Origin of the sequence: Peribacillus sp. TH27 (genome assembly GCF_016650915.1) — a bacterium.
In the GTDB taxonomy this organism is placed as follows: Bacteria; Bacillota; Bacilli; order Bacillales; family DSM-1321; genus Peribacillus; species Peribacillus butanolivorans.
In genome coordinates this window covers 519,045-980,417 of sequence record NZ_JAEKEV010000002.1, presented here as the reverse complement: position 1 = coordinate 980,417, position 461,373 = coordinate 519,045, and the positions used below count along the sequence as shown (strand labels likewise).

General features: G+C 35.5%; 386 protein-coding genes, 28 pseudogenes, 5 riboswitches and 2 other annotated features (2 of these 421 running past the window's edge). Of the genes and pseudogenes, 319 read left to right on the top strand and 95 right to left on the bottom strand.

Features of this window, described 5'->3' with window-relative positions:
• The 6 genes from JFU24_RS06030 to JFU24_RS06005 form a co-directional block, all read left to right on the top strand.
• Window positions 1–568 carry the final stretch of an MFS transporter gene (locus JFU24_RS06030; protein ID WP_056523475.1) on the top strand. Its footprint begins 704 nt before the window's first position, so only the last 568 of its 1,272 coding nucleotides appear in the window; its start codon lies beyond the left edge, outside the window; the stop codon is at window positions 566–568.
• 118 nt (window positions 569–686) lie between these two features.
• A complete protein-coding gene (locus JFU24_RS06025; protein WP_201224925.1) occupies window positions 687–1,856 on the top strand; it encodes a thiolase family protein in 1,170 nt (389 codons plus the stop codon).
• A 108-nt stretch (window positions 1,857–1,964) separates the two neighbouring features.
• Window positions 1,965–3,113 carry an acyl-CoA dehydrogenase family protein gene (locus JFU24_RS06020; protein ID WP_201249719.1) on the top strand — a complete coding sequence of 383 codons (1,149 nt, stop codon included), beginning with the start codon at window positions 1,965–1,967 and terminating at the stop codon, window positions 3,111–3,113.
• A 168-nt stretch (window positions 3,114–3,281) separates the two neighbouring features.
• On the top strand, window positions 3,282–4,466 hold the full coding sequence (locus tag JFU24_RS06015; RefSeq protein WP_201224923.1) for a thiolase family protein: 1,185 nt from the start codon (window positions 3,282–3,284) through the stop codon (window positions 4,464–4,466).
• Between the two features lie 104 nt (window positions 4,467–4,570).
• Complete coding sequence (locus JFU24_RS06010; RefSeq protein WP_098174792.1) at window positions 4,571–4,975, top strand: PaaI family thioesterase; 405 nt, start codon at window positions 4,571–4,573, stop codon at window positions 4,973–4,975.
• A 148-nt stretch (window positions 4,976–5,123) separates the two neighbouring features.
• On the top strand, window positions 5,124–6,746 hold the full coding sequence (locus JFU24_RS06005) for a long-chain-fatty-acid--CoA ligase (RefSeq protein WP_201181144.1): 1,623 nt from the start codon (window positions 5,124–5,126) through the stop codon (window positions 6,744–6,746).
• Window positions 6,747–6,890: 144 nt separating this feature from the next.
• Here JFU24_RS06005 and JFU24_RS06000 read toward each other — a convergent pair whose 3' ends face one another.
• Window positions 6,891–7,544, bottom strand: coding sequence for a hypothetical protein (locus JFU24_RS06000; RefSeq protein WP_201181142.1), 654 nt, complete (start codon window positions 7,542–7,544; stop codon window positions 6,891–6,893).
• A gap of 655 nt (window positions 7,545–8,199) precedes the next feature.
• Complete coding sequence (locus JFU24_RS05995; RefSeq protein ID WP_201181141.1) at window positions 8,200–8,784, bottom strand: DJ-1/PfpI family protein; 585 nt, start codon at window positions 8,782–8,784, stop codon at window positions 8,200–8,202.
• 139 nt (window positions 8,785–8,923) lie between these two features.
• Here JFU24_RS05995 and JFU24_RS05990 point away from each other — a divergent pair, with 139 nt between their 5' ends.
• From JFU24_RS05990 to JFU24_RS05950, 9 genes are all read left to right on the top strand, one after another.
• Window positions 8,924–9,364 carry an Lrp/AsnC family transcriptional regulator gene (locus tag JFU24_RS05990; protein WP_201249718.1) on the top strand — a complete coding sequence of 147 codons (441 nt, stop codon included), beginning with the start codon at window positions 8,924–8,926 and terminating at the stop codon, window positions 9,362–9,364.
• A gap of 726 nt (window positions 9,365–10,090) precedes the next feature.
• Window positions 10,091–10,282, top strand: coding sequence for a hypothetical protein (locus JFU24_RS05985; RefSeq protein ID WP_056523459.1), 192 nt, complete (start codon window positions 10,091–10,093; stop codon window positions 10,280–10,282).
• 464 nt (window positions 10,283–10,746) lie between these two features.
• Window positions 10,747–11,874, top strand: coding sequence for a PepSY-associated TM helix domain-containing protein (locus JFU24_RS05980; protein ID WP_201224921.1), 1,128 nt, complete (start codon window positions 10,747–10,749; stop codon window positions 11,872–11,874).
• A gap of 1,177 nt (window positions 11,875–13,051) precedes the next feature.
• Window positions 13,052–14,272 (top strand): M20 metallopeptidase family protein, encoded by a 1,221-nt coding sequence (locus JFU24_RS05975; RefSeq protein ID WP_201249717.1) that lies wholly within the window; start codon window positions 13,052–13,054, stop codon window positions 14,270–14,272.
• 80 nt (window positions 14,273–14,352) lie between these two features.
• Entirely contained in the window at window positions 14,353–15,177 is an 825-nt protein-coding gene (locus tag JFU24_RS05970; RefSeq protein WP_056523451.1) for a DUF3100 domain-containing protein, read from the top strand.
• A 21-nt stretch (window positions 15,178–15,198) separates the two neighbouring features.
• Window positions 15,199–15,642, top strand: coding sequence for a hypothetical protein (locus tag JFU24_RS05965; protein WP_201181137.1), 444 nt, complete (start codon window positions 15,199–15,201; stop codon window positions 15,640–15,642).
• Between the two features lie 446 nt (window positions 15,643–16,088).
• On the top strand, window positions 16,089–16,454 hold the full coding sequence (locus tag JFU24_RS05960; RefSeq protein ID WP_201249716.1) for a nuclear transport factor 2 family protein: 366 nt from the start codon (window positions 16,089–16,091) through the stop codon (window positions 16,452–16,454).
• A 143-nt stretch (window positions 16,455–16,597) separates the two neighbouring features.
• Window positions 16,598–16,903, top strand: a complete 306-nt coding sequence (locus JFU24_RS05955; RefSeq protein WP_242485288.1) for a DUF3784 domain-containing protein — start codon at window positions 16,598–16,600, stop codon at window positions 16,901–16,903.
• Between the two features lie 226 nt (window positions 16,904–17,129).
• Window positions 17,130–17,681, top strand: a complete 552-nt coding sequence (locus tag JFU24_RS05950) for a GNAT family N-acetyltransferase (protein WP_201181130.1) — start codon at window positions 17,130–17,132, stop codon at window positions 17,679–17,681.
• A 513-nt stretch (window positions 17,682–18,194) separates the two neighbouring features.
• On the opposite strand, the pseudogene JFU24_RS05945 reads toward JFU24_RS05950, so the two are convergent.
• A pseudogene (locus JFU24_RS05945) lies at window positions 18,195–18,485 on the bottom strand (hypothetical protein); the annotation flags it as partial.
• Between the two features lie 253 nt (window positions 18,486–18,738).
• Here JFU24_RS05945 and JFU24_RS05940 point away from each other — a divergent pair.
• The 5 genes and pseudogenes from JFU24_RS05940 (at window position 18,739) to JFU24_RS05920 (ending at window position 24,245) form a co-directional block, all read left to right on the top strand.
• Entirely contained in the window at window positions 18,739–19,473 is a 735-nt protein-coding gene (locus tag JFU24_RS05940; RefSeq protein WP_201181129.1) for an SDR family NAD(P)-dependent oxidoreductase, read from the top strand.
• 362 nt (window positions 19,474–19,835) lie between these two features.
• A pseudogene (locus JFU24_RS05935) lies at window positions 19,836–21,097 on the top strand (glycoside hydrolase family 5 protein).
• Between the two features lie 103 nt (window positions 21,098–21,200).
• Window positions 21,201–21,848, top strand: a complete 648-nt coding sequence (locus JFU24_RS05930; protein WP_201181125.1) for a response regulator transcription factor — start codon at window positions 21,201–21,203, stop codon at window positions 21,846–21,848.
• Entirely contained in the window at window positions 21,832–23,229 is a 1,398-nt protein-coding gene (locus tag JFU24_RS05925; RefSeq protein ID WP_201224915.1) for a sensor histidine kinase, read from the top strand. Before JFU24_RS05930 ends, JFU24_RS05925 begins: the two co-directional genes overlap by 17 nt.
• A 137-nt stretch (window positions 23,230–23,366) precedes the next feature.
• Window positions 23,367–24,245: a glucosaminidase domain-containing protein gene (locus JFU24_RS05920; protein WP_201249715.1), complete on the top strand. Its 879-nt coding sequence runs from the start codon at window positions 23,367–23,369 to the stop codon at window positions 24,243–24,245.
• A gap of 345 nt (window positions 24,246–24,590) precedes the next feature.
• Here JFU24_RS05920 and JFU24_RS31235 read toward each other — a convergent pair.
• Window positions 24,591–24,716, bottom strand: a pseudogene (locus JFU24_RS31235) (IS110 family transposase); the annotation flags it as partial.
• A gap of 296 nt (window positions 24,717–25,012) precedes the next feature.
• On the opposite strand from JFU24_RS31235, the gene JFU24_RS05915 reads away from it, so the two are divergent.
• From JFU24_RS05915 to JFU24_RS05880, 8 genes and pseudogenes are all read left to right on the top strand, one after another.
• Window positions 25,013–25,186, top strand: coding sequence for a hypothetical protein (locus tag JFU24_RS05915; protein WP_157443890.1), 174 nt, complete (start codon window positions 25,013–25,015; stop codon window positions 25,184–25,186).
• Window positions 25,187–25,299: 113 nt separating this feature from the next.
• Window positions 25,300–25,695: pseudogene (locus JFU24_RS05910) on the top strand (HutP family protein).
• Between the two features lie 116 nt (window positions 25,696–25,811).
• Window positions 25,812–27,329 (top strand): histidine ammonia-lyase, encoded by a 1,518-nt coding sequence (gene hutH / locus JFU24_RS05905; protein ID WP_053345559.1) that lies wholly within the window; start codon window positions 25,812–25,814, stop codon window positions 27,327–27,329.
• 371 nt (window positions 27,330–27,700) lie between these two features.
• The gene (locus JFU24_RS05900) at window positions 27,701–29,098 is read left to right on the top strand and encodes an amino acid permease (RefSeq protein WP_201183326.1); all 1,398 of its coding nucleotides are present in this window, start codon (window positions 27,701–27,703) and stop codon (window positions 29,096–29,098) included.
• 360 nt (window positions 29,099–29,458) lie between these two features.
• Window positions 29,459–29,602, top strand: coding sequence for a hypothetical protein (locus JFU24_RS05895; RefSeq protein WP_201249714.1), 144 nt, complete (start codon window positions 29,459–29,461; stop codon window positions 29,600–29,602).
• 356 nt (window positions 29,603–29,958) lie between these two features.
• Window positions 29,959–30,963 carry a phosphotransferase enzyme family protein gene (locus JFU24_RS05890; RefSeq protein ID WP_201249713.1) on the top strand — a complete coding sequence of 335 codons (1,005 nt, stop codon included), beginning with the start codon at window positions 29,959–29,961 and terminating at the stop codon, window positions 30,961–30,963.
• A 51-nt stretch (window positions 30,964–31,014) separates the two neighbouring features.
• Window positions 31,015–31,476 (top strand): GNAT family N-acetyltransferase, encoded by a 462-nt coding sequence (locus JFU24_RS05885; RefSeq protein WP_201249712.1) that lies wholly within the window; start codon window positions 31,015–31,017, stop codon window positions 31,474–31,476.
• Between the two features lie 153 nt (window positions 31,477–31,629).
• Window positions 31,630–32,307: an alpha/beta family hydrolase gene (locus JFU24_RS05880; RefSeq protein WP_201249711.1), complete on the top strand. Its 678-nt coding sequence runs from the start codon at window positions 31,630–31,632 to the stop codon at window positions 32,305–32,307.
• Window positions 32,308–32,457: 150 nt separating this feature from the next.
• Here the strand turns inward: JFU24_RS05880 and JFU24_RS05875 are convergent, their stop codons facing one another.
• Window positions 32,458–32,946, bottom strand: a complete 489-nt coding sequence (locus JFU24_RS05875; protein ID WP_201249710.1) for a GNAT family N-acetyltransferase — start codon at window positions 32,944–32,946, stop codon at window positions 32,458–32,460.
• A 240-nt stretch (window positions 32,947–33,186) separates the two neighbouring features.
• Here JFU24_RS05875 and JFU24_RS05870 point away from each other — a divergent pair, with 240 nt between their 5' ends.
• From JFU24_RS05870 to JFU24_RS05825, 10 genes are all read left to right on the top strand, one after another.
• On the top strand, window positions 33,187–33,414 hold the full coding sequence (locus JFU24_RS05870; RefSeq protein WP_446728287.1) for a hypothetical protein: 228 nt from the start codon (window positions 33,187–33,189) through the stop codon (window positions 33,412–33,414).
• Window positions 33,415–33,442: 28 nt separating this feature from the next.
• Window positions 33,443–33,715, top strand: coding sequence for a CPCC family cysteine-rich protein (locus JFU24_RS05865; RefSeq protein WP_201224908.1), 273 nt, complete (start codon window positions 33,443–33,445; stop codon window positions 33,713–33,715).
• Between the two features lie 107 nt (window positions 33,716–33,822).
• Complete coding sequence (locus JFU24_RS05860) at window positions 33,823–34,446, top strand: hypothetical protein (RefSeq protein WP_201224907.1); 624 nt, start codon at window positions 33,823–33,825, stop codon at window positions 34,444–34,446.
• A 121-nt stretch (window positions 34,447–34,567) separates the two neighbouring features.
• On the top strand, window positions 34,568–34,744 hold the full coding sequence (locus tag JFU24_RS05855) for a hypothetical protein (RefSeq protein WP_236694887.1): 177 nt from the start codon (window positions 34,568–34,570) through the stop codon (window positions 34,742–34,744).
• A gap of 130 nt (window positions 34,745–34,874) precedes the next feature.
• On the top strand, window positions 34,875–35,717 hold the full coding sequence (locus tag JFU24_RS05850; RefSeq protein WP_201224906.1) for an alpha/beta fold hydrolase: 843 nt from the start codon (window positions 34,875–34,877) through the stop codon (window positions 35,715–35,717).
• Between the two features lie 701 nt (window positions 35,718–36,418).
• Window positions 36,419–36,622 (top strand): alpha/beta-type small acid-soluble spore protein, encoded by a 204-nt coding sequence (locus tag JFU24_RS05845; RefSeq protein ID WP_034304517.1) that lies wholly within the window; start codon window positions 36,419–36,421, stop codon window positions 36,620–36,622.
• Window positions 36,623–36,906: 284 nt separating this feature from the next.
• Window positions 36,907–37,044 carry a DUF4272 domain-containing protein gene (locus JFU24_RS05840; RefSeq protein ID WP_201181098.1) on the top strand — a complete coding sequence of 46 codons (138 nt, stop codon included), beginning with the start codon at window positions 36,907–36,909 and terminating at the stop codon, window positions 37,042–37,044.
• Window positions 37,045–37,308: 264 nt separating this feature from the next.
• The gene (locus JFU24_RS05835; protein ID WP_201224904.1) at window positions 37,309–37,656 is read left to right on the top strand and encodes a VOC family protein; all 348 of its coding nucleotides are present in this window, start codon (window positions 37,309–37,311) and stop codon (window positions 37,654–37,656) included.
• 303 nt (window positions 37,657–37,959) lie between these two features.
• Window positions 37,960–38,568: a PadR family transcriptional regulator gene (locus tag JFU24_RS05830; RefSeq protein WP_201224903.1), complete on the top strand. Its 609-nt coding sequence runs from the start codon at window positions 37,960–37,962 to the stop codon at window positions 38,566–38,568.
• A 3-nt stretch (window positions 38,569–38,571) separates the two neighbouring features.
• Window positions 38,572–39,849 (top strand): MFS transporter, encoded by a 1,278-nt coding sequence (locus tag JFU24_RS05825; RefSeq protein ID WP_201224902.1) that lies wholly within the window; start codon window positions 38,572–38,574, stop codon window positions 39,847–39,849.
• Between the two features lie 550 nt (window positions 39,850–40,399).
• Here the strand turns inward: JFU24_RS05825 and JFU24_RS05820 are convergent.
• Both JFU24_RS05820 and pdxR read right to left on the bottom strand, forming a co-directional pair.
• The gene (locus JFU24_RS05820; RefSeq protein ID WP_201224901.1) at window positions 40,400–40,705 is read right to left on the bottom strand and encodes a hypothetical protein; all 306 of its coding nucleotides are present in this window, start codon (window positions 40,703–40,705) and stop codon (window positions 40,400–40,402) included.
• Window positions 40,706–40,972: 267 nt separating this feature from the next.
• A complete protein-coding gene (gene pdxR, locus JFU24_RS05815) occupies window positions 40,973–42,373 on the bottom strand; it encodes a MocR-like pyridoxine biosynthesis transcription factor PdxR (protein ID WP_201224900.1) in 1,401 nt (466 codons plus the stop codon).
• A gap of 110 nt (window positions 42,374–42,483) precedes the next feature.
• Here pdxR and JFU24_RS05810 point away from each other — a divergent pair, with 110 nt between their 5' ends.
• Window positions 42,484–42,948: a GNAT family N-acetyltransferase gene (locus JFU24_RS05810; protein ID WP_201249708.1), complete on the top strand. Its 465-nt coding sequence runs from the start codon at window positions 42,484–42,486 to the stop codon at window positions 42,946–42,948.
• Between the two features lie 60 nt (window positions 42,949–43,008).
• The gene (locus JFU24_RS05805) at window positions 43,009–43,455 is read left to right on the top strand and encodes a carboxymuconolactone decarboxylase family protein (protein ID WP_201224898.1); all 447 of its coding nucleotides are present in this window, start codon (window positions 43,009–43,011) and stop codon (window positions 43,453–43,455) included.
• 393 nt (window positions 43,456–43,848) lie between these two features.
• On the opposite strand, the gene JFU24_RS05800 is transcribed toward JFU24_RS05805, so the two are convergent.
• Entirely contained in the window at window positions 43,849–44,421 is a 573-nt protein-coding gene (locus JFU24_RS05800) for a TetR/AcrR family transcriptional regulator (protein WP_201224897.1), read from the bottom strand.
• A gap of 348 nt (window positions 44,422–44,769) precedes the next feature.
• Here JFU24_RS05800 and JFU24_RS05795 point away from each other — a divergent pair, with 348 nt between their 5' ends.
• The 4 genes from JFU24_RS05795 (at window position 44,770) to JFU24_RS05780 (ending at window position 49,937) form a co-directional block, all read left to right on the top strand.
• The gene (locus JFU24_RS05795; protein WP_201181082.1) at window positions 44,770–45,750 is read left to right on the top strand and encodes an NADPH:quinone reductase; all 981 of its coding nucleotides are present in this window, start codon (window positions 44,770–44,772) and stop codon (window positions 45,748–45,750) included.
• 450 nt (window positions 45,751–46,200) lie between these two features.
• Entirely contained in the window at window positions 46,201–47,775 is a 1,575-nt protein-coding gene (locus JFU24_RS05790) for a bifunctional metallophosphatase/5'-nucleotidase (RefSeq protein WP_201249707.1), read from the top strand.
• A 697-nt stretch (window positions 47,776–48,472) separates the two neighbouring features.
• Window positions 48,473–48,856: a glyoxalase/bleomycin resistance/extradiol dioxygenase family protein gene (locus JFU24_RS05785; protein ID WP_056528942.1), complete on the top strand. Its 384-nt coding sequence runs from the start codon at window positions 48,473–48,475 to the stop codon at window positions 48,854–48,856.
• 436 nt (window positions 48,857–49,292) lie between these two features.
• Window positions 49,293–49,937, top strand: coding sequence for an MBL fold metallo-hydrolase (locus JFU24_RS05780; protein ID WP_201224894.1), 645 nt, complete (start codon window positions 49,293–49,295; stop codon window positions 49,935–49,937).
• 589 nt (window positions 49,938–50,526) lie between these two features.
• Here JFU24_RS05780 and JFU24_RS05775 read toward each other — a convergent pair.
• Window positions 50,527–50,910 carry a TetR family transcriptional regulator gene (locus tag JFU24_RS05775; RefSeq protein ID WP_342214739.1) on the bottom strand — a complete coding sequence of 128 codons (384 nt, stop codon included), beginning with the start codon at window positions 50,908–50,910 and terminating at the stop codon, window positions 50,527–50,529.
• Window positions 50,911–50,953: 43 nt separating this feature from the next.
• On the opposite strand from JFU24_RS05775, the gene JFU24_RS05770 reads away from it, so the two are divergent.
• The gene (locus tag JFU24_RS05770; protein ID WP_201249706.1) at window positions 50,954–51,616 is read left to right on the top strand and encodes a class I SAM-dependent methyltransferase; all 663 of its coding nucleotides are present in this window, start codon (window positions 50,954–50,956) and stop codon (window positions 51,614–51,616) included.
• A gap of 519 nt (window positions 51,617–52,135) precedes the next feature.
• Here the strand turns inward: JFU24_RS05770 and JFU24_RS05765 are convergent.
• The gene (locus JFU24_RS05765; RefSeq protein WP_201249705.1) at window positions 52,136–53,410 is read right to left on the bottom strand and encodes an IS110 family transposase; all 1,275 of its coding nucleotides are present in this window, start codon (window positions 53,408–53,410) and stop codon (window positions 52,136–52,138) included.
• 570 nt (window positions 53,411–53,980) lie between these two features.
• On the opposite strand from JFU24_RS05765, the gene JFU24_RS05760 reads away from it, so the two are divergent.
• The 5 genes and pseudogenes from JFU24_RS05760 to JFU24_RS05740 all read left to right on the top strand — a co-directional run bounded on the left by JFU24_RS05760 (window position 53,981) and on the right by JFU24_RS05740 (window position 58,103).
• Complete coding sequence (locus JFU24_RS05760) at window positions 53,981–55,234, top strand: dicarboxylate/amino acid:cation symporter (protein ID WP_201181070.1); 1,254 nt, start codon at window positions 53,981–53,983, stop codon at window positions 55,232–55,234.
• Window positions 55,235–55,464: 230 nt separating this feature from the next.
• Window positions 55,465–56,004 (top strand): annotated as a pseudogene (locus JFU24_RS05755) (GNAT family N-acetyltransferase).
• Between the two features lie 314 nt (window positions 56,005–56,318).
• Window positions 56,319–56,894, top strand: coding sequence for a LysE family translocator (locus JFU24_RS05750; protein WP_201249704.1), 576 nt, complete (start codon window positions 56,319–56,321; stop codon window positions 56,892–56,894).
• Window positions 56,895–56,919: 25 nt separating this feature from the next.
• Window positions 56,920–57,695, top strand: a pseudogene (locus tag JFU24_RS05745) (AraC family transcriptional regulator).
• A 33-nt stretch (window positions 57,696–57,728) separates the two neighbouring features.
• On the top strand, window positions 57,729–58,103 hold the full coding sequence (locus tag JFU24_RS05740; RefSeq protein WP_201181067.1) for an enoyl-CoA hydratase: 375 nt from the start codon (window positions 57,729–57,731) through the stop codon (window positions 58,101–58,103).
• A gap of 79 nt (window positions 58,104–58,182) precedes the next feature.
• Here JFU24_RS05740 and JFU24_RS05735 read toward each other — a convergent pair.
• Window positions 58,183–59,531, bottom strand: a protein-coding gene (locus JFU24_RS05735) for an IS3 family transposase (RefSeq protein ID WP_201182105.1) whose coding sequence is annotated in 2 segments (ribosomal slippage) — window positions 58,183–59,087 and window positions 59,087–59,531 — 1,350 coding nt in all. Because the reading frame shifts where the segments join, the coding sequence is not laid out codon by codon here.
• A 288-nt stretch (window positions 59,532–59,819) separates the two neighbouring features.
• Here JFU24_RS05735 and JFU24_RS05730 point away from each other — a divergent pair.
• From JFU24_RS05730 to JFU24_RS05710, 5 genes and pseudogenes are all read left to right on the top strand, one after another.
• Window positions 59,820–60,002: a hypothetical protein gene (locus JFU24_RS05730; RefSeq protein WP_201225223.1), complete on the top strand. Its 183-nt coding sequence runs from the start codon at window positions 59,820–59,822 to the stop codon at window positions 60,000–60,002.
• 134 nt (window positions 60,003–60,136) lie between these two features.
• Window positions 60,137–60,277: a hypothetical protein gene (locus JFU24_RS05725; protein WP_201224890.1), complete on the top strand. Its 141-nt coding sequence runs from the start codon at window positions 60,137–60,139 to the stop codon at window positions 60,275–60,277.
• A gap of 756 nt (window positions 60,278–61,033) precedes the next feature.
• Window positions 61,034–62,236 (top strand): macrolide family glycosyltransferase, encoded by a 1,203-nt coding sequence (locus JFU24_RS05720; protein ID WP_201224889.1) that lies wholly within the window; start codon window positions 61,034–61,036, stop codon window positions 62,234–62,236.
• A gap of 459 nt (window positions 62,237–62,695) precedes the next feature.
• Window positions 62,696–63,382: pseudogene (locus JFU24_RS05715) on the top strand (MBL fold metallo-hydrolase).
• Between the two features lie 659 nt (window positions 63,383–64,041).
• Window positions 64,042–64,254 carry a hypothetical protein gene (locus tag JFU24_RS05710; protein ID WP_201249703.1) on the top strand — a complete coding sequence of 71 codons (213 nt, stop codon included), beginning with the start codon at window positions 64,042–64,044 and terminating at the stop codon, window positions 64,252–64,254.
• 544 nt (window positions 64,255–64,798) lie between these two features.
• Here JFU24_RS05710 and JFU24_RS05705 read toward each other — a convergent pair.
• Window positions 64,799–65,416, bottom strand: coding sequence for a hypothetical protein (locus tag JFU24_RS05705; RefSeq protein WP_201224887.1), 618 nt, complete (start codon window positions 65,414–65,416; stop codon window positions 64,799–64,801).
• A 228-nt stretch (window positions 65,417–65,644) separates the two neighbouring features.
• Here JFU24_RS05705 and JFU24_RS05700 point away from each other — a divergent pair, with 228 nt between their 5' ends.
• Both JFU24_RS05700 and JFU24_RS05695 read left to right on the top strand, forming a co-directional pair.
• Window positions 65,645–66,253 carry a TetR/AcrR family transcriptional regulator gene (locus tag JFU24_RS05700; RefSeq protein ID WP_201249702.1) on the top strand — a complete coding sequence of 203 codons (609 nt, stop codon included), beginning with the start codon at window positions 65,645–65,647 and terminating at the stop codon, window positions 66,251–66,253.
• 226 nt (window positions 66,254–66,479) lie between these two features.
• Entirely contained in the window at window positions 66,480–67,025 is a 546-nt protein-coding gene (locus JFU24_RS05695; RefSeq protein ID WP_201249701.1) for a GrpB family protein, read from the top strand.
• Between the two features lie 233 nt (window positions 67,026–67,258).
• Here JFU24_RS05695 and JFU24_RS05690 read toward each other — a convergent pair whose 3' ends face one another.
• From JFU24_RS05690 to JFU24_RS05670, 5 genes are all read right to left on the bottom strand, one after another.
• Entirely contained in the window at window positions 67,259–68,494 is a 1,236-nt protein-coding gene (locus tag JFU24_RS05690; protein ID WP_201249700.1) for an IS110 family transposase, read from the bottom strand.
• A gap of 402 nt (window positions 68,495–68,896) precedes the next feature.
• The gene (locus JFU24_RS05685; RefSeq protein ID WP_157444014.1) at window positions 68,897–69,055 is read right to left on the bottom strand and encodes a hypothetical protein; all 159 of its coding nucleotides are present in this window, start codon (window positions 69,053–69,055) and stop codon (window positions 68,897–68,899) included.
• Window positions 69,056–69,542: 487 nt separating this feature from the next.
• Complete coding sequence (locus JFU24_RS05680) at window positions 69,543–70,847, bottom strand: (Fe-S)-binding protein (protein WP_201249699.1); 1,305 nt, start codon at window positions 70,845–70,847, stop codon at window positions 69,543–69,545.
• 1 nt (window position 70,848) lies between these two features.
• Window positions 70,849–72,258: an FAD-binding oxidoreductase gene (locus JFU24_RS05675; RefSeq protein ID WP_201249698.1), complete on the bottom strand. Its 1,410-nt coding sequence runs from the start codon at window positions 72,256–72,258 to the stop codon at window positions 70,849–70,851.
• Window positions 72,259–72,282: 24 nt separating this feature from the next.
• Window positions 72,283–72,990 carry a FadR/GntR family transcriptional regulator gene (locus JFU24_RS05670; protein WP_201181052.1) on the bottom strand — a complete coding sequence of 236 codons (708 nt, stop codon included), beginning with the start codon at window positions 72,988–72,990 and terminating at the stop codon, window positions 72,283–72,285.
• A 453-nt stretch (window positions 72,991–73,443) separates the two neighbouring features.
• On the opposite strand from JFU24_RS05670, the gene JFU24_RS05665 reads away from it, so the two are divergent.
• A complete protein-coding gene (locus JFU24_RS05665; protein ID WP_201224883.1) occupies window positions 73,444–73,746 on the top strand; it encodes a hypothetical protein in 303 nt (100 codons plus the stop codon).
• A gap of 76 nt (window positions 73,747–73,822) precedes the next feature.
• Window positions 73,823–74,278 (top strand): N-acetyltransferase, encoded by a 456-nt coding sequence (locus JFU24_RS05660; RefSeq protein ID WP_201181050.1) that lies wholly within the window; start codon window positions 73,823–73,825, stop codon window positions 74,276–74,278.
• A gap of 698 nt (window positions 74,279–74,976) precedes the next feature.
• Here the strand turns inward: JFU24_RS05660 and JFU24_RS05655 are convergent.
• Window positions 74,977–75,138 carry a hypothetical protein gene (locus JFU24_RS05655; protein ID WP_201181048.1) on the bottom strand — a complete coding sequence of 54 codons (162 nt, stop codon included), beginning with the start codon at window positions 75,136–75,138 and terminating at the stop codon, window positions 74,977–74,979.
• Window positions 75,139–75,367: 229 nt separating this feature from the next.
• Here JFU24_RS05655 and JFU24_RS05650 point away from each other — a divergent pair, with 229 nt between their 5' ends.
• Complete coding sequence (locus JFU24_RS05650) at window positions 75,368–76,123, top strand: collagen-like protein (RefSeq protein WP_201224882.1); 756 nt, start codon at window positions 75,368–75,370, stop codon at window positions 76,121–76,123.
• Window positions 76,124–76,436: 313 nt separating this feature from the next.
• On the opposite strand, the pseudogene JFU24_RS30130 reads toward JFU24_RS05650, so the two are convergent.
• Together JFU24_RS30130 and JFU24_RS05645 are read right to left on the bottom strand one after the other, a co-directional pair.
• A pseudogene (locus JFU24_RS30130) lies at window positions 76,437–76,661 on the bottom strand (hypothetical protein); the annotation flags it as partial.
• A gap of 797 nt (window positions 76,662–77,458) precedes the next feature.
• On the bottom strand, window positions 77,459–77,644 hold the full coding sequence (locus JFU24_RS05645) for a recombinase family protein (RefSeq protein ID WP_342214738.1): 186 nt from the start codon (window positions 77,642–77,644) through the stop codon (window positions 77,459–77,461).
• Window positions 77,645–77,651: 7 nt separating this feature from the next.
• Here JFU24_RS05645 and JFU24_RS29785 point away from each other — a divergent pair, with 7 nt between their 5' ends.
• Window positions 77,652–77,855 carry a hypothetical protein gene (locus JFU24_RS29785; RefSeq protein ID WP_207196321.1) on the top strand — a complete coding sequence of 68 codons (204 nt, stop codon included), beginning with the start codon at window positions 77,652–77,654 and terminating at the stop codon, window positions 77,853–77,855.
• A gap of 1,313 nt (window positions 77,856–79,168) precedes the next feature.
• A complete protein-coding gene (locus JFU24_RS05640; RefSeq protein WP_201249697.1) occupies window positions 79,169–80,131 on the top strand; it encodes a tRNA dihydrouridine synthase in 963 nt (320 codons plus the stop codon).
• 605 nt (window positions 80,132–80,736) lie between these two features.
• Here the strand turns inward: JFU24_RS05640 and JFU24_RS05635 are convergent.
• The gene (locus JFU24_RS05635) at window positions 80,737–81,927 is read right to left on the bottom strand and encodes an MFS transporter (RefSeq protein WP_201224879.1); all 1,191 of its coding nucleotides are present in this window, start codon (window positions 81,925–81,927) and stop codon (window positions 80,737–80,739) included.
• A 302-nt stretch (window positions 81,928–82,229) separates the two neighbouring features.
• Here JFU24_RS05635 and JFU24_RS05630 point away from each other — a divergent pair, with 302 nt between their 5' ends.
• Together JFU24_RS05630 and JFU24_RS05620 are read left to right on the top strand one after the other, a co-directional pair.
• Complete coding sequence (locus tag JFU24_RS05630; RefSeq protein WP_201183528.1) at window positions 82,230–82,457, top strand: hypothetical protein; 228 nt, start codon at window positions 82,230–82,232, stop codon at window positions 82,455–82,457.
• An 840-nt stretch (window positions 82,458–83,297) separates the two neighbouring features.
• Window positions 83,298–84,197, top strand: coding sequence for a DMT family transporter (locus JFU24_RS05620; protein WP_201181043.1), 900 nt, complete (start codon window positions 83,298–83,300; stop codon window positions 84,195–84,197).
• Window positions 84,198–84,708: 511 nt separating this feature from the next.
• Here the strand turns inward: JFU24_RS05620 and JFU24_RS05615 are convergent.
• Window positions 84,709–85,353, bottom strand: coding sequence for a YczE/YyaS/YitT family protein (locus JFU24_RS05615; RefSeq protein ID WP_201249696.1), 645 nt, complete (start codon window positions 85,351–85,353; stop codon window positions 84,709–84,711).
• A gap of 940 nt (window positions 85,354–86,293) precedes the next feature.
• Here JFU24_RS05615 and JFU24_RS05610 point away from each other — a divergent pair.
• The 4 genes and pseudogenes from JFU24_RS05610 to JFU24_RS05595 form a co-directional block, all read left to right on the top strand.
• Window positions 86,294–88,438: a bifunctional metallophosphatase/5'-nucleotidase gene (locus tag JFU24_RS05610; protein WP_242485286.1), complete on the top strand. Its 2,145-nt coding sequence runs from the start codon at window positions 86,294–86,296 to the stop codon at window positions 88,436–88,438.
• Between the two features lie 681 nt (window positions 88,439–89,119).
• Window positions 89,120–91,060, top strand: coding sequence for a PhoX family protein (locus JFU24_RS05605; protein ID WP_201249695.1), 1,941 nt, complete (start codon window positions 89,120–89,122; stop codon window positions 91,058–91,060).
• Window positions 91,061–92,224: 1,164 nt separating this feature from the next.
• Window positions 92,225–93,236, top strand: a pseudogene (locus tag JFU24_RS05600) (alpha/beta fold hydrolase).
• Window positions 93,223–93,503: pseudogene (locus JFU24_RS05595) on the top strand (response regulator); the annotation flags it as partial. The pseudogenes JFU24_RS05600 and JFU24_RS05595, both read left to right, overlap by 14 nt.
• A gap of 423 nt (window positions 93,504–93,926) precedes the next feature.
• Here the strand turns inward: JFU24_RS05595 and JFU24_RS05590 are convergent.
• Both JFU24_RS05590 and JFU24_RS05585 read right to left on the bottom strand, forming a co-directional pair.
• Window positions 93,927–95,249 (bottom strand): SLC13 family permease, encoded by a 1,323-nt coding sequence (locus JFU24_RS05590; RefSeq protein ID WP_201249694.1) that lies wholly within the window; start codon window positions 95,247–95,249, stop codon window positions 93,927–93,929.
• Window positions 95,250–96,121: 872 nt separating this feature from the next.
• Window positions 96,122–96,796 carry a GntR family transcriptional regulator gene (locus tag JFU24_RS05585; RefSeq protein ID WP_201249693.1) on the bottom strand — a complete coding sequence of 225 codons (675 nt, stop codon included), beginning with the start codon at window positions 96,794–96,796 and terminating at the stop codon, window positions 96,122–96,124.
• 441 nt (window positions 96,797–97,237) lie between these two features.
• Here JFU24_RS05585 and JFU24_RS05580 point away from each other — a divergent pair, with 441 nt between their 5' ends.
• The 4 genes and pseudogenes from JFU24_RS05580 to JFU24_RS05565 all read left to right on the top strand — a co-directional run bounded on the left by JFU24_RS05580 (window position 97,238) and on the right by JFU24_RS05565 (window position 100,874).
• Window positions 97,238–98,035 (top strand): enoyl-CoA hydratase/isomerase family protein, encoded by a 798-nt coding sequence (locus JFU24_RS05580; RefSeq protein WP_201181037.1) that lies wholly within the window; start codon window positions 97,238–97,240, stop codon window positions 98,033–98,035.
• 3 nt (window positions 98,036–98,038) lie between these two features.
• Window positions 98,039–99,247 (top strand): CaiB/BaiF CoA transferase family protein, encoded by a 1,209-nt coding sequence (locus tag JFU24_RS05575; RefSeq protein ID WP_201224875.1) that lies wholly within the window; start codon window positions 98,039–98,041, stop codon window positions 99,245–99,247.
• A 40-nt stretch (window positions 99,248–99,287) separates the two neighbouring features.
• The gene (locus JFU24_RS05570) at window positions 99,288–99,881 is read left to right on the top strand and encodes a flavin reductase family protein (RefSeq protein ID WP_201181035.1); all 594 of its coding nucleotides are present in this window, start codon (window positions 99,288–99,290) and stop codon (window positions 99,879–99,881) included.
• 19 nt (window positions 99,882–99,900) lie between these two features.
• Window positions 99,901–100,874, top strand: a pseudogene (locus tag JFU24_RS05565) (quinone oxidoreductase family protein).
• A 68-nt stretch (window positions 100,875–100,942) separates the two neighbouring features.
• Here JFU24_RS05565 and JFU24_RS05560 read toward each other — a convergent pair.
• Window positions 100,943–101,755, bottom strand: coding sequence for a hypothetical protein (locus JFU24_RS05560; protein ID WP_201224874.1), 813 nt, complete (start codon window positions 101,753–101,755; stop codon window positions 100,943–100,945).
• A gap of 481 nt (window positions 101,756–102,236) precedes the next feature.
• On the opposite strand from JFU24_RS05560, the gene JFU24_RS05555 reads away from it, so the two are divergent.
• The 7 genes and pseudogenes from JFU24_RS05555 (at window position 102,237) to coaA (ending at window position 108,784) form a co-directional block, all read left to right on the top strand.
• Window positions 102,237–102,878, top strand: coding sequence for a GntR family transcriptional regulator (locus tag JFU24_RS05555; protein ID WP_201181032.1), 642 nt, complete (start codon window positions 102,237–102,239; stop codon window positions 102,876–102,878).
• 591 nt (window positions 102,879–103,469) lie between these two features.
• The gene (locus JFU24_RS05550) at window positions 103,470–104,291 is read left to right on the top strand and encodes an enoyl-CoA hydratase-related protein (RefSeq protein WP_201224872.1); all 822 of its coding nucleotides are present in this window, start codon (window positions 103,470–103,472) and stop codon (window positions 104,289–104,291) included.
• 247 nt (window positions 104,292–104,538) lie between these two features.
• A complete protein-coding gene (locus JFU24_RS05545) occupies window positions 104,539–105,369 on the top strand; it encodes an ABC transporter ATP-binding protein (protein ID WP_201224871.1) in 831 nt (276 codons plus the stop codon).
• Between the two features lie 413 nt (window positions 105,370–105,782).
• Window positions 105,783–106,010, top strand: coding sequence for a hypothetical protein (locus JFU24_RS05540; protein ID WP_201181028.1), 228 nt, complete (start codon window positions 105,783–105,785; stop codon window positions 106,008–106,010).
• 315 nt (window positions 106,011–106,325) lie between these two features.
• Window positions 106,326–106,754 (top strand): annotated as a pseudogene (locus tag JFU24_RS05535) (IS3 family transposase); the annotation flags it as partial.
• Window positions 106,755–107,378: 624 nt separating this feature from the next.
• A complete protein-coding gene (locus JFU24_RS05530; RefSeq protein ID WP_053345612.1) occupies window positions 107,379–107,672 on the top strand; it encodes an RNA polymerase alpha subunit C-terminal domain-containing protein in 294 nt (97 codons plus the stop codon).
• A 191-nt stretch (window positions 107,673–107,863) separates the two neighbouring features.
• The gene (gene coaA, locus JFU24_RS05525) at window positions 107,864–108,784 is read left to right on the top strand and encodes a type I pantothenate kinase (RefSeq protein WP_201224870.1); all 921 of its coding nucleotides are present in this window, start codon (window positions 107,864–107,866) and stop codon (window positions 108,782–108,784) included.
• Between the two features lie 165 nt (window positions 108,785–108,949).
• Here coaA and JFU24_RS05520 read toward each other — a convergent pair whose 3' ends face one another.
• From JFU24_RS05520 to JFU24_RS05510, 3 genes are all read right to left on the bottom strand, one after another.
• Window positions 108,950–109,792 (bottom strand): MurR/RpiR family transcriptional regulator, encoded by an 843-nt coding sequence (locus tag JFU24_RS05520; protein WP_053345613.1) that lies wholly within the window; start codon window positions 109,790–109,792, stop codon window positions 108,950–108,952.
• A gap of 201 nt (window positions 109,793–109,993) precedes the next feature.
• Entirely contained in the window at window positions 109,994–110,686 is a 693-nt protein-coding gene (locus JFU24_RS05515) for an N-acetylmannosamine-6-phosphate 2-epimerase (RefSeq protein ID WP_201225202.1), read from the bottom strand.
• Between the two features lie 31 nt (window positions 110,687–110,717).
• The gene (locus JFU24_RS05510; RefSeq protein ID WP_201181022.1) at window positions 110,718–112,253 is read right to left on the bottom strand and encodes a maltose/glucose-specific PTS transporter subunit IIC; all 1,536 of its coding nucleotides are present in this window, start codon (window positions 112,251–112,253) and stop codon (window positions 110,718–110,720) included.
• 636 nt (window positions 112,254–112,889) lie between these two features.
• Here JFU24_RS05510 and JFU24_RS05505 point away from each other — a divergent pair.
• From JFU24_RS05505 to JFU24_RS05465, 10 genes and pseudogenes are all read left to right on the top strand, one after another.
• Window positions 112,890–113,237 (top strand): hypothetical protein, encoded by a 348-nt coding sequence (locus JFU24_RS05505; RefSeq protein WP_201181021.1) that lies wholly within the window; start codon window positions 112,890–112,892, stop codon window positions 113,235–113,237.
• A 106-nt stretch (window positions 113,238–113,343) separates the two neighbouring features.
• A pseudogene (locus tag JFU24_RS30125) lies at window positions 113,344–113,554 on the top strand (IS6 family transposase); the annotation flags it as partial.
• Between the two features lie 764 nt (window positions 113,555–114,318).
• Window positions 114,319–115,137: a putative protein N(5)-glutamine methyltransferase gene (locus JFU24_RS05500; protein ID WP_397444181.1), complete on the top strand. Its 819-nt coding sequence runs from the start codon at window positions 114,319–114,321 to the stop codon at window positions 115,135–115,137.
• Between the two features lie 525 nt (window positions 115,138–115,662).
• Window positions 115,663–116,094: a hypothetical protein gene (locus JFU24_RS05495; protein WP_242485285.1), complete on the top strand. Its 432-nt coding sequence runs from the start codon at window positions 115,663–115,665 to the stop codon at window positions 116,092–116,094.
• 452 nt (window positions 116,095–116,546) lie between these two features.
• On the top strand, window positions 116,547–117,866 hold the full coding sequence (locus JFU24_RS05490) for a transcriptional regulator (RefSeq protein ID WP_201249691.1): 1,320 nt from the start codon (window positions 116,547–116,549) through the stop codon (window positions 117,864–117,866).
• 34 nt (window positions 117,867–117,900) lie between these two features.
• Window positions 117,901–119,379, top strand: a complete 1,479-nt coding sequence (locus JFU24_RS05485) for a M81 family metallopeptidase (RefSeq protein ID WP_201249690.1) — start codon at window positions 117,901–117,903, stop codon at window positions 119,377–119,379.
• A 25-nt stretch (window positions 119,380–119,404) separates the two neighbouring features.
• Window positions 119,405–121,018: an N-acyl-D-amino-acid deacylase family protein gene (locus JFU24_RS05480; RefSeq protein ID WP_201249689.1), complete on the top strand. Its 1,614-nt coding sequence runs from the start codon at window positions 119,405–119,407 to the stop codon at window positions 121,016–121,018.
• Window positions 121,019–121,089: 71 nt separating this feature from the next.
• Window positions 121,090–122,319, top strand: coding sequence for an MFS transporter (locus tag JFU24_RS05475; RefSeq protein WP_201249688.1), 1,230 nt, complete (start codon window positions 121,090–121,092; stop codon window positions 122,317–122,319).
• A gap of 1,231 nt (window positions 122,320–123,550) precedes the next feature.
• A pseudogene (locus JFU24_RS05470) lies at window positions 123,551–125,613 on the top strand (transglycosylase domain-containing protein); the annotation flags it as partial.
• 920 nt (window positions 125,614–126,533) lie between these two features.
• Window positions 126,534–127,946, top strand: a complete 1,413-nt coding sequence (locus tag JFU24_RS05465) for a LysM peptidoglycan-binding domain-containing protein (RefSeq protein WP_201250882.1) — start codon at window positions 126,534–126,536, stop codon at window positions 127,944–127,946.
• A gap of 642 nt (window positions 127,947–128,588) precedes the next feature.
• On the opposite strand, the gene JFU24_RS05460 is transcribed toward JFU24_RS05465, so the two are convergent.
• Window positions 128,589–129,005, bottom strand: coding sequence for a hypothetical protein (locus JFU24_RS05460; RefSeq protein WP_242485283.1), 417 nt, complete (start codon window positions 129,003–129,005; stop codon window positions 128,589–128,591).
• Window positions 129,006–130,074: 1,069 nt separating this feature from the next.
• Here JFU24_RS05460 and JFU24_RS05455 point away from each other — a divergent pair.
• From JFU24_RS05455 to JFU24_RS05430, 6 genes are all read left to right on the top strand, one after another.
• Window positions 130,075–131,211 carry an amidohydrolase family protein gene (locus tag JFU24_RS05455; protein WP_201249687.1) on the top strand — a complete coding sequence of 379 codons (1,137 nt, stop codon included), beginning with the start codon at window positions 130,075–130,077 and terminating at the stop codon, window positions 131,209–131,211.
• 26 nt (window positions 131,212–131,237) lie between these two features.
• Complete coding sequence (locus JFU24_RS05450; protein WP_201249686.1) at window positions 131,238–131,567, top strand: Rieske (2Fe-2S) protein; 330 nt, start codon at window positions 131,238–131,240, stop codon at window positions 131,565–131,567.
• 148 nt (window positions 131,568–131,715) lie between these two features.
• Window positions 131,716–132,669: an NAD(P)-dependent oxidoreductase gene (locus JFU24_RS05445; protein ID WP_201181006.1), complete on the top strand. Its 954-nt coding sequence runs from the start codon at window positions 131,716–131,718 to the stop codon at window positions 132,667–132,669.
• Window positions 132,670–132,692: 23 nt separating this feature from the next.
• Entirely contained in the window at window positions 132,693–133,859 is a 1,167-nt protein-coding gene (locus JFU24_RS05440) for a saccharopine dehydrogenase family protein (protein WP_201224859.1), read from the top strand.
• Between the two features lie 454 nt (window positions 133,860–134,313).
• Window positions 134,314–135,681: an MFS transporter gene (locus JFU24_RS05435; protein ID WP_201181004.1), complete on the top strand. Its 1,368-nt coding sequence runs from the start codon at window positions 134,314–134,316 to the stop codon at window positions 135,679–135,681.
• Between the two features lie 1,162 nt (window positions 135,682–136,843).
• Entirely contained in the window at window positions 136,844–137,560 is a 717-nt protein-coding gene (locus tag JFU24_RS05430) for a FadR/GntR family transcriptional regulator (RefSeq protein WP_201181003.1), read from the top strand.
• 1,015 nt (window positions 137,561–138,575) lie between these two features.
• On the opposite strand, the gene JFU24_RS05425 is transcribed toward JFU24_RS05430, so the two are convergent.
• Window positions 138,576–138,929 carry a GNAT family N-acetyltransferase gene (locus JFU24_RS05425; protein ID WP_201181002.1) on the bottom strand — a complete coding sequence of 118 codons (354 nt, stop codon included), beginning with the start codon at window positions 138,927–138,929 and terminating at the stop codon, window positions 138,576–138,578.
• A 288-nt stretch (window positions 138,930–139,217) separates the two neighbouring features.
• Window positions 139,218–140,183 (bottom strand): agmatinase, encoded by a 966-nt coding sequence (gene speB, locus JFU24_RS05420; RefSeq protein WP_056523038.1) that lies wholly within the window; start codon window positions 140,181–140,183, stop codon window positions 139,218–139,220.
• Window positions 140,184–140,572: 389 nt separating this feature from the next.
• Here speB and JFU24_RS05415 point away from each other — a divergent pair, with 389 nt between their 5' ends.
• The 6 genes from JFU24_RS05415 to JFU24_RS05390 all read left to right on the top strand — a co-directional run bounded on the left by JFU24_RS05415 (window position 140,573) and on the right by JFU24_RS05390 (window position 146,162).
• Window positions 140,573–141,919 carry an APC family permease gene (locus JFU24_RS05415; protein ID WP_397443424.1) on the top strand — a complete coding sequence of 449 codons (1,347 nt, stop codon included), beginning with the start codon at window positions 140,573–140,575 and terminating at the stop codon, window positions 141,917–141,919.
• A 237-nt stretch (window positions 141,920–142,156) separates the two neighbouring features.
• Complete coding sequence (locus JFU24_RS05410) at window positions 142,157–143,434, top strand: Glu/Leu/Phe/Val family dehydrogenase (RefSeq protein WP_201181001.1); 1,278 nt, start codon at window positions 142,157–142,159, stop codon at window positions 143,432–143,434.
• Between the two features lie 35 nt (window positions 143,435–143,469).
• Window positions 143,470–143,760: an SAV0927 family protein gene (locus JFU24_RS05405; RefSeq protein WP_053345620.1), complete on the top strand. Its 291-nt coding sequence runs from the start codon at window positions 143,470–143,472 to the stop codon at window positions 143,758–143,760.
• Between the two features lie 17 nt (window positions 143,761–143,777).
• Window positions 143,778–144,026, top strand: a complete 249-nt coding sequence (locus tag JFU24_RS05400) for a hypothetical protein (protein WP_201180999.1) — start codon at window positions 143,778–143,780, stop codon at window positions 144,024–144,026.
• A gap of 384 nt (window positions 144,027–144,410) precedes the next feature.
• Complete coding sequence (locus JFU24_RS05395) at window positions 144,411–145,241, top strand: 3D domain-containing protein (protein ID WP_201224856.1); 831 nt, start codon at window positions 144,411–144,413, stop codon at window positions 145,239–145,241.
• A gap of 141 nt (window positions 145,242–145,382) precedes the next feature.
• Window positions 145,383–146,162 carry a hypothetical protein gene (locus JFU24_RS05390; RefSeq protein WP_201180996.1) on the top strand — a complete coding sequence of 260 codons (780 nt, stop codon included), beginning with the start codon at window positions 145,383–145,385 and terminating at the stop codon, window positions 146,160–146,162.
• 1,220 nt (window positions 146,163–147,382) lie between these two features.
• Here the strand turns inward: JFU24_RS05390 and JFU24_RS05385 are convergent.
• The gene (locus JFU24_RS05385) at window positions 147,383–147,973 is read right to left on the bottom strand and encodes a hypothetical protein (RefSeq protein ID WP_201224854.1); all 591 of its coding nucleotides are present in this window, start codon (window positions 147,971–147,973) and stop codon (window positions 147,383–147,385) included.
• 355 nt (window positions 147,974–148,328) lie between these two features.
• Between JFU24_RS05385 and JFU24_RS05380 the strand changes: the two genes are divergently transcribed.
• The 15 genes from JFU24_RS05380 (at window position 148,329) to JFU24_RS05310 (ending at window position 163,991) form a co-directional block, all read left to right on the top strand.
• Complete coding sequence (locus tag JFU24_RS05380; protein WP_201249685.1) at window positions 148,329–148,814, top strand: peptidoglycan-binding domain-containing protein; 486 nt, start codon at window positions 148,329–148,331, stop codon at window positions 148,812–148,814.
• 1,002 nt (window positions 148,815–149,816) lie between these two features.
• Window positions 149,817–150,158, top strand: a complete 342-nt coding sequence (locus JFU24_RS05375) for a sulfurtransferase (protein ID WP_201225199.1) — start codon at window positions 149,817–149,819, stop codon at window positions 150,156–150,158.
• 15 nt (window positions 150,159–150,173) lie between these two features.
• Entirely contained in the window at window positions 150,174–150,434 is a 261-nt protein-coding gene (locus JFU24_RS05370; protein WP_053345627.1) for a metal-sensitive transcriptional regulator, read from the top strand.
• Between the two features lie 138 nt (window positions 150,435–150,572).
• Window positions 150,573–150,878 carry a monooxygenase gene (locus JFU24_RS05365; protein ID WP_056523023.1) on the top strand — a complete coding sequence of 102 codons (306 nt, stop codon included), beginning with the start codon at window positions 150,573–150,575 and terminating at the stop codon, window positions 150,876–150,878.
• A gap of 307 nt (window positions 150,879–151,185) precedes the next feature.
• Window positions 151,186–151,665, top strand: coding sequence for a DsrE/DsrF/DrsH-like family protein (locus JFU24_RS05360; RefSeq protein WP_201180988.1), 480 nt, complete (start codon window positions 151,186–151,188; stop codon window positions 151,663–151,665).
• 54 nt (window positions 151,666–151,719) lie between these two features.
• Window positions 151,720–152,088 (top strand): rhodanese-like domain-containing protein, encoded by a 369-nt coding sequence (locus JFU24_RS05355; protein ID WP_201180986.1) that lies wholly within the window; start codon window positions 151,720–151,722, stop codon window positions 152,086–152,088.
• A gap of 17 nt (window positions 152,089–152,105) precedes the next feature.
• The gene (locus tag JFU24_RS05350) at window positions 152,106–152,402 is read left to right on the top strand and encodes a rhodanese-like domain-containing protein (protein WP_201180984.1); all 297 of its coding nucleotides are present in this window, start codon (window positions 152,106–152,108) and stop codon (window positions 152,400–152,402) included.
• A 54-nt stretch (window positions 152,403–152,456) separates the two neighbouring features.
• Window positions 152,457–153,029 carry a sulfurtransferase TusA family protein gene (locus JFU24_RS05345; RefSeq protein WP_201180982.1) on the top strand — a complete coding sequence of 191 codons (573 nt, stop codon included), beginning with the start codon at window positions 152,457–152,459 and terminating at the stop codon, window positions 153,027–153,029.
• A 15-nt stretch (window positions 153,030–153,044) separates the two neighbouring features.
• Complete coding sequence (locus JFU24_RS05340) at window positions 153,045–153,455, top strand: DsrE/DsrF/DrsH-like family protein (RefSeq protein ID WP_207203199.1); 411 nt, start codon at window positions 153,045–153,047, stop codon at window positions 153,453–153,455.
• Between the two features lie 48 nt (window positions 153,456–153,503).
• Window positions 153,504–154,631, top strand: a complete 1,128-nt coding sequence (locus JFU24_RS05335) for an MBL fold metallo-hydrolase (RefSeq protein ID WP_201249684.1) — start codon at window positions 153,504–153,506, stop codon at window positions 154,629–154,631.
• Between the two features lie 46 nt (window positions 154,632–154,677).
• Entirely contained in the window at window positions 154,678–154,905 is a 228-nt protein-coding gene (locus JFU24_RS05330; RefSeq protein ID WP_053345635.1) for a sulfurtransferase TusA family protein, read from the top strand.
• 51 nt (window positions 154,906–154,956) lie between these two features.
• The gene (locus JFU24_RS05325) at window positions 154,957–155,736 is read left to right on the top strand and encodes a sulfite exporter TauE/SafE family protein (RefSeq protein WP_201180980.1); all 780 of its coding nucleotides are present in this window, start codon (window positions 154,957–154,959) and stop codon (window positions 155,734–155,736) included.
• A 2,330-nt stretch (window positions 155,737–158,066) separates the two neighbouring features.
• Complete coding sequence (locus tag JFU24_RS05320) at window positions 158,067–161,249, top strand: N-6 DNA methylase (RefSeq protein WP_201249683.1); 3,183 nt, start codon at window positions 158,067–158,069, stop codon at window positions 161,247–161,249.
• Between the two features lie 7 nt (window positions 161,250–161,256).
• Complete coding sequence (locus JFU24_RS05315; RefSeq protein WP_201249682.1) at window positions 161,257–162,870, top strand: AAA family ATPase; 1,614 nt, start codon at window positions 161,257–161,259, stop codon at window positions 162,868–162,870.
• A 14-nt stretch (window positions 162,871–162,884) separates the two neighbouring features.
• A complete protein-coding gene (locus JFU24_RS05310) occupies window positions 162,885–163,991 on the top strand; it encodes an HNH endonuclease (RefSeq protein WP_201249681.1) in 1,107 nt (368 codons plus the stop codon).
• Window positions 163,992–164,775: 784 nt separating this feature from the next.
• On the opposite strand, the gene JFU24_RS05305 is transcribed toward JFU24_RS05310, so the two are convergent.
• Window positions 164,776–165,435: a RipA family octameric membrane protein gene (locus JFU24_RS05305; RefSeq protein ID WP_201249680.1), complete on the bottom strand. Its 660-nt coding sequence runs from the start codon at window positions 165,433–165,435 to the stop codon at window positions 164,776–164,778.
• Window positions 165,436–166,465: 1,030 nt separating this feature from the next.
• Between JFU24_RS05305 and JFU24_RS05300 the strand changes: the two genes are divergently transcribed.
• From JFU24_RS05300 to JFU24_RS05285, 4 genes are all read left to right on the top strand, one after another.
• Entirely contained in the window at window positions 166,466–167,410 is a 945-nt protein-coding gene (locus tag JFU24_RS05300) for a hypothetical protein (RefSeq protein WP_201249679.1), read from the top strand.
• A 6-nt stretch (window positions 167,411–167,416) separates the two neighbouring features.
• A complete protein-coding gene (locus tag JFU24_RS05295) occupies window positions 167,417–167,884 on the top strand; it encodes a hypothetical protein (RefSeq protein ID WP_201249678.1) in 468 nt (155 codons plus the stop codon).
• The gene (locus JFU24_RS05290; protein ID WP_201249677.1) at window positions 167,881–169,893 is read left to right on the top strand and encodes a hypothetical protein; all 2,013 of its coding nucleotides are present in this window, start codon (window positions 167,881–167,883) and stop codon (window positions 169,891–169,893) included. Before JFU24_RS05295 ends, JFU24_RS05290 begins: the two co-directional genes overlap by 4 nt.
• Before the next feature lie 707 nt (window positions 169,894–170,600).
• Entirely contained in the window at window positions 170,601–170,885 is a 285-nt protein-coding gene (locus JFU24_RS05285) for a hypothetical protein (RefSeq protein WP_201249676.1), read from the top strand.
• Window positions 170,886–171,019: 134 nt separating this feature from the next.
• Here JFU24_RS05285 and JFU24_RS05280 read toward each other — a convergent pair whose 3' ends face one another.
• From JFU24_RS05280 to JFU24_RS30115, 3 genes are all read right to left on the bottom strand, one after another.
• A complete protein-coding gene (locus JFU24_RS05280; protein ID WP_201249675.1) occupies window positions 171,020–172,117 on the bottom strand; it encodes a tyrosine-type recombinase/integrase in 1,098 nt (365 codons plus the stop codon).
• A 77-nt stretch (window positions 172,118–172,194) separates the two neighbouring features.
• Window positions 172,195–172,380 (bottom strand): helix-turn-helix domain-containing protein, encoded by a 186-nt coding sequence (locus JFU24_RS05275; protein ID WP_342214668.1) that lies wholly within the window; start codon window positions 172,378–172,380, stop codon window positions 172,195–172,197.
• Window positions 172,377–172,565, bottom strand: a complete 189-nt coding sequence (locus JFU24_RS30115; RefSeq protein ID WP_201249674.1) for a helix-turn-helix domain-containing protein — start codon at window positions 172,563–172,565, stop codon at window positions 172,377–172,379. Before JFU24_RS30115 ends, JFU24_RS05275 begins: the two co-directional genes overlap by 4 nt.
• 671 nt (window positions 172,566–173,236) lie before the next feature.
• On the opposite strand from JFU24_RS30115, the gene JFU24_RS05265 reads away from it, so the two are divergent.
• From JFU24_RS05265 to JFU24_RS05225, 9 genes and pseudogenes are all read left to right on the top strand, one after another.
• Window positions 173,237–176,740: an Ig-like domain-containing protein gene (locus JFU24_RS05265; RefSeq protein WP_201249673.1), complete on the top strand. Its 3,504-nt coding sequence runs from the start codon at window positions 173,237–173,239 to the stop codon at window positions 176,738–176,740.
• Between the two features lie 245 nt (window positions 176,741–176,985).
• Window positions 176,986–178,959 carry an Ig-like domain-containing protein gene (locus tag JFU24_RS05260; RefSeq protein ID WP_201249672.1) on the top strand — a complete coding sequence of 658 codons (1,974 nt, stop codon included), beginning with the start codon at window positions 176,986–176,988 and terminating at the stop codon, window positions 178,957–178,959.
• Window positions 178,960–179,455: 496 nt separating this feature from the next.
• A complete protein-coding gene (locus tag JFU24_RS05255; protein ID WP_201249671.1) occupies window positions 179,456–180,346 on the top strand; it encodes a hypothetical protein in 891 nt (296 codons plus the stop codon).
• A gap of 299 nt (window positions 180,347–180,645) precedes the next feature.
• A complete protein-coding gene (locus JFU24_RS05250) occupies window positions 180,646–180,897 on the top strand; it encodes a hypothetical protein (protein WP_034670468.1) in 252 nt (83 codons plus the stop codon).
• Window positions 180,890–181,126, top strand: a complete 237-nt coding sequence (locus tag JFU24_RS05245; RefSeq protein ID WP_201249670.1) for a hypothetical protein — start codon at window positions 180,890–180,892, stop codon at window positions 181,124–181,126. Before JFU24_RS05250 ends, JFU24_RS05245 begins: the two co-directional genes overlap by 8 nt.
• A gap of 188 nt (window positions 181,127–181,314) precedes the next feature.
• Entirely contained in the window at window positions 181,315–181,602 is a 288-nt protein-coding gene (locus JFU24_RS31230) for a hypothetical protein (protein WP_201249669.1), read from the top strand.
• Window positions 181,603–181,848: 246 nt separating this feature from the next.
• Entirely contained in the window at window positions 181,849–182,334 is a 486-nt protein-coding gene (locus tag JFU24_RS05235; protein ID WP_201249668.1) for a DUF2975 domain-containing protein, read from the top strand.
• Between the two features lie 35 nt (window positions 182,335–182,369).
• Window positions 182,370–182,808 (top strand): annotated as a pseudogene (locus tag JFU24_RS05230) (DUF2975 domain-containing protein).
• 10 nt (window positions 182,809–182,818) lie between these two features.
• The gene (locus JFU24_RS05225; RefSeq protein ID WP_201249667.1) at window positions 182,819–183,037 is read left to right on the top strand and encodes a helix-turn-helix domain-containing protein; all 219 of its coding nucleotides are present in this window, start codon (window positions 182,819–182,821) and stop codon (window positions 183,035–183,037) included.
• 238 nt (window positions 183,038–183,275) lie between these two features.
• Here the strand turns inward: JFU24_RS05225 and JFU24_RS05220 are convergent, their stop codons facing one another.
• A complete protein-coding gene (locus tag JFU24_RS05220; protein WP_201249666.1) occupies window positions 183,276–183,479 on the bottom strand; it encodes a hypothetical protein in 204 nt (67 codons plus the stop codon).
• A gap of 1,156 nt (window positions 183,480–184,635) precedes the next feature.
• On the opposite strand from JFU24_RS05220, the gene JFU24_RS05215 reads away from it, so the two are divergent.
• The 12 genes and pseudogenes from JFU24_RS05215 to JFU24_RS05160 all read left to right on the top strand — a co-directional run bounded on the left by JFU24_RS05215 (window position 184,636) and on the right by JFU24_RS05160 (window position 193,584).
• Entirely contained in the window at window positions 184,636–184,773 is a 138-nt protein-coding gene (locus JFU24_RS05215; RefSeq protein ID WP_201249665.1) for a hypothetical protein, read from the top strand.
• Window positions 184,774–184,832: 59 nt separating this feature from the next.
• A complete protein-coding gene (locus JFU24_RS05210) occupies window positions 184,833–185,006 on the top strand; it encodes a hypothetical protein (RefSeq protein WP_201249664.1) in 174 nt (57 codons plus the stop codon).
• The gene (locus tag JFU24_RS05205; protein ID WP_201249663.1) at window positions 184,999–186,411 is read left to right on the top strand and encodes a recombinase family protein; all 1,413 of its coding nucleotides are present in this window, start codon (window positions 184,999–185,001) and stop codon (window positions 186,409–186,411) included. The genes JFU24_RS05210 and JFU24_RS05205 overlap by 8 nt, the downstream gene beginning before the upstream one ends.
• Window positions 186,404–187,804: a recombinase family protein gene (locus JFU24_RS05200; protein WP_201249662.1), complete on the top strand. Its 1,401-nt coding sequence runs from the start codon at window positions 186,404–186,406 to the stop codon at window positions 187,802–187,804. The genes JFU24_RS05205 and JFU24_RS05200 overlap by 8 nt, the downstream gene beginning before the upstream one ends.
• A 474-nt stretch (window positions 187,805–188,278) precedes the next feature.
• Entirely contained in the window at window positions 188,279–188,797 is a 519-nt protein-coding gene (locus JFU24_RS05195) for a recombinase family protein (protein WP_201249661.1), read from the top strand.
• A 25-nt stretch (window positions 188,798–188,822) separates the two neighbouring features.
• The gene (locus tag JFU24_RS31225) at window positions 188,823–189,035 is read left to right on the top strand and encodes a recombinase family protein (RefSeq protein WP_201249660.1); all 213 of its coding nucleotides are present in this window, start codon (window positions 188,823–188,825) and stop codon (window positions 189,033–189,035) included.
• A gap of 34 nt (window positions 189,036–189,069) precedes the next feature.
• The gene (locus JFU24_RS31220; RefSeq protein ID WP_201249659.1) at window positions 189,070–189,255 is read left to right on the top strand and encodes a recombinase zinc beta ribbon domain-containing protein; all 186 of its coding nucleotides are present in this window, start codon (window positions 189,070–189,072) and stop codon (window positions 189,253–189,255) included.
• Window positions 189,218–189,592, top strand: coding sequence for a hypothetical protein (locus JFU24_RS05180; protein WP_201249658.1), 375 nt, complete (start codon window positions 189,218–189,220; stop codon window positions 189,590–189,592). Before JFU24_RS31220 ends, JFU24_RS05180 begins: the two co-directional genes overlap by 38 nt.
• 783 nt (window positions 189,593–190,375) lie before the next feature.
• Window positions 190,376–191,230, top strand: coding sequence for a hypothetical protein (locus JFU24_RS05175; protein ID WP_201249657.1), 855 nt, complete (start codon window positions 190,376–190,378; stop codon window positions 191,228–191,230).
• Between the two features lie 187 nt (window positions 191,231–191,417).
• Entirely contained in the window at window positions 191,418–192,071 is a 654-nt protein-coding gene (locus JFU24_RS05170) for a hypothetical protein (protein ID WP_201249656.1), read from the top strand.
• A gap of 629 nt (window positions 192,072–192,700) precedes the next feature.
• A pseudogene (locus tag JFU24_RS05165) lies at window positions 192,701–192,958 on the top strand (IS1595 family transposase); the annotation flags it as partial.
• 38 nt (window positions 192,959–192,996) lie between these two features.
• Window positions 192,997–193,584 (top strand): hypothetical protein, encoded by a 588-nt coding sequence (locus JFU24_RS05160; protein WP_201249655.1) that lies wholly within the window; start codon window positions 192,997–192,999, stop codon window positions 193,582–193,584.
• Between the two features lie 699 nt (window positions 193,585–194,283).
• Here the strand turns inward: JFU24_RS05160 and JFU24_RS05155 are convergent.
• Complete coding sequence (locus JFU24_RS05155) at window positions 194,284–194,622, bottom strand: hypothetical protein (RefSeq protein WP_201249654.1); 339 nt, start codon at window positions 194,620–194,622, stop codon at window positions 194,284–194,286.
• 601 nt (window positions 194,623–195,223) lie between these two features.
• On the opposite strand from JFU24_RS05155, the gene JFU24_RS05150 reads away from it, so the two are divergent.
• On the top strand, window positions 195,224–196,933 hold the full coding sequence (locus tag JFU24_RS05150; protein ID WP_201249653.1) for a gas vesicle protein GvpD: 1,710 nt from the start codon (window positions 195,224–195,226) through the stop codon (window positions 196,931–196,933).
• 24 nt (window positions 196,934–196,957) lie between these two features.
• Window positions 196,958–197,818 carry a hypothetical protein gene (locus JFU24_RS05145; RefSeq protein ID WP_201249652.1) on the top strand — a complete coding sequence of 287 codons (861 nt, stop codon included), beginning with the start codon at window positions 196,958–196,960 and terminating at the stop codon, window positions 197,816–197,818.
• A 425-nt stretch (window positions 197,819–198,243) separates the two neighbouring features.
• Here the strand turns inward: JFU24_RS05145 and spoIIP are convergent, their stop codons facing one another.
• Both spoIIP and JFU24_RS05135 read right to left on the bottom strand, forming a co-directional pair.
• Window positions 198,244–199,176 carry a stage II sporulation protein P gene (spoIIP, locus tag JFU24_RS05140; RefSeq protein WP_201249651.1) on the bottom strand — a complete coding sequence of 311 codons (933 nt, stop codon included), beginning with the start codon at window positions 199,174–199,176 and terminating at the stop codon, window positions 198,244–198,246.
• Complete coding sequence (locus JFU24_RS05135; RefSeq protein ID WP_201249650.1) at window positions 199,166–199,705, bottom strand: RNA polymerase sigma factor; 540 nt, start codon at window positions 199,703–199,705, stop codon at window positions 199,166–199,168. The genes spoIIP and JFU24_RS05135 overlap by 11 nt, the downstream gene beginning before the upstream one ends.
• A 491-nt stretch (window positions 199,706–200,196) precedes the next feature.
• Here JFU24_RS05135 and JFU24_RS31215 point away from each other — a divergent pair, with 491 nt between their 5' ends.
• Window positions 200,197–200,322: a CPCC family cysteine-rich protein gene (locus tag JFU24_RS31215; protein WP_201249649.1), complete on the top strand. Its 126-nt coding sequence runs from the start codon at window positions 200,197–200,199 to the stop codon at window positions 200,320–200,322.
• A gap of 179 nt (window positions 200,323–200,501) precedes the next feature.
• Window positions 200,502–200,720 (top strand): hypothetical protein, encoded by a 219-nt coding sequence (locus JFU24_RS05125; RefSeq protein ID WP_201249648.1) that lies wholly within the window; start codon window positions 200,502–200,504, stop codon window positions 200,718–200,720.
• Window positions 200,721–201,231: 511 nt separating this feature from the next.
• Here the strand turns inward: JFU24_RS05125 and JFU24_RS05120 are convergent.
• Window positions 201,232–202,448 (bottom strand): annotated as a pseudogene (locus tag JFU24_RS05120) (IS110 family transposase).
• Window positions 202,449–202,777: 329 nt separating this feature from the next.
• On the opposite strand from JFU24_RS05120, the gene JFU24_RS30100 reads away from it, so the two are divergent.
• Window positions 202,778–202,963 (top strand): hypothetical protein, encoded by a 186-nt coding sequence (locus JFU24_RS30100; RefSeq protein ID WP_242485280.1) that lies wholly within the window; start codon window positions 202,778–202,780, stop codon window positions 202,961–202,963.
• A 550-nt stretch (window positions 202,964–203,513) separates the two neighbouring features.
• On the opposite strand, the gene JFU24_RS05110 is transcribed toward JFU24_RS30100, so the two are convergent.
• A complete protein-coding gene (locus tag JFU24_RS05110) occupies window positions 203,514–204,011 on the bottom strand; it encodes a hypothetical protein (protein WP_201249647.1) in 498 nt (165 codons plus the stop codon).
• 190 nt (window positions 204,012–204,201) lie between these two features.
• Here JFU24_RS05110 and JFU24_RS05105 point away from each other — a divergent pair, with 190 nt between their 5' ends.
• The 3 genes from JFU24_RS05105 (at window position 204,202) to JFU24_RS05095 (ending at window position 206,559) form a co-directional block, all read left to right on the top strand.
• Window positions 204,202–204,888: a DUF3888 domain-containing protein gene (locus JFU24_RS05105; RefSeq protein WP_207203198.1), complete on the top strand. Its 687-nt coding sequence runs from the start codon at window positions 204,202–204,204 to the stop codon at window positions 204,886–204,888.
• 561 nt (window positions 204,889–205,449) lie between these two features.
• Window positions 205,450–206,073 carry a helix-turn-helix domain-containing protein gene (locus JFU24_RS05100; protein ID WP_201249646.1) on the top strand — a complete coding sequence of 208 codons (624 nt, stop codon included), beginning with the start codon at window positions 205,450–205,452 and terminating at the stop codon, window positions 206,071–206,073.
• Between the two features lie 132 nt (window positions 206,074–206,205).
• Window positions 206,206–206,559, top strand: a complete 354-nt coding sequence (locus JFU24_RS05095) for a hypothetical protein (protein ID WP_201249645.1) — start codon at window positions 206,206–206,208, stop codon at window positions 206,557–206,559.
• 1,036 nt (window positions 206,560–207,595) lie between these two features.
• On the opposite strand, the gene JFU24_RS05090 is transcribed toward JFU24_RS05095, so the two are convergent.
• Window positions 207,596–208,432 (bottom strand): restriction endonuclease, encoded by an 837-nt coding sequence (locus JFU24_RS05090; protein ID WP_201249644.1) that lies wholly within the window; start codon window positions 208,430–208,432, stop codon window positions 207,596–207,598.
• A gap of 901 nt (window positions 208,433–209,333) precedes the next feature.
• Here JFU24_RS05090 and JFU24_RS05085 point away from each other — a divergent pair.
• On the top strand, window positions 209,334–209,879 hold the full coding sequence (locus tag JFU24_RS05085) for a DUF6843 domain-containing protein (RefSeq protein WP_201249643.1): 546 nt from the start codon (window positions 209,334–209,336) through the stop codon (window positions 209,877–209,879).
• A gap of 72 nt (window positions 209,880–209,951) precedes the next feature.
• On the opposite strand, the gene JFU24_RS05080 is transcribed toward JFU24_RS05085, so the two are convergent.
• Together JFU24_RS05080 and JFU24_RS05075 are read right to left on the bottom strand one after the other, a co-directional pair.
• Complete coding sequence (locus tag JFU24_RS05080; RefSeq protein ID WP_201249642.1) at window positions 209,952–211,088, bottom strand: site-2 protease family protein; 1,137 nt, start codon at window positions 211,086–211,088, stop codon at window positions 209,952–209,954.
• 1,030 nt (window positions 211,089–212,118) lie between these two features.
• Window positions 212,119–212,499 (bottom strand): restriction endonuclease, encoded by a 381-nt coding sequence (locus tag JFU24_RS05075; RefSeq protein WP_201224849.1) that lies wholly within the window; start codon window positions 212,497–212,499, stop codon window positions 212,119–212,121.
• A 246-nt stretch (window positions 212,500–212,745) separates the two neighbouring features.
• Between JFU24_RS05075 and JFU24_RS05070 the strand changes: the two genes are divergently transcribed.
• From JFU24_RS05070 to JFU24_RS05015, 13 genes and pseudogenes are all read left to right on the top strand, one after another.
• Window positions 212,746–213,276 (top strand): ECF transporter S component, encoded by a 531-nt coding sequence (locus JFU24_RS05070; protein ID WP_201249640.1) that lies wholly within the window; start codon window positions 212,746–212,748, stop codon window positions 213,274–213,276.
• A 376-nt stretch (window positions 213,277–213,652) separates the two neighbouring features.
• Window positions 213,653–213,972 (top strand): annotated as a pseudogene (locus JFU24_RS31210) (IS3 family transposase); the annotation flags it as partial.
• A gap of 924 nt (window positions 213,973–214,896) precedes the next feature.
• Window positions 214,897–215,634 (top strand): tRNA pseudouridine(38-40) synthase TruA, encoded by a 738-nt coding sequence (truA, locus tag JFU24_RS05065; RefSeq protein WP_201180972.1) that lies wholly within the window; start codon window positions 214,897–214,899, stop codon window positions 215,632–215,634.
• A 1,005-nt stretch (window positions 215,635–216,639) separates the two neighbouring features.
• A complete protein-coding gene (gene tnpB, locus JFU24_RS05060; protein WP_201249639.1) occupies window positions 216,640–217,845 on the top strand; it encodes an IS200/IS605 family element RNA-guided endonuclease TnpB in 1,206 nt (401 codons plus the stop codon).
• A 213-nt stretch (window positions 217,846–218,058) separates the two neighbouring features.
• Complete coding sequence (locus tag JFU24_RS05055; RefSeq protein WP_201249638.1) at window positions 218,059–219,723, top strand: amidohydrolase; 1,665 nt, start codon at window positions 218,059–218,061, stop codon at window positions 219,721–219,723.
• Window positions 219,724–219,929: 206 nt separating this feature from the next.
• Entirely contained in the window at window positions 219,930–220,136 is a 207-nt protein-coding gene (locus JFU24_RS05050; protein WP_201249637.1) for a hypothetical protein, read from the top strand.
• 1,068 nt (window positions 220,137–221,204) lie between these two features.
• On the top strand, window positions 221,205–222,989 hold the full coding sequence (locus JFU24_RS05045) for a sigma-54 interaction domain-containing protein (protein WP_201249636.1): 1,785 nt from the start codon (window positions 221,205–221,207) through the stop codon (window positions 222,987–222,989).
• 334 nt (window positions 222,990–223,323) lie between these two features.
• Window positions 223,324–224,445, top strand: coding sequence for a 2-keto-3-deoxygluconate permease (locus tag JFU24_RS05040; RefSeq protein ID WP_201180964.1), 1,122 nt, complete (start codon window positions 223,324–223,326; stop codon window positions 224,443–224,445).
• Window positions 224,446–224,461: 16 nt separating this feature from the next.
• Window positions 224,462–225,226 (top strand): enoyl-CoA hydratase/isomerase family protein, encoded by a 765-nt coding sequence (locus JFU24_RS05035; protein WP_201224844.1) that lies wholly within the window; start codon window positions 224,462–224,464, stop codon window positions 225,224–225,226.
• 38 nt (window positions 225,227–225,264) lie between these two features.
• Complete coding sequence (locus JFU24_RS05030; protein ID WP_201180960.1) at window positions 225,265–226,233, top strand: aminopeptidase; 969 nt, start codon at window positions 225,265–225,267, stop codon at window positions 226,231–226,233.
• A gap of 67 nt (window positions 226,234–226,300) precedes the next feature.
• Window positions 226,301–227,473 (top strand): CaiB/BaiF CoA transferase family protein, encoded by a 1,173-nt coding sequence (locus JFU24_RS05025; RefSeq protein WP_242485279.1) that lies wholly within the window; start codon window positions 226,301–226,303, stop codon window positions 227,471–227,473.
• 41 nt (window positions 227,474–227,514) lie between these two features.
• Entirely contained in the window at window positions 227,515–228,039 is a 525-nt protein-coding gene (locus JFU24_RS05020; RefSeq protein ID WP_201249634.1) for a gamma carbonic anhydrase family protein, read from the top strand.
• Window positions 228,040–228,438: 399 nt separating this feature from the next.
• Window positions 228,439–228,660, top strand: a pseudogene (locus JFU24_RS05015) (heterodisulfide reductase-related iron-sulfur binding cluster); the annotation flags it as partial.
• A 193-nt stretch (window positions 228,661–228,853) separates the two neighbouring features.
• Here the strand turns inward: JFU24_RS05015 and JFU24_RS05010 are convergent.
• Window positions 228,854–229,705 carry a LysR family transcriptional regulator gene (locus JFU24_RS05010; protein ID WP_201249632.1) on the bottom strand — a complete coding sequence of 284 codons (852 nt, stop codon included), beginning with the start codon at window positions 229,703–229,705 and terminating at the stop codon, window positions 228,854–228,856.
• Between the two features lie 227 nt (window positions 229,706–229,932).
• Between JFU24_RS05010 and JFU24_RS05005 the strand changes: the two genes are divergently transcribed.
• Window positions 229,933–231,171 carry an MFS transporter gene (locus tag JFU24_RS05005; RefSeq protein ID WP_201249631.1) on the top strand — a complete coding sequence of 413 codons (1,239 nt, stop codon included), beginning with the start codon at window positions 229,933–229,935 and terminating at the stop codon, window positions 231,169–231,171.
• A gap of 349 nt (window positions 231,172–231,520) precedes the next feature.
• Window positions 231,521–231,746, top strand: a binding site (T-box leader).
• An 81-nt stretch (window positions 231,747–231,827) separates the two neighbouring features.
• On the top strand, window positions 231,828–233,189 hold the full coding sequence (locus tag JFU24_RS05000) for a sodium-dependent transporter (RefSeq protein WP_098175146.1): 1,362 nt from the start codon (window positions 231,828–231,830) through the stop codon (window positions 233,187–233,189).
• 800 nt (window positions 233,190–233,989) lie between these two features.
• Here JFU24_RS05000 and JFU24_RS04995 read toward each other — a convergent pair.
• From JFU24_RS04995 to JFU24_RS04985, 3 genes and pseudogenes are all read right to left on the bottom strand, one after another.
• A pseudogene (locus JFU24_RS04995) lies at window positions 233,990–234,160 on the bottom strand (DUF1641 domain-containing protein); the annotation flags it as partial.
• Between the two features lie 357 nt (window positions 234,161–234,517).
• Complete coding sequence (locus tag JFU24_RS04990; protein WP_201249630.1) at window positions 234,518–234,664, bottom strand: hypothetical protein; 147 nt, start codon at window positions 234,662–234,664, stop codon at window positions 234,518–234,520.
• 89 nt (window positions 234,665–234,753) lie between these two features.
• The gene (locus JFU24_RS04985; RefSeq protein ID WP_056522994.1) at window positions 234,754–235,647 is read right to left on the bottom strand and encodes a LysR family transcriptional regulator; all 894 of its coding nucleotides are present in this window, start codon (window positions 235,645–235,647) and stop codon (window positions 234,754–234,756) included.
• A 607-nt stretch (window positions 235,648–236,254) separates the two neighbouring features.
• On the opposite strand from JFU24_RS04985, the gene JFU24_RS04980 reads away from it, so the two are divergent.
• From JFU24_RS04980 to JFU24_RS04960, 5 genes are all read left to right on the top strand, one after another.
• Complete coding sequence (locus JFU24_RS04980; RefSeq protein ID WP_201249629.1) at window positions 236,255–237,493, top strand: GntP family permease; 1,239 nt, start codon at window positions 236,255–236,257, stop codon at window positions 237,491–237,493.
• Between the two features lie 139 nt (window positions 237,494–237,632).
• Window positions 237,633–238,469: an NAD(P)-dependent oxidoreductase gene (locus JFU24_RS04975; protein WP_201249628.1), complete on the top strand. Its 837-nt coding sequence runs from the start codon at window positions 237,633–237,635 to the stop codon at window positions 238,467–238,469.
• 599 nt (window positions 238,470–239,068) lie between these two features.
• On the top strand, window positions 239,069–240,502 hold the full coding sequence (locus tag JFU24_RS04970) for an ABC transporter permease (protein WP_201249627.1): 1,434 nt from the start codon (window positions 239,069–239,071) through the stop codon (window positions 240,500–240,502).
• A gap of 11 nt (window positions 240,503–240,513) precedes the next feature.
• Window positions 240,514–241,200, top strand: coding sequence for an ABC transporter ATP-binding protein (locus JFU24_RS04965; protein ID WP_201249626.1), 687 nt, complete (start codon window positions 240,514–240,516; stop codon window positions 241,198–241,200).
• A 93-nt stretch (window positions 241,201–241,293) separates the two neighbouring features.
• On the top strand, window positions 241,294–241,563 hold the full coding sequence (locus JFU24_RS04960) for a hypothetical protein (protein ID WP_201249625.1): 270 nt from the start codon (window positions 241,294–241,296) through the stop codon (window positions 241,561–241,563).
• A 337-nt stretch (window positions 241,564–241,900) separates the two neighbouring features.
• Here JFU24_RS04960 and JFU24_RS04955 read toward each other — a convergent pair whose 3' ends face one another.
• Both JFU24_RS04955 and JFU24_RS04950 read right to left on the bottom strand, forming a co-directional pair.
• On the bottom strand, window positions 241,901–243,340 hold the full coding sequence (locus JFU24_RS04955; RefSeq protein WP_201250877.1) for a sensor histidine kinase: 1,440 nt from the start codon (window positions 243,338–243,340) through the stop codon (window positions 241,901–241,903).
• Window positions 243,341–243,353: 13 nt separating this feature from the next.
• Window positions 243,354–244,019 (bottom strand): response regulator transcription factor, encoded by a 666-nt coding sequence (locus JFU24_RS04950; protein WP_201180950.1) that lies wholly within the window; start codon window positions 244,017–244,019, stop codon window positions 243,354–243,356.
• A 526-nt stretch (window positions 244,020–244,545) separates the two neighbouring features.
• Window positions 244,546–244,798 (top strand) — a binding site (T-box leader).
• Between the two features lie 70 nt (window positions 244,799–244,868).
• Between JFU24_RS04950 and JFU24_RS04945 the strand changes: the two genes are divergently transcribed.
• The 12 genes from JFU24_RS04945 (at window position 244,869) to JFU24_RS04890 (ending at window position 257,446) form a co-directional block, all read left to right on the top strand.
• Window positions 244,869–245,693, top strand: a complete 825-nt coding sequence (locus JFU24_RS04945; protein ID WP_201249624.1) for a hypothetical protein — start codon at window positions 244,869–244,871, stop codon at window positions 245,691–245,693.
• 623 nt (window positions 245,694–246,316) lie between these two features.
• A complete protein-coding gene (locus JFU24_RS04940; RefSeq protein WP_201249623.1) occupies window positions 246,317–246,487 on the top strand; it encodes a Fur-regulated basic protein FbpA in 171 nt (56 codons plus the stop codon).
• 315 nt (window positions 246,488–246,802) lie between these two features.
• Window positions 246,803–247,006 (top strand): Fur-regulated basic protein FbpA, encoded by a 204-nt coding sequence (locus JFU24_RS04935; protein ID WP_053345662.1) that lies wholly within the window; start codon window positions 246,803–246,805, stop codon window positions 247,004–247,006.
• A gap of 552 nt (window positions 247,007–247,558) precedes the next feature.
• Entirely contained in the window at window positions 247,559–248,947 is a 1,389-nt protein-coding gene (locus JFU24_RS04930) for an LLM class flavin-dependent oxidoreductase (RefSeq protein WP_201180946.1), read from the top strand.
• Window positions 248,948–249,146: 199 nt separating this feature from the next.
• Entirely contained in the window at window positions 249,147–250,397 is a 1,251-nt protein-coding gene (locus JFU24_RS04925; protein ID WP_201224839.1) for an acyl-CoA dehydrogenase family protein, read from the top strand.
• Window positions 250,398–250,533: 136 nt separating this feature from the next.
• Window positions 250,534–251,727, top strand: coding sequence for an acyl-CoA dehydrogenase family protein (locus JFU24_RS04920; protein WP_201224838.1), 1,194 nt, complete (start codon window positions 250,534–250,536; stop codon window positions 251,725–251,727).
• Between the two features lie 299 nt (window positions 251,728–252,026).
• The gene (locus tag JFU24_RS04915; RefSeq protein ID WP_201180941.1) at window positions 252,027–252,893 is read left to right on the top strand and encodes an ABC transporter ATP-binding protein; all 867 of its coding nucleotides are present in this window, start codon (window positions 252,027–252,029) and stop codon (window positions 252,891–252,893) included.
• A gap of 32 nt (window positions 252,894–252,925) precedes the next feature.
• On the top strand, window positions 252,926–253,993 hold the full coding sequence (locus JFU24_RS04910; protein ID WP_201224837.1) for an ABC transporter substrate-binding protein: 1,068 nt from the start codon (window positions 252,926–252,928) through the stop codon (window positions 253,991–253,993).
• A 13-nt stretch (window positions 253,994–254,006) separates the two neighbouring features.
• Complete coding sequence (locus JFU24_RS04905) at window positions 254,007–254,777, top strand: ABC transporter permease (protein WP_053345668.1); 771 nt, start codon at window positions 254,007–254,009, stop codon at window positions 254,775–254,777.
• 136 nt (window positions 254,778–254,913) lie between these two features.
• On the top strand, window positions 254,914–255,294 hold the full coding sequence (locus JFU24_RS04900) for a hypothetical protein (protein WP_201224836.1): 381 nt from the start codon (window positions 254,914–254,916) through the stop codon (window positions 255,292–255,294).
• Window positions 255,295–255,383: 89 nt separating this feature from the next.
• Entirely contained in the window at window positions 255,384–255,857 is a 474-nt protein-coding gene (gene resA / locus JFU24_RS04895; protein WP_242485278.1) for a thiol-disulfide oxidoreductase ResA, read from the top strand.
• Window positions 255,858–256,066: 209 nt separating this feature from the next.
• On the top strand, window positions 256,067–257,446 hold the full coding sequence (locus tag JFU24_RS04890) for an LLM class flavin-dependent oxidoreductase (RefSeq protein ID WP_201224834.1): 1,380 nt from the start codon (window positions 256,067–256,069) through the stop codon (window positions 257,444–257,446).
• Window positions 257,447–257,753: 307 nt separating this feature from the next.
• Here the strand turns inward: JFU24_RS04890 and JFU24_RS04885 are convergent, their stop codons facing one another.
• The 3 genes from JFU24_RS04885 to JFU24_RS04875 form a co-directional block, all read right to left on the bottom strand.
• Window positions 257,754–258,515 carry an HAAS domain-containing protein gene (locus JFU24_RS04885; RefSeq protein ID WP_201249622.1) on the bottom strand — a complete coding sequence of 254 codons (762 nt, stop codon included), beginning with the start codon at window positions 258,513–258,515 and terminating at the stop codon, window positions 257,754–257,756.
• A gap of 29 nt (window positions 258,516–258,544) precedes the next feature.
• Window positions 258,545–258,898: a PadR family transcriptional regulator gene (locus JFU24_RS04880; RefSeq protein WP_053348043.1), complete on the bottom strand. Its 354-nt coding sequence runs from the start codon at window positions 258,896–258,898 to the stop codon at window positions 258,545–258,547.
• A gap of 382 nt (window positions 258,899–259,280) precedes the next feature.
• Window positions 259,281–260,027 (bottom strand): YqjF family protein, encoded by a 747-nt coding sequence (locus tag JFU24_RS04875; RefSeq protein ID WP_201224832.1) that lies wholly within the window; start codon window positions 260,025–260,027, stop codon window positions 259,281–259,283.
• Window positions 260,028–260,248: 221 nt separating this feature from the next.
• On the opposite strand from JFU24_RS04875, the gene JFU24_RS04870 reads away from it, so the two are divergent.
• Both JFU24_RS04870 and JFU24_RS04865 read left to right on the top strand, forming a co-directional pair.
• A complete protein-coding gene (locus JFU24_RS04870; protein ID WP_053345674.1) occupies window positions 260,249–261,658 on the top strand; it encodes an FMN-binding glutamate synthase family protein in 1,410 nt (469 codons plus the stop codon).
• 652 nt (window positions 261,659–262,310) lie between these two features.
• The gene (locus JFU24_RS04865) at window positions 262,311–263,276 is read left to right on the top strand and encodes a S8 family peptidase (RefSeq protein ID WP_242485277.1); all 966 of its coding nucleotides are present in this window, start codon (window positions 262,311–262,313) and stop codon (window positions 263,274–263,276) included.
• A gap of 238 nt (window positions 263,277–263,514) precedes the next feature.
• Here the strand turns inward: JFU24_RS04865 and JFU24_RS04860 are convergent, their stop codons facing one another.
• Complete coding sequence (locus tag JFU24_RS04860; protein WP_201224831.1) at window positions 263,515–264,303, bottom strand: carbon-nitrogen family hydrolase; 789 nt, start codon at window positions 264,301–264,303, stop codon at window positions 263,515–263,517.
• Between the two features lie 1,590 nt (window positions 264,304–265,893).
• Here JFU24_RS04860 and JFU24_RS04855 point away from each other — a divergent pair.
• Window positions 265,894–267,252 (top strand): IS1182 family transposase, encoded by a 1,359-nt coding sequence (locus JFU24_RS04855; RefSeq protein WP_201249621.1) that lies wholly within the window; start codon window positions 265,894–265,896, stop codon window positions 267,250–267,252.
• Between the two features lie 150 nt (window positions 267,253–267,402).
• Here JFU24_RS04855 and JFU24_RS04850 read toward each other — a convergent pair whose 3' ends face one another.
• Together JFU24_RS04850 and JFU24_RS04845 are read right to left on the bottom strand one after the other, a co-directional pair.
• Entirely contained in the window at window positions 267,403–268,239 is an 837-nt protein-coding gene (locus JFU24_RS04850; protein WP_056520886.1) for a TIGR03943 family putative permease subunit, read from the bottom strand.
• 14 nt (window positions 268,240–268,253) lie between these two features.
• Entirely contained in the window at window positions 268,254–269,135 is an 882-nt protein-coding gene (locus JFU24_RS04845) for a permease (protein ID WP_446728286.1), read from the bottom strand.
• A gap of 727 nt (window positions 269,136–269,862) precedes the next feature.
• Window positions 269,863–269,966: riboswitch (purine riboswitch) on the top strand.
• A 219-nt stretch (window positions 269,967–270,185) separates the two neighbouring features.
• Here JFU24_RS04845 and JFU24_RS04840 point away from each other — a divergent pair.
• From JFU24_RS04840 to JFU24_RS04795, 10 genes are all read left to right on the top strand, one after another.
• Complete coding sequence (locus tag JFU24_RS04840; RefSeq protein WP_053345682.1) at window positions 270,186–271,379, top strand: nucleoside transporter C-terminal domain-containing protein; 1,194 nt, start codon at window positions 270,186–270,188, stop codon at window positions 271,377–271,379.
• A gap of 429 nt (window positions 271,380–271,808) precedes the next feature.
• Window positions 271,809–272,165, top strand: coding sequence for a metal-sensitive transcriptional regulator (locus JFU24_RS04835; protein ID WP_201224829.1), 357 nt, complete (start codon window positions 271,809–271,811; stop codon window positions 272,163–272,165).
• Window positions 272,166–272,181: 16 nt separating this feature from the next.
• Window positions 272,182–272,388 carry a copper chaperone CopZ gene (copZ, locus tag JFU24_RS04830; protein ID WP_201249620.1) on the top strand — a complete coding sequence of 69 codons (207 nt, stop codon included), beginning with the start codon at window positions 272,182–272,184 and terminating at the stop codon, window positions 272,386–272,388.
• A 104-nt stretch (window positions 272,389–272,492) separates the two neighbouring features.
• On the top strand, window positions 272,493–274,886 hold the full coding sequence (locus JFU24_RS04825) for a heavy metal translocating P-type ATPase (RefSeq protein ID WP_201225196.1): 2,394 nt from the start codon (window positions 272,493–272,495) through the stop codon (window positions 274,884–274,886).
• A gap of 295 nt (window positions 274,887–275,181) precedes the next feature.
• On the top strand, window positions 275,182–276,369 hold the full coding sequence (locus tag JFU24_RS04820) for a CaiB/BaiF CoA transferase family protein (protein ID WP_201249619.1): 1,188 nt from the start codon (window positions 275,182–275,184) through the stop codon (window positions 276,367–276,369).
• 66 nt (window positions 276,370–276,435) lie between these two features.
• Window positions 276,436–277,176 (top strand): IclR family transcriptional regulator, encoded by a 741-nt coding sequence (locus JFU24_RS04815; RefSeq protein ID WP_057214882.1) that lies wholly within the window; start codon window positions 276,436–276,438, stop codon window positions 277,174–277,176.
• 20 nt (window positions 277,177–277,196) lie between these two features.
• Window positions 277,197–278,015 carry an enoyl-CoA hydratase/isomerase family protein gene (locus tag JFU24_RS04810; RefSeq protein WP_201249618.1) on the top strand — a complete coding sequence of 273 codons (819 nt, stop codon included), beginning with the start codon at window positions 277,197–277,199 and terminating at the stop codon, window positions 278,013–278,015.
• A gap of 180 nt (window positions 278,016–278,195) precedes the next feature.
• Window positions 278,196–279,350 carry an acyl-CoA dehydrogenase family protein gene (locus JFU24_RS04805; protein WP_201249617.1) on the top strand — a complete coding sequence of 385 codons (1,155 nt, stop codon included), beginning with the start codon at window positions 278,196–278,198 and terminating at the stop codon, window positions 279,348–279,350.
• Window positions 279,347–280,423: an acyl-CoA dehydrogenase family protein gene (locus JFU24_RS30995; RefSeq protein WP_201249616.1), complete on the top strand. Its 1,077-nt coding sequence runs from the start codon at window positions 279,347–279,349 to the stop codon at window positions 280,421–280,423. The genes JFU24_RS04805 and JFU24_RS30995 overlap by 4 nt, the downstream gene beginning before the upstream one ends.
• 82 nt (window positions 280,424–280,505) lie before the next feature.
• Window positions 280,506–281,594, top strand: coding sequence for an ABC transporter substrate-binding protein (locus tag JFU24_RS04795; RefSeq protein WP_057214893.1), 1,089 nt, complete (start codon window positions 280,506–280,508; stop codon window positions 281,592–281,594).
• Window positions 281,595–282,110: 516 nt separating this feature from the next.
• On the opposite strand, the gene JFU24_RS31205 is transcribed toward JFU24_RS04795, so the two are convergent.
• On the bottom strand, window positions 282,111–282,236 hold the full coding sequence (locus tag JFU24_RS31205) for a Spo0E family sporulation regulatory protein-aspartic acid phosphatase (protein ID WP_446728298.1): 126 nt from the start codon (window positions 282,234–282,236) through the stop codon (window positions 282,111–282,113).
• Window positions 282,237–282,864: 628 nt separating this feature from the next.
• Window positions 282,865–283,053, top strand: a riboswitch (cobalamin riboswitch).
• A gap of 155 nt (window positions 283,054–283,208) precedes the next feature.
• On the opposite strand from JFU24_RS31205, the gene nikA reads away from it, so the two are divergent.
• The 5 genes from nikA to nikE are packed head-to-tail and all read left to right on the top strand — an operon-like array spanning window position 283,209 to window position 288,449.
• A complete protein-coding gene (nikA, locus tag JFU24_RS04785; protein ID WP_201249614.1) occupies window positions 283,209–284,840 on the top strand; it encodes a nickel ABC transporter substrate-binding protein in 1,632 nt (543 codons plus the stop codon).
• A gap of 36 nt (window positions 284,841–284,876) precedes the next feature.
• Window positions 284,877–285,815 (top strand): nickel ABC transporter permease, encoded by a 939-nt coding sequence (gene nikB / locus JFU24_RS04780; RefSeq protein ID WP_201180925.1) that lies wholly within the window; start codon window positions 284,877–284,879, stop codon window positions 285,813–285,815.
• Between the two features lie 2 nt (window positions 285,816–285,817).
• Window positions 285,818–286,648 (top strand): nickel transporter permease, encoded by an 831-nt coding sequence (nikC, locus tag JFU24_RS04775; protein ID WP_201249613.1) that lies wholly within the window; start codon window positions 285,818–285,820, stop codon window positions 286,646–286,648.
• Between the two features lie 15 nt (window positions 286,649–286,663).
• Window positions 286,664–287,635: an ABC transporter ATP-binding protein gene (locus tag JFU24_RS04770; RefSeq protein WP_201249612.1), complete on the top strand. Its 972-nt coding sequence runs from the start codon at window positions 286,664–286,666 to the stop codon at window positions 287,633–287,635.
• Window positions 287,636–287,654: 19 nt separating this feature from the next.
• Window positions 287,655–288,449, top strand: coding sequence for a nickel import ATP-binding protein NikE (gene nikE / locus JFU24_RS04765; RefSeq protein ID WP_201249611.1), 795 nt, complete (start codon window positions 287,655–287,657; stop codon window positions 288,447–288,449).
• A 648-nt stretch (window positions 288,450–289,097) separates the two neighbouring features.
• Here nikE and JFU24_RS04760 read toward each other — a convergent pair.
• A complete protein-coding gene (locus JFU24_RS04760) occupies window positions 289,098–290,465 on the bottom strand; it encodes a beta-propeller fold lactonase family protein (protein WP_201249610.1) in 1,368 nt (455 codons plus the stop codon).
• An 823-nt stretch (window positions 290,466–291,288) separates the two neighbouring features.
• On the opposite strand from JFU24_RS04760, the gene JFU24_RS04755 reads away from it, so the two are divergent.
• The 3 genes from JFU24_RS04755 (at window position 291,289) to tatC (ending at window position 294,288) form a co-directional block, all read left to right on the top strand.
• Window positions 291,289–293,037 (top strand): alkaline phosphatase D family protein, encoded by a 1,749-nt coding sequence (locus JFU24_RS04755; protein ID WP_201249609.1) that lies wholly within the window; start codon window positions 291,289–291,291, stop codon window positions 293,035–293,037.
• Between the two features lie 84 nt (window positions 293,038–293,121).
• Window positions 293,122–293,334 carry a twin-arginine translocase TatA/TatE family subunit gene (locus JFU24_RS04750; protein WP_201249608.1) on the top strand — a complete coding sequence of 71 codons (213 nt, stop codon included), beginning with the start codon at window positions 293,122–293,124 and terminating at the stop codon, window positions 293,332–293,334.
• A gap of 219 nt (window positions 293,335–293,553) precedes the next feature.
• Complete coding sequence (gene tatC, locus JFU24_RS04745; protein ID WP_201249607.1) at window positions 293,554–294,288, top strand: twin-arginine translocase subunit TatC; 735 nt, start codon at window positions 293,554–293,556, stop codon at window positions 294,286–294,288.
• Window positions 294,289–294,556: 268 nt separating this feature from the next.
• Here tatC and JFU24_RS04740 read toward each other — a convergent pair whose 3' ends face one another.
• A complete protein-coding gene (locus JFU24_RS04740; protein ID WP_201249606.1) occupies window positions 294,557–295,711 on the bottom strand; it encodes a tyrosine-type recombinase/integrase in 1,155 nt (384 codons plus the stop codon).
• A gap of 16 nt (window positions 295,712–295,727) precedes the next feature.
• Window positions 295,728–296,678, bottom strand: a complete 951-nt coding sequence (locus tag JFU24_RS04735) for a helix-turn-helix domain-containing protein (protein WP_201249605.1) — start codon at window positions 296,676–296,678, stop codon at window positions 295,728–295,730.
• A 161-nt stretch (window positions 296,679–296,839) separates the two neighbouring features.
• On the opposite strand from JFU24_RS04735, the gene JFU24_RS04730 reads away from it, so the two are divergent.
• The 3 genes from JFU24_RS04730 (at window position 296,840) to JFU24_RS04720 (ending at window position 301,748) form a co-directional block, all read left to right on the top strand.
• Window positions 296,840–297,142, top strand: a complete 303-nt coding sequence (locus JFU24_RS04730; protein ID WP_201249604.1) for a helix-turn-helix domain-containing protein — start codon at window positions 296,840–296,842, stop codon at window positions 297,140–297,142.
• 154 nt (window positions 297,143–297,296) lie between these two features.
• Window positions 297,297–299,735 (top strand): DUF927 domain-containing protein, encoded by a 2,439-nt coding sequence (locus tag JFU24_RS04725; RefSeq protein WP_201249603.1) that lies wholly within the window; start codon window positions 297,297–297,299, stop codon window positions 299,733–299,735.
• A 594-nt stretch (window positions 299,736–300,329) separates the two neighbouring features.
• Window positions 300,330–301,748: a competence protein CoiA gene (locus JFU24_RS04720; RefSeq protein ID WP_201249602.1), complete on the top strand. Its 1,419-nt coding sequence runs from the start codon at window positions 300,330–300,332 to the stop codon at window positions 301,746–301,748.
• Between the two features lie 11 nt (window positions 301,749–301,759).
• Here JFU24_RS04720 and JFU24_RS31200 read toward each other — a convergent pair whose 3' ends face one another.
• On the bottom strand, window positions 301,760–301,870 hold the full coding sequence (locus tag JFU24_RS31200) for a helix-turn-helix domain-containing protein (protein WP_446728297.1): 111 nt from the start codon (window positions 301,868–301,870) through the stop codon (window positions 301,760–301,762).
• Window positions 301,871–301,953: 83 nt separating this feature from the next.
• Here JFU24_RS31200 and JFU24_RS04710 point away from each other — a divergent pair, with 83 nt between their 5' ends.
• Window positions 301,954–302,151, top strand: a complete 198-nt coding sequence (locus tag JFU24_RS04710; protein ID WP_201249600.1) for an IDEAL domain-containing protein — start codon at window positions 301,954–301,956, stop codon at window positions 302,149–302,151.
• A gap of 281 nt (window positions 302,152–302,432) precedes the next feature.
• On the opposite strand, the gene JFU24_RS04705 is transcribed toward JFU24_RS04710, so the two are convergent.
• The gene (locus JFU24_RS04705; protein ID WP_201249599.1) at window positions 302,433–303,185 is read right to left on the bottom strand and encodes a hypothetical protein; all 753 of its coding nucleotides are present in this window, start codon (window positions 303,183–303,185) and stop codon (window positions 302,433–302,435) included.
• Between the two features lie 909 nt (window positions 303,186–304,094).
• Between JFU24_RS04705 and JFU24_RS04700 the strand changes: the two are divergent.
• The 7 genes and pseudogenes from JFU24_RS04700 to JFU24_RS04670 all read left to right on the top strand — a co-directional run bounded on the left by JFU24_RS04700 (window position 304,095) and on the right by JFU24_RS04670 (window position 313,470).
• Window positions 304,095–304,653 (top strand): annotated as a pseudogene (locus tag JFU24_RS04700) (recombinase family protein).
• Between the two features lie 757 nt (window positions 304,654–305,410).
• The gene (locus JFU24_RS04695) at window positions 305,411–306,502 is read left to right on the top strand and encodes a zinc-binding dehydrogenase (protein WP_242485276.1); all 1,092 of its coding nucleotides are present in this window, start codon (window positions 305,411–305,413) and stop codon (window positions 306,500–306,502) included.
• 2 nt (window positions 306,503–306,504) lie between these two features.
• A complete protein-coding gene (locus JFU24_RS04690) occupies window positions 306,505–307,398 on the top strand; it encodes an HpcH/HpaI aldolase/citrate lyase family protein (protein WP_342214666.1) in 894 nt (297 codons plus the stop codon).
• Window positions 307,399–307,416: 18 nt separating this feature from the next.
• Entirely contained in the window at window positions 307,417–308,841 is a 1,425-nt protein-coding gene (locus JFU24_RS04685; RefSeq protein ID WP_201249597.1) for an aldehyde dehydrogenase family protein, read from the top strand.
• Between the two features lie 300 nt (window positions 308,842–309,141).
• Window positions 309,142–310,458, top strand: coding sequence for an MFS transporter (locus JFU24_RS04680; RefSeq protein WP_201249596.1), 1,317 nt, complete (start codon window positions 309,142–309,144; stop codon window positions 310,456–310,458).
• Between the two features lie 580 nt (window positions 310,459–311,038).
• On the top strand, window positions 311,039–311,710 hold the full coding sequence (locus JFU24_RS04675) for a GntR family transcriptional regulator (protein ID WP_201225366.1): 672 nt from the start codon (window positions 311,039–311,041) through the stop codon (window positions 311,708–311,710).
• A gap of 677 nt (window positions 311,711–312,387) precedes the next feature.
• Window positions 312,388–313,470 (top strand): CdaR family transcriptional regulator, encoded by a 1,083-nt coding sequence (locus JFU24_RS04670; protein ID WP_201249595.1) that lies wholly within the window; start codon window positions 312,388–312,390, stop codon window positions 313,468–313,470.
• A gap of 666 nt (window positions 313,471–314,136) precedes the next feature.
• Here the strand turns inward: JFU24_RS04670 and JFU24_RS04665 are convergent.
• Window positions 314,137–314,941: pseudogene (locus JFU24_RS04665) on the bottom strand (Tn3 family transposase); the annotation flags it as partial.
• A gap of 656 nt (window positions 314,942–315,597) precedes the next feature.
• On the opposite strand from JFU24_RS04665, the gene JFU24_RS04660 reads away from it, so the two are divergent.
• The 5 genes from JFU24_RS04660 to JFU24_RS04640 all read left to right on the top strand — a co-directional run bounded on the left by JFU24_RS04660 (window position 315,598) and on the right by JFU24_RS04640 (window position 321,640).
• Entirely contained in the window at window positions 315,598–316,989 is a 1,392-nt protein-coding gene (locus JFU24_RS04660) for an aldehyde dehydrogenase family protein (protein ID WP_201249594.1), read from the top strand.
• 20 nt (window positions 316,990–317,009) lie between these two features.
• Window positions 317,010–318,128: an iron-containing alcohol dehydrogenase gene (locus JFU24_RS04655; protein ID WP_201249593.1), complete on the top strand. Its 1,119-nt coding sequence runs from the start codon at window positions 317,010–317,012 to the stop codon at window positions 318,126–318,128.
• Window positions 318,129–318,296: 168 nt separating this feature from the next.
• A complete protein-coding gene (locus JFU24_RS04650) occupies window positions 318,297–319,634 on the top strand; it encodes an MFS transporter (protein ID WP_201249592.1) in 1,338 nt (445 codons plus the stop codon).
• A gap of 175 nt (window positions 319,635–319,809) precedes the next feature.
• Window positions 319,810–320,721: a hydroxymethylglutaryl-CoA lyase gene (locus JFU24_RS04645; RefSeq protein WP_201249591.1), complete on the top strand. Its 912-nt coding sequence runs from the start codon at window positions 319,810–319,812 to the stop codon at window positions 320,719–320,721.
• 244 nt (window positions 320,722–320,965) lie between these two features.
• Window positions 320,966–321,640: a GntR family transcriptional regulator gene (locus JFU24_RS04640; RefSeq protein WP_057216957.1), complete on the top strand. Its 675-nt coding sequence runs from the start codon at window positions 320,966–320,968 to the stop codon at window positions 321,638–321,640.
• 412 nt (window positions 321,641–322,052) lie between these two features.
• On the opposite strand, the gene JFU24_RS04635 is transcribed toward JFU24_RS04640, so the two are convergent.
• The 5 genes from JFU24_RS04635 to JFU24_RS04615 form a co-directional block, all read right to left on the bottom strand.
• Complete coding sequence (locus JFU24_RS04635; RefSeq protein ID WP_201249590.1) at window positions 322,053–322,220, bottom strand: hypothetical protein; 168 nt, start codon at window positions 322,218–322,220, stop codon at window positions 322,053–322,055.
• A gap of 329 nt (window positions 322,221–322,549) precedes the next feature.
• Window positions 322,550–324,064, bottom strand: a complete 1,515-nt coding sequence (locus JFU24_RS04630; RefSeq protein WP_201249589.1) for a tetratricopeptide repeat protein — start codon at window positions 324,062–324,064, stop codon at window positions 322,550–322,552.
• Complete coding sequence (locus JFU24_RS04625) at window positions 324,031–324,240, bottom strand: hypothetical protein (protein ID WP_201249588.1); 210 nt, start codon at window positions 324,238–324,240, stop codon at window positions 324,031–324,033. The genes JFU24_RS04630 and JFU24_RS04625 overlap by 34 nt, the downstream gene beginning before the upstream one ends.
• A 176-nt stretch (window positions 324,241–324,416) precedes the next feature.
• A complete protein-coding gene (locus JFU24_RS04620) occupies window positions 324,417–324,563 on the bottom strand; it encodes a hypothetical protein (protein WP_201249587.1) in 147 nt (48 codons plus the stop codon).
• 14 nt (window positions 324,564–324,577) lie between these two features.
• Window positions 324,578–325,138, bottom strand: coding sequence for a hypothetical protein (locus JFU24_RS04615; protein ID WP_201249586.1), 561 nt, complete (start codon window positions 325,136–325,138; stop codon window positions 324,578–324,580).
• 575 nt (window positions 325,139–325,713) lie between these two features.
• On the opposite strand from JFU24_RS04615, the gene JFU24_RS04610 reads away from it, so the two are divergent.
• The 19 genes and pseudogenes from JFU24_RS04610 (at window position 325,714) to JFU24_RS04520 (ending at window position 342,284) form a co-directional block, all read left to right on the top strand.
• On the top strand, window positions 325,714–326,058 hold the full coding sequence (locus JFU24_RS04610) for a YolD-like family protein (protein ID WP_201249585.1): 345 nt from the start codon (window positions 325,714–325,716) through the stop codon (window positions 326,056–326,058).
• An 82-nt stretch (window positions 326,059–326,140) separates the two neighbouring features.
• Complete coding sequence (locus JFU24_RS04605; protein WP_201249584.1) at window positions 326,141–326,407, top strand: hypothetical protein; 267 nt, start codon at window positions 326,141–326,143, stop codon at window positions 326,405–326,407.
• 129 nt (window positions 326,408–326,536) lie between these two features.
• Entirely contained in the window at window positions 326,537–326,683 is a 147-nt protein-coding gene (locus tag JFU24_RS04600) for a hypothetical protein (RefSeq protein ID WP_179891087.1), read from the top strand.
• A gap of 429 nt (window positions 326,684–327,112) precedes the next feature.
• Window positions 327,113–327,818: pseudogene (locus tag JFU24_RS04595) on the top strand (IS6 family transposase).
• A 283-nt stretch (window positions 327,819–328,101) separates the two neighbouring features.
• Window positions 328,102–329,115, top strand: coding sequence for a LacI family DNA-binding transcriptional regulator (locus JFU24_RS04590; RefSeq protein WP_207203197.1), 1,014 nt, complete (start codon window positions 328,102–328,104; stop codon window positions 329,113–329,115).
• A 934-nt stretch (window positions 329,116–330,049) separates the two neighbouring features.
• A complete protein-coding gene (locus JFU24_RS04585) occupies window positions 330,050–330,790 on the top strand; it encodes an MBL fold metallo-hydrolase (RefSeq protein ID WP_201224793.1) in 741 nt (246 codons plus the stop codon).
• A 435-nt stretch (window positions 330,791–331,225) separates the two neighbouring features.
• Window positions 331,226–332,065 (top strand): SDR family NAD(P)-dependent oxidoreductase, encoded by an 840-nt coding sequence (locus JFU24_RS04580; protein WP_201249582.1) that lies wholly within the window; start codon window positions 331,226–331,228, stop codon window positions 332,063–332,065.
• A gap of 155 nt (window positions 332,066–332,220) precedes the next feature.
• Window positions 332,221–333,048, top strand: a complete 828-nt coding sequence (locus tag JFU24_RS04575; protein ID WP_201224791.1) for a BtpA/SgcQ family protein — start codon at window positions 332,221–332,223, stop codon at window positions 333,046–333,048.
• Between the two features lie 91 nt (window positions 333,049–333,139).
• Window positions 333,140–333,964, top strand: a complete 825-nt coding sequence (locus JFU24_RS04570; protein ID WP_201224790.1) for a BtpA/SgcQ family protein — start codon at window positions 333,140–333,142, stop codon at window positions 333,962–333,964.
• 185 nt (window positions 333,965–334,149) lie between these two features.
• The gene (locus tag JFU24_RS04565; RefSeq protein ID WP_201249581.1) at window positions 334,150–335,106 is read left to right on the top strand and encodes a nucleoside hydrolase; all 957 of its coding nucleotides are present in this window, start codon (window positions 334,150–334,152) and stop codon (window positions 335,104–335,106) included.
• A gap of 122 nt (window positions 335,107–335,228) precedes the next feature.
• A complete protein-coding gene (locus tag JFU24_RS04560; protein WP_201249580.1) occupies window positions 335,229–335,426 on the top strand; it encodes a hypothetical protein in 198 nt (65 codons plus the stop codon).
• Entirely contained in the window at window positions 335,423–336,022 is a 600-nt protein-coding gene (locus JFU24_RS04555) for an ECF transporter S component (protein WP_201224787.1), read from the top strand. Before JFU24_RS04560 ends, JFU24_RS04555 begins: the two co-directional genes overlap by 4 nt.
• A 121-nt stretch (window positions 336,023–336,143) precedes the next feature.
• Entirely contained in the window at window positions 336,144–336,893 is a 750-nt protein-coding gene (locus JFU24_RS04550) for an energy-coupling factor transporter transmembrane component T (protein WP_201224786.1), read from the top strand.
• A complete protein-coding gene (locus JFU24_RS04545) occupies window positions 336,890–337,753 on the top strand; it encodes an energy-coupling factor ABC transporter ATP-binding protein (RefSeq protein ID WP_201249579.1) in 864 nt (287 codons plus the stop codon). Before JFU24_RS04550 ends, JFU24_RS04545 begins: the two co-directional genes overlap by 4 nt.
• A complete protein-coding gene (locus tag JFU24_RS04540; protein ID WP_201249578.1) occupies window positions 337,750–338,556 on the top strand; it encodes an energy-coupling factor ABC transporter ATP-binding protein in 807 nt (268 codons plus the stop codon). The genes JFU24_RS04545 and JFU24_RS04540 overlap by 4 nt, the downstream gene beginning before the upstream one ends.
• Before the next feature lie 88 nt (window positions 338,557–338,644).
• On the top strand, window positions 338,645–339,268 hold the full coding sequence (locus JFU24_RS04535) for an aspartate/glutamate racemase family protein (protein WP_201249577.1): 624 nt from the start codon (window positions 338,645–338,647) through the stop codon (window positions 339,266–339,268).
• Window positions 339,269–339,372: 104 nt separating this feature from the next.
• Window positions 339,373–340,296, top strand: coding sequence for an NAD(P)-dependent oxidoreductase (locus tag JFU24_RS04530; protein ID WP_201249576.1), 924 nt, complete (start codon window positions 339,373–339,375; stop codon window positions 340,294–340,296).
• A 149-nt stretch (window positions 340,297–340,445) separates the two neighbouring features.
• The gene (gene otnK / locus JFU24_RS30990; protein WP_201224782.1) at window positions 340,446–341,681 is read left to right on the top strand and encodes a 3-oxo-tetronate kinase; all 1,236 of its coding nucleotides are present in this window, start codon (window positions 340,446–340,448) and stop codon (window positions 341,679–341,681) included.
• Window positions 341,682–341,699: 18 nt separating this feature from the next.
• The gene (locus tag JFU24_RS04520) at window positions 341,700–342,284 is read left to right on the top strand and encodes a class II aldolase/adducin family protein (RefSeq protein WP_201249575.1); all 585 of its coding nucleotides are present in this window, start codon (window positions 341,700–341,702) and stop codon (window positions 342,282–342,284) included.
• 293 nt (window positions 342,285–342,577) lie between these two features.
• On the opposite strand, the pseudogene JFU24_RS30080 reads toward JFU24_RS04520, so the two are convergent.
• A pseudogene (locus JFU24_RS30080) lies at window positions 342,578–342,951 on the bottom strand (transposase); the annotation flags it as partial.
• A gap of 717 nt (window positions 342,952–343,668) precedes the next feature.
• On the opposite strand from JFU24_RS30080, the gene JFU24_RS04515 reads away from it, so the two are divergent.
• From JFU24_RS04515 to JFU24_RS04495, 6 genes and pseudogenes are all read left to right on the top strand, one after another.
• Complete coding sequence (locus JFU24_RS04515; protein ID WP_201249574.1) at window positions 343,669–345,156, top strand: zinc-ribbon domain-containing protein; 1,488 nt, start codon at window positions 343,669–343,671, stop codon at window positions 345,154–345,156.
• Window positions 345,157–345,788: 632 nt separating this feature from the next.
• Window positions 345,789–346,121 (top strand): hypothetical protein, encoded by a 333-nt coding sequence (locus JFU24_RS04510; RefSeq protein ID WP_201249573.1) that lies wholly within the window; start codon window positions 345,789–345,791, stop codon window positions 346,119–346,121.
• A complete protein-coding gene (locus tag JFU24_RS04505) occupies window positions 346,109–349,261 on the top strand; it encodes a DEAD/DEAH box helicase (protein ID WP_201249572.1) in 3,153 nt (1,050 codons plus the stop codon). Before JFU24_RS04510 ends, JFU24_RS04505 begins: the two co-directional genes overlap by 13 nt.
• Window positions 349,262–349,534: 273 nt before the next feature.
• Window positions 349,535–350,095 carry a hypothetical protein gene (locus tag JFU24_RS04500; RefSeq protein WP_201249571.1) on the top strand — a complete coding sequence of 187 codons (561 nt, stop codon included), beginning with the start codon at window positions 349,535–349,537 and terminating at the stop codon, window positions 350,093–350,095.
• Window positions 350,096–350,479: 384 nt separating this feature from the next.
• Window positions 350,480–350,691 (top strand): annotated as a pseudogene (locus JFU24_RS30075) (IS1595 family transposase); the annotation flags it as partial.
• Between the two features lie 386 nt (window positions 350,692–351,077).
• Window positions 351,078–351,656 carry a hypothetical protein gene (locus JFU24_RS04495; RefSeq protein ID WP_201249570.1) on the top strand — a complete coding sequence of 193 codons (579 nt, stop codon included), beginning with the start codon at window positions 351,078–351,080 and terminating at the stop codon, window positions 351,654–351,656.
• 1,042 nt (window positions 351,657–352,698) lie between these two features.
• Here JFU24_RS04495 and JFU24_RS04490 read toward each other — a convergent pair.
• From JFU24_RS04490 to JFU24_RS31195, 5 genes are all read right to left on the bottom strand, one after another.
• Complete coding sequence (locus JFU24_RS04490) at window positions 352,699–352,947, bottom strand: hypothetical protein (RefSeq protein ID WP_201249569.1); 249 nt, start codon at window positions 352,945–352,947, stop codon at window positions 352,699–352,701.
• 390 nt (window positions 352,948–353,337) lie between these two features.
• Complete coding sequence (locus tag JFU24_RS04485) at window positions 353,338–355,209, bottom strand: pLS20_p028 family conjugation system transmembrane protein (RefSeq protein ID WP_201249568.1); 1,872 nt, start codon at window positions 355,207–355,209, stop codon at window positions 353,338–353,340.
• 39 nt (window positions 355,210–355,248) lie between these two features.
• Window positions 355,249–355,644 carry a hypothetical protein gene (locus tag JFU24_RS04480; protein ID WP_201249567.1) on the bottom strand — a complete coding sequence of 132 codons (396 nt, stop codon included), beginning with the start codon at window positions 355,642–355,644 and terminating at the stop codon, window positions 355,249–355,251.
• A gap of 48 nt (window positions 355,645–355,692) precedes the next feature.
• Window positions 355,693–355,872, bottom strand: coding sequence for a hypothetical protein (locus JFU24_RS04475; protein ID WP_201249566.1), 180 nt, complete (start codon window positions 355,870–355,872; stop codon window positions 355,693–355,695).
• 378 nt (window positions 355,873–356,250) lie between these two features.
• Entirely contained in the window at window positions 356,251–356,427 is a 177-nt protein-coding gene (locus JFU24_RS31195) for a tyrosine-type recombinase/integrase (protein WP_201250873.1), read from the bottom strand.
• 761 nt (window positions 356,428–357,188) lie between these two features.
• On the opposite strand from JFU24_RS31195, the gene JFU24_RS04465 reads away from it, so the two are divergent.
• Window positions 357,189–357,371 (top strand): hypothetical protein, encoded by a 183-nt coding sequence (locus JFU24_RS04465; RefSeq protein ID WP_201249565.1) that lies wholly within the window; start codon window positions 357,189–357,191, stop codon window positions 357,369–357,371.
• A 338-nt stretch (window positions 357,372–357,709) separates the two neighbouring features.
• On the opposite strand, the gene JFU24_RS04460 is transcribed toward JFU24_RS04465, so the two are convergent.
• Entirely contained in the window at window positions 357,710–360,115 is a 2,406-nt protein-coding gene (locus tag JFU24_RS04460) for a M14 family metallopeptidase (RefSeq protein ID WP_201249564.1), read from the bottom strand.
• Window positions 360,116–360,788: 673 nt separating this feature from the next.
• On the opposite strand from JFU24_RS04460, the gene JFU24_RS30685 reads away from it, so the two are divergent.
• From JFU24_RS30685 to JFU24_RS04445, 3 genes are all read left to right on the top strand, one after another.
• Window positions 360,789–361,022, top strand: coding sequence for a recombinase family protein (locus tag JFU24_RS30685; RefSeq protein ID WP_342214665.1), 234 nt, complete (start codon window positions 360,789–360,791; stop codon window positions 361,020–361,022).
• A gap of 546 nt (window positions 361,023–361,568) precedes the next feature.
• Window positions 361,569–361,976: a YbaN family protein gene (locus JFU24_RS04450; protein WP_223305294.1), complete on the top strand. Its 408-nt coding sequence runs from the start codon at window positions 361,569–361,571 to the stop codon at window positions 361,974–361,976.
• Between the two features lie 364 nt (window positions 361,977–362,340).
• Window positions 362,341–363,048 (top strand): DUF421 domain-containing protein, encoded by a 708-nt coding sequence (locus tag JFU24_RS04445; protein ID WP_242485275.1) that lies wholly within the window; start codon window positions 362,341–362,343, stop codon window positions 363,046–363,048.
• Window positions 363,049–363,101: 53 nt separating this feature from the next.
• Here JFU24_RS04445 and JFU24_RS04440 read toward each other — a convergent pair whose 3' ends face one another.
• Both JFU24_RS04440 and JFU24_RS04435 read right to left on the bottom strand, forming a co-directional pair.
• Window positions 363,102–363,434 (bottom strand): YmaF family protein, encoded by a 333-nt coding sequence (locus JFU24_RS04440; RefSeq protein ID WP_201224763.1) that lies wholly within the window; start codon window positions 363,432–363,434, stop codon window positions 363,102–363,104.
• Window positions 363,435–363,461: 27 nt separating this feature from the next.
• The gene (locus JFU24_RS04435) at window positions 363,462–363,623 is read right to left on the bottom strand and encodes a hypothetical protein (protein ID WP_201224762.1); all 162 of its coding nucleotides are present in this window, start codon (window positions 363,621–363,623) and stop codon (window positions 363,462–363,464) included.
• Between the two features lie 698 nt (window positions 363,624–364,321).
• On the opposite strand from JFU24_RS04435, the gene JFU24_RS04430 reads away from it, so the two are divergent.
• From JFU24_RS04430 to JFU24_RS04370, 14 genes and pseudogenes are all read left to right on the top strand, one after another.
• On the top strand, window positions 364,322–364,681 hold the full coding sequence (locus JFU24_RS04430) for a sigma 54-interacting transcriptional regulator (protein ID WP_201249563.1): 360 nt from the start codon (window positions 364,322–364,324) through the stop codon (window positions 364,679–364,681).
• Between the two features lie 12 nt (window positions 364,682–364,693).
• On the top strand, window positions 364,694–364,876 hold the full coding sequence (locus tag JFU24_RS31190; RefSeq protein WP_201224760.1) for a hypothetical protein: 183 nt from the start codon (window positions 364,694–364,696) through the stop codon (window positions 364,874–364,876).
• 9 nt (window positions 364,877–364,885) lie between these two features.
• A complete protein-coding gene (locus JFU24_RS31185) occupies window positions 364,886–365,074 on the top strand; it encodes a hypothetical protein (protein WP_397443454.1) in 189 nt (62 codons plus the stop codon).
• A 518-nt stretch (window positions 365,075–365,592) separates the two neighbouring features.
• Window positions 365,593–365,865, top strand: coding sequence for a YitT family protein (locus JFU24_RS04420; RefSeq protein WP_201249561.1), 273 nt, complete (start codon window positions 365,593–365,595; stop codon window positions 365,863–365,865).
• Between the two features lie 50 nt (window positions 365,866–365,915).
• Complete coding sequence (locus tag JFU24_RS31180) at window positions 365,916–366,218, top strand: YitT family protein (protein WP_397443426.1); 303 nt, start codon at window positions 365,916–365,918, stop codon at window positions 366,216–366,218.
• Between the two features lie 512 nt (window positions 366,219–366,730).
• Window positions 366,731–368,152 carry an amino acid permease gene (locus tag JFU24_RS04410; protein ID WP_201249560.1) on the top strand — a complete coding sequence of 474 codons (1,422 nt, stop codon included), beginning with the start codon at window positions 366,731–366,733 and terminating at the stop codon, window positions 368,150–368,152.
• Window positions 368,153–368,517: 365 nt separating this feature from the next.
• Window positions 368,518–369,309, top strand: a pseudogene (phnX, locus tag JFU24_RS04405) (phosphonoacetaldehyde hydrolase); the annotation flags it as partial.
• A gap of 239 nt (window positions 369,310–369,548) precedes the next feature.
• The gene (xsc, locus tag JFU24_RS04400; protein WP_201180897.1) at window positions 369,549–371,312 is read left to right on the top strand and encodes a sulfoacetaldehyde acetyltransferase; all 1,764 of its coding nucleotides are present in this window, start codon (window positions 369,549–369,551) and stop codon (window positions 371,310–371,312) included.
• A gap of 175 nt (window positions 371,313–371,487) precedes the next feature.
• Window positions 371,488–372,846: an aminotransferase gene (locus tag JFU24_RS04395; RefSeq protein ID WP_176527411.1), complete on the top strand. Its 1,359-nt coding sequence runs from the start codon at window positions 371,488–371,490 to the stop codon at window positions 372,844–372,846.
• A 136-nt stretch (window positions 372,847–372,982) separates the two neighbouring features.
• On the top strand, window positions 372,983–373,726 hold the full coding sequence (locus JFU24_RS04390; RefSeq protein ID WP_201249559.1) for a PIG-L family deacetylase: 744 nt from the start codon (window positions 372,983–372,985) through the stop codon (window positions 373,724–373,726).
• A gap of 72 nt (window positions 373,727–373,798) precedes the next feature.
• Window positions 373,799–374,869, top strand: coding sequence for a YeiH family protein (locus tag JFU24_RS04385; protein WP_201224753.1), 1,071 nt, complete (start codon window positions 373,799–373,801; stop codon window positions 374,867–374,869).
• Window positions 374,870–375,318: 449 nt separating this feature from the next.
• A complete protein-coding gene (locus JFU24_RS04380) occupies window positions 375,319–376,029 on the top strand; it encodes a GntR family transcriptional regulator (protein WP_201180891.1) in 711 nt (236 codons plus the stop codon).
• A gap of 285 nt (window positions 376,030–376,314) precedes the next feature.
• Complete coding sequence (locus tag JFU24_RS04375) at window positions 376,315–377,316, top strand: LLM class flavin-dependent oxidoreductase (RefSeq protein ID WP_201224752.1); 1,002 nt, start codon at window positions 376,315–376,317, stop codon at window positions 377,314–377,316.
• Window positions 377,317–377,635: 319 nt separating this feature from the next.
• Window positions 377,636–377,786: pseudogene (locus tag JFU24_RS04370) on the top strand (DDE-type integrase/transposase/recombinase); the annotation flags it as partial.
• A 326-nt stretch (window positions 377,787–378,112) separates the two neighbouring features.
• On the opposite strand, the gene JFU24_RS04365 reads toward JFU24_RS04370, so the two are convergent.
• Both JFU24_RS04365 and JFU24_RS04360 read right to left on the bottom strand, forming a co-directional pair.
• Window positions 378,113–378,763: a YczE/YyaS/YitT family protein gene (locus JFU24_RS04365; protein WP_446728285.1), complete on the bottom strand. Its 651-nt coding sequence runs from the start codon at window positions 378,761–378,763 to the stop codon at window positions 378,113–378,115.
• A 2-nt stretch (window positions 378,764–378,765) separates the two neighbouring features.
• Window positions 378,766–379,206, bottom strand: coding sequence for a GNAT family N-acetyltransferase (locus JFU24_RS04360; RefSeq protein ID WP_057215098.1), 441 nt, complete (start codon window positions 379,204–379,206; stop codon window positions 378,766–378,768).
• Window positions 379,207–379,329: 123 nt separating this feature from the next.
• Between JFU24_RS04360 and JFU24_RS04355 the strand changes: the two genes are divergently transcribed.
• Window positions 379,330–379,782 carry a MarR family winged helix-turn-helix transcriptional regulator gene (locus JFU24_RS04355; protein WP_201249558.1) on the top strand — a complete coding sequence of 151 codons (453 nt, stop codon included), beginning with the start codon at window positions 379,330–379,332 and terminating at the stop codon, window positions 379,780–379,782.
• Between the two features lie 275 nt (window positions 379,783–380,057).
• Here the strand turns inward: JFU24_RS04355 and JFU24_RS04350 are convergent, their stop codons facing one another.
• From JFU24_RS04350 to JFU24_RS04340, 3 genes are read right to left on the bottom strand one after another with little or no spacing between them, the layout of a single operon-like run.
• Window positions 380,058–381,917, bottom strand: coding sequence for an ABC transporter ATP-binding protein (locus JFU24_RS04350; protein WP_201224750.1), 1,860 nt, complete (start codon window positions 381,915–381,917; stop codon window positions 380,058–380,060).
• Window positions 381,914–383,638 (bottom strand): ABC transporter ATP-binding protein, encoded by a 1,725-nt coding sequence (locus tag JFU24_RS04345; protein ID WP_201249557.1) that lies wholly within the window; start codon window positions 383,636–383,638, stop codon window positions 381,914–381,916. The genes JFU24_RS04350 and JFU24_RS04345 overlap by 4 nt, the downstream gene beginning before the upstream one ends.
• Window positions 383,635–384,117, bottom strand: a complete 483-nt coding sequence (locus JFU24_RS04340; protein ID WP_201180887.1) for a MarR family winged helix-turn-helix transcriptional regulator — start codon at window positions 384,115–384,117, stop codon at window positions 383,635–383,637. The genes JFU24_RS04345 and JFU24_RS04340 overlap by 4 nt, the downstream gene beginning before the upstream one ends.
• A gap of 846 nt (window positions 384,118–384,963) precedes the next feature.
• Between JFU24_RS04340 and JFU24_RS04335 the strand changes: the two genes are divergently transcribed.
• From JFU24_RS04335 to JFU24_RS04305, 7 genes are all read left to right on the top strand, one after another.
• Complete coding sequence (locus JFU24_RS04335) at window positions 384,964–385,959, top strand: thiamine pyrophosphate-dependent dehydrogenase E1 component subunit alpha (RefSeq protein ID WP_201224749.1); 996 nt, start codon at window positions 384,964–384,966, stop codon at window positions 385,957–385,959.
• Window positions 385,960–385,971: 12 nt separating this feature from the next.
• The gene (locus JFU24_RS04330; protein ID WP_201224748.1) at window positions 385,972–386,955 is read left to right on the top strand and encodes an alpha-ketoacid dehydrogenase subunit beta; all 984 of its coding nucleotides are present in this window, start codon (window positions 385,972–385,974) and stop codon (window positions 386,953–386,955) included.
• Window positions 386,956–386,980: 25 nt separating this feature from the next.
• The gene (locus JFU24_RS04325) at window positions 386,981–388,243 is read left to right on the top strand and encodes a dihydrolipoamide acetyltransferase family protein (RefSeq protein ID WP_201249556.1); all 1,263 of its coding nucleotides are present in this window, start codon (window positions 386,981–386,983) and stop codon (window positions 388,241–388,243) included.
• 50 nt (window positions 388,244–388,293) lie between these two features.
• Window positions 388,294–389,163, top strand: coding sequence for an aminoglycoside 6-adenylyltransferase (locus JFU24_RS04320; protein ID WP_201249555.1), 870 nt, complete (start codon window positions 388,294–388,296; stop codon window positions 389,161–389,163).
• A 406-nt stretch (window positions 389,164–389,569) separates the two neighbouring features.
• Entirely contained in the window at window positions 389,570–390,169 is a 600-nt protein-coding gene (locus tag JFU24_RS04315) for a nitroreductase family protein (protein WP_201249554.1), read from the top strand.
• A 464-nt stretch (window positions 390,170–390,633) separates the two neighbouring features.
• A complete protein-coding gene (locus JFU24_RS04310; RefSeq protein WP_201224746.1) occupies window positions 390,634–391,611 on the top strand; it encodes a ring-cleaving dioxygenase in 978 nt (325 codons plus the stop codon).
• Between the two features lie 125 nt (window positions 391,612–391,736).
• Window positions 391,737–392,336 carry a nitroreductase family protein gene (locus tag JFU24_RS04305; RefSeq protein ID WP_056520999.1) on the top strand — a complete coding sequence of 200 codons (600 nt, stop codon included), beginning with the start codon at window positions 391,737–391,739 and terminating at the stop codon, window positions 392,334–392,336.
• A 148-nt stretch (window positions 392,337–392,484) separates the two neighbouring features.
• On the opposite strand, the gene JFU24_RS04300 is transcribed toward JFU24_RS04305, so the two are convergent.
• Window positions 392,485–393,828: an aminotransferase-like domain-containing protein gene (locus JFU24_RS04300; RefSeq protein WP_201180877.1), complete on the bottom strand. Its 1,344-nt coding sequence runs from the start codon at window positions 393,826–393,828 to the stop codon at window positions 392,485–392,487.
• Window positions 393,829–393,944: 116 nt separating this feature from the next.
• Between JFU24_RS04300 and JFU24_RS04295 the strand changes: the two genes are divergently transcribed.
• Window positions 393,945–394,913 carry a DMT family transporter gene (locus JFU24_RS04295; RefSeq protein WP_201249553.1) on the top strand — a complete coding sequence of 323 codons (969 nt, stop codon included), beginning with the start codon at window positions 393,945–393,947 and terminating at the stop codon, window positions 394,911–394,913.
• Window positions 394,906–395,790 carry a DMT family transporter gene (locus tag JFU24_RS04290; protein ID WP_201249552.1) on the top strand — a complete coding sequence of 295 codons (885 nt, stop codon included), beginning with the start codon at window positions 394,906–394,908 and terminating at the stop codon, window positions 395,788–395,790. Before JFU24_RS04295 ends, JFU24_RS04290 begins: the two co-directional genes overlap by 8 nt.
• Window positions 395,791–396,051: 261 nt before the next feature.
• Here the strand turns inward: JFU24_RS04290 and JFU24_RS04285 are convergent, their stop codons facing one another.
• The 3 genes from JFU24_RS04285 to JFU24_RS04275 all read right to left on the bottom strand — a co-directional run bounded on the left by JFU24_RS04285 (window position 396,052) and on the right by JFU24_RS04275 (window position 398,804).
• Window positions 396,052–396,609, bottom strand: a complete 558-nt coding sequence (locus JFU24_RS04285) for an MFS transporter (protein ID WP_201180874.1) — start codon at window positions 396,607–396,609, stop codon at window positions 396,052–396,054.
• A complete protein-coding gene (locus JFU24_RS04280) occupies window positions 396,606–398,036 on the bottom strand; it encodes an FAD-binding oxidoreductase (RefSeq protein ID WP_201180873.1) in 1,431 nt (476 codons plus the stop codon). Before JFU24_RS04280 ends, JFU24_RS04285 begins: the two co-directional genes overlap by 4 nt.
• Before the next feature lie 270 nt (window positions 398,037–398,306).
• Complete coding sequence (locus tag JFU24_RS04275; protein ID WP_201249551.1) at window positions 398,307–398,804, bottom strand: TetR/AcrR family transcriptional regulator; 498 nt, start codon at window positions 398,802–398,804, stop codon at window positions 398,307–398,309.
• Window positions 398,805–399,293: 489 nt separating this feature from the next.
• Here JFU24_RS04275 and JFU24_RS30070 point away from each other — a divergent pair, with 489 nt between their 5' ends.
• From JFU24_RS30070 to JFU24_RS04135, 29 genes are all read left to right on the top strand, one after another.
• Window positions 399,294–400,016 carry an MFS transporter gene (locus tag JFU24_RS30070; protein WP_242485274.1) on the top strand — a complete coding sequence of 241 codons (723 nt, stop codon included), beginning with the start codon at window positions 399,294–399,296 and terminating at the stop codon, window positions 400,014–400,016.
• Window positions 400,010–400,612 carry an MFS transporter gene (locus JFU24_RS30065; protein ID WP_242485273.1) on the top strand — a complete coding sequence of 201 codons (603 nt, stop codon included), beginning with the start codon at window positions 400,010–400,012 and terminating at the stop codon, window positions 400,610–400,612. The genes JFU24_RS30070 and JFU24_RS30065 overlap by 7 nt, the downstream gene beginning before the upstream one ends.
• Before the next feature lie 505 nt (window positions 400,613–401,117).
• Window positions 401,118–402,587 carry a response regulator transcription factor gene (locus tag JFU24_RS04265; protein ID WP_201224742.1) on the top strand — a complete coding sequence of 490 codons (1,470 nt, stop codon included), beginning with the start codon at window positions 401,118–401,120 and terminating at the stop codon, window positions 402,585–402,587.
• A 193-nt stretch (window positions 402,588–402,780) separates the two neighbouring features.
• Window positions 402,781–404,460: a urocanate hydratase gene (gene hutU, locus JFU24_RS04260; protein ID WP_201180870.1), complete on the top strand. Its 1,680-nt coding sequence runs from the start codon at window positions 402,781–402,783 to the stop codon at window positions 404,458–404,460.
• Window positions 404,457–405,716: an imidazolonepropionase gene (gene hutI / locus JFU24_RS04255; protein WP_201249550.1), complete on the top strand. Its 1,260-nt coding sequence runs from the start codon at window positions 404,457–404,459 to the stop codon at window positions 405,714–405,716. Before hutU ends, hutI begins: the two co-directional genes overlap by 4 nt.
• Before the next feature lie 186 nt (window positions 405,717–405,902).
• The gene (locus tag JFU24_RS29780) at window positions 405,903–406,163 is read left to right on the top strand and encodes a hypothetical protein (protein ID WP_207203196.1); all 261 of its coding nucleotides are present in this window, start codon (window positions 405,903–405,905) and stop codon (window positions 406,161–406,163) included.
• A gap of 84 nt (window positions 406,164–406,247) precedes the next feature.
• Window positions 406,248–407,570, top strand: coding sequence for an MFS transporter (locus JFU24_RS04245; RefSeq protein ID WP_053345801.1), 1,323 nt, complete (start codon window positions 406,248–406,250; stop codon window positions 407,568–407,570).
• A gap of 409 nt (window positions 407,571–407,979) precedes the next feature.
• Window positions 407,980–409,272, top strand: a complete 1,293-nt coding sequence (locus JFU24_RS04240; RefSeq protein ID WP_201180865.1) for a Glu/Leu/Phe/Val family dehydrogenase — start codon at window positions 407,980–407,982, stop codon at window positions 409,270–409,272.
• A 72-nt stretch (window positions 409,273–409,344) separates the two neighbouring features.
• Window positions 409,345–409,491, top strand: coding sequence for a hypothetical protein (locus tag JFU24_RS04235; RefSeq protein ID WP_162878834.1), 147 nt, complete (start codon window positions 409,345–409,347; stop codon window positions 409,489–409,491).
• 517 nt (window positions 409,492–410,008) lie between these two features.
• The gene (locus JFU24_RS04230) at window positions 410,009–411,394 is read left to right on the top strand and encodes an MFS transporter (RefSeq protein WP_201249549.1); all 1,386 of its coding nucleotides are present in this window, start codon (window positions 410,009–410,011) and stop codon (window positions 411,392–411,394) included.
• Window positions 411,395–411,487: 93 nt separating this feature from the next.
• Window positions 411,488–413,047, top strand: coding sequence for a histidine ammonia-lyase (gene hutH, locus JFU24_RS04225; RefSeq protein WP_207203195.1), 1,560 nt, complete (start codon window positions 411,488–411,490; stop codon window positions 413,045–413,047).
• Window positions 413,048–413,220: 173 nt separating this feature from the next.
• Window positions 413,221–414,345 carry an N-methyl-L-tryptophan oxidase gene (gene solA / locus JFU24_RS04220; protein ID WP_201180863.1) on the top strand — a complete coding sequence of 375 codons (1,125 nt, stop codon included), beginning with the start codon at window positions 413,221–413,223 and terminating at the stop codon, window positions 414,343–414,345.
• 468 nt (window positions 414,346–414,813) lie between these two features.
• Entirely contained in the window at window positions 414,814–415,575 is a 762-nt protein-coding gene (gene pxpA, locus JFU24_RS04215; RefSeq protein ID WP_201180862.1) for a 5-oxoprolinase subunit PxpA, read from the top strand.
• A 118-nt stretch (window positions 415,576–415,693) separates the two neighbouring features.
• Entirely contained in the window at window positions 415,694–416,833 is a 1,140-nt protein-coding gene (locus JFU24_RS04210) for an NRAMP family divalent metal transporter (protein WP_201183296.1), read from the top strand.
• Between the two features lie 76 nt (window positions 416,834–416,909).
• Window positions 416,910–417,701, top strand: a complete 792-nt coding sequence (locus tag JFU24_RS04205; protein WP_201180861.1) for a putative hydro-lyase — start codon at window positions 416,910–416,912, stop codon at window positions 417,699–417,701.
• Between the two features lie 13 nt (window positions 417,702–417,714).
• Entirely contained in the window at window positions 417,715–418,482 is a 768-nt protein-coding gene (pxpB, locus tag JFU24_RS04200; protein ID WP_397443429.1) for a 5-oxoprolinase subunit PxpB, read from the top strand.
• Window positions 418,479–419,474, top strand: a complete 996-nt coding sequence (locus JFU24_RS04195) for a 5-oxoprolinase subunit C family protein (protein ID WP_201249547.1) — start codon at window positions 418,479–418,481, stop codon at window positions 419,472–419,474. The genes pxpB and JFU24_RS04195 overlap by 4 nt, the downstream gene beginning before the upstream one ends.
• 323 nt (window positions 419,475–419,797) lie before the next feature.
• Window positions 419,798–420,880 carry a hypothetical protein gene (locus JFU24_RS04190; RefSeq protein WP_201249546.1) on the top strand — a complete coding sequence of 361 codons (1,083 nt, stop codon included), beginning with the start codon at window positions 419,798–419,800 and terminating at the stop codon, window positions 420,878–420,880.
• Window positions 420,867–423,035 (top strand): molybdopterin oxidoreductase family protein, encoded by a 2,169-nt coding sequence (locus JFU24_RS04185; RefSeq protein WP_201180853.1) that lies wholly within the window; start codon window positions 420,867–420,869, stop codon window positions 423,033–423,035. Before JFU24_RS04190 ends, JFU24_RS04185 begins: the two co-directional genes overlap by 14 nt.
• Window positions 423,036–423,596 (top strand): 4Fe-4S dicluster domain-containing protein, encoded by a 561-nt coding sequence (locus JFU24_RS04180; protein ID WP_201249545.1) that lies wholly within the window; start codon window positions 423,036–423,038, stop codon window positions 423,594–423,596.
• Window positions 423,597–423,607: 11 nt separating this feature from the next.
• Window positions 423,608–424,135, top strand: a complete 528-nt coding sequence (locus JFU24_RS04175; RefSeq protein ID WP_056527086.1) for a Rieske (2Fe-2S) protein — start codon at window positions 423,608–423,610, stop codon at window positions 424,133–424,135.
• A gap of 187 nt (window positions 424,136–424,322) precedes the next feature.
• A complete protein-coding gene (locus tag JFU24_RS04170) occupies window positions 424,323–424,634 on the top strand; it encodes a hypothetical protein (RefSeq protein WP_201180847.1) in 312 nt (103 codons plus the stop codon).
• Complete coding sequence (locus JFU24_RS04165; protein ID WP_201180846.1) at window positions 424,621–424,908, top strand: hypothetical protein; 288 nt, start codon at window positions 424,621–424,623, stop codon at window positions 424,906–424,908. Before JFU24_RS04170 ends, JFU24_RS04165 begins: the two co-directional genes overlap by 14 nt.
• Complete coding sequence (locus JFU24_RS04160) at window positions 424,901–426,406, top strand: nitrate/nitrite transporter (RefSeq protein WP_201224733.1); 1,506 nt, start codon at window positions 424,901–424,903, stop codon at window positions 426,404–426,406. Before JFU24_RS04165 ends, JFU24_RS04160 begins: the two co-directional genes overlap by 8 nt.
• A gap of 199 nt (window positions 426,407–426,605) precedes the next feature.
• Window positions 426,606–427,256, top strand: a complete 651-nt coding sequence (locus tag JFU24_RS04155; RefSeq protein WP_201180841.1) for a sensor histidine kinase — start codon at window positions 426,606–426,608, stop codon at window positions 427,254–427,256.
• 100 nt (window positions 427,257–427,356) lie between these two features.
• On the top strand, window positions 427,357–428,010 hold the full coding sequence (locus tag JFU24_RS04150; protein ID WP_207196336.1) for a response regulator: 654 nt from the start codon (window positions 427,357–427,359) through the stop codon (window positions 428,008–428,010).
• Window positions 428,000–428,461, top strand: coding sequence for a GAF domain-containing protein (locus JFU24_RS04145; RefSeq protein WP_201180839.1), 462 nt, complete (start codon window positions 428,000–428,002; stop codon window positions 428,459–428,461). Before JFU24_RS04150 ends, JFU24_RS04145 begins: the two co-directional genes overlap by 11 nt.
• Before the next feature lie 20 nt (window positions 428,462–428,481).
• A complete protein-coding gene (locus JFU24_RS04140) occupies window positions 428,482–430,209 on the top strand; it encodes a sensor histidine kinase (protein WP_201249544.1) in 1,728 nt (575 codons plus the stop codon).
• A gap of 356 nt (window positions 430,210–430,565) precedes the next feature.
• On the top strand, window positions 430,566–431,321 hold the full coding sequence (locus JFU24_RS04135) for an IclR family transcriptional regulator (RefSeq protein WP_201180837.1): 756 nt from the start codon (window positions 430,566–430,568) through the stop codon (window positions 431,319–431,321).
• Between the two features lie 793 nt (window positions 431,322–432,114).
• Here JFU24_RS04135 and JFU24_RS04130 read toward each other — a convergent pair.
• Window positions 432,115–433,137, bottom strand: a complete 1,023-nt coding sequence (locus JFU24_RS04130) for an NAD(P)H-dependent amine dehydrogenase family protein (RefSeq protein WP_201249543.1) — start codon at window positions 433,135–433,137, stop codon at window positions 432,115–432,117.
• 296 nt (window positions 433,138–433,433) lie between these two features.
• Entirely contained in the window at window positions 433,434–434,348 is a 915-nt protein-coding gene (locus tag JFU24_RS04125; protein ID WP_201180835.1) for a LysR family transcriptional regulator, read from the bottom strand.
• A 367-nt stretch (window positions 434,349–434,715) separates the two neighbouring features.
• Here JFU24_RS04125 and JFU24_RS04120 point away from each other — a divergent pair, with 367 nt between their 5' ends.
• The 4 genes and pseudogenes from JFU24_RS04120 to ggt all read left to right on the top strand — a co-directional run bounded on the left by JFU24_RS04120 (window position 434,716) and on the right by ggt (window position 440,779).
• Window positions 434,716–435,690 carry a TAXI family TRAP transporter solute-binding subunit gene (locus tag JFU24_RS04120; protein ID WP_201180834.1) on the top strand — a complete coding sequence of 325 codons (975 nt, stop codon included), beginning with the start codon at window positions 434,716–434,718 and terminating at the stop codon, window positions 435,688–435,690.
• Between the two features lie 93 nt (window positions 435,691–435,783).
• A complete protein-coding gene (locus JFU24_RS04115; RefSeq protein WP_377428031.1) occupies window positions 435,784–436,290 on the top strand; it encodes a DUF1850 domain-containing protein in 507 nt (168 codons plus the stop codon).
• Window positions 436,283–438,271, top strand: a complete 1,989-nt coding sequence (locus JFU24_RS04110) for a TRAP transporter permease (protein ID WP_201249542.1) — start codon at window positions 436,283–436,285, stop codon at window positions 438,269–438,271. Before JFU24_RS04115 ends, JFU24_RS04110 begins: the two co-directional genes overlap by 8 nt.
• A 430-nt stretch (window positions 438,272–438,701) precedes the next feature.
• Window positions 438,702–440,779 (top strand): annotated as a pseudogene (ggt, locus tag JFU24_RS04105) (gamma-glutamyltransferase).
• Window positions 440,780–441,163: 384 nt separating this feature from the next.
• Here ggt and JFU24_RS04100 read toward each other — a convergent pair.
• A complete protein-coding gene (locus JFU24_RS04100) occupies window positions 441,164–442,357 on the bottom strand; it encodes an acyl-CoA dehydrogenase family protein (RefSeq protein ID WP_342214736.1) in 1,194 nt (397 codons plus the stop codon).
• A 317-nt stretch (window positions 442,358–442,674) separates the two neighbouring features.
• Here JFU24_RS04100 and JFU24_RS04095 point away from each other — a divergent pair, with 317 nt between their 5' ends.
• The 8 genes from JFU24_RS04095 (at window position 442,675) to JFU24_RS04060 (ending at window position 451,146) form a co-directional block, all read left to right on the top strand.
• A complete protein-coding gene (locus JFU24_RS04095; RefSeq protein ID WP_201180825.1) occupies window positions 442,675–443,550 on the top strand; it encodes a transporter substrate-binding domain-containing protein in 876 nt (291 codons plus the stop codon).
• A 210-nt stretch (window positions 443,551–443,760) separates the two neighbouring features.
• Window positions 443,761–444,468, top strand: a complete 708-nt coding sequence (locus JFU24_RS04090; RefSeq protein WP_201249540.1) for an amino acid ABC transporter permease — start codon at window positions 443,761–443,763, stop codon at window positions 444,466–444,468.
• 11 nt (window positions 444,469–444,479) lie between these two features.
• On the top strand, window positions 444,480–445,193 hold the full coding sequence (locus tag JFU24_RS04085) for an amino acid ABC transporter permease (RefSeq protein WP_223305291.1): 714 nt from the start codon (window positions 444,480–444,482) through the stop codon (window positions 445,191–445,193).
• A 22-nt stretch (window positions 445,194–445,215) separates the two neighbouring features.
• Window positions 445,216–445,971: an amino acid ABC transporter ATP-binding protein gene (locus JFU24_RS04080; protein ID WP_056527041.1), complete on the top strand. Its 756-nt coding sequence runs from the start codon at window positions 445,216–445,218 to the stop codon at window positions 445,969–445,971.
• A gap of 441 nt (window positions 445,972–446,412) precedes the next feature.
• Complete coding sequence (locus JFU24_RS04075) at window positions 446,413–446,568, top strand: hypothetical protein (RefSeq protein ID WP_201180823.1); 156 nt, start codon at window positions 446,413–446,415, stop codon at window positions 446,566–446,568.
• A gap of 61 nt (window positions 446,569–446,629) precedes the next feature.
• Window positions 446,630–447,301, top strand: coding sequence for an SOS response-associated peptidase (locus tag JFU24_RS04070; RefSeq protein WP_201225187.1), 672 nt, complete (start codon window positions 446,630–446,632; stop codon window positions 447,299–447,301).
• Window positions 447,302–447,629: 328 nt separating this feature from the next.
• Window positions 447,630–447,737, top strand: a riboswitch (SAM riboswitch).
• Between the two features lie 229 nt (window positions 447,738–447,966).
• On the top strand, window positions 447,967–449,277 hold the full coding sequence (locus tag JFU24_RS04065) for a Na+/H+ antiporter NhaC family protein (protein ID WP_201249539.1): 1,311 nt from the start codon (window positions 447,967–447,969) through the stop codon (window positions 449,275–449,277).
• Window positions 449,278–449,700: 423 nt separating this feature from the next.
• On the top strand, window positions 449,701–451,146 hold the full coding sequence (locus tag JFU24_RS04060; protein WP_201180820.1) for an alanine/glycine:cation symporter family protein: 1,446 nt from the start codon (window positions 449,701–449,703) through the stop codon (window positions 451,144–451,146).
• A gap of 172 nt (window positions 451,147–451,318) precedes the next feature.
• Here the strand turns inward: JFU24_RS04060 and JFU24_RS04055 are convergent, their stop codons facing one another.
• Entirely contained in the window at window positions 451,319–451,717 is a 399-nt protein-coding gene (locus tag JFU24_RS04055) for a hypothetical protein (RefSeq protein ID WP_201224726.1), read from the bottom strand.
• A gap of 556 nt (window positions 451,718–452,273) precedes the next feature.
• Here JFU24_RS04055 and JFU24_RS04050 point away from each other — a divergent pair.
• The 3 genes from JFU24_RS04050 (at window position 452,274) to JFU24_RS04040 (ending at window position 454,896) form a co-directional block, all read left to right on the top strand.
• On the top strand, window positions 452,274–453,011 hold the full coding sequence (locus JFU24_RS04050) for a TerC family protein (RefSeq protein WP_201249538.1): 738 nt from the start codon (window positions 452,274–452,276) through the stop codon (window positions 453,009–453,011).
• Window positions 453,012–453,501: 490 nt separating this feature from the next.
• The gene (locus JFU24_RS04045) at window positions 453,502–454,236 is read left to right on the top strand and encodes a polysaccharide deacetylase family protein (protein ID WP_201180816.1); all 735 of its coding nucleotides are present in this window, start codon (window positions 453,502–453,504) and stop codon (window positions 454,234–454,236) included.
• A gap of 438 nt (window positions 454,237–454,674) precedes the next feature.
• Window positions 454,675–454,896 carry a YozQ family protein gene (locus JFU24_RS04040; RefSeq protein WP_201224725.1) on the top strand — a complete coding sequence of 74 codons (222 nt, stop codon included), beginning with the start codon at window positions 454,675–454,677 and terminating at the stop codon, window positions 454,894–454,896.
• Between the two features lie 190 nt (window positions 454,897–455,086).
• Here JFU24_RS04040 and JFU24_RS04035 read toward each other — a convergent pair whose 3' ends face one another.
• From JFU24_RS04035 to JFU24_RS04020, 4 genes are read right to left on the bottom strand one after another with little or no spacing between them, the layout of a single operon-like run.
• Entirely contained in the window at window positions 455,087–455,932 is an 846-nt protein-coding gene (locus JFU24_RS04035) for an energy-coupling factor ABC transporter ATP-binding protein (protein WP_201249537.1), read from the bottom strand.
• Window positions 455,933–455,950: 18 nt separating this feature from the next.
• Window positions 455,951–456,727 carry a cobalt ECF transporter T component CbiQ gene (gene cbiQ, locus JFU24_RS04030; RefSeq protein ID WP_201249536.1) on the bottom strand — a complete coding sequence of 259 codons (777 nt, stop codon included), beginning with the start codon at window positions 456,725–456,727 and terminating at the stop codon, window positions 455,951–455,953.
• Complete coding sequence (locus JFU24_RS04025) at window positions 456,711–457,025, bottom strand: energy-coupling factor ABC transporter substrate-binding protein (RefSeq protein WP_201180814.1); 315 nt, start codon at window positions 457,023–457,025, stop codon at window positions 456,711–456,713. The genes cbiQ and JFU24_RS04025 overlap by 17 nt, the downstream gene beginning before the upstream one ends.
• 1 nt (window position 457,026) lies before the next feature.
• Complete coding sequence (locus JFU24_RS04020) at window positions 457,027–457,770, bottom strand: energy-coupling factor ABC transporter permease (protein WP_201180813.1); 744 nt, start codon at window positions 457,768–457,770, stop codon at window positions 457,027–457,029.
• 177 nt (window positions 457,771–457,947) lie between these two features.
• Window positions 457,948–458,143, bottom strand: a riboswitch (cobalamin riboswitch).
• Between the two features lie 211 nt (window positions 458,144–458,354).
• A riboswitch (cobalamin riboswitch) is annotated at window positions 458,355–458,544 on the top strand.
• 151 nt (window positions 458,545–458,695) lie between these two features.
• Here JFU24_RS04020 and JFU24_RS04015 point away from each other — a divergent pair.
• The 3 genes in view from JFU24_RS04015 to JFU24_RS04005 are tightly spaced (at most 18 nt apart) and all read left to right on the top strand, a layout consistent with a single transcriptional unit that may run on beyond the window.
• Window positions 458,696–459,064 carry a (2Fe-2S) ferredoxin domain-containing protein gene (locus JFU24_RS04015; protein WP_201249535.1) on the top strand — a complete coding sequence of 123 codons (369 nt, stop codon included), beginning with the start codon at window positions 458,696–458,698 and terminating at the stop codon, window positions 459,062–459,064.
• Window positions 459,065–459,078: 14 nt separating this feature from the next.
• Entirely contained in the window at window positions 459,079–460,734 is a 1,656-nt protein-coding gene (gene cobJ / locus JFU24_RS04010) for a precorrin-3B C(17)-methyltransferase (protein ID WP_201249534.1), read from the top strand.
• An 18-nt stretch (window positions 460,735–460,752) separates the two neighbouring features.
• A protein-coding gene (locus JFU24_RS04005) for a sirohydrochlorin chelatase (protein WP_201249533.1) crosses the window boundary here: on the top strand, window positions 460,753–461,373 show its 5' portion. The gene runs 327 nt beyond the window's last position; 621 of the gene's 948 nt are visible here — the first part of the coding sequence; it begins with the start codon at window positions 460,753–460,755; the stop codon falls past the right edge of the window.

The window sequence follows — 461,373 nt, the reverse complement described above, 5'->3', positions numbered from 1 at the left end:
GCTGCCTATTTATTTAGTGGAAGCCGTTAAGATGACACCCGGTCAGATGGGATCGAGTGTGGCAATAATCGGAGTCGTTTCCGTTTGTATTTATATGGGTGTTTCTATGCTGTCTGATTATTTATTTAAGAAAAATCAAAATTGGCGGTCATCAAGAGTATTCGTTGTAGCTGGTGCAATGATCTTGGGTGCAATATTTTTTTCATCAATCATGGTTTTTCAAAATCCAATTTGGGTGATTCTTGCGATGTGTTTAGCAAAGGGCCTTACATATGCCATATTACCAATAGGCCCAACGATTATGATAAATGAGATGCGTGAACGCGGTGGATTGATGACAAGTATTTTAACTTCATCAGGTAACATAGCAGGGATTATTGCTCCTCTTTTAACCGGATATATCATAGGTTTAGCTGGAGGAAATAAAATATTAGGCTATAACTTATCTATTTTGTTCATGGCCATACTTGTTTTGGCTTTTGGCATACTATTTGCCATATTTGTAAAACCGTCTAAATCAAAAGGGAATAAAGATGAACAGAAAGACTATAATCTTAAATCCTCATAAGCTTGGTCTCAATAGCTGATTATAAAATGATACTAATGAAAATAAATGACAGGTTATTTTCTTGATAGCCTTGATATGAAAAGGGTTGAATTACAAAGAAAAAGGAGCGGATGGAGAAATGAATAGAGATGCGGTCATTGTTTCAGCAGTACGAACAGCAATTGGGAAACAAGGAGGCGAACTAGCGTCAGTTCCCGCCCACGTATTTGGTGCTGAGGTGATAAAAGAAGCTTTAATACGAGCGAATGTAAATCCTGAAATGGTCGATGATGTTATTTTGGGGAATGTTTTAAGCGGCGGTGGAAACATCGCCAGGTTAACCGCGCTGCAAACAGGCTTTTCTATTCAGCTGCCGGGCCTGACTATTGACCGTCAGTGCGGATCAGGAATTAATGCTGTCAATCTAGCTGCTCAGGCAATCTGGGCTGGTGATGGAGAAGTTTATATCGCAGGTGGAGTTGAAAGTATGAGCAGGGCGCCTTACTTGATGGATCGTCCAGAAAGAATATATAGTTCAATGCCCCCGAAGTTCAGAAAATCACAGTTGTCTCCAAAAGATATCGGTGATCCGCCAATGGGAATAACCGCTGAAAACTTAGCTGAAAAATATGAGGTCAGCAGAGAAGAACAAGATGAATTCGCTTTCCAAAGCCAGAAAAAAATGGCCAGAGCAATGGAAGAGGGCCGTTTTAATGAGCAAATTGTTCCAGTGAGCATTCCAGTTAGAAAGGGAGAGCCTATCGAATTCAAATTTGATGAACATCCACGACCTCATATAACTAAAGAAGGGCTAGCAAAATTATCTCCAGCGTTTTTAGAAGGTGGATCCGTGACAGCTGGCAATAGTTCAGGGTTAAATGATGCCGCATCTGCCCTGGTCATAATGTCGAGGGAGAAAGCAGAAAAATTGGGGACTAAGCCGTTAGCAACAATTAGAGCACATGCTGTTGCAGGTGTAGATCCAAACATTATGGGAATCGGACCTGTTCCCGCTATAAGAAAGGTAATGGAAAAGTCAGGACTTTCGTTAAATGATATGGACATTATTGAAATTAATGAGGCCTTTGCAGCTCAAGTGATTGCTTGTAACCGGGAGCTTGATATGAATCCTGCAAAAGTGAATGTGAATGGCGGGGCCATCGCTCACGGACATCCACTTGGTGCTACAGGTGCAATCCTAATTACGAAAGCGGCCTATGAATTGAAGCGATCTGGCGGAAGATATGCTCTTATTACAGCTTGCATTGGAGGTGGGCAGGGAATTGCTACGATTATTGAAAGTGATTGATGATTTTTTGCTTATCACTATCCAGGAAAAATTCGTATAAAATGTGATTGTTTCGATCTTAATCTTAGTAGTCAGTTAAGTGAGCAAACCTAAGGAGGAGCATGAATTATGACGATTACTTTAAATAAAGAAATGCTGCAAATGAAGAATATGATTCGTAATTTTGTTGAAAAGGAAGTAGAGCCTTACATACAACAAATTGAAGAAGAAGATGCCATCCCGCAGCATTTAGTTGAAAAATCCAAAGAACTCGGTTTATTCGGGATAAGCATTCCTGAACAATACGGTGGAATTGGCTTAAATGCGGTAGAAAAGGCTACCGTTTTAGAGCAGTTAGGAAGAACACATAATGGTTTTGTTTCATTAATTAGTGCTCACACCGGGATTGGAAGCACAGGTCTAGTTAAGCTTGCATCCGAACATTTGAAAAATAAATATTTGCCTGAAATGGCAGCTGGTAACAAAATTGCCGCCTTTGCTCTATCTGAACCCGGAGCAGGATCGGATGCAACAAATTTGGCAACAAGCGCAGTGAAAAAGGGAGATTATTGGGTTATGAACGGAACGAAGCATTTCATCACTAATGGGCCGATTGCTGATGTCTATACGGTATTTGCCTTAACCGATAAAGAAAAGGGTGCAAAAGGCGGAATTACTGCATTTTTAATAGAAAGAGATTTTCCTGGCTTAACTGTCGGTAAAAAAGACAAGAAAATGGGATTAAGAGGATCGTATACATCCCAAGTTATTTTCGAAGATTGTATTATTCCTGAAGAAAACGTAATTGGTGAAGTTGGAATGGGGTATATGTCAGCACTTAAAATCTTAGGTGAAGGGCGTGTCGGTCTGGCAGCAAGAGCGGTTGGATCATGCGGTAAATTAATTGAATTATCTGCTAAATATGCGAAAGAGCGTATTCAATTCGGCAAACCAATTGCAGACAACCAGGCAATTCAATGGATGCTTGCAGACATGGCAACGGAAACAGAAGCGGCAAGAGCGTTAACGATGATGGCGGCGCAAAAGATTGATGAAGGGAAAAAGGTGATTAAGGAAGCATCAATGGCAAAACTATTTGCTTCTGACGTTTTTAATCGAGTAGCGGATAAGGCTGTTCAAATTCACGGGGGTATGGGGTATATGGCGGAATATCCAGTTGAGCGTTTTTATCGGGATGCCCGCATTACGAAGATTTATGAAGGAACAAATGAAATTCAACGTTTAATTATCGCTAGGAATATATTGGAAGTGTACTAAGCGTCTTCTGTCTCGGAAACCATGGACTTAAGCATTAAAGAGTAAGGAGTTAGGGGTTCTGCTAAAACGGTAAAAGTATATTACTGAAGCCAATGAGAAATACGGATGATGCGTAGTGGCAGATAAACCTGTACATATGCACATTAAAATTTCAAGGGGGAGAATGAAATGGGAGAAGATATTGTAATCGTGAGCGCTGTCCGAACACCAATTGGACGATACGGAGGTGCGTTTAAAGAAATTAGTTCGGGTCATTTGGCGAGTATTGCCATCAAAGAAGCGATCAAACGGGCAAATATAGAGGCTGAACAGGTCGATGAAGTTATCTTGGGAGAGGTTAGACAAACGACCGAATCGTCCAATGTCGCGAGAGTGGCAGCACTTCGTTCAGGAATCCCTGATTCTGCACCCGCTTTTACAGTGAATCGATTATGTGCATCAGGAATGCAGGCCATCACTTCAGCTGCACAGCAAATAAGGTCTGGTCAAGCTAATATAGTCGTTGCAGGCGGCACGGAAAATATGAGCCGTTCACCAATTTATTTAAGAAGTGCTCGTTTTGGTGGAGACCGGACTAAACTTGTAGATTCAAATACTGAAGCTGGACAGCAACCTCAAGAAATTTACGGAGAAAACTTAGGAATGGGGATCACAGCTGAAAATGTCGCAATACGATACAAGGTCTCTAGGGAAGAACAAGATGCTTTTTCGGTTGGAAGCCAACGAAGAGCGGCTAAAGCGATGGATGAAGGAAAGTTTAAGGATGAGATAGTTCCTGTCCAGGTTATTGATAGGAAGAGTACGATTACAATTGAAAAAGATGAATATCCTCGCCCTGACACCACTAGGGAAAAACTTGCAAACTTAAAGCCGGCATTCAAAGAAAATGGAACGGTTACCGCTGGAAATGCATGTGGTCGAAATGACGGAGCTTCGGCATTGGTATTAATGAAGGCGAGTGAGGCTACACGGTTAGAATTAAAACCAATTGCAAAGATTGTAGACTGGGCGACTGCGGGGGTTTCTCCTGAAGTGATGGGAATCGGTCCGGTGCCAGCCGTTGGGAAACTATTGGAACGCACCGGGAAAAAAGTAGAAGAAATTGGCCTTTTCGAATTAAATGAAGCGTTTGCCTCACAGGCATTGGCAGTGATTCGGGAGTTAGGCCTTGATGAAAACAAGGTCAATGTTAATGGAGGCGCTATAGCACTCGGACATCCAGTTGGATCAACGGGTGCCCGTATCGTGACAACATTAATACATGAAATGATTCGCAGGCAAGAAAGATATGGAATTGCTACCCTTTGTGTAGGCGGCGGCCAAGGAATGGCCATTTTGATCGAAACGATTTAAAGAATGTCCATTAAAGGAGTAGAAACTCATTATGTTTTTTCTCCTTTCGGTACATAAGTTAGAAGGATGTAATAGCAAGGGAACTAGAGAGGAGAAGTGACATTTTGCCTGTTAAAGTGGAGGATATTCGCAACCTATTCGAAAGTAGTTCATTCTTTTCACATATAGGGTTTGAAATCGTTCGATTTGAAGAAGGGAATGTTCTTTTAAAGCTTAATATCGAAGAACATTTACTCAATGTAAATGGAACACTGCACGGAGGTATTCATGCTACCATGCTGGATACTATTCTTGGAATGGTGACTCGTACTGTGACTAAATCTAAAGTTGTGACGACAAGCTTAACCGTCCATTATCTAGCCAGTATGTCATCAGGAGAATTATTTGCGGAAGCAAAAGTCCTTCAACAAGGGTACAAAATTGCCTTTACAGAGGGAGAAATTAAAGATTCCAAAGGCAATATTATTGCAAAAGGCACTGGGGTATTTAAACTAATTCGTGATAAATGAAAATGGGTTGTCCAATTGTCAACGAAATTCAGGTTAAAGTGATAGTCAAGAATCACTAATAAAGGTTTAATAAAGAAGAGCCAAAGAATGGATTGGTTCTTACATAATTTGCAGAGTTCTACTTTTATTTGTAGAAAAAGTAATAGGAGTGAGGGAATTGATTAGAACTTGGCATGAATTTTATCCGAAAGAGACTCCTTTAGAAATCGAGATCCCATTATTGTCATTATACGATTTATTAGAAAATTCGGCTCAACAATACCCAACTAATAAAGCAGTTATAGATGGTGAGAAGGAACTAACTTATTTGGAATTGAAGAATGCATCAGATCGTTTTGCTGCGGATTTATACAATAGAGGGTTTCAAAAGAACAATCGTATAGCACTCATGCTACCAAATTGTCTAGAATATATTATCGCCTATTATGCAATTCATCGTTTGGGTGGTGTGGTTGTTCAGGTAAATCCCTTGTATCAGCCAAATGAATTAGATTATATTTTACGGGATTCCGAAGCCACATGGTTTATTGGGCATGATAAACAAAAGAAAAAGTTAGAGCAAATCGGTTTGACTGACGAGTTTATGATTATTTCAGCTAATAATATGTTGGAAAACAGCCTTTATTCTTGGAGCGCGGCAGGAAATAAGGATCTTCCTGAAATGGATATTAATCCTAAAGAAGATCTAGCTGTTCTTCAATATTCTGGAGGAACAACAGGGAAGTCTAAAGGGGTCATGCTCACACATTTTAACTTAATCTCCAATGTCCATCAAGACTTTACATTTACGGCAAATGCCCTTCAACTCAAAAGACCTGGTGAGCGTATGCTTGGATTGACACCATTATTTCATGTTTTTGGTAATGGCCGTTTGAATAGTTCTGTTTATGCAGGATCGACTTATATCACTTTAGAAAAGTTTGAATTAAACAAGGTGGTAGATTTAATTCGGAAACACCGGCCAACCATTTTCCCAGGCGTTCCGACTATGTATATCGCTTTACTAAATCATCCAGATTTGACTGCTGACGATTTAAGTTGCTTTAAATACTGTAGCTGCGGTTCAGCTCCTCTCCCGATAGAAGTCATTAATCAATTTGAAGAAAAATTGGGTATTTCGATATCTGAAGGATTCGGTATGTCGGAAACTTCACCTACCACTCATCGGAATCCTGTGATAGGTCAAAGAAAGCCAGGAAGTATTGGAATCCCGTATCCTAATACCGATGCTAAAATTGTGGATATCGAAACAGGGATACATGAATTGCCAACTGGTCAGGTTGGTGAACTGATCATTAAAGGCCCGCAGGTGACGAAGGGTTATTGGAAAAATCTTGAGGAAACTGCAACGGCTTTGCGGGACGGTTGGTTATATACTGGAGACATCGCGAGGATGGATGAAGAAGGATATTTCTATATTGTAGGCAGAAAGAAGGATATGATAATTGCTAGCGGCTACAATATTTACCCAATTGAAGTGGAAGATATCATCTATCAGCACCCGAGCGTAGAGGAAGCATGTGTTTTTGGAGTACCAGATAAATATCGAGGGGAAACAGTCAAAGCGGCTATTGTTCTAAAGAAAGGGATGTGTGTAACGGAGCAGGAAATCATGGATTTCTGCTATAAACGTTTGGCCAGATATAAGGTGCCGCGTAGATTTGAGTTCAGGGAACAATTGCCGAAATCTACCGTAGGGAAAATATTGCGGCGAATATTATTGGAAGAAGAAATGGAGAAGCAAACTACAATAACTAAAGGTGAAAGGTAAGCGTACTTGTTATTAAAAAACTTTGGGTCTGTAATAAGTGATTCAGAGCTTACTATTCATATAAACATCAAGAAAGTACCCTAAATAAGGGGAATTTAAAAAAGGTTAACCTTTTTTAGGGTTTTCTATCGTTTTTCTACCAATCTATTTTCCTTTTAGAGAAATCGTAAACGAAGTCCCCTTAACTAATAATTCATGAGAAACACCATCTGCTATATCATCTGTAGTAAATGAAAAGGAAGTGAGCTCATCAATGTTTTCTTCTGAATCAATTAATAAACTAATTATGCCTTTTCTTGTTTCCCCTGGTTGGTAATCTGAGCGACTGACTTTTTTTGTCCCAATTAAAGTATCCCCGGAGTGGATGAAATTTTTAGACGGCACATTATATGTAAGTTCATTATTAAATGTAACATTTTCCATGCTGAAAAATTGGAGCTCTTTGGAGTCTTTATTTTTCACAGAATACGTTATTTCAAGATAAGAAACCTCTTCGCCTATATCCGTTTTAGACCACGCAACCTGTTGATCGATTTCCTCCATGCTTAAATTTTCTTTATAGTATATTGAATAAGCTTCTTCAAAACTTAATCCCGTATAGGACTTGAGCTCTTCTTTTGCCTCTTCTTCGAGGGAAGATAATTGAATCCTGCGGATATCCTTGATTGTGATGACCATAGGTGCTAATTCAAACGACTCATTTATTGACTTTGATTCTAGTAAAGTGAAAGTTCCCCAATTTTTTTGATGGACCTTATCGCCAACTTTATCGAGATGGGTCCCACCATATTCCTGCACCTCAGGAATATTGACTTCCTTAGCTTCTATATTTTTCCGTTTTTCCGATTTATTTTGGTTGTCAAAATAATAGAAGGTTAATACGCTTACTAAAATAAGTATAAATCCTGCAATTGTTGATATGACCCATCTTTTATGGATATCTCATCCCTCCTTGTCTTAAACCCTTGATGTAACAAACTATAATATATCATTTTTTCGCCAATGGTGGGATTAAGCACCTGAAAGTGACAGGTTAGTTTAATATGAGTTTATATTATGTGTTAAAATTTGGATAGTGAAAAAGTCACAGAATAATTAAGGAGGGTTGTCTATGTAAGGGTTGGATGTATTTTCCTTTTTAATCTGATGAATTGAGTTTAGCAGGAGACGCTACATCCTTCTACTTGTTTCTTATAATTTTAGGATTGAGCATAATCAATTCATTTATTTTTTTAAAAATAAAACAGTAACGCTAATGTGAGATAGATAATGAGAGAATTACATAGTAATAATAAAGAGTTTTTTTCTTAAAGTAACGGGTGCTTTACTTCAATAAGGGAGTTGCTTTGGTATCTTTTTTCCTATGGAAATAACGCACCCGTTTGATCAATAAGGTTAAAATAAAGTAAATTGAATTTGGGTAAAATAATCTCTTTCTACTTTGTACTTTTGTTTAGGTAAATCCCATGAGGTCTTTCACATGATGTGCATTTTCTTTAGACGTCAGCATTTCCAGCAATAGAAATGCCACATCAAAAGCGGTACCTGGATTTGAAGATGTAATAATATTGTCGTCAAGAACAATTCTCTCATTTTGTATGTTTGTGCAGAAATGCTTTAACTGCTCTTTTCTTTTGCTCGTTGGATGATCGTAGGTTGTAGCTTTTCTATCAATGAGAATGCCACTTTTACCAAGTGCTAACGATGCAACACAAATGCTAGCAATAGGTTTTTGTCCAGCGTGAAAATGCCGGATAACATTTAAAAATGACTCATTGAATGCGTCTTCATAAAAGCCGGCCTCTTCAAATCCACCAGGAATAGCCAGTGCATCGAAATCATCTAATTGAATGTCATCAACTGTTTTTTCGGGTACGACGGTGAAATTCCATGTGCAAGTTAACTTGTCCCTAAGACCGACTGTCACAACCTCAGTCGAACCGTCCCCTTCCCATTTATTCCAACCAAGCACATCTGTAAATACGCTAGCCTCCACAGCTTCAAAGCCATCAGCTAATAACAATAATATTTTTTTCATCCTATATCTCCTCCGATGTCTTTATTATATGAGCATACAGAGTTATATTACATAAGTTCAAAAAGGATATTCGTTTATTTTCATTTAAATAATAAAGAATTTAGTTTATTCTATTTAATAAAAAAAGGTGAGGGGAAATATGGATCAAGTAGATAAAAAAATAGTGAGGGAATTGCAATTAAATGCCAAAATTTCTATGAAGGAATTAGCAGAAGTCGTTCATTTATCTTCTCCGGCAGTTACAGAGCGTGTTCGAAAGCTAGAAGAGCAGCAAATTATTGAAGGTTATCATGCACATGTCGCATTGAAAAAAATGAATCGACCAATGTGTGCTATTATATTGTTCGAGTCGAAGGAATGTAAAGCATTAGCGAACTTTTGTCATAACCATCCGGATGTACTTGAGTGTTATCGAGTAGCAGGAGAAATTAGCTATATTATCAAAATAGCAACACATTCTGTCGAGAGTTTAGAACAATTTATCGATGCGTCAATGCAATATGGTACACCTTCAACAAACATTGTGTTATCTTCCCATAAAAAAAAGATAATTGATCCTTTTTTAGCGGAAGAACAATAGTTTGAGCTATGTTGTCATGAGTAAAGAATATATTGAACAAAGCAATTATTTTTAATATGGACAGACGATTATTCAAACAAGTTTAATTAAAGAACAAGCATTGGAAGGGACAAATAAAAGGTCACTTATTCAAAATGTATCTATATTCTAATGGAGATTTCATGTGAAGGAACCATTAAGATAGTTTCTCATTATACCTAGGATTTTGAGGACTAATATTTGAAAGTAAGCCTATAAAGGGTGGTGGAATATTATTTGAAAAATCGAATGGTAATAATTATTTTCCGAACAAGTAAAGAATCCTAATACTTCGTAAGCGTAAATCTTCAACTAAAGAGGTATTGATTGGGCTACCCAATATAATAATCGCATCGGTTAGTTATTTTTTAATGCGATAAAAGGAAAAAAGAGTTATATGCGCTTCCTCCATTACAAGTTAGGCAGGTGGTTTCTGAATAAGGGGAATTGCCGTTAATTCTTGCATGGCACGTTCCGCCAAACTTTTAAACATATCTGCTTCTTCATTATATATCTGACATAGCGGCTATACCTCCCGCATTTTACTCAGATGGAGAGTATAACCTGTTTTTTGAAATTCGTATTGGTATGTTGGTAGATTATTCTTTCATTTTAGTTTCCTTTCTAAAACGTAGTTGTCTTTTATAAAAAAAGAAAACGCTTTCAATTGATGCTGATTTTTTGTATAGTTGAATTAGGAGGTGCTTTATGGAGGAAGAAAAAAGTTCTCTTTACGATAGACTACCTTTAGATTTATTGGCCGGATTCTTTTATGAAATAAATAAGAACATAGAAAAAGGAATCTTATCTAATGCTATGTATCATGAAATTAGATTGATTGAACAATCAGCCTTAAAAAGAGGTATCTCACTTGAATATTCACATGATAAGGCTTATTAATAAAGTATAAAATTTTAACTCCTAGCATGTATTATGCTAGGAGTTAATTTTATTTTTGAACATTAATGTATAGTACAGTCAGAGTGAAATCAGGAAAAGGCGGATTTGCCTTGATAATGCTTGTATCGAATCTTGCTTTTCGCATCTCAAAACAGAGACAGCGCATTTTTCTTCATATCAAACAGAAGAAGATCTCGTGAAAGCCATTGGGGAATACAGCTGGTTTTACCACCACGAACGTTTCTAGGGAAAATTACACGTTTTTGAACACATTTTCTAAAAGTGGATGTTCCAAAAGTATAACTTTTGGGGCATCTCTTTTTATTATAGTTAGGTTCTCTAAAGATTATCAAATAAGGGTTGTGAAGACTTTTACAAGTTGTTATTGACAATGATAATCATTCTCTTTATATTATTGATTATCATTCATAATTTCATACTACTTTTGGAAAGAAGGCATTTCTATGAAAACACGTAGAATCATCGCAAAAATTCATTTATGGCTTAGTATGCTAGCAGGAGTTTTTATAGTACTGATTGGCTTAACAGGAAGTTTGCTTGTCTTTGAACCTGAACTAAACAGCATGCTGCATCCTAATTTGTATAAGGTAACAGAAGGAAAAAAAGTTACGTACCAGCAAGCCTTGCAGGTTGTATCAGAATCACATCCAAAAGGTCAAATTGACCGTGTATACACTCCAAGTGAACCTAACGCTCGAGGAGTTTACCTATTCCGCCTTAAAGAAGGAGAAGAACAAAAAAACATATTTGTCGATCCAGGAACAGGATACATAAACGGAACATTAGGGGATAAAGCATTATTTAATCTAATAGCGGAGTTTCACGAACAGCTGCTGTTAAAAGATTTCAATGGTGAGAAAATCATCGGTACGATTGGAATTATTTTCCTTTTTATTACATTATCAGGATTATATTTATGGTGGCCGGGGATTAAAAAATGGGCACGTGGGTTTATTTTAAGACGTAATGCTAACCCTTATGTACGGCAATATGATCTACATAAAGTCATTGGTGGAGTTTCCATTCCGTTTTTATTGGTTGTTTCGTTAACAGGAGCACTTTTTGTGTATGATGAAATGATTTTTGGTTGGTTTGGTGCAAAAGCAAAGGTCATGCCTCCAGAAGAGCAGCTTATCTCAAAAGACCTTCCCACTGGAAAGCTTCCACTTGATGAATTGATAAGTAGGGCTGAAAAAGCAGTACCTCAGGGAACACTTATGCAAGTTAGAATGCCTGATAAGGTGGAAAGAGGAACTCCAGAAGGCGCAGTGGAATTTCGTCTCAGCGGTTCATTCGATCCAGGGAATGGAAATGTAAAAGTATGGTTAGATCAGTATAGCGGGAAAGTAGTGGGCAAGCTAGATCCACGTGTTAATAGTGGGCTTATGTATCAAACATGGCACCTTCCATTACATACCGGTAGTTTTGGTGGCTTATTTACTAAAATTTTGTATGCTATCGGTGGTCTTACTCCATCTATACTGATGTTCACTGGTGTCTATATGTGGTGGTATAAGAAAAAGAACAAGAACAAACGGAAACAGAAAATCGACTCGAGAGCCGTAGCATAAACTCACGGCGATTTGAAAGCCCTTGTTATCTTATCGCTTATATCCCTGTCAAGTAAATTGTAAGAAAAATTATTTACTCAAAACGGGAGAGTTCAAAGATGTCGCTTAATTAAAAAAAGATTGATGGATGATAGGTTTGTGAACAGTTTGATTGGATTCTTTTCAATTTTAGATCATGCCTTTTATAGTAAAGTCGTTTGTAAAGGTACATTTTTACAGGAAAAGCCCTTATTTGAAGAAAAAAGGGCTTTTTCGTATTTTGTTCGTTTAAGAGTGTTTATGTAAACTAGCTTTCTATTTTTGCTTTTTTTAGAACTAAAAGGGTAGGTTAAGAAAAAAGTGATCCTTAGAAGATGTCGTAATTGACTCAAGGAGTATGTAAAACAGCCAAAAAAGAGGATATTTCCCGGCATTAAACATCAAAGGGTGCTATTCATTTGTAATTTGGAGTTAGCTAATTAAGTTAGATCTACTTTATCAGTGATATCGTTGGTTGCTTAAGCATCTGCTTGCTGTTGAAATTGATCATGTAGAATAGCTTTTGTTTCAGCACGAAAGTTTTTTTCTTTTGATATGAGGATCGAGGTGTGTTCGAATTCTAGTTTTAATTCTTAACACTATCTTTAGTTGTTATCGCTGGAAGACTATTGTCCAATGCTTATACTTGGGCAATGCACTTTGAAAATCGTTCAGTTTTAGCCAACTAATAAACCAATATGGTACTTTATTACAGATAAGAGGGATGGCTAACGTCAGAAAACTGACTCTCAAAGTTTCTAGGAAGTAGTTTTTACACCAGCCTTTTTATGACCTTCTTCTAAAGTCGTACACGTCCTCAAAAAAGCTAACTCTTTTAGCTTTCCTTGTCTTGTTCAAGTCCGCTCCTCACTTATTAACTCCATAAGATCCGGTCCTAAAAATTGTCGCTCCCGAACATCTAACTCTTTTTGTTCTCCTTTTTGAACACTCAATTATTGCGAATAATGAATTTATTGTATTTTCAATATTTACAGTTAATATTTGAAATGGTAGTATAGCAATATCTATTAAGAGTTATCGAATTATAGGGTTTTTTTAGATAAATCATTTTTTTATAATAATGAAAGTTTATCTAACTAAAATATTATTATTATAGTAAGAATATTTTGTATATATTTTTCTTTAGGGGATGATGATGATGAGTATCAAAAATCTTTCAAATTCATTAAAGCCAGCTGAAATAGTAGAGCAAACATCTGGAATATTTGAAGAAGCTGTGAGATTAAGAAGAATGATCCATGAAAATCCTGAGCTTGGATTTGAAGAGCATAAAACGGCTGAAATTATTGCGAATTATTTAAAAGGGCTTGGAATTGAAGTGACAACGGGAGTAGCTAAGACAGGTGTTGTTGGTATTCTTCGTGGAGAGAAAGAGGGTCCTGTGCTTGCTTTACGAGCGGATATTGATGCTTTACCTATTCAGGAGAAAACAGATGTAAGCTACATATCTAAAAATCCTGGGGTTATGCATGCTTGCGGACATGATATGCATACTGCAATGTTACTATCTGCCGCTAATATTTTATCTCAAAATAAGCATAATATTTCGGGTACGATAAAATTCATTTTTCAACCTGCTGAAGAGATGAAGGGCGGTGGAATAATGATGGTTGAGGAAGGTGTATTAAATAACCCTCCCGTTGACCATGCTTTTGCTTTTCATGTTTGGCCTGAGTTAGAAACTGGAATATACGGTTTTAGAAATGGTGCGATTATGGCAAGTATGGATTCTTTTGATGTTATTTTAAAAGGTAAACAAGGTCACGGGGCAGCACCTCATCAAGGAGTAGATGCTATTGTGGGCGCTGCTCATGTTGTAACAGCTCTACAAACAATTGTTAGCAGAGAAACAGATCCAGTAGATTCTGTTGTTATTACAATCGGAACAATCGAAGCGGGAGATGGCTATAATATCATTCCTGAAAAAGCTAGTTTTAAAGGAACTGTACGAACACTTAATGCGAACACTCGTAAGGAAGTTGCTGAAAGTATTCAACGAATTATCGAGGGAGTAGCTTCCGCTCTAAAATTAGAAGTTGAAATAAACTATAACTTTACAGTGGGGTATCCTGTTACAATGAATGATCCAAAATTTAATGAACATACTGCTTCTATTGCTACTGAATTATTTGGAGAAAACTCAGTGCAGTGGTTGAGTAAACCAAGTATGGCAAGTGAAGATTTTGCTTTCTATCTAGAAAAAGTTCCGGGTACATTTGTATTCTTAGGAGTAGGAGAAAATCCAGAGGATCCTATGAAGCTACATAGTGACGTATTTTTACCAGATGAAAAAGCGATGATCCAAGGGATTTCTCTTATCGTTGGACTAGCATTAAATACTACTGAAAAAATTCAATAAGTTAAAAAATAATAAGCAATAATAGTGTTGCTTTTCCCTTTTAGAATCAGCACTATTTGTAGAAAAGGAGTGTAAAAAAAGTGCAAGAAAATTCTCTGCGTAATTGGAAAATTCATTTATTTGTTTTGATATTAGTCTGTGTTACAGAATTTATCGGCGTAAAAACGTTTAACATCGGGATTGGAGCTATTGCATTATTTCCAATGTTGTATGCATTAATTATCGGAGCGGTTATTAGTTTACCTTCTTTAAAAATTTTAAAAATGAAAGAAATGAATGTAGCCGCCAATATTTTAGGAATTTCATTCATGCTTTTTGTAGCCAAATTGGGAATGTTAATGGGGCCATCATTGCCGAAGATATTTGATGCGGGGATTTCTTTAGGATTACAAGAAGTGGGGCACTTTGCAGGGACAATCCTATTAGGTTTACCAATTGCTTTACTTCTTGGAATGAAAAGAGAAGCAGTCGGTGCTACTTTTTCAATTGATAGAGAACCTAACTTAGCTATTATTGCTGAAAAATATGGCTCTGATTCACCAGAAGGACGGGGAGCACTTGGAGTATATGTTTGTGGTACTTTGTTTGGGGCTTTATATCTGTCAGTGTTAGCAAGTTTTTTGGCTCAAACTGGTTGGTTTCACCCAATTTCACTAGCCATGGGTGCCGGTGTAGGTTCAGGTAGTATGATGGCTGCCATGTCTGGAGCATTAGCCGTTATATTCCCAGAATCCGCAAAGGATATCGCAGTTTTTGCTGGTGCTGCTAACTTAATTACAACAATTTTAGGAACGTATATTTGTGTATTCTTTTCTCTTCCTTTTACAAACTATTTATACAACAAATTTGAACCTATTTTAGGGCGAAAGTCAAAAAAAGATCAAATGAAAAATATTGGAGCATAGGACATAAAGGGGAGATTTTATATGAAAGATAAAATATTGACTTTTATTATTATTGGAATAATAGCCATTATGGGAAATTGGGTTGGATATAATGTTTCACCTATTGACGCATTACCAGGTATGATGATCATTGTTGCTGTTACGATATTAGGGTTCTTTTTCGCAAAAATCATCCCTATTAAACTACCAATTGTTGTTTGGGTTTCAATGATAGCATTATTGATTACAACGCCGATTTTTCCAGGAAACGCATCAATCATAAAAGTAACGGAACAAGTTAATTTTATGGCCTTGGCAACACCTATTTTGGCGTATGCCGGCCTATCTTTCGGGAAAGATTTGAAAGAGTTTAAAAAATTAGGATGGCGTATAGTTGTTATTTCACTAGTTGTATATACAGGAACATTTTTACTGTCAACTCTTGTTGCAGAAATTGGTTTTAGATTAACTGGTAAATTTCATTAAGTATTCGTGATTGTGCTGATCCGTATTTGACTTAAAACCAAGGAAACGAAAAATCGAAAGAGTTTATGGCGACTTTTTAACGTATATTGAAGGTGTCTTCGCTGTATGAGATGTCAAAAGAGCAGCACAGTTTTACCTTAACTTTAATAAAATGCCCGATTCTAATGTGATGGAATCGGGTATTTTTTATGCAAAGGAAGTAATAATTTCTCCAACAAGAACTGATGTATTAGCTTCCTGCGTTTGGTATCTAATTCCCAATGGATGTGATATATGAATAGCAGAATATCATTCGCAATATAATCTTTTAAACATCAATGTAGACAGAGGTTTGCGACTGTTTAGTTATGTATTTTCCTAAGAATATTTCATATTATTAAAGAAAAAACCCTCTACAAAATAAAAGCAAAGAATCAACTGCAGAAATTAAAAAGGGGACTGGGAAAATGGAGAGTAAATCTTCGTTAAAAGAACATTTGTGTCAATTGGAGGAGACTTTGTTAAAACCTGAAATCCGTACATCTCCTGAAGAACTTTCAAAATTGTTGAAAGATGATTTTTTTGAGTTCGGAAGTTCAGGTAACGTATGGTATAAAAGGGATTGCTTTGGAGACGAGGGGATTGGCGTTGGAACAATGACATTAAGTAATTTTGAAATACATCAATTGTCTGAGGATACAGTGTTAACTACCTATCGAATTTATAATGAAATAAAAATGGAACATGCATTACGAAGTTCAATCTGGAAATATAGAAATGGTAGATGGCAAATGTTTTTTCATCAAGGTACAAAAACAAAATCACCCCTTTAATCTTATTCAACTAAACGGCGCAATTGTTCAAAAAAGAGCTGTGAGGATCACTCTATTTCTAATGCAAAATAAACGGGCAGGAAAGCTGAATTAATGGAAACTTCCCCCTTTTTAATTCATATAAAAAGTAATAAGAAATAAAGTTGTCCTTGGGAGGTCTGAGGGCGGATTACGGATTACGGATTATTGGTATAGCTCTTTTACTTGTGTCGTACTTAGTAGCTGTGAAAAAACAAACATGGTTTTTAGCTGGATTTAATGAAAAAATGATTAAAAACAAGTCTTTGTTAGGCACAATAATAGGTGGAGTTTTTTTTCTACCCTTAGGATTGTTAGTAGTCATCAATAGTTTTATTGACTATCCTTATGAAGTAAAGGTTCTTATAATTGCTATGTTGGTTTTATTAACAATTGTGTACGTATTTATCAATAGAAGATTACTTCATTAATTCAACTAATGGTGATTTACGTCCTTACCAGGAGCTGTTTGGCAGCTCCTTTTTTATGGAACTTAAGAGACAAGTTGGCATTAAAACAATATTTTGTGTTCTTGCAGTTAAAGAACGTTGATTAATGGTTTAATTAAGTAATGATTGAACCAGTTAAAGAATAGATAATAGTTTCATTGTTTTTTTTACGATTTGCTCTATTAAAACTTGAGAGGAGGGAAATTCAATGGAAAGAGAATTTCCTATAATTGAAACAAGAAGATTAATCTTACGAGAAGTAATAATAGAGGATGCTAAAGATATGTTTAAATATCTATCCGATAAAGATGTTGTGAAACCTATGGGGTTAGTACCTTGCCAAACAGTAGAGGACGTATGGGATGAAATTAGGTGGTACAAATCTATATACGAAGAAGGTACAGGAATTAGATGGGGAATTACACTAAAAAATTCTGGTAAGGTAATAGGAAGTTGTGGTTTTCTTAATATGCTTACCAAACATTATCGAGCTGAAGTTGGATATGAATTAAGCAAAGATTACTGGGGAAAAGGGATAGCTAGTGAAGCATTGGAAGCCGTTGTTAAGTATGGTTATCGCCACTTTCAGTTAGAAAGAATTGAGGCTCTAATTGAACCTGCTAATCTCCCATCACAAAAACTAGTAGAAAAGCAAGGCTTTAGAAGAGAGGGCTTGCTGAGACATTATGAATTTACATGTGGTAAATTCGATGATTTATATATGTACTCAATCATAAAAGAAGATCTCACTCTTATTTAAAATAGGCTATGTTAATGAGTCATGTTGTTTTTATTTTTAAACAAAGACCTTCGTAATTGAAGGTCTCCTAAAATGTGTAACGTATTCAACTACTTCTTCTTATAGACCCAGATAAAATAATATACTGCAAGTGAAGTTAATCCAACATTCGTATATATGAAAAATATTCCACCATACCATATATTTTTTTCAGCAAGTGGGTCGAAAATATAATGTAAAAAATGATATATTGCCACATACAATATGCAAACATACCAGAATACTTGCTCTTTTCCTGAATTGAATTTTTTACCAAGTTGAAGAATAACAACCCAAAGCACGAGTATTAATGATATGCCAATTAAATTGAAAGGGTAAGTTACAAAATAAAAAATGTATGCACTATAATAAAACGCAATAATGGACAACAAAAGCATTAATAGTGATTTTCTGGATTCTTTTCGTGTAATAAAAATATATAGACCGACTAAAATACCAACACAAGAATAAATGTAGTGAAATAAATTTTCCATTTCAAAACCTCAAATTTAGCAACAAATTTTTATTTTTTTCGATAAATAACGACATTCTTATACTATTATAGGTTAAACTGCTCGGAAATAAAGAACTTTCAACAATCATTTTACTCACTGTTTCGTTATCTCTACGATGTTTAACAACATCTAAAAAATGAAACCAACTCAAATAATTGTCGAGGTATTTTGTAGCCACGCCATTTAATCGTTGCATCCAACCTTTTAATCGGCTGTGATAATTGTTTACATTTTGGATATGATAAAGTCCTTTAACTAGTTCTGTTCCGTCTTTGGTTTGAAATAAATCAATTGTAAAACTTCACCTAAGTTGGAAGCCTCCTTTTTTTCCTATATGTTTAATTATTATACAGAACTAATGTTCGTGAAGCGATTTTGTCCAATAAGGTAGACTCTCTAAAATGATTATTTGCACCCAATTGGTTGAACTTCTTGAACTATAGGGGCAGAATTAGTTTAAGAGGGTTAATGAGGACGCTTATGATAAAATTATTAATAAAATAATAATGCAAGGAGTTTTGTAAGTGCTTAAAAATAGAAAAATAATAGTAACAGGTGCGGCTTCTGGAATCGGAAAAGAAATTGTCAAGCAATGCTTATATGAAGGTGCTTCAGTAATAGCGTGTGATATTAATGAAGAATCTCTATATGATTTAAAACGGTCAATGGATGACCGAAATGTTTTACATACATATCAGTTAGATGTAAGTAAATATGAAGAGGTCGCAAATTTTTTTGAATATGTTGAAACAGAACATTCCAACGTAAATGGTTTAGTTAATAATGCAGGAATTTATTTGGCAAAAAATATAGTGGACTATCAAGTTGATGAAATTGATAAAGTCCTAGATATAAATGTAAAGGGATTCATTTATTTCTCGCAAATGTTTGGGAAGAAATTGTTACAAACTCAACGCAAAGGAGTGGTCGTGAATATGTCGTCAGTTTCAGGCATAGAAGGCAGTTCAGATGCGGTTTATGGGTTATCAAAAGCTGGCATACTAGGATTAACTAAAAGTTGTGCAATGAATTTTTCGCCATATATCCGAGTTAATGCTGTTGCTCCTACTATGGTTAACACTCCAATGATGGGATCTATACCTGATTGGAGAAAAGAGGAGTATTTAAAGCACGGACTCATCAATACACCTGTTATGCCTGAAGATGTTGCTGATACTGTTGTCTTCTTATTATCTGATAAATCCAAGCATTATACAGGTGCAACATTTGATATTAATAATGGAGGATATTTAAGGTAGCTTTAGCCCTTATTAAACATTCGAGCAAATTTTGTTAAACCTGCAGGAAGTTATAAGAAGAAGCGAAATTATTTAGCGGCCAATACCAGGGTATATTCGTAATTTATGGGATAACTATTAGACTAGTTAAGAACAGCAGGTGTACATAGACAAAAAATAAAGGATTGTATTTACTTAACTCCCAAATTCCTTGGTTCAATACTGTTCCCGAACAATAAAGTTGTTTAAAAAACAATGAAGTTATTTGAAAATTTCGTGTATTTAATCCGTGCACTTATCCTCAAATGACAATAAAGTTTTTCAAGGTTTGTTGTGACATTCTTGTAACATAGATTTACTACAATATGTTGTGAGGTGATCATATGAGGAATGAAAGTAAGATAAAAGTATCAAAGAAGATTTATAGAAGTGTGATGTTTTTGATTTGTATATTCGTTCTATTTGTTTCAGGGTGCAGTGCGTGGGAAGAGAAAGATGAAAAAGATGTAAAAGGAATTACAAAAATTGCTTTTTGGGATGAGCAGAGAAAAGGAACAAATTTTATGAATTCCACATCTTTACCGGGTAATTATGAAGCAGCTAAAGAATTTAACATTGAATACATTCGTTTAGCTCCGGATAAATGGGCGAAGGATAGAGACTTTTTATTTAATGATCAGGCTGATGCTAATCCTAATAAGGATTTTTTAATAGGGAATGCCGATCAATATGAAGGTATCGTTGAAGAGGATTTTACTAAGTTGAAAGCGGACTTGGATGCGGCTTACGAGCGTGGGTCAAAAGTTGTGCTGACGGCTGAGTCTACCGGGCAATCGATGGAGACAGTTTAACGATTATAAAAATGATGATCGCATCTGGCAGGATTTCAGTTACCATGAACAATCAGCTCAGTTTTGGAGGGACCTTGCGAATAGGTTGAAAGATCATCCAGCTATTATTGGTTATAATCTTATCAATGAACCGCATCCTGAAACGGCTACAGGGTTTAATGATTTTTGGACAGAGGACTATCATGCATGGTACAGCAAAGTTGAAAACACAGCTGCGGATTTAAATAAGTTATATGAAACGATTGTGCAATCTATTCGAACAGTAGATTCTGAAACGCCAATCATATTAAATTCAGGTCTGTATTCGACTCCTTGGGCATTTCAATATTTGAAACCAATGAAAGACGATAAAGTGTTATATGCTTTCCATATGTACGAGCCTTACGAAATGACCAGAGTACCCTGGCAAAGTAAAAGTTGGTGAAGAACAGACAGAAAAAATGTTCAATAAAGAAGCACTGCAACAATTTTTAGAACCTATTGAAAAGTGGGCGGAAGAACATAATATACCGGCTAATCGCATCATTGCAGAAGAATTCGGCATTAATCGGATGGTAAAAGGATCGGATCAATATTTATCAGACTTAATTTCCATTTTTGATGAGTATGGCTGGCATTGGGCTTTCTATGCTTTCCGTGAAGATACGTGGGAAGGCATGGATTATGAATTAGGTGATCAGCCGCCAAAGTGGAAATACTGGGAGGCATTAGAGAATGGTAAAAGACCGAACCGAGAAGACATACAGGTAGATAATCAGATTTGGAATACATTAAAGCAAGAACTTAAGAAGTAATAGGCATCATAATGAAATAGTAGGTGAAACCTATAAAATGGTTTTCACCTTTTTGTTTTGAATGAAATAAAGTGGATTTGTGAGGAGAAAGGAGATAAGCGGCTTGAACATTTTAATTGCCGATGATGAGAAGCAAATGACATTCATCTTAAAGACATATTTTGAGAAAGAGGGATTCACTGTTTTTGCCGCCAATGATGGAGAAGAAGCGCTCGACCTTTTTTTCTCCGAGAAAGTCGATCTTGCGGTGTTGGATTGGATGATGCCGAAGATAAGCGGCATAGAGGTTTGTCAAGAAATCAAGAAAACAAGTTTGGCAAAGGTTGTTATGCTAACAGCGAGGTCTTCCAACGATGATGAATTCAGTGCTTTGGATATTGGAGCGGATGAATATCTCAGAAAACCATTCGATCCCCGTATTTTGATTCTTAGAGTCAAGAAAATATTACGCATGGAGAAGTTGATCGAAATAAGGAATTTAAAGATAGATTTACAAAGGCAGAAAGTCTTTAGAGAGGGGGAAGAATTGACTCTTTATAAAAAAGAGTTTGATTTACTGCGATACTTATACGAAAACAAAGGACAGGTTTTGTCTAGGGAAGTTTTGTTACCGTCAGTCTGGGGCATGGATTATGTCGGCGAAGAAAGGACGGTTGATACTCACATCAATAGGTTGCGTGACAAAATTGGAGCGGAGCATATTATCACCCACAGAGGAACAGGATATAGTTTTTATGATAAAAATGAATAAAATAAGCAAGAAACTATTAATGATGGTAAGCATCATTATGTTGTTAGTCTTCGGTATATCTTATTTATTGAATAATTATTTCTCGTCTGATTATTACTTGTATAAAATGAAACAAAGGCTCACCTCCATTTATTTTGAAGTGCAGAACTTGAGTATAGAAGAATTAGTAGAAGCAGAACAAAGCATTGAGAACAATAATAACGTTACAATTGTTATGGTTGAGAATCATGGTAGCACGGAAGAGATCAATGATAATGTTCAATTTGCTTTGTTTAAGGATAAAATCGTACTGAATAAATTTTGGATTACAGATGAGACTTTACAAAAAGTAGCTAAAGGGCAAACGGTCAAACTGTTATTCAATCAAGGGAAACTGAAGTCCAGCTTATTAACAGTATTATATGAGCAGGAGAATCAGTTGATCTTGCTAGGAACAGTGGTTGTGCATAATACGGATGCTTTACAAATTGTAAATCAATTGAATTTATATTCCATTCTACTAGGCATTATCATTAGTTTATTGTTGGTCGCATATTTCTCTCAAAAAATTATTACACCATTAGAGAAATTAAAGAGTGTAGCGAAGGACATTTCCAATCTGAATTTTAAACAAGTCGAGATTAAATCAGGTGATGAAATTGAGGAATTGTCTTATAGCATTAATGAGATGAGTAATCGCTTGAAAAATGCCCATTCTGAGCTAGTAAAGAAAAACCAAAGCTTGAACACGTTGATATCTAGTATATCGCACGAAGTAAAAACACCGTTATCATTAATACAAGCCTATACGATTGGGATAAAAGATGGGTTAGATGATGGAACATATACGGATGTCATTCTGGAACAAGTAACATATACCTCTGAAATGGTCGATTATTTAATAAAACTGTCTAAAGTGCAAGCGATGAAAGTGAACAAATCAAAGTTTGATTTAAGAGAGCTTCTTCAAAAAGTTATAGCCCAATATAAAATTACTTTGCAGAACAATCATTTACATGTAAGGAGCAATCTTGATTCAATTGAGAATTTTAGTATTGAAGAAGATATGAGTCAAATGGAGATAGTATTTCATAATTTGATTAGCAACGCTATCAAGTACGGCGAAGAAGACTATTTCGAAATATTACTAACGAATGATAGAGATAACGAACTAAAATGTACAATCAAAAATAAGACAACCCGTGTACAGCAAGAGCATTTAACTCAAATTTGGGATTCTTTCTATGTGATAGAAGAATCGAGAAACAAAACATTCTCAGGAACTGGACTAGGCTTATCTATTGTGGCTACTATTTTAGATGAAAACGAATTGTCGTATGAAGTGAAGCTAGAGGATTCGTATATTAGTTTTAGTATATGGTTTCATTTGAATTTAGCTTGAAAGCATCACCTTTTTAGGGATGCTTTTTTTGTTTGTTATATTGCTGTGACATAAGGCAGTTATGATAATGAATGAAAGAAGAGTGCAGCATTAAATAACAAATATATAAATGATGTTAAATGGGAAGGAGAGACAAGATGGAAAACGGAAAAGTAGCATTTGTGGCAAGTATCTTACTGGTGGCGTTGATTTACTTCGCGTCTGTTAAAGAGATTGCTATTCCAAGAGAGAAAATAAAAGAAATTCAAATGATTGTCGATGAAACAAGCCATGGGAAAGTACAAGTAGATTGGCGAAACGTAGCCGCGGTCGTACATACTGAATATGGTCTTAATTCTGTATCTAAAAATGAAATAAAAAGCATTACAGCTCGTTTTATAGGAAAAAGGGAGAATAACTATATATTAAAGGATATGCAACAAGTGACCAAGGATATGAAATACAATCAAAAGCAAAAAAAGCGTGTTAGCTCGTTCCTGAAGCAATTATCTAGTGAAGGGGACATAGCAGCGAAAAACAAAAACAATAGTATGCAACGATATTTTATCGAGAGTATTGAAGAGGCAGCGATCTCTAATTATAAAGCGTACAAAATCCTGCCTTCTATTACAATCGCACAAGCTATACTGGAATCGAATTGGGGAAGATCACAATTATCAACGAAGTATCATAATCTTTTTGGAATCAAAAGCTATAATTGGAACGAGAAAACAGCGAATTTAAGTACGAATGAGTTTTATAATCAGACCATTAAAGATGATTTCAGGGTGTATGAGGATGTATATGAATCCATAGAAGATCATGGTTTATTCTTATCTGAAAATCCTCGTTACAGAAAGCATGGATTGTTTTCTTCCAACACATATATGGAGCAGGCTCTGGCTTTACAAGAAGCTGGGTACAGTACGATAGAAAATGAAGAAGGTGAGAGAATATATAGTAAGCAATTAATAGAATTAATTCAGCAGTATCAGTTACAGTTGATCGATAGTAATGTTCAGCTTAAATATGCATGATTTCTTCTTTACGTAGAAATGGGTGAGTTGGATATTATCCCCTATAGGTAGATAGTGTAAAAAGACCATAAAAAAAGATGTAGGTTTTCAGTTACCTATAGAATTATGTAGTTTATGTTAATATCTTCTAGACATATTTTGCAATTCCTTGTTTAATTTTAAATGACTTTATTGTAAATGAAACATTTTTATTGTCACTATACATAAGGGAGTTGCTTTGACAGCTCTTTTTCTTATGGTGCTAAACCAGCTAATAGTTTGTCAACATTTTTCAATGAACACTTAAAATATTTCATGCTATTTAGTTATACTTTTAAACTATGCTAGATCTTGGAAAGTCGCTTATTTAAAGGGCTTTCCTTCTTTACGTTTCTTATCATAGAACTCTCGTAATCCCTTGTTCCGAGGGATGATTTCATCTTTCGTTCTCTTCTTGCGACAATCACGAATGGTACAACGAACTGCCATAAAATGAAAATACACTATTTTGTTGTTTTAGTTTTATCCTCAGTTTTATTGTTAGGGTGTACTTCGAAGCAAAAGAATTACAATGTTACGAAAGCAGAAGTACATAAAGGCCCAAAGGAAAAAAGTAATAAATCAAATTCTAGTTCTAAAATTATATTACCTAACAACAATTCAAAACAAACACCATCATTCACTGTAAATGAAAAATAAAAGATGTAATAATGCTATATGAAATAAGGGGTGAAAATCGGAAATTTGATTTTTTCGAAAAGCCTTTGTAGGAATGGCTTTTTTGGACAATGGATGAACAGCTTCCGCTAGGCGAGTTAAAAGTAAAAGCAGTTCAAGATGAAAGTGGTAAGAGTATAACAGCAAAAGGAGTGATAGTAAAAGAAGAGACACCTATAAAAGAATTATCTAAAGATTATACCCAAAAGCCAGTTACTATTAATAAAATAGTGAAAATATGTTGACGAATGATATGTATCCGCTTACAATGATACTTAGTTATTAGTATATTTAGAAAATTAAAAAGAATTATCAGCATGACAATGGTATTCGACAAAAGAATCGGGTGTCATGCATCATGTACGGATTAGCGGGAGAAGTCTTATTAACAAGCGATCTAAAACGAATGAATTGGCATTATGGAAAAGGAAAAGTCGGTTCAATGGAGTAGAAAAAATAGTAGTGGCCATTGAGACGTCAGCAATAAGACTGGGATTAGTCAATCCCGATATTTATCGTGATATGCATGTTCTGTATCATGCGATTATCGAAGCACTGCATGGAGTGACACGCGGCCAAGTCGAGCTTGGTGGTCTTTTGAGGACGGCGGGACTTCGGTTTGCTATCGTTCGAGGCAGGCCGTTTAAAAACGGGGACGAAGGAATGGATTGCTGTCGCCGTGTATGGAACGATTGGAGCACAAGTTCGGGGATTTGAACATGAACCGGTTAGCTTGGGAATTAACCACATTTAAATAATTTAAAGCCTATAGTTATTTAGTGAAATAGGGGGCTGTATTGACGACTGGATAAGTCTGTCAATATAGCCTCCTTTTTGTTTGTTTTAAAAAAGGAATAAGGGGTGTAGGAAATGATTATGTTAACGGGCCAATCTTTAACAATTGAAGAGGCGAAAAAAGTATTGTATGGTAATGCGTTTGTCACGGCTTCAGCCGATAGTGTTAAGAAAGTGGAAAAAAGTAGGGAAGCTGTTGAAAATATCGTGAAACAAAAGAAAGTAGTCTATGGTATTACAACCGGTTTTGGAAAATTCAGCGATGTGTTGATTGATGCAGGGGACGTAGAGCAGCTGCAGTGGAATTTGATTCATTCCCATGCATGCGGAGTAGGAGAACCGTTTCCTGAATTGGTTTCAAGAGCTATGGTTCTTCTCCGCGCCAACGCGCTATTAAAAGGGTTTTCCGGCGTTCGTCCTGTTGTCATTGAGCGTTTGCTTGAGCTTTTGAATGCGCATATCCATCCGGTCATCCCTCAGCAAGGCTCTCTAGGGGCGAGTGGGGACTTGGCGCCTCTTTCTCATTTGGCACTTGTATTGATGGGAGAGGGCGAAGTGTTCTATAAAGGGGAGCGAATGGAGGCCATCATAGCTTTATCGAAAGAAGGCATTCTTCCGCTGACACTTAAAGCAAAAGAAGGTCTTGCTTTGATTAACGGAACGCAGGCCATGACGGGAATGGGACTCGTCAATTACATCGAAGCTGAACAGCTGGCCCATCAAACTGAGGCGATTGCTTCAATGACGTTAGAAGGGTTACGCGGCATTGAAGACGCCTTTGATCCGGATGTTCATCTAGCTCGCGGTTACCGCCAGCAATCAGAGGTCGCGGAACGGATCCGCCGCATGATCAACGGTAGCCAGCTCATCACCAAGCAAGGGGAACTACGGGTACAGGATGCGTATTCTCTCCGCTGCATCCCGCAAGTGCATGGGGCATCATGGCAAACTCTCGATTATGTAAAAGAAAAATTGGAAATCGAAATGAATGCTGCAACGGATAATCCGCTTATTTTTGATGATGGTGAAAAGGTTATTTCAGGAGGCAACTTCCATGGACAACCGATTGCATTTGCGATGGACTATATGAAAATCGCTGTGGCCGAGCTTGCGAATATTTCAGAGCGCCGTATTGAGCGACTCGTCAATCCTCAGCTGAATGATTTACCACCATTCTTAAGTCCGGAACCTGGCTTGCAGTCGGGAGCGATGATCATGCAATATTGTGCCGCTTCACTCGTCTCTGAAAATAAAACACTCGCACATCCTGCAAGTGTGGATTCCATACCATCTTCAGCGAACCAAGAAGATCATGTTAGCATGGGAACGATTGGATCCCGACACGCCCATCAAATCATTCAAAATGTTCGTCGCGTTTTGGCGATTGAACTCATTTGTGCCTTGCAGGCGGTGGAATACCGTGGAACAGAAAAGATGGCTCCATTTACAAAAGAGTTGTATACGGAAGCAAGAAAGCTTATTCCAAGCATTACACATGATCGTATCTTTTCAAAAGATATTGAAGCAGCGGCAAGCTGGTTACATCAAATCGATTGGAATTCATTTATTCATAGGAGCTTACCCACCAAATAATAGTATGTGAGGGAGTAACCGAATTTTAAAAATGCATGCGAAGCTTTTTCTATAAAGGTTAGGCTAATAAGATCAAAAAGTAGTCCTTCACTGGGTTTTTATGTCAGCTATTCTAGTTGCGTAATGCTACACAGACCCCTATATTCCAAAAAAGTTAATAATATGTTTTAATAACGGCCGTGATAAAGAAAAATCGGAAGAATTAAACCTATTGATAGAGTGATTTCCTTTGCTTTATTGATTCAAGATAAAATTGCATTATTGGAGGGGAATCTAATTTGGAAAATCAGCAATTGCAACTGCCTGCTAAAAATGAACAAAACCAGCCGTCAAATACTTTACAAAGAAAACTAAAAGCGCGCCATCTAACGATGATTTCGTTGGGCGGTGCGATTGGAACAGGGCTTTTTCTCGGCAGCGGGCCGGCCATTCACACTGCAGGACCTGGAGGGGCTTTGGTCGCTTATGCCGTTATTGGTATAATGGTTTATTTTATTATGACAAGTCTCGGAGAACTAGCATCATTTATGCCTGTAAGCGGAGCTTTCAGTACCTACGCAACGCGTTTTATTGATCCAGCACTTGGGTTTGCGCTTGGTTGGAATTATTGGTTCACTTGGGCGATGACGCTTGCCGCAGAACTATCTGCCGCAACGATGGTTATGAAGTTTTGGTTTCCTCACAGCCCGTCATTGTTATGGAGTTCTTTGTTTTTAGTTTTGATATTCTTGTTGAATTACGTATCCGTTAAAGGGTATGGAGAAGGGGAATATTGGTTTTCGCTCATTAAAGTGGCGACCATCATAATTTTTATCGTTGTCGGTATATTGATGATATTCGGGATTATGAATGGAGAGGCGATTGGTTTTAAAAACTTCACAGTTGGCGACGCTCCGTTTGCCGGTGGTTTTTTAGCAACATTGGGTATTTTCATAGCTGCTGGTTTTTCTTTTCAAGGGACAGAAATAGTTGGTGTTGCAGCCGGCGAGAGTGAAGATCCGGCAAAAAATGTACCACGTGCAGTTCGCAGCATCTTTTGGAGGATTTTCCTATTTTACATCCTAGCGATATTTGTAATTGGATTGATAGTTCCTTATACGAATAGCAGTCTGCAGGGACATACGATCATGGTTAGTCCGTTTACGATGGTGTTTGAAAAAGTGGGACTGGCATTTGCTGCTTCCGTGATGAATGCTATCATTTTAACAGCCGTACTATCCGCAGGTAATTCGAGTCTTTACGTGACAAGCCGAATGTTGTACTCAATGGCAAATGAAGGGCTGGCACCGCGTATTTTTGGGAAGCTCAACAAACGCGGCGTTCCCATTTGGGGACTGGTTGTAACTTCACTTGTAGGGATGTTGGCATTTTTTGCTTCCATTTTTGGTGATGGAGTAATATATATTTGGCTGATGAATGCAGTTGGAGTCACTGGATTTATATTTTGGCTGGGTATAGCTGCCAGTCATTACCGGTTTAGAAAAGCATACATTGCTCAAGGTTTTTCACTGGACGATCTTCCTTATCTTTCAAAATGGTTTCCTTTCGGACCGATATTTTCATTTATCCTTTGTTTTTCGGTTTTATTGGCGCAAAACTATCAAGCCTTTATCGGAGATCACATTGAGTGGGCGAGTGTAATTGCTAGCTATCTTGGTATCCCATTATTTTTGGTGATGTGGCTTGGCTATAAATTTATTAAGAAAACTAAAGTAATTCCGTTAGAAGAATGTCAAATTGATTTCGATGAACACAGGAATGCAAAATAGACATAAGATCCCTTTTAAGAATTTATTCGAATTAATTATTAAATAAATATAACTTTCGTTGTTAAGAAAAGTTCCCGATGATTTATACGATTTGATGCTTTCAAATACAAATTATTTACTTATTGGCTTTTAAAAAGTGCAAGAGTTTACAAAAGGGTCGCTGATGCAGTCCTTTTTTTGTATAGCTAAATGGGGAGGAAAGTTCCTAAATATTACATACACTAATATAATAGTATAGAGGAGACCCATTTATCTGGACAGCTTTTATAAACACCATGCAATTTGATTTAAGTGAATTATTCCGTGAATACAGAACATTAACAAAAAAGTGAGCAGGTTTAAAATCAAGGATGTGAAAAGGTGTCTAATTTAGTGACAGTTAAAATTCAAATTGTTGTAGTGGGTTTTTCAAACTATTTTTCAATCCATGTTTTTAACCTTTGGCAAAAAGTTCTTAAAAATAATGATAAAGTTTTAGAAAAAATAGAAGCAAAAGAACATTAATAATAAAAAGTGACATTGACTCAAACAATTCAGCTATAAAAACAAAAGAATTTGAAATAAGAGTGGAGGAGTTGCTGAGGCAACCAATTCTTATGGAGGTGCAGGATAGTTAAAGCGTGCTGTTTGACCTTTTTTCAACAAATGGGCGAGATTTTAAAAATGGTAGGAATTCTTTCTTAGTCTCTTCACACATATAAACATATATTTACCTTTGTTATCATAAAGCTTTATAAAAAAAGAATGAAATACAAATAAAGGGAAAAGGTACCTCGATATCGTATAAAACATATGTAATTCGTTTTTTTACTAACTAGTCATTTGTTGCTTAAGCAACATCATTAATAGGAGTGAAGATAATGGAAGCGGCGGTAGAAAGTATTTTTACAAATGAAATGGTGGAATTGGCCGGGCGTTTTTTTCAAGTGAGTGCAGAGAGTCCAGTAAAACTTGGGGATGCAGAAAACTATGTATTTGAGGTTTACCGGGATGGAACACCATTCATCTTGAGATTGACACACCAATCACATCGTACAAAAGAGCAAGTGCTTGCTGAGTTAAAGTGGATTGAGTATTTACAAAATGATGGAAGTGACATTCCGAAAGTTATTCCTTCAACAGAAAATAACTTAGTTGAAATTGTAACGGGTCTTGATGGGACAAATTTTTATTGTTGTCTGTTTGAAAAAGCACCTGGAGTAAGGATGAAAGTAACTGATGAAAATTTTAACGAACATTTATTTTTTGAATGGGGGAAAACAATAGGCCAACTACATAAAAAAACAAAAAGTTACAAGCCTGGAACAGAATATAAAAGATTGAATTGGTATGAAGAAGAATTATTGAATGCAACACTCTATCATGTTGATGTTCCAGAGCAAGTGATACACCAACAAGAATTAATTATTAAGAAATTAAATGCTCTTCCAGTTCATCAAGATAACTTTGGATTGATTCATTCTGATATTCATCACGGCAATTTCCATTATCATGAAGGTAAGATTTATGTTTTTGACTTTGATGACTGTTCTAATCACTGGTTTGCAAGCGATTTGGCAATACCTCTGTATTATTTTATGTGGAGCTTAGAACGTGAGGGCGTAAATGACCTCGATGGATATGCTACCGAATTTATGAGGGAATTCATAAAAGGATATGAGACAGAAAATCACCTTGCACCTGAAGATTATGAAACAATACCTCTATTTTTAAAGTTAAGAGATCTAACTTTATATAGTTTTTTCTATAAAAAGTACGATATAAAGAATACAGATAGTCAATTAAACAAAACAGTTCAAAAAATTGAACGGAGAATAAAAGAAAGTCGTACTATTGTTCACTTCGATTCGAACGTGATTTTTTAAGAGATTGAAGGTTCGCATGGAACAAATAGGAATAGTTAGGTAGGGGAAATTATGCAAATTAGACAAACTACAGATTATGAAAAAATTGCAAAATTAAATCGATATGTTCACAATTTGCATGCAAAGCTTTATCCCAGATATTTCAAGGAATATAACTATAGTGAAATTAAAGATACATTCAAAAGTTTAATCAACAACAACAGTTTTGTTTTCCTTCTTTTAGAAGATAATGAAGAATCAATTGGTTACGTGTGGATAGAGATTAGAAACTATCCAGAAAATGTTTTTAAAAATGGTTATAATTCTGTATATGTGCATCAGATTAGTATAGTTGAGAATCAAAAGAAAAAAGGTTATGGAACGAGGTTAATGGAAGAGGTATATAAAATAGCGAAAAGGAACGATATAGATTTAATTGAATTAGATTATTGGTTTGAAAACGATGATGCAAAAGAGTTCTATAAAAAACATCATTTTATAAAGTACAGAGAATTTGTTTATAAACAGTTATAGTTTATTGTTTAACTAACAGATGCGATACTTCAAATATAGGAAGGTCGCTTTTTCTTATTAAAGAAATGAGGGAGTTTAAGAAGAACTTCATATTGTATCCCTTTTATTTATATTTAAGATTTTAATAAAATGAATGATACTAGGGGGACTATTATGAAGGTTAATCAAAGAACAACATTTATTAATGAAAAAGAAGTTCAATACACACATATTGAAACCGGAAGTCCGGTTGTTTGTTTTATGTTTTCTGGAGCAGGTTACACGTATGAGAAGCCTTTATTTTATTATTCGACAATGACAATGCTTCAGAATCAGTATGATGTCGTTCATATTCATTATTCATACGGCCAGGATGTAATCAAGTTTCCATTGGAAGATATCACAAAAATCATTGTTAATGATGTCAATCACATCATTACTGAGGTGTTTAAAAATCAACGATATCAAGAAACGGTATTTTTAGGAAAATCACTTGGTACAATTCCTATCATCAACGGACTTATGAAAATTGATATGAATATGAATTCTAAAATGATTTTGCTTACACCACTTTTAAAGTTTGATTCAATTTTTGAAGCATTATTAAGTAGTAATCATTCAGCCCTTATTGTTATAGGCGAAAAAGACCCTCATTATATTTCTAGAAAAATCCAAGAAATTGAAAATAAAACAAATATAAAAATTGAAAAAGTCCCCAATGCTAATCATTCTTTAGATATTGAACCATTTGATACTTCAAAGTCCATTACAGTCTTAGAAAATGTAATGAAAAGAATAGACAAGTTCTTAAAATATAACTCTAGTTCAGCTAACGGGTGTGATTCTTCATAAAGTAGGATACACTGTATTCATTGATCAGTGCGTTAACCATCCTGCCCGCTTATATTACTCTGTTCAGTAAAAATAAAAAAAGTAGCCATCCATGATGTGGATTGGCTACTTTTCTTATTGTCTTATTGATTTAGAGCTGATATATAACGTTCATAATAATTTTTTACTCATGTTGTACCAAATTACTCTTCCATGCTCTGAGCTTGAAACACCGCTGTTGAGGTATCCATAGTTTTCATAGAAGCGAATTAAGTTCTCTTTACAAGTAAGTGTAATCGTTTCACGTTTGTTCGCTCTCGCTTCTTTTTCAAGATGAGCAAGTAACGCGGATGCCACGCCTCGTTTTTGGAAATGCGGGGACACCGCTAACCCTAAAATAGTTTGATAACCACCAGACCCTGGGTTTACCTGTATCTCACTAAATAAATCATCTGTAATGAACGCTGTGTCAATGACTGGTCCATTGATTAAACCCGCGAGCACACCGTCCTCCTCCGCTACAAAAAAACTATCCGGGATTAATTGAATGCGCTTTTCGAACGCTTCTTTTGTAGCTGCTTCTTCTTTTGAAAAACAAAGATGTTCAATAACTACAAGTTCAGGTAAGTCTTCCATTTTTACTTTTCGTATGTTCAGCATATCTACCTTTCCTCCAAAATAAACCATATTCTTAAATTAATTATAATATTTTATTAAATAAATAGAGATTTAAATGTACATCTTCATCTCCTAACAAGATTTTCGTACATGAGTTTATTGTAACAAAAACTAGCATAGGTTAGGCCACTTGACTTTTCTAATTCAGCTTTTGGGGACAGCTGCATAAGGAAAAAGGTATAATTTAACGAAAACCTAAACAGGCAGGTGAGACAAATGACCTTGGAGAATTTTAATGAAATGCAAGAACGTGTAGAAAATGGAGAAGAATTTAGTTTTGACTATAAAAATGAGGAATACTGGATAAGTCAAAATCCAGATGAGTACTACCTTGCACGAGTTAGGGGTTCGATAACTCAAGAATTTGATACTTCCAAAGCTCTTTTTGAAAATGGAACGATTAAGGGAAGAAAACTTTTCGAAATTTATATGGATATTGATTGGAACTAATAGTGATTTTCTAAAAGGAGTACATTTTATGAAATTTACATGTCCATGCTGCGGTTATAAAACACTGAATGAAGAACCACCAGACACCTATGAAATTTGTGAAATCTACTTTTGGGAAGATGATGGCTATCAATATAAATATCCAGATGAAGACGACGCAAACAATATTTCCTTTAGAGAAGCACAACAAAACTTTATTAAATTAGGAGTTAGTGAAGGAGCCTTTTCGAAGAACGTAAGAAAACCAAAAAGGTCCGATATAAAGGATAATAATTGGAAACTATTAGGAAGGCTTGAGTAAAAAAATAGAAATACGGAGATTTCAGTTATTGAGGAGTGGGAGATATTCGTAGCTTGTGTTCACTAATAATTTTTTTATTCATGATCGCGGGATGTTCTAAGAATGAAATGGAATATTATTCGAATCCTAATATGGTAAGCGTAAACGATTTGATTTTACATAAAACAAAAATTGGTGAATATCAGGTGTTTGAATCTGACAGTAAATTGTCTATTGAAGGAAATGGTGAACCAATAGAGATTGATTTGCCTGAACATAGTCATCTCAAAAGCTTGCACTTATCCCATGATGAGCGGTATTTAGCCTTTGATAGTCAGGTTCAAGAGAGAGTGGAAATTTTCGTCGTGAATTTGCAAACAGGTGAATCTAGCAATATATCAGATTCATACGATTATGCTGGATACGAACAACCATATGGAATAGCTTGGTCTCCTGCTAAAAATATAATGGCCCTGATCGGTGGTTATCCTGATTCCGCAAGAATTGTCCTATTTGATATGGATTCAGGTGAAGAAGGACACGGGGGCTCAGAAATATTTAAAGACATATATGGTGTGAAATGGGATAGAGATGGAGAGTCGATTCATTACCTTGTGGATTCGTTTGATGGAGATGGTGATTATACAGAGTATCAAACAGAAATCCAATCTGACCATGAGTTGCTTGGGGGAACGATTAACAAGATCAAGGCATTAAATCAGGAAGAGTATGAAGAATGGTTTATTGATTAAAACACTAGTTAGGGTTGCTTCGGCAGCTCTTTTTCTTATGAAGTTAACGGGCTATTTTACTGGAAGAATAATACTTTTGATATAATTGGTATATTAGTTATTTGTGATGGAGGTAATAAAAATGTTCAAATCGATTATTATATTTATTGTATCGTTATTTATTCTATATTTAGTAATTGAAAATGCTGTAAAAAACGGTATTAACCGTTCAAAAATTGGTCAACTCCTTGAATCGAAGTATGGTATCGAAGAAACTAAAAAGTCATCATTCTTAGATGATGATTTGGACAAAGAATAATAAGTTCATTCAACTAACTCGTGCAACTAATGTTATGTAAAATATGTGTAGAAAAAATAGTATTAGTCTAAAAGAAAGCATGTCCTCATATTTTTCATGGTAAAACTCTTTTTAAAGGAGAGGACCTTAAATGAGCGAACAAACTATCAAAGTGAATGGAATTACTATTTTTACTGAAAGCTTTGGAAATGTAAATGATCCAGCGATTTTACTGATGATGGGAGCCACTGCATCTATGGTATGGTGGGAAGAAGATTTCTGTCAACGCTTAGCAGACCGGGGCCTATATGTCATCCGGTATGATAGTCGTGATGTTGGCCGTTCAACTACTTATCCACCAGGAAACCCAGAATACTCCTTTGAAGATATGGCTGACGATGCTATTCATGTTTTAGATAGTTATGGTATTGAGCAAGCCCATATAGTAGGGATGTCAATGGGCGGCATGCTTACTCAAATGATTGCATTAAGGCACCCTGAAAGGGTTTTGACAGTTACCCTTATTGCGACATCAAATTTTGCACCAGAGTTACCTCCAATGGAGGAGAAAGTGACAAAATTTTTTGGTCAAGCAGGTGCAATAGACTGGACCAATGACCAATCCATTATTGAATTTATCGTGGGCAAATGGAGAATAATCTCTGGATCAAGACATACATTCGATGAACAGCGTATACACCGATTGGCAATCGAAGAAATAAGAAGGTCTAACAACATAGCTAGCATGAATAACCATGGTCTAATATCAGGAGGTGAGTCATACCTAACGAGAACGAAAGAAATTACTGTTCCTACTTTGATCATCCATGGTACTGAAGATCCAATTATTCCATACGAACATGGGAAGATGCTTGCTAACTTAATAAAAGATGCAGACTTATTCACATTGAATGGTACAGGGCATGAGCTTCACTATAACGATTGGGATGCATTGATTGATGTCATTACAAAACACACTCTACGGTTATCTTAATTATAAAAAATACTATTTTATTAATGTTGTTAAACTACTGGGTGATTTACTTCACTATGAGAGGTTGCTGAGGCAACCTTTTTTGTATGAAAACATATTCGTGAAAGGCCATACAAAATAAGCCCACCATATTTTAATTTTTTGAAGGACGTAAATGTGCTATGTCGTTATATTAACTGGTTATGCAGTTTGTTGTTCAGATGGAGCGATTGTATAGCCTTTCTTTTTTAGGAATTCGATCTTCGTTAATTTGTTTTTCTTCAAGGTAATTTGAGCCTAGATATGAGAGGGTTCTCCTGTTTTTAAGATGTTGTAAGCAATCGTCAATAGTAAATGAGCAGAAGCAATTCGTCCTTTCATTTTTCCCTGCCATTTGGTAATCCTTTTTCGATGTGAAGTAATTCGATTATCGATTATTTTGCCTTGACGTCGCTAGTACACACGCTACAACCATCGTTTTCAAAGCTTTGTTTCCTTGTGTGGTTTTACTTGTTTTTTTTACCAGCACTTTCATAATTTCCGGGACTCACACCCATACAACCCGGTGGCTACAACGTTTTCCGCTCTTTCCTTCTAGAGCTACAGGTGAGTTTTTTAATTTTAATCACTTCCTTAATTTAATTTAATTTTCTATGTATATAATTCTTAACAATATCAAAACCTATGAATAGCAACACATTACATTCATAGGAGCTGACAACATGGCTAGAAATAACAACAGTAATCAATTAGTAGTTAATGGTGCAGAGCAAGCTCTAGAACAAATGAAATACGAAATCGCTAGTGAATTTGGTGTTACACTTGGCGCTGATACAACATCGCGTGCAAACGGATCTGTTGGTGGAGAAATTACAAAACGTTTAGTGCAAATGGCTGAACAACAATTAGGTGGAAGAACTCGTTAATCGAAATCATAAGTAATGTTAGGGATAGTGATTGGGCTATCCCTATTTATATTAAAAAGGTATTATTCTACATGACCTTTAATAATCTTAATGTAGTCATCTTCAAACACTGTTTTTTGAAGTTTATTATTTGCATTAGGCTCCTAATCAATCTAAAAAATAATTGAGAAATAGTCACTGTTCTTTATACCTGATGGTGGGATAGAGGATAATGAACAACACGAAGAATGCCTTAGAAGAGACAGGTTATTCAATATCAGACCTCTCTTATATATTAAGTTAAAGTGATATTACTTAACCCAAATTTGGAAATTCCATCATCTCTAGATGAAGGTGTTATATATGAAAGACACTACACTCTTAATTGGCTAGTAAACCCTTATATGGAACAAGAATGGGGGGAAGTACGTACAGATACATAAAAGTTGAAATACATACTTTTATGCTCCTTTATCAGAGGCGAAAGATCAGGGTTCGAACTGACGCAGTTGATTATTTTTGTTAAATGTGAAGTTATATACTTAAACTAACGGGTGCGTTAACTGAAGATCAGAGCTGTCCTTAAGGCAGCTTTTTCTTTATGCAACTTTCGGGGCAGTATAGTTGAAGAAGGAACTTAAATTTAAATCTCGAATATCTAATGTAATCGGATAGCTAAAAATTTGATGAGATAGGAGTTAGATACGATGATAAAAGGTTTCGGAGGAATATTTTGGAGAACTAAGAATCTTGAAGTTATAAAAAAATGGTACAGTGAAGTGTTGAAGATAGAAATAGACAATTGGAATGGGACTGTGATAAAACCCCAATTAGGAAATGAGACTATCTTTTCTTTCTTTACCGAGAATGACAGTTATTTTCCAACAGAACAACAAGTGATGTTAAATTTCCAAGTATATAATCTAAACGAGACTATTAAGCATCTTGAACATATTGGTGTACCTCTTGCAAAGAAAAAAGAGATTAGTGAATTTGGAAATTTTATTTGGATTGAAGATCCTGAAGGTCGACTGGTCGAGCTTTGGGAGAAATAGCGGGTTGTAATCATTTGCTATTAAGCTAACAGGTGCGTTTGCTGAAGATCGGAGCTGTCCTTTAAGGCAGCTTTTTTTTTATGCAACTATCGGGGCAGGATAGTTGCAGAGTGCTGTTTAATCTTTTTTCAACAATTGGGCCGGATTGTAAACAACAACTCTTAAAAAATTGAATCACTGAAAGGTAACTTTCTGAAAATTATGAAATTTTTTATTTTATGGTTGTTTTTACCTGTTATTAGACATATCATAATGATATATCAATTTGATATATCATTGTGATATGTGGAAGGGGATTGTTACATGTCAATTGAAAGTTCTATTCTTGCTATATTAAGCTTTTGGCCCAGTACAGGATACAATATTAAAGCAGAGTTTGAGCATAAAGCTGCCGGCTTATACTGGGGAATGAGTTATGGGAGTATTTATCCGAAATTAAAGAAGCTTGAAGAAGAAGGACTTGTTTATCCTATTGAACAAGAGGAAGAGGGACGTAAAAAGAAACTTTATGAACTTACCCCAAAAGGGTGGGAGGAATTTGAAAACTGGCTTCGACTCCCTCCTGCCTACCCAATTATTAGAGACGAATTATTAATGAAGATGTCCACTTGGCACGAAGATATGGAAAGCTCAGTATTAATCAGTCATCTACTAAAAAGAAAAGAGACAACCGAAGATTTACTTGAATTTGTAAAAGCCTGGCCAACAAACGGAAGCTCTTACATCAGTAATGTGGGTATGCTAACCATCCGCTATGCCGAATTACGACTGGAAGCTGAGTTGAAATGGATTGAAGAATCGATAAATGCATTGGGAAATAATCAACTTCCAAAAGGGCAGGATCCAAATGGGAATACAGAAAAACTGCTAGCAAGACGAAGAGAGGCAACCCAAGGAGAAAAGGAGAAATAACTCATGAAAGCTGGAATATTTGAGCCTTTAAAATTCCGTCCATTTCGTTCATTATTTGGCGCGCAGCTATTTTCTGATCTGGGTAATTGGCTCGATTTTATTGCTTTACAGGTTATTGTTGCTTACCATTGGGGGCTAGATGAAACAGCCATTGCCGCAGTGATCATTGTATTAGGGCTACCTTGGGTCATCATAGGTCCCTTTGCAAGTGTATTCGTGGATCGACTTCCAAAAAAGCAAATGATGATCATTTGTTTATTTTTAAGGATCATGTTTGTAGGAGGGCTGTTTTTTGCTCCTAACCTTTATATCCTTTTAATATTTGTGTTTTTGAAGGGAACAGTCGCAGCAATTTACGACCCAGCAAGACAAAGTATGATTAGGTTTACGGTCCCTGATAACCACCTTCCAGAGGCGGTAACACTTAGTCAGCTTTCCGTTAATACGATGAAAATTGTTGGTCCTGCACTTGGAGGAGGCGTCATAGCTTTATTTGGAGCAAAAAGTCCATTCTTATTTGAAGCTGCAGGTTTTTTCATCGCTATATTAATTTTATTAACTCTTCCCAACATGGATGAAAAAGAAATGAATTCTGACATTAAATCTGAAAAGAAAAATAGGAATAATGGTCACTATTGGAAAGAACTATTAGATGGCATTAAGCACATTTCATATACCCCATTATTAAAAAGCTCAGTTATCCTATCCTCTGTAGCGTTTTTTATTATTTTCCTGTACGATGGACTATTCGTATTTATTGCCCAAAACCTTGGCTTCACGCAAGGGAATTTTGGGTTACTGATTAGTGCTGTGGGTCTGGGAAGCGTGGCAGGCTCACTTTTAATGGGCAACTGGACTCATTGGAAAAGAAAACCTATTCATTTTATGTCAAGTGCATTACTTTTTAGCGGTTCATTAATCATTGTAATGGGACTTGGTAGTATGGAGATTGTAAATCTACCTGTATTAGCCTGGGTGATTGGCGCATTTTTCCTTGGTTTCATGGGCTCCGGTGAGTCGGTCCCTTATGGATTTATCTTGCAATCGGAGACACCCAAGCAAATGATGGGCAGAGTATCTGCTGCGGCCACATCATTACAAACCTTTTCTATGCTTATTGCACCTGCTTTGGGATCCCTTCTTGCCAAATGGCTTGGAGTTTCATTCGTCTTGATAGGAGCAGGAGGGGCAACCTGCTTATTGGGTGCAATTGTCCTCATCTTTATCGTGAGAAGAATAAACGTTCAAAAAGATATTCAGGAAAAACAATTCCAAGTTTAAAAAGTTACATGACGATACAATTTATTTTGGAACATGAACGTTGAAGTTGGGAGGAGGTTTTTAACAACCGTAATTTATTGGTCATAAAAAGTAAAGCAAGATGAAATTAGTATGATTCTTGAACTCTATCAGATTGCATTCCACAATTGGGCGCTATTCTTGAATAAGGTTCGCTTTTCTTATAGAACTAACGGGTGCTTTACTTCAATAAGGAAGGTTGCTGAGGCAGCCTTTTTCTTATGGCGCTAACGGGGAAGGATAGTTCCATAAGGTAATATGGTAAAATGACATAAACCTAGCCTTTAATATTGGCTATGTTAAAGGAAATGGTTGCTTTATCGTTAAATAATTTGGATGATTCGATTTTCTTACACTAGTCTGTATTGTTCAACATACTAAGACCAATTGTAGAACAAAGATCAAACAGCACTCGTGAAACAACCTGCCCCTTTAGTTCCATTAAAATAAGGAGCTGCCGATCAGCACTTGTTAGTTTAACAACATAGTCATTCTTCTCTATCAATTAATTTTTGGTCATGCACCTGTTAATTTAAAACCTAATTTTCTTCTTAGGTAGTTTATTTGGTGTTTCTATTAGCTTTGCAACTTTTTTATGTTTGTTGAACCTTACATTGTTAAGCCAATATACGAAAGCCTCTCCATTAAAACAGACTCCAAAAATTTTTTCGCCTTCCTCATCTTCTCCTGCGACTTCCCAGTATGAATGCTTGTTTTCTCTGTCATATAACCATTTATCAAATTCTCTCTGCAACTGATGTATATTTCTCCCTACTTTTGCAAGACAACTTATATATTCAGTATCCTCTTCGTACATAAATTCGACTTTCACAATCATAAATATTTTTTCCTCTCTTGCTTTTTAAATTTTACTAGACTGCCCAATCTCATATTTATCTTAATATAAATCTCCTGGTATCTTTAGATTTAAAATCAAGATTGAAAATTAATAAAATACTTTGATCATTTGCAAAAAAGATAGATAAAAATATTCGTAAAAGACCATCTCCTAGAAAATCAATTTTTAAGAGATGGTCTTTTAATTTTCTGGTAAATGCTGTTTTTAAGGATGAATAATTCAATAAAATACTCATTAATATGTTCTTCACACTATATTTAACCAAGCGTCTGCTAACTTTTCAATTCCTTTACGTATTTCACAATCCTCTAAGCCGGCAAAACCGAGCTGAATAGTGGGGTGACCTGGAAAATTCTCTACGTGAAATGGGGAGCATGGATATACTTTAACGCCGTTTTTGAGCGCTTCTTTGACGAGCCACTCTTCTCTTTGCTTTGTTGTAACTTCAATGACAATATAGAGACCAGAGGAGCCACCTATAATTGTAACAGTATCTTTAAAGTACATTTGAATGGTGTCACATAACACCTTCATTTTACGTTTATATATTGTTTTCATTTTACGTAAATGTGCATACCAATATCCTTCTTCTATAAAATGATGGATTGTACGTTGGTGAAGTGTTGAAGCTGTTTGCTCTAGTAATGGTGCAATTTGATGATATCTAACTAGTAATTCTTTTGGTAGCACCATATAGCTCAGCCGAATGGAAGGCAATAATGCCTTAGAAAAAGTACTCAAGTATATGATATGCTCACTGTTTGTTAAACTTTGTAATGAAGGTATAGGCTGCTGTTTATAGCGAAATTCACTATCATAATCATCTTCGATAATATACCCATTTACTTTTTCAGCCCATTCAATTAAATTATATCTTTCGTTGATAGGCATAGTTATCCCTAGTGGAAACTGATGTGATGGTGTTACGTAAACTAACCGAGCATTACACTTATCTAAGTGTGTGATGTCAATGCCGTCCTCTTTAACAGGTATGGGCACAACTGAATATGATTGTAATAAAAAAAGTTCTCTGGCACCATTATATCCGGGATCTTCTACAGCGATTTGATTATGTTCTTCTTTTAAAAGGATTGATAAAATCATCAAAAGTTGCTGTGTGCTACTACCAATAACAATTTGTTCACTGGTTGCTCTCACCCCTCTTGATTGAAATAAATACTTTGCTAAAGATTCTCGTAATAATAAATCCCCTTGATTCGCTCCATATTGATAAATCAGATTATCTTTTAGGACTTTATTCGAAAGAGAGCGCCATTTCGCTAGAGGAAAGTTGTTTCCATCTACAGCTCCAGCTTGAAAATCAATTGTAGGATTTACAATACTCTTAGATGATGCTTTGGTATGACGTATTATCTCGGAAATAGGTAATAGTTCCGAAATAGAAGCTTGTACATAATAACCTTTTTTATATTCACTGCGAATGTAACCCTCTGCTTGTAATTGTTCATAAGCCAGCTGTGACGTATTACGGCTCACTTGTAACATCTCTGCAAGCTGCCTAACAGATGGTAGTTTCGAATTCTCTACAATTTTACCTGAGACAATTTGGGCTTTAATATAGCGATAAACTTGTTGATACATAGGTAGAGTGCTGTTTCGATCAACATTAAATACAAGTTCTTTCATTCTACGCACCTCATCTGTCATTTTTAAATATTATAAACTGTACCTTTTCGAAATGACAATGAAAGTGAATAATAGTATTATATATAATTCGTTGAAAAGGAGAATGTAACATGGAATTTTATAAAGCAAATAAGTTTGACGTTGAAGGAGTAGCACAACTTTTTGATTTATACCGTCAATTTTATGATCAGTCAGAGAATTTAACAGAGGCACATAAATTTATTGAGGAACGTCTTTTAATTGGAGACTCGATCATTTTTGTGGCAAAAAAAGAGGAGCAATATGTAGGATTTGCACAGCTCTATCCAACCTATTCATCAATTTCAATGAAGAAGGCATGGATTTTAAATGATTTATTTGTAATGGAAACTGAAAGGCACTCTGGTGTGGCCCAGCAGTTATTACAATTATCCATTGAATTATGCCACCAAACTGATGCCAAGTATTTAACCTTAGAAACAGCCTCTACTAATGTAAAAGCCAAAAAATTATATGAAAAGAACGGATTTGTTCGTGATGCTACTTTTGAACACTATACTTTAAGCTTGGCGTCAACTGACAATAAAGTCCTTTAATAATATACGTTCCTATTATGGGGTAATATAAAAGTTCAATTTATTTTAGGAGGAATGGAAATGGAACAACGCATTAATTATCTTGAAGTAGCACCTGAAGCACTTAACATTATGATGGAAATGGAGAAGTATACTAAATCTACTGGAATAGACCGTAAACTACGTGAACTAATTAAAATCCGTGCTTCTCAAATTAATGGCTGTGCTTTTTGTCTTAATATGCATACCTCTGACGCTCGAAAAATGGGTGAAACGGAACAGCGTTTATACTGCGTCAGCGCATGGAGAGAATGCGATTTCTACACAGATGCTGAAAAAGTGGCATTAGAATTAACTGAACATGTGACGTTAGTTCCAACTAAGCGTGTACCTGATGATCTTTATAATCGAGTGTGTATACATTTTAATGAAAAAGACTATGTAGATCTTGTTATTTTGATCAATCAAATTAATAGTTGGAATCGACTTTCCATTTCAATGGGGAATTTCGCAACTGGAGCAAAATAAGAAATTTTTATCCCTATATTAAGAATGAATTTTCAGCAATCGGCGCTTTAATGGAATAAGGATCACAGAAATGATCAAACTTTTTTATAAAAGAATGATTCAATTGAATATATTAAAAGCGTGTTTTGATCAATCTTTTTTCAAAACAGGCTTTTAATATTTGCTCTTTTATAAGGTTTATAGAGTTAATTTAATCAAACTTTTTTACAAATCTACAGAAGGACACAATATATTGTTGCTAAACTTTATACAAAAAACAGCTGTCGACTTTGTCGACAGCCTGAGGCATCATATTAAATATGGTGTCTTTTTTATTATTTTAAGGGGATTTCGAAATCTCCAATATCAAAGTATTCCCATCTTCTGTTTTGTAATTTTTACGATATAATTCTATCATAATATCGCCAGCTTGATCTGTGCTATCTTTAAATTCGGATTGAGGTTTATAAGTAGAAGGGAATTGGTCATAACTGTAAAATTAGAAGCTCCATAAATACCCCAACTCAGCATAACTGCCCCAATTCTTAATGCTTCCTTCTCCTTTGGAAGATTGCGTTTCAAGAGCAGGGCATAAAATACCGTTTCTAATTCCTTTTTAATTTTTTGTTCTATTATCGCACTAATAGACTCATAACTCTTTCTGCATTGTGTACTTAATTCAGGCTGAAAGTTAGTCACCGCAAGAAATATTTTTATAATTGTAGCTTCGTTTAAAGTATCATGAGAATTTAACTTATCCTGGATAATTTTTACTGTTTTTTCTGATATAACAGCATCGAGCAAATCGTATTTATCAATGAAATGAGCATAAAACGTTGCGCGATTAACGGTTGCTTCATCTGTAATTTCTTTTATCGTAATATCTTTAAACACCTTCACTTGTGCCACGGTAATAAAAGAAGCTATTAAAAGTCTTCTTGTTCGTAAAACACGTGGGTCTACCTTCGTTATTTCCTTTTTGTTCAAAAGGCCAAGACTCTTGTTCATACATGCCGTCAACAAGGGATACCTGTTATTTTCACTCGACATATAAGTAGAGGGATGCCATAGGCCAAGTAAACAAAGAACCGTTGAATAAATAAGGGGAACCTATCTATTATGACTCTGATATGGATTCTTTTGAGATTACAGATGAGATAAAACCTCACAAAAATGACATCACTTAGTGAACTTTTCATCAAAAAGGCTATTGATAAACAACGTGTAAAGGATGGAGTATAGACTGTAAAGAATTTGTGAGAACAAGAATTTAATCCTGAATTAAACTGTAAATTCTAACTTAACGATATAAAATAAATGCAGGAGGTTGATAATATGAAAGCAATTCAAGTTACACAGTTTGGCGGACCTGAAAAATTAGTATATACAGACGTAGAGGAAGTAGTAGCAGGTAAGGGAGAGGTATGTGTTCGTTTATATGCAGCCGGTGTCAATCCGAGTGATGCCTATACATTAACAGGTACATATGCGTTTTATATACCTCAATTACCTTATACCCCAGGCTTAGATGGTGCGGGAATTGTGGAGGCGGCTGGAGAAGAAGTCACAAATGTTCGTGTTGGTGATCGTGTATTTATTGCGTCCTTAATGCGAAGTAATAGTACGGGTACTTTTGCACAAAAAATAGTATGTGATGAAGCTTTGGTTCATTTATTACCAGACCATGTATCTTTTGAACAAGGTGCGGCATTAGGGGTACCGGCAATGACTGCATATCGTGCATTATTTCAACGTGCCTGTCTGAAGCCTGGTCAAACCGTGCTTATTCATGGAGCCAGTGGTGGGGTTGGATTACAGGCTGTGCAAATGGCGAAATCTCATGGTGCTAAAGTGATCGGAACAGCTAGTAAGCCAGAAGGTAAAAAAATGGTTCAGCAAGCTGGTGCAGATGTTGTCATTGATCATGTGACAGAAGCAACGATTGAAGATGTGCTGGCCTTAACAAATGGCGATGGGCCAGATGTAATTATTGAGTTTTTAGCAAATATTAATTTAGAAACAGATTTAAAGCTGATTGCATCATTTGGTAAAATTGTAATTATTGGAAATCGCGGTTCAGTTGAAATAAATCCACGTCTTGCAATGCAAAAGGAATGTGATATTTTAGCAACAGCTCTTTGGAACGCACCACAAGATGAATATGAGCAAAGTATTCACGGTGTAAGAGGCATGCTAATAAGCGGTGCGCTTCGTCCGATTATTGGTACAACTTTGCCGCTCCAACAAGCGGCGCAGGGCTTTGAACAGCTAGCAAAAGGTATAGGTAATGGTAAACTTGTTTTAATAATTGAATGAATATTCTACAACGTAAAAGCACTCATACAATTACAATGAGTGCTTTTACGTTGTAAAGAAGGAATTATAAATTGATTTATAAAATGTATCTCCATACAAAACGCTTTAAGGGGTACAGAAAGTAAAAAGGAAGAACTGCCGGTTTTTGCGCTTTATGGATGGCTAACGGGTGCGTTTCTGAATTAGCAGCAACGTTTTTTTTACTATCGGGTTAATGGAAGAAATATTGGAGTTTTTCTAAATGGAATTGTATTTCATTTCCAATATGGCTAGTCAAAATCTTAATATATTTCTAAATGTTAAGTCATATGAGTATTTTAAAAAGATATGCATGTACTGGGTTAATTTAACAATTATTATATTAAATATAACAAAAAATTACGATTCTTTAATACGGATTTAAAATCCCAGAGTTATTCTAAATTTACATCTAGAGGGAGGGATCGGAAGTTGTCAAAATTTCAGGTCATATCTTCTTTGCTCATCTTGGTATTTATCATTTTCGTAATTTATGAAATCACAGCATTCTCACCCAATCATTCCACAATGAATCATTCCACATCGAACCGCTCCATTCAAGTACAATTGTTAGGCGTTAATGATTTTCACGGCCAACTAAACAAGTATCAAAGGGTTTCAGGAACCATGGCAGGGGGTGCTGAATACCTGGCTGCCTATTTAAAAAAATATATACAAGAAAACCCAAATACACTACTTGTTCATGCTGGTGATATGGTAGGAGGAAGTCCTCCAATCTCTTCTCAATTTCAAGACGAACCCACGATTGAATTTATAAACCTCATGCACTTTGATGTTGGGACACCTGGAAATCATGAATTAGACCAAGGCGTAAATGAAATGAAACGCCTTATTTATGGAGGATTTAATAAAGAAACAGGTTATTTTCAAGGTGCCAATACTTCATACAGTTCTGCAAATATCATCGATAGAAAGTCGGGTACTCCCTTGTTGCCACCGTATGTTATTAAACAAATTGACGGAATTAATATTGGATTTATCGGTGTGGTCACAAAAGAGACCAACCTGTATGTGACCCCTGAAAATCGAAAAGAAGTAGAAATTACTGATGAAGTTTCAGCTATTAACCGAACCGTTAAGCTTTTAAAGGAAAAAGGGATCAAAGTTATTGTTGTACTGGCACATGATTCAGCTAAATCAGATCAGACAGGAGCAAATCCCAGTGGAGCTTTAGTGGAGATGGCTCCAAAAATCGATGATGAGGTCGATGTCATTTTTGCCGGTCACAGCCATGAATATGCCAATACCGTTGTAGCGGGTAAACTGATCGTTCAAGCTTATTCTAATGGGAAAGCTTTTTCTCAAGTAAATCTTGAAATTGACCCACGTACTAAAAATATTGTTAAAAAACAAGCAAAGATTATTGTCACTTCACATGATCATATAAAACCAGATAAAGAAACGGTTGCTCTTCTTAATAAATATAGTAAAAGATTGGGGAGCTATTTTAATCAGATAGTAGGAGAAATGCCTGAAGAAATCACACGAAATCAAGATGCAAACGGTGAATCCCCATTAGCGAAAATGATTGCAGAATCTGAGCGGGAAGCGATGGGGGTAGATATAGCTTTTGTCCATCAAGGCGAAATGCGGAAAAATTTTAAAAAAGGGGATATCACTGTAGAAGACCTTTATACAGACTTGCCTTTTGGTCATAGTGTCAGTAAGTTAATCTTAACAGGAGACCAAATAAAACTTGCTTTAGAACAGCAGTGGACGAAAGATTATGAAAATAGGTTACAGACGGTTGGTTTAACGTATAGTTGGGACTCCAATGCTCCAATTGGCAGCCGCATTGTTGCGATGAAAGACAGGAAGGGTCAAGAGATTCAGCCAAACAACGAATATGAAGTAGCGGTTAGTAATTATTTAGCTTCAGGCGGTGATAACTTCACTGCATTGCAACAAGGTAGACTCGTAGAATCCGGTCCACAAGTTGTCACTGCACTTATACACTATATCCAACAGAAGCATCCCCACGAATAGTTACTTTTTTGATTCATGGTTTATTCGAACTCTGAAATAACTTTAAAGGAATTTTTTGAGATTTGTTGAATTTCTTTAGGTAAGATTCAAAGAAAGGTGGAAAAGTATGAAATCAACAAGTTCTCCTATTTATCGCAAAGTTAACAATGTCTTTATCCATGTTACTGATTTAAAAAAAATCAGTTGAATGGTATTGTAATCTCCTTGGAATCCCTCAGAATAATGACCCTGTAGAATCGCTTGTCTACAATATTCCTGTAACAAGCGAAACTGGATTAACTTTAGATGACCATACATTTGTACCCGGATTTAAGATTCGAACCATCCAATAATGTATTGTTTAATTTCTATGTAAAAGATATAGACGAAGCATATAAATTCATTAAAGGTAATAACATATTCATTGTTAAAGAATAGAGCGTATTGGTGAATTTGCTTATTTTAACTTTCAAGACAAAGATGGTAATGTACTTATGATTTGTAATTGTTAATGATAAAACGAGTTTGTTAGCTATTATATACCTAGCTCTTTTAATTTCTTGTTGCGCAGTTTATGTCAACTCTACAATTAGTCTTTTTCAACTTACAGGTGCTTTACTTCAATGCAAGGAGCTGATCAGCGACTCTTTTTTGTATGGAACTAAAGGGAATTAGGTATATGTCTACATAGTAAAGAAAAGAATTGGAGTGAATTAGTTTGGAGCTGACACACACACGATTATTAGTAAATAATTATAGAGAATGTTTTTCGTTTTATAGAAATGTTTTAGGGTTTGAGGTTACTTGGGGAAATGAAGATTCTTTATATGCTGAATTTAAATTTAGAGGTTGTACCTTAGGTCTGTTTGAGAGGAAACAAATGCTTGAAGCAATAGGTGCTGAGAGCGTCTCTTATACTCATAATACTGATAAAATTGCTTTAATTTTCAAGGTTGATAATGTTGAAGAGAAATATAAGGAATTAAAAGAAAAGGTTGAATTCATAACAAAGCCTTCTGCACAAGAAGGCTGGGGAATTAAAGTAGCTCATTTTAGAGATCCCGATGGTTCACTGATTGAAATCTATGAGAGTATTGAATAAATTTTATAACTGTTCGATGCCTTAACAAGGCATCGTCTTTTTAATGGATTAGAGGAATTTTGTAAAATATATCACTTAAACTAACGTGTTTGTTATTTCATTAATAGGGATTCTTTGCGGCGATACTTTTTCTAATGGAACTAAAGGGGTAGATTAGTAGAAGAAGGACTATTACATTAATAATGGATTATAACGAATGGAAAAAATTTCTGTAAGGTGGTGTTTTGCTATTACTAAGCTAAAAGGACAGGTTGCCATAGTTACAGGTGCAAGCCATAGCTAAGGAATTGGTTCTAAATGCCGCAAATTAGAAAAAGAAGGTGCTGATATCTTCTTTACATACTGGGATTCTAAATCCGGTCGGTCTTAGTGGTTCCTTAAAAATTGCTTGATTTTAATAATTTTAAATTAAATGCATAGTAAGGAGAATTTTAGTATGAAAATAAAATGGTATGGACATTCTACTTTTTTACTGACATCCGAAGGAGGAACTAGGATTCTCATTGATCCATATTATCGCTTTATCCGCTACCGTATGCCGATTGTTGAACCAGATATAGTTGCCGTTACACATAATCATTTCGATCACAGTAAAATTCAAGCTGCAACAGGTGATTACTTGCTTGTTAATGAGCCGAAGGAATACATCCGAGATGATGTAAGAATTAGTGGATTTAAGACATTTCACGACAAGGTAAATGGCGAGAAGAGAGGCCCCAATATTTTATATCGTTTCCAAATGGACGGTCTAACTATCTGTCATTGTGGAGATTTAGGGCATCTATTATCAGAAGAACAAGTAAAGGAAATTGGAAAAGTAGATATTCTCATCATTCCCGTAGGAGGTACATTCACGATTAATGCACTAGAAGCTACTCAAGTAATGCATCAATTGAAATCTACTATTACAATTCCTATGCACTATAGAACAAAGGCTTTGTCGGTTGTTGGCTTGATGTTTTCAAAGGTAGATAAGTTTCTTCAGATTTCCGGACAGCGAACAACCGAAGTTAAGACTTTGGATATTTTCAAAGAAAATTTGTCAGAATATGCTGGTGTCGTAACTATGCTGTATGAATGAATACAAGGCTGAGCTGTGGATTTAAAATAAAGTCACGATGTTAATAAAAATGTTGCGACTTTCTGAAGAATGAATTGATAAGATATCCTGTTTATGCAGGATTTTTTTATTTCACATCAGCAGCTCTTTTTCTTATGGAGCTAACAGGGCAGGTTAATTGCATAAGAACTGGCATAATTTAGAGAAAATTAGAGTGTAGAGGTGAATTATGGATTTCCTTATATTAGCAATGTTGTTAATGCTTTTATCTGACTTCACAAAAATGAGAAATCAAAATCAAACAATAATTAAACAGAATGAAAGGGCTATCTCTCTGTTGAACAGGTTGATAGAATAGAGAAGAAATAGACTGATTTTATATGATAGATATTTTAAAATGGCAAATCAAAATTCATGGAAATTTTGATTTGCCATTTTATTTTATTCAACAAGTAGCCCAGTCAATATAACTTGTAAACCATATAAAAATTGTTGCTCAAAATCCAGACTCATTTCATATTGTTCCCCAAAAATTAATCCAAACTGTTTAGCTTCTTCTGGAGAAATATGTTTTGCGCGAATTTCATCGGCAACAAATGATAAAACATAATTATTTATAATATTTGCGAGCACTTATGCAGTTTTTATCAGAAACTCCGTACTTTGTTAATGTAGCTAAAATAAATTTTATAGCTTTAATTCTGCTTGGCGTGCTCGGAAAAGATAATGCAAATATGTCTACCGCATCTCTGGTTTTTAATAAAACTCTACGAATTTCTAAAGCAAGGGTTGTTAATGCTTCTTTTGCATCATCTAAAGTTTCAGGTAATGCTATTTCTTGGTTAATGTGTTCTGCTATCAAATCATATAAATCCTGTTTACCTTTAATGTGCCAATATAAGGATGCTGCCTTGATATTTAATTCCTTTGCTAAAGCACGCATTGATAAATTACTTATTCCATCACGATTTAGTATATCAAGTGATGCTTTTATAATTGCATCTTTTGTTATAATACTTTGAAGGAGAAGTTTATTTATGATGAAAAATATGAGAAAAAATAAAGATGTTGGTATTTATGGCTTAACAGCAAAATGGTATGATAAAAATTCTCGCAAAAGCAGAATGGCTGAAATGCAAAGATATGCGCTTGAAGTTGCATCTCATGTTAGCAAAAATGCAAATATATTGGAAGTCGCACCCGGTCCGGGTTATTTGTCTATTGAACTTGCTAAGGAAGGTTTTAATGTAACAGGAGTCGAGATAAGCCCTGATTTTGTAGAAATTGAAAAAAATAATGCAAAAGAAGCAAATGTTTCTGTTAATTTTAAAGAAGGTAATGCTTCAAACCTCCCTTGTGAAGATAACTTTTTCGATTATATTGTATGCAGTGCTGCATTTAAGAATTTCAAAGATCCTGTAAAGGCACTATGTGAAATGCATAGAGTGCTAAAACAAGGCGGAACATCTCTAATAATCGACATGAATTACGAGGCAACATCTGAAGATATAGACATTGAAGTGAGAAAATCAGGAATGAAGGGGTTTGACAAGTATTTTGTGAAATTTGCTTTTAAAACTTTCTTGAAAAAAGGCGCTTACACAAAAGAAGATTTTGAGACATTTTTAAGAGGAACACCTTTTAAAAACTACAAAATTAAAAAAGAAGGTATCAGTTTATATGTTTATCTTTATAAATAAAGTGGTTTCCTCTTCCGATCAAAAGTGAGAAATAGATTAAGTCAAAGGAGAGTCATCTTTTAATATTGTTGAACGATCTTCCGTAATCGGGCGCGATTCGTTAATAAGAATCGCTTTTCTTATAGAACTCCCTCAGTTTAATAGATAATGCTCACGAATACTCGCTTATTCGCAGGATTTCAAACCACATGGTATAGGTTGCTTTAGATGAACGAAAGAGATAGGACCGTTTTGATAAGATGAGGGCAGGTTGAAATAGGGGATCCATTGAGAATCCCATATTATTACATATCTTCGCACGCATTTTCCACAGTCGCCCCTGGAGGCTTTCCCTCCCATGTCTCAACGGGTCATAATCATATGCCCTTTCATTCCTTCGTCATGCCTATCCAAGGGGTGGAGGCTGGTTTTGCTAACGGAACGGGTCATTGCCCTTTTGTTCTATATATCCAGTACTTCGTGCTTTCTTTGAAATCCTACGAATAAGCCAACTTTCGTAAAAACAATGTGAATGTAAATTTAGGCTGCTAGTTGTTCAAGAGGGAATACCATTTCCGGTTTATAGACAGAGCCATTACGAGCAATCCCTACTAGGACACGGGCGAGTTTTCCACATAGTTTCATGATGGATTTCATTTTCTTAATCTTCTTCACCTTAACATTGTTCGAGTGTAGGGCTTTAAACTCAGGGTTATTCATCACCAGACTCATGGTCGCAAGGAAGAGGTAACGCCGCAGGCGTGATCTTCCACGTTTGGAAAGAACAATTTGGCCTTTCCACTTCCCAGAGCTTGCCTCAGCGAGATGCAATCCTGCATGACGAAGGAGCGCATTCCCGTGAGCGAACCCACTCAGATCTCCAGCTTCTCCTAAGATGCCCGCCAGTGAAATTTCGCTGATTCCTTTAATGGCAAGTATTTGCTTAACGAATGGAATCTGTTCCAAGACGTTTGTGACTTCTTGCGTCACTCTTTCGAGTTGGGATGAAGCGAGATTATATTCCTCTAATAACTGTTCCAAGTGAAGTTTATACGCATCAAGGGCTTGTTTCGTACCAATTGAACGCTTGGCCAATCTAATCAGGGAACGGGCTTTTTTATGCCCGGAATGTCGCTTCATACATGATTTCCACCCGGTTACGATATCTTGAGGCTGTAAGGAACATATTTCAGCTGGGGTAGGAAAGAGGCGTAGGGTTGCGATTGCCCCTTTACATGATACGTCTTTAAACACTTGCCGGAGCTCGGGAAAGACAACATCCACCCAGCGATTAATCTGGTTGATGGAGCTAACAAGGCGCTTAACGATCACATCTCGGTTGGCCATAAGGACACGAAGTTTTTCAAATGATTCTGAAGTGGAACGAACGAAGGCATAATAGCCATTCTTCACCATATCAGCGATGACAAGGGCATCTTTTTTATCACTTTTGGATTGCGTATTATCACGATTTTCTTTGTTTCTTTTGACATGGTGAGGATTGACCGTAACGACATCAATGTTTTGTTTGACTAGCCACTTTGAAAGGTTTATCCAATAATGACCGGTAGGTTCCATTCCGACTATCGTGGTGTCTAGGTTTTTCATGTGTTTTAGTTCCTTGATCCAATTTAGTAATCTAGTAAAACCCTCTTCGTTATTTTCAAAAGACAAAGGTTTCCCGATCACAATGCCTCGATAGTTTACAGCACGGGCCACGTGTACGTGTTGGGCGATATCCACACCAACAACTAGATGTTGATCCGTAATTCTTTCAATCAGTTGATTTTGTTTGTTTTGCATTTTAAAATTCATAGTAGGGCTTCCTCCTTAAGACTTTGAGTTAGATTGGACACTATACTCGTATCTTACTGAGGGGCTCTATTTTTTTCAAACCTGATATTTAACGATCTACAGGAATGCTAACGGGTGGGTTAGTTCATTAAGGAACACAATAATGATCAATCTTTTTTATAAAATATTAATCCAATTAAATATTATAAGGGCATGTTTTGAGTATTCTTTTTTCAAAACATGCTCTTTCTATTTGTTCATTTATCAAGATTTCTTGTATTAATTTGATTAAACTTTGTTTCAAAGCTAAACCTATGTTGGAAGTGCATTTATTATTCGTACACGGGATTAATAATTAATTCTTATAACTTTATAGAAATTCATTATTTTACTGAATTACAAAAAAATGATACAGTATTTTCTATATTTACAAATTTATTTACATTGGAGGTTATCTATGAAATATGGAGAAACAATTTTTAAAAGCTATTTCTTCTTTCTCATTAAATAGTCAAAAGTGAAAGGAATTATCTATTTATTGATATAATCTGTGATGATGCTATTAATCTTGCGTTCAGGGAGGGCTGACCTATGAAAAAGTTTTTTGCTTTTCAAGTGTTAATTGCATTGTTTATTGGAGCACTTATCGGACATTTTTTTCCTGGTCTTGGCCAATCCTTAAGACCAATTGGTGACGCTTTTATTCATCTCATTAAAATGATTGTTGTGCCTATTGTTTTCACTACTATTGTCATTGGATCATCAGGCGACGGAAACATGAAAAAAATGGGTTCATTAGGACTTAAAACAATTATTTGGTTTGAATTTATTACCACCCTAATTCTAGGTATTGGTCTTTTACTTGTTAACATTTTAAAGCCTGGTGCAGGGCTTAATTTGTCTTATCTTGCACAGAAAGATATCTCACAACTAAATGAAAGCGTTTCCAAAGTTGTCGATTTTAAAACGATGCTTGTTAACATCATTCCAAGCAACATTGTTGATGCAATGGCAAAAAGTGATTTATTAGCTGTTATATTCTTTGCTATTTTATTTGGGGCAGCTGCAGGAGCAATTGGCAAAGCGTCAGAGCCGGCAATGAAGTTTATGGAATCAGTTGCAAATATTATGTTTAAACTGACACAAATGGTCATGGTAACCGCACCGATAGGTGTACTCTCTCTCATGGCAGCCTCTGTAGGTCAGTATGGTATCGCCCTTTTAATCCCTATGGCAAAGTTAATTGGGGTTGTATATCTTGGGCTTGCTATTGTTATTTTCGGTCTGTTTCCAGTAATTGCTTGGTTCTTGAAGATTTCTTACTTTAAAGTGTTTCGAATGGTATGGGATTTGTTCCTTATAGCTTTTTCTACAACAAGTACGGAAACCATTCTGCCTCAGTTAATGGATCGAATGGAATCATACGGCTGTTCGAAACGTGTTGTTTCATTCGTTATTCCTTCTGGGCTATCACTGAATTGTGATGGTTCGACATTGTACCTTTCTGTTTGCTCTATTTTCTTAGCACAAGCATATGGCATCCCGATGGATTTTGGCCAACAGCTGATTGTAATGGGGGTCCTTGTTGCAACCTCAAAAGGAATTGCTGCTGTTCCATCCGGTTCGCTGGTTGTCCTTTTAGCCACCGCCTCAGCAGTAGGGCTTCCTGCAGAAGGCGTCGCAATTATAGCAGGTATTGACCGTGTGTTGGATATGGCACGTACTGCTTGTAATACTCCTGGACATGTTCTCGCTTGTATTGTGGTTTCGAAGTGGGAAAAAGAGTTCCGTCAGGAAGAATGGATTAAAGCTCAAACCGAACAGTCAAGCATTCGACAAGCATAAGATAAAAGGAGCATTCATGTTTTTGTTGTTCTCCGTCAAATGTTGAGGTGATGGTCTTCGGACCTCACCCTTTTCCAATATGAATCCTCATCCTTCTTAACTTTAAAGAATATTGTAAATAACATTAATTTTTGAAATAATTGTTATTAAATTAATAAGGCGAATAGTTGATTTATCAATTTATTATTGTTGAGGTGTAGTCTAAATAAGCCTATTCGGGGGGATTAATTTTGATTTATGATAGCCAAAGTAAAACAATTACTACTAAAAGGTTATTGTTAAGACTGTTTCAAACATCAGATGCATCAGAGGTTACTAAACTTTGTAATAATTATAACATTTATAAGAATACTTTATATCTACCATATCCATATTCCATAGAGGATGCTTTATCCTGGATAGAAAATCATCTTGATAATTTTAATAATAATAAGTCATATGAATTTGCTATTACAGATAAGGTTACAGGAAAATTATATGGAGCAATAGCATTATCTAACAATCAAAATTTTAATAATGGTGAAATTGCTTATTGGATTGGAGAAGAATTTTGGGGAAATGGTTATGCCACAGAGGCTGGCGAAGCTATACTCGAATTTGCCTTTATTGAAAAGCAATATCATAAAGTATATGCTCGTCATTTTAACTCAAATTCGGCCTCTGGCAGAGTAATACAGAAAATAGGCATGAAATAAGAAGGTGTATTAAGAGATCATGTCATGAAGGAAAACCAATATGAAGATCTTGTTTATCATGGAATTATCAAATAAAAGATTTAAATGTTATATTACATAGTTTAAAAACAAGGCTAGGCATCTCCTTGTACTTGGCTTTGGGATGGGCGAAACATATAAACAATAAAGCTGATTTGTTCAACTAACAGGTGCTTTACTTCAATAAGGGAGGTTGCTGAAGCAACCTTTTTGTTATGCGACTAAAGGGGCAGGTTAGTTGAAGAAGAACCTACCTAAATTTGTAGAGTTAACTTTATAGAAGCTTTATATACTCCTGCAATAATATACTATATACCATTTGAATTTAAGATGTACAGTTATATGAGGATATCTTGAAAGGAGTTTTCCTCATGAATATTACATCTTTTATCATGTATTGTTTTATTGTTACTTTTACTCCAGGACCTACTAATATCGTCATATTATCCACAGTGCATAATTCTGGGACAAAAAAGGCAATGGAATATACGTATGGAGCAACTATTGCTTTTGGTTTATTACTTGTTATTTCTGCTATGTTGAATACTATACTTGTAACGATAATACCCAAAATTTTAATTGTTATGCAGATAATCGGAAGCTTTTATATATTGTATCTCGCTTATCAAGTTTACAAAACGGATACAACAAAACCAACTGTAAACCAATCTGGTACGTTTATGTCAGGCTTCCTTACGCAGTTTTTAAATCCAAAGGTGGTAGTATTTACAATGACTGTAATTCCTACCTATGTTATGCCCTACTATGTCTCAAAGCCTGCGGTTACAATAAGCGTTATTGCTATAACTGTTATTGGATTTTTAGCATTTATAACATGGGTATTTTTCGGTGCAATCTTCAAGGAGTTTTTACAGAAGCATAAAAAAACTGTTAATGTAATGATGGCATTGTTTTTAGTTTATGCTGCAATAATGATATGGATGTAGGTAGGCTAATTAAGAGGTGAATTTAATGGACAAATTTATCTATAAAAAATCAGCAGGTATTACTGCGTTGTCAGCAAGTATGACTGATTTTACGTATAAAAAGCATTCTCACAAGGAGTATGCAATAGGTGTAACATTGCGTGGTATTCAACATTATAACTTGGATGGCAGTTTACAATTATCATATCAAAATGGTGTTATGCTTTTTAATCCAGAACAGGCACATGACGGAAGGGCACATGATGAGACAGGCCTTGATTATGTGATGCTATATATTGAGCCGCAATTGCTTTTAGAGGTTATTGAGAAAAAGGATAAAGTACGTTTTTCAAACCCTATTGTGTATGATAATAGACTTGAACAAAGAATATTAAATCTTTCTAATGCAATATTGAGTGGAAAGGATGAGGCTTTGTGCAGTGAATTACTTTTATCCCTCACAGATAGCCTTAGTCAAACTAATCTTTCTACAGACTATAAGAAAGATAACGTTCTAATTAGAAAAGCAAAGGATATGTTTCATACCAACTTAGAAAATGTACTTAAACTTGACGAGATATGTAAAGAGCTTAATTTGTCAAAATTTAAATTTATCAGATCATTCAAGGCCCATACTGGAATTTCACCATACCAATACTTTCTTAACTGCAAGATAGAACGTGCAAAGCAGTTAATAGAAAAAAACGAGATATTTATTCAGCAGTAGCTGAATGTGGTTTTGTTGATTTAACCCATTTAAATAAACACTTTAAAAGCGTATATGGAACAACAGCATTTGAATATATGTCACATTTAAATTGAGATAAATAGATTTAAAATAAAGGGGGAATAAAATTGTCTTTAAAAATAGGCGACATTATTACATTTAAACGGACTTTCACAGCAGAAGATGTTGAATTGTTTACTAAAATCTCAGGTGATGAAGGCTCTCACCATGTTACTCCTGATGAACAGGGAAGACTTGTAATACAGGGATTACTAACCGCTACCTTACCAACCAAAATAGGAGGCGATAACAACGTACTATCTCGTACAATGAATTTTGAGTTTTTAAGACCAGTATTTACTGATGATACAATAATTTGTGAAGTAACAATTGAGCAATTTGAAAAACAGGTTAATAGAACACATATTACTGCCTGCTTTTTGTGCAAAAATCAAAATCAGAAGGAAGTGCTGAGAGGGGATTTTTCAGGAGTGATACTATAATTTCTTCTTGAAGTTCTACAACAAACGAAAAAGAACTTGGAAAGTGAAGTGAACCCAAAAAGTTAGACACTTTATTTAATTAGGCAGCCTTGAGGGCATGAACCCGGAATTCTACCGGGCTCATGCCTTTTAATTTTACCTTGATTCGTTGATGATTGTAGTAATGGATATATTCTTCTAATTCTTGTTTGAAATGCTCCATGCTTTCAAATTCTTGAAGATAAAGTAACTCTGATTTTAATAGGCCAAAGAAGTTTTCTATGACCGCATTATCGAGACAATTTCCTTTACGGGACATGCTTTGTGTAATGTTATGTCTTTTCAAATCATGCGAATATTGTTTCATCTGGTAATGCCAGCCCTGATCTGAATGAAGAATGGGTGAATCTTTCGATTCCAAGCGGTCAAAGGCTTTCTCCAGCATTTTGGAAACGAGGGGATAAACAGGCCGAGATTCGACATTATAGGCGATGATTTCTCCATTAAACAGATCAAGAATGGCCGATAAGTATAGTTTCTCCCCAGCTAGATGGAATTCTGTGACGTCTGTCACCCATTTTTCATTTGAGTTTGTTGCCTTGAAATCACGTGCTAGAATGTTGGGTGCAATCTTGCCGATTTTCCCTTTGTACGAACGGTATTTCTTCATGCGAACTAAAGACTTCAATCCTAGTTCATTCATCAATCGGAGAACTGTTTTATGATTGATGCGAGCACCTCTGTTACGTAATTCTAGGGTGATACGCCGATACCCATAGCGCCCTTTATGCGTATGGAAAATCTCTTCGATAAGGGATTTCATTTCTGTGTATTTATCCTCACGCCCGAAGGCGTTTACCCAATAATAGTATGTACTCCGTGCCATGTTAGAAATGGATAGAAGCAGATTTAAATCAAATTGTTTCCTTAGTTCATGGACTACTTTCGCTTTGTCTTTCTTTGTAGGGCTTCCTTTTCTTGAACTAAGGCATTCAACTTTTTTAGATAGGCATTCTCTGCACGTAAGTATTCTAATTCGGCAAGAAGTGCTTCTTGAGAGCCTTTAGCTGGTGATGTTTTTTTGGTTTCTTTTTTCATGGATAGACGCCCCTTTTTCTTTGGTTTAAGGGCGTCTATACCTCCTTCCTTCAACTGATTTGACCATTTCAAAAGTGTAGAATCGGAAGGAAGATTATAGTGTACAGCGGTCTCGCTGATCGATGCCCCATATTCGTTCATATAATTAAGTACCTCTAGTTTAAAGGGCAGAGTGTAATTTGTATAGGATGAAGCAATTCCTTCCATCCCATGTTCTAGATAGCGAGCGACCCATCTCTTCAGAGGGGATAAACCTACATTTCTTTCTTGTGCGATGGATTTATAGGATTTTTTCCCTTCCAAGTACTCTAAAACTGCATGTAATTTTTCGTCTATCGTATATTTAGTCAAAAAACTGCACCTCCAATTGTTAGATGTTGTCTAACAATTGGGGTGCAGTTCAAAGTTTCCAAGTTCTTTTTATTAAAATTTTATCTAGTCTTTAAGTCATAAAGTAACATTCCATTAATGTAACGAATGATTGAGAACAGTTTCACTTAAACTAACGGGTGCGTTAGCTGAAGATCAGAGCTGTCTTTGAGGCAGCTTTTTCTTTATGGAGCTATCAGGGCAGGTTAGTTGAACAAGGATAATGGATTTTTGTGGTGAAATGGTAATGCTGAATGGGAGAGGTAACTATTGAATATAAAAACTGATTCTCTTGTAACTTTTATAATTATGTGGGGAATACCAACTTTTATGGTTGTTAGAGGTTATTTAAAAATGATTACTGACGATAAAAAATCAAATAACAAGGTTCTGATAGTTTCCGCCATGAAAGGCTATTTTCGCAAGGATTGTAAAACGGGGCAGAATAGTTAAATAAAGATTGAGACCTTGCTGGTGGATTAATTTATGAAGTAAAGGAGGAAGTTTTATATCAAACCATATATTTATTACAACAAAGAAAATTGGATTATAATTTAAATAAATATTGAGTTATTAGGAGTTAGAAGATGAAAAATAAAAAAAGAAAAAAAGTAAGGCAGAACGGCTATTTTAAAGAAGGCCTAATTGAGCTCTTATTTGAAGTGGCTTGGAACATCTTAATGTTTATACCAAGAATGATGATTCGCTTAATAAAGGACATTTGGTGAAGTGGTTAGTTCAAAATAGAGCTAACGGTTGCTTTGGTCAAAAAAAACAACATTCTATACGAAGACAGCCAAAGTAAAAAAGCCCAGCCCATTACAGGCTAAGCAGGTTTCTGTTTTGATGTCTGTGTACCCCAATTTCAGCTTAGACTGTTGGGGTTGGTGGTTCGGGTGGGATTGGAAGCTGTGGAGGACGCTGATTGTAGCTTTTGTTATACCTCCCATATAAACAACACTCCTTTTTCTACTATATATATGGGATGAAAAAATACATGCTTGTCCAAATTACCTAAGTTCAGTGCTTTTATCTTATCGAGTCTTCTATTGAAAAAATCCCTCTCAAAAATTCGTTACAATAGAGTACACCCAATAGGAACGTTTTCGAAATCCATTTAAATCAAAGTTACAACCTTATCTGTCACTTTAGACGTTATTTTGCACCTGTTTAAATCGCTTTTTTGCATTATAAATAAATATAAAAAAGCTATCATTTAAGGTGATAGCTTTTTCATATTTATTTGATTCCGATTACTAAACTATCCCGTGCAAACAAATACCTATGTATTTATATTTAATACACGCATCACAAAGATCTCGGTTGATGCAAATTTTAAATTACAAGGTTAATTAAAAGTTTGAGATTTTAAAATATTGTACTATGATAAATTTAATTCCATTATTTAAGTTGAGCAATTGTATGGGGCAGTGACCCTTACTCTTACACAATTTAGAGAACATTTTACCTAAGGAGTGGTTATAATGGCACGTGTTTTATTTATTAATGGTGGATCAGAAGGACATCTCAATCCAACTATTGGAGTTGTGCAAGAGCTTATTTCGCGTGGTGAAGAGGTAGTGTACTTTACGATAGAAGCTTTTCGAGAACGTATTGAGAAGACGGGAGCTACTGTACGAACATTCGACGGTGAAAAATTTATAAAAGCTTTTATCTCAGGTGGAAGAAATTATTTACTCGAAAGAATCAATGGTCTTTTGCTTACGGCAGATATCATAATACCTGGTGTTCTGGAGCAAATCGAAGGGGAACAATTTGATTATATCATTCACGATTCCATGTTTGGTTGTGGACGTTTACTTGCACAAATACTAAAACTTCCGGCAATTAATTCTAGTACTTCTTTTGCACAGACAAAAGCATCATTTGATAAAATGTTGGAACATCTTTCACAAAATATCCCAACAGAAATTGTTAAAACGATAAATGATGATTTTCAAAACTTGACAACAAAAATTAAAGAAAAATATGATGTTGAAATCCGTTCTCCTTATGAAGTTTTTTGTAACCCTGCACCACTTACAATCGTTTATACAACTAGGGAGTTTCAACCCTTTGGAGAAACATTTGACCAAACTTACAAATTTGTAGGTCCATCCATCTCTTTACGATCAACGCAAGAAACCTTCGACCTTACCGCAATCAAGGGAAAAAGCCTAATTTACATTTCTCTGGGTACTGTCTTTAACCAAGCAATTGATTTCTATAAGCTTTGTTTTAAGGCATTTGGGAACACTGATCATACTGTTGTCATGTCTATTGGGGAAAAAGCTCAAATATCTGATTTGGGGGAGATTCCTAAAAACTTCATTGTAAAAAATTATGTTCCACAAATTGAGGTGCTGAAATATACAAAATTATTTATCACACATGGTGGAATGAACAGTACCAATGAAGGTCTCTATTACGGGGTACCGTTAATTGTAATCCCACAAAGCGCTGATCAGCCTATAATTGCTCAACAAGTTGCCAATATCGGAGCCGGTATTAAATTACAAATGCAAAATTTAACAGCAAATCAACTACGTGAATCCGCAGAGCATGTGTTAAACCACCAATCTTTCCATAAAGCTGTTGTAAATATTAAGGAATCCTTTCAAAAGTCGGGTGGGTATCACCAAGCTGTTGATGAGATTTTCGAATTTAAAAGTGAATATGATATCTAAATACAAATATTTCTCAGCTACGATCATTGTTGACTTTTTCTTAGTGGACAGCAACTTCTTTTTTAATTGCAGTAATGCAACAATATCTAGATTGTGAAGTTATACACGGTAAAGTAACTGGGGCGTTAGTTCAACAAGACATTGTAATTAAGATCTTCCACAATCGGGCGCGATTGTTGAACAATGAGCAATCGCTTTTTTATTAAACGGATCAGAATAGTTCTATAAATGATTCGATGTAAATAAATAAGAAACCCAGCTAATCTTCTCATGTGAAGGTAGCTGGGTTTTTAAAGGTGGATATGCAAAATAACACTTAAAATATGCGCAAATTATCGGTCAAAGTGACACCATTTAATTGAACAACGCACTTTAAATCAAACAAGATATTTATGTTGAATTATAGATATAATTGTGTACGATTATACTTATTCTAATGCCCAGTATGGAGGAAGAAAGATGAAGATAATAGAATTACCAATTGAATTTGAATTTAATGGACAAAAAAATTACATTTATCCTAGCTTAATTATATTAGAAAATGAACTTACCTTGGTCGATACAGGGTATACAAATTTTTTAAATTTAATCGAAAATGAAATTTTAAAAAATGGATATGAAATAAAAAATTTAAAGAATATAATCATTACTCACTATGATGATGATCATATAGGTTCCTTATATGATTTCAAAGAAAAGTATCCTTGGATTAACATTATAGCTAGTGAAATTGAATCATAATACATTAGTGGTGAAATGAAGGCAGAGAGATTGGTTCAAGCCGAAAAAATGCTAGAAAATATGCCAAATGAAGATATGGAATTTGGTAAATGGTTTATACAGCAATTAAAGAATTTGAAGCATGTTTCAATAGATGAAAAGCTACATGATGGTGATATGATTTTAGATAACAATTGTAGAGTAATAGCAACACCAGGGCATACTTCAGGGCATATTTCATTATATTTTCCAAGTTTAAAAAGTGTAATTACAGGTGATTCAGCTGTTAAAGAAAATCATGAATTAGTCATTGCTAATCCACACTTTTGTTTAAATCTTGAGAAAGCAAAACAGTCTTTGACAAAGGTTAAAAATCTTAAAGCTGAAAATTACTATTGTTATCATGGTGGAAAATTCACTTTATAATTGGGGGCTGAACACTAATATTCGGCACTTGAATTAAACAACTTTATTATCTCTACACACAAGCCGGGTTTAACAACCTTTGATATTATATTACATCTTCCGTAATCGGGCGCGATTGCTGAACAATGAGCAGTCGCTTTTTTACTAGGCGGATCCGAATATTTCTATAAATAATTAGATGTAAATAATTAAGAAACCCAGCTAATCTTCTGATGTGAAGGTAGCTGGTTTTTTTTAGCTGGATGTGCAAAATAACACTTAAAATATACGCAAATTATCGGTCAATGTGACAGCCACGCTACGAACTGCATCTTAAAATTCACCAAAAACGAGGGTTTATATGGTGAAAAATATCCTTCCTTAGCGTATAAAAAGCCTGCTTTTTCATTCCAAAAAATGTATTACCCTATGTTTTCCGCGAAATGTTGGCGGGACCCCATAATGTATTTTAACGGAAGTACTAAAAACAAAAACCCCTTGCCGCACAAGGGGTTTTTGTATAGGGAAATAAAATCGATTGGCACCAGAATTTATTTTGTTTGATTATGTATTCTATTTATGGCCTCTTGTCTATTCATTATTTTCATACCAACATATTTTATAGTAAGAGTGTTAAAAGGAGGGGATATGAATGTTTTTTTGTGATAGAAGACGCCGTTGTGATCGATTTGATCGTTGTGACAGATTCGATCGATTTGATCGTTGTGACAGATTCGATCGATTTGATCGTTGTGACAGATTCGATCGATTTGATCGTTGTGACAGATTCGATCGATTCGATCGTTGTGACAGATTCGATCGATTCGATCGTAGAAGAAGGTGTTTTTGGTAATTTAACCTTCAACTCAAATTACAAGCTTTGGTTGAGCTAATGACTGATCTAAAATCTTTCAAAAAAACTACCTGATATAATTATCTCGGTAGCTCTGGATGAACACCTATTTCACAGCTTAATCCTGTTCTTGGATGGTTATCTAATACCTCTTGCAAATGACGTTTCACGTCATCTATATTTATTTCACTTAGCAGGCACCTATGTGTCTGTTACATTTTTTTTTAGAATACCTTTTTCAACGAACTGGCCAGTTCGTTAAAGAACCTAATCAATTAGTTTACATAAGAGATCTTAGAAGAAATAACCAATTAAAATTCGTTCGTAAAAGTACACTTTTACGAACTTTTTTGATTGTTACTTCTTTAAAATAGACTCTCTTAAACAATGCTTTTGATTTTTCTTCATCAACTAACGAAAAAACGCTAGTTCACATAATCACGCTTATAGGTAAAGAAAAAGGATCCTCTAATTAAAGATCCTTTTGTTAAACACAGATACCACTGTTTTAAAATGGTGTGGTGTTGAAAAAATAGTTTTTCTTCATCCTATATCCATTTTCATCAAAATAAACAACAATAAAGTCATTTATAAACGTACACGGAAGATGCATTATTATTTGCCGAAACACCATTGCTAAATTTGTAGTTGGATAAGTTTATTGTTTTTCCCCAATAGTAAGCGTTGTTAAACCTAATATAGCCTCCACTTGCATACTCATGTTGATACAAGTAAGTACTTCCTGTATTAGCTGTACTAATTGAGGATATAACGTCATTCCAAGTTCTCCCCAACGAAGAAGTGATATTAGGGATAGAATCTCCTACCCTAACTTTAATGTAGGGCCCCCATTTATTTGCATCCGTATAAAAATCAGTACAACAAGTACCAGATCCCCCAATACCAGATCCCAAAGTTTCAAAGTTACTGGATACACTCGATTCTTTCTCTACTTTCTTTTCATTTTTGATATAATCATCTACTTTTTGCTGTGTTGTAAACCCTAAACGAACTTCATTCCCCTGTTCGTCCCCTGTATAGTAAATATGTTTGACATTGGGATCAGTTGCATTTGTCGATACCTGTTTCCCATCAATTAAATCGTACTGACTTTCCCCGGCCGCAAAAGATACATTAGAAAAGGAGAACATCGCTAAAAAGGTAACAGCAACCGTAAACATGAGACTGTAAATCGTTTTCACTTCAACCACTCCCTATTTATAAATTACACACCAGTTAAATATAGTCGAATTCATTTTTTCTTTTAAGGTTCGAAATAATTAATCTGACTAGTTAATGTCATTAACAACCAACTCCTTTATACGTGTTATTTTTTTAATACCAACTAGTCGGTATTAATCAATTTATTATATGATTAGTAATGTGTTACTATTAATGAAATATTCAGTTTTTTAAAAAGGGGGTTTTTTATGTTAAATCATCATCAAAAACAATCAGAAGAAACCATCAACAAATTAATGCGATCAGGAATTGAATTGTTTTCTAAGCAAGGCTATTCTAGTACAAGCATTGATCAAATTGTAAAACATGCTGGTTACTCTAAAGGTGCTTTCTATGCTCATTTTTCCACCAAAGAGGAGTTCTTACTGAGGTTGATAAAAGAAGGTATTGATTTCTATTTTGAGGATTTAAAGGAAGCTCTTACTCAAAAAGATTGTGATTTACTAAATACATTTAAAGAATATTCTATGCGTTTAGTGAATGAGGCTTATGAAAAGGGGTCTTCTCCTATGCTTCTCCAAGGATGTATGGTTTCGAATGAATTACCTCAGATAAAAGAAAAGCTTATTCTCCAGATGGAGGAATGGAGGTCATTCCTTACACATTTATTTCAGAAAATGAAGGACGAAGGTATTGTCGGAAGTTCATTGGATGCTAGAACTTTAGCGACGGCTAGCATGGCTCTTTTTAATGGATTTAATCTGCAACATTTTGTTGATAATCGAATTCAAATACAGGACATGTTAAATGTTTTTGTTGAATTGCTTCAAATACAAGAACCTAATAAGAAAGGTTAATAACAACTAACATGGATGCTTTATAACTATACTGAATCATTTATAAATGTCTCTTTAATTTGGGGGTCAATTTGTTTATTGTCTTATGCAACTAACGGGTGGGTTAGCTTAAGATCGGAGCTGTCATTAAGGCAGCTTTTTCTTTTATCGAGGCAGGTTTGTAAAAGAATGCAGGTACAAAGATTTTTCTGAAACTGAAAAAATTAAAATCTTGAGGGAGAGTAAAATGAAAGATATTCATGATGAAAGCACATGGCCCGTTTGGCCTAATGAGACAATAGACATTGTCGAACCAAATCCCAAGTGGGTAGAAAAAGGTAATCAGGAAAAAGCACTTCTTCTTAATCTTCTTTCAACTTTCGGCATAACGGAAATTCAACATTATGGAAGTACATCTATTCCTAATTTACCAGCTAAACCAATCTTTGATTTAATGGCTAAAATTGATTCATTTCAAAAAATAAAAGAAATATCTTCATTGTTAGCTAATCACGACTGGCATTATGTACCACCTAACATAGACAATCGACCTTGGCAAAGATTTTTTGTGAAAGTAATTAACGACAAACGAGTAGTACATTTACATATTTTACTTGAGGGAGAAGAACGGTGGGATAATCAGCTACTTTTTCGTGATTTATTACGGACTAATCAGCAGTTTATTGATGAATACGCTATTCTTAAAAGAAATTTAGCAAAAAAATATAGCAATGATCGTGAAGCGTACACTAAAGCAAAAACAGAATTTATCAATTATGTTCTTAAATCTTAGTTGCGAACTAATATAAGTTTGTGAAGAAATGTACCTAAACTAACGGGTGCGTTAGCTGAAGATCAGAGCTGTCTTTAAAGCAGCTTTTTCTTTAACTAAACCAGCTAATAGTTAGTCAACATTTTTCAATGAAAACTTAAAATATTTCATGCTATACTAAATTTGTGCATGCTAAATAACCTTCCAATGAACTATATTTGGAAAGTTTTGTGCTATTTAGTTATATTTTTAAACTAGGTTAGATCTTGGAAAGTCGAGTTATTTTGTAATAGTGCATAAATCCATTGTAGAAGCTTATTGGCACATGCTATCACAGCTACTTTAAAGGGCTTTCCTTCTTCACGTTTCTTATCATAGAACTCTCGTAATCTCTTGTTACGAGGGATGATTTCATCTGTCGTTTTCTTCTTGCGACAATCACGAATGGCACAACGAACTGCCATATATAAGGCATGTCGTAGTCTACCAGAACCTCTTTTGGTAATCCGATTTACTGAGCCTTTAAATTTACCTGATTCAAAGATACTTGGATCAATTCCGGCAAATGCCACTAGTTTTTTAGGGTGATTAAACCGATCAATCTCTCCAATTTCAGAAATAATCGTTGTAGCGATTTTTTCACCGATACCAGGGATGGATTGGATAATCTTATATTCTTCAATTTCTTTTGCCAAAGCATTTATCTCTTCTTCAAATTTGGATAAGTGCTTTTGGTATTCTAGAAGCATTTTTATATACATCTCTAGGCTTAAAATGTGACTCTGATATAAAGTTCTCTGAAAAGGATTTCGAGCTGAGGCAGCCATAAGTTTCTCTGCCTGTGTATTCGCCCACTTTCTAGAACGACTTGGACAAAGTTCATTAATCCTATTTGCTACAGTTTCTTCATCGACTGCTGATATGTCTTCAGAAGTAGGGAATTCTAATAGAGTAAGCAAAGAAACAACCGAATACAAATCTCCAAAAACCCCTCTATATTCAGGAAATACTTGATCAAGAACAGCCTGAAACTGTAGTTTTGTTTGTACATAGATACCTGTTATATTTGCATGTTGTCTTGAAAGATTACGAAGATTTAAGAGTTGTATCCCTCGTTTTTTATAAGGCTCTAAATCCTCTTTATAGTACAGCTCGCAGAGGTGACGTGCATCGATTAAATCTGTCTTTACTTTCCGTAAACTAGAGCTCTTCGCACGATAAGAAATGAGTGGGTTAACGATAATTAATAAGTAACCTCTCTCCTCAAAATACTGTACAACGGGCGTATGATAATGCCCAGTAGACTCTAAAACGACCGGAGGTCGAATTCCTGTTACGTTTTCTATCTCTCTAAGATATTGGTGTAAGCTCTCTAGTCTTTCAATGGTATGTGCTACTTTAAAACTTCTTTTATAAGGCTTCTTTTTATTCAAGAACGCTTGAACCTGACTTTCACCTTTAGCTACATCCAGACCAACTACTGGATTCATTTATTATCTCCTCCTAAAGAATATTGCCGGTACCCCTAAATCCTTCTTGTAGTATCATAGCTTCGCTTGTTATACGAGATCTAGTCCCAACCAGCCTAATCATGTTTCTACAAGTAGGGGGCGAACTGTTTAGTTGACGGGGTCCAAGCCCCACGGGCAGGAACGTTCTACCCCGGCTACCGTTATCATATATCGATATAAAAATTGTTCAACCAGAAATAGCTGGCTGACCTTTATAATACTATCGGGGCAGGATAGTGGAAGAAGGTATTTATTGTTCAGATAGAGAATAGTATTCGAAAAAGGTTGATTTTTAAGGATTAAACAAACTTAATATCAGCAGGGAAAAATGGTTGATAATAGTTATGAGAAACAACAACTGAAAAAACTCAGGACTTATATTTATATCACGATAGCATTACTTTTTTCAATGATATTTATATTTGTTAGCATTTTATTTTTGTATTTTCCTATGATAGGCATTTTAGACGTTGTGTATTTTCCACCAAAACTCGCAATTTTTTCATTCTTAATTTCTATTGTATTTTCTGTTTTAGCCATAAAAAATCTCTTTGGTAAGATATTGTTAGTTTTAAACATATTTCTAATGCTATTTATGATTTTTTATGGACCATAAATAGATACAAGAAGACTAACTTAGGGTGTAATAGTCAGGCTGTTGTATAGACAGCCTTTTCTTAAGTAACAACGAAAGCAACATTTCTGCAATAAATGAACTACTTTCTCCATTTGTAAATCGTTCATTATTGTGAAGTAATTCACTTAAACTAACGGGTGCGTTAGTTGATTAATGAACACAAAAATTCTCAATCTTTTTAATAAAAGAATAATCCAATTAAATAGTATAAGGGCATGTTTTGATTAATATTTTTTCAAAACATGCTCTTTTTATTTGTTCAGTTATCAAGGTTCTTGTATTAATTTGATCAAACTTTGTTTAAAAATTACAATAACACTTTATTTACTTGAGATTCTATTGGTCTATTGGGCAAGACACCTTACCCAATAGACCAATAGATGAAGGGATTTAATAATCGATACCGGCAGCTTCAGCTAAATATTCAATTAGATGAAGGGCGCGCATTGATTGTGTGAGTCCTTCACGATCAATACCAAGTTTCATCTGTAATAGGCAGCCAGGATTTGTTGTAATAATAACAGTTGCCTCTGTGGCTTTCGTGTGCTTCATTTTCTCATCAAGAATCTGCATGGATGAATCATAGTTTACAATATTATAAATGCCTGCAGATCCACAGCACATATCAGCCTGATCCATTTCAATAAGTTGTATTCCAGGCACTTGTTTCAATAATTCGACTGGTTCTTGCGTTACCTTTTGAACGTTCGTCATATGGCAAGAACGCTGATACGTAACTCTCTCGCCAGCTCGGGCTGCTATCTCTGGTAATCCGCATTCAACAAGAATTTGGCTGATATCTTTTGACTTAGCTGAAAAAGCTCTTGCTCTGTCTGCCCATTCGCTGTCATCCGAAAGTAAATGACCGTATTCATATAACATGGCGCCGCATCCTCCAGCATTATTGACAACAAAATCAGCTTCCACTTTTTCAAAAGCCAGAATGTTTTGTTTCGCAAGATTGCGTGTTTCATCCATTTCTCCAGAATGGGCGTGCAGTGCGCCGCAGCATGTTTGTTTCGGTACAACGACAACATCACAGCCCGCTTCTGAAAGAAGCTTAATGGATAATTGGTTAATGTGGTGGAACATCGCATCCATAATACAACCGGTGAAAAAGGCAACTATATATTTCGGATTCAATTTTGCTTTCACTTCTATCAGGGCACGCCCTCGTTCCACCGGTGAAACCGGTTCCGGCATGATTGCTTCGAATGCACCAAGATTATAAGGTAACTTTTTCATAATACCTGATGAACGAGTCGCTTTTTGCAGCCCACTTTTTTTGTACAGCCAAATGGAGTGCCCAGTGACGTTCATCATCTTCCTACTTGGGAAAACCTTTTTCAGCATTGATTTTCGAAGTAGTCGCACAGGAATAGAAAAGGTTTTGCGTTTGACAAGTGCTGCGCGAGTGGCTTCTAAAATGGAACCATATTCTACACCTGTCGGGCAGGCTGTTTCGCACGCCCTGCAGCCTAAACACAAATCGAATGGTTCTTCGAGAACAGATAAGTCTGTAATTTTTCCTTCACCGACCATTTTCACTAAGTTAATCCGACCACGTGGTGAATGTGTCTCTTTTCCGAATGTTGTATAAGTCGGACACACAGGCAAACAATAGCCGCATTGGACGCAGTTATTCGTTTTGTCGTATTGAAATTCTTTTCTTAACTGTTTAAGTGATGTTTCCATGTTAGCTCAACTCCAATTTTTGTCCCGGTTCAGGGAAAATTTTCCCTGGGTTCATAATGTTATTTGGATCCCATACTTCTTTAATCCGTTTCATAATATCGAGGCCGGCTGCCCCTAGCTCCATTTCCATAAAGGGAGCTTTCATCATTCCAATGCCATGCTCGCCGGACAAGGTTCCGCCAAGCTCAATGGCCGCCATAAAAATATCCGCTACAGCTAGTTCAACGCGGCTCATTTCTTCTTTATCCGTTTTATCACAAATAATGTTAGGATGAAGGTTACCATCACCTGCATGCCCAAAAACAACGAGATGAACACCATACTTGTCTCTTATTCTCTGCAGTCTTTCACACATTTCAGGAATTTTGCTGCGAGGAACGGTGGCGTCTTCTGAAATTTTCGTTGGCTTAATCCGAACAATGGCCGGAGATACGAGCTTTCGTGCTCTCCATAGTTCCGCTTCTTCGACTTTGTCCTTTGGAATTCTAACTTCTCTTGCTCCTACGGCACGACATAATTTAGATGCCTGGGCAACTTCTTCTTGCAAAGCAAGTGGATGGCCATCCATTTCAATTAAAATAAGTGCGGCCGCATCAACAGGTAAGCCAAGTGGCTCAAACTGTTCAACTGCTACAATGGATGCCTGATCCATCAATTCCATTTTTGAAGGGAAGATACCGGCAGAAAGAATTTTGGAAATCGCACTTCCTGCATCTACTAAACTATCAAAAATAACCATTATTGTTGCAGTAGCCTTCGGTTTAGGAATGAGTCTGAGCACTGCTTTCGTAATGATGCCGAGTGTCCCTTCTGATCCGACAATCAGCTTTGTTAAGTCGTATCCGGTCACATTCTTAACGGTACTCCCGCCTGTTTTTATGAGTTCTCCTTCAGGTGTAATCACTTCAAGGCCAATAACATAATCTTTCGTTACGCCGTATTTCAGCCCCCTCGGCCCTCCAGAGTTTTCAGCTAAATTGCCGCCAATTGTCGAGACGTGAGAACTGCTTGGGTCAGGTGGATACATAAATCCTTTTTGTTCAGCTGCTTTATGTATATTCGATGTCAAGACCCCAGGAGAAACCACTGCTACAAGGTCCTCTTCGTGAATTTCCAGAATATCATTCATCACAGATAAATCGAGGACGATGCCCCCTTTAACCGGAAGCGGCCCGCCACTTAAACTAGTAGACTGGCCCCGTGGATAAAGAGGGATTTTCTCCCGATTCGCAAACTTCACGAGGGATACTAGCTCTTCTGTACTTTTTGTCTGAATGACGAGGTCCGGCAAATACGTCCCGAATGAAGCATCGAATGAATAGCTAAAGCGGTCACTTTCATCTATATAGACTTTTCCCGTTTTTATAATTGCATCGATTTCCTGAATGTGATTGGCGGTTACTACTTTCATTTCATTATCATCCTTTCTGTTTTGCTATACTGTATAATCCTGTAAAAATAAACTTAATTTTTTCTCGGCGTTTCTTAGATGAATCTGGCATTGAAGTTTAGCCAATTCGGGCTCTTCTGCTTCAATTGCCAGAAGAATGCTTTGATGTTCATCGTAGACTGCTTTACGTTTTCGTTTTAATTGTTCGTTTGGACGAAGAGTAATGTTTAACGCTTTTTCATAGAGAGTAGATAAGCTTTCTAGCGTTTGAATCATAATCGGATTTTGCGTAGCCTTAATAATGGAACTGTGAAATTCTATATCAGAATGGATGGCAGTAGTACCTTTTTCAATAGATTCTTCTTCCATTCTTTTTAAAATATTCTTCATTTGGTCAAGGCATTTTGGTGTACGTCTTAGGGCAGCTAAATAGGCCGCTTCAGGCTCCAGAATCTTTCGCATCTCAAATAGATACTTAATATTTTCAACATCATCTCTTTCTACTTGTATGCGATGTATGAATGTTGAACTTGTCGTTTCTTCCACATAGCTTCCGCCTCCTTGACGGGAGTTAATGACACCAGCAGCACGCAGCATGCTTAATGCCTCGCGTATGGGTGCTCTGCTTACAGAAAAATGAGCCGTTAACTCCTTTTCCGTTGGTAGCTTAGAACCTGGACGGAACTGCCCTGTTTCAATCATGTTTAATAATTCACGAGAGATCATTTGAGAAACATTTTCTTTTTGGGACAAAATAATCTATCACCTTTCATGTTTTATCTTAATAGAGAAGGATAAAAGCTAAAAATTTGTATTATGAATTTAAATTTGTATGACATATTTATGGGATGTATTGAGATTTTATTCTAATTTTTAGAAATATTAATTAGAAAGCGCTTTCAATTTGTTTATAATAAAGAAAAACCTTTAACTAAACTACAAAAAACGAATATTTGTATTACAAATATTGTATAAAAAACTGTTGAGTTAATCAAGAGTTTTCTTTAATGAATACAACTTGGTTTCGCAAACTGTAAAAATTTATATTAAAAGGGAAGTACTTTTGAAACTTTACTAATGTAAAAGGTTACTTTTAAGTTGCTTTCAGTCCTCAATTAATGGAATGTTATTTAGCTTATTCTCATTAACAAATAATTGAGGTTTTTGTTTTTAAATATTTGCATTTATGAGTGAGCGACATGAGCAATGCAACTATGTTTAGAAAGACAAACGACTAAAAAAGTGACAAGACGAATTGTACCATTTCTTATTGTCTTGTATGTAATCGCATTCATTGACAGAGCGAATTTAGGTTATGCGGCTTTGGACATGAACGAAGCACTGGCACTGACAAGCAAGATGTTTGGAATCGTTTCTGGTATTTTCTTTATCAGCTATTTCTTGTTTGAAATTCCAAGCAATGTGATGCAGGAAAAAGTCCGGGGCGCGAAAATGGATTGCACGTATTCTCGTTACGTGGGGAGGCGCCGTAGCGTACATAAATATTAAAAACATTTCTTTGCATAAAAATACAAAATGTTGTATTTTTATAATAAACATTCTAAATCTAAAAAGGAGATAAGATATGGATATTTATCATGCAGTAACCAGTGATGTTAAATATATTTATAATTTAATACAAATTCACGCTGAACAAGGAGTAGTTTTGCCTCGTACAAAATTATCACTATATCAACATTTACAATGTATGTATGTCATGAAAGAGGATAATAAAATACTTGGGGTTGCCGGATTACATGTTTTAGGTCAGGACCTGGCAGAGGTACGTTCATTAGTCGTTGCTCCAAATCATTCTGGTCAAGGTATAGGTCGTAAATTAGTTAATCATATTATAAATGAAGCCTCACGACTTGAAATTAGCAGATTAATATCATTAACATACGAAACGGAGTTTTTTAAAAAATGTAATTTTGAAATTATTTCAAAGGATACTTTGCCTGAAAAAGTATGGATTGATTGTATGAATTGCCCCAAGTTTAACTCTTGTGATGAAGTTGCAATGATTAATTATATTGGATAAAAAATTATCATCGAGTCCATTCAATTATGGCTGTCATGAATAAATGCGGATTACACATTACCATAAAGACCGTCCATGGTATTTTAAGGAGATAGCACCTTATGGTAAGTGGTTAGAAAGAGAGGGTGGCATACGGGAGTGATGAGTATCTTTAAGTACAATATGTATTTATAGCTTTAAAATATAAAAGTAAAGGTTACGATAGAAAGAGAATGTCACCCTAACGATGGTGCCATTCTCTTCGTCCTTAAGGAGAGAAGTTAACGCCGAAAAAACAAATTTGGAATAAATTTTAAATAAAGTACTAGCAATTGAATTAGTTACTACAGATTATACACGTATTAAAACAAAAAAGATTGACAGGAATAGTACCTGACACAACCTGAAAAATAGTTTACTATATAGATTTTTAAAAAATAATAGACTAATAATTTTGGTTTAAAACCTTAATTCCATCCCTTATTAAAGAATCGCACCCTAAAGATAATTAACGAAGAGAGTTAGTGGTATCGACTTTTTATGTTGGAATTCTCTTTAGGTATAAAATTTCCGAAATGGGCGGTATAGCATTGTTGCTACCGTTCGTAAAAGTACTTTTTGAAAAGTGAACAAAGAACCCATAGGCCTTGCCTAGGACCACAACATAGGTGATAACAGTTTTTCCTTATGCTATTTCTTTCTTTATTCATTCCAGAACTTCATAGCCTTTTTATCAGAGGTATAGACGGTAACTTGTTTGGTTTTGCTAAGTGTTTATAAGGTTCTCCTTCTTCATTTACTTTACGAAGCTCTTCATGCTGTTTTTCAACCCGATTTAACAGCTTATTTACTTCAAGGAAATCAGCGTTTCCCATCTTCATATCTTCACTCACTCCTTTTTTTATTTCGAATTAAATAGATGACATATCCAACATACCAAGATCCACGACATTAAATCCCTTATAAATAAATAGGGCGCAATTATACATAGATTAAAATCTACGTTTTGCGAACCAAACTTTTTCTTTAAGAGTTTTTCGGGGTTGTCCAATCTAGTATAATACCAGACTCATATAATATCTCAGAGTTAATAAAGGGGGGAGGATTAATTTGGGGAAGGATAAAAAATGTCCAGATTGCGGACATAAGCAATGTAAATGCAATCATAAAAAATGTAAGGATTGCGGGCACAAAAAATGTCAATGTGAATCTAAACAAGAACAAAAGGTAGAGCAAAACATTGAAGTGTATGTAAAAGTACCTGCAGGACCTCAAGGAGCTCAAGGTGTTCAAGGAGCTCAAGGTGTTCAAGGGCCTCAAGGTGCTCAAGGACTTCAAGGTGTTCAAGGAGCTCAAGGTGTTCAAGGGCCTCAAGGTGTTCAAGGACTTCAAGGTGTTCAAGGACCCCAAGGTGCTCAAGGTGTTCAAGGACCGACGGGAGAAAATGGATTGTCAAACCAGTTTGTTGTAGGTCTTAATACTACTCCTTTTCCTACATTGGTTTCATTAAATCCGTTGCCAGAGGTTCTTTCAACAGTAACCATTACTATTGATGATCCTGGTGATACCGTCAGATTAATGGCATCAATTCAGTCAATAACTTCTGCATCAAGCGTAAATTCTAGCCCACTCCGAGCAAATGTGATAGCGTACAGAATTAGACGAACTGCACCTAATCTGATCATCAGATCTGTGCAAGATACGGATTTTGATTCTCTAACTACTGCTTTTACAACTCTTGATAACCCTGGATTAGGAACATTTACCTATGTTTTAGAAGGATTGTTGATCAATTCAACTATTCCTGTGCAGAACGAATTTATAATTAGTGTTGTCTTTACTGCCGAGGAAATTGAACCTAATTAACTACCAATAACCCTGATAATGTGAACTCAGATAAAGAAGATGGCTGCCAATTGGCCGCCATTTGAATGTACGATTCTTAAACAAATCATACATTCAATTAAAAGAAAGAAAAGTACAAAAGTAAAGATATGTATTGAGTTTTAAATAAACGGTGTGAAAAGAGAGTTTTTAATAATGGACATCCTTAAATGTCCTTCTGAGGTGGAAAAAATCTATTATGGACCTAAGCCATATTGTGTATGGAGAATGAGAAAAGCCGCCTATTTGCATTATGATAGGAGGCTTTAAAGAATCGGTCATTTTGTTTTTCTTGTTATTCAGCAGTGAATGTAAATGTTACTTTTAACGGCCTGCCTTCGCTCCCCTTTTGTGTCCAAATGATTTCCACTTCGAATTCCGTTGCTTTTTCAGCCAAAAGGAAATTTTTAAATTGATAAGGCATTCCATCATTCAATTGTTTTGCTAAAAAAGTAGTCTCTTCAAATTGGTTTTTATTACATTCCTCTTCACCAGGACAACCAAAAAGTGAAAACTTCGTCGGGAATTTTATTCATTTTGAATATTCTATTAAACCAAAAATATTAGTAAAAAAGAGAGCATACAACACCTGGACCATATAGGAAATGGCTTCGTGAACAAGGATATGACATTAAAACTTGTCTACTATAAGAGACGTTGAGTCAGAAAAACTAAATATGCAAAATGCTTTAGAATAAAGAAGAGAGGGTCATTAAACTCCATCAAATTTCGCGGATGGTGAGTGGGGTCGCAGGGAGCAACCCACATGGATAGGGCAGACTGTGAGTTGCAACCCGAAGCGAGTTGACTATTTACCAAGATACAGAGTTTTCCTTACGAGGAAGGCTTTTTTTCATTCTTTTTGAAGACATTCGAAAGTGTATAAAAAGTTGACCGGGTGTAATATCGAAGAATTGTTTTTTTGCCAGGTCTAATATAGCTATGACTTCTTCCCGTTTGTTTATTGTCTCTACTTACTTCAGCTACATAAACATCTGGAATGCAAGAAAACAATCAACTACAGACCTCTACGCTGCCAGCGTGGGGAGTGTAATTCCGATAGCATACTAAAATGTCCAAAATCGCTTTAGATCAAGGTTTTCGATGTGTGTGTAAGGTTTAGGATGAACTATGATTTCCGTCAGTTTTCTATAGTTTGTGACCAAAATGTTAACAGAGTGCGACCAATATTTAAGTGTAAAAATTAGCTTTTTGTTTGGGAATCAATAGGGTTGTGAGATGTGATGGTATGCTAAATTAGGTTTATCGCAAGAGAGTATTTTTCTGTAGGAGTAATAGTTGAACAGACACTCCCTATTACCTCCGTCTTCGTAGTAAGTCCTGCACTTTATCAAATGTTTCTTTTTCAATAATGGCTTTATGAGTATTTTCAATAATAATTAGATTTTCTGCGTCAATTTCTTTTCTTTTTGAAGAGGTAACAGAGATCATTTCTGACCGTCCTTGTACTAACTCTCCAATGTAGTGTCTATTACAAAGAATACCTTTAATGGTGGAACCATGCCATTGTTTAGAGGCATTTGATTTATTTGCAATAAAAGGTATATTAACAACTAAAACAGATTTGATTTTAGAAAAAGATTTGAAAGCAATTGAAGAATCAATTAAAGTATTACAAAAATATGTAGAGCTAATTACAAATCCTAAGAAAAGTAATTATCCAAGATTAAAAGTCGTTAAAGTTAAAATATAATGATCGGTTTGAAATAACTAGATTTGGAAGGGAATTTATTGAGTTTATTATTAATACAAAATTAGTTCGGAAAAGATTTCATATTCTTGTCTATTAGAAAGCTTGTATTTTATTGTTTTAAAAGATGCTGGTTTATAGGAGGCGTTATTTGAAAGTTTATTACGGAGGTATAAAATGAATAACTATAAGAAATTTATTGTAATATAATTAAAGAACTAAATTTAGATGAAAAACCAAATCAGCAGGTTGATTCATATATTTATGAGGAATTTAGAGATAAAACTCAATTTATTGAAAATAAAATATTGAATTTAATGGGTGATATGCAAAGTGACTATATTTCGTATAACAAATTTAAAAGAACACTTGTAAAACGAAACATTGAAGTAAAACAATTAATAGGGAAAATTTCAGAAGAATTATCAAAGTTGCTTAATGAAATGAATACTATGAGAAACTGGGGACTGCACGAACCAGAATCACTTAAACGCACATTTAGAAAATATCAAAGAATTTTGGCCAAAGGAAGAATTAGATTGGTATTTTAATAATTTCAATCCTATACACGTACCCATATTTGGAAAATATGAAGGTAAATGGATTATTAGTTTATATGAGAGTTGTAAAGGAAACTTAGAATATTATAAAGCCATTTACGAATATATTTTAAAAGACTATAGGTTATTATCCGGTGAAGAAGATATAAAAATTAATTTAAAGAAGATAAAAGTGCGTCCTTTTGAATTAGAAATAAAATTGTCTAATACATCTCTTGAAATGCAAAAAAATCAATATAATCTAAAATAAAGTATATTGAGAAGAATTTATAAAGAAACGAACACATGTCCCTTTCAAAAATAACCATAGGAAAGCTCTATTTAGAAAATATAGTAACTGTGGCTCTTATTTAAATGGAAAATCAATAAATTAAGTGATCAAATAGTAACCTGATTTGTTTCTGAACTCAACCAATCAGGTTACATAAACCCAGCAGCATCTCTTGTGTTGCCACATACACTCCGTATTGTGAAGCGGTCGCGTGGTTGGAGTTGGTATAATAGAAAATCAGTTGATATAGAAAAAATCTATACCATCTGCTTTTTTGTTTATAAAAATACCATTCAGGACCGATTTTAGTTAAAATAAACATTGCCGATTTTCACAATAGTTTTTCACAAATTATAAATGTCCAAATGTACTTGATAATAAGTTATTAAGCATGATATAAGTGTAAAAGAAGTGGAACATTTGGCTTTATATTTTTTGATCGAGAGTTTGAAGATGTATCCATATTGAGAGGATTTGAGTTTGAAATGATAGATAATTTTTGGCGTGATTTACCACGACCATTTTTTGTACTTGCACCAATGGAAGATGTGACAGATGTTGTTTTTCGTCACGTAGTAAGTGAAGCCGGTCGACCGGATGTATTTTTCACAGAGTTTACAAACTCGGATAGCTATTGTCATCCAGAGGGCATGAAAAGTGTGCGTGGCCGTTTGATTTTTACAGAAGATGAACAGCCAATGGTGGCACATATTTGGGGGGATAATCCCGAATATTTCCGTCAAATGAGTATTGGCATGGCAGAGCTAGGATTTAAAGGCATAGATATTAATATGGGCTGCCCTGTACCGAATGTGGCATCGAGAGGGAAAGGTAGTGGCCTTATTCTGCGTCCAGACGTTGCGGCAGAACTTATTCAAGCAGCAAAAGCGGGCGGACTGCCTGTCAGCGTGAAAACACGACTTGGCTATAATGATGTAAATGAGTGGGAGGAGTGGCTAACGCATATTTTAAAACAGGATATTGCGAACTTTTCTATTCATTTACGTACAAGAAAGGAAATGAGCCAAGTAGATGCGCATTGGGAGCTAATTCCGGAAATCAAAAAATTACGTGACCGTATCGCACCAAATACGCTACTAACAATCAATGGAGACATTCCTGACCGTCAAACTGGGCTGCAGCTTGCTGAACAATATGGTATTGATGGCGTTATGATCGGGCGAGGTATTTTTAAAAATCCTTTTGCTTTTGAAAAAGAGCCAAAAGAGCATAGCAGTAAAGAATACCTTGATCTTTTAAGACTGCAGCTTGATCTTCAAGATCAATATGCGGAAGCACTGCCACGTTCAATCACAGGGCTTCATCGCTTTTTCAAAATTTATGTCAAAGGATTCCGTGGAGCTGGTGAATTAAGAAATCAATTGATGAACACGAAATCAACAGATGAAGTGCGTGCATTGCTTGATAACTTTGGAAAAGAATGTTGATGGGACGGGGACAGTGAAATGATGTAACTCTCAAAAAGTTAGAGAAAAAATGAATCACATCAACTCATGTGTACTTATTTTATTCAGTTTCAAGTTCCATTGCAGCCGGCTTTTTGATAAAGTCTGTTTTCTAGAATGTAAAAAACCCACCAGCACTCTTGTGTTGCCACATACACTCTGTACATGAGGAGAGTGCTATTTGTTTCTAGCGAATGTTTTTCCACTCGAACCGTAAACCTCTCTGCAAAATTGAAGAAATAAAGAATAGAAAATTATTAGGATTCTATCTCAATTATAGGATTTTTTGGATTAACTAGGTGGAACCGTACCATAAATATCGATTCTTAGATCAATATTTCCTTTAATCAGAAACATTGTTCTTGATAAGTTCGTTTGCAATTGTCCGCTTGATTTTTAGAGGTAAGCACCTAGTCCTATTATTAAAAGAAGTATCAAAGAACAACTCAACGTTTTTGATACTTCTTTCTTCAATTTTATTTGAAAGATTAACTGTAATCTCGTTTAATATGACATGGAAAGATTTTTGTTTTTTGTTCTATTGGAGGTACCATAGGAAGCATACCAAGGCGTTCGTAGCTTCTCTCTTAGGCTGGTTTCTTCTGTTTTTGGTCCAAGCGATAACTTAGGAAAGTTAGAAGACTTGCAAAGATAGCAACCAGCCCACCGACCCATGTCACATTCAGTAAATTTCCCTGATGGTAAACAACTCCGCCCAGTGCGGAACCAAAGGCGATACCGACATTGCTTGCTACTGGCATTAGTGAAGCAGCTAGCCCTGTAGCTTTTGGTTGATAAATACCGGCAAGATCTATCAAATAAAGCTGGGTTGATGTTGTTAAAAGAATGGCCATTAATGACATCAAGCCAATGTTAATCAATCCAAAGAGAAAATGACTTGTCGTCCAATATAAACTGATCAGAACGACTGCCTGCACGAGAAAAACAAACCGGAGGCGTCCGATAGCATTGTAGCCGGCAATTTTACCAGCGAGTATGTTGCTGAAAATGGAAATGAATCCGTAGCCAAACAAGATCAAACTGATTGAACTGCCTGGTGCTTCCATTCCTTTTAGGATCGGAACAAGATACGTATAAACGGCATACGTTGCCCCAAATCCAAGAGATGGAATGAAAAAAGCCATTAAAATTCGCGGGTGTGTTAACAAAGAAAATTGATCACGCATCGAACTGCGAATTGTACTTTGCATGGCAGGCAATACGAAGAAAGATGCCAAAAACGCAATAGCTCCGAGAAAAGTCGTTAACAGGAAGGATGCATTCCAGTTGTACCATTCAGCAATGACAGTGCCTATCGGTACTCCAATCACGTTTGCAAGCGTAAAGCCACCGAAAACGAATGATATAGCAAGTCCGCGTTTAGCGATCGGCATGGTTTCACTTGCAACAACCATGGCAAGTGAAATTAAAACGCCTGTTACAACCGCCGTCATCATTCGAAGTGTAAGGAGCATGAGGTAGCTCGTCGAAATCACGCACAAAGCATTCAGAATGATGAACGAACCTAGCAGAAACAACATCCATTTACGCTTTGGAAAATGGCTCGTTGCCGACATCACGAGCGGTGTGGCAATGGCAAACGTAAGCGCAAACGCAGAAACGAGTGTGCCTGCTTTGGCATTTGTAATATGGAGACCCGAGGAAATATCGGTTAAGATTCCGACGATAACAAATTCGCTTGTCCCGAGAACGAATGTTAATAAAGTAAGTGTTAAGATGAGCAACCAATGTCGCTTAGTTAATTCTGTGGTGTGCATAAATACCTCTTTTCTTTCTTAGATGAATGTAAATGTGTCACAGGAAAGATAAACAATTTACCTATCATACCACAAAACATTTTTACGAGGAAAATCCTTGCTTAGATATCGTTGATTATTTTTTGCTAAAAAGCTTGTACCTGAATCATTCACTAATTTTACCGTAACCTGTTTTTTTATCAAACAAAAAAAGAATCAAAAACGGATTAATAAGGAAAAGCATAAGGGTAACAAGATGATAAAAATATAATACTCTAATATCAGGCAGAAAACATAAATCAAACAAAAAGGATGGGATCCTGATGGTTGATGAAAATAAGCAAAATAACAAACGGGAACAATGGAAAAAGAATGTTATGGATAATCTGAAGAGGGAAGCTGTCAAAAATATCATAGCAAGAACGGGAGACCTAGCAAGATTAGATGCTAAAGTCAATAATACTTACACTGTATACATCAAGGATGGAAGGATGATAAAGCAACCTACAAATGGGAAGTGTGTTGTTATTAATGGAAAAATCCAAAATTAAAATTTGTGAAGGAATAGAGAATACAAATTATAGAAGGCGAAGGTATATAGCGGTTGGACCACAGTAATTGGTGCAAGGCCATAACAAAGTTCATAGTGCTAACGTGCATGGTAAGCTTTCTGAAGCCAAGATAGTGTAATAGAATTCGAGGTCCTTACTTTTATGAAGCTCTAATTTGATTAGATTTGGTACATTTGAAGTGTGCGACGAGCAGTTCGAACTAGAAACCCACATACAGGAGAAGAAATACAAATTGCTGCTTCCAAAGTTTACTGCTTGTAAACCGGATAAGGAAAAGAGGCGGTTAAATAAAAAAGTAGTATAGCGTAAAAAAATACTCTGGGATGAGATATTCTCCAGAGTATTTTTTTCTTTATGTAAAGTTAGGTTTTATACTTTCGCATCTGTTTTCACATAGATAAGTGCTACGGGTAAAATGCAAAACACTCTTAAGTGAGCTTGTGAGATGCTCCTATTTTTACAGAATGAGAGGAGGGAAGGGATGTAGTGGGAGGGGATGTTACTGAACCCTTTTTTTCGATAAATGTCGAAAAACTTTGCACCACAAATAACTTTGGTGTGGAAGGTGATCACTTTGTGATATCAGCCTTTATGAAGAAATTCCAATATAAAAGTTAACTCTCGAACTTCATTAGCTACATAGTTTCAAAAACCAAATTGTAAAAATGTTGTCTCTAATAATATAGAGTCCCATTAATACTTTAGAAAATTTTCTCTGTTGAGTACAAAATCATTAAAAAACATAACTGATTGTATAACTTGAATTAATCATTAAAAGTAGTATTATGATTTAGGTACGAATGTTAAGGAGGCACAACTATGAAACAGATTTCTCGAACAAATACAGCTTTACTGCTTATATTTCTTGTAGTTGTATGGGGCGTTAATTGGCCATTGTCTAAAATGGCGCTGAATTATACACCACCAATATTATTTGCGGGAACAAGAACTATATTGGGTGGTCTGATTTTACTAATTTTTGCTCTCCCGAGATATAAAAAACTTCGCTTTAAAAAAACATGGCATTTTTACCTAATTTCTGCTTCTCTAAACATTATTCTCTTTTACGGCCTTCAAACGGTAGGTCTTGGTTTTGCACCTGCGGGATTATTTTCGGCCATCGTGTTCATTGAGCCAGTTTTACTTGGGATTTTCTGTTGGATTTGGCTAGGGGAATCGATGTATGGATTAAAAATTATTGGATTAATTCTTGGCTTCGCAGGTGTTGCTATAATAAGTGCAGGAGGATTTACAGGCAATGTTTCAGCGATTGGAATTATTCTTGCCCTTGGCTCTGCTTTATCCTGGGGATTAGGTACTGTTTTTATTAAGAAAACTGGTGATCGTGTAGACTCAATTTGGATGGTTACATTACAACTTATTATGGGAGGCATTTTTTTATTAAGTGTAGGTTCCAGCGTTGAAAGCTGGTCAAATATCCAGTGGGAATTTCCATTTATTATAAATTTATTATTCATCTCTATCTTTGTAATTGCATTTGGGTGGCTTGCATTCTTTACACTTGTAGGTTCAGGAGAAGCGAGCAAAGTAGGTTCATTTACGTTCCTTATCCCGCTTATTGCAATCCTTTGCAGTTCTTTTATGTTGCATGAAAAAATTACACTAAATTTATTAGTTGGCCTTTTATTTATCTTGATTAGTATTTTGTTTGTAAACATAAAACTAAAATCACAGACAATACCCGACTCAAATTTATAAAATATGGCTGTTTTCTAAAATATTATAATTTGATTACGATCTAGATCGGTCGCTTTATACATATAAAATGCGATTAGGTCAAATATCGTTATGGACACATATCCGAGTTTGATTATATGGATGACCAAACCAGTTTAGTCTTATTTCCTGTAGTATTATTTGCAGACTTGGCTAATACTTTCCCATTTATTTCTTAGGGTGGATTATGTAAAAAGTTGGAGTTATCCGAGCTATTGTTTGGAAAAACAACAATAAAGATTAAGAATTTTTATATTATAAAATAAACCTCGTTAGAATATATGTAGTTTTCTTTAACCATATTTTGCTAAGAAAATGTTAATTATACTAATCATTAATATAAAAAAACCACTCTTTAAAAAGGAGTGGATTTTTTATATTTATTTGGTTTATTGCGTAAATCTGTCACTTTTATGCTCCCTACAATACATTTCATGACTAAGGTCTGTTTTTCTATAGCATCTTTATGATTTACAAACAGAATCTCTTCCAATTATAAGGGGATCTTAAATTGTCCCTTTTGCTTCCGATCAAGATTAGCGATATAGGAACTCATCAGCTTCATGGAAAACTGGAAGATCGGGCTTTGAATAAAGGTATAGGCAAACGTCATAATAAACACTGGACCGCCAAGGATGAAGCCGATAATCAAGATGAGGCTCTCGACAACGATTCTTGCACGGCTGACAGATAACCCGGTTTTTTCCGAAACGGAAAGCATGAAACCATCCCGAGGACCGGCCCCGATTCCCGCAGCCACATAGATTCCTCCGCCAATGCCGGATATGATGATACCCATCAACAAGATGAATAGATTTAACCACCAATGCTCCGTTTCATGAGGAAGAATGTTGAGATGCAAGAAGAAATCCATAATCGGGCCGATTGACAAGGCATTTAGAAAGGTACCAATGCTAATATACTTCCTATCAACGACGCAGGCGATTAGCACAAGTACTAAGCCGCATATGACACTCCACGTCCCAATCGTGAACCCGAACCGTTGGAACAGGGCGACGTTTAAAACCTCCCATGGATGCAGCCCCAAGGATTGAACATTCACCGCAATCGCATTCCCTAATCCAAAGAAAATTAAACCAAGAAAAAAAATAAAATACCGTAATAAAAGAAATGTCATCTCTTCACCTCTACATCATATATATCTATCTACTTTAGATGAAGAAGGCCTAACGAACAAGATGATTTATTAAATTCAAAGCGAGAGGACCATGAAAAAACGTCATCCTTTTCGAGTATTTTACTCAAAGAATAACGTTTTTTTGTGTTTGAAATTGTTTCGTTTTCTTGATAGGCATGACGAAGGAATGAGAGGGCAATTGACCCGTTGAGACATGGGAGGGAAAGCCTCCAGGGGCGGCGTAGAGATGTGTATTATATGGTAAAATATGGAGTGGTAGCTGGCTCCTTTATTTAACTATGCCTTCACGAAGCCTAACTGATCTGAACTCATTTCATTTACCCGTAAGTCTAATTACAAGGGTTATGAAATCCTGCGAATAAGTGAGCATTCGAGAGATATTCGCATCAAACTGAGGGAGTTGAAGAATGGTTTTTCCTCTTATTTAACAATTATGCATATTGTCAAGGATGTAGTTTAGGATTACTAGTGATGAACCGTACCATAAGTAAATGAGGTTTTTAGTACGGTTGGAAGACACCTTCAACAAAGAAAGCTAGCCAAGGGCTGGCTTTTTTTTCAGTAAATAGATCTGTGCCTAATAACTCCTCGAATATTCTTGTTTTAAATATAGTTTCAAAGGTGTTTACATCTCGGTTTATTATATTACTATGAATGTTTACTTGTAGTAATTTGTGATATTTAATCCAATCAAGTAGTAATATATCATTCTATTATTTATCCATACACCGCTACTAGTTAAGTCTGCTTTAGTTTTTGTAACTTAGATAAATCTGAAACAGGACTTTGAAATTATTTAAAAGTCATGACACTAGGTAAAAACGATTATTTTCTGATAATTTACATGAAATTAACATGGAATTAACCTTCTATATAAATAACCAGATTATTATTGGGGAATAATAGGAGGAATGAAATTTTGAGAAAACTATTTTGTAAAAGATTTATTAATTTACTAGTTATTGCACTACTGGTTCTACCCATCTTCTCAAGTCTTGCCATTCGTGCGCATGCAGAAGATACCGTGTCGGTTAAATTACTTTCGGTGAATGATTTACATGGTAAGATTGATGTAACAGCAACAATTAATAATGTAAATTACGGACGTGCTGATTATTTGGCTACTTATTTAAAAGCCCGTAAAGCAACCAATCCAGATAACACGCTAATTATCCATTCTGGAGATATGATTGGTGGCAGTTCTCCGGTTTCAGCTTTACTTCGAGATGAACCTACTGTTGAAATCATGGAAGCAATCGGATTTGATGTAGGAACTGTAGGTAACCACGAATTTGATAAAGGTACACAAGAATTCCTTCGGATGGTAAATGGCGGTGACCATCCGAACGGCACACAAGGATATAACGGGATGGACTTTCCAGTTATTGCTGCAAATGTGGAATACAAAGATAGCGGAAAGCTCATATTAGATCCCTATGCCATTAAAGAAGTAGATGGTGTGAAAATTGGTTTTATTGGTGTAGCTACGGTTGAAACACCTAATATGGTGATGGCCTCAGGTATTCAGGATATTCGTTTCACGGACGAAGCTGCCGCTGTTAATAAATATACGGAGGAGCTAAAAGCACAAGGAATTAAGGCAATTGTCGTTTTAGCTCACGTTCCTGGAAATCAAAGCGGTGAAACGGCCACTGGTCAAATTGCAAGTTTATCTAAGAACGTAGATGACGAGGTAGATGTCATTATTGCTGCTCATAACCATGTGAAACTCAATGCGATTGTAGACAACAAACTTATTGTCCAAGCTTGGGAATATGGAAAATCCTTTGCGGATATTGATTTGAATATTGATCGTGTTACAGGCGACATTGTTGAAAAACATGCAGAAATCGTTGATGTTATTCAAGAAGGTGCAACTCCTGATCCAGAGGTTAGTGCCATTCTAGCCAAATATAAAGAAATGGTTGGAACAAAATTGAATGAAGTCATGGGTTATGCTGCCACTCCAATGACTGGCGGATACCCTATCAAAGGCATCATTGGTGACAATGCTCTTGGAAACTTGATTGCAGACGGAATGAATGATGAAATGAAGTCTGATTTTGCCTTAATGAACGGTGGAGGAATCCGTGACGTTCTAGCCCAAGGCGAAATTACTTGGGAAAATCTTTTCAATATCCAGCCATTTAATAACACATTGGTTACGGTCACCATTCCAGGATCAGCATTAGAACCTATATTAAATGCTCAGATTTCATCCTATGGGCCAGACGTCTCCATTAGTGGATTCTCATATATATGGGATAGTGCGACAAGGAAAGTAGTGAATATCTATCTTCCTGATGGAACACCAATTGATAAGAATGGGACCTATACGCTTACTGTCAACAATTATATGTATGAACATGAGACTGATAAATATAAAATTCGCCAATATGGCAATGATCCAGTTCAAGGACCTGAAGATTTACAAGCTACTGTAAACTTCGTGAAAAGCTTTAATGGACCAATCCATTATGTAGCGGAAGGAAGAATCTCGGAAGACTTCAAGGCACCTGAACTGGCGGATGTGGTATTACATGAGGCTGACTTGAGAGACGGATCGTATCTTCATGAAGTTAAGGTATCCTTGGAAGCAACAGATGCAGGTATCGGGATTTCGCATATTGAGTATAGTCTAGATAACTGTGTCACTTGGAAACGTTATGATGAGGGGCTAACTATTAATAAAGAAGGTAAAAACTCTATTCAATATCGTGCGATTGATAAAGTGCATAATGTTTCAGAGCCGAAAGCTCTTGAGGTATTCATTACACCTGCATCAGTCGAAAATGCGATTTCTTTAGTGAAACAAGCAGAGGGAAATAAAGGAATCAAAACATCGCTTATTGCTCAATTGGAGAACGCAATTAAAACTTTTGAAAAAGATAAAGAAGATAAAGCTTATCAATCTTTAGAAAAAATTTACTCGCGTATTAGCGAGCTCCCAAATAAGCATTTAGGGGAAGTGGACAAAAACGAAATCATGTTCATGCTTCAATACATCATTGAACATAGAACAGAAACTAGCGGGAATGAGTTCCCAGCCTTATTAGCAAGTTAGTTTTCGATTCGAGTCTTTTATAATAAATAAAATGATGGCAAGGATAAAAACATGAGCTTTCGAAAAAGTAGGATGGTAACCAGAAAATAGGAACTGAAAAAACAGATAGAGGCTTGTTTTACGCGCACTCTATCTGTTTTTTTAATTTACTCTATTCAACGTTAGAGTGAACCGTACCATAAGTAAATGAGGTTTCTAGTTGAAAGTTAAAAAGTATTTAATTCTTTGAATTCATTATTATCTAAATAAAAATAAGCACTCAGTCAAAAAAGAGTAGAATGCTGAAATTAATCTTAGCATTCTACTCTTTTTTTGTCTCTAATATCACCAAAATCTATTTGATGACCGCCGCCAAAGTTAATCCACTCCATTTGTGATTACCGTGGCCAAAAAGTAAGTTTTCACTTTTTATAAGTTTGTTTATTTTTGTTAGTAAATTAATATAAGGAAAAAAGACTTCAAACCATATGACAATCGCCAGCTACTTTCAGAAAAAGATTATAAAAATTCAAAGGCAAGTGGGGAAAACAACCTGTTTTTCTTCACTTGCTTTATTTTAGGGACTTATCGGACAGCCCCCTTGTGGAATTAATAATATTAATATAAAAAATTAACATTATATTTATATAGTTTTGGTTTAATTGAATTGTAAAATATAAATCTCCTTGGAGGAATCATTAGATGATTAATAAGAAAATTGTGAAAACAGGAGCTACTTTAGCACTTGCCTTAGCTATTACAGTTCCAGCACTATCACCGACAGCAGCTACTGCGAAGGAAAATAGTAAAATTGAATCTGTTAAATTTAATGGAATGAAAGCACCAGCTACTATCGATGAAATGGTAAAAACGTATACAACTGCAACCGTTGATGTAAAATATAGCAATGGAAAAGTAAAAACATTTCCGTTGTCCTACAACTACCTATTTAAATCGGAAGATAAGGTAGCAACCGTTAAAGGTGAAAAAATTCCTGCAGGTACACCAATTGATGTAAAAGGAAATCCAATTAAGGATCCAAGCAGCACAGACGGAAAATATTTTGTTTCAGATGCTCCGGATTCAAATAGCTTATTAATGCCAATTGACGGCAAACTTTATATGGTTACACATTATGAATATCAAACAATTGATGCTGCTGGTCAATCAGCATACGGTTTAGTCCCAGCATCTATGTCTTTAACTGAGTTGGAACAGGACAAAAAAACAGGTGAACTTAAACCTGTAAAAGTAGAAAAAATCGATTTTTCGGCAGTAAATGGACTTTGGATTCCATGTAATGGTTCTTTATCACCATGGAATACACATTTAGGTTCAGAAGAGTATGAGCCAGATGCTCGTCAATTTGCGGACCCTACATCAAAAACAAGAAGTCAAGTTGAAACATTTGCTCAATTCTATTTTGGAAATAAAGCAAAGGCTAATCCTTATTTCTATGGCTACACTCCTGAAATTACAGTAGATAAGAAGGGGAAAGCATCGGTTGTAAAACATTACAGTACAGGGCGTTTCTCCCATGAGTTAGCTAAAGTAATGCCTGATAACAAAACTGTATTTTACGGTGATGATGGTGGTAATACAGGAATGTTTATGTATATAGCCGATAAAGCAAAAGATTTATCAGCGGGTACACTATATGCAGCTAAATTTAAACAAACAGGTACTGAAAATGGTGGTTCAGGAGACTTAGAATGGATTAATTTAGGACATACAACGGATAAAGAAGTGGAAAAAATTATTGACAGCGGCATTACATTCAATGATATTTTTGAAACTTCTGATGTACCAAAAGAAGGTTTTACAGCGATTAAACAATATTCATATGGTAAAACAGAATATCTAAAACTTAAACCTGGTAAAGAAAAAGCAGCTGCCTTCCTTGAAACACGCCGATACGCAGCAATGCTTGGTGCGACTACTGAATTTAACAAAATGGAAGGTTTAGCGCTAAACGAAAAGGATAAAAAAGTATATATTGCTATTTCCGATCAAAGTAAGAGTATGGAAAAAGATTCAACAGGAAAAGACCCAGAAGACCATATCCAATTACCAAAAATTAAAGCTGGTGTAACCTATCAATTAGATTTACAAGGTGGTCAAAAGGATAGCGAAGGAAAGGCTATTCATAGCTCTTATGTAGCACCATCAATGTATGGATTGGTGGTAGGAGAAGACCTTCCTAATGCTGATGCATATGGAAACACTGCAAATGTAGACAAAGTAGCTAATCCCGATAACTTAAGTTATTCTGAAGCAATGAGAACCCTCTTTATTGGTGAAGATAGCGGTGCTCACACAAATAACTATGTTTGGGCATATAATGTTGAAACGAAAGAATTAAATCGTATTCTATCTGTTCCAGCAGGAGCCGAAGCAACTGGATTATTTGCTGCTGATGACCGCAATGGATTCTCATACATTTTCAGTAATTTCCAACATCCTGGTGATGAACTAGATGGTAAGTCAATTACAGCTGTTAACAAAGATGAATTATTTAAAGCTGTTGACGAACAAATTGGCATTAATAAAACAGGTGGGATTGGTTATATCTCTGGTATACCTTCTTTAACAAAATATAATAATGGTAAATATCAAAAAAGTTTAGAAATTGATAAAAAATGATAAGTTTAGATTAGGTAATGAACCTGAATGAAGGAACACAAATTTACGTAACGGCAACTGATGCAGCCGGAAATATAAGCACTGATAAAGTTACTAAGTAATGGATAAACTGGCTCCTAAAATTCCTTCAGTAAATGAAGTTATTGTGCTTATAAAAATGAATAGGGCTGTCATAAAAGTGATTAAAAAATGACTTTTGTGACAGCCCTCATCCATTTTAATTTGGCTCTGTATTATTTGTTGGGGTTATGACACAATTTTGAAGCAATAAAAAAACGTAGGAATCTTATTTTAGAAATGAGATTCGTGTCTCACCTCAAGCAGTGGCAGAACAAGTAGGGATTTTGCTAGAGAGAAACCTATAGGTGGGAAATAGAATGAGATTGTGAAGGATTGTACGTAAACTTTAGCCAATGTCGATTGTGATTATAAAGAATCTCTTGAACCAAAAACCAGGATGATCCCAAGAAATAAAATTATAAATATTGTTTTATTAATCCTGTACGTAAAAGTACACATTTATAAACATAAAAAGTCCTTAGAATCTATTAAATCTAAGGACTTTTTTGATTGCCTCTAATCCTAATTATGTTAAGTAGGGCTGGCGTACGCTGGTTCTTCTTATTTCACATTTCACATACTATTTTTTGAACGTATTTTTATGTTTTGTTGCTGATAGGTCGAACACGTAAGTGACATTTCTGTCATTCTTATTTATTTATTGTTAGGTAAATCGATGGAAAGAAATTGAAATGATTTTTAAAATAGATATAAACTCTGTTGTAGAAAGGAATAAGTCCAGAGAACCCTTTACAATCACCTTATTAGTTTGGTTGACGTTGTTTGTAATTTTTGTACTTCATGGGAGAATAGATACACTTTATCTTAAAGTAGATACTTTATAAAAAAAGCCGCCCTTCCAAATATAGAAAGATAGCCCCTTTGGCGTTTTAAGGAAAGGACCTTGTATTAACCTGATAGATGGCGAGACCCGTTTTAGAGAATGTACGGTTAACTTAAATGAATTTTAAAGTTCTTATATTAAAACAAAAAATGATACTACCAAGAAAAGGAAAATGACTGATGAATCGAAGTTTTGTTGATCGATACAATCAATCTATCATTTTCTTTAATGGAGAGTGTAAAACTTGAAAGGAGAAGTCTATGAAAAAAGTATTCGAAGTATTAAAGAAAATATTTGTTTTATTTATTGCCTTTATCTTGCTCGTATCAGTATCTGTTTTTATTTACCATAACTCTCAATTAAGTAAGGAAGCAAGACTCCTTAAAAGTGAGGGAACAGTCGTTAAGTTTAATAATAAAAAAATTAATGTCTATAATGAGGGAAGTGGTGAGGATACATTTGTATTTATGGCTGGCTCCGGGATCAGTCGCTCCTGTTTATGACATGAAAGGACTATATAGCAATTTTTCAAAAGAAAATAAGATAGCTGTCATTGAAAGAGCTGGATATGGGTACAGTGACGTTTTTAACGATGACAGAGATATTGACAAAATACTAGAGCAAACTAGAGAAGCGCTAATAGAAAGTGGAAATAAACCTCCGTATATATTAGTGCCTCACTCATTATCAGGGATAGAAGCTATTTACTGGGCACAAAGATACCCAGATGAAATAAAGGGAATTATTGCTTTAGATATTGGTTTACCTCAACAGTACGTAACACATAAAATGAACCTAGTTGATTCATTGACAGTAAGAGGAATAAATATTTTAACGAAAATTGGTTTGCACCGACTTGTTCCTTCTTCTACTTATAATCCTGAAGTGATTCGGCAATCATTTTTAACTGAAGAGGAAAAAGAAATTTATAAAGCATTATACTATAAACAATTTTTTAATGATGATATGAAGCAAGAACTTTTACAGGCTTATGAAAACGGTAAAAAATCAGTTAACCTTCCGATACCAAAAGAAACACCTATTTTATTTTTAGATGCAATTGCTGACCAATATAAAAACTCAAAATATACAAAACAAAAAAACAAAGATTATGAGGAATTTGCAGAACAATTAGAAATAGCAGATGTCATAAAAATTAGAGGTACACACAGCATTTATTTATACGTGCCTGATGAAATATATAAGCTTTCAATGGAATTTATCAATAAAGAAGTTGAAAAAAATGAAATCCTACGTGATGAAAGGATATAACATTTTAATAGTAGAAGACGATTTGATAATTGGCGATTTACTTCAAAAAATTTTGTAACTCAAAGCGTACTATGTTTGTTGGAAAACGGATGGAAGAGTAGTTCTGGATATCATCCATAAGATAGATTTAGTCATAATGGATGTTATGTTACTAGGTGAAGATAGCTATCAAATCACAAAGAAAATAAAAAACTAGGATTAAATATTCTCATAATTTCTCTCTCTGTCCGAAATGATAGGGTAAATCCTTTTGATTCTAGAGAGTTACATTACAAACTTTTTTAAATTGCGGGGTAGAAAATACAATTGACTAAGAACATAGGGTCGTTGAATTATTTGCAGAAATTATAGATTAAATATTAGTTGAACTTGATTAAAAGTTATACCATTTTTGGTGGAATCTTTAATGTTTCAGGAGGGGGATTTGGAATTATAGAACTTTTAAGGTCAAGGCTTAACTTGGATACAGCTTAGCTCATCTATATAGGAAATCCAGGATAGTAGGTGGATGATTATGAGTTAATTGGTTAATTGACTGGGCGGTAAATAAAAAGAAAAGGTACTAATTCCTTTTTTGTACGGAATCAGTACCAGGTATAGATATTTAATAATCTTACTTATTAGGGAATCACTTACCGGTTAATTAAGCAATTCCCTTCGTCATAACGAACGATAATGACGAGCTTGTGTCTATCCCCATGGTGTTCCGATCACGACAAATATTAGCCAAGCAAGTCCAGGTCCGATAACAACAAAGCATGCGGATGCAATTAAGAGTTTTCTAAAAAATTCATTTTGGTTCATACCTTGAGCATTTGCGAGCAACATGGCACCATTTGTTGAGAAGGGACTTATATCCACAATGCTCGATGCAAAAGAGATGGATGATATGACACCTATGGATGATACAGTCGGATCCTGAAGAATTGGAATCGCGAGTGGAATAATGGCTGCCAAGAAACCTGTTGTTGAGGCGAAAGATGAGATAATTCCTCCAATATAAGATGCTGTTAGAGCTGCCATTACAGAATTATTCATGCCAGCTATTAACTGGGTCATATATTCGATAACACCGATTTGTTCTAGTACTCCTACATAAGTCACAATCCCTGTTACCATAAGGATAATTGGCCAAGGCATACTCTGTAAGACGCCTTCTTGCCTTTTTGGAGCCACCAAGAAAAGTGCCAACCCTACTCCAAACCCGGCAAAGCCCATGTGTACATTGTACCCTAGAGCTAGGACGACTAGAAGAGCTATTCCAAGAAGTGTGAATCCTCTATACCAAGTTAAACGCCCTTCTGATTTTCCTGAATTATCTTCTGGATTATCTACTTGATTTACATTTATATCGATTGTTTCTACTGTTTCTACTGTAGCTGCTGTATACAGGTGAACAGAATCTTTCCTAAAAAACCTAAGTCCTCCAAAAAGAATGAATACTATAATCGCAACGAATACACATAAGATAAAGGTGTTTAAGAAAAGCAAACCTGGTGAATGTGGGAGGTTTTGTGAATCCATCATACCGTTCACAATCACACCAAAAAGATGAAGTGGTGAGAAACCACCCGCAGTCACCCCTATAAGTAGCATTAAGCCCATCATAAGAGGATTAATCTTGTATTGAAAGGCAACTCGTAACGCAATTGGACTTAAGATAGAAGCAGAAGCAATGGCAGATGTACCGATACTGGTCAAAATAGCACCCAGGGCGAACATAATCCATGGAATTAAGCCGGTGTTACCTTTAACCAAAAGGAGTCCCCATCTACTAATTAAGTCGATGGTTCCATTTTTTTGGACAATGGCAAATAAGAATGTGACTCCTGCAAGTAGGACGAATAGATCTGCAGGAAATGCACTAAAGATCTCGTCAACGCTTAGCCCACTGACTAACACACCCATGATAAAAGCAGCAACAAAACCAATAATACCGATGTTTATTGGAAGAATAGCTCCAATGATAAACATGAGTAAAAGTAATATAATAGCTCCGATTTCTATGCTCATAATATGTCCCCCTAAGTTTAATAAATTGCTCATGTGTGACCTGAGCCATGTGCTGAACAAATCCATTTGCTTGCGTCTTAGAGGTAGGGTCGCACTGTAACAGACTCATAAGAAAAATACTCTATTAAAAATTTAAAACTTTGATTCACAAATCTGAAAACGCTTTCAATTAGAAGTATTATGAATGCCAATAAATATCCTTATTAGGGAATTATTTTTTTGAGTTTTTCAAATGAAGAGTAATTGTCAACAATTTATTAATATCATCAAGAGTAATTGCAAAATACAAGACACGTTTAATTTCTGTTTAACCAATTGTAGAGTAGCTTCATTTCTTTAACCTCCTTTCCTTAGTTCATTTTTGTATAAAAAACTAATGGCGATTGTCGACAAAATTATGCTGATGTTTGTAATTCTAATGAAATTAGAATTTTCTGTCAATGTTTTTTTATCAATTTTATTAAATTCCCTTAATCCAAATAGGAGGGTGTAAATTCAAGAAGTTTTGTTAAACCAGAAGTTGGTTTTTGTACCCTATGTATTTGAAAGAATAAACCGCATTTTGGGAAAGGCAAATAAGCCTGCTCGTAGAGATAGGCTTTTTCACTTTTTTCAATTGCTAAGTTTTCATGTTGAAAAAACAAGGGAAAGTGTTTTTAGGTAGGAAACTATGGAATATGGTTTTCTAATTTTGTTTTTCAACGTCCTTTTCTTCTGGTGTCATAGTTCATACACTAATACAGTCCTCATCAACATTCATACCACATGCACGTTCAATAACTACATTCATTGAAAACACCCGTTTTGGCTTCAATAATTGGAATTGGTAAGATCAACTTGACCTTTGTTCTGCATGGATTGTTAAGGGAAATCTAATTATTAATACCTTTAATGCTAGGTTGTGATTTACCTTTAGGGTTAAAGACATTTTGGTTATGCTGTATTAAAACTTTTTTTGCTTCAACAAATTGTTTTTTATGTAAATGATTTAAAATAATATGGTGTTCTTTAAGTGATTTATTAATATTCTCTACCCATTCAAAAGAAAGTCGTTGCAATGATAGTAGCGGTAGTCCTAATCTAGAATACATATTGGCGATAATATCACTTTTACTCATTTCGATAATCCCCAAGTGGAACTTTTGATTCAACATCGCGTATTCCAAACGGTCACCATCAACCAGATCCATCTTATTAACAAGCTGTTCCATATGAATTAGAGATGATTCAGGTGTATCGAGCTCTGCAATCCTCTCTATTGCCAGGCTTTCGAGCATCATTCTTATTTCTAACAGATCAATAATATCTCTTTCTGAGTAGCCCTTTACAACGGAACCTTTTCTTGGGATCCGTTCAACTAAACCATCGATTGCTAATAAATAAAAAGCTTCTCTTATTGGGGCTCTGCTTGTCCCAAATTCTTCAGCATAATTAGCTTCTATTAATTTGTCTCCTGCTTTAAGTTTCCCAGTAATAATTTCTTCAGTTATTTTCTCGGCTATCAGCCTAGATAGTGAGTTATTATCAAAAATGTTGTTATCAACCATTATTTGTCCTCCTTAACCTGGACATGAGTTTTGAACTTTTATTAATGTATACAATACCAGAACTTTTAGAAAAATCGAAGTAAACTTTTTGGGAAAATCCTACTCATTTTAAATTTTTTTTAAAAAGCAAAATATTGTCATCAAACTAAATCAATTGAAATGAGAAAAAGGGTGAAGATTGCCACTCTTTTTAGAAGTAAATACAACCAATGTTATCGACAAATTGAAAATACACGTAATAAGCCTGAAAATAAATAGTCAGAAAATTATATAAATTAATAATTATTAGTTGAATTTACATTAAAAGTATATTAGGATGTAATCATTCACAATAAACGATTGTCGACAATATACTATTTTAGTTTCGGTACATGATAATTTTTTAAAAAAAGCAAGTAAAGAAGTCATCAAATTCAAATTTATTAAAGGGGTGAATTCAGCATGAAAGTTACGATTAACCGAACTGAAACGAATGGGAAGATTACCTTACAAGAAAGCGGCGGGTTTGCGATAGTGACCATACACCGTCCAGAATTAAAAAATGCACTGACAAATCGAATGTGGAATGATTTAGCAGAGATGGGGAAAATGATAACTCAAAATCCAAAGAATAAAGTCGTAATATTGCGTGGAAGTAAAACTCATTTCTCTGCTGGCTCCGATATTAAACAATTTAATGAGTTAACAATTGCTGAGGCAAATGAAGCATTTCGATTAATGGAAGAGGCCATTTCTACTTTTGAAAAAATAACATTACCTACAATAGGCGCCATAAATGGTCCTGCGTTAGGTGCAGGTTTTGAATTGGCCTTAGCATGCGATATACGAATTGGCACGCCACACACACTAATGGGAATTCCAGTTGGAAGACTAGGGATTACTTTGAACCAACCATTTGCGAAAAGAATAGCCGACATGATCGGAAAAAGTAGAACAATGGATCTAGTTTATACGGGTCGTTTATTAAATCCAATAGAGTGTTATCAATTGGGCCTAATCAATTATCTTCTAGATGATGAAGAAGATATTAATCATTTCATTATAAATCTTGGCAAAAGGATCTTGGAGCAGTCACAAGCCTCCCTTTTAGCTGTAAAACGGTCAGTTGCTTATAATTATCCGACTATTTCAATTCCATGGGAAACTGGCATTCAATCCAGCGTTGACCCCATTGACTTTCCAGAAGGTGTTCGATCTTTTGTAGAAAAAAGAAAACCAAACTTTCAAAGGAGACGATAATATATGCAACCACTAAAAGGAATTAAAATAGTAGATTTAACCCGTATTTTGAGTGGTCCATACTGTACAATGACACTTGCTGACCTAGGTGCAGAAGTAATCAAAATAGAGTCCCCAAAAGGTGACGATACAAGAGAGTGGGGTCCCCCTTTTTTACAAAATGAAAGCGCTTATTTTTTAAGCGTTAATCGAAATAAAAAAAGCTTGGTACTCAATTTAAAAGAAGAAACAGGGAAAGAAATTTTTTTAAAGTTAGTTAAAAATGCTGATGTTGTAGTTGAGAATTTCCGTCCAGGTACTTTAACGAGACTTGGTATAGGTTACGAGGTCCTTAAAGAGCATAATCCAGGAGTTATTTTAGCTTCAATTTCCGGATTCGGCCAAACGGGTACATATTCAAAGAAACCAGGATATGATGTTTTAGCCCAAGGTATGGGCGGGTTAATGTCAGTAACAGGAGAACTCGGGAAAAGACCAGTGAAAGCAGGATTTTCCATGGCGGATGTCGGTACTGGAATGTGGGCAGCTTTTGGCATTTTAGCAGCTTTGCATGAACGTAATCATTCTGGCGAAGGTCAGTGGGTAGACACATCCTTACTGGATACCGTCGTTTCGTGGCAAACTTATTTAGCAGGCAGTTATTTTGCTTCTGGAAAAAATCCAGAACCACTGGGAGATGCTCATCCAAATATTGTCCCTTATCAAGTATTTGAAGCATCTGATGGATACTTCATACTTGCTGTTGGGAACGATGGTTTATGGGATAGATTTGTTGAGGTGATGGATTTACAATCCATAAAAGATCAAAGGTTTGTAACAAATCCAAAGAGGGTGGAAAACCGAGAGATACTTATTCCTCTCTTAAATGAAGTATTTCAGAACAAAACAATTAATGAGTGGATTGCATTATTTGAATCAGTGAAAATTCCGTGCGGTCCAGTAAATAAGTTTTCAGACATTCTAAATGATAAACATATGTATGAACGCGAAATGATAATTGAGAGGGAGCACCCAACACTTGGGCCTATTAAAATGTTAGGAATTCCAGTTAAATTTTCAAGAACACCAGGGGAGGTTAAAACTGTGCCACCACAATTAGGGGAACATACGACCGAAATTTTAGAAGAGTTAGGTTATAGTGATGAAGAAATTTTACGCTTTGTTGAATTAAATATTACAGCTCCAGAAAAAGCTAGTTTAATAAAAAAATAGATGAAAAAAGTATCCATTATGGAAACCCTGGAGGATAAAGATGTTTATAGACCCGGAGACGCTAACACCTAAGGAAATATATAAATTGCTCATTGGTTCAGTTGTCCCAAGACCGATTGCATGGGTTTCTACGGTTAGTAGAAATGGAGTATATAATTTAGCACCTTTCAGTTTTTACAATGTTGTTTCGCGAAACCCGCCAATGCTCGGCATTTCAATAGGTCCAGGTGTCGGTGAAAGAAATGGAACAGAAAAGGATACGTTGACAAATATACGTAGTGAAAAAGATTTTGTCATCAATGTAGTGTCCAATAATGTTGCAAATCAGATGCATTTAAGTTCTGGTAATTTTCAACCTGAGGTTGATGAGTTTAAGAGTGTAAATGTAACACCAATGGAAAGTAAGATAGTAAAATCTCCATTAATAATGGAAGCAGATATAAAAATGGAATGTCGATTAGAGAAAATTATCGAACTTGGATCAGATCATCTCGTAATTGGCAGACTTGTTCAATATCATATTATTGACGATTTATATTGTGATGGGAAGGTCAATATAGAAGAATTACAACCAGTAGGTCGACTTGCTGGAAATTATAATCTTGTTGAAAATATTTTTCTTCTCCCCAGATAAAAAAGGGAGTGATAATCTGATGAAAGCCATTTATGTTAATCGATTTGGAGGTCCAGAGGTATTAGAAGTAATAGAAACAACTGTGCCTCTCATAGCTCCAAACCAAGTTCTAATACAAGTTGCCGCAGTGAGTGTTAACTTTGCTGATATAAAAGCAAGATTAGGTAAGTATCATGGAAAAGGCAACCCGCCTTTTATACCAGGATTAGATGTAGCTGGGATAGTAGAATCTGTAGGTAATTCAGTGAAAAATGTAAAGGTGGGGGATCGGGTAATTGCCTTTCCAGCCAACGGTTCTTATTCAGAATATTGTGTGGCATAAACTAACCTATGTCATTCCTGATAATGTTAGCTTTGATATTGCAGCAGCATGCCCAGTTGTTTCAGTAACTTCATATAATCTACTGTCACAATCTGCGAATGTAAAAAAGGGAGAAATCATTGTTATTCATTCTGCCTCTGGTGGAATAGGTACAACTGCAATACAAATTGCAAAAGTATTGGGTGCAAAGATGATCATTGGAACAGTGGGAATTGATGAAAAAATTGCAACAGCTAAAAGTGCAGGTGCAGATGCTGTGCTTAATTACAATACAGAAAGCATGGAGCAAAGAATCCTTGAATTAACAAATGGACAAGGTGCTGACGTTATTCTCGATTCAATTGGGGGGAAGATTTTTGAAGAAAGTATGAAATATCTTGCTCCTTTCGGAAGAATTGTCTGTTTTGGAAGCTCATTAGGAGAATCAGGTGTAGTCAAAACCAACGATCTCCATAAAACATGCCGTTCCGTATTAGGATATAGTTTAGGAACCCAGTTAAAGGCACGGCCAGAAGCATTAGCTCAACCAGTTTCAGATGTATTGAAATTAATTGAAAACAAGGAATTAAAAATAGTCATAAGTAAAAAATTTAAATTAAACGAGGCAGAGAGAAGCACATAAATGGATTGAGAGTAGGAATAGTGTAGGGAAAATTCTATTAATTCCATAATGTGAAAGAGGATGATTAATGAAGGAGTGAGGTTAACGAGTCACTTCATATTTTCATCCTCTTTTCTATTAATCTTTTTCTAAAGTAAGACTAGAAATATAAACATCGATTGAATCTAGCTCAATTTCCAAGACAGAAAGGAGAATAAAGGTGATTTTCTCTTGAATCATTTCGATCATTTTTATAATATTTTGATCAATTGAGGAAACGAGTTCGACCTGTATTTGTAGTTTAGGGACATTGGAGAAATTATATCTAATGTTGCTAACTTTTGACACCTCGACTATGTTTTTGCAACTGAAAATTGTAATATCTTTTAAGGCAGTTTCAGATATGAAGATAGTACCTTTGTTAAAGTTTGGCTGAATAATTGTTGTTTCACCAATATATATTTTTTGATTAGAAAAGATTTTCTTACCCTTTAAGATTATCTTTTTAACCATGCTAGGTTCGATTTGAATATATGGGATCGGTATGACATGTTTTTCTTCTGTCTTTCGTACAAAGAGTGCCATTTTAATTTCTTTACTGGAACGGATATCAGATACATCAGTATATTGGTCAATTTTCCCTAATTTTAATTTTTGGGCAATTAAATCAACCATCTTGATTGAAGTACCTACTATTAAAATTTTATCAATCGAAGCTCTATGAATAGCTTTTATTACTTCTTCTTGATGCTCGTCGTAATGAAATATAGCACGCTTAACCGCCTTAATATAATTTTTTTCGTATTTTGCAGAAGTTCCTGCAATTTTCCGGCCTTTAACAATTAAAAGACCATCGTCAATAAAGGCAGGAATCCCTTTTTTATGGGTATATTGAAGAACAGAAGTGCTCTTTCCAGTACCACTTTTTCCAACTAATGCAAAAACTTTCAAGAAAAATCCCCCTTAACTTCCAGTTTGTATAAAATTACCTTTTAAAGATAATTTTTATATTCTAGCAAATATCGAATTGAAAGAAATTACTTTTGATTCAGTTCCCTTCTAATCCATTAATAAAATAAATAAAATAGTTAACAAAAAATGTGATTAGAAAAACTGATTAACATAAAATCTTTTGAATAATAAGGTTTTAATCTTAAACGCATACTAGATTATTGGAAAATAAGTATAAATTGTTAACAATTTGTTGAAGGGAATTTAGAGATAACATATAATATACTCAAAGACATTATATCATTCTTAAGTGGTTGTTCAAAAAGGTCAGGAAAAGTTCCGCAAAAAGAAAAAAGATTTTTCTTATCGCGAAGTTATTTCTAGGAAACTGACCCTAGTATTGTGAATCTCTTCATTGATTCGCTTTTTTCCTCCTTTTTGAGCATTCGCTTAAAGTTATTTGTAAAAGAGGTGTATTATTATGGAGGTCGATAAGCATCTTCCAAAAATTATTGCAAGTCAAATCGTTACTGATATTATAAATAACGTTTTGGAATCCGGGGAAAAAGTAATTGAAGAGCGATATGCGAATAGTTTTGGTACTAGTCGAGGTCCAGTTCGAGAAGCACTTTATATATTAGAAAATGAAGGGATGATCGAGAGAATTCCCAAAAGGGGTTCATTTGTAAAAAAATACAACAAACAGGATCTTTGTGATTTATTTGAAGTCAGAGGATCTCTAGAAAACATGTCACTAAGCCGCCTTAAATATCCATTACAAGAGGATCAGGTAAATGAAATTGATCAAATAATTAGTGATATGGCTACTGCAAATATGGAAGTTTATGCACAACTAAATAATGATTTTCACTATAAAGTCTTGTCTTTATCAGGGAATGAGGTTTTTAAAAATATTTTTTCTCGTTTGGGAACACCATTGATAACCTTACAAAAGATAGTTTTAGAAACTCCTGAAAGTGTAAAGCAATCGTATGAGGAGCATAAAATGCTTTGGAATGCTATAAAAGTGGGGAAAATTAATCTTGCAAAAGCAGTGTTAGAAGACCATATTGAAAGTGGTAAAAGAAGGTTTTATGAAGCAGTTGAAAAAAATAAAAAATAAAGGAATGTATCTTTTATTTTTTGTCATAAATTATCAAAATATTTAAAATAATATAAAAGTGTGGATTGAAATGATTCTTCATTAAATGGACATTGAATAAAAAAAGGGTTGTAGATGGAAACGGAAACATTAGAAGGTTTTAAACTATTAACATTTAGCAGTCCTCTAGTACGAAATGCTATTAATATGAAAATGATTGAGGGGGAGTAGAGGTATTGAGCTGTTTTAGAAAAATGATGATATTGACATTCTTATGATTTCGGAACAGGTAAAGCTTTTTCTCTGGAGAAGAAGATACAACGAAATTCTTAAGTGTGATTATGGAGGAAAATGGTGACATGGTTAAAAGCATGTAGATCCAACGATACCTGTTATTGGTGTAATTAAGGAGTAGGCTGAAGTATTTCTGAACGAAGAGAACTTGAAGATAAGTCCAATCAATGTAAAGTTCACCATACTAATAATTGTGAGACTTTTGAATTATTTGTAGAGAAAGAGAAAATTAGACCAGTAAAAGGGTGATATTGGTGTCGTTAGGTTACCCGAAGAATCTACTATATTTAAAAAAGAAATAGAAGGGACGTAGAAGAGATGGCTGAAAATCTAGAGGTAGTGAACAAAAATAGTATTAGTAATGAGCCACTTTATCTCCAAATAGAAGGAAATATAGCGTTTATCAATTTCAACAGACCCGAAAAACGGAATGCACTTAGTTACGAAATGTGGACGAAAATACCTGATTTAATAGAAGAATGCGAAAAAAATTCACAGGTTAAAGTAATTATTTTTAAAGGTGTAGATCATAGTGCGTTTTCGGCAGGAGCAGATATAAGCGAATTTAAAACATTACGTTATACAGCTGAAGGGGCTGATAAATATAATAGGGCAACGCTGGTCGCAGAAAAAGCCATAATGGATGTTTCCAAACCAACAATCGCCATGATTCAAGGGTTTTCTGTGGGAGGGGGCTGTGAAATAGCAGTTGCATGCGATTTTAGATTTTCTGATGAAAATGGAAGATTGGGCATTACCCCTGCCAAGCTTGGATTAGTTTATAATACGCCTGGAACAAAGAATATTGTCGACCTTGTAGGTCCTGCAAAAGCAAAAGACATTCTATATACAGGCCGTTTATTAGATGCTGAAGAAGCTTTTCGAATTGGGTTAGTGGATCGTGTATTTTCCTCAGACTCAATTGAAAAAGAAACTTTGGATTATGCAAAACTAATTTGTAAAAATGCTCAATTGTCAGTACGGGGGACAAAAAAGATTATTAATGAAGTATTAATGGGAGCTACCGAGGATTCTCAAGAGACAGCGCAACTTGTAATCGATTCTTTTGTTTCAGAGGATTATAGAGAAGGTGTTCATTCTTTCCTAGAAAAACGCAAGCCGAACTTTAAATATTCTTAATATGCAAATGAGTCATACTGAGAAACTTTCTTGAGGTGTAAGTATAGATAAGAAATAAAAACGTTGAATGAATTTTAGTTTAACTGACACACACCTTAAGAAAGGGGATTTTTACATAAAGGCTTAAAACGATATAAATGAAGTTAAAAAAAGGGATTATAAAAGGGCATTCTATATAAAATCGGCGTATTGTGTGATAACGAAAAACGAAATGGCTGAGAGTCTATAAGACAGATGGGGGATAAAGATGAATCAAACAAAAACCAGCAACAATGTCATCTCACTTAAGAATATTAACTGGAAACGCAATGGGAACCAAATATTAAATGGGGTTTCATGGGAAGTCCAAACGGGGGAACACTGGGCGCTTCTAGGTTTAAATGGATCAGGTAAAACATCTCTTTTAAAAATGATTACGGGATATCAATGGCCCAATAGTGGTGGCGAAGTTTCTGTTTTAGGAAACATTTTTGGAAAAACGAATATACCTGAGCTACGGAAATCCATAGGCTGGGTGAGTTCCTCCTTAGATCAGGAATATCAATCACGGCCGAATGATACAGCACTTGAAGTAGTCTTAAGTGGTAAATTTGCTTCTATTGGATTATATGAGGAAATTACAGAGAATGATGTAAAAAAAGCAAATAAATTACTAGACCAATTTAGAATCAAACATTTGTCCAACCAATTCATCCAATCTCTTTCTCAAGGTGAAAAAAGAAAAGCGATGATTGCAAGGGCTCTAATGTCTTCGCCTCGTTTATTAATTTTAGATGAGCCTTGTAATGGATTGGACATTTACTCTAAGGAAGAACTATTAACCACTATTGAAGATATGACTGCTGCACCGAACGGCCCAACCATTTTATATGTTACACATCATATCGAAGAAATCGTTCCATCAATAACTCATGCTTTGTTAATCAATTCAGGGAACGTTATTGCAAAAGGCGATAAAAAGAACACATTAACAGAATCATTGTTAGAAAAGACCTTTCGTGTTCCTATAACTTTAGAATGGGAAAACGATCGTCCTTGGATCCGGATTAAATCGATGTTAGCGACTGTAAAAAACTAAAACTTCTGGAAAGCATTCTGCATGAGTAGTATAATCAATTCTTCTATAAACTTTACATGAGTTTTAGGGGATTTTAACTCTTCTGAGAAGGGTGTCAACTGTTATTCATAGAGATTCAATGGGAGCAACGTTTTATAGAACAACACCCTTATGTTAATCATTAATGACCCGTTCGCGAAAGCTGACTTTTACGAGCGGGTATTTTTGTTTTGACAATACCTTTTTCTCATTCACCTTAATAGTGTGTCTGGTTGAGTGGTTGACAATGTAAGGAATATGGTCTTGCAAATATATGATACGATGAAAGTAGCCCTCCGTTTTTTGATTTGGGCAGGCTGGGTGAAAAAAGTGAATAAACAATCATATTAGGTCAATTCTATATACAAGAATGAAAATAAAAAGGAGATTAGATCGTGAAGCCATATGAAATAAAAAATATGATTATTGATGACGAGTTTGATGGTGAAGAAACGGTTACAGCTGATTTTACTCACAATTATAAAGATTATAGCATTACTTTTAATAAAGCAGATCTTGAAATAATTAATACATGGGTTTTTGAGGATGGTTCATCTCTTCCATCAAATTTATCTGATACTATCATTGAATCAATAAGGGAAGATATTAAAAAGAGAATCTAGTCATATGAACTAGATCTTTTTTATGGTCATTTTCTTGATCGAAGAAAAGTTTAGCCTAGTTAGAAGAAGTAGAAATTATTTGGCTTTACCGACAAACGTCTTAAACTCGGAACCGAATTGATGACAAATATGATCACTTTAATCCCTGCTGAGATGGATGATGAGACCTTTTTTATATCTCTGGTTTTTATACAATACTGGCTCCAATTGAAAATAGAAAACAGGTAGTATAGGTGTTTGTTCTAAGTCCCAACCCGTGGGGAAGAAAAAAGGGCTTTGCGTATTTTATTTCCTAAAGGATCCATTATGTTAACTAATGATGAGTCTTATTTATCCACGATTAAAGATGGTTCAACCAATGAAATACTTGCCTATAATGTGTCTAGCCGAATGACATTAGATTTAACTACAGATACATTAGTAAAGTTAACGAAGAATAAACGAGTAAAAAGGGGCCTCTATTCACTCTGATCACGGAGTACACTATACTAGTCCACTTTTCAAAAAAAACTAGGACTTGGGCAATCCATGTCGAGAAGAGGGAACTGTTAGGATAACGCTCCACTAGAGTCCTTCTTTGGTCATTTTAAAGATGAAGCCTAAATTAAACCCTGCAATACAATAGAAAAACTTAAAAAGGAAATAAGAAGTTATATGACGTACTATAACAATTTCAGATATCAATGGAACTTAAAGAAGGTGACTCCTGTTCAATACAGAAATCACCTTCTCCAAGTGGCATGACCTTTTTTTATAATGTCCTTTACATAGGGTTCAGTTTAATAATTGGCTGACCTTATATTACGAATGGGGCAGGTTAGTTCCAAAAGGAATTCTGAATTTTATGGTAAAGTAAAGGAAATTATTGATTATTAGTTTGGGGGATTTTTAGTGGAGGCTCATACCTAATGTTTTTTATATTTTTGGGTTATTTATTCTATATATAGTTATCGAAACAGCAGTAAGGAAAGGTATTAATAGTTCAATTATTGGTCAATTTCTTGAAAAGAAGTATGAATTTAAAGGAAGATAAAAAGTCTTTTCTTGATGATGAATTAGATAATGATAAACAATAAAACGGATTATTAAGCTAACAGGTGCTTTATTTTATTAAGGAAATTGCTTTGGCAGCTCTTATTCTAATGGAGCTAACGGGGCAGCTTTCCTATGAGTCTTTTTCTTCAAATGTCCAGTTATATCCTTTTTTATTGAGGGAGTTTAGTTACATAACAGCAGGAATGGGGCGAATACGTAGCCGCTAATGCTTAGCTTGATATACCTATGATGTTATTACTTCTTAAGTAATCCATTGAAAAGTTGGCAGAAGATAGACTGCTAAAAAATTCTTGAGAAAAGGAGACATTAGAAATGACAACTTCAAAGAAAAATGTAAGGACTTGCAACAAAGGACACAAATATTATAAGGGTAGCGACTGTCCGACCTGCCCTATTTGTGAGCAAGAGCGCAAACCTGACAACGGATTTCTTTCACTACTTTCTGCGCCAGCCAGACGAGCAATGGAAAACAATGGGGTAACTTCACTACAACAGCTATCAAAATTTAGTGAAAAAGAGATTTTGCAATTTCACGGTATGGGACCAGCTTCTATACCTAAACTTAGGACTGCTTTGGAGACAAATGGGTTATCATTCAAAAATTAAACACCAAGAATGATTAAACTTAAGTAATGCATTTTATGCCTACTGGAGCATAATTTTTTATTCAATTTCTTCCTCAAGTCACAGGGGCTTTATGTCAATAAGGGATTAGAAACATCGATGGTTCCTGAGTTTTTTTGGCCACCATCCTTGTTAAACTGAAAGTAACTCTAAAAAGTGAGGTAACGAAAATCATGAGTTCCTATACTCCCTATTTTGAATTCAATCGAAAAAAGTGGGCATCTTTACGAAATCATACTCCTCTTCCTTTAACTGAAGAAGAATTAGATAACTTAAAAGGAATAAATGAAGAAATATCTATTCAGGAAGTAGAAGAGATTTATTTGCCCTTGACTCGTTTAATTAATTTATATGTCGAAGCTTATCAGCAACTTAACACAGCTACTTCTTCATTTCTAAAAAATAATGCTAAAAAAGCCCCTTATATTATTGGAATTGCAGGAAGTGTTGCTGTAGGAAAGAGTACAACAGCAAGGTTACTTCAGACATTATTATCTAGATGGGATAACCATAGAAATGTAGGTCTAGTCACAACAGATGGTTTTTTGTACGCAAATGAGATTTTAGTAGAAAAAGGAATGATGAAAAGAAAAGGGTTTCCTGAAAGTTATGATACACAAAAATTAATTAATCTTATCGGAGATGTAAAAGCTGGAAAAAATAAAGTGGAAGTTCCAATCTACTCACATTTGACGTACGATATTTTGCCGAATGAAGTACAAACTATCAGTAATCCAGATATTTTAATAGTGGAAGGTGTTAATGTTCTTCAAGTTGACAAAGAAAATCAAGTATTTGTCAGTGACTTTTTTGATTTTTCACTTTATGTTGATGCAGAGATACATGACATAGAAAGGTGGTATGTTGAAAGGTTTCTTCTACTTCAAGAGACAGCATTTCAAAGTCCCGAATCCTATTTTCATCGGTACATTAACTTGTCTAAAGAAAATGCTATTAAACAAGCGACTCAAATTTGGGAAGAAATTAATTTGAAAAATTTACATGAAAATATACTACCGACAAAAGGACGTGCCAATCTAGTTTTAAAAAAAGGATCAGATCATAAAGCTGAAAATATCTATTTACGAAGATAATATAATTTAAAACTTTTTAAAAAAATAAATATATCTAATTCAACGAACAGGTGCGTTAGCGCCATAAGAAGGCCGCCAATTGGCGGCCTTTTGAAAGTATGTTTCTTAGTATTATAGAGCAATCAAATGTCTAATATAAATTAGGACGTAAAGGTTCCAAGAAAACTAATCAGTATCAGCTAATACCTGTAAAGTCTTTTCTCTAATATTTATCCTGTTTTTATAATCTTTTGCTACTAACTCTGTATATATTAAATCAAAAAGTAATAAGAGCGGAAGTAAGGGAGAAATATTCTGTCCCATATGCATGCTACTTTTACTGGTTACTAATAATGATAAGTCACCCAGCTGTGAAAGCTCAGAATTTTTATCACCTGTAAAAACTAATATGAGTGAGCCTTGTTTCTTTGCAATTTTAACAGCACGAATGACTTCTTTTGTTGCTCCGGAAATGGAAATGCCAATGACAACACTATTCTGGTTACTTAAAGCCGCATCCATCATTGCCTGGTGAGTATCCGTAACAGCCTCAACATGTAAACCAATTCGGAAAAACTTGGATTTAAACTCCTGGGCGGCTATACCCGAACTCCCTATTCCATAGACATGTATCTTATCTGCCTGAGTAAGGAAAGATACCGCTTTCTGGATATCGTCATAAGTAGCTATACGAAAGGTGTTGTCAATGATTCCTAAGTGATCTTGGTACAGTTTAGCGAAATAATCTACCTGCTTAATGTTTTTCATGCTTATCGGTGTATTTTGCAGATCAACGAACCTTTTTAACTCATGTCTAAACTCATTAAATCCTGAAAAAGCTAGTTTCTGGCAAAAACGCGTAATGGTTGCTGGCGAAATGTGAAGATTTTTAGCAATTTGACTTATTGTCAACTGGCTAACTTCATCAGGGCGTTGAAGAATATATTTGGCTAATTCTTCTTCTGTTTTTGTGAATTTGCTCATACTGCACTCGATTCCATATATGAGATTTTCTGCTAGATATTCCATTTGACCACCCATTTCAGGTTGAATTTCTTAAATGTATGCTTTCTTTAGTATAGTTTAATGTAACCATTAAGAACGTCTATAACCGATAGTTTTAAATAAAGTTGCAGCTACAACAATATTAATCGAGAAAAAGACCCAAACTGCTGATAGTCTGAGTCTTTTTCATTCTTTTGTTATGTTCGGTGCACATCTACAAAGTTTCTATTTTTGCATAGCATCTACAAATCTTTTTGTGATTTGCTGTGGCCTGGTAATAGCGCCACCTACTACTACTGCATGGACATTCATATCTAATATAGAACGAGCAATTTCTGGTGTTATGACATTTCCCTCTGCAATAACTTTTGCATTTTTCACTGCTTTTATTATCTCTTTGAGCACAGCGTAGTCATCTTGATAAATTTTCTGTCCCATTGTTTCATTTGTATAGCCGTAGAGTGTAGGTGCTACAATATCAAATCCTAAATGGTCAGCGTATACAGCCTCATCTATGGTCGATACATCAGCCATTAACAGAACATCTGGATATTTTGCTCTTATATCACAATAAAACTGCTCTAAAGTTTTACCGTTCGGTCTTATTCGAGCAGTAGCATCCGTCGCAATGATTTCCGCTTTAGTTTCCATTAAAGCATCAATTTCGACCATGGTCGGAGTAATATAGACATCGTTTTGTCCATACACCTGTTTAATGATCCCTATGACTGGAAGGTCCACATTTTTCTTGATTTCCATTATGTCAGCTACAGAGTTTGCGCGAATGCACGTTGCACCGCCTTCTTTGGCAGCAATGGCCATGCGTCCCATAATAAAAGAGCTGTGCAGCGGCTCATTCTCCAATGCTTGACATGATACAATTAAGCCTTTGTGAATTTTATCCAGCACCTGTTGCATGTTTAACACGTCCTTATCGTTATCTATGTTCTTAATGACCCAAGTATTCTTCCACTTCATTTTTGATGATCGTTACTTGGGGACCGTATACTATTTGAATACCATTTCCTTTTTTCACGATACCTTTTGAACCAGTTTGCATAATTAAGTCATCTTTTACCAATAATTCATCCTTTACAGTGACACGTAGACGGGTTGCGCAGCAATCGACTATATCGATATTTTCCTGTCCGCCTAATCCATTAACGATGGTCTGGGTTCTCTCTGATGCCGTTACTTGTGTAACTGCGACCTGTTCATCATCTTCACGGCCGACCACTTTCAAATTTTTCTTCCTGATCAAGAATTTAAAAGTGAAGTAGTATAGGAAAAACCACGGAATGCCGACTAGAAGTACATAAATCCAGTTTGTTTTACTGATGCCCTGGAGTATCCCGAATAAAGTAAAATCAATAAATCCTCCAGAAAAGGTTTGACCGATCGTTATATTGAATATATCTGCCATCATGAAGGCAAGTCCGTCAAACAAGGCATGAAAAACATAAAGGATCGGGGCGACAAATAAGAAACTGAATTCAAGCGGTTCGGTGATGCCTGTTAAGAATGATGTTAAGGCAGCTGAAAGAAGCAAGCCGGCCACGACTTTCTTATTTTTAGGTTTAGCGCAATGATAAATGGCCAATGCCGCGCCGGGTAAACCAAACATCATCGTGATGAACCTTCCGGACATGAACCGGGAAACACCCTCATAGTACTTGACGGTAGTTGGGTCGGCCAATTGCGCAAAGAAGATATTCTGGGTCCCGCTGACAATCTGCCCTTTAATCTCCATCGTTCCGCCTAAAGCTGTTTGCCAGAAGGGAAGGTAGAAAATATGGTGCAACCCTAACGGCCCGAGCATCCGTAATATGAATCCGTAAAAGAAAGTCCCAATCGTACCTGTGCTCGTTACCAGCGCACCTAATTGGTTTATGAAAAGTTGGAAATAAGGCCATACGATAAAAAGCATGGCTCCAACCAAGATGGACGCGAAGGAAACGATGATGGGAATGAAACGGGAACCACCGAAAAATCCTAACACTTGCGGAAGCTGAATTTTATTATATTTATTGTGCAAAAGTGCGGCAACGATACCTACTACGATACCGCCAAACACACCAGTCTCCAGTGTTTGGATTCCGACCGCCATTCCCTGTCCGGCACCTGCCAAATTCTCTTTGGCAAGTTCCCCGTTTATTTGAAGCAGTGCATTTATGGAACTGTTCATGACGAAATAGCCAATCATGGCTGCCAGTGCAGCGGTCCCTTTATCCGAACGTGCCAATCCTACTGCAACACCTACGGCAAAAATGACCGGCAAGTTACCGAATACGATGCTTCCTGCAGAACTCATGATCGTGAAAATGGCCTGCAGCCAGGCAAAGTCTAAAAAAGGATAGGCCTCAACTGTATTTGGATTAGAAAGAGCACCGCCAATTCCCAGCAATAAACCGGCCGCTGGCAAAACGGCAATCGGGAGCATAAAAGATTTACCGAACTGCTGCGCTTTCTCAAAAGCTTTCTTCATAAAAATTCCTCCCTCATTTAACGAGCCTATAATGTTCTCTATATTTTGATTCTCTATTAATAAGGGGTATCTCTTCCCTATAGCTATATATTAAATCCCTATAAAAGCGTTTTCAATACGAAGCAAGAGATATCAATTGTTTTCACCTAGGAGCTGATTTTTTTGAAAAAGTTTTCAAAAAAAAATAATCTCTGAAAATCTGATTGCAAAAAAAGTATTTCCTATTAGCTGGTTTAGGTCAAGAAGACATACAAAGGACTAAATTAATTTCCTTTTTCTTTTGTTTAACTATCAAAATTAATGTTTAAATGAGCCTAAATAAAAAGATCCTCTCATGGTGTATTGCGGTTGTGATTGCTGTCTTAAATCTTTTCACAATGTTTTTTGATAAGAGGTCTCTTTAAAAAAAGCAACTTGTATGAGTGATACTAGTTGCTTTTACTATTTTACGGACAGAAATAAGGCTAATTTGTAATAAAGTTTTTAATTTCAAATAAAAGATATCTTCACAATAGTTATTATTCATTTTTGTGACAGAACCATATTTTTTACCTTATGCAAAATTTATGGTATAAGAAAAACCTTTTAGGATAAACTAATGCTAAAAACAAGAAGTTTAGTAAAGAGAGTGTGTGCATGAATTATATTTACAGTTTAGCGTGCTTGTTCTTAGGATTATTTCTGATAAACCTGATTTTTTCTTATCAAAGTAAACACATTGATTCAGCTTTTTGGGAAACACTCAAGTTCCATCTTCGTGTCTTACCTTTATTTTTAACTGCTAATATGCTGATAGGTTATGGAGTAAAGTTTGGATTTAAAGCTATACATAACCTGACATATGTCTTAGTTACTTCTAAGGGGATAGAAATTTTAATCGCATTGATAATGGGGTACATATTTTTAAAGGAAGTGCCTACTTGGAAAACTTTATTGGGATTTTCGATTATTGTAGTTGGATTAATTGTCTCAAAAATAAAGTAGGGACAGTTCAATCCTGGTGCAAAATCTAATGACTATTAATGTTCAAGATGATTTTCATCATGAAGTATTAATTTTGAATAAGTTTGACTCATATACTTTGTTAACAATGAGATGGTACCTGCGGTGCAACTTGAGCTTTCTTAATGTAGTGGAGATGAGGGGAAGAACGTGGCTTATCGATGGCTCATACAACGATTTATGCGTTGGGTCATCAATATTGATTGACATTAGGTGAAGGAATACAGCGTCATCTTAATACAACAAATGACTCCTGGAGAGTGGATGAAAAGTATATCAAACTAAAAGGTCAATGGATGTAAATCAACATGGAGGAATAGCCACTAGACTCTTGAAGAGTCATTTAATCATGCAAGGCCAATCTTAATCGGTTGATAAGGTTCTCGTAAGACTAAAAGATGTTTAATTCCCAAGGGAGTCACCGACTTATTGAAACTGAAGAAATGAGGCATAGTTAGTATTGCAATGCTCAAAAGTATTAATGGTCAAATTGAATTGGGTTAGTTGAAGAAGCCAAAGCTTTTTTTCATTACCATTACTTATCAATATTTCGAGTGATCATAAAAATATTAATATATTGCTAGAATTGGAACAATATACAATTGATTACACTAGAAAAAATGGGGGGGAATATGAGTTTTTTACTAAAAAAAGTAATGTACTAATGGGTGCTTTACTTCACTGAGAGAGTGGCTGAGGCAACCTATTTTTATGCAATTAACGGGGCGGTTTAGTGGAAAAAGGGATTTTTTTTCCCTTTGACGAATATATAACTTTGAAGGCTCAAAAAGGAAGGTGTTACTACGATAGTGGTACGCCTTTTTTAGTTAATCGAAACGATTGCTTAAGTTTAAGAAAAGGGGTTATAACATAACAATGCCTGCTTCTTATTGTGCTAACCGGATAGTTACGAGGATGGGAATGAGGGGGATTTATGGACTTAAGGAAAGCTACTTTGAGCTTTGGGAGAGTCAATTGTGTTGATGGAAGTAAGTTAACAACTGAGTCTGCAACTTCAAAAAATGTTGATGATGTAACACTCCATGCCGAGGCAGGATCATTTGTGAATTATGGTGGCTTTCATGGAGATATCACTTGTACAAACATAGTCAGCAGGCTTCGGGCCGCCGGTTGTGTTTTCGCCGAAGATGAGGCCCGGTTGCTCCTCTCCGCGGAACGGACTCCAGCCGACCTTGCCGCCATGGTTGACAGCCGAGCCGCCGGTTTGCCCCTCGAACACGTCATTGGCTGGGCGGAGTTCTGCGGACTGCGAATAGCGGTGGACCCTGGAGTTTTCGTACCCCGTCAACGCACCAAATTTCTCGTCCGACAGGCCGCCGACATCGCCCGACCAGGAGCCATCGTGGTTGACCTGTGCTGTGGATCGGGCGCGGTGGGCGCCGCGGTGGCCGCTGCACTGGAACGAATCGAGTTGTACGCCACCGACATCGACCCGGCGGCGGTGCGGTGCGCCCGCCGCAACGTCACTGTCGCAGGTGGTTACGTGTACGAAGGTGACCTCTACGAGTCGTTGCCCTCCACACTTAGGGGGCGCGTCGACGTTTTGGTCGCCAACGCACCCTACGTACCCACCGAGGTGATCGGACTGCTCCCCCCGGAGGCCCGCATACACGAGGCACGGGTGGCGCTCGACGGGGGAGAGGACGGGCTTGACGTCCAGCGACGGGTGGCGAACGCGGCCCCAATCTGGCTGGCACCGGGTGGCCACCTGCTGGTCGAGACTAGCGAGCGACAGGCGCCGAAGACCGTCGAGATTTTCACTCGCAACGGGCTGGTACCGAAAGTGGCCAGATTCGACGAACTGGACGCCACCGTCGTCATCGGAACCAAGCCCGACCTTCAGAGCAGTTCGGACGGCTAGCACTGTCTGCAAATGAGAGTGATGTTTGCTTGATAGCCTGTGATGGAAGTCAAAAATATGGCCCAATAAAAAAGTCGCGTAAATAATATAAAGGTTCATGTCATAGTTCGAAGTTAAAATAGGACTAATCGAACAAGTGCTTTACCTTTATTTGAGAGGGTTGCTGAGGCAACCTTTTTTGTATGCAACAAACCGGGCAGTTAAATTTAACAAGGGTCCTGAAAGAAATTATAAGCCTTAATATCTGATGTCGTATTAAGGTGGATGCAGTTGCAGCTACGCTACCCCTATAAGGTTATATCACCACCGGCCTACATAACAACTGTAGGCAAATCTTTTTTCATTTAGAAAAAATATGGCATAGTTAAAGGTTAAGGTTGATATAAAAAAAGATAAAATATAAACTCGTTGATTGATATGGATGGTCGTTTCCCATGCATTTATTTGAATTGTGAAGTGTTTAAAGGGCCCTTTGGGTATCTATGTTAAAGTGAATATGAGATATGTAATTTTAGGAGGAAGAAAATGAAAATTCCTTATTGGGGTCTAGCTTTACAAATAATATTTGTTCTATCAATAACAATCTTTAATTCCTTTAGAGTAATTATTATGGAGCATTATTCTGTGTATCCAGTAGCACTATTTGAACTATTTATAGGTGTTATAAGTATCCTATGTGGTATGTATGGGATTATTAAAAAGATTAAGCCATTCCTTTCTTTATTCATTATTATTTTCGGTCTTTTAATTTGTTTCTTTTTCACTTTTGTTTATCTTTTACCTGAAGCTGGTACCCCCCACCGATCCCTTGGCTTTATTCTGAATAAGATTTCTATCGGACTAGCGAGTGGCCTAGTAAAAAATCAGACAGTAAAACAAATAAGCTTGGAGATACTTTTCCAAGTTATTTTTATTGGGAATAATATTATAAATTCATCATTGAGGTGTTCTTTATAAAAATTCTTGTTCCCTTTTGTCTCTTCAGTAATTCCATTTATCATTATTTTAAATAGCACCTACATTTGAACCTATAAATCAACCCTTTCCTTTAACATAGCCAAAAATATACGATGGATCTTCTATATCCCCGGTTAGTGGTGATTGAGGAAATAGGGTTGTTACAGTCATTGATGTGGCAAATAGAAATGTTTTCTCCAATATCACACGATTAACGTATGATATGGATAATTTATCAATAAGGGCCCAGGTCTATTAATGAACTGAATGTACAAAAATATGTATCCTCTAGTGGAACGAATAGAGAAAGACCAAATAAATAACTGATTGCTCAAAAAAATCGTATTTCGGTCCATTAACAGACATTTACTTTTAATAGTTAGATAGTTAATGTTATAAGTAACATTAACTATCTAACTATTCAGTATATTTTGAAAAAAGCAGGAGGATGAATGAATACAAAAGTATTAGTTATCGGCCCTATGGATTTAGTAGAACTAGTAGTCACTATCGGCCAATCATACTCCGCTATTACCATGTTACCTGCTCCTTACAATCATGAACAGGAAACATTAGATGTGATAAAAAAAAGAGCCGACGAAGCGGATGTTTTATTATTTGCAGGCACTATCCCTTATCAGATAGCTAAAAACCAAAACATTACTAAGCCAATGGTTTTTATTCCATCAACAGGAACATCTTTGTATCGTACTCTTTTTAAAATTATTACTGAAACTGAGTTTAACCCAATCAAAGCACCATTGAGGATTAGTATAGATACATTGCCGAATAGAGAAGTAAAAGAGTGTCTAGAGGATTTAGAGATATATCCAGAAAAGATTTTTCTGAATACCGATCAAAAAGCTGAGGAAATGGTTCAATTTCATTATGAACTGTGGAGTAACAATCAAACTCAAGTAGCCATTACTTGTGTTAAATCCGTATATGAATCGTTAAAAGGGCTAGGGGTGCTAGTATTCAGGGTTCTCCCTACTAAGTCTGCTATTCGAACCAGCCTGAATAATGTTCTTTTAGAAGGGAAGGCCTTGCTCCAAAGCGATACCCAAATTGCGATTGGAATACTGCATTTTAATAATTTGCTTTCGTCTTTACATAAGCCATTATCAGAGTATGGAGAACAGCGTAAAAAGGCTGTACTACAAAATCTTCTTATAGATTTTTGTGAAGAAGCTCAAGCTATTTTTGATTGGTCAGAACGGGATGAGGTGCGATTTATAACCACTCGCGGTGCAATTGAGAGGACGACCCAAAAATATAAAAAAGCTCCGTTATTAGATGAGATAGCCATGAAAATTGATATAGAGACCACCATCGGAATTGGATTTGGACATACTGCAAACGAAGCAGAAGTGAGTGCTCGTAAAGCACTTACGAAGGCAAAAGTGAATAAACCCAGTTGCTTTGTGGTTGACATGGATGAAACAGTTTATGGGCCTGTTGGAAAAGATGGAAGATTGAAATATTCCTTACGGAGTGATGACCCACATCTAATGGACTTAGCAAAAAAAGCTGGACTCAGTATTGCAACCATCAATAAATTACTTTCCTTTTGTGAGTGCTTCGGCAGTAAATGCATCACGGCAAATGATCTTGCTAACGGTCTAGGTTTGACCATTAGGAGCGCAAGGAGAATTCTTAATACACTTGAAAATACTAATTTAGCTGTCATTGTTGGTGAGGAACAGCCTATACACCGCGGTAGACCGCGACAGCTTTATGAATTTCAATTTTTTATGGAGTCTGTTAGATAGAGTTTTTTTTACTATTGAAGAAAGGGGTTATTTTATGAGGATAGCAATCGGTCAGTTGGCCCATGAAACGAATACGTTTTCTCGAGTAAGAACGACTGTCGACTTATTTAAAATATGGGAATGGACCCAAGGAAAGGAACTTCTCGAAAGGCATACTGGTGTCCTAGATTATTTGGGTGGGATGATTGACCGGGGAGAAGAGCTTGGGATTGAAATTGTGCCGACCTTCGCAGCCATGGCCAATCCTTCAGGAACGATAACACAGGAAGCATTTCAAATTGCAAAAAATCTATTAATATCTAGCATAATGAATTCTGGCAAACTTGATGGTATTTGTCTGTTTCTTCATGGAGCCGGAGTAGCTGAAGGAATTGACGATATTGAAGGTGAGATTTTATCGGAATTAAGAAGCGTTGTGGGTTCCGAAATCCCTATCGTAGCTGCATTGGATTTGCATGGTAATATTACCGAAACCATGGTTAAAGAAGCAGATGCACTACTCGGCAATATAGATTACCCTCATACGGATTCCTATGAAAGGGGGATTGAAGCGATTGATGTAACAGCTTGTATTATTCAAGGGAAAGTCAACCCAGAAATGGCCTTAACTAAATTACCATTACTTATTCCTACTACAACTTCTTACTATTCTCCAATTAATGAAATCAATGACTGGTGCCAAGAATGGGAAAGTCATCCTGAGGTGCTTGATTGTACTGTATTTCACGGCTTTCCATATTCAGATATTCCACATGCAGGTGTTTCGGTTATTACCATTACGAATAATGAACCCTCTTTAGCACAGAAAATTTCAGATGATATAGCTGCTAGAATTTTTGAGAAAAAAGATGAATTTTTTCCTATCTTGCTTTCACCAAATAAAGCAATTTCATATGCTTCCACTCGGAATGAAATGCCCATCGTCATTAACGAAGCTTCCGATAACCCTGGTGCAGGTACACCAGGTGATGGCACCTTTTTATTGAAGGAAATGATTGAAGCAAACATTCCAAATAGTTGCTTTGGATTTATTTTTGATCCAGGAGTAGCGGAAATAGCCCATAAAGAAGGTGTGGGTTCCCTGATTCAAGTGGAATTAGGAGGTAAAACAGATACATTACACGGGAAACCTCTAAAAATATTAGCCTATGTAAAAAGTCTGTCTGATGGCAAGTTTATTCAATCCTCACCGATGTGGAATGGTAGCAAAGTAAACTTGGGGAGAAGTGCAAGATTATCGGTCGGAAAAGTGGATATCATCGTATGTTCTGTAAATTCACAGACATTTGATGAACAAATATTCCTCCTTCATGGAATAGATGTTGAAAAATCAAGTATTGTTGGTTTGAAATCAGCTCACCATTTCCGAGCAGCCTTCATGCCTATTGCTAAAGAAATTATAACGGTTGACTCGCCTGGGTTAAGCAGTGTCAAGTTATCAACCTTTGACTACAAGAATATAAGCAGACCTATATACCCTTTTGATTCTATAAGAAATCATCTATTAGTCTAACTAAACTTATAAAGGATGTGGCAAAATGCTAGACGTGATAATAAAAAATGGAAGAGTTTATGATGGAACAGGAAACCCATGGACGAAAACGGATATTGGAATCAAGGATGGGAAAATTGCTTTTATAGGAAATTTAGGCAGAGAACAAGCTGTACAAACTATCGATGCTAAAGGATTGGCGGTTTCACCAGGATTTATTGATCCTCATGTCCATTCTGATTTACTATGCACCGTTCCTGAAGTTCATAAAATAAAGGCACTTCAAGGTGTGACTACAGAATTATTTGGACAGGATGGTATTTCTGTCGCTCCTGTATCAGAAGAAACAAAGCCGTTATGGCAAAAGCAATTAAGCGGACTAAATGGCGATATAGGGGAATGGCCATGGAATAGCATTGATGAATATTTTTCATTTCTCGAAAAGTCAAAAATGGTAGGCAACGCTGCTTACCTGGTACCTCATGGAGCTGTCCGTTCCTTGGTCATGGGATTTGAGAATAGAACCGCTACTAAACAAGAATTGAAAAAAATGCGTTCGTTAGTCGAGGAAGGAATGCGTATGGGAGCAGTAGGGTTGTCCTCCGGATTGGTATATCCCCCAAATATTTTCTCGAATAAGGAAGAATTAATTGAAATATGTAAGGGTACCGCCAAATATGACGGCTGTTTCGTTGTCCATATTCGCAATGAAAGCATTCATTCTTTGTCAGCTTTGGATGAAGTCATAGATGTCTCCAGACAATCCGATGTAAGACTTCATATTTCCCATTTTAAGATAATAGGCCAGGGAAATCGGGATAAATTTAAGAAAGCACTAGACAAGATGGACGCCGCAAGACAGGAAGGAATTGAAATTACCTTTGATCAATATCCATATTCAGCTGCTTCAACCGTTTTTCATGCCATTCTTCCACCTTGGATGCACTCAGGAGGAACGGAAGAGACGCTGATTCGATTGGGTATTCCTGAAGTCCGAAAAAGAATATCCAATGAATTTAAAACTAACACAGAGTACGAAAACTGGGTTTTAAATTGTGGTTGGAAAAATATCATTATTACATCCGTTCAAACGGCTTCGAATAAATGCTTTGAAGGTAAGAATATGATTGAAATTGCAGAAATCAGGCAGCAGTCCCCTGAAGATGCCGCATTTGATATTCTGATTGAGGAAAAAGGAAATGTAGCCATGGTTATTCATTGGGGCTTTGCGGATGATGTTCTGTTGGGTATGTGTCATCCACTGCAAATGGTAGGATCAGATGGAATTTTTGGTGGCAAGCCGCATCCTCGATTATATGGGACATTTCCGAGAGTATTAGGCAAGTACGTAAGAGAAGATGGAGCTTTGACGCTTGAACAAGCAATTCGTCGAATGACAGGTGCACCTGCGCAGCTCATGAGATTGAAGGATAGGGGATTAATAAAAATGGGATATCAGGCAGATATTGTTATATTTGATCCCGAAAAAATTAAAGATCGGGCTACATTTGATGATCCGCTATTAGAGCCTGAAGGCATACTTATGGTTTATATAAACGGAAAATTAACCGTTCATCATGGGAGATACACAGGTGCACGAGATGGGCATGTAATTAGAGCAGTCCGACATTCAAAAATAGATTTAGTTGGAAAAATGTAATTTTTTATAAATACTTCACTATTAATTAGTCTGTTGAAAAATGAAAGATTAAAAGAAAAGGGAGGAATAAGATGAATCGTTACATTGGAAGGTCCCAAAACAAGCACTTTATACTATTTTTGCTGTTCGTTGGTTATCTGGTTGATTATTTGGATCGGATGGTCATGAGTGTAGCTGTTGTATCTATTAAAGAAGAATTTAATTTGGATGCTGCTGCAGTAGGGGCAATCTTGAGTAGCTTCTTCTTATCCTATGCAATCATGCAAATACCAGGAGGATGGCTGACAGATAAACTGGGTTCAAGAAAAGTGTTAATATGGTCCATCATTGTGTGGTCGGTTTTTACCGTATTTACTGGTTTTGCCTGGTCTCTAATCTCGTTACTTGTCATACGATTTCTTTTCGGGCTTGGTCAAGGAGGATATCCTTCCGCTTCGCAAAAAGGTATTGCGGATTATTATCCCCGGGATGAAAGGCCAAAGGCTTCTGCTTACTTAATGTCATCCAATTACTTTGGGATGGCGCTTGCTCCGTTAGTAGCTGCACCGATGATTTTATTTATGGGCTGGAGAAACATGTTTTATGTAATCGGATTGCTAGGAATTTTGTTAACAATTGCTTTCTGGGTGTATTTTAAACCAAAAGAAAGTACTGCCTCTAACAAAACATTAAAAGAGAATAGTGTTCCTTTGAAGGAATTGTTGGCGAATTCTGGATTGTGGAAAATAACTGTCATGTGGTTTGCTGCCGGAATAGTCAACTGGGGACTTTCCTCCTGGATTCCATCCTATCTAATGGAAGATAGGGGAATGGATCTTTTGTCCATGGGTTTTTATGCAGCACTCCCGGGTCTCTCTACAGGAGTTGCTATGCTTTTTAGTGGATGGCTGCTTGACCGCTTTTTTAATAATTTGGAAAAGTATTATGCGGCATTTGGCATGCTGATGTCTGGAATATTCCTATACTTGATGTTTACCTCGACCTCCATTGTGGCAGCAATGGTATATTTGAATCTTTGTATGATCTTTAAGAGCTTTGCCTTTACAGTTGCTTTTGCTTTGCCGCATAAAATCATGTCCAAAAAGGTTATCGGTTCTGCAATGGGTGTAATTAATATGGGGGCACAGGCGGCTGGTTTTATATCACCACTCGTCATGGGCTTTATCATCAGCCTTACAGGTTCTTTTAACGGAGCGTTTTGGTTCTTAATTGTATGTTCTGGAATTTCAATAATCGCAGCACTTTCTATTAAAAAGAATAATCAAATAGCGCAATCAAATGATGTTGACTTATTAGCATAGGAACGATAAGCAAAGACTTTCTCTTAAATAAATCTCTTGAGGTTTTAACTAAAACTAAAAGTATATAGTGAAAATAAAAAAAACTCGAATCAGGCCTATAGAAACCAATTCGGGTTTTTTTATCTTTAATTTTAGGCAGCCATTTGTAGAGTCCACAATTGAAAGAATCAAACATGCAAGAAAAATAGTAAACAGTATATTACTTATCGAGCAGATCTACGACGTGGACAGATCCATTGTTTTTTGCTCAATAGGTTTTGTTGAAGAAATGTTAAAAGTCGACTCCTTAAAGGAAATCGGCTTTTTCTAAGTCATATTTTGTTTAACAGACAATAGTTGATGTACCAAATGTTATTTTGGGTATACCCTTTTAAAACAGATTAGAGCACAGGAAATGCATGTGCGAAATTATTCGATTAGGGTTGTTCAAGATAGAAGTTATTTACCCGGTCGTAAAAGTACACTTTTAAATCAGTACAGACCATCTTAAAAAATGGGTTGTACTGGATTTAGGTCAATGTTTTTCATCCTAAAACTCTTATCATAACTAAATATTCTAAGAGTTGACTTAATACATAACCTTGATAATAACGTTAAGATTAAGTTCTATTTGATTGTATAAGTTCTCTTTAATAGATGGAATAGTACACAAAGAATGTTCTGTGAAAAAATGTATAATTCCCCTGTTGTATATTGTCTCAAATACTATTTTAAAAAATATAATGTCTTTACACCTATAAAAAAGTAAAATCTTTCGAAGTTTATTAAGTATGGAAATCTGAAAATAGTATATGCAATAATGTTTTTAATTTGGTTTATATAAAATACAAAAATAAATGTATTATGACTATCAATAACGGTCTTTGTAAATATTCTGAAATAATTTGATATAGGAAAAGAAAGAAGTGATTCATTTATTGATAGAATTCAGTGTTTGTTTACCCTCGATACTGATGTGAAATGAGAGAAAGTAACAAAATGTTTGGATGAAAAATCAGAAGACGTTTTACTAGAGTTGCTAAAAACGATTGAAAACATTATGTTTATAAATCTGAATAACGACAAAGGTAAGGATATATTTAAGGTCGCTTTTATACGTTATGTACGTTTGATTAAAATGATATTACTTATATTTTTAACTTTTGGATAGGGTTTAACTCCATTTTCCTGAACGATTATATTATTCTTTTATATTGATTTTATTTAAGGGCGGTTACATAGCATGGGGAGAATGGATAAGAGACAACAACGAAAATTTGCATTAAGAAAGATATGGAATCAGAGGTATTCCAAAAAGCTTCTATTAAAGATAATGGCCATAGTTACAACATTTACTATATGCGTTTTACTTATTCTTAATATGTTTATTTGGACCACTGATGTAAGTAAATTAGAGAATCCTGTACCACAACCGACAATTATCTACGACCAAGCGGGAAGCGTTGCAAGTAAGATTTCGACTTCAAATATTGAGGGAGTTAGTATTAAACAAATTCCTAGCGATTTGATAAATGCAGTCATTTCAACTGAGGATCAGCGTTTTTACGATCACCATGGTATTAATTACGTAGGTATTGCTAGAGCTATGGTTAAGAATCTATTTAGTGGGGGAATTGTAGCGGGGGAAGTACAATAACACAACAGTTAGCTAAAAATGTATTTCTTACCCAGGAACGTACATATACAAGAAAGTTCAAAGAGCTCATTTTTACTAAAAAAATTGAACGGACATACTCTAAAGATAAGATTATGGAACGATATTTAAATCAAATCTATTTTGGAGAAGGTGCTTGGGGAATTCAGCGGGCTGCTCAAGTATACTTTGGAAAAGACGTAAACAAATTAACATTAAGTGAGTCCGCAATGCTAGCAGGACTTATTAAGGCACCTTCTATCCTGTCGCCATTTAAAAATTACGACAAGGCAATTCAGCGTAGAAATATTGTATTGTCACTTATGAAGAATGAAGGCTATATTAGCGAAAGTGATTTAGAGAAAGCCATGCAACAATTGATAGTGTTAGAAGGAAAGAAAACAGAAGACTATAAAGGGAAATATCCTCATTATGTAGATAACATTATTGATGAGGCAATTAATAAGTATCATCTCACACAAAACGAAGTGCTTTCAGGTGGTCTCCGGATTTATACAGAATTAAATCCTAGGATGCAGAATGCTGTTGAAGAGGTATATAAAAGTGAAAATATGTTTCCAAAAAGTCAGCCAGATCGATTGATTCAAAGTGGGGCAATCTTAATTAACCCTTCGACAGGAGGAATCAATGCTCTTATTGGAGGAAGAGGAGAGCACAGCTTCCGCCAGTATAATCGTGCAACACAATTAAAAAGACAACCAGGGTCAATAATGAAACCATTGTCAGTATACACCCCTGCGTTGGAACAAGGCTATGACATCTTTGATATGTTACAAGATAGCCCCCTTAATATTGATGGATATCAACCTCAGAATTATGACAAACAATTTCGCGGTAGCGTTTCTATGTATGATGCTGTAGTTCATTCCTATAATGTACCAGCTGTCTGTTTGTTGCAAAAGATAGGACTAGAGTACGGGGGCAAGGCAGTGGAACGTTTTGGAGTCACATTGGAACAAAAAGACTATATTCCCGGTCTAGCTTTAGGGGGTATGAACAAAGGAACTTCTCCATTGCAAATGGCACAAGCCTTTTCCGCTTTCCCTAACGATGGAATTATGGTAGAAGCACATGCTATTCAACGCATCGAGAACGCCAGTGGCGAAACACTCGGAAAGTGGAATAAAAAAGAAAGTCGAGTAACAGAACCATCTGTTGCCCAAAAAATCACTTTTATGCTGAAAGGTGTTGTAAACGAAGGAACAGGGGTAAAGGCTCAGATTGAAGGTAGAGAAATTGCCGGTAAAACAGGAACTACACAACTGCCATTTTCTACGCAAAATGGAGCGAAGGATCATTGGTTTGTAGGGTATACTCCGCAAGTTGTAGGAGCCATTTGGTTAGGATACGACAAAACAGATCAAACCCATTATCTCTCATCGTCCAGTAGTGGAACTGCTACCGTTATTTTTAAAGAGATTTTATTGAAATCTGGCAATGAGGTCCCTACTAAAGGGTTTGACCTATCATTACTTGGAGGCAACTATATAAAACAATTAGAAAAGAAAGTAAAGGCTAAAGAAGAAAAGAGAAAACAAGATAATGAAAACCAAAGTGGAATCAAAGCACCAAAAATTGAAGAGAACAAAAGCCATGAAAATAAAAAACATTTAAAAGAAATAAAAAACAAAAATAAAGAAAACAAAGATAAGAAAAAAATAAGGGAAAAGATGATAAAAAAAACAAAGTTAAGAAAGAAAAAAAGGAGAATCATGGATAAGGAAGGGGGAGTAATTATAATGACTGTTTTGTTCGGTACGGTAGAATACTTTGAACAAGAAATGCTAAGACACTTAGAAATTAGTCGAATGGGAAAATGGACTAAAGAAGATGAAATCTCATTAATATATTCAAGATTAGAAAATGAAATTTTATACGACTTTGTATGTGACGAAAAAGTTCGAATAGAATGTTTGAAAAATCTTGCCTATGCAGATAAAAGGTTAAGGATAAAAGACTATCAACCTATAAATGTCAATGAAAAATATAGTGTAGTGTAACCATTTGGATGAGTAACACTAGCTATAGCTATTGAACCTTACATGCGGTTTGCTTTTTGTAATAAATGTAATAGATACCGTTAGCTCATAAAATTTGGAAAATGTAATTTTACCTCATTCGAAAAAGTACACTTTTATGAACAAAAAAAGCCCTTAGTAGATGAAAAAAGGGCTTTTTTGTATTTTTAATTGATGGAAACCATTGGATACCTCATATAACCCAACAATAGAATGTAGAAAAAACATGAAGGACGAGAGTCAGGGAGATGAAGTGTTGGGAGCCCTGAACGTTTCGCCCTTCAAAGTTAATGTTCTCCATTTCGTAAAAGATATACAATGATGGTTAAAATGACTGAATTGTAGGAGCAATGATCTGGGATAAAAAATGTAGCACGGTTTCTTGTATGTACTTTAAATAACCAGAAATTTGTTGTAATAATTATAAGCTAGAAGAGCGAAAAAACTGAGCATTATGGAATAACGAAACCACCATGAAGCATATAAGGTCTTTACAAGGAATAAAATGAATGAAATATATGAAGGAAAGCGGGGCAGTGCATTTGAAAATCCATGTGGTGAATAAGGGGGATTCCTTGTGGAAGATTTCCCAGCAATATGGTGTCAGCACCAACCGAATAGTTAGGATTAATGGCCTTGAAAATCCCGAAAAGTTAGTGATTGGCCTAGCACTTTTGATTCCTGAACCTTATCTTCAGTACAGAGTTCAACCAGGGGATACTCTCGAAAAAATCGTGACTCAGTTTGGAACAACCTTACAGGAAATTATGCAAACGAATCGCATCACAAATCCTTCTAATATCTATCCAGGACAAAGACTCACCATTCCGGTCATTTTTCATACAGTAAGGGAACGAGATACACTTTATGACATAGCAAGACGTTATGGAACAACAGTTCAATCCATTATGCAGACTAATCGAATTACAGACCCTTTTAGTATTTATCCCGGACAGATAGTAAAGATTCCCCAGAAACCGAAACCCACGATTGATGTGAATGGTTTTACAAACGTTTATGGGCAAAGTGGTGCGGTGCAGGTACGTGAAGTAGCCTACGATTTGACATACGTAAGTCCGTTTGGTTATAGAATGAGGCAAGATGGGAGTTTAGAAGTCATTGATGACAACCCGACCATACAAGCGGCGCAGTCAACTGGAGTTGTACCCATGATGTGCATAACGAATTTTTCCGCGACTGAAGCGGGAACAAAGCTTGCACATACGATACTTTCTGATTTAAGTTTAGTGGAAAAATTATTGACCAATGTCATAAATACGATGAAAAATAAAGGTTACCGTGGATTGAATATCGACTTTGAAAGTGTAGCATCAGAGGACCGTGATGTCTACAATCGGTTCCTCCAAAGAGCAGTGGATCGATTGCGTCCTGAAGGCTACTTTGTGTCCTCCTCCCTTGCCCCAAAAACTAGTGCCAATCAAAAGGGATTATTAGTTGAAGCACATGATTATCCAGTTCACGGACGGCTGCTCGATTTCGTTGTGCTGATGACATATGAATGGGGTTACCGAAAGGGACCGCCACAGGCTATCTCTCCCATTAATCAAATCAAGCGGGTTCTAGACTATGCAGTTACAGTGATTCCAACAAACAAAATCTTTATAGGCTTTCAAATTTATGCACGTGACTGGCTTGTTCCTCATATAGAGGGTCAAGAAGCAGAGACTTTCGACATGCAGGAAGCCATCAGGCGTGCCACCCAATATAATGTAGAAATAAAATATGACGAGACAGCCCAATCACCTTATTATAGATACAAAGACAGTCAGGGACGCACACATGAAGTTTGGTTTGAGGACGCACGCAGTGCTAAAGCCAAATTCGACCTGGTGAAGAGTTACAGGGCAAGGGGTCTCAGTTATTGGGTACTTGGTTATCCTTTCCCTCAGAATTGGGAATTACTTGGAGATACATTTATTGTACGAAAATTGTAAGGTGTTTTTTAATAGCATTGAAATTGCCCGCCCTAGAAGTTCATCATTGCTTTTTGCCTGACATGGGGTCAACAAAGTGAGCGTTTTTGGCAGAATAAGAATCAAACAATCATTATATCCTCATTTATAATCACAACTATTAAATCTTAATGCCCTTTTTGTAAAATGTGGATGAGAAGAAGCAAAAGTTACTTCATATGTCCATGCATTGCAGGAAGTTGCTGCCATGCCCAATTTTCAGGGTATACACAGACAGCTTATTTAAGGGGCGAATCTTTGGGAAATTAACGACTGCGATGGAATGATTTTTGCTGAACAAAGGTTAATTTTTAACATGTAAAGAGGTTTGAGAACAAAAATTTATCCTCTATTATGTTTTTATTGTTAGCAAAATGCTCGGAACTTATTAATACCCATTAAACAATTTGCTGGGAATCAGCTACAATATGAAGAATGCTTTAAACAAGCCGTATAAGAAATTACTGAAGCGCAAACATAGTAAGGTGAATATCAATGTCTCTTTAGGCTATTTCTACAAATTTAAATAAACGTCAAACTGAAAAACGCTGACTATGGTCAGCGTTTTTACATTTTTGAAAACAAACGGTATTAATACTTATTGCTGTTTACTTATTTAAATTATTATTCATCTTTATTATCTGGGTCAGTTGCATCTTTAGGGTCTTCAATCGGATCTTCTGTATTAGTGCCCCCATCATTATCATCGATATTATCTGGGTCAGTTGCATCTTTAGGGTCTTCAATCGGATCTTCTGTATTAGTGCCCCCGTCATTATCATCGATATTATCTGGGTCAGTTGCATCCTTAGGATCTTCAACTGGTTCTTCTTTATTAGGAGGAGCTGGATTATTATCCTTATTTGTAGTATTACAACCCATTAACATCATGGCAGAAAGAAAAACAACTGATAATAGTCTTAACCACTTTTGATTCATTTTTATCGTCCTCTCTATTGGCTTTTTACTTTCAATATTACCTTCTCCTTTCCACTTTTTTTTATACAAAAAATGTACTGTATCAACTTCATCTTCAATCACAGATAAGCTCACGATGTTGTTGTAAAGCAGCGAAATAAAATGGATGTAGAGTCACAGCAGATTTTTGCACTCAATATTTTTTCCAATTTAATCTAAACACCTGTTAACCGTTCTCTCAAATCAGGAGGGTTTAAATCAACAACGGTGTTAATCGAATTAATTTAGAACTACAACGTCAAACACAAACACAGTTAGTGTCATAATCATTTTTGAAAATGGACTCTGAAATTCTAAAGTTTTATGTCGCGTCCCTATGAATTGATTCAATAGTTAAAATAACGAATAATTAAGATTGTTTTGTATAAAAAATAAAAAAGGAGGAAGAGTTATGCGGTTACGTGAAGACTTTTAAAAGTTTTTAGGAGTAAATCTCGCTATGCATAAAACAATAGGGTTAAGTTTAGATCCGTGCTTATCACATCATAAGGTAGTAAGGTATATGGGGATAAAGTGTTAGTACCTATTAGTTTTAAAGAAAATTTGGAATTTATAGCAATGAAAATAGGAACCATTTGGATATAAAACGGTTCCTATTTAAATATTACCTTGTTTTAAAACATTACTTCGTAATAATGAGTTTTGGTTATAAAATATGGAGATAAATTGAAGGTATTATAAAGCTCTGTTTTCACCCTTCTAAAAGAGTAATAAAGGATGCCTGCGTTACAAATTGGTTTCATTTGTATTAATATGCCTTCTATTCGATTGCCCTCTTGGCTTGTTAAATTTCCCTCCATGTTTTAGATGATTTCTCCTTCCTTGAAAAATACCTATCTTCACAATGCAACCCCAGCTACTTCTCGTTTTAGTATCAAATATTCTTTCCCATATAAATAACTAAAGGGTAGTCCATAGGCAAATTTTATGTTAATTAAATTAGTTAATAAAATATTTAAAATATTTTGACTAATGTAATTTTCTGGTTTATAATTACGGTATTCCATGGTCAGACCAACTTAGCAGTGTAAATTATGGATTAATGCAAACGGTTTCATTTTGAATTTTCACCTTGAGAGGAGTTGATATATTAAAGATATGATAACTTTAACAATGAAGAGGGTGGAAACGATTGGATGTATTATCAAAGGAGAACCAAAGTACCAATTTTGATGTAAAGAGTTCTTTTAGTTTAATTGATTGTGATGTTCACCCATTTTTGTCTTCACTTGATGAATTAGTTCTATATCTTGATGAAGCATATCAAAAACAACTTAATATTGGTAAATTTAAGAATGATAGGTTAAAAAATCAAAATAATGGTGGGTTTGAATTTCCAAAGGGCAGATATGGAAATCCGGGACATGTACTTCGGACTGATGCGATACCTCCTTGTGGAGGTATACCTGGGTCGGACCCTAAATTTTTAACAGAGGATTTATTTGATCGTTATAACACGACACACGGTATTCTAAATATTGGTCATGGAACTATGGGAGCTTATCATAATGTTAACCTTGCAGCAGAATACACAAGAGCAACGAATGACTGGCTTTACGATCGTTGGATAAAAAGTGACAAAAGATTCAAAATGACTATGGAAGTAATCCCTTTAGACCCACAACAAAGTGTTAAAGAAATAGAAAGAATTGGTCGTAAACCTGGAATAGTCGGAATTAACTTACGCGTAGTTAACATCCCGTTTGGTAAGCGTCATTTTTGGCCCATTTATGAAATTGCTGAGGAGTACGGACTTCCTATTGTAGTTCATCCTGATGCAGAGAATACGGCAGAATACTCTCCTGATCAGGCGATTGGTCCTGCATCAACATACATCGAATGGCATTCTACTTTGCCAATCATTGCAATGAGGCAGATCCCGAGCTTAGTTTTTGAAGGAGTTTTCGAGAAGTTTCCAAAATTGAAGTTTGCTTTTATTGAATACGGTGTTAGCTGGTTACCTCATTTAATGTGGAGGTTAGATAAAAACTGGAAGGGGCTAAGGCAGGAAGTTCCTTGGTTGAAAATACCTCCAAGTGAATACATCAGAAGAAATATTCGTTTAGGCACACAACCAATTGAGGAACCATTTAAGCCAAATCATCTTCTAGAAATGATTCAAATGGTAAATGCAGAGGACATGCTATTATTTTGCAGTGATTATCCTCATTGGGATGGAGACAATCTCAAAAGAGTTTTTCTTCGGTTCCCAGATGATTTAAAACGCAAAATATACTATGAAAATGCTTTGGAAACATTTAGGTTTTAATTTTTTTTAAGGGAGGTAAATTATTCTTGGAAGTAGAAAATACACAAAGTCAAAATCGTGTTGTTTTATTTCCTTCTGATCAACTAAAACCTGGAGAAAGAAAACTAATTAAAGTAGACCAGTTAGAAATAGCAATCATAAATGTAGATGAAAAAATATACGCTTTTCGAAATGAATGCCCACACCAAGGGATATCCATGGTTTACGGACCAGTAACGGGTACAATGGTGACCTCTAATCCTCAGGAATATAAATATGGGTTAGAAAATGAAATAATTAAATGTCCATTACATGGATGGGAATTTGATTTGAAAACGGGAAAGTCCTTTTTTCACCTAATCAGGTTTCCCTTCTAACCTACGATGTAAAAAAAGAAGAAAAGGATATTGTACTATATCTAAAAAGAAAGCCTGAAAACATAGTACTTAAAGACTGTCATTTCACTCATATCTGTTAATAAAAGTTTCTCAAATTAGTAGAGAAGTTGGTAAGGGGGTGATAAAGGTGTTAATAGTATATCCAGATGCAGATCCGCAATTTAAAAAATTACTAACGGATGAACTTCTCGATCCATTACAACAGTTTGCCGAAATTCGTGTTTATGAAGGAAGACCAGAAACTCAAGAAGAGTTTGTTAACAGGGTAAAGGATGCCGATGGGATACTTCTGGGATGGTTAATACCGAATGAGGTTATTGCTAAATGCCCTAAATTGAAAATCATTTCATTTACCGGGATTGGTGCATCTAATTTCATTGATTTGAAATTTGCAGCGTCTCGAGGTATTACAGTTACAAATACCCCTGGATATGCAGATAATTCAGTTGCAGAACATGCATTAGGATTAATGTTTTCGCTAGCAAAAAATATTAACCAGAACCACAAAAATGTAACAAGTGGGATTTGGGATCAGTCCAAGATGATCATGGAGATAAAGGGAAAAACAATCGGTTTGATTGGATTGGGTGGAATAGGGCAGAGAATGGCTGAACTATGTAAGGTACTTGGTATGAATGTCATTTGTTGGACTTTTAACCCAAATAAAGAAAGAGCCCTAAAATTAGGTGTAACATTTACTAGCTTAGAAAAGCTTCTAGAACAATCAGATTTTGTTTCACTTCATCTGCCCTTAACTGAACAAACGAGGAAACTATTAGGCGAAAGGGAACTTTCACTGATGAAACGAGAGTCATATCTAATTAACACATCAAGAGCAGAATTAATCGATACAATTTCATTAGTTAAATTTCTTTCTTCATCACGAATTGCAGGCGCTGGTATTGATGTTTTTGATGAAGAGCCTATTTTGAAAAATAACCCGCTACTATCAATATCAAATGTAGTTCTTAGTCCGCATATTGCATTTAATACACCCGAGGCTTCAAAAGAAATTTTTATTATAGCAATAAATAATCTAGTTCAATTTTTTAAGGGAATCAATCAAAATGTTGTTATTTAATTTATTGAGAGAGGGGAATTAAGATGAAAATTATAGTTATTGGTGGAGCGGGAATCCAAGCATTAGGGACAATTTATGATTTGTTAGAAAATGATGAAGTTACAGAGGTTATGGTTGCTGACATTTTAATAGAAAAAGCAGAAGAAAGAGCTAAGAAAATCGGAGATCCACGTTTAACAGCCAAGCAGATTAATGTTCTTAAAGAAGAAGAAACTGCCAATGTCATTAAAGACTTTGATGTTATTATCAATAGCGGTCCAGCTTTTCTATGTCCGAATGTAACCAGGGCAGCATTAAAGGCGGGAGTCAATTATGTAGACCTTGGTGCTTGGCCAAAAGAAACTGCAGAACAACTAGAATTGACAGAAGAATTTGAGGCAAACGGGATCACAGCCGTCCTTGGAATGGGAAGTGGTCCTGGAATTTCAAATATGATGGCATTAGCAGGGGTAGAACAGTTAGATACAGTATCTGATATTGATATTACAATTGCCATGAAGGATTTTACAGAATACTCTTCTCCGTTAGTTACACCATATATGCTAGATACTATTATCGACGAGTATACATTAAATCCAGTGATTGTAAAAGATGGTGAAATAACGAAAATTGATCCACTTATTTCTAGACCTGTTGAATTTAAGGAACCGATTGGCCTTGCAAATCCTGTATATACAATTCATCCTGAGCCCGTTACACTCTATGATTCATTTAAAGACCAGGGTTGTAAAAATACTACCTTCAGCATTGCTCTTCCAAAGGAGTTCCATGAGAAAGTGGAGTTTTTAGTTCAGCTTGGATTTGGTAGTAAGGAACCTATTAATATGGGTGGGGTTGAGGTATCTCCAAGGCAAGCATTACTAACTGTTGCTAATCAACTTATACAACCAAAAGTGGATAAAGATCAGTATAGTGTAACTCGTGTTGACGTAACAGGTGAAAAAAATGGTCGGAAAGAGAAAGTTGTAGTTGAGGTTTATGTTGGGAGTGAAAAGAAATGGAATATTCCTGCTGGAGCATTGAAAACCTCTGTACCTCCATCCATTGTGGCTCAAATGCTTGCAAAGGGCCAAGTTAAACGAAAAGGTGTATATCCTCCGGAAAAATGTATTGAAACCGCTGCATTCTTTAAAGAATTAGCGTTAAGAGGTATGGAAGTATACTCGAATAAGGTTGAACATACTTTGTAAAAATAAAATATTTAATACAACGTGGTTCTATTACGTTTTACGACATTAATAAAAATGATTTACCGGCAGACAACGTATTTAATTTGATGTCCTGAAAATCGCTTGCTTTGGTTCAATATCATTAGTAATAATTATTTGTGGGGGCTCAGTTTAGTATTTTACCATTAATTCGTGATATTTTATGGATTTTCGTTAAAAATGCGATTTTGTTTGTCAATTTAATAACGAAAATCCTTAATCCAGTAAAGCATTACTTTTCCTTCTTAGTTCTTCATAATGTATTTCTTAATCATACAAGCTATTGAGAGTGTTATAATTTTTGGGCTATTTGCAAAATTCATTTTACCCACCTTTCATCCAGACAGATTTTTGAAAAATGGGAACAAAATAGAAATGAAGCGCAAATTATTATGAAGAAAAAAAAGAAACCTTTTAATCAAAGGGGGAAATAGTAATGTCAACCAAAGCGCGTAATATTGTTGATGATTCACCATTAACGAAATTCCACATGAAATTAACAATATTTACAGCAGGTGGTCCTTTTCTTGATGGTTATATACTTAGCATCGTTGCAATGGCTTTAATCCCATTAAATCAATCATTTGAAATCAACGGTTTATGGAACGGGCTACTGGGTTCTTCTGCTTTAATTGGAATATTCATTGGTGGAATAATATTCGGTTATCTAACGGATAGGGTTGGCCGAGAAAGTATGTATCGTTTGGATCTAATAGCATTTCTTGTTCTATCCATACTTCAAATATTTGCAACAAATGTCGAACAGCTATTTATTATCCGAGTGTTGTTAGGTATAGCCATAGGGGCTGATTATCCAATTGCCACATCGTTGTTAACTGAATTTGCACCTAAAAAATATCGAGGAAAAATGATCGGATTCCTTACTATATCTTGGTATTTGGGTGCAACTGTCGCTTACTTTGCAGGCTACTTTTTATTAAACTTAGGACCAGATGCTTGGAAATGGATGTTAGGATCAAGTGCTATACCCACAATAATTGTTATATTAATGCGTTTAAATACTCCTGAATCACCAAGATGGCTTTTAAGCAAAGGACAGAAAGAAAAGGCATTACGAATCATGAAAAATATCTATGGGGAATCCACGACACTAGAAGATATTCCTTCAGGACCAGTTCAAAAACCAAGTCTTATGAAACTCTTTTCGCCCGCCTATCGAAAACGTACGATTTTTGTCATGTTATTCTGGAATTTTCAATTAATCCCGATGTTTGCGATTTATACATTTGCACCAACTTTGTTAGAAACCTTTAATTTAAATAAAGGGGATTTGTCCCATATTGGATCGGCATTAATTTCATTCATGTTTTTAATTGGATGTACGGTCTCTATGTTCTTTATTGATCGCATTGGACGGAGATCTCTCTGTATCGGGGGATTCTTTTTTACCACAATCGCCCTGCTTGGTCTGGGGTTAGCACCTGAAGCAAGCAGTTGGATCATCGTTAGTTTGTTCTTTATGTATGCATTTTTCGCAGGAGCTCCTGCTATTCTTGAATGGGCTTATCCAAATGAACTATTCCCGACAGAAATTAGAGGGACTGCAGTTGGATTTGCTACAACAGTAACTAGAATTGGTGCCTCAGTTGGAACATTCGGTTTACCAATTGCTTTAGCAACATTTGGAGTTGGACCCACGATGCTAATAGCAGCAGGATTGAACGTTATCGGATTACTAGTATCCGTCTTTATGGCACCTGAAACAAAGAACCTTAGCTTAGAAGAAGCGAGCCAAGATAAAGCGAGCAAAATGGATGAAAAAGAGGATGTATCAAACTATTAAAAGAAAACGTAACTTAAAAAAAATTTTTTGAAAGTGAAAAATGAAAAATGAAGTTACATTGGCAGACTATAAAAGAAGTCTGCTTTCTCTTTTTTTTATAAAGATAGATAACACTTTATCATTATTCAAAAAAATTAGGAGTCTTCTTAACATAGTAGCTATACAAAGCTATTTTATAAGTTTAGGATGACTTCTTTTTATATAAAAAATTTGATTGGGAAAGATACTCCCTAAAAGAAGGGTAATCCTGGTTGTAAAGGACTAACTAAAGCGACATTCGTTACCGTGGTATGCTCAAGTTCTGTTAAAAGGGGTACGTTATAACCCTCCCACTTAGGCTTTTTGGTAAACGCAATTATTATTAATAAAACCAATGTTAATAACCAACGTGCGAAAGTGGTCCAGATTGGTGACATCTACGAAAAGATATAGGTTCCAGAAATAAAATTACCTGACCGAAAATAGTTGGCCAGTATTAGGTAGATTCAAACTCTAATATTCCTCACAAGTATCACATCCTAACATAAAGAGAAGTTATCTCAATAGTTTTGGGGTTGGTCATCTCAATAATAGGAGTATTAGTTATATTGATACAGGGAAACTTGTCTGGATTTTTTATACTAAATATAATAAAGGTGCCCTACTAATGGTAATAGCCGTTATTCTATGGACATTTTTGCCCCTTCGCGTTTGTTGGAGGGCTAGAAATTTTTAAGGCAGAATGTATCAGTTAGGGAAATCGGACTAAAAGAGTCAGGAGTTTCTTTTGAATTTAAATCCTACCTTTACTGCAATTTCTTGCTTTTTTATTGGGAGGGGAAATAACGAATGAGCAAATCTTTGGCGGCTTATTTGTGCTTTTGGTGTTTTTTTTAACTGTAGGAGTACTTAATCAGAGGATTAAAATGATCAAGGAAAACAGGCAAAGATAATATAAAAGTTATTTCATAAAAAAATCTAGAAATAGTTTGAATAATATAAAATACTTTGAAATACCACTAGAAGTCCCGTATAATAATTGGGAATAACTACCTGGTCTGACCAAAAGTTGAATTAGCTTATTAGCTAAAAACTATAGAAATATATTTTATTAAGAGAGTAAAAGGGGGTACTGAAAATTAAACTAAGTAAAGAGTCTTCAGTAAAGTCGTACGTAAAAATAATGGAGGAAATTAGACACTTAATTCTTGAAGGTGGGTTATCACCAGGAGATAGATTGCTATCTGAACGCGAATTGTCTACACAGTTAAAGGTTAGCCGGACAGTAATAAGAGAAGCTTTAAAATCATTAGAAATGCTTGGTATGGTTGAAGTGAAGGCTGGTGGTACCTTTATTAAGGAACCTGAGTTGAAAGGGATATATCATACCCTATCCTATACAATGGCTTTGGATAGTGTCACTATATTTGATTTGTTAGAAACTAGGAAAATCATTGAGGTTCAAGCAATAAAATTAGCATCAATCCGGAGAACAAGTAATGACCTGGCGATCATATCTGTAATATTAGAAGAAATGAAACAGGCATTCATTGAAAATGATTTTCAGAAGAGTGTAGCTGCAGATCATAAATTTCATTCTTATATAGTAAAATCCAGTCAAAATAAGGTTCTCTCAATAATGATGGAAGCGGCATCCGATTTATTTATAGAGGTCTTATCTATCACAAGAGAAAAATTAGGGCAATACAGTGGAATGGATAAGGCAATTTATGCCCAACATTTTTCAATCTTTAAAGCAATTAAAGATCAAGATGTTGAATATGCAGAGAAAATCATGACAGAACACTTAGATTCATTAGAAAATGAATTGAAAATGATTTTCCAAGGTATCGAACCAGAACTTCCAAGAATAGATGAAGATGATTTAGATGATCTTTAAATCTTTAAAATAATTCTAATTGTGTGCTTTTCATAGTAAATATGCATTTTTACTGCTACTACCTTTCTAACTCCAGTGCTGCCAAACGTCGGAGAGCTGTATTATCATAAATTAGCTATTAGTGTGGGCTCTTATAAAAGCAATATGAGGGAATTTCCAGAAGCTCTCTTTTCGCAAAGCAGAACACTATTATATTGATTCTGAGCATGGGAAGGAATTTAGTGGTGATAGAATAGATCATCATTGGGTAAGCGAGGAAGGGGAAATTTTACTTTCAGATATTCCTAGCGGAAAGAAGAAATAAAGGGTGATAATTCTTGGCCAATCTTATTTAAGCATGTCAGAATTTGAACTCTTTGATGTAGCAATCGGTAACTATGTTTACTATCTTGACATTTTAGTCTAGGAGCCGGAAACACAGCCATAAAAAGGGTCTCCTTTGAGTGACCCGATAAAGATAATAGCAATTAAGCTTAGAAAGGGTAACCTAAATGGTTACTCTATTTTTGGGAATCTTAGGGAGTTAGACGTTAAAAAGACGACCTTTAATGAAGCAATACGAAAGTAGTTTAAAATTAGTACTATTTAATTAAAGAAGAAACTCGTCAAAAAAGTAGTCGGGAGAATAATTATTTAGTGTTAATGGAATTTTTATTAATACTATGGCGATACTTCAACTAAGGCTCTTTTCCATTACATCTACATGTAATTTTTGTTATAAAGTGAAACTAAGTTTGATAAGAAATTCATGAAAAACATTGATAAATCAACTTTTCATCAAAATCAAAGTGTTTAAGTAAACTTCATTTTTATAAAAACTATAAAAATTCATTAAAAGCTAACCCTTATTCAAAACTTCAAAATATCATAGGTAGGATATGAGGTAATTTTAGGTACGAAAAAAGGCTACACCTAATAGGTACTAGCCCTTCCTGAAAATTGTACTTTAAACGGAAAACACAATATAGTATAGCCGAATTTTTTTGATATATTGATGGGTATCAAGACGTTGAAATCAAGATTCCAATGAAATATATTCAGCACCCTGTTCTTTTGCCCAATTATGTATATAACTGAGCAGCCTATATCCAAGGCCACTAGGGCGATGATTTACATCAGTAACCAAATCTTGTACAAATACATAGCGTTCATTATACAAATCTTCATGCCAGCTAATACCTGCTAAAGCTACGATGCTTGTATCATGATATAAAGCAAATAACTGTTGACCATCCTTACGCATATCATTTAATAATTCTAGATATTCCTCTAAAGTCAAATCAGTATGTAACTGATTTATTATCGGATAAGCCTGTAAGAATTGATGTTCTACAGTTAACTCTACAATATTTTCCACTGGTATTTTCATATTAATTTCTCCTATCTTTTTTAATTTTTATTGCTTCGCCTTCCATAAATAGATGCAGATTGATTTTCTGACATATAGACCTGTCCAAAATTTTTGTTAGTTAAAAATGCTTCTATTTCAGTTGAATCTTTATCAATCTAGAGATTCATCACCCACTTAACCTACACTCGCTCACGAATTGGTTCGTTTTGAAAATGAGGGCCTTATCGCTAGCTGATAAAAAAGAAGCGGAACATAGTTAAGGTTCCTGCTTCTTTATGTTAATGTCACAAGATTCTAATAACAATATTATGAATGATTTTGGGTTGATTTTTCTAGTTCTTCTTCTTTTATCTTTAAGGCTACTAAACTAGCAAAGTCATGAATGATAGTGGCTGCCAATAGTGATGTGATTTGTGTTGGATCATAGGGGGGGAGGACTTCCACTAGGTCGAATCCAATAAAGTTAAATCCCTGCAGAGAACGAATCATCTCTAGGGTTTCAAAGCTGTTTAGACCGCCGACCTCTAGGGTGCCTGTACCAGGGGCACAGGATGGATCCACAAAATCTATATCAAAGCTCAAGAAACATGGTGTATCCCCAATGGTCTTCTTGACTTCTTTCAATACATCCTCGATTCCTCTTTCCTTCAGTTCAGGCGTAGTTATCACGTTGTATCCTAGATCCGTGCTGGAATCTATATCTCCTGGATGATTGAGCGTCCCTCTAATTCCAATTTGGAAAACTTTATCCGTTTGGAGCAAACCTTCCTCATATGCACGGATAAAAGGGGAACCATGCCAATATTTCTCTTCATAATAGGTATCCCAGGTATCAGTATGTGAATCAAAATGGAGCATTGCAACAGGTCCATGTACTTTTGCGGCAGCTCGCAGGTTTGCCAATGTTACAGAATGATCCCCGCCAATACCTATTGGAATGATTCCTTCTTTCATTAAGTCTGTCATCGCACTTTCAATTAACTCATAGCTTCGGTGTATATTATGGGGAATCACTGAAATATCCCCAATATCAATGGCATTACAATCGTCAAATGGGTACACCTTGTGTATCGGATGGTAAGGAAACAAGGTCATAGATGCCTGGCGGATTGCCTGTGGGGCAAATCGTGCTCCTACCCTGAATGAAGCAGCTGTATCAAAAGGTATACCTAATACTGCCAATTTGGCATTTTCTCTTGAAGCAGGTAAGCGCATGAATGATCCGGTCGTACAAAACTCTGGTTTTACGTCAGGAGATAACGGATATTTCATTTTTGTATTCCTCCATTTTCTTATTTCTTTCATAGTAGAGAAACAATGCAAATATCATGCCAAGTCGCTATTAAGTGATATCTATATGTTCTAACTAGATATTATTTGCAGGAGTTATGAAGGAGCGCATAATCTATGAAAAATTGAATCGCTTATCGGAAGGCGATGTACTACTTCATTCTCGTGAATAAAATCCAATACGCTGTCCAATATTGCATAATTTAAAAGCTTATTATTGCGAAATTCATGTATTTAAGTAAACAGGTAACCATTTGGCACAGAATTTGCATTTAGATATATTTGAAAATTTGAAAAATGGGGAGGTCTTTAAATCTATTAAAGATGTGTTAATCCTAATAAATGAAAGCGATTACAAGGAGGAATGATAGGTGGAAAATGGTGCTAAACTGAAAAGAACTCTAAAATTATGGCAAATTGTTATGATGGGGTTAGCTTATATGACGCCCATGGTCGTATTTGATACATTTGGTATTGTATCTGGAATTACGGGGGGGCACGTCCCAACAGCGTATATCGTTGCATTGGTGGGTATGCTTTTTACAGCCGCAAGCTATGGGAAACTTGTAAAAGTTTTCCCGACAGCTGGTTCTGCCTATACTTATACGCAAAAGGCAATTAACCGACATTTAGGATTCCTGGTAGGTTGGTCTTCGTTGTTAGATTATCTATTTTTGCCTATGGTAAATGCATTGTTGACCAAAATCTATCTCACAGCATTATTTCCAGAAGTTCCAACATGGATATGGGTAGTATTGTTTGTAGGGATTGTCACCATTCTCAATCTCCGGAGTGTTAACGTACTTGCTAACTTTAATACCCTTTTTGTTTTAATTCAGATTGCCATCATGGTGGTGTTCATCATTCTTGTTGTCAAAGGCTTGTATAATGGAGAAGGTACAGGCGAAGTGGTTACAATTCAGCCTTTCATAAATGGAGGAATGGACTATTCGGCTATAATAACTGGAGCAACCATTCTTTGTTTTTCCTTTTTGGGGTTTGATGCAGTAACAACACTTTCAGAAGAAACACCAGATCCGAAAAAAACGATTCCGAAAGCGATCTTTTTAACAGCCCTTTGGGGTGGAATTATTTTCATCACCTCTTCATTCTTTATTCAGCTCTTTTTCCCGGACATGTCCCGTTTTAAGGAACCAGATGCTGCTTTACCGGAAATCGCCCTTTATGTAGGTGGGAAGCTGTTCCAATCCATTTTTCTTTGTGCAACTTTCGTCAATACGCTAGCATCAGGACTAGCTTCACACGCCAGTGTCTCACGTCTTTTATATGTTATGGGCCGGGATAAAGTGTTTCCGGAAAAATGGTTTGGATTTATCCACCCTAAGTGGAAAACACCAGCTATTAATGTTGTCATAGTTGGAGTCATTTCTTTGTCGGCTTTGTTTTTTGATTTAGTGACTGCCGCATCACTGATTAACTTTGGTGCATTAATGGCATTTACTTTTGTAAATCTGTCAGTGATCAGCCATTTTGTCTTCAGAGAGAAGAAGCATCGAACTATTAAAGGATGTATCAATTATTTAATTATGCCTTTAATCGGAGCTATTTCAATTGCTATTCTCTGGATTAATCTTGAGACTAGCTCACTAATAATGGGGTTAGGCTGGTTTATAATTGGTTTTTGTTATCTATTATTTATCACGAAGGCATTCCGAACAGCTCCACCTCAATATCAAGTTGAAGAAATTCAGTTATAGAGTTTGAAAGGAAAAACGCATTTTAAAAAGGATGCGTTTTTTTCTATTTGTTTATTTCATCATCATATTTTAACATTATGCAAATTTGAATTGCTTATGAATGTATACATATGGTCTGGATGAATGAAGCGTGAATCCATGTAGGAAAGTGGCGATATACTACCAACCAGCAACATGGTTAAAGCTGGCACGGAAATTGCTTTATACATTTATAAGAATAAAAAATGAGGTGCTAAAATGGCAGTTAAAACTGAGGGGATTAAAAAACGCGAAAAGGATAATTCTCTGCAAGAATTCCAGGATATCTTAAAAGAAGCAATTGATGTTTTGGACTACCCAGATCAGGTTTTTGATTTTTTAAAAACACCAATGCGCTTTTTAGAAGTCTGTATTCCTATCCAAATGGATAACGGTGAGACAAGGATGTTTCAAGGGTATCGGGCTCAACATAATGATGCAACCGGTCCAACGAAAGGAGGGATTCGGTTTCATCCGGATGTCACTCCTGAAGAAGTTAAGGCTTTGGCGGGTTGGATGAGTTTGAAATGCGGAATAACAGATCTTCCATATGGAGGAGCAAAGGGTGGCATTGTCTGTGATCCCAGACAGATGAGTTTGTCTGAGCTAGAACGATTAAGCAGAGGGTATGTCAGGGCAGTCAGTCAAATAGTTGGGCCGACCAAGGACATTCCTGCACCGGATATGTATACAAATTCTCAAATAATGGCCTGGATGCTAGATGAATATGATCATATCAGGGAGTTTGATTCACCCGGCTTTATTACGGGTAAGCCATTGTCATTAGGAGGATCGAAGGGCAGAGAAACAGCTACTTCCAAGGGAGTATTATATACTCTTCAAATGGTAAGTGATTTAAAGAAAATGCCTATTCAGGGTATGCGGGTAATTATTCAGGGATTCGGGAATGTTGGAAGTTATTTGGCAATGTATTTGCATGAATTAGGAGCTAAGGTTGTCGGGATTTCGGATGAGCTTGGCGGATTATATGACCCAAACGGCTTAGACATTCCTTACCTTTTGGAAAACAGGGATTCTTATGGAGTCGTTACGAACTTATTTAAAGATTCATTATCCAATCAAGAATTATTGGAAAAAGAGTGTGATGTGCTAATTCCCGCAGCTATTAGCGGAGTGATAAATAAAGATAATGTCGAACGACTGCAATGTGAAATCCTAATTGAAGCAGCAAATGGACCGACAACAAAGGAAACAATCAAAATTCTCGATGAAAAAGGTATATTACTAGTCCCGGATATTTTGGCGAATTCAGGAGGAGTGATTGTTTCATATTTTGAATGGTGCCAAAACAATCAAGGATATTACTGGACAGAAGAACTTGTAGATACACGTTTAAAAGAAAAGATAACAGCCAGCTTTTTGAATGTCTATCATACTTCTCAAAAATTTTCCGTGAACATGAAAATTGCTGCTTATATAGAAGGGATTCGTAAAATAGCAGAAGCATCCCGGCTCCGAGGGTGGGTCAGGTTCTAAACTAATTAGGGCTTTACAAGAAAGGAGGCAATCAGTTGAATTTTGATATTATTTCTGAAAATAAAGAAAACCAGGCTATTCATCATTATTGCTTATTGTCAAAAAATTATAGATATGATGTGACTATTGCCTACTCGGCTCAGTTTTTAGGTAAAGCAATGGTCACCTCCCTTCAAAGCGGGAGAATGATCCTACTGTGTGCCGATGATATTCATTTAGATCAGTACTGGGCTCCGAAGCTTGGCATAGAACAAGAAGATATTTCTGAATTTCAATACTTTCTCAAGTCAGTCTTACAATCCCAATTTCATTTTGAACAATATTGAAGGAAGGAGTGATATATATGTATGTTGATGTGATTCTTAGTCCTTGTCATGGTAAAGTTGAAAAAGTTTTAATAACCAAAAATTCCGGATTCTACGAATGGGAACCATTGTTCCATATTAAGACGGCAGATGGACGTGAGGAAATCATCCATATTGGTGTCAGCGGTGAGATAGAATCATTGGAGGTACTAGAGGGGGAACAAGTGGAAACTGGCATGGTCCTCGCCTATTTTAAAGAAGATTTATTCGTGACCGGTAGCGATTAATATATAGAGAAAAGAAGATGAACTGAATCATCTTCTTTTTTTTATCTGCTTTCTGGATAAGGGCAGTTTGAAATTACATATGAAGCAATAATGGGGGTGGACAAATGTTTGCAATTTCTTGAAGTACTTTCTTTCTGGAAGATAGTCTATCTGGATGGTGCGGACCAGTAAAACAACCAAACTCCGCCCAGTCGTGTCGTGATTTGATACGACGGACATATAGGATTAATTATTCTAGTGTTATTTTAAAATTTGATACCTTTTCGTTATCCTTCTGTGATATCTGTCATCTATTCTTTATCTGTTTGTTCTTTGTATAGCAAATAACTATGCTATTATTGAAAAAATTAGCTAACTTACTAGCTTACAAGGAGGTAACAACATATGAAAAAATCAATCTTATCGTTAGCGGCAGCGGCTGCAATATCCGGTGCATTCACTATTCCGGTACAAGCAGAAGATGTCAATGTGAAAGATGGAGACACATTATGGGGGATATCTCAAACATATAAAGTATCAATAGAAGATATTAAGGATTGGAACCATTTGTCTTCAGACACGATTTATTCAGGAGAAACATTACATATTTCTCAAGAAAAGCATTATAAGGTCAAGTCCGGGGACACGTTATGGGAAATTGCAGGCAAATATCAAGTATCAGTAAATGACCTTAAATCTTGGAACGGTTTAAATTCAGATACAATCCATCCAAAGCAGGAACTAGTTATTAAACCTGGGACGTACAAAGATGAGGCAGCGAGTGTTAAGCCTGAACAGCCAGCAGCGCCAACTGAGCAAGCGAAACCAGCAGTACCAGCTGAGCAAACGAAACCAGCTGAGCAAGCAAAGCCAGCAGCACCAGCTGAAAAAGCAGAAAAAGAAAAAACAGTATCTAACAGTGAATTTACGAATCAATCAGGCATAGAAAAAGAGATTACTGTAAGAGCAACTGCATATACTGCTGATTGTCAAGGTTGTAGCGGCACTACAGCTACTGGAATCGACTTAAAAGCAAATCCGGATGCAAAAGTAGTAGCTGTTGACCCATCTGTCATCCCACTTGGATCAAAAGTGTATGTGGAAGGCTATGGCTACGCAACGGCAGAGGATACCGGCAGTGCTATAAAAGGAAATAGAGTAGATATCTTTATTCCTAATGAGCAGGATGCTTTAAATTGGGGCGTTAAAAACGTGAAAATACAAGTCTTGAATTAACTCAATCATATAATTGATTGTTTAGAAAATATCTTTTTCTTCGTTGCGGCGAGGTACAAAAAACGACTCGTTTTTTCTAATAGTCTAATATCGCTCAATAAATAACATTACATGCGTAATAAGAGTGAAAGGGGGAACATCGTGAACACAGATCAAGCATTTGACCTGTTAAAGGATGCAGGAGTAACAGAAAGTATTAGCATTCAAACTGTTAGACGTTGGATGCGTGAAGGTAAAATTAAATACGAGGGGGGAAACAAGAATAGAAAAACTGGATACATAATTGATGACACAGATCAAGCATTTGACCTGTTAAAAGATGCAGGAATAACAGAAAGTATTAGTATTCAAACTGTTAGACGTTGGATGCGTGAAGGTAAGATTAAATACGAGGGAAACGGGAATAGGGAAACTGGATACATAATTAATGATACAGTCTCAAAGGTGTCAATAAATGATCGTATTGATCAAAATAAGGACGAGATCATTCACAGATTAAAATTAAAAATACAAGCACAAGATAAGCATATAAAAGGAATTGAAGAACTTCATGAGTCTGCAAAAAAAATATTAATCCAGCAAAGAGATAAGTTTAAAAAGGAAGTTGTAATACTAAAGAATGAGAAAAGTAAATTACAAATTGAAACAAAGGATTTATTAAAAGAAAATATTGAATTACGTAATGAATTGATAAAAGTAAAAGAAAACAAAAGAGACAATTACAATTTCGACTCCAATAATCAATCAAATGATTATAGTGAAAAATTGGGACTTGCAAAAATGGCGAGTAATAAAGACGTGATAGCAGAATATAAAGGGTTATTAAAAATAACTCATCCAGATCATGACGGCAACGCAAAGGTATTTCATTACATTAAGACTGATTACGATAATTTCAGAAAATTTATCAAAGGCAAATGATGAGTAGTGTAGTAGTGTTTAATTTCCTAACATAAATGTTGAATAGGGAAAAGAAAAGAACTAAGTGAAAGTTAATCAGAATTTGGATTTCCATGCTGTTGGATGACAATAAATCTGTTACTTTTAAGTTCTTTATGAAACAGGTGGCGGTTAAAAGAAGTCCGATTTCCTTAATAAAAAAACACCCGATTATTCGGGTGCATACTTAATCATTCCATGTAAATAAACCGAGCATTCTCATTGAATACATCCTCTTAAATTAATTTTTCCTTCACTTTCTATTTCTTTAACCAATTCTTCAATATTATATTAGTATCTTTAGGAATCTCTATTGAAAGAAGCATTCAAAGATGTTTAAATAGTCTATTTTTATTCATTAGACCATCTCTCTTTATCTACTTTCTTTACCATAGAGTAGTATTTTTCTGTGAATTCCCATTGATTATGTAAAAATGAACATAATATATCAGCATTGGTGACTTAGTAAACATAGTAGAGGGACCTTGCTATTTAATGAATTATTTTAATAACATTTAACAAAACCTTGTTAATATCTATCTACCAAGTAATAGACGTATAGAAGAAATGTTTTGTTGTTATCTCCACATACTATATATGCATATTGGATGAGGTTTTTGACCAAGAACAAAAATGAACTAGTCATAAATAAATCGATAGAGTAACGCTTGTCCAAACATTTGCATAATTTATATAAGACGTGAGGAAGCACCTGACGTCACATTAGACTGGTTTTTTATAGTCAGTCTCTTTTTTTTTGAACTAACCTTACCCAAAACATAAAAGTATAGGCCACCCGTTTTGATAGTGTAGTAATGGTAAGGTATTGTATGGTGACATAATTTAGGGTCATAAATAAAGTGTAAAAGTGGGATACGCCAAGAAATATGGACATGCTAGGGTAAGTACAATTAGCTAATATTTGGTAGTTGACTTCGAGAATTAGAAAAAATCAACTCTGAGAAGTTCACATAAAATTGAATTTGCTTGATATTCAAGTCAGTCTGTCTGAAACCTTTGACTACTAGAGATATAGAAAATCAAACAATTAACGAATACATTAACAATGATGAGGAAGGAAAGCCGCCATTTATGATCTGAACTCTAAATAGTAAACACACAAAGAAAAGCATATTTAAGCAGTTACATGATAGGGCTGTTTATGGCTTGCTAGGAGCCATAAAATAGATATTGTTAAGTAGTTATTTGTATTTGTTAATTAAATCTAATATGGCAAGTTCTATTATGTCGGATTTATTAAACTTCTGTTGATCTGCGAACCTATCAAGCAAAGTCCCAACTTCTTCGTTTATGACAATCGTTTTTCTTACTTTGTTGCCTTTTTCTAAAGTGACTACCCTTTGATAAAGATCATCTCTTTGACTATCTTGCTGATCATCAAGAACATATGACTTTATCAGTTCCTTTAATATCGTAACTTCTTCAGGTGTGAAAACGGTGTGAATATATTTTTCACCATTTCTTACACTCTTCACATCGAGTGTAATAGGCTGTGAACTTCTTGGTAAAGTAATATTCAGGTCGGGGGAACTTTGTTTAACATTAGGTAAACTATTTTTTGATTCAATGAACTCAAACACTGACTGATAAAGGGGCTCTTTCCCTTCCTTTGCATAAAACCAGCCTTTCGGATTTTTGTTCCTGTATTCATATCCTGCATTGTGTAACGCATTCTTTAATCGTTTCTCTCCAATGCCAACCTTGTCCTGTGCGATTTTTGCTATTGTATTTCCAGTTACGGATAGTTCATCTAATAGCTCTTTTATTTTCATATTTCACACTCCATTACGACTATTATTCACATATTCTCCATACTTGTGTGAATTACCTCCATTTTTTTTAACTTCTCCTGTAAATGAACGGTGTACGTTAAACTAAGGAAAATGAGTCGTGAACGGATAGTAAAGGAATCCCAAAGTGGGATATGATTTATAGCTAGGATCTTCTTTTAAAGCTTTAAGGGTTGTCTCTATTGTACGTACAACTTATACTATTCTGTGGTCCTTCTGGTGACTATTTTTGTATAGCAATTTCAAAATAAACAGGACATTTGTCGGAAGGGGAATATAAAATCCAAGGGGAATTAGTAAGGTGGATTGAATAAACAAAAAAGAGGGAGATGGAGCTATGAAGAAATTACTTACTGGTTTGGTAGTATTATCAATAGCCCTGGGTATATCATTTTCCACCGCTTCAGCATCTGCTGGAGGATTTCACCACCCGCAAAGCTGGGATAAAAACTCGATTTTGCGGAAGGACACTCTTGGGGTGGAAGTCAGAAATATGCAGTATATCCTCAATGTAATGGGTTTTTATACTGATTCAGCAGTGGTTGACGTTGATGGGGTTTTTGGGCCGAAAACCGAAGCGGGTGTAAAGAAATATCAAAAAGAAAACCATCTCCAAGTGGATGGTGTTGTTGGCCCCAAGACATGGGCCAGTTTTTCACAATATATTAAAAAGAATGGCGAGAACACATATGGAGCAGGCGGGAACATGGGTCTCAGAATCAAATGGAAGTACGACAATTCTTCCTATACATCCGGCTCAAAAGCCTATATTTACGGTAATGGAGATACATTAAGTGACCAATATCGCTTGTATGCGAATTAAAAACCCAGGAAGGAGGCCCTTTTTAGTTAAATGAAGATAAAACGATGGGGCAGCCTTGCATAAATGATTTACTAAGCGTAAGCGATCCAGTATCAAAGAAGGAGAGAGGGGATAGTTCTATTAAATTTCTCCTTTTTATTAGTTTCAGGTTAATTGTAAAAAGCCGATGATTCCTAGGTAGGAATCATCGGCTTTATTCATTTAGAAATATGTGTTTTCTGCGTTTGTGAATTAAAACCCCAAATAATTAAAATCTTTATAAAGAAAGGGCTTCCATGCTTAACCACTCCGAGGATTATACCTCAACAGAGTTGAAAATTGAGGTAAATTAAAATAATGCTCATTCGGGGAGTGAACATCACTGAGCACCACCATTCTAGTATAACCTGACTGTTATAATCTAATATAAATGAGATTTATTAGGTTAGCGTTTTAGTTCAGATTCTTTTTTCTTTTAGGGAGCTTGATCTCGAGTTTCAATAGGTATATGGCATCAATCGCTAACGTCTCAAGTGTTTTCCTGCTTAGATTCCTTTGTAAATAGGAGAAAAACTCGTCAAAAAAAAATAGTATGGCTTTGAATAAACGTTTTTAAGTAGAGGTCCACATGCATTAAGGGATGTTATCATTTTTGTAGATTCTTCAGAAATTTACATATCCTGATAAAACAGTTGCCCATGTGCGAATAAAATTTTGGGACAAGAATAAGTTTCTAACCGTTTGATAAGTTGTCTCGAGGGGGAGTAATTATGAGTATCAGGAGGTTCAAAAAAGAATGAGAAAAAAATGATAGAAGAAAGTATAAGGGGAAGGTTCAGTAGGGACTAATATTATTCGTTTCCAGTATAAATTTCTCCCATATAACTCACAAATATAGAAAAATATTTAGGAACTGATATATCGACATCGCAGACAATCATTTTAGAAGTAAGTTTAACTAGCTTGACAACATACCCCCATAGGTATAATATGAGGTTATAAATTGAAACACAGGTGGTGGATTTGATTTTTTATTTGCTTCTATTAACTGTCGTGATTTTGGTCCCTAGTTTGTATAAACGTTATGTTCCTGTTAAAAACGTTCCTTGCGAAAAGAATAATAGTAAAAATCATAGCGCTATTTTATTAGATATAAGGGCTTATAATCAAAAACAGGATGATATCAATAGAGATGCTTTGAATATCCCTTATGCATATTTGAAACGTTTTAATAAAGAAATCCCACATGAAAACATTCATGTAATTGCTTCCGATAAAATAGAAGTGAACTTGGGGCTGCGCTTCTTAATTGGAAAAGGAATTAAGGTAACCAGTTATGAGATAAGTGATTGTGTTTGTAAATAGATGGGTGGGTAGAATATGGAATACGATAAAAGCGTCATCAATCGGTTAAAGCGAATTGAAGGACAAATTAAAGGAGTTCTAGGAATGATGGAGCAGGGAAAAGACTGTAGAGATATCGTCACACAGTTGTCTGCTGCACGAAATGCAATTGATAGGACTATGGGCGTTATTGTAAGTGCAAATCTAGAACAATGTGTTCGGGAAAACATAGAGAAAGGTGAAGGCACTGAACATCTTGTAAAAGAAGCTGTTAATTTATTGATAAAAAGCAGATAAAAGAAGTAAAGTAAGCTGTCATCAACGGTAAATTTAGGTGATATTCTGGAAAATGTACAAGGTAGTGTCGTTGTACCTCGATTAACACAAAATCTAAACAAAACGAATTTATTAGTTATTTAAAAAGGAGTGTTAAAAATGGCTTATATTTTACAAGTGGATTTTAAAATGGATGGACCATTTGGTAATGACATGGTTGAACAATTTACTGAATTAGCAAAAAGCATCAATGATGAAGAAGGGGTGATTTGGAAAATTTGGACTGAAGATAGCGAGGCAAAGGAGGCTGGTGGTATTTATCTGTTTGAGTCAAAAGAATCAGCTCAAAAATACTTAACTATGCACACTGCTCGATTAAAAGGATTTGGTATTGAGACAGTTAACGGGAAAATATTCGAAGTGAATGAAGGATTAACACAAATCAATCATGGTCCGTTTAAATAAGAGGTGTCTGTTAATCTAATCAAGATAGTTTACCTATATGTATGGTTTAAAACATACAGGAGGATGTGGTTAAGGAGCCTATCCTTCTGTATTCAGGGATCTCTCAAAAAAACCTGGTGTATCCAGTTCCTTTTATAACATTTCAAAAGAAGAGGGTTGACGAAATAAACTTTTTACCATAACATATACCCTACTGGGTATTTTAAAGTATTTGAAACTAAACTAATAAAGTATACATTTAAAAGAATATTTTTTTAATGAAAAATATACCCATACGGGTAATTAGGAATCAAGGGGGAAAAACCAATTGACTGAAAAGAAAAAAACAACGATCATTTTATTTAGTGGTGATTATGATAAGGCCATGGCGGCCTATATTATCGCAAATGGTGCAGCGGCTTATGATCATGAAGTAACCATCTTCCATACTTTCTGGGGATTAAATGCTTTACGAAAAGATGAGCCATCGACATTAAAAAAAGGCTTCTTTGAAAAAATGTTTGCAAAAATGATGCCTCGAGGTTCTGATAAGATGGGGTTATCCAACATGAACTTTGCTGGAATGGGCCCTAAAATGATTAAACATGTAATGAAAAAACATAACGCCATGTCACTGCCTCATTTAATTGAGTTGGCTCAAGAACAAGAGGTCAAATTAATAGCTTGTACGATGACAATGGATTTATTGGGCTTGCAACAAGAGGAATTATTAGATGGAATAGAATACGCGGGTGTGGCAGCTTATCTAGCAGACGCAGAAGATGGTAATGTAAACTTATTCATTTAAGTAATAAAATGTGAAATAGGGTAAATTTCATGGTAAGGAGGGGAGGATATTAAAATGGGAACAGCATTTAATGTCATAATAATAGGGGCAATTGCTTGGTTTTTATTTCAGCGCTTTGTCCCGGCAAAGGGAATTAAGAATATTAATACGAGTGAGTTAAAAGCTCAATTAAGTAACAAAGGAAGTAAGCAATTTATTGATGTCCGTACACCTAATGAGTATAGGGGCAATCATATTAAGGAGTTTAAGAATATTCCCTTATTCGAACTTCATAAAAGAGCACAAGAACTTTCAAAAGATGAAGAAGTCTTTGTCATCTGCCAAAGTGGGATGAGAAGCAGTAAAGCAAGTAAGTCATTAAAAAAACTTGGATTTAAAGAAGTTACCAACGTAAAAGGCGGCATGAGTGCTTGGCACAATTAAAAGGAGGTATTTCAATCATGAAAGAAATCTCACCAAATGAAGTGAATGCATTATTAAAAGGAAACTCGACAATTAATATTATAGATGTTCGGGAAGTAGATGAAGTAAAGGCTGGGAAAATACCCAATGCTACGCATATCCCATTGGGCCTCGTGGAATTTCGAATGCAAGATTTGGATAAATCAAAAGAATATATCATGGTTTGCCGTTCAGGAGGCAGAAGTTCAATGGCAGCAAAGTTACTTGAAGATCATGGATATAAAGTGCTAAATATGACAGGCGGTATGCTTGAATGGAACGGTCCAATAGAATAATTTTTAAATTCTTAAATACCCCCATCTGTATTAGCAAATAAGGAGGAAAAAAACATGATTGAAACAAATTCCGTATTAGATGCAAAAGGATTAGCATGTCCAATGCCGATAGTAAGAACGAAAAAAGTAATGAACGGCCTGGAAGCAGGAGAAGTGCTAGAAGTTCAAGCGACGGATAAAGGGTCAACTGCAGATATGAAAGCTTGGGCAGAAAGTACAGGTCATCAATATTTGGGTACAGTTGAAGAAGGAACCGTTCTTAAACATTATCTTCGGAAAGCAAGTGGTGAAGAGCATGAAGTAAAAAAGCATGAAAAAGTCATTTCAAATGAAGAACTTCTACAAAAAATAGAAGAAAATCAAAACACGATAGTACTTGATGTACGTGAATCGGCAGAATATGCGTTTAATCATATTCCAGCTGCTAAATCCCTTCCAATGGGTGAATTAGAAGAACGTTTTAGTGAACTGGATAAAGAGTCTGAGATTTTTGTCATATGCCGAACCGGTAGCCGAAGTGACCTGGCTGCACAAAAACTAACAGCTGCAGGATTTAAACAAGTGGTTAATGTTGAACCGGGCATGAGCCAATGGAATGGTCCTACACAAAAATCAGTGAATGAATAACATATAATCCTAAAAATGGAGGGGCATATCATATCTAAAAAAGTAGCGATAATAGCTAGTAACGGTGGTTTATTTGACGCATATAAAGTATTTAACATTGCAACAGCAGCAGCAGCAACGGATCAAGAAGTAGCTATTTTCTTTACATTCGAAGGCTTAAATTTAATCCATAAAGTAGCGAATCAGCAACTACCGATGCCAGAAGGTAAGGAACATTTTGCAGAAGGATTTGCGAGGGCTAATGCACCTTCTATTCCTGAGTTACTTTCTATGGCACAAGAAATGGACGTCAAGTTTATTGGATGTCAAATGACCATGGACGTTATGGGCTTGGAAAAAGAAGCCTTCATTGACGGCATCGAAGTCGGTGGAGCTGTTACATTTTTAGAATTCGCGAAAGATGCGGATGTAACTTTAACCTTTTAAGTCAGGTAAAAAATTTTGAAACGCTAAATACTATAGGGGGTATATTTTATGGCGTTAAATGAAATGACAGCCAAAGAGGTTTCAAAGAAAGTAATCAATAAAGCTGAATTATTTATTTTGGATGTTCGAAATGAAAGTGATTTTAACGATTGGAAAATTGAAGGAGAGAACTTTGAATTCCTTAATATTCCTTACTTTGATTTACTGGATGGCGTTGAAGAAATCATCGATAAAATTCCAGCAAATAAAGAAATTTTAGTTGTCTGTGCAAAAGAAGGCTCATCTATTATGGTTGCTGAAATGCTATCTGAAGCAGGGCTGGATGTTTCTTATTTGAAGGGCGGAATGAAAGCATGGAGTGAACACTTAGAACCAGTGAAAATTGGGGATTTGAATAATGGCGGAGAAATCTACCAATTTGTACGTCTCGGTAAAGGTTGTTTATCTTACATGATCATTTCTAATGGTGAAGCAGCCGTTATTGATTCCACAAGAATGACTGATATCTACGTTGATTTTGCCGATAGTATTGGAGCGAAGATCACTCATGTATTTGATACGCACTTACATGCTGACCATATTTCAGGTGGAAGAAAAATAGCAGAAAGTGCAAATGCAACTTACTGGCTACCACCAAAAGATGCAACAGAAGTAACTTTTGAATATCAGCCATTAGAAGGCGGTAAGGTGGTTACGATCGGTCACACAGCTATCAATATTCATGCTCTATACTCCCCGGGCCACACGATTGGTTCCACTTCATTTGTAGTCGATGAAAAATACTTGCTTTCAGGAGATATTCTATTCATCGATTCCATTGGTAGACCGGACTTAGCCGGATTAGCTGAGGATTGGGTAGGAGACTTGAGAGAAACACTTTATACTCGCTATAGAGAATTGTCAGACGAGTTAATCGTACTGCCATCTCATTTTATGATCATTGAAGAATTAAATGAAGACGGCAGTGTTGCAAAGAAATTAGGAGAGTTATTTACAGAAAATCATGGTTTGAACATTGCTGACGAAAGAGAATTCAGAGAGTTGGTTACAGGAAACTTACCTCCACAGCCAAACGCATATCAAGAAATCCGTGAAACGAATATGGGGAAAATCACCCCTGATGAGGAAAAACAGCGCGAAATGGAAATTGGACCAAATCGTTGTGCGGTTCGATAAACTTAAGAAAAGATTATAAATACTACGAAAACAGGAGAGATGTATGATGAATTCAGATAAAATGTTAGATGCTAAGGGACTTGCTTGTCCGATGCCGATCGTTAGAACAAAGAAGGCTATGAATGATTTACAATCTGGTCAAGTGTTAGAAATACATGTGACAGATAAAGGCGCTAAAGCAGATTTAGCTGCTTGGTCAAAATCTGGTGGCCATGAGCTAGTAGAAACTGCAGAAGAAAATGAAGTTCTAAAATTTTGGATTAGAAAAGGCTGATAATGATAAGGGAACCCTATTGGTTCCCTTCTTTTCAAGGAGGCAATAAAAATGGATATTACTTTTATCATAACCATCTTTTTGATAGGATTTATAGGTTCATACATTTCAGGAATGCTAGGTATAGGCGGATCCATCATTAAATACCCAATGCTTTTGTATATACCACCACTTTTCGGTTTAGCGGCTTTTAGTGCTCATGAAGTCTCAGGAATAAGTGCAGTACAAGTATTATTTGCATCCATAGGTGGTGTCTGGGCTTATCGTAAAGGTGGCTATTTAAATAAGACGCTCATCATCTATATGGGTGTTAGTGTACTAATAGGTAGTGTCATTGGGAGTTTTGGGTCGCAATCCATGTCTGAAGACGGGATAAATATCGTATATGGCCTACTTGCTCTAATAGCAGCTGTCATGATGTTTATTCCTAAAAAAGGAATAGATGGCGTTCCTTTGGATCAAGTAACCTTTAACAAATGGCTTGCAGCAATTTTAGCCTTAATTGTCGGTTTGGGTTCAGGGATTGTCGGTGCAGCCGGTGGATTCTTATTAGTTCCTATTATGCTAGTTGTCTTGAAAATCCCAACAAGGGTAACAATCGCCTCTTCCTTAGCGATTACATTCATTTCATCGATTGGCGCAACGGTAGGGAAAATCTCAACAGGGCAAGTTGACTTCTATCCTGCCTTGATCATGGTTATAGCAAGCTTAATAGCGTCTCCACTAGGAGCGATGGCTGGTAAAAAAGTGAATACAAAAATACTTCAAGTCATCCTAGCTTTATTAATTTTGGCAACGGCTGTGAAAATTTGGATGGGGATTTTGTCATAAGATTTTTGGGGATATTGGACCCTTACCTTGACAGGGTTGGGGTTGTGGGGTTGAGCCTGTCACAGGTTATCAGAATAAAAGTGCTGAAACACTTGGTTTATCAAGGGTTTCAGCCTTTTTTTGTATGTTAATTAAATGTATAAATTATGTGGGATTTCCTTTATTGGGGGCGGCTTGGGGGCGGATAGAGAATTATTTAAAAGTATTACAGGACATTATCTGGCATCTTTGTATAGATTATTTATCCTTGTCGGACGACAGAATAAAATGGGAATACTTGCACCAATTTTTATTCGATTAATGCTGTTCGATAAGGAAAGTATTTCATCAAAGTTGGTATGAAAACAATGGAACGTCAACGTTATAAGCGTAAAGATTGTCGCTAAAAACAGATATAACAAATCCACCATTATTCAGAAATCACCTTCTTCATATGTGGTGGATTTTGTCCAATGTATGATTGATGTTATACTCTACGCAATGTATCTAAGGTGATTGAGGTCCACTTCTTAAATATGTTCTATTGGAAAATACTATCAGTCTAAAATAAATGGATTTTGAACAATTTTAATGACTCGTGGAAATGGGTGAGACCTATTTCCACGAGTCATTAAAGTAATAACCCGATTGCACCGAAACTAAACCATGATTTTTTCGGTTTTGATTGTTTCAACAATAAGTAACTCCTAAAATAATAAGAAAAAATGAATTCATCTTTAGTAAATATGGAATGCTTCTGTTCACCTTATAATTCTTAAACTCGTGATTCCATTATATAGTATTTCGAGCTAATTTTTGTTTTTCATCAATAATTATTTTTCTGGATTCTGCACTATCTTGAATGAATTTTTTCTATAATCAAGATATAGTGAAATCATTAAGTGAAGGAATATTAATTATTGAATTTCGATAAATTGAAGATTATTATTGACATTGAATTCTATGAAAAACTAATTCAAATCGATAAATTGATTAGAAAAGATTACACATGTATTAGGGAAAAATGATGGTTGTACCACCAAATTATATAGATGGTGACTATGCACAAGTCGCATTAGCAGAAGACCTTATTTTGTTGATAAACTCTTTCATAAAATTATTATGCAGACGATATCATCCTATCAAATAAATTCCTTGCCAATACATCAAAAAAATATTCTTCGCAAATATTGGATTCAGAAAGGAACAAAGAGAAGCATTAGGTTTATTTGAGAACTTATTAAACGTAGAATCGGATACTTATTTACCAGAAATGTCTACTGGCGAACTAATCGAGTTCATGCAAAGTAATGGCTATCGCATTAACCTGGATAATACGATTCCAAGTTCAGTGACTGTACCTAAATTAGAACGAGAATTTGCGAACGGGTTTTAGTTGACGCTTTGAAAGTGGTCAACGAATAAATATCTGTTTGTTTAATTCTGACATGCTGTTTTTTACTTGTAATATATACAAGATTAGAAAAGGTTTTTAGTATTGGTTATTAATTAGAAAAGATATGAAACATTAAGTGAATAAAAATAATTACTAATTTTTATTCAGTGGATAGAGTAAATACCATAAGTAAACACTTATTGGGTTTAATTCTATTGTATTAGAAGCTGAAACTAGTATTAGTGAAATCAACAAGCAAGCTTTAGAAAGACTTATTGCTAAAGTGGAATAGCCACTTTAAATAAGGGTGAAAAAGGAGAATGAATATGAAAGATTTAAAAATTATAAAATTTGATTTATTCAAAGCATGACTACCACAAAGACGCATGCTGTAGAAGAACTGAACAAGGAAATTGATGCGATTGCTCGCTGAAATGCTTGAAACAAAATAATGAGCAAATTAATAGATTCCAATCAAGACTTTAGAGCCTAACTGATAAGGAGATATTTAATGCGGATGTTTGTTTTTATTATAGATGACAAGATGACAAAGAACACTTTAAGATAAAATGCTATAACGAGTGGGAGAGAGATTTACATCGTTTCAAACCAAGTACATTAAGTGACGAACATAAAGTAGAAAGCACTATTAAGCGATAAAAAACTACAAAATAATATTCGTTTGAGATTTCATATCAACCGAAGTTTTAAAATAGAATGAAGAAGTCTATAATTCACTTTTTATTGGATGATAGATAAAAAATGGCTGAAGAAACGGAGAACTTATTGTGTTAGCGCATAAAATTATTTTATTTTTAGTAGCAACAAGCATATTATAATAAGTAAGATAATTCTAATAATTATTTTAGGTAATATTTCTACATTAAAATTAAAATTACTGTTCCACTTATTATTTCATGAAAAGTAACACTATATATGAAAGGAATGTTTTCTAATGTCTGTACCTAATATGGGAGATTTACTATTCCCAATACTTAAATATATTGATACTGGTGCAATATATAGTTCTAAAGAACTTAATAATTATCTAGTTAAGAAATTTGATTTAACTAAAGAAGACTTAGAACAGAAAACTGATGGAGGTAACCTAAAGTTTAAAGTTAATGTAAGTTGGGCAAAAACTCACTTAAAGAACGCAGGATTACTGGAGTATCCATCTAGGGGATTAATTAAAATAACTGAAGTTGGTAAAGTATTTTTACTAGAGTATCGCAATGGTTTTAAAGAAAGAGAATTAGCTCAATTTGAAAGTTATAAAATATTTAGAAGTGGAAACAGGAACATAAAAATAATAGACATTATAGCAAGTGAGATAGAGGACATAAAAGAAATATTTTTTGAAAGTGGAGATTATAATATTTTTTCGATTATCGACCAAATAGGATTTCTCATATTTTTAAAATACATAGATACAGCAAAATTTAGTTTTCTTGCTAAAAAAGATGACGTATATAATTGGAATAGTTTAACTAAATTTGATGGTATACAAATTATTCAACAAATTAATAAAATAAAACATTCTCTTGATGATATCGTAGTTGATGATGTTTTAATAAATAATATGAAAACATCACCAAATATAAAATTAAATGATGAGCAAATTAAAAAGGTGATTTTTAAAATAGAATATATGAATCTAACAGCGTTAAAATTAGGAGTACCAAATGTTGAGAAATTAATTATACAACATTTAATAGAACAATTAGATTCACCAAACCTCAGTAGTAGTAGGGATACCGCCCAAATTCCAATTTTTATATCAGAAATTATGGTACAAATGCTAGAACCAACAAGGAAGTCACTAATAAGCGATTTGAACTGTGGGTATGGAAATTCTTTATTAACAATAAATAAGTCTCTTTTATACGAAGGGCATCCTCCACAAAATGCTACCTGGGAAATATATGGTTTTGATACAAACCCGGTAATAATTAGAATAGCAAGCTTAAACTTAATGCTGAATGAAGCAGAGAATATACAAGTTTATCATTTAAATCCACTCTCATCTGAATTTAAGGTTGATAACCGAATTCCCAAAAAATATGATTTTATAACGTCTTTTCCTCCAGTAAATAAAGTAGATACTTCAGATATAGCGGATAACTTATCGTTACTTCAGACTCGCAATATAACCATTATGTATTTGGAGAAAATCTTGTCACTTCTTTCGAAAAATGGAAAATGCGCTGTTATAGTTCCAAATTCTTTTTTAAATAATAATGAATCGAAAATTAGTGAATATAGGGAAAAGTTAGTAACATCATTTTATATTGAAGGGATAGTTAACTTAAATATCCCTAGTTTTAATGAACTAAGTGACAACGGTTATTCAATTCTTTTACTAAAAGAACAAGGTTCCAAAAGTGTGTCTGACATAAGGGTTTGGTTTTTTAACTTACATAAAAAAGAAGATATGGAAAACTTACTTTTAGAATGGCGAAATAGGGAAAGTTTATGGGAAAAGTGGTATAGAAATACTAATAAAAAACAGTACAATGATGAGATTGAATATTTCACTCCTCCAGATAATTGGGATAAGAAGAAAACATGGTTTGCCACTTTACAACAAATGAAAATAAATAATTTTAATTTGGATGGAAGGCGCTATAATCCATTTACAAGTGAAAATATAAATTCTACTAGAAATGGTGCCGGTAAAATAATGGATACTATTTATAGGAATATGGAGGACAAAAGAAGATATAAATTAAATGAAATTTTTGAGTTAATACATCCTTTAACCCCTTTTCAGATGGCTTGCAAAGCAGTAAGTAAATTAATGCAGGAAGGAAGAATATCGAAAAATAAAAATACCAACGGCGATATCGTTTTTCTGAAAAAAGGGAAAGAAGTAAATAACTATAACGTTGACTTGAATTTTTGGGAAGAGGATAAACAAAATATTTACTCAAATAAAAATCGGAGTGTAATAAATCAGGGGAGATTTTTAGAGGCAAAACGATTATTACAAGATAATTCAAACCTTAATGACGACATTATTGAGCATTTAATCCAATTGAGTACGAATTATGAAAAAATGGGTAACCTTCATGAGGCTAGGGAGCTTTTAGATAATGTGTTGAAAATTGACGAAAACAATTCATTAGCACAAATAGAAATGAGCAAAATTTATCAAAGGCAAGGAGAGATAAAAAAGGCAGAGCATTTATTAAATACTGTAATAGCACGTGAGTCAGATAATTTAGAAGCAAAAATAGAATTAAGTAGAATTTTCCACAGACAAGGACACTTAAAAAAAGCAGAACAAATCTTAAAATCGGTGTTAAGCAAAAATGCTAATAATTTTGCAGCACAGGTGGAATTGAGCAGTATTTACCTTAGTGAGGGAAGTCTTAATAAAGCAGAACAAATTTTAAAAATACTAGTTAAAAAATCTAATGATATACAATTGCGTATTGATTTGGGTGAAATTTATAAAAGACAAGGGAAATATATTACTCTAAAACGGCTATTAAAAGAAACACTAGAAATTGACATTCAAAACATTCAAATTCGGTTGATGTTAAGTGATGTCTATCAAATACAGGGTGATTTAAAAAGGGCTGAATCGGAATTGCTCGAAATACTAAAAATTAATAATTCTAATCTTGAGGCAAGAATAGAACTTGGCAAGATATACAGAATACTTGGGGATATTAATAATTTAGAAAAAATATCTTTAGAAATTTTAAAAATAGATAAAAATAATCAAGTTGCACAAATAGACTTAAAGTATATTAATAGCAATAAACAGGAAAGAAGTTCTAATTATGATAACATTTTTGCAGAAGAATTAAGGCAGGTAATAAATAAGTTTTGTCCAGCTGTCTTACAGAAAAAACTCCTCGAAGAGTTTATTATTCAAAGTAAACCGTTAGCTATTCATGAAGCTGCCAAACTTGTAAATACTCGGGTAGTATCTCAAAACGAATTAAAACTTGGGGTTCAAGAGGCTAAGCAAACAATAGAGTTGTTTGTAAATTTGGGGATATTGGAGAAGTCAACGAATTCCTTAAATCTTGGTAATACTGAACTAATAATGGAAGGGAATAAATTAAAAGATAGAATACAGGGAATATTAAGTATAGATACATATTCTCTAGTAAAAAGGGGTTAGCAAATGCATGAGACTGAAGTATGTTTATATAAAAAATTATAAAATTATTAAAGAAATGAAGATAGAATTCGATAAGCAAAATGATTTAATTAGTCCGGTATCTTTGAAGTTTTTTGTTGGAGGCAATGGTTCTGGTAAATCATCATTTTTTGAGGCTATTGGACTAATATTCACAAGGGTATTACAGGATGAAACACCAGGTTTTATGTTCGATATCGTATATAGTATTAAGGTCAGTGGGATTGAAAAATTCGTTCGGATAACACCCAATGAAGATAAGGAGAGTATGTATAGGCTTAGTGTTCAAGTTAGCAAAGATTACTCTAATATAAGGGATGTTAAGAAGGAAATAGGTTTCTTCAGCCAAATGTCTGAGTTACATCCATCTAGAATAATTTCTTCAGCTTCTGGACCAACAAACAACTTAGATGATATTTTTATTCACTCACCATTCTCTTCATTAGGTAGTGATGTATATGATATTTTATATCCAACCAATTATAATAAGAAAGACATCTTATCAAGAACAGAAGAATTAAATAATATTGTTGTTAATCTCAATCAATTATTATATAATCCTAAGTTTCTGTTTATTGATGGACAAACATCTAAATTGGTTTTAATAGCCTTGTGTGCGGTTATATTATCTGGCGAGAAGTATGGAAAAAGGTATAGAGAATTACGCGAGCTTTTGTTTAGTTCTTTGACAAATTTCACTCCTATAGCATTTTCTTTAGTTGTTGATGAAGAAAGGTTACTAGAGGATTCAAAAAATGAAAAGGATTCAATCGCATTACAACGATTTAAAGAGATAATTACACCAGAATTTAACAAAGAGGGATTGGAACAAACAATATATGATTGGGAATCAATTAAACTTCAACAATCGGAAATGGAAATAGGATTAAAAAGACAGAAAGTTTTCGTTTTTAACATAGAGTCAGAAGGTCACTATTCTTCTGGGAACTATCAAGCCCCTAAATTAAATAATATACGAAGCCCATTAGATTTTTTAATTTCTCTACTGGTAGCCTACAGGGATGGTTTGTTAGTTGATGCACATTTGATTTTCAAAAATGAAAATTCAAATTGGCTACATTATGAGAATTCCTTTAGTGATGGGGAATATTTCTGGTTAGCAAGAATGGGTTTAATACTTTTATCAAGCGATACATCACAAGATAATATACTATTCTTATTTGACGAGCCAGATGTACATCTTAATGAGTCTTGGTCTGCAAAGTTCGTTTCTACAATGCATGATTTGGTTAGGATTGATGATGACATATATCTTAATCATGAGTTCTTGGTCGCCACACATTCGACATTAATATTGACAGATGCTCTACAGAGTCAAATTTATTTGTTTGACAAGCAAAGAGGCATTTTAAAAGGTAATGATTTTTTAACGTCTACTTTTGGTGCTGACCGAGATGAAATAAGTAAAAGAGTAAACAAACAAAATTCCTTAAACACATACTCAAAAAAATTCTTAGATGAAGTAATAAAAAGAGCAGATATAGAGGAAATAGAACAAGTAATAAATGAAGTTGGACCTGGATATAGCAGGTATCAATTACGTGAATTACTGTTTGATTTAAAATTGAATCATTACAAATAAGGTGGTACAAATAAATGCTCTTGGAAGTTAAAATGCCAATTGAATTTAAAAAAAAGCTCGAATTAGGAATAGAATATATGATTGCGTTACTCCAGTATTGTGATGATGAAAATATATCGCCTGGTGGATTCGATAAAACTACTTTTGAAAATAACAACACTTCACTAAAGGATTGTTCTTTTTCTTTTTCTCCTATTAAACCAAAGAAAAGGGTTAAAGAGTTTCATAAAATTTTTCCTAGTAAGACCGAAAGAGTATCATTTTTAAATAGTATTAAAAATGATATAAATTTTATAGAACATATTGATAATGCTTCTTTTAGCTTTTCAGCGTATATTCACAAATTAGATAATGAAAATGAGATTAACAAACATTTTAATAGATATTATTCGGACTTCTTTGATTATGAAGTGGGTGGGGGAAATAATAGACATCATTTCAAGGAAGAGTATAAAAGAGTTAACCCTATAAATTTCCATATGTGTCCAGCTTGTTTAGGTGAGATGAATTTAAACAATGCACAATTAGACCATTATTTTCCTAAGTCAACATTTCCTTCTTTGGTTATTCACCCGTACAACTTAGTGCCGTTGTGCATTTCTTGTAATACTGCGATTGGGGGTGGGAAAGGAAATAGACCCCCAACCAACCCGCTTAAGCCAGAAGATGCAAACGAAGCTGGGAGCTTAGGGAAAGTTTTTATTCCATATAAAATAGCTGGGATAAAAACAATAAATCTAACTTTTGAAGGTAAGAATGGTAAGAGAGTAAAAACTGTTGCAAAAGATATTCAGAATAAACAACATGTACAAAACCATACTGATACCTTTAATTTGGAATCTGTTTGGACCGAACGATTAGTTAATACACATAAAAATATTGTACATCAAATAGTGGAACATTTTATCTCTTTGGAAAAACCAACAAGGGAAGAGGTAGGTGATTATATATGGAAAAATATGTTATCTCATTCCGATATTAAAATTAATATTATGGATAATTACTTTTTGCGTGCTAGTTATTTGAAGTTCTTAGGTAGTAATATTGTCCAGTTTAATACATTGTACTGCGAGGTACTCCTTCAACTTAAAGAATACGGATTTGGCTATGCTATTACTTAACAAATAATACTTTACTTGAATAACCTTGCGAAGGATTTCGATAGCGTGAGTAATTATCTAACGTGACCTAAAATCAACTACATATTAACAATTATTAACAAATATTCAAAATCGAGAATAAACAGGAATTTAAAATGAACTAATAAAAATAAAGTTGATAGGTGTATTAGGAAGCCATTTTTTAACGAGTGTATGTATCTTGAGTAAATGTGGAACAAATGCAACATAAAAATAAGACGAAACAAATTTTAGAGTATTTAAAAGATGAACCGGTCGTATTCTCTTGAGGATAAAAAACAAAAAGCAATACAAGAGAGAATTTAAAAAGATGTAAAATGGATTTTTAAAGCCGGGGAATTTTAGAAAAAAGAATTGAGGAAATAGAAGAGAATATATAGAAACAAAAAGAATTAAAAATAAACAAGAAGAAGAGTCTGTTGTTCATAAAATACATGACTTCAAAGGTTATAATCCAAAAATTGAAGGAATGAATCTCTATAAAATCACCTCAAGCAGTGGTTTATATGTTATTAGGTAGCTTTTAAAAATCATGAATTTTTTAGAGAAGGATTTAGCTTATAGTGTAGATTATTAGATTAAAAGTCATTGGAAAAATAATGACTTTTAATTTAATAAGAATAAACAACTATTTCTCAATACCTAGCCTTTTAGAGGTTCGGTTCGTAAAGTGTATTTTTCTTTTGGAGTAATATTGGTGAAAAATCCCAATAAACCAAGGTTTTTATTGTCTATAAAAATCTATCATCGGACCAATAGTTCTTCATTATTCAAGAAAACTTTTTCTTACAACAAACACTTTGCCTGCTTCTGTATTATCACCTAAGTTTGGTGTTGATTTTCCATAAATTAATACTATTACAATATAAATTAATGTAATTAATCCTATTAACAGCATATTAAATCCTTTAAAGGGTTCGAAAATGTTGAATAAGCTACTAATAGAACGGCAACCTAAAAATATCCAGACGATACATAAAAATAAACTTAATATTTGATTTATTTTTGAAACAGAAAAAGGATATTCATCAAATATATGTATCATTTTGGGATGCTTCATATTAATAGCTGTTTTATATAAAGGACCGATTACCTTATCTTCGAGCATATCTACATGTCTTTCCCAATTATTTTGCCAAAACTTACTTCCCCTGTTTACTAAGTACCAACTAAAAGTAAAAATAAATCCAAGACAATTAACCAAAAAAATAGCCTCTTCCGGAATATTTTTCGCAGCTAAAAGAGCAAAATAGCCTGCAAAGGCTACACCTATAAAAGTCCAAAAATAAGTTGCTCGTTTCCAGTATAAATCTATCTCAAACTTACGTATATCTAACGCATATTCTAAAGCTTTTTCTCTATCTACTTTGAAGGTCCTATCGTATGCAGATGTATTTTTTATTAATTTTCTATATGCTTTAGCCATATCTTCACCCGCCCATAATTTTTCTGCTAATAATCAGTAAAGTGTTTTTAGTTTTTAAAGTACATTAATAGAGAAAAGGTTTACGAATGTGTCCTATTGTTTTTCATTATAAGTTCTTAATTTAGAATGGACAGAGATATTCATCCGTAATTTCATGTGAGTGGGTTGGGTAATAAGATTTTAGTAGCCCTTGTTCACCTTTCTTCAAAATCTCTATTCAGCTTAAAAATTTCGAAGGAACCTTTTCACTGTCAGCAGAGTGACTCCATTTAGTTCTTTTGAAATATTGTTTATTCACTTAAAATGACTAGGTAATTATCGGCAAAAATCATTTCATCGATATATCGGTACTTGTACCCGGGTAAATTGGAAAAATACCCATCGAAGCGTTCCATAAATAAAATATTTTGTACTTTACCCAGAATTCCTTTTTCTTATCGAGTTTGTTTTTGTTATTTGACAAAAGATATTGCATCCAACGTATGTTTTGGAATACTTTTGTCATTAGTAAGGGTTGTAAAATGATATCGGTTTTGAAAAGAAATAGATAGGTATGACCTTGCCTTTTTGAGAATTTTTAATACTAATTTAAAGGATTTAAAAAAACTTAGAATTAGGCTTCATTATCATCCTTCTTTCATTCCACGAACGTATGTTCTATAATGAAATAAGGATAATGACAATAAATATTCCCTTCGGGTTAATATGTCTTCATTGTACTATGTAGCAACTTTATGTGTATAGGTGTGTACTAGTCATTTTAAATAGAAAAGATGTATTTCTAGAGTAAAAAAGGTGGGGGCATAATAAAAATTAATAAAACAAGTTTTATTAATAGGGAAGAAAATTTAATAAATACAATAACCATCAACATTTATAAGGTATAGTTCTTTTTTTTGTCCAAAAATATATATTTTTTAGGGAAATTGGTAGATAATTGATGTAAATTAGCTGAAAATGTTAAAATCATGTACCATAATTATTATATATCAATTTTACTAAATTTTTTAGATAAGTGCGGAGGGTAATTATGCTCAAAACACCTTTTGGGACATATAACGGGGACAGTTGGGAAGAACATTGCCAAACTTTATTAAAAATGAAATATGAGAATGATGGTTATCAAGAGATGACGGCTCATACACATGGTGATTTAGGAATTGAAGGATTCACAAGAACTGGAATCATTTTTCAATGCTATTGCCCTGATGATGAATATGATTCTTCTAAACTTTATAATCATCAACGGGATAAAGTGTCGGCGGATTTACAAAAACTAAAAAAATATCAAAAACAGTTACTGAAGTTCTTTCAAGGCGTCAAAATTAAAAAATGGATTTTTTTGACTCCAAAAGTAACCAATAAAGAGCTCGTTGCACATTGCCATAAAAAAGCAATCGAATTTAGGAATGATGAAACTCTCAATGATTTATTAGATGGTTCTTTTGATGTACTGGTCCATGATGAGCTGTTTTATGGTAAAGAAATTATTAAGGCAAAGCAAATTCTTAATGAAAAGATAAGTATTGACGTGCCTGTTCCTGACCAGGAGGAAATTATCAACTGGAAAAAGTGTCAAACATCATCAATTGGAATTTTAGACAAGAAAATCGGGAAATTGTTTGACCATCTAGAAGAACATGATAAAAGAAAAAAAACCAATACATTTATCGATTATCAGGTTCGTAACTATATTAAAGGGCAAGAAATTCTCACTCATATGCAGCAAACATATAGTTCAGCATATGAAAAACAGGTGAAAATAAAAAGCTCCATTGCAACTCATTTAGAGGCTGAAGTATTACTAACAGATTTGACTCCTAAGGAGTTGTTGAAAGACACTCTAGAAAAATACAAGAATGCCTTAGTTGGAGAAAAGTTTCATGATATTTTTGAATTCTCGGTATATAACGACTTATGTCATGAAGCAATAGCTAGTTGGCTAATTGACTGTCCATTAGACTTTGGAGGGTGAAATAAAATGGATTTACCATTAGATGAGATAAAAGAAATTAGGTTTAGCAAAAAAAGAATACCTATTTCACCTGAGCTTCGACCCATTTATAGGATTTCGCTAATCATGCTAATTCTTTACTTATCCTCGACTCAACAAAAAGCTTCTCTATTAAAGTTACAATTATTCAATTGGGCTCTAAAGAATGAAAGTCGTTATGATAGGTTGCTTCAATTAAAAAAAACGAAGGATTTCCCTATCGTTCGATTTGACCCATTTTTAAATAGAGCCTTGAACTACGGTGTGGCAATGGGATTTCTTTCATTCAATAATAATACAGGGAAATTCTCTTTAACTGAAAAGGGAGTAGAGTTTGTGCTCAAGATTATCAGTGAAGATATATTTGATGAAGAAAAGAGATTTCTAAATAGTATAAAAAAGAGCCTATCCGATAATTATATTTTGACATTATTCAAAGAGAGGTACCCTTCATGAATCGAATAAATATAAATCGTTTGAAAATTACCATCGATACAGAAGATGGAGTGTTTGGAACTGATATCCCTTTCTTAGATGGATTTAATATTCTAAGAGCCAGAAATACAAGGGGAAAAAGCTCGACACTTAATGCAATTTTGTACCCATTAGGGATTGAAGAATTGCTCGGTGGGAAAAATGCCAAAACCATGAAACCGGCACTTAAAGATAAGTTGATATATAAGGAAAAAGAAGTAGCTATCTTGGAGTCAAAAGTGCAACTTGAAATTTCCAACCAACAGGGAGACATTATTACACTAACTAGATGGATAAAGTCGTCTGGTATAGATGAAAAATTAATCAGGGTTCATTTTGGACCTGCACTTACAAAAGTCGAAGAATTAATTTCTAAGGATTTTTATGTACATATGAAGGGTTCAGCAGTTGAGGAAGCAGGATTCCATACTTTCTTAGCATCGTTTTTAGGATGGAATTTACCTGAAGTATCAACGTTTGAAGGTGGAGACAGATTATTATACATACAGACCCTCTTTCCCTTATTTTTTGTTGAACAAAACAAGGGGTGGAGTAGTTTTTATGTACCTATATCAGGAAGCTTTGGGATAAGGGATTTATCAAAACGTGCTTTTGAATTTATGTTAAATATGGATATAACCAAAAACGCAAAGGAACGAGAAGAATTAAAGGTTTTAAAAGCGCTATATGTAAATAGATGGATAGGATTAAAGAGTTCTTTACAAGAAATAGCAGAAACAATAAATGGAGAGGTTACTTCACTCCCAGATAAACCAATCCTATTAGAAGTAATATCTCTAAATGTTTATGATAAGAACCGAAAACTCATATCTATTGTAGATAGAATTTTTGAATTAGAGAGCTCAATAAAAGAAAGAGAAAATTACAGCGTGAAAAGAATATCTGATGTTGCTGGAAAATATGAAAAAGAGGTTAAAGAACAGGACCTTCTTGTGTTGACATTACAGTCAGAAATAAATTCTATTAGGCAAGATTTACATTTAGAAAAAAATAACATGCAAACCATGAGCGAAAATTTAAAACACTTGGAAATTGATTTAAAAAGAAATCAAGAAGCTGAAAAGCTCTATAGACTGGGGGCGGAAATTGACTCGACTTTTTCACATGGAATTTGTCCAACTTGTCACCAACATGTTGAAGATACGCTCATGCCTCCTGAATCAAGTATTCAGCCTCTGGATTTATCTGAAAACATAACGTTTATTAAAGAACAAATTAATACCTTGATATTCGGTGTTAAACAATCAAAAATGGTAATACAATCAAAAGAAACCAAGTTAGATACGGTTACAGAATTTCTTAATAAAGCCAGAAGAGAACTAAGGCTATATAAAGCTGAATTAAGTGAGAATCCTAAGTTACCTACACAAGAAAATTTAGAAAAGCTGGTAGAATTAAAGGTTCTTTTGAGCAAATTACAAGAAGCAAGTAACTCGTTCGAAAAAATAGAAAATCATTTTGAACAATTTAAAAATGAATGGAGGATGTATTTATCTCGATTAGAAAACTTACCAAAACATTATTTTTCAGAATTAGATAAGAAAAAATTATATTATTTTGAAAAAGAATTTTTAAAATTATTAAGAGATTTTAGTTTTTCCAGTATCAATACTGAGGAAATCTCTATTTCTCATGATAAATATACTCCGATTGTTAGTGGTTTTGATATTAAATTTGATTCTTCAGCAAGTGACAATATCCGTTTAATATGGTCATATGTAATTGCTATGTACAAAACAAATTTAAAGTTTGCAGGAAATCATCCAGGACTGATGGTTTTTGATGAGCCAGGACAACAACAGATGGCAGTTAAGAGTCAGAAACAACTTTTTCAGGTTTTATCAGGAACAAAAGGACAATCGATTGTGGGAACCTCCCTTGAGCCAGATGAAATAAAAGAAATGACCAAGAATTTGACTGTAAATATAATAGATTTAGGAGAAGACTATATTATAAAGCCAATATCTTAGAAAGCTCTGAATGACCTAATTGCAGAGACACCATCATTTACTTCCTCGCTTTACGAAAGGTGGGGTAGTATGGTGTTTTTTAAAAATTAGGAATTACCTTTTGAACAAATTTACATAATGATTGGTATAATAATGAAAAAAAATATTTTTTTGCTAAAATTTTATGTGTATTGTCACAGTGTGAAAAAAACACATTTTCGTGTTTTTTCTGTGTGGAAGGAGATAGGTGAATTTGGAAGCAAAACTCTTGTTGATTTGATTTTTTTAGCTTAAATACGATTATTTGCTTCCTCTTTATTAGTTTTGTATACCAATACTGTTTATGAATTTTGGAATAAACTTCGATGGTAAATTCTATAAATTTTTAGAATTACAACTGATGCTGAAAACATGTTGTCAGTAGCAGAATTGCTTAAATATTATACCCGCTTTTTTGAATATAGTTTTAATGTTATTTTCAATATAAACGACGGTAATAATAATCCGATTGTACTTAGCAAAATCATTTATTAATCATTTATTACTTAGAAAACTGGATTTATTTAAGTGGGATTATCCTAGCAATACTTAGGGCAAGGTAAATATATTTCTTTCATTAATAACCATGCTGGTTTGTAACCAGAGACTAATCATGGTGAAATCTTATTATGTAGTGGCTACCTAGATGAAGAATTATACCGGGTGCGGTAGAAGAACAAGCAGGGAAAATGACACTTCCTGTTAAGGACAAAAAATATATAGGACTAGGGTTGATGTGTAGTCCCGATAGAGAAAGAGTAGACGGACATTACGATAAGAAAAACATAGTATTGTGCATGAATAAAGTAAATACTATGAAAACTGACTTGACTTCAGCTAAAGAGTTTTACGAAGTATGTAAAGCCGTGACTAACCATTTTGAAACATTATTTCCCTCAGTCCAAAATTTAAAAAAGGAAGAGGTGGATGAACTAATAAAAGCAGCACAAGAACACGGAGATGCAATGGAGTAAAAGAAGTAAATACAAAAACAAGAAGAGAATTTGCTCAATGTTTTTCGAACGATTTATTCCAAAAATAAACCAAGAACTTTTACATAACCAATATAAACAGACTTGGGATTATATAACTCAATCCCAAGTCTTGTTTATTTACCCCATAAGTAATTTAATGATTCCGCTGCTTCCGATTGTAGTGAAGGAACCAAGTGAGAATATCTATCCATGGTAGTTGATATTTTTGTGTGTCCTAATCTTTCTGATACAACTTTCATGTGAATGTTTTGTTGGAGAAGAAGTGAAGCATGAATATGACGCAAGTCGTGAAATGTTATATTAGGCACCCCTGCTTTGTTTATTAAACTCTTCATATTACGGAGAAGATTTCTAGGGTGTACAGGTGTACCAATTCCATTGGGAACAACCAAGTTATATTCCTTGGATATATGGTCTTTTTTCTCTAGTTCATTTTTTATTTCAGAAAGTGCCATTAAAGTTTCAGTCGGAATATCAACATTCCTTCGAGAACCCTTTGTCTTAGGTTTCATAATGAGTGTTTTACCATCCGCACTTAAAACGTTCAGTACAACTAGTTTCTTTTTGGTAAAGTCAATTTCAGACCAACTGATGCCAAGCACCTCCCCACGTCTTAGACCACAAAAAATTCCCAAAAGATAAGCTGGGTAGTATATTGAACCTTTTGCGACATCTAGAAATACCCTGATATCATCATCTGTCCATCCAATGGTTGTTTTAAGTATTTCCGGTGGTTTTTTTATCTTACTAGCAGGGTTTACTATTATATATTCTTGTTCAACAGCGTAATTCAAACTATTTTTTAATACAGATATAATCTTACTAATATAGTTATTGGACAAGTATTTATCATGTAATCCGGTTTTGAAGTTATTTAGTAGTCTAATATTTAAATCTGTTATTAAATAATGACCAATCAGCGGTTTTAAATAATTACTTACAATATTTGAATATGTTGAAAATGTAGAATCAGCAACTGAATGTTCAATCTGTTTTAACCAAATATCTAAGAAATCACAATATGTATATTTTGCAGTGCTGATAAACTTTCCTTTATTAATGTCATTCAACACTTCATTTAATGATTTTTGTGCTTCTTTCTGAGTTTTGAATCCTCTTTTTTTCTTTTTAATTCGTTTACCATCCGGTGTTTTACCAATATCAACTGTATAACACCAAGTTCCTCCATCTTTTTTTACGCTTCCTCTCATTTTAAACACTCCTTTGTTGTTAATAGTTTTATAGATACAGTATGTTTGTTTTCTTTACATCTTATACATGTTCTTAGTTAACTTTTTAACCATTCAATAAATGTTGGTTTGTAAATTATTATTCTCTTTCCAACTCTTCTTACAGGAAAAGAATCGCTGCTAGCTAGTATATAAGCTTGTTCTCTGCCTATCCCAAGGATTTTTTGTAATTCGGTAACAGTAATGACATCTGGATATTTATCAAGTGTATTCATGTTTGTCATGCCAATTTCTCCTTTCCTTCTAACCATTTAATAAAGTGCTCTTTAGAATAGCGATGTCTAGTACCAAGTCGTATTGCCTTGAAATCCTCAGTTTTAACTAAATCATACGTTTGTCTTTGTCCGATTCTTAATATATTTTGTATATCCTTAACTTTTAATATAGAAGGGTACTCGGTTGTTATCACGTTTATTTTCCACCTTTCAAAACTCTACACGCTGATATTAACAAATAGATTTTATTAAATGTGAAAATATCAGTTTTATTTTTGATAAGATAAAAAATAGTTCTTTGTTACTATTTTTAATTTTGAATTTCAGATAGGATATTGTTGATGTCACAATTACAATTTGGTTCCTTATGTGTAGGATTCATTATCTATTAAATTAACAGGCTCATATAATAAGTAAGAAATTATTTCTGTCTCTGTTAATAGGTGGTTATTAGTTGTATTTATAAGTTCCTTTATAACAGCGTATCAGGTACAGCTGAATCAGAGTCCTTGATTAGAGTAAAAGAAAGCACGACTGTAATAGGTTATGGAAGGAGCATAGATATTTTTTCATGAAATACTAATTTATTGACAATATGGTAAATATATATTGTTGGTTCATATGGGTAAATAGTACAATTAAATAGTTCACAAGAATCATGTATGAAAAAATAAAAAGTGTATGAAGGAGATTTTACATGTACAAACGTTCAATAAAGATTTTATTAGTTTTTGCTATATTTTTTCTTTTTCATTAGGCAACTCAGTCGCTGATTTTAGCAGCAACTGATAATACCCCTCCTACCGTAAAAAGCATTAGCTTTGACAAAGAGGTTGCACAACCAGGTGAAAAGGTGTTTATACAAGTGGAAGCGGAAGATTTGGAGTCAGGTATAAGTGAAAGCAAAGGAGATACGGTAATCTCCCTAAGAAAAGCAGGAACCTCCAATTCTACCGACACAGTTTATTTGACCTATAACCTAACAACAAAAAAATACGAAGGGAGCTATACGGTACCTAGTGATGCAATAAATGGTACTTGGACGATTTATTACATTAACATCGAAGATAAACTAGGCAATAGTTTCTTCCACATTCCTAAAAAAGGGGATTACTTATATAAATCCTTTGAAGTAGTCAATGGAAAAAATGATACAACTCCTCCGACCGTAAAGAGTATCAGCTTTGACAAAGAGGTCGTACAACCAGGTGAAAAGGTGTTTATGCAAGTGGAAGCGGAAGATTTGGAGACCGGCATAAGTGAAAAGAAAGAAGATACCGTAATCTCCCTAAGAAAAGCAGGAACCTCTAATTCTACCGACACAGTTTATTTGACCTATAACCCAACAACAAAAAAATACGAAGGGAGCTATACGGTACCTAGTGATGCAATAAATGGTACTTGGACGATTTATTACATTAACATCGAAGATAAAGTAGGCAATAGTTTCTTCCACATTCCTAAAAAAGGGGATTACTTATATAAAACGTTTGAAGTAGTCAATGGAAACAATGATAAAACCCCTCCGACCGTTAAAAGCATTAGCTTTGATAAAGAGGTCGTACAACCAGGTGAAAAGGTGTTTATGCAGGTGGAAGCGGAAGATTTAGAGTCAGGTATAAGTGGAAAGAAAGGAGATACTGTAATCTCCCTAAGAAAAGCAGGAACCTCTAATTCTACAGATACGGTGTATTTGACCTATAACCCTACTACAAAAAAATATGAAGCTTTGTATACGGTACCTAGTGATGCAATAGATGGTATTTGGACGATTTATTACATTAACATCGAAGATAAAGTAGGCAATAGTTTCTTCCACATTCCTAAAAAAGGGGATTACTTATATAAAACGTTTAAAGTAGCAGCTGATGTAATTCCTCCAGTAGCACCAAATGTAAATGAAGTGACGAACAAATCATCAAGTGTAACTGGAAAAGCCGAAGCAGGTTCAACCGTAACCGTTAAAACGGCAAATACATTACTTGGAACAGCAGTCGTTAATGAAGACGGAACGTTTTCTGTATCTATTGATTCACAGCCAGTAGGAACATCATTGGAAGTCACTGCAATGGATAAATCTGAAAACGTAAGTGAAGTAACCAAGGTTACAGTAAAGGAATCTAATATAGTTGAATTTGTGGATGACAATCTTGAAAAAGCGGTCCGCAAAGAAATAAATAAATTAAATGGAAATATTACAAAGGAGGATATGACGAGACTAAACGAATTAAATGCTCAGTATCAAGGCATAAAGGATTTAACCGGATTAGAGTATGCGACTAATGCATATTCGATAATCCTTACTGGAAATGAAATTGTGGATATTTCTCCTTTGAAGAACTTGAAACAATTAGGCATTCTGGGTCTTCATAATAATAAGATTAAAGATATTACGCCTATAAGTAATATGACAGGTTTATATAATCTCAATCTTATGACCAATCAAATTACGGACATTACTCCATTGGTAATAAACAGTCAAAATGGAGGGCTTCGAACAAACAATATAATAAACCTTACATTTAATCACATTGATTGGACAGATGAGAATACTAGTAATAGTTTACGTGTGTTAGAAGAAAAGTATTTTTTGCGGTTTGATAGATTTCCACAAATGGATGTGAAATCACCACCTGCACCTAAAGTGAACAATGTTGATAATACTAGCACAAGTGTAGATGGGGAAGCGGAAGCAGGTTCAACCATCACAATTAAGGTTGGCGATAAAGAATTAGGTACAGGAGTAACCTCAGACAATGAAACATTCTCAGTAAAGATTAGTGCACAAAAAGAAGGAACAAAACTATCCGTTACCGCTACTGATAATGCAGGAAATAAAAGCGAATCCAAGGTGGTTATCGTAAAAGATGCTATAGCACCTACAGCTCCACATGTGGATGAAGTAACTGACTTTTCTACAAGTGTTTCAGGAACAGCGGAAACCAGTTCAACGATTACAGTAAAAGTCGGTTCGACTGTATTAGGTACAACGACAGCGAAAGATGGTAAATATACGGTTACGATACCCAAACAAAAAGCAGGGACAAAATTAACTGTCACCGCTACGGACGAATCCGGAAACACAAGCGTAGGAAAAGAGGTAATGGTTAAAGAAGTAATCATTAAGGATGAAACACCACCTACCGTTCCAACAGTTGATGAAGTAACAGAAACATCTACAAGCGTATCAGGAACAGCTGAATCCAGTTCCCTTATTAGAGTAAAAGTAGGTACATCTGTAATAGGAACAACTACTACAAGTACCGACGGTAAATTTACCGTACAAATATCCAAACAAAAAGCTGGAACAAAACTAACGGTCACAGCTACAGATAAAGCAGGAAACACAAGTGCAGGAAAAGAAGTTACGGTTAAAGATGCAACAGCACCTACCGTTCCAACAGTAGTTGAAGTAACAGATACCTCTTCAACCGTTTCAGGAACAGCCGAAGTAGATTCCTTAATAAGAGTAAAAGCCGGTACATCAGTAATAGGGACTTCTACAACAAATAACGATGGTAATTTTACAGTCCAAATATCCAAACAAAAAGGTGGAACAAAATTAACCGTCACGGCTACAGACAAAGCAGGAAACACAAGTGCAGCAAAAGAGATAACGGTTAAAGACACTACAGCGCCGTCCGCTCCAACTGTCAATGCAGTCTATGATAATGCTACCGTTATTACTGGCAAAGCTGAAACCAATGCAAAAGTATATGCGATGGTGGGAAGTAAAAAAATCGGGGAAGCAACGGCAAAAAACAGTGCTTATTCCATTAATATTGCTAGACAAAAAGCCGGGACATCCATTGTTGTTTATGCGGTTGATGTAGCAGGAAATAAGAGCGCAAGCAAATCGGTTAAAGTAATCGATAAAACAGCTCCATTGGTTCCAAGTGTCAATACAGTCTATGATTATTCGACTGCTATTACTGGAAAAGCCGAAACCAACGCAAAAGTTTATGCAATGGTAGGTAGCAAGAAAATCGGAGAAGCAACAGCAAAAAATGGTCAATATACGATTAAGATTGCAAAACAAAAAGCAGGTACAAGCATTATTGTTTATGCAGTAGATACAGCAGGTAATAAGAGTTCGAGTAAAACAGTCAAGGTAATAGACAAAACAGCTCCACCTGTCCCAACGGTTGATAAAATAACGAGCAAGACCGTAACGGTTACTGGTAAGAGTGAAAAGGGAGCATCTATTTATATATACAATGGAAGTAATAAAATTGGGCAAGGTGTAGTAGATACCCGAGGGAGTTATAAAGTGAAAATCAAGGCGCAAAAGAAGGGGTCCACAGTATCGGTATACGCTCAAGACAAATCAGGCAACAAGAGTAAGAGTAAAACGGTAAAAGTGAGTTAGTTTCTATATTCGGAGAGTGTTAGAGTAACCACTAATAGGCTTTACATTCGAGAGTTAATACTTGTATGAGTATTAACTCTTTTGTTTGTTCTGATTTAACTTAAAATCTAGTGATGTTCCTTGATTGTGTCTTTGATTATCGTCTTCATTCTTTAAACAAATAACATAGTATAAATATATCAATAAAAACTAACTATGGTAAAATATAGCTAGATTGTTAACTAAGTAGAATGGAGAATGGAATAATGAAATCTATCTTATTGAGAACAGGATTATTAACATGTTTATTACTTGGCTTGGTCACTGAAGAAACCTCTGCCGCTTCAGAATTGTCTTCCAAATGCACAAAGTTTGGTGTAATTAAGAAAAATGACAATCCCGATTTTCAGCACATTAACTGTTTACTGACGAATGCAGCATTGGATGCTCAAATCCCTCCAGAAGTTGTAAAAGCAGTGGCTAAAAAAGAAAGTGATTATTTACAATTCATAGGGGAGAACAAACCTAATATCACTTCTGATGGTGGAATTGGTATTATGCAGGTTACAGACATACCAAAGGAGTACAGCAACGATGAGAAATTAAAATACAAAGAGAAATTAAAATACGATATTGCCTTCAATATCGAGGAGGGCGTTAAAATTCTTAGTAAGAAGTACGATTACGCAGTTCCCAAAATAGAAGGTGCAGGAAAAGATGAAATAGAAAATTGGTACTTCCCTATAATGGCGTACAATGGAACAAAGTCCACTAACGGTCCTGTAATTCAGAGTAGTGGAGTGAAAAATACAAAAGCTTATCAAGAAATAGTCTTTTCGTATATTGAAAATGACAGTTTCTTAGGCCATACAAAATTGGCACAATTTCCTTTTAAGAAAGAGCACTTCGCATACGACTCTAACAACAACATTGTTTTTAGGGAAAAGACATTTACATTAACTGACCAGTTGCATACTTCTGTCTACCTATTGAAAAAAGGGGACGATGTAGTTGTAACAGGAGGGAATGGGAATTTAAGAGCACACCCTGCTACTTCCAAGGATGAAAATAATCTAGCTCCAAAAAATACCATATTGGAAATCACAGGAGAATATTCATATGACATTAATGCAAAAAGTGCAAATAAATTTGTCTGGTTTCCTGTTAAAACGAAAGATGGAAAGTCAGACGGTTATATTTCCTCTGCTTATATTAAAAAGCTAGATTCCTCTTGGACACCACCTGTAGATGATGTACCTCCTACAGTACCAAGTGTGAATGGAATAACGGATAAATCGACGAATGTCACAGGAATAGCCGAAGCAGGTTCCACCCTTACAGTAAAAGTAGGGACGTATGCAATAGGAACAGCGAAAGCAAGTACCGAAGGAAAATATACGGTCTCCATTCCCAAACAAAAAGCAGGAACAAAAGTAACCGTTACGGCTACAGATAATGCTGGAAACACAAGTGCGGCAAAAGAGATAACGGTTAAAGATGCAACGGCGCCATCCACTCCGACTGTGAATGCAGTCTATGATAATGCTACCGTTATTACTGGTAAAGCTGAAACCAATGCAAAAGTATATGCATGGGTAGGAAGCAAGAAAATCGGGGAAGCAACAGTAAAAAACAGTGCTTATTCCATGAATATTGCTAAACAAAAAGCCGGCACATCCATTCTTATTTATGCGGTTGATTTAGCAGAAAATAAGAGCGAAAGTAAATCGGTTAAAGTAATCGATAAAACAGCTCCAGCTGTCCCAAGTGTCAATACAATTTATGATTATTCGACTGCTATTACTGGTAAAGCTGAAACCAATGCAAAAGTATATGCATGGGTGGGAAGCAAGGAAATTGGAGAAGCCACATCAAAAAGCGGTACGTATACCATTAAGATTTCGAAGCAAAAAGCCGGAACACCCATTGCCGTTTATGCCATAGATGCCTCAGGGAATAGAAGCTCCAGCAAAACAGTTAAGGTGATTGATAAAACAGCTCCACCTGTCCCCACGGTTAATAAAATAACGAGCAAGACCGTCACGGTTAGTGGTAAGAGTGAAAAAGGCGCATCTATTTATATTTACAATGGAAGTAAGAAGATAGGGCAAGGTGTAGTAGATAGCCGAGGAAATTACAAAGTGAAAATCAAGGCACAAAAGAAGGGTTCCACAGTATCGGTATACGCTCAAGATAAATCAGGTAACAAGAGCAAGCGTAAAACAACGAAGGTAAGCTAATTTTAATCAAAGAAAATATAAAAAACGGTAATACTTCCCCAAGTATTACCATTTTTTTGAATATTCTATTAAACAAAAAGGCTGGTGGTCTAGCTCAATAAGAACCCTTCAATGCCTAACACAAAAAGGAGCTGCTGCTTATAATTCTAATCATTCATCTGTAAGGATATATAAATTAGAACGACGTCTATTCCTCCATTTGGTAGACGATAACTTTTTATTATTTCCTTTGCCCAAAAAGCGGGTTCCGTCTGTTGTGACCAAACCACCATCGATTTTCTTTTCAATTTCTGAACCAAATATCGTTTTCTTGAAATGTCTACGTTTACATTAAATACATCCACCAAACAATCTACTATTTGATTCTTGAAATCTGGACTTCCCACTTTTATTTACCTTGCCTGTTTCCATTTGTGAAAACAACTATTGAATAAAATGTTGTTACAAGCGATAATAAACCGTGCTAAAAGCGACACCAACAGGGGGAAAGTGATTAATGAAGTTTTTAAAAGTGTTAATAATAGGTTTATTGTCCGTCATTCTTTTATCGGCATGTTCTGATAGTTCAAACGGAGATGTAAAAAAAGTAGAAGAACCTAAGAAAGAGCAAAAAGAATTCTCAACTATCGAAGATTTTTCTAAAATAGATTTTGAGAATCCAGATAAAGAGGCATGGGCTAAAATTTATATGCCTAAAAAAGATTTCAAGACCATTTTAAAACAGATGGCTGGTCCTGATGATGAAGGAACTATCACTTATAAAAGCATTGAATTAAAAGACTCTAAAACGATAGAAATGAAAGTAAATAACTCAGACGGTGGAAGCTTTGAAAACAGCATGCAAGCAGCTATTATGGATGCCTACATACGAGAACTATATAAACACTCTGAGCTTTACGATGATAAGAAAGAACCAACTATCCGTACCGTTGATTTGAGCAACACAGTTATTGCGGAAAACAAGAAGCCTATTGAATTCGATGAAGATGGTGAGGATTCCGAAAAACCTAAAGAGCTTGGAACCTTTAAACTAGGTGAAAAGGTAAATGTAGAAGGTCATATCATAACATTAACAAATGCACATTATACAAAGGAAAGAAACGAATTCGAAGAAACACAGCCCAAAGAAGTATTGGGATTTGATATTGAATACCAAAATGGGACAAAGGAAGAACAACTAGCTAGCGCAGACGATTTTGAGGTGTATGACAGCAAAGGTGAAAAGATGGAGGTATATGCTCTCGATACTTTAACCGAGACTGTTCAAGCTGGTAAGCACGTTAACGGACCTGCCGCTTTCGGAGTAACCGGTAATGCCCCTTATGAAATCTTCTACACAGATTATACGACGGGAAGCAAAGCAAAATGGATTATGGAAGTGAAATAATCGTTTTCATGATTATTTTTTCGAGCAAAAATTTTAGGCGAAAAGGTACTCACAACAATGGTAACGGGTTCTCTTTTGGGGTGCAAAAATCAATTTCACAATACATTTTTAACGTGAATTCACACATGAATTCACGTTTTTTATTTCCTTGATATTACTACGCTCTTTGATGTTTTTATTAAAATTAAAGCAGGATTTCGCATACCAATTATCGAATATGGAAATAATTATTGTACAGTGTGAATTTAACTGTGAATTATCATGTGATTTTTACTGTGAATTATGAAGGAGGAACAGATATGGAGTTTATTAAACCCAAGAAAACCCAAGGACGAAAGGTTAATTGGATAGTGTCTGAACACACTAGAGCAATCGTTAAATACTATGCTCAATACACTGAATATAGTGAAGATGAAGTTGTGGATACATTTTTAAAGAATTTACTCAAGGACGAAGATTTTATGGAGTGGATTCAGAAGAAGCGTTTTAACAAACGAATTACAGACCAGCTTTTAATCAATGTTGAGGAGGAAGAAGAACAACTTGTCTAAATTGAAAAGACTTGCTACCAAAGAAGATAATATTGTTGTTATTGAAAGTCCCATTACTAGCACCGTGTTGTCGGAGCGTGAAAAAGATTATCCTCTCCTTTTCCCCTCAGACTTTGCAAAAAAATATCGTGACCTGCTGTTTCAACCCGTGAAATTTCACTTCAAAGGTCAACCCTTCCATCATGGGGCGGTGGCGGTTCGAGCGATGAAGCATCCATTACAAAGTTAGCCATTGCAAAATTAATTTCTATCCTCCGCTATCATGAGTTTTATGAAACAGTCAAGAAGGATGGTAGCCAACATCGAAAGCGGGCTAAGAATCCTATCGAACATCCACTTCCTTCAATTGACCAAGGAAAGCGTTTGGTTGATTGTACTACCGATTTATCATCTTATGAAATTGAGCATGTGGCTAACATGTTGGTTAAGGTAAATGACAAGGCTACAAGTGCATTCATGCAACAGATTAGACGCAGACTGTCTATATTGGAGCGTCCGTTGGGTACTGCAAGAGGGGAAGGAAAAAGCTATATATATGCTAATTTTAACCCTAAGTATGCCCAATATGCTTTAACCATCCTTCGTACTTTCTACAACTTCTGTTTGCCATACAATTCATGGGATAAAGTGAAGGCTACACCAGCTCAAAGATTGGGAATTGCCGATAAACAATTTACGATGAAGGATATTATTTATTTTAAGTAGGTTCTGTTATCTTTCGTTGTTGATTTACTTTATTAAACTATTGGGAAGTTTTGTTTAACAAGTTGTAAATTTAACATTTTAAAAAAAGAGCATTTCTTTGTAATGAGAAATGCTTTTTATTTTTGTCAAAATTAAAAGGATATAATAATAACAATAATAATATAATTAAAAACGATATTAGTTTATTGTAAAACAATAAATCATGTGTTATAGTCATTTTATTATTAAATCAATGAGGTGCTTTAAATGAATGTTAAACAAGGTTCAACCACTTTCTTAAAGGTAATTATTTTTCTGATTGGAATTGCGATGCTTGCTTTATGTATCTATTGGTTGCCTGAGATAGCCATTAAAGATGCAAAGGTACATCCAGATACGGCTTATTTCCTAATCCCCTTTTTAGTATGTGCATATGGATTCTGTATTACGTTTTCTGTTGCGTTGTATCAAGCATTTAAACTACTAACCTATATCGAAAAAAACAATGCTTTCTCTGAATTATCCCTTAAATCTTTGAAGGTTATAAAAAAATGTGCTTTTACAGTCATTTTCCTCATTCTGTTAGGAATAGTAAGCTTAAAGGTGCTTGCTAAAATCACAGGAGACGACCCAGCAGGTCCTATATCACTAAGTCTAATGGGTATTTTAGCAACAAGTATCATCGCAGCCATTGTGGATGCACTTCAAAAGCCATTAAAAAATGACCCAGATATTAAGTCAAAAAATGATTAACGGTTTGAGAAAATTTAATTAACGAGGTACTTTTTATGAAACAAGTTACGACACTCTTTTTAAAGCTAGCTGTTATTTTTATAGGAATCCCAGTTCTTGCATTGTGCATATTTTTAGTGCCCCATATGGCGAATTTCGCAGCAAAATTGTATCCAAATATTGCCCCAATGAAATATCTCGTTTTCATCGTGATGTATGGAGCGGCTGTGCCTTTTTACTTTGCTAACTATCAGGCTTTCAATCTTTTACGGTACATTGACGAGAACACAGCGTTCTCGGAATTATCTGTAAAGGCGTTAAAGAACATAAAGTGCTGTGCGATTACAATCAGTGGTTTGTATGTATTAGGTTTGCCACTTAATGGGACTCATCATCATTTTTGCTTCGTTGGTTATCGCCGTTTTTGCTGCTATCCTCCAACGGCTTCTACAAGAAGCGATTAACATAAAATCAGAAAATGATTTGACGGTCTGAGGTGGAGGATATGGCGATTTTTATTAATATTGATGTGATGTTAGCAAAACGAAAAATGAGCGTAACGGAGCTTTCTGAGAGGGTTGGAATTACTATGGCGAATCTTTCCATTCTGAAAAATGGGAAAGCAAAAGCGGTTCGTTTTTCAACATTAGAAGCGATATGTAGGACTTTGGATTGTCAGCCGGGTGATATTTTGGAGTACAAAAGCGATGAGGACACTCAATAAAAAACAGACAACAAACATATTTAACTAACGGGAGTCGATAGAGAATTTAAGGGATAGCCATTAAGCTATCCCTTCTTTGCGTTTATTGATGTTATTTACTCAGAGAATTCCATTGAGAATTTTATTGATATTAGTGACAAAAAACATGATGTGATTTGCAATGTTTGCACCTCAAAAGGGAACCCGTTACAACAATGGTGAGTACCTTTTTTTGTTATGCCTTTTATGTTTCAATCTTCTATATAAAAATATCAATGCATTGTTCTACCGTTGTAGCAGTGGCTAACTGTTTAGCTTTTGCTGCCAATACATCTGTCGGTTCTGTATCGAGTATAACACCAAATAAGCTTTCTATTTCATCCAAGCTTTTTTCTAAGCGGGTAGAGATGATTGAAATCGCTATTCCTTTGACAAGTCTGTGTTCTGCCATTTTAATACTCACTTGAATCACCCCATCTAATAAACTTAAATACCTATATTCGCTTATCTAAGTATTGATTCCTTCCTTTTAAGAAAAGAAAATGTCGAAAAATAAATCGACACCATTTACTAAACAATTGGCTATGTTAAAGTTATTGTTTGTTTTTGAATAATACAGAGTCAATTTTGATATCCTGATTGCATCAAAATAAAAGGGTTAATCTAATATGACTGTGGCGACTATACTATCTGATAATGCTTCATTAAGCGAGGGAAAGAGAATATATATAGGGGTGTGGACTCGCTATTCCGCGCCCTCTACTTCTCAACAAGAAAATTCTTAAAATAAGAAAAGGCTACGAAAATGTTGAGTTTTACATACGTTTTTTTGTTGATTTGGTTTTTAACTTTTTTTGCTCTATTGAAGATTTGAAGAAAATATAATTAATGTAAGATTTTAATTGAGGTGTTGAAAATAATGAAAAAAGAAGAAATAAAACAAATTATTCGGGATACCGGTGACAAAGGAAACCGGTCATAAGCAATTATAAAATTACCTAGGTGCTCGAACAACGAGGTATTAGCTGTTAGCTCTTTAACCGATAATTAAATTTTTACCAAGTAAAAAGGACCCTTGCATGGTCCTTTTCTTATGTCTTGTCCGTTCAAAATCAGCAATGTTATACAGCCTTTAAAATATTAATTAACCCATCCTCCTTTAAACCATCTACATATTTTATATATATCCCAATCTGAATATCATTTTTTTAAAAACTATCTAGTATAGCAAATTAAGTCTCCTATTTGTTGTTTTTTCTAATTAGATTTTTTCTGAAAAAATAAATCCTGAATTTAGAAATAAAATTGCGATTTTCCATCCATTCTATTTTTTAATTTGCTACTATGACCTTACTGAAATGATGCTTACTAAATGGATGATAGAGAGGAATAGGAAAATGAAAATTCAAGTAAGGAAACCTAATCGAAGGATAAGAACAATTACCCAACAAAAAATAAACGTATTTACAAATAAAATTGGAGAAGAATCAAACTATGAATGAGCATATCCCTGAAAACCTATTGGAAAGTCTTGAGAAGGCATGTAAAAAACATAATGTTTCTTCTACCATCGTTAATAAATATTTAGCTTTGATTACGAGCAGAAGAAGGAATAAATAATGAAAAGTATATTCGTGCAACTTAAGTTGCCAGGCTCAAATACATATAAGGTTGTCTTTAAAAGAAAAGATATTGCTGAAGTAACTGAGGCGATACATCAACTAGAATTTGACTTTGACAGTCTAGAAGACACGTAAGTATATTAAAATCGTTTTCAGTCAATTATGTATATAAGACTAGACTAGGAGGCGGTAATATGAAAGATAAAAAAATCCAATTTATTATTACACAAGAGCAAAACGAGTTGGGAACGATTTGGATAGAACGGCTGATTGAAAAATTGCTTTTTCAGGAAATCGGTATTTCCGTCACAGAACAAATTCAAATAATTAATAAGCGGTACCAAGGAAAGGAAGATAACATTGAATAAATTAATTAATAAAGACAAGTTGATACTATTTCTTCGGAGAGTTAGTACGGAAAATCAAAGTCTAGAAATGCAAGTAGTCGCTGATAAAAAATATAGAGATGTTTTGGATGAAGATGAGTATCTAGAAGTTAATGAACTGGGAGTTTCAGCAAATAAAATTAGCCTGAAGGACAGAGAGAAAATGGTGGAGGTCATAAGATTAATTAAACAAGGGGAAATTGCTAAGGTATATGTTTATGACAGGAGCCGGTTAACTAGAAACTTCTATGAATACCTTGAATTAGTAGATTTATTTATTGCTAACAATATTGAAATTATTTTCACAACAACTGATGCGAGCTATTCAAATTTCAGTTCTAATTACTTGGTTGAGGGGTTTAATGGGATTTTGATAGAAGAAGAAGGCAAAGGCATTGCGCGCAGGGTGGCGGATAATAATCGAAAGCTCCCCAGCAGGAAATTCGGCTTTATAGTTAATAAAAAGGATAACATGAAAAAATACGCTTTGGTTTCAGAATATAAAACTCAATTAATAAACCTTTTCGAAAAAGCAAATCAAATTAAGAATACTAAAGAATTCATAGAATTAATTACAGTTTTCTCAGGGGTATTCAACAAACCGCCGATGAAAATCGTAAAGATATTAACAGATTGTTTTTATGCCGGATATGAAAAAATTGGAGAACGTTACGCTTTACTATCATATGTTGAACCAGTAGTAACAATAGAGGTTTTTTCTGAAGTTCAAAAAAAAGTAGAGCCCTTTATTAGTAAGCTAGAGGGGAATCTAGACGAACGTTCCTCAGAAAGTTTTTTTATACCCTTTTGTAATATGTGTAAAAACAAAATGGTATATAGAAAGAATAAAATTGGTGATACAGGATTATATACTTGTTCAAGGAAACACAAAAAGATTTCAATCGAAGTGAGTGAATTTAACAAATCATTAATCAGTTACCTTTCTATAGTATTTAGCTCGGTGAATAAAGATGCCTTGGAGAAACAGGCTTTAGTTATTCTAGAAAAAATTTTAGAAATTAAGAAAAGAGAGCATTACACTACTGAAAAAGAGATTGAAGAAAAAGAACTTAAAATCGCTACTTCACCTAAAGAGCAGTTTTACAAAAGTAATCTCGAAAAAGATATCGAAAAATTAAAAAAATTAAAGACTACAAGAAAAGAAGTAAAAGAACAAATTTTAATATGTAATAACTATAAAAAAAATTTGGAAGTGTTGATTGAAAAAATAGATGTTGGTAGTTCTTTAACGGAAAACGAAATCATGAACTTCGTAAAACTTATTGTTAAAGAATGTTTTGTTGGTAAATCAACTTTAACCTATCACTTCTTTTTTAATGAATATCTAGATAAGGACTACATAGAGAGGATGAGTAGCGTTGTTTAATAAACCGGAAACATTAAATTCTAAAAAGTTGGCTGTCGCTTCTATTAGACGTTCATCAACCAATCAAGAAGGTAATAACTCATTTGAAATTCAAAAGTTAGCAATCAAAGATTTTGCTAAAAAAAAGGGTTATATATTACCAGATGAGTTTATTTTTTATGATGATGCAGTGAGTGCTTTTAAAATCAAGGCTAGCAAACGGGTCGGTTTAAATAAAATGAAAAGAATAGTATTAACAGAAGATATAGGAGCGGTTATTTTTTATGACTTCTCAAGAATTGATAGAAAAATTTATTCATTTGTATCTGAGTTTTATTACGAGGTAATTAATAAAAAGCCAAATCTTGAATTTTTCACTACAACCAAAGAAGAAGCCTGGACACCTGCCGATTTGGATGTTAAGTTGCAACTTATTATAGCTAATGCAGAGTCTATCGAAAAATCAAGAAGAGCAGTAGATAATCAAAAGACAGATTTGAACTCAGAACTTGTTAAAAGACCGGGTTCTACTATTCCATTTGGATATAAGCAAATTAACAAGCAATTAGTACCCAATCAAGATGAAGCAATTGTATTATTCATCTTTTATTTAGCATCTTGGGGACATTCAGTACAAAAAGTTGCTGATATTTTAAATGAAGCTGAAATTCCTTCGCCTTCCAAAAAAAGATGGCAAGCAAGTACCATAGATAACATGCTAAAAAATCCTGTTTATCTAGGTCACTTAGACTGGAATTTCAAAGGAGAACAAATCCTTGAAAAGAAATTTTATAGAGAGCACACTCATGAACCAATAGTGCCAAATTCCTTAATTCGATTAATTGGAATTAATCGTTCATTGAAAAAAAAGTACAATAAGTTTGAAACTCCATTTTTATTCGGCAACCTATTGTATTGTGAAAATTGTGATAGTCAGCTTAAACATCGGAATTGCTCTACAAAAAAGAAGGGTATTAAGTATACCTATTTAAAGTATTACTGCACTATTTGTCCGTTTGAAATTGAAGCTGAAAGTTTAAACCAACTATTAATTGATTATGTCCAAAAACAATTGTCAGTTTCTTTTAAGATTAACTCTTCCACAGTAACTAGCTCATTACTAAATTACTCTAATACTTTAAAAGATTTTCTTGAACAACTTAAAGGTAAAGAAGAGCTTATTCAGGACAATCAAAAAAGTCAAATTGAAATAGGGCTAAAATTGGACAGCGTATTTCGAAATGTTGAAAAGAGGATACAAAAGCAAATTCATAAAGTTAAACAAACAATAAAAGATATCGAAATCCTCTTAGAACCAGATAATATAAATGTATTTTTACACAATTTTGAGCAGACTGGATTTAAAAGAATTATCACATACAGAACAGAGATTAGTATTCCTTTATTTTATTGATAGTATAAGGATTAACGATAGAAGGGGAACAGATTTGAAATTTAATGTACTTTTTAAAGTTAACCCAGTTGTACTGCTTGAAAATGTAGTAGGATAGAAAATCGAACTTTCTACCGGACACTTGTATGAAAAATCGAACCAAATTTTTTTGAGAGAAAAAGCTTATAAACATATGGCTTAAAATGCTTATTTTATAAGCTTTTTCTTATTATTGGTTCGATATTCAATTCAATTTGGTATACCTTTATGGTTGTTAAATCGGAAATCTAGTAACCATTATGGACATTAAATCGAAATTACATACATAAATATAATGACTTCTTTGGGGGAAAACATCGTGAAAATTTCACGAAGATTTGATGAAAATGGGGACTCATTTGAAAAAATGTTTCAAGACTTAATTCTAAAGTCGATGACTTTGTAAACATAAAATACATAAAAAATAATGCAAGTTTTGAGAGAGGGGATTAAAACATGTATAGAGTTGGCGTATATGCTCGTGTTTCCACTGGTAGAGAAGAACAGGATACCTCATTGGTAAACCAAAAATTGATGTTTGAAAAATATATTCAGGACAAAGGGTGGACATTTGAAAAGTATTATCAAGACAGAAAGACCGGAATCAAAGCTAAACGACCGGAACTGATAAAATTATTAATTGATATCGAACAGAAAAACATTGATATTGTATTGGTGAAAGACTTATCCCGTTTGGCTCGTAACGGTGAGCTTTCCTATACGATTGCTAATCTTGCTAAAGCCAAGGGTGTACATATCATTTCATTGGATGGAATGGTAAATACAATAGAAAATAACGTAGATATGCTTGGATTACTTGCTTGGATGTACGAAAAGGAATCCCAGAATTTAAGCCAACGTATAAAAAGCATAAAAGAAGTCGGCGCTGCCTCTGGAAAGTATCAAGGTTCCACACCACCATTCGGTTACTACCTTGAAAACGGGAAGTTACCCAACTCCTGCTCAGGTAATTAATAAGAAAAATGCGGGAACCGAGTGGATGAGCAATACTATTAAAACAATACTATCTAACCCGCATTATATTGGTAATTTAGCCCAATGCCGGACCACTACAATCAGTGTTGTTAGTACGAAAAGAAAGTCTATAGATACGAACGAACAAAAAATTGTAGAAGGTACTCATGAACCTATTATTATGAAAATGTCTTTGAGGCTGCACAAAAACAAATGGTACAAAGAAAAAAGAATTTAACGGCACTGCTTTCTGCGCTGATTGCGAGAAAGGAATGTGGTTCCGGTCCGACAGAAAAGGTTATATTTGTGGCTCATATGGCAGATATGGGAATGAAAAATGTTCTTCCCATGCAATAAAGGAAAACAGGTTAACAGATGCTATTATTCATGATTTTAACGAATTTTTAAAGAAAGTAAATCTTGAAATGTTATCAAAACATTTTCAGCAGAAAATTTGAAAAATCTTTAAAAAAGAGCACAAAAGAATTAGAGAGAATTGAAAGCAAAATAAAAATCCTGCAAAAACGGAAGTTAAATTACATTCAGATGAGAGCAGATGGGGATTTGACAGCGGAAGATTTTAAGGCTTCCAACAGCATTAATAATAAAGAATTAGAAGAGCTACATGCTCAAAAAGCGTCTCTTGAAGCAAATGCAAGTAACCATAAAATTGACCTAGGTTGTATTAAAGAAGATTTCTTACAGTATCTTTATTCACCGGATATCTTGCCGGAATTAATTCATAGATTTATTTCTCGGATTGATATTGAAAAAGATGGTACAGTAAAACCATGAGTAGTTAACTATTCATGGTTTTACTTTTTAGTATTAATATATTTTATTTTACGTTGATTCTTTATCAGACCCAAGGCACCCGTATTTAAAAATTCATGTTAAAAACTTCTTAAGGTGCCAATGTGTTATAAGATTTGAAATAATGCCTGAAATAATACCAATAATAAATTCGATTATATAAATCATTATTCTCATCCCCATGGAGTTTCGAGAATTTTACCGGCATCTGAATAAAATCCTGATGGAGAAGTTATTCCATAAATTCTATCTACTTGTTTCTCAAGTATACAAATCATATCCTGCATAAACAGGGGGATTAATTTCATTTTGTAAATTCAGTTGAAAGCTATATCGAACACTTTTCCGTCTATCTCTATCCAGGAATGGTCAAAAATAAATCGCTTCCATATGTAACTTCGCCAATACATAAATCGTATTCTGTTCCTTGTTTCGTTAACCTACCCCTAACAATTTTTGGATGGGTTATTAGTCATTCCTTTTTTTCACTTTATACTATTTTTATGTATTTATGTGGTGAATAGCGGCACTTTGGATATAGTTCATTTTACTTATTGGAATCTAAATGTAACTAATGGTACAAATACGATGGTTGAATTCTTTTTCTATAATTTGATGGAGATGATATTTGGGGATTCACTTTATTGGAAGATTCTTATATATACCTAAGAAAATAATACATTGACAAATTGGTAAAAAATGATTAATTATACGTTAAGGCTTCATAAAAACTAAAAAAAACATAATCGGAGGTGGTAGTTTATTATGAATCCCTTAAAAACTGATTTCACTGAAAAACAATCCAAAATTACAATATCAACTGTAATTACAGTAATTGGTCTCGTTGTATTATTTGCGGTTAGTTTACTTTTCGCTTTGTATAAAGGTTTCCCTGTGTGGGTGACTACTTTAGCATCAGGTTTGTGTATCACTATTATCGTCACATCTTTGCAGAAAATTGACATCTTTAATAAGGAGAAAAAAGTGTCGACACCTTATAAAATATTTCTTTGGGTTGCAAGGATAATAGTAACCATATTAGGATTTTTCTATATGGTACAGGGAGCGGGCGTTGATTTGGGTCCGTGGTCTTTTGAAGACGACCTTAATGAGTTTAATATTGGAACGGTTTTTGCGGTTACGCCGGTAATTGCTTGGTTCCTAGCTAAGTTTGAAATGAAATGGGAAAAGAATTGTTTCAACTGGAAGCATTTTTGGTTTTTTTTAATAAATATAGCCGTTTCAATTCTATTGAGTTTTTTTCCAGGAATCTTTGCTTTTGCTAATATAAACAAAGACTTTATTTTGCAAGTAACTATTGTTCTGTATTGTATATCTTTGCAATCACTTACTGGTCCTATTTTAAATCCCGTTGCAAAGTCTTATCTTAGACCACAGGATGGAGATAAACGAGCGAAAAACAAGCGGAAATTTTTCATCTTAGTAGGAATATCGTTTGTGGTCATTTTTTTAACTTATCAAATGACTAACAAATTATCTGAGTTTTTATTTAACTTTTTTTCGTTTGTCTTTTTTACTGCATTATTTAATTATTTTATAAATCTGTATATTGCGAAGCAACAAAAAGAATATAAACAATTCAGCAATAAAAAGAAATAGGTTTTCAGTTTTAAGTGCAATAATTACTCACAGTAATAATAAAAAAGGTGTTCCCTCGGAATACCTTTTCATTTGATAATAAGCTTGTATTCGTAAACTATTGATAGCTCTGAGTTGTTAGAAAAAGAGTTTGATTATCGTTTCGAGGATTGGCAAATCAAAGATGGTCATAGAGAGAGGGATTAAATTGGAATTAAACGTTCAAATTGAGCCTAGAAAGTATATACGTTCAATCAGAGTGAATCCAGGTATGCGAAAGTTTCCTAACTTTAGAGATATTATGTCAAAATGGGAAGACCTTCTGATGAACCATTATCAGGGATATATACACTATTATCTTGAAGCAGCGCAATCCGGTATAGAACCCGACTTCGAGGATTACGGATTAGAGGTGAAATTCGGTTCAGGATACTTCACATTTATTTGGAACATCAGTAAGATGGCAGAATACATCACAGAAAATAATATGAAGCCAGAAGAAATTCCTGCTAAGGTTATACTAGATGCAGTTTATGAAGAAGCGTTGCACAAGAATTTTACTCCGAAGCATCCTGAAAACCCAATTATTTTCATAGCTGATATTAACAACAAGTTAAAACCTTTGTGTATAAACGGAAACCATCGTATTAAGAAAACTGCTACAGAAAATGGCAATCAGAAACTTGGTGTTTACAGTTTCAAGGAAGATTCTCATACACAGTTTATGCTCACTAAATTTCAAGAACTGTTCTGGAAGTTTCTTATTGATATGAAGCGAATCGAATGGTTCGTCAATCATCCGAATCCTCCGTTTCAACCTGGAGAAATAGCAAACAATTTGTATTTATATAGAGAGGCTTAAATAAGGTCGTGTCGATAGTTTAGTCGAGCTAGTCTTCGAAAGTGAAAAAATGATGCAATTTTGAAGGGCTATTTCAGGATAAATGAGAAAACGGTCCATCTTCAGCAATTTCATGAACGAAAGCGAACAAAACTGGAACAGCAGGAATTGAGTAGGGATATTTTTGAACAGGGAAAAATGGAGGCTTTGAGGGAGCTGTTGCTGAATATCTTGAGAAGCAAATATGATATAACCAGTGGAACCGAATTCTAGCTCGTAAACAAAATAGAAGATTATAGCGATATTCGGATATTGCTGCTGCTCATTATTCGAGAGAACCCTTGGAAACGAACGGCTAAGGAATACATAAGAAATACTTATACAATCCAAGAAGAGAGAAAAAAATTAAGATGAGTAATAAACTCTTCCTATAAAGACAAAGCCATCCAGTGAGATTATTCGGGAACGTTCAGAAAAAATAAGGAAGAAATATTTCAATCGCAAAGATTGGGGATATGATAAAAAGAGTTTGAGATGGAAAATTCTCAATCTCTTTCTTGTGTGCGCCCGGCATGGGCTATAACTTGGTGGTGAAAGTCCACTACAGGCTTGGCAGTACCGAATACTTTACTACTCTCCCTCAGAAACCTGATGGTAAGTGCGTTCTCAAAGGCTTATATCACACTCAAAATGTCAATGGTCTCCATTCTAGTATGAAACAATGGATAGACCGATTTAAAGGTGTGGCTACCAAATACCTCGACAATTACCTCGCTTGGTTCTTGTTTATTGATAGTCGTAGTAACGAAAGTACGAGACATAATATCAAAGAATTTTTATTAAAATCATTTGTATTTGAAATGACAGATACTTATGATAGTTTACGCTTGTCAAAATTCAATTTGTAGTCCATATTCGACTAACGAAGTACATTTGGAGTGGTAAAGTGGAAATATATATTAGAGAACAAGTGTATTCTTTTAATCAAGAACACGACTTTTTGGTAAATCCTTCACCTAAGACAGTATACGAAATTGATGCAGAAGACAATGGGATTGAGGAATTCTTTATCCTGTTTTTCTCCTGCTTAAATCAGTTTCCGTTGTTTATTACCTTTGAATGGTATGACTGGGATGTTGATGGAATGAGAGACCAGTTAGATAAACTTGGGGTAATTTATACGCATAAGTTCGTCCCTCAAAAAACAGCATATAGAATGACCGAATATGGAGAAATCCATTTCGATATATTGATTTTTAGTGTCGAGGTTAAAGATAAAAATCAACTATCTGAAATTATTTTTAAATCCCTTATTCCATATCATCTCTTTATAATTTCAAATCAGAATAATGTAACATTTGGTGAAAGGTTTGACCAAGAGGACGGCGTAATGTTGAATATGAATGAATCTACAACTTTTTGTAAATTGGAATACGATATCCCCTCGACCTATTTGGTAACAAACCAATTGAAAAATATGGATGAATTGATTGCTGTTCTTCCTGAAAAGTTAAAAGTTGTGAAAGAAGATTAAGTTATCTTGTTAAACTATCGCACCCGTAGTTTAACAATAAAAGGGCCAAGCCTGATAAAAGGGGTTCCCCTATTTATTATTCAAATTTCAACATTAACATTTAACAGAGCCTTGTTTATAAAAATATAGTTCATTTTGTATTATTTACTCAATTGGTGGCGGATAGAGAAGCATTTAAACGTATTACAGGACAATTACTTGTTATAATTAATATTTCAAGGAACTGTAGGTAAAGCTTTTTGCTACCGCTGATTTTTATCTTTTTTGATTCCAAAATGTGGTACCTTATCAACAACTTGACGTCAAAGTGTTCGTCATCTGGTATCAGGATAATGGGTGCTCAAACATGATTGACGTATTACGATTTCTACTGATAGCTTCAAACATAAAAGATATCGAATTTCTCAAGTAACAATATTAAACCCTGTCTTTAAGATTAGCCGTTCTCTTTTGGGGTACCCGCAGGAATAAAAACACATATAAAACAACAACCCGGTTCAAGACTCATATTCTTCAGAAACCATACTATTAAAGCCATACGAAGATAGAGTGTATCTAACCAAACAATAAATAACCATACTTATCTCATACTCGCATATGTTGGGATAAATAGCGAGGCACTAGAGAAAAGACTACGTTTCATTACGGAAACGTAGTCTTTTTGGTTATGAAAACAGTGTAGTTCGATAAGAAACCAGTCTACCAATTTAGATGATGCTGTTTTCTTGCTAATTCCGCTATGTGTTCTTCATTGTATAAATCAATGCCTTGTAAATCTACATCCTGTAAATCACCTTGCTCACTATCCGAAGTTATTATCATTTCGGTCGTTATTTTATTTTTTGGTGGATAGACAATAAATATATCTTCTGTAGGTATTGTTTTATTTTTCTTAGCTTTAGTGATTAAAAAATAACTGGCAAATAGGACAAGCATTGAAATCAATACACCTAATTTATTTCTCACTTTTTCACCTCTATTTTTTATTTTTATGGCTATGTTAAAGTTCTTGGTTGAATTTGAATAAATCATAATCATCCTGTGTATTCCTGATTTTAATTAATACAAAAGAGGTAATGCAAATGACCGTGGCAACCATTTTAGCTGTTATTTCAACTTTAAGCGATAGTGATAAAGAACATAATTAACTCAAAAAGATAATACTAGGTTTTATAATAGTCTGACACGTTATTCGAATAACATAAAATTCTTATGCAACTAATCTGTCCCGTTAGTTTAAGTTGAAGCCTTCACAATCTCATATTTATTTTAACATAAATATCCAAGTGCCTTAGAAACCCAATTAAATTTACATAAGAAATAGGAAACCCCGTCATCCATATTATTTATTATTAATCAACCTTAGCTTTAACATAGCCTTTTCTTTAGTATTACTTCTAAACACTGACTGCCATATATGGTATCTCCTTGACAATCCGCTTCTCCAGGTTCTGTCTCCTCCAAAAAGTCATTCGAATCGTTCTCCCAATATTTCGCAGTTATTATTCTTTTTCTCGAACCTTTTAATAGTGCCAATTAATTTTAAACTGCTTGTTTCCTTAAAGTTATGATATGATTTTTAATGGAAGTGGTTTCCATTTCAGTTATATGGCTTATACCTTAATTGGGGGTAGTGTTAATGAAAGCAAATGAAATAATTACCGTACTAAATCATTTTAATCATTCAAGTTATCAAAGGGTATTGATAGACGGTGCTTGGGGTATTGGGAAGACAAAATATGTTTTAGATTTTAAAGATGCATATTCCGATGCATGTTATGTATCCTTATTTGGGAAAAAAGATATAGATAGCATAATTCAAGAAATATATTTTCAGATTGTTGATAGTGTACCAAACGGTAAATTTAAGAAATACTCTAGGAAGGTAAGAGAAATATTTAATAATGTCAACATCGAATTTCATGGATTGACTATTTCTGTTCCTCTTATTGAAAAATTGCATTCAACCTTGTATAAAGAGTTAGGTAAGAAAGGTACATATATAATTATATTTGATGATTTAGAAAGAAAACATCATGACTTAGATATAAAGGAAATATTAGGATTGATTGATAGTCTTGCTAAAATAGAAAATATAAAAACGGTTCTAATTGCGACTACTGACCAGCTCGAAGAAGATGAAGAAACCTTTAAAAATTATAAGGAAAAAGCCATTGATAGGACTTATACAATAGAGGAATACGCAGATGAAGCACCTGTAGAAATCCTGGGTGAAGAGATATGGAAAGTCATAGGTATTACCGCTGAAGAATTTGAATTTAATAACTTGAGGACATTTGAAAAAACCAGTCTGTTTATTAAAGAGGTTATAGAAATTCTTGGTGAAGAAATTTTTACTGACAAATTTACAAAAGATGATGTTTACCGAATGTGTTTTGCAACTGTATTCTTCAAAATTGAACATAAAGGCGATATGAAATTATTAGATACTAAAGAAGAAAATAGTGTTATAAGGAATGCTTTTTATACAACCGATGATAATGGAGTAATTGAATATTTATATAATTACATTCTAAAGAATTCCTTGGATAATGTTATGTGTAAAAGTGTTTTTCATCATATAAGAAAATGGTTTGAAACGGGTTCGTATTCTAAAGAAATAATAATTAATTTAATTGAATCTATTAATAGCTATAAAGAGAAGCCAAAAAGTTTCTATTCATCAGAACAGGAAATACTTGAAATTATTGAAAATACTAGAGAATACATTACAAATCTAGACGGGACTGAACCAATGGATGATATTATATCCAAATTAAACACTGCATTTGCTTGGTGTGAAGTGTTATCCGTTAATTTTGGAATTAGTAGTGAAGAGATAGTGAAATTGGTAGGTGAAAATATACCTAATAAAATCGATTTAACAAAGAGTAGTTATCAAAATAAAATTGATTTATGGGATTTTCATGTTGAAAGTGAAGAAGCAAGAAAAGTAGTTAACTCCATTAACGAAGCTTTAAAGATTGAATATTATAATCTATTGGTAAAACAAATAAGAGAATGTTTTATTCAACAATCATACAATGAGTATCTAAATTTAAGACAACTCCAAGACTCAATAATTTCAACTGCAGATATCCCAATTAGAGATATCGTTGTAAAAAGCATAAGTGATAACCAATTCTTTTTTCCTATCCCTTCAGGGAGAATTACCGAAGAACATTGGTACTGGTGTCGTATAATTAATAGATTGATAAAAGATATTGAAGAACATTGGGGAATAGAAAATTATCATGAAGATTTAAAGTCTTATATTTACGGCTTAGAAATTACTAAACAAGACAAAATACTTCAACATAGATTAAGACACCTTTTTGAGAAAAATTAAGAATCAGTTGGGAGGTTTTGTACTTTGGGGAAAAGTAATGGTAAATCTAATAACCGAAATATCGAAAAAAGAGAATTACACTTTCATTTATACTTACGCCCAAGTTTAAAAGAAGACTATATACGCATTTTCGATGTATTAGCAGATAACCATGCCCGTATATATAAAGCGGTATATGAAAGGTTGAAGACTAACACAAATGAAGTAGCAGACGAATTTAAGGAAGAGGCAGTAAGTGGACAAAATACCAATATTCCGCAATACATAGATTACGGTGATTATATGGAAGCAGTTCAAGATTATGTTTTTGAACGACTTGATGAACAATTCCTTATGCACTATCAATTTGAACTAATGTCTTTAAGTAATCTATTCCAAGTATTTGAACAACAATTAAGGCAATATCTATTTGAAGAAATGACTCATAATGAAAATCAGTCTTTAAATCAAGTTAAATTTTACCTTGAAAATAATAAGGGTGAAGATGTCTATAGTGAATTTTACAGTAATTTCGGGAAACTCACAAATTTACTTAGAGAATTAAAGTTAACATTTACGGATTTGTTTGGAGATGAAGAACTTATTGTACAAACGGATGTTTGGAAAACTATTCGGGAATGTAATCTTATATCAAATACATATAAACATGGCAGTGGTGGTTCTGCTTCGAATTTATATACTCTTTATCCCCAATACTTTGAAAAAGTAGATAAAACTCGACTTATGGATTTGTACCGTACAACTAACTTAAAAAGGGTATTGGCTGTAAACAAAATATCCTTTGAAAAATATTGCAATGCCATGAAAGAATTTTGGGAGAACATGAAGGAACATCAATATGGTAAACTGTTGGTGGACATTGATATTTCTTCTGAAAAAGAATGATATTTAAACCCTCTAGGTTTTTAACGCCAAAAGATATTTAACTAGCTTCCTTCGGGAAGTCTTTTTTATTTTACCGTTGTCTTTCCTGTGTATTATTAAAAATATTGGCTAAGTTAAAGGTAAAGGTTGATTTATAAAATATATAATTGTGAAAAATTTATCTTAAACTAACGGGGCAGGTAAGTTTAATAATAAAAAAACAAACAAACAAGTAAATAATAATAATGGCAATTAATGAATTGTAAAAGGTATAAGGGTTCCTTCTTTATGCAACGCTATTTTGACATGTTGGCTTCAAAAGAAAAAAGAGTCGCCAAAGCAACTCCCTTATTGAAGTAAAGCACTTATTAGTTCTATAAGACTTATAGTGAGTTGAAAATGAGATGATTTTTGTGATTTATGAGGTAAGGTATGCTTAATTTTTATTAATCAATTTCAATTAGTATTTCATCTATAATTTCTGCTAATAATTCAACGCTCCTATTTTCTTCTTCAATTGTATTTTCTACCCCTCCAATTTGAAGGAGGAGTGAGTTCGCAAATAAGTCTTGATTATAAAATTTTTGTTTATAAGGATTTCTTGTTTGTGATACTTGCAGTAAGACTCCCCTAGAAAGTCCAGGATACTTCTTTTCTAATTTTTGATGAAAGAGATTTGCGATTTTTCGGTTTTCTTTAAAATTAGGACTGTTTTCCGAGACAACAAATGACACACTTGCTACATCTTTTCCATCTATTCTAAGGGTTGTAGCATCTTTTAGTTGAGTATCTCTGTGAATATCTATAATTAATTTTAAATTTTTATTTTTATCAAGAACAGTTTGTACTTCTTTCCCTGACATATCGTATATTTTTGAGTAATCTAAATCACGGTTACGAACTATTTTGTCAAAATCCGTGGTGCTGTGCAATACATTAATATTTTTTTTCTTTAATTCACTAGTTAGTTCTGCACCTACCATCGTAATATTTTTATTCTCATCGTATGCTTCATCTAGGTTTTTATTTTCAAGTAACGGCGTAAAGGATTCCGTAGTATGGGTGTGGTAAATAAATACAGAAGGATTTTTATTTGAAGCAGTTATGCTTTCCTCATTGTTTTTAGGAATGGCAGACATTACATTATGAAAAGACTTTAAAATGTACTGATTTCCTCCAAAAAGGGAAATCCAAGCTGCTACTGCCACTGTAGCAATAACTAAAGACCAATAATAAGAAAGTTTCTTTATTTTTCTTGCTTTGCTTATACGGTTAGCTTTTTTAATTAATAGGTGTCTTGTATCATTCACAAATTCACTTCTTGGATTTAAATCGAAAGAGTGTTTAACCTCTTCAAAAATTTCATTATCATTTTGCATTCTCGAAAACCTCCTCTATTGAAACATTAAGTTTCTTTCTTAACACTTTTAAGGCTCTATGGTAATCGACTTTGACTTTTGCTTCGTTACATTGCAATATTGTTGCGGTTTCCTTAATGGAAAATTCATTTATTCCCCTTAAAATGACAATGCTTCTATACGTAGGTTTTAATGACTGTATAGCCTGTTGCAATACTTTTGTACGTTCATTATCTTGTAGAATCTCATCAGGAATTTTCCTATTTGAAACAAGTTGTTTAAAAAAGCTATCTTTAAATACAGAGTAAAATCTTTTTTTCCTGTGGTGGTCAATTGCAGCGTGTTTGGCTATGGAAAGAATCCACGTTTTTAATGTACATTGCTTGTTAAATTTAGATTGAGATTGTAGTAACCGTATAAAAACATCTTGGGTTAAATCTTCAGCATCGTTTTGGTTCCCAGTAAAACAAATCAAGAACTTATAAACATCTCGATAATACTTGTTGTAGATTATCTCGATACTCTCGTCTAAATTATCTTTATCAAGCAAAAATACCCCTCCTTTTTTGTGTTCATTTATTAATCGAATAAGAATCTAAAAAGTTACAATATTTAGAAATAAAAAAAGATATTAATTTAAAGTGTTTTGGAATTAATTATAAATAAGTGCATAACGTTGAATTTTTTCGGAGAATAAATGTACTAGTAACAAACCATTCTATAACTTTAATGAGCTAACCTGCTCCGTTATTAGAAAACTTCACAATATCACATCAACATAACAAATATTTCCATGCTAAACCATCATCTTTTGAGTTTATATCTTGTCTACTTTGTAAATCATTCTTTACTTTTAACATAGCCAAAGAAAAAGAGAAGAGAGTTATCAGGAATCTAAAAGGTTAGAAACAGAAACAAATCAGCAATAGATGATTTAAAGAGCACGATTACTAGAGCTGGTCGCAATATTAAAGTGGAAGTAACGGATTCCTTCGTAAAAAACTTAACTTCAAGAACTGTCTTTGTGGCAATCAACCAACATTGCGTACCGAAATACACGACATTTGCGAAAAGTGTCATTGGCAGGATGACCCAGCTGCTTGGGATGATATAGACGATGACAATAATGCTAATGGCATTATTCTTCGAGAAGCCCACGTCAATTAGAATTATCCGGAAATTGTGATGGTGTTGAGCTATGATGAAAAACTATAAGGAAATAATTAATAAAAAGAGGTTGGAACGAGAGGCAAAACGTAAGGAATCGAAAGCAAGAACTGCTGAATTTCAAATAAAGCTATAAGAAGAAACTAAGACCGATGATAGACCGTAGGGAGCTTTGAACAATGATTGAGGACGAGCGTAGGTTTAGTAAGGAACGAAGTGATAAAGTAATACAGAAAGCAAGGTCAGTTTTCGGGTTATTCAAGCCGCTGGAGAAGGTTTATACTGATGGGAGATTTGTGAAGGAAGAATCAGTATCGACCGAGGGTGGTCAAAAAATCAACGTGGTTACAGTTCAAAACAGATGGGAATTTCCAATTATCCAGATAAATAGGAAATAGGCATGAGCTTATTTCCTATTTTTGTCCTGGACTACAATTATGATTAATAACAAAAAGATAATAACATTGGTCGGATTCCATAGAAGCAACAATCCTTGCTACAGCAGCCCTGCCTTCAATTAAAGTCCTGTAGTTTAATAACTTTGTTTATAACACTTATTTAATATTACTTTCTTCTTGTTTGAACAGGTATTCCTTTTTCTATACTACTTATTGCCCCTCTTATATAAGACTGGATATTATTATAAAAGGCTATGTTAAAGGTAAAGGTTGAAAAAAAGTAAATAATATGGATGACGGGGGTTTCTTATCCTACGGGAATTTAGAAGGGGTTCTAACAGTCGGTTGGATATTTATGTTTTAATAAACATGAGATTGTAAACGTCTCCACTTAAACTACCATGAAAATTAAACACTAATAATAAGAAAAAAGACCATATTAAATAAAACGCAAGCTTCAATTTTTTTGAAAAAGAGCAGCGCCTTATTAGATCTCCTAATAAATCGGTGGTTAGGATGCCTCTGATATATTTACGGTATATCCTAAGTTTTCTAACCTTCGGACCGAATTTCGTACAATGGAAGCTTGCTTTTGCTTATCAAAATAATCTTCGCCTAAGTCTACATACATTTCTTTCCTTGTTAAAAGATAATAAGAAATTCTTAACATGGCGTGGGCAACGACAATTCCAGCTCGTTTTCTTCCTTTTCGCGCAGCTGTCCGTCTGTATAGAGCGCCAAGATAGTTTTTGGAGGCTCCAACTGAATGAGCAGCCTCAGTTAAAGCAGATTTTAAATATTTATTTCCCTTTTTGCCTCTGGTTGATTTCCTTTTTCCTGCACTTTCATTGTGTCCTGGTACGAGGGCGGCCCATGAACATAATCTGGCTGCACTTTCGAACTGTTTTTCAACGTCCGTTCCGATTTCAGCTAGAATTTGTTCTGCCATTCGAGTGGCAATCCCAGGTATTGAATCCAGTCGTTCTATGTTTTCTTGATACACACTAACTCTTTGGGCAACCTCTTGATCGAGGTTTTCAATCTGTTCAGTCAGAAAATCAATATGAGTTAGAATCGTTTTAAGCATCATGCGTTGATGAGGATTCACATACCCATTCAGGGCAAGGATTAAATCATCTTTTTCTTCTTCATCGAACGTCGCGCAAGGTTTGCTAGTTTCTCAGGATCATCCTCACCAAATGCGATCGCATGAAGCATGTCCTTTGATGAAACACCCATAATATCCGATACGACAGAGCCTAATTTGATATTTGCACCTTCAAGCACCTTTTGAATTCGATTATGCTGTCTGGCTCGTTCTTCAATAATACTTCTACGATACCGAACAAGCTCACGCAATTCTCGTTGATTTCGATCAGGGATAAAGCTTGCCTTCAATAAACCATGACGAAGAAGTTGAGCGATCCACTCAGCATCCTTGACATCTGTTTTTCGACCAGGGACTGCTTTCATATGTTGTGCGTTAACAACTAAAAACTCCATTTCTTCAGCCTCAATTAAGTTCACGATAGGCTTCCAAAACACACCTGTGCTCTCCATAGCGACATGAGTGCAACCATGTGATTTAATCCAATCCATCAGTTGAATTAAAAACACCGTTTTTGTAGAAAATGTTTGAATCTCCTTTCCTTCGGGGGTCATAATGCAGGCGGTAATGTTATCTTTATGTACATCCATTCCGCATACTCGTTCAATGATAACTTCCATTGAAACCATCCTTTCTATGGCAAAAAATTAGAGGCTGGTGCAAAAACCAGAATAGGATTAATCTACCATGAGTGCTTCCCGTAAGGGAGCGACAGTCTGTGATGCACCGAGGTCGTTGGAGTCAGACTAACGGATGGGCTCTAATGGCACCATAGTTCATCGACCTTCCTCACCCAGCCATAGAATCAGTATGGACGGTTTTCCACCATTTTCATTCTCTGTGGTGCAGCGCTGGTTGTGCGCTGCATGGTTGGCTAACGGGGCAGTTTAGTTTAATAAGTTCAAATGATAAGATAAAGAAATAATGGCGAATATAGGGGAGATTCAAAATGGATAACTGGAGAAATAATACGATTTGGTTTGAACAAATACCAGATAATCTTCAGTCTTACTTAAACTTAAAAGAAGATAAGTTTAATGAGATGCAGCTTGAAAACATTAAGTATTTAACTTTTTGGCATCATAAAAAGAATAAGCTGGGCAACTTTGTTGGTATTCCTGAAAATCTCCTCTAGCTAGAATTAAACTGGTCTAATATACAAGATTTCCTTGGGATAGAAAAAATGAATAAATTAAAGCGTTTAGAATTACATTATTGTACTAAATTACAAGATGATTTTGGTTTGTCTGGCTTAGGCAATACGCTAGAACATTTACATATTAGAAATTTGTACCAAATGAAGAATTATTCTCTCTGAAAAATCTTCGGGTTCTGTGCCTTAATTCTTGCGGTAATCTTGATAATTTGAAATTTTAAAATCAATTTCCTAACCTAATTGACTTTAGATTTGTTGATACTAATGTACTAGATGGTGACTTATCACCAATTTTAGCCCATCCAACAATCCGAAGTGTAGGCTTTCTGAATAAGAGACATTACAATATTAAAGATGATAAGATGGATGCTTTGTTAAATGATAAAAATGGTGGAGAAGAATTTAAAACTGTTATCAAGTATGGAAAATATGAGACTTTTAGATATATTTATTAACTCAATTGTTAATGAACTAACAGGTGCGTTAGTTCAACAAAAAGACCGATTATTTCGGTCTTTTTGTTTTCTTGTTATTCAGCAGTGAATGTAAATGATTCTTTTAAAGGTCTGCCTTCGCTACCCTTTTGAGTCCAAACGATTTCCACTTCAAATTCCGTTGCTTTTTCAGCCAAAACGAAATTGCTAAATTTATAAGGATACCCATCATTCATTTGTTTTGCTAAAGAAATCGCTTTTTCAAAGCTGTTTTTATTGCAATCCTCTTCACCAGGACATCCAAAAAGTGCAAACTTTGTCGTAGAATTAGGTTCATTTCTAAACATATAAATTTTGGCAGATAATACATCCTTACCAATGTTATCAACCTCTAAAGAGTAAGTATGAAATTTTCCCTTTTCGGGCTTTGCTAACCCCTTACCTTGTTCAGCTTCGCCTACTTGAACTGACCATTGTTTCGATGTTTGTTTGGTTGGTAATTCACCAAAGGTTAAAGCTTTTGCCTCTAGGGTTGGTGCGACTATGTTCAAAAGAAATAATGTACATATAGCAAGTATCGTTTTCCTAACCATCACTACCTCCTTGTTTTAGTTACAGTTACTTTGCCCAAAATGGAATGAAATATGTTTTGAACTAACAGGTGCTTTATTTCAAAAAGGAAGGTTGCTGCGGCAACCTTTTTTCTTACGGAACTAAAGGGGGAGGGTAGTTGAAGAAGCTTTTGGGAAAGATACCTACAAAATTAAAAGTAGGTGGTTCTTATTGAAGAAAAAACTCTATGTAATTTTCTGTATCTTGTTTTTTATAAATAATACTGCTGTTTTTGCAAAGCAAGAAGCACCAAGTCAAGAATTTATTAATAAGTATTATTTCGATATTGATTTAAATGGGGTTAAAGATATATATTTCTTCAGAGAATTTCCCTTCTATAATGATAAAGGACAAGTTTCACTTCTAGGTAAGGCAGTATTATCTGTATTACAGGGTGATATATGGACATGGGTTAGAGAGCCAAGGATTTATGTTAAAGAAAACATTGCTTATATACATGCAGTCAAGTTAGATGGACTAAATCTGTTATATACACTAAAAAAAGAAAATACCGTTTGGAAAGTCGTTAAAACTGAGAAAAAGAAACTTCCTAGGGTCGGTAGTGAAGTTATACTCGAACAGACATTTTTGAGGGCTATTGGAACAGAGATACTCAATGCAACAAAAAAGTATTATGGTGAATCAAGGCTTTTTGATTCGGAAAGAGTTATTGATATAGCCCGTGATGAATTCGATGATATATACGATATAACAATTCAAATTGTTACTTATGAAGGACCTAAAATGCCACCTTACGGTTTCGATACAATTACTTTACGAATCCCAGGTTTTGAAGTGATAAAATACCAGCATAAGGACGTTTCGGATATTGGAAAAATACCATTAGAAGCCCATTAAAATATAAAACACCATATAGAACTAACAGGTGCTTTACTTCATTAAGGGAGTGCTTCGGCAGCTCTTTTTCTTATAGAGCTAAAGGGGCAGGTTAGTTCCATACAACAAAGAGCTATTACACCTCAAAAACTGGACTATTTTTCTTAAAATTAGGAAAGATAACTTTTGAGGTAATTTTTATGAATATATATTGATAATTACCATTCCGATGTTGTTTTTTGGTTCAATTCAAGGATACGCTACCACATAAACAAAAATGACTTGTCACTAATTATTAGTGATTCATATCCTTCAACAATTATTAATTTATGTATTAAAAATCAACCTTTGCCTTTAGTATAGCCTTTTTTAATTAACGATAATTTTTTTTCCTGTACAAGGTTCACTTTAACGTATCTCATAACAGGTAACAGTTTTAGAGTAGATACGGAGTTAACATTTCAATATGATAATGAAGAAGAGCAAAATTTTATATTACTCTAGAAAGAATTTTTCTACTTCTTTTGCCTACAAAACGTAACTATAATATGGATATGTTTACTCTTGAGGAGGCTCGTAGAATTGACAAATAAACAAATAAAAGACTTTTCATATTTGGACAAGATTGTTGAAAAAGCAACTGGTCAAAGAATTAAATTCTTAGTGCAGAGAGCGGGTTTTTCACAATCACAATTAGCAAAAATTATGGGAAGAGAAGTAAAAACAATTTCTAATTATTATTGTGGGAAATCTTTTCCTGATAAAATTGACTTAATCATACTCTCCAGGATTTTAGGAGTTCCATTTGATGAACTTTTGATATTCAGAGGCGATGTAGAATGTTATCAAAGATTAGACAATTACATAATTGGCTATCATGGTCATGAAGATGAAACAATTTTTGAAGAAATTGAAAGGTCGAAAACGGAGAGTAAATTATTTGACCCGGATACAAAGGGACTAGCCAACATTCGAAATTTAGAAGAAGCGGGATATTGTTTGCAATATCGTCTTCCTGAAATACAGCAGGATATTCGTAATAGAATAATGGATGAATTGTTTTCTGGCAGGGGAATTCATAGTCAATATATACAACACATTTTCGAGTTCTATATTTGGCGGAAATTAACAGACGAACAGAAAGCTGAAAGTAAAAAACAATTTGCTATTTGGCGTGGCGAAAAAAAGAGTGAAGATACTAATTGATTAATTTAGCTATGAATAAAAGAGGAGTTACTATATGGAACAGATAGAAATATTAAAAAATGTAATCAAGTCATTTTCAAATTACTATGAAAAACAAAAATCATTTAAAAAGGTTTTTTGAATGAACCAGTAATGTCGAAAGCTATTGAAGTTTTTGATGCTGAAATGAATGAGATGCTGGACCATGTTTTCGATTTGATTGGAATACCAAACGAAGAGTCTTCGGATAAATACGATAGATTAAATTGGACAAGAAATGTTTGTACCAATTTAATAGAAATAGCGACTAAAAATGAAAAATATATCGAACCAGCTATTGAATTAATATCTGATTGGGGAAATTTAGAAGATTATACATCAAAAGTTGAAACACATGACTGGTTCCGTTATTATCAACTTCTTGATGAACACATTACTGGATATAAAAAATGGCACGAAAAACAACTAGTGAAGGAAAAAGGGAAGGGAAAAAGTAAAACGGCTTAGTTCAATAAATTAAGAGAATTTATGAATCTTTCTTATAAACTTTTGACCATTCCAGTTTCTAAATAAGGATACACCACCATCATAACAAAAAATTGATAGTGAAATAAATGAGCTTGGAGATACTTTTCCAAGTTCATTTTTAATGGAATTATGTGGTGAAAAAGGGCTGAAAAAAATGAGGTTAGCAAAGCGAAAAATGGTGAGAAAAAGTAAAATACGGTCCTAGTATTATATAGTGGAGTTATAGATTCTACTGCTGTAGAAGACTTTCCATCATACAAAGGCTATGCTGTGGAACCTGCTAGAATGTAAAATACAGCATATTCCAAAATTGGAAAGGGTATTGAACTTATTTTTAATAACTCATATAAATTTAATTGGGATATGTACGAACCGCCAAAACGATTATATTTTCTTTCGGTAGTTATATAAGATACTTCTATGAAAAAGGATTTAATGAAAATACTTTAAAATGATAAACATGGATAAAACAATCCATCTTGAACTATTTTAATCCCAATTATAGATGTGGCGAAGCGCTCCTCCGTATGTTTGAAAGGCAAATATGCGGTTGTAATATGACGTAAAAGCTTTCCGTTGGGTATCCCGTCTGCCCCGGCTACGATTTACTCTCGTAGTGTCTCCCGTTAAATGGGAATAAACTTCCCCAGAAGTTGACCGTCCTCATAGCGAAAGCTAGGCAGAATAAGGTGTACTCGTAGTAGAGTGCTTGGTAAAGTGAGACCTGGGCAAGTCAAGAGTATGAGTATCATGCTCTTGGCACCTTAAATAATCCATACTCGATTGAAGCGCCAAAAGTTTGGTTGTTACAATTTTTTTCATATTACAATGGAATTCTGTCCTTAATATTAAGGGCATTTTTTGTCCTCCTCTCCTTCACACCAAAGCCATCAATTCATATGCTTTATTAAAAGGTTATTTGAAAAATAAATAGTTCTACTACATAAATAAAAGGCGTTTCATAACTAATATTTAAGTAACACTTCTTTTCAATCAGCATTAATAAAAAAATAATTTATATATCAATAGGTTCTTTCTGCTTTGAAAATCTAATTCGTGCATCGTTGTATTGATTAAGCATCCTTACTAGGTCATCCCTATCAAGTAAAGTAACCCCATTCCTTTTACCGGTTATCTTTGCAGCATCTGTATAATAACGATTGGTAATTACAATCTTTTTAGTTGCATTATAGTATCCGGCAGCTCCAACCACTTCGTTTATCGCATATACACCAACCTTCTTGTCTTCCCCATATCGCTTGGCTTGTACCACAGATTTCTCTTTTCCTTTTTTTAATATTAAATCTCCACCAAAATCACCAGAGGGGCTAGTTACTTCTACGTTGTAGCCTTGACTTCTAAAAAGTGGTGTTAAAAAATGTTCAAATTCAAGACCACTCATTTTATCTACATCTTCTATAGGTTCAATTAAATTTGTTGGCTTAATATTTAATAAAAGAGCTTTACAAACCCGGTATAACCAACGTAACCCTAAGCCAATTGAACCAAAGAAAATACCAATGAACAAAAGGTTAAATACAAACCTTAACACAGGATTTGAAGCTGTATCACTTAAAACCACAATTAATAAATATAGTGCAATTCCTAAAATAATTTTGTTTCTTCGCCTCCAATATCTTATTGTTGATATAATAAAAAGATGGTCTTTGACTTTAACAAAGTCCCTATTGTATCTCTTGAAAGAAATAAGGTAGCGGTATGTTCCCACTAATAAAGCAACTATTACAATGAATGATGCTAAAATTGGGTATTGAATCATTATTAATATCGAGAAAATAATTGCTACAGTTATATACTCACCTTTTGTATATTTAACTCTTCTTTTACTCATTGGAAGTCCCTTCTTATGCTTTTTCGTTAATTTTTAACAAGTTGGACAATGATTATTCCAATTACTTAAAAAAGGACTTAAGCAAAAGAGTGCTGTCATGTGAAAAATAAATTGGTTGTAATTGCTTTTATGGATAATTTGTTATCTGATGAAAATAGGTAAAGACCACTACAGCTTTAACTAAAAAGTGTCTGAGACCTAGTGTCAAATTAAATGAAGTGAATGAAATATGGTTTTAGTACAATCACTATTTTATCAGTAATATACGGTCTGATTGGGGGCGAAATGGGGGCGGATTGCAAAGAATCGGAAAGTATCAGAGGGTAATTTTATTGTGAAAAAGAGCGATAATCCCTTACGTATCAGTATTTCTGGGAATAATAAAGAACTAGAGGAAAACAATGAGATAGTCTTGACAGGGAAGGGGGCGTGGGTTCGAATCCCTCACAGGTCATCAACTAACAAAGGCTTAAATCCTTGATATAACAGGGATTTGGGTCTTTTTTTGTTTATAAAGACATAGTTCATTTTGTATTATTTACTTAATTGGTGGCGGATAGAGAAGGAGTAAAACGTATTACAGGTCAATTATTTGTAATAATTAATTTTTCAAGGAACTGTAGGTAAAGCTTTTTGCTTATTCAGCTAACGATGGAGGTTAAAAATAAGACCATCTTTTTGGCTTTTCTGCGAATGGTATGTTCAATAAAATCAAAAAGCGTGGTTTCTCTATAGTAATAATCGTGTGCTGTTAAACAGCTCTCACTAAGTAACTTTGTTTAACTAGCGGGTGCTTTACTTTAAGAAAGTAGGTTGCTGAGGCTGACTTTTTCTTATTGCAGTATTGGGGCGGATTTGTTTAATAATGTTAAAAAGAACTATATAATTAAGTGAAGAAAAAATGTCTAAAAGTCTGTTAGAAAGAGAGTTAATTTCTATGATAAGATATTTTTCTATAATTATGTCCTTGTTATTGATTGGAGGTTGTTCGCACCTAGAAAAAGAAACAAATGAATTGTACCTTATTCCTAGTGGTTTCGAGGGTTCTATTATAGTTTTTTATGATGTTCCGAAAAAAACAATGTTAGAAAAAGAAGATGAGTATTCAGTTATTCGAGTGAAATTAGAATATTTAAAGGCGTTGGAAGGTACCAAAATCCATCCATATGGTGTTTATTTTACTTCAACAAAAGATATGAACTACGGTACTGTGAACAATAAATATTATTACATAAACGAAAACGGGGATAGAACTTCTATTAACGAACAATGTACACATGTTGTAGGAAATGGCAGTTTTACAGGAGAAAGTGGTACAGAAATTAAATACAGCACTATTCAAATAACAAAAAAACAGTGCGGCGAGGCATTCTACCTTGATGGCAAGGATGATTATTATACACAAAAAAAAGAAGTGATAAGATACTGGATGAATTATTTTGATTAATGAGCCTAAACAATGATAAATTGGACAAACAAAAGGGACCTTCATAAATTGAGGTCCCTTTTTCATAATGTATTACGGTAATAAAGTTTTATATTGTTCCATTAAATCACCTGCATATAAGCTTGTTATCATTAAGAAAATGGCAAGCCCAATGTATAATGAGAACCAGATGACTTTTGTTTTGAGACTCGATGAGTAATAGGATTTCTCTTTATCCCTAATTTCAGTTTGTTCTTGCACTTCTTTAAAGAACGTTGCTACTATTCGTTCATACGTGCCTATATTTCCAAAATCGGTCGGTCCGTACTGGTATTCATTCGAATTAGCAGCATCAACTAATGAGTTATATATATTTTCTTTTAACTCGTTCAGTTGTCTTTCTTTTAGCTTATTATCTTCTAGGAGTGGGATATGCCAAGTCTTCGTTTTGTTTAGCTTCTGACTTAGTTGATTTAATTCCACATTCCAAATATTAAACAGGCGAATTTTTTCTTCTTCTGTCGCACCTGCATATTCCTCTAGCTGCTCTAAACCAAATTGATTGAATTCAATAACACTATCTCTTTGATTTCTAGTTATCTCACTTCGGAATTCTTTCCACCACTTAGAAATACCCAATAATAAGAAAAGAATTAAAAATGGATTTGGATGGAGAAACAAATATACAACCATCCCGATAATCCCTAATACCCAAAGCTTTGTGGAGATGACTCCCACTATACGTCCTCCATCAAGAGGATGTACAGGCATTAGATTAAATAGGTTAATCATGGCTCCAAGTGTAATAACTAAAAGCCAAAATGGATTTTCCGTCATCATAAATAGGGGGATGGCTGGTAGAAATGCTAATGTACCTAATAAAGGACCTCCGAAGGCAAGATAAGCTTCTTGGTTAGCATTCTTGGGTTCTTCTTTAAGGGCAATTAACGCTCCGACAAAAGGGATGAAAATGGCATTGGATGTTTTGATGCCTTTTCTCTTAGCAGCAAGTAAATGCCCCATTTCATGGATGTAAATTAGATAGACTAGGGCTACGGCAAATTTCCAACCGTAAACCAAGGCATAAGCTCCTAAAGAAACGAAAATAGAAATCAGAGAACCTACTTTTGCTATTTTCAATAGCGCAAACAACCATTTCATTTTTCCCAGGAAAAATAACCCGATTGCTCCCAAACTTAACCATCCTTTATTCGATTTAGATTCTTTCAAAATGTACCTCCTAGAGTAAATGGGAAAACAGATGACCCCAGTGACACTATGTCTATCTGAGCTCCTTCTTGATTTATCATCTTGCTAATATCCTTATTATATCGTATTCGATAATCCTTTTCTTTTCCTTTTAGGAATATTTTTCTAGAATATTAACTTTCAAGTAATACATTTTTTAATAATTAAGATAGAGTGCACCTATCACAGAAATACTAGATGGAGGTTATTATTTAGTGGAGTTATAGATTCTACTGCTGGAGAAGACTTTCCATCATACAAAGGCTATGCTGTGAAACCTGCTAGAATGTAAAAGACAGCATATACCAAGATTGGAAAGGATATTGAACTTATTTTTAATAACTCATATAAATTTAATTGGGATATGTACGAACCGCCAAAACGATTATATTTTCTTTTGGTAGTTATATAAGATACTTCTATGAAAAAGGATTTAATGAAAATACTTTAAAATGATAAACATGGATAAAACAATCCATCTTAACTATTTTAATCCCAATTATAGATGTGGCGAAGCGCTCCTCAGTATGTTTGAAAGGCAAATATGCTGTTGTAATATGATGAAAAAGCTTTTCGTTGGGTAACCCGTTTGCCCTGGCTACGATTTACTCTCGTAGTGTCTCCCGTTAAAAGGGAATACACTTCCCCAGAAGTTGACCGTCCTCATAGCGAAAGCTAGGCAGAATAAGGTGTACTCGTAGTAGAGTGCTTGGTAAAGTGAGACCTGGGCAAGTCAAGAGTATGAGAATCCTGCTCTTGGCACCTTAAATAATCCATAATCGATTGAAGCGCCAAAAGTTTGGTTGTTACAATTTTTTTCATATTACAATGGAATTCTTTCCATAATATTAAGGGCATTTCTTGTCCGCCTCTCCTTCACACCAAAGCCATCAATTCAGATACTTTATTAAAAGGTTATTTAAAAAATAGTTTTAATGCATAAATAAAAGACGTTTCATAGCTAATATTTAAGTAACACTTCTTTTCAATCAGCATTAATAAAAAAATTAATTTATATATCAATAGGTTCTTTCTGCTTTGAAAATCTAATTTGTGCATCGTTGTATTGATTAAGCATCCTTACTAGGTCATCCCTATCAAGTAAAGTAACCCCATTCCTTTTACCAGGTATCTTTGCAGCAACGGTATAATAACGATTGGTAATTACAATCTTTTTAGTTGCATTGTAGTATCCGGCAGCTCCTACCACTTCGTTTATCGCATCTATACCAACCTTCTTGTTTTCCCCATATCGCTTGGCTTGTACCACAGATTTCTCTTTTCTTTTTTTAAATATTAAATCTCCACCAAAATCACCAGAGGGGCTAGTTACTTCTACATAGTAGCCTTGACTTTTAAAAGGGGTCGTGGGTTCAAGTTCCTCACAGGTCATCTTCAAAACAGAGTTCAAATCCTTTTCAAGGGTTGGGGCTTTTTCTTTTTTTTGACCTCTCCATTTTATCCCTAAATTTTAATACACCATACTTTACCTACTTTTCTGACTTAAAAACCTCCATGTAAGGGTGTGTTAAATAGTATGGGTCTGCAAAACTGTTTTCTTACTAGATGTATATTTAAATTAACTCAACAAATCTGTTTAGGAGTATGATAATATTTAAAAAAAGAAAGAGGTTATCATATGAATTCAACATACTTACCGACAGAAATAACTAAAACAAGAGCCTTAGTCATCAATGCACTTTTCATCGCACTTACCCTTGTAGCCACAATGTTTATCAGCATAAAGCTACCAATAATGGGTAACGGAGGCCTAATCCATCTGGGTAACGTTCCTCTTTTTATAGCAGCATTCGTTTACGGCAAAAAAACAGGAGCCATAGTAGGCGCCATCGGAATGTGCTTCTCCGATCTTATCTCTCCTTGGGCAGCATGGGCACCGTTTACATTCATCATCGTAGGTGCAATGGGCTTTTTAGCCGGACTCATCTCCGAAAAGGTACCCGGCAAAAGAGAACTTGTATACACACTGGCAGTTGCCGTTGCACTGATTATAAAAATCGTGGGCTACTATTTTGCCGAAGTTATCCTTTACGGTAACTGGATACAGCCAATCGGCTCCATCCCCGGAAACGTTATGCAGGTCGTAATAGCCGGTATAATTGTAGTACCACTTGCAGGACGTTTAAAGAAAAGAGCTGGACAGATATAGGAGTGAAACATATTTTGGTTTCTTCTTTTGGTCTTTCAGCTGTGGATCAAACTGATTCCTTTTTTCCTAATTATTAATTATTTTTCTCTATTTTCTATACCTGTTGTTCTGCTATATGATAGTACCCTTTAGATGATGAACCACGCCCTAAATTTCGGACAGTTTAATAAAAGTCAACCTGCTAATTAAGCGACGATTAAATGAATTCAGTATTGTAAAAAGTACCCTATAGAGTATACACTTTGAAAAAAGGACTACTCTATAGGGTACTATTTTGTATTAAGAGTTAAAAATCGAATTGGGGAATTTCAAATGAAAAACACTTTACTGAAAAAGAAATAAATATTTTATCGAATAACCCTTTACTGAAAAAGAAATAATATTTTATCGAATAACCCTTATGTTAAATCTGTTAGTTCAAAGTCAATTACATATACAGATGAGTTTATAAGAATATTTATCGCTGAAAGTGAAAAAGGAAAGCTACCACATCTTATTTTTGAGGAGTATGGATTTGATATTGAAATCATTGATGTTGACAGGGTTAAAAAAGCAGCCTATAGAAGGCGTACTGCTTATAAAAAATCAGGTGTTTTGGGATTGAGTGATTCACGAATAAACCATTCAGAAAGGTCTCGTAAAAAAGAAGAAACATTGGAAGAGAAAAATGTTAGATTAGAAGCTGAAGTACAACTATTTTAGCATTATATGTTTTTCAATTTCTTGTAGACGTTCATCAAGTTCTCCAGCTTCTATAGCTTTTATGAATAACAAACAAAAAATAGTTTTTTAATGCACATTCTGTTGATAGACAAAGAGGGCCACTCACTTTGATAATTTATTCGGCTCGAGAGGTATCTAACAATATTTGAATGTCTCGTTCGTTGCATGACGTCAGCCTCTTTGGTACACTATGCAGAAGTACTTTTTACTTTGAGTGCTAGGATTTATTATGGAATGGCATAGATTATATGTGTGATCTTCATAAATCATTTATTAAAGTCCTTGTAAGGTTCTTCCAAAAGAAACCTGGAAATGTGGAGCATTTTATCCTGTTATTACATTCACTCTAGACTTGTGAAAGTAGTAACGAAGGTCAGTTCAACCCGATTTATAGGGAATTAAAGGGATACAGCTTTATAAAAAGAAACACTCCATGTATCACCACATACACTTCGCACATGTGGAGTGTGTGTCAAAGTTAGTTTTAAAAGTATAACCCAATAATAACCGTTTCCGATTCTAACTCTAATTTCGTGAAAATAGACATTTCCGATTTTGGGATTTTTTTTATGTCAATCCCTTGCCATTCCTATCTTTTCTTTCTCTCCTCTCTCAAAAAAAGTCTTTTGAAATAAAAAAGGAGCAAAATAGGGGTTCAGTCGGAAATCTTTATTTTAATTCGAACGGTGGGAATCGGGGAACTTGGGAGACATATTTTTTGTTTGTACAAAAACACATTACAATATAATACAAAGACCAATAACACCTTAACAATTTGTTGTGTTTTTAAGAAAAACTGATATGTTCCCTCATACAGCAGGAGTTGTATGGGGACTTGTATTTTATCAAAAATTTTCTGTTTAGATGACTGTGAAGTAATAAAATTAGGAGGAAGAAATGAACAATTATAAATTGACAATTCAATATGATGGCGGGCGCTATAAGGGCTGGCAACGACTCGGTAATAGTGATGATACGATTCAAGGAAAAATAGAAAATGTATTAACGGAAATGGTAGGGGAAAAAATTGAAATCATCGGATGCAGCAGAACAGATGCCGGTGTACATGCTCTTGCTCAAATCGCCAATTTTAAGATTGGTGAAAATCTGACTGAATTTGAAATTATGAATTATTTGAATAGATATTTACCCCAAGATATCAGCATTGTAGAGGTTATGCTAGTACCTGAACGTTTTCATGCCCGTTATAATGCTAAGGATAAAACCTATTTATATAAGATCTGGAATGAGCAATATACAAATCCTTTCATGCGAAAGTACAGTATGCATGTTGAGAAAAAGCTAAATATCACAAGAATGAAAAGAGCATGTCAATATTTTATAGGTGAACATGATTTCACTGCTTTTTCAAATGCAAAGTCTAAGAAAAAATCCATGGTTCGTGAAATATATTCTATTGATATAGAAGAAAATGCCGGCTTCATCCAAATTACAGTGCGAGGGGATGGATTTCTTTATAATATGGTTAGAAAGATTGTCGGAACGTTGATAGAAGTTGGGTTGGGTGAAATAGATGCTGAAAATATACCAAGTATTTTAGAGTCAAAAGAAAGAATCCAAACGGGTCGTATGGCGGAGGCAGCTGGGTTGTACTTGGTAAAGGTTGATTTTTAGACCAAATATAAATGCACCGCCTATGCAAAATGCGCCTGGATTGATGTTGTAAACCATAACCGATATTCCGTGTGTTGTAACATACCCTCTGGATATGTGGAGTGTTTCGCAAAAAAAACATACCCTCATCTCAATTATTATTCAATGATAAAAAATTGCACAGAATTTCTAGAAACAATGGAATTAAGAGAATCTATTTGCATAAAAAACATTGTGTACTTGAATTATTGGAATTAATGTATTCTATTCTTGCAAAAATACTGTTTAAAAGATAGTTCGGAAAATTGATAGGGGTGAGGTTGGGGGTTTAAATCCCTCACAGGTCATTAACTATCAAAGGCTTAAATCCTTACAAGGATTTGAGTCTTTTTTCATGTTGCATGCATCGGGCGATTGCAGTTGATTAATGATCTGCTCACATTGTTATTATTAATTGAAAAGCTATTCGCGAATAAAATTTTTATATTAACTTATTGAAAGCTGAGCAGAGTCTATGAGAATATGTGGGGTTTTTTAGTAGATATGTTCGCAGTAGGCAGATTAGCATCACGTCTAGATTCCGGGCGTTTTTTCGTTAATTGGCCTATGGACCAGTTGACAGACTAATGTGTATTTTTTTCATGTTCTTCCTTTTTGCAAAACCTTAAGTATCATGAATTTAGTTCAATTAATTAAACGAAAAATATATTTTGAAAATATTGAAAAATATGAATATAAATGATTTAATTTAAATATGTTCTTTTTGCTGGTTCGGACGACGTGATGTTGATGGACGGTAAAGATGCTAGTAAGAATGAATGCGCATGTATGGTAGTCTAAAACTTCTCAATTCATTTAAGAAAGGATGTGTTTTATCATTTCCCGCCAGAAGACTCCCTCTTCAAGCGTGTGAAGGGCGAGAACCCAACGGTAAGGGGGAGATGAATGGCGGTTGGGATAAGCCAAAGTAATCTTTTGACAAACATACGTTCTGTGGTTGATAATAACTATAAGGGGGTGAAACCAATGGTCGTAAACAAAGCTTATAAATTTCGAATCTATCCAACTAAAGAACAACTAGTTCTAATCAATAAAACGATCGGCTGCTCCCGTTTTGTCTATAACTTCTTTTTAGGCAAACAAAAGGAGAAAGATGCCTACTGGTATATTTGTGAAGAAATGAAGCAGAACGGCAAATTACCCTCTAATGAATGGAAAGGTTCTTTTCTGAATAAATACGCAACAATCAAAGAACTTCCAGCTTTAAAGAAAGAGTATTCTTTCCTGAAAGAAGTAGACAGTATTGTCTTACAGAAATCAGTGGAAAATTTAGCAGATTCCTATAGTCGATATTATAAAAAGCAAAACAAGTCACCACGCTTCAAATCGAAAAAGAATCCTATCCAGTCCTATACGACTAAACATACGAATGGGAATATTGGAATTGTTGAAAACAAAATCAAATTGCCAAAACTCGGTCTAGTTCGTTTTGCTAAAAGCCGCGAAGTCGAAGGGCGAATCATCAATGCCACAATCAGGCGGAACCCTTCGGGTAAATATTTCATTTCCGTTTTAGCCGAAACCCATGTACAAGTACTTCCTAAAACGAATCGTTCGTGTGGTGTAGATGTTGGTTTGAAGAACTTTGCTATTCTTTCAGATGGTACGGTCTATCAAAACCCAAAATTCTTCCGGTCGGTCGAAAAGAAATTGGCCAAAGCACAACGGATTCTTTCAAGGCGACAAGAAATAGCCTCGAATCAAAATAAACCATTGGCTGAAGCCAAAAACTATCAAAAACAAAAACGAAAAGTGGCTATCCTACACGAAAAAATTTCAAATGCCCGAATGGATTACTTACATAAAGTTTCTACCGAAATCATCAAAAACCACGATGTTATTGGAATGGAAGACTTGCAAGTGTCGAATATGATGAAAAATCACAAACTAGCTAAAGCTATTAGTGAAGTATCTTGGTACCAATTCAAAAAAATGTTGGAATACAAAGCAAAATGGTATGGTAAACAAATCGTGACCGTATCTAAAACGTTTGCTTCTAGCCAATTGTGTTCTAGCTGCGGTTACCAAAATAAAGACGTTAAACATCTGAATCTTCGTGAATGGGATTGTCCTTTTTGTTCTACTCACCACGATCGAGATATTAACGCAGGACTCAATCTAATGAATGAAGCCATAAGGCTTCTAACCGTAGGAACTACGGGAGTAGCCTAATTAAAAATTGGCCGATAGGCTAATGTTCTTAGGAATCCCCCACTTCAATCAGGCCGTAAGGTCGAAAAGTGGTGGGTAGTTCAAGACCACTATTTTCCCTTGAAAAAAAATTCTCCCCGCCAGAGTAACTGATTATGTTACTGCAGACCATAGTGTCATTGCAATAGAATCTTAACGGAATGATGAAATATTTAAAGAATAGAGGGATTTTTTATGATTAAAATCGATCTTTTATTTAAAAATGCCAATGTACTGACTTTAGATAATAGGAATCGTCGTGCTGGGTCTGTGGCTGTAGCAAATGGCAAAATTGTTGGTATTTGGAGGGAGTGCGAGCCTCCTAAAAGTGCCGTCGAAGTGACAGCAAGTACAAATGTTGTTGATTTAAAGGGATCTGCTTTAATTCCAGGATTTATTGATACACATAATCACATTTTGGCGTATGGCCAAATAATGAGACAGGTGAATTGCGGCACACCGCCTAATCAATCCATAAAAGATATATTGGAGGTAATTGGAGCAAAAGCAAAAGAAACTCCCAATAGGGAATGGGTCAAGGGATATGGATATGATGATACCCTTCTGTATGAAAAGCGTCATATAACACGGGAAGACTTAGATAAGGCTTCGCCAAATAAACCTGTTATCATCACACACACCTCAGGACACATATCCGCAGTTAATTCACTCGCTTTACAATTATCTGGTTTAACAGATGATGTTTCTGACCCTCAAGGCGGCCATTACGGGCGGGATGAGAAAGGGAGACTGAATGGCGTAATCTATGAACCAGCAGCTATGATACCGATTAATAAACAGATTCCTCAAATGACAGTAAAACAACAGATTGACATGCTAGGGAAGGCTTCAAAAGATTATTTAGCTCAAGGGATTACAACGAATACAGATGCAGCTGTAGGCTTCACTAGTGATTTGCAAGATTTAGAGATTCATCTTAAAGCGGCTGAGCAAGGGATTAATCCGATGCGTACACAATTAATGATTATGCACCAGCAGCTTCGTGAAGGACAAGCTTTCGGAGGATATTCTCCTGCTCAACTGGACAAAGAGTTCCAAGAAAGATCTGGAGGTCGGGCTAAATTAGATAGCGCCAAAATGTTCCAGGATGGCTCCATTCAAGGCTTAACAGGAGCATTGCGGGAACCGTATTATCAAAATCCAGATGTTTATGGAGAACTCATCCATCCGCAAGAAGCATTTAACGAAGAAGTTTTAGACCTGCACAGTCGAGGATTTAGAATCACAACCCATGGAAACGGGGATCGTGCCATCGGATCGATATTAGAGGCATACGGATATGCTTTATCCAAGAGCCCACGTGCAGATCACCGCCATCGAATCGAACATGTCCAAAGCGCCACCGCTGAAGATGTGGTGAAGATGAAAGAACTTGATGTAGCAGGATCCTTTTTCAACAATCATGTATATTTTTGGGGAGACAGGCATAAACAAATTTTCTTGGGGCCAGAGCGGGGAAGGCGTATTAGCCCTTTAGCTGAGGCTGTAGCTCATAATTTACTGTTTACCCTGCATTCTGATTGTCCAATTACTCCAATCTCACCGCTGTTTTCTGTGTGGGTAGCAGTAAACCGAATAACGAGAGAGGGCCATGTTTTAGGCCAAGAGCAGCGTATTGATGTCGAAACTGCATTAAAGTCCATGACTATTTATGGAGCAAAACTAAATTTTGATGAAGCGTGTTCAGGAAGCATCGAAATTGGAAAACATGCAGACTTTGCCATTCTCGAGGCTGATCCTACAGCCATTCATCCGGAAGAAATTAAGGACATTTCAGTTCTGGCTACTTTTATTGATGGAAAGCCAGTATATGGTCAAGAAACGGTAAGGACTTCTTAACTTTTAATTGCATCTTTAAAAGGCGTTAACAATTGAGCTTAATGTTATAAATACCAACATCTATAATTATTTGAAGAGTGCGTCATTCTAATTTTCCTTCCATTATCAATCCATTATACCTATATTTTCAGCGGCATTATCTACTATTATTTTTAGCTTGCCACTAAAATGCTTACTAGAAGCAATAGGGGGTTCTGCGGTAGGGGTTGGTCAATCTAGGGATGCAGGTAGCTGGCTTTATTGCTCCTTTAACTCTTGGTTTTGTTATAAACGCTTTTGGCGGATCATTTAAAGGAGCTGTTTGGTTATTGGTTTCATTCGGGGGTGTTTGCTTTATCGCTTTTATGACATTAAATTCGGGTAAGGAAAATTATACTACTGAAAATCCTCAAATAGTTCCTGCTGTAAAATAGAATGATATGAATGAATGCTTGATTTTAAAGTGGAGAATTCATATAAAATGTAATTCTTCATATTTTTTTTGTTTTTTTAAAAGGCTAGATTATTCAGGAGGCATTTTTCACTACAGGCAATCTGAAGGGCCCTCATTCAACTTCTTCCACTTTTCGGCACTGTTGCAGGCATCCAGACCTAACAATAGTAAGGCGGTAATACATTCTTCAAATTCTTCCTCCTAAAAAAACAGGTAAAATAACTTATTCCAAATATTTACAAGACAAACAGTTTTTTATCGGGTTTTATAAATAACAACTTTGATATCATTTAGGTGTCTCGGTTAATCATTCACAGTTCATGTCTAAGTGAATTAAATTTCTGATTAAACAACTTCAAGGGATGACGATATGCTTGCAAAAGAATTGCATGCAAACGTCTTCTGCCCATACGATAAGTGATAGGTAACTAGTAATCCATCGCATTAGAAGTAGCGATATGCGGAATCGTCACAATTAAAGCCAATCTGAATATTCGTTATAAGCTACTCTTTACTTCTTTAGTTAGGCAATTAATTATTTAATTCTCTTTGCATCCCCTGAACGGCCTTTCAAATGGAAGAATGTAATAAACCCTAAACAATGGCCGGGAATCTTCCAACTACGAACAACAATACCATCCGGCCGTACCTATCCAGTTAATACGATTCAAAAAGTCCTTAGTGCAAATAGATGCAGATATCGATTTTCGTCGTTCAGTTATTTTTGCTACACATATCCGATTATGATTCAACATTGTAGAACCAGACTTCTTTTTATAAAAGAGCATAAGAGATTACTTTGTCCTAACGTATTCCTGAAGCAAAAATGTGAAGCGGTTTATTCTGAGCACAATAATATTTTATTGGTAATCGCAGAATAACGAGAATTGGCCAATTCACGCCCAGTAATATAAGAATACGAAAGCACAATAGAGTACCTTCTTTTTATAAACTCATTTTATAAAAAGAAGGTATTCCTTTTAACAAGAAGAATTATATATAACGAAAAATATTAAGGATCTATGCCTTACTAAACAGGGGGAGGAAGATGGGGAAATCGATCCTTTTTGAAGTGCAAGAAGAAGTGAATTTGGTAGCAGAAGCAATTAAGTCTGTATTGGATTTGGAAGTCATTGTTTATGATCAGAATAAAGTGGTGGTTGCTGCTACAGGAGGTGGTCATCATGCTGTTGTGGGTGAGCCGGTTCGAGGACATATTATAAAAGAAGTGATAAAAACAGGAAAGCATGTTTATAACTTTGAACCAGGTTTTCATGATGTTTGTCAAAGTTGCATTCTCCATGGAAACTGCCCTGAAAAAGCAGATGTGTCCTTTCCTCTGAAACATGAAGGGAAAAACGTAGGGGTGATTAGCTTAACCGCATTTTCTGAAGAACAGAAGGCAGAATTTAAAGAAAGGCACCTTGTTTTATCGAATTACCTTGGGAAAATGGCTGACTTAATAAGCAGTAAAATAAATGCAAAATCGCTGTTGGGAAAATATTTACACATGTTTCAAATGCTTCAAGTGGCTATACAATCGATGTATGAAGGTATTATCGCAGTAGATCAAAACGGGTATATCTTAGAGCTAAATCGTTCTGCAGAAAAGACACTGCAAATGAAAAGAAATGAAGTCCTAACTCTTAATGTATCCGATATCATTCCTGATTTACCTATTTCGAAAGTTTTATCAACAGCGAAAGGATATTCAGACATTGAATTTTCACTTCAAATACATAATAAAAAGATTCAGGTAATCGGTAGTATTATTCCACTTGTTCATGATGATCGTATTATAGGAGTTGCTATTTCATTTAAAGACTTAAAGGATGTGCAAAAATTAGCATATTCGATTACATCAGAGGTAGATGATTCAACCTTTGACATTATCGTAGGGAAAAGTAAAGCCATTCTACAAGTGAAAGATATAGCTAAGCAAATAGCAACCTCTGACTCCACCATGATATTTTTGGGGGAAAGTGGGACGGGTAAAGAACTTTTCGCAAGGGCCGTGCATCAAGAAAGTCAAAGGGTAAACAAACCCTTTAGGGCGATTAATTGTGCTGCAATTCCAGAACATCTTCTAGAGAGTGAATTATTTGGATATAACGAAGGAGCATTTACTGGGGCGAGGAAAAAAGGGAAGCCTGGAAAGTTTGAGATGGCCAATGGCGGAACTATTTTTCTGGATGAAATCGGTGATATGCCTCTTCATCTACAAGTTAAAATTTTGCGGGTTTTAGAAGAAAGAAGGGTTGAAAGGATAGGTTCTAATTCTTCTCTAGATATTGATGTGAGGGTGCTGGCAGCAACCAATAAAAACTTAGAGCAAATGGTAAATGATAGAGAGTTTAGAGAGGATTTATTTTATCGTTTAAATGTTATTCCTCTTCACATTCCTCCATTAAGAGAACGAGTGGGAGATGTAGCCGTCCTTCTTCACCATTTTGTTAATCACTATGTGAATATTACAGGAAAGCAAGTAATGGGCTTTACTCCAGAAGCTGAAGCATGTCTATGTTCTTATAATTGGCCAGGAAATATTAGAGAGCTACAAAATACAGTGGAGTACGCTATCAATATGGCAAAATCTTTTTGGATTACATTAGAAAATTTACCCACTAGAGTTAGGGTCAAAACTAATCAAAGTGTTTTAGACCAAGGGTTAACCTTAGCAGATATGGAAGAAAAAATGATTATCGAATCTTTAAAAAAACATGGTGATTCATTGAATGGAAAGAAGAAGGCTGCGAAGGATTTAGGAATAAACGTAGCTACTCTCTATAGGAAAATCAATAAGTTTGAAATTAATCGCAAAATGCAAATGTAGTTTGCATTTTGCGATTAATGAAGAAATCGGTAGTAGGTTAGTCCTTTTTAAGATTTATTAGGGCTAACCTCCTTTTTTAATTTGCATTTTGCGAAAAGAAAAGAGTCTTGCTACTGACTATTCTCTGAAAAGTAAAGCTAAATTCGTCTAGAATAAGGGTTTGTTTAATTTTTTTGATATTCCTAACAACTTGGTACAGTAATTGCATTAGTAATAGTTGAAAAAGATAATGAAAGGTGAGGGTGATTTATGAAAAACTAATGTATTTTCGATTTCCATAATCTTTCGAAAATTGTAAGCGCTTTCTACGAAAATTCCATTTGGGAGTGATGTTATGAGGATCAAGCAGAGGATTGAAAAAGTACCGGGGGGGCTTATGGTGATCCCACTCATGTTGGGGGCACTCTTTAATACGATTGATCAGCTTCATATTCCACTTGTAATGGAGTTTCTTAAATCATTAGGAGTTACACCTGTCGAAGAAGGCATTTATGAGTTTATGAGAATAGGAGGGTTTTCGGAAGCTCTCTTTAAAAACGGGACATTGACACTTATCGGTTTATTCTTGTTCTGTGCAGGTAGTCAGATGAATTTACGAGTGGGTGGAAAAGCCTTAAAAAAAGGGATCCTTTTAACTTCTAGTAAGTGTTTGACTGGAATAACAATTGGACTTCTATTCGGTTACTTTTTTGATCCTATGAACGGGTTGCTTGGCTTATCCACTCTTGCCATTATTGCTGCAATGACAAATGGAAATGAAGGAATGTATGCCGTTCTCACCGGACAATATGGTAACCGTTCAGATGTAGGAGCAATTTCTGTTTTGACCTTAAATGATGGTCCATTCTTTACCATGATGGCATTGGGAATAGTAGGAATTAACTTCCCTGCTATCGCATTCATCGCGGTATTGTTGCCAATTGCTTTAGGGATGTTATTAGGAAACTTGGATGAGGACATTAGGGAATTTCTAAAGCCAGGTGAAACGTTACTTGTTCCCTTTTTTGCTTTTTGTCTAGGAGCAGGAATGAATTTCATGAGTTTCTTTAATGCTGAAGCTGTTTGGGGCGGTCTTGTCTTGGGTTTTGTAACCGTCATTTTTACTGCTCTAACAGGAGTCCTCGTTTATCGTATATTTGGTGAGAAAAGTACAATTGGTCCCGTTGCCGAGGCATCAACCGCAGGGAATGCAGTGGGAACACCAGCAGCCATAGCAGCTGCTGCTTCTGTTGCTGCAGGAGCAGGACTTATGTCATTAGACGAGGCACAAAGATTTCAACAAATAGCTAATCTAGCTACAATTCAAATTTCTATTTCTACTATTACTACTTCCATTCTTTGTCCAATTGCTGTGATTTTTTGGGATAAATTCCAGAGAAGCAAAGGGATTGACGGTCGATTAGAAGATTCCTCTAACCGAAGTGAGGTGCCGGTAGAAGTGGATCAGCAAATTTAGAAAGGTGAGGGGACGAATGAAGTGGATAAAGCCCAATATTGAAAACCAGATTTGCACCATAACGATAAATAACCCACCAATGAATATTTTGACGAAGGAATTTCGTGAAGAATTTGTGCCGTATATGGAAAATCTAAAGTCCCGTACTGATGTTCGAGTCATTATTTTGACAGGAGACGGTGACCGGGCATTCTGTGCAGGAGCTGATTTAAATGAAGAAGGTGAATTGACCCCTGAGACTGTACGCTACTTTCTCGAAGAAGATTGCCGCATTTATGATGTTGTTAATGAAATGCCACAACCAGTGATTGCTGCTGTTAATGGATATGCTTTTGGTGGGGGATTTGAACTGATCCTAGCATGTGATATTCGAATTATGTCCGATCGAGCAAAGCTGTGTGCAGCAGGAGTTAAAGTAGGATTAGTTGTCGGACCTACCCGACTTGTAAGGTTGATGGGAGAAGCTTACGCAAAGGAAGTCATATTAACTGGGAGAACCGTATTAGCTAATGAAGCATTTCAACGTGGTTTGGCTAGCAAAGTTGTTCCTCATAATACATTAATGAATGAAGCTTTAGATTGGGCAAAAATGATTGCCTCACGTGCACCAATTGCAGTCAGGAATGCTAAAGAAACAATTCAAAAAACAATGGATGTAAATTGGCAAGAAGCCATGGCATTTGAGTTAGATGCTTTTATTACTTGCCAGGATACGCAAGATCATAAACATGCCATTGAATCTTTTTTTAATAAACAAATACCAATTTTCCAAGGAAGATGATAAAGAGATTTATAGACCAAGAGGAGGATTCACAAGTTATGAATGAAGTTATGATGTATCCAGGAGCCTATGCGTTGATAAAAGTTTTGGCAGGAGTTGTAGAAGGCGAGAAAGTGTTGATCTTAACTGATTTTCAAACAGAAAGTATTGCTAAAACATTGGCAGATGTAACCTGCTCTTTAGGTGCTGAACCGATTACGATGTCCATGCCACCAAGAAAGGGGCATGGTGATGCTCTACCCGATCCAGTTGCCGCAGCTATGAAAGAAGTAGATGTTGTGATTGCTCCAACTACTTATAACATCGCACACACGAATGCTCGTCATGAGGCACAAGCGGCTGGTGCTAGAGTTTTAGTCTTGCCAGAATCCCATGAAAACATTTTGTTGAGTAAAGGCTTACAAGCTGATTTTATTTCACTTAGACCCCAAGTGGAACAAGTAGCAAATTTATTAACCAAGGGTGATGTAGTTAGGGTAACGACTACTCAAGGAACGGATTTACGACTATCCATTAAAGGAAGGGAAGGGCGAGCATTAACAGGTTTTGCAAATACCAAGGATATATCTGCTGTGCACTGCATTGAATCCAGTATAGCACCTGTTGAAGGATCTGCAGAAGGGGTCCTAGTAGTAGATGGAAGTATACCAGGAGTTGGTCTTATAGATACTCCTGTGGTTGTTGAGTTTAAGGCTGGGAAGGCTGTTTCCATTACAGGGGGAAAGGAGGCAGATTTGTTTAGAAAAATATTAATTGAACGAAATGATGAAGATGGGAACATCTATTATGCAGGTGAATTTGGAATTGGTATGAACCCGGAATGTGAGTTAGAAAATAGTATGTTAAGTGACGAAGGGGTGTTTGGCACCATTCACGTTGCTTTAGGTACAAATGCTTATATTGGTGGGGTAATTAAGGCAAAAGGTCATTACGATATGGTTGTTAAAGACGCTATGGTGGAAATAGACGGTGTAACTATTCTTCGTAACAATGAACTTTATTTATGAGTTTGATGGAGGATACTGTGTTGATAGATTAATAAATATTTAGTAAATGATAGAAGGGATTGATTTGATGAGTGCTTTGAATGGTATCCGTATCGTAGATCTCAGTCAGGTAATGGCAGGTCCTTATTGCAGTATGTTACTAGCCGATATGGGAGCTGATGTAATAAAAATTGAACCACCCACTGGTGAGAATACTAGAAGGTGGCCACCTCACATCGATGGAGAAAGTGCTGCTTTTATGGCAATTAATCGAAATAAGCGCAGCATGACGCTGAATTTGAAAGATGATGAAGACAAGAAAATATTTTATAAATTGATTGAAACAGCAGACGTACTAGTTGAGAATTATCGTCCCGGTGTAGTTAAGCGATTGGGTGTTGACTATGACACCCTAAACAAGATTAGTCCTCGTTTAGTTTATTGCTCTATTTCCGGTTTTGGTCAATATGGACCTTATTCATCTCGCGGGGGCTATGACTTAATTGCGCAGGGAATGACGGGAATCATGAGTGTGACCGGAGAAAGAGGCGGAAACCCAGTAAAGTGTGGGTTGCCTATCACAGATTTGGGTGTTGCACTGTTCGCTGCCTATGGAATATTATCTGCTTTGTATGCACGTGTTCAATCAAATGAAGGTCAATTTATAGATGCTTCTTTATTTGATACCGGCCTTGCTTTATCTGTTTGGGAAAGCACGCAATATTGGGTTAATGGTGAAACACCAGAGCCTACTGGGAGCGGACACCGATTGTCGGCACCTTATCAAGCCTTTCAAGCGAGTGATGGCTATTTCACTGTAGGAGCAGATACGCCACATCATTGGCCTGTATTTTGTCATATCATAGGAAGACCCGAATTTCTAAATGACGAAAGATTTGTCGATGATCCTTCACGGATCAAGCATTTAAAGGTTTTCATACAATTAATTGAAGAAAAAACAAGTAAACGCCCAAGAAGTTATTGGCTGGAGAAGTTTGAAGAGGTAGGGATACCTGCCGGCCCAATTAATTCTTATCCAGAATCATTAACTGATTCACATACCATTTCCAGGCGAATGGTTGAAGAGTTAGAACACCCTATTGCTGGAAAAATTAAGGCGTTAGGTATTCCTATCAAATTATCAAAAAATCCTGGTCAAATAAGAAATGCAGCTCCTTTGCTAGGGCAGCATACAGAGGAAATTTTAAAAGAATTAGGATTAGAAAAATCTGATCAATCTTATAAAGAGTTAAATATATAACACCTAATATTAATTACGAGAGTGATAGGGGGATGGTGTTGGTGATTCATCGTTTAAGAGGAAGAGTTCCATCCATTAATTCTGAAACGTTTATACATGAGTCAGCGCAAATTATTGGAGATGTTAGGATTGCAAAAGATGTGAGCGTCTGGCCACAAGCCGTGTTAAGGGGAGATGATAAAAATTTCATTGAAATAGGGGAAGGAAGCAATATACAAGATGGTTGTATCTGTCATGTTACACCCGATTTCCCTTTACATATAGGGAAAATGGTAACTGTTGGACACGGAGCTATCCTACATGCCTGTAAAATTGAGGATGGGGCTTTGATCGGCATTGGAGCGAAAGTTCTAGATGGGGCTACCGTTAGAAAGGGAGCACAAGTAGGAGCTGGAGCAGTTGTACCCCCAGGCAGGATTATTCCAGAAGGAGCACTAGCTATAGGAATTCCTGCTAAAGTGGTTAGGGAGCTAACGGAAGAAGATAAGAATGAAAATGTTCATAATGCGATGGAATATATTGAACTTTGGAAACGTGATTATTACAAGGAAAGGGATGAAATTTGAGTTACGAAAGCTTAAGACTCAATAGTAGAGGACAAAAATGGGAAGAATTATTTGGATTTTGCAAGTGAGTAGGCGTCAATAATGTTTTACAAACCTGCGTCTGTAGGAATCTATTCTATGTTCATCATGAAGTTGCCGCCGAATTACCAACAAATTTGTAGAAATAGTAAAACGATTAAAAGTTAGGAAAAAAAGAATATTTAGAAGAGAAAATTGTATCTACAAATATTGGTTAATCGATGGAGTCAGTTAAAATGGACTTAAAATTGAATGAAGTAAAGGAAATCATTCCTTCTAACCAAATTTTACGAGTATATCTGATAGACATAGTTATAGTTACAATGCTTCTTTTGGTAAGTTCCTCCCTGATATGGTGATTCAGGTGAAGAATAAAATAGATCAGCAGGAATTTACAATTTAGTTAATTACGAAGTATCCATGGATATTTTAGATTTGAAGATGGAAAAAGCAAAGGATACTAAAGCCTCTATTATCGTAACGACAAATCCCGGTTGCTTGTTACAAATGAAATTGGGTATAAAAAGGGAAGGTCTAGAGGAAAGTATAAGGGCTCTACATCTCGTAGAATTACTAGTTGAAGTAGGAGCAGTAACAAAATAGGAAATTTAATCTGCACTTTAATTGGTCGATTATTCACTGTTATGGAAGAATTTAATCAAGTATATGATCAATGGAAGTCAGCAGAGAATGAATTCCATTGCATCCTATCCAGTTTGAAAACTCTTTGTTCAAACTGGATTTTTTTTATGCGATATTCCTATTAAAATTTTTACATTCTATTATTAATAGAAAATTAACAAATCGCCTCAAGTACATTTTTAAATTGTAAAATATTGTTCTGCTTACTTTCGTTCTTCTTATAAATGAAAACGGTATTAAGGACATTGTCAAAATTTAAATTGTAATAGTGAATGTTTGTATAGTTGTATAAGTCAATAAGCTTAGTATTTAATACAGCAATGGTATTACTGATTTGTAAAAAATCTTGAATACTACTAATAGATTTTATTTCCTTTAATTTATATTGTAGTTGATTATCCATAAGCCAATCAACTACAGCTCTTGTATACATACAACCTTTACTCAAAACGAGCAATGTAATTGGTGTTTTCTGATCGAAATTGATTATATGATCATTACTTGTAATAATCTCAAATGTTTCAGTGGCAACAATATCGTATGCTAAATCGGGGTATTTTTTAATAGGTTCGCTAATTAGTGCACAATCCAATTCGGAATTGTGTACTTTTTGATTTATGGCATTACTAGAATCTACTGCGAAGTCTACATCCAATTGAATGTCTTTCGTATTCAACATATTGGCGAGGGGGGCTCCGTAGATTTTTAAGGTTGTATGTGATGTGCCAAAGTTCACTTTAGAGTTAAGCTGATAGGCACCAATGGATTGTAAAAATTCTTCATATTCTTGAGTAATAAGTTGAAGATAGTTTTGATACTGGGTACCTACGCTAGTAATCTTCAATCCTTGGGGTGTTCGTTTAAAAACGGGTTTTCCAATTTCTGACTCCATTTTTTTCACTTTAGCAGTAAGTGCGGATTGAGTATAGTTTGTGATTTCTGCGGATTTACTTAAATTTTGTCGATTTAATATTTCAATTTTTAATGCAATTTCTTCGATGTTCATTTTGTTTGTCACACACCCTATAAAAAAAATTTATGGATCCTATCATTTTCCTCCATTTTACGCTTCTCAGTAAGGAGAGTAAACTCTAGTTAGCTAATAAATAAGGAGTCGAGATGATGCTACAAGCTAATAATAGATTACGAGACTATTCACTCTATAATAAATATCCATAGCCGAATTTTACTGATTGAATACATATGTAATAGCAAGATATTGGAGGGGCATTAATGAATACATATTATAAATGGTTAATCGTATTAGTGGCTACACTATCACAAACTGCAGCAACATTTGTGACATATGGCATGGGACCTATCGCTACATTCTATCAAATTGAATGGAACTTAACACCATTGCAAACAGGCTTTATTGTTTCAGCTGTAAATATTGGTCCGATGTTTTCAATGTTAGTGTTTGGTTACTTAATGGATAAAAAAGGGGAAAAACAAATTATTGGATGGGGGACAATTTTATTAGGGCTCTCAGCATTAACACTCGTTTTTGTTAACAATTATATTGTATTGCTGCTTTTATTATTATTGGTTGGGATATGGTACGGCAGTGCTCAAACTGGTGGTAGTACTGCTATCGTAAAATGGTTTCCCAACAAACATAGAGGTCTAGCTTTAGGAATAAGACAGACCGGTATACCAATAGGAGGGGCTTTAGCCTCTGTAATGTTAACCTATACATTTTATCATTTCAATTTGTCAGTCGCGCATGTTGTACAAGGAGTTGTAGCAATTATAGGAGGTCTACTCTTTTTATTATTTTATCATGAGCCAGAAAATACTAGTCCTCCAGAATCGAAATCGGTGTCCTTTAAGGAGAAAATGAATCTTATCAAAAATAATAAAGAATTATATCCGATGTACATTGTAGGTGTTGTAATGATGTCATTACAAATGATTATCATTGCACATTTTATGAGTTATGTTCATCAAGAAGGTAGCTATTCCCTAACAGAGGCAGGGAAATATTTAAGCCTTGTTTTAATAGGTGGAATGATTGGGCGGGTAGTCATCGCATGGATGAGTGATCAATTCTTTGAGCATAATAGAGAAAGATTATTGCTTATTGTGATGGTTTTTACAGTAATTCTTACATTGATGTTGCCACTAATCATTCATGTAGAAATAAAAATATTGATGCTGCTATTCTGTTTTCTATTAGGGTTTGTAGCAATTGGTTGGTATTCAATTTTTATTGCTTGTGTCACAGAGCAATCGGATCCCCGTTATATAGGCTTAACGGTGAGTTCAGCTTTGACATTAAATCAATTATTTATTGTTATAGCACCTTCGTTATTCGGTTTAGTCGTAAATATATTGAATAGTTATCAGCTAGCATTATATCTTGTTGGAATCGCTGTAGCTTTAGGAGCGATTAATTTATACAGAGCAAAAATAAAAATAGAATGGTCAAAGGGTCATCGCAAAAGTGCGATTTTTGAGCGACACAGGTAGAAAATATTTAAACTTTTTATAAAAGAATCATTTAATTGAACATGCTCTTTCTATTTGCCCAAAAATCAAGCGGTTTATTTCTAATAATGTGACTTGTTCTTCTTCAATCTGTTGCTCTTTTTTCTTTAAAGTTAACGCCAGGAAAAGAGAATTTCAAGCAAATACTAGTGCTACATAGTACACAGTTTGTACACCTTTAAAATAAATTTGAATTTTGGAAATGTCTCGTAATGTGGTGTATATAAAGAGTTGAGAGGAGTAATTGGGGTTAAATAATATTAAATTCTGAAAAAAGGGCTTGACCATCGGATGTTATCATACTATAATTTCGTTTATTATTCAAAATATTTAATGAGCGAAGAAAAGAACATTATTAAGCCGGTCTCCCTGTTAATAGAGAATCAGTGGTTGGTGCAAACTGATACAAAGACTTAGGTGAATTTCATTCTTGGAGCTTTTTTATACTACAACATTGAGAAAGTAGTATAAAACGGATTAAACCGTTATTTTAACAAGTGGGAAACATGTATTGTTTCCAATTAGGGTGGTACCGCGTGAACAGCCACGTCCCTATCGTTAACGATAGAGACGTGGCTTTTTTTGTTCTTTACTTTGTTTTGTAGAGGACGTAATAAAAATAGATTGGATTGATTAGCATTCAAACATCAGAGCAATGGTCATCGAAGATTGGTTTTATTTTATCAGCAGCAGGATCAGCTATAGGAGTAGGCGCAATATGGAAGCTTCCTTATGTAACTGGAATAAGCGGTGGAGGCGCATTCTTTCTTCTGTTTATTTTATTTTCTTTGTTTATAGGTTTTCCATTGTTATTAGCAGAGTTTGTTATTGGTAGAAGTACACAAAAGGAAGCAGTTAGTGCTTATCGCAGTTTAGCTCCTAATAGTAATTGGCATTGGATTGGTAGGTTAGGGGTATTTACCTGTTTTCTTTTATTGTCTTTTTATAGTGTAATTGGTGGTTGGATTGTTATTTATTTTGCAAAAGGTTTATTTGGTGGAATAATTAGTGAGGGCGCAGATTATGGATCTGTCTTTAACGAGACGATTGGAAATCCTATCTTGGTGATTGTAGCTCAATTTGCATTTTTGGCGATTACCGTTTTAGTTGTAGCAAAGGGGATTCAAAATGGCATTGAAAAAGTAAATAAAATTTTGATGCCCGCTTTATTTTTACTATTTTTTGTTCTAATCATTCGCTCACTAACACTCGATAACGCTATGGAAGGTGTGAAGTTCTTTCTAGCACCTGATTTCTCGAGTATTACATCTCAAAGTATTCTGTATGCGATGGGTCAAGCGTTTTTCTCCTTAAGTGTCGGCGTATCAGTAATGGTTACTTATAGTTCATATCTTTCAAAAAAAGAAAGCTTAATTCAACCAGCCATTTCAATCGTTACAATGAATTTATTCATTGCTTTATTAGCAGGATTAGCAATCTTCCCAGCTGTATTTTCACTAGGTTTAGAACCAGCTGAAGGACCTGGTTTGTTGTTTGTTGTACTGCCTGCTGTGTTTAATCAAATTGTTTTTGGAGAAGTTTTCTTATTAGGTTTTTTAGCATTATTTTTATTTGCCACATTAACTTCGGCTTTTTCTATGTTAGAAATAATTGTCGCATCACTAATTAAAGGAAAAGTGGAGAAGCGAACAAAATATGCATTTATTATTGGTGTTTTAATTTTTGCAGTAGGAATTCCCTCTGCATTATCCTATAGTGTTTTTGCTGATATGTTAATCTTCTCGAAAAATTTATTTGATTCAGCCGATTATTTAGTTAGTAATATATTAATGCCACTAGGAGTGTTTTTAATCTCTATTTTCGTACCACTTAAGATTAAGAAAAGCACTTTGAGAGAGGAACTATTACAGCATTCTCGTTTAGGGGCTTCTGCATTTAATATATGGTTTTTTATAATGAGGTTCATTATTCCTTTAGTTATTATCATCGTATTTCTTGATAGTACTGGAATACTTGATAAAATAGTTGCGATTTTTTAGTATGAAACCACTCACTTTTTGAGAGCTTATTATGAGTGAATCAAAAGCTCTGAAAGCTAGCAGAGATTCTGCCTAACTTCAGCACTTTTTTATAAAAAAACGGATAAATAAGTGGTATGGCGAAGCCAAAGTGATATGGGCATCAGAAATACGGAAAAAAGCTTAAAAAAATGAAGATGGGAAAGATGGGCTTGGTTATAAGATCGACAAGGTTGGGGTCGGCGGTTCGAGCCCATCACAGTTCATTTAATTGGAAAGGTTGGAATCCTTGATTTATCAAGGGTTACAGCCTTTTTTGTTTGTACTTTTTTGTGGAGGAAATGAGATAGAAAAACTACAATTTTAGATTGTATAGCAGGTTTGTTTAATAGAAATATAAGAACTGTTAGGGAAAATGTGTGTTTTGATAGGGGAATTGGTCAATCTATGGCATAGACGATGATGGCGAATTATTCCAGACCTTTCAGATAAAGAACGTGCTTCAACTTGAGTAGAAATCAAGAATCTTGGGTCAACAAACCATAGGGCTTCTGTTAACATGCATATGGGTTTTCCCTGTAATAATTCCGTGCTGATGCAGTCCTGCTCATTGTAAACTTTCAGCTGTTTTCCAGTGTTACTTTGATTTTCATCCGTGTCCTGCATAGCGGAAAAGGAACCGAATATTTTTGCATAAATATGATAAAAACAATCTCTGCTTACCTCACGTATTTTCCAATGAATGGTTGGGAATAACAATTTCGTTCCCTACGATTGAAGGAACGGCTGCTCATTTTGCCATCTTTGAACCTGAACTTTAGCAAGTTTTGATCTAAATCGTAAGTTTTTGTTAAAAGATTTACGACCTCAGTTAACTTTGGTAGTTGCTCCACTAAAGTAGTTAGTGATTCTTGAACTTCAGGTTTTAATAATTGATCAAGTAGATCCGTTTTACCTAATGCTTGTTGAGCTTGAGTCAATTCTTCTGACATATCCAATTTTCCTTTTTATCTGTATTTCCGCTAAGCTTATTTGTTTAAATAACTCTTGTAAAACATATTCCGACAATCGATTAGGATTAGATATTAAATTTTTTCTTCCAAGCCATAGTAGGAACGATGACAGAAGAAAGAACCAGAAATCATATACCCTAATCAAGTCGATGAAGAAAAGAACGACATATTCAGGATTGGAGACTGAATATCTCAAAAACCTTATTATGCTTTAGCTTAAGCACTTTGAGATGGCTTTAGCTGTCGACGTTTATGTCCAAATCCACCTGCTTTAGCATGTGGTTGTTTATGGCGTGTTAGGGTTACATTATGATACCGACATTACTAATTACCTAATTATTTCATTTCTTTGAGCAAAAACGTTTTAACCGCTTTTGGACCGTTCAAGACACGCGGGAAGCCTGTATATGGAATCAAGCGCACGATAGTTCCAACAATTTCATTTGGATTGATCCAATGGAAGTCCCGACGCGTTTTTTCCATGTTATTTCATCCCAAATATTATTTGTATTTGACAGAAATAAGTATAACGCAGTTTTTTAAGTCGTCAAATACATATTATTCATTCAAAGTTATTTTTCATGATTAAAAGGTAAATCTGCAGAAATATACTGGATAAATTCACGAACTGCAGGTGAAGGGTGTTTCTTTTTTTTCGATATCAATCCTAAATTCCAAGGTAAGCGAGGATTATCGATGGGAATGGCCTTGATTAAATCTTGATCGAATTTTTTTGCAATGGGTTTTGGGCAAATCGAAATCCCTAAGTTTTCGCCAATCATTCCATTAATAAAACCCCACTCAGATACTTCAAAAGCAATTTTCGGACGAAAACCGGCTCGTAGGCATTCTTGAATAATAAGGTCATGAATAAGCTCTTGCTTAAATAGAATGAAAGTTTCGTTTTGTAACTCTTTCATTTCAACTTTATCCCTCTGCGCTAATGGGTGGGAATGATGGACGAAGAGCGACAATTCTTCATTCACAAAGGGGACAGCATCAAACTCCTTTTCATCCGCCGGCAACATAACCACACCAAGATCTAAAATCCCGTCTTTGACGTCCTGTTTCACCTTTTTTGAATCATCTTCAAAAATTTTTATTGTGATATCGGGGTATAGATTATTAAACCCCTTAATGATTTTGGGGAAAAATAGAAACCCAATAATTGGAGGTATGCCAATTTTTATCTTTCCCTTTTTTAAGTTCATTAAATCATATAGGTGCATCGATAAATCATTTAGCGATTCCATAATTATTTCCCCTTCGGCTAAAACAATTTCGCCTGCGTCCGTTAATTCAATTTTCTTTGCGGAACGGTCAATCAGTTCTACATTTAATTCTTCTTCCAAACTTTTAACTACTTTACTTATTGTAGACTGCGACAGATGGAGGGATTTGGAAGCCTTAGTAAAACTTTTGTATTTGGCTACTTCTATAAAGTAAGTGAGGTGACGTATATCCATAAAGGTAATCTCCATTCTATGAAGTTTATATATTATTTTTATTCCTTTTATTCATTTTACTCATACTAATTTGAGATGTATACAAATAAGAATACATTTTAATCCATCTTTTTTCAAAATGGATTCTTTTTATTTCTCTTAAATGCTGGCTTTTGGATATTTTTGTTGTTTCGTTATTCCAAAGCGACACTAGCTACCGCAAGTACTTGCGCTTAAAATGTGAATTTATCTAGTATGTTTCAGCTGAATTACCTTCTTAATCATGAAAAAAAGGAATGTAAGTCATGAATTATATATATTGTACGAATGATGAAGCCTGCGTTATAGTTGTTTCTGTCAAGTGCACTAGATATTATTTCAATATATCTATATTTATTATTAAAGAAAGGGTATACATGGTGTAACTAAAGCTAGGAAAAAGAGATGAAGTTTTAAGGTTAAATATCACTATAGGTATCTTTGGTTATCGTATATTGAGAAGAAACCTTCCACTAAACAAATAGAGAATAAAGAGGTAGAAACGAAATGGATATATTGGGTATATTTGGGATATTGTTAGGTGTATTAACAATTATTCTCTTTATTATTAAAAAGTTCAATATCATAATTGCTTGCACCCATAGCGACGATTGTCGTGTTGCTGTTTAACGATGTACCTATACTAGAAACAGTATTTGGCAAAGAAAATTCTTATATGACGGCACTTGCTTGGTTTGTTGCATCAAATTTCGCGATATTCTTATTAGGTTCTATATTAGCGAAATACATGGATAAAAGTGGGGCAACTATTTCAATTGCAAATAAAGTATTGTCGGTGGTAGGAACCAAGAACCCGTACAACGCATTAGTGGCATTATTTATTATTTCTGCAATTCTTACTTACGGTGGTATTAATGTATTCGTCATAATATTCGCATTAATTCCAATGGCTAAACCTATCTTCAAACAACTTAATATTTCTTGGAAATTAGTTACCATTCCTGTGTTTGGTGGGACTTCAACGTTCACTATGACGATGTTGCCTGGGGCACCTTCATTACACAATATTGTGCCTTCAACGGCTTTGGGCACCACATTAACTGCTGCACCGCTTATCGGAATCGTCACTTCCATCGCAGCAATTGTCTTCTTACTAGTATTTATGAAATTTTCGTTGTCCAAAAGCTTGCGTAATAACGAGACATTTAATGTGGATGAGAAGGTTGAAAGTAGTGATGCGACATCTAAACGGAAGCTCCCATCATTCATTATCAGTTTAATGCCTATCATCGTGTTATTAGCCATAATCCTAATATTTAGTTCTGTGAGCAACATTATCATTTTCGCTTTGATTGTTGCGATCTTATTGAGTGCGATATTATTCCGTAAACAAATCGCTCAGCAAAAAGAGGTATTAAATCAAGGTGCTGCCGAATCGGTATCATCAACAATTACAACTGGTAGTACGATTGCATTTGGTAGCATTGCAACAAGTGTACCGGCGTTTAAGGGTGTATTTCAATTGATTCAATCAATTCCTGGACCTCCCGTGCTCTCATTAATGATTGGTACAGGTCTTATAGGCGGTATTACTGCTTCAGCTGTTGGAGCAATTGGCATTTCTGTTTCAAATTTTGCCCCGTACTATTTGGAAATGGGACTAGATCCGGAAACGGTTCACCGCGCAATCGCAATCGGATCTGGAGCTCTATCAATTGTTCCTTACTCTGGATTCTTGATTATATTTAACAATTTAACAGGATTAACTATGAAAGACACTTTCAAAAATGGATTTATCAGTATAAGTGTTACCCACTGGATCGTAATGGCCGTTATCGTTATCATGGCCCTCTTAGGTTTAGCTTAACTATGTAACTGTAGCAAGTTTTCATACTTGTTATGAATGAAACAACTATAACGAAACATTCAAAACTTTATGCTAAAGTTTTTTATGTGATAGATGTAATTATTACGATTAAAAAGTATAAAATTAGGAGGAATTTATTATGAGTAAAAAAATTGGATTTGTAGGATTAGGAACAATGGGCTTCCCGATGGCCGTTAATTTAAAGAAAGCTGGTTTTGAAGTAATCGGTTATGATGCCTATAAAGGTGTTTATGAGAAAGCAATTGCTGCTGGAATAACAATGGTAGAAACTTTAAAAGAAGTGGCGGAACAAGCTGACGAAGCGATTATCTCAATGGTTCGTGACTATGCCCAAAATGTTGACATTATTTTTGGTGAGAACGCTATATTATCTGCCCAACCTAAAAATAAAACAATTATTGTTATGAGTACACTTGACCCTGATACAATGAATCAATTAGGCAAAAAAGTCGAAGAAGAAAGTGATTTGAGATTAATTAGCGCTGCGGTAAGCGGTGGTGCTTCAGGTGCTCAAGCTGGAACATTATCGATTATGACATCAGGTTCAGAAGACATCGTGAAATCTTTCCAACCATACTTTGATGCTATTGGATCAAACACATTCTACTATGGCGAGGAACCAGGCAACAGCCAAGTAGCAAAATTAGTTAATAATATGATTTTAGGTATTAACATGAATGCTTTAGCTGAAGGACTTAAATTAGGAAAACACTATAACTTACCTAAAGAAGAGGTATTAAACCTATTACAAGTTAGTACAGGTGATAGTTGGGTAGTTAGAAATTGGAGCGATATTTCTGAATGGACAGCAGACACTGCCTTAGCTGTTTTACTTAAAGACTTAAAAGCGGCTTATAACGAAGGGCTTAAACACAATGTAACTTTACCATTCAATGCCTTATCATCTACACAATTATTTGACTCAATGGGAAAAGAGAAACCAAAAGCCAAATAATCGAATAAAGTTACCACTTAATTGGTTTATTATACATTCTCTCTAAAAGGAAAGTGTTCTGTGTTAAACAGAATGCTTTCCTTATTTATTTAGCGTGAATATAAATGAAAAAATAATTAACATTGCCTTTTAGAAGCAATATAAAAAAATGTCTCTTATGAGATGCTTTTTTTATTAAAAAGTTCAATAGGTATGCTTTTGCCATGCCCTTTTACATGGTAAAGAGCATTAAAAGAAGATAGAATAGGCCTCTCGGAAAAGTATTTCTACCTGTATAGTAACAAAAAGAAGTTAAGGTAGCGTTAGGATAATGGTTTGACTCGAAAAAGAAGTAACTTTGAAAAACATTTGGGCATGTTTAAAGTCAGGGTTACAAAGAAGTGATATACACCGATTTTGTGTAGATAAATTCAAATATGACAAATGGTGTTATTCATTTAGGAAATCATTGTGATTCGATTTTAAACTTTAATTAATGTTTGGTAAAAACACCACACTTCTCCATATAGCCTCCTCTATATCTCCATATAAACTCCTCTATATCTCCATATAGACTCTAGATTAGTCCTGTACATTAGAGATATCAAGGAGGTAAAAAAATGAATTTTATCAAACGCGCATTTTTAAGTGTACGAGCAAGAAAGGGAAAATCCCTTATCTTATTTGCGGTATTTTTAGTTGTGACGAATCTAGTGTTGGCAGGATTCGCGATGCAAAATGTCACGGAAACAGCGAGTGATCTCGCTAGAAAAAAATTGGGAGTTGACGTAACGCTAGGATTAGATCCTGAAAAGTTTCAAAAAAAGATGGAAAAACAGATGGAAGAAAATCCAAATGAAAGAATAAAGATTCCGGAAATTTCTACAGAGGAAGCAGATAAGTTAGCTAAATCACCCTATGTAAAAAATTTCAACTATCTAAAAGAAGCTTATGGTTTAGCTGAGGGCTTTACTCCCATTGAGCTTGAAGAAAGTGAAAATGCAAGCTCGTTTGCCATGGTTGGAGGCCAAGATGATAGGGAAATGCCCAATATATCATTGGTCGGCGCAAGAACCACTGATTTATTACAAGGATTTACAGAAGGAACGGAGGAGATCATTAAAGGGCGTGGCATAACAGCAGAAGACAAAGGTAAGAAAGTAGCACTGGTAGAAAAACAATTAGCTGAAGAAAACAAGCTAAAAGTTGGTGATAAGGTAAAAATCAAAAAAGACGATGGGAAATCGACAATAAAGGTAGAAATAATAGGGATTTATGAAGCATCCGACACAGGTGGCCAAAAAGCACCAATAGCTTTCTTGGATCCATCTAACAAAATATATGTTTCGCTCGAATCATTAAAAGAATTTTCGGACAATAAGGATATGAAGGGCACCCCCATTGATAAAGCCATTTATTACTTAAATGATCCAGAGCAAATCGATGCTTTTAAAGCAGCGGGAAAGAAAACAGACATTGATTTTGACCTATTTAAACTAGATGCTCATGATGAATTATATAAGAAAATGGTAGGCCCTATTGAGAACATGGCAGCCACTTCAAAATGGATCATCTACCTGGTTTCCATTACAGGGTCCATTATCTTAGGTCTTATCATTATGTTGACCATAAAAGAACGACGGAAGGAATTAGGGATTTTACTGTCGATTGGCGAGAAAAAAGGGAAATTAATAGGACAACTTTTAGTAGAAGTATTATGTATTGCTGTTTTAGCCTTTAGCCTCTCCATATTTACAGGTGGGACAGTGTCTCAAAAAATGGGAGACAGTTTATTACAGAAAGAAATTACGGCTTCTGAAGAGCAAGAAAATAATCCTGGACAAAGAGTAGGGGTTGCGGTTAGAGGCGCGGGTATGGGTAGTGACCTAGATCAAGATGTGGATCCTATAGATAATATTGATGTAAGTGTAACATCCCAAGATGTGATGAAATTAGGGGGATTAGGCCTATTAATCGCGATCTTATCAACCATTATTCCAGCATTATCCATTCTTCGATTGAAACCAAAAGAAATATTATTAAAAGATGAATAGGAGGAACACACATGGACACGATTTTACAATTTAAAGATTTGAATTACCATTATCAAAGCAATAATAAAAAAATCACGATATTAGATAATGTAAACTTTGCGTTTCTATCCGGACACTTTTATACCATTTTAGGACCATCGGGATCAGGAAAAACAACGACCCTTAGTTTAGCAAGTGGGTTAGATATCCCAAGTAGTGGGAATGTCGTATACAAAGAAAAAGATTTACAGAAGATCGGTCTGGATACCTACCGAAACCAACATGTCTCGATTATCTTTCAATCATATAATCTGATTACGTATATGACGGCCCTTCAAAATGTAGTCACTGCCATGGAGATTACACGAGTCGATGTGAAAGACAAAAAAGCAAGAGCACTTGAGTTATTAGAAAATGTAGGGCTGACAGAAGTAGAAGCAAAAAGAAAGGTATTACAGCTTAGCGGTGGTCAACAGCAGCGTGTAGCGATTGCTCGTGCATTATCTTGTAATGTAGATTTATTAATTGCTGATGAACCAACTGGGAATCTAGATCAAGAAACTTCCATGGAAATTATCGAGTTATTTAAAGAACTTGCTCATAAAGAAAATAAATGTATCATTGTCGTCACTCATTCACAAGAGGTGGCTAAACAATCAGATAAAGCTGTATATCTCGAAAAAAGAAAGTTAGTAATCAAAGAGTTAAAAGGCAAATGAATAGAATGGTAACACTGTTAGATAGAAAAAATGACATATCACTATATTAATTTAGTATAAGTAAATGTTTCAACACAAAAAGGACTGAGAAATTTGTGGAAAAAAGTGTGGATAAAAATAGCAGCCTCAATTGGGTTAATAACAATCGGCATTTTAATTGGTTCGATTACAAACTTGATAGATTTAGGGGATTATCCAGAATTGAATGAAAAAGATAATTATCAAGATTTATTTCAGGATAATCCAGAGGTGTTTTTCCCTTCCAATCAAGATGAAATGGGACCAAATCAGGGAGACGTGTCCCCTCCTAATCAAGGAGGGTCTGAGGAAGGCTCTACAAAGGGGGAAGCAAAGCCCTATTAAGGTTCAGAAGATAGGCAAAAATGAAAGAAGAGCATTAGGAAATATTCAGAAGGCAAAAATAATGCAGTCTCCAATGAATGAGTATGAGTAAAAAAATACATGCTTAAAGATTCTATATTTTAAAATATAGAATCTTTTTTGCTATGTACTTCGGTTAGTTAATCATTTACTTTGTTTCTTTTCGAGTATATGAACAATTTGGAAATTTAATTCAACTAGACATAACATCACTCATATTTAGTTATAAGTGTTTATGATTATGTAAATTCATAGAAATTAAATAAAAGTCTGAATCTCATTTCATCCTATAGAAATGGGATTCAGACTCTTTTTTTGTTTACTTTATGGATAATGGAATGGTAACTAAAAATTGTACACCCTGTTCAGTATTATTCATAGAATACGTGATAAAAAGGGCTTCAAAAATTTGCTTTACAATATATAACCCTAAGCCACTCCCTCCAGTATTTCGATTTCTTGATTTTTCAATTCGATAAAATGGTTTGAAAATATGTTGTATATCCTCTTCTTTAATTTTTACACCCGTATTGATGACTTGAAATTGGATGTGGTGTTGTTTTGAATCCTGAGTTAGCTTTATATATACTTTCTCGCCATGCGGTGAATACATAATCCCATTATGAATAATGTTTTTACAGGCTTTTTCTAAAAGAGCACGATCTGTAAAAACAGAAAGGTGAGAACCAATCTGTTTTATTATTTGAATGTCTTTTTGAGAAGCAAAAAAACCGAGATTTTTTGTGATTATATTAATTAATTCCGCGAGATTTACTTCTTCTAATTTTAGTTTAAAGGTATGTTGTTCCAATTTGGATATACCTAGAATCTCACGAACAAGTTGTTCCATATCCTGAACGGTTTGAAAGTTTTTTTGTAAATATGTGTCCCGGTCTTTATAGGGACCGATATTATACATCATTCCTTCTAAGTGTCCTTTCATAACAGTGAGAGGAGTCTTTAATTCATGAGCTACAATTGAAAAAAATTCCCTGCGTTTTTTTTCTATTTCTCTTTCTTTTTCAATGTCGCTTTGTAATTGCTGATTCGCTTTCCGTAAATCAAGCATAGTTTGTTGTAAATTAAGTGACATATCATTTAAACTATTGGATAATTCCTCTAATTCATCATTGGAACGAACCTCAATTTTTTCGGAAAAATCCAAGTTCGCCATCTTTTGTGCCCCTCTATTAATATAAATGAGTGGTCTTGTAATAAACCTCGAATATAAATAAGCACTTCCGACACCAATAACAACTACAATGATACTGATATAAGGAAGGAAACGTACCAAGACCTGTGAAGCTTCATTAATAGGTTGAAATGTTGCGGATACTACGAGCGTTAAGTTACCATCTTGGAATTGGATTGGCATGGCAACATCAAATGAATTGGAAAGGTTATTTGAATTTCTTAATGGCTTTGTATTATCGAATTTTACACGTGGTAATGCTTGAGCACTACCTTGAATAAAAGATAAAAAAGGAGAATAAATTATTGCTCCTTCATTATTTTGAAGGTAGATGATTGCATTATTTTTTTGAGCGTATTCATCAAAAAGTGGTATTGCATTTTGAAAAGAAAGATCCTTAGATTTATCAATTATTTCTTCTATTCCTGTTTGAAGCTGGTCTGTTTTATACTGCTCATAAAATGTAGGGAGAAAGAAGTATAAAGTTAAATAGATCAGGACTGCAAAGGCTAACAAAATAAGGGATGTAATCAAAAAGAGTTTATAGGTAATCTTCTTCATCTTCATGATTTTTAATATCTTATTCATCGATTTTGTAACCAATTCCCTTTACTGTTTTAATGTAGGGTATTTCTAATTTTTTTCGTATGTTTTTAATATGTGTATCGATAATTCGTGTTTCTCCGTAGTACTCGTATCCCCAAACTTTTTCTACGATGCTTTCTCTTGTGAGTACTTTTTTCTCATTTTGAAGGAGTAGTTGCAGCATCTCAAATTCTTTTGTTGTTAAAGGTATTTCAACCTTATTTACATATACTTTATATGCATCACAATCAACATGCATTTCTTTAAAAACTAAATGATTAGCTGTACTTTGATCATAGCTTCTCCTCAGTACTGCTTCGACTCGTCTAATCAAAACATGAAAAGAAAAAGGTTTAGTTATATAATCATCGATTCCAAGATCAAAACCTTTCATTTGATCTTGTTCTTCTTCTAAAGCGGTTAGCATAATAATTGGTACATTTGACTGGTTTCGAATCATTTTGGCAACTTCAAATCCGTTAAGGTTTGGCATCATCACATCCAAAAGAATTAAATCAAAGGATTGCTTATTATATTGTTTCATTCCCTCTAATCCATCTGATGCAACCTCAACAGTATAGTGTTGTGTCATTAAAAATTGTTTAATTAATTCCTGAATCTCATGATCATCCTCTACTACAAGAATATGATAGTTCCTCATGGTATCACCTCTTGTATCATTATAACCGTGTTATATGGAGTTAATGTGGAGAAGCATTCGATATTATACATAGAATAAATAAGGAGACTTAATAGGAAAACTATATTTATTTTTTACCAGCTAAATTCTTTCTTTATTAAATGCAAAGCTGCTGTTGATGGCTCATCATTCAGATGAGAGTCGAATAAGTAGAAAAAATCAGCACCGTATTTAACTAAAGCACTCAATTGTTAATAGGAGAATGCAAAACAAGTTAGTAAATATTAATGAAGAAACTAGGTTCTTAACTCCATCACCACCATAGAAAGGATATGTTTCTTTTCTATTATTCATCAGCATTATAAGGATGGATAAAGCCAGTACTTAAATCAGCTTTCTTTTTTAAACAAACGGGTGCAAGAGTTTAATAAGTCGCTGCTGATGATCCCTTTCTTATCGAGCTAAAGGGGCAGAAAATTAATTTCATCAAATAACCATTGATTTTAATTGCTGGTTAATATAAAATAATTCGAAATAATCTAATTTTTAAAATTCTATGAAGAGAAAGAGTACGTTATAGTTTCTGTTCCAAAGAGAGCTGGTGTTTTGCTGGAAGCCAGTGTCCAGATAATAACCGAAAATCATCTCTGAGAAGTAAAGCCGAATGTATTAGTAAGCTTTATCGGTTTCCTCCGTTACAAGGAACAACGTATGATTGTACGTTTGTAAGGGTAGTAAAGTGCTTTCGAAGCATTTTATTAAACAAGAGTGGTACCGCGAGTTAAAATCTCGTCTCTTAATGAGACGGGATTTTTTGTTTTTTAATCCTTTTTAAATCAATGAAAATAAATGTAAAGAGGTGAAGGTGTAATGAAGACACTATTATTCGTAACAGATTTATACTATGAAGCAAAAGGAAGAAATTATTATGAGGAGGATTTGCTCCTTACTTCGAAGCTTAGAGAAGATTTTCAGGTGGTCATTTGTCATCCTGAAGATACCGAAACGTTTGAAAAAGATTTTGACTTAATTGTATTTCGAAATGCTGGTCCAGTAGCGAATTTTAAGGATAAGTATCAAGCATTCCGAAATAGAGTAGTTTCTGGTTATTTGAAAACATACAATTCATTTAACGGAATGGCTGATATGAACGGGAAGGAATATTTAATTGAATTAACGAATGCTAAATTTCCTGTTATTCCAACTATCGATACTCTTGATTCTTTAGATAAACTCCCTAATGTAAAAACGTATATTGTAAAGCCGAAAGATGGTGCAGATTCTATCGGTATGGAATTTGTCACGAAAGATGAATTGAGAGATAAAGTTGATTCAGAATCAAAAAACACATTGGTACAACCATTTATCAACTTTGAGTATGAGGTTTCATTTTATTTTATCGATAAAGAATTTCAGTATGCTCTTTATGCACCAGATAAAGAGCAAAGATGGGAATTAAAAGATTATGGGCCTACTGAAGAAGATTTAACTTTTGCTAACCGATTTATTGAATGGAATAATCTTGATTGGGGGATTCAACGAGTTGATGCTTGTCGGAATGAACAAGGTGAACTTTTATTAGTTGAATTAGAGGATTTAAATCCCTATCTTTCCTTGTTAGAATTATCTGTTGAAACACGTCAGAACTTTGTAGAAGCAATGAAAAAATCATTACAGAAAGCTCTTCAAGCTTAAATCAAGATGTTTTACCAAGGGACCTTATTAATATGGTCCTTTTTTCTTTGTGAAAAATCAACAGTATGTTATAACAGGTCTTTAAATAAAAAAATTCTTCTCTTACTCCACTACTGAGTGTTTTCGTATAAAAGCACTTTATGGGTGGTGTTCAAATATGTGGCAAGAGTATAAGATTGTTTTTGCGGATTATCAAATCAGAGCAAATGACACTGTTTTATGTTATGAAGGCCAGATTTTTCCCCTGATGTCCCTGATAAAATTACATAACTCTGAAAAGTATCCGTGAAACACGTTTTGCTTAGGGGAGGGGTCTCGGAGTCATTTATTAATAAGTTCAGTCGAGTATATAATTTAATTCATACTTGACATATGTGTTTAATATAATTTAGTATAAACTTAAATATTCAAACTAATAAAATGTGCTGACTAGATTACTAGAGGCTCTCTATTCAAGATGAAGTGTATCTTGGACAGAGGGCCTCTTTTGGCTATAGAAATCAACGGTATGGAAGGAGGTGGAACAGGAAGAAAACGCGTTTTACAACTAAAATTAACAATATAATTCTTTGCTACATACCACTATTCAACGAAATGATTTGATTATAAAAGGAGGCTACATCTTGGGAAAATTATTACGTAATGCTCTAAATAATAAAAAGGTTTTCCTGATAAACAAGTTAATTGAAGAAGGGGTTTATAAGAAAAATAACACTCATTTATTTGAAATGACTTTATCTGATTTACAGGAAGAATATAATAAAATTAGTGATAAAAAAAAGATGAGCGTTTGAAGCATTAAACGTATTCCGATAATAACCCAGGGTAAGATCATCTAATTTTAGTTAGTTTTAAAGATTATGGGATATCTACCTTTTGAATTTCAATTAATTTAGTGGAGTATTTTTTCTTAGGAGTTGTTTGTTTACATGAATTTACTTTGTAAAACTTATTCAGAGAGGTGAAGGAAAAGGGCCTTTGAAACTTCTAGCAAAGATTTTTTTAGAATTCCGTGCTACCACAATCTAGTTTAATGCGGACCTCTCATTCTTGAAGAAGGTTTTTTAAATCCTTTACAATTCTACAAACGATGAAAAGGAGAAGGTCATATGGGGTATAAAATTTGCGAAGATATGGAAGAAATAAGGCGAAAATTAATTAATAAACTGATTGTCTTTAATGTATATAAGAATAAGGAACAACTGTTGAACTTATCTTTAAAAGAGTTAGAAAATGAATACAAAAGAATTCAATTAGATAGTCATCCTCATTGTGATACGGGTTCGATACATTGGACTAATAAAAAATATTAAATGAAGCTGTCGGGTAACAAAGGCAAAAAAATAAAGAACTGTATCAAAAGATAAAGAGAACAATCCAAATGAATGAGATTTTATTAGTCCTTTCGATGGAAAGTCGGATTTTCTTTGATGGTAGTACTGTACCAATGATTTAGCTTGTTCGCTAATTTTACTATTAGAATATATGATTGGATGTTCATTAGGACTTGTACTTGTTGTTGTTCTATTTGATATGTATCCTTTACATGTTGCTCAATGGTTGTCCGGAGTTATGTCTATAGTTGTTAATTTTATATTGTTGGATTTTAGGGGAAATTACCTTTTATATGTGCAGCAAAAAGTTGAAGAAAAGTGCATAAGGTGTATTGACAACGTGAAGTATGCCCGCTAATATAAAACATAGTAATAACATAGGAATAGTTAATATATGGTTTGCCGGTCAACCGGAGACAATTTCTGATTTTGTAGAAGATGTCTCTGGTTTTTTGTTTTTTTAAACCTTTTACTATCAAATATTTATTGTATTATCAGTTTTCAAAAAGTAAGAAAAAAGGAGACAAAAAAATGAACAAAAAAAGAATCTTATTAAATGCATTTGATATGAATTGTGTTGGCCATCAATCACCAGGTTTGTGGGTACATCCTGAAGACCAATCACATCGCTATAATGAGATTGAATATTGGGTGGAGTTAGCGCAAACATTGGAGAAAGGACGGTTCGATGGTTTGTTTATTGCGGATGTAATAGGGATTTATGATGTGTATGGTAGAGATAAAAAAACTACAGTTCGTGAAGCAACACAAGTTCCGGTAAATGATCCAATTCTGCTCGTTTCAGCAATGGCTAATGAAACTAAACATTTAGGATTTGGAATCACATGCTCGACAACGTTTGAACACCCATATACGTTTGCAAGAAGAATGTCTACATTGGATCATCTAACTAACGGGCGAATTGCTTGGAATATTGTTACTTCCTATTTAGAAAGTGGAACGAAAAATATCGACATCGGTAATAAATTTCAACATGCGGAAAGATACAATATAGCCGATGAATATTTAGAAGTTTGCTATAAATTGTGGGAGGGTAGCTGGGAAGACGATGCAGTTGTGAAAGATAAAGAGAAGCGAATCTATACCAATCCAACAAAAGTTCACGAAATCAACCATCATGGTAAATATTTCGATGTGCCAGGCATTCATTTGTGTGAGCCTTCACCACAAAGAACTCCTGTTTTGTATCAAGCTGGTGGATCTGCAAGAGGCCGACAATTTGCAGGCAAACATGCAGAATGTACATTTATTTCTGGTCCTGGAAAAGAAGCGATTTCTTTATATGTTAAAGATGTTAGAGCACAAGCTAATTTGCAAGGAAGAGATCCAAAAAGTGTGAAAGTTTTCGCATTACTTACACCAATTGTGGGACGAACAGAAGAAGAGGCATGGGCAAAATATGAAGAGTTATCGAAATATATAAGTTATGAAGGAGCCCTTTCCTTACTAAGTGGGTGGTCAGGAGTTGATTTCTCTGAATATGATCCTGAGCAAGAAATTGAATATATTGAAACAAATGCAATTAAATCAATGCTCGAAAGTTTGACAAAAGCAAGTACTAATAAAAAATGGACAGTACGTGAGTTGGCGAATTTTGCTGGTATAGGTGGAATGGGTCCCGTGGCAATCGGAACACCAAAGCAAATTGCTGATACGCTAGAAGAATGGATTGAGGATACGGATATCGATGGATTTAATCTTGCATATGCGATAACACCAGGAACTTTTAAAGATTTTGTTGAACTTGTCATACCAGAACTTCAACGAAGAGGATTAGTGAAAATGGAATATGAAGAAGGGACTTTCAGAGAAAAGCTATTTGGAAAAAAAGCTCGTTTACCAGAAAACCACGTAGGGAACCAATATAGAAAAGTTGGTCTTCAAGAGAGCTCAAAATGATTTACTACATAAAAAGTATTTGATTAAACAAAATGATAAACGTCATCCTACTGCATGTTATTGATGCTTTTGTCATGAAAGGAACTACACAGTAATATGAGCAAGCTTAATACTATTTAATTATTTTTTTATAAATAAATACGACTAATATGATGTGAATAATTGTATTTAAAATATAATTAAAGGAGTTATTTAAAAAATGTCTAATCAAAAACAATTAAATTTAGGTGTTAACAAAGATCGTTTAACTTCACTAACTTTTACTGAACCAGTAAAAGTTGGCTCTGCTGAATTAGATCAATTGATTACAGATATTGCAATAGATGCTGAGAACCGTCGGAGTTCTGGTAGCGAAGCACGCCCTTATTATGCAATCGATTTAATCCGACGAACCCGACTTGGTGCTCTTCGTTTACCGGTTGAACTAGGGGGTGGCGGTGCTAGTATTCGTGAACTTTTCCATGTCATCATTCGATTAGCTGAAGCCGATCCAGATATCGCGCATAGCCTTCGTTCTCATTTTTCCAATGTGGATGAATTACTTCGAAATCCTGCAAGTGAACAACGTGATACGTGGTTACAAAGAATAGCAGATGGAGTAATCATTGGCAATGCTTTTACTGAGCTTTCATCGAAAAATGTGGGGCATTTGGCCTTTGAAACAACTTTGTCCCCTGAAGGTGAGGGTTACCGATTGAACGGCACGAAGTACTTTAGTACAGGTACCATGTATGCTGACTGGGTATTTGTTACGGCATCTACCTTAGATGGAATACCTGTATCCGTGATCATCCCAACTGATCGTGAAGGTGTCATAATAAAAGACGATTGGGATGGAATCGGACAAAGATTGACTGGGAGTGGCACGACACATTTAAACAATGTTTTCGTCAATAAAGGTGAAGTGACTGTAATCCGTGATGACAGGACGCCATTCAATTCATATTTACAGCTTTATCTCCATGCGGTTATTTCAGGCATATTGCGTAATGTAGTGGCAGACGCATCAGCTTTGGTTCATAAACGAACTCGAACATTTAGTTTTGCTGCTGCAGACACTGCATCTGCAGACCCGCAACTACAACAGGTTGTTGGACAGCTCTCAAGTAGTGCGTTCGCGTCCGAAGCGATTGTTCTCGCTGCTGTAGATGCACTGGACATTGCTGTGAATTCAGCGGTCGACGGCGTGATTGACTATGATTTAAGTCATGATGCTTCACTTCGGGCGGCTCAGGCTAAGGTTATTGTGGACGATCTTGCATTGCAAGCTTCTACGTTACTTTTTGAAGTGGGAGGAGCATCTGCAACGAGAAAGTCAGCGAATCTCGATCGTCACTGGCGTAATATCCGTACCATAGCTTCTCATAATCCAACTGTCTACAAAGCACGTGCTATAGGTAATTACGTTGTGAACGGTACTAAGCTTCCGCTGAAGCAAATTTACTTTTAAGTAGATGGGTTGCTATGGACATTAAGCGATCTACTAAAAGTTTTCTCCTTGTATTCATTATCATATAGAGTTTGATATAGATAAGTCTATAATTGTGAGTTTTCTATCTATAAACAAAAAGTTGGAGGATATAAAAATGAGCAATGCAGCATTAGAAAAAAATATAAATTCAAGAGCGTACATCCAGGAAATTAGAGAAAAGATTAGACCGATTGTTGAAAAAGTAATTAAACCAAATGCAGATATGATTGATAGAGAAGGCATGTTTCCACGAGGGAATTTACAGGCCCTAGCAAAAGAAGGCTGGACTTCGGTAACGATTCCTGAGAGATGGGGGGGCTTAAACCTAGGTTATGTAGGTTTGTCCGTTGTGGCAGAAGAAATTGGCAGGGTAGATGCGTCTACAGGTCTTGTATATGCGATGCATGTTGGTGCAGCTCAAGTAATTAATATTTTTGGTAATGATAATCAAAAAGATCGGTGGTTATTGCCTATTCGTGAAGGTGCTATCGGTACTTTTTCAGTAAGTGAAAAAGCTACTGGGGGGCATGTTTGGTATAACTTAAGTCAGGCAGAACGAGACGGTGAAGATTTTATTCTAAATGCTGAGAAGTCATTTACTACAAGTGGAGGACAAGCGGACTTTTATGTCGTTCAAACCCGTACCGCAAATAGTGACGACCCGAGTGATCATAGTTTTTTTATTGTGAATGGTCATGATGAAGGGATAAGAGCAAAACCTTGGAAAGCATTAGGTGTACGCGGAAATCATAGTGGACCACTTACGTTTAAAAATGTGAAAGTAAGCCATCGTGATTTATTGAACGCTGCTAGCGGAGATATATTGAATGGCACCGGTACTGTCCTCGGTTTAAGCGCAGTATGGCTTGGTGTGGCGCAAGGTGCTCTAGATGCCGCGGTAGCACATGTCACAAAAACGATTCATAAAGGTTTCAACAAAAGCCTAGCAGAATATCAAGTAATTCGTCAAAAATTGGCTGAGATTAAAATTCAAATTACAGGACTAAGAGCTTGGCAACTTGATTTAGCTAGACATTATGATGAGTTACTTGAGACCAACCAACCTTTAACTCAACTTAATACTGAGGTAACAGAACTTAAAGTTCAATCCACAGAATTAGCAGATTCTGCAGCTCGGGTTGCAATGGACGTAGCAGGTGGTTTTGGTTACATCGAGGGGGTTTTTGAACGAATTTACCGCGATGCTAGAGGCGGAATCCCGATGGCTCCTTCAAATAATTTGGCCCGCGAACAAATAGGTAGGGAGTTAGTTAATTTACCACTTGAGCTGTGGGGGGATGGAAAATAAATTAAAAAATTAGGTAGAAAGAATATGTATTCTAATAGTAGAAAAATCTGCTATATGGATAGATTTATTTCTTGATGTTTTTAACAACTACTAAATTTGGAATTTAATATTTTGTTTACTGGATAACCAGAGACAGTTTCTAAATACGGAATTCGTCTCTGGTTTTTGTTTATTTTCTTCCCCAAATATGCAAATAGTTTGGCGGATGAATGCTTTATACCAACATAAAACCATTTATTAATGGCCAGATGAACAACATTTGATTTGTAATAATTATCTAAAGAATTGGAGGAGCGATAATGGCAAAAGTCCTTGATCGAGTTTATACAGTGAAAGAAGAAATAGTCAATGTACGAAATAAAATTGAAGCTAAGTCAATTGCTTTTGATTATGACGGTGTAGAAATTCTAAAAAATATAGATCTAACGATTAAAGAAGGGGAATTTGTCGTATTTATGGGTCCTAGTGGTTCTGGAAAAAGTACTCTTCTTCGCTTATTAACAGGGTTAGCTCAACCAAAGAAGGGTGAAATACTTGTCAACGGACATTCAATAGCAAAATCCTTACCAGATAGTGCAGTTGTATTTCAGGATTATTCTTTGTTCCCTTGGCTAACGGCAGAAGAAAATATAATTCTTGCTTTAAAGCAGAAATTAAAAAAATCAAAAACAAAACAGGAATTGGAGCACTTAGCCCAAAGTTATCTTCTATTAGTCCAGTTAGGTCATGCGTTTAAAAAATATCCAGGAGAAATGTCAGGTGGGATGAGGCAGCGTGCAGCAATTGCGAGGGCGCTATCTTTAGGATCAGATTTAATGTTCATGGATGAGCCTTTTGGTGCCTTAGATCCAGTAACAAGAATTCAGCTACAAGATCTGATTCTCCAAGTAAATTATGAACAGCAGCGTACTATCGCATTTGTTACACATGATGCTGAAGAGGCTATTATTTTAGCGGATCGAATTGTGATATTTTCACCTGGACCACCTGGAAGTCTTGTTGAGACTATTAATGTACCTTTTCCTAAGCCGAGAAATCGTAAAAAGTTAATAGAGAGTTTAGAGTTTATTGAATTAAGAAATTATATTTTAGACATTATGAACAAAGGAATCTTTGAAAAATTAGAACAAGGTCATGAAATCCGTTCAGCAGGAGAAGGAATATAAATAATATTAAAAATGATTAGGAGGATGGTTGCGTGAGAAAGCGAAAGTGGTTATTCGGTATTGTGATGTTCTTTGCTTTAACGTTAGTAGCTTGCAATGGTGATGAAGAAAAAGCATCTACGCAAGAGAAAACATATAAATTAAAGGTTGGATATGGTCAATTATATGGAGCTCCTCTAGCAGATATTGCTAGAGCTGAAGGGTTTTTTGAGGATGAAAATTTAGAGGTAGAAATGGTTTCCTTTACTAGTGGGGGATTGGACGCTTTACAAGCTGACAAAATAGATATTGCATTAACATTTGGTACAGCAACACCTTTAAACTATATTGCCCAAGGTGCAGATTTTAAATTTGTTGGAGGTCATATGGAAGGTGGACAGCCGGTTGTCACAAAAAAAGAAAATGCAAGTAAATATAAAACATTAGAAGATTTCAAGGGAAAGAAAATTGCGACTATTCGTTTAGGAACACTTGATGTTGTCTTTAAGTCAGCGCTAGATGATGCTGGAATTGATATTCATAAAGATGTTGAATTTGTAGAAGTAAAAAGTGTGGCAGATGTACTTGAAGCTGTTAATTCTGGAAAAGTAGATGTTGGACTTTCCAATACAGGGCATATGACAAAAACGGAGGCATTAGGATTAACCCCTATTTTTTGGAGTAATGATCTAAGTCCAAATGATCTTTGCTGCCGAGTTACCGTAAGAGGCAATATAACTGGTGATAAGGCAGTTGCTTATAAGAAATTCATGAAAGGGCTAATAAAGGCAGAACGTGTAAAATTAGAAAATCCAAAGAAAAATTTAGAAGCCTCGAAACCTACTTTTAAACAATTACCTGAAGAAAGAGTGAACGAAATAGTTAATGAGAAACATTTAATCAATTCTGCAGACCCAAACAAAAGGGAAGTTATTAACACATGGAAAAAAATGCAAGATATTGGGTATATTTCAGACGTAGAAACTATTAATCTAGAAAATCACTTCGATCTTTCTATGTATGAAGAAGCATTAGATGAGCTGATTAAAGGGAATCCAAATGATGAATATTATAAACAAGTATTACAAAGATATAATGAGCAAAACTTAGACTTCAAATGATAAGGAGAATATGATGAAAAAGTTTTTTTCTATCTATATATATACAACGATAATTACAATTGCTTTACTCGCCTTATGGTTTTATATAACAAATTTCACGGGATGGTTAAGCCCAATTATCTTCCCATCTCCAGAAATAGTTGTTATGGCATTCTTTAAAGCATTAATTGAACTATTTCAAGGATTTGTAAGTTCTATGAAATTATTAGTCCCAAGTTTTGTGCTAGCTCTAATACTAGGAATTGGAGGGGGACTGTTCTTTGGACTTCATCCAAAATCAAGGAAAATCTTAACACCATTTTTTAATGCTTTTAGCCCACTGCCTTTAACATTATTTATTCCATATGCTATTGCGTTGTTACCAACATTTGAATTAGCGTCTATTTTCATTCTGTTCCTTGCAGCTTTTTGGCCTATTTTTCTAGGCACGATTCAAGGTGTGTTATTGGTTGATAATCATTTTTGGGATAATGCAAAAACAATCGGGTTACAGCAGAAAGATTTGATTTTAAAAGTAATCATTCCAGCAAGTTCGCCATTTATATTAAGTGGTACAGGAACAGCACTTAATTTATCTTTTCTAATATTAATGACCGCAGAAATGTTTGGAGCTAAATCGGGGATGGGCTACTTTATCCAGTTCTACACTGATTTTACTCAATATGATTATGTTTTAGCTGGATTAATTTTTAATAGTATCGTTATCTTATTGGTTATGTTTACTTTTGAAAAAATCAAAAAACGTATTCTTTTTTGGACAAACTTGAAAAATGAGGCCAATTAAGAGAAAAGAAAAAATTCTAAGAGGAAACGAAGAAGACTAAGAAGTGTAGTTAAAAGAATGATGATGAGGTTCTCTCTGCAATTTTAAATTTAGAAGATTATAGAAGAGAATTTACTTTTGATAAAGGAGCTATTTTGTGAAATCGATAATATTTATACTATCAATTTTTTTGTTAATAGGATGTTCCGATTCAGGTAATAAACAACAATTAGAGCAACCGAAATCATTGAAGGTATTATTGGAAAGTAATCCTAAAAAAATTAAGATCAATGAAGCTGTCGCTTTTACTGCAGAAGTGAAATATGGGACCGAAAATGTTAGCAAAGAGGCTGAGGTTCAATTTGAAATTATTGAAAATGGAATATCAATTGGATCGGTCTTTCCTAAAAATAAGGGAGATGGAAGGTATTTGTTAGAAACAAAGTTTTTTGATCAAGGACAGAAAAAAGTGATTGCACATGTTAGCTATAAAACTTTGCATGAAATGCCGGAACTATCTTTCCAGGTAAGTAATTGAGAGGGGCCAGGTCATTCTAATGAGTATAGAAAAAAAGCCAGTGAACTTCTTTATAAAAAGTTTAGTGACTGCGATTTTAGTGTTAGGACTTGGTTATACAATTTTACACGAATTTAATTATTAAAAAAGAAGCAGTAACTATAGATCAAAGTAATCTTGCTCCTGATTTTACTTTGCAAGATTTAAAGGGTAATGAAGTAAAACTTTCGGATTATCGTGGAAAAGGTGTGATACTTAATTTTTGGGCGACCTATTGTCCACCGTGTGAAAAGGAGATGCCTTATTTGAATAACGTCTATCAAGAATATGAAGATAAGGGAATTGAAATTCTAGCTGTAAATGCGCAAGAACCTAGAATCATAGTCAGTCCATTTGTCTTAGAAAAAAAATTGAGTTTTTCCATTTTACTTGATCGGACTGGGGAAGCTATTGAGCAATATAAGGTTAATAATCTCCCCGTTACATATTTAATTAATGAAGATGGTGAGATTACTCAAACCATTTCTGGAGAACTGACAGAAAAGAAGGTTCGTAGTTATGTAGAAAGCATTATTCCGAATTAATGACTAGAGAGATTGTATTGATGCAAACCAAACACGTGTTTTTATGGCTTGTGAAAAATGAAATTGTAAAAAACGAATAAATAATTTGAATAATTAGATAGTAGTGGGTAACAAAAGAGAAAAAGTCCCAGAATTATAGATTTCAAATATAAAAGGGCGTTTTGAAAATAAAAAAATGAATTTATTTCATAGAATGGAGACGAAATAACATGACTAAACCCCTATCATTTTCTGCTTTTGTTATGAATACAGCATCTCACATCACTCACGGAATGTGGCGTGATGAAGAAGGTCATCAGTTGAACTTTAACGATGTAGATCTTTGGGTATCTTTGGCTAAGAGGCTTGAGGAGGGTGGTTTTGATGCCATTTTTTTCGCAGACGTAATCGGTTTGTACGGTGACCACCGTGGCGGTTGGGATTTTCATGTTGAAACCGGTTTGCAAATACCCAGTAATGACCCAATAGTATTAATGTCCGCTCTTGCAGTGAATACAAAACATCTAGGATTAGCTTTTACTGCAGCTCCACTGCAGGAACCTCCCTTTAATTTTGCTCGCCGAGTTTCAACGCTCGATCATATCTCTAAGGGGCGTATTGCTTGGAATATGGTTACTAGTTCGTTGGAAAATGCTTTTCGAAACTTTGGTTACGATGAACTTGTCCCACATGATGAGCGATACAAGTGGGCAGATGAATATGTAGATGTATTGTATAAACTTTGGGAAGGTTCATGGGATGAGGGAGCGCTATTACAAGATCGAGAGAGTGGAATTCATGCAGCTCCAGCAAAGGTTCATAAAATAAACCATGTTGGTGAGCGCTATAAAGTCGAAGGTCCGCATCTTGTTTCACCATCACCACAGCGAACGCCAGTGTTGTTTCAAGCAGGATCATCGCCTGCCGGCCGAGACTTTGCTGCTCGAAATGCTGAGGCTGTCTTTATTGTAGCCCCTGATCCTGAAAATGCTCGTAAGCTAATCAATGATACTCGACGTCTAGCTATTCAAAATGGTCGGGATGGTAATGATATTCACTTTTATCAAGGGTTGTCTTTCGTCGTTGGGGAGACCGAAGAAGATGCTCGGCGTAAAGAATTTGAACTAGATAATAAGGTTGATTTCGATATGATGATCGCTCATATGGCAGGGGGTATGGGGGTTGACCTAGGAAACGTTGGGCTTGATACACCGCTTGAAAATATCGAAACTGAGGGAATAAGAAGCACATTCGAATGGTTAAAGCAAAGCACACCAGGACGTACGCCTAATGTTAAAGACATTGCCCAAATGCGTAGTAGAACGACACGTATCGTAGGAACTCCTGAAACAATTGCTGACCAGCTTGAGCTGTGGAGCAATGCAGGCGTCGATGGAATCAATGTAATAAATGCAACCATTCCAGGGTCTTATGAAGAGTTTATCGATCAAGTAATGCCTGTTCTTCGCCAGCGTGGTTTAGCTCGTGCTGAGAACGGTGAACCAGCTACACTTCGTCATAAGCTTTTTGGAGTAAATCGTCTCAGCGAGCGTCACCCTGCTGCACGATATAGAGGTGCTTTTGCCTCTAAAGAAGGTATTCAACAGTAATTAAGGAATTTTCAGATGACAATATTGCTCAACCGGATGACGCATAAATAAATAGATAATATTAATTTATTGTCTGAAAAAGGTATGAGGGCAATCACCTCATACCTTTTTTGATTTTATAGCAATTGTTATTATGCTGTTTTTTTGGAATCCTATTTATTCATGTTAACAACATTATTGTGAACATTGACATGAGTTTAAAAAGGTGGCACAAAAAAACCTTGAGTAAGTAGGCGATGAAACCTTACATTGATACGCCATTTATTACTCCCAAATCAGAGCAGATATATAAATATTGAACCTGCTGTTAATCAAATTTGCTTATTTTACTAGTAATAAAAAGATAAACAGCAATGCCTCCAAAACTAATAAGTGTACCTACTATTAATTGGGAGTCACCATGAAGTGCAAATTGACTTAGCAAATAATCCGGTAATGTTAAAAGTGCTAAAATAATAATGGCGACCCATGATCTAGCCCACCACGAGATTGCAATAAGAAAAACAAAAGTAATAATTGCTGTAATATTCGTCCACGTAGTCCCAAATTGAATCACAGGTGTTTCAATATTTCTATTAAAGAAAATCAAGCCAATATACAGACCAAGCGGAAGCATCCCAAGTACATAATAAATTGCAAATTCTTTTCCTCTGGAAATATTATTTGCAGAAACATACTTAAACGCACTAAAGATGCCCAATATGAAAATCGCAGCAATACATACATGACCGATTAATTCCAGTAGTGAATAGGAAAGGTTTCCTTTGAATAAATCATTAATAATTGTGAAAGAAAAAGCACCAAAAATGATAATGACGATATATTTAAACCAAGATCGGTAATCAGTAGTCATCTCGTTTGATATCTGATCCATGTATTCTTTAGGTGATTGGCCAATAATGTTGTCGATTGACTTCCCTTTTTTCTCTGCTTCCATAAGATGAACCTCTAATTCTTCCACAATACTTTCAATTCCATCTGAATTCTTTCCACTGGAAAATAAATAAACTCGAAGATCCTCTAAGAAAGATTTGCTTTTAGAAGATAGATTTACAGCTGTACTTTTCAACTCTTCATCCCCTTTTTGGATTATTTAAACTAATCATTTTTTGCTTCATGGTTTAAAACCCGATTGACATTGCCCTTCAAATATTCCCATCGTTCCATAAAGTTTATTAATTCCTGTTCTCCTTTTCGGGTCAGGGAATAATATTTTCTTTTAGGCCCAGCAGTTGATTTTTTTAATGTAGATGTTACCAGTTCTTCTTTTTGCATACGCATCAATAAAGGGTAAATGGTTCCCTCACTAAATGAATTAAATCCATATCCCTCTAATTTTTCAGCTAACTCATATCCATATACTTCTTTATCTTTGATGATTGCCAATAAACACCCGTCCAATATCCCTTTCATCATCTGTGTAGTGGTCAAATGAATGTCACCTCTCTCCATGTCTTGCAATACAAGGTATATAATTATTATGAAGATGAATACCTTGTAATGCAAGATAATATTTAATTATTTTTATGTGAATTGCGGTGAGTTACAAAATTACTTACACGCTAAGGGTTATTTTATAAGTGGTTTATAAGGTAGTATCGAAACGACCATTAAGGGATACTCAACAATGATATTGTCGTCTGATATAACCAAAATTTTTTTTGAAAAATAATTAATTATCCGCATTGTACTCATTAAGAAACAGGATTACCTGAAAGTGATTCACTAGGTACGTAAATATTAGATGTGAGGGGATCTTTTGCATTGAAGTTAATTGAAATTTCTTAATCCCCGAATTCGAAAGAAATGAATAGTACTAAGAAATCTTTTTACACTAGTACCGTGTTTTCTTAATATTCCATATAAGTGTATCAACACCTTTAGAGAAATGAAAAATTGGTTTGACTTCAGTAAGGTCAAAATTAAAGGGAGTAAAAAGTGTATTCCTACATATCTCTGCCTCTACTGTTTGTAACGGCCAAGGACGATGGTGTATTTCTCCGCAATAGATATTGACTCCATTATCCGTACTATACAAGCAATATCGCTCAGTGAGCCAATGTTCTAAAGTTCCTTTTTTAGGAAAAAAAACTTCTGGTAAAGGAGTGTATTTTACATTAAATCTAATTGGAGTATTTGTTTTTCCTTTACGAATACTTTGACAATGAAAGGTTTGTCCTTTTTTTTCAAAAGAAATTTGTGCAGAATAATAGGGCAAACGAAACCATTTCTTGGCTATTGTATAGGAGGCCCAGTCCTCGACGTCAAGAGACATGAAAAAGATACCGGGTTTACCATCACATTGAACATACGTTCTTACATTGATTTCTGAAAATTTAGGGGTTAGTGATACAGATGACAATCCACGAGGATAAATTCCCTCCATAACGAAAAGAATAACTCCCAACCAGGCATATCCATCAAAGGTGTCAATTTCTAAATGTGGAGGAATATGTGGTCTCAGTGTTTCAGCTGGAATAGGCCAATGGGAAAACAAGAGATTTCTCCAAGGTTGTCGCATAATCCATTTTTTTGAAGGTATTGGCCACGGACGGTGAGCGTTATCATCTAGTAAGTTCATGAAAAGTATCTCCTTTATCTTTATATTAACTTAGCTTAGGGGACAAAAAATTCAGAAAATCATTTGGTGTAGCTTTTAAAACTACAGGTATTTTTCAATTGCTCGTGACTTACCCCCTACAAAGCGGTGAGTGATATCATTATAAAAAACACAATTTACCTTTTTTCGGAAATAACAACAATATTGAACCGTTTAATTAAATTGAATGTGGAGAAGTGAATATGTCGAACATTCTATCCTATTTATCTTTTGTTATGATTGCAATAATATTTGTCCTATTTTTATTTATGCTAGTTGGTTGGCGTTGGATTATGAAACGTATAGTTAAGAAGATGGGAAAAATCATTTTAACCGACAGCTATCAAGAAAATATTATGGAGTTGATGCCAGGCCTAAGGCATATGGGCGTTCAAAATATGCTTGAAAATAGCTTGCGTGCAGAAACAGGCGACTTACTGCATCGCCCGCTTGGCTCTTCAAAAAAATGGCCACATTTGGATCCAATTACCTTTATCCCTGCACAAACGACACCGTTTCCTATTGATGGTGAAGAAGACGTTGATGTCAAGGTAACCATTGGACCAAAAGCAAAAAAACCAATGAAAATAAAAATTCCTCTTATGATTACAGGGATGGCCTATGGTATCGCACTTAGTGAACAAACGAGGCTTTCTTTGGCGGAAGCAGCAAAAAATGTAGGAACCGCGATTAATTCCGGAGAAGGCGGAGTAATACCTGAAGAATTAGATAAAGCAGGAAAATATATTTTACAATTTTCAAAAACAGAATGGTCAAAGGAAGAAGATCTTATTAAGCGTGCCGACATGATTGAAATTAAGTTCGGACAAGGAGCATTATTTGGGATGGGTGGGAAAATTTCACCCAAAAATTTAACAGGTCGGGCTCGTGAAGTGATGGGGCTAAAAGAAAATGAGGATGGAGTCATTTTTGAACATTTTTTTGAAAATCAAACATTGAAAGATATTAAAAAACTCGTTAACGAACTTCGGAGTATAACTGGTGGTGTTCCCATTGGTGTAAAAATGGGGGCAGGGGGGAAAATTGAAGAAGATATAGATCATTTAATTGAACTTGGTGTTGATTTCATAACGATTGACGGCGGCCAAGCAGCCACACATGGTGCACCACCGATTTTATCCGATGACATGGGAATACCAACATTGCATGCAGTTGTCCGGGCTGTTAATCATTTAGAAAAGAGAAAAATGAAGGGACAAATTAGTTTAATTGTCTCAGGAGGGCTATTAGTACCTGGGCACTTTTTAAAAGTACTTGCCCTCGGTGCTGATGCTGTTTATGTAGGATCTGCTATATTATTTGCTGTCTCCCATAATCAAGCATTGAAGTCTCTTCCCTTTGAACCACCTACACAAGTTGTTTGGAATCAAGGTAAATTCAAGGATCAATTTAAGATAGAAGATGGAGTAAAAGCAGCAGAGAAATTCTTTACAGCAAGTATAGAAGAAATGAAAATCGCATTAAGAGCGATGGGGAAACGCTCTTTAAAAGAGTTGTCAAAAAAAGATTTAGTTTCCTATGATGAATTGACTGCTAAAATGGTTGGAATTCCATTTTCATTTGAACCTTGGGAAGACAAACAAGAGAAATAAGTGAATACGTGCCTACGTACCTATTAGCAAATTTACGAAAAATAGCAACAGAATTATTTATACCAACTTGTTTCATAAGCTTTTTGGGCAGAGGGATCCAGAGATGCTAAGTTTATTATTCCTTTGGCAAATCCAAATACCTTTGTAAATCATAAGGCTTTAAAAAGCATAGTTCTTAAAAAAGAGTTTGTTTAGTCATCAATTATTCCACCTTTACCTTGTCCATATTTTTATATGCATGATAAAGGTAAATCTATGTTGGTTATTATAATGGAACACCAAAAGCTGCCGAGGAGGCAGCTTTTTTTTCTTTCCGATAAGGTCGTTCATGTAATTACTATTTTTACTAAGGTTCTGACTGATTATAGATTTTATTTCTTTTTTTCAACTATCTTATTAAGTAATTGTAAGCGGTGATATATCTACCTCATCTCACTAATAGGTTTTTGATTAAGTAAACTAAAATATCAAATTAGACTAAGGTTTATAGCAAAAGCTTGTCTCCATTCATAGGATAAAGAAAGGCTGAAATCAATGTTATTGGATTCAGCTTTCCCAAACGGGTTTTAAGTGTGGTTTCCCTTATTTGTCATGACAAAAAAAGGCGATGCTTCCGCCCGTTTTAGGGTTAATATGAAGGGAGAGGCTAGAATTGCCAAATGTTCAGTTAGTACCCTTCCAAGTAGAAGGAATAACAGAAATCACTTCGGAAGTTCCAAGAGGTATTAAAATGATTCGTGCACGCTCTATTTGGAGAGAAGGGTTTAAGGGTGAGAACATAGTAGTAGCCGTAATCGATTCAGGATGCCAACCAGATCACCCTGATTTAATTGGTCAAATTATTGGAGGATATAATTTCACGGAAGATTATTATGGTGATCCTTTCAACTTTGCCGATAATAACGGACATGGGACTCATGTCAGCGGAACCATTGCAGCAGCAGAAAATGGTTTTGGAGTTGTAGGTGCAGCACCTAAAGCGAAGTTGCTGGTACTTAAGGTTTTAAATGGATCAGGAGAAGGAACAACAGAAAGCATTACTTCAGCTATTAATTACGCTATCAATTGGACAGGCCCTAAAGGTGAAAAAGTACGGGTTATCTCTATGTCATTAGGGGGACCGGATGATGACCCGGCCTTACATTCGTCGATTATAAACGCCGTTCAATCTAATATAATGGTCGTGTGTGCCGCGGGTAATGAAGGCGATGGAAATGCCGAAACAAACGAGTACAGTTATCCAGCTGCATACCAGGAAGTTGTGGCAGTAGGCTCAGTTAACCTGCGTGAACGTATATCTAGATTTAGTAATTCTAATGGTGAAGTGGATTTAGTGGCCCCAGGGGAGAAAATTGTATCAACCTTTCCTGGTAACCAATTTGCCGTCTTATCAGGTACATCCATGGCTGTACCACATGTGTCAGGGGCTGTTGCGCTTTTGATAAATAAATTTGAAACAAAACTTGGCCGTAAATTAACAGAGGTAGAAGAATTTAATGAACTCTTAAATAATACAGTTTCGCTGGGCAAATCAAAGACTCAAGAAGGGCATGGAATGCTGAAACTAAATCACCAGAAATTAGAAAATATAAAAAAGGCTTTAAGGGAGTTTAGGTAACCTTACAGATAGAGAAAAGGTAAGTATATGATCCTAATTTCATGTATATTGGGTTAGAAACTCAAATAAAAAGAGATACAAACCAACCCTCTGAGAGTAACTAAGGGTTTTTTTTTATGTAAATTTTTTGCTTATTGAACTACCATGAATATAAAACTCTAGGTGTTACAAGTGGTTTAGAACTATTATTAAACCTAAAAAGCTACTTCAAAGATTGAACTCTGAAGTAGCTCCTACTTTATAACTTTCTATACTTCTCTGGTACTCTGGAATCGAATATAGGGACTTCTTTTCTTATTTGCGGTACTTTCTCTAAATCTAAAGTGGCCTTTAATTCACCCACTTTCTGATCTAATTTCTGAACAATGTCTCCCCATGGATCTACAATTTGTGAGCAACCTGCGAATTCCACTCCTAACTTTGTTCCCGCCACATTTGATGCAACAACATACATTTGGTTCTCAATTGCGCGCGCACGAAGTAATATATTCCAATGTGTTTCCCTTGCGAGTGGCCATTCTGCTACGATATGTAACACTTGAATACCTTGTAATGCTAAGTCACGAATAATTTCAGGAAATCGTAAATCGTAACAAATAATAATCCCCATCTTCACACCTTCAAGTTCGAATACTTTAACTTGATTATGACCTCCCGTTAAAAACTTTGGCTCATCTAACATCGGAACAAGGTGCATCTTGTCATATGTGTGAACAATCTCACCCATTCGATTTACAATAACCGCACGATTAAAGATACCTTTACCGTCTAATACGGCAATCGAGCCACCTACCAAGTTTACATTAAACCTCTTACCCAGTGATTGTAAAAATTCAATTGATTGATTACCATCCTCTTTGCAGATTTCTTTCAATTCTTCTAACGCATAACCCGTAGACCACATTTCAGGAAGTACTACAACATCCAAATCATCACTGTAGTTAGCTTCTAACCAGCGTTCAATGATTTTCCTATTCTCTTCTGGATTCCCAACTTCTAAATCCATTTGAAATACTAAATAATTCATATAATTCACTCCTCAATAGTATTTAATAATGAAGTATCTGGTTTCACAAACAACCATAAAATAGTTGCAAAAACACAGGGATTACAGTTACTCCTAATGTGATATGCCAACTAAAATTTTCTGTTAGCCATCCACATAATAACGGTGATACAAATGCTCCTAGATTTCCCCACAAGTTCATCCAACCTGATATGGAACACTCTAACTTTAGCGGTTTCGACAAGTTCTCTGTCTTCAAGTATATATTCTTTTTCTTGTTCATTCACTAACTATTAGTACAAACATGAAAATTCAGTCAATTTAAAGTAATAAGATTGTTATACATATCCTTCTTTACATTTATTAAGCAGTTAAAATATATCTTGATCAATTTATGATGCAGTTTCTCTCTTTTGTAGGCTAAGGGGTGGTTCGTATTATAATGTTAGAACGTTTTACTTAATGAGCTTTTTAAACCGGTATCCATATCAAATATAGAGGAAATATACATTTTTGATCATCACTTTGAAGACCATACCTTTAAGATTTTATTAAGTCACTTATATTAAAAGATGAAGAAAAGAATGTAAAAATATATGTTGCGTAAAAGGGAAATAAAGGGAGATGGAGGGATATGGCGTTTACATGCACTGAATGAAGACCAATCGTTTAGAAGCCCGATTATCAGTAAATATAGGTCCAGAGCAGACTTTGCATGTTTTCTCATTCAATGATAGGATGTGTACGATATTAAATATAGAAAGGATTGATTCTTCATTAATTTTCTCGATTTAACGTACACGTTGGCAATGGAAAAAGCTATGTTTCGGGCTCATGGGATCGGTTATGCACAATATGCTCAAAAACTGGAGCAACGTATAAAGGTTGAACAAGAACGGGAACAAGATTATTTACAAAGCAGACGTATATTAGAGGTAATGAGAGCCAATCTTTTTATGAAATGAATAGGTTTATATACAAACTCAGTTTGCAAATAGAATATAAAAACTCATAAACAAAAGAGAGAGTAATCTTAAGATTGCTCTTTTTTGTCTTGTACTAAATAGATTTTGGATAACTTTTCCTAAAGCATAGACCATTGTTGATAAGTACAACTTCGTTCAAAAAGTGACTAAAGCATTGGATAAGAACGAAAGAAATCTCCGGGATTAAAGAAAGCTCATTTTATCCTCTTTAAAGGCTATTTAAATCTAAAGGGAAAACACAGGGATAGAGATATTAAATTACAAAGCGAAGATTTGAGTAATCTGTTGTATCTTTATAGGTTTTCACCACAAAGAAAGGTAATGATATCGTATCCTTACCTCAGACTGTAGACAAACTCGATGAAAATCGAGTTTGTCTACAGTTTTTTTGAGGGGTTGTAAAAATTCGACGTTGATTTCCACTCCAGGCACTCGCTTTCCGCGGGCGGTCAGGGAGCCTCCTCGGCGCCTTTGCGCCTGTGGGGTCTCCCTTGGACACGCATTTCCCGCAGGAGTCTCGCACCTTCCGTTCCAATCAACTTTGTTTTAACAATTAGATATAACCACTTTTGCCTACAGTCCTTTTTGTTTTAATATAGAAGTATTAAAACTTGAGGTGATGACGATGCTTTCGAAACATAATTCTATTCAGCGAGATCAACTTGAAATGATTACTTTGGATCAACTGGTGCCAGCGAACCATTTGGTTCGTAAAATTGAGGGGGCCATTGACTTCACTTTCATTTATGACTTGGTGAAAGAGATGTATTCAGAGATAGGGCGCCCAAGTATTGATCCAGTTATTTTAGTTAAATTGACATTCATTCAATATACCTTCGGTATTCGTTCGATGCGTAAAACGATTGAAGAAGTTGAAACGAATATGGCTTACCGTTGGTTTTTAGGTTACGGTTTCCATGATAAAGTACCTCACTTCTCAACGTTCGGGAAAAATTATGAGCGTCGCTTTAAAGATACAGACCTGTTTGAACGGATTTTTTATCGTATCTTAATGACAGCTTCAGAAAGAAAGTTAATAAGTGCAGAGCACGTATTCGTTGATTCAACACATGTGAAAGCCAGTGCGAATAAGCGAAAATTCGAAAAGAAAATCGTTCGTAAGGAAACACGAGCATATCAAGGACGCCTTCAAGAAGAAATAAATCAAGATCGTGAAAACAATGGAAAGAAGCCTTTTCCACCGGATAAATTTGATAAAGAAGAAACCAAAGAAATTAAAGAAAGTACAACTGACCCTGAGAGTGGCTACTATGTAAAAGATGAACGAACAAAACAGTTTGCCTATTCATTTCATGCGGCTGCAGACCGCAACGGTTTTGTACTGGGGACGATTGTAACACCAGGAAATACGCATGATAGTCATATCTTAGAGCCTCTTGTTGAACAAGTGATTGAGAAAGTTGGAAAACCTGAAGCTGTTGCCGCAGATGCAGCTTACAAAACACCAGCCATTACAAGCTACCTTTTTGGGAAAGAAATCACACCAGCTTTACCCTATACACGTCCACGAACAAAAGAAGGGTTCTTTCGCAAGCATGACTATGTTTACGATGAACATTTTAATTGTTATCTCTGCCCATCGGGCGAGATTTTAAAGTACTCAACAACAAATAAAGAGGGCTATCGCGAGTACAAATCACCCAAACACACTTGTGCGACATGCTCATTTTTATCACAGTGTACAGTAAGCAAAGACCATCAAAAAGTGGTGACACGCCATATCTGGCAAAATTATATGGAAGAAGCAGATCATCTGCGTCATCACAAGGATGTAAAACCTATATATGCGAAACGTAAAGAAACAATAGAGCGTGTATTCGCAGATGCAAAAGAAAAGCATGGTATGTGTTGGACTACTTTAAGGGGACTTAAAAAATTGTCGATGCAGGCGATGCTTACTTTCGCTGCCATGAATTTAAAGAAGATAGCCAATTGGACATGGCAAGGTCCAAGAATGGCTTAATAAAGTGGGCTCGTAGAGGCCCAATCTCTTAATCTTGAGCAAAATTCAAAGGGAATTTCAAAAGGGGTCCGGAATTAAAACATTCCGAACCCCTTTTGTCTACAAACTGAGGTAAGGATATCGTATCCTTACCTTTTAATGGCTAAGCTCCTAATATTGTCTATATACATATGGATCCTTAGGTTCAACGGTTTTATTATATGATGATACTTTGAGTATCGGAATGGTCTTCTTAAATGGCTGATAATAAATGGTTTCTAATTCTCCTGTCACGGAATACCACTCATCATTTTTAGGATTCATCCCTTCCGGAAATTCGATTAACATACCGAATGCCCCAGAATCTGCGACACAGTGAATGATACCGAAACGAAACAGAAATACTTGGTTTTTGGCTACATCCTCTGAATTGTAGGAAAATCCGGTTAACGTAATTTGTTTACCGGTGAACTTTCCAGGAGAGTAATAGATGGCTTCTAAATCGGTAAGGTAGTTTTCGTCGGTTAAATGAAGACTATTATGTTCGACTAAGCTTTTGAGCGACTGGTCCATTAAAGTTAAATAGTCATCCTTACCATAATAAAGACTCGTATCAGGCTGCAGAAATTGATGCTGACTATATTCATCTGTGTCATCGTATACTGGGAAATGAAATCCTTTTTTTTCTACGATATTTGAATCCATTGTGGCAACAGGCAGAAAAAGGCCGGTGAAAATGGGAATCAAAAATAGCGAGTAAGTAAGGATTTTTTTCCATACCTTGTTTTCATGAGAGTGATCATGTCCTCGATGACACTCTTCACACTCTTCTTGATCTCCTTCTTTTAAATAAAGGTAAGAGCCCATTAACGTAAAAATAGCAAGTATATAGATAGCAATCTGTGAAACATAAGAGTACTCCATATTAATATATTTCGATATATTCCCTGAGGCGTGTAAATGCATAAATAAAAAAGTAAGTCCAAGTAATATAAATAAACGAACCATATATAACACCCTCTTTAAGAAATAAACAATAAAGTTAAGCCAAGTACGGAAATAAAAATATAGGCCATCAAGCATAAAACAAATTTTGTTTTAAACGTACCTAAAAGCATTATCGTATTTTTGATATCGAACATGGCCCCAAATACAAGAAAAGCAACTAGAGAAGAGGTCGAAAAGGTACTTCTAAAAGAACTTGCAACAAAGGCGTCTGCTTGAGAACACAAGGACATGACATAAGACAAAGCCATCATTACTACATTCCCAGATAGATTTCCTTGACCAATTTCAAGCAATAGGGATGTTTTCAAAAAGGTTTGAATGGCAGCTGCCAGAAGTGCGCCAATAATTAAATATTTTCCTACAGAAAAGAACTCTTCAATCGAGTGTCTAAACATTCCTTTTACTTTGTCTGTAAATGTATGAGAATGGTGATATGTATGTCCTATATGATCATGTTTCAGTTGATTAGTTTTAAATTGAAAGGATAGGATGAATGCAATAATAATGACGACCAAAAATGCAATTCCGCCACGATAGAAAACCATACTCCAACTATTCCCAAACGCAATATAAGTGGAAAACAGAACAATTGGATTAAGAATAGGTGCAGAAAGCATAAAGGCAATGGCCGCTGAAAGAGGAACACCTTTAGCAATTAAGCGGCGGGTAATCGGGACAATTCCACACTCGCATGCAAGAAATAAGACTCCTGCACCTATTGCGTATAAGACAGACAAGACTGGGTTTTTCGGTATAATCTTTGCAATCATCTCTTCAGACACAAACATTTGGATTATTCCAGATATAAGGACTCCCAATAGGATGAAGGGAAGGGATTCAATTAGGATGCTAATAAAAATGGTATTCATTTGCAAAAGTGCCTGATAGTTCATCATAAACCACCTTCCATAAAGCTGACTTATCCATATTAGTTTTGTTATACAGGGAAGTCAATTTTTTATTTCTGGAATAACAATCTAGAAGTTGATTTTGTAAGAGAATATAGGTAAAGTAGGAAAATTTACGGAATGTATCCAGGTTTTAAAGTAAGGTTAACAGGTATATGAGAAAAGCAACTTTTTACCGCTGGGATGCCAAAAGTGGTATTTTCTATACCAAAGCATGATTTTGCAAAGTTCTGTAAACATTAGGATCAGTCACGCAGAGCCATTTCAACAATCTATGAATCGGGAGGATTATAACGTTGAGAATGTATAGAAAAGCTATAATAAAGACGGTAGCTTTTTATGAAGTCTAGACCTACTTTAAGGAACTCTATTTATTCAATTCAACTATAGGACTACTTATTGGAAAGGCTGAAATCCTTGATGTATCAAGGGTTTTAGCCTTTTTTTTGTAATATTTACTTTCAGCTGATTGTTGCTGACTTTGCTCCTTAGAAGTAACTAACAACTAATATTATTGATTAGAATAAGTAATAGACATTAATGTAAAGGAGAAGTTGTAATGGGTAACATACTGTAAAGGAGATGAATTGATGGTGGAACAATAAATTTCCTTCGTTAATTATCTGAAAAAATATATTAATATAATAATTCGGATTATTAGAAAGTGTATTGTATTTACAAATAAATTAATTTACAATGTTACTCATTCCTATAAAACGCGTTAAATTAATATCCTTGTATAATATCAGTGTAAATGGTCTGATAGTTTCTACCTGGCTGCCTTAAAAATGCCGGACTACAGGGAAGTATGAAATAAAAGAGGCCTAACAGGTATTTAGTCACTCGTTCCCTAAGTAAGTTTGATATTGCTGCTTATAAAAGGTTCTTATTTGACTCAAGATACATTGTTTTTAAAAGCTCTTATTTTTCATTCTTTCTGTCCTGTGGCTGAAAGTGTGAAAAATAAGGGCTTTTTATATTAAATAATGCTTTTTATATTAAAAAAATTGGAAAAGATAAATCAAAGGGGATGATAGCATGTATTTTTTGTTGAATATACTAGGTGTTTTAGTTGTGATGGGCATCGTTTACCTTTGTTCACCTAATAAAAGAAATGTTAATTGGAAAGCCATTCTTAGCTTGTTAGTGTTAGAGTTACTTATTACTTGGTTTATGTTATCGACTAAAATAGGGGCATGGGTCATTAATCAAATTGCATCTTTCTTTACTTGGTTGATTTCATGTGCAAATGAAGGGATTTCTTTTGTCTTTCCTTCTGTTATGGCAAATGAGCAAGTTGATTTCTTTTTCAGTGCCTTAATGCCAATTATTTTTATTATAACGTTTTTTGATATTTTATCGTATTTCGGTATACTCACATGGATTATCGATAAAGTAGGATGGCTCATTTCAAAAGTGTCTAGATTGCCAAAACTTGAAAGTTTCTTTTCCATCCAGATGATGTTTCTTGGAAATACAGAGGCACTTGCCGTTCTCCGGATTCAACTCGCTGCGATTAAAGATCAGCGTTTATTGACATTTGGAATCATGAGTATGAGTAGTATCAGTGGTTCCATTATTGGAGCATATTTATCCATGGTACCTGCAACATATGTATTTGTCGCCATTCCTTTAAACTGTTTAAATGCCTTGCTGATTGCAAACATGCTCAACCCAGTCAGTGTCAGTAAAGAAGAAGATGTCGTTTATGTTCCTACTAAAGAGGAACGTAAAGATTTCTTTTCCACCATTTCTAACAGCATGCTAGTGGGAGCCAAGATGGTTTTCGTCATCATGGCAATGGTTATCGGTTATGTGGCGTTAACAGCAAGCTTGAATGGGATATTTGGTTTCTTTGTGGATGGCCTGACCATTCAAAAAATCTTCTCTGTGATTTTTAGTCCATTTGCATTCCTGCTTGGATTAACTGGACATGATGCCATGTATGTCGCTCAATTGATGGGAATCAAGCTTGCCACGAATGAGTTCGTTGCCCTGCTCGATTTAAAGGATAAAATCAGTACACTACCCCCGCATACAGTAGCTGTTGCTGTCACTTATCTGACGTCATTTGCCAACTTCAGTACAGTAGGCATGATTTATGGAACATTCAATTCCATCCTTAATGATGAGAAATCGAACATTATCGGTCGGAATGTTTGGAAGCTGTTGCTTAGCGGGATGGCTGTTTCCTTGTTAAGTGCTATGATTGTAGGATTATTTGTTTGGTAATCAATAAAAAACAATGACTTTTTCGTGTAATCAGCTAAAGGGTAAGGAGTAAGTCCACTCTTTATTTGAAAACAAATATATCTATTAATTTCGGTGTGTTAACTACAATTTTAGAACAGACAACGAACTTGCAGGTGAAAAATAGAAACCCGTTGAACTTAATCGGGATTATGCCAGTCTAGTGTGGTAGGACCTAAAAACACTCATTTCTCCGGAGATGAGTGTTTTTATTTGCATCGCTAAAAGACTCAGTTAGTTCAACCTTTTGTTTAGCTTCACATGGGGTATTTTGTGTGTGGTTTTGTTAAACAGATTTCTAAGGAATAGATATCCTTCAAAAGCAAAGAATAAAGAAATATTGACACATAAGCTTCTCTCTTTACATAGGATAGGGGGGTATGGTATTATGATTTTAAGGAGGGGTGAGAGATGGATAAAAAAATAAATGAGCAAGGTTCGTTCATTGAAGATGAAAATGGCGAATGCTGTATTACCTCTTCCCACGGCCGAAAAAGTCATCACTCTGAAGTAGTGAAAAAGAATTTAACGACCCGCTTAAATCGTATCGAAGGTCAAATTCGAGGTATTAAGGGTCTTATCGAAAAAGATACTTATTGTGATGATGTTATTACCCAGATAGCTGCGACACAAAGTGCCATGAATAGTGTGGCAAAGATTTTATTAGAAGGTCATTTAAGAAATTGTGTAGTAGACCGACTGAATGATGGGGATACCGAGGTCATTGACGAAGTGCTAGTAACGATACAAAAATTAATGAAAAAATAAAGGAGAAGTGATTAGGGTGGAAAACGTAACATTGAAGGTAACTGGAATGTCATGTGGTCATTGTGTGAATGCAGTTGAAGGGAATGTAGGAAAGCTTTCGGGTGTAGAAAGTGTAAAAGTATATTTAGACGCAGGAAAAGTAGATGTTGCGTTTGATAATGAAAAAGTATCACTTGAAAAAATAAAAGAAACCATTGATGATCAAGGCTACGATGTTGAATAAGGAATAAGGGTGCTTTTAAAGCACTTCTTTTTTACAATACATTATACCCCATGGTGGTATAAAGGGGCGGGGATAAAGTGAGCAAACATATAAAAGAAACAAGTATGCAAATTTCAGGAATGACCTGCGCGGCCTGTGCAACACGAATTGAAAAAGGGTTAAATAGAATGGAAGGTGTTGAAGAGGCCACTGTTAATTTGGCCCTTGAAAAATCAGTCATTACTTATGATACAGAAAAGTTAAGTACCCAGGACTTTGAAAAGAAAATTCAAGATCTTGGCTATGATGTGGTAAAAGAGAAAAAAGAGTTTACCATTACGGGAATGACCTGCGCGGCCTGTGCAACACGAATTGAAAAAGGGCTAAATAAGATGGATGGAGTATCCAAGGCCAATGTAAACCTGGCACTTGAAAACGCGACCGTTGAATATGATCCTTCTGAAGCTTCCCCAATTGATATTATTCAACGAGTTGAAAAGTTGGGCTACGGGGCGATCATCAAGGATGATAACAAGGAATCGGTGGATTTTCGCCAGAAAGAAATTCAAAAACAAAAGAGAAAATTTATTTTTGCCGTAATTTTGTCATTCCCGTTGTTATGGGCGATGGTAAGTCATTTTAGTTTTACTTCGTTTATTTATATGCCGGATTTCCTCATGAACCCATGGGTGCAAATGGCGTTCGCAACGCCTGTGCAATTCATCATTGGTAAGCAATTCTATGTAGGGGCATATAAGGCTTTGAAAAACAAAAGTGCGAATATGGATGTTTTAGTTGCAATGGGAACGTCCGCTGCCTATTTTTATAGTGTCTATCAATCGATCATCGCCATTGGAGTCCACCACCATACTGCACAACTATATTTTGAAACTAGTGCCATCCTTATCACCCTCATTCTTTTAGGGAAGCTCTTTGAAGCAAAAGCAAAAGGACGTTCATCAGAAGCCATTAAAAAATTGATGGGACTTCAGGCCAAAACAGCGTTGGTGCTGAGGAATGGTGAAGAGCGCGAAATACCTCTAGAAGAAGTCATTGTTGGAGATACAGTTTTGGTGAAGCCAGGTGAAAAAATCCCGGTGGATGGAGAGGTCATCGAAGGGAACTCTGCCGTCGATGAATCCATGTTAACAGGAGAAAGCATTCCAGTAGATAAAAGCATGGGAGATACCGCGATTGGTTCAACCCTGAATAAAAATGGTTTTCTCAAAATGAAGGCCACAAAAATCGGAAGAGATACCGCTCTTTCGCAAATCATCAAGGTGGTAGAAGACGCTCAAGGGTCTAAAGCTCCAATTCAAAGGCTCGCTGACCAAATTTCTGGTGTTTTCGTACCCATTGTTGTCGGAATCGCCCTTTTAACTTTTCTCGTATGGATGATCTGGGTTAATCCTGGTGAATTTACACCAGCTTTTGAAGCGATGATTGCGGTACTTGTAATAGCTTGCCCGTGTGCTTTAGGTTTGGCTACTCCAACATCAATCATGGCCGGGTCAGGGCGTGCCGCAGAGTTCGGTATTTTATTTAAAGGCGGAGAACACCTGGAAACTACTCACCATATTGATACGGTTATTTTAGACAAAACGGGAACTGTTACTAATGGTACACCAGTGTTAACCGATGTCCTCATCGAAAATGGAATGGGTGAACAACACTTTTTATCTCTTATCGGGGCCGCTGAAAAACAATCTGAACACCCACTTGCACAATCAATTGTTCAAGGAATTCAAGAAAGAAAAATATCACTTGGATTGGTTCAGGAGTTCGAAGCTATTCCAGGTTACGGGGTAAAAGCTGTAGTGGATCAAAAAGTGTTACTGGTGGGAACACGGAAATTAATGAAGCAAAATAACGTGGATATTACAAATGCACTACCGGCCATGGAAGACCTTGAAGGGCAAGGTAAAACCGCGATGCTGGCTAGCATTGATGGTGAATATGCAGGTCTTATTGCTGTGGCGGATACCATAAAAGATACTTCTCAAACAGCCATAAAAAGGTTAAAAGAGATGGATATTCTGGTCATCATGATAACGGGTGATAATCAAAGGACTGCTCATGCCATAGGAAACCAAGTTGGCATTGACCAGGTCATTGCGGAAGTACTTCCTGAAGGGAAAGCGGAAGAAGTGAAAAAACTTCAAGCAGCTGGAAAGAAAGTGGCTATGGTTGGAGATGGAATCAATGATGCACCAGCACTTGCCCTAGCTGATATTGGTATGGCTATCGGGACGGGGACAGACGTGGCCATGGAAGCTGCGGATATTACTTTAATTCGTGGGGATTTAAACAGCATTGCAGATGCTATTCACATGAGTAGAAAAACCATGCGAAATATTAAACAAAACCTGTTCTGGGCCTTTGCCTATAACGTAATAGGAATACCGATTGCGGCTATTGGGCTACTTGCCCCTTGGTTAGCAGGTGCTGCCATGGCATTTAGTTCTGTATCCGTTGTAATAAATGCACTTCGACTGCAAAGGGTAAAGCTTAAAAGATAAAATTAATATTTTGGAGAAGCATTGGTACTCGTATCAATGCTTTTTTTTACGTTTTGGCTCTGATAAAGGATATTGTTGATTTCTCATTCAAAAGAGATTGATGTTGGGTGATAATAAATTTGTTTAAATTATAATGAAGTCATTTAATTTTCTTTTCAGAAAAATAAAAAATAAATAATGGAATAAATGTAAAAAATATGGTAACATATTTTTAAATGGTATGGCGTACCAATTAACGGTACATACTTTGCATGTTCGCTAGGATAATTAGTATTTATGAATGGGAGGAATACTTTTGAATCTACCATTAGAAGATATTAAAATTCTAGATTTATCTAGGATATATGCAGGTCCTGCAGGTTCGATGATATTAGGGGATTTAGGTGCAAATGTGATTAGAATTGAATCTCCAAAAGGAACGGATAGTATGCGTGATTGGTCACCTTTTGTTGAAGGTGAAAGCACTTATTATTTATCAGCGAATAGAAATAAAAGTTCCGTTACTATTAATCTGAAAAGTGAAACGGGGAGGTTATTGTTTTTAGATCTAGTAAAAAGTGCTGATGTAGTTCTTGAAAACTATAAAACAGGTACATTAGATCGATTAGGGATAGGCTATGAGACTTTAACACAGCAAAATCCTAAAATCATTTTGTGCTCTGTTACAGGTTACGGACAAACGGGGCCATTCAGCAATGAGCCTGGTTTTGACCCGGTAATACAAGCGATAAGTGGATTAATGGATGTTACAGGTTCAGCTGAAGGAGATCCTACTAGAGTTGGGGTTCCTGTCGTAGACATTTACAGTTCTCTCTATGCTGCAATAAGTATTTTAACAGCATTAAGGGTTAGGGATAAGGGGGGAGAAGGCCAACACATCGATATATCCTTGTTAGATGTGCAGATCAGTTCATTAGCGAATATTGCTAGTAGTTATTTAATGTCTGGTTATATTTCTAAAAGGTTAGGTAATCAGCATAATAATGTCGTTCCATATCAGGTGTTTCAATGCAGTGATAGGCCAATGATGATTGCAGTAGGGAATGACAAGCAATTTAATAAATTTTGTGAAGTGCTTAACCGCCCTGAATGGCTATCTGATGATAAATTTAGATTCAATAGTTCAAGAGTTGAAAATCGTGATGAACTTACAGAACAAATTCAACCAATATTCTTAACGAAAAGTGCAGATGAATGGTTCCAAATCCTTTCTACAAATGGGATTCCTTCCGGTCCAGTTAACAACATAGAACAGGCTTTTAAGCATCCACAAGTTAAAGCGAGAAAGATGGTGGAAGAAGTTCCTCACCCTACATTAGGCAAGGTTAAACTAGTAAGAAATCCAATACGTTTTTCAAATACCCCAATGACTATCAGGAAGCACCCTCCACTACTAGGTGAACATACAGTGTCATTTCTTCAAGAAGAATTAAAATTGGATATGAATGAAATAGAACGATTAAAATCTGAAGGAGTAATCTAAAACACAAAAAAGTAAACGCTTTCAAAAAATTGAAGTTTGTAAAAAAAGTGCGAGGAAGATGTCGATATGCAAACAATCAATCGAGCTATTGAAGTATTAAAATCATTTTCACCAGAAGAGAAAGAGCTTACATTAGCTGATTTTCATCGAAAATTAGGGTTATCTAAATCAAGCCTGCAAAGAATATTAAATACATTGGTATCACAAGGATTAATTGATAAGAATGAGGAAAGGAAATCTTATCGACTAGGTATTGAACTGTATTTTTTAGGCCATCTGGTGGAAAAAAACTCTAATCTCATGTCTGTAGCAAAATCAGAAATGAAAAGCTTGTCTGAATTTTTCGGTGAAACAGTCTGTTTAAGTATCATCCATCAAAACATGAGGAAGTGTATTGGATATGTGGCAAGTAACCATGAATTAAGGTCTCTCACATATATTGGTCAATATTCACCATTGTATGCAGGTGCATCTGCTAAGTCGTTATTATCTTTACTTTCGGATTATGAAGTTAATAAGCTATTAGACAGCATGACTTTAGAGCCCATAACCAAGGAAACGATTACGGATAAAGAAAAATTAAAACAAGAAATTCAGGTCATAAGGGAACAAGGCTATGCGATGAGTAAAAGTGAACGTGTAGTTGGATCATTTTCGATTAGTGCCCCAATTAAAGAGCGGTATAACAAAGATTTTTTATCTATTTCCTTGGTTATCCCAACAGCAAGAGTAGATGAATCAAAAATAGAATTGTATATAAAACTTGTAAAAGAAACTGCATTTAATATTTCAAAAAAATTATCTTAAATAATTATAGGGGTGACGATATGACTGATTTGATTTTTAAAGTACAAGAAGGTGTGGCTACAATTACATTAAATCGACCGGATGCAAAGAATTCATTCAGTATACAGATGATTAATTCATGGATTAAGGCTTTAGAAGAAGTAAGGGACAACGATGATATTCGGGTTTTAGTTTTGACTGGAAATGGCAGTGCTTTCTGTGGAGGCGGCGATCTTAAAGCAATGAAAGAAGGGCTAGGATTTTTGAATCTTGATGGGGATAATGAAAAGGATTTTTCTACTACAGGATTAAATCGGAAGAATAGTTTATGGAAGTATGTTCAACGAATTCCACTTCTAATGGAAGAAATAGATAAGCCGACAATTGCTGCGATTAATGGTGATGCCATAGGTGCAGGACTAGATATGGCTTTACATTGTGACCTGCGAATAGCTTCATCAAGGGCAAGACTTGGCGAAGGTTACGTAAGACTAGGGCTTGTACCAGGTGATGGTGGTGGTTATTATTTACCTCGACTGATAGGGTTGGACAAAGCACTTGAACTATTATGGACAGGAAGAATTATTGATGTAGAAGAAGCTTTCGATTTAGGAGTCATTACACGACATGTCCCTCATGATTCGTTGATGGAGGAAGTTTATCAGTTGGCGAGTAGTCTTGCCAGAGGTCCGCAACAAGCGATTCGGTTGATAAAACGAACGGTGTATCATGGTCAAAAGACAGACTTAAGAACATCGCTCGATATGGTTTCCTCCTTTATGGGGATAGTTACCGAACATCCAGATTATCAAGAGGGTATGAATGCAATGATGGAGAAACGTAAGCCAAACTTTAAATGATTCAGATAATATTAACGTTGTGAGCAAATTAAATGAGGTATAAAGGCGAAAAAATTGTGAAATTAAATCATTCTTTATTTCTTGGAGCAAATAATAGAGGAAAGCAATTTAGTTTAGGCGTTTAGAAAGAACAGTAGGTTGATAATCTATGCTAAATAACACTTTCAGGGGTGAAATTGTATGGTAAAGCGTTTAGAGTTACAATCAGTAGATTTATCAGGAAAGACAGAAGAGCTAAGAAATGAAGTTCGTAGTTTTCTTAAGGAGGAATTGGAAAAGGGTTCTTTTGTGCCCCATTGTGATTCATGGCTAAGTAAATATGATCCTGAATTCAGCCGTAAGCTTGGTCAGCGTGGATGGCTTGGGATGACTTGGCCTAAAAAATATGGCGGACATGAACGAACAGCATTAGAACGTTATGTTGTCACTGAAGAATTGTTGGCTATCGGTGCCCCTGTTGCAGCACATTGGTTCGCAGATAGACAGTCAGGTCCTCTTTTATTACGTTATGGAAATGAAAGTCAAAAAGCAGAGATACTTCCAAGCATTGCTAGAGGTGAGGTATACTTCTCAATCGGACTGAGTGAAGCAAATTCAGGTTCAGATTTAGCATCAATATCAACAAGTGCGAAGAAAGTTGATAAAGGCTGGCTACTTAATGGAAGTAAGGTATGGACAAGTGGAGCTCATTTCTCGCACTACATGATGACACTATGTCGAACCTCACCTAGAACAGAAAATAGACATGAAGGTTTTAGTCAATTAATTGTAGATTTATCATCGCCAGGTGTAACGATACGTCCTATTCGGTTAATGACAGGGGAACATCATTTTAATGAGGTCATCCTAGAAGACGTGTTCATTCCGGATAGAATGGCTGTCGGAAAAATTGGAGATGGCTGGAAACAAATTTTGGCTGAATTGGCTTTTGAACGAAGTGGCCCAGAGCGCTTTTTAAGTACATTTCCATTATTTGTTGAGTTAATTCGTGTCTTACAACAGGATACATTAGATAAGCACCGTAACATCTCCATTGGAAGATTGGTGGCCCATCTAACTACATTACGTGAGTTATCTTTAGGTGTGGCACGTTTACTTCAAAAAGGTATTTCTCCCGACATTACTGCTGCTTTAGTAAAAGATTTAGGTACCCAGTTTGAGTGTAAAGTCGCAGAAGTCGCGCGTTTACTTGTCTCATTACCATCACAGAACTCGAATCCACGTTTTAATTCTTTGTTAGCTACAGCAATTTTACACTCCCCTGGTTTTACACTTCGTGGTGGTACAACAGAAATATTAAGGGGAATTATTGCAAAGGGGGCAGGAATAAAGTGATTGACTTAAGCCAGATTATAGAGGATACATCTCGGAAATTGTTAAAAGACTTATGTACAAAAGATCTTATTGATGATTCTGAAGAAGGTGAATTTCCAGTTAAATTATGGAAAATGTTAAATGAAACAGGCATGACGACTATAGGGATATCTGAAGAATCCGGTGGTTCTGGCGGTAGTCTAACTGATGCATTTAACTTCTTAAGAATTGCAGGAAATTTCTCTGCTCCGGTGCCTATCGCAGAAACTTTTATAGCGAATTGGATTTTATCCAAAGCCGGTTTACCTATATCAAATAAGCCTATGACACTAGTATTAAGTTCAAAAGAGCAAAAAATTAGTTTTACAGAAAAATCAAATGGTTATATTATATCTGGTTCAGCAAAAAACGTTCCATGGGCTCGTACGGCTCAAACAATTGTAGTTTTAGGAGATTCAGATGAAGGAAAAATGGTATTTATTGTAGATCAAGATGCATGTCAAATTGAGCCAGGAAAAAACCTCGCAGGTGAATCAAGAGATCACCTGGATTTCAAAAATGTATTTGTGGAAAATAAATCAGTTTCGGGGTGTGTGGAAATTGATGAAGATAAGATATTGTATTTAGGTGCATTAGTTCGTTCCGTTCAAATGACTGGGGCGCTAGAAAGAGTTTTAGAACTTAGCGTTGCGTATTCAACTGAACGAGAACAATTTGGAAGACAAATAGCGAAATTTCAAGCCGTGCAGCAACAGATAGCAATTTTAGCAGGTGAAGTTTCCGCAGCAAAAGCGGTTACTGATTTAGCAATCAAGGCGTTTATAGCAGAAGATGGAGAAAAACAAATCATGATAGCTAAAATTAGAGTAGGGGATGCTGCCAGTCTTGGGGTACCCATTGCACATCAAATTCATGGTGCAATGGGTTTTACGGATGAACATTCTTTGCAACATAGCACTAGAAGACTTTGGTCATGGCGTGATGAGTTTGGAAATGAGGATTTTTGGTCTCAAAAACTGGGTGAGGAAGTTTTAAGTTCAGGGGCGGATAATTTATGGGCGTTAATTACTTCGATGAACAGTAAGATTGTTTAACAGTGTAGTAGAAATGATATAAATGAAAGCGATTTCAAAAAATTACTTTCGACTAAACATCCAAAACAAGGAGGAATGAAAGATGAAAAAGATTCTTAGCTTGCTTGTAGTATTGATGCTGGCTGCTATGTCTGGCTGTGCCCCCACACCACAAAAATCAACCGGTGCCTCAGGGGAAGGAACTACAAAAAAAATCACTATTGCCGGCAATGGTGGAAAAATCGAGAAAATAATTCGTGAAGAAATTGCACCGAAATTCAAAGAAGAAACTGGCATTGAAATCAATTATATTGCTGGTTTATCAGGTGAGATTCTTTCAAAAGTAGAATTACAGAAAAAAGCTCCTCAAATTGATATTGCTTTCTTTGTTCCATTAGATGTACCTCGTGCAAATGAAAAAGGGCTTGTTGAAGTCATTGATGAAACAAAGGTGCCTAACTTAAAAAATGTTGATTCTCGTTTTATAGCTATAGATAATGTTGCCGCACCTGCATTTGGTCTTGTTAATGCTCCTGCATACAACACAGAATCTTTTAAAAAGAATAAAATCAAGCCAATAGAATCTTGGAATGACCTAGCGAGTCCTGCATATAAGGGGAAAACAGCATTTGCTGATATTTCTAACGACTGGGGCTTTAACACCCTATATTCTTTTGCGTTGGCCAACGGAGGTAGTATAGATAACTTAGAACCTGGGTTAAAAAAGGCAAAGGAACTAGCCGGATATTCCTCTACTTTTTATAAAAATTCTACTCAGATGATGCCCGCTATTCAACAAGGGGCAGCCGATGTTACTGTAATGGGAAGCTATGTAATTGCTGACCTAGCAGTAAATTCTGGTTTACCTTTGAAAATGGTCGTGCCAAAAGAAGGAGTATATATGCACGCCTTTAGTGCAACGTTGGTGAAAAATTCTCCAAATCAACAAGAAGCAATTGATTTTATTAACTACTTAATTAGTGAGGAATCACAAAAAACATCTGCAGAAGCAGGATTCTATCCTGTTCTTAAAGGTATGAAGCTACCTGAGAAATACGAAAGCGTCATTGGACTAAAAGAATCAGATAAGACATATAAGCCTGATGTTAAGAAGTTAGCTGAAATCCGAAGTGAATGGACAGACAGGTGGTCAAAAGAAGTAACGCCTGAACTTGGAAAACTATTAAAATAAATGTTTTAAGAGGCTCTCTATATTTTCGATAGGTTTCTAGTATGGCAATAGGCAACCTTGTAACGTTTGAAGCAACTCTAGCTAAGGTTCTTCAATTAGAGATTTTATTTATAATCACTTTTCTTAAATATGGATAATGGTGTGCATTTCCTAATATTCAATTGTATTCGCGTACTCTATCCAATAAAGGACCTCAATATGCAAGCTAAGCTCTCCTCACAAGAAAAGAGGGGAGTTTTTGCTTTCTTCCAGCTGCACTACCACTACCTTAATGAATGATATTTGCATATGTTTTTTATGTACGGATGATAGATGATAAAACGTATAAATCCGTTCTCTTCAGTAGGAGTTAATATGTTTTAAAAAACAGAAAGGAAATCAATTCTTTTCATGAACTTTTTAAGTAGGGATCCAACTGTTTTCCCGCTATTGAACCATGAAGCCCTATGGTAGAAAGGAGAAAATATGATCAATCAGGCTTCAAGCCTACTCTTAGTGGAGAAGCACCCTTACATCTTATTGAAGGCCTATTGGAGTTAGCGACTCCTGTTCATGCACAAGTATATTCAAGAGTTCATCAAGTTCTTGGCTCAAATGTAATGTTTTTGGTGAGGTGAATCCATGTTTCAAGGCTGTATTTATTAATTATTTCCTCATTGTATCTATTTTATTATGTAGCAGTTCCATACTTTCCAACGAAAATCCCCTCAAAACCTTTCCTTTATTGTAGTATATTTATTATTACATAAATTAGGATGATTTTAAATATTATAGTAAGTATTTACTTATTAAAAGTAAACAAATTCTGGCGGGAGCAATACAAATCTTCCTCACTATCATTCGATATATGTAATTACAGATAACTATTCATATAAAATTATTACTTCCATACATAACGAGCCGTTAAAAAACATCAGGACTTTAATTTGATATAGCATAAATTTGCAATAAAGAATATAATTTGTATTAGGTAAACTTTTTTTGATTTTATTTTCATATAGTGAATATCTCCATTTTGAGAGAGTTGTATTCGTAAAACTGTATAATTTAGGAGAATTTAATATTTGTTGAATTTTAAAGAGAACCTCTTTATTCTCCTTTTTACTAACTGTATTTCGTTTATTGCTAGATGGATAGGATTAGTAGCTGGGTTTATCAAAAATTACTTAGAGATGAAACTAATAAAGTGTTAAGAAGTAACAAATGGTTTCGACAAAATAATTTTAGGATAGACAAGCTCTATTATTTACTATGAAGATGAGGGAAAATTTCATATAGTATTGGAATGGGTATATTCGTTTAAAAGCGAATATTTAAAAGGGAAGCCGGTGCAAAATCCGGCACGGTCCCGCCGCTGTAATGGTGAGTCCTATGCAAGAAAGTCACTGGATAATATCCGGGAAGACGCATGGAGATGATGAACCTAAGTCAGAAAACCTGCCCGTTCTAAAAATGCTGTTAAACCTACGGGAGATAGGGAGGTGTTAGAGTGCTAGAAGACGAATTTGTTCTTAAATTATAAGCATTTCTGACCGTTAAATCTGGTTGGAAATGCTTTTTTATATTTCGTGATTTTTCAAATAGATAAAATTCCATAATTGAAGGTGAGAAAACATGTTTTTACTACGGTCTAGTTTATTCCATTCTTTTGTTGGACTACTAGTAATTTTCACAATTTTTGTTACTGGTTGCAGCAACACAACAATAGATCAAGAAAATACATCAAATAAAGATAAACAAAAAGTTGTTACTTTTTCATGGCCTGGGGATATAGGTGACTTAAATCCACACACATATTTTCCGAATGAGTTTTTTTCCCAGGCTATGGTATATGAATCCCTAGTTTATTACGGTGAAGGCGGAGAAATTCAGCCTTGGCTTGCAGAGAGCTGGGATATATCGAAAGATGGAAAAGAATATATATTCCATCTGAGGAAAGATGTTAAATTTTCCGATGGTTCCCTCTTTAATGCTGCAATCGTTAAGAAAAACTTTGATACCATTTTAGATAATCGCAAACAACATGAATGGGTGGAATTAATTAACCAAATCAAAGGTACTGAAATAATAGATGAATATACATTTAAACTTATTTTGAACAACGCGTATTATCCAACTCTTCAAGAACTAACTTACATCAGACCGTTGAGATTTGTAGGAGAAGCTGCTTTTCCTGACAGTCAAAACACATTTAAGGACGGACTCAAGTCTCCGATTGGCACAGGACCGTGGGTATTAAGCGAATATAAGAAAAATGAGTTTGCAGTTTTTAAAAGGAATGAACAGTATTGGGGTACTAAACCTAAAGTAGATAAGGTGGTTGTTAAAGTCATTACTGACGGTGAGTCAAGAGTATTAGCTTTTGAGAAAAAAGAACTCGACTTTATTTTTGGAAACGGAGTCATAAGCCAAGATTCATTCCAATTTTTGAAGAATTCAGGGCAATATGAAACCAAATTGTCAGAACCTACAGCTACAAGAACGCTTCTTCTTAATTCAAACAGAGAAGCGACTAAAGACCTTAAAGTTCGGTTAGCTCTCCAACATGCTTTTAATAAACAGGCTGTTATTGATAAGATCTTTTATGGTATGGAAAAAAAGGCTGATACTTTGTTTCCACCTACTTTGCCATACACGAAAATTAATATAAAGCCATATGAATATGATGCAGAAAAAGCAAAACAGTTATTGGATGAAGCCGGATGGAAACAAGTGAAGGGGAAACCATTTAGAGAAAAAGACGGAAAAGAATTGCAATTGGAATTACTGTTTAATAGTACAGACAACATCCAAAAGTCAATCGCAGAATTTACCCAAGGTGATTTTAGAAAGCTAGGAATAGATGTTAAGTTGACTAGTCAAGAAACTAATACTTTTTGGACAAATGCATTTCAAGGTGAATTTGATTTATTATTTACATCTACTTGGGCTGTACCATTTGATCCACATTCCTATTTAGCTTCTATGACGACAAATACGGAAAATGGTGGTCCAGATTATAACGCTCAATTAGGGTTGCCAGTAAAAAAAGAAATAGACCAGAAAATTAAGAAAGTATTATTAACTACAGACGAAGAAGAGAGAAAAATACTGTATTCAGAAATATTAACGACATTGCACGAACAAGCAATTTATTTACCGATATCTTATCAGTCTAATATAGCAGTGTATCAAAAAAACATTAGTGGAGTAGATTTTTTACCTCAAGAAGCTGAGGTCCCTTTAACTTCAATTGACGTTAATTGAAGTGGGGATACTTAAAAACAACTTAAGGAGTGCTACATGAGTTGGTTTATTTTTAAACGTCTCACAAGTTTAATTCCAATTTTATTAGGAATTTCGCTCATCACTTTTATCTTGCTTCACTTAATTCCTGGAGATCCGGCAGTAGCTTACTTAAGGGCGTCACATATACCTCCTACGGATGAGACAGTGGCAGCCCTTCGAGTTGAGCTTGGATTAAACAAGCCTTTATATGTCCAGTATTTTGAGTGGCTGGGAAAAGTGTTGCAATTGGATTTAGGGATGTCTTATGTGTCCAATAACTCTGTATGGGAAGAAATTGTGGTACATTTCTTCCCAACAGTTCAATTAACAATTGCTTCGCTTATCTTTATTGTTTTTATTAGTTTACCCTTAGGAATGATTTCTGCTATTTACAAGGGGAAATTTGTTGATCAGTTTAGCAGAATACTAGCCTTTGTAAGTGTCTCTATGCCAACCTTTTGGCTTGGCTTTCTCTTGATCTATTTTTTATCAGTAAAGTTAGATTTATTTCCTGTATTGGGAAGGGGGACTTTGGCTCATCTAGTGCTTCCTTCCTTGACATTGGCTTTTGCGTATATAGGTACGTATATGCGATTGCTTCGGGCTAGCATGCTGGGAAATTTGAATGAGCCATTTGTTGTTTATGCTAGAGCGAGAGGGTTGCGTCAAAGACTAATCGTTATCAGGCATGTCTTAAAAAAGTCCTTACTACCTGTGGTAACTGGACTTGGCATGAGCTTCGGTAACATGCTAAGCGGAGCGGTTATTGTTGAAACAATTTTTGCTTGGCCCGGCATGGGACAGTTATTTGTCACATCTATATTAAATCAAGATTATCCGATGATTCAGGGGTGTGTATTATTTATGGGCGTGATCTTTGTGGTCTGTAATCTTCTTGTGGATCTTACATATTCTTTCCTGGATCCTCGTATACGCTGGGAGGGAGAGAAATAAGAGTGGTGCAAAACGTGAAACGAAAGCTGATGACACATAAGCTCATGATGATCAGCATCATGATTATTTCCTTCCTGACAGTATTGGCTCTTTTTGCTCCTTTTTTGGCTCCTAATGATCCGAACTTGATTGATATCGTTCAGAAGCTGCAAGGGCCCTCCTCTCAGTTTCCATTGGGGACTGATCATTTAGGGAGATGTATTTTGTCCCGATTAATCTATGGAACACGAACCTCGTTGGGAACAGCTTTCCTTGTCATGGGATTAATGATGATTATTAGTATCCCACTTGGTATTTATGCAGGCTTTATAGGGGGGAAGGTTGATTATCTCTTCATGAGAATGTGTGACATACTCATGGCATTCCCAAGCTTTCTTCTGTCCCTTGCTTTAGTCGGAATTTTAGGACCGAGTCTTGGCAATCTGATTTTGGCGATGGTGCTTGTCCAATGGGTTTTTTATGCACGCGTCATTCGAGGTATGGTACTTAGTGTAAAGGAGCAAAACTTTGTCTTAGCAGCCAAAATATGCGGGACACCAAGGAGTAGCATTATCATCAAACATATCTTACCTGCCATCATCTCTCAAGTTGTTGTATTAATCTTTATGGACATCGGAGGAGTTATTTTGGCAATTTCTGGTCTCTCTTTTCTAGGTCTTGGCATACAGCCTCCAGATGCAGAGTGGGGAATGATGATCAATGATAGTAAGCCATTTTTTAGAGAAACCCCTTCATTGATGCTGTACCCTGGGATGATGATCTTCATCGTTGTGATTGCTTTTAACTTGTTTGGCGAAGCTTTGAGGGATGCTCTAGACCTAAAAAAGGAATAGAAGGGAGGATGGAAGATGGGACAAGACCCCATTCTAACTGTAGACAAATTGAATGTTATTGTAACAACACCGTATGGAGTGACTCAAACTGTCCATGATGTCAGTTTTAAGCTGGAGGCTGGTAAAGTGTTGGGCCTTGTCGGAGAAAGTGGATCAGGGAAAACGATGACATGCATGTCTTTGTTAAATCTTTTACCTGAAAAGGCAAAGGTGGTACAAGGGAGTATCAAGTTTAAAAATATTGATCTTTTAAATGTTTCCACAGAAGACTTAAGGAAAGTACGGGGTAGTGAGATCGCTATGATTATGCAAAACCCTATGATCGCCTTTAATCCTGTGAGGACGATAGGGCGGCATTTTATTGAAACACTTAGAACTCATTTGCCCATAACGAAGCAGCAAGCGCGGAAAATGGCTGTGGAGAATTTAGAAAAAACGGACCTGCCTAATCCAGAGAATGTCTTGAAGCAATATCCGTTTCAGCTAAGCGGCGGGATGCTGCAACGGGTTATGATTGCGATTACCATGTCTTTAAGTCCATCTATCATCATTGCTGATGAGCCGACGACTGCACTTGATTCGACAAACCAACTCCAGGTTTTGAAACAGTTGGATAAGTTAAGGAAAGAATACAATACATGCATTTTATTAGTATCACATGATCTAGGGGTGATTGCTCAGTTAGCTGACGAAGTAGCTGTAATGTATGGCGGCTATATCGTTGAGAAAGCACCAGTGTTGAAGTTGTTAAATCGCCCAATGCACCCGTATACCAAAGTCTTGTTAGAATCCAGACTTGGATTAACAAGAAGAAAGATAAAGATTGAAAAACGTGCCAGCGTTTCGCGCCCCAATTTAATAAATAGTGAAAAAACATGCCCTTTTTTAGAACGATGTGAGGACGCAGATTATACATGTTCTAGTTATAATCTTGAATTTAAAGAGTATGAAAAAGACCATATAGTACGATGTGTAAAATCAAGATAATGAGTTAGGTGGATGAAGAGTGAGCTTGCTTGAGTTGAAAGGAATAAAGAAAACATACTTGTTGGGGAACCCTGTTTTTGGGAAGCGTAAATCAGTTGAAGCCATTAAGAGCATCTCTCTAACTATGGAAGAAGGAGTATGTTTAGGCATCGTTGGAGAAAGTGGATCTGGAAAGAGTACCCTGGGCAAAATTATTCTGGGACTGGAAAAGCCGGATCAGGGAGAGGTATGGTTCCAGGGGAAGAGTCTTTATTGTTTAAAAGCAAAAGAATTAAAGGAGTTACGGCGAAATCTGCAAGTTGTCTTTCAAGATTGTTATAGCGCTGTTAACCCAAGACTAACGGTAGGGGAGATCATTGCTGAGCCGTTAAGAAATTACGAAAGGCTTACGTCTGTTCAAGAGAAAAAGAAAGTACAGGAGCTTTTGGAGATCGTTGGGTTATGCCCGGAAGATATTCGTAAATACCCATATCAGTTCAGTGGAGGACAGCTACAAAGAATCAATATCGCAAGAGCGATTGCCTTAAAGCCAAAGTTAATTATTCTTGATGAGGCTGTAAGTGCTTTAGATGTTCTTGTTCAAGTACAAATATTAAATCTTTTGGCACAATTAAAAGAAGAGTTTCAACTTTCATATCTCTTTATTTCCCATGATTTACAGGCAGTCAATTACATCGCAGACCGTCTAGCGGTAATGTACAATGGTGAGGTTGTTGAATGGTTAGATGATTTGGAAAAAATTGAACGATTAAAACATCCTGTTTCTAAAAAGTTATTGTCTTCTGTGCTACCTCCATATCCGGGAATATTGTGATGCGTTAATTATAGGTTTGTGATGTGGGAAATTAGGTTAGTATCGGAATATTTGAAAAATCAAGTGTTTAAGCTCCGGCGTAAAGCCATTCCATCTCTTATACTGGTATATCTATATAGGATTCCGTTCTCCGTTGTTTTTATCAGTAATATAAGTGCCGATTTATTCTTTAATGGGGTCTAAAGTGAAAAACGCGATAGCGTATAATATCTGTGTTTTGTCGGCAGAATCTATCACCATCAAGTTAAAATTTTATGAAGATTATAAACCAGTACCTTATTCGAATAAAACAAAAGCCACCTATCATTAGAAGGTGGCTTGAATTTTTTGGGATTTTCTTCAATAATAGGAAATCACTATTAACAATCTTTATTCAAAAACAACAGCTTATTCGGTTTGGTATAACGGTACTTCATTAAAAACGTTCAGCAATAAACTGTTCAGCTTTTTTTCAGTCTTTATATAAGGGGTCTCGGCAGTTTTTGCGGAAAACATGCGCTAAGCAAATTCTAGAATAAAAAAGTGAAATTTATTATACTTTAGGATCAATTTTGTGTAACAAAAACTATTTTTCTTTTATTTTTCATCTGCTCAAATATGAACGGTTTTATGAGAGATTTCTAACTTTTTATACAAAACTAAACGTAATTATTCCTCAAAAACCTTTTTGCCTAAAACAAACCAGACATTATTGACGCCTTGTCCATTTATATCACCGGCCTGCTTATCTTTCACAAAGTAATAAAGTGGATGCCCTTTATAAGTTGTTTGCTTTTGTCCGTCATCTCTTATGATAGGTTTAAATTCTTTTTTGTTGAATCCTTTAGCGGAGAAAATGTTATCTGCATGGAAAGGTGGCCAAATTTCACTACATTGACCTTTGCAATTACTAACGCCAGAATCATCTTTTGTGAAATAATAAAGGGTCATTCCTTCTTGGTCTGCTAAATATGTCCCTACTTTGTCTGATCTTAGCCTTTTAAGCTTGTACTTTTTTGACTCATCCTGAATTATATCCGTGATGGAGAAGGTCTTAACATTCACACGTGCAATAGAGAGATCCCGATTTAATACATAAGCCCGGTCCCCGTCGTGGCTAAAGACAATTGCTTGTCTTGGTTCATTGAAACCGTCAATTGTTTTAACTACGCGGTGATCAGCGACATTGATTACGTCAATCGTATTGTCAGCTTTATTACTTGCAAAAAGGAGCTTGTTATCAGGCGAAAGAGAAGCACCATATGGCTCACGACCCACTTTGATTTCACTCTTTATATTGCCGTCAAGTGTATCAACTGCGGAAATGCTGTTGCGTCCGCTGTTCGCGGCATACAATGTACCTCCATCAGCAGTGATCGAAATTCCGCGAATCATAGAGAAACCTGATATTTCACGAATGATTCTCTGTGTTGGGGCATCAACGATGGATACTTTATCTCCTTGAAAGTTCGTGACAAAGATGTATTTTCCATCTGGAGAGACTTTTATGCCTTGTCTTGGTTGGGCGAAACCGGTAATGACGGCCATCGGTTTTCGTTTTTCCAAATCCACGACAGTGACAGAATTGTGTGCTTGATTGTTCACATACAATATCTTTCCATCAGGGCTGACAGCAGTCCCGAATGCACCTGGACCAACGACGACTTCATCTTTCAAGGTGAAGTTTTTTGTGCTGTAAAAACGAAGCGTACCGAGCGTGCTGTCTGAGACGACAAACTCGGAGCCGCCATCAATAAACACGATGTTTCTCGGTGAACCAAAGCCGTCGATCTTTTTGCGCAGCTTACCTTTTGTAAGATCATAGACTAGGACGGATTGTTCACGGCTATCTGAGACAACTGCTATTTGCTCATCCGGACTTACGGCAAGGGAATTGTTGGTGATGTGGGTGTCAAAGCCTGTCTCTGACACTGGAATTTTACTTTTAGTAGAAGAAGCACCAATTACATTTGGTAGAATAACCACAGAAAGTAAGGCTATAATCCATACACTTATAAACTTCATTTTTTTCAACATTTCTTCACCCCGTGAAATTATTTTCTTGTTAAATGTTAAAATACGATTCTTTAAGCCTTAAGCCAGATTGATAAGCAGGAGAATTAAATATATGTCAATTTGCAGCAGATTCTTAACCACCTTCCTTCGAAATTTTTTAATCGAGCTGTAATTTTGCTCCCTTTACTATAAATAAACGTATAGAGGAGGATATTGGTTTGATTATTATTAAAAAATTTATGATTCATGTTTAGAGTGAATTGTATAGGATCCAGTTTAATTGCGATTTTGATATGTTGATAGACTCTTTCAGGAAACGTTTTCTTCTACACTTATCTGGAAGGGGAAAATAAAGTCACGTACATTTGACCTAAAAATGATATGTGAGCCTGCAATTCTGGACATGGACTTAAGTTAATGTCATTAAGCGAAATAAAGAAAAGCAGAAAGCTCAGATTTTGTCGTTTGGGGTGCGAAAATGATTTGCAGATCGAGGGGAATGAAACTTCAAAGACGACAGTATCCTTCGGTTTTTGAGATACGATTATCACATAATATGAAGTATTAATAGATGCAACCTAATCGAACTGAAACCTATTTGTAACGATTAAATAAAGGATTTATAAAGAAAATTAGGAAAAAAGACTGTCAACTTATCTAGAATATTATGGGAATTGATTAATGAATGGTTAAGTCATATTGTTTTTTTGTTTATGGGGTTCCAAAGTCCCGTATCTAAATACCTGATTGGGAAATTAGTGATTTACATTCCTTAATATGTCTTTTAAAAAGTCCCCCTATACTAAAACCAGATTCAAAGAATTATATAGGAGGGGAAAGATCAATGAAGAATGAAAAAGCTATGGATGAATTGATTAAGAATTGGAGCGAAGAAAGCTTAGGCAAAAATATGGACCGCCGGAATTTTATCCAGGGAGCGAGTAAGCTTGCCGGACTTTCATTGGGTCTTGCCCTTGCGCAATCAATGGGAGGGATTGAGGTAAATGCTGCCCCAAAATTCAGCGATTATCCATTTACTCTTGGTGTATCATCTGGTGATCCACTCTCAGATAGTGTTGTTTTATGGACAAGGTTGGCTCCAGATCCGTTGAATGGCGGGGGAATGCCTCATGAAGCTGTTTCAGTTAAATGGGAAATTGCAAAGGATGAGCATTTTAGAAAAATTATAAAGAATGGCAAGGAAATAGCCAGGCCAGAACTGGGTCACTCTGTCCATGTGGAAGTAAGCGGGTTAAAACCTGACAAGGTTTATTTTTACCGTTTTAAAAGTGGAGGGGAAGTAAGCCAGACAGGGAAAACGAAAACACTTCCGTTATTAGGTTCCAGTGTTTCTAGTCTGACATTCGCTTTTGTTTCATGCCAACAATTTGAACATGGCTATTATACAGCATATAAACATTTGGCAAAAGAAGATCTTGATCTTGTCTTTCACCTTGGCGATTACATATATGAGTACGGTCCAAATGAATATGTTTCATCTACGGGTAATGTCCGTGTACATAACAGTCCGGAGATTATTACACTTGAGGACTATCGAAACAGATACGCTCAATACCGTTCTGATATACATTTAAAAGCAGCGCATGCTGCATTCCCATGGGTCGTGACATGGGATGACCATGAAGTTGAAAACAACTATGCAAATGTAATTCCGGAAAAGGGACAATCAGTGGAGGCATTTATCAAACGCAGGGCAGCTGCTTATCAGGCTTACTACGAGCATATGCCACTTCGTAAATCGTCATTGCCAAAGGGGGCTGATATGCGTTTATACCGGAATTTCTCATATGGTGACCTGGCTTCTTTCTTTGTACTTGATTCACGGCAATACCGTGATGATCAGGCAAACGGCGATGGTAGCTCACCGCAAACGCCAGAGTCTCTTGATCCGAAGCGTTCATTACTCGGACCAGAGCAGGAGCAGTGGCTAACTGGGAATCTTTCGAATTCAAAAACAAAGTGGAATGTGCTTCCTCAGCAGATATTCTTTGCACAGCGGAATTATGGAACACATACTGCTCCAAAATATAGTATGGATTCTTGGGATGGTTATCCGGCTGCACGCGACCGTTTGATAGATGTAGTAAAAAGCAAAAACATTGAAAATCTGGTCGTATTGACCGGTGATGTACATGCTAGCTGGGCTTCCAATTTAAAAACTGATTTCAATGATCCAAACTCAAAGACTTTCGGTGTGGAATTTGTCGGTACATCCATCACATCTGGTGGAAACGGGGCAGACAAACGAGCAGATACTGACAAAATATTAAGCCAAAATCCACATATTAAATTCTTCAATGATTACCGTGGGTACGTCCGATGCAAGGTAACACCAGAGCAATGGAGGGCGGATTACCGTGTGGTTCCATTCGTAACAGAGCCTGGGGCAGATATTTCAACAAGAGCATCCTTTGTTTTTGATAAAGATCAAGCTGGACTCAGAAAAGTATCATCAGCCATAGTTGCTGAAGGGGTTCAAAAAACTAATGAAGTCGAAGAAGATCGTACGCGCGCCCATAATCGTGCACATGAAAAACAAAGGATGAACAAGAGGGGGAAAGTCACTAATTAATAGTTATCCAGAGTGATACTTGAAGGTTAATAATAGTTAACATATATAAAATGGAAAAGTATCTAAAAAGGAGTGGGTCTGAGAATGCTTTCAAATATCGGAATTCCTGGGTTGGTCATCGTGCTCGTTATTGCTCTAATCATTTTTGGACCCTCCAAGCTGCCGGAAATCGGTCGGGCTTTTGGACGCACTTTATCAGAATTCAAAGGTGCGACTAAAGGATTAGTATCTGATTCAGATAAAGAGGAAGAAAAAGAGAATAAGTCTGAAGTGACAGTTGTTAAAAAAGAGGGATAAATAGGAATGATGAGATAGCGGGCGGGGAGACTCGTCTGCTTCTTTGTATGCCAATATTGTAATAGTTGTTGCCAACAAGTTCAAAAGAAATTCAGACTAGACGGAGCTTAAATAGTATTTCCGCGTTTTTTTCTTCAAGCTATATTATTGAAATACTTGCCACCACTCGGGGGGCTATTGGTTTGTACGCAAAGTGACCAAAAAAGGAGGAGCACAAATATGGAAAGCAAGGATTCGCACGTTATTGAGCATATGGAGGAACTCCGAAGCAGAATTATAAAAACTCTGATAGGTTTTGTTGCTTTCTTCATATTGAGTTTCATATTCGTACAGGATATATATGAACTGCTTATTAAGGATTTAGAAGGAAAACTTGCAGTTCTCGGTCCAAGTGAGATCCTGTGGGTCTATATGATTATCGCTGCTGTATGTGCAATAGCTGCAACTATTCCGCTAGCTGCATTTCAGGTATGGCGCTTTGTAGCACCTGCATTGAAACCCGAGGAGAGGAAGGTTACATTTCGTTTTATCCCTGGGTTATTCATCTTATTTATCATAGGAATCTCTTTTGGATATTTTGTGTTATTTCCTATTGTTTTAGGGTTTCTGACTTCACTTTCCGCTGGGCAGTTCGAGATGATGTTTACTGCGGAAAAATATTTTCGGTTTATGATTAACTTGATTTTACCATTTGGTATTTTATTTGAAATGCCGCTTGTGGTCATGTTCCTAACAAGATTAGGAATATTAAATCCTACAAGGCTGAAAAAGTCACGTAAGATTTCTTATTTTGCCCTGGTTATCGTATCAATCCTGATTACGCCCCCGGATTTAATTTCGGACATTTTGGTTATTGTCCCTTTGCTTGTTCTTTATGAAGCTAGTGTACAGCTGTCTAATATTGTTTATCGAAAAAGGCTTTTAAGAGAGCAATCAGCGTTTCCTGTTACATGACAGGGAAATTCAGCACGTCCATTATTGAATGGATCATCTTATTCCCATAGTCTCTTAAACCAGCAGGGGAATTCCTAGCTTCTTAGGAAACAGAAGCTTTTGTTGCTGACAAACCAGAACCTGTTGGTGCAGGTGGCTTGGGCCTGCCTATTATGGAGGAATGGGCAGCATGATGTAATAGGGTTTTAAATCCCTTGATATAAAGGAGTTTAACGAGTGTTTAGAAATAAATGCTCACCTATTTGCTCACCTAACATGTAAATATCTTTTAAAGTTGAAGGTCTTCCATCAGTTTACTGAACTGATGGGAGGCCTTTTCTTCCATGTTGTCAGTCATATGAGCATAGATATTCATCGTTGTTTGAATATCTGTATGTCCTAATCGTTGTTGAATTTCTTTCAACCCCACCCCTGCTTCGATCAGTAAGGATGTATGCGTATGTCTGAATGAATGCAACGTAATTTCCTTGTTAATATGCGGTAACTTCTTAAGAAGACGTTGTAATCGTATTGCTGGCAGTTTTTGCACCAATGGATATCCCTCTGGTGAAGTGAAGACAAAGTTTTCATCCAAATAATGATGCCTATTTTGAATTTTCATTTTATTTTGCTGTAGTAGATGCTTTTTTAGCAACTTCATGATCTGATCGTCCATTTTAATCGTACGGATAGATCCTTTTGTTTTTGGTGTAAGCAATGTGTAATTCACCTTGTTGTTCGTGGGATTATATAAAGTCTTGGAAATTCTTATAGATCCACTCCTAAAATTGATATCAGGCCACTTGAGAGCTAACGATTCACCTATCCGAATGCCTGAATAGGCTAATAGCGAAAACAGCGTATAATCATTACTAAGTCCTTCAGTACGAGCAAGGGATAAGAATCCTATAAGCTCGTTTTTTTCTAGGAATTTCTTTCTGAGATTCTCCTTCTCAACTTCTTCAATAGTAGCTTGTTGTTTAGGAAGGCTATAGTTTTCTGTCGGATTCTGTTGTAACCATTCAGACTCAACGGCAAATTTGAAGATCATTCTGCCTGTTGTATGAATCCCATCCATATAGTTCTGTGAATACATTTTGCTCAGCTCATTTAAATATTCTCTATAAACAGACTTACTAATACTTTTTATTGGTGTGTTTGTCCACTGTTTAAGTAATACGTTTGATTCTTTCGTTCTAGCACGTACACTACTTACTTTAGCTTGTGTTGAATAACTTTCAAGCCACTTTTCTGCTAACGTATGAAAGTTCATATTAGAGTCTTGTACAAATTCTCCTCTAGAAATTTTGAATTCCATTTCTTTAGCTGCTGTTTTTGAAGGAAATCCTGATTTTGTAATCTGTTTTCGTTTTTTTGTAATAGTGTCTATGCCTAGGTTGACGGTGTAACTCCACTTATCCCCCCGTTTACGGAAGTAAGCCATTATGTGCCTCCTTTAATTAGTCATCTTCCAATAACAATTTCAGCATCGTCTTTACTTTTTCTATTTCAGATTTTGATAACACTTTATCTTTATATAAAACATCGTGTACTTCTTGGTTGAGTATATTATCAAGGTTAAATAAATTTCTTTTTAATTCTTCCTCTGTATAGGTAATATAATAGCCGATTCCATTCTCATCTGTTTTTTGATAGACAGATGGTACACTGATTTCTATTATTTCGAGATCACTTTTTGTGTGAGCACCGACGATTGTTGATACAGGCAAAATTTTTATCAATGTTGAAGCTACTAATTCTAGCCAGTCTTCAAAATTTCCAACACCTAATATTTCTCCGAGCTTTTCTCCATATTCTTTTAGAAGTGCTGAATTACTTTTGAGGTTTTCTTCAAGTGACTTATATGTCTTACTATCTGTATTTAAATGTTTAGCCATTTCGGTGATGTCTTTATTCTTATGCAATCTCAATATTTTTAAAAAGTCACCTGCTGTGCCATGTAACGCAAGGAGAAATATAAATTTGTCATGAACCATGTACTCAAGTTTAGATTGAAATCTCTTTATATCGGATCTAAGGGGCACCTGATTTTCATGTTTATTAATATAAGGTTCGTTATCATCAGGACATGGAATATTTTCTTTCTTTTCAACAATAAATTGTTTTTTATATTCAATGGGTAAAGTAATCAAAAGCTCTGAAATGTCATCTGACTCTTTTCGATCTGGTGTCATGAAACCGGCAATTCTCATTAATGCGAAGTAGTCTACACCTAAGCCGGTTGCTATTTTTTTGATTAATTCTGGTTGTGGTGTATCTCTGTTTCCATTTTCGATTTGAGAGATATAAGAATGAGAAACTCCAGATTTCTCACTTAAAAACCTTATAGACAAGCCTCTCGATTTTCTAATACGCTTTATTTCCTCTCCAAAGGCACTAACCTTTTTCATTTTCACACCTACTTTCACGTCTGTTTTCATTATAATAACACAATTGTGAACGATTTTGTTAAAGTGGTTGCAAAAATTATGGTAATGATTTACACTGTGGTTGTAAACAATTGCAACCATATGAGTTTCTGTTGTAATCAAAAGATAGAGGGGGAGAATATATGATTAGTTTTGAGATTGATCAAGAGCTGTTGAAGGAGCTTTACATTCAAAAGGTAGAGGAACACCTAAGGGAGATTGAACAAGAGGTATTTTTTATGGATTCAAAACAATTGGCAACTTATTTAAACATGTCCTGGAATACCATCGTATCGAATCTTTTATATGATGAAGATTTTCCGAAAGTTAGGTTAGGTTCAAAATGGTTGTTTAATAGAAAAGAAGTTCAAGAGTTTATGAAGAAATATTATGTTGAAGTCCGTAACAATGGCGGTGATATTTTAAAGTATAAACGGAAGGGATAATTAGGGGATGGATGTGTTTTTGATGGAGAAAAGATCACAAAAAAACCCCTATTAACTCATAGGCGTGAGTTAATAGGCGTAAAAAAACATTACACTCTTATTTTATATTCGAATTTAGGAATAAGCAAATGCAAAAATAAAAGGGGGGAGTGCTATGGATAATGGGAAATCAGTCACTCAATGTGTAGAAAAAGTTCTCCCAGGGGCGAAAATTATTAAATGTTTAGGCTATTTAAACGGCAATACAAACTATAGTGCAGCCAAAAGACCATTTGAATCGTATAAAAATAAAGAAAGTTTATCTGAAGAGGATATCCAAAATCATCTATCAAAGGGTGGATGGATTGGAGCATTAATCCCAAAAGGCTTTATTGTAATCGATGTAGATATTCTAGAGCATGCTTCTTATCTTGTAGAGTTGCTCAGAGGAGAAAAAGTCCATCATCATCTAATCAAAACACCAAGAGGCTTTCAATTTATTTTTAAGGCAACTTTTAATGAGAACGTGCAAGTGAAAATGATTAGTCACTTCTTTTCGTCCATAGGGATTGTAGTAGACACTCGGGTTGGCACAACTAATAGTTTAATAGTGTTTCCGACTTATAACACAGAAGGTAGGTTCATATCCCAAATAACGGATAACCCCAATGAACTGCCTTGGTTCTTAAGACCAGTTTGGAATGCTGAAAAGACAAAAGGTTATGAGTTTTCAATCCCTATGCAAAGTGGATCACGTAATCAATCGCTCTATGATTTTGGAAGAAGGTTGAAATCAACGGGAGTACCGATGGAGCAAGTTGAGAAAAGCATGCTATTAATCTACCAGTATTTCTGTATTGATAAAGACGCTAGCTACACTATAAATGATGTAAAGGCCTCTATTGCTAGTATTGGAAAACTAGAGTCTACTACAAGAAAAAAGCAGTTGGTACAATCAGAATCAAGCAACAACGACTTTGATAAAGTATCGGGATTTGTTATACCTGAGCCATATCGTATTAAGCATGATTCACTTTATAGAATAGAAGTGAAAAAGGTCTACGGAGAATTTCAAGACATTGAAGTCTTTGTAAGCAGGAATGTTCCATTCATAACTAAATACTTGGAACATATTGAAAAAAGCGAGATATATTATGAAATTAGTTGGCGTAACAAAGGAAAGGACTATAAGGAAACTGTTCCTGCGGGTATGTTAGCTTCAAGGCGTGAATTATTGGCACTTGCAGATAAAGGGTTAAGTTGCAATGATTCAAACTCTAAACACCTAATTGAATACTTTGATTTGTTCATAGGACTAAACGAAATACCGACAGTCAAAATGGTAAATCGGCTAGGGGATGTAAAGGGAAACTTCATACATCCAATTTCAACGAAAGATATACATATAGTTCCGAGCGATGGGGGGGAACAACAACTACTAGAATCATTTCTAGTAAAAGGGACTGTTGAAAGTTGGATTGAAAATGTTTTTAACTTAGTGAAGGATCACCCAAAGGCAGTTTTCCCTTTACTTGCATCTTTTGCTTCGGTTATTTTGCATGAGTTTGATATGAAGCCCATAGTTGTAGATGTATCAGGAGAATCCAGCAGTGGTAAAAGTGGTTTACTTCTACTCTGTGCATCGGTATGGGGGAGTCCTAAAGAGTATATTGGATCTTTTAACTTAACCAAAGTGGCTGTTGAAAGAAGATCTGCATTCCTGAATTCTTATCCTCAGATACTTGATGATTCAAATGGAGTAAACGACATCAAAATGATTCAAACTATGATCTATCAGTTTGTGAATAACATAGGGAAGCTAAGAGGAAGTATTACAGGCAGCCAACACACCGCATCATGGAGATCCTTTATGATAACATCTGGTGAAAATGAAATCTTGGCCTATGCAGAAGCTCAAGGTGTAGCAGCAAGAGTAATTCCCATTACTAAGTTCTCGTTTGAAGGTGAAGACAAAAGCTTTTCAGGAAAACTTTACACCTCATTTACTGACAATTATGGTGCAATTGGAATTGAGTTCTTAAATCGTTGGAAAGATAAACGAACTATTTATTTACAGGAATTTGAAGAGTACAGAAAAATGTATATGGAAAAGTCAGTTGAGAATGATGTTGCTAGGAGAATTTCTCTTCATTACTCTTTTATAGTGTTTATTGGAAAGGTGCTAAATGACCTGTTTAATCGTGAAGGATTAGATGTGGATCTAAACGCTCTGGAGGCACTTTTCTACAATATATCAAATGAGAACAAGGCAGTTGATAGACCTTTATTAGAGTTGGAACAGTTACTTGAAGAGATTGATTCAAATCGTAACAGATTATATGTAGAATATGAACCTACTCAAACTATTAGTGCTCTATATCACAATGGGGAATTGTATTTAACCCCTGCTTACATTAAAGAGAGATTAGGGGTAAATGCAAAACAAATTCGATCTGCCTGGTTGAAGAGAAATGTCACAGTCACTTTTAAAAACAAGGATTTGGATGTTGATTACACAACTATTAATAAAAGAGGAAGGGCACATAAAGGAATTCTAATCAATAAAGATATTATTAAAAAATTGGGATTTGACTTCAGCACAAAAGAGTTTTGAAATAAAAGAAGGGTTACATGAGGATACACAATTTGTATTCTTTTGTAACCCTTAAAACGTTGATAGGCTAACCTTTTTAAAGATATAAATACAAGAATACAAAAAATACAAGTGTTGTTATATTTTTATATAGATTTTGTTCTTATTAGTGCTTGCTAAAATATAGTATATTACCGTTTCTTTTTTTCTTGTATTTTTGTAATTTATCTAAAATATAGCAAAAATAGCGTTGATATATCAATGTTTTAAATGAATACAAAGTAGTGGATTACAGTCTGCTTTTTTGTAACTGCAAGTAATTTAATCCTATAATAAGGAGTTTTTTCAAACACGACGACTAATCGGAATATAGTATTTCAGATAATGATTCGTTATATAAAAACGACTTCAAGAATAAAATTATTGTGAACTCTCTTTACTTTTTTCTTAATGGGGAGTTGCGCGAGTAGGTATGTGAGTAGCAAATTGTTAGGTGGGTTGCTACTAGATAGTCATTCTTGTTACACCTGATTTTAAATTTTAAATTTTCAACTTATTTTTTATTTTATAGTTTAAAATTAAATAACAAATATTTCTAAAAGAAAGGTGATTAATTTGTTAAGATGCATTACATCTAATGAGGATACTTTAATAGCATCAAATTGTGACGTTGATACTACTAAAATACTCTCTACTAAAAAGGAGCTGCTTTGCCCGAATTGTAAAAGCACTGTTATTTATAAGCCTGGAAAGGTAAAAAGACCTCATTTCGCACATCATAATTCAGAATGTGTTACAGATTATCATGAGCCAGAAACTGACTCTCATGTAAAAGGAAAAGAGATTCTATATAAATTACTTAAGAGTCGATTTCCAAGAGCTGAAATAGAATATGAAGTATATATTCCAGAAACCCAACAAATTGCAGATGTATTTATAAAGCACACTCATGGGGATTTTAAAGGATTAAGGTGGGCTATTGAATTTCAGCATAGTCAACTTAGTCTTACTGATTGGGAAAGTAGGCATAACCTTTATAACACTGCTGGAATACAAGCATTTTGGATTTTAGATAAAGCTAAGTATCTTAAATTTTCTAGAGCCAAGGATCATACCGGCGCAAGAAAAAGAAACGAATTAGAGAAAAAGCTTTATGGTGAGGTTGGGCTTTGTTACTTCTTGGATGTAGAAAAAGAGGAGCTAACAATCGATTTTAATTTTGAAACAGTAACAGAAAATAATGTCTTTAATCGAAAAAGGGTAACAACAAATTATACTTATCATCGTCCTGAAGAACATGCTGCTCCTATAAACAAGATTAGATTTAGAATGAACGATGAATTTAAATATAGTGTGATGCTGTTTGATGAGATTGAGGACAAAATGAATGATAGGCTTGTATGGATTATTAAGAAACTAAAGCGTGAACACGAAGTGCTATTAGAAGAGGAATTACAATTACGAATTCCTGAAAAAAAAGGTTTTGCCAACACTATTTATCAAGATGGTGAAGCGCATATTGCTCGCAGATTTATTGAAGATAATGAGAGAGACATAGCTGAAGATATTAGGGATTTATCAGATAAAGATTTCTTTGAAAAATATAAAGGTCTTATTGATAAGCTAATATTAAATATTCAAACGTTTAACGCATTGGAAAAAAGCCAGCAATTAAAACATAAAATAATTGTTGATCTTAATCATTCATGGGATATGTATAAAATATCCTTCCTAGTTGCTCAAGCAACTCATTCTTTAGAAGGGTATTTAACAATGAAAACCCAAGATAAAATTTCGTTAGTTGAATATGCATATAACACATATAAAGACGTTTTTGAAAAACTTGCTTCTCGTCATACCGAATTGACTAACATTGCCTTAAAGAAAATAAAGTGGTTTTTAGTACCATATGACAAGAACCCTAATGCCATTGACTATGCACTTGTTTATCGCCACTGTAAAACAACGAAAGAAATTGACGAATATTTATATCAAATTGATGAAAAGATTATAAATTATAATCCTTTTTATTAAGAAGAGCGTGTTTAAAACATGCTCTTACTTCTTTTCTTAATGTTATAGATTGTCATTCTAGTTACACCAGTTCTTTCACTTATATTTTTCACTGATTCATTTTCATTAAACAAACGGAATATTTCATTGGAACTACTTGATTAAATATTTGAATATTCTGAAAACTGTTGGTATAATAGAAAAAAGGTCAAGGAGTTGGTTTCCTATGGAAAAGAATTTGGCTAATACATCACCACAACCTGAAATAAACGTCATGGATTCTGAATTTGCTGAAATGGTGTTAAACAAAGCCCTTCTTAATTTCCGAAAAGAGCAAATCCGAAAAGAGATTGACCAGTCATTACAGGATCAAAACAAAGAAGAATTCCTACGATTAACAGACGAATTGAAAAACATTTCTTAAAAGGTTGTTTATAAAATGAACTTAACTTATTTGTAACTTTAAGAAGTACGCCAAAACGCTGTCACTTTAGGAGTTATTTTGCACTATAAGTAAATAGAAAAAAGCCCAATTTCTCAACATTTTATTGGGAAATTGGGCTTTTCGTTACTACGGAAAAACGCTCGATTATGGAATATTGGTCATAACGAAAAAATGGATAAAAATTGAACCTAAGAGATAGCTTGATGAAGTTTGAATAGGTGTTATCCTGGCAAAAATATGATAGGCTATCCAGGATGGACTTAATTAATATTCTCTTGGAATTCTAACGCTTCTTCGGCAGGTAATTTCTTTATTATTTCTTTTTCAATAAATTTTTTATAATCCCCAACTTGAAAAATAATATCTTTATTTCTTAAAAACTTCTTTGATTTCCTACTTAATCGCTTTAAATTAATATTTTTTATTATTAAGTCCTTATGTTTAAACACTAAATCAGCAGTATTTATGTTTGTCCCTGTGAATAAAAAGAACCACATAACACATAAACCTTGTAACAAAGTAATATCTTTTCTTGTCTGCTTATTTAATATTTTTATTCTTTTGCAATATTTCTTGTATTCTTTTAAAACCACTAAGCAAAGAGCTATTTCATCTGATTTAACTGCTCGTAGATAAGGCGAATTGCTGTCTATTTGTGTAAAGTGTAATGAGAGATGTAACTTTACCTCAGCCAATTGATTAATTACATTAGGAGGAGCATACTTAATGTTGTTTTCCATAAAACCTAATATATCATCATATAAATCTTTTGATGTGTTCCCATCTTTAATAAACCTGTAGGGTAAACCCTTTACAGTTAAAAATCGTAGAGTTCTAAAGTATGCTGGAGATATTAAGTTTTGAAAACACTCCAAATAAAACTTACTTCGTTCTCTTCTAATTGTAAGTGCGTGAGCCATTATTGCTCCAACTATTGCAATGATTATTGGTAAAGCCAATTTCCAATCAATACTTATCGATTTCAAATAAATGCTTAACGATTTCAAATCCACTTTCTGATTTCTCCCCATCTCATTCCTTTTTCTCAAAACTCAAATGTTCTTTAAGACAAAACTTAGTTACTAAAAGCTCCATGGCAATTACCCATTTTATGGATGCACTATCACCTAAAAAGAATACAGCTAATTTTATTATATGGGTTAATAGGGTTATATCAAAGAGTAATATACATATTTTTGCATCCAACTTGTATGCAAGAGTTTCTATCCCACCGCATTTTATATTCTTATAGAGATACAATTGATTTGGTACTGGAGTTGTTATATACAATGCATCAGTGAAGGAAGAAGTTCAGTGAGCGTTCGTGATATATGAGAATAAAAGATAATAATTTCAAGAATACAATTTCTAAAAATACTGAAGGATAGTGTCATCTGATACAATATTTTATTTATTAATGTAATGTTATTTCCCTTTAGAAGAGAAAACGTGTTTGTTTCAATCACAAGTATGATAGGGATACCAGTTGAAAATACAAATTAGGGGATGTTACATTGAATGGGCAGAATGTCCCCACCAATCATTTAATAAATAGGTTTGTAACAAGTCTGCCTGCTTACTTTAAGTACATTTTTTTACAAAGCCATCAATAATGAAGTTCTTGTTGCGCTGTATCAGTCTAATACGCAAAATAGAGTTGCTAGTTCAACTAAATGGTCCGATTGCGGAACAAAATTAAAAAAGCGCTCTTTATCAAAAAAGCAACCTGTCAACATTTTTCAAACCCAATATTTGTTCCAAAACTCGTCCTTTTCTGAACACACCAATGTTCGATTTGAAAAGGACGTTTTTTATTGCCTTTATCGTAATAAAACTCTGTTCATTATTCTATGTTCAACAACCTATCTCTTTTTATCTTATGTACAATATATATAAAGGAAAAATAAGAAAGAGTGATTTGAGTGTTAATTGGATATTCAGAGTGTGTCGACGGGATTACAAAATTTAGATTTACAGATGGACGCTCTTACGCAATATGGCTGTTCCAAAATTTTTCACGATAAAATGAGTGGGGCAAAAAGACAGCGTCCTGGATTAGAGGAAGCACTTCAGTATGCACGTGAAGGCGATACGATTGTTGTTTGGCGATTGGATCGATTAGGATGCAATATGCAAGATTTAATTCAAATTGTGAATAGCTTAAATGAACGTGGTGTGGGCTTTCACAGTCTACAAGAAAATTTAACAATGGACAAAAGTAATGCCACAGGCCAATTGATGTTTCATTTGTTTGCGGCATTTGCGGAATTTGAACGTAATTTAATTGAGGAACGTTCGGCTGCCGGACGAGCTGCAGCTAGAGCACGTGGTCGACTTGGAGGACGTCCTGAAAAATTTGGACCGAAAGATATTGAAATGATGAAATCACTAATTGAAAATGGTACACCGATTAAAGACGTCGCAGAAAAATGGGGTGTATCTCGAACAACGATTTATCGGTATTTAGAAAAGCAGGAATAATGAAGAAACCCAGCTAATCTTCTCTTATGAAGGTAGCTGGGTTTTAAAGTTGCATGTGCAAAATAGCACTTAAAATAAGTGCAAATTATCGCCTAAAGTGACATTCTTTCAATCTACTTATCTAATTCATTTATTATACAACTTAAATTTTACACACAAAATCCACTTAAAATAGCATTTTTAATAATCTACTATGAGTGTACTCAAAATTTACAAGGTCCGGACTGAAATCTGGATCATCAGTGTTAAGAAAATATACATCAGTTATCTCAATCATTAACAGTCCTTCTTTGTTTAGTTTCAATCTTTCAATTCCTTTAACATTTTCACTAATTCACAAGATTTTCACATGGATAAATCTTGAAATGCAAGAAAAGGACTCTTTCTTTACTTAGGAAAACGACTTATGGAATATCATTTTTGCACACAACTGAAAAACTGTTGTTTTTGATAGATTTTTATCTGGTTGCTGTGTTAAATAGCTCGAAACTTTGTAATATCTGCATTAATAATTTGAATGTTCCGTTTCTTTTCGTACAACAATCTACAATTCGTTGACAGAAAAAAGTAAAATTATTATATTTAAACCACCGGAAAATTGTATACAAAAATTTAATAAAAACAAATTTTGTATACAATATTAGGGGATAAATCTAATAAAAATGGAGGATTGTGTAAATAGATGGAGATTAGTTGAATTAAAAAAATCTTTGTAACCATTAAAAAAAGAAATCTATTAAGGGTGGAGGAACGTGTATTGAACGGAAGAGTAGCGGCAATGACGGGCTTAGAAGAAATGACCATTAAGGAATATGAATTGCCGAAAGCAGAAAAAGGGCAAGTCATACTAGAGATTATCAAAGCTAATATTTGTGGATCAGATATTCATATGTGGGAGGGCAAGCATGTCCTGAAAAATCATGTACTAGGACATGAAATGGTTGGAAAAATAGTCGAAATTGGTGAAGGTATAACAACTGACTATGCTGGTCAAAGCATAGCGGTAGGAGATAGAGTTGTTCCAGTCTATTATCTGACATGTCAAAAGTGTCAAGCTTGTTTAAGTGGTCACTTTAATTTATGCGAGAATGGAAGCGATTTTATGGGGCAAATTTCAGAAAAGCATCCACACTTTACCGGTGGTTTTGGAACTCATTACTTTATTCATGCTAACCAGTATTTTTATAAAGTTCCAGATAACATCCCTGATAATGTAGCAGCAGGTTCCAATTGTGGGATTGCTCAAATTATGTATGCGATGGATAACTCCAATTTAAAAGTAAACGATTATTTTGTCATTCAAGGTGCTGGTGGGCTTGGGCTTTTTGCATCAGCAATCGCAAAAACAATGGGCGCAAATGTCATTGTCATTGACGGTGTAGATACACGACTAACCGAAGCTAAAAAATTCGGTGCCGATTTTGTCATAAACATGAAGGAATATGACACAGTTGATAAAAGAATCGCTCGTATTAACGAAATTACGAATGGACACGGAGCAGACGTTGTTCTGGAAGTTACGGGCATACCTAAAGCTTTTGATGAAGGACTTCGGATTGTAAGGATGGGCGGTACCTATCTGGAATTAGGGAATGTTCTAGTAGATGAGTCGCTTAATACGACCATCGTTCCCGGATTAATTACGAGAAAGTGTATCACCATTAAAGGAATTCTTCGTTACCAACCATGGTATCTTCATAAAACACTACTGTTTTTAGAAAAATATCATGATAAATATCCATTTAGTTCTCTTACAGATCGAACGTATTCCCTTGATGAGGTACAGCTTGCTCTTGAAAAAGCGGCATCAAAAGAAGTACAAAGGGCTATCATCGAGCCGAATAAATAGGGATGGGTGATATGATGAGGAACCATTTCTTAAGACGATCCTTGCTTTACGTTCCGGGAAGCTCCCTTAAAATGATGAATAGGGCATTGGAAATGGAAGTGGATAGCGTTATTTTTGACCTTGAAGATGCTGTTAGTTTTTCAGAAAAGGTTGAAGCAAGAAAAAGTATTTCAGAATTTATCGCTACTGCCAAACAAACGAATAAAGAAGTGATCGTAAGAACCAATCCAATTGATACTTATTTAGGAATCATGGATTTGATGGCGATCGTGCCGAAAGGACCCCATACGCTGGTGATCCCTAAGGCAAGTGTGAAATCAATATTGACGGCAGATGTCATCATTACTGCGATTGAAGCGGAATTAGGTTGGGGAAAAAATACAATCAAACTGATCCCATTAATAGAAACAGCTGACGGAATTACAAATGTTGATGAAATTGTAAGCGTTGCAAAACGTATAGACGGCGTCCATCTCGGAGGGGAAGACCTTACAAACGAATTAGGTGTTACTCGGACAAAAATTGGTGACGAACTGTTATATGCAAGAAACAAGGTGGTTTTTGCTGCCAAAGCTTTCGAACTGGATGCCATTGACTGTCCATATGTGGATTTTAAAGATACAGAGGGATTGACCTTTGACATTAACAGGGCCAAATCTTTGGGGATGACAGGCAAAGTTTGTATACATCCAGGACAAATTGAGACAATCAATAATACTTTCTCACCTAGTGAAGAAGAAATTAAAGAAGCTGTTACAATTATTGAATCATACGAAAAAGCCATTCAAAATGGTATAGGCGTGTATTCACTGAACGGAAAAATGATTGATGCTCCAATAGTAGAACGAGCTAAAAATTTAATTAATAAAATGGAAAAAATAACAAAAAACCAATAATAAAAGGAGATAAATATTATGTTAAAGGTACTAACAATTGAAGAAATTATTCAACGTGGTAGACAAGCTATGGAAGCAATTTCCCATTTAACTCAAGAAGATGTTCGTGAAATCGCAAGAAAAATTGCATATTTAGCAACTTCTCGAGCTGAAGTCTATTCAAAAGGACTATTTGAAGAAAATGGTGGAAGTGGAAGACTTGAAAGTAAATTAACGAGAAATACAGATCGACCATTAGGCTTAGCGGCACAATTAGATGGTGTTAAAACGGTAGGAGTTATTGAAGAGGATCCAAAAGGAAACTTAGTTAAAATTGCAAAACCTATTGGTGTACTTTCTTCTCTAGTACCAATGACGGTTCCTGAAGGATTAGTCTCTGCTCAATCAATCTTTAGCATTATGGCTAAGAATGCAATCATTTTTTCTCCACATCCAAGAACAAAAAAGATCACTAATTTGGTTGTAAATGATTTTAGAGAACTCTTAGGCCGTTTAGGATTACCTAAAGATTTAATCCAGTGTATCGAGAAGCCTTCTAAAGAATTAACAGAAGAATTAATGGCTAAATCAGATTATGTTATTGCTACTGGAGGAGCCGCTATGGTTAAGGCAGCTTATTCTTCTGGAACACCTGCATTTGGAGTAGGTGCTGGAAACTCTGTATCTTTTGTAGATGAAAGTGCAGATTTAGAAGATGCTGCTCTAGGAATTATGAAAGCAGAAACAAATGACTGGGGAGCAGGATGCTCTACTGAGAACTCAGTAGCAATTCATGAAAAGGTCTATGAAGACATGATCAATGCTCTTAAAGCACAAGGTGGATATATGTGTACACCAGAAGAGCGTGATTTATTGGTTGCTGCTTTATGGAAAGATGGCCATTTAAATGTAGATTGTATCATTCATTCACCACAAGATATTGCTAAAGTTGCCGGATTTAAAGTAAACGAAGATACAAAATTTCTTATGGCTGAAGAAACTGATCTAGGCGCTAATAATCCTATGACTGGAGAAAAATTGGCCCCAGTAATTGCTGTCTGGAAAGTAAAAGATGTGGATGATGCTATTGAATTAACCAATACGCTACATGCAATTTCAGGTTCAGGTCATTCATGTGCAATTCAAAGTCATAATGAAGAGAACATTAAAAAGTTCGCATTTGGAACGAAAACAGCTCGTATTGCTGTTAATGCAAATACTGGTGTAAATAATGGCGGTGGTAATAACAATCCAATGCCATGGACTTTCACATTAGGATGTGGAACATGGGGAGGAAATGCTTATTCTGAAAATAACACTTTCAAACATTATTACAATACAACTTGGGTTTACCGTACCCTTCCTGATTCAGAAGTAAAAAATCCGCAAATTGATGAAGTCTTTGCAGGGTTAACAGACATTGATGAATTATTCAGTGGTTATCCTAAAAAGTTGGAACTATAAAATATGTGAGCGATAATATCACTTGACGATAGGATTAGTGAAATAACGACATGCTCATTAGAGTTGATCTTGAGCATGTCGTTTCTCACCAACTAATTTTAAAATTTTGAAAGCGCTTATTTAAGGGAGAAACGAGATTGAGAATACCCTATTAGGCGGCACGACTCTCGAATATAAAGTCAGTACTCAACACGAATTAGGTTGATAGGATCGATCAATGCAAAAATATTGCTAGACAAAATAGGAGAAACAGTAGATTCAACCATTATCTCTAAACTTATTTTACTGGGGGAATAATGTATGGCAATAAGAGGTAGCCTTGCAAGAAGAAAATACCTACACATTATATTACCGCTTTTTATTGGTTCGTTACTAGCATATCTTGACAGACTCAATCTTTCATATGCTGCCTTAACCATGAATGAGCAATTAGGCTTTTCTGCTGAGGTTTTTGGAATGGGGGCAGGAATTCTATTTGCTGGATATGTATTATTTGAAATACCAGGCTCTGTATATGCTGAGAAAAAAAGTCCAAGCAAATGGCTTGTAAGGATCATGGTTACTTGGGGGTTGTCATGTGCCCTTATGGCATTTATTAAAACACCAGGTCAATTCTATATTGTGCGCTTTCTAATCGGTGCAGCAGAAGCTAGTTTTTATCCGGTTTGTTATTCAGTTATTATCCCGCGTTGGTTTAACATGAAAGAAAGACCTGCAGCACTTTCCATTATGGTCACTTCTCTGATTGTTTCTAGCATTATCGGTGCACCTCTAGCTGGTCTATTAATAGGATTGGATCTAGATTTTGCATTATTTACGCTTCATGGTTGGCAGATATTATTCTTGTTAGAAGGAGTTTTAGCAGTTGGTTTTGGAATTTTCCTTTTATACTGGTTGAAAGATTGGCCTAAAGATGCTAAATGGATGACGGAAGAAGAAAGAAAGGCTACTATGCAAGAGTATGAGCAAGAAGTAGCTGCAAAAAGCTCTGTAAAGCAATATACGATATGGCAAGTGTTTGCCGATAAAACAGTAATAAAGTTATGTCTCATTTACTTCTTGTGGATTAGTGGATTCTGGGCTTTTGGATTCTGGTTGCCAACGGTTTTACGATCCGTATCTGGATTAAGTAATTCAGGTGTAAGTTTCTTAACGCTTGTTCCAATGACTATTGGATTAATTGGTTTTATTATTAATGGTGTAACGGCTTCTAAGTCTGGTAAATTAAAAAGACATATCGCGACCCCATTGTTTATTGGTGCGTTTGGTATGGCAGCAGGTACATTTACGAGTAACCCAACATTAAGCTTAATATTTATTAGTATCACTTGTTTAGGTGTATATATTGGTCAAGGTTGTTGGTGGTCAGTACCAACTACATTCTTATCAGGTTCAGCAGCAGCTGCTGCTACTGCCTTGATTAATTCAATTGGAAACATTGGTGGTTGGGTTGGGCCATATTTAGTTGGATTTAGTCAAACAAGTACTGGCTCCTACCAAATGGCGTATTTAATTTTGGCTGCTTCATTGGCTATTGCAGGTGTCTTGACGTTAACACTTAAGGATAAAAGTTCAGCTGTTAGTGGTGTTAATATAGAAAAAGAAAATGCGATTTAGAGAAAAATTAGTTGCGATCATCATTGAACAAAGTCTTAACGTATTATAGTTAGTGAATGCAGAGAAGTGCAGCTGAAACATTTTCTGCATTGCCTTCACTAGTACCGACTATTAAGAAACATTTCTACAAGATTATATTACCCAAAAAATACCCTATAGAGTAGATTGTGAAAAAAATATACTCTATGGGGTATATTTGCTATAAAAAAATAAAATTTCTATATATCATACTGAGAGTTAAGTGAGTAGAGAAGTTAAGGTGAATTTAAAGATAAGATTTACAGCACTTTAGCTTAAAAAACATATACAGTGTTATTGAAACAACATGTTTCAAAGTTTAAACGGGAAACTATTTAATATATAGTTTGACATACAGTGTTTTGCTTATCATCTTTTTTAAGGCAAATTCACAGCAATATAAAAATTTTGACAGTGATTATTTAAAGTTATATTATGTGGTATAATTGTATACAAAATTTATATAAACAATCATATTGTATACAATATGATTGTTTATATAAATAGGTATATTAAGGATTAATTAAGAGTAATTAACAATAATTTAAATAGGAGGCTGTTTATGCTTTCAAATATAGAATTTAATAAGGAAGCAAATATTTCAACTGCTGAAAATTTAGCTTCTGAGATCCGCAAACTCATACTTAATGGTACTTTGAAACCGGGAACAAAGTTGAAAGAAGAAGATATATGCAAACAACTGCATGTCAGCAGAACACCATTAAGAGAGGCATTTCGAATGCTTCAAAGTGAAAGTCTGGTGTCATACACTCGGTATGTAGGGGTTTCCGTTGCAGAATTATCAGCGAAATTCGTGGAAGACAATTGGGATTTAAGGGCTTTGCTGGAGTGCTATGCTGCAAAGCAGGTAGTTTTTAATGCAACAAAGGAAGAGATTGAAGAATTATATAAGCTCAAAAAAATAATGTTAGAAATTAAACCAAATGAAATTGAAAAGTTTGAAGAAAATGATAAAAAGTTTCATCTTACGATAGCACGTCTTTCGGGAAATTCGGAACTCGAAAATTTAATAATAAAGATGTGGGATAACGCATTGTCATTAAGGATTATTGCTGTTCAAAATAAAAATAGAATCACTAGTGCATGCAAGGAGCATGCGGCTGTCATTCAGGCGATATATGAACGGGATGCAAAAAAAGCAGTAAAGTATATGCAAGAGCATCTTAATAAAGCAAAAGAGGATATATTTGAAAGCCCTATTTTTAAAGATTGAACTTCAGTATTTTTCCTCCAAGTACTTTCTTTACTTTTTCTGTAAATTTAGCACCTTGTTTATTATGTTCTTCTTCCATTTTAATTAATTTGGAATTAATTGAAATGGAAAAACAGATATTCACCATTAGTCCAATTCAATTCAGGTGGTTTTTTATTAGATTCATATACTAGACCGGTAAATGAAAGATATTCCTGAGATTAAAGGTGGACAGACATTTTGGGTAAATAAGACGATAAGGATTAATGATCCTTCATATATTATAGCAGTTGGTAGAGTAGCTCATTAATATATTTAAAATCTAGTAGCTTTAGTTATTACCATATATATGCTTATTTTATGACTACTCTTTGTCAAAGCACGAGATTGTGAAATTTCCAACTTAAAAAAACGGGTGGCTTTAATTTAACAAGCCAAACTAAAAAGTCGGTTCCTTAGCGTTGAGGTGAATGACTTTTCAGCTTGGAATTCTCTTAGCGTAGAAAATTTCTGAAATGGGCGGTATAGCATTGTTTCTACCGTTCGTAAAAGTACACTCCTAAACACACAGTGTCAAACATAAATATTCTTTTTTCATTGAAATATTAGGGGCTCTATGTAAACTAAATTGCTATATTCTACAACTCCCTCAATTTTTAAAATAAAAAAGAGATAATCTATAGCAAAGGAAAAAATCTATGATAAAAGAAAATTTCCAGATTAGCCATACGTTAGCCCAAATGATTGTAGATGCGGCAAAAGAAGTCATTGGAAAAGATATAGACTTTATACATCTAGACGGGAAGGTTATTGCCAGTACGGACCAAAATCGAATTGGCTCTTTTCATGCTGCTGCCCTTCAAGTACAGGAAAAAGGAAGTGTTGTAGAGGTTTTGGGGAATGAGGCGTTTAAGGGCGCAAGAAAAGGCATTAGTTATCCAGTGATAATCGATAAAAAAATTCTTGGTGTTATCGGCATATCTGGAGATCCAAAAGAATGTAAGTCACTAGGGTTTTTACTGACCAAAATTACCGAAGTGTTAATAAAGGAACAAATGATCGTTATTCATTCCTTAGACGAATTGCGTTCTTCTATTGTTCGCATGCTCATTTTTGAAAATGAAAAAGGGGATGCCTTCATGAATGAACACTTACAGCAACTTCAACATGAATTAGAAGACAGAGTATTTGTTGCTATTATTCATTTGCAAGGTTTGAATAATAACTCATCACTCGCTGCTAAAATGAAAGAGATTTTATTAGAACAGGGTATTAAACTGTTCACTTACTTATTTCCTAATCAAATAGCTTTAATTATTAATGAGTCACAGTATAAAATAATGCTGAAAATATTTGAATCGAATAATAGCTTTAAGTATATGAACTGTTCGATAGGGATAGGAAGCATCGGTATTATAGATGAGCTTTCAAAGTCCTATAAGCATGCAAAACTTGCCTTAAAATATGCTCTTTCCAAAAAAGTGACGGTATGTATTTATGCAAAGCTCGATTTAGAAATGATCATGGAAAATATTGATTACCATATAAGAAATGACTATGCGACTAAGCTGATCGGTGTACTTTCAGAAGAAGAGATAAATCTCTTGCATACTTATTATAATAATAACCTTTCACTGAAGAAGACAGCTGAAGAATTATTTATCCATAAAAGCACCTTGCAGTACCGTCTAGATAAAATCACTCAAAAAACAGGGGAAAATCCAAAAGACTATCATGATTCTGTGAAACTTTACATTGCGCTTATACTTCAAACTCTTTAGGTTGAAGTTTTATACTTGCTCCTATTGTGGCTCATATCCTAATCAATTTAGTCATTGAACCTTGGCTGCTTATGCATACTGCTGTCAGGTAAATGGGACAGCGACAAACAGCATTCTAATCCTGCTAAATTGAAAGAGCACTTTATGATTCATCTACCCTACAGAATGCATCAAATACGTATTATTGTTTTATTATACTATAAGTAAGATCTGGAGGAATTATTGCTATTATTGGTTTCTTCATTATATTAGGTCGAAGGATTTCAGAACCGAAGAAAGCACTTCAACAAAGAATAGATAATCTCGAAGAAGAGGTTTGGAAATTAAAAAATCAAAAATAGTAATTTAAGCTTCTAACAGGTGCTTTACTTCAATAAGGAAGGTTGCTGAGGCAGCCTTTTTTTTATGGCACTAACGGGGCAGGTTGTTTTAATAAGAAAAAATTTAATCTCGCCATTTGATGTTATTGGGATTATATTCTTTCGTTATTTCGTTAAATAACGATGTGTACTAGCGAAAAAAAAGAGAGTAAAACTGAAATCCTTAACATACTTATAGGGATTTCAGTTAACTCCTTTACATCATGCTCAATCATCTCTTTGGGGTACCGTCAGGAAAATGCGGATTTACAACGGTAAGCCCATTTTCAAGACGAATCCCCCATTTTTAACAACGTAAAGAAAGTTTCAATGGTCTTAATGAATCTAACGAGACCATTTTCTCCGAATTAAAATGGTATTCTCCTAGTAAATTAATATGTTCCCATCCTAAAGGTGACATATGGTGCAATAAATCCTCATTAAAACTACCTGTCCGTTTTTGATATTCAACTGCTTTTGTTAGATGTAGAGTATTCCAGACACTAATGGCGTTGATAATTATGTTTAAAGCACTGGCCCTTTGAAGCTGATGCTGTATGGTTCGTTCCCTAAGCTCTCCTTGTTTTCCGAAAAAAATAGCTCTTGCCAGCCCATTCATGGCTTCTCCTTTATTCAATCCTCTTTGTATTTTTCTTCTTAGAGATTCATCTGAAATGTAATTCAGAATAAAGATTGTTTTTTCTATTCGCCCCATTTCTCGCAAGACTGTAGCTAAGCTGTTCTGTCTTGCATAAGAACCTAATTTCCCCATTATAAGGGATGCTGAGACTGTTCCTTCTCTTATTGAATGGGCTAATCGTAAAACATCCTCATAATTTTCTCCAATGACCTTTGTATTAATTTGTCCACGTAAAATAGTTTCTAGTTTTGGATACTCACTTGCTTTATCTATCGTAAATAATTTTGAGTCCGATAAATCTCTTATTCTTGGAGCAAATTTAAATCCTAATAAATGGGTCAATCCGAATATTTGGTAGATCCGTCTCATGATGTAATAAACCATCCAAAACATGAATTGCATCCCTTGAATTTGTATGAATAATCTTTGTGTAGTAAGAAGAGAATTGGTCGCTCGTAAATCGATAGATGGACAATCTGGCCCGATTGTTGAACAAAATTAAAAAAGTCATTTAATTCATTAGTTATGGATAAATGACCATAAACGACCGTTTTTGGTTAAAAACAGAGAACTTCTCTAAACCTCAAAAACTGTCACTTTGACCTATAATTTGCGTATATTTTAAGTGTTATTTTGCACATCCAACTTTAAAAACCCAGCTACCTTCACATGAGAAGATTAGCTGGGTTTCTTCATTATTTACATCCAATCATTTATAGAACTATTCTTATCCGCCTAGTAAAAAAGCAACTGCTCATTGTTCAGCAATAGCGCCCGATAGTTGAAGAATTAACACGTATATTTATTGAGATAATACGAACAGAAAAATGGCAAAAAAAAAAATACATCCTAAGAATTTTTCTTTATCCATTAACTGAAAAGATTAAGAATTATCTTCGTTTACCACTTGAAAAAGAAGTCTTAAACTCCAAATCTTGAACATTTTGATCAATACTCCAAAGCTACTTAATATTTTTTATTCAATTAAGCTTGACTTATTATAAAAAAATTCATATTATTTAGATAATTAATAAATTGTATACAATTTTTAAAATTGTATACAATTTATTAATTGTATACAATAAAATTTATACATTATTCTATTAAAATGTGAAGAGGTGGAGTTCATTGAGTACAGAAAAAACAGTTAGTGATTTAGTAGAGAGAGCAAAAGTAGCACAAAAAATTGTAGAAGGTTATTCTCAAAGAAAATTAGATGAGCTAGCAGCAGCAATTGTTTATACCCTATCAAGGTATGAAGTAGCACAAAAAATAGCAAAATTAGCTGTGGCAGAAACGGATATGGGTGATGAAGAATCTAAAATTAAAAAGCTCACTAAAAAAATGCCGGCAGTTTTTTATCAAGTAAAATCAGTAAAAACAGTTGGAGTAATTGAAAGAGATCTTGAAATGGGAATAAGGAAAATTGCGAAGCCAGTAGGGATTATCGCAGCTTTAGTTCCAAGTACAAATTCAGAAGCTACTCCAGTTTTTAAAGGCGTTTTAAGCCTTAGAGCAAGAAATGCAATCATATTTGCACCACATCCTAGAAGTAAAAATACAACTAAGAAAGTTGTAGATATTATGAGAAATATTCTTGAGAAAAATGGTGCCCCAAAGGATTTATTTATTTGTATTGAAACACCATCTAAGGAAATATCCCAAGAGTTAATGAGTCAATGCGATTTAACAATGGCCACTGGTAGTGGAGATATGGTAAAAGCAGCATATAGTTCTGGTAAACCTGCTTATGGAGTTGGAGCAGGGAATGCTGTTGTTGTAATTGATGAAACAGCAAATTTAGCAGATGCAGCAGAAAAAATAAGAATAGGTAAACTTGGTGATTTGGCATCTGGCTGTTCTGCAGAAAATTCTTTGGTAATTAAAGAAAGCGTTTACAATGAGATGATAGATCTTCTTAAAACAGAAGGTGGATATCTCGTAAATCAAGAAGAGAAGGAAAAGTTGAAAGATACTATGTGGGTGGACGGTCACCTTTCTAGAGAAATAGTCGCAAAACCAGCCTCAAGAATTGCGGAAGCTGCTGGTTTTTCAATTCCTAATAAAGCTAAATTTATAATGGTTGAGGAATCTGGTATTGGCCAAGGTTATCCATTCTCGGGAGAAAAAATGTCCGTAGTAGTAACCATTTATAAATATAATGAATTTGACGAAGCTATAGAAAAAGTTAACAAAATAACTGCATATTCTGGATACGGCCATTCTTGTGGAATTCATTCTAATAACGATGTGCATATCATGCAATTAGCTTTAAATACAAAAACTACTAAAGTAATTGTAAGACAACCTCATGGAATGGCCAATAGTGGTGCGTGGTTTAATGGTTTAGCTAACACGTTCTCTCTAGGTTGTGGTACATGGGGAGGTAATATCGTTTCGGAAAATGTTACACAAAAACATTATATGAATACAACCTGGGTTGCCGAGCCAATTGATAGAACAGAAGCTTCCGAAGAAGAGATTTTCGGAGATCTTATCAAAAATGCAGTTTTAATTTAAAAATTTGGAGGTGAAGGATCTTGGATCAATTTAAAATAGGGCCATCTATTTACGAATTTAAGACACTAATCGAATTTATCGATCAATTCAATGTATCTTCAATGGATACTATATTTACAGAAAAATTTTTATATGAAAAATACATGAAAGATAAGGTAGATTGTAATTTCATCTTTCAGGATGATTACGGTCTTGGAGAACCAAGTGATATTATCATTGATAAGATTTTAAAAGATATTCATGGACAACAAATCAATAGGATTATTGGGATTGGTGGAGGTACAATCTTAGATATAACAAAGTTGCTGTGTATTCAAGATGCAACCTCCACAAATGAGATTTTTGAAGATAAGATACCACTTGTGAGAGATAAAGGGCTTATATTAATACCTACTACTTGTGGAACAGGTTGTGAAGTTACATGTGTATCTGTAGTAGATGTTACAAAAAGGAAGACTAAAATAGGAAAGAGAATTGAAGCTAACTATGCTGATTCTGCAGTGCTTATTGAAGAATTACTTGACAATATTCCACCTAAAGTTTTTCTTTATAGTTCTGTAGATGCTTTAATTCATGCTCTGGAAATTTTTGTAGCACCAACGGGAAATCCTTATAACGATGTCTTTTGTAAGGAAGCTATCAAAATAATTATTAAGCGCTACAAAGAGCTTGTTGAGAATGGATTGGAAAAAAGATTTGATTATTTACAAGAGTTTTTAAGGGCAAGCACTTTTTCTGGCATTGCACTTTCTAATACTGTATGTGGAGCTGTTCACGGTTTGGCCATGCATTTTGGAAGCGTTCACCATGTTCCCCATGGTGAATCTACTGCAAGATTTTTAATGGGAGTCTTTAATAAGTATGTTGAACTTTCACCTGAAGGCAAATTAATAGAAGTTTCTCAAATTATTAACGAAGCTTTAGGAATAAATGCTGATTTAAAAGGTTCATTTCTGGCCCTTGAAGAATTAATAAATACACTTATTCCAAGAAAACCATTACGTGAATATGGTGTTAAAGAAGAGGATATTGAAAAATATGTCGATAAAGTTATAGAAAGTCAACAAAGACTTCTTATAAATAACTTTATAGAGTTGTCTAAAGATGACTTAATTTCAATATACCAAAATGTTTATTAATCCCCAAATATTCGAATGACAAGGATCACGAGATCAATAGCTTCTAGTACAAATATAGTCATAGCAACTACCGAATAGATAGGAAGGGAATCGCAAGTATTATAATCTAATTTGCTACCTACTGTATGACACAATATTCTAGAACGGATTCAATGGGGAGGGTTATAAATGAGCCAGAATAGTGCATTAGAGAAAAGAACTCTAAAGAAAGTGTCACTGAGAATAATTCCTTTTATTTTCATATTATATATCATTGCTTTCTTAGACAGAGTAAATATTGGCTATGCTGCACTTGATATGAATCAGGAATTAGGACTAACAGCTAAAACTTTAGGATTTATTACGGGGATATTTTTTCTAGGTTACTTTATTTTTGAAATTCCAAGCAATATTTTCATGAATAAGTTTGGGGCGAGAAAATGGATTGCTCGAATTATGATAACTTGGGGGGCGGCAGTTGTTATAACTGCTTGGGTACAAACTGCTACGCAATTAACTATACTACGATTTTTGCTAGGGGTTGCTGAAGCTGGATTTGCCCCGGGTGTATTTTTATATATAACTTTTTGGTTTCGACCTAAGGAGAGAGCGCGTGCCTTTGCTTTATTTTTGGTAGCGATGGCAGCCTCGAATATTATTGGTGCTCCACTCTCAACTTGGATAATGGATAATATTACATGGGTCAATATGGCAGGGTGGCGATGGTTATTCATTTTAACAGGAGCCCCTGCAATAATAGCTGGGATCGTTACCTACTTTTACTTAACTGATCGTCCACGAGATGCTAAGTGGCTCACTGATGAAGAAAAAGAGTGGTTAATTTCTGAAATAGAAAAGGATAATGGTACGGATAATACGAATAAAAACCATACAAATTTAGGTGTCGTATTTCGGGATTGGAAAATTTGGCGTTTAGCATTGACATACTTTGCCTGGGTTACTGGTTTATATGGTATTGGATTATGGTTACCAACTATCATCCAAGCTTTTTCAAGCGAATTAACAACTACACAAGTCGGCTTGATTGCGACTATTCCTTATATTCTAGGTGGAATTACAATGATTTTGTGGGCTTTTCACTCTGATAGGAGTGGAGAGAGAAAAATGCATACAGCTATTCCAAAGTTACTAGGTGCTATCGGATTAATTGGAGCCGGGGTGTTTACTTCCAGTCCAATTATGTCAATGATAATGGTTTCCATTGCTACAATAGGACTTTATAGTTTCATGGGACCTTTCTGGTCGCTTGCCTCAGCAACTTTATCAGCTTCGACTGCAGTAGTTGGGATTGCTGTAATTAATTCCTTTGGAAATCTAGGCGGATTTTTAGGACCATATGTTGTAGGTTATTTAAGCGATGCAACAGGGAAAATGGAAAGTGGATTGTATTTTCTAGGTATAGTTCTTGCTATAGGATTTTTCTTAATTCTTACTATTAAGAAAAAGGATGTTAATGATTCAATAAAAGTTAATCCTGAAAATAGCGTAAAGAATAATATAGTTTAAAAACTATATATCTCACTAACTAATTCTAAAGAATATTGGATTAACTTATGAAAACTAAAAAGGCGTAAATCACAATCTTTGGCTACCTGGTTTATTGCTAGGTAGTTTATATTATTCGAAATAGTCGTAATAATGAGCGAATTTATATTGAAAATTATGTAGGGGGTAAAGTCATATGGAAATGCCCAAGGAGATAAAAATCATTGAAGTAGGTCCTAGGGATGGTCTGCAAAATGAGTCCAAGTTTCTAGATACAGAAAAGAAAATTACTTTAATTCATAATCTTGTTGAGAGTGGATTTAAAGAGATTGAAGCAACATCCTTTGTTAACCCAAAATGGATCCCGAACCTGTCTGATGCAGAAAAGGTAATACAAGAAGTTCGTGATCTACCTGCTACATTTTTTGCATTGGTCCCTAATGAAAGAGGGTATGAAAGGGCAGTTAATAGTGGTGTAGACGGGATTACCTTTGTCCTTTCTGCTACTGATTCACATAGTAAAAAGAATTTGAACTCCACGACGCAAGAATCGCTTAAGCAACTAGCACCACTTGTTCAACGAGCGAAAAAAGATCAGCTACAATACAGGGCTTCCCTTTCTACGGTTTTTGGATGTCCTTTCGAAGGGAATTCAGGTATAGTTAAAATCGTTGATATAGTTAATGAATTAAAGGATATAGGATTTAAAAGAATCGGTCTTTGTGACACAATTGGTGTAGCTAATCCATTACAAGTTTTTAAATGGATGGTACAATTTAAAAAAACCTTTCGTGATATTGAATTTGAATTGCATTTTCATGATACCTATGGGAGAGGATTAGCAAACGTTCTTGCAGGGATTCAAGCAGGTGTATATTCCTTCGACAGCAGTATAGGAGGATTAGGTGGATGCCCGTATGCACCTGGGGCAACAGGAAACATTTCAACAGAGGATTTAGTCAGTCTTTTATCTGAAATGAATATTGATACTGGGATCCATCATACAAAAATGCTTGAAACTTCAAATATACTTAGTAATCATATGGGTAAAGATTTAGATAGCCGAATTTGGAAAGTGAACAAATCAACCTCTACAATTAAATCATAATTTTCAAATAGCATAGATTAAAGTATTATCTAAAGAGAAACGCAATTTCTTTAAAAAATATACCGTTTGAATATTTCTCTTTTCAAACGGTTTTTTATATATTAAGAAAAAGGGTACAGTAACGAATACACAATCTTAATAGATGCTACTATTTCTTTCTTTGAAGGCATCCACCTTATTAATCACATCTAACAAGAAATTGACAATATTAATAAGCAAAACAACTAATATGGAGGTGACTGAAATGCCTTTAACTAAGGATGAAAAGAAGATAAGCCTATATGAACAAGTTTACTTAACAATTAAAGACCATATCATTAAAGGTGTATTTAGTCCGGGACAAAAATTGGTAGAATCTAAATTAGTTAATTTGTTAAATACCAGTAGGACGCCTATACGAGAAGCCTTACGAAGATTAGAAATGGAAGGTTTATTAGTATCTCGGCCATCTCAGGGAGTAGAAGTAACAAATTTTACTAAAGAAGCAATGAATGACTTATTTGAATGTAATTCAGTATTAGAAGGATTAGCCGCAAGAAAAGCAGCAGAAAACATAGATCATGAATCGATTGTACAGTTAGAGGAATGTCTCATTTTGGCTAGAAAATATTTCGATCAGGATAAATTAGACGAAGTAGTTGTAAAAAATACTCTTTTTCACGATACTATTTTAAATTCTAGTGATAATCCTACGGTAGTTCACATGATGACACAAATAAAATCACAAGTCCTTGCCTATCGATCATTTATCAGTTCATATAAATTTCGTTCAACTTTTATGGATGAGCATTGGGGGATATTTCAAGCAATAAAGAACCGTGAACCTGACAAAGCAGAAGAATTAATGAGAAAGCATATAATGAATGACTATATGGCAATTGATTCTCAAATAGGGAATTATTTTAATAGCAGTAATTAAGTGACAATAATTGGATAAACTTGATGTTCTATGTACTTTTACAATAGTACCGGGTCCATGCACGCTTAAGACAGCCATGGAAAAACCTCAGCAAGTGTTTTACCTAAAATAATTCCGAAAATTATTACTCATAAAGTTGAACGGTGTTATCTGTGTTTAAAGTATTAAGATTAAACAACTTTATTGTAAGTGAACAGATGTGCAAAATAGCACTTAAAATAAGCGCAAATTACCTCCTAAAGTGACATATGAAATCAATCACTAAATGATTCTAGTAAATGAGCCTAAAAGAGCCCCTCTCTATATGAGAAGGGCTTTTATCCGATATCCAAAGTGGTCACATATGATTGGTTCCCATTTTTAAAATTAGCCATTCGTTGAACAGTGACAAGTTAGCTCACTTCTAGTAAGTCTATTCATCATTCGCTTCGTTCGCGATTGCGATTTGCTTTAAGTATCCTTTTGGAATGGACTGCGTCAAACGGAAATGCTTTGTAAACGACTGATCCTTTGTCGTAGTGATTTCAAGGAGCAGCTCATCGCGTGAGCTAAGTTTATACCGGCTCGTGAATGAAGACATCGACAGATTGTCCTCTTTTAAGAGCTAAGGGGAACACAGCTTCTTCAAAGGAAATCGTCGCTACGCTGTCAAAGCAGTAAAAATGTAAATTTGTCATGATTGACATTTTCGGCTTACTGATTTTATCCCGTTCGTAAAAGTAGACAATTACGAACGGTTCTATTTTTTACAAAACAGCCAGATTCATCGTTCGTTATAGTGAAGAAATTGTTTACGAACGTTCACAAACTTACATATACTTTTGCGAACGTCCGAACGGAACAACAAGTCCAACCCAAACCCTCCTACACCCAAGATGGACAATAAAAGTGGGCTGGCTATTGACAAAATTACTTATTATCCTTTTCTTCCTTTACTCTTAGAAATTCGTAGTAAACTAATTTATCCTGATCTTTTATCCTAATCTGTATTTTAGAATACTCCTCTATATACCCAATTGCTATTCCCTTATTTTTAAAACCTTTTTCATCTTGTGCAATACTTGGATACGCATAATCCATTTCATAATAATTTAGAGACAGGTAGCGATTATTTATTTCCCCTTCAAGTTTATACTTCCTAAAATTGGTCCAACTAATTATTACAATGTTTTCTCGAATTTCGATCTCAGACTCATATTTGGCATCCATTCTCCATTTCCCAATTAGAATCGATGGTTCTTTATCCGATGTTAATTCAAATTCAGCTGATGCTAATTTCCTTTGAAACATCCGTTCATCTTGAGCTTCTTTAAGTTTTTTCTGTTCTTCTTCTGTTTCTCTTTTTACTTCTTCCTGTAGAGTTACAAGAGCTTGTCCGACTAATTCATGAACTTGAACGTCTTTTTGCGAGTTAGCCTCTTCTAGGATGCTCCTTGCTTCTCCTTCAAAGCCAGCTGCTATATATACTTGCGCCAAGTTTGAAGCAGCTAATGTGTTATCTAGCTCAAAAGCTCGTTTGTAACTTTTTATTTTGCTAAAATTTAATTTTAATCTCCCATAAGCAACTCCTAAGTTGTTTAATGCACCTTTATGAGTTGGATCAATATTCACTACGCTTTTATAATGTAATAGTGCTAAATTAGCTTGCTTATTCTCTGAATAAGCATAGGCTACATCAAATAGTATATTTATATCATTTGGTTTAATTTCTAAAGCTTTTTCTAACGCAGAGATTTCAGAATCCAGGTTATTATCCATATTATATTGTTCTGCTAGTTTCTTTAGATACTCAAATCTTTCTTCTAGATTATTTGTAGAGTTTAATGCTGATATTAGCAATCTATAAGCCTCTTTTTTATTACCAGACATAAAATTAGAATGAGCTAATCCTCTTACTATAGCTCCGTTTATGGCAGTACTATTTTCATGGTTTTTTAACCCTTTTTCATAATATAATATGGCAATATCATAATTATGAGTTTTTTGATAAGCATTTGCAATTATGGACATTACAACACCAAACACCTCAGTGCCTTGAGCCTTGTTTTCAATAGTTTCAAAATTACGGGTTGAGTCTTCTCCTATTCGATAAAGTAAACTGTAATATATCGCTTCGTTCTTGATTTTATCACTACTAATTGTCACTTCGTTTTGTAATTCCTCAAAAGCAATTTTCATTCTGTCTTTATCCTTGTCAACCCAACTTCGAACGAGCTTGTCTATGCTACTATTTTCTACCTCTTCTTCAACTTTATCCTCTATTATTTCACTTTTATGTTCATTATCTTCATTATCTTCTTTGTCCACCTGGTTAGTCTGTAATTCTTCTTTGATCTCCCTCAGTAAAGTTTTGTCTCGGCTTGTACCATTAACTTTAGCTATTTCATCATTTAACCTTTGCATTTCTTCTTTGTTTTTTTCCACTCTTTTTTGATATAGTTAACTAGGGCATAGCTTCCGTAAAATATTAGGAGAACTATCCCAATCCAAAAGGTAGTTAACTTATGTAGGTAGTACCATTCATCTTTTAATTTAATATTTGCTTCAATACCAATAACTATCGTCATAAAAGAAGCGATTGCGGAAAAAACCCATTTCATTTATTGACTTCTCCTTTACTATAAATTGAATTTACTTTATTTTTCACCAAAATAAAGAGGGATTGGATCACATAGGAAGAAACAAAAGCTTTGTTTTACCATCATAAAACTATTTCCCCAAAAGCTACCACGCCTGTAAATCCGCATTTTCCTGATGCTACCCCATAAGAGATTCATTAAGGTGTATCAACTAATTTATCTACTAAATTTCCATTTTCATCAAAAATGTAAAGGGATGGAGGCCAAGTTGTCCAATCTTCGGTCACGGGAATTAAAAATACTGCACAGATAAGGATTAACGATAACCTTGATAAAATTTTCATTTACATCCCCCTATTTAATAAAAATCTTTTATTTTATATTTCTTTTCCACGTTTTCTAGGTATTGAGTGGTATTCTTGTTAAATTCTTTTATCATTTTGTTACAATACTCCAACTCATCAATAAGAGGTTTAAATTTTTTAAGATTGCTAGGTTCCTCCATGAGCACATCATATCCAACAATGACCGAGTTAATGGAACTTGTGATTGTGAAGTACCTGCTTGTAAAGTCATAAGGAATATTTGCTCTCTCTTTTTCTAAAAATGTATGACTTTCTTCGAAAAAACCTTTGCTATCTGTAAGAAGTACTAAAAGTTCTTCACCTATTTCTTCGCCTTCGAGCCTTCTTCTTAAGACTTCCACTGTTATATCTTCCGCATTAGATAGTTGAATTAACCGAGCATTAATCACTTTCATTGTGCCGTAGCAACGAAAATTAAATTCCTTGTTTTTTTGCCAGTTGTTGTAAATCAATATTCCTACTGCTACCGAACCTGATATAAATGAACCGATTAATGAACCATAAAAACTGGCTGGCAACCCTGAACTTTGAACTGCTGCTCCGATTAAGAACATATCTTCCCCCCGAAATTAGCTTTTTTTCTTCTTATTATCGCATGTAAAAAAATTAATGGAAATGAATACAAATAAAAGAACTCCCGGAAGGGAGCTTTCTAATACCAAAACAAAATCCAATCTTTCCTAATCCACGTTTTCCTTCCATCTCTAAACCTTACTATGTAATATTGATCATTTCCGATACCAACGATTATTCCTACTGTGAAACTGTTCCACCTGTTCTTAGCCTTGCCAACATAAATTTTCATATTTAACATTTAAATTCCCCCTCTTACTTAATGAAGTGGAGTATATTCTATTAAATTAAACTCCCCTTACTTATTCAGGTGGAATTTATTCTATTAAACTAAAACGTTTCTAGGGTCTAGCCCATAAAATTTTTAATTATGAACAAAAAAAGAACCCCTTTCTATTAAAGGAGTCCTTTTTCATTTTTAATTATAATAAACGGTTCCAGAATTAAGGCTTATTGATGCACCGTTCGTATTCGCATCTCTGGAACAGGCATTTTTTTCTAGCTTACGCAAGAACACTAGTTCGTATATAATAAATAAAAAGGAGGGATCTTTCTAATGGGTACAATTCGTGATAGAGGAATCATTAAATGGAAAGCAGCATTGATGTTACCAGAACATAAAGCATTAAATAAAAAAAAGGTTGAGGACGATTATTTCTTAAATAAAAAACCTGTCCTAGATGAATACCAGGTTGAAGAATTTGAAAACAACATTCATTATGCGATGGAATATCATTTACCGATTATATTTAGATTGCATAACGAGGGAAATCCAATTGAACTGCATGGATACTGTGTGTATATTGATCCTGTCACGAAAGAGTTAAGTATTCAGAAGAAAGATAGTTCCTTCGAGAAAATTAAATTTAATGAAATTATTAGTGTGATCGTTGAGGATTAAAAAAGGCACTTCTTAAAATTCAGGAGGGCTTTGCAGTTTTTGAAGAATAAACAAAAAGGCACAGAGATTTAGGAGTATACAAATGGAGATTCAGATTGAGGTTCAATTGTTTGCGAACGGTGCTAAGTTCTTACAGTCTGGTAGTTGTTCAGTAATAACAACTGACTTTAGAAAAGAACCGGAATGGACTGCTGCTCTATCAGCTTATGAGTGGATACAAAAGATAAATAACACCGTTCGCTATCCAGACGACTTTCAAATTGTTAGAGTTGTTTACAACAGAGAAAATGATATTACAGATTTAGTAAGAAAAGTAAGCCCTATAATAAAAGATGATTTACCTTTTTAAAAATAATCAACTAAAAATATAATTTAGGGATCTCTTTAGAGGTTCTTTTTTTGTATCTTATACAATGTTCAAATTGTTTTCGGATAGCTTATGGTAAAATATAGAAAAATATTAAATAGGGGGATGTAAATGAAAATTTTACTAAGGTTATCTATAGTTTTAATATTTTCATTGTTTTTGATTCCTGCAAGTGAAGATTGGACAACTGGGAAACCCTTTCTTGTGATTTATGATGAAAACGGAAATGTAGTGGATAAATTAGTAGATACACCTTAATGAATCTCTTATGAGGTTCTTTTTTTATTTTAGTAGCCGTTAAGTATCAAAGGACATTTTCAAAGTTTGGGAAAGTGTCTTTTTTATTTACACTTTTTTAATTGTGTTATTGCGTTATTGTGGTTTTGTGTTATGAAATCATTAAATGACTCTAGTGTGTATTTTTACTTCTTCAACTAATGGGGCAGGTTACTTGAAGAAGAGCTATGTTAAAAGTTCAACTGATTTTACTGATTTATGGTAACGTTAAATTAATGAATTTTATTAGGGGAGCTAAAATTATGGGTATTATAGTTTCAATCTTTTACGGCTTTGTTGGTTTAGTTATTCTATTTTTGGTTCTGGTGCAAAAATTTCAAGACAATTGCCAGTAATCTATAAATCTTGGACATACTGATACTATTACTCTAAAAAAGGGGTGTAATTGGTATGGAAAAGGAAAATTTATTCAAATGGAAACATTATCAGCCTGGCATTATTTTGTTAACAGTGAGATGGTATCTACGGTACAACTTAAGTTTTCGTGATTTGGTGGAAATGATGGAGGAGCGTGGCTTATCCATGGCTCATACAACGATTATGCGTTGGGTTCATCAAAATGGACCTGAATTAGATGAAAGAGTAAGGCGTTATCTTAAGCCAACAAATGATTCCTGGAGAGTCGATGAAACGTATATCAAAGTAGGGTCAATGGATGTACTTATATCGTGCAGTCGATTCAGAAGGGAGTACCATTGATTTTTATCTAAGTGAATCAAGAGATAAACAAGCAGCCAAGCGCTTTTTCAAGAAAGCCTTGGCTACTTCTCATGTTTGTAAACCACGTGTCATAACAGTAGACAAAAACCCAGCCTATCCCGTAGCGATTCAAGAGTTAAAAGAAGAGAAACATATGCCTGAAGGCATACAAATAAGACAAGTGAAATATCTCAATAATATGGTAGAATAGGATCATCGTTTTATAAAGAAGCGAGTTCGTTCGATGTTAGGATTAAAATCATTTCGTACAGCTACTTACATATTAAGTAGTATAGAAGCGATGCATATGAATAAAAAGAAGGAGGTTCATCCAGGGGTGAAGTCTGCCCAAAACCAAAAAGAATTCATCCATAAATTATTTGGATTAGCTTCATAAGTTAGCCATTCGAAGGAAATTGATATTCTATGTTTCTAGCGAGTAGTTTTTGCACCAGAACCCGTTATTGTGTATTTGTAAGGGGGAGAGCTTGTGTCCGGGCGCCAATACAGGTAAAGCCTGTTCAAAGGCGTTCAAATGGGAAGACAAGTGTGCCCAAATCCATAAAATGCTCTAAGGGGCCTTAGATGATATTGGATAGGTATGGGAGGAAATCGACTAATTTTGTAGAATTATAACAATAGAAAAAATGAGGAAACGTTTCCAAAAGGATGTGATCATGATGGCAACTATAAAGGATGTCGCTAGGGAAGCTAAAGTTTCAATTTCTACTGTATCGAGAGTACTAAATATGAGTGGGTATACTAGTGAAAAAACGAAAGAAAAAGTTCTTAATGCAGTTAAAAAACTTGATTATAAAGGGAGTCTAGTTGCTGCTGCAATGATCAAGAAACAAACATTAACCCTTGGTTTAATCATACCCGATATTAAAAATATTTTTCATTCGGATCTGACTAGAGCAGTAGAAGATGGAGCAAATAGTCATGGGTTTAACATTTTTTTATGTAATACTGATAACAATTTACAAAAAGAAGCAGAGTATATACACCTATTGATTGCAAAGGGAGTCGATGGGATTATTTTTTCATCTCCAGAAGTTAAGGATAAAAATATAAAAGAAGTGAAGGAAAAATTTCCCCAGCTTCCTATTGTTATTTTAGGAAGCAAATTCCACACCTTAACTGTTAATGAAATATTAGTTGATAATTTTGATGGTGGATATAATGCGACGAGACACCTTCTGGAATTAGGGCATAAGGATATTGCATTTATTTCTGGGGGAATTGATTCTTATTCATCAATTCAAAGGCATAAAGGATACAAATTTGCATTGAATGAAAGTGGAATTCCTATAAATGACGATTTTGTTATTTTTGACAGGTTTTATATTGAAAGTGGGTACAAAAATGCATTGAAATTGTTACAAAAAAGCAAAAGACCTACAGCAATATTTGCTGGAAGCGACAGTATTGCTGTGGGGATCTATAAAGCTGCAAGGAAGCTTAATATTAAAATTCCCGAACAATTGTCAATTGTTGGTTTTGATGATTCTCAATATGCAGAAATTTTGTCTCCTATGTTGACAACTATTCACATACCTATTAAAGAAATGGGACAAAGGGCAATAGAAATCATTGTTAAATCAATTAAGGAAAAGCAAATATTTAAAGAAACGCTTGTACTTTATCCAACTTTTATCGAAAGAGAGTCAACTATGGCGGTTCATAGTAAGTAATGAGTTAAAGAATCTGAACATAGATGCTTCAGAATAATTTTTCATAGAATTGATTTGGAGTTTCTATAAATATATTTATGTGAATTTTCAAAAAATTCTTGTAAATGATTTGCTACGTATGTATAATTTGGTTTAGATAATGGAAACGTTTCCACTTAGTTTAATAATCTTACCCACGTATTTGCTTAATTTTTTTATGAAAGCCAATTACAATGTGAAATATTAAACCAAATGAAGAATCACGGCATATGTGCAGTTGGCCAGTCGTTGGAAGAAGCCTATAATGTAAAATTGATTTGGAATTTCTATAAATATATTTTGAGAATTTTCAAAAAACCTTGAATATAATTAGCTAAGTATGAATAATTTGTTGTAAATATGGAAACGTTTCCAGTAGTTTTAATAATCTTAACCATGTATTTGCTTAAGAAGCCTATAATGTAACAGACCTTCATGAAGCTACAGCAAAACAGTATTTCATTGTTTCTCGATTAAATGTAAATGCAAATCGGGAAACAATGAAAAATTGATTGGAGGTGAGTTGCATTTTTTGTTCAGGATTTAAAGTAACAAAACCTCGTACTCTCCATTTAGTTTGAAGATGGATCTTTAAAATTGATTAATCAGCTAAAACTCCCATTTTATGAAGAAATATGGGGGACATGCCCTATCCGTCATTTGGAAGGCTTTTGAACAAGGAAAGTAAATTCATGACTATATATGTGAAACTAGGCCATATTTGCAGGTAGCTAGAATTACCGCATTAGAACAAAAAGTTTGGTATTCCTCATACTTTAATTACGGATGGCATGTCAGGTTTTTTCATGAACAAAGGGTGTCATTTAAAAGTTGTTTTCTGAAAATTCATATAATTACAACATTTATGAAATAAGAATAGGGTAAAAATTTAGTACTAAGGTGAAAGGGGATAGTAATGTTTGACTACAACATATTTATCCAAGGATTTCCCGGAAAGTCTTCAACCCATGGAGGGCTTGGATGGAGTACGGTTACCTTGTTGTCCCAAAATGACCAGAATATTATTATTGATGTCGGCAGTTTTGGTGTCAGGCCACTTTTATTAAGGAGGCTACGTGACAAAGGTTTATCTCCAAATGATATATCAATGGTTTTATTGACCCATACACATTGGGACCATTGTGTAAATTGGACTTTGTTTCCTAACGCGACCATTGTAGTGGGTCGAGTGGATATGAATTGGGCATTAAATGAACCACCTGGGGGATGGCATGTACCTGAACTGTATATTAAGGAATTAAATTGTTCCTCACAAATAAGGTTAGTCGACAATCTCGAAGAAGTTGTTCCTGGTATTGTTGCTCATCAAACTAAAGGACATACACCAGGTCACATGGCATACAGTGTAGACAATGGTGATTATGATTTGTTATTTAGTGGGGATGCAGCTAAAAATATGGCTGAACTTTTATCATGCAATGTAGACATGACGTTAAATTTATTAGAAAGTCAAAGTTCAATTGATTATTTATGGAGTTTATGGAAAAGAAAGACAGGTAGTATTTTGGTGCCTGGACACGATATACCTATGAAACTTGTTAACGGGAAGCCAATGTATCTCAATAAAAGGGAAGCCGATTTACAATATTGGTTTTCTGATACGTTGGATGATTATACCACTATAACATTGGAGTAGGGATTAGAATTCACTATATATGGCAAATGGTAATAACTGGTTATTTTAAGATATAAGGAGCTGGTGAAACATTGGATATTTAAAGATATTAAGGGAGGTGATTCAAATGGTGTTTAATTCAATTCAAAGAACAGGATCGAAAGGTTTTTGATGAAAGTCGACTTTTCTTGTAACCAATTGAAGAAGCATATCGACCAGAAATGAATTGATTAAGCCTTGTATTAAAGGGGAATGAAAAACCTAGAAAATTTAATTTCCTATATTCTCTAATCAAGGTAATGAAAAGGCTTACATACTAGAATCTCATAAGTTAGCAGATTAGCGTTTTTATTAGAGTGAAAGTGGAAGAAATCATGGTGAAACAAGTAAGTCGTTTGTCAACCGAACTTTGCCCAAACACATTAATAACTGAAATTAGATGGGGTGTGAATAAAATTGAGTAATAGACTAAAGCAGCGTGTTATCGTGACCGGTGGTTCAAAGGGACTCGGCCGAGGTATCGCCCTAACTTTCGCTGAGATTGGTGCGTCGGTAGTCATCGCTGATGTTGACGCTGACGCGGGTGAGCGATGTGTGCAGGAGATCGTCGATTCGGGGGGGGAAGGCCTATTCGTATATACGGATGTCTCGTCAAGCGACGATGTGAAAAGACTCTTTGAGGAAGCCCACCATTTCCAAGGCGGTATAGATGTGCTCGTTAACAATGCAGGCATTGGTCACGGCCCACTCTCGGAAAGACACTTTCTAAAAACAGACTACGGTATGTGGGAGAACCTAATGAATATACACATTAATGGTCTTTACCACTGTAGCCAAATGGCGGCAAAAGTCATGGTTCACCAAGGTGAAGGCGGGGTCATTATCAATATGAGTTCTGGAGGAGCTACACGCGCACATCGAAATCGTGTCGCTTACGACGCGACGAAAGGTGCGATCGAGGCTGCTACCCGAGCAATGGCACTTGATCTGGCTCCATGGAAAATCCGGGTTAATGCCGTGATGCCGGGTGCCATCTGGGTTGAAAACCGAACCGCTGTAGGGGAAGAGTCCTCGCCCGACCATCTCATTCCACTTGGTAGGCTCGGAATGCCTCAAGACGTTGGTCAGGGTGTTCGTTTCCTGGCGTCACCGGAAGCTTCTTACATCACAGGCCATGTCCTAGCCATCGATGGTGGACTCACAGCGCAGCTTCGGGCGCCAAGTATGGATGCGGATGTTGCACTGCCTATCGACGAGATCGAATTAGGTGTGGCTTCAACTGGCATCAAAGAATAAATGCGTGCCCGTATGAAACTCAACATGCATCAGTAGAAGATTCATAGGAATGTGCAAATGATTGGGATATTGGGATCTCAATCAGTATGACCAGAAGTCAACCATGATAAATACATGAAAAAATATAAGATAAAAATAATAAGGAGGAATTTGTTATGAGAACGTCATTTACTAATATTTTCGGTGTAGAAAAACCAGTATTGGGAATGGTTCATTTAGGACCTCTACCTGGATCACCACTATACGATGGAAAAATCGATCAAGTTTTAGAAGCCGCGATCCGCGATGCGAAAAGTCTGGAAAAGGGCGGAGCCAGTTCCGTTATGGTAGAAAATTTCAACGATTATCCGTTTTACCCTGAAACGGAGGAACCTGAAACAGTGGCAGCGATGACAATGATTGCCCACGAAATTCGTCGCGAAGTGAAACTTCCAATGGGTATTAATATACTAAGAAACTCTTGGAAATCTGCGCTAGCGGTCGCTGGAACAGTCGGAGCAGATTTTATCAGACTCAATGTCCTAACCGATGCGTACGTGACCGACCAAGGTCTTATCAATGGTACAGCCCACTTAGTAGCGAGATATCGCAAATATCTTGGTTTGGAGAATAAAGTCAAGATTTTCGCTGACATTCAGACAAAACATGCGGCTCCTTTGGCGGCTCGACCTATAGATGTCTTGGCTCGGGATACGGCCTATCGTGGGATGGCGGACGCAATTATTCTTGCGGGTGAGGAATCGGCACAACCACCTTCAGTTGAGAATTTAGAGGCGGTAAGGCGTGCAGTCCCTGATGTTCCTATCATTATCGGCAGTGGAATGAAAGTCGAGACCGCGAATCTTCTCAAATATGCAGATGGTGCGGTCTTTGGATATGGCGCCAAGATTGACGATATCATGACGAACCCGGTTGACGAGGAGAAAACACGTCGCTTTTGCGAGGGTGTAGAAAGGGAAAGAATATCTCTATTGATTAAGTAGTAAGAATATACTCGTAATTTAAACATTACCATAGTATCGAATGCCTCGGGTCTCATTTATCAAATTTAAAAATAATAAGGAGGAGTTTGTTATGAAAACTTCATTTACTAATATTTTCGGAGTAGAAAAACCAGTATTGGGTATGGTTCATTTAGGACCATTACCTGGATCACCCCTTTACGATGGAAAGATCGATCAAGTTTTAGAAGCTGCGATCCGCGATGCGAAAAGTCTGGAAAAGGGCGGAGCCAGTTCCGTTATGGTAGAAAATTTCAACGATTATCCGTTTTACCCTGAAACGGAGGAACCTGAAACAGTGGCAGCGATGACAATGATTGCCCACGAAATTCGTCGCGAAGTGAAACTTCCAATGGGTATTAATATACTAAGAAACTCTTGGAAATCTGCGCTAGCGGTCGCTGGAACAGTCGGAGCAGATTTTATCAGACTCAATGTCCTAACCGATGCGTACGTGACCGACCAAGGTCTTATCAATGGTACAGCCCACTTAGTAGCGAGATATCGCAAATATCTTGGTTTGGAGAATAAAGTCAAGATTTTCGCTGACATTCAGACAAAACATGCGGCTCCTTTGGCGGCTCGACCTATAGATGTCTTGGCTCGGGATACGGCCTATCGTGGGATGGCGGACGCAATTATTCTTGCCGGTGAGGAATCGGCACAACCTCCTTCGGTTGAGAATTTAAAGGCGGTAAGGCGTGCAGTCCCTGATGTTCCTATCATTATCGGTAGTGGAATGAAAGTCGAGACTGCGAATCTTCTCAAATATGCGGATGGTGCGGTCTTTGGATATGGCGCCAAGATTGACGATATCATGACGAACCCGGTTGACGAGGAGAAAACACGTCGCTTTTGCGAGGGTGTAGACAGAGAAAGAAACCCTCAATTGGTATAGTAGCACGAATGTACTCGCAATTTTAATAGAATCAGAGTATCGAAGGCTTTTGGGGGGCCAAGTAGGCCCCTTTTATATACCGAAACCTCATTCAAATGAGGGGTTGGTGCTAATGCATCTCACGATATTTTTTCTATAAAAGGCGTTGTAAATTTAAATTTAAGATACAAGGAGGATTAGAAATTATGGTGGAACGAGTAATTATCGACACTGATCCGGGTGTCGACGACCTTGCGGCAATCTATCTTGCGCTCGCGTCCCCTGAGCTCCAAGTTGAAGCTTTGACGACAGTATATGGGAATATCGAGGTTGAAACCTCGACACGCAACGCACTGTCATTACTTGAACTAGCCGGTAGAACAGATATTCCTGTTTACCGGGGAGCTGGCAAACCCATCTTACGTCAACCGTACTTTGCCAAGCACATTCACGGAAACAATGGTTTCGGTGGCGTCGAGGCCCCCAACCCCACCGTATCAGAGGCCAAGGGGTATGCCGCGATGGAGATCGTGAGGCGCTGTAACGAGGCCCCGAACGAAATTACCATTATAGCATTAGGTCCTGTAACCAACGTGGCACTCGCCCTCTCCATCGACCCCGGTCTCGCACATAAGGTGAAAAAAATCATCGTCATGGGCGGCGCAGTCCGTGTTGCCGGAAACATATCCCCTGTGGCGTCCTTTAATCTAGCTAGTGATCCGGAGGCTGCACGAGTGATGTACGAGTCGGGTGCGCCAATCGTTCAGGTGGGTCTCGATGTATGTACAAAGGTGCGGATATCACAAGAAAATCTTGATCGCATTAGGGTATCGGGTACTCGTCCCGGAGCTTTTCTCCTAGAGGCGACCGAATTCCGTCGTAAGGCATACATCGTCTCGCTGCAAACCCCAGAAACAGAGACAGGCGTCTATTACAACGACGTGCCAGCCGTGGCCTATGCGCTGTGGCCCGAACTCTTTGAGGTGCAGCAAGCCTTTGTTTCGATTGAGACGACGGGGGAGCTGACAGCTGGTCAGACCATCGCAGAGTTTACGGGGCAGTGGGGTAATCCAGAACCCAATACCTCGATCCTCATGGGAGTTGACGGGGAGAGAGTGGCAAAACGGTTTGCCGATTGTATTTCTACCTTAGAAGCACAATAGGTCATGTCTTTTAAATACAGGAGATGATTCTAGAACAATTAAAGAAGCGAGTAGGAATATACTATTTTTATTCATCTTTTTTTATTTTTTAGATATTTAGTCCGCAAATGAGTGGCATTAGGTTGTCACTAATTAAAAGTGCCACTATTATCACGATGGACGATAACGTAGGTACTATCCAGGGCAGTGTATTGGTGGAAGATGGAGTCATAAAAGAAGTTATCCCACATTACCCTGAGAGTGAACCACCAATTCGAAATTCGCAAGCAACTGGGGGCAAAATCTCTGTAAAACCATGTAAAAAGGAGGAAGATGTATGAAAAGGATAAAAAAAGATTTTACACTTATTGCAATTTTGCTCATTCCTATTGGTGTAGCCGTCAATGTAGTTGCTGGAGAACTGGTCGAATTGTTAAAGATACCTCTCTTCTTAAATCAAATTGGTACGATGATTGTCGCGATGGTAGCTGGCCCATGGGTTGGAGCGATAACAGGAGGGGTCTCAAAACTAATTTTTGGGATATTTAACCCTACTCAATTGGCGTTTATGCCGGTTTCCATGGCTTCAGGAGTTGTAGTAGGTCTCCTAGCTAAGAAGGGAATGACAACAAAAGCTTGGAAGGTTGCGGTTACTGGTTTTATTGTGGCACTTGTTGCGATACTAATCGCGACTCCGACAACAGTTATTGTATTTGGAGGAGCATCCGGAACTGGATCAGATCTCCTTACTGCCATTGTTTTAACTTCAGGAAAAGAAATATGGACAGCCGTCTTTACTCAAAAGATATTTGTCGAAAGTATCGATAAAATACTTTCTATATTTGTTGCCTATATGCTTGTTCGGAAGATGTCAGATCAATACCTTTCTAAACAAAACTATGGACACCTATATATTAAAAATAAGAAGGCATCTTAAAAGAATATAGTAATACGTCAAAGAGTGAAACTGTTTGCCACTCATTAACGGAGTTCACCCAATTTTTTAGCCTTGGTGGTGCGAAAAAAATGAACCTTTAAATGAAAGGGGAGATACACATTTGGAAAAGCTAAGAACCTTTATTCTAAATCTATACCCAACAACGAAATTTTTTATCGCACTATTTTTGATGATAACACCGTTACTTTTACCAGGATATTTATATTCATATTTGGTCCCCGTGTTGTGCTTATTCATCGCTATGATAGCTGGAAAAACAAAGCTATTTGTAGACATCGTCTTTAAGGGTTTGCTTTCTATCGTTTTCATGATTTTTCTTTTGCAAGCATTCTTCTATCCGGGAGATACAATATTATGGTCATGGAATATATTCTCAATTAAACAAGAAGGAATTGATTTTAGTTTACAATTAACATCCAAAATTTTAGCGATAGGATCATCAGTTGTTTTATTTTTCCAGATCACAAAAATAAATGATTTAACGCGGTCTTTAGAAATATTAGGGATTTCTCCAAAAGCTACCTATGTGCTTTCATCCGCACTTAATATTATTCCGGAGATGAGACAACATTTGTTAAGAATTATGGATGCACAAAGAACTCGCGGTGTGGAAACGGAAGGAAATTTTAGAATACGAATGAAAGCATTTATACCAGCATTAACCCCTTTGATTTTATCGTCATTTTCAAGCACAGATGAGAAAGCTATCACTTTAGAATCAAGGGCTTTTACAGCCCGGACCAAAAAGACAAGTTTACATCAATTGGAAAAGACTAAGAGTGACACATTAACTATTGCCATACTATTGTTTCTATTAGTTTACATCTTGATCTGGAGGTTTTTCTTATGAGTGGAATACAGATAAGAAATCTATCATACAAGTACCCTACTAATAGTGATGAGGTTTTGCATAATATTAATCTTGAAATTGAGAGCGGAAAGCTTTATGCCGTAATTGGTGTCAATGGCGGAGGAAAGACCACACTTTGTAATGTCATTCGAGGATTTATTCCACACTTTTTTAAGGGAGATATTAGTGGTGAAGTGCTGATAGACGGAAAGGATGTTCGTGATTGGGATACAAGTGATCTTGCGCAAAAGGTGGGTTTCGTCTTCCAAAATCCTTTTACTCAAATCAGTGGAGTGAAAGAAACCGTTTTTGATGAGATTGCTTTTGGCCTTGAGAATTTAGGGGTTGAAGTAAGTATTATTAAGGAGAAAGTTCAAGACATAATAATGTTGTTTGGCATAGAGTATATACAACACAAAAATCCGAATGAACTCTCAGGCGGACAAAAACAAAGAGTGGCTCTAGCATCTATTATGGTTATGGAGCCGGAGATTCTAATTTTTGATGAACCGACATCACAATTGGATCCGCAGGGTACGGAGGAAATATTTAAGGCAATAGATATTATGAAGAAAAAAGGGAAAACAATTATTTTAGTAGAGCATAAAATAGAATTAATTGCTGAGTATGCAGACTATGTTATCGTTCTTCAGGATGGACGGATTAAGAAACAAGGAAGAACGGAAGATGTACTATCTGACGAAGATACACAGTACTATGGCGTAGGATTAACTCAGTTTACACTATTAGATTTACAAATGCGGCAACACAATATGAATACCGAAAGAATTCCCATTACTGAAAGTGACTCCATTAAAGTGATGAAAGAATGGATGGCATTACAAGGGGTGAAATCATGAGCTTTTTAACGTTAAATGACGTTACCTATTGTTATCCCAATGGTTTTACGGCTGTTGAAAATGTAAGCATGTCTTTCGAAAAGGGTGAATCGGTAGCCATAATTGGACAAAATGGTGCCGGGAAAACAACAACAGTGAAAATGATGAATGGATTATTAAAGCCGACACAAGGTGATGTCATTATTGGAGGCTTAAATACAAAAGAATATACAACGGCTCAGATAGCTAAAAAGGTAGGATATGTATTTCAAAACCCTGATGATCAAATTTTTCATGAAAATGTAAAAAGCGAAATAAGGTTTGGTCCTAAAAACCTTGGATTTTCGGAGGAGAAGATTGAAGAAAACGTAATGAAGGCAGCAGAATTAACGGGAATTGTGCCTTTTTTAGATATACATCCGTATAATTTGCCTTATTCCCTGAAAAAATTTGTAACAATTGCCTCGGTGATTGCAATGGATACAGAGACGATTATCTTAGATGAGCCAACAGCTGGTCAAGACTCTCTTGCAATTAAAAGATTAGGTTCTATTATTAATTCATTAGTTCAAGAAGGGAAAACCATTATTACCATTACACATGATATGGAATTTGTCGTTGAAAATTTTGACCGTGTCATAGTAATGGCAAATAAGAGAGTAGTCGCGGATAGTAATAAGCAAGAAATATTCTGGGATCTAGACATCTTGGAAGAAGCAATGCTAAAACAGCCCCATATCAGTCGATTAAGCCATACACTAAATTTTAAAGAAAAAATATTAAATATTGATCAAATGATAGATACTCTAAAAAACATCAGATGAATTAAACTCTATTACTACTAAAATATGAGGAGAATAGATATGAAAATTGGTATTATTCATGCAACCTGTAATGCTGTACCACCATTAAATGCAGGCATTCAAAAAGCTAGCCCCGGAAGTAACTGTATTAAATTTTGTTGATGAAAATATTCAGTACTATGCAAACCAAATTAATGGGATCGATGATAAATCATATCGAGATTTTATAGATATTACAGTTAAAGCACAGGACGCAGGTGTTGATGCAATCATTGTAGCATGCACCGTGCTGACACCTATTGTAGATTCTGTGAAGCCATTTATCAAAGTACCGATCTTTGCGGTTGATCGTCCGATGTTAGAAAAGGCAGTCAATCATTATAAAAAAATAGGCGTTGTTGCAACGACTGCACCATCTGGACCAGCAACAAAAGCCCAATTGGAGAGGATAGCCAAAGTGTTGGGTAAAGAAGTTGAAGTAGATACACAAATTAATACGCAGGCTATGACTGAATTGAAAGCCGGAAATGAGGAAGAACATAATCGTCTTAATTGTCTTGCTGCAGCGGAATTGAAAGAAAGAGGATGTGAAGTGATCGTTCTTGCACAGATCACACAGGCATCTGCAGAAAAGGAAACCAATATCTTAGGACTACCAGTGTTGTCTAGTCCGAAAGAAGCAGTAAAAGCGGTAATCAGTGCATTAGAAAGCGCAAAAGTAAATAATTGGTAGTGGTAATTAATGATAAGTTATTCAAAAGTTAGAAATAGTCAACTACTATACGAATTTCGATTAAGAGCCTTGAAATAATTTAAAAACAAAAGGAGTGTTTTTCAATGAAAGTAAGTTATATTGGATTAGGCGTAATGGGCATGGGTATGGCATTAAATCTTGCAAACAGTGAAAAAGAAGGTGAGATTGATTATCTAGTATGTGACGCAAATCCAAATGCATTGGAGCAATTCAATGAAAAAGGGATTAAAACCACAACGAATATTACAGATACAGTAGATAGTGATTTTATATTTCTATGTTTACCAGACTTAGAGATTGTAAAAGAAGTTGTATTTGGCGAGAACGGTCTATTAAAGCATATGAAACCAGGTCAGAAGATTGTTGACTTTAGCACAATTAGTTATTTAGGTGCAATCGAAATTGCAGAAACCTGTAGAACGAATGGAATTGAGTATCTGGATTGTCCTATTTCTGGTCAACATGCAAAAAGTATGGAAGGAACACTTAGTATCATGTGTGGTGGGAATGAAGAAATATTTAATACAATTAAGCCTATGCTCGATAGAATGGGGACACAGGTACTCTACATGGGAGAGAACGGGGCTGGACAGCTTACGAAGATGATTAATAACTGCGCGTTAAATATTTGTTGTGCAAGCTTTAGTGAACTATTGCCAGTTGGTGTTAAACTTGGTTTAGATCCCGAAAAGCTCAGTGACGTATTAATGACAGCTACAGGGTCCAGTTTTGCTTCAAAAACATTGCTTCCTAAGGTTTTAGAAGGGAATTTTGAACATGGATTTTCACTTGAAAGAGCATATAAAGATATGCAAAGTATGTATGAAGTATTAGTGAAATACCAGATTCCGCTTCCAACATTAAACGGGACAATGCAAACCTATCAATTAGCATTAAATAATGGTCAAGGTGATTACTACAAACATGCAATGATTTGCTACTATGAAGATTTGTTAGGTGTAAAGGTTCGTAAAAAAACTTTGAAGAAAGGTCAATCGATTAAATAACACTAAAAATTATTACCGCATAAGAATGAATTATAATTTTCGTATATGTAAATTGTTATTATCTTCTTTTTATATTGAAGATGTAAAGTTGACAAGAGTTTCTTAGATTGTCAGAATGCATCATTATAACATAACAGGGGGTGAATCTAGTGCGCTTTGGTTGTATTGCAGATGATTTTACCGGTGGTAGTGATATCGCTTCTTTTTTTGTGAAAGGTGGACTTAGTACTATTTTATACAATGGAGTACCTAAAGTTGATGAGGCTCCACAGGCAGAGGTATGTGTAATTGCCTTAAAAACCCGTACTCAGGATCCAAAAGACGCTGTCAAAGATTCCCTCGAGGCAATAAGGTGGTTAAAAGAGCAAGGTGCACAACAGTTTTACGTAAAATATTGCTCAACATTTGATTCTACACCTAAGGGTAATATTGGACCAATTTGTGATGCTGTAATGGAAGAGCTAGATGTTCCCTATACTATTCTTTGTCCTGCGCTTCCGGTAAATGGGCGTAGTGTTAAGGAAGGATGTTTATATGTAAATGGAGTACCATTGCATGAGAGCCCAATGAAGGATCATCCGCTTACACCAATGTGGGATTGTGATCTAGTCCGTTTAATGAATGCACAAAGCAAATTCCCCAGTGTGAAAATTTCAGACTCTTTCTACAAGGAAGAAGTAGATGAATTTATTGAAAGAATAACAATAAAAAGTAAGCATTCACAATTTTATATAGTACCTGACTATGAGAAGGATGTAGATGCGGAAAATTTGGTACAGTTATTTGGAGATCTTAAACTTATTACTGGCGGTAGTGGTCTAGCATACCCATTGGCAAAAATGTATAAGAAAAATGATGAAGCAGATAGATTTGAACGTTCTGAGTCACCTGCGTTAATATTATCAGGAAGTTGCAGTGAAGCGACTCGAAACCAGATTTTAGAATATCAAAAATCTGGTGGTAAAATTTATTTTATGGATCCAATGAAATTGATATCAAGCGAAGAATCGGTAGAGAAGATCTGGAATGTGATTTCTCAAAACAAAGAAGAATCTATACTAGTATATAGCAGTGACACACCCAATAATGTAAAACGAATTCAGGAAAAAGGTAAAGAAGAATTTGCTGAAAAATTAGAAAATGCAACTGCAGATTTAGCAGAACTTGCTGTTCAAGCTGGGTTTCAAAGAATAATTGTTGCTGGCGGAGAAACGAGTGGAGCAGTAGCAAAAAGGCTCGGGTACACTGGATACCATATTGGAAAGAGTATTGTACCTGGAGTACCCATTTTGATACCTACAGAAGATAATCGAATTCGAATGGTGTTTAAAAGTGGAAACTTTGGAAAATCCGATTTTTTTCTTCGCGCTTTATCCTTAACATAATAGAGAGAAGTGGTAAGTATGGATAAAACATTAGATAAAAAGCTTGATAATGCTATTTGGGTTGCCCATAGTCTCTTTCAACGTGGTAAAGCTAGTGGAAGCGTTGCTAATTTAAGCTTTGTACATGAAGGTAAAATTTATATTACTGCTACTGGAACATGCTTTGGAACTCTGAAACCAGGTGAGTTTGCTGTTATGGACATTGATGGAAATCAATATAATGAATTAAAACCAAGTAAGGAATGGCCGTTACATTTATCAGTATTCAAAGCAAAACCAGATACAGGTGCAGTTCTTCATGTTCACAGTACTTATAGTGTGCTCTGGAGTTGTGTACCTGGGCTAAATGAATCAGATTGTATGCCGGATCATACTCCATATCTGAAAATGAAATTGGGAACTGTTGGCTTAATTCCTTATGAAAAACCAGGAAGTCAAGAACTGTTTAACGTATTTGAAAAACGAGTAAAGGCTAATAATGGCTGGCTTTTGAGCCATCATGGCCCGGTTGTACCAGGAAAAGATGTCATGGAAGCATTTTTTGCATTAGAAGAATTAGAGGAAAGTGCGCAGATTGCATGGGAGTTACGAAAAAGACTATAGCTCGTATTATGACTTAAGTTTCGCACCCTGAAATACAGTGGGAATCAAGTATAAAATATACTTGATTCCCCTTGTCCCTATTATGTTTTATGTCATTCCACTTTGATTAATTAAGAAACATTATCCCATCCAAATAGCTGATTTCCTAAAAAAGACGCCTCAAATTCTTTTACACTTCAATATGTGACCCATATGGCAAGAGTAGGAATGCTTGGGTACAGTGGCTTTATGTCTTTAGGTGCTCGGTCTTTGAGATTTTCGTGGAGTAAAAGTTGGTTCAGGACCAAGGACTAGTCTTGAATAAACCCACCATCCCACTTCTTTTCTAGTTCTTGAATGCTTAAATAGAGGACTTTAAACAGGGTATTTTCATTTGGAAATGCTCCTTTTTTGTAACCTTCCGAAATCTAGAATGGATACTTTCTACTTTGTGGTATACATGACTTTACGAATAGCACTTCCATAATCAAATAGTTGTTCCACATGTCTGAAGTTTCGAACCCATACATCCACAGGTCCTGGATAGGAAGACCATTGTTTTTGAAAGGCTTCGAAGGCACTATGACAATCCTTAAGGCATGGTGCTCCATACACCTTCTGAAGCTGTAAAGGCTTTATACTCTTTAGTAGGAACATACTTGATGGAAATGCGAATCAAATGGACCATTTACTTTCTACTTGTTTATAAGGATATCTGATCATTCGTAGCTAAGAAAATATCGTCTTTATGTCAAAATTGCTTATTGTAAAAAATTCACATATGTCACTCTCGAACCCAAATAATTTTTAACCAATCTCTTTTCTTAACCTTTAGTTACAAACTTATTAATATCTTTTATTATTCTTAATTCTAGTGACAAATAAAGTATTCGTGATCTACAAATTACAGACAAATGATATTGTCAATCCATTATTACCAATAAAAAAGGATTATGAAAAAGTCTATCTGTGATTTATTTTGGAGACTATGATTTTTTTATGGTTTTTTCAAAATCACTTGTATTATTTGACCAAACTTTCAAACTTTTTTCAAAGCTACTCAAAAAAGAAGAAAAATATGTCACCAATTTTAAAGAAGCAACATATTTTTCTTCTTCAATAAACAGGTGTATTAGTTGAGCAAGGAACACCATTTGATCAACCTTTTTTATAAAAAATGATTCAATTGAATATATTAAGAGCCTGTTTTGATTAATCCTTTGTTCAAAACAGGCTCTTTCTATTTGTTCATTTATCAAGGGTTATTAGTATTAATTTGATCAAGCTTCCTTTCAAGGCTACAGTAGTTGACAAAAAGTAAAAGTAAGATCACTCTTCTATTGTGTAATTATTGTAAATTTGGGATATGAATAAATAAAAAAGCTATGTTTTTTGGAGTGGTTAAATGAAGAAAAGTCTAGCAAGTGAATATCCAGAATTGGCCAATGAATGGGACTATGAATTAAACGGTGATATAAAGCCAAGTGATGTCCCTCCAAAAGGAAGACAGCATGTATGGTGGAAATGCAAAGAAGGACATCCAAGTTATGAGGCTAAATTAGCATCTAGATCTAATGGAACAGGATGCCCATATTGCAAAGGTTCAGAGGTGTGTTTCGAACGTTCATTATTAGGAAGAAGACCAGATCTAGTAGCCATGTGGGACAAAGAGAGAAATAGCTCATTAACTCCAGATAAAGTACTTGCTGGATCTAATATTGTATGTTATTGGATTTGTAAAAAAGGTCATTCGTTTGATATGTCAATTAAACAAATGACTAGAAAAAGAAGGAGTAGTGGGTGCCCATACTGTCGAGGTTTAAGGGTGAATGAAACAAACAGTCTAGCTAACCTCTATCCGCATATTGCAAATGAATGGGTTGAATGTATTGATAATAAAAGTAAAACTGCAAAAGATGTCCCACCTGGTTCATCTTACAAGGTTTTATGGAGATGTAAGAAGGGACATGAGTGGAAAACAACTCCAAAACATCGGACAAGTGGTGGAACAGGGTGTCCAAGGTGTAATACAACGAAGAAAGTGTCAAAACAATCATATGCACTCTTTTATTATTTAAAAAAACATTTTGATGATGTTGAGATGGAAACACCACTTTTAGGAACACGTATGGTTTTGGATATTTACATTTCTTCGATTAAGTTAGTAATTGAGTATGACGGAGGTCTATATCATAAGGATTATAAGCGTGATGTAAAAAAAGACATTGCGTTACTAGAAAAAATGCCATATACAAAGCTAATTAGAATCCGAGAACCGGAATGCCCTCCATATAAATCACCAAATCCAAATACTTTTTTTTATGATCTTAAAAATCATTCAATGAAAGCATTTCAAACGTGTCTTGAAAAGATATTTACTGATCATATTCAACAAAGTCCGGATATAAATATGGAAAGAGATAATGTGTCAATTTTAGATTTAATGGATAGTTGGGAATATGAAAATTCATTAGCTACTGTTAGACCCACACTTTTAAAAGAATGGGATTACCATAAGAATGGGTATTTAAAACCAGAAAATTTTAAAGTTGCAAGTCATGAAAAAGTAAATTGGATTTGTATTCATGGGCATCAATGGTCTGCTACAATTGCAAGTAGAACACAAGGAGGCAACAACTGTCCAGATTGCGGGAATAGAAGGTTGCATACGGATAATAATTTAGCTGCTGTAAATCCAGAACTAGTTAAGGAATGGCACCCAACTAAAAATGAAAAAGGCCCGCAATCTTACTTTGCAAACTCTCATTTTAAAGTTTGGTGGTTATGTAAAAAGTGCAGTCACGAATGGGATGCACAAATATACAATAGAAATGGTAATCGTAGTGGATGTCCGAATTGTTATGAGAACAATCATAAATATAAGCTTTGTTAAAATCCCTTCCCTCCCCTAAGGCACAGTCCATTGAATGTTTTTACTTATAATGCCTGCTAGCATAACAATTTGAATACCTAATAAATACGCGTTGGTGCAATCAGTGAAATCAATATGTATGCTAAAGGGTTTTTACATTCGATGAAATCCCTCTAAAGTGTATCGAAAAAAGTCCTAAAAAATACGGTCTTAAAGGCGCACGTCATGACCTCAGTTCTCAAAACGTTAATAGAGTTGTTGATATACCAACGCTTACGAACCTTTATTGGTTCAAGTTGGTTCAAATCAATAATTATTATTACAAAGAATTCAACAGATTTAAAGCATCGGCATCCTGCTGGTGCTTTTTTTCTGGCATTAATTCGAGGTAATAGTTTTGAGTCGTTTGAATATTGATATGCCCCAGTCGTTGAGAGACATAAGCAATATCTATATCTTGAGAAAACAGAAAGGATGCGTGAGTATCTCTTAAGCCAAGGGCGTTTTTTGGATCTCTAAATGCGCTAATAAGTCTGAAAGTAGTTCAGATTGTTTAAAGCCGCTAAAGCCAAAAATATAGCCATTATCTTTAACAGGAACTTTGCTAATAAGATACTATTAAAGCTTTTGAAACTATTGCTTTAGCATTGGGTGTGAAAGTTGAAGAGGATGTTTATAATAAGAGAATTCCTATCACTCAATATAATAAAAAACAAGAAGAAAGATATCCTACTATGACAAAAGAAGATGTAGAAAACGTAAGAGACCAGTTGCTACAGATTGTGATTAATCAGTTGATTGATATGGAAAGACTTAACTATGAGGTATCCCAATACCTAGTTTCTGGTTCTTTAGAATATGGTTTTGCCAACCCTCTTGAAATGATTGGAGATATAGGTGGCTATCCCTTAGGCTTTAGAATTGATACAAAAAATTACTTAAAAGAAAGCGTAAGAAACGAACTCGTTAATCTTTGTATAAAGTAAAAACTTTTTATTTTAATAATAATAAGAATCCTTGTATAAAGATTTCTTTTGTGTCTGTTATAATATTATTAGTAAAAATGTCAAATTTTACAACAGAAAGAAGTGGTTGTTTGGGAAAGTATAAAAATATAATTTCAACAATCGGTCATGATAACAAGTTAAGTCGATGTGCGGATGCTGAAGGTAGAATCTTCAATCGAGAAGAAATTATTAATAGTTGGAAAGAGTCATATCATGAGAGGGTTTCTCGAAATGAAGATGAGATTGGTTTACGCTTGCCCCAATTTGGAGCATTATCTGCAATTCGTGCACATTGGGCAACATCAAATTCTCCAGCAACTATTGTCTTACCTACTGGAACAGGGAAGTCTGAAACAATGTATACTACGATTATTTCTGAGAGAATTACTTCAACGCTTATCATTGTACCGTCTAATCTATTGAGGGAACAAATTTTTGAAGGAGCGAGGCATTTTGGTATACTTCCAAAATTAAAAATGATATCAGAGGAAGTTATTTATCCAACGACTTTTCTTTATAAGTCAAAAGTAAAAGATGAGGATGAAAATATTCTGATTGATGCCCTTGAGGAGGCTAATATAATTGTTTCAACTCCTGGGATGATTAAAAATATGACCTCTTCAGTTTGGGATAAACTGCTTGAAAAAGTAGAGGTTGTAATATTTGACGAAGCGCATCATCTTGCCGCTCCCGATTGGGGAACGGTGAGAGAAAGATTTATAGGAAAAAAAATTCTACAATTTACTGCAACTCCATTTAGAAATGATGGAAAAAAAATTGATGGTAAGATAATTTTCAATTATGGTTTGGCATTGGCGCAAAAAGCTGGGTATTTCAAACCTATCGATTTTTATCCAATTCAAGAATTTGATGAGCGAAAGTCTGATGGTGAAATTGCAAAAATTGCCATCAAGCAATTAGATGAAGATTTAGAGAAAGGATATGAGCATGTACTTTTAGCGAGAGCAAATAGCCGAAAACGAGCTGATGAGTTGTATGAAAAAATTTACTCTCAATATAAAAAGTATAATCCAGTTGTTATTCACACTGGCATTCGCCCTGCCCAGAGGAAAGAAAACTTGCAGCAAGTTAAAGATGGTAAAGCAAAAATTGTGGTATGTGTAGATATGTTTGGCGAAGGCATAGATATTCCGACACTAAAAATTGCCGCAATCCACGATAAATATAAGTCGCTTCCGATTACACTTCAATTCATTGGACGTTTTGCTCGAACAAGTGGAAATAAGTTGGGTAATGCAAAGCTCATCACGAATGTGGCAATGGACGATTTGAAGGAAGCGATTGAAGAGTTATATCATCAAAATTCTGATTGGAATCAACTTCTTAATATCCATTCAAATCAAGCTGTCAATAAGGAAGTTGAGCTTGGTGAATTCATTGATAGGTTTGAAAAAGGCCATGTGAAGGAGATAGATTTATCCCAACTAAAGATGAAAGTGAGTACCAGGATGTTCCAACACCCTTCAAAAAGAATTTATGTAAATGGGTGGAAACAAGTTTTGGATCCAAATAGAACTACATCATTAATAAATGAAAAAGATATTGTTTATGTTTTCATTGAGGAAATTGAAACAAAGGTTGTCTGGTCAGATCAAAAGGATATTGTTCAATATGATTATGATTTCTTTGTGTTGTTCTTTGATGAGGATAATGGAATTGTTCATATAAACGAAACTGATGCTGGAAAAGGAAATCGGCTTGTGGATAGTATGTTTTCAGAAGCATCAGCAATTAAGGGAGATTCAATTTATCGAAGCTTAGATGGAATTAATCGATTGATGATTGGAACGCTGGGATTAAAGCAAAAACCTAGTGGAAGGATTAGCTTTAGAATGTTTGCTGGTGCAGATATTAAGTCTGGAATTAGTGAGGCAGTTGCATCGGGTTCAACTAAGTCTAATTTATTCGGTTATGGCTATCAAGACGGAGGACGAATTAGTATTGGTTGTTCATATAAAGGGAAAGTTTGGATGCGCTGGGTAGAGCGGATAAACTTTTGGACAGACTGGTGTAAGAAAATAGGGAATAAGGTATTGGATGATACTATTAGTACGAATAATATATTAAATAATTCCCTTACTTTAGAAGTTATTAAGGAATTTCCAGAGGGTGTCCCTTATAAAATATCGATGCCAGAAATAATTGAAGTTTCTAATGCTTTCGCTAAACAGTTATACATTTCTAAAGAACAAAAGGAATTTCCGTTCTTTCAAACAGATCTAAAGAATCCCGGTTTAGTTAATGAAAATCTTCGCTTTGAATTTTGGATAAATGAACGAAAATTTATCTTTGAACAGATTATTAATGAGACTTCATATAGTTTCAAGCAAATCGAAGGTGAAGAGCTAATAGTGAAATCCGGTAATAGAACTGTTAAAATGACTGATTATTTGCATGAAAACTCACCGGAAGTTTCGTTCATACAAAACGATGGAACTATTGTAGTAGTCCAAGAAAATTTAAAAACAGTTATCAAACCTAAAAGTGACATTGAATTGCCACTAGACTCTTTTTTTGATATCGATTGGGATGAATTTGGAGTCGATATTAAATCTGAATCTCAAGGAAGAGGAAGAAAGACTGATTCTATTCAATACGCTACAATACATAATATTGTAGATCAGACATCAGATATCATTTTTGATGATGATGGATCGGGAGAAATTGCAGATGTCGTTTCGGTCAAAATTGATGAGGAACATTCAAAAGTCATATTTCATCTGTATCACTGTAAATACTCAGGCGGAGAACTTCCCGGTGCTCGTGTTAAAGACTTATATGAAGTATGTGGTCAGGCTGAAAAATCAATTATGTGGAATGATAATGTCTTAAAGATTGTTCAACGAATGATTGAACGAGAAAGTTCGAGACAGAAAGACTATGGTGAAACTCGGTTTGAAAAGGGTGACTTACAAATTCTTCAGATGTTAAAGAAGATGGTGAAATCTGGTTTTGAAACAGAATTTGAAATATCAATTGTTCAGCCAGGAGTCTCGATAATGAAAATTACAGATTCAATGAAACAAATTATTCTGGCAACTGATACTTACCTAAAAGATACTTATGGCTTACGTCTGACATGTTATTTTAGTAATTAGATAGAATGGTTGTTTCTATTGCTGTGTTAGAAAACAATTGCACATCTGGTAAGCTCTGAAGACAGGTAAGCAATTACAACCGAACCGCCTAAACCAGAGGATGCGAAGGTGCTAGGCTACCAAGATGTGTGTGTATTTCTAAATCCTACGACATTAAAAAAGTACCCTAATCAATTATATAAATGAAGAACTCAAACATTATCTAAATTCTATGTAGCTTGTACACGATTAATGCTTATCGATCAAAAAAATAATAAATAAGAGGAGGGTAATATGAGTTCAATTTATGTAAAAAATTTAATTAAAACAGTCATTGAAAAATCGGTAAGTAAGTCATGGAATACTGCTGTATTAGAATGGGAAATTGATGATGTTATTGAAGATGAAGATAATGAATCTTCTTGTATATGTGGTAAAGAAAATATTAGATATTTATTTACAATTAAGAATATCAATAATCAAAACACACTTTTTCCTATTGGAAGTTCTTGTATTAAGAAGTTTGATCGTGAAGATTTAAATGAACTTACATTAGTTAATGAAAAATTGTTTAAATTATTTCATGGTGTTAAAGCAAATGAATTTATCACATTAAATTCTGAATACTTCTCAAGAAAAATATTAAAGTATATTTTTGATCAAGGTGCATTCACGCCTAATAAGTACAATAATTTTAATGGAGATAATGATTACAATTTTATGCTAAAAATGTTTAATATGAGAGGCGAGCCATCTGAAAAACAGTTAAAAAAAATAAGAGCTATTATTGTGACTTCTATAAAACCATACCTTATACAATTACTTAATGATAAGGTTGTGAAAAAAAGCTTTTAGATTAAAAATTAATATGTTTATTTAAAGTGCGAATTATTTTTTATAACGTAACAACATTAGAAAAATAAAAAGAAATGTATTCAACTAGCATCCATCATAATTTTGGTTCAAGTTGGTTCAAATTACATCATTTTTTATACAGTTTCATACTTCTATATCCATTTATAACTTATAAATTCATTGATATTAAAGGATGTTGATGGATTAATTTTACGTGAAAACTGTACTCGTATTTCTCAAAACGTTAATCAATACGTTTTCAAGCCCTTTCTTGGATTAACGAGGAAGGGTTTTTCATTTGTAAAAGACCCCATTGAATACCTCTCTAAAAAATCCATATATAACTTTGAAATAAGTTTTCTGTTTTTCTTTTGCTGTGTTTGTCACGTGAGTAATGTAAATGGGGGTTCAGCCTCGACTGAAGCAAAGGATTGACAGTTTTAAAAGTTTGGCTACAAAATACTTAGACATTTCCCTCGCTTGGTTTTTATTTATGTAGATAGTCGCAGTTAAAAGTACAAAACAAACATCAAAGAATTCTACTAACATCATTCGTATTTGAGATGACTGATACTTACGATCGTTTATTATTGTAAAAATTTAGTATGCAGGTTATTCTTTAATCATCTAATTAATCCTTAAACTAACCTGGTAGCGTTAGTTCAAGACGGAAAAGGGTATAGGACCTTTAAGAGGTCCCTTTTTTAGGATCATATTTTTACTTTCATTAAAATTGGGAATAAAAGATATATATTAATGGATGGAAGTAGGTGATTTAATGGACATTTTTAATGAGTATTTCCCCCTTTATTAGTTGTTATAATTGGTGCTTCATTAGCTTACTTTTTATGGAAGGAAGAATAATAATTATGTTAATTTTCATAGTAAAGCTAAAGAAAATATTGAGGATTTATTAGAACCTATGTACTTTCGATTAAAAGATATAATTAGTATAGATGATAAGTATGAAAGAGAATTAAAATTGGACAAATGGTTAAATGACTACACGCCTTATGAAGTTCCTATTCATAAATTGGGTGATAAATCCCTCATAGAAAAGTTCCTAAAGATAAGGGAAATGTTCCAAAACCTAAGTGAAAAAAGATTAGAGACTGAAGAGGAGTTTTATAAAGGTTTAAAAGACTTCCATAATAATCTTGAGAGACAGTATTGGTCTATTTTTAATTCTCTTTATAAGGATTATATTTGGTATAATCGTATTTTAAATACCCATTTTACATATAGAGTATTTCTAGAATGTATTAGGTATATAAGAAACTTTAGTCAATTTCTCCTTATTATAAGTGGAATAACTATATTTCTAGGCATGTATTTTAGAATCTTGAAGGAATTTAATCATTTTGATGATTTATACTTAATACCTTATGACTTAATGGTATTAGCTGTATTTACTGTTGGCCTGTCATTAGCACTTATGGTGTTTATTGAATGGTTTATTCCAGGAAAATTGTCGTTTTTAATGGAAAAGAAAATAGGAGAAAGTGTTCTTAAAACATCTAAGAAATTGTTGAAATTTTTTAAGGGGATATTTAAAAATTGATTAGAGGGAACAAAATAAGATTATCTTAATAAATTATAAAAAAACGATTTTGGATTTTTTTCAATCTTTTACAGGGGATGATGTGCTGGTGGCTAGTTTCTGTCCATGTTGGGATTGTTGTGAACGCATAATAGGATAATGTTTCAATTTTTAAAATCTTGTTTTAAGAAAGAATTATAGATTTCTATCTTGTTGGTGATAAAACTACCGAAACAAATTACTTCGTAGGAGTTGCTCATAATCTTGTAATTTCTACGTCATGGTGTTGCTTGTGGATTTCTCCGACCTACAGGGCACTCTATCGAGGGAAGAAACGTGTTTTATCGGAAATAAAATCCGACGGAAAAATTATTTGATTTGACGATGAAAACAATTGCGAGTTTAAAAACAGGAAGAAACACCAATTAACTTTAAAAAAAATAGTTTGGATTCTTATTGGATGCCTTTAATGAAATCGTGGTGGAATGTAGGCCTAAACAGAAGTTATACGTTGGTTATCAAAAAATAGAGTTTTAAGAGTGGGTTCACAGGGAGCAACCCCTATAGATAGGGCAGACCGTGAGTAGCGACCCAACAAACGATTTGACCAAAAGTTTACCGTTATTTTAACAAAATACATAGATGTAAGGCTCTTCAATTTTTGTTAGTTCCGGAATTTATTCGGTACTAACAAGTGAAGTGTTTTAAAAGTTTAATGGAAGATATATGGTGGAAACTAAAGAAAAAACTTTACTGTAAATGATATTAATAGCTGCACGGAAATCAAAGCAAAGGCAACATTATCGAATATGGGCATAAGACACCACTAGACCAAGAAGAAAAAGCAGCAGACTTTAAGAGCGCTGGTAAAAAGTATAAGAAGAATGGGTTTACGCTAAAGACTCCTTGAGTATTCTCAAGGAGTTATTTTATTTTAGAAAAATACCTTGCCACATTTCACTAATCATACACAAAATATTTCAGTTATAAGTACGAATAAAAATGGTTATGAACCATGAAATTACTCCACCAAACAATACAATTACTCTTTTGTTCAATTTGTTTATTCCTCCATGAGTTCGTACAATAAATTCTCTAGCCTTTCAACAGCCTCTGTCATTTTTTCCATGACTATAATGTTTTTTGAAATAATCATTTCATTTCGCATGTCTTTTTCATTTTGTTCCTTTTCATATGCTGATTTTTCAATGACAGCTTTTAAAAGTTCTTGTCTCGAAATAGATTTTTTCTTTGCCATTTCATCAATTTTTTTTACTGCAATTGGGTCTATGTTTCTTAAAAAAATATCCATTGTTCAACGCTCCTTTTAGGTAGAAAACGAAATTTGGATTTAAAGGCTATAGAGCTAGAAAGAGCATAAGGAAAAACTGATATCACCAAGGGTGATATCCTAGGCAAAGCCTAGTGTTTTATATGATATCGTTATTTTCTTTCAAGTGGGCTGACGTGGGAATCCTGATTAATATAGGTGGGCTGACGTGGGATACCTGAACTTTCTCAGATGGACTGATGTGGGTCTTAAATAATAATTAAAAAGCAGTTATTTAGTGATATCACTAAATGTTAATCAATGTCCCCTTTATGTCCCCCTATTTTCGACCAATGTCCCCTTCGCGTCCCCCTATTTAATTGAATGTTATTTAAAAAAAGAGAAGGAAACCTTCTCTTTCATTTCACTTTTTTATTGGTTTTTTCGACGGAATTTAGCGATGTTGTTTCTTAGACTTTCGCCTGTATTTTGACCAATTTGATAGGTGCGTTTAACCGTTTTTACTGATTGACTGTTCCGTACATTATCAGAAATTATGCCTCCAACATGACGAGTTTCTCGATCATTTCTTTTTTCTTTAAGTGGTGTTTTCATATTAGATTCTCCTTGCATTTCAGATGAAACCGAAGGGGAATTCGATTGTGAAAAGAAAGGTCCGGGACTTTCGTAGTCCCCTGACATTTTCTCATTATTTTGTATATCACCATTGTTCATTTGGCTTGGAGAACCAGATGAAATGGAGTGTGAACTGTTTACAGCTGCACTCCGTTTTCCATTACTGAAGAAACCATTCAGAGCCATTTGATCATGCAACCCTATTACTTTCCCTATTCCTTTGTGTCCTTCTTCTTGTTTTTGTTGAGCCATTTCTTGTTCAATTGAGGAAGCAACTTCTTGCGTTCCAGTTTCAATTTCGCTGAACCCCTCCGAACCATTTGGACTTTGTTTTTCTTGATTTTGATCTTGTGCCTTTAAATCTGTAGAATGACCACTTTCAGAACCGTTCGAAGTCTGTTCTGTGGATTGGTCCTGTCCTTTAGTTCTAAGCCCTTGTGCCATTCCTGCAACTCCTGCAATACCACTTACACCCTTCAATGCAGCCGATTTACCTTGACTTGATATTCCTATCAAAGTATTTGCAGTACCCTTTGTTGCACCGGTTACACCTTTTGCAAGAGCATAACCACCAGCTACGGCTCCCCAGCTAGATTTCAATCCTGCATCAATACCAAATAACCGTTCAACTATATTGGGACCATCAATTACAGCAAGAGAGAAAGCGAATAAAGCAATTAAATAGGCGACACCATCCAATTTATCGGTAATAAACTCTGTACCAATCAGATAAATTTTCATTGATAGGAAAATCATAATTGTCACTAAAAAAGTATTTAAGATACTTTGAAGGATTTGCTTTGTCTTTTGCCCTGAATGAATATCAGCAGGGGCTATAATGATTGCTAATACATAGTTGAATGTTAACTCAAAGAACAGTTTTGCTAGTTTTATAGCGATTGTCAACATTGTAAAAGCCGTTATGCCTAAAGTGATTGCAATTGTCCAAAAGTTCCAGTCCCAACGGTAATATTTTTCTTTAAAGGCAGTAAAGAAACCATTATCTAATTTAACTTTCTTGGCATTACCAAGATCGTCATACTCCAAACGATGAGAGTAAACCTCACGCCCTGTATCTGTCATTTTTTTCCCTGTAAGTTCAAAATCTTTATCAATAGATTGTGTGATATTAATTTTTAAAATTCGATCTTTTGGAATTCGGTTTGGGTGTTTTAGTTCAGTTGTATTCCAACCCGTTACGTCAAATTGAGCAAGGTCAGTCATATTGTCTTTAATAACTTTTTGACTAATTGAACCTTCTTCAACAACATCAAGAGCATCAATAGCTTTATCTGTGAATTGATTTGCCTTTTCCATACCTTCTTGTATCAAAGCGAAAAAAAACATTATCATAAACACATTCACTATAATGGCTTCACGATCCAACTTTTTTTGAAAAATGAGCTGATATCCTGTGTAGAGAAGCGAAAAACCCATCAATATCACAGAAAGGGGAATAAGAAATTCTACAAAACTTGTAATTTCTACACTGTCGTAAAACATTTTTAATCCCAGGATTGAATCCGTTATGTTTGATAGGGAATCAACAAGCCATGCAAGCCCCTTAATAATGACCCATCCCATCCAACGAAGCATATAACTAATTGGATTGGTTACTTCGAGAAAATCAGAGAATTTTTCAAGTATCCTTGCTACTTCTTCATCCATGCAATCTCCCCCTAGTTAACTTAGTTTATTTTAGGTAACCTATTTCGAATGTTTTTGCTGCACACTTTGAACAAATGTTTCTACTTTAAAATAAATATCATCTTCTGAGAGATCGATAAAATCTAGTTTCTCTTTTACTTCACCATCTTGATAAAAAGCAAATGTTAACGAGTTCTGTTTTAGGCCAAGTTTTGAAGTATCTTCTTTAGCATGATAAATATTTAAATCAATGTTTTTTGCTTTAGCTACACGTTCAATTTCCTTAATTTTAAAATCTTCTTCTTTTTTTCTACTCTCAAATGGTGACCTTATATATAAAAAGCCTGTTTCAAACTTCTTAGCTTCCTCTAGACTCAATTCAGTTGTTTTACCATTTCCTTTTACACCATCACTCCCACAAGCTGAAATATTCAATACAAGGAATAAAAAAGACACGCATTAAGAATCTTTTGAAATTTCATTTATAAAATCTCCTCTCAATTTTTATAATAAAATTGCACCTTTCACAGTTTTGCAGGGAGATTTATAGACATAGAAAATCATATCTTCTGTTCCTTCTAAAATGAAAGCCTCAGTTAAAATGCCATCTTTTTCTTCAAACTCATTTATATGTTTCTTTAATAATGCAGTTTGAATTCGATTTAAGGATTTTTTCATTTTCATGATAATTTTTTCTCCTTCCGGTAAATATAGGATTAGGTTTATGCTTCCTCTTGTAATAGGGGGCTTTCAGGTTCTTCATACCAGTTACTTATAAGAATATAATTGAAAATGCTCACCTATTTGCTCACCTGACATTGAAATATCATGACACTAAGTGAAGTTATTTTAGGTGGCTTTGACCAAATGTGTTGATATTATTACCTTGTTACTTCCTATTAAATTATGAATTGAATGGGCAGCATGATGTAATAAGGGGTTAAAAACCTTGTTATATCAACGTCTAAAATGATAATATGCTATTCTTGTCCTCGGATTTTAAAAAACACGGCAACCTGTGACAAAAAAGCTAACTATAGGAGAAGGTCTTTCATCAGTTTGCTAAACTGTTGGGAGGCCTTTTCTTCCATATTGGCGGTCATGTGAGCATATATTCATTGTAGTATTAATATCTGTATGTCCAAGTCGCTGTTGTATTTCTTTAATGCCAACTCCAGCTTCAATCAATAATGAAGTGTGCGTATGTCTAAATGAGTGTGGAGTAATGTTCTTTTCTATTTCTGCTTTTTTTTAGAAGCCTTTTTAGCCGGGTCTCAATAACTTTTCTTAATTGTGGATGCACATTCTCTCGAGCGAAAATAAATCCGTTATCTTGGTAAACAAGGCTGTTTTTTAATTTCATTTCATTTTGTTTAAGCCGATGCTTCTTTAACATGTTGATCAGCATTTCATCAATCCTGATTGTTCGGACAGAGCCCTTTGTCTTTGGCGTTAAAAGCTGATATTTTTCAAAATGATTGTTAGGGTTATAAAGAGTTTTAGTAACTCTAATAGAACCTTGCTTTTCATTAAAATCCCCCCATTTTAAGGCAATAATTCACCTATTCGTAATCCGGTATAGGAAAGTACAATGAAGACAAGATGATCCATTTCAAGCCAGTCTGTATAGGATAATTTAAGAAAATGGGCAAGCTTCTCTTTTTCAAGAAAGACAATATCCTCTTCTGCTTTCTCCAGTTCTTCAACACTTTGCTGCTTTTTGGCATTTTGAAATCCTCAGTAGGATTATTTTTTATCAGGCCTTGAGTTAATGCTTTCCGAAAAATCATTTTTCCACAAGTATGAATACCATCCATATAATTTTGGCTGTATTTTTCGTTTAATTCCAGAATCCTTTCTTCATACATTTTCTTAGTAATGCGGCTGATTGGATAAGGACCCCAAACAGAGGTTAAAATGCTTCATTTCCTTTTCTCGGGCTTTTACGCTACTAATCTTGACGCCAAGAGTGGCAAGATAGAGTTAAAAGGCATGAAGAAATGGAAAGCCTTTCTCCCGCTATCGAAGAAGGAGATTTGCAAGCTTGCATTCGCTATTGCCAGCTGTGTGAGGAGAGTGTTGTTGACAGGACATTTTCTTACCGGGATGTTTATATTAAGGTTGCAGCAATGAACCAAGGATATGAACCGAGATATGAGGGTGAAACAGGGATCGATGTTTGATATCACAATCTAAAGGCGACATATAGATATCTGGAAGAAAAGGGGAAGGTTACGAATACGAAGGAGCCTGTTTTAAAAATTTGGAAACCATAGTATTTCTATATAATTACAGTTGAAAAGTGCGATAATTTGTACTAGGGTTATCGCCTTTAATCCTATTAAGCTATGTGACAACGGGTTTGGAATAGCAGAAGCATTTGCTAGAGGTTTGTTGATTTTATGGCCACCTATTAAAGAGGCTGAAATATAAAGAAGGCTCAATATAATAGAAAGTCTATCAGTTCAAAGGTACCAATGAAAAAGGAGTTGACCCCGTAAGGCCAACCCCTTGCAAACCGTTATTTTATTGTAAGCGTTACAGAATTATAGTTTTTCCCATTACCAAGTGGATTGTAGTTTTTCTCAATGTTTCCTGCGGCGTCCACAGTGAAATAATTGATGGTTGTTGTCTTTTCAATTTTTAATGTTTCTGCAAATTCACGGGTGCCGCTTAATTTAATTTTAGCTGATTGGAAGGTAGGGCGGCTGCCGTCAAGCGTATAATAAATGGTGGCTGGCTCACTTGTTTCAATCTTAACATCAACCGGACCTGTGTATTTACCGTTTCCAGGTGTAGCTTTTGAGGAAGGCGGCTGATGGTCTTTTGCACTGTTGTAGGCTACTTTAATTAAGCCAATCAACCCATTGGCAAATTCCATTGCTTCTTCATGACCTTCTACAAAGGCTGGCTGGAATCCAACTGCCTGCCATCTTTTTGTATCCTTATTCCATAAATCTGCCCCTACTTCGAAGTTCCAGGCATAAATCCCCTTTTCATACCATAGGTAGTCCGCAGAGTTACCTGCAGCAGAGTATAGTACGTCAGGAATTGGACCTGTACGGCTAGGTAGAATGACCGTTCCGCGGTGGTCCTGAATATCATTTAAGATGTTATCAGAAGCTGCCCAGTAAAACGCTTCTTCACCAGCTGATGGGCGTGGCAGTGTTGTACGTTTTGAATCGTAAGCACCAGGGGACCACATGAAGTAGCCGCCATAACTATGAATATTCATTGCAAACTTAATATTTGGGTTTTTGTCAGCAAGCCAGACAAGGTTTCTTCCTTCAGGCTCAGAGTTTTCAGCTGGTCCAGCGTAAGTTTCTCCCGTACAACTTGTACCTCCGCCAATATAGCCATCAAAAACGGAACCAACAGAATGGTTGCGGTTAAGGTCAACTCCCCAATTATTACGGTACCCAGGGTCAGAGGCAGTGGGACCACAGTGATTGGTCATATTCTTACGCTGCATATTGTAATCATTGAAGCTGTAATTGGCACCATCAGGGTTTACTGAAGGTACAAGGAATATATCAAGATTATCGACAAGCTTTCTTGTCTCACTATCTTGACTATAGTTTCGCAGTAGTCTTTCCGCCGTTTCGATTGTTACGAGTGGGGTCACCCATTCACGGGCATGCTCCTGAGCATATCCAAGAACACCTGGTTTAGAACCGTCACGATGCTTGCCGATTCGGATCGCTTTTACTGTAAAAGGATCACTGGAAACGTCTGCCCCTGCTTTCAAGCCGTCAGTTAATATCGCAGCATTTGTAGTTGGTGCGACAACACCAGCACCAGTATTACCGCGGTATGTAGTCGCAGTGACAAGTTGGCTAGCATTCTCATTCAGTGCTTTAACCACTTGTGCGGCAGTACTTGTTGCCTTTCCTGACGAATCAGTAGCTAAATCTACTAAAATCTTGGTACCATCCACAGTCACTTTTAGTGGTGCATTATTGGTTCCCGGATTCTTGAATTCTACCGAGACATCATTCCCGCCTTCATGCCCCCATGCTTTTGAGGAAACAACAACTGCGAGATTGGTCGTGCCGCCGATAGTTGCTTGGGCAAGACGTCTGTAACCATTTGTTTTATTTGGCATATCAATGATTTCTACCAAGTTCGGGAATTCTTTTGCAAGTTTTTCGGCACGTTCATATAATTCATTTGGTGCCATATAGTGGTCAACAAAATCCGTAACATAATCTGTTTTTGGATGTTTCGGCTCTTTCCCTAACCATTCAGTAATGGTGCTCGTAGCTGTTCCTCCAAGATTACTTTCAATTTTAACAGATGAAGGAATGGCGCTAACTGGTAGAAGCAAATAGTGATATAAATATTCACCGTAATCTACCAATCTAGAAAGTGTAGCAGATTTTTCCTCACCGTTCTCGGTCCAAGTTGCTTTAAGTGCTGTGCTAGCAGTCGCACCGGCGCTTGATTTCACTTCGAGATATAGGAAGGTTCCTGATTGATTGGTAAAATGGTTTGCCCTAAGGACTTTAAGTGTATCCTCGGAAGCTGCCAGACTGGCTTGCAGCTGGACAGTAGATTGCCGCTCTGCCACGCGTGTGTTCCATTGATTTTCGGTGATCAGGGTCTCTTTTACATTGATGCCAAAGGTCTTTAACATGGCAATTTCTGTTGGTGTGACAACGGCATCCACTTCATAGACTCCGTCGTGTGCTTCGATTCTGTGGGTAAGGTCAATTCCAAGCTCAAGAAGCTTGTCCTTTGCCTTATCATTTGGTACTACAAGTTGAACAATTGAGACCGATTCCTCCTTAGGAATCGGCTGGTCAGGCTGTTCGACCGCTGCAACCGGAATACTTAGGCCTGGATAAAATGTAGAGAACCCTAGTCCGGTTATGGCAGTCATCACCACTAAATTCCTTTTCCATTTCTGTTTTTTCTGTTTTGTCAAAAACTGTCCCCCCAAAATGCTAGAAATTTTAATACAAGTTTATTGTAAATTGAATGTACTTAATATCTTGTCGTAAAATCAGGGGCAGTTAAAAATCCGCTCTACAAAAATTTTATTGAGAAAATATAATACTTTATTTTAGAAGATTAAATTTTAGGTTGTTTTTCCTATTTAAAAAGTACTGTGCTACTCGAAAATTCTAGTAATTTTAGGAGCGCAAAATTACTAGATTTTATCCCATTATAATTTCTATAAACTGCATATTGATAATCAACTGTTTTTATTGTTTAATATTGTTGCTTTTTGTTTAATTTTGTAAAAGGAAATTTGTAATATATTTCATGTGAATTGCGGCTCTATTGTTAAAAACCATTAAATGCCTATCAACCTTTGTGCCAGTCCAACATTTAATAAAGAAACAAGAATTATTATGAATAGGAATGATGGGGAATGGCAAAAAGAAACCGAGGAAAAACAATCAGCTACTTGCCTTCAAATGGCAGAGGGACATGCCCACTGTGTGAAAGAACAGGAGTAAAGCTTCTCTACCCGCACAAAACTGAAACAAACCAAACCATCAAAGTCTGCAAAAACTGCCGCCATAAATAAAAATCTCATAGTATAAAAAATCACATTCAGATGACTGTCCACACCGCGTGGACAGTGTATTTTTGTGGTGCCTGTCACCATTGATACTACTATAGTATTGCAGGTTCTTTCGTTCGTTGCTGAAAAAGAAAGAGAGGATATTAATAGGAGGCAACGAGAAGGAATTCAATCGGCCAAAGCAAAAGGCAAACATCTAGGCAGACCGAAAATAAGCCTAGTAGCATTAAATGAGAAACAGAAAGCAATTTTAATAACTAAATATGAATCATGGAAAGGATTAAAAGGGGATAAAATTTAATATGGAGAGAAATTCAATGAACAATATTTCAACATACTTTGGATCAAACTTATTTCAAACCGACAATCATATCTAATAATTTGTTAAAGGAGTAGCCGCAACAAAGATTTTGGCTTAGGATGTTAAGGAATGTTTAAACTAAGACATAGATTAAAAAATAGAAAAGTATCGAGACATTGTATCATGATACTTTTCCATTGTCATTTGTTACCAAAATTCAAATTAGATTTGGTTAAAATGAAAAACTTGTATTAATGTTTTCTCCGAGTTCAGTATTATTGATTTTATTACACTTTAACCAATATTTTGATTCATTTATCATTTTGGAGGATATAGTGTTCTCCTCATTGTAAAATGTGTAATTAAGATTAGGATAACAATTTTCAATAATAAAGGCGAAAAATCTATATAGACAAAGCGAGTATTTGTGAGAAAATCGTATTAAACTGAGGGAGCCAATAAGAAAATGGTAAGATACTATTCAGTGATGTTGAATCAATTGGACTTCCCTTTTACGTTATAAGGGAATAGAATATAAATAAAAAGGTGATTACAATTAAAAAAGTAAAAAGTATCCTATTTTTGCTTCTTGGATTCATATCACTTGTGATCGGTGTTGCAGGGACTGTGTTACCTGTTCTGCCGGGCGGTCCGTTTTACTTATTCGCTGCTTTTTGCTTTGCGAAAAGTTCCAAGTCGATTGAAAACTGGTTCAAAAGCACCTCATTATATGAAAAATACGTTGAAGCATTCCTGCAAAAAAAAGGTATGACCCGAAAAGAGAAAATCAGAATCAATTTAGTTGCTGATTTCTTCATCATAATTTCTGTATTTTTTGTGGACATCCTTTTAGTGAAAATCCTGTTGGTAGTGCTCGCCCTCTACAAACATTATTATTTCATTAAAAAAATTAAAACAATTGACCGAAACAGTACGAAACAAAGAGATTCTTGAAAATTTTCTTCAAATAACGGGTGCTTTACTTCAATTAGGGAGTTGCTTCGGCGACTCTTTTTCTTATGGAGCTAAATGAGCAGGTTTTGTTGAAGAAGGTGTCTCAGTAAAAATAGAGAAATATTATATGAAGCTACCTATGCCATGGTAATACTGAAATGAGGGGTACCTATTCTTTTTTTCAAGAAGATTAATTGGACAAATTGACCATTTAAGTCGTGTTTGTCTAAAATGATTTACTTGACCTTTGCAAATCCAAAATTTCCGGTTTAGATACGAATTAAATTTCTAATACTAAAGATATCTTTTATTCAGTTAGTACGTTTGATAGAAGTTGAGAATTTTTATAAGAGGTGATGCAAAATTGGAAACATTTTACCGTACATTCTTGATTTTTGTTGTAGGATATTTATTTTTAAGGTTGAGTGGAAAAAAAGCAGTAGCTCAAATGCACACTTTCGATTTATTGTATATTCTTGTCCTTACCAATATCATCAGTTCCCCAGTAGAGGATAATAATTTGGGAAAGGCTATTACCTATGCTGGAATTACAGTAATTTTATATAAAATTTTTATACGTATATCCTTACATAATAAATTAAGATGGGTCTTATATGAAAGTCCAACGGTATTAATTCAAAACGGGGATATTGATATAAAGGGGTTGAAAAAGGTACGTATGCCAATAAATGAATTATTGTCACATTTAAGAGTAAAAGGGTATACCGATACTCAAAACATTGCCATTGCAGTGATGGAGGAAACAGGAAGTATTAGTGTTATTCCCAAGTCAGAATACCGACCAGTTCAACCTAATGATATAAATTTAAGTGTCAAGAGAGAATATCTTCCTATCCCACTCATACTGGACAGTCAAATTGTTTACCATAATTTAAAATATCTACAATTAAACCAAAGCTGGCTAATTAACGAGCTCGAAAAAATGGGTGAAAAAATAGAGAATATTACATTAGCAACTTTTTTAGAAGATGGAAAGTTATTTATAGATAATAATGAAATTAAGGAACATAAAAGCGATCCTTATTACTACAAGCCAGGGAGAGATAATTAATTACAGAGAAGCCTTAATAAAAAAGAAAAGGTGTTTGGAACAGTTGAATTACTTTACTTGTTTCCTGGAGCTGGCTGGCCAACGCTCTTCAGCCGATGGCGATGTCCATTGGCTTCTGTTGTATTAAAATCATAGTAATGAACATGCATACCATTTCCTACAGGAAAAGCAGGGCCGGAGTATGCCTGGTAATAGTGAGTATGGCCATCTTCATAGACAACAAATCCTTCCGTGTAATGCACATGGTTATCATCTTTACTCATAACAGGAGGAGAAGTTACATCTAAACACTGATGAACATGGCCAGCATCAACAGATGTATAGTAAACGGATCTATGATTGTGGTTTGGCACAAATCCTTGAATAAAAACATTCTTTCCTACCATTAATCCACTCCCAATCATCTCACTTTTTCAATATATATAGATTTCGGTTTTTTTTAACTGTTCACTCATATTCATACGTTTTTCCAATACCTTAATCATGTAAAAGCCATGTTCACTTAATACCTCATCATGAATCTGGCATGTTTGAATTAACACTAATGTTTGGTCTTGATATAGTGTTTTTCCCATCTTTTTCCCTCCCTAACATAAATATAATCATATAATTGATTCCAATTGTGAAAATATAGAAAAAATACAATATACCAATATAATTTTTATCATTCTAAGAAGGGAAGGACAACCAAAAGGGTTGACTTCTTATATATAACGCTTTATGACTAGTATCCCAATTAGCAAAATTGACATCTCTTAAAACTTACCGCTTGAGTGTGTAAGCATCTTTCATGTGAGCTGTATTTTGTACATGCCTGACTGAGGTAAACTTATTTCATACAGTTGGAAATAGGGAGTGCATATCTCTATAAAAAACGAACATATCGTTATAAAGAACACCCATTTGAGAAAGTGACCTCTATTTAATCTCTAGGTGTCATTTTTTCTTTTTTGTTTAAGGAGTTTGTCATTTTTTCTTGGTTTTTTTATGAATGTCTTCTCAATTTTTTATCAAGCCTCAAAAAGTTTAGGATTCAGTACTATTGATTTACAGATGCAAGAATTATGCCGAAGTTTGAATGCACGAAATATTTAGATATTATATATCAACTTATATAATAATGATGTTGAATTGTCACCGACCTGGTAATAAAATGACTACAAAAGGAGAGTGGATAATGGCGAAAATAATTGAACCTGATAAAGAAATTGAAGCAAAACAAAGAATTAATACTTCACAAATTGTTTATAGAAGTCAGGAAATGCAAAATTAAATGGAAAAGGCAAAAAAAGGAGGGAAGGCTGGTCTTTTTGAAAAAGCTAATACAGGCACCATACTCTTAGATGAAATTGGTGAACTACCATTGTTGATGCAAGCTAAATTGCTTCGTGTTCTTCAAGATCAAGCAATTACTCGAATAGGTGATTCGAAGCTAATTCCTCTTACGTTTCGGTTAGTTTGTTCTACCAATAAAGACCTCAGGGATCTTGTTAATAAAAAACAATTCAGAGAAGACTTGTGGTACCGAATTAATGTGATTCATTTGAATATTCCACCGTTATACAAGCGGAAATCCGACATTTTACCTCTTATTGATGTTTACCTTACAATGCTTTGTGAGCAGTACGGATAAAAAAAACAAATCATGCCTGAATCTTTAAAGATTATGGAAAGCTATCAATGGCCTGGTAATGTTCGTGAATTAAAAAATATTATAGAGTTTTTAGTAGTATCAACATCAGTACCATTCATAACCCCTAGAGACTTGCTAGAACATATAAGAGATAAATGGAATTTAGAAATTCCCCAAGAAATATTCCGCGATTAAAAGTCAGATATTAATCTATTATCCACAAATAATCTTAACCTAAAGGAAGCCATGACTCAATTTGAATCTCAGATGATCTTAAATGCCCATCAATCTTCACAAAGCCTTAGAAAAGCTACCATTAAGCTCGACATTGACCATGCAAATCTGATAAGGAGAATGAAACGTCTCGGAATCCAATTTTCATACAAAAGATAAGATTCATAATTTTAGCAATAATATTCTTCAATTGAGTATTCACTCAAAATGGGTTTGGTTTGCTTTAATATACTCCTAACCGTTCTCGAGCCTATTGGATTGTTCGGGAAGAAATGATGCTGACTGCCACTTGATAATTCTACGATCTTTTAATTTGTCTGCCAATATTATTACTACTTTTGATAATGAATGAATCAGGTTCTGAGAGTAGGACTATTTCAAAATAAGATTCCTTTTAACTTAAGTAGGAGGCTTAATACAATTATTGTCAGATTGCATGAATATTACGGTGATAAGGAGGGAAGAGAGCTTCTAGCAAGGAATTCATTCTACTTATATCAAAAAGCAGTGGCGGTAAAGACTAAATGTAACTTGAACGAATCTTGAATATTTGAACTTACAAATGAATGTTGTTCATATAGTTCAAGTATAAATATATATATATCGAAGGAGGAGAAAGCTCTACTGGCTAATTTTTAGACTTTTTCTTAAATTGTAATAGGAAGGTGACAAAATTAATGAAGGACTTAATTAAAATTATTGTGGGAAATATTTCAATGACCTTTGCCTATGCTTATTTGATCGTACCAAATGAAATTATTAATGGTGGTGTGACGAGTTCCGCGTTACTATTAAATGCCTTATCTGGCTATAACATAGCCATGCTTGCCAATTTTGTTACAGGACTATTATTAATTATATGTTTAGTTTTTCTAGGAAAAGAGTACTTTTTCAAATCAATAGTAAGTTCCCTTAGTTATATGCTTTTTTTAACCTTTTTTATTCACTGAATATAAGCATTGATGTAAACATCATTGTAGTAATTATTATTTCGTCGATTTTGATAGCACTAGGATACTATTTATGTATAACAGCAAATGCATCCACTGTGGGGTTTGATGTTATAGCTTTAATTTTACATAACAAAAATAAAAAAATAGATATAGCAGCGACAATCAGGATAATTAATCTTATTGTACTATTATTGGGTCTGCTTGTTTATGGTTATACTTCGATCATAAAGGGTGTTGCGTTTACGTTGATCTTTTCGTCACTTTTAAAGAAAATGCTTAATAGAAATCAGAAGGCAGTAATGATAGATACCGAAGGGCAATTGGACAAAACAGCTAAAATGGAAAAATAGAATTACGAGATCAGGAGTCAGTCTGGTGTTTTGTAAACATTAAAATTATGTTCTTATAATGATTCTTGAACGGTTGTCCGAATATTCTGATTTTTAAATTGACTTTAAAAAAGTCAGAGTGTATTATACACATAGAAAGTGGTACTAACATCATGACGTAGTGATGTTAGTTCCATTTCAATTGTCATAATAAACTATATGGAGGAGGAAATAGGATAACAGAAAATCTAGAGCTTCGTCTCTTCGGTTGTGAATAATATTAAGCAATAAGCTGAAAAGACCTATTCTTATGTGTCTACACACATAAGAATAACGCTAGTGTTTGTTTCGGAAATGTCTATTTATTGGTAAATCTGCACCGTTTTATGGTTATGTATGATTTTTTTTACTATTTTGTGAGTATGTAAGGGAAAGGTAGTTTATGTAGTTGTGTTAGAGTAGCCTGGCTTTTTAAGTGGATGTAAGCGTTATCAATAGGTGGTTCCCCAAATTACTGAAAGTTGGTGGAGGTTATGAAACATCAACAAGAAGAATTGAAACCTGGTCTTAAACAAAGACATTTAACAATGATATCTTTGAGTGGTGTAATAGGAGCTGGTTTATTCGTAGGAAGCGGTATTATTATTGGTCAAACAGGCCCCGGAGCGATTTTATCATACGTATTAGCAGGCTTAATCGTTGTTTTAGTCATGAGAATGCTCGGAGAAATGGCTACAGTAAACCCTAATACAGGATCTTTTGCTGTTTATGCAAGAGAAGGGATTGGTGAGTGGGCCGGTTTTACTACAGGTTGGTTATATTGGTTTTTTTGGGTTATTGTAATTGCACTAGAAGCAACAGCAGGGGCGACGATAATACATGAGTGGCTTCCTTCAGTTCCAGTATGGTTAATAAGTCTCTCATTAATAATTCTATTAAAACTAACAAATATATTTTCTGTTAAATCATTTGGCGAATTTGAATATTGGTTTTCTATTATTAAAATAGTCAGTATTATTCTATTCTTATGTCTAGGAGTAGCGGTGATTCTGGGTTTAATACCAACGATAAAGCCACCTGGCGCTTCTAATCTTTTGAACTTTGGTGGTTTTATTCCTAACGGGATTAGTTCAGTTCTTGTTGGTGTAGCGATTGTTTTTCACGCTTTCGTTGGAGTTGAGATTCCAGCCATTGCAGCTGGAGAGACTAGTGATCCAGTAAAGTCTGTAAGAAGTGCGTTAAATAGCGTGGTATGGCGAATACTTATTTTTTATATCGGTTCAATAGCTATACTAGTGACACTTTTACCTTGGAATTCAGCATCCTTGCTTAAAAGTCCTTTTGTTGCTGTTCTTGAAATGATGGGAATTCCTTCAGCTGCTTTAATTATGAATATCGTAGTTCTAACCGCTTTGCTGTCCTGTTTGAATTCAGGACTTTATACGAGCTCTCGGATGTTATTTTCTCTTGCACAAAAGGGTGATGCCCCAAAATTATTTTCAAAAGTGAGCAAGAATGGGGTCCCAGTTTTGGCGGTAATTGCAAGTACACTGTTTGCCTTTATTAGCACAATTTTTAGTTATATTTCTCCTGACAAAATATTTTTCTTTTTAGTAAATTCTTCTGGTGGAATTGGAATTCTTGTCTATCTAGCCATTGCGATTTCTCATCTCCGTTTGAGGAAAAGAATGGAAAAAGAGAATCCTGGGATTTTCAAGATTAAAATGTGGTTATTTCCGTATTTAACTTATGCAACCATTATTTCTATGATTTCCGTTTTAATATTAATGGCATTTATAGATTCACAGCGTCCACAGTTTATTTTTACGATGCTATTCAGTTTTATAGTTATAGGTTCTTTCTTTTTATTTCGACGAAAAAAAGCGAAGTATATGGAGAATGAATTAAATATTGTTCCTAGCCCCCTAATTCTGAGAAATTCTAAATATAATTAATCTAAACTTCTACGCGATCAATAGACATTGGTAATATGACAATTACAAAACTAGTTCGATTCAACTTAACCAATTAAAATCAGAATATTTATTGCTACGATTACTTCTATGGATTTCCTCAGATGAACATTCTTCAATTATCTGCATTTTTTAGCTAGACTATAGTGATTTCCTTAATATTTATCTGTAAAAAGTACTTAATAGAATTCAGTTTCAGGTAAATCATATTGTTTTACTCTTTAATAAATGAGACATTCCTTCATTGTCAGTCCACAATTACCGCAAAGTCTTAAGAGGACTTTACGTGCTTTTTTAGAATAAGCCCCTTTTTGTGAGGGATCAATAAATTGGGAGGGGGAAACAGCTTGGAAAGTACAAATGAACTGAATGGGAAGGTTCAGGCAGTTATATTTGATTGGGCTGGCACAACGGTTGATTATGGTTGTTTTGCACCGGTCCAAGTGTTTGTAGAAGTATTTAGTAAAAGGGGGATTGATATTACCATTGAGGAAGCAAGAAAACCAATGGGCTTATTAAAAATTGACCACATAAGGGAACTCCTGAAAATGACTAGGATCTCGAATTTATGGGTTACAGCATTTGGGAAAGAACCAAATGAAAAAGATGTAAATGCTCTATATAGGGACTTTGAGGATTTGTTATTCAAGGTTCTCCAAAATTACGCCAAGCCTGTACCTGGTTTAATTGAACTCGTTAGCGGTTTAAGACAACGAGGAATAAAAATCGGTTCAACAACTGGCTATACTCGTGAAATGATAGATGTTGTATCAGGAGAGGCAAAAAAGTGGGGCTATCAACCAGACTCTATTGTCGCGTCTTCAGAAGTGCCTACAGGACGTCCTGCTCCTTGGATGTGTTTTCAAACAGCTATTAACCTACAAGTATATCCACTAAGTAAGATTGTAAAGGTTGGTGATACAATCAGTGACATCAAAGAGGGGATTCATGCTGGAATGTGGACTGTTGGTGTATTAAAAGGCGGCAGCGAAATAGGCCTTTCTGAACAAGAAATCAACGAAATGGATCCGTATGAGCTCAAAAAGCGAATGAAGAATGCTGAAAATCGTTTTCTAAATGCAGGTGCCGACTTCGTTATTGATGAAATAGGAGATTTATTAGAAATAATTGATAGAATTAATTACAGATTGACAGAAAAAAAGAAACTTTTATCGGGGGCTAAAACAGATATATTAATAAAAAAATGTGATATTACCACTCTTATCTGTATGTGCAAGGATATTAATTTTAAATAAATTCAAAATATTCAATTTATTCGTTGACTGTTCGATAGAATGGTAGTATTATACATCTTATAACTGGTACGGACGTTGCAACGTCATTATCAGAAATACATTAAAGTTAAGGAGAATGTGCAATGGTCGAAACAAAAATGTTAAGAGGAACGAAAGTAAAAATGACACCAAGTGAAGCTATTGTTGAGACATTAGTGGCAGAGGGAGTCAAACATATATCGGGAATTCTAGGTTCTGCTTTTATGGATATGCTTGATTTATTGCCAACAGCAGGCATTCGATTTATTGGAGTTCGACATGAACAAAGTGCTGCTCATATGGAAGATGCTTATTGTCGTGTCTCAGGTGTTGCTGGGGTTGTTATCGGTCAAAACGGACCTGGAATGACCAATATGGTAACCTCTGTAGCAGCGGCCAATCAAGCTCATACTCCTATGGTAGTAATATCTCCTTCAGCAGGTACACCAACTGTTGGATGGGATGGTTTTCAGGAATGTGATCAGGTTTCCATTTTCAAGGCCATCACAAAAGAAACGGTGAGAGTGACCCACCCAGGTCGAGTCGCTGATTGTCTACGGACAGCATTTCGAATTGCTTATGCTGAAAGAGGACCTGTATTATTTGATATCCCTCGTGATTATTTCTATGGTGAAGTGGAGGATCAAATTCTTCAACCACATCAATATCGCGTAGATTCACGAGGATGCGGGTCATCTGAATCCTTGGATAGAGCAGCTGAAATTTTAGCTGAGGCTGAGTATCCAGTTATTATTTCAGGTAGAGGGACAGTTGATTCAGATGGTATTGAGGAAATTAAAAATATAGCAGAACACTTGACAGCTCCGGTAGCTGTATCCTATATGCATAATGATGCATTTCCTGCAGATCATCCGTTAGCTGTTGGCCCAATAGGATATATGGGATCAAAAGCTGCTATGAATACACTAAAGAAAGCAGATGTTATTTTAGCGGTTGGTACAAGATTATCCGTATTTGGTACATTACCATGTTATGACATTGAATATTTCCCTAAAGAGGCAAAAATAATTCAAATAGATATTAATCCAAGGCAAATCGCTAGAACCCACCCAGTTGAAGTTGGTATTATCGGTGATGCTCGTGAAGCTAGTCGAGAAATTATGAAACGGTTAAAGGAAATTAAACCTAGCCTAAAACAAGAAAAAGCGCGGATGGTAGAAGTAACAAATGAAAAACAAAAATGGGAAGAAGAACTAGTAGAACTTGCGATGATAGATGGGACACCAATTAACCCGCGTCGCGCCCTCTTAGAATTAACAAAAGTGTTACCTGAGAATGCTATTGTTTCAACAGATATTGGTAATGTATCATCAACTGCAAACGCTTACTTGAAATTTAACCAGAGCCGTAGACACATCGCTGCCCTAACATTCGGAAACACCGGTTTTGCTTATCCATCTGCACTTGGTGCCAAATTAGCTGAGCCGAATACACCTGTTTTAGCAATCGTTGGAGATGGAGCATGGGGAATGAGCTTACATGAAGTAAGTACAGCAGTTGAAGAAAACATTCCAGTCATCGCGTGCGTCTTTAATAATAATGCATGGTGTGCAGAGAAAAAGAACCAAGTCGATTTTTATAATAATCGTTTTGTTGGGGCAGATATCCAAAATCCAGATTTTGCAGAAGTTGCTCGTTCGATGGGAGCAGTTGGAATTAGAGTGGAAAAACCTGAAGAATTAGGACCTGTCATAGAAGCGGCAATAAAATCAAACAAACCAACCGTCATTGATATTCAGGTGGATGGAACCCAATTAGCGCCTCCATTTAGAAAAGACGCTTTAAAAATGCCTACTAGATTATTAGAAAAGTACGCTCATTTAGATCATAAAAACTGGGATAAATAATTTCTAAAAAAGAATGTTATAACGGACGCGATACTTAATGGATGTATTTTGAGTTATCGCGTCTATTTACTACTTAACATCAATATTTTCATACTCTTGTTTTCTATTTTGAGTTGGATCGGTATAGGTAACTTAACTAAAATTCATTTCAATAAATAAAAAGGGGGTTTTAATATTGAAATTAGAAACTGAAACGAAAGACCTTGTTCAAATGGATAAAGATCATTTATGGCATGCGATGCATCGTTATAACGAAAAGGAAAGTCCCATGATTGCAACGGAAGGAAGCGGCTCATGGTTTACCGATACAAAAGGGGATAAATATTTAGATGGGGTTTCTGGATTATGGTGCTTGAATTTAGGACATGGACGAAAAGAAATTGCTCAAGCAGCGTATGAGCAAATGGTGAATTTATCTTACTTCCCATTAACTTTAAGCCATAAGCCAGCTATTGAACTATCTTCTAAAATAAGTGAACATTTAAAAGGTTCATATACAACTTTTTTCACTAACAGTGGATCTGAAGCGAATGAGACCGCTTTTAAAATTGCTCGTCAATATCATTCTCAAAATGGAAACCCGGGGAAATACAAATTCATCTCTAGGTATCGAGCCTATCATGGTAATACTTTCGGTGCTTTAAGTGCAACAGCTCAGGCGAATCGGAGAGTGAAATATGACCCAGCGGTTCCGGGTTTTCTGCATGTGCCACCACCATATAGTTATCGAAGCCCATTTGGAGAAAACGCAGAGAACTCTGACCTCCTTGCAGCAGAATATCTTGATCAGGTTATTAACTTTGAAGGATCAGAGACTGTAGCTGGCGTTATACTTGAACCATTCATTTCAGGCGGCGGGGTCCTTATCCCTTCAAAAGAATACTTAACAAAAGTTTCGGAAATTTGTAAGAAGCATGATGTTCTTTTAATTGTGGATGAAGTGGTTTCAGGTTTTGGCAGAACAGGAAAAATGTTTGGCTTTATGCACTCTGATGGGGTTCAACCTGATATTGTAACAATGGCAAAGGGATTGACCAGCGGTTATCTTCCACTAGGAGCAACAGCTGTGAACTCTAGGATTTATGAAAAATTTAAGGAGAACGGAAATTTAAATCATTTTAGACATGTGTCAACCTACGGAGGTCACCCTGCATCTTGCGCAGTTGCTCTCAAGAACATTGAAATTATCGAAAATGAAAATATTGTTCAACGAGTATCTGAACTCAGTGAATCAACACTAAGTGAACTCTTTGAATTGACTGCTCTAGAAAAAGTTGGAGAAGTGCGTGGAATTGGATTTTTATATGGAATTGAACTAGTAGAAGATAAAAAATCAAAAACACCTGTATCTGAAGAGCTAATGGGAAAGGTAATTGGGGCTTGTAAGAAAAAAGGCCTGATTATTGGCAGAAACGGAGATACAGTTCCTGGATACGGGAATGTATTAATTATTGCACCGCCTTTATCCTCAACTGTTGAAGATTTACACTTTGTCATAGAAACTGTTAAATCTGTTTTGTATGAATTGTGTTAACCCTTAATGTAGATAAAGGCGTCAGATAACTTTATTGGTCACGATTAAAGTGGGCATGATATGTCTAACTGTTTTGACATCCATGTCCGTTTTTTTTATATAAATGCTGATAGACTAATACAAAAGCGGAGGTATTATGGTATCTCAAAAAAAGTTATTGGTAATACTTGCGCATCCTGATGATGAGTCATTTCTTTGTGGAGGAACGATCGCCAAAATTTCTAAACTTGGTGTACAGGTAACCTTACTTTGTGCAACAAAAGGTGAGATGGGCAGGCGTATGGGCAATCCCATTCTTACAACGAGAGAATCATTGCCGATATTACGAGAACTAGAGTTAAAAAACGCATGCGAAGAATTAGGGATTAACGATCTGCGGTATTTAAATTTAAGGGATAAAACAATTGAGTTTGAAGATATAGATTTATTAGTAGAGCGAATTGTAAAAGTGATTCGAGAAATTAAACCTCAAGTAATAGTAACGTTTAATGAGAAATATGGGGGACATCCAGACCATTGTGCAATTGGTCGTGCAGCGACATTAGCATTTTCAAAATCAGGTGATTCAGATTTTTATCCAGATTCTGTTTTCTCTGCCTTTAAGGCTCAGAGACTGTACTTTGTCCTTTGGCATACATATTATGAAAAATGGATAAAAGAGAGCATGCTGAAAAGTGTGACTAAAGTAAATATCTCAGAAACTCTGCAAAAAAAGATTCGGGCTTTAAGGTCTCATCGTTCCCAAACTTTAGCCGTTCCTGAATTATGGGATAATCAAAAACCTACTTTACCTTTTTTAACAGAATACGAGTATTTTATTAAAGGAAATCCTCCCTATATTATAGATGAAACTGATCTTTTTCAAACAATAGAAATGTAGCGATGATCCATGATTTTTAAAGTAAACCGGGTTACAAGTGGTCTTAATTTATCTGGAAGGGGGAAGGAATGAATGCAATTAGAAAAATATAAGCCCCTAGAGGAAACAAGTGAGGGACAACAAAATTCAAAATTACCTCTACAAGAAAAGAAATCAAGCTTACTATTGTGGATTGGTGGTATTGCTTTTACATTTTTTATCGCACTTTTAGGTTTGGGGCTGTCTAAAATTACAGGATTTGATCGAATTGGACCGCTTGCTTGCTCAATTATTATTGCGGTCATTTATCGCCAAATCGCAGGCTATCCAGAAAAATTCCGTAAGGGCATTGAATTTTCCGCTAAAAAACTTCTCCGTTTTGCAATTATTTTATATGGTTTGAAATTAAATATTGATGTGATTTTTAATCAGGGTTTGCCATTATTGGTTCGTGACATAGGAACCGTAGCTTTTGCGATAATCGTAATGGTTCTGATTGCAAAGTGGTTAAAAGCTGACCCTTCAATTTCGCTACTTCTCGCGGTAGGAACGGGTGTGTGCGGTGCAGCAGCTATCGCAGCAATTTCTCCTATCGTAAAAGCAAAAGAAGAAGATACGGCCATAGGTGTAGGGATAATCGCTTTAATGGGGACACTTTTTTCCATAATTTATACCCTAATACGTCCTATCCTTCCAATATCAGCGTTGGATTATGGTATATGGTCTGGAATCAGTCTTCATGAAATAGCTCATGTTGCATTGGCAGGAGCCCCAGCAGGTGAAGATGCGCTAGCTATTGCGCTATTGGCTAAATTAGGTCGTGTCTTTTTACTCATCCCATTATGCTTCATTTTTATGTATTGGATGAAAAAACGTTCATCGGAAAAAACGGGTCAAGATGCAAAAATAGATTTTCCATGGTTCCTCGTTGGTTTTATAATTATGAGTTTAATTGGAAGTTATGTGTTTGGAACATATATCTCAGTTTCTCCAATCGTAATGGAGGGTATTTCTAAAACTACTACATTTATTTTGACAATGGCCATGATTGGTCTCGGACTAAATGTCAGCTTGCAGGCGCTTCGTACAAAAGCCATGCGTCCACTTTTGGCAATGACCATTACCTCGTTGCTTCTTTCTATAATCTCGTATTTTATAGTCTAAAGGTAGAGGATCTTATAATTTTTGGTGGAGCCTTCCAGTGTTGTCTATAAAATCACTAAGGAATTATTTAATACAGATAACATAATCCAGATGTAAGGGTATTTTTTAAACGTAAACATCCCCCACTTTGAACTGTATCCTGAATAGTTGTCACTATTCAGGGTTTTCTATATCCATGGATACTCGTTTAATTCATGCGAAGAGTATGAACATAGTAAATTATTTTTAATAATCATTGGAACCGTTTAGAGAGCAATCACTGTACAAAACTTTTCTGATTGTTCGAAAGTGAGAGTTTAATAGAAAACAAGACAGGGAACATCTCACGTTTATTTCTAAACTAGACGAATCAATTGATACCGATTTATTTGAATATTATTACAATTTGGTTTACAATATAATCACTGATACGAACATCACAATGTCTTTTTCTGTTTGGAGGAAATTTTATGGAGCTAGACTTTAACAATCCAATCCCATTACATGTTCAATTAAAAATAATATTAGAAGACCAAATTTTACAAGGTTATTATAAGGACAAGATCCCAAGTGAAAGAGAACTCATGGATATGTATTCTGTTAGTAGAAGCACTGTAAGAGAAGCTGTATCTATTTTAGTTCGTGATGGGATATTAGAAAAAAGGCATGGTAAAGGGACCTTTGTATCTCTTAAACCAGTTCAAGAATGGCTTAAGATGATTAGTTTTACTGAGACGACTAAAAATATGGGGATTAAATTACTAAATCATGGTCGTGTATTGACTCCTGAAAATATAGCCGATGCAAATGGGTTTGAGGATGAATCATACCATATTAAGAGGCTACGGTTACAGGGGGATTTACCAATCGCAATTGAATTGCATTACTATTCTTTAGAACTTGGACAAAAATTAACGAAATTTGATTTAAGTACTACTGTTTTGTATGATGCACTCGAAGGTGATCTAAATATTAACTTTTGTGAAGCAGAACAAATTATAACATGCGGCTTTCCAACTAAAGAAGATGCTGAACATTTAGGTATAACAGAAGCTATGTGCTTGCTAATTACAGAACGAATGATTTTTGATTCTGATGGTAATTTAGTAGAATATTATAAAGGTTTATTCCGATCAGATATGTATTCATTTGCTATGAAAATGTCCCGAAAGAACAACTAATTTTGTAAATGTACTAATAAGTATTACCGACTGGATAAAATACCCTAAGCCTTTCTAAGAAAGTAGAGAGGCTTAGGGTATTTTTGGTTCTCTAATCGTTAATGTAGATTCTGATGGTTTTGAACAGATAAAAACGCCAGTCAAGTTATTCCTATAAAGGGCTTGATTGACCAACCTGAGGTGCTTATTATACATTTGAATTTCCACCCAAGCATTTAAGTTTGTTTCTAGGGTTTTAATTGTTAGTATAGAATTGAAACTTCATCAAGAAAGGACAAATTTTAAATGTCAAATATACAAATACCTGTATCGGTCTTAAATTTGGCCCCTATTCGCAAAGGGCAGGGGGCAAAAGAAGCCATTGATGCAATGGTTGATTTGGCGCAAGCCACTGAGAAAATGGGTTATAAACGATATTGGGTTGCAGAGCATCATAATACGCCAACACTAGTGAGCTCAGCTACTTCGATTTTAATTAAACATATCTTGGAACATACAGAACACATACGAGTTGGGTCTGGCGGAATTATGCTACCTAACCATTCTCCTTTGGTAGTAGCCGAACAATTTGGAACTATGGCAACTATCTATCCTAATCGATTGGACTTGGGTCTTGGCCGGGCTCCTGGTACAGATATGATGACCGCAAGTGCATTGAGACGTTCTCAAAATGATTCAGTCTACACATTTCCAAAAGATGTAAAGGATTTGCTTGCTTATTTTGGGCCCGAAGAGCTTCAAGGTTATATAAAAGCTTATCCAGGTGTTGGCACGAATGTTCCGATTTATATCCTCGGTTCATCAACGGATTCAGCGGTTTTAGCAGCTAAATTAGGTTTGCCGTATGTATTTGCTTCCCACTTTGCACCAAGGTATATGGATGAAGCCATTGCAATTTATCGTAATCAATTCCAGCCATCAGAATATCTGGACTCTCCATATATGATAGTATGTCTTAATGTGATTGCAGCAGAAAGTGATGAAGAGGCCAAATTTGAATCGACAACGATGCAGCAATTTTTCTTGAATGTTGTGCGAGGCTCACGAACGCTGTTAAGTCCTCCAATTGAAAACATGGATCACATTTGGAGTCAGCCAGAGAAAGAAATGGCTACATCGATGTCCAGTGTGACTTTGTTAGGAAGTAAACTTTCGATACGAGAACAGTTAACGAGTTTTCAAGAGAAGTATAACGTGGACGAAATCATGGCTGTATCTTATATTTATAATCCTGACAAACAAAAACGTTCTTATGAACTTTTAAAAGAAGTGGTTGATGGCAATTAACGAATGAAAGTAAAAAGTAAACCCTGTCTAAGCGATAGGGTTTGCTTTTTATTAGAAGGACCATATCGTAGATTGGACTGTAATTCAACAATCGGGGCGCTATAGTTGAAGATTATTGTATAAGCTAACTTCCTATGCGAAATACCTTTTGTTTACATAGAACAGAATATTGGCAATTAAAAAGTTTTTATACTCAAAATAAATAGTTTGAGAATCAACTTCTGTTAATTAAAGCTATTTTAGTTTTTCTTGAGGATTAGCATTCAACTATCATTATAATTTTATATTACTTTATTGATATTCTTAAGCAAATGCCATAAATGACTCCTGGAGAGTCGATGAAACGTATATCAAGTAAAAGGTCAATGAATGTATCTGTATCGTGCAGTGGATTCCAAAGGAAACACGATTGATTTTTATCTCAGTAAAACAAGAGACAAAAAGGCTGCAAACACTTCTTCAAGAAAGCTTAACGGTCTTTTCATGTTTCTAAACCTCGCGTCATTACGTAAAATGGGGTTTAGGTGGATAAATTCAAGGTTATACATACTCTATACTTTCGGATTCAATAGTATTTTGCTTGAGCACCAAAACAGATGGTGAGTATAAGGTTAAGGCGAATGAATATCACTGATTTACTTATTTTTTCTGTGGTTTTAGGTTGTCTTTAAGGCAGCTTTTTCATTATTAAACTGAGGGAGTTCAAGAGTGCATTTTGATCTTTGTTCATGCCAGATTTGTGGACTAAAGATTATTGTGCAAACTAAAGGATAATTCTTTGCAAATAAAAACCATTCTATATCGAATGGTTTTTATCTTTATCTCTATTTGCTGTTGGATTAGGGTTATTTAATAAACTACCAATTAATGGGATGAAATAATTGAGAATTGGCCCTCCTAAACAAACGGTTAATAGAGTTCCGATACCAATTGGTCCATTGAATATGATTGCCATTACTAAGAAAACAAGATAAATTAATGTTTTTGAAAACAGTATATTCATTCCAGTTAAATCTTGAATGATGAACATCAAACGGTCTACAGGAATTGGAGCAAAATTTGCATGTAAGTAGATAGCTGTTCCTAGTCCTATAACAACTAATCCAACCCCTAAACAAACAAGTTTAATGAGTATTTGTTCTGGCTGAACCAAGTTATGTAATAAAAAAAGCCATATATCAATTCCAAGACCTGTTATAAAAGCTGTTAGTAAACCAAAAAATTCTGGTCTTTGTCTTTTTAAAAGTGAATTACAAAATATCATGATAAATGCTATTATAAATTCCCAGCTTCCAACCGTTAGTCCGACTTGTATAGAAAGGCCGACCAAAAGGGCATCAAATGGTGATGTTCCAAGGTCTGATTGTATGGTTAAAGAACAACCAAGGGCTAATAGTATGATTCCTAACACATAGAGGATAAATTTCGTGTTACTCACATTTAACACATTTATTCATTAGCTAATTCTTTTATCATTAAAATATGTGGACTACCATCTTCCATAAAAACATTTGATGAAGTTTGATAGCCGAGTTTTTTATAAAAACCCTCTGCTTGTGTTTGCCCATGTAATTTAACCTGGGATATTTCCTTTTCTTTTGCGATTTCTTCTAATGTTTTAATAATTATTTTTCCAAGACCAAATTTACGGTAAGGCTCTAAGATACAAATTCTCTCCAATTTACCTAAACCATCAACAACTCTTAACCTTCCAGTTCCGACAGGTTTTTCATTATAATAGACTAAAATATGTTCTGATAGTCCATTAAGTGTATCAAATTCATCAAATTCATCTTCTAATGAGAAACCTTGTTCCTCAACAAATACTTCTTTTCTGATATGAAAAGCATTTTTTAAATCGCTATCTACTGTTATTCTCTTTGAATCCAATGATCTTCCTCCCTTTTCTAGATTTATTTAATTATACAAGTCATAATAACTTTATGACCTTTTATTAGTATAAATGAAATTATTTTTGTTGTAAATACAACAAAAAAGTTAGGGGTTTTTTTAATGATGGAAATACTTCGTGAAATTGGAATGATAGCAAGAGCATTGGACTCTATAAGTAATATAGAATTTAAAGAATTTGACCTTACAAAAGGGCAGTATTTGTATCTTGTTCGAATATGTGAAAATCCTGGAATCATTCAAGAAAAGGTAGCAGAAATGATAAAGGTTGACCGCACGACAGCAGCTCGTGCAATTAAAAAACTGGAGATTCAAGGTTTTATTGAAAAGAAAAATGATGATAACAACAAAAAAATTAAAAAGTTATATCCAACTGATAAGGGCAAAAATGTTTATCCCTTTTTAAAGAAAGAAGGAGAGTATACCGACAAGGTTGCATTATCTGGATTTTCTTTGGAAGAAACAGAAACAATATTTCATCTTCTTCAAAAGGTCAGAAAAAATATTGAGGTAGATTGGGAATTCGTAAAAAAAGGAAATAAAAGGGGGTATTGATATAGGCTTATATATTATCCCTGCTTCATAGATGACTAAACGGGGCATTAGTTGAGGCAACATAAGCTAATTTGCATCTGTACTTCTTAAATGAGAAAGATATGTAAAGTGAATAATGTAAAAACCTCTAACACCCATAACCCGTTCTAGAAATTAATTTGGATAATCTTTGTGTTGTAAGGATTGATGGAGTTGTTCAAAATTTTATATAGTTGTGGATATGAATTTAATAGAAAGAGGCTCGAATTTCTATTTGAAATTGAGCCTCTTTCTTATTATCCAGCTACATTTTCAGTGAACTGACTATTGTAAAGATCTGCATAGAAACCATTTACCTCTAAAAGTTCTGAATGTGTTCCTTGCTCAATCACCTTTCCTTGATCCATAACAAGAATCAAATCTGCATCCTTAATCGTTGAGAGACGATGGGCAATTACAAAGCTAGTACGTCCTTCCATCAGTCGCTTCATCGCCTTTTGGATAAAGACCTCGGTCCTAGTGTCCACACTCGACGTCGCTTCATCCAATATCATGATTGGTGGATCTGCAAGGACAGCTCGTGCGATTGTCAAAAGCTGCTTTTGACCTTGTGAGATGTTCGAGGCTTCTTCGTTTAAGACTGTCTCATAACCATCTGGTAGTGTCCGAATGAAATGATCGGCATGTGCCGTACGAGCAGCTGCGAAAATTTCATCATCTGTTGCTCCATTTTTTCCATAAGCGATATTGTCTTTAATCGTACCATTAAAGAGCCAGGTGTCTTGAAGCACCATCCCAAAGTTCTTTCGAAGGTCATTCCGAGACATATTCCGTGTATCTAGACCATCAATCTTAATCTTTCCGCCATTGAGTTCATAAAATCTCATCAAGAGATTTATCATTGTCGTTTTTCCAGCACCAGTCGGTCCAACAATTGCGACCGTCTGTCCAGACAAGACATCAATGTTCATATCTTTAATTAACAAGTCTTCACCGTATCCAAAATCTACATGTTCAAAAGTTACATCGCCATTTGCTCTCATTATACTAGCTGTCGTTTTTTCTTTCATTTCCTCTTCTTCATCGAGTAGTTCAAAGACACGCTCAGCTGCAGCAACCGTCGACTGAATAATGTTTGCAATGTTAGCTGTTTGTGTGATCGGCTGGGTGAACTGCTTTGAATATGTGATAAATGCTTGAATATCACCAATTGAGATCGAACGTTGCGTTACCAATATCCCGCCGACAACGCTGATAAGGACATAACTCAAATTTCCGATAAAGAACATCATAGGCATGATGATACCAGATATAAACTGTGCTTTACTTCCCGCTTTATACAATTCTTCATTAACCAAAACAAACTGGGCGCTTGCCTTTTTTTCATGTCCGAATGCTTTAACGACTTGATGGCCAGTATACATTTCTTCAATGTGCCCATTTAATTGTCCGAGTGTGCGCTGTTGATCGGCAAAATGTTTTTGGGATCTTTTTAAAATGGGCCGGATTGCAAATATTGACAAAGGTAAGCTGACAATCGAGATTAATGTCAATAACGGGCTTATCGAAAGCATCATAATGATAATCCCCAAAATTGTAACAATTGATGTGATGAACTGCGTTAAGCTTTGTTGAAGGGTGCTCCCGATTGTATCAATGTCATTTGTCATTCGGCTTAGTGTTTCTCCGTTAGGACGTCCTTCAAAATATTTGAGAGGAAGTTTCTCAAGCTTTCTATTAACATCTTCTCGAAGATCATATACTGTATCTTGTGCAACACTAGACATAATGTATTGTTGTACATAGTTGAAAAGACTGCTTAAGGCATACAGTCCAGCAAGTAGTAGAAGAATCTGTCCAATTTTATCAAAGTTAATAGTTGCTCCTGGTATTCCTTGGAATTTCCCGTAAGCTCCTTCGAATAATTCTGTAATCGCCGTTCCCATGATTTTGGGCCCTACAATCATAAAAATTGTACTCATGATTGCAGCGAAGAACACGGCAATCAATTTGTTGCGTCGGGGTTTTAAATAAGCCAAGAGACGTCTTAGTGTTCCTTTAAAATCTTTTGCTTTTTGACCCATCATCATCATGTTACCGCCACCAGGGCCATGCCCCATTTGCCCGCCGCTTTGAGGTTTTTTTTGATTACTCATGCAATTTCCTCCTCTGAGAGCTGTGATAAGGCGATTTCACGGTATACGGCGTTTGTACTAAGCAACTCTTGGTGTGTACCCATGCCTACAATGTGTCCTTCATCTAACACGATGATTCGGTCAGCGTCTACAACCGTACTAACACGCTGTGCAACAAGTAATACCGTCGCATTTTTTGTTTCATCTTTCAGGGCTGCACGAAGGTTGGCATCTGTCTTGAAATCAAGTGCAGAAAAGCTATCATCGAATATATAAATATCTGGTTTTCGAATGAGTGCTCTTGCAATCGAGAGTCGTTGTTTTTGTCCACCTGATAGGTTTGAGCCGCCTTGTTCGATTTCTGCATTATAGCCGTCTTTCATTTTGCTTATAAAATCTTCTGCTTGCGCAATACGAGCCGCATGCTCAATTTCCTCCTGTGTGGCTGTTTGTTTTCCAAAGCGAATGTTGTCAGCAATAGTACCCGTAAAGAGGATGGCTTTTTGTGGCACAAAGCCAATTTTTGAACGGATTTCATCTTGTGATGCCATACGAATATCAACACCATTAACGCGAATAGATCCACTTGAAATATCATAAAAGCGAGGGATCAAATTGACGAGCGTTGATTTTCCTGAACCTGTTCCACCGATGATTGCGGTGATCTCACCAGGTCTTGCAGAAAAACTAATATCCGATAATGCAGGTTCTTCTGCTCCTGGGTAACTGAACGATACATGTTCAAATTCAAGTGTACCGTGTTCACGATCTGCCTTATCTGTTCCCTCATCTAGGAATGAAGGTTTCATGTCAAGGACTTCGTTTATCCGAGTTGCCGACACAGCCGCACGAGGAACCATAACGAACATCATGGATGCCATAACAAGTGCGAACATAATTTGCATCACATATTGGATAAAGGCCATTAAGTCCCCAATTTGCATACCGCCGTTATCAATTCGAACTCCACCAAACCAAATGATACCAACAACCGTCAAGTTCATGACAAGCATCATTATAGGCATCATAAAGGCCATAACTTTATTTACTTTAATCGAGACATCTGTCAATTCTTTATTAGCTTTCTTAAGGCGTTCCTTCTCTTGGGTTTCACGATTAAAGGCACGAATGACGCGAATCCCAGTTAAATTTTCTCGTAATACAAGGTTCAACCGGTCTAATCGTTTTTGCACCGTTTGAAAAAGAGGCACACCTTTATATAGAATAAGCAGGATCGAACCAATCAACACAGGCATTGCGACGACAATAACAAGGGATAATTTGGCATCCTTCGAAACGGCCATAATCACTCCGCCGACTAGCATAATAGGTGCACTGATAACCATACGAAGCATCATAATAACCACTTGCTGGACTTGTGTTATATCATTGGTCGTCCGTGTAATTAGTGACGCGGTACCGACTTCGTCAAATTCTTGTAACGAAAATTTTTCAACATGATTAAAGACTTTCAGGCGGACATCGCGTCCCATTCCCATTGCTGCTTTTGACGAATAGTAGCTTGCGATAATGGAAGCACAAGCGCCAAGAGCTGAAACTAACAACATCAAACCACCAATTTTCCAAATGTAGGAGGTGTCTCCAGGAACGACACCTTTGTCAATAATATCGGCCATTAGTGTAGGCAAAAAGAGGTCCGACATTGATTGAACAAAGACTAGACCGAAAACTGCTAAAATAATCCACTTATAAACGGATAAATTTTTCAGTATTTTTATCATTTTGTACACTCTCCTTGTTCTGTTGCTTGTGCTTCCAAATAGTTTGTAATTTGAAGATGCGTTTCAAGTAACTCTTCAAACTGTTCTTCAGTAAGTAATTCAATGACCGTTTGAAAGATTTGGTGAATACTGCCTTCATGCATATGAATCGTTTTTAACAAATTTCTTCCCTTTTCGGTGATGGACAACTGGATTTCACGCCGGTTGCCCTCCACATGCTCACGATGGAGCATGCCAGCTCGAACGAGACCATCGACCGCTTGGCTCAGTGTGCTTTTTGGAAGAAATGTTTTCTCCCCAACGTTTTTTTGAGTCATATCCTCGTGAAGAATAATGGCCATCAAAATAGAATATTGGGGAACTGTTAATCCATTTTCTACTGCTGTTTTTTGAACGAATCGCATGATATTTTTCTGCACGTTCGAAAATGAACGTAATAGTTGTACTGAACGCATTAATTCTTGATTTTCACTCTCCACTCAACTTCACCATTCTTCCTATTTTGAACTGTTCCATAACGAACAGTTCATTTTATGAATTATTTAAATTTACATCTATTTTTCCGCTTAGTCAAGCAAAAAACAATTGCATCATTTCAGTGTGTATCTTGCTCTTAGTGCTAACCTAAAAAACAAGTTTTAAACTTCAGTCAAGTACTAAACTTATTCAACAAAGGAGGTAAGGGGTTTATCTATGCGGCTCGATTATTCGGTTAGGTATATGGACAACTAATTCAATAATTGAGTTCTGGAATACAAACTAAAAAAATTGATTAATTAATAAGGAAATCTTCGAATTTGATAGAGCTTGGGTGCTTTACTGTTTTACAATATTAAACTGCGTAGAGTGATTTTTTTATAGTATATAGAGTTCTCTTTTGACTAAAATCCGTTTGCTACCCTAGAAAGCGTTATGAGAGTGGAAGGAAGAATAGTGATAAAGCAGTGCTCTTAACGATGCCTTGTGGATTGTTTGATTTGCTCTTAATTCAAAAGACAAGAAAATAATCTGATTACCAAAGTGGAATTAGTTGAAAATGTGAGATAGAAAGTGTTAGGATAATATTACTAAAGTTAGTACCAGGTAATAACACTAGATGATAACGTAAATGAGAATGGTGTTAAATAGAAAGCATGTATTACATAATAGGAACTTTTCATCCCTGGTGGATACATAACCAAATTTAATTTTGTCAAAATCAGTTAAAGAGAAAGTATTGTGTTTCAGGTTACAGCGTTCCGTTTTGTATTTAAGGGTGCGAGTATGAAGACTAACATTCGGTTTTAAAAGAAAAATGTACTAATTATTAGGAGGGATGATGACGTATGGTTGAAAACCGTCATCTACAGGCAGGTCTCAGTGATGAAAAAGTGCTTGAGATGTATAAAGTGATGTTATTAGCAAGACGTATAGATGAGCGGATGTGGTTATTAAACCGATCAGGGAAAATTCCATTTGTTGTTTCTTGTCAAGGACAAGAAGCCGCTCAAGTAGGGGCTGCGTTTGCATTAAATCGTGAAAAGGATTATGTACTTCCCTATTATCGAGATCTTGGAGTAGTGCTTGCGTTTGGGATGACCGCTAAAGATCTAATGTTATCCAGTTTTGCAAAAGCAGAAGATCCGAATTCAGGGGGGCGTCAAATGCCTGGCCATTTCGGGCAAAAAAAGAATCGCATCGTGACGGGTTCATCGCCTGTTACAACTCAAGTACCACATGCGGTTGGAATTGCACTAGCTGCAAAAATGGAAGGGAAAGATATCGTTTCATTTGTTACTTTTGGAGAAGGTTCATCTAATCAAGGTGACTTCCATGAAGGAGCAAATTTTGCTGGCGTTCATAAACTCCCGGTTATCTTGATGTGCGAGAATAATCAATATGCCATTTCCGTTCCAATTGAAAAACAGTTAGCGTGTACAAAAGTATCGGATCGGGCCATTGGTTATGGAATGCCAGGTGTAACGGTTGACGGAAATGATCCGATTGAAGTATACCAGGTGGTAAAAGAAGCCGCCGAAAGAGGCAGACGAGGCGATGGGCCAAGTTTAATAGAAACTGTTTCATATAGGTTAACACCCCACTCAAGCGATGATGATGACAGTATGTATCGCTCACCTGATGAAGTGGCAGAAGCAAAAAAAATAGATTCGATTATTACATTTGGTGCCTATTTAAAAGCAACAGGGGTCCTAGATGATCAACTTGAGAAACAAATTAATGACGAGATAATGGACGTTGTGAACGAAGCGACTGATTATGCAGAAAAAGCTCCATATGCAAATGAAGAAACGCTCTCGAAATACGTTTATGCAGATAAGTAAGGAGGAAAGAAGATGGCTGTAATTTCTTATATAGATGCAGTGATAATGGCTATACGCGAAGAAATGGAACGCGATCCGCGTGTATTTGTACTAGGTGAGGATGTAGGGAAAAAAGGCGGGGTTTTTAAAGCAACAACTGGTTTATATGAACAATTCGGAGAACAACGGGTTATTGATACTCCGCTTGCTGAATCGGCTATAGCTGGGGTTGGCATTGGTGCGGCTATGTATGGAATGAGGCCGATTGCAGAAATGCAATTTGCTGATTTTATCATGCCTGCAATCAACCAAATTATTTCAGAGGCTGCCAAAATACGTTATCGCTCTAATAATGACTGGCAATGTCCAATAGTCATTAGAGCTCCATACGGCGGCGGAGTCCATGGGGCGTTATATCATTCACAATCCGTAGAAGCCATTTTTGCCAATCAACCAGGGCTGAAAATTGTCATGCCATCCACGCCATATGACGTGAAAGGGTTATTAAAAGCAGCTATTCGTGATGAAGACCCAGTTCTTTTCTTTGAACATAAACGTGCTTATCGCCTAATTAAAGAAGAAGTACCGACTGATGATTATGTATTACCTATTGGCAAAGCAGATGTGAAGCGTTACGGTGATGACGTTACCGTGATTACTTACGGCCTTTGTGTTCATTTTGCGCTTCAGGCAGCTGAAAAATTGGCCAGTGATGGGATATCTGTTTATATTCTTGATTTACGAACCGTTTATCCATTAGATCAAGAAGCCATTATTGAAGCAGCATGCAAAACTGGAAAAGTTCTATTAATTACAGAAGATAATAAAGAAGGAAGCATTATTAGTGAAGTGTCAGCCATTATTGCAGAAAACTGTCTTTTTGATCTGGATGCACCGATAATGAGACTCGCCGGTCCGGATGTTCCAGCCATGCCATATTCTCCACCATTGGAAAAATCCTTTATGGTGAATCCTGAAAAAGTAGAAAAAGCTCTACGGGATCTTGCAGCCTATTAAATTATCGGCAGGGAGGGTATGAAAATTGAAAATACAACAAATGAAAATGCCTCAGCTAGGGGAAAGTGTTACGGAAGGAACAATCAGCAAGTGGCTCGTTAGGCCTGGAGACCATGTGAATAAATATGATTCAATTGCGGAAGTGATGACTGATAAAGTCACAGCGGAAATCCCTTCGTCTTTTACCGGAAAGATTATAGAAATTTTTGCAAAAGAAAATGAGACAATGGTAGTTGGCGAAGTGATTTGTGCGATAGAAGTGGAAAATGTCAGTGAAAAGAAGGAAGACAGTGACCAACAATTAGTCGAAAGCCTGAAAACGATTGAAACAACAACTAGCACTAATCACCTTAAAACAAGATATTCACCAGCCGTATTAAAAATTTCACAGGAAAATGGCATTGATTTAACTAAAGTCAAAGGATCGGGAAGAGACGGAAGAATCACCCGGAAAGATTTAGTGAAACTTCTTGAAAAAGGAGTGAATAAAATTGAAGAAAATCAGGAGTTGGCACCAACAGTTATTGCTTCAAAACAAGATCCTGTTGAAAAATCGTTTTCTTCCATTGAGACATCAGTCCATTCAGTTGGCGATATAGAGATTCCTATTACAGGAATCAGAAAAACAATTGCAGCCAATATGGTGAAAAGTAAACATGAAGTCCCGCACGCTTGGATGATGGTCGAAGTGGATGCAACAAACCTTGTTAAGAATCGCGATTCATTAAAAGCTGAATTCAAGCAAAAAGAAGGCTATAATTTAACATACTTTGCATTTTTCATCAAAGCAGTATCACAAGCTCTAACCGAATTTCCGGAGATGAACTCTATGTGGGCTGGTGATAAAATTATTCAAAAAAAGGATATTAATATATCAATTGCTGTAGCTGCGAGTAATGCTCTTTTTGTTCCAGTGATTAAACATGCGGACGAAAAATCAATTAAGGGACTAGCCAGGGAGGTTCATGAACTCGCTCAAAAAGCGCGAACAGGAAAGTTGAAACCAGAAGATATGCAGAATGGGACATTTACGATTAATAACACGGGGGCATTCGGATCTATTCAGTCGATGGGAATTATTAACCATCCACAGGCAGCCATCCTTCAAGTTGAGTCTATCGTCAAACGTCCAGTAATCATTGATGATATGATCGCGGTAAGGAATATGGTGAATTTATGTTTGTCGATTGACCATCGGGTACTTGATGGTTTAGTATGCGGTAAATTTTTAGCTAGAATAAAAGAAATTATTGAAACTGCCTTTCAGGAAGGTGCCTCCATTTATTGAGAAAATATACCTTACACATAAGGCGTGTTTAATTAACTGGAGGTAAATGTATGCGGACTGAAGCTGACATGATTGAATTAATATTAAAAATTGCAGAAAAAGATGATAGAGTCCGTGCTGTGGGAATGAATGGTTCACGAACGAATACGAAAGTTCCAAAAGATGTGTTTCAGGATTATGATATCGTTTATATTGTGACCGAAATGGAATCTTTCATACGAGACCATAAATGGATTGATGTTTTTGGTGAACGAATCATTATGCAAAAACCTGAAGAAATGTCATTTTTTCCACCAGAATTAGGAGGGCGTTTCTCTTATTTAATGCAGTTTACAGACGGAAACCGTATTGACCTATTATTAGTTCCTTTCGATGAAAAAGATGTTTATTGCAAAGAGGATAAACTTACGATTATTTTAATGGACAAGGATAATTGCCTTCCTTCAATTCCTAATCCGACCGATGTAGATTATTGGATTAAAAAACCTTCTACCGAATTCTTTGATGATTGTTGCATTGAATTTTGGTGGGTATCAACTTATGTAGCAAAGGGTTTATGGAGAAAGGAAATTCTATATGCACAAGAGCATCTTAACAATGTCAGATTAATGCTTATTCAAATGCTAGAATGGCAGGTAGGTATTGAAACGAACTTTTCAGTAAGCGTTGGTAAACACGGCAAATATTTGGAGTGTTTTTTGACTGAAAAGAGTTGGCAGAAGCTTCTTTCCACTTATGCAGATGGAAGTTATGATGGTGTTTGGAGAGCTTTATTTTCAATGTGTGATCTTTTTGATAGTACAGCGATGTATGTTGGAAAACATTTGAATTATGAATATCCTTATGAAAATGAAAAGAGTGTTATTACATACCTAAAACATATCCAAAACTTATCGCCCAATGCTACTGAAATTTTTTAAGCTTTTTTAGCAAACATGTAAGTTCAAATGAATTGGGGAATATATGATGTATTTCTAAACAAGTGAAGTATAAGGTAATTGGAAGCGGATTTTTCCGATACTAGCGACATCTCCAATTACCTGTTCCCAAAAAAACTGAACCTTCATGAAACTAGCCACTTATTAATTCAAATTAAGCAACTTCTCAATTTATCCCATATACAATCACTCATCATTTATAGCCCAGCCTCGGATAAGCAGGCATTACTAAGGACTTCTCAGAAGAAACGACAGCCTTTTCCTATCAGCAATACAATTAGATCAGTATGAAATGTTTGACATTATTTTTTTTATGTTTAAAATTACTTTGAAATAAAGATATATGTATTCGAGATAAATATAAAGAATTCTGGAGGGAATAAACGTTATGACAAAAGATTTTTACACGGCAATTAAAGAAAGACGTTCTTATTATGGAATCAATAAAGAAGTACAAGTTTCAGATGACAAAATAAAGGACATTGTTGAATTTGCAGTAAAATACACTCCATCAGCTTTCAATTCTCAATCAGCACGCCTTGTTGTGTTAACAGGCGAAGCACATGATAAATTATGGGACATCACGACTGAAACGTTGAGAAAAGCAGTTGGAGAAGGAGTTTTTACAGGTACTCAACAAAAAATGGATTCCTTTAAATCCGGTTATGGAACAGTATTATTCTTTGAAGATAAGGCGGTTGTGAAATCTCTTCAAGAACAATTCGCTTTATATGCTGATAATTTCCCAATTTGGTCACAACAAGCTTCAGGTATGCATCAATTAGTTGTGTGGACAGCATTGGAAACAGAAGGATTAGGAGCAACATTACAGCATTATAATCCACTAATTGATGATGAAGTGAAAAATGAATGGAACATCCCAAGTAACTGGAAACTAATTGCTCAAATGCCATTTGGTAATCCAACAGCTCCAGTGGGAGAAAAAGAATTTCAACCACTTGAAGATCGTGTTAAATTTTTTAAATAAAATTGATTAGGAAGAAATAACTTTTAGTAGCTGCATTACGTATTAGCGAAAAGTTATATATCTAAGAAGTTCATGACCCCCTAATGGCAGCGACACTAAAAAAGTCTTCTATTCGGGTTTTTCTTTGCCAATAGATAGAGAACTATTAATAAATGGATTTTATTATGATGAGTAACAGCGAGTAAAAAGATTGAGTTCAAGTAAGGTCATATTAACAAAGGTTGCATAATTGTAATCATAATCCATATTTGTTGACAGAGAATGATATCCATGATAAATTATCTTTAAATGAAGATATATTAATTCGAGATAATTGACTGAAGATAAAACTCTAAACACAATATCACTTGAATAGACAATCGACGTTAAAGGAAAAATGTAGTAACCGATTACGAATGAGTGAATCAGCAAAAAGCAGCAGTACCCAATAAGCCAAATTGTCGATTTTAGTAGGAGGAATATAAATGAATGAATTAAAAGGAATCCACCACGTAACAGCCATTACAAGTAGTGCAGAAAAGAATTATGAATTTTTCACTTATATTTTAGGAATGCGTTTAGTCAAAAAAACGGTAAACCAAGATGATATTCAAACATATCACCTATTTTTTGCAGATGATGTTGGTGGTCCAGGTACAGATATGACTTTCTTCGACTTCCCTGGTATTCCAAAAGGAGTACATGGCACTAATGAAATTTCAAAAACATCTTTCCGTGTACCAAATGATAAAGCATTAGAGTATTGGGTTAAACGTTTTGATCGTCTAGAGGTTAAAAATACCGGAATTCAAGAACAATTTGGTAAAAAAATCATTTCATTTGTTGATTTTGATGACCAGCAATATCAATTGATTTCAGATGAAAACAATGAAGGCGTTGCTGCGGGGATACCATGGCAAAAAGGACCTATTCCTTTAGAATATGCTATTACAGGATTAGGCCCCATTTTTATACGGATTGCCAACTTTGATTATTTTAAAGAAATGTTGGAAAAAGTTTTATTATTTAAAGAAATAGGGAAAGAAGGATCATTTCATTTATTTGAAGTTGGAGAAGGTGGGAATGGTGCTCAAGTAATTGTAGAGCATAATGCAATTCTTCCTCAAGCACGGCAAGGTTTTGGTACTGTTCACCATACTGCATTCCGTGTTGAAGACCGTTCTGTTTTAGAAGAATGGATTAAAAGAATGGAAAGCTTCCAATTTCAAACGTCTGGTTATGTAGACCGTCACTTTTTTGAGTCACTTTACGTAAGAGTGGCACCGCAAATTTTATTCGAATTTGCAACAGATGGCCCTGGCTTTATGGGAGATGAGCCATACGAAGCGCTAGGAGAAAAATTATCTTTACCGCCATTCTTAGAACCAAAACGTGAACAAATTGAAAAATTAGTTCGTCCAATTGATACAGTAAGAAGTACAAAGGAATTCATTAAAGAATAATTGATGTGAATTACATCTTTAAACGAATTATATGCTGGTTTGTTCCTAATACTAAAACAGGTAGAAATAATATGAAAAGAATGATTCAAGATACATTTTAAAAATAGTTCAGGAGGAAATGAGTTATGACTAAAGATTTTTATACAGCTATTAAAGAAAGACGTTCTATTTATGGAATAAATAATGAGGTAAAAGTATCAGATGAAAAGATTAAAGAGATTGTTGAATTTGCTGTAAAACATACCCCATCGGCATTTAATTCTCAATCTTCCCGTCTTGTTGTGTTAACTGGTGAAGCACATAATAAATTATGGGATATTACTACTGAAACGTTAAGAAAAGCGGTTGGAGGGGGAGATTTTACAGGTACTCAACAAAAAATGGATTCCTTTAAATCTGGATACGGAACAATATTATTCTTGGAAGATGAATCTGTTGTGAAATCGCTTCAAGAACAATTTGCAACATATGCTGATAACTTCCCAATCTGGTCACAACACACCTCAGGTATGCATCAACTGGTTGTTTGGACAGCACTGGAAGCAGAAGGATTAGGAGCAACTTTGCAGCATTATAATCCACTAATTGATGATGAAGTGAAAAAAGAATGGAGTATACCAAATAATTGGAAACTGATTGCGCAAATGCCATTTGGTAATCCAACTGCTCCAGCGGGAGAAAAAGAATTCCAACCACTTGAAGACCGTATTAAATTTTACAAATAAAGTGGACTAGGAAGAAAAACTTTGTTGAGAGCCAATACTAAATTGGCTCTTTCTTTGTACTCATTTTGCACATGCTTTTTCAGAATCACAAATTTAAATGTTATCCTGAAATGATATTTCAAAATGTAAAGCTGCATTTTAAGTTAGTTTATAGGTAATAGTTCTGTTTGTTATTCAATTCTTTAAAAATGAGAGCTATTCCTTGGTCTAGCTTTTGTATATTTGTATTGGACACATTTAATTTTAATATTTTTTCTTGGTGAAAGCCGTCTATATAATTTTGACCTATCGTCTCTACAAGTACTTGTTGATTCTGTAAGTTTTTTATGAGGTGAGCACTATTTAAACGATGAGGTAGCACGATATGAGAATTCATACATATGGATGCTGGGCGATAAAAGCCTAGGGTAGAGTGCTTTTCTAGAGCATCATATAGCAAGTTTGCACGCATTAAATAGGACAGACGTACTTTGTTTCTATGACGTTCAAACATGCCGCTTTTTATGTAGATTTCCAAGGCTGCTTGTGAAATCATTGAACTATCAATATCGGCTGTTCTTTTATAAAGTTGGAAGCTGTCTACTAATGATTTAGGCAATACGGCGACACCTATGCGTAATCCTGGAAACATTATTTTAGAAAAACTTTTTAAATAAATGACCATGTGATGAGTATCCTCGGAAAAAATAGGGTCTACCTTCAAATTTTCTTCGAAATCTGCTAAATAATCATCTTCTACAATATAAACACCATACTTTACAGCAAGTTTTAGTATCTCTTCTCTGTCCTTTTTAGAGTAAGAAGTCCCTAACGGATTATGAAAACGAGGCATCGTATAAAAAAATTTAATATCCTGACTTCTAAAAATCCTCTCTAATTCCCCTAAATCAATACCTTCTGCTGTTCTTTGAATTCCTAGCACGGAAATCTTGTACGCTTTCAATTGTTCCACAAATAGATGATAGCTGGGCTGTTCCACAAGTATATGAGTACGCTCATTTGGAAAGGGGATGAACGTTAATAAGGAAAGTGCTTGTTGCACGCCAGAAGTAATGAAAATCTGTTCTTCTTTTGCGAATACCTGATATTGCTCTAATTGTTTTTGAATCACTTTAATTAAAGAGGGTAGTCCTTTTGGAGTGCCATAGATAAACAATTCTTGCTGATAGGTATCGATGGCTTTGTTGATACAATGTTGAAAGTCATGATACGGAAATTGATGCCAAGCAGGAGCGGAGGTAACAAAATCGATTTCCGAAGTTGGTTCACTTTTAGCATCAAATTCTTTTTGCACGACATAATATCCACTTTTAGGAACCGAGTAGATTAAATGCCTCTTTTCCAATTCTTGCAGGGCTTTCAAGACTGTACTTTTACTACATTGATGTTTATCGCTTAATTGACGAATAGATGGGAGTTTAAAGCCCGCTTTGAGCTGTCCATTCTGGATGAGAGATTCAAATTCATTAAACAAAGCTACGTATTTTAGCATGTATACCTCCTATAAACTGTACCGTTACAGATGCTTCTTATTTGTATTGTATCGTAGTGGAACTTTTAATACGATACTAACAACCGGACGGGTGATGAAAAGGAGGATTTACGCATATGTCAGAACAAAAAAAAGCCTATTTTGCGGCGATAGTATATGCCATTATTATTGGATTTTCATTTATCTTTACAAAAATATCATTAATAGAAGCGAGTCCGCTAGATACTTTAGCACATCGATTTACGATGGCTTTTTTGATCGCTATAATTTTAAAGCTGTTGTATAGGAGGACTTCAGTGAAGATGAGTGCAAAGGATACTTTGAAAATTCTTCCGTTGGTGTTCCTTTATCCAATTTTATTCTTTACATTTCAAGTGTTTGGTCTCGTTTATACTTCATCTTCAGAAGCGGGTATTATCCAAGCGACCATACCAATTTTTACGTTATTATCAGCTTCATTATTTTTGAAAGAATATGCTGGTAAAGGTCAAAAATTTTTTCTTTATTTATCTGTGATGGGGGTTATCTTTATCTTTGTCATGAACGACTTGCAACTTGAGGCTCATAGTTTGAAAGGAACGATACTGATCTTATTATCCTCAATTGCTGCAGCTTTCTATAATGTGGTAGCAAGGACATTAACAAAGCAATATTCACTATTTACGTTAACTTATGTGATGACGTTCTTTGGTTTTGTTGCTTTTAATAGCATGGCCATCATCAACCATATAATTAACCAATCAATTAGTAGCTTTTTTTTACCCTTAGTAAGTAGTTCATTTCTCATTTCAATCGTATATCTTGGTGCATTATCGTCACTGCTTACTGGGTTTTTATCAAACTATGCATTATCTATATTACCTGCCTCTAAAATGAGCGTTTTTAGTAATTTAGCAACATTGATTACGATCATAGCTGGGGTGATTTTCTTACATGAATCCATTTACTATTATCACGTTGTAGGTGCGATGATTATTCTTGTTGGTGTAATTGGCACGAACTATCTTGGTAGTAATCGGTCAAAGCATATTAATAAGACTATTGCCGATCCATTGATGAAAAAGGGGAGTAAAGTGAATGAATAAATATGTTTTATTACTCTTGATTAGCTGTATATGGGGATCTCAATTCTTCTTTATTGCATTAGTTATAGATGATGTTGGGGTTATTACTTTGTCAGCCATCAAAGCATGTATAGGTGGTATCTGTTTACTCTTCATTGGCTTTTTTTTATCGAAAGAAGAGCGAAGAGTAAATAAGAGTTATTATAAATGGTATATAATCATTGCGGTTTTCGAGGTTGTACTGCCATTTGCATTCATTGCACAAGGCCAGAAAACGGTGCCTAGCAGTGTCGCAGCGATGTTGATTGGAATGGTTCCTGTTTTTACTATCCTCTTTTTAATAGTATTTTTCAAAAGAAAAAGCACAATGCCGGAGATTACAGGTATCCTATTCGGATTTGCCGGTATTGTCGTTCTTTCCTGGCCAACACACGGTTTTCAAGATCTTTTCAACAGCATTCAGGGTAATATCCTATTGATATTAGCGACTATGAGTTTTGGATTATCATTGATTATCCTGGAGAAATTAAACGAGGGATCTTCCGTTATTCATATGAGAAATGTATTACTGATTGCCAGTGCAATGCTCATCCCAATGTCCCTTGTGTTTGAGCAATCTTTCGAATTGGATTTAGAAAGATCTCAATCTATTTACTTAGTCATTTTAGGCATTTTCCACGCTGGTGTTGTTTATGCATTATTTAATAGGCTGATTCGGCAAGAAGGCGCGTTATTTACGTCATTTAGTAATTATATTGTGCCAGTCATAGGAATGATTTTAGGCTTTTTCTTTTTACATGAAGCGTTGTCTATTCAACAGTTGATTGGAATGGGTGTTATTATGATGTCATTAGTTTTATCAGACGAAAAAATAATAACCATGTTGATAAGAAAGTAGTTTTTTATATTATTTGAGCTCTGGTCCGTTATCTTTATACTTATAAACAAAGTAATTTTAGAATTCGTATATTTAACGAAACAAATTGAGAAAAGGGGAGCAGGTTTAATATATCTTTGTAAGATCATTTTTTGTTTTTTGATCCGCAAATGATTTATATAGTAGAAGAAGCATCTGCTGAGGTTAATGCAGATGCTTCTTCTACTAAAGGGGTAACTGATTTATTAGCGCTAACCAGTAATAAATCCTTATATTTTTTATTTATTCTACATTATATAGTGAAGTGTTTTTCTCCATCTTCATTATAATAAATCCACTCCAGGCAAACATTAAGGATGCAAGGTAAAAGATGCTGCCAATCGTTAAAAAGTCGACTAAATATCCGGTTGCAATCACCGCAGCTGCAGCACCTATGGATGTCCAGACATGGTAGTTTCCAATTTCCTCACCCGCTGTTGTCTTCGTAACATATCTTGCAAGTACCGTTTTTTCAGTGTTTTTTTGTACAGCTCCAAGGAGCCCCATTATGATCTGCAGGAGATAGACATGCCAAATTTCATATGCGAGAGGAAAGGCAAGAAGGATTAGTGCCATTCCCCATGAATAGAAAAGGAGAAATGCTTTGTCACCGGCTTTGTCAGTGAATTTTCCGATTAAAGGATAGCTAAGCGCTGCAGTCAGTGAGAATATTCCATATGCCCATCCGAATTGCGAATAACTGGTGCCTACATTTTTAATTAGTAAAATATAAAAAGGGAAAATCATGCTGGCAGCCATTCCAACAGTGCCTTGGTAAAAAACAAAACGTTTATAATTCATGGATGATACTCCTTATAGAAAAGATTCATGAAGCGATTATCAGGATCATATTTCTTCTTTAATCGAAAGAATTCATCGGTACGCGGATACGCTTCAAATAATTGTGTCTTTGTTGGATACCCATAATAGGGCAAATAGTAGCTGCCGTTATGGTCAAGCGTCACATTAATCATGTTACGGATGACCCTTCCCGTATTTTCCTTACTTTCGTTATCTGTACCTTGATTGATGAGCATTACAAGAGCGAACATATCATCCTTGGCATAGGACATGAGTGATTCATCATTATGTTCCACATAACGAATGGTAATATTTAATAAATTAAACTCTTTTTCATCAGATAAGGTTTTTCTTAAATCATCGATATAATCAGCAAATTGATCAATCGGAACGAAATATTCTTGAAGAACTTCAGTTTTGGAGGGGTGGCTGTAATCCATAAAAGCAGAGTCAGACCGCATCACATTATTTCTGGAAATCAAGTTACCATCAATATTGGCCGTGTAGGTTTCTTGAGTTTCCCAAAACCTTTTTTTACCCCAGTCATTATAACGGGAGAGGCCAAGAAAGAATTTAGGCACGGCGATGATCGTTTCCCGTTTGAGAGTATTGTAGTTAGATAGCTGTGTTTGGTCAGTTGCCCTATAATAATCCGTTACATACATTTCATCCAAATAGGAGTCAGGAGCAACGGATATTCTTGCCAGATGCATTTTAACATCATCGTTTTGAAGAACATCTCTTTTAAAGTACGACGTATATTCATTATAATGGAGTGATTTAGTTTTAATTTTATAAAGTTCGTCATCGGTAAGTTGGAGTGTCACGTCGAGTATTACTCCAAACAAACCATACCCGCCAATAACCGAATAGAAGAGCTCCGAATTTTCTTTGCGGCTCACTGTTAGGATTTGTCCTTTTGCGTTTAGCAATCTAAAAGACTCCACAGTTTCTATCAAGGCATGATGCCGAATATCGCGGCCGTGGACATTAACGCTCAAAGAACCGCCTATGGTAAAAATATTTTGAGATTGACTGACCTTCAGTGCAAGTCCATATGGGTTGATATATTCCTGGAGAACAGCCCAGGTTGCTCCGCTTTGGACCGTGATGCGTTTTTCTTTTACATCCAAATCAAGTATTTTATCATATTGTTTCATATCTAGCAGAATACCATTTGGATATAATGTCTGTCCTCCTTGGCTATGTTGCATTCCGGCAATGGAAATATGATCATCGTTTTTTCCGGCTTCTAAAATGACCTTTTTGATTGCTTCTTCACTATCTTCTGCCTTTATCGCTTTCATTTTAACGGGCATCAGCCGGCTGATATCTTCTGCAATAGGGTGGTCAAGCTTGAAATTAAAAGCCTGCAGTGATAATCCAAATAAGATTGCATATAGGATGATAAAGAAAAATCGTTTCATAATATCTGGCTTTAAACTCCTCGTTTAAAATGTCTGACACTCAAGTGAAATAATGAAAATGTATGAACTTTATAGATTAATGGAGTTACCCTGACCATTCAATGAGATTGGGGTTAATATTGAATTAAATGTCAGATTTTTTGAAAATGAATCTTTTGATTTATGTATTTGTTCTTTTCAGCCCATTAATGATTGTTTCGGTTAGCGGTATGGATAGTGATTCCAAGCTTTGTTCTGAGTTGTTTAATCCCCAATGATAGATGATTCCCATCAGGCTTGGGTGATAAGTTGTGAAATTTCGTTAACTGATTGGTCAGTGCCAATGTCGTTTTGTTCTTTCGCCTCTTCAATTAATGAACGAATAATTTGGACGAGTGAGCGATTTGAATTTAAAAAGTAAGTATGTTCTTTTGAATCTAAAGCGGAACTGTAAATCACTTTCATTAAATCTTTGCCCATTTCTTCTTCCAGAAAACGCATCAATTTGCGTATGAAAATAAACAATTTCTCGGTAGGGTCCATATCGACTGGGAACGAACGGAAGACTTCGCGATAGTAATCATCGACTTCTGTGAATCTCACTAAAAAGATGTCCGATTTCGCTGAAAAGTGTTGATAAAATGACCCTTTTGATGTGCCGCTTTTTTTCACGATTTCGTCAACGGTAACTTTATCATAACCTTTTTCGCTAAATAGCTTTAAAGATATTTTTAAAATTTTTTCACGAGTCTTTTCTCCCCTAAGCTGTTTCTTTCTGGGTTCAATCATAAAAAACCTCCAAATGTAAATTGACAGAATATTCCTATATAGTTTAATATCAGACTACAGTCTAGTTAAAGGATTGTTGGTCTATTTAATCTAACGTAGATCATGAATAATCACAACGCTTTCTTAATTGCATTTTGCACATTTAGAAGGCGTTTACAAAATTCAAGATAAGTATGGGGGAGGTTCATTCAGTTTAAATAGGAGGTTTTTCAAAGTAGAAGAATTTGGTGATAAGGTTCGTTAGATTTTTCTGAAGATTCCTATACAATCAGTTACTATCATCTAGAAAGGCTTATTCCTCTTTAGCCCTGAGTATATGGATTGTATTTATAATATTGTTGGATTCAGTATATGTAAATGGAGGGAGGTGGTATCAGGATAAATTGATAGTCCTAGGAATGAACCAGAGAGTCGGGAAGCACGAAAAGAGATGTGCAGTAAACGGATTATTTTTTGGGAAATAGTAGCATGAAAAGGGAGGAAATAATCATGAATCATTCCAGTGGTGAAATAGAGAAAAGAACGATCAGTAAAACGATGAAACGGATTCTTCCATTTATCTTGATCCTTTATATCATTGCTTACTTGGACAGGGTCAATTTAGGCTATGCTGCTTTACAAATGAATGCTGAATTAGCCTTATCCGCTGAAGTTTTTGGATTGCTTTCTGGTATTTTCTTCATAGGCTATTTCTTTTTTGAAGTTCCAAGCAACATGATCATGCATAAAGTGGGAGCTCGGATGTGGATTGCCCGTATAATGATTTCGTGGGGACTCGTGGTAATATTAACAGGTTTTGCACAAACAACGATGCATTTATACATTCTCCGTTTTTTATTAGGTGTCGCCGAAGCGGGTTTTTTTCCTGGTATAATTTTGTATTTAACTTATTGGTTCAGGGCCCGCGAAAGAGGACGGGCAACAGCGGTTTTGCTTTTAGCCTTACCGATAGGCGGATTGATTGGTGCGCCTGTGTCGACGTGGATTCTTGACAATATTTCCTGGTTTGGTATGGCAGGCTGGAGATGGATGTTCATCCTTGAGGGCATTCCAGCCATTATTATTGGAATTGTTGTTGTTTTCTATTTAACTAATAGACCGACTAACGCTAAATGGTTATCTAAGGAAGAAAGTGATTGGTTAGAAGGGGAATTGAGTGCGGAAAGAAAACTAAGCTCGAAAATAAATAAAGTCACAAGCTTGATATGCTGAAAGATTCGAAAATATGGAAGTTGGCACTTTTCTATTTCGCAGGGTACACATCTATCTATGGATTGTCATTCTGGATTCCAACCATCATAAAATCTTTATCGGAAAATGCAACAACCAATTTAGAAATTGGATGGTTAGCGATGATTCCATCGTTAGTCGGGATACCTGCCGTTATGTTTGTAGGCTGGAATTCAGATCGGACCAATGCACATAAATCACACTTGCTCGTTTGTCTCATGATAGCAGTTATCGGTTTTATTGGGTGCGGCTTTTCTGATAGTGTCTTTATGATGGTGCTTATGTTAACGATTACATCTTTCGGGTTATACGGTTTCAGTGGATGTTTCTTTGCATATATGACCTTTTTCTTCACTGAATCCACTGCACCAGTTGGAATAGCCCTAGTCAATTCATTTGCGGCTTTAGGCGGTTTTGTAGGACCGATGATTCTCGGAACTGTTGCTTTTACTCAAGGTATGTTTATCTTATCTGGATTACTTGTAATAGGAGTCATCACCCTATTATCATTAAAATTGACAAGTGCTTCAGATGAAAACATCGTAAAAGAAGTTGAAGTCAATATTAATCAATTATAACTGATTTAAATGAAAATTAAATTGTGTGCCTTAAAAGGGATATAAAAAGAAACACCATTGAAAAGTGTAAGATTTTTCTCTGGTGTTTCTTTTTATTTTTTAATATAGTTGTATCGTAAAGAAAGAACAAGCTCTTTTACTGCCCCACCCATTTTTTAGAAAGCGTGAATTGAAAACTTGGAAAGACAGTTAATATACTAAGAATAAGAAACTCATGAACGAACAATGACTCGTATTTAGATTAATGGTAAGTCTTTGTAAGATAGCAGTTATCTTCAGTGGTTGCTCTTAATGTTAGTTCCTTCTGTAAAAACTTTTAATAAATCCGAATGGATGAAGCTGCTCAACAAGACTTGTTCTTAACATTCTGTGTGGAATAGAATTGAAGGAAAGGTGAAAGCTTCTTAGAAAATAATTGTATTATTCATTTTCTTTTAAAGGCGACTTTAATGTATAGGTACGTTTCCTTGATGAAAGTAAATGCAAGAAGAGATGAGGGAATAATGTGGAAATCCATTTGGTGGCAAAAGATGAGATAGAAGCTCAAGGAATCCGGTGGATAGTGGAGTCTCATCTTACTGGAGTTCGATTGATTCTGTGGAAAACAATTGAGGAATTTGAAGTGGGTATGCAAAATCAACAACCAGAATTCGTCATTTTGGATATGGATTTATGGACGAGTGAAAGTGAGATGTTGGGTGTTAAGTTAAAGCAACGAGGTATTCGATGGTTAGGAGTTTCATCTGAGCGAATCTTTCAAACTGCATATCGAGCGCTTCGTTTTCGTGCGGAAGATGTTTTATTCCGTCCTTTTTCTTCTGTAGACTTAGTAAAACATATTCAACAATTACGTTATCAATTGAGAAACGGTCAAGGTTATCTCTCAAATAACACAATGGAAGTAGAGAATACGTTGGCCATCGGTTACCCTGATTTCTTTTTGACAGAGCGGAGACATAACAGTAGGTTAACGATGGTCGCATTTTTGACACCTCATCATAACACGCTTCCTTTAGTTTATGATGAATTACAACGTTATTCTTTTACCGGCAATAATCAAATATTTGCGTTATCGGATTTTATTTTATGCGTCCAGGAAACTAAGGAAGTCGATGTATATAAGGAAGAGTATCAAGCGTTTCTTGCTCACTGGAAAGAACGTATGGATGAGCCTCTTGCCATAATAATCAAAGTAGCAACTTCAGATGATTCGTTAAAAAATACATACCAGCAAACTCGTGAATTGACGAGGCGAATTTTTTTCGAAGGTTATGATATTATTTTAGCAGAAAGTCAACAAATGTCCTCTCAAGAGATGGATCCATTTCTCACTCCTCTGGAACAACGGCAATGGATTGAAATGCTTGAAAGACGAGATACGAAAGCGATTAGGAATTGGGTCGAGCATGAATTTCTGACTTTTCAGCAACCATACCCTGACCCTGAAATAGTTCGCATTCGCCTTACAAGTGTTCTTGCACAAATCAGGAGACATATGAAATCATACAACCTCCAAAACTCTTCTTTAGAAGCAATCTATCATGAAGTTTTTCAGCAAATAGTACATAAACCAGTTATTTATCAAATTGTTAAAGAGCTGCTTATGTTTACCACCCGTTTGCTTCTTCAGGACCATGAGCAATTACAAAATGGGGCGCGCACACTTGTGGAAAAAGCAAGGGAGTTAATTGAGTCTAACTATTGGGATGCCCAATGGAGTTTATCAACATGCGCTGATGCGCTTCGTATTAATAAAAGCACTCTAAGCCGTCGTTTTGCAGCCGAATCCGGTCAGTCTTTTCGCAATACCCTGCATCAAGTTCGAATTAGAGAGGCTAAACGTCTATTAAAGGAATCGGATTTATCATTGGAAGAAATTGCACAATTAACGGGTTATTCACATCAAACATATTTTAATGCAAAATTCAAACTGCTTGAAGCGTGTACACCATCTGCTTATCGGTCTGGATTATGAAAAAAGGCGATTCAGCTAATACTGAATCGTTTTTTTTATTGGGCTACAAATGAAAAAAATGAAATTGTTTATAAAAATATAAAACAAATAAAAAAATATGAAAACAATTCATAAAAATATCATTAAATTATAATAAATTATTTGAATTTTTAGTTTAAAATGAAAATATAACACATCAAGGAGGCTGTAAAAAATGAATGCTAATACAAAAAACAAGGTTATACGATATGAAGGTACAGATTTGAATACAAAAGGGTGGCAACAAGAGGCCGTTCTTCGAATGTTGATGAATAATTTAGATCCAGAAGTAGCTGAACGCCCAGAAGATCTTGTGGTATACGGTGGAATTGGAAAAGCAGCTCGTAACTGGGAGTGCTTTGATGCAATTGTCAAATCACTGAAAGAACTGGAAGACAATGAAACTTTACTTGTTCAATCTGGAAAACCGGTGGCTATTTTTAAAACTCATACCGATGCACCACGTGTACTTATTGCAAATTCGAACATTGTCCCGGCTTATGCAAATTGGGAAACATTCCATGAACTCGATAAAAAAGGGTTGATGATGTATGGACAAATGACAGCTGGCAGCTGGATATATATCGGTTCTCAAGGAATTGTACAAGGAACTTACGAAACATTCGCGGAGCTAGCGAAGCAGCATTTCAATAATACTTTAAGAGGCACTATCACAGTAACTGCGGGTCTTGGCGGTATGGGTGGGGCACAGCCGCTAGCCGTAACAATGAACGGCGGTGTCTGTATCGGAATTGATGTAGATGAAACAAGAATTGACCGGAGAATTGAAACTCGTTACACGGATGTGAAAACGGATTCATTAGAAGAGGCTATCCGTTTAGCTATAGAAGCAAAACAAGCAGGAAAAGCTTTATCCATTGGTCTGATTGGGAATGCTTCTGACATTCTTCCTGAAATGATTGCTAGTAACTTTATCCCGGACGTGTTAACCGATCAAACATCTGCACACGACCCACTAAACGGTTATACACCTTCAAGTATGTCATTTGAAGCAGCAGCTGAATTGCGCAAATCGAATCCAGAAGAGTATGTAAAACGCTCTAAAGCTTCTATGGCCAAACATGTTAGAGCAATGCTTGAAATGATGGAAAAAGGTGCAGTGACGTTTGACTATGGTAATAACATTAGACAAGTGGCGAAAGATGAAGGGGTGGAAAATGCATTTGACTTCCCTGGATTTGTTCCAGCTTATATCCGCCCACAATTCTGTGAAGGAAAAGGTCCTTTCCGTTGGGTAGCACTGTCTGGAGATCCTGAAGACATATATAAAACAGATCAGGCGATTTTACGTGAATTTGCAGATAATGAACATTTATGCAATTGGATTAAAATGGCTCAGGAAAAAATTCAATTCCAAGGCCTCCCTTCTAGGATTTGCTGGCTGGGGTATGGCGAGCGTGCCCGTTTCGGAAAAATTCTAAATGATATGGTCGCGAGCGGAGAATTAAAGGCACCAATAGTAATTGGGCGTGATCATCTGGATTCAGGCTCTGTTGCTTCGCCAAATCGTGAAACTGAAGCTATGAAAGACGGATCAGATGTGGTAGCTGACTGGCCAATTTTAAATGCCATGGTTAACGCAGTCGGTGGAGCTACCTGGGTATCCGTACATCACGGCGGTGGAGTAGGAATGGGTTACTCACTTCATGCAGGTGTGGTTATTGTGGCTGACGGTACAAAAGAAGCAGGGGCTCGCATTGAACGTGTATTAACAACAGACCCGGGTATGGGTGTAGTGCGACATGTGGATGCAGGATATGAATTGGCAGAGAAAACTGCTCGTGAAAAAGGAATTAATATCCCAATGCTTGATAAAGGAAAAGATAAGTCATGACAAAACCAATTTGGATAAAATATGCAGCAAATCTCGCTACTCTTGCATCAGTAAAAAAAGGTCCCCGTTCAAAAGAGGCTATGTCTGACCTTGGATTGATCGAAGATGGCAGCTTGTGGATGGAAAATGGTTTGATTCAAGCTGTCGGTACGACTAAAGAAATAGAGGAGCTTTATGCAGATAGATTGCATGAAGCTGAAGTTTTCGATGCGTCTGGCTACCTTGTAACACCGGGTCTAGTGGATCCCCATACGCATGTTGTATATGGCGGGAGTCGAGCAAGTGAATTTGAAATGCGTCTTGAAGGTGCAACATATATGGACATTATGAATGCGGGTGGCGGTATCCATGCAACCACCCGTATGACAAGGGAAGCAAGTGAAGAAGAATTGATGGAACAAACCATACGTCGACTTGATTCGTTTCTCGCTCATGGTGTGACAACGGTGGAAGGGAAAAGCGGTTACGGTATGAATCTGGAAACCGAGTTGAAACAGTTGCGTGTGATGAAAAAGCTTCAGGAAAAGCACCATATTGATCTTGTTCCAACTTTTATGGGAGCACATGCGGTGCCGAATGAGTTTAAAGGTCGTGAAGATGACTTTGTCGATCATTTGATTAATGAAATGCTTCCCATTGTAGCAAACGAAAAGCTGGCAGAGTTTAATGATGTATTTTGTGAAAAAGGCGTGTTTACACCTGAACAATCGGAGCGGATTCTAGAGGCGGGAAAAAATTACGGTTTGATTCCTAAAATTCATGCTGATGAAATTGAGTCTTATGGTGGCGCAGAATTAGCTGCGAAAATAGGAGCTATTTCAGCCGAGCATTTATTGAAAGCTTCAGAAGAGGGCATTCAAGATATGGCCAAATCAGGAACGATTGCCTGCCTCCTTCCAGCAACAGCGCTGTATTTACGTGAAGAGGCGGCTGCAGGAAGACGGATGATAGATGAAGGTGTAGCGGTGGCCATTTCGACGGATTGCAATCCCGGGTCCTCACCGACGACTTCTATGCCCCTGGTTATGAATCTAGCATGCATCTCGATGCGGCTCACCCCAGCAGAAGCATTAACGGCGGCGACATACAATGCTGCCTGTGCGATCAATAGGCAGGAAAAGGTAGGATCGCTGGAAGTCGGAAAACAAGCAGATGTTGTTTTATGGAATGTAGAAAACTATCAGGAATTGCAATATTTATTTGGAGTTAACCACGTTAAGTCCGTATGGAAAAAAGGCGTACAAGTGGTGAAATAATATAGAGAAAGAATGGCTTCAAAAGCCTGATGATCTTGGAATGTACCAGAAGAAGATACGCCTTACCTTATCCTTTATGGAGCACCCATTTCACGGTCCTCAATCAGTGTATCAGGAGCCTCTTTATATCCGCTGGAATTTCGGCGGATATGAAAAGGCTTTGTTGCCTACAACTTGGATGAAAAAGTGGATCTAACAGAATTCCGAATTGTCAATGCAGGAGATATACTTGATATTTTAGCTGCGCTGGGTGTACATGCTTCTACCCATGGTGGAATGCCAGCTAATGAGTTGATTGATATTTTACTAGATATTGGCCAGCACCCGATTGTCATGCAAATTGATTTCGTCTGTCTTGATCCGAGCAAAGCCTATAAGGGTGCCGAAACAGTCAAAGTCAGGGTATGCATGGTCGCAATTTATTACAGGTTGCATAATACAGACTAGATAAAGGGTCTTATGATTACTGTTTTTATGTTTAAAATCAGTAAGTATTCGTCACTTCTCTATCACACATCAAGGGGGAACTACATGTTGAGAAATAAATATCGTTATTTTATTATTTTTATGATTATTCTTATTACAATCATAAATTATATTGATAGAGGTGCACTTTCATATGCCCAAGCTGAAATCATCAAGGAGTTCAATTTAGATCCAGTAAGTTGGGGAGCAATCTTAGGATATTTTGGATATGGTTATATATTCGGAGCGCTATTTGGTGGTGCTTTAGCAGATAAGAAAGGTCCTAAATTTATGTGGATCATTGCTGGAACTACATGGTCTTTTTTTGAAATTGGGACAATATTCGCAGGTCATATAGGTGCAGCATTATTTGGAGGTTCTGCATTGGCAGGATTTGCGGTGTTTCGTGTTTTATTTGGGTTCGCTGAAGGACCTACCTTATCAACAATGAACCGAACTATGGCAAACTGGGTATCTCCTAAAGAAAAAGGGTTTGCTGTAGCACTTGGATTAGTTGGGACGCCAATTGGAGCATTAATTACTGCACCCATCGTAGTAGGTCTTCTAACATTCACTAACTGGAAAGTAACATTTGTTATTCTCGGTTTATTAGGTTTTATTTGGGTAGTAATTTGGAACAAAGTATTTACAAACCTACCTGAAGATCATCCAAGAGTCTCGAAAACCGAACTAGAAGAAATTCGAAGAGCAGATATATTAATTAAAGGCGAAACGAAATTAGACGAACAAATAAATGTACCGTGGTACCATTTTTTTAAAAACCCTACGTTAGTAATGAATGCCATTGGATATTTTGCCTTTTTATATGTAAATATTTTATTACTTACATGGACTCCCAAATATCTGCAAGATGAATTTAATTATTCACTTTCATCTCTTTCATATATTGGTATGATTCCCTGGGTAGGAGCTATTATCACTGGATTATTAGGTGGTAAAATCTCGGATATATTACGTAGAAAAACAGGGAATTTACGTATTGCTAGATCTTGGTTCACAGTAGTTTCCTTATTTTGTACAGCTGTTTGTTTTATGTTGATCCCAACTGTTGAGAGTGCAGCGGCAGTACTTGCATTAATGTGTATAGGCAATGCCTTTAATTATTTACCAAATTCTATCTATTGGATTGTTGTTCTTGATACAGAGCCAAATAAAGCAGGAACTTTTGGGGGAGTAACTCATTTTATTGCGAATCTAGCTACTATTATTGCACCGACCCTAACAGGAAGTCTTGTAGCAAAACATGGATATAATGCAATGTTTATTGCAGCATCCATTGCAGTAACAATAGGAATGATAGCCATGGTTTTTGTGAAACCAGGTAAACAAAGTAACTCGTCTAAATCAACCAATGATATGGTCAGTTAAAAACATAGTCTTTCTAGGAAATAGGGTTTCAACAAAGAAAGTAAATTAGAAAGAAGAGATTAAGACCAATAAATAAGAACTTACAGCTTAAAAGGAGCAATGGTTACGGCGATTGCTCCTTTTTTGTAAGATGATGCTAAAAGAGAAACAATAAATATTGATATAAGAGAGGTTGGATTAGCTTCTTAATCCAAGATAAGTGGATGTTGCATTGGATGGTTTCTTTTTTGACAATCCTATACACATCCTTTCTCTTGATTTCCGCTTCATGGATTAGTACGAGACATAAAGCAAATGTTCTATTTGTATGATGCGTCTCAAAATTGTTTTTCTAAATAGGTTTAATCCTCCACTGCAATAGAAAAGACAACGAGGGATAAATTTAATTACTAATAATGGGGTGGATATCATGTCAATTATAAAGACTTCGGAGAGCTTATCCGAGGAACAGAAAAAGGAAAATGAATCACTCGATTTATTTCTTTCAACACAAACGGTCATCAAAGAGGCGCTGAATAAACTAGGTTACTCAAACGAATTATTTGAATTATTAAAAGAGCCTCTTCGAATGCTGACAGTTCGTATACCTGTCAAAATGGACGATGGTTCTGTTAAAGTTTTCACCGGCTACCGTTCTCAACATAATGATGCTGTAGGACCTACGAAAGGAGGCGTTCGCTTCCATCCAGAAGTAAATGAAAATGAGGTAAAAGCATTATCCATTTGGATGAGTTTAAAGTGCGGCATTACTGATCTTCCTTACGGCGGGGGAAAAGGTGGTATTATTTGCGACCCAAGGGTAATGTCGTTTGGAGAACTTGAGAGATTAAGTCGTGGATATGTTCGTGCTATTAGCCAAATTGTTGGCCCTACAAAAGATATACCAGCACCTGATATGTATACGAATTCTCAAATAATGGCGTGGATGATGGATGAGTACAGCCGCCTTCGAGAATTCGATTCTCCTGGATTTATAACAGGAAAACCGATTGTATTAGGAGGGTCACAAGGTCGTGAAACGGCTACTGCACGTGGCGTAACTATTTGCATTGAAGAAGCGGGAAAGAAAAAAGGCATTGACTTACATGGTGCACGCATCATTATTCAAGGCTTTGGGAATGCAGGGAGCTTTCTGGCAAAATTTATGCATAATGCAGGAGCTATGGTGATCGGCATTTCTGATGCAAATGGTGCTCTTTATGATCCAAAAGGACTTGATATTGATTATTTGATTGATCGACGTGATAGTTTTGGAACAGTAACGAACTTATTTACCAATGTTATTACGAATCAAGAATTACTTGAAAAAGAATGTGACATTCTTGTACCGGCAGCTATTTCAAACCAGATTACAGCACAAAATGCCCATCGTATTAAGGCATCGATTGTGGTGGAGGCAGCAAATGGGCCAACAACCCTCGAAGCAACCAAAATATTGGATGAAAGAGGAGTCCTCCTTGTTCCGGATATATTGGCAAGTGCCGGTGGGGTAACTGTTTCTTACTTCGAATGGGTTCAAAATAATCAAGGGTATTATTGGTCAGAGGAAGAGGTTGTTGAAAAACTGCGTAAAGTAATGATTGATTCTTTTGAAAATATATATCAAAACGCACAGGTTTATAAAGTGGATATGCGTTTAGCCGCCTATATGGTTGGAATTAAAAAGTCGGCTGAAGCTTCGTCTTTCCGTGGCTGGGTATAAAATGTGAAAATCTCTATTTAAATAGGAAAATAAGGGGTTTAAAATAAAATCTTCTAAGGGGAGGGAATTTTTATGTGGATAATCACTGTCCATGCGAAGAACAGTATAAAAATGTTTGAGTATGACACTGAAAAGGAAGCACGGGCAAAATTCGAGAGAATACAAGGGTGTAAAATCCTTAGTGAAGTCATTTATTTCAATGATTATTGTTTAGCTTAATCATGATAGTTTCGGTTCCATAGGTGATTTGGTAGAAGACTCTTTTATAGAAAATTGAGGATAGTTGAAAGTATTTGCAAAATGATGAAATCTATAATACTTGAGTTACATTAGTTTGGCACAAAAGAGATAATACTAGCGAAATTTTCGTTATAAGTGTTTATATTTATAAATGTTTTGTGTTTTTTAATAAAAATACAATAGAAATATAATATTATAATATAAATAATAAGATAATCATTAATTTATAATATTTTTTGTGAGATTTTCATAATAAAATTAGGTTCATAGCTAGGAGGTAAAAATATATCAAAGCGATAACAAATGGTGAAATAATGAATGTATAGTACAGCATGCTGGAGTTGGCATTTTGTATATAGATTATTCATTTTGAATTAGTTGTTGCGGAGGCCGGAAAATTTAGTGATTTTGTTGGAATATGTCCTAACTGATATTTCATTGTAAAGTATTTTTTTAAGTTGATATATCTGAAAAATCTAAAAATGGAGGGGATTCTTTGAGCGAACAAAAATTCACGATTGACGATGCACCATTTAAAAAGTTTCATTTTCGTATTGCTGGCCTTACTTTTGGATCAAGCTTCTGTGATGGTTATTCACTTGGAATCATCGCGATGGCTCTGACAGTACTTGGTCCTCAATTGGAGCTAAATGCAATGTGGACGGGATTGATCGGAAGTTCTGCATTAGTCGGTCTTTTTGCGGGAGCTTTGGTACTTGGAAGGCTTTCTGATCGTATAGGCAGACAGAAAATCTTTCTCGTAAACTTTTTACTTATCACGATTGCTACTATTTTACAATTTTTTGTTAGTAGTCCAGAAGAGCTTTTGATTTTACGGTTACTAATTGGTTTTGGACTTGGAGGAGATTACGCTGTCGGTACGACTTTACTCGCCGAGTTTTCACCAAAAAAGTATCGCTCCTCGCTCCTCGCGTCTATAAACGTAGTATGGACGCTTGGATATGTAGCATCAAACTTTGTGGGTCATTACTTGGGACAGGTTGGTTCAGACTCATGGCGTTGGATGCTTGTTAGTGCTGCTATTCCCGCTATTGTGGTTTTAATCTTACGGATAGGAACGCCTGAATCACCAAGATGGCTTGTCAGCATGGGGCGTGTCGAAGAAGCTCGCCAGATTGTAAAGAAACACCTTGGATCGAACGTTGAAATGGGAGAAACGACTACTAGTGCTGAAAATCAAAAGACTCTAGGATTTCGTGGGCTTTTCAGTAAAAAGCTTCGTAAGCGTTTGGCTTTTGGTGGAATATTCAAATTAACTCTTGTTATTCCGTACTTTGCAATCTACACCTTTCTACCGTCCATACTAAGTACAATGGGTTTTGAACAAAACTTTTTTGCCGATACAATGTTAAATCTATTCTTGCTTGTTGGGGCAATTGTTGGTCTTTGGTTGCTTGCGAAATTTTCACGTAGAGGATTTACCATCGGGGCTTTTACAATCCTTACTGTTTCATTGTTTTCACTCAGCTTCTTACACAATGGTTCTCAGTTCTTAATGTTGATAGCCTTCTTGATCTTTACTTTTTTCATGTCAGCAGCATCAAACCTTACATTAGTATACCCAGCAGAGCTTTTTCCAACTGAGATTCGTGGATCTGGAATAGGTATGGTAACAGCAATTAGTCGGATTGGTTCTGCAATTGGAACATTTCTGCTGCCTATTAGTCTAAATTCATTTGGATTGGGTACTTCAATGATTGGTATGGCTGTAGTTCTGCTAATCGGTTTGATTGTATCGATTGCCTGGGCACCTGAAACGAAGAATCTTTCCTTACATGAAGCAAGTGACCCTTTGCTTGAAGCGGGTAACTCTCCGAAGGGAACTAATATTCTCTTTACAGAAAATAAGAAAATAACATAAGATTATTTTCTAGTAAATAATTGAGAAAAAGCGTTACTATCGTCTCCTTGTTTAATCTTGAATATATTTTCGAAAGGAGAGGAGTTTTGAATCATGACAACAATAAATTGTATACGCCCTAAAGATATTAAAGAGGTTGTACTTGGGGATGGTGCTATCTCAATCCAAGAAGTGATTGCGGTTGCTAGATATGGGGCGATCGTTTCCTTTACTCAAACATATTGTGATAGGGTGGATAAATCCCGTAGCCTAATAGACAAGTTTTTAGATGAAAATCGATTGATTTATGGTGTAACAACAGGATTTGGCAGTAATATGACAGAGATAATTTCTTCTGAAGATGCAGAAACTCTTCAACGAAATATTATTCGTTCTCATGCAGTTTCTGTTGGACCGCCTCTAGAAAGAGAAGTAGTGAGAGCCATTCAATTGATGATTCTTGTGAATTTAGGTCAAGGTTTTTCAGGAGTCAGATTAAAAGTATTAAATCTAATTGCTTCACTTTTAAATCACGATATTATTCCGTTTGTTCCAGGTGATGGGTCAGTGGGATATCTTTCTCCTGAAGCTCACATGGCCTTAGTAGTGATTGGAGAGGGGAAGGCATGGTATAAAGATGAGCTCATCCCTGGAATAGAAGCGTTAGAGAAAGCTGGATTAGCACCTGTTACGTTGGGTGCTAAAGAAGGATTGGCACTTACAAGTGGAACTACTTCTGTCACTGCGATGGCTATCTTGGCCTTATACAATAGCATGCAAGCAGCGAAAACTGCCGACATTACAGGGGCTATGTCCTTAGAAGTGCTAAAAGGTACAATTAAAGCATTTGATCCTCGTTCCCACACCGTAAAGAAACATGAGGAACAGGCTAAGACAGCCAGAAATGTAACAAGAATACTTGAGGGCAGCCAAATCATTGATACATACAAGGAACATAGATTACAAGATGCGCTTAGCATACGATGTATTCCACAAGTTCATGGTGCCATAAAGAGAGTATTGAAGGACGCTGCGGTTACTATTGAGAATGAGATGAACTCTGCAAGTGACAATCCAATTATATTTCCGGAAGAGGAAGATGGAATTGCACTCATGGGTGGAAATTTTGATGGTTCCTACGTAGGAATCTACGCGGATACGATGTGCATTGCCTTAGCGAATTTAGCGAAAATTACCGAACGAAGAATTGATCGTCTAGTAAACCATCACCTTAGTGAACTTCCTAATTTCTTAGTAGTTAATCCAGGGTTAAATAGCGGCTACATGATTCCACAATATACAGCTGCGGGACTATTGAATGAGATTAGAGTTCTTTCACATCCTGCAACCGTAGATAATGTCCCAACATGCGCTAACCAAGAAGACCTGATAAGTTTTGCCTATTATGCTTCGAAGAAAGCATATCAGATTTCAAAGAAACTTGAATATATTTTAGCCATTGAGCTTATGACGGCCACGCAAGCAATGGATTTTCATCACCCCTTGAAACCGTCGCCGATTACGGAAAGTGTGTACCATTTAATACGCGACCAAGTCCCAATGGTAAAAGAAGATCGATTTTTTTATCCTGATATCGAAACCGTTTATGAGCAAATTCACGAAGGAGAAATAGTCAAACTAGTCGAAATGGCGGTTGGTGAAATTGAGTTCTAAAACTATAGTGGAAGCTGTTTTACTCTAACCAATCTAAGTAAAGCGGCTTCCTTTTTTATCTTTCATCAAGTTAGGAATTTATTATCATCACGCTTATAGCAGAAAGCATAGTTTTTTCCCAACTATACTATCTAAAATGCTTAATCACCTAATATAGGAGGAGTAAAGAAAAAATGCATTATGATGTAATTGTAATAGGAGCTGGATCTATGGGAATGTCTGCAGGATATTTCCTATCTAAAAATGGACAAAAGGTATTATTATTAGACTCTTTTGTTCCTCCTCATAATAAGGGCAGTCATCATGGAGAAACAAGAATTATAAGACATGCTTATGGTGAAGGGGAAGAGTATGTTTCTTTGGCACTTAAATCTCAAAAATTATGGAATGACTTAGAAAAACTTACGGATAAACAGTTATTTCTTCCAACAGGTGTACTGAATGCAGGCAGTCAAAAATCCACATTTATTAAGCAAGTAATCGCAAGTTCAAATAAATTTAATTTACCTTTAGAAATCCTAGATTCAAATCAAATCCATAAAAGATGGCCAGGTATTTCACTACCAGAAGATTATATTGGTTGCTTTGAATCGACTTCGGGTGTGTTAAAAAGTGAAGAGTGTATTCGAGCGTATCAACAACTTGCCGAGTCACATGGTGCTAACATCATTGTGAATAGCCAAGTAAGGAACATATGTGTTCATAGAAATGGGGTCACGATTAAAACTGATGAACAGACTTTCTACGCAGAAGCATTAGTTGTTGCAGCGGGAGCATGGTCACCAAAACTTTTAGCGATGTTAGACTTAAATGTTCCTCTAGCCCCTATCAGAAAAACATTTGCATGGTTTGAAGCAAATGAATTATATAATTACAAAAACTTTCCGGCCTTCACTTTTGATACATCTGTAGGTACATACTATGGCTTTCCAAGTATAAATGACAGTGGTTTAAAATTAGGGAGACATGATGGGGGAAATTACATTAATCCTGATGATTCTATAGCAGGGTTTGGTGAATTGGATGAAGATGAGGGAGATTTGGTACAGTTCCTACAACAATTTATGCCTACCGGTCAAAAAATAAAATATGGGAAAAACTGCATCTATACAATGACCCCTGATGAGAACTTTATAGTGGATACCCATCCTAATTATCCACACATTGCTATTGCAGCAGGTTTCTCTGGGCACGGGTTTAAATTCAGTAGTGTTATTGGAGAGATTTTAAGTGACCTAATTATTTCAGGTAAGAGTGAGAATGATATCTCAGTATTTTCTATAAATCGATTTAATTAAAAATGAGAAGACTTGAAAAAAATATTTTGCTATCGGGATGAAAATACAAAGTCGCAAGTTTAACATGAACCTACATATAGAATGAAAATCCAAGTCGTTGATTCCTTATCTTAGGAAAAAACGGCTTTTTTTATTGGAAAATGCCTTAGCATTTGTTTTTGTTGGTTAATTGTTATTACACTTATAGATTATTTTTTTACTTTAATCTATATAGAATAATCTTCTGTATCAATTGAAGAATATATCAATATATTCAAGGTTAATTAAAAATACAAAAACATATGTTAGGTTAGCTAACAAATTATATTGTCGAAATAAAAAAAACATGCTAGAATAAGAATATTCCGAAATATGAAACACTAATTCCGAATTTCGGGATTTGTGAAATTGAATGAAAGTGAAATACAGATTTTCTACATATTTATAAGTTTTAATTTTCGAAATTTCTGTAAATAGGAGGAGTGTTCAATGAATACAGTTGATTTGAATTGTGATTTAGGAGAGAGTTTTGGCACATATCGAATTGGGAATGATGAAGAGATTTTGGATTATGTAACATCTGTCAATGTTGCTTGTGGCTTTCATGCTGGTGATCCGACCGTGATGAGAAAAACGGTTCAACTTGCTTTAGAGAAAGATGTCAAAATTGGTGCCCACCCTGGATTACAAGATTTAATAGGTTTTGGCCGACGCAATATTAATATTTCTCCACAGGAAGCTTATGATATTGTTGTATATCAAATTGGTGCATTAAATGGCTTCTTGCAATCAGAAGGCGGGAGTATGCAACATGTTAAACCACATGGTGCTTTGTACAATATGGCGGCAAAGAATAAAGAGTTGTCTCTTGCCATTGCTGAAGCTGTATACAAAATTAATCCTGAGCTCATTTTATTTGGCTTGTCGGGAAGTGAACTAATAAGTGCTGGACAGACCATTGGATTACAAACTGCTAGTGAAGTGTTCGCGGATCGAACTTATCAGCAGGATGGTTCATTGACTTCTCGAATGGAAAAGTATGCATTGATAGAAAATGATGATGATGCTGTTGCACAAGTTATTCGAATGGTTAAAGAAGGAAAGGTTTTGTCACAGCAAGGAACTGATGTGACTTTAAAGGCAGATACAATTTGTATTCATGGGGACGGAGAACATGCTTTAACCTTTGCTCGTCATGTAAAAAAATCCTTAGAAATATCTGAAATTACAGTTAAGTCTATTTCTATATAAAATCATATCTAGGGGGTAGATTCCATTGGAGCCAATCAAAAATACAACAACTGACCAGAAAAAAAATCATTCTAAGCCAAAAACTAACCGGACATTATTGCTAGGTGCAGCATTTCTTATGGCAACATCAGCCATAGGACCAGGTTTTTTAATGCAGACAACTGTATATACCCAAAGTCTTGCAGCAAGTTTTGGGTTTGTTATTCTTATTTCAGTTATTCTTGATATTTTTGCACAAACAAATGTATGGCGCATTATTGCTGTATCTGAAAAACGAGGACAAGAGATTGCAAACATGGTTCTTCCGGGACTAGGTTATGTTCTAGCGGCACTCATAGTTATGGGGGGGCTAGCATTTAATATAGGGAACATCGCAGGAGCTGGACTTGGTCTAAATGCGATGACTGGAATTTCCCCAACTGTTGGGGCGGCAATTAGTGCCGTCATTGCAATATTAATTTTTGTTGTAAAAGAAGCAGGTAAAGCGATGGACCGTTTTACACAAATTGCCGGCGTGTTCATGATCTGTTTGATGGTGTACGTTGCTTGGACAACATCCCCTCCAGTTGGTGAAGCAGTAGTAAGGACATTTGTACCCGATAAGATTGATATTATCGCAATTGTTACTTTAGTTGGAGGATCTGTAGGTGGGTATATTACATTTGCTGGTGGGCATCGTCTATTGGATGCAGGCGTGAAAGGTGTCGGAGCACTGCCAGAAGTCACAAAGAGTTCAGTAATGGGTATTTTAATAACAACAGTTATGCGAATTGCTTTATTTTTAGCAGTTCTAGGTGTTGTATCTAAAGGCTTGCAAATTGATTCTGAAAACCCTGCAGCATCCGTTTTTCAACTTGCTGCTGGAAATGTTGGTTATAAAATCTTTGGTGTTGTTATGTGGGCTGCAGCAATCACATCAGTAGTTGGTGCTGCATATACTTCTGTTTCGTTTATCAGAACATTCAGTGAAAAAATAAATAAAAAGGCGAACTGGATTATTATTGCCTTTATAGTCGTTTCAACAATTTGCTTTTTGTTAATTGGCCAACCAGTTAAAGTACTACTTGTAGTGGGGGCAATTAATGGTCTGATTTTACCAATTGCACTTGGTACACTTTTAATTGCGGCATATAAGAAGAATATTGTGGGTGATTATAAACATCCTTTATGGTTAACGATATCAGGTGTATTTGTGGTAATTGTTATGGCGTTAATGGGTGGATATACATTAATTTCTCAACTACCATCACTATTTTAATAACTATAGATTCAATCTAATTATTACGACTAGCAGTTTGTGAAAAACTGCTAGTTACTTATAGGAGATGTATAATATGATTAATCTTTCGCAAGCAACCCCGGCTGAATTGCGCGCAATGATCCGCAACAATGAATTGATTAAACCGACTGCTGGAATGGCAAACGGCTATGCACAAGCAAACTTAGCCATCTTAAAAAAAGAGCATGCTTTTGATTTTTTATTATTTTGTCAGCGTAATCCTAAGTCTTGTCCACTTCTAGACGTAACAGAAATTGGTTCTCCTATTCCTAAATTTGCTGCTCAGTCTGGTGATATACGTACAGATATTCCAAAATATCGTATATATAAATATGGTGAATTAGTGGAAGAAGTAACGGATATTTCAGATTATTGGGAAGATGATATGGTTGGATTTTTAATCGGTTGCAGCTTTACATTTGAACATGCCCTTTTAAACAATGATATTTCCATTCGTCATATTGAAGAGGACTGTAATGTACCGATGTATAAAACGAATATTTCATGTATTGAAGCAGGGATATTTCACGGGAAAATGGTAGCAAGCATGCGTCCGATTCCTCAGCAAGATGTGGTGCGAGCGGCTCAAGTTACATCGCGTTTTCCTGCTGTTCATGGTGGTCCAATCCATATTGGAGATCCGGGGGCGATTGGTGTTTCTAACATACAGCAGCCTGATTTTGGTGATGCAGTAACGATTCGTGAAGGAGAAGTGCCAGTCTTCTGGGCTTGTGGAGTAACGCCTCAATCTATCGCAATGGAAACAAAACCGGCGATTATGATTACGCATGCACCAGGACATATGTTTATAACGGATATTCGTGATGAAAAATTAGGCGTTTTATAACTAACAGAAAGAGATGAGTTCTATGCCGGAAAAGCTTTTGAATAATACTACATGCGTACTGTCTCCCTTAGGCGATTCTGCAATCGTGATTACATTTGGGAATGAAATTAAATACGACATTCACAAAAAAATTAAAATGTTTATGGATTTGCTTGAAGATGAACCTTTTGTTGGATATATAGAATGTGTGCCGGCTTTTACAAATTTGACAGTTTTTTATGATCCTCTAGTTATCTATAAGAAACAAAAACAAAGCAATAACGATGAATTAATTTCTCCATATGAAGTGGTTCGTTCTATCCTGGAAATGAAACTACAGTGGTTAAAAGAAGATAAAAAGCTGACACATCGAACAGTTTCTATTCCTGTATGTTATGGGGATGAATATGGCCCGGATTTGGAATATGTAGCTCGTTATAATAATTTATCTACTGATGAAGTCATCCATATTCATTCAAACGGTGAGTACCTAGCCTATATGATTGGATTTGCACCAGGTTTTCCATTTCTCGGTGGACTATCAGAAAAAATTTCAACGCCTAGACGATCTTCTCCAAGAATGACCATACCAACAGGGGCAGTTGGAATTGCAGGTATGCAAACGGGTGTATATCCTATATCAACACCTGGAGGGTGGCAATTAATTGGACAAACGCCAACCAAACTATTTTTACCAAATGTAAATCCTCCAAGTTTATTACAAGCAGGAGACATTGTGAAATTCCATCCAATTTCTAATCAAGAGTATAAAGAAATTATTCTAAAGGAGGGGTTACAGTGAGCCTGCGTGTAATCAAGCCGGGATTATTAACTAGTATTCAGGATCTTGGAAGAAAAGGATTTCAGCAACATGGAGTGATTGTAAGCGGGGCAATGGATGCATATTCCCTACGAATTGCCAATATGTTAGTTGGCAATAAAGAAGGTGAAGCGGCCCTGGAAATTACGTTAATGGGTCCGACTCTTAAAATAGAAAAAAATTGCTTGATCGCGATAACAGGTGGAAATTTATCACCTACTATTGACAGTCAAGCTGTTCCAATGTGGAAGCCTGTTTATGTAAAAAAAGGCACGATTCTTCGATTCGCTGGATGTAAATCAGGTTGTAGGGCTTATTTGTCTGTAGCGGGAGGATACGCTATTTCTACAGTTATGAATAGTAAAAGTACATATTTAAGAGGGGAAATTGGCGGCTATAATGGAAGAGCATTAAAAGTAGATGATGTTGTGGATTTTAATGAAACTTCTACTATTCTAGATAACCGGAAGTTTAAGGAAGCGTTTACCGCTCCAAAGTGGTTTGTCAATGAAAAGGAGTTTATGCCAAGTCGCATGCCAGTTATTCGTTTCATAGATGGAAGCCAGTACGATTATTTTACGGCCTCTAGTAAAGTTAGTTTTACAGAGAATTTGTTTAAAGTTTCAAACCAATCTGATCGTATGGGCTATAGAATATCAGGCCCTTTGCTGGAGTTACAAGAAAAACGTGAGCTATTGTCTGAAGCAGTAACAAACGGGTCTGTTCAAGTTCCTCCTGATGGAAACCCTATCATTCTTCTTGCGGATAGCCAAACAACGGGAGGGTATCCTAAGATAGCTCAAGTGATAACTGCAGATTTACCATTAATTGCTCAGGTCAAACCAGGGGAAGCTATTCAATTTTCACGAGTATCCTTAAAAGAAGCTGAGCAGCTTTTTCTTCAAAAAGAACAACAATTAAATGAATTAAAGGTTTCAATTTCATTAGCTCTAAAAAAACAGCATATTATATAGTTATTTCACATCAAGAAGTAGCAAAAAGGAAGAGAGTACTCTTATTAAAAGGGCACTTTCTTTTTTTTGTTTATTCTCCGAAAACAGCCTAACATCAAGAAAAAATTCCATCAGTATTTCCTCCTATATAATATAAATTACAAAAAACTGGAAAATAGGAGGTTTGTAATAAAGTACAGGCAGTTCTGCACATCAGAGCTGTTTTTTTATTTTCAAAGATAGGGGAATTTTCCCCTTAGGATAGGGAAGTTCCCCGATATGGAAAAATCGGGGCACCTCTTACAATAAGGGTATGGTAATTGTTTGAATGAGGAGGAATAGTAATGCAGGCAAAAGTCGCAGCAAATCAAAAAACAGGAAAATCAATTGATAATGCATTTGCATCACATTTTGCTAAGTCTATGTTTCTAGCAGTTTGCGGACTTGTAACCTTATCGTTTTTTGGCACAAGAATGTTTACACACGTAGATTTAAACCTTTATGGCTATATGGTGGGGACGATTATTTTTATTGGGGGGTTCTTTTACAGGTATATCGCATGGGGAGAAAGGCCGCCAACAAAGATTTTTATAAAAAAAGGCATCAAACTTCTATTTAGAAAATCAACGCCTAAAACATCAGTTGAACATTTAGCAACATACAATTTCATCTGGAATAGGGGAATTTACCGATGGACTCAGCACATTCTAATCGGATGGGGATGTATTCTTTCCTGCTTCGTGACATTTCCTCTAGTATTTGGATGGATGTACTTCACCATGGACGAAAATGGCTACTACAACATTATCGCAATGGGGATCCGGGTAATAACAGTACCAGCTAATGGGATCATTGCGAACTTATCATATAACGCTCTGAACATTACAGCTGTGATGGTTATCGCCGGAGTATGCATGGCTCTATACCGCCGTTTGAAAAATATGCAGGCAAGAGCAGAACAAAAATTCATGTATGACTTTCTTCCATTATATATGCTGTTATTAGTTAGCATTACAGGCTTGTCACTAACGTTTATGAACATCTCTTTGCACGGTGCAGGTCAGCCAGCTATGTCCCTGATTCACCAGTGGTCAGTCATTATTACATTGATTTATCTTCCGTTCGGAAAACTTGCTCACATACCATTCCGCCCAATGAGTGTATTTGCAAGAAACTACAGAGAGCATTATGCGGAACAATCCATGAAAGGATGCAAAGTGTGTGGTGATGAGTTTGTTTCAACAGAACAATCAAAAGATGTCGTAGAGGTTCTCGGCGTGAACGATATCGAATTTCAAACGAAGGAAGGCCATCATCTCGCTGAAATGTGCCTACCTTGCCGAAGAAAATACCGGATTGCTCAATTTTCCGGTTTCCCTATCCATGAGCTAAAAGTTAAGGAGGCAAACCAGAATGCAAAGGGATAAGTTTTTTAAAGAAGTAGAGAATGTGATACACCCGAATGAAACATTGGTCAAAACGCATTGTGCATATTGTGGAATGCAGTGCGGAATGAATTTAAGGGTAAATAGAGCGACAAATAAAATCATTGGGGTTGAACCACGTTATGACTGGCCTGTAACGGTTGGAAAAATGTGTCCAAAAGGGGTTACAGCTTACCAGCAGACGAACCATGATGATCGTATTTTAAAACCGCTTATTCGTGATGATGCATCATTAAAGGGAACAAAGGAAGGCTTTCGTGAAGCAAGTTGGAATGAAGCATATGATTTAATCGTGAAAAAGTTCAGTGAGCTTCAAAATAAATATGGAAAAGATTCATTATCCGTTTTCAGCGGCGTATCAATGACAAATGAAAAATGCTATTTAACAGGGAAATTTGCACGTGTGGCTCTTGGAACGCGCTACATTGACTATAATGGCCGTTTCTGTATGTCTAGTGCGGCCGGGGGATTCCTTCGTTCTTTCGGCGTAGATAGAGGTTCAACATTACCCTGGACAGATATTCATGAAACGGATTGCTTATTTATTGCAGGAAGTAATACAGCAGAATGTCATCCAACTTCTATGTTCCGAGTCTGGAACGTTCAAGAAAGAGGCGGATACATTATCGTGGTGGATCCCCGCGAAACGCCAATTGCGAGAAGAGCAGATGTGCACCTTGACCTGAAACCGGGAACGGATCTTGCCCTTGCTAATGGAATCTTAAATTTATTAATTCAAAAGGGTTATGCTGACAAAGAGTTTATTAATAATCATACAAACGGATTTGAAGAAACAAAAGAGCTTGTAAAAGAATTTACACCGGAATATACGAGTGAGCTTACAGGTGTGGCACCGGAAAAAATCATTCGCGCAGCAGAGATTTATGGAAAAGCACCGAATGCAGTTGTCATGTTTGCCCGTGGAATTGAACAGCAGCATAAGGGTGTTGACAATGTATCTGGATATACAAACATGGCGCTTGTAACGGGTAAGATTGGCCGTCCGAAGTCTGGTGTAGCAACATTCACAGGTCAAGGAAACGGACAGGGTGGACGAGAGCATGGTCAGAAAGCGGATTTATTGCCAGGATACCGAAAAATTACAAATCCTAAACATGTAGAAGAAGTTTGTAAAGTATGGAAAATCACTCCGGAAGAAATGCCTCAGCCGGGTGTTTCTGCTTATGAAATGTTTGAACTAATGGAACAAAAAACGATCCGCGGATTGTATCTGCTATGTTCTAATCCTGCAGTATCCGCGCCGAATTTAAATTTCGTCAGAAGCGCGATGAAAAACCTGGATTTTATGTTGTGTTCGGATTTCTATCTTTCTGAATCAGCAGAGTTTGCGGATGTGATCCTGCCGTCTGTAACGTGGTCAGAAGATGAAGGGACAGTTACAAACCTGGAAGGAAGAATTATTAAGATAAATAAGGCACAAGAACCAATCGGTGAATCTAAGCCCGATTGGCAAATACAAGTAGAGCTTGCAGAACGTCTCGGAAGAGGAAAATATTTTTCAAATTTGAAAACAGCAAAAGATATAGCTGATGAATTCAGACTGGCTAGTAAAGGCGGATATGCCGATTATTATGGAGCTACATGGGATAAAATCGACAAACAGGACGGTGTATTTTGGCCTTGCAAGGATGAAAATGATAAGGGAACGCCGCATATGTTCCTGGATAAAAAATTCTATCACGCAGACGGCAAAGCGAAAATTTGTGCGCTTCCTTACCGCCCTCCTGCTGAAGAGCCAGATGAAAAATATCCGCTTCGTTTAACAACTGGACGTGTCGTTTACCACTACTTATCAGGGAACCAGACGAGAAGAATCCAGTTCCTGCGTGATATGTGTCCGGAGCCATACGTCGAAGTACATCCGGAAACAGCAAAAATATATAATATGGAACATGAAGAAAGAATCCGCCTATTTACCCGAAGAGGTGAGGCAATCTATAAAGTGAAAATTACAGAAGCAATTCGTAAAGATACTGTATTTGTTCCGTACCACTTTGGTCACGAGCAATCTATCAATCTATTAACCATTGCAGCACTGGATCCGATTTCCCGTATGCCGGAATATAAGGCATGTGCTGCTCAATTGGAAAAAGTAGAAATAAAGAAGGTGCAATAAATGGAAAAGAGGCTGTACTTAGAAGTTGAAAACTGTATAGGATGCCGTTCATGCCTTGCAGCATGTACACAATGCGGAGGGCATGAAGAGCGGAACAGAAACTACGTTTACGATGTAAACCCTATGGTTAATCGGCAAACCATGCCTCTTATGTGCCTTCATTGTGTGAATCCAGCCTGTGCAAGAAGCTGTCCAGCCCAGGCAATCCAAATCCATGAAACAGGGGCCGTATTATCAGCTCTCGTTGAAAAATGTATCGGCTGCCAAAACTGTACGATTGCTTGTCCATACGGAATACCAAAATTTGATACTGAACAAAACTTAATGTACAAATGCGATTTATGTATCGACCGGACAAAAGACAGTATCCCGCCAATGTGTGCAAGTGTTTGCCCGTCTAATACACTTCAATGGCTAACAGATGAAGAAATTGAAAATAAGAAAAAACAATTTAATCTAGATAATGGAAAATGGGTGACTAGCATACCGTATCTTGAAGGTGAAACGAACGTTAAAGTAAATTTGCCTGGTATTTTACAGGGGATAACAAAGCTATTTTAGGAGGGATTAAGGTGCCGTCAGATAAAAATAATAAAATTCCCTTTAATGAAGATAATTACACTCATAATATTGAACGGAATAATGAAAGAAAGCTTGACAGACGTGGGTTCATGAAAACATTAGTGGGGGCTGCTGGCGTATTCGCAATTTCCTCCCTTCCTTGGGGGGCGGTAGCGGCTAAAGAATTGCTGGGGCTTGGGGAAAAGGAGTATCCTCACAAAAAAATCACAGATGTAAGCAAACTTGCAATTGGTGACGCATTAGAGTTTAAATTTCCAGGTGATCATGATGATGCTCTTTTGATCAGATTGTCAGAAAAGAAATACGTAGCTTACCAAAATGCATGCACACATCTTCGCTGTCCGGTTTTCTGGGTGAAGGAAGAAGGAGAGATGATTTGTCCTTGTCATCATGGAAAATTTGATGTTGAAACAGGTGCTCCAACTGCCGGTCCGCCAAGAAGGCCGCTGCCTGAGATTCAGGTGAAAGTTGAAAATGGCGCGGTATACGCAGTAAGGGTGAAGCGTTATGAGGCTTAAGTTTATTGGTGTCGCGTGCGCTTTGTGCCTTCTTTATGATGAATATTGTATTTACCCAATTTATGGTTCACCAATATTATTATGAAAATTATGTAAATGTATTAATATTTGGGGGATTAAACATTGTGGTGTTTCCCTTAGCGTTATTTACTTATAAAAAAACGAAAAATGAAAAGGCGTGAATCAAATGAACAGTGAAACATACCTTGATTTTTGTTTTATAAAAGAAGCATCTGGAAATTTTGCTACTGAAATCGATAAGCTCCTTTCAGACCTTTTTAAAGATGTCCGTCTTAACTGGTATTTAGATGAAAAGTCAATAGATGGGGTTGATATTGTAGTTGCCGAAGTAAAGGGAATGAGCAGATGGGAGTCTGAAGAGGAAACAATGGAATTTATCGAGAATTATGCAAAAGATACATTCTGGAAATATTTGCAGGGTTATCAGATGAATGTTTACATGGCAAAGAGAGGGTGCAATACCTGTGGAACAAATTAATGTAGAAGATATACAACCATTAGTATCGGAAAAAGCAAGAGTAGCCATCTTCGATGATCATGGCCAGGATAAAGCTCCTTTCGTTTCTATAACGATTGTTAAGGTGGAGCTTTGTCCTGACAAAACACATCTGCGTATTTATTTTGACGACATTAACTTTTTCGCTGTCCCATTGATATCCAATGTGACTAAAAATGAAAATGAGTGGTCAGCTTTTGATGAAAATTCGGGTTTACAATATATAATTAGAAGAGAGAGTGGTCAGGATGTTTAGAAAAATTCAGCTTCCATTACAAACCTTAAATCTCGTTGTAGGATTTATGGTGTGGGTATTAATTTCTTCCCTGCTGCCTTTTATTAAAGAAGATATCGCTATACAGGATGGTCAGCTTGCACTGGTAACAGCTGTTCCTGTTATTTTAGGATCTATTCTTCGCATTCCCCTTGGCTTTTACGCCAATCAGTTCGGGGCTAGGAAAATTTTCCTGATTAGCTTTATATTGCTGTTATTCCCTGTTTATTATATCAGTATCGCGGACTCTCTTGCTGATTTGTTGATTGGAGGGCTTTTTCTTGGTATTGGGGGAGCCGTATTCTCTGTAGGAGTAACCTCTTTACCAAAGTATTATCCTAAGGAACGCCATGGCTTTATAAACGGAATTTACGGTGCAGGAAACCTTGGAACGGCTATATCAGCGTTTGCAGCCCCTGTTGTAGCTACGAAGTTTGGCTGGTCTACAACCGTGCAGCTTTACCTTGTAATTTTGGCAGTCTTTATTGCAGGTAACTTCCTATTAGGAGATAAAAGGGAACTGAGAGTTAAAACACCGCTTTTAGAACAAATTAAGGGTGTCTACAAAAATGAAAAACTATGGCTGCTAAGCTTATTTTACTTTATAACATTCGGTTCTTTTGTTGCATTTACTATTTACCTGCCAAACTTTCTTGTAGCGAACTTTGGATTAGATAAAGTTGATGCCGGTATAAGGACAGCAGGCTTTATTGTCCTTGCTACTCTTATGAGACCAATTGGCGGGTGGCTTGCCGACCGCTTCCATTCTCTTATTCTGCTCATGTTTGTTTTTGGAGTTTATACGATTTCAGCAATGATCCTATCCTTTGCTCCTTCAATTAGCTGGTACACATTTGGCTGTTTAAGTATTGCTCTATGTGCTGGAATGGGAAATGGTGTTATTTTTAAGCTAGTGCCGATGTATTTCCAAAAACAGGCTGGTATTGTGAATGGAATTGTGTCCGCAATGGGCGGTTTGGGAGGATTTTTCCCGCCGTTAATTCTATCCTTGTTATTCAATATCACAGGCCATTATGCAATCGGGTTCATGGCATTGTCAGAAGTTGCTCTTGCAAGTTTGATTTTAGTCGTCTGGATGTATTTCCAAGGTAAAATGGAGCTTGCCAAAGAAGTTATTGACCATACAATAGAAGGCATTTTGATCACCGATACCAGTGGTAAAATCATTTCAGTAAACCCTGCGTTTACAAGTATTACGGGCTATCAGGAAAATGAAGTAATTGGAAAGAATCCTAGTATACTTAAGTCAGGTAAACAGCCTCAAACTTTTTATAAGGATTTATGGAAATCTATTGAAAAAAATGGTTTCTGGCAAGGTGAAATCTTGAATAGCCGTAAGGATGGACAACAATATCTACAATGGCTGACAATTAGTGCAATAAAGAATAATGCTGGGGATGTTGTTCAATATGCCGGGATGTTTAGTGACATTTCAAGTAATAAAATGAAAAAATCATAAAAAATCAATGTAAATCATTGAATCCCAGTTTTGAAGCGGAGTTTTCGACGTACAAGAAGTACTAGTGCAAACTTTCCCTAAGGACAGAAACTCTTCATCAGCTTTTACATCGCTCGACCGAAAGCGTAACTTTTGGGAGGACGTCTCGTATTAGTCGGCCTGCCCGATAATTTGCGACAAACGATTAAGGAGGGTGGGAATGAATACTCAGCCACTCAAAAAAAACATCAGTTCTTATATTATTCAAACTCATGAAGAAGAGATTAAACGAATTGCAATGGAGCTTCATGAAGGCGTGGGACAGTCCCTCTACAGTCTTTTTACAGGTATGCAGCTCATTGAAAAGGCAATCGAACAGCCTGCCATGAAAAGCTATGCAGGTGATATGAGCCAGCTATTGGAAAAGACAATTCAAGAAATCAGGCTCTTGGCTGTAGAATTGCATCCTCCTACCCTTACAACTCTGGGGCTAATTTCTGCTATGAAAAGCTATATAAAATTATACACTTCAACATATGGCATTGAAGTTGAGGTAGAGAATCTGGGTGTTGAATCGCAAATCTCTGATAGAGATAGCATTACACTTTTCAGAGTCTGCCAGGAAGCATTAGTGAATATAGCAAGGTATGCTGATACGATGAAGGCAAGTATAATATTCAAATGGAAAAAAAGCAGGTTATTGATTATGATTAAAGATTCAGGAAAAGGGTTTGAGGTGGAAACGGCTATGAATAAGTCGAGCGGGCTTGCAGCCATGAGTGAAAGAATGCATTTGATTGGCGGAGAATGTACCATATTTTCAAAAATAGATAAAGGGACTTCTATAGAGATTTCTCTTCCATTATATTAAAATGGACTAAACAGGGGGTTTGCTAATTGAGCAATCCCCGTTGTTGTTTCAAATTCATTTATAACAATACATATACGAACAAAGCTAAGGGGGAACAGCTTTGATAAAAATTTTGCTTTGCGATGATCACGCCGTTGTAAGAATGGGCTTAAAGATGCTATTAAATAATCATTCTGATATGGAAGTGATAGGGGAAGCTTCCGAGGGGAACGAAGGAATACAGCAAGCACTAGAGCTCCAGCCAAATGTGGTAGTCATGGATTTAAGCATGCCTCATGGGAAAGATGGCTTATCAGCAACTTCAGAACTGAAAAAACTAATGCCTGAAGTAGCCATATTAATACTTACTATGCATGATGATGAAGAATATTTGTTCAGAGCTATTCAAGCGGGTGCTTCAGGCTGTATTTTAAAAACTGCACCACATGAAGAATTATTGGTAGCTATTCGCTCTGTTTCGACCGGAAATGCTTACCTTCATCCATCTGCAACTAAAAGGTTAATGGAAGTATACATAGGCAGTGTGAAGCAGGGGACCTCTGATACTTTCAATCTGCTTTCGGACCGTGAAAAAGAGGTCCTGACCTTGATTGCGAAAGGATTTTCCAATAAAGAAATTGCCGGACAGCTTGTTATAAGTGTGAAAACGGTTGAAACCCATAAAGGAAACCTGATGGAGAAGCTTCAGATGAAAACAAGACCTGAACTTGTTGCATTTGCTTTAAAAAAGGGGTTATTAGGGTATGGAATTTAACGTGTGCAATAAATCGAGAAAAGATCAACCATTTAAACAAGCGTGTGAACAAGTATTAGAAGAATTGAACTGTGATTTTGTTGGACTGGCTTTACAAAACAGCATCGGTCCAGACGTAAGCTGGCATTATGCCGCCGGGAACAGAAATGATAAATACAAAAGAATAACAGTTCGATATGGAAAAGGGATAGCAGGTAAGGTAATATCAACAGGCAGACCGATGGGAATTGAAGATTTTCCTAATAATATTCTGGGCAAAGCACTAGAATATCCTATCATGCTCGCGGAAAATCTCAGCTACGCTTTCGCAGTTCCAATTCAATTTAAAGGTGTTCTCAAAGGTGTATTATTAGTAGGTAATAGAACAAAACAGCCTATTTCTGAAAGTGACCAGCATACGATCCTTGATGCAGCGAAAAGATTGGAAAAGGAATTAAACAGCTCAATTTAACGGCAACAGGAGGACTATGTATGGACTGGAATAATCATTTGGAAATGGAAAAAGAGAATTCTTTTGGGTCCAGCGAAGCGACAATTCTCGTTAATGAATCAGGCGTCATCTCATTTGCGAATCAACAGGTATATGAAAATTTTGGCTATTTAAATCATGAATTAATAGGAGAAAAGCTTTTGAATCTTATGCCAGGAGCAAATCTTCAGGCCAGTGGGGAAGGGGAAATAATCCACCAGTTCGGAATCCACAGGGATGGACATACTTTTTCACTTTTTTTCAGGGTAAATGCCTTTTCGCTTGAAAAAGAGGTCTATTACTTAGTCGTGTTCCATAAAGTGAAAGACCAATCACGACTTAATCAACAGCAAACCTATCCCATAAATGAGCTGGTTGATTTAATGTACGCACTCGATGAATCAACGATTGTCGCTTTTACAGATGAAAAAGGCAAGATACAATCCATAAACAAGAAATTTTGTGCTGTATCCCAATATTCAGCAGCAGAACTTATAGGGAAGGATCATCGAATTATCCATTCAGGTTATCATTCAAAGGAATTTATGCAAAATCTTTGGATAACAATCTCGACAGGAAGTGTATGGAGGGGCGAAATTAAGAACAGAGCAAAGGATGGAACCTATTATTGGGTAGATACCACAATTGTCCCTTTCTTAAATGAAATAGGGAGCCCTTATAAATACCTGGCAATTCGGAAGGAAATTACCGAATATAAACGAGTTGTAGAGGAACTGAAAAAGTCCGTAAATAAACTTGTCGATTTTCAATTTGCTTTGGATGCTTCATCAATTGTAGCTATAACCGATCAAAGAGGGACCATCAAATTTGTTAATGATCAATTTTGCCGGATTTCGGAGTTTTCAAAGGAAGAGCTGATTGGACAGAATCATCGAATTATTAACTCGGGATTTCATTCTAGAGAATTTTTCAATGATCTTTGGAGAACAATTTCATCGGGGAAAGTATGGAAAGGTGAGATTAAAAATAAGACCAAGGGTGGAACCTATTATTGGGTAGATACGACTATAGTTCCGTTTCTTGATGAGCACAATAAACCATACCAGTATTTAGCGATTCGCTATGAAGTGACCAAGAGGAAGATTGCGGAAGAAGAGATTCAGAAAATGACGGGAAAAATCATTGATGTTCAGGAAGATGAAAGGAAACGCCTTTCTCGAGAGCTTCACGATGGTATCGGACAAAACTTATACAGCCATCTCATCACGATTAACAGGCTGCAGACAGAAATGAGTCATCCTCTTTTAGATCAGATGCGAGATGAAGCAACTGAAATTATCGAAGAACTCCGACACCTATCATGGGAACTGCGGCCATCAGTACTTGATGATCTTGGTTTGTTCCCAGCCATTCGCTCTTATTTGGTCCGGTTTTCAGAGCATCACCATATCAAGATCCATTTTGACTGCTATTTAAATTGCCGTCTGAATACAAACAAAGAAATTACCATTTACCGTGTAATCCAAGAAGCATTAACGAATATTCGTAAATATGCTCAAACCGAAGAAGCAACAGTGACGATTCGGGAAATAGATGACGAAATTCGTGTGGTTATAGAGGATAAAGGAAAGGGATTTGATTTAGAAAAGGTTACCCGTGGAGTAGGCATATTCAGTATGGAAGAGAGAGCCAAAGCTGCCGGTGGAAACCTTTCCCTTCATTCTGTTGAGGAGAAAGGGACAAAAGTATTTTTGGAAATACCTTTGTAAAGAAATTTTTTTTGTAACGATCAGGTAAATTTAGCTCCCAAGGAATTCCTGATAGCTTTACGCATTAAGATAATATTCCCATTAAAGATCCTCTAAGGGGTCTGTTAAGCTTATAACCCATGGCGAAAGCTTCCAATTTACAAGCAAACAAAAGTTGAAAGTTATGAAGAAAACCGCTACGAAGCTAATATGAATATGTGCTCAGAGCATTTATGCAAAATAACAATATATGCTAAAACAGTCTTATTCAATTACAACTTTTGTGCTTTGTTTTATAATAAATTGATAGTATAGGTGAACACCAATTTCTATCTTCTGCACTAATAAAAATACTAAAATCATGAAAGGAGCCATGTATGCAATCACAAAATAAAACCGTTATAAAGTCAATGCAGATTCTTAACCTTTTCATAAATCATTCCAGGCTCACTTTTAATGAAATGATGGAACTTTCTGGCCTCCCAAAAACCTCTCTGCACCGTATGATTGGATCATTAGAAGAAATGGGGTTTTTAACAAGAGATGATGATGGTTATTATTCACTTGGGCTAGTATTCTTGCAGTTTGGACAACTCGTAGGGGAGCGTTTAGATATAAGAAAAATCGCATACCCCATTATGAAAGAACTTCGAGATGATGTTGAAGAAGCTGTGAATCTAATTGTGAGAGATACTAACGAAGCCATGTATATTGAAAAGGTAGATACGTTGCATCCTGTTCGTTTATATACTTCAATCGGAAGGCGTTCACCACTGTACGCAGGTGACTCTCGAATAATACTCGCCTATTTGTCTGAAGAAGAGTGTGAAGCATATCTCGAAAATATAGAATTAAAACCAATTGCTATTGGAACGATAACAGATAAAAAAATACTCCGTCATGCTTTGGAAGATGCAAGAATGAAAGGTTATACGATTACTTCCTCTGAATTAGAGGATTATACAAAATCCGTAAGTGCACCAATACTTAACGGTAAAAATCAAATTGTAGCAGGTATAAGCGTAGCTGGAATTGATGCAAGATTTCAAGAAGATCGCTTGCCGGAATTAATTGAAAAAGTAACGAATGCCGCCAGACGAATTTCATTGAAACTAGGTTCTCAAACTTCGTAAACTAAAACCGAAAAAGAGGTAGCAGATTAATAAACTTTGTATGTCCCCCAATTCAATTCAGTACTATACTATCTGATTTTTGTTTCCATAAGATTTACTTGGAATTTCTAAAAGTTGAGGGATAGGACTATGGAAAGCCATTCCCGAACGGAAACAACCATGAGCAGACCTTTCTTTGATATTTCTTAGGAGAACCTTTTACCACTTGGTTCCTTGAAGGTAGTGAATGCTTCATCTCAACTAAGGGAATAATTTGTGTAACCACTCTAATCATTTACGATTAGGTGGTTTTTGGGGTTTTTGTTATCATTTTACTAACAGTTTTTATCCTCATTGAGTTGTTAAAACATCTAAGCATATAAATTGAGCTCTCCAACCTTTTTCAGTATCATAGTCACCTATGATAGTTTTGATACCGTCTTCCATAACATTTTTGTTGAATAAATATCTGCTTGTGAAGAAGCTGATTTTTTTTATACGGCGTATGCCTCAGAAAAATAAAACAATACTTTATTTTATAATTTAATCTGTCCACGTAGACTGTTAAAATACGATATTTACTCTTGTAAGGGAACAAATAAAATGAACTAAAACATAATTGGTAATAATTAGGAATTTCATCGAATAAGAAACGAAACGTGTACGGGAATCATCCTATTTTCAAATCTAGAATTCTCGTACACGTCAAGGAAATATAATAAACTATTGAAGAAATGAACATATTCTGTGTTGTCTATTTTTTTTAAGCCATTAGAGCAGGTTACACTTCGCCCCAGTGATGCTGTTTCTGCATTTAAATACGTGCAAATTCGGATTGATATATATTCCTTGGTACTCCAATGTCAGCCATGGTAAGTAACCCTGGTTTGCGAATGGCATCGATCTGCTTAGCGGTATTGATAACCATTGCAGCGGTCGCAGTATCTCCAAAAATACCATTTGGAATGATCAATCTTTGCGTTTCGTTTCCTTCAATAATAATTTCATCTTCTTGATTAATTCCAACAGACATAGTCAAATCCAAGCATATTTCCCTTCCATTTGAGGTCTTGCCCTTGGATACTTGATGAAGGCCATTTACATCTCCTGGTTTTAAGGAAGTAAGTGGAACGGTAATATTTTCTCCAGCAATCGTCGGTTCAATTGTATTGTTTACACTTGCAAGGTTCCAATTGAGACCATAAGCGATTAATCTGACAGATTCTTCAAGCCCAACATGCCCAATTTTATTCTGTTCAGCTAAGGATTCAAATTCTTCTTTGGGCATACCGATACCGACTTTTTTTTGTAAGGGAATGCGTCGTTTTGAAACATCTACCCTACGGTTGACAATTATTTTATTGACCGTTGTTAATACTGTTGAAAAACAGATGACCAATGTATCCATGATGAATCCTGGATTAATGCCAGTCCCAATGACACTAAGCCTTTTAGCCTTAGCGTAATCATCTATTTCCTTGGCAAGTTCAGGGTAACGGTCCCAGGGGAAAGAAAGCTGTTCGCAGGTAGAAACGACTGAAAAACCATGATCTAGAAGTTCTTTGATTTGTGGCCATACTTGTTGTAAGTTAGAACCGGTTGCATGAAGGGCGACAAGATGATCTGTGTTCGTTTTTACTTCTTGTATACTGGATACTACATTTAGTCCTGTTTGTTTTTCATTGATTAATAACCCAATATCATTTCCAATCTTTTCAGGATCAATATCTATAACACCAATAATCGAGTGTGGATTAGTTTGGTATGCACTGCGGAGAATTTCTATACCAATAGGGCCGAGTCCGAATACTGAAAATTTCGAATGTTGTTTAGTCAATAATCTCTCATCCTTTCAAATATCGTATAAAAAAATGCTAACATGGTAAGATAAATAATAAAAATAGTAAATTTTTATATACTTATAAATATTGGTTATAGAAGGGAGTACTTAAAGAAAGGGGGAATTATCAAGAAACGTATTTGTTCAAAGCGGGAAAATTATTTGGATTATAATTGAAATTGAATAATCAATATAAATTTATGTAAAAGAGGCTCTACCAAAGGTTTTACTTTTGGTAGGGCCTCTTTTTTAAAAATAACCTAATGTTTATTCTGGATCAAAATAAAAAACTCTTATCTATCGTAAAACGTTGGATCGTTTTGTAGAGTATGCAAAATTTGATTAGTTAATAATGACGTATCATCGTTGTTTTTCCATATCGCTGAAATGGAACTAGTTAATTCAGTGTTATCGATGTCTAAAGCTTTAACGTTACTTGTCCCTAACAAACCAATCATATCTTTGGGCATGAGAGCAACGCCTAGGTTATTAGAGACCAAATTAGCTATAGTTAATAATTCCGATCCTTTACATAATTCTTTCGGAGAAAATCCAGCAGTTAAACAAGCCTTTTCCAATAGAAATTGAAGGGAGTGTGCTTGAACCGCATCATAATGAATGAAAGATTCATCCTTTGCTTCGTATAAGTGTATAGAATCCTTTTGAGCTAGTGGATGAACAGTTGAAACCACTAATTGTAATGGAAATCTTTTGAATTCAATCATGTTCAATCCTTCATGGGCAATTATGTTATTGTGAATGGGTGTTCGGATAAACCCGATGTGATAATTTTGTTGATTAACTAGTTTGACAGCCCTTGATGATGTTGTTTCATGTAGATAAAATTCAACATCAGGATATTCCCCAAGAAACTTTTTTAATAGCTTTGGTATATAAATGCTAGCTGCAGAGGGTACGGTAGCGATTTCTATTTTAGGTTTGGGGATAATCTTGTTTTCAACTATGTAATTGATCGTTTTCTCAATATCATCGAAGGAAGGAGCGAGTTTTTTATAGATGTACTCTCCCTCCTCTGTTAATGTGATTTTTCTTGTTGTTCGATTTAAAAGTTTAAAACCTAGTTGTTTTTCAAGGGAAGAGATTTGTTGACTTAGCCCGGGTTGGGAAATATGCAGGGTTTTGGATGCCTCACTGAAACTAAGATGGTTAGAAATCTCTATAAAATAGCGTAGAGATAGAAAATTCATATGATCACTCACTTCAGTTGGATTTCAAGAATCACTGCCAAAAAGGTAATTTTTATAATGAACACTTATAAGTTTATAACAATAATATATTTCTAATATAGAAGAGTCAATATTATCCTTTAATAAAGGGTGGAGCTGTATAATTAGGGATTTCCACTCACAAATGATTGAATTTTCTTATTTATTTGCAGTATTTTGACCCATTTACGCCTTGTATTTTACTGATTTTGTAATAAATAATAATTTATTCCTAGAGATTTTTCAGTACTAAGGTCTAACTGGAAAATGAAGGGAAATCAAGGTGGTCGGTAGAATATTAACAATATCATCTATTAAATGGTGATAAAAATGCAAAAGGAGGATTTTAATGAAAAAATTATACAGTGGCTTTCTATTAGTTAGTATCTTGATGCTTATCGGAATCATGACAGCATGTAGTGGCAGTAAAGAAGGTGTCTCCGGCGGTGGAAGCCAAAACTTAAGTCTATTGACTGGCGGAACTGGCGGTACATATTATCCACTTGGTGGACAAATTGGAAATATCATTTCTGATAACACAAAGGCGAATATAACACCCCAAACATCCGGTGCATCAGCTGAAAACATGGAAACCTTGAGAGTGGGAGAAGCTGAAATTGCTTTCTCGCAAACAGATATCGGAGCATATGCAATTGAAGGAAAAGAAATGTTTGAAGGAAAACCAATTGATAATATCCAAGCAATCAGCTCTTTATATCCGGAAACGGTACAACTTGTAACGACAGCTAAAAGTGGAATTAAATCAGTTAGCGATCTAAAAGGAAAAAAAGTATCAGTGGGCGCACCTGGATCAGGAGCATACATTAATGCCATGCAAATTCTAGAAATTCATGGATTATCAGACAAAGATATTAAAGCACAAAATCTATCTTTTGATGAGTCAACTGACGGAATCCAGGCAGGTAATATTGACGCAGCATTTATAACTGCAGGCACACCAACTGGTGCGGTTGAAGCGTTATCTGTACAAAATGATATTGTCATTATTCCAATGGAAGACGACAAAGTTCAAGCATTGGTTGACAAATATCCATACTATGCAGAGGATACCATTCCTAGTGGCACTTATAAAATAAAATCTGACATTAAAACGGTGGCTGTTAAAGCAATGTTAGTTGTATCAAAGGATCTTGATGAAGAATTAGTATACGAAATGACAAGAGCTATTTATGAAAATACAGACAAAATCACACATGCAAAAGGTAAGTTCATTACACCTGAAACGGCACTTGAAGGATTAGGGGATATGGAGCTTCATCCTGGTGCAGCTAAATACTTTAAAGAAAAAGGTGTAACTCAGTAAACACTATAATGGTCGGTAGTACGCTATATGTGTTCTATCGACTTTTGTTTTCTGGAAAATAGATTCCTAATTTTGAAAGGGGTATCTATGAGAGTGAAGAAATTTACGATTTATTGTATACCTCTACTATTGTTTAGCGCTTTTCTATTCTTCTTTCCATATAAACAAGTCATTGCTTTTTCTTACCAGGATCAAGAGGAATTACTAGCATATTTACCGTTGAAAAAAGAAAAAACTGTTCAAATAAAGTATACACACTCTATTCACTTATCAGAAGTACTCGAAACTTATCACTTATCCGACAAGAAAATGAAACTAACCGAGCTTGCATATAAAGATTTTGCAGTTGGTATGCCTTCTAATGCAGAAGGTGAGGAAGTATTTGAAGAGAAAGACGGCACTTATTATATAAAAAATATGAATCGCCAATTTGCATATATTGATTTAAGAATAGGGAAAGTTAGAGCAAATCATCGGTTAATTTATAAGGGGTGTACATACACATTTTCAAGTTTTATTAAGCCAGGCACATGGATCAGAATTTCTCCAAAAAAAATTTCATTTTGGGAACAATTGAATGGAGTGAATATAAATGGCTGATGATAACGAAATAGCGAAGTATTTAACGGAAGAAGAACAACAGGAACTATTAGAAAAATACGATCCTGAAGCGGGAACAAGGAAATTAACAGGTATTTTGGGATACATTGCTTTTATCGGTCTCTTAGCCTTTTCATTATTTCAATTATATACGGCTGTTTTTGGTGTTTTTACAGCACAAATTCAAAGGACGATACATTTAGGTTTTGCACTTTCTTTAATTTTTTTACTATTCCCCGCAAACCGCAAGAAACGTCAAAAGGGAAAGTTCCAAATTGCCTGGTACGATATTATTTTAGCTGTTCTTAGTATTGGAGTAGGCGCTTATTGGCCATTATTTTTCGAGGATCTCGTTATGAATGTTGGTCGTTTAGGCACTTTGGATTTTGCAGTTGGTTTATTAGCGATTCTACTTGTACTTGAGGCTACTAGGCGTGCAGTAGGTCTTCCCATTATGGTTATTGCCATAGTATTTGTTCTCTATGGACTTTTTGGACAATATATGCCTGGGTTCTTATCACATCGTGGTTTAACCTTTGAGCGTATGGTACAAACGATGTTTTTCTCTACGGAGGGGATATTAGGCACACCATTAGCGATTTCATCTACATTTATCTTCCTGTTTTTATTGTTTGGTTCTTTCCTTATTCGAACAGGGGTTGGTCAATATTTTAATGATCTTTCAACAGCGATTGCTGGTAGAAGAATAGGAGGGCCTGCAAAGGTTGCAATTTTTTCAAGTGCTCTTCAAGGAACGATAAGTGGAAGCTCTGTAGCTAATGTTGTTACTTCAGGAGCATTCACGATTCCGATGATGAAAAACCTTGGATATAAAAAGGAATTTGCTGGTGCAGTAGAGGCAGCTGCTTCAACAGGTGGTCAATTAATGCCGCCAATAATGGGGGCTGCTGCATTTTTAATGGTTGAGTTTATTGGTAACGGGATTACGTATTGGGATATAGCTAAAGCAGCTTCCATTCCAGCCATACTTTACTTTTCAGGAATTTGGATAATGACACACTTTGAAGCGAAGAGACTTGGATTGCGTGGGTTAACCAAAGAAGAAATGCCTAGTAAGAAAGAAGTATTTGGTAAGATTTATTTATTAATTCCGATAATCGCCATTGTTTTATTACTCATGTCAAATATAACGGTTACACATGCTGCACTGTACTCAATTGTCATTTCTGTCATAGTGGGCTTTATTAACAAAGATGTACGTATGAAATTCATTGATATTATTTATGCATTAGTTGATGGAGCTCGTACAGCACTTGCAGTAGCAGCTGCCACTGCATCAGCTGGTATTATTGTAGGAATTGTGACGAAAACGGGATTAGGGCTAAAGCTGGCAAATGGTTTAATCGATTTGTCTGGTGGATATTTAATACCAACACTTATGCTAACGATGGTAGCAGCACTTGTTTTGGGAATGGGATCACCGACAACTGCAAACTATGTAATCACATCCACAATTGCGGCGCCTGCAATAATTTTACTAGGTGTACCGGATTTATCGGCACATTTATTCGTTTTCTACTTTGGAATAATTGCAGACATAACACCACCAGTTGCATTAGCAGCTTTTGCAGCTGCAGGAGTTTCTGGTGGAGAACCGATAAAAACTGGGATAGAGTCATCAAAACTGGCAATAGCCGCATTTATTATTCCATACATTTTTGTACTTTCTCCGCAAATGCTTATGATTGATACAACTTGGATGGAAGTTGCATGGGTTGTTCTTACAGCAATGACGGGTATGATCGCAATTGGAGCCGGTGTAATTGGTTACTGGGTGAGGGGGATGCACTGGTTAGAAAGAATCCTTGCTATCGTGGTTGGGCTGCTATTAATCTATCCTGAAACAATTTCGGACATTATTGGATTAACTACGTTTGTAATATTACTTGGTTTACAATATTTGAGGAATCGAGACAAGGATAACAGTTCTAATATATTGGAACATAAACAAAATATGTAGAAATCATACCTGCAACGATATTATATGGGCAGCAGAGGGTGTAAGGTATGTGTTTGTACTCTTTGTGACTATAATCGTAAGGACAACGAATGGTATCAATAAATACTAGAGTTGAAGAAAAGCAGGTAATGGTTTTTTTATAGCATAAGAAATCTAAATCAAATTTTAATTTTTGATTTTAAGGGGTGCTTTAATGAGGTAAAGTTTCCAATTCATATTTTGACAAAAAGAGAGAATAAAAGAATGTGCTTCAGTCAGTTCAAACTGCTTTTATATAGTATAGAGTGCATCACGCACATTCCGTCTGATAATAGTGAATTGTAGTCGAATCCTGTAACAGCCCTTTGTGAATTTGTGTAGATCAGTAAAAGTTTCATTAGTTATCTCATTTGTTTTAGAAACAATAATCATTTTGAAAGGAGACTAATTTATGAAATTTATAAAAAGTTTTATTTTAGTTACTTTCAGTTTCTTTTGTATGATTACACCGGCTTTTGCAAGTGTGCCTGGGGTAGATAAGTCAATGAAAAAGGGGACAACAAAAGGAATAGTATCCGTTGCTCATCCGTTAGTCTGCTGAGGCTGGTATAAAAATATTAAAACAGGGAGGAAACGCGGTCGATCTTCGCAATTGCCATTCAATTGTCGTTAAACGTAGTGGAACCAATGATGTCTGGAATTGGTGGCGGTGGTTTCATTATGATTTATAGTAAAAAGGAAAATAAAATTACGATGATTGATAGTCGTGAAATGGCCCCGCAAAATGTAACGCCTGAACTTTTTTTAGATGGAAAAGGAAAACCAATTCCTTTTAGTAAGCGTCACACTACTGGAAAAGCAGTAGGAGTTCCAGGAACGTTAAAGGGTGTCGAAACAGCTCTTGAGAAATATGGAACGTTGGATATATCTCAAGTAATAGATCCAGCAATTAAACAAGCTGAAAAAGGGGTTAAAGTCAATTGGATCACTGCTCAATACATCGATGAAAATGTAAAAAAACTTCAAAATAATCAAGCGGCAGCAAATGTGTTTGTTCCTAACGGCCAACCCTTGAAAGAGGGAGATACCCTCGTTCAACCAGATCTGGCAAAGACGCTTAAATTAATTAAAAAACAAGGATCGGAAGTATTTTATAGTGGCCAAATTGGTAAAGCACTTACCAAAGAAGTGCAAAAACGCGAAGGAACAATGACTACAGAGGATTTAGAGAATTATGTGGTGAAAGAAAGAGAACCGATTAGATCGGAATATAGAGGATTCGAATTGGCAGGGGCAGCTTCACCAAGTTCTGGCAGTTTGACTGTCCAACAAATCCTGAAATTAATGGAAGGTTACGATGTACAAAAGATGGGAGCAAACTCACCAGAATATCTTCATTATCTAACTGAAGCAACGCATTTGGCTTTTGCTGATCGGGCAGCGTATATGGCAGATGAAGATTTCTATGATGTACCTAAAAAAGGACTTTTAGATGACGACTATATAAAAGAAAGAAGAAAACTTATTAAGGCAAATAGATCAACCGCTGATGTAAAAGAAGGAGATCCATGGAAATATGAAGGCAAAGAACCTACTTCTAGGGTGAAAGTAAAAGAAGAGAAGACCCCAATTGGACAAACGACTCACTTCTCTGTCATGGATAAGTGGGGAAATATGGTTTCTTATACGACAACGATTGAACAAGTATTTGGATCAGGTATTATGGTGCCTGATTATGGATTTATGCTTAATAATGAAATGACAGATTTTGATGCGACTCCGGGCGGCGTTAACCAAGTAGAGCCAGGAAAAAGACCGAGAAGCAGTATGTCTCCAACCTTTGTATTAAAAGACGGTCAGCCATTTATGGCCATTGGTTCTCCGGGGGGAGCAACGATTATCTCATCGGTGTCTGAAACAATTATGAATGTGATTGATCATCATATGTCGATTCAAGAAGCCATTTTAATGCCTCGTATTTATTCCGCTAGTTATCCGACTGTGAGATGGGAACCAGGAATTGAACAAAATACAAGATTGGAGTTAATGGCAAAAGGGCATGTATATGAAGAACAACCGCAGCATATTGGAAATGTGCAGGGTGTTATTTTTGATTATGAACATGGGAAAATGTATGGAGGAGCCGATAATACGAGACAAGGTACAGTCCTTGGGGTAGATAGGATATCCTATAAATCGAAAAAGCCAAAAGAAATAAGAGAAGAGAAGAAGGGACCGTTTACCTTGAAAGTGAATGGAGCCGTATATCCCTATACAGCCAATCAAATGAAAATCATTAATGGAAAACCTTATATTCAGTCAGATAAATTGCTACTTGGTTTAGGTGTAATTGGCACAGCGGATTTAAAAACATATAAACCAGATAATAAATCGTATTTACCAGTTATAAAAGTCGCGAAATCATTGGGATACAAAGTAGAATGGGACGAAAAAGATAAAGTAGTACTGTTAGAAAAAGACAAAACTGATGTGGAAGATCCTGATGATGATGGTACTATCACCAATTAATTTTTTTACTCTAAGTTTTAGGTCTATTATCGTTGAAAAATACTCTTAGAGAACGAAGAGAAAGTGATGATAGTCATAAACCTAATTGAATGATAATAATTCCCCTTGTGCTATGTGCATAAGGGGAATTATTTTAGCCAAAACCCACCTGTGAAAAAGCCGCCAAGGATGTCACTTGGGATGTGTGCACCCAATCAAAATAAAGCCCGCGAGCGAAAGCAGACTTAGAAATAACGCAAGTGAAGGGTGAAGCAGCTTGATCATAAAATCCCTCTCATTCAATATAAGTAAGATTAACTATACGACGAATTAAGCTAAATCCGGTTTAAAATTTTAAAGAACCTGATTTAGCTACATTATTATTTATGGAGGGGACAGGCTCTCTTACCCCAAAAAATACTTTGATGGTGAAGGATAACTAAAATTAGATTTCTCCTGTTCAATTGCAGATAATGCTAATTTTTTTATTGTTACATCATCCATTGGAGGATTGTGTAAACCGGCTCTTACATCTCTATAGTACCTTTGAAGAGGATTGCTTCGTTGAAGGCTTTTTGCACCGACTATTCGCATAGCTTTATCTACAATTGTAATTGCTGCGTTTGTAACAATATGCTTAGCAGCTCCAAGCTCATTGGTGATATGAGCTCTTCGTGATTCATCATCATAAGCCTCTGCAACGCTATATAAGAAATGCCTTGCTTTCAATAATTCCAAATCAATTTCTCCTAGAAGTTGTTGGACATTTGCCAGCTGGCTAATAGGTCCATTTAGACTATTTGGCGAATAATTATTAGCAAATTGTATAGCGTAATCTCTTGCAGCTTGCGCAATGCCAAGGTAACAAGCTGGAATATGAAGAATCCATGCATTCAATTGGCTGCCACTTGGTATTTCAGGAAGTTCGACAAGTTTTGAATCATCTACTTCTACCTCTTTAAGAACCAGATCATGGCTTCCAGTTCCCCTCATTGAAATTACGTCCCATGTTTCATCTATGGTTAGTCCTACTAAATCTTTATGTAGGAGAAAAAATCCAACCTTTTGCTTTTCTTCAATCCATGCAGATACTAGAAAATAAGTTAATACTGGGGACATGGTTGTAAAAGTTTTACGTCCTGAAATAACCCAAGAATTCTCTTTTTTGACAGCTTTTGTTCCAGGACGGCCTCCCCGGGTTGGACTTCCTGTTTGTGCTTCACTAACTGAACGATTCACTAAGGCGCCATTTAGAACTTCATGAGCAAAAAAGTTTATGTTCTTATCTGTCCAACTCTTTTTTTCAAAAAGTTCGCCTATCACTCCAAGGTTCCAGCCAATGGAAAGTGCTGTTGTTGCATCAAAACTAGCCAATGTTTCTTGAAGGAGTATCATGTCATATATTTTTAAACCTCCGCCACCATAGGCTTTGGGAAGAGTTGAACTTGTATATCCCATATTAATTAAATCTTGAATGTGTTCTGTTGGGAAGGTTGCTAATTCATCAATTTGAGCAGAATTATTTTTGAATTTTGATTCTAGTTCATATAACTTTTGTAACCACGTTTTTTGACTCTCTGTTTTAATAAATAAGTTAATCACGTTTTGCCCTCCTGCTATTTTAAAGGTTTACCTATTAATTTAACAAAACAATCCCTATTATTCTTATTGGTTTAAATGATAATTGTGACGGTTTAAGTTGTCAAGGAATTTATATCCAGTAAATTATAAGTTAGAGATTTCCAAAAAATACATTGACTTTAAAATATTATCAATCTAATATTTAAATTATCAGTTACCTCACTTAACCTACCAAAATAGTTGGTATTCAAGGGCGACAGGTGGATCTACTATATGAGGATAGTTAAAGGTATGTAATAAGCATTATACAAATAAACAAAAGAAGGAGATTTTTTATGAAAAATAAAAAGTTTTTCAATGTGGTAGCCACCGGTTTAGCATTAGTAACCCTTTTAACAGGATGCGGTTCAAGTACATCGTCCGGAAAAGAAGCAAATACAAATGAAGGTAGTAGCGACACAGAAGTAAAAAAGGTAAAAATAGCATATGACCAAGCGTCAAAACCAATGTCTTGGTTAGATGAGAAGGGAAATCCAACTGGTTACGATGTAGAAGTTATGAAATTGGTTGATGAATTACTTCCAGAATACGAATTTGAATATATTGGGACATCAAGTGATGACTTATTAGTAGGCATTGAACAAGGTAAATATCAAGCAGGGGTTAAAAATGCTTTCTGGACACAGGAAAGGACAGAGAAGTTTATCTTTCCTAAAGAATTCCTTGGGTTAAGCAGTGCAGGACTTGTGTTAAAGAAAGAAAATGAAAAGATAAAAAATCTAAAAGACTTTGCTTCAGCTGGTTTTTCTTTAGCACCAATTGCTGCAAACAACGCGCAATATACAATTGTTGATGAATATAACCAGGCCAATAAGGACAATAAAGTAAAATTAAAAGCCGGAGATGCATTCACAGTTGATGTAGTTCAATGGGTAAACGAAGGCCGTGTAGACGGTGGAATAGCAATTGAGGGAGCTTTTAAGAAGCAAGTAGCAGAAGATGGTCCATATCATAATTTAAAAAATGATCTCGTTTACAATGAATTCGCAGTAATCAAAACTTGGCCATTGTTTAACAAAAAAGAACAAGAATTTGCAGACGCTTATGATGAAGCAATCAAAAAGTTAAAAGAAGAAAAGAAGACAAATCAGTTAAGTACAGAATTTTACGGAAGAGATTTGTTTGAGGTATTGGAAACTGTAAAAAGATAACAACACTCTAATCTACCAGAGCCTAAAAAAGTCAATCACTGAGGCTATACTTGTCACTTTCTTATTTTAGGTTGTTGAGTGGGTAACCTCAATTCAAACCAAAAAAGTAAAGGAGTGGCAAGTTTTTGTATATATACCTCTAATATTGAAGAATGATTACGTTTTGAATATTGAACCTTTTAAATAGGAAAAAGAAGATGGATGTGAAACATGGAGAAATACTTTGATGTAAATTACATAGTTGAATCAGTACCAATGTTAATTCCTTTTCTAAAAGTAACATTAATGGTTGCTGGTCTTTCGGTCCTATTCGGGACAATCTTAGGTTTCATCTTAGCAGCCATGAAAATAGGAAATAGTAAAATTGCTAAGAAAATTGCCTATGGGTATACAACAATATTAAGATGTACACCATCTATTGTTCTCCTATTTCTAACTTATTATGGGATTCCAGCAATTGCAGATAATTTTGGCGTAAACCTAAACGACATTGACAAAGCGGTATTTGTTGTTATTACCTTTTCGCTTCAATTTGCAGCTGCCATGTCTGAGGTTATCAGAACATCGTATGAATCTATAGATAGAGGGCAATTTGAAGCTGCAGTAAGTGTAGGATTAAGTAATACACAAGCGTATTGGAGAATTATTTTACCGCAAGGTTTTGTAGTTGCTTTACCAAACTTCGGTAACAGCTTACTTGAGTTGATGAAAGAAGGAGCCCTAGCATATACAATCGGATTGATAGATATCATGGGGAAAGCAGAGCTTATAATCGCTGGGAATTATAATACTCATGCATTAGAAATTTATCTTGCTTTAGCTGTTATTTACTGGATATTATCGATTGCTATTGAACAACTATTCTTAAAATTAGAGAAGGTATTTAGTAAAGGAAAACAAGTGATAACAACTACATAGGGGGTGACAGAGTGTCAGAAGGATTGGATTATAAATTTTTAGTGGAAACCTTTTTTGTAGCATTATCAGGGGTGCCCACGGCGTTATTCATTACAATTGTAGCTTTACTTGTTGCGCTTCCGTTAGGATTTTTGCTTGCTTTAACAAGAATAAATCAAATTCCAGTTTTAAATCGTGTAGCACAGATATATGTTTCCTTTGTAAGAGGAACTCCTGTCATAATTCAAATTTTTATTATTTATAGCAGTGTACCCTTACTGCTAGCTTCGATATTTGATAAGTATAACATCGAAATGAATGTATACGATGTAAATCCAATTTGGTACGCATTCATTGTTTTTTCATTGAATACGACAGCTATTCTAATAGAAGTGTTTCGTTCAGCAATAAGCACAGTGAGTAAGGGACAACTAGAAGCTGCTTATTCAGTCGGATTAACAAATGTCCAAGCATTTAGAAGAATTATCATTCCACAGACATTAGTTGTAGCATTACCAAATATTTGTACAGCAACAGTCAATCTAATTAAAGCAACATCTCTCGGATATGCATTGTCATTGCAAGAAATTACTCTAAGAGCCAAGGTAGCTGCCAATGTAGGCTACAATTATGTTGAGGCTTATATTGATATCTTTCTTGTATACCTGATTTTATGTAGTTTAGTAGAGTATTTATTTAAGCTGTATGAAAAACGTTTAAGTAGGTATAGAGCAGTAGGTATTTGAAATGAAGCAGGAGGTGGACATGATGTTAGAAATTACAAATATCCATAAATCATTTGGAGAAAATGAGATTTTAAAAGGTGTAGATTTAAAAATAGAAAAGGGTGACGTGGTAGTAATTCTGGGCCCAAGCGGTTCAGGAAAGACAACATTACTTCGATGCATTAACTTTCTTGAAAAAGCAGATCAAGGACATGCAATTTTTGGGGATATTGATGTAAATCTTAAAACAGCATCAAAAAAGGCGATTCATGGAATTAGGCAAAAGATAGCTTTTGTATTTCAAAATTATAATCTGTTTAATAATAAAACGGCATTAGAAAATGTGACAGAAGGTCTTGTTATTGGAAGGAAGATTGCGAAAGCCGAAGCAAATGAGATTGGTAAAAAAGCATTAGATAAAGTAGGTCTGTCAGAAAAATACAATGCTTACCCTATTGAACTATCAGGTGGTCAGCAACAAAGGGTTGGCATTGCGAGAGCAGTAGCTTTAAATCCTGACATTATTCTATTTGACGAACCAACTTCTGCACTTGATCCTGAACTTGTCGGTGAAGTTTTAACAGTAATGAAGCAAATAGCAAAAGAAGGAACAACCATGTTAGTAGTCACGCATGAAATGTCTTTTGCAAAGGATGTAGCAAACAGAGTAATATTTATGGATGCTGGTGTCGTAGTAGAAGAAGGATCACCTAAAGATATTTTTGTGAAACCAAAAGAAGAAAGAACAAAGAAGTTCTTAAAAAGAGTCTTACCGGAGGATTATATTTTTTACATTTAATTTTTAAATGAAATTAAGAGTTAATAAGAAAAGGGTGAATTTTTGAAGCTGATCCAGAGCGATAGATTAATAGCGATCACTCTATACATATAAGTAATTAAAACAAACGCATAGTAATCCATACTTGTGTTGAAATAAAAAATCATTCTTTTCAGTAATAATCAATGAAATTATGGGCTTCAGTGTAGCCTATATGAAGTAGTCAAAAAACGAATTACCTATGAAAACCTGCTTGGGAATTTCGTGTAAATAACTAGTGATCCTACGAGATGAAATTAACTCTTCACTTTATCACTAGATTAAAAAAATTGCATAATTGAACGTATGTTTTCAATGCTTTTCTCCTTGCGTTTAGTTAATTGATGACGGTGCTCTTTAGTTTTTACAAGTGTGTTTTTGGTTTATAATAACAATTATCAAGCCATATCAGGGGGTGAAACTTTGAATGAATATAATGTTACAGTTAAGAATGGCAGCACAGTAATTCTGTCAGAAATTATTAAAGCTGAAGATGAAAGAGAAGTCCTTGGCACACTATTGATTACTAGCGAATTATTTAATCAACCTTTTACTGACATTAGGATTTTAGAACGCTAATTTGTTACTGAACTCTCCATTTGTTACAATCATAATAAATCTTAAAACAGTAGGCGATATTATGTGCGGGCGTTTCACCCTTTTCACAGACATTGAAGAAATAATTGACAGGTTTGATATTCAAGCGCCATTTAATGCCGAGTACCAATTCAGCTACAACATAGCACCTTCTCACTCTGTCTTATCCGTTATTAATGACGGATCTAGGAATCGACTTGGATATCTTCGTTGGGGACTCATACCTTACTGGGCAAAAGATGAGAAAATGGGCTACAAGATGATTAATGCCCGAGCGGAGACCATTGCTGAGAAAACAAGTTTTAAGAATTCGTATAAGAAGAAACGGTGTTTGATACTTGCCGACTCTTTTTATGAGTGGAAGAAGACACCAGAACGTAAAATACCTATGCGAATAAAACTTAAGAGTAATGCCCCATTTGGAATGGCTGGTCTCTGGGAATCATGGAAATCACCTGAAGGTATCACGATATATTCCTGCTCAGTTATTACCACTACTCCGAATGAGCTAATGACTAGTATTCATGATCGCATGCCAGTTATACTTAAACCTGAAGATGAAAAGACTTGGCTGGATCCTTCAATTAATGATACTGCATATCTACAGCAATACTTAAAATCATTTGATACTGAACAGATGGAAGCTTTTGAGGTATCGAATGATGTGAACTCACCTAAAAATAATTCACCTAAGTTAATACACCAAATTTGCTGAGAGGTCCTAGGACCTCTTTTTGTTTTTCTCTTTTCAATTAAAGGTGAAGTACTTTATCATCATTCATAAGTTCCTCTTTACTCATTTGAAAAAAACCTCTTTATAAAATACTTTAGGCTACACCTTGCGGAAATACATAAAATACTGTACTCTTATATTTGCTTTTCGATGCGGGTATCGATGTCACTTTCCTAGAGTGAATGGATGAAAAGCTAGGACTGCAAAAAGACAACTTAGCAATCGAACAATGCAGTGCACTTGTTAACCTGCCTGATTCTTTACTCGTAGACATCGGAACATTTGATAATATCATTACGTAATTTGGATCTTCTTATCAAGAGAGACGGAGGGACTGGCCCGAAGATGTCTCGGCAGACGAGACTTAATAGGAGTGCTGTGCCAAATCCAGCAGGCGAATACGTCTGAAAGATGAGGAGGGTGTTTTTTATAGATTAAAAGACCTCTTCTTATTGTTTAATAGAAGAGGTCTTTTTTCACGTTCGATGGTTTAGCTTTAGCTTCGTATTGGCTATTATGCTTTTGGAGTCATGCTTACAATAATATGAAAGAAATGTTGGATCTTACTAGAATTTTTTACCGAATTAGTTCAATGAATAAGGGCTATGACATATTTGTCATGGGAAAAATAAAAAGAGGTGTTCATCATGAGTACAAACAATAAAGGGAATCCTTGGGCTTTAGTCCCATTTGTCGTTTTTTTAATTTTATTTATAGGTTCCGGGGTTATTACAAGAGATTTTTATTCATTTCCGGTGATTGTGGCGATTGCGATTGCATCAGCGGCTGCATTGGCAATGAATCGAAAAGAGTCTTTCAATCAAAAAGTTGAAATCTTTTGTAAAGGTGCCGGGGACTCCAATATTATGTTAATGGTTATCATTTTCCTTTTGGCCGGTGCTTTTTCAGAAGTGGCGAATGGAATGGGTGCGGTAGAATCAACGGTGAATCTTGCGTTATCGGTATTTCCGCAAAATCTATTAATGGTAGGTATTTTCATTATCGCTTGTTTTATTTCTCTATCTATGGGGACAAGCATGGGAACAATCGTAGCGCTAGCACCTATAGGTGTAGGAATTAGTGAACAAACCGATATTTCGCTTGCCCTTTCAATGGCCGCCGTTATCGGTGGTGCGATGTTTGGTGACAACCTATCTTTCATTTCAGATACGACAATCGCAGCTGTTCGAACGCAGGGAACGAAAATGAAGGATAAGTTTAAAGTGAATTTTTTCATTGTTTTACCTGCGGCCATCATCACATGTGTCATCCTTGGCTTTTTAACAATGGGTGAACAAGCAGCTATCTCTCAACATTCCTATAATTGGGTGAAGATTCTACCTTATATTTGCGTTTTGATCACTGCATTAGCTGGAGTCAATGTGTTCCTTGTCCTCTCCATCGGTATTGTGTTTGCCGGAATTATCGGGTTAGCGGATGGTAGTTATCAACTGATGGGCGTCATTCAAAAAATGGGGGATGGAATGGCGGGAATGTATGAGATCTCTTTTCTTGCCATTTTAATTGCTGGTATGGTGTCAGTCATCAAACATAACGGCGGCATCGATTATCTTCTCCACGTCGTGACCCGTAATAGCAAATCAAGAAAAGGTGCTGAATTCAGCATTGCCGGTTTAGTCGGTTTGACAAATCTATCTACGGCAAATAACACGATTTCTATTATCATTGCCGGTCCGCTAGCCAAAAATATTGCGGAAAAGTATGGCATCGATCCCCGTAAATCGGCGAGCTTGCTTGACGTTTTTGCTTGTTGTATTCAAGGGTTAATTCCATATGGGGCACAACTGCTTGTTGCGGCGGGGGTAGCACAAATTTCACCTGTAAGTATTTTACCCTATTCTTTTTACCCAGTATTAATTGGGATTTGTGGAGTCATAGCCATTTTGATTGGTTTTCCGCGATTTTCAGGGAGCGAAGAGAAGAAACATACTTCTTGAAAAAGTGAATTAAACAGAAAAACACCCTGAATCTTTAGATCTAGGGTGTTTTTTTATATGCGTCCATTTTAATAAATATATATTTAGCTTTTATTCATGGAACTCTTTACAATTTTGATCTTAGAAGGGTTCAATTGAAAGTATCAGAAAGCGTGGGAGAATAATTATTTATATTTAGAAATGATACAGAATATTATATCATTCTTATTCTCGATGGGAGTTTCCCGATTCATTCCTCAAATTTATGAATGAAATAAATTGAATGGTAGGATATAATAGATTATTGTATTGGGGATTCATTCTTGAATCTCCCTTTTTTACTATGGACTTCTATCGTTTATCTTACCGAGAGAATGGGGAAATAAACAATGGTTGTCAATTGCTATCATATATAAGTTAATAATTAGAGGTGGTTTGTTTTTAATGGAGATGTTAGGAAGTTTTATTAGTGGAACAAATGATTTACTGTGGTCAAAAATACTGATTATTATGCTGATTGGATTGGGTCTTTATTTTTCCGTTCGTACGAAGTTTGTCCAATTCAGAATGGTAGGGGAAATGTTCAGGCTTTTGGGAGAAGGTGCCACAGCGGATAAAAAAGGTGTGACATCGTTTCAGGCTTTTTGCATCAGTACTGCTTCACGGGTTGGAACAGGTAACCTTGCAGGTGTTGCCATAGCCATCACAATGGGTGGTCCAGGAGCCGTTTTCTGGATGTGGTTAATAGCACTTATCGGGTCTGCCTCTGCCTTCATTGAAAGTACACTTGCACAAATTTATAAGGTCAAGGATGGCGATACATTCCGAGGTGGCCCTGCTTATTATATGGAAAAAGCATTGAATGCCCGTTGGATGGGTATCACGTTTGCTGTATTGATTTCGCTTACATTTGGGCTTGCTTTCAACTCTGTACAAGCCAACACGATCACAAGTGCGTTCAATGAATCGTTTGGGATCGATAAGTGGGTTACGGCAATCATCCTTGCTCTTGTTACGGCTGTCATCATTTTTGGAGGCATTAAAATGATTGCAAAAGTATCTGAAGTCATCGTACCGATTATGGCAGGAGCATATGTGATAGTAGCATTGATTATCATTATCATGAATATTACCGAGTTACCTGGTGTTTTTGTTTTAATCTTTGAAAGTGCTTTTGATGGATTAAGGGAAGTTGCTGGCGGAGCACTAGGCGCTGCCATGATGCAAGGAATCAAGAGAGGTCTATTTTCTAATGAAGCCGGGATGGGTAGTGCCCCTAATGCAGGTGCGACAGCAGATGTCAGTCATCCCGTAAAACAAGGGCTCATTCAGTCTCTTGGTGTATTTGTGGATACGCTTGTCATTTGTAGTTCGACCGCCTTCATCATTTTGTTCTCAGGCCTGTATACATCGAAGGAAACAGATGGTATAGTCCTTACCCAAAATGCACTTGGTACGGCATTAGGATCTTGGGCTGGCATTTTCCTTGCCATTATCGTACTGTTATTCGCCTTTAGTTCCATAGTTGGTAACTACTATTATGGAGAGTCGAACATTGGCTTTATTAATGAAAATAAAGTTTGGTTAAACTTATATCGTATCGCAGTCGTTGGGATGGTGATTTTCGGTTCGCTTGCTTCACTCAAGTTTGTATGGGGTCTAGCTGACTTGCTGATGGGGTTAATGGCCATTATCAACTTAATCGCCATAGCCTTACTTGGAAAAATTGCATTTGCTGCACTAGCCGATTATCAAAAACAAAAGAAGAGTGGAAAAAACCCAGTTTTCCATGTAAACAATATTAAAGGTTTGAAGAATGTGGAATGTTGGGGTGATCCATCCGATAATGTGGATGAGAGTAAGAGCAATCGAAAGTTAAAGATAAATTAAGGCATTTCAGCTTGTAGAAAAGTCCCTTTTTTTGGGACAAGTCTATAAGCTTTTTTTGTATAGGCGATGTTAAATCTAAATGTTGATATGTATACATTAAGAAAGGGAACTCTTGATACATATTAAGTTCCCTTTTTAATTCAACTAACGCTACCCTTTACTTGATTAAGGATTACTCCAAAATCAACGTTATATTTTTATTATCAAGGATAATTTCTTCTACCCAATTAAATATAGTTGAACCAATGTTCATTTTTGCATCCCTTATTTCTTTAATTACTTTTTCTTCATTACTTGGATGGCAATTTTTCAACATCTCATTCAGTATGGTTATTGTTTCTCCGTACACTAAATCGATTTTAGATTTGACAGAATTTCTCCAAAAAATTGTATATTCTTCTTCAACTTCTATATCACCGAAACCACCAAATAAAATATCATTAAATGCATCGAGACTTCCATTCCACTTGTATTTTCCAGAGAGAACTACATTCGAAAACTCGTTACAGAGTCCATTAAAGTCCGAAAAATTTTCACCATCTAAGACAAAAACTTTGTTAAATTTAATCACCTCTAATACATCATTTTCGTTATTTTAATTAAATCGCCTTCTTCAACTCAATACTTCTTTAGTGAAATAAGAATTAACTCGTCAAACTGAATTTTGACATAGGACGTAACTTCTATATATATTTTAAACGAACTTCAAGTTTTAGAGATAGAAAAAAATTATTAAAAAAACTCCTTCCTGAATTTAAGAGTTTAGACTTCAATTCGGCTAGTGTTAAAGGGTTAGAGAAAAATAGTTCTTGCCACTTCTTATGAGGCAATGGGAGCTAAAATAGTGGATAGCATGTTAACTAACATTGCAGATGATAACTTAAATTATTCGTTTATAGGTGGGAGAATATCAGCATATAAAAAGCATATGTCCTTTCTTATTCCACTATCGGGGCAGAAGAGTTGAATAAGGAAGTGGATACGTTGAGACAATATTGGAATAAGAAAAAGGCAAACTTTCTTTAATATGGGCTGGGTGAAATATAATACCGATAATACAAAACGTTATTAAACTCATGTAGCATACTTATACTGGCTTATGAAGTGATAATTTATAGGGGGATAATATGGAACTTTCTTTATTATTAGAGTATGGCTGGGTATTAATTATTTTGATTTTTTTAGAAGGTTTATTATCTGCAGATAATGCTTTAGTTTTAGCTATTATGTCAAAACATTTACCAGAAGAACTGCAAAAAAAAGCGATTAATATTGGGTTGCTATTAGCTTTTATATTTAGGATTGGTGCAATCTTTATTATTTCGTACCTTTTCCACGTTTGGCAAGTTCAAGCAATTGGGGCTGCTTATTTAATTTTCATCTCATTAAAACATTTACTAAAAAAGGACCACGGAGAAAAAGAGAAAAAAGGGAAAAGCTATCGTATGACTATTGTGCAAATTGCATTAGCTGATATCGCCTTCGCTGTTGATTCTATTTTAGCAGCGGTAGCTCTTGTCATTGCCCTGCCAGATACACCAATGGGGGAAATTGGGGGGATGGATGGCGCACAATTTATAGTTATTTTATTAGGAGCAATTGCTGGTTTAATTGTTATTAGGTTTGCAGCAGGCTACTTCGTTAAGATATTGACAGAACGCCCTAGTCTTGAAACTGCAGCAATGTTACTCGTTGGTTGGGTTGGGGTTAAGTTATTAATGCATACTCTTGCGCATCCAGCCTTGCACATTATTCCTCACGAGTTTGTTGAAGGACCTATTTGGAATACAATCTTTTGGTCAGTAATGCTGCTTATTGCATTAGGTGGATGGTTTTTATCTAAAGGAAGAACAGAAAAACAGTGAAGCAAAATAAATATATTTGTCTGTAAAAAAATAACGATTTTTAAATTGACAAACGTTCATTCCGTTTACTAATTTTGAGTTATTTGATAATTAAACGAAAAAGTTTTGTTCAACTAAGGGGTGCTTTACTTTAATAAGGGAGGTTGTCATGCGGCAACCTTTTTTTCTTACCTACTAAAGGGGGAGGTGAGTGGTGGAAGGAAAAGTTCATCTAGAAGTTGCATATCTTCTTTCTAAACTCTGAAGAAGAAATTGATGATGAAGAATAACAGAAATTCTTATTAAGCAAAAAGGGTTATTGGTGAAGGAGGACTTATAAAAAAGCCGATTCCTTAGTGTTTTAGGGAATTACTTTTCATTTGGGAATATCAAAGTCACCATTGATCAAAATGGAAGATAGAATGAAATATGAGAGAAATCATAATAGAACTATGCTTTTGAGGAACAATAAATTGAAAAGATATAAAAAGGATACAAAGCGAGGAGTTTTATGAAAAAGATAGCAATGTTTTTCCTATGTCTTCTTATCTTAATTTTTCCATCTCAAGTTATTGCTCAACGAAAAGTACCTATTTTAATTTATCATTCGATTGACGAGTTTAATGGACACGGTTCTATGGAGTTATATGTAACCCCAAAGAATTTCGAGAAACAAATGATTTATTTACGAGACCATGGCTACACATTATTAACTTTTGATCGATGGCAAGACATTAATAAAGTAAACAAACCCATTTTCATTACCTTTGATGACGGATACAAAAACAACCTGAATGCATTTGCTATCTTTCAAAAATTGAAAAACGAACGTTTTAAACCATCTGGTACCATGTTTGTTATATCTGACTTTATTGGTCGCTCAAACCGATTATCGAAATCGGATTTGAAAACGATGGCTGATTCGGGTATGATCTCAATTCAGTCTCATACTGCTACACATCCTGACTTGACGAAAATTAAAAATTATGAATATGAAATGAAAGGGTCCAAAGATAAAATTCAAAAAATAACGGGCAAACCAGTTTATGCACTTGCGTATCCATACGGGAATTTCAATGACAAAGTCGTAGCAGAAACGAAGAAATATTATTTGTTTGGACTTACGACAACTCCTGAACCATTTTCTGAGAAGGGCATTAAAGACGAACTCTATCTTTTACCACGAATCTATATCAAATATTCAACTAGCCTTGACGACTTTGCAAAGATTGTTGACAGAGAATGAAGGCGGTTCCTATTCCAAGTAATTGCTTTTTCTATTGGACCTAAGGGAAAAGTAATAGTGCTTATAAGCTAATGGATCAGAAACAAGGAAAATTTCAAATAAAAAAGGAGGATGAAATTAACCTCATTCTTCAACTTCAATTGGGCGCTTTTTTGAAAAAATAACATTAAACGGAGTTCATAAAAATGGATAGGAATGATGGATATGGATACTGAAATACCTCCATGTTTCCCATTCAAATAAGATTGAACCCTCTGGTTGTTAAATCAGTGATAAATCATTTTTTTATCTTTATTGAATATTGGATTATTTTTTACGCAAAATACCATTGTTATTACTTCATGCTGTCAATCTATATGAGATGACAAATGAAACCAAGTTTCCCTGTTTTAATAAAATAGGCAAGATAAAAATAATTCGAAATAAGGAGTGAATTCTATGGATAGCAAGGAATCAAAAAAGGATTCTTTAGATATAGCTGGAAGAATTTATGACGTCAGTGATTATAAACGAAAGGATACATTGTCCTATGGGCTTGCTAAAACCCACGAGCAAGTTTCGGATACCTATACGGAAGGTGAAATGCAATCTATAGTTGATGATGTAGACGGAAAGAATATAGAGATAAAAGGGGAAGAGGCTGAAGAAGAAAGCCAATAAAATAATTAGGGATAAATACCAGGGCATTGCATGAGCTTTCAAGAGTGATACTTTGCAGCTACTTGTGTTTCTCTGAGGTTAAAACTATCCAGGTATTGGGGTACCGACTCAATTACCTGGATAGTGAAGAATATCTCCATTTTATCCCCTAGTTTGTTTTGACCTAATGAAACAGGCTAGGGGTTGCTTCTTAATTAACCTTTTCAATCTCCATTTTTTGAAGTAATTCTTCTTTCGTTCTAGGGGCAGGGTCTTTTTCTGTGAATATCTTTGATTGAATAAGTGATTGAAACATTTCAAATATCCATGGTTTTTCTAAATGTGCTTGATACAAAAGGTCTTCATGATGAAAAATAGTGACAGGATCTCCTTGATATATGACCTTTCCATCGTTCATGACAATGATTTCGTCAGCCCATTGATAGGCTAAGTTAACATCATGGGTTGATAAAATGATTGTTTTATCAGGGAGATGGATGTTATCCAAAAGAGCCATAATCTGTTTGGAAAAATAAGAATCCAATCCCGCCGTAGGCTCATCTAGGATCCAGACTTCGGGTTCCATGGCTAACACACCAGCTATGGCAACACGCTTCTTTTGTCCTAAGCTCAAAAAATGGGTGGGCTTATCTTTCAATTCTGTTACTTCTGTTTGGGCCATCGCCCATTCAACTTTCTCCCGCACGACATCTCTTTCCCAACTTAAGTTCATCGGTCCAAACGATATATCCTGTTGAACATTAGCGGAAAAAAGTTGTGAATCCGGGTCTTGAAAAACGATTCCAATCTGTTTTCGTAATAGTAATAATGTTTTTCTGTCATATTTTAATTTCTTTCCCTTAAATTTGATGGATCCTGTTGTTGGCTTTAATAGACCGTTTAAATGTTGGAATAAAGTTGACTTACCGGCACCGTTATTGCCTAATAAAGCAATTTTTTTACCTTGTTGAATAGTAAGAGAAAGATCTTTTAATGCGAACGTCCCATCTGCGAATTGATGGGTGAGGCCATCTATATTAAAAATATGTTCTTCCATTATCGAACTGCCCCCAATTTATATATATCTATAAATAAAGAATAAGCTTACTAGAGTTACAATGGTAATCAGCCAATTACGAGAGGAATAAGTGTAAGAGTCATCGATAAATGAAATATTCTCTTGATACCCTCTTGCGTTCATTGCCATCGTTAATTGTTCAGAGCGCTGAAACACTCCTAAAAACAGGGAAGATATGAGTAACCCGAGAGATCGAATTCCCTTCCTCACTGAACTATACCCAAGCCGTGATGACTGTGATTGATGAATGGCCATAGCTGTATCTAAAAAAATAAAGATGAAGCGATAAGTTAATTCGATTAAATCAATCAGCAATGAAGGCAGTTTCAGCTTACGCAATACATATAGTATAACTGTGATGGGAGTAGTTAAGGTTAGGAAATATAAACAGCTGATACTGCTTAATACAACAACGATTAGACCAATTACCGTTTTTATACTGTCTTCGCTGATAAATATTTGCCAGCTGCCGAAATTCCAGGACCACCATACATTTGGTATCGAAGTGAATTTACTTGCGAATGAAAAAAGGATGGTAATTGTACCTGATAGTACAAAAAATCCAGGTAATAAGAGTAATTTTAGATAATAAGAGATTGGGATTTTTGCCCCGAAAATGATTAAAGCACTCATCACGGTAAAGGTGATGAGTGAGACGGTCGTATCCCTCACTGCTAAAGAAAACAACAAAAGGGAGAGGGCAAAAATCATTTTCTCTAAAGGATGTACATGCTTTAGCCGGTTGAAATAGGCGTATTTATCTATGAGTAACATGTTTTGCCTGTTCGTCCTTTTCTTGAACGGACTGTTTATTTTTTTGTCGCATAACGCCGATGAAGTATCCTATGAATCCGGCGCCAATCGCGGCTTGGAGAGCAAACAATAAGCTTTCGGTTTCTGCACCTGGCGGCTCCCAGATACTGTTGAACCAAGGCTTATATTCTGGTTGGATTTTAGTGATGGCTTCTTCCGCCACTCCATCAGCTCCACCAAATTCTGTTCCTTGTTGGGTGATTAACGGAATTATAGCAAGTATGACGACTAGAAAAAGCAACAATAAACTTTTTTTCATGCTAACGAGCCTCCTTAGATAACACTCGCAGTAATTTCAATTCGCCTAGATTGTATTTCTTCAAGAAATTCATGACAACGACTGTCAATAAACCTTCACTGATTGCTAAAGGTATTTGGGTAAGGGCAAAGATTCCTGAAAATTTAGTGAATGAGGCCATGAATCCACCTACCTCCGATGGGAAAGCTAAAGCAAGTTGTACAGAAGTTATCACATAGGTGCCCAAATCTCCGAAAGCTGCTGCTAAGAAAACAGCAAGAGAGAAGGACCAACCTAATTTAGTAGCGCCTTTGAATACAAAATAAGCAATGAACGGCCCGCAAACAGCCATGGAAAAGGCATTGGCTCCTAGCGTAGTTAGTCCTCCATGAGCTAGTAATACAGCTTGAAATAACAGAACAATAGAACCGACGACACTCATGGCCAGTGGCCCAAACAAGATTGAACCTAAACCGACGCCGGTAGGGTGTGAAGAGCTTCCTGTAACGGAAGGGATTTTTAGGGCTGATAAAATAAAAACGAATGCGCCAGACAGACCCAGCATCATTTTTGTTTCTGGGTTTTCCTTCACTTTAGACCTAATAGAACGGTAACCCAAGATTAAAAATGGAAGTGTCACAGCCCACCAGAATATCGCCCATTCGATCGGTAAGAAGCCCTCCATAATATGCATGGCCATTGCTTTCTTTGGTACGAAGAGTAGTAAAATGACAAAATAAAGTATTTTCCAATTGGCTTTTTTCATTTTTTCTCCTTTCAACGCTTTTATTTTTAATGATTAAAGCTGAGAAGAGAAGTGGCGGGCAACATAAAAAGCACTTCTCTCAAAAAGAAAGAAGTGCGTAATGAACAGTAAGTTTGCAGCATAATACAAATATTAGCTTAGCTGCCTGATCCGCACACCCATCCTCGTAGGTTGTAAACAGTTTCACGCTTCATGGCAGGTCTCCTGGCTCTGGATCATCATCCTCATACATCCTTCCCATCGCGTTTGACAGTGGATTATTCATTACGTATTAGGACTTCCCTTTACAGTGGCGGGACCGCGCCGGATTTACACCGACTTCCCTATTAAGCTAAATTCCGAGGAATCTAGCACCATAAAACTTATGTAATTTTTTGAAAATTCTCGTTTATTGTACCATAAAGCAATGATTCCATCTACACTCTATTCATATTTTTTTTGAGAAGGATAAAATCGCAGTGAGGATAGGCATGAAGCTGGATTTTCACCATTAAACTTTTCAAAACAGTCGGAATAAACTATTGAATTTTAAAAAAGTTGTTATATGATAGATAAAGTTAACTAGAAATATATTATTATAAAACCAAATATTTCAATTTAAAAGTGCTCTTGTATGAACACGCAAGGGATAATAGGGAAATCGGTGAGAATCCGATGCGACCCCCGCTACTGTAACGCTGATGAAATTGTCGATAACCACTGGCCTAGAGCTGGGAAGGGACAAAAGTAAATTGAAGCGTAAGCCAGGAAACCTGCTTTTAAAATTGTGTGATACTTTTCGGAGGGAAAGGTAGAAGGACTATGGGGATTTTGAGAGTTTCACTTTGCTTGCTGGAGGCTCCCTTTTCATATAGTTTTTTTAAAACCTTAACTCTAACAGTTAAGGTTTTTTATTTTGCCTTTTCTCAGATTTAGGAGGAAGAAGATGACAACTTGGAACTTAAAAGGCACAAATTCGCATCTTTTGATTTGTAACGGCAGCAGTTGCATGAAAAAAGGTGGCGAAGAAATAACGCAAGCAATTCGTGATGAAATTACTTCACAAGGTCTGAATCAAAAAATTCATACTACTAGAACTCGCTGTAACGGAAGGTGTAAGGATGCCTGCGTTGTGATTGCTTATCCTCAAGGGACATGGTATCGAGTGGATTCACCTGATTTTGGACGAGAGATTGTCAGTAATCTCGATGATGAGAAGTTCATTCCACAGATGATTTACCAATTTACTAATGGAGAAATGACTCCTAATCCAGATTTTCCAGCTCAAACAGGAATTTCAAAAGACAAGTTGTAAAAGGAGATGTCTAAATGAGTACAAACGGTAAATTATTTGTCGTTGGCTTTGGACCAGGGAATTTTGAACATATTACCAAACGTGCTGTAGAAGCCCTTCAAGAAAGTGACTTCATCATTGGTTACAAAACATATGTGGAACTCATACAGGGCCTTCTTACAGATCAAACGATTATAAGTACAGGTATGACTGAAGAAGTATCACGTGCACAAGAAGCAGTGAAACAGGCGGAGTTGGGAAAGAAAGTGGCTGTAATTTCGAGTGGTGATGCAGGGGTATACGGAATGGCAGGGCTGGTTTATGAAGTATTGATTGAAAAAGGCTGGAAAGAAGAAACGGGAGTAGCCATTGAAATCATTCCTGGTATTTCTGCCATCAATTCATGTGCGTCTTTACTTGGTGCACCTGTCATGCATGATTCCTGTACCATCAGCCTCAGTGACCACTTAACGCCTTGGGATCTGATTGCCAAAAGAGTGGAGGCTGCAGCAATGGCTGACTTTGTCATTGCACTTTATAATCCTCGAAGCGGTAGACGGACTAGGCAAATTGTTGAAACACAGAAAATTTTACTGCGTTACCGCTCACCCGAAACACCTGTCGGATTGGTGAAAAGTGCTTATCGCGATCGTCAGGATATTGTGATAACCAATTTGAAAGACATGTTAAATCACGATATAGGGATGCTAACAACCGTCATTATTGGAAATTCATCTACCTTTTTATATGATGACAAAATCATCACGCCACGTGGATATCAAAGAAAGTATACATTGAATTCGGAAAAGCAACCATTGAAGCCGCATCAACGCTTGCAAAAAGAAGCAGAACCTTGGGCATTAGATCAAGAAACAGGTTCTATGCAGGAAGCGTACACCGAGTCGACTGGCGGAGTTGGATTGCTTACAAAAGCACCAGAAAAAAAGAGCACTTCTTTTGAAGTGGCAATGGAAGCACTCACAAGAGTTAAGGGTCAAACAGTTCAGCAATCAATTACGCCGATTGTTCTGCAAAAAATTGAGTCGGTATTCGAGCTTGCCGTTAGCCCAGGTGTGGCGAACAAGCAATTTACTCCGAAACAAATGATGACACTTGCAGAAGTTGTTGGAGAAAAGGGAACGATGGAATACACGCCAAATCATAAAATCGTTTTAAAGATTCCTACAACAGATCCAGAAGTTATTACTGGAAAATTGCAATCAGCAAACTTTTTATTATCGCCAATTGGGGATGTATTGACTTTAAAAGCCTGTGATTTCTGTGATGGTGAAAAAGTGGAATCCATTCCTTACGCGGATGAAATACAGAGGGTGCTTGGTGGGATTGATATGCCTAAGGAACTGAACATTGGTTTTAATGGGTGTGGAATGGCTTGTTATAGTGCAGTGATGGATGATATCGGGATCGTTTTCCGAAAAGGGAAATTTGATTTATTCCTTGGAGCGAAACCTGTTGGCAGAACGGCTCATCCTGGTCAACCAGTTGCAGAAGGAATTGAACCGGATCAACTAGTTGAATTAATTACAAACATTGTCAACGAATATAAACAAAATGCTCATCCTAATGAACGACTATTTAAATATTTCAAACGGGCGAAAAAGATACAGGGCTATTTATATCAAGACATTGCTCCCAAAATAAAAATAGAGCCTGCGCCTTGTGAAGACTAATCAAGAGGGGGATAACAAATGAAAGCAGTATTATTCGTAGGACATGGAAGCAGACTAGCTTCTGGAAACGAAGAAGTTATTCATTTTATTAAAAATATGATTCCAATAATGGACGACTCTTTATTAATTGAAACATGCTTCTTGGAATTTGCCACGCCAAGTATATCCCAAGGCATTGACAATTGCATAAAAAGAGGAGCCACTGAAGTTATCGTCATTCCGATTATTTTGTTGCATGCAGGACATTCAAAATTACATATTCCAGCTGAAATAGAGGATGGAAGGAATAAGTATCCAGCGGTTACATTCACATATGGACAAACGATTGGGGTTCACCAGGAAGTATTAACGATTCTGACAGATCGCCTTGAGGAAGTTGGATTCGATACATCTTTGGAACATCCGGAGACAGCAATATTGCTGATAGGTCGAGGTGGAAGTGATGCTGATGCAAATAGTGATATTTATAAAATTTCACGATTATTGTGGGAAAAATTAAATGTGAAGTGGGTCGAAAATGCCTTCATGGGTGTTACGGATCCGTTTGTTGATGAAGGCATTGAACGCTGTATTCGGTTAGGTGCCAAAAAAATAGTGATGCTTCCATATTTCCTCTTCACAGGTGTGTTAATGGAGAGA

Bases quoted from the DNA above. Each gene is read 5' to 3' on its own strand.
- JFU24_RS04120 (WP_201180834.1), top strand. From the start codon at position 434,716: ATGAAAAAATTATACAGTGGCTTTCTATTAGTTAGTATCTTGATGCTT.
- JFU24_RS05950 (WP_201181130.1), top strand. From the start codon at position 17,130: ATGGAAAGAGAATTTCCTATAATTGAAACAAGAAGATTAATCTTACGA.
- nikB (WP_201180925.1), top strand. From the start codon at position 284,877: ATGAGTTGGTTTATTTTTAAACGTCTCACAAGTTTAATTCCAATTTTA.
- JFU24_RS04465 (WP_201249565.1), top strand. From the start codon at position 357,189: ATGGAAAGCCTTTCTCCCGCTATCGAAGAAGGAGATTTGCAAGCTTGC.
- JFU24_RS04390 (WP_201249559.1), top strand. From the start codon at position 372,983: ATGGTATCTCAAAAAAAGTTATTGGTAATACTTGCGCATCCTGATGAT.
- JFU24_RS04750 (WP_201249608.1), top strand. From the start codon at position 293,122: ATGCTTTCAAATATCGGAATTCCTGGGTTGGTCATCGTGCTCGTTATT.
- JFU24_RS05855 (WP_236694887.1), top strand. From the start codon at position 34,568: ATGTTCAAATCGATTATTATATTTATTGTATCGTTATTTATTCTATAT.
- JFU24_RS05410 (WP_201181001.1), top strand. From the start codon at position 142,157: ATGGCAGTTAAAACTGAGGGGATTAAAAAACGCGAAAAGGATAATTCT.
- JFU24_RS05255 (WP_201249671.1), top strand. From the start codon at position 179,456: ATGAAGTTTTTAAAAGTGTTAATAATAGGTTTATTGTCCGTCATTCTT.
- JFU24_RS05980 (WP_201224921.1), top strand. From the start codon at position 10,747: ATGAAAACACGTAGAATCATCGCAAAAATTCATTTATGGCTTAGTATG.
- JFU24_RS05920 (WP_201249715.1), top strand. From the start codon at position 23,367: ATGGAAAACGGAAAAGTAGCATTTGTGGCAAGTATCTTACTGGTGGCG.
- JFU24_RS04575 (WP_201224791.1), top strand. From the start codon at position 332,221: ATGAGAACGTCATTTACTAATATTTTCGGTGTAGAAAAACCAGTATTG.
- JFU24_RS05030 (WP_201180960.1), top strand. From the start codon at position 225,265: ATGAATGAAGTTATGATGTATCCAGGAGCCTATGCGTTGATAAAAGTT.
- JFU24_RS05555 (WP_201181032.1), top strand. From the start codon at position 102,237: ATGGAGGTCGATAAGCATCTTCCAAAAATTATTGCAAGTCAAATCGTT.
- JFU24_RS05575 (WP_201224875.1), top strand. From the start codon at position 98,039: ATGCAACCACTAAAAGGAATTAAAATAGTAGATTTAACCCGTATTTTG.
- JFU24_RS04485 (WP_201249568.1), bottom strand. From the start codon at position 355,209: ATGGATGAAGAAGTAGCAAGGATACTTGAAAAATTCTCTGATTTTCTC.
- JFU24_RS05385 (WP_201224854.1), bottom strand. From the start codon at position 147,973: ATGAAAATAAAAGAGCTATTAGATGAACTATCCGTAACTGGAAATACA.
- JFU24_RS04170 (WP_201180847.1), top strand. From the start codon at position 424,323: ATGAACAGTGAAACATACCTTGATTTTTGTTTTATAAAAGAAGCATCT.
- JFU24_RS04375 (WP_201224752.1), top strand. From the start codon at position 376,315: ATGTCAAATATACAAATACCTGTATCGGTCTTAAATTTGGCCCCTATT.
- JFU24_RS04675 (WP_201225366.1), top strand. From the start codon at position 311,039: ATGCTTTCAAATATAGAATTTAATAAGGAAGCAAATATTTCAACTGCT.
- JFU24_RS31230 (WP_201249669.1), top strand. From the start codon at position 181,315: ATGTTGGTTAAGGTAAATGACAAGGCTACAAGTGCATTCATGCAACAG.
- JFU24_RS05590 (WP_201249694.1), bottom strand. From the start codon at position 95,249: ATGAGCATAGAAATCGGAGCTATTATATTACTTTTACTCATGTTTATC.
- JFU24_RS05155 (WP_201249654.1), bottom strand. From the start codon at position 194,622: ATGATTATGATTTATTCAAATTCAACCAAGAACTTTAACATAGCCATA.
- JFU24_RS05835 (WP_201224904.1), top strand. From the start codon at position 37,309: ATGATAAAAGGTTTCGGAGGAATATTTTGGAGAACTAAGAATCTTGAA.
- JFU24_RS04295 (WP_201249553.1), top strand. From the start codon at position 393,945: ATGTCAGAACAAAAAAAAGCCTATTTTGCGGCGATAGTATATGCCATT.
- JFU24_RS05805 (WP_201224898.1), top strand. From the start codon at position 43,009: ATGGAACAACGCATTAATTATCTTGAAGTAGCACCTGAAGCACTTAAC.
- JFU24_RS05305 (WP_201249680.1), bottom strand. From the start codon at position 165,435: ATGGCTAAAGCATATAGAAAATTAATAAAAAATACATCTGCATACGAT.
- JFU24_RS05310 (WP_201249681.1), top strand. From the start codon at position 162,885: ATGCTCTTGGAAGTTAAAATGCCAATTGAATTTAAAAAAAAGCTCGAA.
- JFU24_RS05925 (WP_201224915.1), top strand. From the start codon at position 21,832: ATGATAAAAATGAATAAAATAAGCAAGAAACTATTAATGATGGTAAGC.
- JFU24_RS04155 (WP_201180841.1), top strand. From the start codon at position 426,606: ATGAATACTCAGCCACTCAAAAAAAACATCAGTTCTTATATTATTCAA.
- JFU24_RS04385 (WP_201224753.1), top strand. From the start codon at position 373,799: ATGCAATTAGAAAAATATAAGCCCCTAGAGGAAACAAGTGAGGGACAA.
- JFU24_RS05315 (WP_201249682.1), top strand. From the start codon at position 161,257: ATGAGACTGAAGTATGTTTATATAAAAAATTATAAAATTATTAAAGAA.
- JFU24_RS05085 (WP_201249643.1), top strand. From the start codon at position 209,334: ATGTCTAAAAGTCTGTTAGAAAGAGAGTTAATTTCTATGATAAGATAT.
- JFU24_RS04530 (WP_201249576.1), top strand. From the start codon at position 339,373: ATGAAAGTAAGTTATATTGGATTAGGCGTAATGGGCATGGGTATGGCA.
- hutH (WP_053345559.1), top strand. From the start codon at position 25,812: ATGATTATGTTAACGGGCCAATCTTTAACAATTGAAGAGGCGAAAAAA.
- JFU24_RS05340 (WP_207203199.1), top strand. From the start codon at position 153,045: ATGGAGGGGCATATCATATCTAAAAAAGTAGCGATAATAGCTAGTAAC.
- JFU24_RS04920 (WP_201224838.1), top strand. From the start codon at position 250,534: ATGAGCAATGCAGCATTAGAAAAAAATATAAATTCAAGAGCGTACATC.
- JFU24_RS04930 (WP_201180946.1), top strand. From the start codon at position 247,559: ATGAACAAAAAAAGAATCTTATTAAATGCATTTGATATGAATTGTGTT.
- JFU24_RS05700 (WP_201249702.1), top strand. From the start codon at position 65,645: ATGTTAAATCATCATCAAAAACAATCAGAAGAAACCATCAACAAATTA.
- JFU24_RS04540 (WP_201249578.1), top strand. From the start codon at position 337,750: ATGAGCTTTTTAACGTTAAATGACGTTACCTATTGTTATCCCAATGGT.
- JFU24_RS05440 (WP_201224859.1), top strand. From the start codon at position 132,693: ATGAAAATTATAGTTATTGGTGGAGCGGGAATCCAAGCATTAGGGACA.
- JFU24_RS04435 (WP_201224762.1), bottom strand. From the start codon at position 363,623: ATGGGAAAAACACTATATCAAGACCAAACATTAGTGTTAATTCAAACA.
- JFU24_RS04570 (WP_201224790.1), top strand. From the start codon at position 333,140: ATGAAAACTTCATTTACTAATATTTTCGGAGTAGAAAAACCAGTATTG.
- JFU24_RS04625 (WP_201249588.1), bottom strand. From the start codon at position 324,240: ATGAAATGGGTTTTTTCCGCAATCGCTTCTTTTATGACGATAGTTATT.
- cbiQ (WP_201249536.1), bottom strand. From the start codon at position 456,727: ATGTTACTCATAGATAAATACGCCTATTTCAACCGGCTAAAGCATGTA.
- JFU24_RS05350 (WP_201180984.1), top strand. From the start codon at position 152,106: ATGAAAGAAATCTCACCAAATGAAGTGAATGCATTATTAAAAGGAAAC.
- JFU24_RS04975 (WP_201249628.1), top strand. From the start codon at position 237,633: ATGAGTAAAAAAATTGGATTTGTAGGATTAGGAACAATGGGCTTCCCG.
- JFU24_RS05425 (WP_201181002.1), bottom strand. From the start codon at position 138,929: ATGAAAATACCAGTGGAAAATATTGTAGAGTTAACTGTAGAACATCAA.
- JFU24_RS04950 (WP_201180950.1), bottom strand. From the start codon at position 244,019: ATGAGGAACTATCATATTCTTGTAGTAGAGGATGATCATGAGATTCAG.
- JFU24_RS05380 (WP_201249685.1), top strand. From the start codon at position 148,329: ATGAAGAAATTACTTACTGGTTTGGTAGTATTATCAATAGCCCTGGGT.
- JFU24_RS05225 (WP_201249667.1), top strand. From the start codon at position 182,819: ATGGCGATTTTTATTAATATTGATGTGATGTTAGCAAAACGAAAAATG.
- JFU24_RS04305 (WP_056520999.1), top strand. From the start codon at position 391,737: ATGACTAAAGATTTTTATACAGCTATTAAAGAAAGACGTTCTATTTAT.
- JFU24_RS05760 (WP_201181070.1), top strand. From the start codon at position 53,981: ATGAAAAAGTTTTTTGCTTTTCAAGTGTTAATTGCATTGTTTATTGGA.
- JFU24_RS04850 (WP_056520886.1), bottom strand. From the start codon at position 268,239: ATGGTTCGTTTATTTATATTACTTGGACTTACTTTTTTATTTATGCAT.
- JFU24_RS04035 (WP_201249537.1), bottom strand. From the start codon at position 455,932: ATGGAAGAACATATTTTTAATATAGATGGCCTCACCCATCAATTCGCA.
- JFU24_RS04140 (WP_201249544.1), top strand. From the start codon at position 428,482: ATGGACTGGAATAATCATTTGGAAATGGAAAAAGAGAATTCTTTTGGG.
- JFU24_RS04545 (WP_201249579.1), top strand. From the start codon at position 336,890: ATGAGTGGAATACAGATAAGAAATCTATCATACAAGTACCCTACTAAT.
- JFU24_RS04500 (WP_201249571.1), top strand. From the start codon at position 349,535: ATGAGTTCAATTTATGTAAAAAATTTAATTAAAACAGTCATTGAAAAA.
- JFU24_RS04535 (WP_201249577.1), top strand. From the start codon at position 338,645: ATGCAGGCATTCAAAAAGCTAGCCCCGGAAGTAACTGTATTAAATTTT.
- JFU24_RS05280 (WP_201249675.1), bottom strand. From the start codon at position 172,117: ATGAGAGGAAGCGTAAAAAAAGATGGAGGAACTTGGTGTTATACAGTT.
- JFU24_RS04835 (WP_201224829.1), top strand. From the start codon at position 271,809: ATGGATAAAAAAATAAATGAGCAAGGTTCGTTCATTGAAGATGAAAAT.
- JFU24_RS05795 (WP_201181082.1), top strand. From the start codon at position 44,770: ATGAAAGCAATTCAAGTTACACAGTTTGGCGGACCTGAAAAATTAGTA.
- JFU24_RS04810 (WP_201249618.1), top strand. From the start codon at position 277,197: ATGACTGATTTGATTTTTAAAGTACAAGAAGGTGTGGCTACAATTACA.
- JFU24_RS05275 (WP_342214668.1), bottom strand. From the start codon at position 172,380: ATGACAAACATGAATACACTTGATAAATATCCAGATGTCATTACTGTT.
- JFU24_RS04615 (WP_201249586.1), bottom strand. From the start codon at position 325,138: ATGTTCTTAATCGGAGCAGCAGTTCAAAGTTCAGGGTTGCCAGCCAGT.
- JFU24_RS05490 (WP_201249691.1), top strand. From the start codon at position 116,547: ATGAATACAAAAGTATTAGTTATCGGCCCTATGGATTTAGTAGAACTA.
- JFU24_RS04565 (WP_201249581.1), top strand. From the start codon at position 334,150: ATGGTGGAACGAGTAATTATCGACACTGATCCGGGTGTCGACGACCTT.
- JFU24_RS31220 (WP_201249659.1), top strand. From the start codon at position 189,070: ATGTGGTTCCGGTCCGACAGAAAAGGTTATATTTGTGGCTCATATGGC.
- pxpB (WP_397443429.1), top strand. From the start codon at position 417,715: ATGAGTTCTATGCCGGAAAAGCTTTTGAATAATACTACATGCGTACTG.
- JFU24_RS04335 (WP_201224749.1), top strand. From the start codon at position 384,964: ATGGTTGAAAACCGTCATCTACAGGCAGGTCTCAGTGATGAAAAAGTG.
- JFU24_RS04440 (WP_201224763.1), bottom strand. From the start codon at position 363,434: ATGGTAGGAAAGAATGTTTTTATTCAAGGATTTGTGCCAAACCACAAT.
- truA (WP_201180972.1), top strand. From the start codon at position 214,897: ATGAACAATTATAAATTGACAATTCAATATGATGGCGGGCGCTATAAG.
- JFU24_RS05090 (WP_201249644.1), bottom strand. From the start codon at position 208,432: ATGAGTAAAAGAAGAGTTAAATATACAAAAGGTGAGTATATAACTGTA.
- JFU24_RS04795 (WP_057214893.1), top strand. From the start codon at position 280,506: ATGAAAAAGATTCTTAGCTTGCTTGTAGTATTGATGCTGGCTGCTATG.
- JFU24_RS04235 (WP_162878834.1), top strand. From the start codon at position 409,345: ATGTGGATAATCACTGTCCATGCGAAGAACAGTATAAAAATGTTTGAG.
- JFU24_RS04310 (WP_201224746.1), top strand. From the start codon at position 390,634: ATGAATGAATTAAAAGGAATCCACCACGTAACAGCCATTACAAGTAGT.
- JFU24_RS05110 (WP_201249647.1), bottom strand. From the start codon at position 204,011: ATGGTTAGGAAAACGATACTTGCTATATGTACATTATTTCTTTTGAAC.
- JFU24_RS05990 (WP_201249718.1), top strand. From the start codon at position 8,924: ATGGATCAAGTAGATAAAAAAATAGTGAGGGAATTGCAATTAAATGCC.
- JFU24_RS05630 (WP_201183528.1), top strand. From the start codon at position 82,230: ATGGTTGATGAAAATAAGCAAAATAACAAACGGGAACAATGGAAAAAG.
- cobJ (WP_201249534.1), top strand. From the start codon at position 459,079: ATGAGTACAAACGGTAAATTATTTGTCGTTGGCTTTGGACCAGGGAAT.
- JFU24_RS04065 (WP_201249539.1), top strand. From the start codon at position 447,967: ATGAGTACAAACAATAAAGGGAATCCTTGGGCTTTAGTCCCATTTGTC.
- JFU24_RS04845 (WP_446728286.1), bottom strand. From the start codon at position 269,135: ATGATGAACTATCAGGCACTTTTGCAAATGAATACCATTTTTATTAGC.
- JFU24_RS04515 (WP_201249574.1), top strand. From the start codon at position 343,669: ATGAAGAAAAGTCTAGCAAGTGAATATCCAGAATTGGCCAATGAATGG.
- JFU24_RS04185 (WP_201180853.1), top strand. From the start codon at position 420,867: ATGCAAAGGGATAAGTTTTTTAAAGAAGTAGAGAATGTGATACACCCG.
- JFU24_RS05395 (WP_201224856.1), top strand. From the start codon at position 144,411: ATGAAAAAATCAATCTTATCGTTAGCGGCAGCGGCTGCAATATCCGGT.
- JFU24_RS05695 (WP_201249701.1), top strand. From the start codon at position 66,480: ATGAAAGATATTCATGATGAAAGCACATGGCCCGTTTGGCCTAATGAG.
- JFU24_RS05475 (WP_201249688.1), top strand. From the start codon at position 121,090: ATGAATCGTTACATTGGAAGGTCCCAAAACAAGCACTTTATACTATTT.
- JFU24_RS05365 (WP_056523023.1), top strand. From the start codon at position 150,573: ATGGCTTATATTTTACAAGTGGATTTTAAAATGGATGGACCATTTGGT.
- JFU24_RS04855 (WP_201249621.1), top strand. From the start codon at position 265,894: ATGCTTTCGAAACATAATTCTATTCAGCGAGATCAACTTGAAATGATT.
- JFU24_RS05585 (WP_201249693.1), bottom strand. From the start codon at position 96,796: ATGGTTGATAACAACATTTTTGATAATAACTCACTATCTAGGCTGATA.
- JFU24_RS05810 (WP_201249708.1), top strand. From the start codon at position 42,484: ATGGAATTTTATAAAGCAAATAAGTTTGACGTTGAAGGAGTAGCACAA.
- JFU24_RS04945 (WP_201249624.1), top strand. From the start codon at position 244,869: ATGAAGACACTATTATTCGTAACAGATTTATACTATGAAGCAAAAGGA.
- JFU24_RS05045 (WP_201249636.1), top strand. From the start codon at position 221,205: ATGGGGAAATCGATCCTTTTTGAAGTGCAAGAAGAAGTGAATTTGGTA.
- JFU24_RS04640 (WP_057216957.1), top strand. From the start codon at position 320,966: ATGCCTTTAACTAAGGATGAAAAGAAGATAAGCCTATATGAACAAGTT.
- JFU24_RS04320 (WP_201249555.1), top strand. From the start codon at position 388,294: ATGCGGACTGAAGCTGACATGATTGAATTAATATTAAAAATTGCAGAA.
- JFU24_RS05005 (WP_201249631.1), top strand. From the start codon at position 229,933: ATGAATACATATTATAAATGGTTAATCGTATTAGTGGCTACACTATCA.
- JFU24_RS05345 (WP_201180982.1), top strand. From the start codon at position 152,457: ATGATTGAAACAAATTCCGTATTAGATGCAAAAGGATTAGCATGTCCA.
- JFU24_RS05635 (WP_201224879.1), bottom strand. From the start codon at position 81,927: ATGCACACCACAGAATTAACTAAGCGACATTGGTTGCTCATCTTAACA.
- JFU24_RS04040 (WP_201224725.1), top strand. From the start codon at position 454,675: ATGGATAGCAAGGAATCAAAAAAGGATTCTTTAGATATAGCTGGAAGA.
- JFU24_RS05830 (WP_201224903.1), top strand. From the start codon at position 37,960: ATGTCAATTGAAAGTTCTATTCTTGCTATATTAAGCTTTTGGCCCAGT.
- JFU24_RS04740 (WP_201249606.1), bottom strand. From the start codon at position 295,711: ATGGCTTACTTCCGTAAACGGGGGGATAAGTGGAGTTACACCGTCAAC.
- JFU24_RS05335 (WP_201249684.1), top strand. From the start codon at position 153,504: ATGGCGTTAAATGAAATGACAGCCAAAGAGGTTTCAAAGAAAGTAATC.
- JFU24_RS05210 (WP_201249664.1), top strand. From the start codon at position 184,833: ATGAAAGATAAAAAAATCCAATTTATTATTACACAAGAGCAAAACGAG.
- JFU24_RS04090 (WP_201249540.1), top strand. From the start codon at position 443,761: ATGGAGAAATACTTTGATGTAAATTACATAGTTGAATCAGTACCAATG.
- JFU24_RS30100 (WP_242485280.1), top strand. From the start codon at position 202,778: ATGGATAACTGGAGAAATAATACGATTTGGTTTGAACAAATACCAGAT.
- JFU24_RS04805 (WP_201249617.1), top strand. From the start codon at position 278,196: ATGGTAAAGCGTTTAGAGTTACAATCAGTAGATTTATCAGGAAAGACA.
- JFU24_RS04290 (WP_201249552.1), top strand. From the start codon at position 394,906: ATGAATAAATATGTTTTATTACTCTTGATTAGCTGTATATGGGGATCT.
- JFU24_RS05530 (WP_053345612.1), top strand. From the start codon at position 107,379: ATGACAACTTCAAAGAAAAATGTAAGGACTTGCAACAAAGGACACAAA.
- JFU24_RS04685 (WP_201249597.1), top strand. From the start codon at position 307,417: ATGTTAAAGGTACTAACAATTGAAGAAATTATTCAACGTGGTAGACAA.
- JFU24_RS04710 (WP_201249600.1), top strand. From the start codon at position 301,954: ATGGAAAAGAATTTGGCTAATACATCACCACAACCTGAAATAAACGTC.
- JFU24_RS05250 (WP_034670468.1), top strand. From the start codon at position 180,646: ATGGAGTTTATTAAACCCAAGAAAACCCAAGGACGAAAGGTTAATTGG.
- JFU24_RS04025 (WP_201180814.1), bottom strand. From the start codon at position 457,025: ATGAAAAAAAGTTTATTGTTGCTTTTTCTAGTCGTCATACTTGCTATA.
- JFU24_RS04520 (WP_201249575.1), top strand. From the start codon at position 341,700: ATGGATAAAACATTAGATAAAAAGCTTGATAATGCTATTTGGGTTGCC.
- JFU24_RS05885 (WP_201249712.1), top strand. From the start codon at position 31,015: ATGCAAATTAGACAAACTACAGATTATGAAAAAATTGCAAAATTAAAT.
- JFU24_RS05975 (WP_201249717.1), top strand. From the start codon at position 13,052: ATGAGTATCAAAAATCTTTCAAATTCATTAAAGCCAGCTGAAATAGTA.
- JFU24_RS30070 (WP_242485274.1), top strand. From the start codon at position 399,294: ATGAATCATTCCAGTGGTGAAATAGAGAAAAGAACGATCAGTAAAACG.
- JFU24_RS05765 (WP_201249705.1), bottom strand. From the start codon at position 53,410: ATGAATTTTAAAATGCAAAACAAACAAAATCAACTGATTGAAAGAATT.
- JFU24_RS04380 (WP_201180891.1), top strand. From the start codon at position 375,319: ATGGAGCTAGACTTTAACAATCCAATCCCATTACATGTTCAATTAAAA.
- JFU24_RS05495 (WP_242485285.1), top strand. From the start codon at position 115,663: ATGAAAATTCCTTATTGGGGTCTAGCTTTACAAATAATATTTGTTCTA.
- JFU24_RS04840 (WP_053345682.1), top strand. From the start codon at position 270,186: ATGTATTTTTTGTTGAATATACTAGGTGTTTTAGTTGTGATGGGCATC.
- JFU24_RS04300 (WP_201180877.1), bottom strand. From the start codon at position 393,828: ATGCTAAAATACGTAGCTTTGTTTAATGAATTTGAATCTCTCATCCAG.
- JFU24_RS05235 (WP_201249668.1), top strand. From the start codon at position 181,849: ATGAATGTTAAACAAGGTTCAACCACTTTCTTAAAGGTAATTATTTTT.
- JFU24_RS05290 (WP_201249677.1), top strand. From the start codon at position 167,881: ATGAATCGAATAAATATAAATCGTTTGAAAATTACCATCGATACAGAA.
- pxpA (WP_201180862.1), top strand. From the start codon at position 414,814: ATGAATACAGTTGATTTGAATTGTGATTTAGGAGAGAGTTTTGGCACA.
- JFU24_RS04190 (WP_201249546.1), top strand. From the start codon at position 419,798: ATGCAGGCAAAAGTCGCAGCAAATCAAAAAACAGGAAAATCAATTGAT.
- JFU24_RS05125 (WP_201249648.1), top strand. From the start codon at position 200,502: ATGATTGAGGACGAGCGTAGGTTTAGTAAGGAACGAAGTGATAAAGTA.
- JFU24_RS05355 (WP_201180986.1), top strand. From the start codon at position 151,720: ATGGGAACAGCATTTAATGTCATAATAATAGGGGCAATTGCTTGGTTT.
- JFU24_RS04475 (WP_201249566.1), bottom strand. From the start codon at position 355,872: ATGAAAATGAAAAAATCCTTAAATCGAATTCAAACTGCATTATTAAAG.
- JFU24_RS04420 (WP_201249561.1), top strand. From the start codon at position 365,593: ATGAAGGACTTAATTAAAATTATTGTGGGAAATATTTCAATGACCTTT.
- JFU24_RS05095 (WP_201249645.1), top strand. From the start codon at position 206,206: ATGTCGAAAGCTATTGAAGTTTTTGATGCTGAAATGAATGAGATGCTG.
- JFU24_RS04680 (WP_201249596.1), top strand. From the start codon at position 309,142: ATGGCAATAAGAGGTAGCCTTGCAAGAAGAAAATACCTACACATTATA.
- nikA (WP_201249614.1), top strand. From the start codon at position 283,209: ATGTTTTTACTACGGTCTAGTTTATTCCATTCTTTTGTTGGACTACTA.
- JFU24_RS04350 (WP_201224750.1), bottom strand. From the start codon at position 381,917: ATGAGTAATCAAAAAAAACCTCAAAGCGGCGGGCAAATGGGGCATGGC.
- JFU24_RS04880 (WP_053348043.1), bottom strand. From the start codon at position 258,898: ATGGAGAGAGGTGACATTCATTTGACCACTACACAGATGATGAAAGGG.
- JFU24_RS04935 (WP_053345662.1), top strand. From the start codon at position 246,803: ATGGGGTATAAAATTTGCGAAGATATGGAAGAAATAAGGCGAAAATTA.
- JFU24_RS05900 (WP_201183326.1), top strand. From the start codon at position 27,701: ATGATTTCGTTGGGCGGTGCGATTGGAACAGGGCTTTTTCTCGGCAGC.
- JFU24_RS04490 (WP_201249569.1), bottom strand. From the start codon at position 352,947: ATGGATATTTTTTTAAGAAACATAGACCCAATTGCAGTAAAAAAAATT.
- JFU24_RS05660 (WP_201181050.1), top strand. From the start codon at position 73,823: ATGGATATTTATCATGCAGTAACCAGTGATGTTAAATATATTTATAAT.
- JFU24_RS05035 (WP_201224844.1), top strand. From the start codon at position 224,462: ATGAAGTGGATAAAGCCCAATATTGAAAACCAGATTTGCACCATAACG.
- JFU24_RS04245 (WP_053345801.1), top strand. From the start codon at position 406,248: ATGTTGAGAAATAAATATCGTTATTTTATTATTTTTATGATTATTCTT.
- JFU24_RS04870 (WP_053345674.1), top strand. From the start codon at position 260,249: ATGTCGAACATTCTATCCTATTTATCTTTTGTTATGATTGCAATAATA.
- JFU24_RS05330 (WP_053345635.1), top strand. From the start codon at position 154,678: ATGAATTCAGATAAAATGTTAGATGCTAAGGGACTTGCTTGTCCGATG.
- JFU24_RS05880 (WP_201249711.1), top strand. From the start codon at position 31,630: ATGAAGGTTAATCAAAGAACAACATTTATTAATGAAAAAGAAGTTCAA.
- JFU24_RS06020 (WP_201249719.1), top strand. From the start codon at position 1,965: ATGACGATTACTTTAAATAAAGAAATGCTGCAAATGAAGAATATGATT.
- JFU24_RS04730 (WP_201249604.1), top strand. From the start codon at position 296,840: ATGATTAGTTTTGAGATTGATCAAGAGCTGTTGAAGGAGCTTTACATT.
- JFU24_RS04125 (WP_201180835.1), bottom strand. From the start codon at position 434,348: ATGAATTTTCTATCTCTACGCTATTTTATAGAGATTTCTAACCATCTT.
- JFU24_RS04970 (WP_201249627.1), top strand. From the start codon at position 239,069: ATGAATTTTATCAAACGCGCATTTTTAAGTGTACGAGCAAGAAAGGGA.
- JFU24_RS04015 (WP_201249535.1), top strand. From the start codon at position 458,696: ATGACAACTTGGAACTTAAAAGGCACAAATTCGCATCTTTTGATTTGT.
- JFU24_RS04755 (WP_201249609.1), top strand. From the start codon at position 291,289: ATGAAGAATGAAAAAGCTATGGATGAATTGATTAAGAATTGGAGCGAA.
- JFU24_RS05875 (WP_201249710.1), bottom strand. From the start codon at position 32,946: ATGCTGAACATACGAAAAGTAAAAATGGAAGACTTACCTGAACTTGTA.
- JFU24_RS05850 (WP_201224906.1), top strand. From the start codon at position 34,875: ATGAGCGAACAAACTATCAAAGTGAATGGAATTACTATTTTTACTGAA.
- JFU24_RS04955 (WP_201250877.1), bottom strand. From the start codon at position 243,340: ATGAAGATGAAGAAGATTACCTATAAACTCTTTTTGATTACATCCCTT.
- JFU24_RS05985 (WP_056523459.1), top strand. From the start codon at position 10,091: ATGGAGGAAGAAAAAAGTTCTCTTTACGATAGACTACCTTTAGATTTA.
- JFU24_RS05485 (WP_201249690.1), top strand. From the start codon at position 117,901: ATGAGGATAGCAATCGGTCAGTTGGCCCATGAAACGAATACGTTTTCT.
- JFU24_RS04280 (WP_201180873.1), bottom strand. From the start codon at position 398,036: ATGAAACGATTTTTCTTTATCATCCTATATGCAATCTTATTTGGATTA.
- JFU24_RS05300 (WP_201249679.1), top strand. From the start codon at position 166,466: ATGCTCAAAACACCTTTTGGGACATATAACGGGGACAGTTGGGAAGAA.
- JFU24_RS05295 (WP_201249678.1), top strand. From the start codon at position 167,417: ATGGATTTACCATTAGATGAGATAAAAGAAATTAGGTTTAGCAAAAAA.
- JFU24_RS04605 (WP_201249584.1), top strand. From the start codon at position 326,141: ATGGAGATTCAGATTGAGGTTCAATTGTTTGCGAACGGTGCTAAGTTC.
- JFU24_RS05620 (WP_201181043.1), top strand. From the start codon at position 83,298: ATGAAACAGATTTCTCGAACAAATACAGCTTTACTGCTTATATTTCTT.
- JFU24_RS05685 (WP_157444014.1), bottom strand. From the start codon at position 69,055: ATGGCTAAAACAGAAAATACAATAGAAATTAAGAATGAAAAAATTGCG.
- JFU24_RS05550 (WP_201224872.1), top strand. From the start codon at position 103,470: ATGGCTGAAAATCTAGAGGTAGTGAACAAAAATAGTATTAGTAATGAG.
- JFU24_RS04815 (WP_057214882.1), top strand. From the start codon at position 276,436: ATGCAAACAATCAATCGAGCTATTGAAGTATTAAAATCATTTTCACCA.
- JFU24_RS06025 (WP_201224925.1), top strand. From the start codon at position 687: ATGAATAGAGATGCGGTCATTGTTTCAGCAGTACGAACAGCAATTGGG.
- JFU24_RS05215 (WP_201249665.1), top strand. From the start codon at position 184,636: ATGAAAAGTATATTCGTGCAACTTAAGTTGCCAGGCTCAAATACATAT.
- JFU24_RS05770 (WP_201249706.1), top strand. From the start codon at position 50,954: ATGATGAAAAATATGAGAAAAAATAAAGATGTTGGTATTTATGGCTTA.
- JFU24_RS04610 (WP_201249585.1), top strand. From the start codon at position 325,714: ATGGGTACAATTCGTGATAGAGGAATCATTAAATGGAAAGCAGCATTG.
- JFU24_RS05640 (WP_201249697.1), top strand. From the start codon at position 79,169: ATGATAGATAATTTTTGGCGTGATTTACCACGACCATTTTTTGTACTT.
- JFU24_RS04860 (WP_201224831.1), bottom strand. From the start codon at position 264,303: ATGAATTATTTAGTATTTCAAATGGATTTAGAAGTTGGGAATCCAGAA.
- JFU24_RS29785 (WP_207196321.1), top strand. From the start codon at position 77,652: ATGGTGGAACCATGCCATTGTTTAGAGGCATTTGATTTATTTGCAATA.
- JFU24_RS05665 (WP_201224883.1), top strand. From the start codon at position 73,444: ATGCAACTATGTTTAGAAAGACAAACGACTAAAAAAGTGACAAGACGA.
- JFU24_RS05075 (WP_201224849.1), bottom strand. From the start codon at position 212,499: ATGACCTGTGAGGAACTTGAACCCACGACCCCTTTTAAAAGTCAAGGC.
- JFU24_RS05780 (WP_201224894.1), top strand. From the start codon at position 49,293: ATGAAAATAAAATGGTATGGACATTCTACTTTTTTACTGACATCCGAA.
- JFU24_RS05605 (WP_201249695.1), top strand. From the start codon at position 89,120: ATGATTAATAAGAAAATTGTGAAAACAGGAGCTACTTTAGCACTTGCC.
- JFU24_RS05430 (WP_201181003.1), top strand. From the start codon at position 136,844: ATGGAGGAAATTAGACACTTAATTCTTGAAGGTGGGTTATCACCAGGA.
- JFU24_RS30065 (WP_242485273.1), top strand. From the start codon at position 400,010: ATGCTGAAAGATTCGAAAATATGGAAGTTGGCACTTTTCTATTTCGCA.
- JFU24_RS05915 (WP_157443890.1), top strand. From the start codon at position 25,013: ATGGATGAACAGCTTCCGCTAGGCGAGTTAAAAGTAAAAGCAGTTCAA.
- JFU24_RS05720 (WP_201224889.1), top strand. From the start codon at position 61,034: ATGGCACGTGTTTTATTTATTAATGGTGGATCAGAAGGACATCTCAAT.
- JFU24_RS04205 (WP_201180861.1), top strand. From the start codon at position 416,910: ATGATTAATCTTTCGCAAGCAACCCCGGCTGAATTGCGCGCAATGATC.
- JFU24_RS04590 (WP_207203197.1), top strand. From the start codon at position 328,102: ATGGCAACTATAAAGGATGTCGCTAGGGAAGCTAAAGTTTCAATTTCT.
- JFU24_RS04905 (WP_053345668.1), top strand. From the start codon at position 254,007: ATGAAAAAGTTTTTTTCTATCTATATATATACAACGATAATTACAATT.
- JFU24_RS04095 (WP_201180825.1), top strand. From the start codon at position 442,675: ATGAAAAATAAAAAGTTTTTCAATGTGGTAGCCACCGGTTTAGCATTA.
- JFU24_RS04825 (WP_201225196.1), top strand. From the start codon at position 272,493: ATGCAAATTTCAGGAATGACCTGCGCGGCCTGTGCAACACGAATTGAA.
- JFU24_RS04555 (WP_201224787.1), top strand. From the start codon at position 335,423: ATGAAAAGGATAAAAAAAGATTTTACACTTATTGCAATTTTGCTCATT.
- JFU24_RS04315 (WP_201249554.1), top strand. From the start codon at position 389,570: ATGACAAAAGATTTTTACACGGCAATTAAAGAAAGACGTTCTTATTAT.
- JFU24_RS05070 (WP_201249640.1), top strand. From the start codon at position 212,746: ATGAATTCAACATACTTACCGACAGAAATAACTAAAACAAGAGCCTTA.
- JFU24_RS05040 (WP_201180964.1), top strand. From the start codon at position 223,324: ATGAGGATCAAGCAGAGGATTGAAAAAGTACCGGGGGGGCTTATGGTG.
- JFU24_RS05725 (WP_201224890.1), top strand. From the start codon at position 60,137: ATGAAAAATAAAAAAAGAAAAAAAGTAAGGCAGAACGGCTATTTTAAA.
- JFU24_RS04690 (WP_342214666.1), top strand. From the start codon at position 306,505: ATGGGTGATATGATGAGGAACCATTTCTTAAGACGATCCTTGCTTTAC.
- JFU24_RS04330 (WP_201224748.1), top strand. From the start codon at position 385,972: ATGGCTGTAATTTCTTATATAGATGCAGTGATAATGGCTATACGCGAA.
- JFU24_RS05820 (WP_201224901.1), bottom strand. From the start codon at position 40,705: ATGATTGTGAAAGTCGAATTTATGTACGAAGAGGATACTGAATATATA.
- JFU24_RS04990 (WP_201249630.1), bottom strand. From the start codon at position 234,664: ATGGAAAAAACGCGTCGGGACTTCCATTGGATCAATCCAAATGAAATT.
- JFU24_RS05510 (WP_201181022.1), bottom strand. From the start codon at position 112,253: ATGAAGAAAGCTTTTGAGAAAGCGCAGCAGTTCGGTAAATCTTTTATG.
- JFU24_RS04080 (WP_056527041.1), top strand. From the start codon at position 445,216: ATGTTAGAAATTACAAATATCCATAAATCATTTGGAGAAAATGAGATT.
- JFU24_RS05675 (WP_201249698.1), bottom strand. From the start codon at position 72,258: ATGAAAGTAGTAACCGCCAATCACATTCAGGAAATCGATGCAATTATA.
- JFU24_RS05845 (WP_034304517.1), top strand. From the start codon at position 36,419: ATGGCTAGAAATAACAACAGTAATCAATTAGTAGTTAATGGTGCAGAG.
- JFU24_RS04635 (WP_201249590.1), bottom strand. From the start codon at position 322,220: ATGTCTTCATTCACGAGCCGGTATAAACTTAGCTCACGCGATGAGCTG.
- xsc (WP_201180897.1), top strand. From the start codon at position 369,549: ATGGTCGAAACAAAAATGTTAAGAGGAACGAAAGTAAAAATGACACCA.
- JFU24_RS05195 (WP_201249661.1), top strand. From the start codon at position 188,279: ATGTATAGAGTTGGCGTATATGCTCGTGTTTCCACTGGTAGAGAAGAA.
- JFU24_RS05260 (WP_201249672.1), top strand. From the start codon at position 176,986: ATGAAATCTATCTTATTGAGAACAGGATTATTAACATGTTTATTACTT.
- JFU24_RS05435 (WP_201181004.1), top strand. From the start codon at position 134,314: ATGTCAACCAAAGCGCGTAATATTGTTGATGATTCACCATTAACGAAA.
- JFU24_RS05325 (WP_201180980.1), top strand. From the start codon at position 154,957: ATGGATATTACTTTTATCATAACCATCTTTTTGATAGGATTTATAGGT.
- JFU24_RS04645 (WP_201249591.1), top strand. From the start codon at position 319,810: ATGGAAATGCCCAAGGAGATAAAAATCATTGAAGTAGGTCCTAGGGAT.
- JFU24_RS31190 (WP_201224760.1), top strand. From the start codon at position 364,694: ATGCCTGAATCTTTAAAGATTATGGAAAGCTATCAATGGCCTGGTAAT.
- JFU24_RS05655 (WP_201181048.1), bottom strand. From the start codon at position 75,138: ATGAAGATGGGAAACGCTGATTTCCTTGAAGTAAATAAGCTGTTAAAT.
- JFU24_RS04145 (WP_201180839.1), top strand. From the start codon at position 428,000: ATGGAATTTAACGTGTGCAATAAATCGAGAAAAGATCAACCATTTAAA.
- JFU24_RS04410 (WP_201249560.1), top strand. From the start codon at position 366,731: ATGAAACATCAACAAGAAGAATTGAAACCTGGTCTTAAACAAAGACAT.
- JFU24_RS05680 (WP_201249699.1), bottom strand. From the start codon at position 70,847: ATGGAAACATCACTTAAACAGTTAAGAAAAGAATTTCAATACGACAAA.
- solA (WP_201180863.1), top strand. From the start codon at position 413,221: ATGCATTATGATGTAATTGTAATAGGAGCTGGATCTATGGGAATGTCT.
- hutU (WP_201180870.1), top strand. From the start codon at position 402,781: ATGAATGCTAATACAAAAAACAAGGTTATACGATATGAAGGTACAGAT.
- JFU24_RS04050 (WP_201249538.1), top strand. From the start codon at position 452,274: ATGGAACTTTCTTTATTATTAGAGTATGGCTGGGTATTAATTATTTTG.
- JFU24_RS04210 (WP_201183296.1), top strand. From the start codon at position 415,694: ATGGCAACATCAGCCATAGGACCAGGTTTTTTAATGCAGACAACTGTA.
- JFU24_RS31225 (WP_201249660.1), top strand. From the start codon at position 188,823: ATGAGCAATACTATTAAAACAATACTATCTAACCCGCATTATATTGGT.
- JFU24_RS04060 (WP_201180820.1), top strand. From the start codon at position 449,701: ATGGAGATGTTAGGAAGTTTTATTAGTGGAACAAATGATTTACTGTGG.
- JFU24_RS04430 (WP_201249563.1), top strand. From the start codon at position 364,322: ATGGAAAAGGCAAAAAAAGGAGGGAAGGCTGGTCTTTTTGAAAAAGCT.
- JFU24_RS05890 (WP_201249713.1), top strand. From the start codon at position 29,959: ATGGAAGCGGCGGTAGAAAGTATTTTTACAAATGAAATGGTGGAATTG.
- JFU24_RS04275 (WP_201249551.1), bottom strand. From the start codon at position 398,804: ATGATTGAACCCAGAAAGAAACAGCTTAGGGGAGAAAAGACTCGTGAA.
- JFU24_RS05370 (WP_053345627.1), top strand. From the start codon at position 150,174: ATGGAATACGATAAAAGCGTCATCAATCGGTTAAAGCGAATTGAAGGA.
- JFU24_RS05480 (WP_201249689.1), top strand. From the start codon at position 119,405: ATGCTAGACGTGATAATAAAAAATGGAAGAGTTTATGATGGAACAGGA.
- JFU24_RS05025 (WP_242485279.1), top strand. From the start codon at position 226,301: ATGAGTGCTTTGAATGGTATCCGTATCGTAGATCTCAGTCAGGTAATG.
- JFU24_RS04600 (WP_179891087.1), top strand. From the start codon at position 326,537: ATGAAAATTTTACTAAGGTTATCTATAGTTTTAATATTTTCATTGTTT.
- JFU24_RS05010 (WP_201249632.1), bottom strand. From the start codon at position 229,705: ATGAACATCGAAGAAATTGCATTAAAAATTGAAATATTAAATCGACAA.
- JFU24_RS05055 (WP_201249638.1), top strand. From the start codon at position 218,059: ATGATTAAAATCGATCTTTTATTTAAAAATGCCAATGTACTGACTTTA.
- JFU24_RS04345 (WP_201249557.1), bottom strand. From the start codon at position 383,638: ATGATAAAAATACTGAAAAATTTATCCGTTTATAAGTGGATTATTTTA.
- JFU24_RS04670 (WP_201249595.1), top strand. From the start codon at position 312,388: ATGATAAAAGAAAATTTCCAGATTAGCCATACGTTAGCCCAAATGATT.
- JFU24_RS04875 (WP_201224832.1), bottom strand. From the start codon at position 260,027: ATGAACTTACTAGATGATAACGCTCACCGTCCGTGGCCAATACCTTCA.
- hutI (WP_201249550.1), top strand. From the start codon at position 404,457: ATGACAAAACCAATTTGGATAAAATATGCAGCAAATCTCGCTACTCTT.
- JFU24_RS04355 (WP_201249558.1), top strand. From the start codon at position 379,330: ATGATGGAAATACTTCGTGAAATTGGAATGATAGCAAGAGCATTGGAC.
- JFU24_RS04925 (WP_201224839.1), top strand. From the start codon at position 249,147: ATGTCTAATCAAAAACAATTAAATTTAGGTGTTAACAAAGATCGTTTA.
- speB (WP_056523038.1), bottom strand. From the start codon at position 140,183: ATGAAATATCCGTTATCTCCTGACGTAAAACCAGAGTTTTGTACGACC.
- JFU24_RS05320 (WP_201249683.1), top strand. From the start codon at position 158,067: ATGTCTGTACCTAATATGGGAGATTTACTATTCCCAATACTTAAATAT.
- JFU24_RS04585 (WP_201224793.1), top strand. From the start codon at position 330,050: ATGTTTGACTACAACATATTTATCCAAGGATTTCCCGGAAAGTCTTCA.
- JFU24_RS05570 (WP_201181035.1), top strand. From the start codon at position 99,288: ATGTTTATAGACCCGGAGACGCTAACACCTAAGGAAATATATAAATTG.
- JFU24_RS05995 (WP_201181141.1), bottom strand. From the start codon at position 8,784: ATGAAAAAAATATTATTGTTATTAGCTGATGGCTTTGAAGCTGTGGAG.
- JFU24_RS04725 (WP_201249603.1), top strand. From the start codon at position 297,297: ATGGATAATGGGAAATCAGTCACTCAATGTGTAGAAAAAGTTCTCCCA.
- JFU24_RS05175 (WP_201249657.1), top strand. From the start codon at position 190,376: ATGAATCCCTTAAAAACTGATTTCACTGAAAAACAATCCAAAATTACA.
- JFU24_RS04965 (WP_201249626.1), top strand. From the start codon at position 240,514: ATGGACACGATTTTACAATTTAAAGATTTGAATTACCATTATCAAAGC.
- JFU24_RS05860 (WP_201224907.1), top strand. From the start codon at position 33,823: ATGGAATATTATTCGAATCCTAATATGGTAAGCGTAAACGATTTGATT.
- JFU24_RS05520 (WP_053345613.1), bottom strand. From the start codon at position 109,792: ATGGAATATCTAGCAGAAAATCTCATATATGGAATCGAGTGCAGTATG.
- JFU24_RS04285 (WP_201180874.1), bottom strand. From the start codon at position 396,609: ATGAATTATAAACGTTTTGTTTTTTACCAAGGCACTGTTGGAATGGCT.
- JFU24_RS04735 (WP_201249605.1), bottom strand. From the start codon at position 296,678: ATGAAAAAGGTTAGTGCCTTTGGAGAGGAAATAAAGCGTATTAGAAAA.
- JFU24_RS04180 (WP_201249545.1), top strand. From the start codon at position 423,036: ATGGAAAAGAGGCTGTACTTAGAAGTTGAAAACTGTATAGGATGCCGT.
- JFU24_RS05150 (WP_201249653.1), top strand. From the start codon at position 195,224: ATGAAAGCAAATGAAATAATTACCGTACTAAATCATTTTAATCATTCA.
- JFU24_RS04110 (WP_201249542.1), top strand. From the start codon at position 436,283: ATGGCTGATGATAACGAAATAGCGAAGTATTTAACGGAAGAAGAACAA.
- JFU24_RS04135 (WP_201180837.1), top strand. From the start codon at position 430,566: ATGCAATCACAAAATAAAACCGTTATAAAGTCAATGCAGATTCTTAAC.
- JFU24_RS06015 (WP_201224923.1), top strand. From the start codon at position 3,282: ATGGGAGAAGATATTGTAATCGTGAGCGCTGTCCGAACACCAATTGGA.
- JFU24_RS04760 (WP_201249610.1), bottom strand. From the start codon at position 290,465: ATGTTGAAAAAAATGAAGTTTATAAGTGTATGGATTATAGCCTTACTT.
- JFU24_RS04915 (WP_201180941.1), top strand. From the start codon at position 252,027: ATGGCAAAAGTCCTTGATCGAGTTTATACAGTGAAAGAAGAAATAGTC.
- tatC (WP_201249607.1), top strand. From the start codon at position 293,554: ATGGAAAGCAAGGATTCGCACGTTATTGAGCATATGGAGGAACTCCGA.
- JFU24_RS05545 (WP_201224871.1), top strand. From the start codon at position 104,539: ATGAATCAAACAAAAACCAGCAACAATGTCATCTCACTTAAGAATATT.
- JFU24_RS05505 (WP_201181021.1), top strand. From the start codon at position 112,890: ATGAATTATATTTACAGTTTAGCGTGCTTGTTCTTAGGATTATTTCTG.
- JFU24_RS05580 (WP_201181037.1), top strand. From the start codon at position 97,238: ATGAAAGTTACGATTAACCGAACTGAAACGAATGGGAAGATTACCTTA.
- tnpB (WP_201249639.1), top strand. From the start codon at position 216,640: ATGGTCGTAAACAAAGCTTATAAATTTCGAATCTATCCAACTAAAGAA.
- JFU24_RS05865 (WP_201224908.1), top strand. From the start codon at position 33,443: ATGAAATTTACATGTCCATGCTGCGGTTATAAAACACTGAATGAAGAA.
- JFU24_RS05515 (WP_201225202.1), bottom strand. From the start codon at position 110,686: ATGCAACAGGTGCTGGATAAAATTCACAAAGGCTTAATTGTATCATGT.
- JFU24_RS05615 (WP_201249696.1), bottom strand. From the start codon at position 85,353: ATGACATTTCTTTTATTACGGTATTTTATTTTTTTTCTTGGTTTAATT.
- JFU24_RS05750 (WP_201249704.1), top strand. From the start codon at position 56,319: ATGAATATTACATCTTTTATCATGTATTGTTTTATTGTTACTTTTACT.
- hutH (WP_207203195.1), top strand. From the start codon at position 411,488: ATGACAACAATAAATTGTATACGCCCTAAAGATATTAAAGAGGTTGTA.
- JFU24_RS05400 (WP_201180999.1), top strand. From the start codon at position 143,778: ATGTATGTTGATGTGATTCTTAGTCCTTGTCATGGTAAAGTTGAAAAA.
- JFU24_RS04240 (WP_201180865.1), top strand. From the start codon at position 407,980: ATGTCAATTATAAAGACTTCGGAGAGCTTATCCGAGGAACAGAAAAAG.
- JFU24_RS04160 (WP_201224733.1), top strand. From the start codon at position 424,901: ATGTTTAGAAAAATTCAGCTTCCATTACAAACCTTAAATCTCGTTGTA.
- coaA (WP_201224870.1), top strand. From the start codon at position 107,864: ATGAGTTCCTATACTCCCTATTTTGAATTCAATCGAAAAAAGTGGGCA.
- JFU24_RS05825 (WP_201224902.1), top strand. From the start codon at position 38,572: ATGAAAGCTGGAATATTTGAGCCTTTAAAATTCCGTCCATTTCGTTCA.
- JFU24_RS04770 (WP_201249612.1), top strand. From the start codon at position 286,664: ATGGGACAAGACCCCATTCTAACTGTAGACAAATTGAATGTTATTGTA.
- spoIIP (WP_201249651.1), bottom strand. From the start codon at position 199,176: ATGCAAAATGATAATGAAATTTTTGAAGAGGTTAAACACTCTTTCGAT.
- JFU24_RS04890 (WP_201224834.1), top strand. From the start codon at position 256,067: ATGACTAAACCCCTATCATTTTCTGCTTTTGTTATGAATACAGCATCT.
- JFU24_RS05285 (WP_201249676.1), top strand. From the start codon at position 170,601: ATGACACTTCCTGTTAAGGACAAAAAATATATAGGACTAGGGTTGATG.
- JFU24_RS05690 (WP_201249700.1), bottom strand. From the start codon at position 68,494: ATGAATCCAGTAGTTGGTCTGGATGTAGCTAAAGGTGAAAGTCAGGTT.
- JFU24_RS05965 (WP_201181137.1), top strand. From the start codon at position 15,199: ATGAAAGATAAAATATTGACTTTTATTATTATTGGAATAATAGCCATT.
- JFU24_RS04620 (WP_201249587.1), bottom strand. From the start codon at position 324,563: ATGAAAATTTTATCAAGGTTATCGTTAATCCTTATCTGTGCAGTATTT.
- JFU24_RS04070 (WP_201225187.1), top strand. From the start codon at position 446,630: ATGTGCGGGCGTTTCACCCTTTTCACAGACATTGAAGAAATAATTGAC.
- pdxR (WP_201224900.1), bottom strand. From the start codon at position 42,373: ATGAAAGAACTTGTATTTAATGTTGATCGAAACAGCACTCTACCTATG.
- JFU24_RS05960 (WP_201249716.1), top strand. From the start codon at position 16,089: ATGGAGAGTAAATCTTCGTTAAAAGAACATTTGTGTCAATTGGAGGAG.
- JFU24_RS04020 (WP_201180813.1), bottom strand. From the start codon at position 457,770: ATGAAAAAAGCCAATTGGAAAATACTTTATTTTGTCATTTTACTACTC.
- JFU24_RS04985 (WP_056522994.1), bottom strand. From the start codon at position 235,647: ATGGATATACGTCACCTCACTTACTTTATAGAAGTAGCCAAATACAAA.
- JFU24_RS04650 (WP_201249592.1), top strand. From the start codon at position 318,297: ATGAGCCAGAATAGTGCATTAGAGAAAAGAACTCTAAAGAAAGTGTCA.
- JFU24_RS04045 (WP_201180816.1), top strand. From the start codon at position 453,502: ATGAAAAAGATAGCAATGTTTTTCCTATGTCTTCTTATCTTAATTTTT.